355 protein-coding genes, 3 tRNA genes and 1 other RNA gene (2 of these 359 cut by a window edge) are annotated in these 461,373 nt (G+C 51.3%); 199 read left to right on the forward strand and 160 right to left on the reverse strand.

The window, feature by feature from the left end:
* On the reverse strand, nt 1–757 hold the 5' end (the start) of the coding sequence (locus tag AC6I7T_RS16265) for a ribonuclease H-like domain-containing protein (RefSeq protein WP_497788355.1). Its footprint begins 791 nt before the window's first position; only the first 757 of its 1,548 coding nucleotides appear in the window; it begins with the start codon at nt 755–757; its stop codon lies off the left edge, out of view.
* Nucleotides 758–880: 123 nt separating this feature from the next.
* Between AC6I7T_RS16265 and AC6I7T_RS16270 the strand changes: the two genes are divergently transcribed.
* Nucleotides 881–1,267 carry a hypothetical protein gene (locus tag AC6I7T_RS16270; protein ID WP_497788356.1) on the forward strand — a complete coding sequence of 129 codons (387 nt, stop codon included), beginning with the start codon at nt 881–883 and terminating at the stop codon, nt 1,265–1,267.
* Between the two features lie 743 nt (nt 1,268–2,010).
* Here the strand turns inward: AC6I7T_RS16270 and mnmE are convergent.
* The 6 genes from mnmE to rpmH all read right to left on the reverse strand — a co-directional run bounded on the left by mnmE (nt 2,011) and on the right by rpmH (nt 6,999).
* Entirely contained in the window at nt 2,011–3,396 is a 1,386-nt protein-coding gene (mnmE, locus tag AC6I7T_RS16275) for a tRNA uridine-5-carboxymethylaminomethyl(34) synthesis GTPase MnmE (protein ID WP_497788358.1), read from the reverse strand.
* A gap of 70 nt (nt 3,397–3,466) precedes the next feature.
* The gene (locus AC6I7T_RS16280; RefSeq protein ID WP_497788359.1) at nt 3,467–4,015 is read right to left on the reverse strand and encodes a Jag family protein; all 549 of its coding nucleotides are present in this window, start codon (nt 4,013–4,015) and stop codon (nt 3,467–3,469) included.
* 117 nt (nt 4,016–4,132) lie between these two features.
* The gene (gene yidC, locus AC6I7T_RS16285; protein ID WP_497788361.1) at nt 4,133–5,926 is read right to left on the reverse strand and encodes a membrane protein insertase YidC; all 1,794 of its coding nucleotides are present in this window, start codon (nt 5,924–5,926) and stop codon (nt 4,133–4,135) included.
* A gap of 156 nt (nt 5,927–6,082) precedes the next feature.
* Nucleotides 6,083–6,349 carry a membrane protein insertion efficiency factor YidD gene (yidD, locus tag AC6I7T_RS16290; RefSeq protein ID WP_497788362.1) on the reverse strand — a complete coding sequence of 89 codons (267 nt, stop codon included), beginning with the start codon at nt 6,347–6,349 and terminating at the stop codon, nt 6,083–6,085.
* A complete protein-coding gene (gene rnpA, locus AC6I7T_RS16295; protein WP_497788364.1) occupies nt 6,346–6,795 on the reverse strand; it encodes a ribonuclease P protein component in 450 nt (149 codons plus the stop codon). Before rnpA ends, yidD begins: the two co-directional genes overlap by 4 nt.
* Nucleotides 6,796–6,843: 48 nt before the next feature.
* The gene (rpmH, locus tag AC6I7T_RS16300) at nt 6,844–6,999 is read right to left on the reverse strand and encodes a 50S ribosomal protein L34 (protein WP_497788365.1); all 156 of its coding nucleotides are present in this window, start codon (nt 6,997–6,999) and stop codon (nt 6,844–6,846) included.
* Between the two features lie 545 nt (nt 7,000–7,544).
* Here rpmH and dnaA point away from each other — a divergent pair.
* On the forward strand, nt 7,545–8,963 hold the full coding sequence (gene dnaA / locus AC6I7T_RS16305; protein ID WP_497788366.1) for a chromosomal replication initiator protein DnaA: 1,419 nt from the start codon (nt 7,545–7,547) through the stop codon (nt 8,961–8,963).
* Between the two features lie 193 nt (nt 8,964–9,156).
* Entirely contained in the window at nt 9,157–10,257 is a 1,101-nt protein-coding gene (locus AC6I7T_RS16310; protein WP_497788367.1) for a prolyl oligopeptidase family serine peptidase, read from the forward strand.
* 33 nt (nt 10,258–10,290) lie between these two features.
* On the opposite strand, the gene AC6I7T_RS16315 is transcribed toward AC6I7T_RS16310, so the two are convergent.
* Nucleotides 10,291–11,475: a GGDEF domain-containing protein gene (locus AC6I7T_RS16315; RefSeq protein ID WP_497788368.1), complete on the reverse strand. Its 1,185-nt coding sequence runs from the start codon at nt 11,473–11,475 to the stop codon at nt 10,291–10,293.
* A 920-nt stretch (nt 11,476–12,395) separates the two neighbouring features.
* Between AC6I7T_RS16315 and dnaN the strand changes: the two genes are divergently transcribed.
* The gene (dnaN, locus tag AC6I7T_RS16320) at nt 12,396–13,517 is read left to right on the forward strand and encodes a DNA polymerase III subunit beta (protein ID WP_497788369.1); all 1,122 of its coding nucleotides are present in this window, start codon (nt 12,396–12,398) and stop codon (nt 13,515–13,517) included.
* Between the two features lie 151 nt (nt 13,518–13,668).
* Here the strand turns inward: dnaN and AC6I7T_RS16325 are convergent, their stop codons facing one another.
* Complete coding sequence (locus AC6I7T_RS16325; protein WP_497788370.1) at nt 13,669–14,856, reverse strand: sugar ABC transporter substrate-binding protein; 1,188 nt, start codon at nt 14,854–14,856, stop codon at nt 13,669–13,671.
* A gap of 382 nt (nt 14,857–15,238) precedes the next feature.
* Between AC6I7T_RS16325 and AC6I7T_RS16330 the strand changes: the two genes are divergently transcribed.
* The 4 genes from AC6I7T_RS16330 to AC6I7T_RS16345 all read left to right on the forward strand — a co-directional run bounded on the left by AC6I7T_RS16330 (nt 15,239) and on the right by AC6I7T_RS16345 (nt 22,046).
* On the forward strand, nt 15,239–18,643 hold the full coding sequence (locus AC6I7T_RS16330; protein WP_497788371.1) for a TonB-dependent receptor: 3,405 nt from the start codon (nt 15,239–15,241) through the stop codon (nt 18,641–18,643).
* A 101-nt stretch (nt 18,644–18,744) separates the two neighbouring features.
* On the forward strand, nt 18,745–20,235 hold the full coding sequence (locus AC6I7T_RS16335) for a GH39 family glycosyl hydrolase (protein ID WP_497788373.1): 1,491 nt from the start codon (nt 18,745–18,747) through the stop codon (nt 20,233–20,235).
* An 18-nt stretch (nt 20,236–20,253) separates the two neighbouring features.
* Entirely contained in the window at nt 20,254–20,583 is a 330-nt protein-coding gene (locus AC6I7T_RS16340; protein WP_497788375.1) for an L-rhamnose mutarotase, read from the forward strand.
* A gap of 35 nt (nt 20,584–20,618) precedes the next feature.
* A complete protein-coding gene (locus AC6I7T_RS16345; RefSeq protein WP_497788377.1) occupies nt 20,619–22,046 on the forward strand; it encodes an arabinose isomerase in 1,428 nt (475 codons plus the stop codon).
* Between the two features lie 179 nt (nt 22,047–22,225).
* Here the strand turns inward: AC6I7T_RS16345 and AC6I7T_RS16350 are convergent, their stop codons facing one another.
* The gene (locus AC6I7T_RS16350; protein WP_497788378.1) at nt 22,226–23,593 is read right to left on the reverse strand and encodes a hypothetical protein; all 1,368 of its coding nucleotides are present in this window, start codon (nt 23,591–23,593) and stop codon (nt 22,226–22,228) included.
* Between the two features lie 277 nt (nt 23,594–23,870).
* Between AC6I7T_RS16350 and AC6I7T_RS16355 the strand changes: the two genes are divergently transcribed.
* A complete protein-coding gene (locus AC6I7T_RS16355; RefSeq protein WP_497788379.1) occupies nt 23,871–27,428 on the forward strand; it encodes an outer membrane beta-barrel protein in 3,558 nt (1,185 codons plus the stop codon).
* A 127-nt stretch (nt 27,429–27,555) separates the two neighbouring features.
* Complete coding sequence (locus tag AC6I7T_RS16360) at nt 27,556–30,525, forward strand: glycosyl hydrolase (RefSeq protein ID WP_497788380.1); 2,970 nt, start codon at nt 27,556–27,558, stop codon at nt 30,523–30,525.
* Between the two features lie 50 nt (nt 30,526–30,575).
* Here the strand turns inward: AC6I7T_RS16360 and AC6I7T_RS16365 are convergent, their stop codons facing one another.
* On the reverse strand, nt 30,576–32,093 hold the full coding sequence (locus AC6I7T_RS16365; RefSeq protein ID WP_497788381.1) for a S10 family peptidase: 1,518 nt from the start codon (nt 32,091–32,093) through the stop codon (nt 30,576–30,578).
* Nucleotides 32,094–32,237: 144 nt separating this feature from the next.
* On the opposite strand from AC6I7T_RS16365, the gene AC6I7T_RS16370 reads away from it, so the two are divergent.
* The 3 genes from AC6I7T_RS16370 (at nt 32,238) to AC6I7T_RS16380 (ending at nt 34,250) form a co-directional block, all read left to right on the forward strand.
* Nucleotides 32,238–33,059 (forward strand): arylamine N-acetyltransferase family protein, encoded by an 822-nt coding sequence (locus AC6I7T_RS16370; protein WP_497788382.1) that lies wholly within the window; start codon nt 32,238–32,240, stop codon nt 33,057–33,059.
* A gap of 45 nt (nt 33,060–33,104) precedes the next feature.
* Nucleotides 33,105–33,380, forward strand: coding sequence for a hypothetical protein (locus AC6I7T_RS16375; RefSeq protein WP_497788383.1), 276 nt, complete (start codon nt 33,105–33,107; stop codon nt 33,378–33,380).
* Between the two features lie 66 nt (nt 33,381–33,446).
* Nucleotides 33,447–34,250 (forward strand): MerR family transcriptional regulator, encoded by an 804-nt coding sequence (locus tag AC6I7T_RS16380; RefSeq protein WP_497788384.1) that lies wholly within the window; start codon nt 33,447–33,449, stop codon nt 34,248–34,250.
* Between the two features lie 56 nt (nt 34,251–34,306).
* Here AC6I7T_RS16380 and AC6I7T_RS16385 read toward each other — a convergent pair whose 3' ends face one another.
* Nucleotides 34,307–34,957 (reverse strand): cytidylate kinase-like family protein, encoded by a 651-nt coding sequence (locus AC6I7T_RS16385; protein ID WP_497788385.1) that lies wholly within the window; start codon nt 34,955–34,957, stop codon nt 34,307–34,309.
* Between the two features lie 120 nt (nt 34,958–35,077).
* Between AC6I7T_RS16385 and bfr the strand changes: the two genes are divergently transcribed.
* Entirely contained in the window at nt 35,078–35,557 is a 480-nt protein-coding gene (gene bfr, locus AC6I7T_RS16390; RefSeq protein ID WP_497788386.1) for a bacterioferritin, read from the forward strand.
* A gap of 203 nt (nt 35,558–35,760) precedes the next feature.
* Here bfr and AC6I7T_RS16395 read toward each other — a convergent pair whose 3' ends face one another.
* Nucleotides 35,761–38,238 (reverse strand): endonuclease MutS2, encoded by a 2,478-nt coding sequence (locus AC6I7T_RS16395; RefSeq protein WP_497788387.1) that lies wholly within the window; start codon nt 38,236–38,238, stop codon nt 35,761–35,763.
* A gap of 309 nt (nt 38,239–38,547) precedes the next feature.
* On the opposite strand from AC6I7T_RS16395, the gene AC6I7T_RS16400 reads away from it, so the two are divergent.
* The 7 genes from AC6I7T_RS16400 to sucB all read left to right on the forward strand — a co-directional run bounded on the left by AC6I7T_RS16400 (nt 38,548) and on the right by sucB (nt 47,144).
* Nucleotides 38,548–39,063, forward strand: a complete 516-nt coding sequence (locus tag AC6I7T_RS16400; RefSeq protein WP_497788388.1) for a hypothetical protein — start codon at nt 38,548–38,550, stop codon at nt 39,061–39,063.
* A gap of 212 nt (nt 39,064–39,275) precedes the next feature.
* Nucleotides 39,276–40,265, forward strand: coding sequence for a porphobilinogen synthase (gene hemB, locus AC6I7T_RS16405; RefSeq protein WP_497788389.1), 990 nt, complete (start codon nt 39,276–39,278; stop codon nt 40,263–40,265).
* 287 nt (nt 40,266–40,552) lie between these two features.
* Entirely contained in the window at nt 40,553–41,971 is a 1,419-nt protein-coding gene (gene lpdA / locus AC6I7T_RS16410; RefSeq protein WP_497788390.1) for a dihydrolipoyl dehydrogenase, read from the forward strand.
* Nucleotides 41,972–42,035: 64 nt separating this feature from the next.
* On the forward strand, nt 42,036–42,890 hold the full coding sequence (gene lipB, locus AC6I7T_RS16415) for a lipoyl(octanoyl) transferase LipB (RefSeq protein WP_497794614.1): 855 nt from the start codon (nt 42,036–42,038) through the stop codon (nt 42,888–42,890).
* A 157-nt stretch (nt 42,891–43,047) separates the two neighbouring features.
* Nucleotides 43,048–44,373 carry a thiamine pyrophosphate-dependent dehydrogenase E1 component subunit alpha gene (locus tag AC6I7T_RS16420; protein ID WP_497788392.1) on the forward strand — a complete coding sequence of 442 codons (1,326 nt, stop codon included), beginning with the start codon at nt 43,048–43,050 and terminating at the stop codon, nt 44,371–44,373.
* A gap of 76 nt (nt 44,374–44,449) precedes the next feature.
* Nucleotides 44,450–45,424, forward strand: coding sequence for an alpha-ketoacid dehydrogenase subunit beta (locus tag AC6I7T_RS16425; RefSeq protein ID WP_497788394.1), 975 nt, complete (start codon nt 44,450–44,452; stop codon nt 45,422–45,424).
* An 85-nt stretch (nt 45,425–45,509) separates the two neighbouring features.
* A complete protein-coding gene (sucB, locus tag AC6I7T_RS16430; RefSeq protein WP_497788395.1) occupies nt 45,510–47,144 on the forward strand; it encodes a 2-oxoglutarate dehydrogenase, E2 component, dihydrolipoamide succinyltransferase in 1,635 nt (544 codons plus the stop codon).
* 131 nt (nt 47,145–47,275) lie between these two features.
* Here the strand turns inward: sucB and AC6I7T_RS16435 are convergent, their stop codons facing one another.
* A complete protein-coding gene (locus AC6I7T_RS16435) occupies nt 47,276–47,587 on the reverse strand; it encodes a hypothetical protein (protein WP_497788396.1) in 312 nt (103 codons plus the stop codon).
* 290 nt (nt 47,588–47,877) lie between these two features.
* Here AC6I7T_RS16435 and AC6I7T_RS16440 point away from each other — a divergent pair, with 290 nt between their 5' ends.
* Nucleotides 47,878–51,408, forward strand: a complete 3,531-nt coding sequence (locus tag AC6I7T_RS16440) for a TonB-dependent receptor (RefSeq protein WP_497788398.1) — start codon at nt 47,878–47,880, stop codon at nt 51,406–51,408.
* A 337-nt stretch (nt 51,409–51,745) separates the two neighbouring features.
* On the opposite strand, the gene AC6I7T_RS16445 is transcribed toward AC6I7T_RS16440, so the two are convergent.
* Entirely contained in the window at nt 51,746–52,657 is a 912-nt protein-coding gene (locus AC6I7T_RS16445; protein ID WP_497788399.1) for a winged helix-turn-helix domain-containing protein, read from the reverse strand.
* A gap of 136 nt (nt 52,658–52,793) precedes the next feature.
* Here AC6I7T_RS16445 and AC6I7T_RS16450 point away from each other — a divergent pair, with 136 nt between their 5' ends.
* Nucleotides 52,794–53,264 carry a hypothetical protein gene (locus AC6I7T_RS16450; RefSeq protein ID WP_497788401.1) on the forward strand — a complete coding sequence of 157 codons (471 nt, stop codon included), beginning with the start codon at nt 52,794–52,796 and terminating at the stop codon, nt 53,262–53,264.
* Between the two features lie 615 nt (nt 53,265–53,879).
* Here AC6I7T_RS16450 and purK read toward each other — a convergent pair.
* The 5 genes from purK to AC6I7T_RS16475 form a co-directional block, all read right to left on the reverse strand.
* A complete protein-coding gene (gene purK, locus AC6I7T_RS16455; protein WP_497788402.1) occupies nt 53,880–55,022 on the reverse strand; it encodes a 5-(carboxyamino)imidazole ribonucleotide synthase in 1,143 nt (380 codons plus the stop codon).
* Complete coding sequence (purE, locus tag AC6I7T_RS16460; RefSeq protein WP_497788404.1) at nt 55,019–55,510, reverse strand: 5-(carboxyamino)imidazole ribonucleotide mutase; 492 nt, start codon at nt 55,508–55,510, stop codon at nt 55,019–55,021. The genes purK and purE overlap by 4 nt, the downstream gene beginning before the upstream one ends.
* 60 nt (nt 55,511–55,570) lie before the next feature.
* Complete coding sequence (locus AC6I7T_RS16465) at nt 55,571–56,254, reverse strand: RDD family protein (RefSeq protein ID WP_497788405.1); 684 nt, start codon at nt 56,252–56,254, stop codon at nt 55,571–55,573.
* A 65-nt stretch (nt 56,255–56,319) separates the two neighbouring features.
* Entirely contained in the window at nt 56,320–57,153 is an 834-nt protein-coding gene (locus AC6I7T_RS16470; protein WP_497788406.1) for a DUF3037 domain-containing protein, read from the reverse strand.
* 46 nt (nt 57,154–57,199) lie between these two features.
* Complete coding sequence (locus AC6I7T_RS16475) at nt 57,200–58,015, reverse strand: HipA family kinase (protein WP_497788407.1); 816 nt, start codon at nt 58,013–58,015, stop codon at nt 57,200–57,202.
* 140 nt (nt 58,016–58,155) lie between these two features.
* Between AC6I7T_RS16475 and AC6I7T_RS16480 the strand changes: the two genes are divergently transcribed.
* Both AC6I7T_RS16480 and AC6I7T_RS16485 read left to right on the forward strand, forming a co-directional pair.
* Entirely contained in the window at nt 58,156–58,377 is a 222-nt protein-coding gene (locus AC6I7T_RS16480) for a hypothetical protein (protein ID WP_497788408.1), read from the forward strand.
* Between the two features lie 19 nt (nt 58,378–58,396).
* Nucleotides 58,397–59,404: a Gfo/Idh/MocA family protein gene (locus tag AC6I7T_RS16485; protein ID WP_497794615.1), complete on the forward strand. Its 1,008-nt coding sequence runs from the start codon at nt 58,397–58,399 to the stop codon at nt 59,402–59,404.
* 124 nt (nt 59,405–59,528) lie between these two features.
* Here AC6I7T_RS16485 and AC6I7T_RS16490 read toward each other — a convergent pair whose 3' ends face one another.
* Both AC6I7T_RS16490 and mltG read right to left on the reverse strand, forming a co-directional pair.
* Nucleotides 59,529–60,419 carry a hypothetical protein gene (locus tag AC6I7T_RS16490; protein WP_497788409.1) on the reverse strand — a complete coding sequence of 297 codons (891 nt, stop codon included), beginning with the start codon at nt 60,417–60,419 and terminating at the stop codon, nt 59,529–59,531.
* A 34-nt stretch (nt 60,420–60,453) separates the two neighbouring features.
* Complete coding sequence (gene mltG, locus AC6I7T_RS16495; protein WP_497788410.1) at nt 60,454–61,440, reverse strand: endolytic transglycosylase MltG; 987 nt, start codon at nt 61,438–61,440, stop codon at nt 60,454–60,456.
* A 510-nt stretch (nt 61,441–61,950) separates the two neighbouring features.
* Between mltG and AC6I7T_RS16500 the strand changes: the two genes are divergently transcribed.
* Genes AC6I7T_RS16500 through AC6I7T_RS16515 form a run of 4 tightly spaced genes read left to right on the forward strand, consistent with a single transcriptional unit; the run spans nt 61,951 to nt 64,739 of the window.
* Complete coding sequence (locus AC6I7T_RS16500) at nt 61,951–62,424, forward strand: GreA/GreB family elongation factor (RefSeq protein ID WP_497788411.1); 474 nt, start codon at nt 61,951–61,953, stop codon at nt 62,422–62,424.
* 16 nt (nt 62,425–62,440) lie between these two features.
* Nucleotides 62,441–63,145: a CDP-alcohol phosphatidyltransferase family protein gene (locus tag AC6I7T_RS16505; RefSeq protein ID WP_497788413.1), complete on the forward strand. Its 705-nt coding sequence runs from the start codon at nt 62,441–62,443 to the stop codon at nt 63,143–63,145.
* Between the two features lie 31 nt (nt 63,146–63,176).
* Nucleotides 63,177–64,121, forward strand: a complete 945-nt coding sequence (locus AC6I7T_RS16510) for an isoaspartyl peptidase/L-asparaginase (RefSeq protein ID WP_497788415.1) — start codon at nt 63,177–63,179, stop codon at nt 64,119–64,121.
* A 15-nt stretch (nt 64,122–64,136) separates the two neighbouring features.
* Nucleotides 64,137–64,739 (forward strand): Maf family protein, encoded by a 603-nt coding sequence (locus AC6I7T_RS16515; RefSeq protein WP_497788416.1) that lies wholly within the window; start codon nt 64,137–64,139, stop codon nt 64,737–64,739.
* A 166-nt stretch (nt 64,740–64,905) separates the two neighbouring features.
* On the opposite strand, the gene AC6I7T_RS16520 is transcribed toward AC6I7T_RS16515, so the two are convergent.
* On the reverse strand, nt 64,906–66,072 hold the full coding sequence (locus AC6I7T_RS16520) for a M20 family metallopeptidase (protein ID WP_497788418.1): 1,167 nt from the start codon (nt 66,070–66,072) through the stop codon (nt 64,906–64,908).
* Between the two features lie 155 nt (nt 66,073–66,227).
* On the opposite strand from AC6I7T_RS16520, the gene lpxC reads away from it, so the two are divergent.
* Nucleotides 66,228–67,142, forward strand: coding sequence for a UDP-3-O-acyl-N-acetylglucosamine deacetylase (gene lpxC, locus AC6I7T_RS16525; RefSeq protein ID WP_497788419.1), 915 nt, complete (start codon nt 66,228–66,230; stop codon nt 67,140–67,142).
* Between the two features lie 17 nt (nt 67,143–67,159).
* Here the strand turns inward: lpxC and AC6I7T_RS16530 are convergent, their stop codons facing one another.
* Nucleotides 67,160–68,284, reverse strand: a complete 1,125-nt coding sequence (locus AC6I7T_RS16530; protein WP_497788421.1) for a lactonase family protein — start codon at nt 68,282–68,284, stop codon at nt 67,160–67,162.
* Between the two features lie 240 nt (nt 68,285–68,524).
* Here AC6I7T_RS16530 and AC6I7T_RS16535 point away from each other — a divergent pair, with 240 nt between their 5' ends.
* Nucleotides 68,525–69,088 (forward strand): thioesterase family protein, encoded by a 564-nt coding sequence (locus tag AC6I7T_RS16535; protein ID WP_497788422.1) that lies wholly within the window; start codon nt 68,525–68,527, stop codon nt 69,086–69,088.
* A 205-nt stretch (nt 69,089–69,293) separates the two neighbouring features.
* On the opposite strand, the gene AC6I7T_RS16540 is transcribed toward AC6I7T_RS16535, so the two are convergent.
* A complete protein-coding gene (locus tag AC6I7T_RS16540) occupies nt 69,294–71,342 on the reverse strand; it encodes a S53 family peptidase (protein ID WP_497788424.1) in 2,049 nt (682 codons plus the stop codon).
* A gap of 627 nt (nt 71,343–71,969) precedes the next feature.
* On the reverse strand, nt 71,970–73,028 hold the full coding sequence (obgE, locus tag AC6I7T_RS16545; protein WP_497788425.1) for a GTPase ObgE: 1,059 nt from the start codon (nt 73,026–73,028) through the stop codon (nt 71,970–71,972).
* A gap of 437 nt (nt 73,029–73,465) precedes the next feature.
* Here obgE and AC6I7T_RS16550 point away from each other — a divergent pair, with 437 nt between their 5' ends.
* Both AC6I7T_RS16550 and mnmG read left to right on the forward strand, forming a co-directional pair.
* Complete coding sequence (locus tag AC6I7T_RS16550; RefSeq protein WP_497788427.1) at nt 73,466–76,864, forward strand: outer membrane beta-barrel protein; 3,399 nt, start codon at nt 73,466–73,468, stop codon at nt 76,862–76,864.
* A 99-nt stretch (nt 76,865–76,963) separates the two neighbouring features.
* A complete protein-coding gene (gene mnmG / locus AC6I7T_RS16555; protein WP_497788428.1) occupies nt 76,964–78,934 on the forward strand; it encodes a tRNA uridine-5-carboxymethylaminomethyl(34) synthesis enzyme MnmG in 1,971 nt (656 codons plus the stop codon).
* Nucleotides 78,935–79,004: 70 nt separating this feature from the next.
* Here the strand turns inward: mnmG and AC6I7T_RS16560 are convergent, their stop codons facing one another.
* The gene (locus tag AC6I7T_RS16560) at nt 79,005–82,046 is read right to left on the reverse strand and encodes a TonB-dependent receptor (protein WP_497788430.1); all 3,042 of its coding nucleotides are present in this window, start codon (nt 82,044–82,046) and stop codon (nt 79,005–79,007) included.
* A gap of 426 nt (nt 82,047–82,472) precedes the next feature.
* On the reverse strand, nt 82,473–83,147 hold the full coding sequence (locus AC6I7T_RS16565; RefSeq protein WP_497788431.1) for a DUF4440 domain-containing protein: 675 nt from the start codon (nt 83,145–83,147) through the stop codon (nt 82,473–82,475).
* A 193-nt stretch (nt 83,148–83,340) separates the two neighbouring features.
* Between AC6I7T_RS16565 and dnaB the strand changes: the two genes are divergently transcribed.
* The 5 genes from dnaB to glyA all read left to right on the forward strand — a co-directional run bounded on the left by dnaB (nt 83,341) and on the right by glyA (nt 89,434).
* The gene (gene dnaB / locus AC6I7T_RS16570; RefSeq protein WP_497788433.1) at nt 83,341–84,738 is read left to right on the forward strand and encodes a replicative DNA helicase; all 1,398 of its coding nucleotides are present in this window, start codon (nt 83,341–83,343) and stop codon (nt 84,736–84,738) included.
* Between the two features lie 151 nt (nt 84,739–84,889).
* Complete coding sequence (alr, locus tag AC6I7T_RS16575; protein WP_497788434.1) at nt 84,890–86,095, forward strand: alanine racemase; 1,206 nt, start codon at nt 84,890–84,892, stop codon at nt 86,093–86,095.
* Nucleotides 86,096–86,364: 269 nt separating this feature from the next.
* Nucleotides 86,365–86,571: a hypothetical protein gene (locus AC6I7T_RS16580; protein WP_497788435.1), complete on the forward strand. Its 207-nt coding sequence runs from the start codon at nt 86,365–86,367 to the stop codon at nt 86,569–86,571.
* 206 nt (nt 86,572–86,777) lie between these two features.
* Entirely contained in the window at nt 86,778–88,031 is a 1,254-nt protein-coding gene (locus AC6I7T_RS16585; protein WP_497788436.1) for an alpha/beta hydrolase family protein, read from the forward strand.
* 119 nt (nt 88,032–88,150) lie between these two features.
* Nucleotides 88,151–89,434: a serine hydroxymethyltransferase gene (glyA, locus tag AC6I7T_RS16590; RefSeq protein WP_497788437.1), complete on the forward strand. Its 1,284-nt coding sequence runs from the start codon at nt 88,151–88,153 to the stop codon at nt 89,432–89,434.
* Between the two features lie 70 nt (nt 89,435–89,504).
* Here glyA and metF read toward each other — a convergent pair whose 3' ends face one another.
* Both metF and AC6I7T_RS16600 read right to left on the reverse strand, forming a co-directional pair.
* Entirely contained in the window at nt 89,505–90,449 is a 945-nt protein-coding gene (metF, locus tag AC6I7T_RS16595) for a methylenetetrahydrofolate reductase [NAD(P)H] (protein WP_497788438.1), read from the reverse strand.
* Nucleotides 90,450–90,522: 73 nt separating this feature from the next.
* Nucleotides 90,523–91,407, reverse strand: a complete 885-nt coding sequence (locus AC6I7T_RS16600; RefSeq protein ID WP_497788439.1) for an aldo/keto reductase — start codon at nt 91,405–91,407, stop codon at nt 90,523–90,525.
* A gap of 157 nt (nt 91,408–91,564) precedes the next feature.
* Between AC6I7T_RS16600 and AC6I7T_RS16605 the strand changes: the two genes are divergently transcribed.
* Both AC6I7T_RS16605 and rnpB read left to right on the forward strand, forming a co-directional pair.
* Nucleotides 91,565–92,476, forward strand: a complete 912-nt coding sequence (locus AC6I7T_RS16605) for a hypothetical protein (protein ID WP_497788440.1) — start codon at nt 91,565–91,567, stop codon at nt 92,474–92,476.
* A 28-nt stretch (nt 92,477–92,504) separates the two neighbouring features.
* An RNA gene (gene rnpB / locus AC6I7T_RS16610) (RNase P RNA component class A) lies at nt 92,505–92,964 on the forward strand.
* A 147-nt stretch (nt 92,965–93,111) separates the two neighbouring features.
* Here the strand turns inward: rnpB and AC6I7T_RS16615 are convergent.
* Nucleotides 93,112–93,804 (reverse strand): aspartate/glutamate racemase family protein, encoded by a 693-nt coding sequence (locus AC6I7T_RS16615; RefSeq protein WP_497788441.1) that lies wholly within the window; start codon nt 93,802–93,804, stop codon nt 93,112–93,114.
* 234 nt (nt 93,805–94,038) lie between these two features.
* On the opposite strand from AC6I7T_RS16615, the gene AC6I7T_RS16620 reads away from it, so the two are divergent.
* Entirely contained in the window at nt 94,039–96,006 is a 1,968-nt protein-coding gene (locus AC6I7T_RS16620; protein ID WP_497788443.1) for a S9 family peptidase, read from the forward strand.
* A 73-nt stretch (nt 96,007–96,079) separates the two neighbouring features.
* On the opposite strand, the gene AC6I7T_RS16625 is transcribed toward AC6I7T_RS16620, so the two are convergent.
* Both AC6I7T_RS16625 and AC6I7T_RS16630 read right to left on the reverse strand, forming a co-directional pair.
* A complete protein-coding gene (locus AC6I7T_RS16625) occupies nt 96,080–98,704 on the reverse strand; it encodes an ABC transporter permease (protein WP_497788444.1) in 2,625 nt (874 codons plus the stop codon).
* Nucleotides 98,705–98,731: 27 nt separating this feature from the next.
* Complete coding sequence (locus AC6I7T_RS16630; RefSeq protein WP_497788445.1) at nt 98,732–99,061, reverse strand: PadR family transcriptional regulator; 330 nt, start codon at nt 99,059–99,061, stop codon at nt 98,732–98,734.
* Between the two features lie 194 nt (nt 99,062–99,255).
* Between AC6I7T_RS16630 and AC6I7T_RS16635 the strand changes: the two genes are divergently transcribed.
* Nucleotides 99,256–99,852, forward strand: a complete 597-nt coding sequence (locus tag AC6I7T_RS16635; protein WP_497788447.1) for a flavodoxin family protein — start codon at nt 99,256–99,258, stop codon at nt 99,850–99,852.
* 40 nt (nt 99,853–99,892) lie between these two features.
* Here the strand turns inward: AC6I7T_RS16635 and AC6I7T_RS16640 are convergent, their stop codons facing one another.
* Nucleotides 99,893–101,563, reverse strand: a complete 1,671-nt coding sequence (locus AC6I7T_RS16640; RefSeq protein WP_497788448.1) for a carboxylesterase/lipase family protein — start codon at nt 101,561–101,563, stop codon at nt 99,893–99,895.
* Between the two features lie 189 nt (nt 101,564–101,752).
* Between AC6I7T_RS16640 and AC6I7T_RS16645 the strand changes: the two genes are divergently transcribed.
* The 6 genes from AC6I7T_RS16645 (at nt 101,753) to AC6I7T_RS16670 (ending at nt 109,329) form a co-directional block, all read left to right on the forward strand.
* Entirely contained in the window at nt 101,753–103,015 is a 1,263-nt protein-coding gene (locus AC6I7T_RS16645; RefSeq protein ID WP_497788450.1) for an ABC transporter permease, read from the forward strand.
* Nucleotides 103,016–103,024: 9 nt separating this feature from the next.
* The gene (locus tag AC6I7T_RS16650; RefSeq protein WP_497788451.1) at nt 103,025–104,278 is read left to right on the forward strand and encodes an ABC transporter permease; all 1,254 of its coding nucleotides are present in this window, start codon (nt 103,025–103,027) and stop codon (nt 104,276–104,278) included.
* Between the two features lie 136 nt (nt 104,279–104,414).
* Entirely contained in the window at nt 104,415–105,641 is a 1,227-nt protein-coding gene (locus AC6I7T_RS16655) for an ABC transporter permease (RefSeq protein ID WP_497788453.1), read from the forward strand.
* Between the two features lie 3 nt (nt 105,642–105,644).
* Entirely contained in the window at nt 105,645–106,901 is a 1,257-nt protein-coding gene (locus AC6I7T_RS16660) for an ABC transporter permease (protein WP_497788454.1), read from the forward strand.
* A 62-nt stretch (nt 106,902–106,963) separates the two neighbouring features.
* Entirely contained in the window at nt 106,964–108,130 is a 1,167-nt protein-coding gene (hpnI, locus tag AC6I7T_RS16665) for a bacteriohopanetetrol glucosamine biosynthesis glycosyltransferase HpnI (protein ID WP_497788455.1), read from the forward strand.
* Nucleotides 108,131–108,231: 101 nt separating this feature from the next.
* Nucleotides 108,232–109,329: a Rieske 2Fe-2S domain-containing protein gene (locus AC6I7T_RS16670; RefSeq protein ID WP_497788456.1), complete on the forward strand. Its 1,098-nt coding sequence runs from the start codon at nt 108,232–108,234 to the stop codon at nt 109,327–109,329.
* A 507-nt stretch (nt 109,330–109,836) separates the two neighbouring features.
* Here the strand turns inward: AC6I7T_RS16670 and AC6I7T_RS16675 are convergent.
* Both AC6I7T_RS16675 and AC6I7T_RS16680 read right to left on the reverse strand, forming a co-directional pair.
* Nucleotides 109,837–110,973 (reverse strand): serine hydrolase domain-containing protein, encoded by a 1,137-nt coding sequence (locus AC6I7T_RS16675; RefSeq protein ID WP_497788458.1) that lies wholly within the window; start codon nt 110,971–110,973, stop codon nt 109,837–109,839.
* Nucleotides 110,970–111,227 (reverse strand): hypothetical protein, encoded by a 258-nt coding sequence (locus AC6I7T_RS16680; RefSeq protein WP_497788459.1) that lies wholly within the window; start codon nt 111,225–111,227, stop codon nt 110,970–110,972. Before AC6I7T_RS16680 ends, AC6I7T_RS16675 begins: the two co-directional genes overlap by 4 nt.
* A 118-nt stretch (nt 111,228–111,345) precedes the next feature.
* On the opposite strand from AC6I7T_RS16680, the gene AC6I7T_RS16685 reads away from it, so the two are divergent.
* Together AC6I7T_RS16685 and AC6I7T_RS16690 are read left to right on the forward strand one after the other, a co-directional pair.
* Nucleotides 111,346–112,452 carry a sensor histidine kinase gene (locus AC6I7T_RS16685; protein WP_497788460.1) on the forward strand — a complete coding sequence of 369 codons (1,107 nt, stop codon included), beginning with the start codon at nt 111,346–111,348 and terminating at the stop codon, nt 112,450–112,452.
* A gap of 2 nt (nt 112,453–112,454) precedes the next feature.
* Nucleotides 112,455–113,096 (forward strand): response regulator, encoded by a 642-nt coding sequence (locus tag AC6I7T_RS16690; protein ID WP_497788461.1) that lies wholly within the window; start codon nt 112,455–112,457, stop codon nt 113,094–113,096.
* A 126-nt stretch (nt 113,097–113,222) separates the two neighbouring features.
* Here the strand turns inward: AC6I7T_RS16690 and AC6I7T_RS16695 are convergent, their stop codons facing one another.
* Together AC6I7T_RS16695 and AC6I7T_RS16700 are read right to left on the reverse strand one after the other, a co-directional pair.
* On the reverse strand, nt 113,223–115,721 hold the full coding sequence (locus AC6I7T_RS16695) for a DUF3536 domain-containing protein (RefSeq protein WP_497788462.1): 2,499 nt from the start codon (nt 115,719–115,721) through the stop codon (nt 113,223–113,225).
* Between the two features lie 184 nt (nt 115,722–115,905).
* The gene (locus AC6I7T_RS16700) at nt 115,906–116,595 is read right to left on the reverse strand and encodes a DNA-3-methyladenine glycosylase family protein (RefSeq protein WP_497788463.1); all 690 of its coding nucleotides are present in this window, start codon (nt 116,593–116,595) and stop codon (nt 115,906–115,908) included.
* Nucleotides 116,596–117,101: 506 nt separating this feature from the next.
* Between AC6I7T_RS16700 and AC6I7T_RS16705 the strand changes: the two genes are divergently transcribed.
* The 18 genes from AC6I7T_RS16705 (at nt 117,102) to gatA (ending at nt 139,583) form a co-directional block, all read left to right on the forward strand.
* Nucleotides 117,102–117,968 (forward strand): cytochrome c3 family protein, encoded by an 867-nt coding sequence (locus AC6I7T_RS16705; protein ID WP_497788464.1) that lies wholly within the window; start codon nt 117,102–117,104, stop codon nt 117,966–117,968.
* Nucleotides 117,965–121,162, forward strand: a complete 3,198-nt coding sequence (locus tag AC6I7T_RS16710; RefSeq protein WP_497788465.1) for a TAT-variant-translocated molybdopterin oxidoreductase — start codon at nt 117,965–117,967, stop codon at nt 121,160–121,162. The genes AC6I7T_RS16705 and AC6I7T_RS16710 overlap by 4 nt, the downstream gene beginning before the upstream one ends.
* A gap of 15 nt (nt 121,163–121,177) precedes the next feature.
* Entirely contained in the window at nt 121,178–122,602 is a 1,425-nt protein-coding gene (gene nrfD, locus AC6I7T_RS16715; protein WP_497788466.1) for an NrfD/PsrC family molybdoenzyme membrane anchor subunit, read from the forward strand.
* Nucleotides 122,602–123,144: a DUF3341 domain-containing protein gene (locus AC6I7T_RS16720; RefSeq protein WP_497788467.1), complete on the forward strand. Its 543-nt coding sequence runs from the start codon at nt 122,602–122,604 to the stop codon at nt 123,142–123,144. The genes nrfD and AC6I7T_RS16720 overlap by 1 nt, the downstream gene beginning before the upstream one ends.
* Before the next feature lie 4 nt (nt 123,145–123,148).
* Nucleotides 123,149–123,940 (forward strand): c-type cytochrome, encoded by a 792-nt coding sequence (locus AC6I7T_RS16725; protein ID WP_497788468.1) that lies wholly within the window; start codon nt 123,149–123,151, stop codon nt 123,938–123,940.
* 17 nt (nt 123,941–123,957) lie between these two features.
* Complete coding sequence (locus tag AC6I7T_RS16730) at nt 123,958–125,232, forward strand: hypothetical protein (protein WP_497788470.1); 1,275 nt, start codon at nt 123,958–123,960, stop codon at nt 125,230–125,232.
* Nucleotides 125,219–125,842, forward strand: coding sequence for a hypothetical protein (locus tag AC6I7T_RS16735; RefSeq protein WP_497788471.1), 624 nt, complete (start codon nt 125,219–125,221; stop codon nt 125,840–125,842). The genes AC6I7T_RS16730 and AC6I7T_RS16735 overlap by 14 nt, the downstream gene beginning before the upstream one ends.
* Before the next feature lie 75 nt (nt 125,843–125,917).
* Entirely contained in the window at nt 125,918–126,838 is a 921-nt protein-coding gene (locus AC6I7T_RS16740) for an SCO family protein (protein ID WP_497788473.1), read from the forward strand.
* A gap of 4 nt (nt 126,839–126,842) precedes the next feature.
* On the forward strand, nt 126,843–127,904 hold the full coding sequence (gene coxB, locus AC6I7T_RS16745) for a cytochrome c oxidase subunit II (protein ID WP_497788474.1): 1,062 nt from the start codon (nt 126,843–126,845) through the stop codon (nt 127,902–127,904).
* A complete protein-coding gene (gene ctaD, locus AC6I7T_RS16750) occupies nt 127,901–129,568 on the forward strand; it encodes a cytochrome c oxidase subunit I (RefSeq protein WP_497788476.1) in 1,668 nt (555 codons plus the stop codon). Before coxB ends, ctaD begins: the two co-directional genes overlap by 4 nt.
* A complete protein-coding gene (locus AC6I7T_RS16755) occupies nt 129,561–130,298 on the forward strand; it encodes a cytochrome c oxidase subunit 3 family protein (RefSeq protein WP_497788477.1) in 738 nt (245 codons plus the stop codon). Before ctaD ends, AC6I7T_RS16755 begins: the two co-directional genes overlap by 8 nt.
* Nucleotides 130,299–130,329: 31 nt before the next feature.
* Nucleotides 130,330–130,635, forward strand: coding sequence for a cytochrome C oxidase subunit IV family protein (locus AC6I7T_RS16760; RefSeq protein ID WP_497788478.1), 306 nt, complete (start codon nt 130,330–130,332; stop codon nt 130,633–130,635).
* A gap of 279 nt (nt 130,636–130,914) precedes the next feature.
* On the forward strand, nt 130,915–132,219 hold the full coding sequence (locus AC6I7T_RS16765; RefSeq protein WP_497788479.1) for a deoxyribodipyrimidine photo-lyase: 1,305 nt from the start codon (nt 130,915–130,917) through the stop codon (nt 132,217–132,219).
* 91 nt (nt 132,220–132,310) lie between these two features.
* Complete coding sequence (locus AC6I7T_RS16770) at nt 132,311–133,279, forward strand: SDR family oxidoreductase (protein ID WP_497788480.1); 969 nt, start codon at nt 132,311–132,313, stop codon at nt 133,277–133,279.
* Nucleotides 133,279–134,625, forward strand: coding sequence for a nucleotide sugar dehydrogenase (locus AC6I7T_RS16775; RefSeq protein ID WP_497788481.1), 1,347 nt, complete (start codon nt 133,279–133,281; stop codon nt 134,623–134,625). The genes AC6I7T_RS16770 and AC6I7T_RS16775 overlap by 1 nt, the downstream gene beginning before the upstream one ends.
* Before the next feature lie 184 nt (nt 134,626–134,809).
* Nucleotides 134,810–137,533 carry a polysaccharide biosynthesis/export family protein gene (locus tag AC6I7T_RS16780; RefSeq protein WP_497788483.1) on the forward strand — a complete coding sequence of 908 codons (2,724 nt, stop codon included), beginning with the start codon at nt 134,810–134,812 and terminating at the stop codon, nt 137,531–137,533.
* Nucleotides 137,534–137,771: 238 nt separating this feature from the next.
* Nucleotides 137,772–138,086, forward strand: coding sequence for an Asp-tRNA(Asn)/Glu-tRNA(Gln) amidotransferase subunit GatC (gene gatC, locus AC6I7T_RS16785; protein ID WP_497788484.1), 315 nt, complete (start codon nt 137,772–137,774; stop codon nt 138,084–138,086).
* Nucleotides 138,087–138,131: 45 nt separating this feature from the next.
* Nucleotides 138,132–139,583 carry an Asp-tRNA(Asn)/Glu-tRNA(Gln) amidotransferase subunit GatA gene (gene gatA / locus AC6I7T_RS16790; RefSeq protein ID WP_497788486.1) on the forward strand — a complete coding sequence of 484 codons (1,452 nt, stop codon included), beginning with the start codon at nt 138,132–138,134 and terminating at the stop codon, nt 139,581–139,583.
* Nucleotides 139,584–139,648: 65 nt separating this feature from the next.
* On the opposite strand, the gene AC6I7T_RS16795 is transcribed toward gatA, so the two are convergent.
* Nucleotides 139,649–140,332 (reverse strand): hypothetical protein, encoded by a 684-nt coding sequence (locus tag AC6I7T_RS16795; protein WP_497788488.1) that lies wholly within the window; start codon nt 140,330–140,332, stop codon nt 139,649–139,651.
* Nucleotides 140,333–140,862: 530 nt separating this feature from the next.
* Between AC6I7T_RS16795 and AC6I7T_RS16800 the strand changes: the two genes are divergently transcribed.
* From AC6I7T_RS16800 to AC6I7T_RS16840, 9 genes are all read left to right on the forward strand, one after another.
* Nucleotides 140,863–141,582 (forward strand): sugar transferase, encoded by a 720-nt coding sequence (locus tag AC6I7T_RS16800; protein ID WP_497788490.1) that lies wholly within the window; start codon nt 140,863–140,865, stop codon nt 141,580–141,582.
* Between the two features lie 239 nt (nt 141,583–141,821).
* Nucleotides 141,822–143,084 carry a GumC family protein gene (locus AC6I7T_RS16805; RefSeq protein ID WP_497788491.1) on the forward strand — a complete coding sequence of 421 codons (1,263 nt, stop codon included), beginning with the start codon at nt 141,822–141,824 and terminating at the stop codon, nt 143,082–143,084.
* A gap of 156 nt (nt 143,085–143,240) precedes the next feature.
* Nucleotides 143,241–143,870: a D-sedoheptulose 7-phosphate isomerase gene (locus tag AC6I7T_RS16810; protein ID WP_497788492.1), complete on the forward strand. Its 630-nt coding sequence runs from the start codon at nt 143,241–143,243 to the stop codon at nt 143,868–143,870.
* A complete protein-coding gene (hldE, locus tag AC6I7T_RS16815; RefSeq protein ID WP_497788493.1) occupies nt 143,867–145,354 on the forward strand; it encodes a bifunctional D-glycero-beta-D-manno-heptose-7-phosphate kinase/D-glycero-beta-D-manno-heptose 1-phosphate adenylyltransferase HldE in 1,488 nt (495 codons plus the stop codon). Before AC6I7T_RS16810 ends, hldE begins: the two co-directional genes overlap by 4 nt.
* 35 nt (nt 145,355–145,389) lie before the next feature.
* Nucleotides 145,390–146,364 carry an ADP-glyceromanno-heptose 6-epimerase gene (rfaD, locus tag AC6I7T_RS16820; RefSeq protein ID WP_497788495.1) on the forward strand — a complete coding sequence of 325 codons (975 nt, stop codon included), beginning with the start codon at nt 145,390–145,392 and terminating at the stop codon, nt 146,362–146,364.
* Between the two features lie 214 nt (nt 146,365–146,578).
* The gene (locus AC6I7T_RS16825; RefSeq protein ID WP_497788496.1) at nt 146,579–147,562 is read left to right on the forward strand and encodes an NAD-dependent epimerase/dehydratase family protein; all 984 of its coding nucleotides are present in this window, start codon (nt 146,579–146,581) and stop codon (nt 147,560–147,562) included.
* A gap of 254 nt (nt 147,563–147,816) precedes the next feature.
* Nucleotides 147,817–148,827, forward strand: coding sequence for a glycosyltransferase family 4 protein (locus AC6I7T_RS16830; RefSeq protein WP_497788498.1), 1,011 nt, complete (start codon nt 147,817–147,819; stop codon nt 148,825–148,827).
* A gap of 27 nt (nt 148,828–148,854) precedes the next feature.
* Nucleotides 148,855–150,090, forward strand: a complete 1,236-nt coding sequence (locus AC6I7T_RS16835; protein WP_497788499.1) for a glycosyltransferase family 9 protein — start codon at nt 148,855–148,857, stop codon at nt 150,088–150,090.
* Between the two features lie 426 nt (nt 150,091–150,516).
* On the forward strand, nt 150,517–151,044 hold the full coding sequence (locus tag AC6I7T_RS16840; RefSeq protein ID WP_497788500.1) for a hypothetical protein: 528 nt from the start codon (nt 150,517–150,519) through the stop codon (nt 151,042–151,044).
* 797 nt (nt 151,045–151,841) lie between these two features.
* Here the strand turns inward: AC6I7T_RS16840 and AC6I7T_RS16845 are convergent.
* The 9 genes from AC6I7T_RS16845 to tyrS form a co-directional block, all read right to left on the reverse strand.
* Nucleotides 151,842–152,819 (reverse strand): glycosyltransferase family 2 protein, encoded by a 978-nt coding sequence (locus AC6I7T_RS16845; RefSeq protein ID WP_497788502.1) that lies wholly within the window; start codon nt 152,817–152,819, stop codon nt 151,842–151,844.
* 577 nt (nt 152,820–153,396) lie between these two features.
* Nucleotides 153,397–154,650 (reverse strand): class I SAM-dependent methyltransferase, encoded by a 1,254-nt coding sequence (locus tag AC6I7T_RS16850; protein WP_497788503.1) that lies wholly within the window; start codon nt 154,648–154,650, stop codon nt 153,397–153,399.
* A gap of 62 nt (nt 154,651–154,712) precedes the next feature.
* A complete protein-coding gene (locus tag AC6I7T_RS16855; RefSeq protein WP_497788504.1) occupies nt 154,713–155,717 on the reverse strand; it encodes a GDP-mannose 4,6-dehydratase in 1,005 nt (334 codons plus the stop codon).
* The gene (locus AC6I7T_RS16860; RefSeq protein WP_497788505.1) at nt 155,714–156,841 is read right to left on the reverse strand and encodes a glycosyltransferase family 2 protein; all 1,128 of its coding nucleotides are present in this window, start codon (nt 156,839–156,841) and stop codon (nt 155,714–155,716) included. Before AC6I7T_RS16860 ends, AC6I7T_RS16855 begins: the two co-directional genes overlap by 4 nt.
* Nucleotides 156,838–157,926 (reverse strand): glycosyltransferase, encoded by a 1,089-nt coding sequence (locus tag AC6I7T_RS16865; RefSeq protein WP_497788507.1) that lies wholly within the window; start codon nt 157,924–157,926, stop codon nt 156,838–156,840. The genes AC6I7T_RS16860 and AC6I7T_RS16865 overlap by 4 nt, the downstream gene beginning before the upstream one ends.
* Before the next feature lie 170 nt (nt 157,927–158,096).
* Nucleotides 158,097–158,819, reverse strand: a complete 723-nt coding sequence (locus AC6I7T_RS16870) for a class I SAM-dependent methyltransferase (protein ID WP_497788508.1) — start codon at nt 158,817–158,819, stop codon at nt 158,097–158,099.
* A 93-nt stretch (nt 158,820–158,912) separates the two neighbouring features.
* Nucleotides 158,913–160,445 carry a lipopolysaccharide biosynthesis protein gene (locus AC6I7T_RS16875; protein WP_497788509.1) on the reverse strand — a complete coding sequence of 511 codons (1,533 nt, stop codon included), beginning with the start codon at nt 160,443–160,445 and terminating at the stop codon, nt 158,913–158,915.
* 83 nt (nt 160,446–160,528) lie between these two features.
* Entirely contained in the window at nt 160,529–161,536 is a 1,008-nt protein-coding gene (gene gmd, locus AC6I7T_RS16880; RefSeq protein ID WP_497788510.1) for a GDP-mannose 4,6-dehydratase, read from the reverse strand.
* Nucleotides 161,537–162,195: 659 nt separating this feature from the next.
* Nucleotides 162,196–163,452, reverse strand: a complete 1,257-nt coding sequence (gene tyrS, locus AC6I7T_RS16885; RefSeq protein ID WP_497788511.1) for a tyrosine--tRNA ligase — start codon at nt 163,450–163,452, stop codon at nt 162,196–162,198.
* A gap of 168 nt (nt 163,453–163,620) precedes the next feature.
* Between tyrS and AC6I7T_RS16890 the strand changes: the two genes are divergently transcribed.
* The 8 genes from AC6I7T_RS16890 to AC6I7T_RS16925 all read left to right on the forward strand — a co-directional run bounded on the left by AC6I7T_RS16890 (nt 163,621) and on the right by AC6I7T_RS16925 (nt 169,894).
* The gene (locus tag AC6I7T_RS16890; protein ID WP_497788512.1) at nt 163,621–164,820 is read left to right on the forward strand and encodes an aminotransferase class V-fold PLP-dependent enzyme; all 1,200 of its coding nucleotides are present in this window, start codon (nt 163,621–163,623) and stop codon (nt 164,818–164,820) included.
* A gap of 75 nt (nt 164,821–164,895) precedes the next feature.
* A complete protein-coding gene (locus AC6I7T_RS16895; RefSeq protein ID WP_497788513.1) occupies nt 164,896–165,342 on the forward strand; it encodes an MmcQ/YjbR family DNA-binding protein in 447 nt (148 codons plus the stop codon).
* Nucleotides 165,343–165,351: 9 nt separating this feature from the next.
* Nucleotides 165,352–166,146 carry an SDR family NAD(P)-dependent oxidoreductase gene (locus tag AC6I7T_RS16900; protein ID WP_497788514.1) on the forward strand — a complete coding sequence of 265 codons (795 nt, stop codon included), beginning with the start codon at nt 165,352–165,354 and terminating at the stop codon, nt 166,144–166,146.
* A gap of 37 nt (nt 166,147–166,183) precedes the next feature.
* Nucleotides 166,184–166,978, forward strand: a complete 795-nt coding sequence (locus AC6I7T_RS16905; protein WP_497788516.1) for a hypothetical protein — start codon at nt 166,184–166,186, stop codon at nt 166,976–166,978.
* Between the two features lie 27 nt (nt 166,979–167,005).
* Entirely contained in the window at nt 167,006–167,545 is a 540-nt protein-coding gene (gene fabZ, locus AC6I7T_RS16910) for a 3-hydroxyacyl-ACP dehydratase FabZ (protein ID WP_497788517.1), read from the forward strand.
* Nucleotides 167,542–168,318: an acyl-ACP--UDP-N-acetylglucosamine O-acyltransferase gene (lpxA, locus tag AC6I7T_RS16915; protein ID WP_497788519.1), complete on the forward strand. Its 777-nt coding sequence runs from the start codon at nt 167,542–167,544 to the stop codon at nt 168,316–168,318. Before fabZ ends, lpxA begins: the two co-directional genes overlap by 4 nt.
* Before the next feature lie 2 nt (nt 168,319–168,320).
* On the forward strand, nt 168,321–169,166 hold the full coding sequence (locus tag AC6I7T_RS16920) for an LpxI family protein (protein WP_497788520.1): 846 nt from the start codon (nt 168,321–168,323) through the stop codon (nt 169,164–169,166).
* A gap of 185 nt (nt 169,167–169,351) precedes the next feature.
* Complete coding sequence (locus tag AC6I7T_RS16925; RefSeq protein WP_497788521.1) at nt 169,352–169,894, forward strand: peroxiredoxin; 543 nt, start codon at nt 169,352–169,354, stop codon at nt 169,892–169,894.
* Between the two features lie 162 nt (nt 169,895–170,056).
* Here the strand turns inward: AC6I7T_RS16925 and AC6I7T_RS16930 are convergent, their stop codons facing one another.
* Together AC6I7T_RS16930 and AC6I7T_RS16935 are read right to left on the reverse strand one after the other, a co-directional pair.
* The gene (locus tag AC6I7T_RS16930) at nt 170,057–170,860 is read right to left on the reverse strand and encodes a hypothetical protein (protein ID WP_497788522.1); all 804 of its coding nucleotides are present in this window, start codon (nt 170,858–170,860) and stop codon (nt 170,057–170,059) included.
* A gap of 151 nt (nt 170,861–171,011) precedes the next feature.
* On the reverse strand, nt 171,012–172,901 hold the full coding sequence (locus tag AC6I7T_RS16935; RefSeq protein WP_497788524.1) for a lytic transglycosylase domain-containing protein: 1,890 nt from the start codon (nt 172,899–172,901) through the stop codon (nt 171,012–171,014).
* A 263-nt stretch (nt 172,902–173,164) separates the two neighbouring features.
* Here AC6I7T_RS16935 and lepA point away from each other — a divergent pair, with 263 nt between their 5' ends.
* Entirely contained in the window at nt 173,165–174,976 is a 1,812-nt protein-coding gene (gene lepA / locus AC6I7T_RS16940) for a translation elongation factor 4 (protein WP_497788525.1), read from the forward strand.
* Between the two features lie 357 nt (nt 174,977–175,333).
* Here lepA and AC6I7T_RS16945 read toward each other — a convergent pair whose 3' ends face one another.
* From AC6I7T_RS16945 to AC6I7T_RS16970, 6 genes are all read right to left on the reverse strand, one after another.
* Nucleotides 175,334–175,957, reverse strand: coding sequence for an OmpH/Skp family outer membrane protein (locus AC6I7T_RS16945; protein WP_497788527.1), 624 nt, complete (start codon nt 175,955–175,957; stop codon nt 175,334–175,336).
* 249 nt (nt 175,958–176,206) lie between these two features.
* On the reverse strand, nt 176,207–179,239 hold the full coding sequence (bamA, locus tag AC6I7T_RS16950) for an outer membrane protein assembly factor BamA (protein ID WP_497788528.1): 3,033 nt from the start codon (nt 179,237–179,239) through the stop codon (nt 176,207–176,209).
* Between the two features lie 502 nt (nt 179,240–179,741).
* The gene (locus AC6I7T_RS16955) at nt 179,742–180,602 is read right to left on the reverse strand and encodes a DODA-type extradiol aromatic ring-opening family dioxygenase (protein ID WP_497788530.1); all 861 of its coding nucleotides are present in this window, start codon (nt 180,600–180,602) and stop codon (nt 179,742–179,744) included.
* 607 nt (nt 180,603–181,209) lie between these two features.
* Entirely contained in the window at nt 181,210–181,839 is a 630-nt protein-coding gene (locus tag AC6I7T_RS16960; protein WP_497788531.1) for a methyltransferase domain-containing protein, read from the reverse strand.
* Nucleotides 181,840–181,914: 75 nt separating this feature from the next.
* Complete coding sequence (locus AC6I7T_RS16965) at nt 181,915–182,703, reverse strand: glycosyltransferase family 2 protein (RefSeq protein WP_497788532.1); 789 nt, start codon at nt 182,701–182,703, stop codon at nt 181,915–181,917.
* Complete coding sequence (locus AC6I7T_RS16970; RefSeq protein ID WP_497788534.1) at nt 182,640–183,938, reverse strand: lanthionine synthetase LanC family protein; 1,299 nt, start codon at nt 183,936–183,938, stop codon at nt 182,640–182,642. The genes AC6I7T_RS16965 and AC6I7T_RS16970 overlap by 64 nt, the downstream gene beginning before the upstream one ends.
* A gap of 495 nt (nt 183,939–184,433) precedes the next feature.
* Between AC6I7T_RS16970 and AC6I7T_RS16975 the strand changes: the two genes are divergently transcribed.
* Together AC6I7T_RS16975 and AC6I7T_RS16980 are read left to right on the forward strand one after the other, a co-directional pair.
* Nucleotides 184,434–185,813, forward strand: coding sequence for a radical SAM protein (locus tag AC6I7T_RS16975; RefSeq protein ID WP_497788535.1), 1,380 nt, complete (start codon nt 184,434–184,436; stop codon nt 185,811–185,813).
* 141 nt (nt 185,814–185,954) lie between these two features.
* Nucleotides 185,955–186,179, forward strand: a complete 225-nt coding sequence (locus tag AC6I7T_RS16980; RefSeq protein WP_497788536.1) for a hypothetical protein — start codon at nt 185,955–185,957, stop codon at nt 186,177–186,179.
* Between the two features lie 537 nt (nt 186,180–186,716).
* On the opposite strand, the gene AC6I7T_RS16985 is transcribed toward AC6I7T_RS16980, so the two are convergent.
* The 5 genes from AC6I7T_RS16985 to AC6I7T_RS17005 all read right to left on the reverse strand — a co-directional run bounded on the left by AC6I7T_RS16985 (nt 186,717) and on the right by AC6I7T_RS17005 (nt 195,453).
* Nucleotides 186,717–187,613, reverse strand: coding sequence for a class I SAM-dependent methyltransferase (locus AC6I7T_RS16985; RefSeq protein ID WP_497788537.1), 897 nt, complete (start codon nt 187,611–187,613; stop codon nt 186,717–186,719).
* Nucleotides 187,614–187,845: 232 nt separating this feature from the next.
* Entirely contained in the window at nt 187,846–189,480 is a 1,635-nt protein-coding gene (locus AC6I7T_RS16990; RefSeq protein WP_497788538.1) for a hypothetical protein, read from the reverse strand.
* A 194-nt stretch (nt 189,481–189,674) separates the two neighbouring features.
* Entirely contained in the window at nt 189,675–191,003 is a 1,329-nt protein-coding gene (locus AC6I7T_RS16995) for a hypothetical protein (RefSeq protein WP_497788540.1), read from the reverse strand.
* 142 nt (nt 191,004–191,145) lie between these two features.
* Nucleotides 191,146–192,537 carry a sigma-54 dependent transcriptional regulator gene (locus AC6I7T_RS17000; RefSeq protein WP_497788541.1) on the reverse strand — a complete coding sequence of 464 codons (1,392 nt, stop codon included), beginning with the start codon at nt 192,535–192,537 and terminating at the stop codon, nt 191,146–191,148.
* A 336-nt stretch (nt 192,538–192,873) separates the two neighbouring features.
* A complete protein-coding gene (locus AC6I7T_RS17005; RefSeq protein WP_497788542.1) occupies nt 192,874–195,453 on the reverse strand; it encodes an ADOP family duplicated permease in 2,580 nt (859 codons plus the stop codon).
* Between the two features lie 199 nt (nt 195,454–195,652).
* On the opposite strand from AC6I7T_RS17005, the gene AC6I7T_RS17010 reads away from it, so the two are divergent.
* Entirely contained in the window at nt 195,653–195,985 is a 333-nt protein-coding gene (locus tag AC6I7T_RS17010) for an outer membrane beta-barrel protein (RefSeq protein WP_497788543.1), read from the forward strand.
* A 97-nt stretch (nt 195,986–196,082) separates the two neighbouring features.
* Here AC6I7T_RS17010 and AC6I7T_RS17015 read toward each other — a convergent pair whose 3' ends face one another.
* Together AC6I7T_RS17015 and AC6I7T_RS17020 are read right to left on the reverse strand one after the other, a co-directional pair.
* On the reverse strand, nt 196,083–198,236 hold the full coding sequence (locus AC6I7T_RS17015; protein ID WP_497788544.1) for a molybdopterin-containing oxidoreductase family protein: 2,154 nt from the start codon (nt 198,234–198,236) through the stop codon (nt 196,083–196,085).
* A gap of 67 nt (nt 198,237–198,303) precedes the next feature.
* Entirely contained in the window at nt 198,304–199,329 is a 1,026-nt protein-coding gene (locus AC6I7T_RS17020; protein WP_497788545.1) for a CsgG/HfaB family protein, read from the reverse strand.
* A gap of 296 nt (nt 199,330–199,625) precedes the next feature.
* Here AC6I7T_RS17020 and AC6I7T_RS17025 point away from each other — a divergent pair, with 296 nt between their 5' ends.
* Complete coding sequence (locus AC6I7T_RS17025; protein WP_497788546.1) at nt 199,626–200,891, forward strand: MFS transporter; 1,266 nt, start codon at nt 199,626–199,628, stop codon at nt 200,889–200,891.
* Nucleotides 200,892–200,978: 87 nt separating this feature from the next.
* On the opposite strand, the gene frr is transcribed toward AC6I7T_RS17025, so the two are convergent.
* The gene (gene frr, locus AC6I7T_RS17030) at nt 200,979–201,566 is read right to left on the reverse strand and encodes a ribosome recycling factor (protein ID WP_497788547.1); all 588 of its coding nucleotides are present in this window, start codon (nt 201,564–201,566) and stop codon (nt 200,979–200,981) included.
* A 150-nt stretch (nt 201,567–201,716) separates the two neighbouring features.
* Nucleotides 201,717–203,273, reverse strand: coding sequence for a tetratricopeptide repeat protein (locus AC6I7T_RS17035; RefSeq protein ID WP_497788548.1), 1,557 nt, complete (start codon nt 203,271–203,273; stop codon nt 201,717–201,719).
* A gap of 320 nt (nt 203,274–203,593) precedes the next feature.
* Between AC6I7T_RS17035 and AC6I7T_RS17040 the strand changes: the two genes are divergently transcribed.
* From AC6I7T_RS17040 to wecB, 3 genes are read left to right on the forward strand one after another with little or no spacing between them, the layout of a single operon-like run.
* On the forward strand, nt 203,594–204,868 hold the full coding sequence (locus tag AC6I7T_RS17040) for a tetratricopeptide repeat protein (RefSeq protein WP_497788550.1): 1,275 nt from the start codon (nt 203,594–203,596) through the stop codon (nt 204,866–204,868).
* Nucleotides 204,865–206,541, forward strand: coding sequence for a glycosyl transferase family protein (locus AC6I7T_RS17045; RefSeq protein WP_497788552.1), 1,677 nt, complete (start codon nt 204,865–204,867; stop codon nt 206,539–206,541). Before AC6I7T_RS17040 ends, AC6I7T_RS17045 begins: the two co-directional genes overlap by 4 nt.
* Complete coding sequence (wecB, locus tag AC6I7T_RS17050) at nt 206,528–207,721, forward strand: non-hydrolyzing UDP-N-acetylglucosamine 2-epimerase (RefSeq protein ID WP_497788553.1); 1,194 nt, start codon at nt 206,528–206,530, stop codon at nt 207,719–207,721. The genes AC6I7T_RS17045 and wecB overlap by 14 nt, the downstream gene beginning before the upstream one ends.
* 67 nt (nt 207,722–207,788) lie before the next feature.
* Here wecB and lipA read toward each other — a convergent pair whose 3' ends face one another.
* The 5 genes from lipA to dacB all read right to left on the reverse strand — a co-directional run bounded on the left by lipA (nt 207,789) and on the right by dacB (nt 211,693).
* Entirely contained in the window at nt 207,789–208,697 is a 909-nt protein-coding gene (gene lipA, locus AC6I7T_RS17055; RefSeq protein ID WP_497788554.1) for a lipoyl synthase, read from the reverse strand.
* Nucleotides 208,698–208,746: 49 nt separating this feature from the next.
* On the reverse strand, nt 208,747–209,091 hold the full coding sequence (locus AC6I7T_RS17060; RefSeq protein ID WP_497788556.1) for a hypothetical protein: 345 nt from the start codon (nt 209,089–209,091) through the stop codon (nt 208,747–208,749).
* The gene (locus AC6I7T_RS17065) at nt 209,088–209,441 is read right to left on the reverse strand and encodes a c-type cytochrome (protein ID WP_497788557.1); all 354 of its coding nucleotides are present in this window, start codon (nt 209,439–209,441) and stop codon (nt 209,088–209,090) included. The genes AC6I7T_RS17060 and AC6I7T_RS17065 overlap by 4 nt, the downstream gene beginning before the upstream one ends.
* A 68-nt stretch (nt 209,442–209,509) precedes the next feature.
* Nucleotides 209,510–209,992, reverse strand: a complete 483-nt coding sequence (locus AC6I7T_RS17070) for a hypothetical protein (protein WP_497788558.1) — start codon at nt 209,990–209,992, stop codon at nt 209,510–209,512.
* A gap of 33 nt (nt 209,993–210,025) precedes the next feature.
* Nucleotides 210,026–211,693, reverse strand: coding sequence for a D-alanyl-D-alanine carboxypeptidase/D-alanyl-D-alanine endopeptidase (dacB, locus tag AC6I7T_RS17075; RefSeq protein WP_497788559.1), 1,668 nt, complete (start codon nt 211,691–211,693; stop codon nt 210,026–210,028).
* Between the two features lie 15 nt (nt 211,694–211,708).
* On the opposite strand from dacB, the gene folP reads away from it, so the two are divergent.
* The gene (folP, locus tag AC6I7T_RS17080; protein ID WP_497788561.1) at nt 211,709–212,620 is read left to right on the forward strand and encodes a dihydropteroate synthase; all 912 of its coding nucleotides are present in this window, start codon (nt 211,709–211,711) and stop codon (nt 212,618–212,620) included.
* Nucleotides 212,621–212,683: 63 nt separating this feature from the next.
* On the opposite strand, the gene AC6I7T_RS17085 is transcribed toward folP, so the two are convergent.
* From AC6I7T_RS17085 to AC6I7T_RS17115, 7 genes are all read right to left on the reverse strand, one after another.
* Nucleotides 212,684–213,325, reverse strand: coding sequence for a hypothetical protein (locus tag AC6I7T_RS17085; protein WP_497788562.1), 642 nt, complete (start codon nt 213,323–213,325; stop codon nt 212,684–212,686).
* Between the two features lie 230 nt (nt 213,326–213,555).
* The gene (locus tag AC6I7T_RS17090; RefSeq protein WP_497788563.1) at nt 213,556–214,440 is read right to left on the reverse strand and encodes a TIGR03435 family protein; all 885 of its coding nucleotides are present in this window, start codon (nt 214,438–214,440) and stop codon (nt 213,556–213,558) included.
* Nucleotides 214,441–214,452: 12 nt separating this feature from the next.
* On the reverse strand, nt 214,453–215,061 hold the full coding sequence (locus AC6I7T_RS17095; RefSeq protein ID WP_497788564.1) for a hypothetical protein: 609 nt from the start codon (nt 215,059–215,061) through the stop codon (nt 214,453–214,455).
* A 14-nt stretch (nt 215,062–215,075) separates the two neighbouring features.
* Nucleotides 215,076–215,624, reverse strand: coding sequence for a hypothetical protein (locus AC6I7T_RS17100; RefSeq protein WP_497788565.1), 549 nt, complete (start codon nt 215,622–215,624; stop codon nt 215,076–215,078).
* Nucleotides 215,625–215,761: 137 nt separating this feature from the next.
* Nucleotides 215,762–215,911 (reverse strand): hypothetical protein, encoded by a 150-nt coding sequence (locus AC6I7T_RS17105; protein WP_497788566.1) that lies wholly within the window; start codon nt 215,909–215,911, stop codon nt 215,762–215,764.
* Between the two features lie 259 nt (nt 215,912–216,170).
* On the reverse strand, nt 216,171–216,449 hold the full coding sequence (locus AC6I7T_RS17110; RefSeq protein WP_497788567.1) for a hypothetical protein: 279 nt from the start codon (nt 216,447–216,449) through the stop codon (nt 216,171–216,173).
* 511 nt (nt 216,450–216,960) lie between these two features.
* The gene (locus AC6I7T_RS17115) at nt 216,961–218,892 is read right to left on the reverse strand and encodes a hypothetical protein (protein WP_497788568.1); all 1,932 of its coding nucleotides are present in this window, start codon (nt 218,890–218,892) and stop codon (nt 216,961–216,963) included.
* A 652-nt stretch (nt 218,893–219,544) separates the two neighbouring features.
* Here AC6I7T_RS17115 and AC6I7T_RS17120 point away from each other — a divergent pair.
* Together AC6I7T_RS17120 and AC6I7T_RS17125 are read left to right on the forward strand one after the other, a co-directional pair.
* Nucleotides 219,545–220,903: an amidohydrolase gene (locus AC6I7T_RS17120; protein ID WP_497788569.1), complete on the forward strand. Its 1,359-nt coding sequence runs from the start codon at nt 219,545–219,547 to the stop codon at nt 220,901–220,903.
* Nucleotides 220,900–222,216, forward strand: coding sequence for an amidohydrolase family protein (locus AC6I7T_RS17125; RefSeq protein ID WP_497788570.1), 1,317 nt, complete (start codon nt 220,900–220,902; stop codon nt 222,214–222,216). Before AC6I7T_RS17120 ends, AC6I7T_RS17125 begins: the two co-directional genes overlap by 4 nt.
* Before the next feature lie 93 nt (nt 222,217–222,309).
* Here the strand turns inward: AC6I7T_RS17125 and AC6I7T_RS17130 are convergent, their stop codons facing one another.
* The 3 genes from AC6I7T_RS17130 to AC6I7T_RS17140 form a co-directional block, all read right to left on the reverse strand.
* The gene (locus AC6I7T_RS17130) at nt 222,310–222,801 is read right to left on the reverse strand and encodes a nuclear transport factor 2 family protein (RefSeq protein ID WP_497788571.1); all 492 of its coding nucleotides are present in this window, start codon (nt 222,799–222,801) and stop codon (nt 222,310–222,312) included.
* Between the two features lie 198 nt (nt 222,802–222,999).
* Nucleotides 223,000–223,287 (reverse strand): putative quinol monooxygenase, encoded by a 288-nt coding sequence (locus AC6I7T_RS17135; RefSeq protein WP_497788573.1) that lies wholly within the window; start codon nt 223,285–223,287, stop codon nt 223,000–223,002.
* Nucleotides 223,288–223,470: 183 nt separating this feature from the next.
* Entirely contained in the window at nt 223,471–224,787 is a 1,317-nt protein-coding gene (locus tag AC6I7T_RS17140) for an adenylosuccinate synthase (RefSeq protein ID WP_497788574.1), read from the reverse strand.
* A 302-nt stretch (nt 224,788–225,089) separates the two neighbouring features.
* On the opposite strand from AC6I7T_RS17140, the gene AC6I7T_RS17145 reads away from it, so the two are divergent.
* Nucleotides 225,090–225,932 carry a DNA-formamidopyrimidine glycosylase gene (locus AC6I7T_RS17145; RefSeq protein WP_497788576.1) on the forward strand — a complete coding sequence of 281 codons (843 nt, stop codon included), beginning with the start codon at nt 225,090–225,092 and terminating at the stop codon, nt 225,930–225,932.
* Nucleotides 225,933–227,652: 1,720 nt separating this feature from the next.
* The gene (locus tag AC6I7T_RS17150) at nt 227,653–228,504 is read left to right on the forward strand and encodes a response regulator (RefSeq protein WP_497788577.1); all 852 of its coding nucleotides are present in this window, start codon (nt 227,653–227,655) and stop codon (nt 228,502–228,504) included.
* 227 nt (nt 228,505–228,731) lie between these two features.
* Here the strand turns inward: AC6I7T_RS17150 and AC6I7T_RS17155 are convergent, their stop codons facing one another.
* From AC6I7T_RS17155 to AC6I7T_RS17175, 5 genes are all read right to left on the reverse strand, one after another.
* Nucleotides 228,732–229,070 carry a histidine triad nucleotide-binding protein gene (locus AC6I7T_RS17155; protein ID WP_497788578.1) on the reverse strand — a complete coding sequence of 113 codons (339 nt, stop codon included), beginning with the start codon at nt 229,068–229,070 and terminating at the stop codon, nt 228,732–228,734.
* 168 nt (nt 229,071–229,238) lie between these two features.
* Nucleotides 229,239–230,798, reverse strand: a complete 1,560-nt coding sequence (locus AC6I7T_RS17160; protein ID WP_497788579.1) for an Hsp70 family protein — start codon at nt 230,796–230,798, stop codon at nt 229,239–229,241.
* A 236-nt stretch (nt 230,799–231,034) separates the two neighbouring features.
* Entirely contained in the window at nt 231,035–231,934 is a 900-nt protein-coding gene (locus AC6I7T_RS17165; RefSeq protein WP_497788580.1) for an Fpg/Nei family DNA glycosylase, read from the reverse strand.
* A 202-nt stretch (nt 231,935–232,136) separates the two neighbouring features.
* Nucleotides 232,137–234,227, reverse strand: a complete 2,091-nt coding sequence (locus AC6I7T_RS17170) for a phosphocholine-specific phospholipase C (protein ID WP_497788582.1) — start codon at nt 234,225–234,227, stop codon at nt 232,137–232,139.
* Nucleotides 234,228–234,479: 252 nt separating this feature from the next.
* Nucleotides 234,480–234,896: a VOC family protein gene (locus tag AC6I7T_RS17175; protein ID WP_497788583.1), complete on the reverse strand. Its 417-nt coding sequence runs from the start codon at nt 234,894–234,896 to the stop codon at nt 234,480–234,482.
* A gap of 249 nt (nt 234,897–235,145) precedes the next feature.
* Between AC6I7T_RS17175 and AC6I7T_RS17180 the strand changes: the two genes are divergently transcribed.
* The 3 genes from AC6I7T_RS17180 to AC6I7T_RS17190 all read left to right on the forward strand — a co-directional run bounded on the left by AC6I7T_RS17180 (nt 235,146) and on the right by AC6I7T_RS17190 (nt 237,743).
* A complete protein-coding gene (locus AC6I7T_RS17180; RefSeq protein ID WP_497788585.1) occupies nt 235,146–235,736 on the forward strand; it encodes an HD domain-containing protein in 591 nt (196 codons plus the stop codon).
* Between the two features lie 175 nt (nt 235,737–235,911).
* The gene (locus AC6I7T_RS17185; protein ID WP_497788586.1) at nt 235,912–236,460 is read left to right on the forward strand and encodes an NADPH-dependent FMN reductase; all 549 of its coding nucleotides are present in this window, start codon (nt 235,912–235,914) and stop codon (nt 236,458–236,460) included.
* A gap of 326 nt (nt 236,461–236,786) precedes the next feature.
* A complete protein-coding gene (locus tag AC6I7T_RS17190; RefSeq protein WP_497788587.1) occupies nt 236,787–237,743 on the forward strand; it encodes a tetratricopeptide repeat protein in 957 nt (318 codons plus the stop codon).
* Nucleotides 237,744–237,829: 86 nt separating this feature from the next.
* Here AC6I7T_RS17190 and AC6I7T_RS17195 read toward each other — a convergent pair whose 3' ends face one another.
* Nucleotides 237,830–239,875, reverse strand: a complete 2,046-nt coding sequence (locus tag AC6I7T_RS17195; RefSeq protein ID WP_497788588.1) for a M13 family metallopeptidase — start codon at nt 239,873–239,875, stop codon at nt 237,830–237,832.
* A gap of 72 nt (nt 239,876–239,947) precedes the next feature.
* Nucleotides 239,948–241,339 (reverse strand): M48 family metallopeptidase, encoded by a 1,392-nt coding sequence (locus AC6I7T_RS17200; RefSeq protein WP_497788589.1) that lies wholly within the window; start codon nt 241,337–241,339, stop codon nt 239,948–239,950.
* Between the two features lie 252 nt (nt 241,340–241,591).
* On the opposite strand from AC6I7T_RS17200, the gene AC6I7T_RS17205 reads away from it, so the two are divergent.
* Together AC6I7T_RS17205 and AC6I7T_RS17210 are read left to right on the forward strand one after the other, a co-directional pair.
* Entirely contained in the window at nt 241,592–243,316 is a 1,725-nt protein-coding gene (locus AC6I7T_RS17205; RefSeq protein WP_497788590.1) for a metallopeptidase TldD-related protein, read from the forward strand.
* Nucleotides 243,316–244,974, forward strand: a complete 1,659-nt coding sequence (locus AC6I7T_RS17210) for a metallopeptidase TldD-related protein (RefSeq protein ID WP_497788592.1) — start codon at nt 243,316–243,318, stop codon at nt 244,972–244,974. Before AC6I7T_RS17205 ends, AC6I7T_RS17210 begins: the two co-directional genes overlap by 1 nt.
* A 55-nt stretch (nt 244,975–245,029) precedes the next feature.
* Here the strand turns inward: AC6I7T_RS17210 and AC6I7T_RS17215 are convergent, their stop codons facing one another.
* From AC6I7T_RS17215 to AC6I7T_RS17230, 4 genes are all read right to left on the reverse strand, one after another.
* A complete protein-coding gene (locus AC6I7T_RS17215) occupies nt 245,030–246,706 on the reverse strand; it encodes a HAMP domain-containing methyl-accepting chemotaxis protein (RefSeq protein WP_497788593.1) in 1,677 nt (558 codons plus the stop codon).
* A 519-nt stretch (nt 246,707–247,225) separates the two neighbouring features.
* Nucleotides 247,226–248,902 carry a HAMP domain-containing methyl-accepting chemotaxis protein gene (locus tag AC6I7T_RS17220; RefSeq protein ID WP_497788594.1) on the reverse strand — a complete coding sequence of 559 codons (1,677 nt, stop codon included), beginning with the start codon at nt 248,900–248,902 and terminating at the stop codon, nt 247,226–247,228.
* Between the two features lie 442 nt (nt 248,903–249,344).
* Nucleotides 249,345–250,100 carry a septal ring lytic transglycosylase RlpA family protein gene (locus AC6I7T_RS17225; RefSeq protein WP_497788595.1) on the reverse strand — a complete coding sequence of 252 codons (756 nt, stop codon included), beginning with the start codon at nt 250,098–250,100 and terminating at the stop codon, nt 249,345–249,347.
* A 3-nt stretch (nt 250,101–250,103) separates the two neighbouring features.
* Entirely contained in the window at nt 250,104–250,340 is a 237-nt protein-coding gene (locus tag AC6I7T_RS17230) for a hypothetical protein (RefSeq protein WP_497788597.1), read from the reverse strand.
* A gap of 211 nt (nt 250,341–250,551) precedes the next feature.
* On the opposite strand from AC6I7T_RS17230, the gene AC6I7T_RS17235 reads away from it, so the two are divergent.
* The 3 genes from AC6I7T_RS17235 (at nt 250,552) to AC6I7T_RS17245 (ending at nt 254,480) form a co-directional block, all read left to right on the forward strand.
* Nucleotides 250,552–251,256 (forward strand): hypothetical protein, encoded by a 705-nt coding sequence (locus AC6I7T_RS17235; protein WP_497788598.1) that lies wholly within the window; start codon nt 250,552–250,554, stop codon nt 251,254–251,256.
* Between the two features lie 149 nt (nt 251,257–251,405).
* The gene (locus tag AC6I7T_RS17240; protein WP_497788600.1) at nt 251,406–252,173 is read left to right on the forward strand and encodes a hypothetical protein; all 768 of its coding nucleotides are present in this window, start codon (nt 251,406–251,408) and stop codon (nt 252,171–252,173) included.
* Nucleotides 252,174–252,392: 219 nt separating this feature from the next.
* Nucleotides 252,393–254,480, forward strand: coding sequence for a radical SAM protein (locus AC6I7T_RS17245; protein ID WP_497788601.1), 2,088 nt, complete (start codon nt 252,393–252,395; stop codon nt 254,478–254,480).
* 105 nt (nt 254,481–254,585) lie between these two features.
* Here the strand turns inward: AC6I7T_RS17245 and AC6I7T_RS17250 are convergent, their stop codons facing one another.
* Complete coding sequence (locus AC6I7T_RS17250; RefSeq protein ID WP_497788603.1) at nt 254,586–255,146, reverse strand: hypothetical protein; 561 nt, start codon at nt 255,144–255,146, stop codon at nt 254,586–254,588.
* Nucleotides 255,147–255,205: 59 nt separating this feature from the next.
* On the opposite strand from AC6I7T_RS17250, the gene AC6I7T_RS17255 reads away from it, so the two are divergent.
* The 4 genes from AC6I7T_RS17255 to AC6I7T_RS17270 all read left to right on the forward strand — a co-directional run bounded on the left by AC6I7T_RS17255 (nt 255,206) and on the right by AC6I7T_RS17270 (nt 259,288).
* Nucleotides 255,206–255,643 carry a DUF4440 domain-containing protein gene (locus AC6I7T_RS17255; RefSeq protein ID WP_497788604.1) on the forward strand — a complete coding sequence of 146 codons (438 nt, stop codon included), beginning with the start codon at nt 255,206–255,208 and terminating at the stop codon, nt 255,641–255,643.
* A 166-nt stretch (nt 255,644–255,809) separates the two neighbouring features.
* Complete coding sequence (locus AC6I7T_RS17260; RefSeq protein WP_497788606.1) at nt 255,810–256,892, forward strand: A/G-specific adenine glycosylase; 1,083 nt, start codon at nt 255,810–255,812, stop codon at nt 256,890–256,892.
* A gap of 34 nt (nt 256,893–256,926) precedes the next feature.
* On the forward strand, nt 256,927–258,621 hold the full coding sequence (locus AC6I7T_RS17265) for a M28 family peptidase (RefSeq protein WP_497788607.1): 1,695 nt from the start codon (nt 256,927–256,929) through the stop codon (nt 258,619–258,621).
* 151 nt (nt 258,622–258,772) lie between these two features.
* Complete coding sequence (locus AC6I7T_RS17270; protein WP_497788609.1) at nt 258,773–259,288, forward strand: hypothetical protein; 516 nt, start codon at nt 258,773–258,775, stop codon at nt 259,286–259,288.
* Here the strand turns inward: AC6I7T_RS17270 and AC6I7T_RS17275 are convergent.
* Nucleotides 259,281–259,688, reverse strand: a complete 408-nt coding sequence (locus AC6I7T_RS17275; protein WP_497788610.1) for a hypothetical protein — start codon at nt 259,686–259,688, stop codon at nt 259,281–259,283. The two genes, AC6I7T_RS17270 and AC6I7T_RS17275, sit on opposite strands and share 8 nt — an antisense overlap.
* Before the next feature lie 312 nt (nt 259,689–260,000).
* Here AC6I7T_RS17275 and AC6I7T_RS17280 point away from each other — a divergent pair, with 312 nt between their 5' ends.
* Complete coding sequence (locus tag AC6I7T_RS17280; protein ID WP_497788612.1) at nt 260,001–260,429, forward strand: OsmC family protein; 429 nt, start codon at nt 260,001–260,003, stop codon at nt 260,427–260,429.
* A 124-nt stretch (nt 260,430–260,553) separates the two neighbouring features.
* Here AC6I7T_RS17280 and AC6I7T_RS17285 read toward each other — a convergent pair whose 3' ends face one another.
* The gene (locus tag AC6I7T_RS17285) at nt 260,554–260,808 is read right to left on the reverse strand and encodes a hypothetical protein (RefSeq protein WP_497788613.1); all 255 of its coding nucleotides are present in this window, start codon (nt 260,806–260,808) and stop codon (nt 260,554–260,556) included.
* Nucleotides 260,809–260,950: 142 nt separating this feature from the next.
* Between AC6I7T_RS17285 and AC6I7T_RS17290 the strand changes: the two genes are divergently transcribed.
* Nucleotides 260,951–261,037: transfer RNA gene (locus tag AC6I7T_RS17290), tRNA-Leu, on the forward strand.
* A 176-nt stretch (nt 261,038–261,213) separates the two neighbouring features.
* A complete protein-coding gene (locus AC6I7T_RS17295) occupies nt 261,214–261,558 on the forward strand; it encodes a hypothetical protein (protein ID WP_497788615.1) in 345 nt (114 codons plus the stop codon).
* Between the two features lie 447 nt (nt 261,559–262,005).
* Here AC6I7T_RS17295 and AC6I7T_RS17300 read toward each other — a convergent pair whose 3' ends face one another.
* Both AC6I7T_RS17300 and AC6I7T_RS17305 read right to left on the reverse strand, forming a co-directional pair.
* Nucleotides 262,006–262,482 (reverse strand): hypothetical protein, encoded by a 477-nt coding sequence (locus AC6I7T_RS17300; RefSeq protein WP_497788616.1) that lies wholly within the window; start codon nt 262,480–262,482, stop codon nt 262,006–262,008.
* A gap of 284 nt (nt 262,483–262,766) precedes the next feature.
* Nucleotides 262,767–263,432: a hypothetical protein gene (locus AC6I7T_RS17305; RefSeq protein WP_497788618.1), complete on the reverse strand. Its 666-nt coding sequence runs from the start codon at nt 263,430–263,432 to the stop codon at nt 262,767–262,769.
* Between the two features lie 508 nt (nt 263,433–263,940).
* On the opposite strand from AC6I7T_RS17305, the gene AC6I7T_RS17310 reads away from it, so the two are divergent.
* From AC6I7T_RS17310 to AC6I7T_RS17350, 9 genes are all read left to right on the forward strand, one after another.
* Complete coding sequence (locus AC6I7T_RS17310; protein ID WP_497788619.1) at nt 263,941–264,432, forward strand: hypothetical protein; 492 nt, start codon at nt 263,941–263,943, stop codon at nt 264,430–264,432.
* Nucleotides 264,433–264,781: 349 nt separating this feature from the next.
* Nucleotides 264,782–265,588 (forward strand): indole-3-glycerol phosphate synthase TrpC, encoded by an 807-nt coding sequence (gene trpC, locus AC6I7T_RS17315; protein WP_497788621.1) that lies wholly within the window; start codon nt 264,782–264,784, stop codon nt 265,586–265,588.
* A 15-nt stretch (nt 265,589–265,603) separates the two neighbouring features.
* Nucleotides 265,604–266,272, forward strand: coding sequence for a phosphoribosylanthranilate isomerase (locus AC6I7T_RS17320; RefSeq protein ID WP_497788622.1), 669 nt, complete (start codon nt 265,604–265,606; stop codon nt 266,270–266,272).
* Between the two features lie 17 nt (nt 266,273–266,289).
* Entirely contained in the window at nt 266,290–267,501 is a 1,212-nt protein-coding gene (trpB, locus tag AC6I7T_RS17325; RefSeq protein WP_497788624.1) for a tryptophan synthase subunit beta, read from the forward strand.
* Between the two features lie 9 nt (nt 267,502–267,510).
* The gene (gene trpA / locus AC6I7T_RS17330) at nt 267,511–268,293 is read left to right on the forward strand and encodes a tryptophan synthase subunit alpha (RefSeq protein WP_497788625.1); all 783 of its coding nucleotides are present in this window, start codon (nt 267,511–267,513) and stop codon (nt 268,291–268,293) included.
* Nucleotides 268,294–268,394: 101 nt separating this feature from the next.
* Nucleotides 268,395–268,763, forward strand: a complete 369-nt coding sequence (locus AC6I7T_RS17335) for a chorismate mutase (RefSeq protein ID WP_497788627.1) — start codon at nt 268,395–268,397, stop codon at nt 268,761–268,763.
* Between the two features lie 12 nt (nt 268,764–268,775).
* Entirely contained in the window at nt 268,776–269,792 is a 1,017-nt protein-coding gene (aroF, locus tag AC6I7T_RS17340) for a 3-deoxy-7-phosphoheptulonate synthase (RefSeq protein WP_497788628.1), read from the forward strand.
* A complete protein-coding gene (locus tag AC6I7T_RS17345; RefSeq protein WP_497788630.1) occupies nt 269,793–270,680 on the forward strand; it encodes a prephenate dehydrogenase in 888 nt (295 codons plus the stop codon).
* Between the two features lie 286 nt (nt 270,681–270,966).
* Complete coding sequence (locus tag AC6I7T_RS17350; protein ID WP_497788631.1) at nt 270,967–271,311, forward strand: hypothetical protein; 345 nt, start codon at nt 270,967–270,969, stop codon at nt 271,309–271,311.
* A 130-nt stretch (nt 271,312–271,441) separates the two neighbouring features.
* On the opposite strand, the gene AC6I7T_RS17355 is transcribed toward AC6I7T_RS17350, so the two are convergent.
* Nucleotides 271,442–271,747 (reverse strand): carboxymuconolactone decarboxylase family protein, encoded by a 306-nt coding sequence (locus AC6I7T_RS17355; protein ID WP_497788633.1) that lies wholly within the window; start codon nt 271,745–271,747, stop codon nt 271,442–271,444.
* A 145-nt stretch (nt 271,748–271,892) separates the two neighbouring features.
* Nucleotides 271,893–273,143 carry an anion transporter gene (locus tag AC6I7T_RS17360; protein WP_497788634.1) on the reverse strand — a complete coding sequence of 417 codons (1,251 nt, stop codon included), beginning with the start codon at nt 273,141–273,143 and terminating at the stop codon, nt 271,893–271,895.
* A gap of 199 nt (nt 273,144–273,342) precedes the next feature.
* On the opposite strand from AC6I7T_RS17360, the gene AC6I7T_RS17365 reads away from it, so the two are divergent.
* From AC6I7T_RS17365 to AC6I7T_RS17405, 9 genes are all read left to right on the forward strand, one after another.
* Nucleotides 273,343–274,455 (forward strand): hydrogenase small subunit, encoded by a 1,113-nt coding sequence (locus AC6I7T_RS17365; RefSeq protein ID WP_497788636.1) that lies wholly within the window; start codon nt 273,343–273,345, stop codon nt 274,453–274,455.
* A 3-nt stretch (nt 274,456–274,458) separates the two neighbouring features.
* Nucleotides 274,459–276,180 carry a nickel-dependent hydrogenase large subunit gene (locus AC6I7T_RS17370; RefSeq protein WP_497788637.1) on the forward strand — a complete coding sequence of 574 codons (1,722 nt, stop codon included), beginning with the start codon at nt 274,459–274,461 and terminating at the stop codon, nt 276,178–276,180.
* Nucleotides 276,181–276,198: 18 nt separating this feature from the next.
* Nucleotides 276,199–276,978: a Ni/Fe-hydrogenase, b-type cytochrome subunit gene (gene cybH / locus AC6I7T_RS17375; protein WP_497788639.1), complete on the forward strand. Its 780-nt coding sequence runs from the start codon at nt 276,199–276,201 to the stop codon at nt 276,976–276,978.
* The gene (locus AC6I7T_RS17380) at nt 276,975–277,493 is read left to right on the forward strand and encodes a hydrogenase maturation protease (protein WP_497788640.1); all 519 of its coding nucleotides are present in this window, start codon (nt 276,975–276,977) and stop codon (nt 277,491–277,493) included. Before cybH ends, AC6I7T_RS17380 begins: the two co-directional genes overlap by 4 nt.
* A gap of 99 nt (nt 277,494–277,592) precedes the next feature.
* The gene (locus tag AC6I7T_RS17385) at nt 277,593–280,163 is read left to right on the forward strand and encodes a hypothetical protein (RefSeq protein ID WP_497788642.1); all 2,571 of its coding nucleotides are present in this window, start codon (nt 277,593–277,595) and stop codon (nt 280,161–280,163) included.
* A gap of 595 nt (nt 280,164–280,758) precedes the next feature.
* Nucleotides 280,759–282,705: an asparagine synthase (glutamine-hydrolyzing) gene (gene asnB / locus AC6I7T_RS17390; RefSeq protein ID WP_497788643.1), complete on the forward strand. Its 1,947-nt coding sequence runs from the start codon at nt 280,759–280,761 to the stop codon at nt 282,703–282,705.
* Nucleotides 282,621–284,438, forward strand: a complete 1,818-nt coding sequence (locus tag AC6I7T_RS17395) for an ArnT family glycosyltransferase (protein ID WP_497788645.1) — start codon at nt 282,621–282,623, stop codon at nt 284,436–284,438. Before asnB ends, AC6I7T_RS17395 begins: the two co-directional genes overlap by 85 nt.
* A 230-nt stretch (nt 284,439–284,668) precedes the next feature.
* Nucleotides 284,669–286,003 (forward strand): amidohydrolase/deacetylase family metallohydrolase, encoded by a 1,335-nt coding sequence (locus AC6I7T_RS17400; protein ID WP_497788646.1) that lies wholly within the window; start codon nt 284,669–284,671, stop codon nt 286,001–286,003.
* Between the two features lie 69 nt (nt 286,004–286,072).
* Nucleotides 286,073–287,008, forward strand: coding sequence for a DMT family transporter (locus tag AC6I7T_RS17405; RefSeq protein WP_497788648.1), 936 nt, complete (start codon nt 286,073–286,075; stop codon nt 287,006–287,008).
* A gap of 52 nt (nt 287,009–287,060) precedes the next feature.
* On the opposite strand, the gene hemQ is transcribed toward AC6I7T_RS17405, so the two are convergent.
* The 3 genes from hemQ to AC6I7T_RS17420 all read right to left on the reverse strand — a co-directional run bounded on the left by hemQ (nt 287,061) and on the right by AC6I7T_RS17420 (nt 290,641).
* A complete protein-coding gene (gene hemQ, locus AC6I7T_RS17410; RefSeq protein ID WP_497788650.1) occupies nt 287,061–287,897 on the reverse strand; it encodes a hydrogen peroxide-dependent heme synthase in 837 nt (278 codons plus the stop codon).
* A gap of 168 nt (nt 287,898–288,065) precedes the next feature.
* Entirely contained in the window at nt 288,066–289,460 is a 1,395-nt protein-coding gene (locus AC6I7T_RS17415) for an esterase-like activity of phytase family protein (protein ID WP_497788652.1), read from the reverse strand.
* A 119-nt stretch (nt 289,461–289,579) separates the two neighbouring features.
* Complete coding sequence (locus tag AC6I7T_RS17420; protein ID WP_497788653.1) at nt 289,580–290,641, reverse strand: purine nucleoside permease; 1,062 nt, start codon at nt 290,639–290,641, stop codon at nt 289,580–289,582.
* Between the two features lie 172 nt (nt 290,642–290,813).
* Between AC6I7T_RS17420 and AC6I7T_RS17425 the strand changes: the two genes are divergently transcribed.
* The 4 genes from AC6I7T_RS17425 to AC6I7T_RS17440 all read left to right on the forward strand — a co-directional run bounded on the left by AC6I7T_RS17425 (nt 290,814) and on the right by AC6I7T_RS17440 (nt 297,967).
* The gene (locus tag AC6I7T_RS17425; protein WP_497788655.1) at nt 290,814–291,143 is read left to right on the forward strand and encodes a hypothetical protein; all 330 of its coding nucleotides are present in this window, start codon (nt 290,814–290,816) and stop codon (nt 291,141–291,143) included.
* Nucleotides 291,144–291,260: 117 nt separating this feature from the next.
* Nucleotides 291,261–292,433 carry an aldo/keto reductase gene (locus tag AC6I7T_RS17430; protein WP_497788656.1) on the forward strand — a complete coding sequence of 391 codons (1,173 nt, stop codon included), beginning with the start codon at nt 291,261–291,263 and terminating at the stop codon, nt 292,431–292,433.
* Entirely contained in the window at nt 292,430–293,269 is an 840-nt protein-coding gene (locus AC6I7T_RS17435) for a DUF6599 family protein (protein ID WP_497788658.1), read from the forward strand. The genes AC6I7T_RS17430 and AC6I7T_RS17435 overlap by 4 nt, the downstream gene beginning before the upstream one ends.
* A 1,194-nt stretch (nt 293,270–294,463) precedes the next feature.
* Nucleotides 294,464–297,967 carry a TonB-dependent receptor gene (locus AC6I7T_RS17440; RefSeq protein WP_497788659.1) on the forward strand — a complete coding sequence of 1,168 codons (3,504 nt, stop codon included), beginning with the start codon at nt 294,464–294,466 and terminating at the stop codon, nt 297,965–297,967.
* Between the two features lie 64 nt (nt 297,968–298,031).
* Here AC6I7T_RS17440 and AC6I7T_RS17445 read toward each other — a convergent pair whose 3' ends face one another.
* Both AC6I7T_RS17445 and AC6I7T_RS17450 read right to left on the reverse strand, forming a co-directional pair.
* Nucleotides 298,032–300,047, reverse strand: a complete 2,016-nt coding sequence (locus tag AC6I7T_RS17445) for a DUF8769 domain-containing protein (RefSeq protein ID WP_497788660.1) — start codon at nt 300,045–300,047, stop codon at nt 298,032–298,034.
* A 123-nt stretch (nt 300,048–300,170) separates the two neighbouring features.
* Nucleotides 300,171–301,100: a helix-turn-helix domain-containing protein gene (locus AC6I7T_RS17450; protein ID WP_497788662.1), complete on the reverse strand. Its 930-nt coding sequence runs from the start codon at nt 301,098–301,100 to the stop codon at nt 300,171–300,173.
* Nucleotides 301,101–301,327: 227 nt separating this feature from the next.
* On the opposite strand from AC6I7T_RS17450, the gene AC6I7T_RS17455 reads away from it, so the two are divergent.
* Together AC6I7T_RS17455 and AC6I7T_RS17460 are read left to right on the forward strand one after the other, a co-directional pair.
* Nucleotides 301,328–302,503 (forward strand): glycoside hydrolase family 88/105 protein, encoded by a 1,176-nt coding sequence (locus tag AC6I7T_RS17455; protein ID WP_497788663.1) that lies wholly within the window; start codon nt 301,328–301,330, stop codon nt 302,501–302,503.
* A 304-nt stretch (nt 302,504–302,807) separates the two neighbouring features.
* A complete protein-coding gene (locus tag AC6I7T_RS17460) occupies nt 302,808–306,524 on the forward strand; it encodes a TonB-dependent receptor (RefSeq protein WP_497788665.1) in 3,717 nt (1,238 codons plus the stop codon).
* 129 nt (nt 306,525–306,653) lie between these two features.
* Here the strand turns inward: AC6I7T_RS17460 and AC6I7T_RS17465 are convergent, their stop codons facing one another.
* The gene (locus AC6I7T_RS17465) at nt 306,654–307,649 is read right to left on the reverse strand and encodes an EamA family transporter (protein WP_497788666.1); all 996 of its coding nucleotides are present in this window, start codon (nt 307,647–307,649) and stop codon (nt 306,654–306,656) included.
* A gap of 216 nt (nt 307,650–307,865) precedes the next feature.
* Between AC6I7T_RS17465 and AC6I7T_RS17470 the strand changes: the two genes are divergently transcribed.
* Complete coding sequence (locus AC6I7T_RS17470) at nt 307,866–308,729, forward strand: heparin lyase I family protein (RefSeq protein ID WP_497788668.1); 864 nt, start codon at nt 307,866–307,868, stop codon at nt 308,727–308,729.
* Nucleotides 308,730–308,824: 95 nt separating this feature from the next.
* Here the strand turns inward: AC6I7T_RS17470 and AC6I7T_RS17475 are convergent, their stop codons facing one another.
* On the reverse strand, nt 308,825–310,507 hold the full coding sequence (locus AC6I7T_RS17475; protein ID WP_497788669.1) for a glycoside hydrolase family 28 protein: 1,683 nt from the start codon (nt 310,505–310,507) through the stop codon (nt 308,825–308,827).
* 596 nt (nt 310,508–311,103) lie between these two features.
* Nucleotides 311,104–311,178: transfer RNA gene (locus AC6I7T_RS17480), tRNA-Phe, on the reverse strand.
* A gap of 810 nt (nt 311,179–311,988) precedes the next feature.
* On the opposite strand from AC6I7T_RS17480, the gene AC6I7T_RS17485 reads away from it, so the two are divergent.
* On the forward strand, nt 311,989–313,569 hold the full coding sequence (locus AC6I7T_RS17485; RefSeq protein ID WP_497788670.1) for an adenosine deaminase family protein: 1,581 nt from the start codon (nt 311,989–311,991) through the stop codon (nt 313,567–313,569).
* A gap of 33 nt (nt 313,570–313,602) precedes the next feature.
* The gene (locus AC6I7T_RS17490) at nt 313,603–314,874 is read left to right on the forward strand and encodes a glycosyltransferase (RefSeq protein ID WP_497788672.1); all 1,272 of its coding nucleotides are present in this window, start codon (nt 313,603–313,605) and stop codon (nt 314,872–314,874) included.
* Nucleotides 314,875–314,946: 72 nt separating this feature from the next.
* On the opposite strand, the gene AC6I7T_RS17495 is transcribed toward AC6I7T_RS17490, so the two are convergent.
* Nucleotides 314,947–315,147, reverse strand: a complete 201-nt coding sequence (locus tag AC6I7T_RS17495; protein ID WP_129207301.1) for a cold-shock protein — start codon at nt 315,145–315,147, stop codon at nt 314,947–314,949.
* Between the two features lie 614 nt (nt 315,148–315,761).
* On the opposite strand from AC6I7T_RS17495, the gene AC6I7T_RS17500 reads away from it, so the two are divergent.
* From AC6I7T_RS17500 to AC6I7T_RS17535, 8 genes are all read left to right on the forward strand, one after another.
* Entirely contained in the window at nt 315,762–316,709 is a 948-nt protein-coding gene (locus AC6I7T_RS17500; RefSeq protein WP_497788674.1) for a hypothetical protein, read from the forward strand.
* A 5-nt stretch (nt 316,710–316,714) separates the two neighbouring features.
* Entirely contained in the window at nt 316,715–317,881 is a 1,167-nt protein-coding gene (galK, locus tag AC6I7T_RS17505) for a galactokinase (protein WP_497788676.1), read from the forward strand.
* Nucleotides 317,882–318,145: 264 nt separating this feature from the next.
* Nucleotides 318,146–319,915: an alpha-glucan family phosphorylase gene (glgP, locus tag AC6I7T_RS17510; RefSeq protein WP_497788677.1), complete on the forward strand. Its 1,770-nt coding sequence runs from the start codon at nt 318,146–318,148 to the stop codon at nt 319,913–319,915.
* Between the two features lie 524 nt (nt 319,916–320,439).
* Nucleotides 320,440–321,684 carry an efflux RND transporter periplasmic adaptor subunit gene (locus AC6I7T_RS17515; protein ID WP_497788679.1) on the forward strand — a complete coding sequence of 415 codons (1,245 nt, stop codon included), beginning with the start codon at nt 320,440–320,442 and terminating at the stop codon, nt 321,682–321,684.
* Nucleotides 321,681–324,989, forward strand: coding sequence for an efflux RND transporter permease subunit (locus tag AC6I7T_RS17520; RefSeq protein ID WP_497788680.1), 3,309 nt, complete (start codon nt 321,681–321,683; stop codon nt 324,987–324,989). Before AC6I7T_RS17515 ends, AC6I7T_RS17520 begins: the two co-directional genes overlap by 4 nt.
* 2 nt (nt 324,990–324,991) lie before the next feature.
* Nucleotides 324,992–328,102 carry a multidrug efflux RND transporter permease subunit gene (locus AC6I7T_RS17525; RefSeq protein ID WP_497788682.1) on the forward strand — a complete coding sequence of 1,037 codons (3,111 nt, stop codon included), beginning with the start codon at nt 324,992–324,994 and terminating at the stop codon, nt 328,100–328,102.
* An 11-nt stretch (nt 328,103–328,113) separates the two neighbouring features.
* Nucleotides 328,114–329,757 (forward strand): efflux transporter outer membrane subunit, encoded by a 1,644-nt coding sequence (locus AC6I7T_RS17530; protein ID WP_497788683.1) that lies wholly within the window; start codon nt 328,114–328,116, stop codon nt 329,755–329,757.
* 451 nt (nt 329,758–330,208) lie between these two features.
* The gene (locus tag AC6I7T_RS17535) at nt 330,209–333,661 is read left to right on the forward strand and encodes a TonB-dependent receptor (RefSeq protein WP_497788685.1); all 3,453 of its coding nucleotides are present in this window, start codon (nt 330,209–330,211) and stop codon (nt 333,659–333,661) included.
* An 87-nt stretch (nt 333,662–333,748) separates the two neighbouring features.
* Here AC6I7T_RS17535 and AC6I7T_RS17540 read toward each other — a convergent pair whose 3' ends face one another.
* Entirely contained in the window at nt 333,749–334,054 is a 306-nt protein-coding gene (locus AC6I7T_RS17540; protein WP_497788687.1) for a hypothetical protein, read from the reverse strand.
* Nucleotides 334,055–334,201: 147 nt separating this feature from the next.
* On the opposite strand from AC6I7T_RS17540, the gene AC6I7T_RS17545 reads away from it, so the two are divergent.
* From AC6I7T_RS17545 to AC6I7T_RS17570, 6 genes are all read left to right on the forward strand, one after another.
* On the forward strand, nt 334,202–335,662 hold the full coding sequence (locus tag AC6I7T_RS17545) for a UbiA family prenyltransferase (protein WP_497788688.1): 1,461 nt from the start codon (nt 334,202–334,204) through the stop codon (nt 335,660–335,662).
* Between the two features lie 91 nt (nt 335,663–335,753).
* Nucleotides 335,754–337,079: an FAD-binding oxidoreductase gene (locus AC6I7T_RS17550; protein WP_497788690.1), complete on the forward strand. Its 1,326-nt coding sequence runs from the start codon at nt 335,754–335,756 to the stop codon at nt 337,077–337,079.
* Entirely contained in the window at nt 337,072–337,833 is a 762-nt protein-coding gene (locus AC6I7T_RS17555; protein ID WP_497788691.1) for an SDR family oxidoreductase, read from the forward strand. The genes AC6I7T_RS17550 and AC6I7T_RS17555 overlap by 8 nt, the downstream gene beginning before the upstream one ends.
* A gap of 416 nt (nt 337,834–338,249) precedes the next feature.
* Nucleotides 338,250–341,513, forward strand: coding sequence for an efflux RND transporter permease subunit (locus AC6I7T_RS17560; protein ID WP_497788693.1), 3,264 nt, complete (start codon nt 338,250–338,252; stop codon nt 341,511–341,513).
* 2 nt (nt 341,514–341,515) lie between these two features.
* A complete protein-coding gene (locus tag AC6I7T_RS17565; protein WP_497788695.1) occupies nt 341,516–342,751 on the forward strand; it encodes an efflux RND transporter periplasmic adaptor subunit in 1,236 nt (411 codons plus the stop codon).
* Nucleotides 342,748–344,235 (forward strand): efflux transporter outer membrane subunit, encoded by a 1,488-nt coding sequence (locus AC6I7T_RS17570; RefSeq protein ID WP_497788696.1) that lies wholly within the window; start codon nt 342,748–342,750, stop codon nt 344,233–344,235. Before AC6I7T_RS17565 ends, AC6I7T_RS17570 begins: the two co-directional genes overlap by 4 nt.
* 116 nt (nt 344,236–344,351) lie before the next feature.
* On the opposite strand, the gene AC6I7T_RS17575 is transcribed toward AC6I7T_RS17570, so the two are convergent.
* Entirely contained in the window at nt 344,352–345,731 is a 1,380-nt protein-coding gene (locus tag AC6I7T_RS17575; RefSeq protein ID WP_497788698.1) for a hypothetical protein, read from the reverse strand.
* 98 nt (nt 345,732–345,829) lie between these two features.
* Between AC6I7T_RS17575 and bcp the strand changes: the two genes are divergently transcribed.
* Nucleotides 345,830–346,303 carry a thioredoxin-dependent thiol peroxidase gene (bcp, locus tag AC6I7T_RS17580; RefSeq protein WP_497788699.1) on the forward strand — a complete coding sequence of 158 codons (474 nt, stop codon included), beginning with the start codon at nt 345,830–345,832 and terminating at the stop codon, nt 346,301–346,303.
* 76 nt (nt 346,304–346,379) lie between these two features.
* Here the strand turns inward: bcp and AC6I7T_RS17585 are convergent, their stop codons facing one another.
* Nucleotides 346,380–346,997 (reverse strand): hypothetical protein, encoded by a 618-nt coding sequence (locus tag AC6I7T_RS17585; RefSeq protein ID WP_497788701.1) that lies wholly within the window; start codon nt 346,995–346,997, stop codon nt 346,380–346,382.
* Nucleotides 346,998–347,061: 64 nt separating this feature from the next.
* Here AC6I7T_RS17585 and AC6I7T_RS17590 point away from each other — a divergent pair, with 64 nt between their 5' ends.
* The gene (locus tag AC6I7T_RS17590; RefSeq protein ID WP_497788702.1) at nt 347,062–347,664 is read left to right on the forward strand and encodes a DNA-3-methyladenine glycosylase; all 603 of its coding nucleotides are present in this window, start codon (nt 347,062–347,064) and stop codon (nt 347,662–347,664) included.
* On the opposite strand, the gene AC6I7T_RS17595 is transcribed toward AC6I7T_RS17590, so the two are convergent.
* A complete protein-coding gene (locus AC6I7T_RS17595) occupies nt 347,620–348,342 on the reverse strand; it encodes an HAD hydrolase-like protein (RefSeq protein WP_497788704.1) in 723 nt (240 codons plus the stop codon). The two genes, AC6I7T_RS17590 and AC6I7T_RS17595, sit on opposite strands and share 45 nt — an antisense overlap.
* 98 nt (nt 348,343–348,440) lie before the next feature.
* On the opposite strand from AC6I7T_RS17595, the gene AC6I7T_RS17600 reads away from it, so the two are divergent.
* A complete protein-coding gene (locus AC6I7T_RS17600; protein WP_497788706.1) occupies nt 348,441–348,956 on the forward strand; it encodes a c-type cytochrome in 516 nt (171 codons plus the stop codon).
* Nucleotides 348,957–349,165: 209 nt separating this feature from the next.
* Here the strand turns inward: AC6I7T_RS17600 and panC are convergent, their stop codons facing one another.
* The 3 genes from panC to AC6I7T_RS17615 all read right to left on the reverse strand — a co-directional run bounded on the left by panC (nt 349,166) and on the right by AC6I7T_RS17615 (nt 352,046).
* On the reverse strand, nt 349,166–350,017 hold the full coding sequence (gene panC / locus AC6I7T_RS17605) for a pantoate--beta-alanine ligase (protein WP_497788707.1): 852 nt from the start codon (nt 350,015–350,017) through the stop codon (nt 349,166–349,168).
* 112 nt (nt 350,018–350,129) lie between these two features.
* Nucleotides 350,130–351,032, reverse strand: a complete 903-nt coding sequence (gene panB, locus AC6I7T_RS17610) for a 3-methyl-2-oxobutanoate hydroxymethyltransferase (RefSeq protein WP_497788709.1) — start codon at nt 351,030–351,032, stop codon at nt 350,130–350,132.
* A gap of 330 nt (nt 351,033–351,362) precedes the next feature.
* The gene (locus AC6I7T_RS17615; protein ID WP_497788710.1) at nt 351,363–352,046 is read right to left on the reverse strand and encodes a deoxynucleoside kinase; all 684 of its coding nucleotides are present in this window, start codon (nt 352,044–352,046) and stop codon (nt 351,363–351,365) included.
* A 92-nt stretch (nt 352,047–352,138) separates the two neighbouring features.
* Between AC6I7T_RS17615 and AC6I7T_RS17620 the strand changes: the two genes are divergently transcribed.
* Nucleotides 352,139–352,864: a polysaccharide deacetylase family protein gene (locus tag AC6I7T_RS17620; protein ID WP_497794616.1), complete on the forward strand. Its 726-nt coding sequence runs from the start codon at nt 352,139–352,141 to the stop codon at nt 352,862–352,864.
* A gap of 52 nt (nt 352,865–352,916) precedes the next feature.
* On the opposite strand, the gene hemL is transcribed toward AC6I7T_RS17620, so the two are convergent.
* Complete coding sequence (gene hemL, locus AC6I7T_RS17625; protein ID WP_497794617.1) at nt 352,917–354,224, reverse strand: glutamate-1-semialdehyde 2,1-aminomutase; 1,308 nt, start codon at nt 354,222–354,224, stop codon at nt 352,917–352,919.
* Nucleotides 354,225–354,477: 253 nt separating this feature from the next.
* On the opposite strand from hemL, the gene purM reads away from it, so the two are divergent.
* Nucleotides 354,478–355,530 carry a phosphoribosylformylglycinamidine cyclo-ligase gene (gene purM / locus AC6I7T_RS17630; protein WP_497788712.1) on the forward strand — a complete coding sequence of 351 codons (1,053 nt, stop codon included), beginning with the start codon at nt 354,478–354,480 and terminating at the stop codon, nt 355,528–355,530.
* 17 nt (nt 355,531–355,547) lie between these two features.
* Nucleotides 355,548–356,159, forward strand: coding sequence for a phosphoribosylglycinamide formyltransferase (purN, locus tag AC6I7T_RS17635; protein ID WP_497788713.1), 612 nt, complete (start codon nt 355,548–355,550; stop codon nt 356,157–356,159).
* Between the two features lie 19 nt (nt 356,160–356,178).
* On the opposite strand, the gene AC6I7T_RS17640 is transcribed toward purN, so the two are convergent.
* The 4 genes from AC6I7T_RS17640 to AC6I7T_RS17655 form a co-directional block, all read right to left on the reverse strand.
* The gene (locus tag AC6I7T_RS17640; RefSeq protein ID WP_497788715.1) at nt 356,179–357,117 is read right to left on the reverse strand and encodes an oxidoreductase; all 939 of its coding nucleotides are present in this window, start codon (nt 357,115–357,117) and stop codon (nt 356,179–356,181) included.
* Nucleotides 357,118–357,159: 42 nt separating this feature from the next.
* Nucleotides 357,160–358,302 carry a S1C family serine protease gene (locus tag AC6I7T_RS17645; protein WP_497788717.1) on the reverse strand — a complete coding sequence of 381 codons (1,143 nt, stop codon included), beginning with the start codon at nt 358,300–358,302 and terminating at the stop codon, nt 357,160–357,162.
* Nucleotides 358,299–359,003 (reverse strand): dephospho-CoA kinase, encoded by a 705-nt coding sequence (gene coaE, locus AC6I7T_RS17650; RefSeq protein WP_497788718.1) that lies wholly within the window; start codon nt 359,001–359,003, stop codon nt 358,299–358,301. Before coaE ends, AC6I7T_RS17645 begins: the two co-directional genes overlap by 4 nt.
* A 610-nt stretch (nt 359,004–359,613) precedes the next feature.
* Nucleotides 359,614–360,528, reverse strand: coding sequence for a bifunctional 5,10-methylenetetrahydrofolate dehydrogenase/5,10-methenyltetrahydrofolate cyclohydrolase (locus AC6I7T_RS17655; RefSeq protein WP_497788720.1), 915 nt, complete (start codon nt 360,526–360,528; stop codon nt 359,614–359,616).
* A gap of 217 nt (nt 360,529–360,745) precedes the next feature.
* Here AC6I7T_RS17655 and AC6I7T_RS17660 point away from each other — a divergent pair, with 217 nt between their 5' ends.
* Both AC6I7T_RS17660 and AC6I7T_RS17665 read left to right on the forward strand, forming a co-directional pair.
* Complete coding sequence (locus AC6I7T_RS17660; protein WP_497788721.1) at nt 360,746–360,922, forward strand: Trm112 family protein; 177 nt, start codon at nt 360,746–360,748, stop codon at nt 360,920–360,922.
* A 514-nt stretch (nt 360,923–361,436) separates the two neighbouring features.
* On the forward strand, nt 361,437–361,763 hold the full coding sequence (locus AC6I7T_RS17665; RefSeq protein WP_497788723.1) for a hypothetical protein: 327 nt from the start codon (nt 361,437–361,439) through the stop codon (nt 361,761–361,763).
* Nucleotides 361,764–361,842: 79 nt separating this feature from the next.
* Here the strand turns inward: AC6I7T_RS17665 and AC6I7T_RS17670 are convergent, their stop codons facing one another.
* Nucleotides 361,843–363,120: an ABC transporter permease gene (locus AC6I7T_RS17670; protein ID WP_497788724.1), complete on the reverse strand. Its 1,278-nt coding sequence runs from the start codon at nt 363,118–363,120 to the stop codon at nt 361,843–361,845.
* Nucleotides 363,121–363,448: 328 nt separating this feature from the next.
* Between AC6I7T_RS17670 and AC6I7T_RS17675 the strand changes: the two genes are divergently transcribed.
* The 4 genes from AC6I7T_RS17675 to AC6I7T_RS17690 all read left to right on the forward strand — a co-directional run bounded on the left by AC6I7T_RS17675 (nt 363,449) and on the right by AC6I7T_RS17690 (nt 366,190).
* Nucleotides 363,449–363,538, forward strand: a tRNA-Ser gene (locus AC6I7T_RS17675).
* A 137-nt stretch (nt 363,539–363,675) separates the two neighbouring features.
* Nucleotides 363,676–363,945: a hypothetical protein gene (locus AC6I7T_RS17680; RefSeq protein ID WP_497788726.1), complete on the forward strand. Its 270-nt coding sequence runs from the start codon at nt 363,676–363,678 to the stop codon at nt 363,943–363,945.
* On the forward strand, nt 363,914–364,963 hold the full coding sequence (locus AC6I7T_RS17685; RefSeq protein WP_497788728.1) for a DUF4062 domain-containing protein: 1,050 nt from the start codon (nt 363,914–363,916) through the stop codon (nt 364,961–364,963). Before AC6I7T_RS17680 ends, AC6I7T_RS17685 begins: the two co-directional genes overlap by 32 nt.
* A 501-nt stretch (nt 364,964–365,464) precedes the next feature.
* Nucleotides 365,465–366,190, forward strand: coding sequence for a hypothetical protein (locus tag AC6I7T_RS17690; RefSeq protein ID WP_497788729.1), 726 nt, complete (start codon nt 365,465–365,467; stop codon nt 366,188–366,190).
* An 853-nt stretch (nt 366,191–367,043) separates the two neighbouring features.
* Here AC6I7T_RS17690 and AC6I7T_RS17695 read toward each other — a convergent pair.
* Nucleotides 367,044–372,986, reverse strand: a complete 5,943-nt coding sequence (locus AC6I7T_RS17695) for an MBG domain-containing protein (RefSeq protein ID WP_497788731.1) — start codon at nt 372,984–372,986, stop codon at nt 367,044–367,046.
* A 973-nt stretch (nt 372,987–373,959) separates the two neighbouring features.
* Nucleotides 373,960–375,048 carry a LacI family DNA-binding transcriptional regulator gene (locus AC6I7T_RS17700; RefSeq protein WP_497788733.1) on the reverse strand — a complete coding sequence of 363 codons (1,089 nt, stop codon included), beginning with the start codon at nt 375,046–375,048 and terminating at the stop codon, nt 373,960–373,962.
* Nucleotides 375,049–375,558: 510 nt separating this feature from the next.
* Here AC6I7T_RS17700 and AC6I7T_RS17705 point away from each other — a divergent pair.
* Both AC6I7T_RS17705 and AC6I7T_RS17710 read left to right on the forward strand, forming a co-directional pair.
* Complete coding sequence (locus tag AC6I7T_RS17705; protein ID WP_497788734.1) at nt 375,559–377,958, forward strand: glycoside hydrolase family 3 N-terminal domain-containing protein; 2,400 nt, start codon at nt 375,559–375,561, stop codon at nt 377,956–377,958.
* A gap of 512 nt (nt 377,959–378,470) precedes the next feature.
* Nucleotides 378,471–379,112, forward strand: a complete 642-nt coding sequence (locus AC6I7T_RS17710) for an IS630 family transposase (RefSeq protein ID WP_497788089.1) — start codon at nt 378,471–378,473, stop codon at nt 379,110–379,112.
* A 275-nt stretch (nt 379,113–379,387) separates the two neighbouring features.
* Here AC6I7T_RS17710 and AC6I7T_RS17715 read toward each other — a convergent pair whose 3' ends face one another.
* The gene (locus AC6I7T_RS17715) at nt 379,388–380,797 is read right to left on the reverse strand and encodes a glucoamylase family protein (RefSeq protein ID WP_497788736.1); all 1,410 of its coding nucleotides are present in this window, start codon (nt 380,795–380,797) and stop codon (nt 379,388–379,390) included.
* A gap of 164 nt (nt 380,798–380,961) precedes the next feature.
* On the opposite strand from AC6I7T_RS17715, the gene AC6I7T_RS17720 reads away from it, so the two are divergent.
* Nucleotides 380,962–381,312, forward strand: coding sequence for a hypothetical protein (locus AC6I7T_RS17720; RefSeq protein WP_497788737.1), 351 nt, complete (start codon nt 380,962–380,964; stop codon nt 381,310–381,312).
* Nucleotides 381,313–381,435: 123 nt separating this feature from the next.
* Entirely contained in the window at nt 381,436–384,975 is a 3,540-nt protein-coding gene (locus tag AC6I7T_RS17725) for a TonB-dependent receptor (RefSeq protein ID WP_497788739.1), read from the forward strand.
* Nucleotides 384,976–385,183: 208 nt separating this feature from the next.
* Here AC6I7T_RS17725 and AC6I7T_RS17730 read toward each other — a convergent pair whose 3' ends face one another.
* The 4 genes from AC6I7T_RS17730 to AC6I7T_RS17745 form a co-directional block, all read right to left on the reverse strand.
* Nucleotides 385,184–385,774, reverse strand: coding sequence for a flavodoxin family protein (locus AC6I7T_RS17730; RefSeq protein ID WP_497788741.1), 591 nt, complete (start codon nt 385,772–385,774; stop codon nt 385,184–385,186).
* A 40-nt stretch (nt 385,775–385,814) separates the two neighbouring features.
* Nucleotides 385,815–386,567 (reverse strand): serine O-acetyltransferase, encoded by a 753-nt coding sequence (gene cysE / locus AC6I7T_RS17735; RefSeq protein ID WP_497788742.1) that lies wholly within the window; start codon nt 386,565–386,567, stop codon nt 385,815–385,817.
* A gap of 196 nt (nt 386,568–386,763) precedes the next feature.
* The gene (locus AC6I7T_RS17740; RefSeq protein WP_497788744.1) at nt 386,764–387,246 is read right to left on the reverse strand and encodes a DUF2721 domain-containing protein; all 483 of its coding nucleotides are present in this window, start codon (nt 387,244–387,246) and stop codon (nt 386,764–386,766) included.
* 154 nt (nt 387,247–387,400) lie between these two features.
* Nucleotides 387,401–388,066, reverse strand: coding sequence for a hypothetical protein (locus AC6I7T_RS17745; RefSeq protein ID WP_497788746.1), 666 nt, complete (start codon nt 388,064–388,066; stop codon nt 387,401–387,403).
* A 792-nt stretch (nt 388,067–388,858) separates the two neighbouring features.
* On the opposite strand from AC6I7T_RS17745, the gene typA reads away from it, so the two are divergent.
* The 5 genes from typA to AC6I7T_RS17770 all read left to right on the forward strand — a co-directional run bounded on the left by typA (nt 388,859) and on the right by AC6I7T_RS17770 (nt 394,815).
* Complete coding sequence (gene typA, locus AC6I7T_RS17750; RefSeq protein WP_497788747.1) at nt 388,859–390,685, forward strand: translational GTPase TypA; 1,827 nt, start codon at nt 388,859–388,861, stop codon at nt 390,683–390,685.
* Nucleotides 390,686–390,897: 212 nt separating this feature from the next.
* Nucleotides 390,898–391,227 carry a hypothetical protein gene (locus AC6I7T_RS17755; RefSeq protein ID WP_497788748.1) on the forward strand — a complete coding sequence of 110 codons (330 nt, stop codon included), beginning with the start codon at nt 390,898–390,900 and terminating at the stop codon, nt 391,225–391,227.
* 4 nt (nt 391,228–391,231) lie between these two features.
* Entirely contained in the window at nt 391,232–392,233 is a 1,002-nt protein-coding gene (locus AC6I7T_RS17760) for an LOG family protein (RefSeq protein ID WP_497788749.1), read from the forward strand.
* Between the two features lie 171 nt (nt 392,234–392,404).
* Nucleotides 392,405–393,568 (forward strand): hypothetical protein, encoded by a 1,164-nt coding sequence (locus AC6I7T_RS17765; RefSeq protein ID WP_497788750.1) that lies wholly within the window; start codon nt 392,405–392,407, stop codon nt 393,566–393,568.
* 50 nt (nt 393,569–393,618) lie between these two features.
* Entirely contained in the window at nt 393,619–394,815 is a 1,197-nt protein-coding gene (locus tag AC6I7T_RS17770) for a glycosyltransferase (protein ID WP_497788751.1), read from the forward strand.
* A gap of 70 nt (nt 394,816–394,885) precedes the next feature.
* Here the strand turns inward: AC6I7T_RS17770 and AC6I7T_RS17775 are convergent, their stop codons facing one another.
* The gene (locus tag AC6I7T_RS17775; RefSeq protein WP_497788752.1) at nt 394,886–396,544 is read right to left on the reverse strand and encodes a translocation/assembly module TamB domain-containing protein; all 1,659 of its coding nucleotides are present in this window, start codon (nt 396,542–396,544) and stop codon (nt 394,886–394,888) included.
* A gap of 141 nt (nt 396,545–396,685) precedes the next feature.
* Here AC6I7T_RS17775 and AC6I7T_RS17780 point away from each other — a divergent pair, with 141 nt between their 5' ends.
* The 5 genes from AC6I7T_RS17780 (at nt 396,686) to AC6I7T_RS17800 (ending at nt 404,777) form a co-directional block, all read left to right on the forward strand.
* Nucleotides 396,686–398,371, forward strand: coding sequence for a trehalase family glycosidase (locus AC6I7T_RS17780; protein ID WP_497788753.1), 1,686 nt, complete (start codon nt 396,686–396,688; stop codon nt 398,369–398,371).
* A complete protein-coding gene (locus AC6I7T_RS17785; protein ID WP_497788754.1) occupies nt 398,368–399,303 on the forward strand; it encodes a carbohydrate kinase family protein in 936 nt (311 codons plus the stop codon). The genes AC6I7T_RS17780 and AC6I7T_RS17785 overlap by 4 nt, the downstream gene beginning before the upstream one ends.
* A gap of 21 nt (nt 399,304–399,324) precedes the next feature.
* Nucleotides 399,325–399,717 (forward strand): DUF302 domain-containing protein, encoded by a 393-nt coding sequence (locus AC6I7T_RS17790; protein WP_497788755.1) that lies wholly within the window; start codon nt 399,325–399,327, stop codon nt 399,715–399,717.
* Between the two features lie 215 nt (nt 399,718–399,932).
* Nucleotides 399,933–401,894, forward strand: a complete 1,962-nt coding sequence (abc-f, locus tag AC6I7T_RS17795; RefSeq protein ID WP_497788756.1) for a ribosomal protection-like ABC-F family protein — start codon at nt 399,933–399,935, stop codon at nt 401,892–401,894.
* Nucleotides 401,895–401,936: 42 nt separating this feature from the next.
* A complete protein-coding gene (locus tag AC6I7T_RS17800) occupies nt 401,937–404,777 on the forward strand; it encodes a phosphoenolpyruvate carboxylase (protein WP_497788757.1) in 2,841 nt (946 codons plus the stop codon).
* A 164-nt stretch (nt 404,778–404,941) separates the two neighbouring features.
* On the opposite strand, the gene AC6I7T_RS17805 is transcribed toward AC6I7T_RS17800, so the two are convergent.
* The 3 genes from AC6I7T_RS17805 to AC6I7T_RS17815 form a co-directional block, all read right to left on the reverse strand.
* Nucleotides 404,942–405,505, reverse strand: coding sequence for a CD3072 family TudS-related putative desulfidase (locus tag AC6I7T_RS17805; RefSeq protein WP_497788758.1), 564 nt, complete (start codon nt 405,503–405,505; stop codon nt 404,942–404,944).
* A 20-nt stretch (nt 405,506–405,525) separates the two neighbouring features.
* Nucleotides 405,526–406,251 carry a hypothetical protein gene (locus AC6I7T_RS17810; RefSeq protein WP_497788759.1) on the reverse strand — a complete coding sequence of 242 codons (726 nt, stop codon included), beginning with the start codon at nt 406,249–406,251 and terminating at the stop codon, nt 405,526–405,528.
* A gap of 171 nt (nt 406,252–406,422) precedes the next feature.
* On the reverse strand, nt 406,423–407,733 hold the full coding sequence (locus tag AC6I7T_RS17815; RefSeq protein ID WP_497788760.1) for an MFS transporter: 1,311 nt from the start codon (nt 407,731–407,733) through the stop codon (nt 406,423–406,425).
* 158 nt (nt 407,734–407,891) lie between these two features.
* Here AC6I7T_RS17815 and AC6I7T_RS17820 point away from each other — a divergent pair, with 158 nt between their 5' ends.
* Nucleotides 407,892–409,154, forward strand: a complete 1,263-nt coding sequence (locus AC6I7T_RS17820; RefSeq protein WP_497788761.1) for an MFS transporter — start codon at nt 407,892–407,894, stop codon at nt 409,152–409,154.
* Between the two features lie 40 nt (nt 409,155–409,194).
* On the opposite strand, the gene alaC is transcribed toward AC6I7T_RS17820, so the two are convergent.
* The gene (gene alaC / locus AC6I7T_RS17825) at nt 409,195–410,391 is read right to left on the reverse strand and encodes an alanine transaminase (protein WP_497788762.1); all 1,197 of its coding nucleotides are present in this window, start codon (nt 410,389–410,391) and stop codon (nt 409,195–409,197) included.
* Between the two features lie 172 nt (nt 410,392–410,563).
* On the reverse strand, nt 410,564–412,003 hold the full coding sequence (locus tag AC6I7T_RS17830) for a TolC family protein (RefSeq protein ID WP_497788763.1): 1,440 nt from the start codon (nt 412,001–412,003) through the stop codon (nt 410,564–410,566).
* Between the two features lie 279 nt (nt 412,004–412,282).
* On the opposite strand from AC6I7T_RS17830, the gene AC6I7T_RS17835 reads away from it, so the two are divergent.
* Nucleotides 412,283–413,575 (forward strand): sensor histidine kinase, encoded by a 1,293-nt coding sequence (locus AC6I7T_RS17835; protein ID WP_497788764.1) that lies wholly within the window; start codon nt 412,283–412,285, stop codon nt 413,573–413,575.
* Nucleotides 413,576–413,665: 90 nt separating this feature from the next.
* Here AC6I7T_RS17835 and fusA read toward each other — a convergent pair whose 3' ends face one another.
* Nucleotides 413,666–415,813 carry an elongation factor G gene (gene fusA / locus AC6I7T_RS17840; RefSeq protein ID WP_497788765.1) on the reverse strand — a complete coding sequence of 716 codons (2,148 nt, stop codon included), beginning with the start codon at nt 415,811–415,813 and terminating at the stop codon, nt 413,666–413,668.
* Nucleotides 415,814–416,414: 601 nt separating this feature from the next.
* Here fusA and AC6I7T_RS17845 point away from each other — a divergent pair.
* Nucleotides 416,415–417,068 carry a DsbA family protein gene (locus AC6I7T_RS17845; protein WP_497788767.1) on the forward strand — a complete coding sequence of 218 codons (654 nt, stop codon included), beginning with the start codon at nt 416,415–416,417 and terminating at the stop codon, nt 417,066–417,068.
* A gap of 67 nt (nt 417,069–417,135) precedes the next feature.
* On the opposite strand, the gene AC6I7T_RS17850 is transcribed toward AC6I7T_RS17845, so the two are convergent.
* The 5 genes from AC6I7T_RS17850 to AC6I7T_RS17870 all read right to left on the reverse strand — a co-directional run bounded on the left by AC6I7T_RS17850 (nt 417,136) and on the right by AC6I7T_RS17870 (nt 421,207).
* Complete coding sequence (locus AC6I7T_RS17850; RefSeq protein WP_497788768.1) at nt 417,136–418,176, reverse strand: radical SAM protein; 1,041 nt, start codon at nt 418,174–418,176, stop codon at nt 417,136–417,138.
* A gap of 148 nt (nt 418,177–418,324) precedes the next feature.
* Nucleotides 418,325–419,218 carry a PDZ domain-containing protein gene (locus AC6I7T_RS17855; protein ID WP_497788769.1) on the reverse strand — a complete coding sequence of 298 codons (894 nt, stop codon included), beginning with the start codon at nt 419,216–419,218 and terminating at the stop codon, nt 418,325–418,327.
* 58 nt (nt 419,219–419,276) lie between these two features.
* The gene (locus tag AC6I7T_RS17860; protein WP_497788770.1) at nt 419,277–420,257 is read right to left on the reverse strand and encodes an anti-sigma factor family protein; all 981 of its coding nucleotides are present in this window, start codon (nt 420,255–420,257) and stop codon (nt 419,277–419,279) included.
* Nucleotides 420,258–420,283: 26 nt separating this feature from the next.
* Nucleotides 420,284–420,961, reverse strand: coding sequence for an RNA polymerase sigma factor (locus AC6I7T_RS17865; RefSeq protein ID WP_497788771.1), 678 nt, complete (start codon nt 420,959–420,961; stop codon nt 420,284–420,286).
* Nucleotides 420,962–420,979: 18 nt separating this feature from the next.
* Nucleotides 420,980–421,207, reverse strand: coding sequence for a hypothetical protein (locus AC6I7T_RS17870; RefSeq protein ID WP_497788772.1), 228 nt, complete (start codon nt 421,205–421,207; stop codon nt 420,980–420,982).
* 106 nt (nt 421,208–421,313) lie between these two features.
* On the opposite strand from AC6I7T_RS17870, the gene AC6I7T_RS17875 reads away from it, so the two are divergent.
* On the forward strand, nt 421,314–421,931 hold the full coding sequence (locus AC6I7T_RS17875) for a ribonuclease HI family protein (RefSeq protein WP_497794618.1): 618 nt from the start codon (nt 421,314–421,316) through the stop codon (nt 421,929–421,931).
* A gap of 140 nt (nt 421,932–422,071) precedes the next feature.
* On the opposite strand, the gene AC6I7T_RS17880 is transcribed toward AC6I7T_RS17875, so the two are convergent.
* Nucleotides 422,072–422,539: a GatB/YqeY domain-containing protein gene (locus tag AC6I7T_RS17880; RefSeq protein WP_497788773.1), complete on the reverse strand. Its 468-nt coding sequence runs from the start codon at nt 422,537–422,539 to the stop codon at nt 422,072–422,074.
* 233 nt (nt 422,540–422,772) lie between these two features.
* On the opposite strand from AC6I7T_RS17880, the gene serA reads away from it, so the two are divergent.
* Nucleotides 422,773–424,374 (forward strand): phosphoglycerate dehydrogenase, encoded by a 1,602-nt coding sequence (serA, locus tag AC6I7T_RS17885; RefSeq protein WP_497788774.1) that lies wholly within the window; start codon nt 422,773–422,775, stop codon nt 424,372–424,374.
* 87 nt (nt 424,375–424,461) lie between these two features.
* The gene (locus AC6I7T_RS17890) at nt 424,462–424,770 is read left to right on the forward strand and encodes an FmdB family zinc ribbon protein (protein ID WP_497788775.1); all 309 of its coding nucleotides are present in this window, start codon (nt 424,462–424,464) and stop codon (nt 424,768–424,770) included.
* Between the two features lie 28 nt (nt 424,771–424,798).
* Here the strand turns inward: AC6I7T_RS17890 and AC6I7T_RS17895 are convergent, their stop codons facing one another.
* Nucleotides 424,799–425,185, reverse strand: coding sequence for a DUF6496 domain-containing protein (locus AC6I7T_RS17895; protein WP_497788776.1), 387 nt, complete (start codon nt 425,183–425,185; stop codon nt 424,799–424,801).
* A 361-nt stretch (nt 425,186–425,546) separates the two neighbouring features.
* Between AC6I7T_RS17895 and AC6I7T_RS17900 the strand changes: the two genes are divergently transcribed.
* From AC6I7T_RS17900 to AC6I7T_RS17925, 6 genes are all read left to right on the forward strand, one after another.
* Nucleotides 425,547–425,750, forward strand: a complete 204-nt coding sequence (locus tag AC6I7T_RS17900) for an RraA family protein (RefSeq protein ID WP_497788777.1) — start codon at nt 425,547–425,549, stop codon at nt 425,748–425,750.
* Between the two features lie 171 nt (nt 425,751–425,921).
* A complete protein-coding gene (locus AC6I7T_RS17905; RefSeq protein ID WP_497788778.1) occupies nt 425,922–427,268 on the forward strand; it encodes an MFS transporter in 1,347 nt (448 codons plus the stop codon).
* 310 nt (nt 427,269–427,578) lie between these two features.
* Nucleotides 427,579–430,518, forward strand: a complete 2,940-nt coding sequence (locus AC6I7T_RS17910; RefSeq protein ID WP_497788779.1) for a sensor histidine kinase — start codon at nt 427,579–427,581, stop codon at nt 430,516–430,518.
* On the forward strand, nt 430,515–431,147 hold the full coding sequence (locus AC6I7T_RS17915; protein ID WP_497788781.1) for a response regulator: 633 nt from the start codon (nt 430,515–430,517) through the stop codon (nt 431,145–431,147). The genes AC6I7T_RS17910 and AC6I7T_RS17915 overlap by 4 nt, the downstream gene beginning before the upstream one ends.
* Before the next feature lie 316 nt (nt 431,148–431,463).
* Nucleotides 431,464–432,240, forward strand: coding sequence for a M48 family metallopeptidase (locus AC6I7T_RS17920; protein WP_497788782.1), 777 nt, complete (start codon nt 431,464–431,466; stop codon nt 432,238–432,240).
* Between the two features lie 272 nt (nt 432,241–432,512).
* Complete coding sequence (locus AC6I7T_RS17925) at nt 432,513–433,808, forward strand: nickel-dependent lactate racemase family protein (RefSeq protein WP_497788783.1); 1,296 nt, start codon at nt 432,513–432,515, stop codon at nt 433,806–433,808.
* On the opposite strand, the gene AC6I7T_RS17930 is transcribed toward AC6I7T_RS17925, so the two are convergent.
* The 5 genes from AC6I7T_RS17930 to mmuM form a co-directional block, all read right to left on the reverse strand.
* A complete protein-coding gene (locus AC6I7T_RS17930) occupies nt 433,792–435,444 on the reverse strand; it encodes an alpha-L-fucosidase (RefSeq protein WP_497788784.1) in 1,653 nt (550 codons plus the stop codon). The two genes, AC6I7T_RS17925 and AC6I7T_RS17930, sit on opposite strands and share 17 nt — an antisense overlap.
* Nucleotides 435,445–435,562: 118 nt before the next feature.
* Nucleotides 435,563–436,210 (reverse strand): hypothetical protein, encoded by a 648-nt coding sequence (locus AC6I7T_RS17935; RefSeq protein ID WP_497788785.1) that lies wholly within the window; start codon nt 436,208–436,210, stop codon nt 435,563–435,565.
* A gap of 53 nt (nt 436,211–436,263) precedes the next feature.
* Nucleotides 436,264–437,730, reverse strand: a complete 1,467-nt coding sequence (gene purF, locus AC6I7T_RS17940) for an amidophosphoribosyltransferase (protein WP_497788786.1) — start codon at nt 437,728–437,730, stop codon at nt 436,264–436,266.
* Between the two features lie 3 nt (nt 437,731–437,733).
* Nucleotides 437,734–440,046, reverse strand: a complete 2,313-nt coding sequence (gene purL / locus AC6I7T_RS17945) for a phosphoribosylformylglycinamidine synthase subunit PurL (RefSeq protein WP_497788787.1) — start codon at nt 440,044–440,046, stop codon at nt 437,734–437,736.
* A 76-nt stretch (nt 440,047–440,122) separates the two neighbouring features.
* On the reverse strand, nt 440,123–441,055 hold the full coding sequence (gene mmuM, locus AC6I7T_RS17950; RefSeq protein WP_497788789.1) for a homocysteine S-methyltransferase: 933 nt from the start codon (nt 441,053–441,055) through the stop codon (nt 440,123–440,125).
* Nucleotides 441,056–441,490: 435 nt separating this feature from the next.
* Here mmuM and AC6I7T_RS17955 point away from each other — a divergent pair, with 435 nt between their 5' ends.
* On the forward strand, nt 441,491–442,900 hold the full coding sequence (locus tag AC6I7T_RS17955; RefSeq protein WP_497788791.1) for an acetyl ornithine aminotransferase family protein: 1,410 nt from the start codon (nt 441,491–441,493) through the stop codon (nt 442,898–442,900).
* 327 nt (nt 442,901–443,227) lie between these two features.
* Here AC6I7T_RS17955 and AC6I7T_RS17960 read toward each other — a convergent pair whose 3' ends face one another.
* Together AC6I7T_RS17960 and AC6I7T_RS17965 are read right to left on the reverse strand one after the other, a co-directional pair.
* Entirely contained in the window at nt 443,228–443,392 is a 165-nt protein-coding gene (locus AC6I7T_RS17960; RefSeq protein ID WP_497788792.1) for a hypothetical protein, read from the reverse strand.
* Nucleotides 443,393–443,470: 78 nt separating this feature from the next.
* Entirely contained in the window at nt 443,471–444,193 is a 723-nt protein-coding gene (locus AC6I7T_RS17965; RefSeq protein WP_497788793.1) for a cation efflux transmembrane domain-containing protein, read from the reverse strand.
* Between the two features lie 37 nt (nt 444,194–444,230).
* On the opposite strand from AC6I7T_RS17965, the gene AC6I7T_RS17970 reads away from it, so the two are divergent.
* Nucleotides 444,231–444,650, forward strand: a complete 420-nt coding sequence (locus tag AC6I7T_RS17970) for a YraN family protein (protein ID WP_497788794.1) — start codon at nt 444,231–444,233, stop codon at nt 444,648–444,650.
* Between the two features lie 4 nt (nt 444,651–444,654).
* Here the strand turns inward: AC6I7T_RS17970 and iscX are convergent, their stop codons facing one another.
* The 9 genes from iscX to AC6I7T_RS18015 form a co-directional block, all read right to left on the reverse strand.
* A complete protein-coding gene (iscX, locus tag AC6I7T_RS17975) occupies nt 444,655–444,867 on the reverse strand; it encodes a Fe-S cluster assembly protein IscX (RefSeq protein WP_497788796.1) in 213 nt (70 codons plus the stop codon).
* Nucleotides 444,868–444,869: 2 nt separating this feature from the next.
* Complete coding sequence (locus tag AC6I7T_RS17980; RefSeq protein WP_497788797.1) at nt 444,870–445,301, reverse strand: 2Fe-2S iron-sulfur cluster-binding protein; 432 nt, start codon at nt 445,299–445,301, stop codon at nt 444,870–444,872.
* A 9-nt stretch (nt 445,302–445,310) separates the two neighbouring features.
* Nucleotides 445,311–447,251, reverse strand: coding sequence for a Fe-S protein assembly chaperone HscA (gene hscA / locus AC6I7T_RS17985; protein WP_497788798.1), 1,941 nt, complete (start codon nt 447,249–447,251; stop codon nt 445,311–445,313).
* 14 nt (nt 447,252–447,265) lie between these two features.
* Nucleotides 447,266–447,970 (reverse strand): Fe-S protein assembly co-chaperone HscB, encoded by a 705-nt coding sequence (gene hscB / locus AC6I7T_RS17990; protein WP_497788800.1) that lies wholly within the window; start codon nt 447,968–447,970, stop codon nt 447,266–447,268.
* A gap of 24 nt (nt 447,971–447,994) precedes the next feature.
* Nucleotides 447,995–448,402, reverse strand: a complete 408-nt coding sequence (locus AC6I7T_RS17995) for a HesB/IscA family protein (protein WP_497788801.1) — start codon at nt 448,400–448,402, stop codon at nt 447,995–447,997.
* Between the two features lie 100 nt (nt 448,403–448,502).
* On the reverse strand, nt 448,503–448,922 hold the full coding sequence (gene iscU, locus AC6I7T_RS18000; protein ID WP_497788802.1) for a Fe-S cluster assembly scaffold IscU: 420 nt from the start codon (nt 448,920–448,922) through the stop codon (nt 448,503–448,505).
* Nucleotides 448,923–448,988: 66 nt separating this feature from the next.
* The gene (locus tag AC6I7T_RS18005) at nt 448,989–450,242 is read right to left on the reverse strand and encodes an IscS subfamily cysteine desulfurase (protein WP_497788803.1); all 1,254 of its coding nucleotides are present in this window, start codon (nt 450,240–450,242) and stop codon (nt 448,989–448,991) included.
* A 63-nt stretch (nt 450,243–450,305) separates the two neighbouring features.
* A complete protein-coding gene (locus AC6I7T_RS18010) occupies nt 450,306–450,761 on the reverse strand; it encodes an RrF2 family transcriptional regulator (protein WP_497788804.1) in 456 nt (151 codons plus the stop codon).
* 373 nt (nt 450,762–451,134) lie between these two features.
* Entirely contained in the window at nt 451,135–451,881 is a 747-nt protein-coding gene (locus AC6I7T_RS18015) for a CDP-alcohol phosphatidyltransferase family protein (RefSeq protein WP_497788805.1), read from the reverse strand.
* A 49-nt stretch (nt 451,882–451,930) separates the two neighbouring features.
* Between AC6I7T_RS18015 and AC6I7T_RS18020 the strand changes: the two genes are divergently transcribed.
* The gene (locus AC6I7T_RS18020; RefSeq protein ID WP_497788806.1) at nt 451,931–452,989 is read left to right on the forward strand and encodes an isoaspartyl peptidase/L-asparaginase family protein; all 1,059 of its coding nucleotides are present in this window, start codon (nt 451,931–451,933) and stop codon (nt 452,987–452,989) included.
* Nucleotides 452,990–453,147: 158 nt separating this feature from the next.
* Here AC6I7T_RS18020 and AC6I7T_RS18025 read toward each other — a convergent pair whose 3' ends face one another.
* Nucleotides 453,148–454,455, reverse strand: coding sequence for a metal-dependent hydrolase family protein (locus AC6I7T_RS18025; protein WP_497788808.1), 1,308 nt, complete (start codon nt 454,453–454,455; stop codon nt 453,148–453,150).
* 213 nt (nt 454,456–454,668) lie between these two features.
* Between AC6I7T_RS18025 and AC6I7T_RS18030 the strand changes: the two genes are divergently transcribed.
* Together AC6I7T_RS18030 and AC6I7T_RS18035 are read left to right on the forward strand one after the other, a co-directional pair.
* The gene (locus tag AC6I7T_RS18030) at nt 454,669–455,649 is read left to right on the forward strand and encodes a threonine ammonia-lyase (RefSeq protein ID WP_497788809.1); all 981 of its coding nucleotides are present in this window, start codon (nt 454,669–454,671) and stop codon (nt 455,647–455,649) included.
* 322 nt (nt 455,650–455,971) lie between these two features.
* Nucleotides 455,972–458,641, forward strand: coding sequence for an ABC transporter permease (locus AC6I7T_RS18035; protein WP_497788811.1), 2,670 nt, complete (start codon nt 455,972–455,974; stop codon nt 458,639–458,641).
* A gap of 33 nt (nt 458,642–458,674) precedes the next feature.
* Here AC6I7T_RS18035 and AC6I7T_RS18040 read toward each other — a convergent pair whose 3' ends face one another.
* Complete coding sequence (locus tag AC6I7T_RS18040; RefSeq protein WP_497788813.1) at nt 458,675–459,139, reverse strand: hypothetical protein; 465 nt, start codon at nt 459,137–459,139, stop codon at nt 458,675–458,677.
* Between AC6I7T_RS18040 and AC6I7T_RS18045 the strand changes: the two genes are divergently transcribed.
* The gene (locus AC6I7T_RS18045) at nt 459,138–459,278 is read left to right on the forward strand and encodes a hypothetical protein (RefSeq protein WP_497788814.1); all 141 of its coding nucleotides are present in this window, start codon (nt 459,138–459,140) and stop codon (nt 459,276–459,278) included. The genes AC6I7T_RS18040 and AC6I7T_RS18045 overlap by 2 nt on opposite strands.
* 221 nt (nt 459,279–459,499) lie before the next feature.
* Entirely contained in the window at nt 459,500–459,751 is a 252-nt protein-coding gene (locus AC6I7T_RS18050) for a 4Fe-4S dicluster domain-containing protein (RefSeq protein WP_497788815.1), read from the forward strand.
* Between the two features lie 77 nt (nt 459,752–459,828).
* Here the strand turns inward: AC6I7T_RS18050 and AC6I7T_RS18055 are convergent, their stop codons facing one another.
* Nucleotides 459,829–461,373 carry the 3' portion of a DUF3857 domain-containing transglutaminase family protein gene (locus tag AC6I7T_RS18055; protein WP_497788816.1) on the reverse strand. 420 nt of this gene lie beyond the right edge of the window, so the window shows 1,545 of its 1,965 coding nt (coding positions 421–1,965); its start codon lies beyond the right edge, outside the window — the gene reads right to left on this strand; its stop codon occupies nt 459,829–459,831.

Genomic DNA, 461,373 nt, shown 5'->3' on the forward strand with positions numbered 1-461,373 from the left:
TCTTCAGAAAATCCATTGTTTCAATTGAAAGGCGGTCATAGCAAATCTCCATGAGTGCCTTCAAATGAACGACATCGGCCGTGTTGTACTCGATTAATTGATCAAACGCAGCTTTGTCCCCACGCAAATGTTTTGCCCAGAGGACGGTAGCATCAAATCCAGTAACTCCGGTAATCGAATCACTCCGATGTAGCCCGAATTGCTTCTCGATCTCTTTCAAGCCACCGCGATATCCCAGTTTTCTGCATACCCAACGCAAATCGATGTGTACGGGAGGAAGTGCAATTCCAGGAAAGGCAGACCTTAGAAAACGAAGATCAAACCCAGAACCGTTAAAGGTCACCACCACGGAGTATTTCTTGAGAGCATCTTCAAGCTGGTCAAGATTGTGCCCTTGAACGAATACATCGTACCGGCGGCCATTGTAGAGGCCTACTACCGTCACTGTATCGAAAACGGTTGATAAACCCGTGGTCTCTATATCGAGATAAACGCACTGATCTGAAAATTCCGGGAAGATCCTCCACGCCTCACCCAACGCACTAAGCCGCTGGAAGAACTCAGCATCCCGATTCTTAATTGCTTGGCGTGATTGAGGAATGTACTCGTCTAGTTTTTGCTGTAGCCGAGCTCCCAGAACTCCAAAGCGCTTGTCGAAACGATCAGCATCATCCCAGCTTTGAATGCCGTTCAGCCACATCTCCCGTTCGGTTTCCCGTCCTATTCCGGGAATGTGAATGAAGGTCTGCTGGAGCATGGATCTTTCCTCAAAGAAGATTTTAGACCCAAAAGGTCTGTTCTCTTTTAAGATTTTCTCTTAAACGAGATTGTCTTCGCATAACTTTTCTCGTTTCGGATAGCCTGGAATGGCCTGAATACTATGAAAACTCGTATCGACGACGAAATACGGGGAAAGATCGCAACTGCACTGAAGAATGCGGTCAAAAAACGCAAAATGCGTGTTGAAGAAGCAGCAAATTTGCTCCAGGTTGAAACAGGTACGATGTACAAGTATCTGTCCGGGAATATGATTCCCGGAGGACAAGTACTCTGGAGAGCGTGTCAAGAATTGGGAATGGTCCTAGATGAAAATGGCCTTCGAACCCGACGGCAAAATAAACACAAACTAGCCCTAGAACCAATTCACAGACAATACACGTTGCCGTTTATCAATGAATCGGTTGAGGGCCGTAAACTGCAAATTCAAGTTCGGAAGAAAGGCAGCCAATATGTACATGTTGCATTAAAAATCAAAGTGGCTGAATAACGGCTGTAACAGAGTCCTGCCGCCAATGAGATCGAATTCATATACTGTTCTACGATTGAACCGTTAAGCTAGCAGCCAAGATATGCTCCAAATCTTGCTCCAAAGAATAGAAGAACACGCTGCACTAACTCAAGCAATGGCCTCCGTCAGTAGCGTCCTAATTGCTGCTCTAGCATTACTCTACACAGTGAGATCGCTGAGGATCTTACAACGTCAAACAGAATCTTCGATAGCCCTAAATACAGAAACCTTTCGACCCATAATCGAAGTGTCAGGCGGCCGTTTCGGTAGTACTAGCGAGATAGATTTTATAAATAAAGGGAATGGCGCCGCACTAAATCTTCGATGGAGAATCGATGTTCTACCCGAGCAATGGAAGGTATGTACGTCAAACGTCATTGCTCCACAAGAAAAAAGTGTATTGAAGGGCAACATCGATTGGGGAAAAGGCCTTGTGCTCTCGTATAACTCCGTAGCCAACCGCGAAGAAATCCGTACATATGTATCATTCGGACCAACCGGATCGGTTTACAACAGCCATGATTTCAAGCAAGGAGCTGCTGTAACGAGGCAGGGATGGACTCTCATCGATCCAAAACTTGCAATACCCGGATATCATCCCGATTTCATTCGGGCTATGCCACCCATAACTCGCTTGAAACACTGGTGCCTTTTCAAATTAGGTAAAGAACGCCGTTTATAAAACGTGTTTCATTAGCATTTTGAAGCATGGCTATGACTGCTTATTTACCGATGCAGAAAGTAGAAAAGATCAGATTCAGGATGTCGTCCGGAGTGGTCTCGCCAGTGAGGGCATCGAGCTGGCGAAGAGAATTGTATAGGTCGAGCAAGAGCATTTCGTGAGGCACATGTTCATCGACCGCAACCTTTGCAGCATGTAAAGCATCGATAGCGGCGGTAACAGCCTGGTGTTGACGCAGGTTTGTCAGCATACCGCTCTCATGCGCAGAACCCGCACCAGCCAGGCGCAAGATCTCGTCCCGGAGCTCAGAGACGCCCTGGCCTGTAATCGCCGATGTTTCGATCACGGCAACCTGAGATGGGAAAGCCATCTCCTGCTGAGTTACCAAATCGGCTTTATTCATAGCAATTACAGCAGTACGACCTTCCAGCCCGGCGATCAGAATCTGTTCTTCGGTATTTCTTTTTTCACTGCCATCGAGAACCACCAGCACCAGATCTGCCTCGGCCATGGCCTCCCAGGACTTACGAATACCAATCTCTTCAGCCTCGTCCTTTGCCTCGCGCAGACCGGCTGTATCCACCAGCTCTAGCGGAATGCCACCTAGAGAAATACGCTCGGTCACCAGATCGCGCGTTGTTCCAGGCATGGCAGTCACAATTGCACGTTCACGCTCAATCAATTGATTGAAGAGGGAAGACTTACCCGCATTGGGCCTGCCGACGATTGCCATCGTCAAGCCCTGGTGCACGATGCGGCCGTGTGCAAAGGAAGCAGAGATAGTCTCCAAGGGCTCGCGAATCTGCGCAATCCGGTCGAGAATGTCGGCATCGGCGATGACATCGACATCATCCTCTGCAAAATCGATGCCCGCTTCCAGCAATGCCACAAGCTCCACCAGGTGCTGTTTAATCGGCTGGATACGGCGGGAAAGCGCGCCGCCGAGCTGCTCGGCAGCAACACGAGCCTGGTAGAGAGTTTGCGATTCGATCAAGTCTCTGACAGCTTCAGCCTGGGTAAGATCGATGCGCCCACAGAGAAAAGCACGTTGCGTAAACTCTCCTGGCAATGCCAGACGCGCTCCTCCAGCAATAGACTGCCGAACAAGCAAGTCCAGGATGATCGGAGAACCATGCGCGGCAATTTCTACAAGGTCTTCGCCTGTATACGAATTCGGCGCAGCAAAGTAGGTCGCAAGCGCTTCGTCGAGCTTTGATCCATTCTCGGGATCAAGCACTTCGGCAAAACGAACCTGGGCATGAGCTAAAGGATTTCGAAGACGAAGAAGAGGTACGGCGATAGATTTCGCCTCTGGGCCGGAAAGGCGGACAATTCCGATACCGCCACGTCCTGGCGGAGTAGAGATGGCAACGATCGTCTCGTTAGACGCAATCTCGCGCTCGACGCTATGGGGAATGGACTGCATCTTGAAAGAGGACTCCTAACTGCCACAGCCCCTAGCTACTAGCTAAAGGCTGGGAGCTAGAGCTCTGTCTTTACCGCCGGCCGAAGCCTTGAGGTCTCGCCGCAGGCTTCTGTTGTTCCTGCCATCCTTTCGGATAGACCACAACAAAGCGACGTATTCCTTCGCCACTGGAGGCCGTTTGAAGATCTTCGTATTGACGGAAGGCTAGATGCAACAAGCGGCGCTCACGAGAACTCATCGGCTGGAAGCTATACGGCTGCCCGACCTTGCGCACCTTTTCCGCCGCAGTTTCTGCTGCCATACGCAGCTCACGCGCACGGATTGCCTTGAAGTTATTGGCATCGAAACTTACCTTGTCGTGCTCGTCGTTTTCGAGGCGAATCATTTTGGCTGCAACATGCTCGAAAGCACGCAACAATTCACCACCTCGCTGCGTGAGCAATCCTGCATCCGGGCCGGCAATCTCGACATAAATCTCGCGAGCTTCCAGGCCATCAGGATCCGCCGCACCTTCTCCGGCAGTGATGCGATATTTCAGCCGCAGGCCACCTAGCGAGGTAACTGATCTCAGAAAGCCTGCAATTTTTTCTGCTGCTTCTCGATAATCTTCAATCGGCATTTCATAACTAGTATCGCAAATCGTATTGAGTTCTGGTTATCTAAGTGGTCCCGTTCTTTTCAAGGCAAAGAAAAGGCGGAGCCGAAGCTCCGCCCTTTTCTCAATTGCTTTCCTGAATCAGCGCCGTGCCTGAATCGTCTTGCCGACTCCGCCAAGACGTTTTGCGGCCCTTCGCGCGGCGATCTCGCGCATCTCGCGGCCCATCTTCGTGCGGTTCATGATGATCTGCATCACCAGGTTAATCAGGTTACCGAAGGCCCAGTAGAGGGCCAATCCTGAGGCCACGTGCCACATTGTAAAGCCGAAGACCGCCGGCATGGTGAAGGCCATCATTCTCTGCTGTGCCGGGTCCATACCGGGCGAAGGAGTCAGGAACTGAACCAGGAACATAGAGAGAATTACGAAAATCGGCAGCAGGTGAAGCGGATCGGGAGAAGCAAGATCCGGCAGCCACAGCCAGCTTGCATGCCGCAATTCGATCACGGACGATAGCATGCGGTAGAAGGCGAAGAGCAATGGGAATTGAATCAACATGGGCAAGCACCCGCCGAACATGTTGATACCTTCCTTACGCTGCAGATCCATGATCTCCATGTTCATCTGCTGGCGCTTGGGATCATTGAGCTTCATGTTGCGATACTTGGCTTTAATCGCATCCATCTTCGGCTGGATCCGCTGCATCTTCAACGCAGACTTCATCATCTGCAAACGGGTCGGCAGCATAGCCAGGTTGAGGATCAGGGTAATGATCAGGATCGCCCATCCCCAGTTACCGATTCCGTGCTCATAGAGCCAGCGCAAGGCCAGGAAGAGAGGCTTGGCAATAAATCCAAACCAGCCAAACTGAACAAGCGATTCCAGATTGGGACCGGTTTCTTTGCCGCCCACCATTCCCCGGACCTTGTTCAGAACCTCTAACTGCTTCGGACCTGCAAAGATCCGCGTCTGCACATGGGTGCTGGTATCGCCGATTGCTGTACCAAGAACACTCGCCTGATCGCTAGGACCGCTGGGGTTCTTCGGATCACGAGGTAATGAAATTGCGTTATGCAAAGTTACGACGGAAGCGCGCGAAGGTTCATCGGGAAGGAAGATGGCGCCAAAATAGGAGTCGCTGATACCGGCCCAGTCGTAGCTGCCATTCAGCGTCGCACCGTTTGAAACCTTGCTGTACTTCTGATCGTCGGTTTTACCGCCGATGCTCCAATTGAACTGACCGGAGCCGTAAAGCGCATTCGTATCCTGATCTCCCAATCCTGAAGGCCAGGAAAGCAGCGCGGTAACGGGAGAGCCGTTCTTCGTGACAACGACGTCAGCGTGGAGAACGTAGCTTGAATCAAACCGGAAGGTCTTGGTCGCTTCCAGACCGCCCTGCGCATAGCGGAAGCTCAGCGTCGCCGGAGCAGTCACGTTGCCTGTAGTGGAAGCAACGTACATCCCCTTATTTAGCTGATCCTTCACGCCCTGATCGTAGGCAAACAGCGAGAGCGGATAACCAAACTGGGTGGTTGCGTTGTTTACCAGATCCAGAGGCTTCCCATTGCTGTCCTTGTACTTTTTCAAGATCCAGGAAGTCACTTGGGCGCCGCGATTCGAGAAACGAATCCGATAGAGCTCATTCTCAATAACGGTTTCGGTTTCCTTCTCGGCAACCACCTGAGCAGCTACCGAAGCGGCCGCAATGCCAGAAGCGGAAGAGGAATTCGGAGAAACAGAAGCAGGCAAAGAAGGCGCAGCGGTCGAAGCGGATTGCTGTTGCTGCTGGGGTGCCTTGGGCTCTTCAGCGGGCTTTTTGCTGCGAAAATACTGCAGCCCTATGAAGATCAGGAAAAAAATCGACGTGAAGGCGAGGACAGTGCGCATGTCCTGGCCGCCACCACCCTGCTGATTTGGATTCTTTAGTTCTGCCAAGTAGAAACTTCCTGTGATGAGCGGTTACGGGAGGCCTACTTCGGCTGTCCCGTAGCACATCCTATGGTAATTGGGCCGGGGGAACTATGCACAGCAAGTAAACAAGTTCCTCGTCGGACCGGCTAAAGGAGCAAGATCAGGGAACACGACTACCACTCAGCCCTGATGTTGATGCGTTTCATGGTTTGGCGGCGGCCAGGTTCCCGGTACAGGATCGAAACCGCCACGGGAAAACGGATGGCAGCGGAGGATTCGCCAAACGGCCAGAATCCCCCCACGAATCCAGCCCTTTTCGGAGATGGCAATAGCCGCATATTCCGAACATGTTGGCTGGAAGCGGCACGCACCTCCGGAGAGAGAACTCAATACAGGGCCCAGGCTTCTCTTCCATAGACGGACGACCCCCTCGGCCAGACGACTCATACGGTCGAAACCTTGCCAAAAGTCTTATGGATCGTAGTGAAGATGCGCTTCACTTCCGATTCCAGATCGCCAAATTTGATGGAAAGCACAGAGCGCCGGGGATGCAATACGACATCCACATTTGCATCCAATAGATCTGCATGCATGCGTACTGCTTCACGCATGCGCCGCTTGATACGATTCCGCTCCACGGCTTTACCGAGCACACGTCCCGCCGTGAGGCCGACACGAGGACCGGAAGCCCCTTCTTCCTCGCGTAGGCGGAAGAAGTAGGTCATAGAAGTGGAAAAATGCTTGCGACTGGCCTGATACACGCGCTGGTAATCCGCGTGTTTCCGCAGGCGAAGGTCGCGTGCGGCTGGCAGGCGCGGGTCCATTAGGGCATCGTCCTTAGCTTGAAAAGGGAAATGATCCCAAACACAGCAAGAGGCGCCGAAACGCCTCATAAATACTATGTTCGTAATCCGCCCGAAAACGCTCGGTGGGTAGGAAAACTAGTCGCGATATCCAGCACTAACGGAAACACGCTTGCGTCCTGCAGCGCGACGGCGCGAAAGAACAGCTGCACCGCCCTTGGTCTTCATACGCGCCCGGAATCCGTGCGTCTTCACCCGGCTACGCCGGTTGGGTTGAAATGTGCGCTTTGGCATAAAACTGCGCTCCTATTGCTCTTGAGGAAATCTGTGCCTGACGGCAAGATTTGAGTATACCTTAAGCGACTGCACTCACCAAGCGCAGTACACACGAGACCACGAAATTGCCCCTAAGATTTTTCTTAGATTCGCGAAAATTTTCATCCCGCTCCGCAAACGGGAGTGCGAGTGATCCACACCACAAACGTGTAGATTTCACAAGCTCAATTGGAACTTTTTACCTATCTGCAGTGAACCGAAGTAACCATTTTCACTATGATTGGTGCAACTATTCCGCGTCTCTATTTTTTGCGACGATTAGCTCATTCCATTGCCCTTCAACTGTGCTAGTATCGGCTCCGTCCCAATGAGATTTTAGTCCGTCCCGCAGTTCTGATGTTTTCGATTAGAAGTTGCTTTTGGCAGTGATACATGTAGCCTAAAGAGCAGCACCCCACGGCCACTTTGAAACAAACAACGCCGCGTCTGCTACTGGATTTCGGCGAAGGCGAGTTGTTTTAAGGAATAGGCACGACCGCGTTAGACGGCATCAAGGAAGTTGAATGTCTTTTGCACCTACGGCTACGGCCGCTCTCAATCCCTGGATACGCATTCTTGCGGCACTTGAGAAGAAAGTCATACGGCACTCATTCGATACGTGGTTTAAACCGACACGCTTTAGCCACGCCACAGAGAAGAAACTCTTCGTGCGCGTACCCACGGTCGAGTTTAAGCACATCGGTGACAAGTATGCAGATCTAATTCAAGAAGCCCTCGACGTGTTGGAACTCGAGTTCGATCAGGTTGAGTTCATTACTCCGGAAGAAGATCCCACACTTCCTCGTGTTCGAGAGGATGGCGGTTTTGCACCGCAGCCGGATCATTCGGTCAACACGCAACGGAATTCAGGAAATAGAAATGCCACGCCTGCACCACAACAGGCGAAATTTGACTGGAGCACGGCTGCCCAGCTCAATCCCCGCTATACCTTCGACGCCTTCGTCATCGGTAACGGAAACCAATTTGCCCGTGCCGGCGCACTGGCAGTCGCTGAACGGCCCTCAAAGGCCTACAACCCGTTGTTCCTGTATGGCGGCAGTGGAATGGGTAAAACCCATCTAATGCATGCCATCGGTCACGAGGTGAAGCGGCGGCAACAGCATTTCTCCATCTGCTACGTTTCGAGTGAAAACTTTACCAATGAGCTCATCAGCTCGTTGCGCTATGACAAGATCACCAGTTTTCGCGATAAGTACCGCTCTGTCGATCTTCTGCTCATAGATGACATTCAGTTCATCGCTCAGAAAGAACGTACGCAGGAAGAGTTCTTTCACACATTCAACGCTCTGCATGAAAACATGAAGCAGATCGTCATCGCCTCCGATCGTCCACCTAAGGACCTGCCGGAGATTGAAGACCGTTTGCGCAGCCGTTTCGAGTGGGGCCTGATTGCCGATATTCAGCCGCCGGATCTTGAAACCAAAGTCGCAATTCTGCAAAAGAAGGCAGAAAGCGAGCATGCGACACTTCCGACCGATGTCGCACTCTTCATCGCATCGAATGTAAGAACCAATGTTCGTGAACTCGAAGGCGCTCTCGTTCGCCTGATCGCCTGGTGCAACCTGAATGGTATGGAAGTGACTCTGCCGACGGCGCAGCAGTGCCTGAAGCAGTTCATCGATACCCAGGTCCGCAAAATCACGATTGAAGCGATTCAGCGTGCCGTAGCAGAACAGTTCGGTATGCGCGTCTCTGAGATCAAGCAGAAGAACAACTCTCGTTCTGTTGTCGTGCCCCGTCAGATCGCGATGTACCTGGCTAAGCAGATGACGGAAGCATCTTTGCCCGAAATCGGACGGCAATTCGGTGGGAAGCACCACACCACGGTCATGCACTCAATCGCCAAGATCGATGAGCAACGCCGGGCGGATAAGGATCTCAACCGCATGCTGAACAAGCTGCAAGAGACACTGAATAGCTAAAGTCTTCGCAAATCCGCTATGGAGAGGCCTCAGTCAAATGAGGCCTTTTCTCTTTGTGCGACTCGGAGACGGAACCTTCCGCCCCACGCCTCTATGTGAAATGGGGCTTTTTTCTTCGTTCTAAAAATGCTTTCATTCTCTAATGCAGATCCGTATCTCTGTCAGGAACTTTTTTTTTCTCGCTAGCACCATAGTGTTGCTATTTCTCCTTGTTCCCACTACCTATGCGAAGAAGAAAACAGAGCCACCTCCCAGTGCGCCGCAAGATACGGGTTTTCTCAACCGCACCGTAAAGCTGAAAGGCACAACCTATCGCTTCGAAGTCTATGTGCCGGAGCAATGGAAACCCACCCAGAATTGGCCCATAATCCTCTTCCTGCACGGAATGGGGGAGAGAGGGTCGGAGGGCCTCTGGCAAACGCAGACAGGGCTTCCTATGGCCGTGCGAGACCATCCTGAACGTTGGCCCTTCCTGATCGTGATGCCTCAGGTGCCCTTTCATCATCACTGGACGGATCCGGACATGATGGCAATGGCGATGGCGGCTCTAGACCAATCTTCGCGGGAGTTTCACGGAGACCCGCAACGCACCTATCTGACAGGGTTGTCGATGGGCGCCTACGGAGTATGGGAGGTGGCGCGAACCTATCGAGGACGCTTTGCCGCAATTGCTCCCGTTTCCGGGGGGATCTTCTGGTCCTACGTTCCTTCCCGCTGGAAGGAGGAACAGACGCTTCCAAACGAATACACCTTTCGCATCGGACGTACTCCCATATGGATGTTTCATGGCCTGGATGACCCTGTGGTCGTGCCGAAACAATCGGAGATCATGTACGACCGATTCAAGGCTTCCGGAGGACACGTACGCTTGTGGCTTTACACGGGAGTCAGGCACAACTGCTGGGATCGCGCCTATCAGAATCAGGAACTGCCCCGTTGGTTTCTGGCTCATGACCTGGAACATCTGGCTTCGACACAGCCCTTCGCCGAGCGTATTGTCGTTCCCGTCCATCCGGTTCCAGCCAAGATCAATCCGGGGATCTACGACGCCTATGTTGGCGACTATCGCGAAAACGGAGTCCTGATGTTGACTATCTTTCGCCAGGGGGATGTGCTCTTCCAGAAGAATCCGCAGGGCGAAGTGACCGAACTGCTGCCGGAAAACTCTACGACGTTCTTCTATCCCTCGGGATCGATAACGCGGCTCATCTTCGAGAAGGATTCCAACGGACAGGTCAGATCACTGCTCTTCCGCGACGATCGTCATGAGGAACGTTGGTCGAAAAATCGCTGATCGGGGTTTGATGCATCTCCAATTGGCAACGCATCAGGCCAGATCCAGGGCAACATCGACGTCGTCGGAAACCCTCAAACCTCCAAGGCAAACGCGGTCCCGTCCGGACCGCTTTGCCCGATAGAGGGCGTTGTCGGCCCGGCGAACCAACGTAAAACCGGTATCGCCGGATTGTAGCTCCGAAACCCCAATACTCACGGTCAGATGGATTCTCTGATTGCCTCCCAAATCAAATACAACGCCCGCCAGAGCCTCCCTTAGCCGCTCGGCTATATCGGCCCCCTGCTCCAGGTGAGTAGAAGGCAGCAGGCAGCAAAACTCCTCTCCACCCCAGCGAGCGACATGATCCGTCACGCGAAGGCCGGTGACGATACCGGCAGCCACACCCTTCAGAACCTCGTCCCCTGCTTCGTGACCCCAGCTGTCATTGATCGACTTGAAATTATCGACATCCAGTAAGAGCAGGCTCAGCTTTTCGCCACGACGATAGCTCTGCAAGATCTCTTTCTTCATGATCGACTCGATTGCGCGTCGATTCATGACACCCGTCAAGGAATCCATGTTCGCCGCATACTCAAGATCCTTCTGCAAGCGGGCATTCATCATCCAGGTGAACCCGAGTAGCACGGCACAAAACAGCAATCCGCCAACGAGAATGCAAAATGCCTGAAATTTGTCCTCTTTCAAGAAGTCATCCGGAGTGCCCATGCAAAACGTAACAATCGCGCGCACGACGTTCAAGGCGCTGTAAGCGGCCATGATCAGGGCAATAGCACGCCTGGACGGCACTCCCTTCGATCCCGGAAACAAAACAGCGGAAGTGAAGGAGGTTATCACGGCGGCAGCCAGAGAAAGCACAATAATTCGTGCACCCGTACTCGGATGCCCATACGTGTAGTACGACAAGCAAGCGGCAGCCAACAGCAGAGAACCCAGCACCCAGGAGAAATACTTTCTCCCTTCACTCATGAAGTCCAAAGAGCCCTTATGCTGCAACACAAATGCTATAAGAATGAATAAGTTACCAACAACAATCGACAAAAACGGGGAGACGTGACCTCTCCCAGCCACCAGGATGTCCCCAACAGCTAAAAACCCATACGAAGCTGCAAACCACTTCATTCCCGCCCGGGGAGTAAAGGCGGTTATGAGAAGCAAGGCAAAAAAGTAGAGCAGCAGATGCGCGCCGTTACTGATCAAAAGCGTCTGGATATCCATGCAGAAAAGTGCAATCCCTCAGTAAGCCTTCAAGTACACCTCGGCACTATCTAAAACGCAAATCGTCGACGAAAGTCTGAATTTAAAGCCAGTTTTTCCTCAAGATTCCGAAAACCTGAGGAAGATTCGGATTTCGTGGAATCGGTGGAAATCTCGCCATTTGCCAAGCCCTGTCCGTCGCTATCGGGGACAACATTTCCACGTGAATAGCCGAGTTTTCCTCCACAGGAGGCAAATTCGAATGTGGGGAATAGGGAGAACTGGGTACAGAATTCCACCGAAAAACCGCTCTTCCCACATTTCCTCTTTTCCACTGCCAAGTTTTAGAAAACTTGTACCTCTTCGAAACCCTCTAAATATGCGGTTTAGGACAGAGTTTCCACTTTTCCACGCTGAACGGTTACGGCTACTGGCTTATATCTAACTTTTGGGAATAACAGCAGTGGAATTCCCACAGCCAACTTTCGCGGAACACGACGCCTTGATTTTTCGGCCGCCGCTGGAGCTGGTTCAGCAAGCAATCGCGTTTGGGATGGATTTTGGAAAATGGCAGGGACCTGCCTCGATGGCTTTGCGAAATGCCGCAAAAGCAGCGTTCAAACCCTTGAATTTCGGAAGTTGCCCTGTGCGAAACGCAGACTTATCCACCAGGAAAAGGGGGAATATGGCCAAGGAATCCACAGCCCTTCCTCTGTCCTAATAAGCCATAAATAAGGTCAAAAACCGGCTTTCCACTTCCGGTGCAAATTTTCCAGAGCACAGCTGGGCAAATTTATCAATAGAATGAATTCCAAGTACACTGCCGTTACCGGGGAACCTGCGGCGGGTGTAAAGTGTGGCAAACCATTCCACCGAGGGGGCTGCGAGCAATGCCAAGCCTGGGAATAGAGCAAGAAAAACAAACATCACAAGGCACGGCCATGGAAATCAGCATCAGTCGACAAGAGTTGTTGAAAGAGCTGACCGCGACTCAGAGCGTTGTCGAACGCAAGACGACGATTCCGATCCTCTCGAACTTTCTCCTGGAGACCGGCGAGGACACGCTCAACATCACGGCAACCGACTTGGATCAGAGCATTTCAACCAGCTGCTCTGCTCGGGTAAAGAAACCGGGATCTTGTACCATCCCGGCCCGCAAGCTGTACGACTACATCAAGCTGCTTCCCGATGGGGAAATTTCCATCAAGCTGATGGAGAACCACTGGGTTCAGATTCGCAGCGGACGCTCGAACACCAAGATGGTCGGAATGGCCCGGGCAAACTTTCCACAGGTTCCAGAGTTTCCGTCGCTGAGCATCATCAAGCTCCCCACGGCCTCTCTGAAAAACCTGATCGCCAAGACCATCTTTGCCATCTCGAACGAAGAATCCCGCTACACGCTGAATGGCGCGTTGCTGATCTTGAAGTCCGAGTCTCTAGCTATGGTTGCGACCGACGGTCACCGCCTGGCCTATATCGAAAAGGTCGGGGAATCTCTCGGAAATATCACCGGTGAGAAGAAAACTCTCATCCCCCGCAAGGCTTTGAGTGAACTGCAGAGCTTGCTATCCTCTGGCGAGGACGAGTTCCTCGAATTTGCCGACGATGAGAACACCCTGTTCTTCCGGGTCGGACATCGTACCTTGACCAGCCGCAAGCTGAGTGGCCAATTTCCAAACTATGAGGCGGTTCTTCCACGCGACAACAACAAGTTTGTCGTGGTCCGCAGTTCGGATCTGGCGGGTTCTATTCAGCGTGTCGCCCAGTTTGCCGATGAGCGTTCGGGAGCCGTCAAGATGCGGATGGAACAAAATGAACTCAAGATTTCCTCATCTTCCACAGATGCCGGTGAATCCGAGGACACCATCGAGACACCCTACAATTTCGACCCTCTCGTGGTCGGATTCAACTCTGCCTACATGCTGGATTTCCTCAAGGCCGTGGGCAACGAGGGTGAAGTACGGCTGGAGTTTAAGGATCCTCAGTCTGCCGGGCAAATGCGTCCCGAGGACAGCGCTGACGAGTACCGGTACCGCTACATCATCATGCCGATGAGGATCTGAGTTCTGAGCCAACTTCAGAAGCTTGAAGCATAGTTTGGCCAAATGGCCAGATTATGCTTCAGCAAAATCAAATTTCTCACCCAAGACCTGCCCCTTAATTCCCTGTCCAAACACCCCCCATATCCTGGAGAACCGTATCTCAAGCTGAGCGTCAGTGCTGGCTCCAAAGAAGAGAATCGCTATCGCCTTGAGGAATCAGTTTGTCATTAGGGTAGAGCTTATCGATGTTCTCGACGGTAAGCAGCTGATGCGTGATAAAAGTGGCTGGAGGTATATGCCTGCCACGTACCTTGTCGAGAGAGAGGGACATCACTGTCTCTCCATAGCGTTCCGGGAAAAAACCTACTGAGCCGACAAGCCGTGACTGAGGTCTACGCATTTCGCGGCGCGCCTCTATACAGGCGTTTTGACTGACTGCAATGCAGTGTTGTGCTCGCCCCGCCTCTTCAAAAGCCTGCAAAGCTCCAAGGCAACTTGGATCGTTCACCGCGCCAAGGAGAATTCTCGTGGATCTGTTCTTGCGAAGATATCGTCTCAAAACATCCCAGCTCTTTTCGAAGCGGCCGTTGCCATCCATAAAATGCACATTCTGATCGCGTACTTGGATGCGACCTTCACGAATACCGGCGAGCATTCCTAACAAGCGGGATTGCGGCAGAGGGCCCGCTATAGGCAGTTCCAGGAGGATGACTTCATCGACCACACCTCCCCACTGATATGTGCATGCTTGTGCAAGCGCACGGCCGCCAATCAGACCTGCTCGATAGTTGTTGGCCCCGTAATAATCTGCCCCCGGATGCGGGATATCGATTGCAATGATCGGAATACCAGCTTCTGCCAACCTTGAGGCCACGATTGAGGAGCACTGTTGATTTGTCTGGAATTCGATTACCAAATCGACCTGCTCACGCACAAAAGTCTCTGCATTTCGTACGGCTATCTTTGGGCTGTAGCAGTTATCGAGAACCAAGAGCTCGACACCCGCTTCATAAGCACAGCTGCGGATACTGTCGGAAACAAGCCTCGAAAAAGAGAATTCTTCTGTTTGGGAGGCATACCCAAACCTATACTTTCTCTGAAGTGAGCGCTCATCGCTTATAGCGTAAGAGTTCTTTGCCAGGCTCTTCAGCATGCCGCACTCTACCAATGTTCTTAATAAACGATATGCGGTAGGTTTGCTCAGGTTGCAGCGACCAGCCACCTGATCGAGCCCCAACTCCTCATTGCGCAGCCTGAAACATTTTAGGATTTCGCAAGCTCGTACGACTGATCGCGTGGAATATGTGGGGTTACGCTGATTTTCTCCCTCTTCTTTTCGCGAAGCCCGGTTCTTTCTCACAGGTCCCCCAGCGCAAAAGAATTTCAGCAGACGAAATAATAGCATTTTTAGCGTGGACCTTTCCCCTAAGGAAAACAGGCAAATCTCATCCTTGTTGAATGAAGGAATCTAGGTGCATTAGCGAGAAATGGTTAAACACTTGCTGATTGGAAATAAGGCTGATGAATCGATTTCGTAGCTCGATGCAACTGTCTGGCTATGCAAATACTTTCTAGAGGTGGGTCGGCTCATAAGTAGTTTGCTTGGAAAATTTCGCTCTCCGAAATTATCTGTTTTTCGAGAATCTCCAACAATCACAGCCATTGGGTAGCTAGGCTTTCCAACATTCCGGCGGGTTTCCCCGAAATTACCCGTTGTTCCATGGAATCTGTGGGAGGTACTCATGAACAGCATGTCCAAACGCATGAGGCATTGCCGACTTGCATATGGAACCTTCTCTGCTAAGAGTCGCAATTTGCTCCAAATTAAGTTACTAAAGCGATGGCAACCCCTATTAATCCTCATAGTAGTTGCAATACTGAGCAATACTGCACTGACGCAGTCGGTCACGGGCGATCTGGTCGTGACGGTAAGCGATCCTTCCGGCGCGTCAATCACCGGAGCCAAGCTGACATTAACCCAGGTCAACACCGGGATCCAGAAGCAATCGGAATCCAATAGTAGCGGGATTGCGGTCTACGGAAATCTCAAACCTGGCGAATACAAGCTGCAAGTTAATGCGCCGGGATTCCAAGCTGTGCAGCTAACTAATATTTCTGTCGTGATCGGTCAGAGATCCGCTCTAACTGTAACTATGCAGGTTGGCTCCGTAGGTATTGTCGTGAATGTGTCTGCAGCTGGCGAAACGCTGCTTAACTCTGAGAGTGCAGCAGTAGGACAAGCGATCACCGAAAAATCCATAAAGGAACTCCCTCTAAATGGGAGAAACTTTGTTCAACTTACCCAGTTATCGACCGGTTCTGCTCCAGTCGGACAGGGCACCTCACCCTCCACCACCTGGACAGGGCGTACGGACACCACAGTGTCGTTTGTTGGCCTGCGTGAAAGCGATACAAGCTATCTTGTAAACGGAATCGAGACACGGAATTCCCGCTTCGGCAACACAGGCATACGACCATCCGTCGACGCTATTCAGGAGTTTCGAGTGCAACGAACCTTTTTCGGCGCGGATTTTGGCCATAGCGCCTCAGTTGTTAATACCAGCCTGTTAGCAGGTGCCAATCCCTTCCACATGGTGCTCTTTGAACTTAATCGCAATGTCTATTATTCCGCGGTCGATTATTTCGCGAAGCGGAATCACATCAAGTCACCCGCTCTCAACCAGAACAATTTCGGTTCGACCTTCAGTGGTCCCGTCCTGGTGCCGCACCTCTATCACGGCAAGGACAAGACATTCTTCATGTTTAATTTTGAAGGATTCAGGCTTATCCAGGGAACAACTGCCAGTGAGGTATATCCCTCGACAGCGCAACTTCAAGGCAACTTAGCCGACGACAGTGCCGGAACAGGTGTTTTTCCAACTTCCTCGGCATTTTGCCAGACGAATCCCTCATCCGCTAAATGCATTGACATTATCAATCCGCTCACGAATACTCCCTTCGTTGGAAATATCATTCCAGCGGGACAAATAAGCTCCTTCGCAAAAGCTGCTATCGAAGGAAAGTTCATTCCAACTCCGAATGTGAGCGTACCGTCCAATGCCACGAGTTTTCCGTCTGTGAATTACTCAGTAGCGCCCCGAAACACGCAGACGATCAATCAATACAACACCCGAATAGATCATCAGTTGACCAAAGCAGATGCCATTTATGGGACATGGTCAGACTCGAACGACAATCTGCACAAGCCATCCGCCCATCCTCTTGGCGGTCTGAATACACCATTGGGCGACCGGCTCTGGACTGCAACATGGGTCCATGTCTTTACTCCGAATCTGTTCAATGAATTTCGTTTTGGTTTGAACGACTCGAATACCTTCACCCAGTCGGAGGCAGCATATGGTCCGAATTATGCTGCCTCGCTTTTCGGACTGCCTTACGCCAATCCAAATCCAGCAACTCATGGAGTTCCCAGTATTGGCATCTCAGGGATCGGCGGAATCGGCTCGGTGGCGGAGACGATTGGAGCTGACGATAGGAACCTTCAGTTCTCAGATAATGCAAGCGTTACACGCGGTAAGCTGACCATGCTTGCCGGTGGTCAGTTCATTCATGAAAAGTTCAAGCAGATCACCGACTTCGGATCGAATCCGTCGTTCTCCTTCAGTCAGGGATATTCGGCGCGCCTAGCTTCGGGAGCCAACAACGGTGGCTTTGGACTGGCTGACTTTCTTCTTGGCGAGCCCTTTTCTGTAACAGCGGCGAGTGGAGATTCCACCCAGTTATTGCACACAAATTACTATGCAGTGTATTCGCAGAATAACTGGAAGGTTTCTCCATCCCTCACTCTGAATTTGGGACTCCGTTACGAGTTTGCCCGGACTCCAATGGAATCCCGGAATCACAGCATCTACTTCGATATTCCCTCGGGACAATTTCTCTATGCTGGGAAAGATATCGACCGGTCGATCGTGGATTCAGACAGTAATAACTGGGCACCGAGGGTTGGTTTTGCATGGCGACCGGGGTTGCTGAACAATACGGTAGTTCACGGCGGTATCGGTACGTACTACTCAACCGACAACTTTAACGAATTGCAGTTTGATATTGCCGGAAGTCCGTTCTATACGTCGATGAGTAACAATCCGAGCCCTATAACACCGGCGTCGATCATGAATCCATTTGCCGGGACCAGCAACACATTTCCTCCGCATAATGCCAATATCTTTACTCTTTACAGAAACAGCCGTACGCCCTATGTAAACCAGTGGGGCTTTTCGGTTCAGCACGAATTTGGAGGAGACTACCTGGTTGAGTTGGAGTATGCGGGGGGAAGTGGTCAGAAGTCGGCACAGAGATACAATGCAAATGCCGGTTCATTCGATCCGACCGGAACTATACCTCTCTCTCAACGAATCCGATTTCCCCAATATGGATTCATCCTGGTGAGCTCAAATTATGGAAGATCCAACTATAACGGTCTCGCAGCAAAATTCGAGAAACGATTTAGAGGAGGTGCTTCTTTCCTTGCTGCTTATACCTATTCCAAGAGCATTGATATTGGAACAACGGATGACTTCTCCTCTTTGTCCCGAGACTTTTTCAGATACGACCGGGGCGTCTCGGATTATCACGTCCCACATCGTTTTGTGCTGAGCTATATCTATCAGCTGCCCTTTGGAAGGAATCAGCATCTCTTCGGATCCGCTCCGCCTGTGGTCAACGCGATTATCGGTGGATGGCAGCTGAATGGAATCACGGTATTCTCCTCAGGCCAATACAGCACCCCGGGTATGTCCAACGATTATCTGAATATCGGAAGCTTCAGTCAGTCTCGTCCGGATCGGGTTGGTAATCCAAAGGCTGGCAGGACACGTTTGCAATGGTTCAGCCCAAGTGCCTTTGCAGCGCCGGCAACGCATGTTCCGGGAAGCGCGGGTCGCAACTCCATTCAGCAGCCGGGGTACCAGAACTGGGATATGAGTCTCTTCAAGGCTATTCAGCTCTATGACCGCGCCCAATTCCAACTGCGCTTCGAAGCATTCAACGCCTTTAATCACACGCAGTTTTGTTGTGCCAACACCACCTACAATCCTGGCGTAGCTGGAAACGGCAACTTCGGATTGATTACCAGTACTCGGCCAAACTCAGCCAGGGTAATTCAACTGGGTGGCCAGTTTACTTTTTAGTTCAGTTGAAATTAGTATCACTTTCTATTACATATTCTGATTGACTCTAGGTATTTAGAGAGGAAGTCTTCGATGCATTGTTTCGTGACATGGAGGATCTTATGCTGAAGGGCTGGAAGATCGGATTTCTATCTCTGCTGGTGTCCGTATTGTTGTGGGTTCCGGCTAAGGCACAGACTGATGCGAGAGCACCAGAGATCCATTGGGATAAGATTGTGACCGTTTCAAAATCTACTCCCACGCTCCAGGTCGTCGTCAATCCTAAACTGCTCGCCGGTTCAAATATGCATGATTCTTCCTTTCAGGCATTGCGCGAACTTGGAGCAGAATATGTTCGCTATGTGCCATGGCTGCCATATCCACGAATGGCTGTTCCGGAATTAGAGCCACCAAAAGACGGCAAGACGTCGTGGGATTACTCTCATATCGATCCCATGATGGAGGATTTCATGAAGGCCACAGAAGGGCATTCGGTCATCCTTAACTTCAGTACTCTTCCGGCATGGATGTTCAAGACGGAAAAGCCCGTTACTTATCCCGACGATCCGAATCAGGTCTATTGGGTTTACACCCAGGGAACAGAACCGCGTGATCCCACAATGAAAGAGTTCGGCGACTACTTTGCGCGTTTGCTCAGCTGGTATACAAAGGGAGGTTTCCAAGATGAGCTTGGCAAATGGCACGACTCAGGACATCACTACAAAATTGCATATTGGGAGTTACTCAACGAGATCGACGCCGAACACCATTGGAGTCCAGAACAATACACCAGATTCTACGATGTCGTTTCGACAGCAATGCGGAAGGTGGATCCTAACATAAAGTTTATTGCTCTCGCCCTTGCCGATCCGAGTCATCATCCTGAGCTGTTCGAATACTTCCTGAATCCGGCACATCATTCCGGCGGGGCACCGCTAGATTTCATCAGCTATCACTTCTATGCGAGTCCGCGCAAAAGTGAGACACCGGAGACATGGCAGTACACATTCTTCAACCAGGAACAAGGATTTCTCAACACAGTGCGCTACGTGGAGGAGATTCGTAAGCGCCTTTCTCCTTCAACTAAAACCGATCTCGACGAGCTAGGAGTTATCCTGCCGACGGACAACCAGCTTGGTGATGATGCGCCAATTGCTAAGGAGTACTGGAACCTCGCGGCATCGCTATATGCGGACCTTTATGTTCAGCTGACCAGGATGGGTATCGAGGTTATTGGAGAATCCCAACTCGTTGGATATCCGACACAGTATCCGAGCGTCTCGATGATCAACTACGTTAGTGCTAGCCCCAATGCACGCTTTTGGGTTCTCAAGCTCTTGAAGAACCACTTCGGGCCCGGGGCTCGTCTAGTGGAAACCAAAGAGGTAGATGACGACCTGACCGTACAGGCTTTCGAGACTGCTCGAGGCAGGAGCGTCCTCGTTATAAACAAACGCCTGAAAAGTGCAACGCTCAAGCTTCCGGCTGACTTTAAAGCCGTTCATGTCGAATATGTTGCTCCGTCAACCGAAGATCATCCTCCGACGATAAAGACCGTCACTGGCAATTCCATTGAATTAGAACCGAACGAAGTCGCGGTTATTACAGAATAGGTAATCAATATAGAGGCCATGGAAAAACATAAACGTATCTGTTTCGTATTAAGAGTTCGTACCGAAAAAATAGAAGAGTATAAACAACAGCATTCGCAAGTATGGCCGGAGATGCTGAGTGCACTTCAAGCATCGGGATGGAATAACTATTCTCTCTTCTTGAGACAGGATGGCTTACTGGTAGGCTACTTTGAAACTTCTGACTTTGAGCAAGCCCAAAACATGATGAAAGAGCATCCGGTTAACACTCGATGGCAGCATGAAATGGCGACATACTTTGAAGAAGTACAAAATGGCAGTGTAGATGACAGTCTCGCTCCGTTGACCGAAGTGTTCCATCTCGATTGATGTTGGCTTACGAAGATATCTCAAAAGGGAAGTCAATGGCAGATAGTGGATTGCACGTAGGCTTATGCGGTATCGGGCTGGAGGCCTATTGGTCTCAGTTCGAAGGACTACGCTCACGGCTGGAGAGTTATGTCCGCCAAGTAGCGGAGCGTCTAAAAAAGACCGGAACGCATGTCGTGGAACTGGGTATGGTAGACACGGCACAGCGTGGCCGGAAGGCTGGGGAGGTTTGCCGAATTGCTGGTGTAGATCTGCTGCTCGTCTACGTAACGACCTATGCGCTCTCCAGCACTGTGCTGCCGATGCTACAACGCGCGAAGGTGCCCGTACTCGTGCTTAACCTACAACCAGAGGCAGCAATCGATTACGTGAGATTTAACCGATTGCCTGATCGAACAGCGATGACTGGTGAATGGTTGGCCTATTGTTCGGCCTGCTCAGTGCCTGAACTTGCAAATCTGTTTTCGCGCGCCGGGTTGCCCTTTCATCAGGTAACGGGAGTGCTTGGGGAAGAAGCGACATGGGCAGAAATCGAGGATTGGGTCTCTGCTGCTCGTGTCAAGAAGGTACTTGCCGATAATCGACTGGGATTACTGGGACACTATTACAGCGGCATGCTCGATATCATGACCGATCTCACCCAAGTTTCCATTACCTTTGGCAGTCACATTGAGCATCTCGAGATAGACGAGCTTAGTGGGTTGTGCGCAGGTGTAACGGAACAGGAAATTACCTGGCGGGTGGAAGACTTCCAAAATCACTTTGATATACAGCAAGATTGCGGGCAGGAGGAATTGACACAAGCAGCCTGTACGTCGGTTGCTCTGGATCGTTTCATCACCACTCACGAGCTGCAGTCGCTTGCCTATTACGCAATGGGGGTTGGCGTACCGCAGAATGAAAATACAATCAGTTCGATCATTCCTGGTGCGTCCTTGTTGACCGCCCGTGGCATTCCAGTGGCGGGTGAGTACGAGGTTAAGAATGTACTCGCGATGAAGATAATGGATTCTCTGGGGGCAGGAGGATCGTTCTCTGAATTTTATGCCTTGGATCTGGTACTGGATCACGTGCTCATGGGGCATGATGGACCGGGGCATCTGGCGATCGCAGAGAGCAAAACCAAGATGCGCCCGCTTCGGGAGTATCACGGAAAAATTGGACGTGGATTATCAGTAGAGATGAGTGTGAAGCATGGTCCGGTGACTTTACTCTCCGTCGTGGAAGATGCTAGGCACGGTTTCAAGCTGGTGGTGGCGGAGGGAGCGAGTGTTCCCGGCGAGGTACTGCGTATAGGCAACACCAACAGTCATTACCATTTTTCCATTGGGGCTCGTGCCTTCGTGGAAGCATGGAATGCACAGGGGCCTGCACATCACTGCGCCATCGGGGTGGGAAATCTGGCAGCAAAACTGAATAAGCTGGCACAGCTTCTTACAATTCCGATGGAACGTGTGTGTTAGCGATTATGGATGGATCTGGACATCTGCCAATTTCAGGAAGTATCACGGAAAAATTGGACGTGGGCTGTCGATAGAGATGAGTATGAAGCGTGGTCCGGAGCTATGCTGTGAACTGTTCAGCGAACCTGTTGGGAATAGCTTTGTTTCCAGCCCAGGATAGAGAAGGTTCTTCAGCTGCCTTAGCTGGAATACACCCGATAGGTTACGATCTCGGCGTTAAAGGATGTGCCATTTAAGCGTGATGTCTTCAATAGGACTTCGAAATGAGGAAAGGTCGATGTATGCAGCTTTTTCAGCAGGCCCTGTAGTCCATCCTCCGATGTCAAGAACTCAGCCGCTGCGCTTGTGGCATCGGAATCTGTCCCAGCGAGGATGATGACGCTTCCCGTATTGCTCGGGGTGGGCAGAAAATCGACCACGCTGTAGCCCACTAGAGCATTCTTGTCCATAACCGCCTTATAGATGGGCTCTTCTTCATCCTTCGGATGGCGATTGGCAACATAGACCTGATTATGTGCGCTGTCGTAGTCCAGACTAAAGTTCAGCTTCTCATCGAAGAGCCCGACCCAGGGATTGGCCTTCTTCCCTCCCAGCAGGACTACGCTATTCCGCTTAACGGATTCGGCTTCAAAGAACCTTGCCAGCAGCAATCGGGTTGTGGGATTAATCGGCGGAAGATTGAGAATCTGCTGGGCCGCATGAAAATCCCCGAGTGTCACCAAATTGTGCGTAAACACGGTATGGAGATCACTGATCCGATCCTGGTTCATATTCGGACTTTCAAAGGGAGCGATAAAGTTGCGGTCCAGGTACTGACTCAGGCTTATACGCTTGCCCGTCATCTCCTCTGCCAAGCTGACAGAGGCGTCGGGCAGAACGATGTCGATTTCTCGCGAGGTGCCACCTACGGCTGACCAGAATGCGGCGACGGTGGGGCGGTTTATCAATGTGTTGACATTGCCAGCTTTGCGCAGACGGCTGTTCTGGTTTAACAGAACCAGGCAGGTGATCATCAGGAGGACAGACAAGCCGGTTACGGCCCAGAAAAACACCAATAGCCGGTTCTTTTGTGGCGATGCTGCTGCAGGAACACTTTCCTGCAAGGTCATCGCCGGTGGCTCGGAATAGGTACGTTGTTCCGGCTCTACTTCAGGAGTACCAACTTTTAGCCGCCGCTGGAACAAAACACGATAGCTTCCGCGTGGAATAGAAAACACTAATGCTTCGTCCGCACCTTCCAATGCGAAGTAAGCTTCTATTCGCTTCCGCAGTTCGGTCGCATTTACGCGAACAATATTGTCCTGGCTTCTGTCGTAGGTCTTGGGGCGTCCAAAGACCTTGATGCCAATTTCCTGCTCGTGAATTTCAATTGTTCCGGACTTCAATGATTCGCGCCCCACATATCGCAAAAAGTCGCGCAGACGAGTCGATTTACTGAAGTGCGAACTCGCAGCCACTCTTTCGATAAGCGCAAGGCATTCTTCCGCGCTCGGTACCTCTACCGGCGATGGAAGAGAGGACTCCATATTGTCCACCTTTGAAATCATTTACTGTTCGAGCTTAGCCTGTTGGGAAGTCTAGCATCATCGAGCAGCGAGTTGGAATTTCAAAACTTCTTCCAAAAGTGGGAAAAGCGCCCCTCTTAACCTCGAAAAACGCCGCTAGGCGAACCAATTGCAAATCATTGATATTAAACAGCTAATCATCACTCTTAACCGCTAGGACTCAAGGTTACCTTCCGGTAAATTCACTTGTCCTCCTCTTCTCCCAACCATGACCATTGGGCGTTTTCCAGCGACTCCTCTGGAGTCTTTTTACGGAGGCATGATGAACTCGTATACATCAAGGAAAAGGTGGCTAGTCACACTTTTCCTCATTCAATTCACATTTGCGCTTTGCTGCGTCTCAGGCCATGCCCAGCGCTTCCTTGGTTCCATTCAGGGTGCGGTATCGGATGGAAGCGGTGCTCTGATTCCGGACGCAACCGTTACCGTCGAAGAGCTGTCCACTCACTTCAAGAGCATCAGCAAGACGAATTCTGCCGGAGCCTATAGCTTCCCGGCTCTCAATCCCGGTACCTATACCGTTACGGCAAGCGCCGACAAGTTCGGAACCGATACGCATACCAATGTCGTGATCACAGCCGGTGCGACCCAGACAATCGACTTTTCTCTTCGTATTGGAGGAGCCACCGAGAGTGTCGTCGTTTCGGCAGACAACCCGCTCCTCGACACGGGTTCGGCCAACATTGCAACGACGCTTAGCGCCAAAGAGGTGACTGACCTCCCGAATATGGGGCGCAATCCCTTCGTGATGGCCACGCTGGCAGCCGGAGTCATCAATACCGGATCAGGCGGCTACTTCCAGGGCAAATCCAGCCAATTCACCAACCCGTTCAGCGGTGTTGCCGTGCAGATCACCTCAGAAGGTAACGGAGGCCATAACAGACTTCTTCTAAACGGTATTCCGGACGATCCGGCAGAGCGTCTTTCCGGCGCAAGCTATACGGGCTTTGTCCCCTCACCGGAAGCGGTCGAGGAGGTCAAGGTTCAGACTTCCATCTATGATGCCCAGATTGGGCATGGCAATGGAACCATCACCAATACCGTTGTCCGTAACGGAACGAACCACCTTCATGGTGCCGTGTATTACGCCTTCCAAAATACCTATCTCAATGCCAATACCTCAGAGAAAGTTCCGAATCAGGACTCGAAGATTGCGTCAGCCCGGACTCCCAGGAACAATGATCAGCTGAGCCAAACCGGATTTGTCTTGAGCGGCCCCGTCTATGTACCGAAAATCTATAACGGTCGCGACAAGACCTTCTTCATGGCGTCTTTCGAGCGCTATGCTTCCCATACCGCAATCAATTACTCTTCCCGTGTTCCAACCACGGCTGAAAGAGCCGGCGATTTCTCGGCGCTCTGCAATACCTTTAATGCGCAGGGTTTCTGTACTTCCGGTATTCAGCTTTACAATCCGAACTCGCCGCTTGATGCGAACAACAATCGCACTGTCTACTATCCAAACAACAATATCGCCTCAGCGATCAACCCGACAGGTGCCGCACTCATTAAGTATCTTCCGGAGCCGAATGTCTCAGGGGCCTCCCTTACGGGGAGCAACTATATCTCGACGCAGACTTCCTATCCGAGTACTTATCCTTCCTTCATCTTCCGCGTCGATCATGCAATCGGAGCGAACAACCGGCTGAGCGCGATCTTCTTCCGTTCCGGCCTGACACAGAACTATCCGATGCAGGGATTTCCTAAGGGAATAGGGCCTGGAGGCTACGGTTATAACGTCTATCGCAATAACCGTGGAGGCAGCATTGACGATGTGCATCAGTTCTCGTCAAGCATGGTGCTCGATTCACGCTTTGGTATCCTCTATCACCCATTTGGCCTTCGCTATCCAGGTAACTCAAACTTTGATTTGAGTAGCATTAATATGACCAACAATAGCTATCCATATCTCTCGTTCCCCGGGGTATCGAATAGCGATTCTTATGCGAGCTTGGCAGCAGGTGCGGGCGGACAAGTCAGTTCGAATGTAACGGCTTCTCTCTCGGAAATTCTGACGAAAACCTGGGCCAACCACACTGTTCGTTTTGGATTTGAAGCAAACCTGATCCGGTATGCCGTTCAGAATCCGCAGAGCGGTTTTGGAGATCTGAAGTTCGATCGCCGCTTTACGCAAAAGAACTCAGTCAACACAAACATTGGAGCCGATGCAAGCTCCGGCGATCCCATCGCATCCTTGCTGCTTGGATACCACTCATCGACGAGCTACAAAATTCAGGCAGCCTATGCGCTTCAACAGATCTACATGGCACCCTTTGTTCAGGACGACTGGCGTTTCAGTCCCAAACTTACGTTGAACCTGGGTGTTCGCTGGGATTATGAGTCGCCTTTTACCGAACGCTATAACAAGATGGTTACCGGCTTCTGCACTAACTGCCAGAATCCAATGCAAGCGTCTGTTGCAGGTTTGACTCTAAACGGAGGACTGCTATTCACAAGCGACAAAAATCGTTTCCCCTATCCTCGCGATTTGAATAACTGGCAGCCCAGAATTGGTTTTGCCTACCAGGCAACACCCAAAACAGTGGTCCATGCCGGATTTGGAGTGATCTACTTCAACACTCTGGAATCGCCCATTGGCACTGGCTTTACTCAGACCACCAGCTACAACAACTACAACACCAGTGCTCCGCTCTACTCGCTTACAAATCCTTTCCCGAGCGGAGTGCAATTGCCATCGGGAAGTTCACTAGGCTTGTCCACGGCTCTTGGGCAGGACATCGATTTTGCCGACCAGAATCATGTTATGCCAAAGAGCACCCAGTACTCCCTTAGTGTGCAGCAGCAGATTCCAGGCAACTTTGTTGTCCAGTTTGCGTATGTCGGTACTCGTCCTACGCGCCTGGAAGTGGATCACAATATCAATTACCTGCCGAAGCAGTACTACGATCAGGGATCTGCAGAGGTGACTTATCTGAACTCTGCTGTAGCCAATCCCATGGCGGGGAAATTTACCACGACAACATCGCTGAACGGAGCAACGATTGCCAGAAACCTTCTCCTGAGGCCCTATCCCGAGTTCGGAAAAGTAAATGAGAAGTACTCTTCCATTGGAAGTGCTCCGTACAACTCGTTGCAGATTCAGATACAACGGCCGATGAAAAATCACTTCTCTTTGCAGGGAAACTTCACCTGGTCAAAGACCATGCTGCATAACAGCTTCCTCAACGAGTTCGATACGAAGCTGGCCTCGGTCCAGGACCCCAATGCAACCATTGCTGCCAATATCTTTGGCTCACTTCAATTGCCGAGTTTTGGTAAGCATGCTTATTATCAGCGTCTCATCCTGGGCGGATGGCAATTAAACGGAGTCATGCGCGCCCAGAATGGCAATCTAATCAGTGCACCAGATAATGTCGACATTATTGGTGATCCAAGTCAGAAGGACCCGACTTATGGTCGCTACATCAATACCTGTTATCAGAACACTAGCGGTGTGAATGTCCTTTCGACAGCATCTGCTCCGGCCTGCGATTCGTTATCATCAACCCCGGCCTACCGGCAGAGATTGGCATATACAACGCAGCACAACAGCAAATACATCAATGTTCGCCAGAGGATACATCCTCTTGTAGACCTCTCGATGTTTAAGCGGTTTCAGCTAAGAGAAGGAACCAGCTTCGAAATCCGTGGCGAGTTCTTTAACGTATTCAACACGCCGAATTTTGGCACTCCCAATACCTCGATAGGTTCGTCCACCTTTGGCTCAGTACCTGTTACCAAGGTAAGCGGAGTTCCGTATTATACGCAGGCAAACGATCCGCGTTATGGCCAGTTAACCGCGCGTATTAACTTCTAATCAACCGAAGAGCCCGTAATGGCCTTGTAGGATGCAGGTTACATTTACGGGCTCTTCTTGTATCCTTTGTTCTTTATTGAAATTTTATCTATAGACCTACCGGCAGGCCTCTAGATTAGGAAGAAACATGCGCATTCGTTCCTCTGCTCTTAGTCTCCCCCTTCTTTTACAGCTGTTCCTTTTGAGTCCGGTACATTATGCGCATTGTCAGGCCAGGGTTATAACACCGACCCTTTCCGAGCTCCGAGCTGGATTTAAGAATCCCCCGCCGCAGGCAAAACTGCGCTGTTACTGGTGGTGGCTCAACGGACATACCGATAAAGAAACTATTACGCATGATTTGGAAGAGATGAAGGCGAAGGGGTTTGGCGGTGCCTTGCTTGTCGACGGTGATGGCTCCGGACAGGAAGGAAATACTCAAGTACAGGCCGGCCCAACCTTTGCCTCACCTGCCTGGATAGAACTATACAAACATGCGCTGCTGGTAGCCGATCGCCTTGGCCTGGAGATTACCCTCAACATTAATAGTGGCTGGAATCTGGGTGGTCCCTTCGTTAAGCCCGAAGAGGCTTCCAAGATATTTACCTACAGCCGGACTATTCACGCCGGAGGGAAAATCTCCCTGGTTCTCGAACAACCGCGTTCAAAGAATGGCTTCTATCGCGATATCGCGGTACTCGCCTATCCTCTACACCACGGAAAGCAATTGGCCGAGCAGCCTGATGACAAACAAGGAGATCAATTCATTCTCTTAAGTCGTCCGGAGCAAAAAGGGCAGTTAACTCTGATGTTTCGTTCCTCCGCTCTAGAAACGGGCTTCAGCATGCCGGATTCCTCCGCCATGCTGGATTCGGGAGTGAAAACCCAATTCGCCTCGGATCCTGGCTTTGCCGATTCTCTGCTTTCGGAGGTCAGGGATGTAACTTCCTCTCTGCAAGCGAATGGCGAGATACACCTCGATCTGCCGCAAGGAGAGTGGGAGATTCTCCGTGTCGGCTATACAGACTCCGGCGCAGTCGTTTCCACCTCGAGTGGAGAATGGCAGGGATTAGCTATCGATCATATGAACCGTAAGGCCCTCGAGTCTTATTGGGATCGAGTCGTTGAGCCCCTACTTCAGGAAGCAAAGCCCTATCGTTGTTTGAAGTATCTTGCAACAGATAGCTGGGAATTGCAGGGCACCAACTGGACCGACGATTTCCGTACTCGCTTCACAGCGTTACGTGGTTATGATCCTGTTCGCTATCTACCCGTCGTTGCCGGGCGTATTTTGCAGGATCGTGAGAGCAGCACTCGATTTCTTACCGACTTGAGAAGAACAGTTGCCGATCTTTTGGAGACGGAACATTACGATGTTCTTGCCGAGAAGGCAAAGCAACATGGTCTTGGCCTACAGGCGGAAAGCGGTGGTCCACATGGAGCACCGATCGACGCACTCGAAACCTTTCGCTATTCCGCCGTCCCGCAAACAGAATTCTGGGCTCCCAATACTCATCGCATTCTTGATAACGAGCGCTTCTTCACCAAAGAAGCTGCCAGTGCCGCCAACATTTACGGCCAGCGCTTTGTCGCTCAAGAGGGAGAGACCTCGATGGGACCGCATTGGTCGGAGTCGCTTGCAACAGATCTAAAGCCTGCCTTTGATATGGCCATTACCGAAGGGATGAACCGGCTTGTATGGCATACCTTTACCTCAAGCCCGACCTCGGCAGGGATTCCCGGGCAGGAATACTTTGCAGGTACCTATCTGAATCCTAAGGTGACTTGGTGGAATGCCGGTGGCGCTTTCTTTGACTATCTCAATCGCGTTCAGTATGTAATGCAAAACGGTATACCGGTAAACGATGTTCTCTATTATTACGGGGACCACGTTCCCAACTTTGTGCGCCTAAAGAAAGACGATCCGGCAGGCGTCCTGCCAGGCTATGACTACGACGTTACCAATCAGGATGCGCTGCTTCGTACAATTCGTATCGAAGGCCGAGAGCTAGCAGGCCCAGGAGGGGCTCGCTGGAAGGTCCTTGTACTACCGAAGACACAACGTGTCTCTCTCTCAGTTTTGAAGCTTGTGAAGCGTTATCTGGAGGCTGGAGGAACGGTAGCTTCTCTCCCGCCTACATCGGTTACAGGAGTCGCTACAAATGACGAGACTATGCAGTTTGATGCACTCGTAGAAGAAATCTGGCAAAGCTGCATTCCAGGAACTTCTCATCCTTTTGGCAAAGGAACTGTGGTGTGCTCGCAAAAGGGTCAGGATGCACTCAAGGTACTTGGTATCGCTCCCGATCTTGCGATATCGAGCACCGATATCAAGACTCGTCTCAATGCTTCCAGCACGGAAGGTATCGACTACATTCACCGTAGAATAGGCAAAAGTGAGATTTACTTTCTGCGTAATGCAAATAATGTTCCAGTTCAGTTCTCGGCCAGCTTCCGTGCAGAAGGTGAGGTTGATCTTTGGGATGCGGTTACAGGGGAAATCAATAAAGCAGCCGATACAAGACATCAGTCTGTTGGAAGAACTGAGCTAAAGCTGTCGATACCAGCACACGGTTCACTCATTGTTACCTTTGCTCCAAATGCCACATTTACAGCTGCAAAAGAACAACAACAGGTGCGGAGAGAGCAGGTGAAACTCTCCGGTAAGTGGCAGGTACATTTTCCCGAAGAGAAGGGAATTCCAGCCGCCGTGGTCCCCGTCGAGACTCTGACTAGTTGGAGCAGCTGGGAACAACCCCGTATGAAATATTTCTCTGGAACTGCGACCTATTCGGCTGTCGTGCAAGCGCCAGAACTGTATCCTGGAGAGAAAGCATGCTTGCGCTTTGGCAGCGTGAGGGAGATTGCCGAAGTCAGACTGAACGAAAAGAAGCTTCCTACGATCTGGGCCGAACCATATGAAACTTGCGTAAATGGCGGACTTCAGAGAGGAGAAAACAAGCTGGTTATCTCTGTCAGCAACTTATGGCATAACCGGTTGATCGGTGATCTTGAAGGCATAACCCCCAAGATCACCAAGACCAACATAACGATTAAGCCTGAACCACTTTTGCCATCTGGCCTGATAGACCCTGCTGAGTGGGTGATCTACCGGTAATCGGAGGTTGCTTAATTGCAGCGCCCTGTCCGACTACCGATATTGACGTGTCAGTGACGGCTATACATCTCCATTACGTCTTTTCGCAGATCTAATCCACTTGACTGGCGCGTATAGAACATGTGACCACCTGGGTATTCTTTTACAGACACCCGGGAAGCGTCACCCATGATTGGCATCTGATCCACCGTAAGGATCGATCCCATAAAGGGGCAAGAGAGATCGTTCCAGCCGTGAACAATGAGAACACGCAACTTTGGATCGGCTGCTACTGCCTGACGCAAGTCTTCGACAGAGCCTTGACGAAGTGCATCGTCTCTGTCCCAAAGACGGTTGACTTCGTATGAGAGCGCGCTGTATCGGGCATCTACCTTCCAGCCTAACGTGCTTGTCATGAAATTGACCATGGCGGTGGTGGTAGGTGCAACGATGCCTTCAAGGATCGGATCGTTTGAGCGCTGATCGGGAGAATAGGGAAAAGGATCGAATCCGGTTACATTGGAGTCGTAGACCGATCCTATCTTTCCTTGCGAGCGAAAGACCTCTCGTAGATAGGCACCAGTCTCCAGGCGTCCGCCGGAGCGCTTTACAAACTCCGGCTCAAGGCCGGTCATCTCTGTTACCCGTTTGACAATTCGCTGTGTGGCTTCCGAATCGCGCCTGCCTTTGAATATGTCCGTTGCATATTCTCCCAGTGTGTAGGAGATGACTTCGGACATCGCCTGTGGGGTGAGCTTGTTTTCCCGCTCCAGATGTGCCGCGGCGATGGAAGGTAAAGTCACCATCCATGGGATGGGGGAGAGGTCTCCGTTGTCTCCGATGGTGGGATTCAGGTACGGCGAGACCAGGACAACTCCGTTCAGTGCTACGCCAAGTTGTGACTGGAGATAATGTGTGATTCGTGGTCCGCGAAAACCGCCATAACTCTCGCCAACCAGATACTTCCTGGAGGCGAGCCGGTCATTCTTGAGTAGCCAGTCATAGATCACGCGCGAGAGGTATTCGATATCGGGAACAGTGCTATAGAAAAGCTTCTTAGCCTCTGCTTCCGGAACCGTAGCGCGGCTGAAACCAGTGCCCACGGGGTCGATAAAGACCAGATCGGTAAAATCGAGCCAGGTGGAGGGATTATCTGTGAGTGTCGCCGGATCGGAGGGGCTGTCTCCCTCGTTGCCAACTTTTAAATGCTTTGGACCAATCGCTCCCAGGTTCAGATAGACCGAAGAAGCTCCAGGTCCTCCATTGAGCGCGAAGGTAACGGGACGATTATTTCCCTCAACTGTGTAGGCAGTAAAGACAACTCGTCCGGCCTCTTTGCCTTCCTTGTCGCGTACCGGCAAAGTTCCAACGGTCACGGTATAACGCAGTTGTTTCCCATCGAGCTGAATACTCTGTTGTGTATGTACATCGGCCGGCAGGGGTGGTAAGGCAGTCGACTTATCGGCAGGTTTATCGGTCTTTTCCGTTGCGGCTGGCTTGTCTTTGTCGGATTGTGCCGCCATGGGCAGGCACAAAGGCAACATGGCACATAAAGTGCCATATACAAGAACGGCTCTGGCAGTTGGCAAATTGATCAAGCTCATTTCGATACCATACATTGAGTTCGCAACTGAAAGAATGATTTACAACTATGGATGATCCCGGCGCGTATTGCTTGAAGCGGGAGAGCCTTGGTCGCAGTTATCGAGGCTGGTTGAAAGTTGATGTAAACGATGATTGATCTGGACGCCTATTTCGCACGCATCGGTTACCGCGGTTCGCGGGAGCCAAATCTTGAGACCTTGCAAGCTCTTCAATCTCTTCATCCTTCAAAGATTCCTTTCGAAGCGATTGACGTGCTGTTAGGACGAGAGATACGTCTGTCTCCGGAGGCTCTTGAGGAGAAGCTTATCCGGCGTCAAAGAGGTGGCTATTGTTTCGAACAGAACAATCTCTTTAAAAATGTTCTGACAGCTTTAGGCTTTGAAGTCGAAGGGCTTATTGGCCGGGTTGTCTGGCTAGTGCCTCCGGAGAATCTGCCGAGACCACGTACCCACATGGTTTTGCGAGTAACCCTGGAAGGAGAAGCTTGGCTTGTCGATGTGGGCTTTGGTTCGATTGTGCCTACAGCGCCGCTTCGTATAGGAACAGAAGAGTCACAGAAAACGCCACATGACAACTACCGCCTGATTCACAAGGATGGGCAACTCATTCTCCAGGCGGAGTTGGAAGAGAGCTGGGCCCCGGTGTATCAGATCTCTCTGGAGCCTCAGTTTCTTGTCGATTATGAGTTGGCCAGCTGGTTTACCTCCACCTATCCTGCGTCGAATTTCCGGAAAAGTCTGATGGTGTCGTGTACCACGCCAGAATATCGCGCGGCTCTGCTAGAGAACCGGCTTACAATCCGCCCTTGCAAAGGCGAGGTCCAACGCGACTTCCTCTCCGTGGAGCAACTAGAGCAAGCGTTAATCGATATCTTTGGATTGCTGGTAGAGCCAGAGTGGCGGCCGGTATTGGAAAGAGCCGTTGCGGCGGGAGAATCTCTCCGTGGATAAGTTCGGCGACTGAGATGTGCGATTTAAGTAAGGAAGAGAATTGCAATGTTCGGAGATAGAAGTTTTGAGGAAGAGACCAGGGACATGGTCGATGAATTACCCCGAGGGTTTCTGCTCGTAGATGCCGCAGGATCGGTTCTTTTCCAGGATCCGGAGAGCCCAAGACACGAAGAGACAGAATATTCGACCAAACATATCGATGAGGCCCGCCATCTGGGCCTGATCGAAGTAGATATTCTGCGTAGCGCAAGCCATCCCAAGAAATATCTTTGCTACCGGCCAGCCTGGGGAACCCGGAAGTATCAGGACTGGCAGCCTTGATGTCTAATTTCGGAATAGAAAATACCTGCTTGACTCTCCCCTAACTGGAGGCTTGAGAAAGAAGACATGCTCAAGATCGGCGATTTTTCTACCCTTGCTCGGGTCACGGTAAAGACACTTCGTTACTACGACGAAATGGGGCTTTTGCAGCCATCGTTTGCCGACCATGAGACGGGTTACCGCTATTATTCCGTCACACTGTTACCGCGACTTCACCGCATTCTCGTACTGAAAGATATGGGCTTCCCTCTCGAGCAGATTGCAAAGATGCTGGAGAAGGACCTGAATCTCGATGAGTTGAAGGGAATGTTTCTATTGCGTGCGGCAGAGCAGGAAGAGAGGGTGAGAGAAGAGCAAGCTCGTTTAGCGAGAGTGCGGGACCGATTGAGCCTCATCGAAAAGGAGAAGATGATGCCCAAGGACGTTGTTATCAAGGAAATACCTGCTCAATGGATTGCCTCCATTCAAGATGTGATTCCTTCTTATTCCTCAGTAGGAATGCTCTATGGCGAGCTGTTTTCTATACTAGGAGCCGCATGCGGGGGGAATCTTCCCGTAGCTCTCTGGCACGATGAGGGCTACAAGGAGAGCGATGTGGATGCCGAAGCTGGCTTCTATCTGAAAGAAGCCATTCCAGCGAAGGGTCGGGCAAAGGTCTATCAATTGCCAGCTGTGACCGTAGCCAGCCTGATACACAATGGAGCCTACAATCGGCTATCACAGGCCTATGATGAACTGCTTCGTTGGGTAGGTGGAAATGGCTATCGGATATGTGGACCAGCGCGCGAACTCTATCCGAAATCCTCGCAGCCGGTGCGCATCGACGACGAGTCCTATGTCACTGAAATTCAGGTCCCTATAGCAAAGTAGGGAATAAGTTCAGGTACCCGCTCCCAGGCAGGAGCGGGTACTCCTCTCGAATCCGACTAAACCGAAACCGTTGGATTTTCCGCCCTCACCTCATTCTTTAGACCAGCCGCAGCAATTGTCGCATCTACCATTGCGTCAAATCCGACGCACGAATTGATCATCAGGTTATATAGTCTGCGATCGGCCCAATCCTGTTGATAGAAGCGCCGGACGTAAGAAGAGCGACGTTTATCGGTTGCTGCAAGTTCCTGTTCCGCGATTTTGGCATGTTGCGGAAAGGCCTGCTCAAACCAGCGTTTTTTACGATTCAGAGAGGCATAGACAAAGACATGGAAGCCGCCCGGAGTTGTACCGAGTGCGCAAGTCGATCCCCGTCCGACGATCACGCAGTGACCCGTTTCTGCGACAGACTTCAATTTTCGATTGATGATCTCCGCAATGCGTTCACTATCAACTACTTGCGTTTCCGGGAGAGCGGGAAGACGTTCAAGACTGCCATGCCAGAAGGTTTTACCGAAGCGGTAATACCAAGGATCCAGGCGTTCGTCGCACTTCTCAGCTATCGATTCGGGGATCTTTTCCTGCTTGGCGATCTCCTCGATCAGGCAATGGTCCATGAGCTTCCATCCCAGTTTTTGTGACAGATAATGAGCAAACTCGCCACCCCGGCTGCCATATTCCCGTTCTACAGTGATGAACCGGACCATCTCGCACCTCCAAATGACAGGTGATCCTAGCACCGATGCAACTTCGAAACCAGTGACTCTTTTCACATGGATGATCGAATTCCAGTTGCAGTTTTGCCATTACTGAAATAACTTGCCAGCATGAAGGGAAACCAAAAAGTCCTCGCTGAATTGGGAAAAGCTCTTCGCGAAGAGCTTACTGCGATTAACCAATATTTCCTGCATGCCGAAATGTGTGAGAACTGGGGTTACAAGAGGCTCGCGGAGTTCATCAAGAAGCAATCCATCGGAGAGATGAAGCATGCCGAGTCTCTTATGGAACGCATACTCTTCCTGGATGGAATTCCTGAGATGGACCCCATGAGTCTTACCATCGGCAAGAATGTGAAGCAGCTGTTGGAGTCTGATTTGCAGCTGGAGTTGGCTGCCGTAAAGCAGTACAACGATGCCGTCGCTACAGCTACTGCCGAGAAAGACAATGGCTCTCGCGATCTTCTAGTCAAGCTGCTGAAGGACGAAGAAGAGCACGTCGATTGGCTGGAGGCGCAACTGCACCAGATCGAAGAAGTGGGCTACGAGCGCTACTTGTCTCTACAGATGGGAGATCTCGAGGAGGACTAGAGAGTAATTCCCGCATAGGATACTCTCGCCAAGAGTGGTGAAGTGCAGCTTTCTTTGGAGGAAAGCTGCCAAAGCTTTTGTGCTTCGGTGCCTATCTGCGCGAGAAATGCTCTAGCTTCACTGGAAAGTGTTACGCCCGGGAGTGTCTCATTCTTCCGGCCTGAGGTTGGCCGGAAGAATGAGATAACGGGCAAGCTGTTCTTTTACAACTTCAATTCGGCAACAGTAACCCCCGCGCCGCCTTCCTGCTGCGGCGGTTCCGTCACGGTTGCTACCTGCGGGTGGTTTCTCAGAAAGTTCCGCAGCTCTCGTCTTAAGATTCCCATTCCGCTCCCGTGCACGATTCGAATTCTGGGCAGTCCTGCTAAAAACGCCCGATCGAGGAATTTTTGTAGCTCGTCGGTTGCTTCGTCGACGGTTCGCCCAATTACGTTCAACTCGGAACGCATGTCCTCATCTGCGTCGGACTGAATCGATACGCCCTTTCCTCTTGCTGCCGCAAGGGGACTCTGCGACGTAGCGGTGGCTTGGGCAGAACGAACTACTTCGGCAATGTCATCGCGAGAGATGCGCATCTTCATCGGCCCAACAGCGACTTCGAAAAACTTATCGTCGATTTCCCGTTGTACAACCCCGGTCTTACCAAACGAGCGGAGCTTTACCGTGTCACCAACACTCACATGACGAACGATGTGAGGTTGTGCATTTACATCGCCCTGGTCGGCCCCGGTTCGATGTGCAACAACTGCGGAGTTGAACTGCTCGCTGAATTCTCTCCTAAGCCTGGAAATACGTCGTTCTGCTTCTTTGGAGAGCTTCTGCTGTGCGGCTCGATCTTCGATTACACGAACAGTTTCTCTGGCCTGATATTCAAAGTCTTTCAAGAGAGAAGTAAGCTTCTGTTCCAGCTCACGAGTCTTGGTTTTCATCTCGGCCAGACCTTCACGTTCCAGGCGGGCTTTTTCTCGTGAGAGTTCGATTTCGCGCTGCTGCGTTTTGCGACGATCCTCGTCGAGTGCTTCCAGTTGCCGGTGCAGCTGGTCAAGAAAGCTGGCTATGTCCTCTACTTGGGAGCTGAGTCTGGAACGAGCTTCCCGTACGATTGCCTGGTTAAGCCCAAGCCGCTCTGCGGTATTGATTCCTGCAGAAGTTCCCGGCACTCCCATACGAAGCTCGTAGGTAGGCACAAGCGTGCGTTCGTCGACCGTGACGGCGGCATTTAGTACCCCGGTAGCTTTGGCAGCATAGACCTTCAGCGAGGTATGGTGAGTCGAGATCAGGCACCAGGAGCGCTTATCGAGGAAGTACTCGGCAATAGCAACAGCTAATGCCGATCCTTCCTCCGGGTCTGTGGCCGAACCTAGCTCATCGAGTAAGACCAGAGTGTTCTCTCCGGCTAAATGCGAGATGCGATCCAGATTCAGAATGTGCGCGGAGAAGGTAGAAAGATTCTGCTCGATTGACTGCGCATCTCCGATATCTGCAAGAAATGCAGTAAAGATCGGGAAAGTAGCAGCATCTGCCGGTACAGGCAAACCGGATTGAGCCATCATGGCGAGCAGTGCCGTAGTCTTCAACGAGACTGTTTTACCGCCCGTGTTGGGCCCACTGATGATTAACTGGCGAGCATCACTTTGAAGAGCCAGCGTGAGGGGAACAACACTCCCCCCGGAAGCTCGTAAGCGCTTTTCCAGCAAGGGATGCCGAGCCTTTTCCAATAAGAGTTCCGGTGCCGATTCCTCGGTGAGAGAAGGACGCACACACTGGAAATCACGGCCAAATCGGGCTCGTGCGACAAAGGTATCTATTTGCGCCAGCACTGCTGCTCCAGCGCGGATTGTGTCGCCGTAACCGGCTATTTGCCGCGTCATGGCCATAAAGATACGGTGGATCTCTGTTTGCTCCTCATCGAGTAAACGAACCAGCTCATTATTTTGCTCGATAGTCTCCAACGGCTCGACATAGACAGTTTGTCCACTGGAGCTGGCTCCATGAACGACACCCTGGATCCTACGTTTCAGCTCCGACTTGATAGGGATAACGAAGCGCTCTCCGCGAATCGTAATCAAGTCTTCCTGGGTGCTGCCGCCTTCGGAGAGTCGGCGCAGCGTTGCTCTCAGGCTTTCTTCTATCAACCGCTGCTGCCGTTCCTGCTCCCGCCTGATTCGTTTGAGCTCCGGTGACGCATCGTCGGCCAGGCTGCCATCCGGAAGGATCTTTTCACGCAGAGAAGAGGCTAACGGGCGCACATCCAGGGCGCTCATCGATGCACTTAATTCAGTCAGTGCGGGGAATTTTCCAATCAAGCGTTCCGGAGGGGCTTGGAGTATGCCTTGCCAGGAGGCAACAGAGTCAATCAGAAAAAGAACTGAGCGTAACTCTTCCGCCTCCAGAGCTGCTCCAGGAATACGAGCCTTATCCAAAAGCAAAGTTGGATCAAAGAGGCCGCCAAGAGGAATGCTTACCTGCGCATTGAGGAATAGCAAGATCTCGTCAATCAGAGCCTGCTGGCTAAGTAGCCAATCACGGTCCTGTGAGGGAGCAAGCTCCAGGATCCATTTCCGTCCAACTGACGAGGCAGAATATCCAGCGACAAGCTCCAGGAGACGGTCCCATTCGAGGACGACCCGGCTTGTTTCGTTTACCACTAAAGGAACAGGCTCTAGTAAAGGGCTAGGCATCGTAATATCCAATATCCACTCGGGCTATGTTACAGCCTGGCGGCGATTTCAGGCCTGAATAGCCGGTAAACTTTGATGGAGGATGCGATTCCTCAGTGTTTATGCGGCTAAGAGCGCAATCGTGTGTTCCACGTGAAACGTTATAACAACTCGCAACAATGCGAAAATGCTGGTCTTTCAGGCCTTGCAGCAACTCTGCTTGAAAAGCAGAATGGCCATTCAATTTGATGGAACTGAGGGATAATTCTTTGCGTAATTGGTGAAGAGCAGCAGGTTATTTCGCAAGATGCTGTTCGCCGGAGGTGCGGTATGTATTGCAGTGCATGCGGTCAACTGAATGTTTCCAATGCAACGATCTGTTCCAGCTGTGGTCGTCCAATGCATTCTGTTGCTCCAGGAGCACCTGCGCCGGTTCCGGCTGCCAGTGATCGTGTGGAGAGACATATCCAGACTGTAGGTATCCTCTGGCTTGTCTATGCCTCATTTGCAGTACTTAGCTGGTTCATCGCGATTCCGTTTATAGCCGGCATCTGGGGAATGGGGCATCATGGATTTCCGATGCATCATGGTTGGCCATTCTCTGCCATGACCTTCCCATGGTTTATCCCCTTGGTGACTGCGTTTGTCTTGCTACGTTCGGGATTGCAAATCCTTACTGGAATTGCTCTGCTTATGCACGTGAGATGGGGACGCATCCTTGCTATTATCGTGGCAATTCTGTCACTGATGAAGATACCCTTTGGGACAGCTCTCGGCATTTATACGCTGTGGGTATTGCTGCCCGGCGATTCCGCTTATGCCTACGACAAACTTGTTACGCGTTAACGAAAGTACGCGCAGGGGTACTTAGAGCATTTCGCTCGCTTCAAATCCTATTCCGCATAGGCTTACTTCAGAGGATTGTTGCTGTATTGAAATGCCCGAGCAGGTGCCCCAGAATAACTGGGCTCAGCTGAAAGTCAGGTAAACCTCACACCCATAACGACTTCCTCTCCGCAGAAAACGTCGCTTCCGGAAACCTACTAGAATCGAGATCTATGGAATTTCCTGTTATCCGGATGCGACGTCTTCGCAGGACTGAAGCTATGCGCTCGCTGGTTCGTGAGACACATCTTCGTCCCGGAGCACTGATTTATCCGCTCTTTCTCTGTCCCGGAGAAGGAGTGCGACGCGAAGTGGGATCCATGCCCGGCGTTTACAATCTGTCGGTCGATGAAGCAGTAAAGGAAGCCGAAGAAGCAGCCAGTTTAGGAATTGGCGGCTTATTGCTCTTTGGCCTGCCGGAAACCAAGGATGAGCAGGCGAGCGGGGCTTACGATCACAACGGAATCGTTCAGCAAGGTCTACGTGCCCTCAAGGCATCTTCCGCTTCCTCGAAACTGGTGCTGATGGCAGATGTCTGCCTCTGTGAATACACCTCCCATGGACATTGCGGAATCGTGAAACAGAATGGTGATTCCTTCGAAATTGAGAATGATTCCAGCGTGAACCTGCTAGCTCGTACGGCAGCCTCTCTAGCCGAGGCTGGAGCAGATATTGTGGCCCCAAGCGACATGATGGATGGCCGGGTAGCTGCTATCCGCGATGAACTCGACGATAAAGGCCTGGAGCAGATTCCGATCCTCTCCTATGCTTCAAAGTTTGCTTCTGCGTTCTACGGACCCTTCCGGGAGGCGGCTGATTCGGCTCCCCAATTTGGTGACCGGCGCAGTTACCAGATGGATGGAGCGAACCTTCGCGAGGCCATGCGTGAGATCGATCTGGATCTGGACGAAGGGGCAGATATGATTCTGATGAAGCCCGCTATGCCTTATCTCGATGTCATCCGGACTGCACGCGAGCGCTATGACGTTCCGATGGGTGCCTACCAGGTTTCGGGCGAGTACTCGATGTTGCAGGCTGCCTTTGCCCGGGGCTGGCTGGAACCTCAGAGAACGATGTTGGAGTCCTTGCTGTCAATCCGGCGTGCAGGCGCGGATTTTATCGTGACCTACTTTGCCAAAGAGGCTGCCAAGGTGCTGGGGTGATATTCCTCACAATTTCCCACATCGTGGCAAAAAACACGAATTTTTTAACCACAGAGTTCGGGGACTCGGGTACCCGGACTCTGAACAGCAGAAGTTACGATTTACCCCGGTTTTTCCAGGGGAAATCGGAGTTTGGGCAGCGTCTTGAAGGCTGGAAAAGAGGCCTTTGAGGTGGTTCATCCTGTGAGACGGGAATGGCTCGTATGAGCATTCTGAAACCTTTGGACGAGTAAACTAATCTTTCGAACGGCCCACATAATGAGCCGACATTTTTTCTGGAGCTTCCCTTGTCAGAAACGATCTTCGATGTAGCAATTATCGGTGGTGGTCCAGCTGGTTACACAGCCGCGATCCGCGCCGGACAGTACGGTCTGAAAGTAGCGCTTATCGAGCGCGAAGATAAATTAGGCGGAACTTGCCTGCACGTAGGCTGTATCCCCACAAAGGCTCTGCTGTTCAATGCGGAGATCTGGGATCACCTGAAACACGCCAAGGATTATGGTATCGAGGGTGTTGGCGAGGTCAAGGTGAACTGGCAGCAGGTACTGGCTCGTAAGAATCAGATCATAGCCAAGCACACCAAGGGCCTGGACTTCTTGATGAAGAAGAACAAGGTCAATGTAATCTCCGGGACAGGAAAGCTGACTGGATCGGCTGCCGCTGGGGTTCACTCGATCGAGGTTACTAAGGGTTCGGAAAAGAGCACAGTCAAGGCCAAGAATGTAGTCCTGGCTACCGGCTCCGATGCAAAGTTGCTGCCCGGGTTGACCGCAGATGACCGCATCCTGACCAACAAAGAGATTCTGGCCATGGCCGATATTCCAAAGTCTTTGGTCGTTATCGGTGCGGGCGCTGTTGGCGTTGAGTTCGGCTCTATCTTCCGCAGCTTTGGAACCGAGGTCACGATTGTTGAATATCTGCCCCGTGTCGTTCCCGTGGAAGATGCCGATATCAGCAAAGAACTGACCCGCTTGTTCAAGAAGCGCGGTATCGATGTCAATACTGGGGCGAAGGTCGAGAAGGTTGAAAAGACCAAGGATGGAGTTAAGGTCACCTTCACCGCCTCTGATGGCAAAACTGTTGAGAAGGAAGCCGAGAAGGTTCTGGTTGCGGTAGGCCGGGCACCCCGGACCGAAAATCTGAATCTCGAAAAGACCAAGGTTCAAACAGAGCGTGGTTTTATCAAGGTTAACGAGTGGATGGAGACCTCTGAGCCCGGCGTATACGCCATCGGCGATGTAGTAGCAGGTCTGCCCCAGTTGGCCCACGTAGGGGCGATGAGCGGCATGGTGGTAGCTGCAAAGCTTGCTGGCAAGTATGCTCGTCCTGTCCTGCGCGACCGCATCCCGGGTTGCACGTACACTGAGCCTCAGATTGGCAGTGTTGGCCTGAGTGAGGCCACAGCCAAGGAGCGGGGATATACGGTCAAGGTCGGCAAATTCCCCTTTAGTGCGAACTCCAAGGCCTCAATCGTGGATTCTCACGACGGTTTTGTGAAGGTTATTGCCGATGCGAAGTATGGCGAGATCCTCGGCGTACACATCATCGGGCCTTCGGCTACAGAGCTGATTGCTGAATCTGTTACCGCTATCGAACTGGAAGCTACCGTTGAGGAGCTGATGTTCACGATTCATGCGCATCCAACGCTGGCTGAGGCTATGCTGGACGGCTTTGGAAGTGTAGAGAACCTGGCTATCAACGTTTAACCTGGATACTGACAGGGTTCCGGCCTCGGCTCTTCGGTACTGAAGAGCGGGGCCTTTGTTTGCAATGTTCAATTACCTCTATCTCGGACGCATCGGCTACACGGAGGCTCTGGAACTGCAGAGCAAGCTGGTTGAATTGCGCCATCAAGAGCGCATCGAGAATACTCTGCTTTTATTGGAGCATCCCCCTGTCCTGACCATGGGACGGAATGCTCACCGCAGCAATATCCTCGCGTCTGACGAATTGCTTACCACGCGAGGAGTCACCGTTTTCGAAACCAACCGGGGTGGAGATGTGACTTACCACGGTCCCGGGCAACTGGTCGGCTATCCGATCTTCGATTTGCGCAGCTTTGTTCCCCGGATGGGGCCCGTTGATTTTGTCCGCCAGATGGAAGAAGTTCTCATCCGTTTTTGTGGCAGCTATCGCGTTCTGACGCAGAGAGTTAAAGGACGCACAGGCGTTTGGACATTGCCTGGCGGTTCAGTTGCAGAGAAGAAGATTGCTGCTATTGGGATACATGTTTCCCGAGGGATTACTTCGCATGGCTTTGCCTTGAACGTCACGACGGATCTTCGTGATTTTCGACTGATTGTGCCCTGCGGAATTCAAGATCGTGATGTAACCAGCCTGGAGCTTGAGGTTTCTGCGGAGACAGCCCTTCCTAGCCTGGAGAGCATCGCTCATGAAGTAGCAAAGCATTTTGGACTGGTATTTGGACAACCGGTTTTGGCTGTTGAGTCGGTCGACAGCTTGCTGAATTCTAAAACCGGGCAAATGCCGCAACAAGCTCCTGAACGCGTTGAGGAGCCAATCAATCCAGTTGTTCCCTCTGGTGTAATGCCTGAGGACACGCCGCTTCGGGTTCCCCCAAACCTGCGTAAGCTGATGGGCAAAGAGGAGACTGAATGGGCATAAGCTTCATTAACCCACAGCATTTTCACTTTCGGTGTAGAGACTAAAGGCGAAACATGGGTAGCCATTCTGTCAGGTGGACAGGCTATACCGAACAGGATTTTCGCTCTCGCTGTAAAGTGAAAATGCTCTAGAGTAGCTCCCCGGAGATTCGTCCGAGATGGCCAGCAAAAAAACTGAGAGCAAACACAAGCCGGGAATGAACGGCAGTAAAAACAATATGGCTTCCCCTAAGCCCAAAGATGCAACGAGTGACGGAAAGGCTAATAGCCTTCCTCCTGCAAAGCTCAACCCCCACGGTATTCCAGACTTCCGGCTGGAGGAGCCTCCCTTTCACATTGAAGAAGAGTGGAAAGAAGGCCATCTCCACTACAAGGTGGTAGGTGATACCTCCGCACCGCCGCCTCCTATGCGGCCGTCTAAGTACCTGACTCCCGAGCAATCTCTCGAAGTCTATCGCTACATGATCGTCAACCGGCGCATGGAAGAGGCGCTGGAGCGCATGTACAAGCAATCGAAGGTGATTGGCGGACTCTACTTGTCTCTAGGCCAGGAGGCTTCATCGATTGCCTCGGCCTATGCTCTCGGAAAAGACGATTGGCTGGCCCCGATGATCCGCAATCAGGGATCGATGATCGTGCGAGGCTTTGCACCTGGCGACACGATGATGCAGTACATGGCCAAAGCTGGTTCCCCTACCCGTGGTCGCGAGTCCGGATCTCATTATGGAGACCACAAAAAATACAACGTCGTTGCTCCGATCTCCCATCTTGGGGATTCGGTCTCTGTTGTAGCCGGCTGTGCACTCGGCGCGCGTCTACAGGGCAAGAATATTGCTTGCCTGGCCTATATCGGTGACGGGGGACAATCTACCGGACCGACCTATGAAGGTTTCAACCTTGCCGCCGTGCAGCGGCTGGGTTTGATTCTGCTTGTTGAACACAACTCCTGGGCCTATTCGACTCCGGTCGAGAAGCAATTCGCCTGTAAGGATCTGGCCGATCGCGCCATCGGCTATGGTGTTCCCGGCGTGATTGTCGACGGAACCGATGCCAATCAGGTTTATGACGCAACGTACGAAGCCGTACAGCGCGCCTATCGTGGAGAAGGGGCTTCATTGATCGAGGCCAAGCAGATGCGTATGAAAGGCCATGCTATGCATGACGCCGCTGGCTACGTTCCCCAGGCAGTGAAGGATTATTGGAAGCAGCGCGATTGTCTTGTGCGCATGAAGCAGTATCTGATCGGCCGCGGCTGGCTATCGGAAGAAGGTAACGCCAAAATCGAAGAAGAAGTTGCAGGTTACATGGAAGCGGAACGCGTCAGGGCGGAAGCCTCGCCAATGCCCGATCCCTCGGATGCAGGGACGGACGTCTATGTGGAGGACAATGTCGAAATTCCTCTCAAGTATGGAGAGGTCAAGGTCTTTCAGGCGAATGCCGAAGTAAAGCTGGGTACCTCCAGTGCTCCGGGGCATTATAAGTAGGCGGCTCCTGCTTTGATGACACAAACGATAGAAAACGTAACAGATACAGATATCTAAGGGTTTTCTTGGAGATTGCATGGCGGCCGTAACGTATTTGGAAGCAATTAGGCAAGGATTGTGGGAAGAGATGGAGCGCGACTCCCGCGTGTTTGTCATGGGAGAGGATGTTGGTATTTACGGAGGAGCTTTCAAAGTAACTGAAGGCTTCGTTCATCGCTTTGGAGCGGAGCGTGTTGTCGATACTCCAATTTCCGAGATGGCAATTGCCAGCGCCTGTTATGGAGCTTCGTTGACCGGATTACGCCCAGTCGGAGAGTTTCAGTTTATGGACTTCATCAGCTCGGCACACTCACAGATTGTGCAGATTCTGGCCAAGTCCAATTACCGCTGGGGAGCACCGGCGCCACTGGTCCTGCGTGGTCCGTCAGGTGGTGGAGTGAGCGGGGGACCATATCATTCGCAAAACCCGGAGATGTTTTATGTACATACCCCGGGACTCAAGGTGATATGCCCGGCGACGGCACGAGATGCCAAGGGATTGATCAAAGCTGCCGTTCGCGATAACAATCCGGTCCTATTCTTTGAGCACAAATTTCTCTATCGCCGCGTGAAGGAGGAACTGCCGGAAGAGGATTATGTTGTTCCGATCGGTAAAGCCCGTATTCATCGCGAAGGAAAGCATGTTTCTGTAATAACCTACGCTGCGACGGTTTATGTGGCCCAGGAGGCTGCGGATATTCTGGCGCAGGAAGGTATTGAACTGGAGATCGTGGATCTGCGTACGTTGCTGCCGCTCGATAAACAGGCAATCGCCGATACTGTAAAGAAAACAAATCGTGTCATCGTCTTGCACGAGGATACGAAGACTGGCGGAATCGCAGGTGAGATTGCCGCCATCATTAATGAAGAAGCTTTCGATTATCTGGATGCTCCGATTGTGCGTATTGCATCGATGGATGCTCCAGTGCCGTTCTCTCCTCCACTGGAAAAGGCGTTTATGCCAAAGGTGGAGGATGTTGTGCGTGAGGCGCGCCGGCTAGTTGCATACTAGTCTGTGCGCTCGCAGCAGGGGTTCGGATTTATAATCCCGCTGCGCAGCTTAGGTTTATGTTTCTTGCAATGTGGAAAGGGAATGCATGCCGACTGACGTAATCATGCCCCAGATGGGCGAATCAATCTTTGAAGGGACCATCACCAAATGGCTGAAGAAGCCGGGGGATAAGGTCGAGCGCGACGAGCCATTATTCGAGATTTCGACAGACAAGGTCGATGCGGAGATTCCGTCTCCGGCGGCTGGTGTTCTTAGCGAAATCAAGGTTTCGGAAGGGGCTACTGTCCAGATCAATACAGTTGTTGCCGTAATCGCCGAAAGCGGTGCCGCCGCCGATGCTCCGGCTCCCGCGGCCCCGGCAGAGACGCCCAAAGCTGCTCCAACAGCATCGGCCCCGGCTCCAGCCGCTCCTGCGCCTTCTGCCGGTGGCGTGGACGTAGTTATGCCGCAGATGGGCGAGTCGATCTTCGAAGGCACTATCACCAAGTGGCTGAAGAAGCCGGGAGATAAGGTCGAGCGCGACGAGCCATTATTCGAGATCTCGACGGATAAGGTCGATGCGGAGATTCCATCTCCCGCGGCTGGCGTTCTCAGCGAAATCAAGGTTCCCGAGGGCACGACAGTTCAGATCAATACCGTTGTTGCGGTTATCGGTGGCGCTGCTGGTGCAGCCGCTCCTGTTGCTGCACCAGCAACTCCTGCTCCTGCTGCGTCTGCTCCGGAAGAGGATGATACCGCAGATGAAGTGGGCAGCGCCGGAACCACGGAACGCTTGCGCTCTTCGCCTCTGGTACGCCGAATCGCCAAGGAGAACAACGTCGATCTTCGCAAGGTTCCCGGCACCGGTGCGGGTGGCCGCATTACTAAGGAAGACATTCTGAGCTATATTGCTTCGCCAGCAGCAAAAGCTCCTGCCTCGGCTGCAGCGGCTCCGGCCACACCTGCACCGGCGGCTACGCCAGCGCCTGCAACAGCAGCTAAGCCGGCTCCCGCTCCAGCAGCACCAGCCCAGCTGCCCGGCGACGTGGTTCCGCTCTCCAAGATGCGGTCAATCATTGCGCAGCGCATGGTGGAGTCCAAACGTGTTAGCCCGCACGTCCACACTGTTTTCAAGGTGGATATGACTCGTATTGTCCGTCTCCGCGAGAAGGAGAAGAACAAATACGAGCAGCGGAATGGCGTAAAGCTAACATTCATGCCCTTCATTGCGACAGCGGCAGTCCACGCACTGCGTAAGTTCCCGGTGGTGAACTCTTCGATGGAAGGTGAAGCGATTCATTATCACCAGAACATCAACATCGGCATTGCCGTGGCTCTGGAATGGGGCTTAATCGTTCCGGTGGTCCGGCAGGCTGAGGAGAAGAGCTTCCTCGGTATTGCGCGTTCTATTGCCGACTTGGCAGAACGTGCTCGTGGCAAGAAGCTGAAACCGGATGAAGTTGGTGGTGGGACCTTTACTTTGACTAACTCCGGTATCTTCGGAGAAGAGTTTGGGACACCGATCATCAATCAGCCGGAATCAGCCATCCTGTGCATCGGAGGCCTGAAGAAAGAGCCTGCTGTGATGACCGATGCCGAGGGCAATGACACGATTGCGATCCGCTATATGCAACACTTCGCTTTAGGTTTCGACCACCGTGTCATTGACGGAGCCGATGCGGGCAAGTTCATGTCCGAGCTCAAGAAGACTCTGGAGAACTGGAGCGGAGATATCGGCTAGCTTCTCTCTGTCTCGTTTCAACTGATTTGCTGACAAAGCCCTCGCTCATGCGGGGGCTTTGTTTTGGAGTTTCTCTTATATGGCAGCGATAAGTAAATGTGCCTCATCCCCCCAGCGCAGGGAGGATGTTCTCAGTTCGAACACAGGATCGTCTGCGCCGTCATTACATCGATACCCTCGATGCTAGTTAGGTCCACGCCACAGATTCTGGTCAATTCGCTTTGCAGATCAAATGGTGGCACGTTCTTGTGTTTCGTGGAGGACTTCTTCTGCCTGACCAGCCGTCTCTCAGCTTGAGCCTCCGGCACGGCTATTTCCATTTCCCGCGTTGGCAAGCTGACCAGCAATTGCTGCAATCGTTGATCGCAGGCAGCTATCTGCCGTTGATAGAAGTCATAGGCTTGACCAGTGGTGCAGCGGAGGCGTAAATTTGCTGTCGCCATGGATACGTGTACATGTTTAGTGTACACGTATCCATTGAGTAAACGTTTCCCAAGAAAAGCGTTGCTGAAAGAGTACTAGGTGCTTGGGAACTATGGAAAATGCAAAGTAAACGTATACCGTAAACCCTGGCGTATCCATGAGAAAGGAAGGAGGACGATGCAGGTGACCATCATTCAATCTTCAAGGTGCCTTCATGGGATGCCCCAGATCTATGAATAAGAAGCTGCGATCAGAAACGGCGGAATACGGTAGGCGCAGAACAACTTCAACTAGAGAAGTGAGGCTCATTGTGAAGAAGTACTTCAGATTATTACTCTGTATACTTCTGCTGCCTGCCAGCTACATGGCAGCACAGGAGTTTACAGGGCGTGTCTCGGATCAATCCGGAGCTGCCGTAGCAAAGGCCACCATCACGGTTCGCAATCTGCAAACAAATGTTCAGGTGGGGACCGAGACCAACAGCACGGGCTCTTACACCGTCCCGTATCTTCAGCCCGGCGAGTATAGCGTAACGGCATCTGCGCCTGGTTTTGCTCCACTTGTGAAGAACAACATCACTTTGGAAGTGGGGAAGACGGGTGTCGTCAACTTCGACTTGAAAGTGGGCGAGGCATCGGCTTCGGTGACCGTGGAAGCAGACGTTACTCTGGATCTGGCGAAGGCCGATCGCGGAGAAGTGATCGAGAATGCCCGTGTGACAGAGCTGCCCTTGAACGGCCGCGATCCGGGTATGTTGGCGCTTCTTAGTGCGGGTGTTGTCTGGGGAAACAGCCAGAGTTATTCGCAGTATCAAAGACCGTTTGACAGTACTGCCACCAGCTTGATGATTAATGGTGGAGGTGCGGGCAACAACGAACTTCTGATGGATGGCATTACCAACGACGCGGGGAACGGTAATTCGGTAAGCGCCTATATTCCTCCCGTTGATTCCGTGCAGGAATTTAAGATCCTCACGAATCCGTATGATGCGCAGTACGGACGCGCGCAGGGTGGCATTATCGACATTGTGCTGAAGTCCGGCACGAACAAATTTCATGGAACTGTCTACGAATTTGCTCGCCGTTCGTGGCTCGATGCGGATACGTGGCAGAATGACTACCTAAACGCGCAGAAGCCCGGGAGCGCCACCAAGGGGCAGCATAAACTAGACCAGCTTGGTGCCGTGCTCAACGGGCCGGTCGTACTCCCGAAGTTCTATAACGGCAGGGACAAAACGTTCTATCAGTTAGGATATGAGAACTGGGATGAAAAGGTTCCCAATACACTCGTTACCTCTGTTCCGGATCCTGCGTGGCTGACTGGCGATTTCAGTAATCTGACCCGTTGGGATGGAGCCAAGTATGCTCCCGTTACAATCTACGACCCCAGCACGATTCACAACGACGGATCGGGAAAACTGGTTCGTAACCCATTCCCCGGCAACAAGATTACCAACTTGAATTCCGTAGCAAAGACTCTTCTTTCGTACTATCCCAAGCCGAACATCACCCCGCTTTCGGGTACCAACCCCTTTGCCGCCAATTACACAACTCCAAACCCGACCACCGATACATATCGCAACGTTCTGGGCAAATTGGACCATAACTTCAGCAGCCAGGACCGGCTCACACTCCGCTTCGGGTACTGGGAGCGCTGGGAAGTTCGCAGCGATAACGGGATGCCCGGCGAAGCAAAACGCGGTGCAGAGCCGTTCGGCCAGCATGGAAGTACCTATTTCACAAACTGGATCCATACGTTTACGCCAACGCTTCTGTTCGATTTCCGCGCAGTCGTCAGTGCTCGCTACAACGGCTGGCATAACGGCCCCTCGGATTTCAATCCAAACTCTCTGGGTTGGACGGGCGTCGGGTTGGGAAATCACTTTCCTGCCTTGGACATCAAAGATTTTGCCGCGCTTGGAAACGGCGGATCGAATATCGATATCGAGAATGTGGCGGCAATTTTCCCCAGCGTTACGTGGATCAAGGGAAAACACACCATCCATGCAGGCATTGATGGCCGTAATCTGCAAAAAGCGATCAAGTCGTCTTCCGATGGCGTATCGCTCTCTGTTGGCCGGGGATGGACCCAATCCGACTATCTTCAAGGTGACCAGAAATCCGGTAACTCGATTGCTTCAATGCTCCTTGGACTGCAGGACTCCGGAAACAACCAGATCAATCCGCAGGCCTACTGGGTTCAGCACTATGCTGCGCCTTTCATCCAGGACGATTGGAAGATCACGAGAAACCTCACCATCAATCTTGGTCTTCGATATGACTATAACGGCCCGCTTTCGGAACGCCATAATCGCCTCAACTACGCGTTTGATACAACCTCTGTCAACCCGATTGACTCCCAGATCGATCACGGTCTGATCCCCGGGGGCGCGGCAATCAAGGGCGGCGTTACCTTTGCCGGCGTTAACGGCAAACCCACCAGCTTCTATGCTCCGGTCAAAACGAATTTTCAGCCGCGCGTAGGCTTTGCGTATGCGCTGAACGATAGGACCGTGGTACGTGGCGGCGCAGGAAAAATGTTCAGGAACCCGGTTCCTGGCGGCAACCAGTACGGATTTTCTTCAACCACACCCTTCGATGCAACCGAAGACGGCGGAAAAACTCCGAAGAACACTTTGACCAATCCCTTCCCCTATGTGGTCCAGCCGACGGGTTCGTCCCTGGGCGCGCTTACCGGACTGGGGCAAGGACCGTGGTTCATTAACCCGAAGTACAAAACACCTGGAATCTGGCAATATTCTTTCAGCATCCAGCGGCAGTTCCTGAAATCGGATACCGTCGAGATCGGATATGTTGGAAGCCGCGCCACCAACCAGGATTCCTCCGACAACATCAATCATTGGGACCCGGCGTATCGTGCGAAGTGCAATATCGAGATGGGCGGAAACCATCACGTATGCGACGACGCCGCTACGGGGTATGTGAAGAATCCTTTCCAGAACATCTCGGCCTTTAATGGCTCCAGCTACTACACTGCATCCACCATCCAGTATGGAAACCTGACCCGGCCCTATTCGGCATTCGGCGATATCACTGAATGGCAACTGAACGACGGAAAAAACTGGTATAACTCCTTGCAAGTTGTCGCGCTGCACAGGTGGGGAAAAGACCTGACGTTGCACGGTACCTGGACCTGGTCGAAGCTGATGAGTTCGGGTGGCTATGCCGACTCGAACTATCGCATCAAGGCCCGTACACTCGACAGCAACGACATGCCACACCGTGTCACGCTTTCCGGCGTGTACAACCTTCCCTTTGGGCGTGGCCGTTTGCTGATGGGCAAGACGAACCGTTTGCTCGACGCTGCTGTGGGTGGCTGGGAAATTGGTTCTTTGTACGTCTTCCAGACAGGTACTCCCTGGGGTGTTCCTGGCGGGCTTGAATATCTGCACAATGCGAAGCTCGACCGCAGCATCGATAGAGGAACAGGTTACATTCGCGGTGTGGCTGCCTGTGTCGCTAGCACGGACAATGAAACCGGTGTGCATACGCCGTACACCAACAACTACACAGGTTCGTGTTCCCAGGCGAACTTCGTTGTTCGTCCGTCCTACGGAGCCGTTCAGAATGTGGTCTACACAGGCATCCGTATTCCGAATCTCCAACAGTTCGACGCCAATTTGGCGAAGAGCTTCGCCCTCATCGAGGATTACAAGCTGCAGTTCCGCCTTGAGGCCTTCAATGTGCTGAATCATCCTCTCTGGCAAGTGGGGTATCAAGGCAATGGCAGCGATCCTAATTTTGGAACCATTCAACGCGGCGCCACCGGACAGAGCAATCTGCCTCGTCAGGTACAAGTCGCTCTCAAACTTGTGTGGTAATGTTTGCTGGATAGATGCTCGCGCCTTGCTGAATGCAAGGCGCGAGCTTTTTGCAATGTGTTTTGTGAAAAGATTTTGCGATCAAGATTCGGTTTAGCGGACGTACTGCTATTTGCGTAATCTATCGAGGTCCCCATTCTTTAGATCTGACGTTGATCGGAAGTGTGGGAATGTAATGATTACAGTTACGTTATCCATAACAAACTGCATTTTTAGCTTTATCCGGTGGTTTGGCGCACGAAAGTCTTGGCATCCTTCCGACAAAGAAAGCTACACTTCATCATTCTTGACACGGTATATCGATGCAAGAAAGGTTCTGGTTTAGAATCCGCTTTTCTCATTTCCGAGGTTCTGCTTCAATCGATGATTTCAACGCCTTTGTCACCTGGCTGGCGATATCGTCCTGGATTGTCAGGACATCTTTGAAGGGGCGATCATAGGTCTCCGTCCAGATCACGTAACCATTTTCGGCAAGGACCAATCGCGCGGCGATCCTCACCTGTGAGCCGGATTTGCGCACGCTTCCATCGAGCACATAGATGACACCTAATTTCTTCGCAATTTCGGCGACAGGGACTTGCTTCCCCTTGTAGTAGAAGGAAGAAGTGGGTGAGGGAACCAGGAGTCCGGGGATCTTGCCTAGCTTGTCGATAAGTTCCTCGGTCATGCCGTCGGCGAACTCCTCTTGTGTCATTCCTGCGGTCAGGTCAAGAAAGGGCAATACAGCAACGGATCTCTGTGGCTGAGGCTCCGAAGAGGCAGAGAGATGGCTTCTGCTATGCATAAGGAAGACAGCCCCAACCACAAAACAAAATGCAAGAAAAGCCGTTATGGCGAAGGGAATCTTCCGGGAGGGTTTTAGCTTTGGAACGTCCTTTGCAACCGGAACTGATGTGGACTCTTCTTTTCCAACTTGTTCTGCCCAGGGGGCAACCTCGGCAACCATTCGATATCCGAGCCGTGGGACGGTGGCGATGTAGGCAGGCTGCTTTGGGTCGTCTCCCAACAGGCGCCTAAGTGAGGCCACAGCCTGGTAGACCGAATCGGGAGAGACGGCGGTTCCGGCCCAGACCTTGTCGACCAACTCGTCGATGCTGACCACTTCGCCCGCACGTTCGGCCAGGCATAGCAGCAGTCGCATTGCCCTTACTTCGAGACGGGCCGTCTGTCCATTGAGTGAGATCTGGCCGATAGCTGGATCGACACGCCAGTCTCCAATCCGAAGCGATGTCGTAACTGGATGTTCCATGAGGGGAGGCTCAGCCGTTTGCAAATTATACCAACGCTGAGATTTCAGAAGGATTCAGGGCGATTCAGAACTGCTTCAGGACTTCCGGCTTGTTCTCCAGGTACGGTCTTCGCTAATGACCTGGAGGAATACATCGATGATTGCTATCCCTGAAGTTGAGATCCTACAGAAGAAGAGCGCTTTTATGGCCATTGCCGCAGGTGGCCTGATTGGCGGAACCTTGGACCTTGCGCAAGCCTGCTTACTCTTCGGCAAGCAGATCCCTCTCATTATTGCTGCCGGACTGCTCGGCGATTCGGCTATTCATGGCGGTCCCACCATCTATCTCCTGGGCATCGCCTTGCATTTCTTTATCGCTTTTTCGGCTGCGGCAATCTATTACGCAGCCAGCCGCAAGCTCAAATTTCTATATGAGTTTCCGCTGGTCTGTGGGCTGTTCTTCGGCGCCGCGGTGGAGGAGGTTATGAGTCTGGTTGTTCTGCCGCTCTCGGCGCTCCATGCCAGGGGGCCATATGAGCTCAAAGATCTGATCCTGGGGTTAGCCGTCCATATGGTTGTGATCGGTTTGCCGATCTCTTTCAGCGTTTGGAAGTTTGGAAGATCCTGATCCGAATAACAGGGATAAACACGCAGGCTAACCGCTCTTTGATCGGACATAGTAACGCCGGTATTGCTTTAGCTGCTATAGAGCTGGATTTTGATGGAGATGACGTTACCGTCGGGTAGGCCTCCTCAGCCTACCCCCGGAGTTTCTATATTTTTTGCGAAAGGATATCAACAAAGAACGATGAAATATAACAGTAATTTCGGTCGTTGCCACCATTGGTGAGGCATTGTGTCAGGGATGGCCTTCAGGCCATCCGAAAAAAGTCTTCGTTGAGAGAGAAGAAACATTTTCGGTAACATATGCAACGGGAAGAACAAAGGCATTAAACCTATACTAGTTTGAGCGTTTTGGTCATTGCTTCCACGAGCGAAAATCCTCTCAAACAGTATCTTGCAACTATTCGGCCTGCTCAATTTCCCGCTGCATTCGTTACCGAGAATGTCTATCCATTATTAAGAGAATCGCTGCGGCTGGGACTGAAGTCCAGCCCTGACACACGACCAAAGCCACTTCGCTTTTGGCGATTCTGGTTATGTTCAAAGATTTCTTGCAATTCCAGCTCGGAAAATATAGAAACTCCAGGGGTAGGCTCCTAGGCCTACCCTTTCTTATGTTCTATAGCTTTCTAGAGGCTTCCAGAACCCGTTCTACTGCTTGTTCCGGAGTATTCCCGACTGCGGAGAGATGGCCCATCTTGCGGCCTTTTCTTGGTTCCTGTTTCTCATACAGATGCAAGCAAACACCGGGAACGGACAGCGCCGCCGCAAAATCCGGATTCTTGCCAATCCAGACATCTCCCAGCAGGTTTACGATAGCGGCTGGTTCCATCACCGATGGGTCTCCTAAAGGAAGGCCGCAAACGGCGCGAACAAATTGCTCAAACTGACTTGTTACGCAGCCTCGTTCACTTGCGTGATAGCTGTTGTGCGGACGGGGTGCCAGCTCATTGACTAGCAACTCTCCCTTACGCGTGACGAACATCTCTATAGCCAGCAGGCCCTCGATTTCAAGGGTTGCACCAATATCACCTGCAAGCTTCTGTGCGTGAGTTTCCATTTCGGCTGGTACTGCCGAAGGGATCACACTCCAGGCCAGGATTTGACGCTCATGATGATTCCGGGCAGAAGGGAAGCTACGAACTTCACCCGCTGCGGAACGGGCAGTCATCACCGAGATTTCGCGTTCTAGATCCAGTGCTTGCTCGGCAACACAAGGAGCCTCACCAACGGCCTTCCATGCGTTATGAATCCGCTCTTCCGTTGCGTCTTCCTCGAAGCCGAGTTTGGCTTGTCCACGGCCGTCGTAGCCGCCACGAGCACTCTTTACGAAGCAACGGCCACCGAGTGCAGGAACTGCTTCCTGAAGCTCTGCTTCTGTAGTAACGGCACGATAAGGTCCAACCGGAAAGCCGTGATCACGAAGCCAGTTCTTCTGCAGGATTCGATCCTGGATCAGGCGTATCGGTTCTATTCCAGGGCGGATAGGCGCGTATTTAGCCGCGGCAGCGAGGCAATCGAGAGAAATCTGTTCAATTTCAAGAGTTACAACATCCGAGCCACGTGCCAGATAGGCAGCGGTAAGAGCATCGTCCCAACCGCCTTGGAAACAGGCATCGACGACAAAACGAGCAGGGCAGGAAGGGTCCGGATCCATGACTTGGACGCGATAACCCATGGCACGAGCGGCCATGGCTGTCATTCGGCCAAGTTGACCTCCCCCGAGAATTCCAATCGTAGAGCCGGGAAGAATCGGATTCACTGCGGCAGCTCCTGGGCAAGCACTTCCTGCTCGCGGGCTTTGCGCCAGCTGCGTAGTCTGGAGCGCAGAGCGTCGTCGGTTGTGGCAATGATCTCGGCAGCAAACAGTCCGGCATTTGCTGCTCCCGGTTTGCCGATGGCCAAGGTTCCAACCGGAACACCTTTGGGCATCTGGACGATAGAGAGCAAGGAGTCGATGCCATTCAGCAAGGTAGCGGGGACGGGAACACCCAGAACCGGAACTAATGTTTTGGCAGCCAGCATTCCCGGAAGGTGCGCGGCGCCACCAGCACCTGCGATGATGACGCGTAATCCGCGTTCTTCAGCGGTCTCGGCATATTCAAACAGCCAATCCGGAGTACGGTGGGCAGAAACCACGCGAACCTCGTAGGGAATGGCAAACTCTTTCAAAATTTCAACGGCAGGAGAGAGCACCTCAAGATCACTCTTGCTGCCCATCACCACGCCGACTAGTGGCTTCTGTTCCATGTGGAGATTATACGGGGGGTGGTATGAAGGCTTGTATAGCAGGGCAGAAGATCTAGTCTTCTATCCCCGTAGCAAGATGGCCTTTGTCTGGAAAATTTGATCTAGCCAAAACATGCCTTTTTTCTTATCGCGAGCGACAAAGGGAGCAGCATAAGCACAACACGCTGCAATAAAGCCTAAGGCCACTCGTCCCAGCGCGGAGCCGAGACTAAGGCGGCCGTCTGCAATCGGAATAATTTGATATCCAAAAAGACAGGAGCCAGGAGTCGGCCTTCTCCAAAGAAGCGGCAGCGCATGGTAGAACATCATGCCTGCAATTGCGAGTAAAACGGACAAACCGGTAAGCAAGCCGTCACCAGGTTCGGAGCTAGTACGCTCAAATGTCCATTCGAAAACCCCTGTTCGCTTCCATTCCCAAATCATCGGAAGAATACCGACTATAGGGCTGGTTATGAAAATCGCGAACATCATGTCAATCCAAAACGCAAAGAGACGTCGTATGAGCCCGGGCAATGGAGTCTCCGACTCTTTGGGCGCACAACGCGTGACAACGGTGTAGGCACTGATTAATAACGCAGCTATCGCTAATGCCCAGAGCTGAGTTCCGCCAGCGATCCTATATATACCATCTGACGACTCAGAAGTTATCCCTACAGGGTCAATTCCTTTGGGAAGCAGAGATGTCATTACGGCGATGAATACAAGTAATCCAATAAGAAACCATCTAAGTGCTTTGAGCGTCATCGACGTATGATAATCCAGTCCACAAGTACAGATGTCTGTTTCACCCGCGCATGCTTTTTAAGATGTTATACGTGCAGTTCTTGTCTTGCGGTTTCGGCAATGCGCGGCATATCGGCGGTAGTTAGTACTCGAATGGATTGTTGTTCCATCGTCTCAACGGCGAAGCGATACTGCTCAATCTTCTCTTCTTCCTGGCGGTTGCGATTTGGCATCTCTTTTAGCGGCTCGACAATCGCGGTCAGTTCCAGCTTTGCCTTTTCTATGCGTGCAATGCCTTCTGTAATTGCAGGAGCGCTGAATGCCAGGACCTTTGCCATCTCTATATCTCCATCAAGCGAGACGGCATGGAACATCCGTACAACTCCATTGGGGCGATATCCGCAGTCGATTTTCAAGGGGTCACCCGGCTGAGTATATTGAGCGACCGCAATGCGTTTGCGCAGCAAGTCCCAGACCCCTGCTCGTTCAAATTGATTGCGCATGATTGCCTGTATTGCAGCACGGCCGCTACGCTTCGATGTCTTGCGGAGTTTGCGTGGTTCCACATACATCCGCATGAGTTGCTCCATCTCGGCAGGAATAGATTCCGCCAGGCACGCTCGTGCTTCCGTTACCTGGATCGCATTCGAAAAAGAGTCGCGGAGAACCTCCATCAAAGGTCTTGCTCTGTCAAGCTTTTCGGGCAGGCGATGGCGTAACTCCAGTTCCAGAGCTTCGAGCATCTCCGTATCGGCGTCGGGATCGAAGCAGCGAACGCGTTGCCAATCATGCGTGAAACGAAGCTGAATCTGCTCAGGCTTAGCAGCTTCTCGCAGCAGAACTCCGATATTGACGAACTCGTTCTTGACCGGATCAGGCACATACCGGATGAGAAAGAACTCACAAGCTAAACGTTCCATCCGCGCCCCCGACAATTTCCTTCCGCTACAACCGGCATTTGTTCCATCAGACACACTCCGGTTCCGGGAAGATGGATTCTTTAATCTCTTCGGGCTTCTTCCCCCAGTGAGGGAAGGGCTCACGTCCGCAATCCCGGAAGCTCTCAATCAGATTGCGGACCTGATTCCGCCTCTGCAGCAAGCTTTCCACCAGCTTCTCCATTTCGGCCAAGTCTCCATACCACTCGGGTGGCACGGCTTCCGCAATACTCCAGACCTGCCGCTCAGGAAAAGACTCCACGCGTTTTAACCAAGGCTCGAAGCTTTCCCACCCTGTGATCATGCGGTAGACCAAGTTCCTGGGATACACACCGCGTAACGGAGCATCGAAGAACTTCCATTCTCCGGCAGAAAAGCAGTATCCCTGATCGATAAAGGTGGCTGTATAGTGAGGCTCTTTAGGACTTTTCTGAAAAATGGCCTGCCGTCCATTTACGTTACCGGTCCACTTGTCGAAGACCAGAACTCCGGCGAACTCCGAGAGGTTCCTCACTTCTCGAAGGTGTTCTTCCGGCAGATAATCCACAATTGTCGGGCCAGAGCTCAATCCGGCGGCAAATCTGGAGCCGTATTGAAGGCCTGAGGCACATCTTTCCTGCCCCCGGTTGTGGAGGATCGTCAGATCCGGCGTGTTGTCGATCAGCCAATCGGTGACCTCGACGATCTCGCTAGGAGGAAAAGGTAGTCCCAGAGCCTCTCCCAGACGTGATGCAAACAGCTCATTCGCCAGTACCCGGAGATGTTGTGGATTGTTCTGGAACTTGACAACATAGAGATGCGAATCGGAGCAGAGCATCAGATGGCTCTGGGCCCCGCCGCGCATTCTTCTGATCTCCTGGACCGCCAGGACGGCCAACTATGTTCTCCTTGGAACGCAGGGTTCTTCCAAAGCATTTTAGACTGTTAGTGGACGATGCCCCGAGAACGGCATCAAGTCTGATAGCATCTCTCCGGAGGAAGTCTATGGAACAGGTCCCCACACCGGCTTCAGGCCTACGTCGTAATGAAGATATTGCACTCGATTTGCTAAAGTTTGTCGCTGTTACCACAGGCATAGGCCGCGCGGCTGCCGGTTCTACCGGCTTCGTTGCCGCCTCTGCGCCAAAGCCGGAAGATCATGTAAACCAGCTGCTTGAGCTCTACACCAAGTGCCTGCACGTGGTCGAAGGGAAGGGAGATCTCTAAAATAGGCTCTCCATCTACACTGCACGTCGCCGTCATCGGAGTGGGTTCTTTCGGCAAGAATCACGTTCGCGTTTATCGGGAATTGGAAGCAGCGGGTCATGATGTCCGACTCGCCGCCATCGTGGAGCAGGAACCCTCTCGCGCGGCCCAATTGCGAGAGCAATTAGGTATCCCGGTTTTTTCCAGCATTGAAGAGTGCCTCTCTTCCGGGATCAAGCTAGACGCAGCCTCGGTTTGTGTGCCTACCAGCGCACATTGCCGGGCGGCATCGCCGCTCTTGCGTGCCGGGATTCACCTCCTGATTGAGAAACCGGTGGCTTCCACCTTGGAAGAAGCCGATGCTCTGCAGGAGCTGGCTCGTTCGCACAACAACATTGTCCAGATAGGGCATCTGGAGCGCTTCAATCCAGCGATTACGGCTGTACAGCCTCATCTGCACCGCCCCATGTTCTTCGAGGCCCATCGTCTCAGTGTCTTTACACCTCGCGCGCTGGATGTCGATGTAGTGCTCGATCTCATGATTCACGATCTCGATGTGGTTTTGAGTATCGTGAAATCGCCATTGCGTGAAGTGCGTGCCGTAGGGCTTCCGATCCTTTCCCGCAAGGTTGATATTGCAAATGTGAGACTGGAGTTCGCCTCCGGCTGTGTGGCGAACTTTACAGCCAGCAGGGTTTCGACTGAGCGAGTCCGCAAACTCCGCTTTTTCCAGCCGAAGCAATATGTGTCCATCGACTATGCACGGAGAGACTTCTTCGTAATACAAATCGATGACCAGCTTGCTCCGGACATGTTTCCGGCAACCTCGGAGCTTGCTCCGGATAATCTCCCGCAAGGGCTTGCGTTTTCGAAGCCCGAAGTTATACCGGGAGAGCCGCTAAGACTGGAAATCGAGTCCTTCCTGAATGCTGTGCGTACAAGAACAACTCCGGTGGTTTCTCTCTCGGATGGCCGGGCCGCTTTGGCCGTGGCTCTGGAGATCAATCGAACCATTGCGGAGCACGCGAAGACAGCTTTGCATCTTTAGGCGCAGCCATTAACTAGGGTATTGGGAGATGGATCTTCCCAGAACGTCGCAGGGGGCATTTCTTTACGTGAAATGCCCCCTGCACTACTTCGTTCTGTACTGAATCCAAGAGCTCTGCCCTGTGTTATTCCAATATCTTTACTGGCGTATCCACAGGGAATTTCAGCTCGAACTGGTCATCCGAGAGCTGCTCGTTGAGTACTACTTTTTCGACCGTCATGGTAATGCTATAGGACTCAAGCGGCCGGGAAATAACAATGGTTCCGGGGAACTTCGTCGTCGTAGAGCCGAAGGATTGGTAGTCGCCATAGAGCACCTGTGTTTGCAGATTGCCCTTTTCGTCGTAAATATCCTGCTCGTACGGCAGCAAGTCCTCGCGATGGAAGCGCACCACCCGGACAGGTTTCAGCTCGTTGCTGCCTTCCTTTCGCTGAAAGGTGCTCAACTCGTACTCCGGAATCTCTAACAAGCTTTTCCGCTTCTCATCGACTTCCGTCTTACTCGTTGCCGTCTCTGTATAGAGCTCGTCGGATTCGACTCTGTGAATCAGCAGCGAGTCCAGAAAGATATCCGGCCGAAGGTTTTCAAGGGAGTTCTTCGACGGTTTTGAGACTGTATTGGCGCCTTCGAAGGCCTGATTCTTCGGGGGAATCAGAAGCTTGAAATGGCTTCCGTCACTGGCGAGGTCAAAAGCCCGGGAATGCAATACGGGCAGCAAGCCAAGGACTCGCAGCATGGAGGGTTTCCGCATCAGAATGACCGTCGAAAACGGCGTGACGTCCTTCTGCTCGCCCTTCACCCGGTTGACGCTGGAGTATTGGATCTCTACGCGGGCATTGAGCGATTGAATCGAGTCGTATTGTTTATTGACCCTTTCGACCAACTCACTGGCTTTGGCACTCAAAATCGTGACGGGAGGTTTTGCCTGGGGAATCTTCCGCTTCGTGACCAGACACCCCGTCGTGAACATCGGAAGAGTTACCAGGAACAGCGCTTTGACAAAAAAATTCTTCATCTATGATCGTGATCTGCGAGTCTTAGGACTCTTTCTAGCGGCCGCTTGCTTGTTTTACCGACCGGCGATAAGCCTGAACATTCTTGGCGTGCTCTTCCAGTGTGCTCGCAAAACGAGAATGTCCGGAAGGATCCGCTGTTTCTGCAACGAAATACAAATAATCTGTCTTTGCCGGCGAGAGAGCCGCCTTTAGCGATGCCACCCCAGGATTACAAATAGGTCCTGGTGGCAGGCCTGCATGCTTATAGCTGTTGTAGGGCGTGTCGTAGCCTAGATCGGACTGATAAATGGTCCCCCGATACCGGTTCTCCAGGAGCAGCCCATAGATAACCGAAGGATCGGTCATCAGCGGCATTCCTTTTTCCATGCGGTTGAAGAAAACACTGGCAACCTGAGGCCGTTCCGCCGGAATTGGGGTCTCTCGTTCCACTAGAGATGCGATTGTGACAACCTTTCGAAAGTTTGATTTCAGGCCGACGGATGCCGCTGCAACCCGAAAGCGTCTTACCATGGCCCCTATTTGCTGCTCAGCGGTCGATCTACGCTGAAAGTGATACGTATCGGGGAAGAGATATCCTTCCAAACTCTGAGCTCCGGGATCCAGATCCGCAATCATCTGTGTATCCCGTTGCGCCGCTGCCAAAAAATCTTCTTTCTTTCCCAGCTGCGCCGTTTCCATCCTGGAAGCAATATCGAAAAGATTGGCTCCCTCAGGGATAGTGACGCTTCTGGTGTACACATCGCCGCGCAAAATCCGCTCGTAGACCTCGGTAACCGTCACGGGATGGTCGAAGCGATACTCTCCTGCCTTTAATCTGCCGTGTTTGATGAATCGCAACAGGTCAAAGGTATATCGGCTGCGGATGACTCCTTCGCGTTCCAATATGGACGCCATAGTCCAGGAAGAACTGCCGGGAGGAATCTCCACAAAATGTTCACTTGTCGGACCCGCAGGAACAAAAAACACAAAAGCTCCTGCTCCTATGGCCACCAAAATCAGTAGCAGTAAAAAACGTCGCAAATTTGAAATCCTGTAACTAGATATTGACTCGGCAAAGTGATTGTAAGATGCCGTTTTTCTTTTGGTCAGGGGCAATACGGTTATCGTTCCTGATAACCCAGACGATGTTTGGCCTCCGAGCACCGCATTTCATGGTTTGAACCTGGATGTACATCGAAATAGCGGTGATTGCTAGATTGTCTGGAACTGGTAATTCCAGGCGGTCATCACACTTCCACCTGTAAAGTATAGCGACCCCCGTCTGGCGGTACTTCCATACGTAAATATTGCACCAAATTGGGTGCAGTCTACTTTTAGGTGATAGGAGTCTTCAATATGCGCCAGAACGAGGATTGAAAGGGCCGGAAAGGCCCTCCTCCCGGTCCGAAAATCCTCGGCTATACCTTTAGTAAGAGAGGGAATAGACGTCTTCAGAGATCAGGCATCGTATAATCAGAAAAGGCGATTCTGGTCTCAGCCGATGCTCTTGCGGCTCATGCCCTCTTTGACGCCGCAGCGGAACGTTTTTCCATGCCTGAACACATCAAGAAGAAACTACAAGAAGAAATCTCGCAGCTGGAACATGAGCTAGCTCATGAGCTGCCCGCCGAGATCAAGAAAGCTGTTGCTCTCGGAGACCTTAGCGAAAATGCCGAATACCATATGGCTAAACAGCGGCAGGAGTTCGTCAATGCTCGCCTGGGACAGCTCAAGAAACGTATGGCTGAGCTCTCGCTGGTGAACTTGTCGAATATTCCTCGTGACCGTGTAGCCTTCGGCTCCAAGGTGGTCGTCTATGACACGAGTAAAGACGAGGAGATTGAATACAAGCTCGTGACCAGTGAAGAGTCGGATGTCAACAATGGGCTTATTTCTACGACTTCGCCCATTGGCCGCAGCTTGATTGGTAAACAGGTGGGAGATATTGCTACCGTTGTTACGCCCAACGGCAAGCGTGAGCTGGAAGTTCTGAAGCTCACCACCATTCATGACGAGGCGGAGTAAACGGGAGTATTTTTCAATGACTTGGACGAGTGCTTTTGGACGTGCCTGCGGCTATCTTTTGCAGGGAATTGTGGATGGGCTGGCGCTCACTCGCATTTCTCCGAACGCACTCACCTTCATTGGTCTCATCATCAATACCGGTGCTGCCTTCCTTTTCGGCTATGCGAATACAGGAAATAGCGTCCGGATGTTCCTCTATGGCGGTCTGGTAATCATTGGCGCCGGAATCTTCGACATGGTTGATGGCCGTGTCGCCCGCAAGACCGACCAAGTCACCATATTTGGAGCTTTTTTTGATTCGGTGATCGACCGCTACTCCGACGTTGTGCTCTTTTTCGGATTGCTGGTCTATTACGCCAGAGCGAACCGGTTCTTCTACGTGGTACTGGTCGCCTTCGTCATGGTCACCTCGCTGATGGTGAGCTACACCCGCGCTCGCGCCGAAGCATTGATTGGCCAATGCAAGGTCGGCTTCATGGAACGGCCTGAGCGAATTGTGCTGGTAATCATTGGTGCCCTATTCAACCGCTGGGGCGTAATGGCTCCGGTTCTTTGGATACTGGCGGTTCTCTCGACCATCACGGTTATTCATCGCATTACGTACACATACCAAAACACGAAACACTTGGCTCCTGTTCGCGAAACGGTGCCTATCGTGCTTCGTTCGGCTCACAACGAGCAGCCTGAGGCAGAAAAGCTGCCTTCTGCGCCTTCTGTTTAGTTTCAATAGTTCACAAGCCGTTCGTTACAAGATGAAAAGACAGCCTATTCTTTTGGTTCATGGCGGCGCCTGGGCGATCCCTGACGATATGCTCGAGGCTCATCGGAATGGCGTTGAGAACGCCCTTCGTGCGGGATATGCCTTGCTCGAAAAGGGAGCAAGCTCAGTGGATGCGGTAGAGGCGGCCGTCACCGTCCTAGAAGACGATGAGACCTTTGACGCCGGTCGCGGAAGTTTCCTGACCAGCGATGGCCACGTTCAGCTGGATGCGCTGCTGATGGATGGCGCTACTCTCCGTGCTGGCGGTGTCGCGTGTGTTGAGCGTCTACGGAACCCCATCCAGGCCGCAAGGCTGGTGCTGGACAAAAGCCCCCATATTTATTTCGTAGGCCAAGGCGCCGAAGAGTTTGCCAGAGAGCATGGTATGGCTCTGATTGATAATTCGGAGCTGGTCCTTGAGCGCGAACGCCAGCGATTGGTAACTGCTCAAGAGAGGGCCAAGGCTGGACTTCCGGACAATACCTTCGCCGGAGACGATAAATCACCCGAAACAGCGGTCACCCTTACCTCGCATGACACCGTTGGAGCGGTGGCTCTGGACAGCAGCGGAAAGCTCGCAGCAGCTACCTCAACAGGCGGAACCCTGAACAAGACTCCCGGGCGTGTAGGCGATTCGTCGCTTATCGGCTGTGGATGCTATGCGGATAATCTGAGCGCTGCGGTTTCTCTGACCGGCTGGGGAGAACCGATTATGAAGCTGGTCCTGGGAAAATGGGCCGTGGATCGGGTTGCTGCAGGAAGTGCACCGGAACAGGCTGCCTCCGACGCGATTGCTTATCTTTACCGTCGCCTTGGTGGTCATGGCGGCATGATTTTGCTCGGTCCCGATGGCCGCTTCGGTATTGCTCATAACACGCCCCGGATGGCGTGGGGGCTTGCAAACGGCGAAGGGTATCGGACAGGAATTGAGATCTAGGAAGCTGTTCTATCAATGAATTCAAAGCTCTTGCTTGCCTCAGGCTCGCCTCGCCGCAAAGAATTGCTGGCCAAGGCTGGATTTTCCTTCGATGTACGTCCTTCTGACATTCCCGAAGATCACCGGCCAGGTGAGGATCCCATTGCCTTCGCCACCCGTCTGGCGCGCGAAAAGGCTCAAGCTGTTTTTGCTACTGAGGGTTCCGACGATCCTTCCTTGATCGTTCTCGGTGCGGACACAATCGTCGTTATCGAAGGAGAGATTCTCGGAAAACCAGCCGATGAAAGCGATGCGGCTCGCATGCTGCGCCTGTTGTCCGGGCGCACACACCAGGTCATCACAGGTGTCTGTGTCATGTCCGCTATCGCCACGGAAACCGCTGCGGAAGTCACCGGTGTAACCTTCGCAACCATGTCCGATGCGGAGATCGCCGCCTACATTGCCGGTAGAGAGCCGATGGATAAGGCTGGAGCTTACGGAATCCAAGGCCAGGCTGCCAGATGGATTCCGCGAATTCAAGGTTGTTTCTTCAATGTTGTAGGGCTGCCGCTGGCTTTAGCTACCAACATGGTGGAAGGAATGGCAGCAAGGATGAATGCTGCGGCTGCAGCCCGGTAAGGAGCTACTTCTTCGTTCCAGCGGAGAAGGATGAGTCCCGATTGCGGGATCTGCGATTCGGTAGGCGGATCATAAGGCCGAGGAAGACGAGGACGCTAACGCCCAACAGGACGAACTCTACTCCCTTTAGCATCGTGCCTCTCCCTTTCTCTACCTTTGTTCGCGGTTACAGACCGGCGATCATTGCCGCCAATAATGCAGTTCGCGGTGCTAAATGTTCGAGGAGAATCGACTCGTGTTCGGCATGAGCTCCTTCTCCAACGGCTCCCATTCCATCCAGCGTGGGAATATTCAAGGCTGCCGTAAAGTTTCCGTCGGAGCCTCCACCCGTTGCTGCCTCTTCCAATGAGATACCAAGTTCTCCGGCAAGTTTGGCCGCTTGTTTAAATAGCCTTACCGTGCCCGGTTTACGCTCCATGGGAGGACGATTTAGACCTCCCTCGATTGTCAACTTGCAGGCCTTATCGCTGACCTTCAGTTTCCGAAGCTGTTTCTCGATCCGTGCAGCATCGGCTTTTCGCGCGACACGAACATCGATTTCAACCCAAGCTTCGGCCGCTACAACATTGGATCTTGTTCCTCCCGCAACGATTCCGGGATTTACAGTCAATCCAATTCTTTCATCGGTAAATGTACTTACCTGATTAATCAGACGAGCAATTTCCAGGATCGCACTGTGTCCGCGAAAGAAATCGACACCACTATGTGCTCCTACGCCTTCGACCTTTAACCGGAAGCTTCCCACTCCTTTTCGAGCGGTTTTGTAGGCTCCGGAGAGCCCCTGTGCCGGTTCGAGGACGAATACCGCCTCACAAGAAGGAGCGACTTTTTCGATCACTGGACGCGATACCGGGCTGCCAATCTCCTCTTCGCTAGTAAGAAGCAAAATTACCGGCCGCTGAAGCAGCTTGGCTTCAGCGAGCATCTCTAGCGCCGTGAGACCCATGGCCACACCCGCTTTCATGTCGAGAACACCCGGTCCCCAGGCGCGGCCGTCTTTTACGCGGAATGGCATCGTTTTCAGCGTGCCGATAGGCCACACTGTATCCAGATGTCCAAGCAAAAGCACGGGCGAGCCCTTCTTCGGACCGAAATGGACTTCAAGGAGATCTCCGTAAAGGCGTTGTTTGTGGCGTTTGATGCGCCCTTCCAGCTTCTGTGCCCACCCCTCGACGAGAGAGATGCATTTGTCTACGGCAGCCTTACTTTCACTCGGAGATTCAGTTCTTACGAGTTGCTGCAAACGTTTGAAAAGCAAAGGCTCTTTTTTTCTGGCACCGGCCAAAAGCCCACGCATGGGCATACTTGCAGAGTTCACCAAATCTTCGCTCACGTTGTCCCCGATCTGTATCGAAAAGCGCCACCTGAAGATTAAAAACGCCTAAATTTAGCTTCAGTGTGTGGCAAAAAAGCAACATCGCAACTTTTTGTGCTTGCAACTAGTCTACTTAAGTGCACCACTTGGGCGCTGCAGGAATTAAAAGAGCTTTGATAAACCCTTCACACCATGAACAGACGATAGCAGCACCCTTGGAATTCTCCGGAATCGGTCTGCATAGCGGAGCTCCCGTTCAGATGCGGTTATTACCTGCTCCTGCCGGTTCTGGAATTGTCTTTCGCCGTACCGATCTCGATAATTTTGAAATTGCTGCTACCAGCCGAAATGTAGCGAAGGTTAGCTATGCTACCAGTCTTATGCGGCAAGGCGTTTTAATTTCGACAACGGAACACTTGCTTTCGGCATTGATCGGTCTGGGAATCGACAATGTGATCGTGGAAGTCGACAATCTGGAGCTGCCCATCCTGGATGGCAGTTCAGCGCCGTACCTCGAAGCTGTCTTGAACACCGGTCTGAAGCTACAACGCCGCCGTCGCGAGTACATTCGTGTTCTCAAAGCTATTGAGGTTAGGGACGGAAACAAGTTCATTGGTCTCTATCCGGGAGATGGCTACCGCATCAGCTACGAAATCGACTTTCCTGTTCCCATAGGGAAGCAATCCTACGAGCTGGATCTGGCGACAGAAACCTACGGTGTGGAGATTGCTCCAGCTCGAACCTTTGGGTTTAAGGAAGACGAGCAGGCACTTCGCGATATGGGCCTGATTCGGGGCGTCTCAGAGGAAAGTGCAATTATCCTCACTCGCAAAGGTGTAGAAAACGGTCCTTTGCGCTTCTCCAACGAGTTTGTTCGTCACAAGGTTCTGGACCTGATTGGAGATCTGGCCTTGGCAGGTCACAGAATTCTTGGCCATGTTGTTGCTGCACGCGCAGGGCATGCGATGCACACCGCGCTGGTTACCCGTCTGCTGAAGGACCGTTCTGCCTGGGAGCTTACCTGCCTGGCACAAGCCAAGCCAAAACGCACTTTGTCCGCGGTATCTCCAAGCTTCGTTCCTGCCTGATTTCCCGCTCCTTCTACTCAGTCGAACAATAGGCACATTGGATTCTCAAGCTCCACGACATGGCCTTTGTCCGCCAGTTCTCCTGTAGACGGATTACGGGCAAAAATCGCAATGCCGTTTGAATCCTGATTGGCAACGAGAAGCCATCTCTCCGACGGATCGAGTGCGATGTGGCGGGGAATCTTTCCTCCACAGGAGGTGCGTTTCATGAAGGTCAATTTGCCGGTGGATGAATCGCAGTGGAAGCTCGCCATGAAATCGAAGTCGCGATTTGCAAAATAAGCAAAATCGCCTTTTTCCGTCAGGATGCTCTCACAACCTCGTGTAGGCCCTTTGTAGTCGGAAGGAAGCAAGCTGACGCGCTGGACGTTAGCAAACTCTCCTGTGCTCCTGTTCCATGCAAGGACATCGACTGTTGAATCCATTTCATTGACGCAATAGGCAAAACGCCCGTTGGGATGAAAACGCAGGCTACGTGGACCTGCTCCTGGTGTATCCGCCCACTCTCCTGTTTTCGTCAGTTCGGCCGTTGCGGGATTCACTTTGTAGATATCGATTCGATCCCGTCCCAAATCGTTTACATACACGAAGCGGTTATCTGGAGAGATGGTTATGCGGTGCGCGTGGGGGCCTTCCTGGCGCTTGGGATCGGGTCCGTGCCCTTCTCCCTTGAACTTCGATACCGGACCGCTCAGCTTTCCCTCTGCGTTGATCGTGTAAGAACAGACAATGCCGCTGGCATAGTTTGCGGTGAAGGCAGATTTTCCGGTGGAATCTACTGCGATGTAACAGGGATTTACGCCGCCGGAAGAAACCGTATTGATCAGCGAGAGATGAGATCCTTCTCTGCGAAAGCCGCTAATCGTGTCTTCCGCACTCTTCATTGAGTTAACAGCATAAAGCCGCTGCTTTCCGGGAGCCCACGCCAGAAAGCCAGGAAAAGGAGTCTCTACGGCGACGCCAAGGGGTTCCAGTTCTCCAGAAGCCGCCTGCCAGCGATAGACGAAGATCCCTTTCTTTGTCCCGGTGCCGACGAAGAGAAGTTTGCCTGCAGATTTACCTGCGGAGGCATATCCAAGTCGAGAGCTGAGAACCGCTGCGGTTGCGCCTGCCAAGAACTGACGCCGATTAATCTTCTCCATGTGTAGACCGCTCCTGTTTACAGTGGGGATTCTACCGTCAGACGAGGCCACACGGCATTGCATGTCCCGAAATATGATCTGCGGAAGTAGTGCAAATAATCTATAGCAGTAAGAGACAGATATTTCGAAGTGGGAAATCCCTTCTCTCTTCAGAGCTAAATCACTTTCGCAACTCTGGAAAGTACGCGGTAGGGATAGAAATGCTCTAAACTACCATGCTTACAAGGAGATAAATTTCACGTGGCGCATATTAATAGCTTCGTGCGCATTCCATTGCTGGCTCTGCGCCATAAAATCCAGCCTGTAAAGCGCATTGGCATCACGGAAGAAGATCGCGTGCAGATGCGAGTCTGGCCCAACGATATCGACTTTAACTTTCATCTGAACAATTCGCGCTTTCTTACCTGCATGGATTACGCGCGCATGCACCAGATTACAGCGACTGGAATCTTCGATGTCGTTTGGCGCCACAGATATGTACCTCTTGTTGGTTCTGTTTACATCACATACCGGCGCTCGCTGCATCTGCTTGCAAAATTCGAAATTAAAACGCGCACTGTCGCGTGGGATGACCGCTGGTTCTATAAAGAACAGATCTTCAGCTTTTCTAAAGGTCTGGCTGCAATTGCTTGGGTGAAGGGAACTTTTCACGATGGGAAGGGAACTGTAAATCCGCAACAGATCATCGATGAGATAGAGCCGGGCCATGTTTCTCCACCTCTTCCCGAAGGGATGAGATCGTGGAATGCGATTACGCGCGAGAATCTACAAAGGGTAGATAACAAGATAGCTATCAGCTCCTAGATCCTACGTCTAGATCGTCGGTAAACTACAGCAACGGATTTTGGGAAGTATTTCTTCGCAGGGAAGCGAGGAAAGATATTGGCGGGGCATGTAAGGAGACCACAATCCCGGACGCCGCTACGCTTCCGCCGGGATTGTGGTCTCCTCTCCATAAGGTTTCCGAAAACAAAGGTTAATTTAAAGCACTTCCCACAGGGGAAATGCCCTAGTGCGTTGCCGCAGCTTGAATAAACTTCAAGCCGTTTGGCGTTCCCCATCCGGTTACGTTATCCCATCCTGGAGCTACGGTCAGAGAAGAATCCGTTCCGAAGCTGAGAACGTACCAGAATGCTGAAGAGGGTTCATTGAAAAGAGCGGAATAGAAGGTCGTCGTATTTTGCAAAGGCTCAACCAGAGCACTTGGCGAATAGAACGTAGCTCCGCTCTGATTAAACACAGTACCCGCCGGATTTGTAACTGACGTTGCCGGTTTTACATCAAGCAAAGCCGTAGAGGGCAGTCTGGAGATAACCTGTGCCGCTTGCCCAAGAGGACGGTGAGCATACTGATTTGCGATTGCCCATTCGGCAGAGAAGATTGGTACCGACAGGCTTGTCCCGCCGATTACCTCAACATACTGCGCGCCGCTCTTCGTAAAGATAATCTCGGTCCCTGTAAAAGGATCGGCTAGGTGTGCAATATCAGGCTGCTGGCGTCCTGAGCCGGGCAGGCTCTTTTGAAAACGCGGCTTGACGAAAAAGCTGCTTTCTCCACCGCCGCCGCCACTGATAAATCCGAGGTTGAGCGGAGGATCTGTAACTGCATTTGTTGCGGTGGCAATCAGCGTTGCATTGGTACCCCACCCTGTCTGCCAACGGATCGATTTATTGCTCGTCAGGGCCAGGCTGGTTCCTCCAACCGAGGTAGCAAAAGGAGAATCCGATGGAGCACTTACGCTTTTAATTCCAGAAGCAGCATAAAAGTCGCCATCGTCTCCTGAGGAGAAGTTCACAGAGATTCCGGTAGCTGCGGCGAATTCCAGAATGCTGTTCCATGTCAGAAGATCGGAGGCGTCATCGAACGCTTCTACTCCGCCATAGCTGTTAGAGATAGAGTTGCCGAGCCCATTCTCGACTGCGTAAGTAAGTGCAGCTTGAAGATCTGAGTTGTAGTTGGAGGGAGCAACGACAAGAGCAATCTTGGCGCCTGGAGCAATGGCATGTGCCCACTCTACATCCAAGGTTGTTTCTTCAGCCCATCCAACACTCTCTTTCGTTGGCTTGCCACTGGGATAGTAGATCTGGAAGTTATCGGCGGTTGGGGCTGGCAGACCATAAATCTTGGAGAAGGTGGCCAGATCGTTCTGGATCGTCGGAGAGCCGAAAGCATCAACGATTACGATTGTTTCGCCTTTGCCATCGAATCCCTTTTTATAGGCTGCTTTGAGACCATATGCTGTTTGCACTTCATCGGGAGAATATCCCTGGGGTGCGAGATGACCTTTGGTCGTGTTGGTTATGTCCGCTCCATAGCGATTTCCGAAGTAAACGCCTATCGGGAGTGATTCCCCTGAGGTCGTAAATATACGCGCTTCGGGTGCGCGGAACGCCTGCCCTTCGAAATAGACTCCATCGGGAGAAACAAGAGCTGCGGAACCCAACGGCTTACCTGTCTTGGGATCGATTGGATGCTTGGTTCGAGGTTCCATCTGGTAGTCGCTCAAACCGGTCACCGAAACTATCAACGAACTGGCAAGACCTTCGATTTTAGGTGCCGAGGTATTTGCACGGACGGTTTTGCCGTTTATCGCAAAGCGTTGAAGCCGGACCTGAAAGGCGTTTTCGACATCGGCTACCGTTCCTCTGGCTCTTACAAAGTGATTGCCCTTGTCTGTCGAGGTAACCTGCAAATTATGTGAAGCAGCAAATTTCTTTACGACCTCCAGTTCCTGCGCGGTAGGGCTGAATCGTTGATGAAATTGCTGAGGAGTTAGCCAACGGCGATAAGTTGCGGAGCTGGGTTCGTAGAGATCGGAAACAGTCTTGTCCAGCAGATCCTGGTTGTGAAGCTTCAGGTGCAGCGTGACCTCGATAGCTCGTGAAGAGTCTTCCGGACCTAACTGCTGGGCAAAAGTTGTGAATTGAGGAACATTCTTGTTTGCTGTTGCCGACTCGGTAAGAACTGTTTGGGCGCTGATCAGAGGAGGTAGAAAAAGAAGGGCTGACGAAAGAAGAACGATCTTTCCAAAACTGCTTCTATCTCTGCGGTGCAACATGATCAATATCTCCTGACGGAATAGCAGTGTGAATAAACGTGAATGAATATGTGCGTTCTACTTCTCGAACCTTCGGGTTCGCATGAAAGTAGAAACACCATAGCCTCGAAGCTCTGGAAGTTGAGCGCAATTAAGAATTGCTGGAGTCGATAAGAACTCCCGGTTTGCAATGCCGGATGGAAATTTATATCAGAAGTGGCTACAGAAAGAGGACAGAGGAATTAATGCGTTTGGCATCCAGCGTTTTCTCCCCGTGAAGGATGGAAAATTTTGAACAGCAACTTACAAGACGCAGTGTGGGAAAGCTAGGAAAATATACCGAGCGTAATTGACCTGATATGGGTAGTGTCTACTCGCTTATGTTCTATTGAAAGAAATGAACGAGTAGGCAAGATATACTCCGGGTTCGATTCCGAGGCAAGAAGGATTTAAAAGATGAGTTTGAGAATGCAAAAAATATATGCAATCTCCTGAACAATGCAAATGGTTGCCTATTACCGTCAAAAGATTGCATATGCTCTGAAGGCTTGCTTGCAATGAAAACAACAAAAGTGGCAATCATTGTGATTTGCCACTTTTGTTGGTGCAATAGTTTGAAAGCGATGAAGAAATAAACTTTAAAACGGTCTAGGGTCTACGGGCCTCAGGATCAAGTGCGGCGGCGGCAATCTCCTCTTGGCGCAATTCGCGAACGCGAGCACCAATGCCGTATTTGAGTTTTTCGACGCCTTCTCCTGTGACCGCAGAAATCTCGTAGAGCTCCATCTTTTTGCGTTTTGCCATGGAGCGGAGCTTTTTGAGCTTCTCCGGATTTGCTACATCTGCCTTTGAAGCAACTACGATCATTTGCTTTTCGGGCAATCCGTGGCCAAAGTTTTCCAGTTCGCTTTGAATGACCTTGAAATCTTCGACAGGGTCAGGGCGCCCGCTGGCGTCCGACACATCCACCAAGTGAACCAGCAACCGGGTTCTCTCGATATGCCTCAAGAATTGCGTCCCTAAGCCTGCGCCAAGGTGTGCACCTTCGATAAGGCCGGGAATATCAGCTACAACGTAGCTCTCTTCATGCGGAGCCTCTCCAATTGAGACCACTCCCAGATTGGGCTGCAAAGTGGTAAACGGATAATCCGCGATTTTGGGCTTGGCTGCGGAGACTCGTGAAATCAAGGTTGATTTGCCCACATTGGGATATCCAACCAAACCCACGTCGGCAAGCAGCTTGAGTTCGAGCCGATAAAAGTGCTCTTCGCCCGGCCGTCCGGGCTCACATTCCCGAGGCGCCTGATGTGTAGGGGTCGCGAAGTGCTGATTGCCACGTCCACCACGTCCGCCTTTGGCCACGATAATTCGTTCATCGGGATAACGGAAATCGTGAACCAGCTCACCTGTTTCCGCGTCGTAAAGCGAGGTTCCCACCGGGACCTGAAGGACGATGCTTTCCCCGTCGCGTCCGGTACAGTTTGAGCCTTCGCCATGGCGTCCACGCTCTGCGCTATGTTCAGGGTTGTAGCGGAAATGCACCAGAGTGTTGTGCCTCTGACTCGATTCCATGATTACGTCACCGCCGCGGCCGCCGTCTCCGCCAGACGGACCACCACGTGGTACGAACTTTTCGCGGCGAAAGGCCATACATCCGTTGCCGCCGTCGCCCGCCTTCACGCGGATCTTTGCTTCATCGATAAACATTGTTCTCTTCCAGTCTACCGGATTGGCCGCTGTCCATGTTTGAACACGACAATGGAAGATAGAAACCTCGATTTTCACGTCATCTGGGATGCAAGGTAATAAATCACTAGGCAGAAAAGGAGGACCGAGTAAAATATGGCCGTGGCGAATGAGGTTTTTGAGGAGCCACTGGCTCTTTCTTGTTGAAAGGAAAGGCCAAATTCACGAAATTGTAAATGTGTTCTGGCACTCTTATATGTGGTGTGTAAAGGGAACACGCTTCAATGCAGGCGGGCAATTTGCCGAGCTATCCGTGATCCGTCTGCAAATTCAAGTCAAACCCCTAGTTGTAGAAATTATTGAAGTTCAAAACTCAAACCAAGCTCAATTTGCGCCAAGAAGAGAACTACTCGGTTTCGCGCGGTTGAGCACAAGTTGTTCAATTTGAGGAGAGTCAGATGAACGGAAAATTGGCCAGCAGGGCAGCCATTGCCTTGTTGTTTTTCTGCTCGATATTTGGAATCACTTCCCAGGGATTGGGACAATCCATCACGCAAGGTGCGGTTGGTGGAACAGTGGTTGATGCGAGCAATGCTGCTGTGACAGAAGCGGTAGTGCAGATCCACAACGATGGTACTGGGACGGATCTCCAGATCAAAGCTGATGCTTCAGGCTACTTTAAAGCGCCATTACTTGAGCCTGGGACCTATACCATCACGGTGACCGCGCCTGGCTTCGGAAAGTACGTAGCCAATGGCGTCACGGTTCAAGTCGGTCAGCTCACGGAACTCAATCCCCATTTGAGCGTCGGAAGTACTGCTACCAGTGTCGAGGTTTCTGGTCAGGCTCCAGTTCTCAACTTTGACTCACCCGACTTTTCGGCAATGTTGACACCAAAGGCAATCGAGAATCTACCAATTAACAACCGCCGCTGGTCGAGCTTAGCTCTGATGACTCCCGGTGTTGTGAGCGATTCCAACGGCTTTGGTCTGGTCAGCGTAAGAGGCATCAGCCCCCTGCTGAATAACGTGGAAATCGACGGTGCGGATGATAACCAGGCATTCTTCTCTGAAGAGCGCGGGCGTACGCGTGCCGGTTATTCAACGGCACAAACTGCGATTCTGGAATTCCAGGTGAATGCTGGCGTCTATTCTGCAGAATACGGTCGCGCAGCCGGCGGTGTTATTAACTCCGTCACAAAAAGCGGCAGTAATCAGCTACATGGACAGCTCTATTTTTACGACCGCGACAACAACTGGGGCTCCTACAATCCGCTAACCACAAACACCACAGCAACCTTTGATGCTTCCACGAATGGTTACAAATTCAACACCTATCGTTATAAGCCAAAGGATTGGAGAAAGATCTGGGGCTTTTCAGCAGGCGGACCGCTCGTAAAGGATAAGCTCTTCTGGTTCTATACTTACGATCAATTCCGTCGTAACTTCCCTGGGACGGCAAAGGTTAATACTCCATCAAGCTTCTTTGCGCAACCAGATGCGGCACTACCCAACGGAGCTACCTGCAATCTTGCTACTGGCTACCTTACTGGAAGCACCACTACCAATTCCAACTACGCGCTCGATGCTCAAACTTGTACTTTTGCCGCACGTCTAAAGCTGGGATCCTATGCTGCTGGCGTTTCTGCTTACAGCAGTGCGATGGCAGATTTACTGTCGAACCTCGGTGCCGTTCCCAGAACTGGCGATCAGGTTATCAACACTCCTAAACTCGATTGGCAGGTCAACGAAAAGAACCGGGTCAGCGTTCTTTATCATCGTCTCCGTTGGGATTCTCCAGGTGGAGTTCAGACCCAGGCCACCAACAACTACGGTAAGGACACATTCGGAACGGATTTTGTAAAGCTGGACTACGGAGTAGTCAAACTCACCAGCATGATTACAAACAATCTGACCAACGAACTCCGTTACCAGTATGGGCGTGAGCTGAATAATGAAGGCCAGCAACCATACAGTGCATATACGAAGGCTTATCTGGTGGGAAGCACTGGCAATGTTCCGGAAGTTGCAATTGATGGAACTGGTGCCGGTCTTTATATGGGTTCACCTTATTACTCGTATCGTTTTGCCTATCCAGACGAACGGAAATGGCAGGTAGCCGATACGGCATCATGGATTCACAAGCGTCACTCCCTGAAGTTCGGTCTGGATATCGTACACAATTACGACCAGCAGAATAGTATTTACGAGGGCAACGGATACTATAACTACAGCTACTTCAGCAACTATCTAGTCGATACGGCTACAAAGCTGTTGGGCCGCACTCCTGGTTGTAATAGCTCGGCATCTCAATATGCCAGTGCAACGAGTTCAGCTGTTGGAAACTTTCCTTGCTATAGCAACTACTATCAGGGATTTGGTACTGCCAAATTCCAGCTTTCGACAGTCGATTATGGATTCTTTGTTCAAGACAACTGGAAGGCAACTCCCCGCTTAACTCTGAGCCTTGGCCTTCGCTATGACTTCCAAGCCATTCCTGGCCCGTACTCGAATTTAGCCCAATCGACCGGAAGTTACGTTCCTCCCAGCTCCTCCAACCTCACTACTGTTTCTGATGTTTCGTTGGCGAACCATCCCAGTGACCGGAATAATTTCGGACCGAGAATTGGATTTGCCTATGATGTGTATGGATCGGGCAAAACCGTCCTGCGTGGTGGCTATGGCATGTATTACGGCCGTACCGTCAACAACATCATCATGAGCACGTACTACACCACAGGGCATCCAAACAGTCAGTACACCATTTCCTACAAGTCAAAGGATTACAACGCTAGTGGGACCGGTTCTCCCAGATTTGCGGAGTTGGCAAGTCCTGTATCAGCTGTTCCGGCAGCGGAGTACTTTGCTAAGAATTTCCAGAACCCGCAAATTCATGAGATGGACTTGCAGTTGCAACAGGATGTGGGCAAGGGGAATGTCTTCCAGGTTGCTTATCTCGGTTCTCTCGGAAGAGAGCTTCCTAACTTCCTGAATGTGAATCTTGCGCCTGCAACGACAAACGTAACCATTACGATCGCAGATACGACGGGGAAAGGCCCCTTAACGAATGGAGCAACCTATGTTGTTCCAACTTACACGTCGTATGCGAATAAATCCTTCACTGGAATCACTCAGGTTGTAAGCAACATTAACTCCAGCTATCACTCTATGGTGGTGGAACTGCAGAACCGGTCGAACAAGACATTACAGTACGACCTGCACTACACCTGGTCTCACGCAATGGACTTTGCTCAGAACTCCAGCACTTCTCCAAGCACCAACGCTTGGTTGAGCCCGTATGGAAGCGCTCGTTCAAACTATGCGAACTCCAACTTCAACGTGCCAGCCCGCTTTGTGGGTTACGTTGTTTACAATCTACCCGTTGTTCAAACCAAGAGCTGGTGGTCAAGGCTGAGCAATGACTGGAGTCTGAATCCATCCGTTCAGATTCAAAATGGCCTTCCCTACTCTGCAAACGTTTCGAGTGGCTATAACTCTGCGGCTGCAGTGAATAGTGGCTGGAACGGTGCGGGTGGCGTGACCTTTATTCCTGCTATTGGCAGGAATACATTCCGCAAGCCGAATACAGCGGTTGTAGATCTGAGAGCTCAAAAGCAATTCAGCTTTGGTCCTGATCAGAAGTACCGTGTTCAATTGATAGGAGAGGGTTTCAACCTCTTCAATCACATGAATGTCACCTCTGTCACTGATGGAGCATACAAGCTGAGCTATCAGACAGGTCAGGTCAATGCGAGCACGGCTACCTATCAGTCCAACTTTGGATCAGTTACCGCCGCCAATTCGAACTACGCATATAGCACGCGGCAGGTTCAGATCTCCATGCGTCTGGACTTTTAGCACTCTTCTACAATCAACCATCTATCAACGCGCGGCAGCTTCGGCTGCCGCGTTCTTTTTGCATTTGGGGCTGTTTTACTAGAATCTAGATAGACACACATGAGCTTCACCGAACAATACGACGTCGCGGTAGTTGGGGCTGGGCATGCTGGCTGCGAGGCTGCCATGGCCAGTGCTCGCATGGGATTGCGCACTGCACTGATTACATTGAACTTGGATCTGATTGCCCAAATGTCCTGCAACCCCGCTATCGGTGGCATCGCCAAAGGACATCTAGTTCGCGAGATCGATGCCCTGGGCGGCATCATGGGCGAAGTTGCTGATGCCGTGGGAATTCAGTTCCGGTTGCTCAATACCTCTCGTGGTCCGGCTGTCTGGTCTCCCCGTGCACAGTGCGATAAACAGCAGTACCGCGTGAAGATGCGCCAGGTTCTGGAAGCGCAAGACAATCTCTTCATCAAGCAGGCAGAGGTTGTCGACCTGATTATGGAGCGCCCGGAGGATGCCAAGCCCTTTGTTCGTGGTCTGAAACTGCGTGACGGACGCATTCTCTTTACCGAAGCGGTAGTGATCACAACCGGAACTTTTCTTAATGGGTTAATTCACTGCGGAGAAGAGAGTTATCCGGCAGGCCGTAACGGAGAACCTCCCAGTGTCCTTCTAGGAGAGGCTTTGAAGCGCCTGGGACTGCGTGGCTGCCGTTTGAAGACCGGTACGCCACCACGTCTGGATGGCCGCACAATCGACTGGAGTCGCTTTGAAGAGCAGCCCGGGGATGCCGATCCCACGCCCTTCAGTTTCCGCACGCGCAAACTTCCGCAGCGGCAAATCTCCTGTCATATTGCATATACGACGCCGGAGACCCTGCGCATCATCCGCGAGAACGTGTCGCGTTCCCCTATGTATTCGGGACAGATTCAAGGAATTGGTCCGCGCTACTGCCCGTCGATTGAGGACAAGATCGTCAAGTTCCCGGACAAGACCCAGCACCAATTCTTTCTCGAGCCTGAGGGGCTAGATACGCACGAGGTCTATATCAATGGCATGTCGACTTCTCTGCCGATGGAAGTGCAATGGCAGGCAGTCCACTCGATTCCTGGTCTAGACAAGGCAGAGATTCTGCGGCCAGGATACGCCATCGAATATGACGCCATCGACCCGACAGAGCTGGATCGTTCTCTGGCCGTAAAGTCGATAGATCGCCTTTATCTGGCAGGACAAATCAACGGTACCTCCGGATACGAGGAAGCCGGATGTCAGGGACTTATGGCCGGAATCAATGCTGCATTGTGTGTGAAAGGGGAAGCGCCTTTTACCCTGGATCGTACGGAGGCCTATACGGGCATTCTGATTGACGATCTGATTAGCAAAGGAACCAATGAGCCCTATCGCATGTTTACCTCGCGGGCAGAGTTCCGGCTGCATCTTCGCATCGATAATGCCGACCGTCGCTTGACTCCCTATGGGCGTCGCCTGGGATTAATTCAAGATGAAGCCTGGGCAGAGTATGAACAGAAGCAGGCACGCGCCGTTACTCTGGATAAATTCCTTTCTACCCGCAAGGCGAATATCGAGCGCCTCGAACGTACCCTGCCTGAGTTGGCATCGTCTTTGGGAAGCGTGACAGGGCAGACCTGGGCTCAGCTGCTAAAGCGTCCCGAAGTCACACTGGATGCGATTCTCCCGGCGTTGCGTGAGGATCTGGCTGCCAGCGATGATCGGGAGCAGCTTTCTACCTTCGTCAATGAAGATGTTGCCCTTGCTGCTAACGTTAGAAACGAGATTAAATCTGTCGAGACAGAGATTAAGTATGCCGGCTATCTCGACCAGCAGCGGAAATCGATTGAGAAGCTACGGAAGGCAGAAACTCAGGCAATTCCCGAGTGGTTCGATTATTCCTCTGTAAGTGGACTGTCGCGGGAGATGCAGGAGAAGCTGGTTCGCGTACGTCCGCAGACTATCGGGCAGGCGAGCCGGATTCCTGGGGTTACACCGGCTGCATTGTCATTGATTCATGTCTATATACAGATTCAGGGTCGGCAGCAGGCTCAAGCCAAAGATCTCTCTTAGCCTGACTTTTCGAGTTGAAACAAACAAAGGTCCTCGCCGAAACGAGGACCTTTGTCTTGAACCAAATGATTTAGAAGGTAAAGCGAGCACCCAACTCACCCCATAAGGCGCGAGGCATGGTTGTAGTGCTGGGGTTCATGAAGCCAACAGGGTGTCCGAAGGTATCGGCGGATGCGATGCTGTTGCCATAGTTATTGCCGTAGTTAGCGCGGTTTGTCAGGTTAAATGCCTGCCCCACCAGTTGCAGATTCATCCCTTCTCCGAAACGAATGTTCTTGGCTAGCCGCATATCGAACTGGAAGAAAGGATCTCCGCGAAGCGGGTCATATTTAGCAATAGTGCACTGCTGAGTTGTGTAGAAGCAGGTCTGTGCATCTGTGTTATTGCCGGCATAGGCCAGCCAGTTCGTAGGATCGCTTTTGGGAACAACCACGGCATAGTTGTAAGTTCCGCCGCCGGTATTTAAGGTGTTGCTGGAGTTTTTCAAATCATAAGGACGTGCGGAACCGAACTGAAGGATTGGAGCAAGCTGGAGGTGCCATGGCAATTCGGCTATTCCGCTGATTGTTACATGGTTGCGCTCATCGTTGAAGGTTGGTCCCCATTCGTAACTGGCAAAGGGAGCTGTAGCGAGCTTTGGATAATTGCGGAAAGAGGTTCCGCCGTTTCCATAAGCATTAGCCCAGGCAAGAGTATAGTTGGCCTCCACTTGAAAGTGGTGGATCATGCGTTGGCGAATACTGAAGTTGATTCCGTCGTAGTGGGAGCGTCCGATAGACTGCTCATCGCGAATAGATCCTAACCGTGGCTGACCTGCGGCCACGAAAGCGGAGTCCAGCGTACGGGAGCAGCACACTCCGTTTACCGGAACCTTCTGTCCGATGTTCATCGTCTTGTTTTCATGAAGGCTGAGCACATGTGTGTATTCTGCTTCGAAAACAGTGTTGGAATTGAAGCCCCAGGTATAACCAACATTAAACTCCTCGGTGACAGGATTACGATACTTAGGATCGATCAAGCGCCCGGTGCTGAGATCAGCAAGTTGACTAGTAGGAGCCGGTATCGTGGGCATAGGGCTAACACCATAACGCCATTGCCCAAGAGCGATGCTGGTTCCAGGAACGACAGCTGCAGGATCCGAAAGATTAAATACCTGTTGGAATACCGTAGGGTTGGACATCTGCTCCATGAACAGCGGAATGTTCTGGAAGACGTTGCCGTAATAGAGCCCAAAGCCGCCACGTAAGACGTGGTTGCCACGTCCTGTAACGTCATACGAGAATCCAACGCGCGGGCTGAAGTCGAGATTATCGTCGTGCGGGATACCCGTATAGAATTTGCCGAATGCGTTATTGAGTGCTACCAACTCTTGCCATGTACGGCTCTTTTTAACATCGGATGTTCCCAGCATGTTAAAGTCTCTATCCCAGCGAAGTCCGAGGTTTAGACCCAGGCGAGGTGAGAACTTCCAGTCATCTTGAAAATAAAAGCCTAATTGTTTCGTAGCTACCAGGAAGTAAGGATCTCCATTGGAGATTGACATCTGCGTGACCGCACCGGCGGTACTGAATTCGTTGGGATACGTAGTTTTATCCGAGAGGATGGTGCTGGGATTGTCTGCAAAATCAAGCTCCAGCGTCGCATTCGATTCGAAGAATCCACCTTGGACGGGTGTCCAGATGTAATCGACACCGTACTTAAAGGTGTGCTTTTTGTAAGATATGGCGATGTCGTCTTTGAATTGCCACTTTCTCTGATACGATTGCTGCGGCACGTTCGTATTTGTTCCAAAAGTAGCGCTGGGAAAGACTACATAGGGCTTTCTGATGTTGCTGTCGATCAGGTTATTCCAGTACTGGAATCCAAAGGTAAGCTGGTTGACGGTGGTATTTGATAGAACCGAATTGAGGGTTAAACCGACGAGTTGCAGATGGTTGGTCGTATAGTTGCCATTCGTCAGATCTCCGGTACCGTCGGACTGATCGTTCAAACTATTGTTGGCCTGGGAAGTATAACTGAGATAAACGCTGTGATTGTTCGTAAGGTTCCAGTCCATGCGGCCGTTATAACGTGTTTCATAAAAAGGCCGAGGGATGGTAGCCGATGGCTCGGCCTCGAGTCCGGCCGCCTTTGCCAGTGTTAGCTCTGTGAACGATTTTCCGTCTTCTGCTTGTCCCTGACTCTCACGTTCCCGCTCCAGTGCGAAAAACGAAAACAATTTGTCTTTCTTGATTGGACCACCTACAGAGCCGCCAAATTGTTGACGGCTGTAGTCGGGATGTTTCTTTTCATACCCACCATGTCCATCGGGATTCTTCTGATCCGTTTCGAGTGTAGTGTCCCGAAAATATCCGAAGGCAGAGCCGTGAAAGACATTTGTTCCACGCTTGGTAATCATATTGATGGCAGCACCTTCAGAGCGTCCGTTCTCGGCGGAGAATCGTTGAGTGCTGATATGAAATTCTTCAACAGCTTCTAGTGGAAGCTGCATCACTGGACCGCCCACGGTATTGTCCTTATTGTCGACGCCATTTACCGTGACATTGACGTTGCGTCCTCCGGAGCCATTGACGGAAAGAATTGCATAACGGTTCTTTGTAGGGTCATAGGAATCGGCTGCTTTTACGCCCGGTGCAAGATATGCGAGATTCGCAACATCGCGCCCAACCATTGGCAGTTCTTGAACTTCTTTCGGCGTGATCTCTTGACCGACACTCGTCTTGGCCAGATCCACCAGAGTGTTTCCTGCGGCCACTTCTACTGAGGTAGAAACTGCTCCAGGTGTAAGCGTGGCGTTTGTCGTAACCGTTCTTCCGACAAGTAGTTCAATGTTAGACGTTACGGAAGAGAAATCGGCCTTCGATATCTTCACTGAGTACTTATCAGCGGCGAGAAGATCAAACCGATAATTGCCGGATTCATTTGTAGTTGTTGTGCGTACCGCACCTGTCTCCAAGTCAGTAATAACAACGGTGGCGCCAGCAATAACTGCCTGTGATGGGTCAAATACGGTTCCCTGGACTGTACCGGTTGCCGTGGCTTGGGCTAACATCTGCCCTGTACTTACCACGACCAAAAGAAATAGCAATACGAAATGGGCGCATCGTTTCATATGCCTGTATCCCTCCAAATTGAATACAAAAATGCATTTGCAGGCGTATACACGTCTGCCATGTTGAATTTGTCAACTGCGGATACTTCTTAAACTGGTGAAGATTTATTGGGCCGAACACCCAGGGGCTAAGGGTGAGGTACCGAGAAACGAAGAGTGCCCCAAAGTGTTTGGTAGCTGATAAGCAATTGAAGGACCAAAGGGCTATTGAGAAAGGAATTGCCAGAATACAGAGGAATTCTTTTATTCGTGGACCAAGTCTATCTAGCAAGAATTCCAAAATTAGAGGTGATTAGAGGCATGGGAATATGTAATTTCATATTCTCTACGTGATAGATATGCCCAGAAGGAATTCTTTTGTCTAGTTAAGAGGGAGATTTTTACGACCCGGAGTAGAGGGAGAAATCCGGGTCGTATTCAGAACCTTTATTGTTGCGGAGTAGCTGGGGTCGATTGCTGTTCTGGCTTCTGGTCGGGTTTCTGCTCCGGCTTCTGTTCCGGCTTCTGTTCCGGGAGATTCGTATCAGTCGCTTTGTCAGCCCCTTTATGAATAAAGGGAATGTGGAAGGGCAGATCCGCATTACTCTTCTTTTTCGATTCCGACTTTACCTTTTTTGCTTTCAGAGAGGCTTCGACAATAGGAGTACGCTGCGAGCTAACGCAGAGCCAATTGGAGCGCACTCGTTGGTAGACGTGGGTGAAGATCCCCTTTTCCTCAACGGTGGTTCCGTCTTTCTTCTTTTTGAAGCTGTAGGTGCCATTCACCAGGGCGACGTCGCCCAGCATGCGCACGGTTACGACCTTCTGGTCCATATCCTGCATGTTGTCGGTATTGGTCACCAGGGCAGCAATCTGCTGATTGCGAGTCGTGACGTCTCCTGAAGAAGAGATGTCGATGAAGATGGGGGAAAGCACGAGCTCGACGCCGTACTGATCACGACGGTTGATGGCCTCACTCCACGAATCTTCAATCCGCTGCATCTGCTTAACCTCTGGCGAAGGATTCGCCGGAGCTTGGGGGGCGGAAGCGGAGGGTGATTGTCCGTAGGCGGCCGGCAAAAGGGCACAGGAAGCAAGTAGAACGGGAAGAATTCTAGCCATAATATTCACAACACCATGATCATACGCTGCCCAGTGCTAATAGGGTATAAACCCACTTTTCCACCAGAAATCCTCAGCTTGGAAATCACTTCGGAAATCTCGGGACTGAGGAAAAAAACGAGGAAAAGCCTGAGGAAACTTTGAGGAAAAGTAGTATCAATTCTGACCAGTTCCCGCCTAAACTTTTCTTTAGATGGCTTCTACCCCTGATCTCACACTAGAGCACGGCCTGCCTGCGAATATCGACGCGGAAAAGTCGATCCTGGGCGCAATTCTGCTCGACAACATGAATTACAGCGAAGCGGCGGAGAAGCTGCGTGCAGACGACTTCTCGCTCGACTCGCACCGTCGTATTTTCGGACGAATGGGTGAACTGATCGACGGAGGAACCCACGTCGATATCGTTACCCTCGCCAACGAGCTTTCCCGTAATAAGGAAATTGAAGCTATCGGCGGCGTGGCCTATCTGGCCGGTCTGACAGAAGGCTTGCCGCGACGTCTCAATATCGAAGAGTACGTCCGCATCGTTAAAGACAAGTCGCTTCTGCGGCAGTTGATGACGATCTGCAGCACAGCGATTGCTCGTGCCGCGGACCAGAGTGAAACCGCCCTCGATGTACTGAATGCCGCCGAATCTTCGCTGATGGAAGTCAGCGAACGGGGTGTCTCGCAGGGATTTTCCGGTATTGCTGAGATCGTCAGCCAGTCATTCGGAAGTATTGACAACCTCTATAAGCAGGGCAGGGAAGTCACCGGACTGGAGACGCATTTCGTCGATTTCGACAAAGCTACCAGCGGATTGCAGCCAAGCGACCTGATCATCATTGCTGCTCGTCCTTCGATGGGTAAAACGGCTTGGGCTATTAATATTGCCCAGAATGCCGGGACGAAAAGCGGCAAAGTCGTCGCGGTCTTCTCCCTGGAAATGTCAAAAGAGTCGCTATTGCGACGTATGTTGGCCGCTCAGGCCTTCGTCGATCAGCGCAAGATTCAAACAGGTTTCTTGCCCAAAGAAGATCACGAAAAGCTGACGCGAGCCCTGGAAGATCTGGTCGAATCCAAGATTTACATTGACGACACTGCAGGTGTTTCTCTGGCAGAGATGCGTGCAAAGGCACGTCGTTTGCGGCAGCAGCAAGGCGCTCTCGACCTGATTGTTGTCGACTATTTGCAGCTCATGTCGGCAGGTATCCCAGGAACGGGGCGCAAATATGAAAACCGTACGCAGGAAGTCTCCGCGATTTCGCGTGGTCTGAAAGCACTCGCCAAGGAATTGAGTGTTCCGGTTATTGCGCTCTCACAGCTCAGCCGTGCGAGTGAGCAACGCGGCGGTGACAAGAAACCGATGCTCTCCGACTTGCGTGAATCCGGTTCTATCGAGCAGGATGCCGATCTTGTCTGCTTTATCCATCGCGAAAGCTATTACAACAAGGACGAAAACGGCGATGAGGATCCGGAGAGCAAGGGCAAAGCCGAAATCATCATCGCCAAACAGCGTAACGGCCCGACTTGCACCGTTCACCTTGCATATATTTCCGAATACACGCGTTTTGAAAATCTGGCGACGGGCTCTGAAGAGGGTGCCTACTAGAAGCTCTCAGTCAGGATCGACAACAGACAGGACTAGGAAGCCGTTCTTTGCTGAACGGCTTCATGCGCCTCATATACCGAGATCCCCAAAAGTGTCCTAAGCACTTGAGCTCTAAGAGAATGAATCTGCTTTTGTTGCTGAAAAGAGTAGGATGAAATCTGGTTCTTGTTCGATGACAATGCGTCCCTCTTGGGCTGAAATCTCCCTTTCTCAACTTGTAGACAACTATCGTTTCCTGCGCGGCATTGCCGGCGCTGATGCCGATCTTCTGGCCGTGGTGAAGGCCGATGCTTACGGCCATGGACTAGGTCTTTGCGCTCCCGCACTTGCTACAGCAGGTGTGCAATGGATGGGCGTGACTTCAGTCGATGAGGCGGTAGAGCTGCGTCGAATTTGCCCCGAGCAACGTATCCTGGTCATGTCAGGTATCTGGCGCGGACAGGCGGAGGCAGTAGTGCAACAGCGCCTGACTCCTGCAGTTTGGGAACCTTTTCATCTCGAAGAGCTCGAAGCAGCAGCACGAGCCGCTGGAATGGCACCGCACTCGTTTGCCGTACATCTTGAACTCGATACAGGTATGAGCCGGCAAGGCGTCCTGCTGGATGGAGATCAGCTGGAACGCTTCTTGCAGCAGCTAGGGCCACAATCGCCTTTAACCATCGAAGGAGTAATGACCCACTTCAGTTCTGCAGATGAGTTGCAAGGCGGGGTCAACGAAGAGCAGTTTGCACAGTTGGAACAGGGCATGAAGAGAATCCTGACCCTCGGCTTCCAGCCGCGTTGGCTGCATGCTGGAGCTACGGCCACTATTACGGGCGGACCTACGTTGGACCGTCTTCGCGCTCTTGCATGGGAAACGCGTACTCGTCTGATGCTGCGCCCAGGACTCGCGCTATATGGATACTTGCCCCGTTATGAACCTCAAGAGCCTTGCACCGTAATTGAGGCAAAAAAGGCGTGCCGACCGGTTCTGACATGGAAGACCCGGGTCATGTCTCTACGCACTATCCCTGTCGGACGCAGTGCGGGATATAACGGTACCTTCGTTGCTTCGGAGGTCACTCGCATTGCGACTGCTCCTCTCGGTTATGCAGATGGTTTGAATCGTCTGTTATCGAATCGCTTCTCCCTGCTTGTACGTGGACAACGTGCGCCTATTGCCGGAAGAATTTCGATGGACCATGTCATGCTCGATGTGACAGATATTTCTGGAGTTGAGATAGGCGACGAAGTCATCGTTATTGGACAACAGGGCGATGAGTCTATCTCTGCCTACGATCATGCAGATGTCGTGGGGACTATTCCGTGGGAGATCCTCTGCGATATCGCTCCTCGCATCCCACGTATGCCTAAATAAGTCGCGGCAATTTTGGTGATGTAAGTCACTTTTTATGCACTTATGTGATTTAGAACATATGTGCCAGCGAAAAAAGAAGAGTGATGTAGCCAAAAACACTTCGTATCTCGCTAGATCTCGGGTATTATCCCGGATAACGGTACTTAATAGATCAAGCAACGCATCTGCAGCTGACTTACTCGACTCTTCGGGCATACGTCTCTCCGAAACTGTCCGAGAGAATTCAATACAAGAGCGAATGTCAGGCCGATAGCGAGAGGAATACCAAAATGGCCAAGGTCCTTTATCCGAAGACTAGCGATCCTGTCGAGGCGCTTTGCTCCAATTGTCATACTGCTACATCTCACGACGTGGCCTGTGGCCAATTTGTTTTGGGATCTGCAGGAGAAGAGGGACCCTATTGGCTGGAGTATTCCATCCTCCGTTGCCGCACTTGTCAGGACATTACCGTGCGTGAAGAGGTTATGACGGCCTGATTATCTGAACCTCGTGCGAGGGTGGGGCGGCAGAGACTTGAGTACGATATCCGTACCTTTCTTTTGTTTGAAAACTCTTTATCGCCGGGCAGAGGCAGTTCCAATTTTCGCCGTCCCACCCCGAGTTATAGCTATCGAACCTGTCAAATTTGCCTTCCAGCCCTCCATGCATCTCTGTGGCGAGAACCGCTGATAAACTAAATTTAATGCTTCGCAAGCTTTACGGACGCTGGATGTACCGCTGGGAGACGGCCCTGACCACGCGCGATGAAAATCGCGTTGTACGTCCATTGGAATGGGGTTTTGACTGGCTCTCTGAGTTCATCCACGAGCAAGGTCTCGACAGAACTCCACTAATACCCGACGCGCTTGATGATGCAGAAGCCGAGAAGGCGATGATCGGGTTCAATCGAGCCATCATTGCCAACAGCGATGCATATTACGGCTACAAGACTCCTAACGACTTCCGGATTGAAGAGCGCTATCCGCAACTCTTTCCGACGAATGTTCGTCCCGAGACGCTAAAGCAAGATGCCCGGCTGAAGAAGATGGCCGAGGAAGGCAGGATGAAACCTGCACAATTCTTGCGCTTTACCTCGCCCGAGAAGACTCCGTATCCGGAAAACGATTTGGTTAATGCCCGCTGGTATCCTGCTCCGGCTGAGAAGATGGAAGGCAAGCCAAAGCAGGCGATTGTCATCATGCCGCAGTGGAATGCAGATGCCTTCAGCCATAATGCGCTCTGCTCTATCGCCAATCGTTTTGGGATCTCAGCTTTACGTTTGAGCAAGCCTTACCACGATATTCGTAGGCCCAGTGAACTGGAACGTGCCGATTATGCGGTCAGCGCGAATATTGGCCGGACTATCTCGGCGTGCCGTCAGGCTGTAGTCGATATCCGTTCCTGCGTGGACTGGCTGGAAATGCAGGGCTATGAACAATTTGGCGTACTGGGAACCAGTCTTGGCTCCTGTTATGCCTTCATTGCCAGTGCCATGGACGAGCGATTGAAGGTGAATATTTTCAATCATATCTCTACTTCTTTCGGAGATGTGGTCTGGGAAGGACAGAGTACCCGCCACGTCCGGGCTGCTTTTGAACCTCTTCTTACTCAAGAACGCCTGCGCATGCTCTGGTCAGCAGTCAGTCCGATTCACTATATGGACAAGTTCGCGTCGATGAATAAGAAGATCCTGGCAATTCACGCGACCTATGATCTGACCTTTCCACTGGAATTCTCTTTGAAGGTTCTGAAGAACTTCGAGCAACGTGGGGTTGATTTTGAGTCGAAGGTCCTGCCTTGCGGCCATTACACGACCGGAGAGACTCCATACAAGTACATGGATGGATGGTTTATGGGGTCCTTTATGTACCGTGCTTTCAAAGAGTTGGCACAGCAGGGGCCCAGTTCTGCAAGTCCTGTTTCCGAGGAAGAAAAAGGGGAGCTCGTAGCTCGCTAGCGCATTTCCCGCAAATGCTGCAGATACTCCTGTGCCCTGGCGAGGGTATGCCTGTACGGCAAATGCTCCAAATGCCAGTTTTGAACTGGTGCGAACGGAATTCAGTCTAGAATTGTCGTATGTCCGATCGCATGTCCCTGCCCCTTGCCCAGGCTGATCCTGAGATCGCCGCCGCTATTGAGAATGAGATCCGTCGCCAGCACGAAGGGCTGGAGATGATCGCCTCAGAGAACTTTGTCAGCGAAGCCGTACTTCAAGCTGCCGGTTCGGTCTTTACGAACAAATACGCCGAAGGCTATCCAGGACGGCGCTATTACGGTGGTTGTGAATTTGCGGATGTCGCTGAAAACCTGGCTCGCGACCGTGCCAAGCAGCTTTTTGGCGCTGATCATGCCAATGTCCAGCCACACTCCGGTTCGCAGGCCAATGCTTCGGCCTATATGTCCGTATTGCAGACCGGGGACACGATTCTTGGTCTCGATCTTGCCCACGGTGGTCACCTCACCCACGGTCACAAACTGAGTTTTTCCGGAAAGCTCTATCGTCCCGTCTTCTACGGTGTTCGTAAGGATACCGAAGTGATCGATTACGACGAGCTGGAACAGATTGCCCAGCGCGAAAAACCCAAATTAATTGTGGGTGGTGGCAGTGCGTATCCCCGGCAATTCGATTTCCCGAGAATGCGGGCGATTGCAGATAAAGTTGGCGCTCTGCTGATGATCGACATGGCTCACTTCGCCGGATTGGTCGCCGGTGGGGTACATCCTTCGCCGGTTCCACATGCACACCTGGTTACCTCAACGACACACAAGACGCTGCGTGGACCCCGCTCCGGTTTAGTCCTCTGCCGTCAGGATCTGGCTGCTGCTGTCGATAAGGCCGTCTTCCCGGGTCAGCAGGGTGGGCCTCTTGTTCATATCGTTGCGGCAAAGGCCGTTGCCTTCCGTGAAGCACTGCAACCGGAATTCAAGCAATATGCGGCTCAGATTATTGCCAACGCCAAGGTTCTGGCAGAGGCTTTAGCTGCCGAGGGCTACCGAATCATTTCCGGCGGGACTGACACGCACTTGATGTTGGTGGATGTCTTCGCAAAGGGAATTCTGGGTTCCGAAGCTGAATATGCTCTCGGAGAGGCCGGAATTACAGTTAACAAGAATGCGATTCCGTACGATACCAATCCTCCCTTGAAGCCCAGCGGCATCCGTATTGGAACTCCTGCATTGACCACTCGCGGCATGAAGGAAGCAGAGATGAAGCGAATCGCCAAGTGGATCGTTGCGGCATTGGAAAAGCGTAACGATGAGCAGGCCCTCGCCAAGATCCGTGCAGAGGTTCTCGATCTTGCTGAGCAGTTCCCGCTTTACGGCTGGCGTCGTGCTCCGGAAGCTGTAAGCGCACGTTAAGCCACACATACCAAAACAAAAATGGGGGATTCCGATAGAGTCCCCCATTTGTATTTGGATTTCTTTGCGTTTACGGAAAGTTCTTTACCGGTACTTCGGCATGACGAAGCTTAGTGCTGTCTCGCAGGCCGAGGCTTTGATAGATCTGACGTGTAGCGTCAGATTTATTCAGGGTATAGAAGTGAATGCCGCGTACCTGATTATCGAGCAGGTCCCGGCACTGTTCCGTAGCCCAATGAATACCGACCCGTTTCACAGCCTCGGGATCGTCTGAGGCACGTTCCAAAGCGCGCAACAGCTTCGCAGGGAAACGTGCGCCTAAGGCCAGCTGCGCCATACGCTTCATGCCGCCCAGGGTTGTAATCGGCATGATTCCGGCAATAATCGGAACATGAATGCCTGCCAACTCGCAGCGTTCGCGAAAGTCATAGAGGTCGCGATTGTCGAAAAAAAGCTGTGTGCAGATATAGTCTGCGCCGGCGTCGATCTTGGCTTTTAAATATTCAAGCTCATCGAGGCGATTCGGTGTTGCCGGATGTCCTTCGGGGAAGCCCGCTACTCCGATTCCGAAGCCGCGACGGTCGGGATGGCTTCCACGCTCGTTAAAACGCCGGATGAAGCGCACCAAATCTGCAGCATGCTGAAAGGCATCGGCTTTACGGTCGTAGTTCACACGATCACGAGGTGCGTCTCCACCCAAGGCAAGAGTGTTGCTCACTCCAGCCTCAGAATACTTTGTGAGGACGTCTTCAACCTCCTGCTCGGTATGACAGACGCAGGTGAGATGCGGAATTGGGTCGAGCGTAGTCGTTTGCTTCAGCCGAATGACCAGGTCATGCGTCAGCTCGCGAGTTGAGCCGCCAGCGCCATAGGTCACAGAAACAAAAGACGGTTGTAAAGCCTCTAGTTGAGAGATGTTCTCGTAGAGGGCCTGGGCCTCTTGCACTGTCTTCGGTGGAAAGAACTCAAACGAGACAGTGGTCTGATCGGAAGCAAAAATGTCACGTATGTGCATGGGCAACCAAGCACATTGTACAAGTACCGGGAATCCGGGCCCCCTCCTAATTTCGCCGCCTACATCTGTAGTCCTAAGCGCGTAGACAAGCAGGAGGAGGATTAACTGCCGACAGCTCGTCAAATTCGCTATCCGTAAGCCGGAAGGAAGCTGCGTGAATATTCTCTTCCGCATGGGCAACGGAACTTGTTCCGGGGATCGGCAGCATGAAAGGCGAGCGTCGCAACAACCAGGCAAGCGCAACTGTCTGTGTCGATACCTGCCGCGCTTTGGCAATTCCTTCTACGACTGCATGTGCTTGCTGTCCTTGGCTCAAGGGACTCCAGGGAATGAAAGCAATCTTCTTCTTTTCGCAATCGTCGAGGAGATAATCCCATTCACGGTCGGCAAAGCCATAGCGGTTCTGAACGGAGACAACGGAAATCATCTTGAGCGCGCGTTCCAGATGCTCCTTTGTCACATTCGAGAGGCCAATGTGATGGATTTTTCCTTGCTCCTGCATCTTTGCAAGTGCTTCAACTGAGGCTTCAAAAGAAACAGCTAAATCCGGAACGTGAAGTTGAAAGACGTCGATACGCTCCAGACGCAGCCTCTTCAGGCTGCCTTCCAGCGCTTCGGTCAGATGCTTTGGGCTAGCATCATGAATCCATTGTCCAGGTCCTACACGTTTCCATCCGGCCTTTGTAGCGATTACCAATCCTGAAGGATAGGGATAGAGGGCTTCGGCAATAATCTCTTCAGAAATATAGGGTCCATAAGAATCTGCCGTATCGATAAATTGGACTCCCAAGTCCACAGCTTTACGCAAGGTTGCCAAAGCTGCCGGGCGATCCTTCGGCGGGCCCCAGATGCCTGGGCCTGTAAGGCGCATAGCCCCAAATCCCATCCGATTTACTACCAGATCTCCTAACGTAACTGTGCCAGCGGCAGCTGCCGCTGCAGAGGACGTTTGAGTCATTGAATCTCTCCTTATGCGACGCCGAAAACTCAGGCAATGTGCATCTTCCTGGAACAGAATAAAGACTCTGGACGTAATGTCCTAAGCAGGATTCTTCTCTGGTCAAGATTGGCAGGATGAGAATATGCAGTAAATATATCTGGAGAAAAAGTTATTCATGTACTTTTGCAAGTCTCCTCGCAAGACGATTCAATTTTCCCTGTTGATTGCGGGTCTTCTATGTTCTTCCATGCGGTTGCCTGCTCAGGTGATCGAAAAACCGGAAGTATTTCTCGTCGGAACAATTCATGATTTTCATTTTGAACCGCAGTATCACTATTCGATGCCGGATCTTCTCGTAGAAGTGAAGACGCTACATCCGGATGCTGTTTGCGGGGAGATTACGCCCGACGCCTATCAGCAGGCGGCAGAAGGATATTACCCTCCGGAGGCTGCATTCCTGGCGGAGATGTCAAAGGATCTCGGTTATCGCTTTATAGCCACCGACTGGAGAGGAGACTCAAGAAAGCAATCCAAGATGGAAGATGCCATGTCAAAGGACGAGACGGCAAAGTTGGATGTCTTTTGGAAGAAGGTGATGGAGGAAGTTAAAGCCTACAAAGGGCCTTCACTCTATGACTATTTTCATTCTCCGGAACACCTGCAATTGGTGGATCAGTTCTTCGAGAAATTTATAGCCGCCGATGGCGATATCGTTATGGGCTACTGGCACGAAAGAAACCACAATATTGTCGAGAACTGTCTGAACGAGTCTGCTGGAAAGAAGAGGATTGTCTTTGTCTATGGAGCTTCACATATTCCTCAGCTACAGCGTGAACTCAAGGACAAGGGCATTGAATCTACCGTTGCCGGACGGTTCTTTACTCCCTCCGGGGAAGGCCAGGTAGCTCCTGCAGTAGTACAGCGATGGCGGCGGAATTTACAGGGGTTGGAGGGAATATCTTCCGGCTCGATAACGACTTCCGAAGAATATCGCTTTCGTATCAAGCACAGTCGACGCATAAAGGACTTGAAACAAGCCATCGATCTCTATTCCAGCCAGAAGACAGTAGCTGCTGGTTTGGAGTGATTCCTAAAAGACGGTATTCTAGGAGCTGCAAGCTTGCTGGGTGGTCGCTGCTGTGCTTCGGCACAGGAGAGGAAAGTCCGAACTCCCCAGGGCAGTGTGCCGGATAACGTCCGGGATTCCGGTTTTAAGACCGGAAGACGGCTAGTGCCACAGAAAACATACCGCCGCGGCAGCCTGGTCTCCCTGGAGATCAGTTCCCCAGAAAGGCTTGTCCTTTCTGGCGCTGCGGTAAGGGTGAAAAGGTGCGGTAAGAGCGCACCGCTCCGGCTGTAAAGTCGGAGGCAGGGTAAACCCCACACGGAGCAAGACCAAATAGGGAGGGATCCGCAGGTCTAGAACCAGGGCTTGCGGGGCGTGTCTGCCCGATGCGCCAAGGCGGTTCGAGCAAGTGCCGAAACCTCCGGGTAGGTTGCTTGAGCCTGTCAGCAATGGCAGGCCTAGAGGAATGATCACCCTCGACAAAATTCGGCTTACAGGCGGCTTGCAAAATTATCGACACCGATGCAGTGAATCCTTTTAGGTGTCACCGTAACCAGCAATAAGATGTTTGTATGGCCGCTCCTTCAGAGAACGGCCATACAAGCAGATCTTTGCTAGGAACCCGTTCCCTTTAGTACCGGTTTCAATTACTTATCTCACGCAAGGGCCATCTCAACGGCTGCATATGCATGGAGCGCTGTTGTGTCGAAGAGTGGAAGTACAGAGTCCTCAGGGTGAATCAGAAGCGGTAGCTCCGTGCATCCAAGAACAATTCCTGCAGCACCTTTGTACTTCAAACCTGCGATGATTTGCTGAATCTCACTTCTTGATTCTTCTAGAAACTTTCCTTGGCAGAGTTCGCTATAGATGATGCTATGTACTATCTTCCGCTCTTCTTCTTCTGGAATTACCACCTGAATGCCATATTTCTCTGTCAGGCGGCGGCGGTAAAAGTCTTCTTCCATCGTGAAGCGAGTTCCTAGCAAGCCCACTGTTTTTAGACCTCGGGTATTAATCGCCTTTCCGGCCGGATCGGCAATATGCAGCAGTGGGATTGAAACTACAGCCTCAACTTCGCTAGCCAGTTTATGCATCGTATTTGTGCAGATCATCAGAAAATCCGCACCGCCAGCTTGCAGGTGTTTTGCGCAATCCTGCATCTGTTGACCGAGTTTTACCCAGTCGCCCTCGTGCTGCAAGGCTTCAATCTCGGCGAAATCCACCGTGAGGAGCAAGCTTCGGGCATTATGCTGTCCACCCAAGATGGATTTGACATGCTGATTGATGAGTCTGTAGTACTCAGCGGAGGACTCCCAGCTCATTCCTCCGATCATGCCGATCGTTTTCATGGCAGCTATGATAGAGCATTTCTCCCATAGGGATAGACTTGCCGGGATAGCGAGGAGCAGTTTTCTTTAGCGGAAAACTGCATATACTTCCGCGTTTTGGTCTACCTCTTTGCGAGAAATGCTCTGGCGGGAAAGTTGGAGGCCAAACACCGTACAATTCTGAAAATCTGTTCCCGGTGCTTGTTTCCCGTGCCGTTTTATCTATTTTGAGCTATCTGGATTTGAGGAGGAGTCGTGAAGCGAATTCTGCTCTTTATCGTTCTTGCGGCAAGTAGTTCTTTGTCTGCCCTGACGCAAACTAACTCACAACCCGCAACGGTTAAACCAGGAGACAACCTTGTCCTGGAGAATCTCCCGGCAATTCCTTCCGCCATTGCAGAACAAACAACTCGCTATGGAGAGTCTCGTGCGGCGTCCCTCTTTAGTTGGCATCCAGTTAAGAAAGAGATGTTGATTGGGACACGTTTTGCGGAAGTACAGCAGGTCCACTGGGTAAAGATCCCAGGCGGAGCAAGGACGCAGATGACCTTCTATCCGGATCGCATCCAGCGAGCGCGTTTTGCCCCTAAGGATGGAGCGTCTTTCATCTTCCTCAAGGATATTGGTGGTGGCGAGTGGTATCAGCTCTATCGCTTTGATGTTGCTACAGGAAATGTCACGCTACTGACAGATGGCAAGTCGCGGAACAGTTCTCCTCTCTTTGCGCATAAAGAAAATCGCATCGCTTATACCTCTACACGACGCAATCAAAAAGACAGTGATGTATGGGTGATGAATACAGACGATCCGAAGACGGATCACCTGCTCCTTAAGCTGGAGGGTGGCGGCTGGTCTCCTTCCGACTGGTCGCCGGATAACCGTCAGCTGCTCGTCAGCGAATACATCTCTGTCAGTCAAAGCAATCTATGGCTTGTGGATGCCACAACCGGGGACAAGCAGCTCGTAACTCCGGCACAACAAGGAGAGGAGAAGGTTTTCTACTCCGAGGCGCGCTTCAGCGCAGATGGCAAGGGCGCGTTTCTGACAACCGACCGTGATTCGGAATTTCACCGGTTAGCCTATCTCAATCTTGCCACCAAGCAGCTGAAATATCTCACCACGGATATTCCCTGGGACGTAGAAGAGTTTGATCTGAGCGAAGATGGAAAAAATATCGCCTTCATCACTAATGAAAATGGCATTAACAAGCTCTACATTCTGAATACCGCAACAGCGAAATACCATGCCGTGACAGGGGGCCCGGATGGTGTAATCGACGATGTTCAATTCCACCCGAATAACCGCGATGTTGCTTTCGACATATCGTCTGCCCGATCTCCTTGGGATGTATATTCCGTCGACATACAGACCGGAAAGATCGAGCGCTGGACTCAGAGCGAAACCGGAGGACTGAATACATCCAATTTTGTAGAACCGAAATTGATCGAATGGAAGAGCTTCGACGGCAAAGAGATCAGCGGGTTTTTCTATCGGCCGGATCCGCAAAAGTTTCCAGGAAAGCGTCCGGTAATTATAAACATCCATGGCGGCCCGGAAGGACAATCAAGGCCGGTGTACATGGGGAGGAATAATTATTTTTTGAATGAGCTGGGCATTGCAATGATCTTTCCGAACGTCCGTGGTTCGACAGGTTATGGAAAGAGCTTCACCGATGCGGACAACGGCTTTCACCGAGACGATACCTACAAAGATATCGGTGCGTTATTGGATTGGATCGAAAAGGAGCCTACGCTGGATGCAAGCCGGATCATGGTGACAGGTGGAAGCTATGGCGGTCACATGACCTGGGCCACTGCTGCTTATTACAACGACAAGATTCGTTGCGCTCTGCCGATTGTCGGAATGTCGAGCCTGGTCACTTTGCTGGAGCATACAGAGGCATATCGCCGAGATCTGCGACGCGTCGAGTACGGCGATGAACGCGATCCGAAGATGCGGGCTTATCTTGAAAAGATTGCGCCTCTCAATCACATTGACGCTATGCACAAACCCATCTTTGCTGTGGTTGGGAAGAATGATCCGCGCGTTCCCTGGACAGAGTCCCGGCAGATTCTAGATAAGCTGAATACCCAGGGAACTCCGACATGGTTCCTGATGGCGAACGACGAAGGGCATGGTTTTGCAAAGAAGAAGAACCAGGATTTTCTCTTTAATGCCGAGGTGATGTTCGTAAAGAAATACCTGCTTGATCAAGCGGAATAATCTGATTCTTTGTCATGAAATAGATCGGAAAGCTGCGATCCTTAGGGGAATCGCAGCTTTCTTGCTTGTGGGGTTATTCCATCCGCAAAGCACGCATAGGATCAAGTCGAGAGGCATTCCAGGCAGGGACGGCGCAAGCAGCAGCAGCAACTGCCAGCAGGGAAACTCCGACCGCAATAAACACGAGTGGATCGAAAGGACTTGTCCCGTAGAGCATGGTCTGAATTACCCGAGTCAGTGTTGCACTTCCTATTAGCCCCAACAACAATCCGAAGACAGCAGGACCAAGGCCGTCGCTTAGCATAAGTCTCAACACCTGTAGACGTTTCGCTCCTAAGGCTATCCGAATACCGATTTCCGAGGTCCGTTGCGCAACAACATAGGAAAGAACGCCAAAGAGACCAACTGCTGCTAGCGTCAGCGACAGTAGCGCAAAGGCCAGTAAGAGCGTTGCATTGAAGCTAGCATCCATAGTGTGCTTTTCGATGACTTGGTCCATCGTGCGAATGTCTACCACTGGTAGATCGCGATCGAACTCCTGAATTATTCTCTGGATCGGTAGAGCTTGTTCAGTGACGTCTCCCTCGCGAACTCGAACCACTAAGGCTGTGTTATTCTTTGCAGCTCCGAATAGAGAAAAATACATCATCGGCAGAGGCGGCTCGCTGATTGAATGGCGACTATCACCCACGATGCCCACAATTTCATAACGAGCCGAATAGGTATCTATGTGCTTGCCTATCGGGTCTTCATTGGGGAAATACTGTCGTGCGAAGGAGCTTGAAATTATTACTTCTGTCGCATGATCGGGTTTTTGATCGTTGGCGAAGGTTCTGCCTCGCAGGAGGGGGATCCCAATTGTGGCAAAGTAGCCAGGATCTGCCCAGCGATGAATAGCATATCGTCCTTGTCCTGCGGGAAGGGGTGGATGCTCGGGAATGATGAAGCCGTTATCTCCTCCATAATCCTGACCGGGAAGGATAGAGATGAAAGCGGCGGCGCGCACTCCCGGTAAGCTTTGGATGCGTGAGAGCAGAGTTTCAAAGAAACTCACGCGTTGCATTGGTTCCTTATATCGTGCGACAGGCAGGCTCAATCGCATTGTTAGGACATTGTCGGTAATACATCCCAGATCCGATGAACGAAGCTTGGCATAGCTTTTTATGAGCAAGCCTGCACCAATCAGGAGGATAACCGTCAGAGCAACTTCAACAGACAGCAAGATCTTACGGAGCCGTGCCCGGGCGTAACCTGCACTACAAGATCGTGAAGATTCCTGCAGCGATGCCAACGCCTGTTCCTTGTTATTGGAAAGAGCAGATATCAAACCGGAAAAGAGTGCGCACAAGAGGATCAATCCACAGGTAAACGCAACAACGATGCCATCGATCTCAATTGTGCCGGCACGTGCAATGTCGTGGCGTTCATGAGCGAACCACTGAATGGCAGTGAAGGCGAGTAAGAAGCCGAGACAGCCGCCAACTACCGAAAGCAGCAGGCTCTCCATTAATTGTTCACTCACGAGGCGAACGCGGCTGCCTCCGAGTGCGGTTCGGATTGCAACTTCTTTTCTCCGTGCAGCAGCTCTGGCTACGAGAAGGTTTGCGACATTCAGACACGCGATGAGAAGTAGACAGCTTGTCGCGCCGAGTAACACATAAAGAGGCTTTCTGGTCTTGCCGACGATTGACTCGAGAAGGGAACGAATGTTCGCTCCTTTACTGACATACGGATTACCTGGGTTCTGCTCGCGAATTCTGCGAGTGATCAGGGTAAGTTCCGATGTAGCTTGCACCTGAGAGATGCCGGGTTTTAGCCGCCCAACAGCTCTGAAATTGTGATTCCCTACCGCACGCATCTCCGTTTCATCCTCTTCGTGATAAAGAGGTGTCCATACCTGAGTGGATTGATCCGGGTACTGAAACCAATCGGGCATAACTCCGATTACGGTATAGGGCTTAGAATCCAGCAGGATTGTCTTGTTCAAAATAGAAGGACTAGATCCATAACGCCGCTTCCATAGGCCAGAACTCAAAATGACAGTTGCATTGGCAGAGGGTTGATCGTCGGCAGCTACGAATCCTCTGCCCAACATTGGTTGGACTCCGAGTGTTGGCAGCATAGTCCAGGAAAAGACGGTGCCTTTGATTTGCTCGGGAAGTTCCCCTCCTTGCGCGGAGAGATTATAGCTTCCACTGGCCCAAAGAGCTAAATTAGAAAAGCTTTTGCTCTGTTTCCTCCATTCCTCAAACACCCCGCCCGCAGAGCTGTTGTAAGGGGTCTTGTCATCTGCGCTATGTTCGTAAATCCGCACCAGCCTGTCAGGATCTTCGAAGGGAAGAGGCTTTAGCAATATCGAATGAACAATGGTGAACAGCGCAGTATTGGCTCCGATACCAAGAGCCATTACCAGAATTGCAATCAATGTAAAACCAGGTGTGCGCAGAAGCGTCCGTGTGCTGATCTTTGCGTTTCGTAAAAGCGACTCCAGCCAGCACCAGCTCCAGGTGGAGCGGGCTTCGTCTCTTAGCGCAGCGGGATTGCCGAAGCTTCGCATAGCCGCATGACGGGCTTCCTTCGCATTCATGCCGGAAGCAATGTTCTCCGCAATCTGCTGGTCGAGATGAAATTGCAGCTCCTCATCGAGGTGTATTCCGGCTTCTCTGCGATGGAAGAGCATTCTCAGCTGTATAATCATCCTGTAAATTCCGCGCATGAGTCTCACCTATCCTTCTTGAACGATTAAGTTGATCGCTTGTGACAGCCGGTTCCAATTGGCTGTCTCGGAATCCAACTGTTTCCGTCCCGCAGCGGTGAGTGAATAAAACTTTGCCTGACGGCCTGTTTCACTCTCATCCCATTTGGCTTTAATCCATCCCTGTTGTTCCAGCCGGTGCAGTGCGGGATAAAGTGAGCCCTGTTGCACCTGCAGAACTTCCCCCGAAACCTGTTGGATACGCTTGGCAATCGCCCAGCCATGCTTTGGCTCCAGCGAGAGCGTTTTTAAAATAAGGAGATCGAGAGTTCCTTGAACTAGGTCGCTTGGTTTTCCCATACCTTGATTATCTACATCTCGTATTGTCGATAGTCAAGGTATAAGAGTTGCAGCTATCTCTTTCTGTCGCACAATGTGTTTCAGGGCACAGAATGGTTAAGCCGCTCATTCCTAGAATGCAGAAACGTTTGTGCGGTTGTGCATTCTGAAACAAACAGTGCGCTGTGATAAGTCAGCGTAAGTGAGTCAACAATATGGCGAAGAAGGTTGTAGCAATTGTAGGCAGCTATCGGAAAGGCGGAGCCACCGATTCCGTAGTGGATGCTGTGCTTGACGGGGCCAAGGGTAAGGGCGTCGAAACTAGGAAAATCTATCTGTTGGATTCACAGATTGAGTTTTGCCGGAATTGTAGGGAGTGCACACAGCAACCTGGCGAGCAGCGTGGCCAATGCTCAATGAAAGACGAGATGGGCTCGATTCTGACCGAAATAGAATCCGCCGATAGTGTGGTTTTAGCGGCACCGGTTAATTGCTGGAATGTTACGGCGATCTTCCGCCGTTTCCTTGAACGGTTGGTTGTCTATTGCTATTGGCCGTGGGGAAAGCCGGCGCCGGCTCCTCGTTCCAAGAAGCTGGTTCATAAAGCAGTTCTCATCTCTTGTTCTGCGATGCCGGGATTTTTGCAGCCTCTTGCCACCGGGGCACCGCGCGCTTTGAAGAACACTGCAAAGATGTTGGGTGCAAAGCCTGTAGCAAAAATGTGGGTAGGCCTGGTCTCCTCAGAGGCAAAGCCGAAGCTCTCTGAACGTACGCTGAACCGTGCGCGAGCCATTGGCATGCAGCTTGGGTAGCCCTTATTTCTGAATATAAAGTTCAGGCCCGGGATCTGCTCTAGTAGGTTCCGGGCTGAGTGTAGGGAACCTGCCCCGCAAATCTCCGTTCTTCTCCTCGTGGATCATTCATCAGTTTTGTTTCTCTATCGAAGATCATTGTCGAACGGCTTGTCAGATCAAAAGGCTTCCAGGTGGGGAGATGTGGATGATTAGGGTTGCCGGTTTGTGCAAAGGCAATCCAGGTTTCGCTCATTACATCTGCCATTTTCTGTGCATCCGCGCCCGTGCCACACATCAGAGGAGCGACGGAGACATTATCGAAGGCCAGAGGAATATCCAGAGTATGGGGTGCCTTCCATTTACCGTCATCGATGGGTGTCTTCCAATCCAGTTCGTAAACGTAGGTCGGGGCTGAACCTTGCGGCTGAGCTGCACGTCTGTCTGCCTCTATGACTTGTCCACGCCAGGAGCGAAAAGCAGTCGTTGCTGCAAAGAAGACGTCGCTGGCGGAGTAGCTCGGATACAGTTGCCGGTACCTATCTATGAGGGTCTTCAGATCCAGGCTCCCAAAAAATTGAGAATGGCGTTTCAAATTTTCAGATAGCGTCTCCCAGGTGAGGGCAAATAGAGCAGGATCACTGCCTCCAATAAGCGTTCGCGTTTCGTCATGCGTATTGCCCAGAATCATCGGAATATTTGCCGAGAGGGAAGGGGCATCGGGGTCGAAGGGATCTCGGGGCAAAGATCGACCATCGCGTACAGGCCCGAAATAGTTGGCCGCGGAAGATGCCTGCATTAATTTTTCCATCGGGATTTTGCGGATTTCGCTCACACGATTTGGAGGTATTCCCAGTGCTGCAAGTACTTTCCTTGCTCGTTCTGTTGCGGCTTCCGGACGAGAGGCAGTGATTTGTTGTCCGCTCATGGTGATGACGCGATGAAAAAGTCCATGAGCCTTGGGCATTGCCATCAGCGTTGCACATTTAGCGCCGCCTCCGGACTGGCCGAAGATCAGTACACGCTTCGGATCTCCACCAAATTCCGCAATGTTTTCCCGAACCCACTCCAGTGCCAGAACAAGGTCGAGCATCCCGGCATTGCCGGAGTCAGCGAACTCTTCTCCACCCAATTCGGCGAGATAGAGATAGCCAAAAGCATTCAATCGATGATTCACGGTGACGACGACAACATCACCGCGACGGCACAGTCTTATTCCGTCGTAGAGAACGCAATTCACTGTGCCGTTGTTATAAGCGCCGCCATGGATATAGACCAAAACAGGGCGCTTTCCTCCATCTCGCAGTGCGGGAGTCCATACATTCAGGTGCAGACAGTCTTCGCTCATTTCTCCAAGATCAGGAGGAAGATGGTACCCGCTGCTTGAGGCTGCAGAGGAGGCGTGATTGCCACCTCTTTGCGGCGCTCTGGGGCCAAACTCGACAGCATCTCGTATTCCGGTCCAGGGAGCCGGTGGCAGTGGCGCTTGAAAGCGTCTCTGGGCCGTGTCTGCTCCGTAGGGAATTCCCTTAAACACATTGATCCCGCTGTTGACCGTTCCCCGGATACGTCCGTAGGTAGTGGTTGCTATCGGATCTCCTGTTAGGGCAAATAAGGCAGGAGCTGGAAGTGTCAGAAGACCAGTCGCACCGGCACTGTAAAGAGAGCTCCTCAGAAAATCCCGTCGAGACGTTGGCGAAGGATTATGGCTTGAAATGGATTTGTCCGGCACGCGGGTTCCTCCCCATTGGGACAATTACTGCTCAAGAAATGGTGCAATAAAGCTGAAGACGAATCTTCTTCCGGAACAGTTTCGACCTCAGACCTATCCGGCTGCAATATCGGTGTTCGGCTCTCCCGATCAGGGAACCGGAGGGCGCAGAATTGCGTATCCAGTTTGAGATGACGATAGAAAAAGTGTGTGCTGCTAAACTCAAGGCCACTACTTTTCCCGGCTATGGAATTCATTGAAGCGATAAAAATAGCCCTGCAGTCCCTCTGGGCGAACAAGCTGCGTTCGATTTTGACTCTCATCGGAGTGGTGATGGGCGTAGCTTCGGTCATCATGGTGATCACGCTGGTAAACGGCGCGAATCACTATGTGTCGACAAAGCTTTCGGGCTACGGTTCTGACGTTTTCACCGTTTCGAAGCAGCCCTCCGTCATCTTCAATGCTGAAGAATATTTCCGGTATCAAAAGCGCAAGCGCCTCGAAATGGAGGACTACCAGGTAATTGCAGAGTCGTGCAAGCTCTGCAAGCAGACCGGTGCTTTGCTCGGTTCTACCGGGAAGGTGGTCTTCAATGGCAAATCCAGCACGAACACCGAGATCCGCGGCTATACCTGGATGATGCCCGATTTGAACAACATCACGCTTGCGATGGGGCGGACCTTCACCCCGACGGATGAGGAGCACGCAACGCATACGGCAATTATCGGGTACGACATCGTCGATAACTTGATCGGGGATGAGGATCCGATAGGCAAAGAAATTAGGATCGGTGGAGTGCCATACACGATCATTGGTGTTGGTGATCGCCAGGGTAAGACCATGGGAGAGAGCCAAGACAATTGGGCCGCAATTCCCATAACTACCTATCAGCATGTTTATGGGACTCATGACACCATTACGATCTACGCTCGCGCTGAAAACGGGACGATCGCTATGGAGCGCGCAAAAGACGAGGTCCGAGTGCTGATGCGCAGCCGTCGTCACGACGCGCCTGGACAACCGGATAGCTTTGAGATTGAAACCAATGACACCTTTCTTGAGATTTGGAAGAGTATCAGCCAGATCTTTGCCTTTGTGGTTGTAGCGATTGCTTCGATTTCCCTGGTCGTAGGCGGAATCGTGATCATGAACATCATGTTGGTTTCGGTTACAGAGAGGACGCGTGAGATTGGCGTACGTAAGGCGCTCGGGGCCAAGCAGAAAGATGTTCTGCTGCAATTCTTGATTGAGTCGGCAACCATGGCTTTGGTAGGCGGCATGATTGGGGTCATCGCTGGGGTGGGAGTAGCTAAGCTGATCACAGTCGTAATCGGATTTCCGACTACAGTCCAGATATGGTCTGTCTTCTTGGGGTTATTTGTAGCCGGCAGCGTAGGCATATTCTTCGGCGTATATCCGGCGAGGAAAGCGGCACGTCTGGACCCCATCGTAGCCTTGCGGTCAGAGCTTTAAGGAAAGTAGATGCGAATCAAGGACTCAAAAGAATCCATTCGAATGGCGCTGGAAACCTTGCGCACAAACAAGTTGCGTTCAGCTCTGACGATTTTGGGCATTGTGATTGGGGTAACGACTGTCATCACAATTTCTTCTGTGATCAATGGGTTAAATAATCGCGTCGCGGACTGGGTCAGTTCACTCGGAAACAATGTCCTTTGGGTCTATCACATGCCCGTGATCGGAGTTGATCCTACTTCGGAGATGCTGACCCGTAAGAAGCTGACCTACGATGATGGGATTGCCATGCGGAAACTTCCGCATGTGGTTGCGGTAGACGTGGCACAGCGATATGTCAAGCAGTTTGGTGTCGGCAATGTTGATGTGAAATATAACGGCCATAAAGTACAGAGCACAATTCTGACCGGGAACACCGCAGCGGTGAAGGATGTGAATGATCTGGACTTGCAGGAAGGCCGGTTTTATACAGACGCGGAGGCAGAAAGCCGCGCCAATGTAGTGGTGCTGGGCCACGATACGGCAGACGAACTATTCGGGCAGGAATCCGGTGTAGGGAAAGATGTCACCATAGGCGGCAATCTATTTACGGTGATCGGTATTTTGGCGAAACGTAAGCAGCCCTTTGGGAGCGGCAAAAATCCTGGTGATAATACAGCATTTTTCCCTATCGGGACCTTTCGTAAGCTGCATCCGGAGGTGCGGGACTACTGGATCAGCGTAAAGTATGACGATCCTAAGTACCGAGCCCTTGTTGAAGATGAAGTTAGGGAACTGCTGCGGATTCGCCGTAAAGTTCGGCTGGAAGCGGACGACAATTTCGCGATCTTCAGCCCCGATGCGGTGGGACGTTTGTGGGGACAACTTACCGGAGGCTTAGCCGCTTTCATGGTGGCAGTTTCCAGCGTGGGCCTAATGGTCGGTGGAGTCGGCGTAATGAATATCATGCTGGTCTCCGTGACGGAGCGAACCAGGGAGATAGGCGTGCGTAAGGCAATCGGTGCGACAAAGACCAACATTATGATGCAGTTCACGGTCGAAGCCGTCACACTCTGCGCCATAGGTGGTCTCATCGGGGTACTTGTCGGCAGTCTGCTGACCTTAATCGTTCGGCTCGTTGTGTCTTTCCTTCCGGCAACCGTTTCTCCAGTATGGGTGTTAATAGGGTTCTCTGTTTCCTGCGCGATAGGACTTCTGTTTGGAATTTACCCGGCTTGGAAGGCAGCTAACCTGGATCCTATTGAAGCTTTGCGATACGAGTAGGACGATTTTTCACATCCTGAGTAGGTTTCACCGGGAGTTCTGAAGCTTTTTCGAGCTGGAATCTGTGCGATGGACAGATTCTTTGAGAGTATTACTGGGTACGGTCGAAGCACAAAATTCTTTGAGCTAAGTTTTCATGAACTATCAAGAGGCCATCAAGATCGCGCTGCAATCGTTGTGGGCAAATAAGATGCGGACGATTCTCACTCTGCTGGGAGTGGTGATCAGTGTCGCGTCCGTAATCATGGTCGTGACCCTGGTCAATGGAGCCAAGCAGTTCGTAACGACCAAGATCAACACCTATGGCGCGTCGGTGGTTACGGTCAGCAAAATGCCCCAAACCTTCATGACCATCGATGAATATCTTTCTTTCCAGAAGAGAAAAGATGTCACCATCGACGACTACAGCGCCATTGTGGACGAGTGTAAGTCTTGTTTTTCGGTGGGGGCACTGCGCAACACGACCGGCAAGATTGTTTATGGAACCAAATCCAGCACAGATACGGATATTCGTGGCTGGACCTGGACAATGCCTCCTATTTCTAACCTCAACATTGTTGAGGGAAGAGGCTTTACCGAATCCGAAGACAAGCACAGCACCCATGTTGCCATCGTGGGCTACGATGTCGTGGATAAACTTCTAGGAGAAGGAGACCCCTTAGGCAGGGAAATTCGCGTCGATGGATCTCCTTATACCGTAATAGGCATTGGTGAACGCCAGGGCAAAGCTCTGGGATCGAGTCGAGATAATTGGGTGGCGATTCCGCTTACCGCCTTTCTGCATTCTTACGGCTCGAACAAAAGCATGGTGGTTTATGTAAATGCCGGCGGTAGTGGGGAAGTACTCGACCGTGTTTCCGATGAGTTACGGACTATTATGCGTAGCCGTCGGCATCTGGCTCCAGGGACTCCCGATGCGTTCTCCATCGACACCAGCGCGACCTTTCAGAATTTTCTAGGCCAGATATTGAATAGTTTTGGCGCTGTAGTGGTGGCTATTGCCGCGATTTCGCTTATCGTGGGCGGAATCGTCATCATGAACATCATGTTGGTTTCGGTGACCGAACGAACACGCGAGATTGGTGTTCGTAAAGCGCTGGGCGCTCGCCGCAAAGACATATTGCTGCAGTTTTTGATTGAGTCGGCCACGATGGCATTGGTCGGTGGTCTGATTGGGATTGTTGGAGGTATCACTGTAGCAAAGGTGATTACAATCCTTGTCAACTTCCCATCGGAGGTCAAAATCTGGTCTGTTTTACTAGGTCTCTTTGTCGCCGGCAGTGTGGGCATCTTTTTCGGAGTGTATCCGGCGCGTAGAGCCGCGCAGCTCGATCCTATCCTAGCCTTGAGATCGGAGCTCTAGACCATGAGACTACGTGACTCCAAAGAAGCAGTCTGGATGGCGCTGGACACGCTACGGACCAACAAGCTACGTTCGTTCCTCACCGTTCTCGGTATCTGCATCGGTATCTGCACGGTCATCCTCATCTCGTCGGCGATCAATGGCTTGAATAGCAATATCGATACCTTTGTTCGTTCTTTGGGTACGAACAATCTATGGATCTTCCGCTTTGAACCCTTCGGGCACAGGCCGACAACCGAGGAGCTGAATCGCAAGCAGCTGACCTATGAAGACGGGCTCGCCATGCGAAACTTGCCGCATGTCGTAGCCGTAGATCCTGGCTTGCAATATCAGAATTTTCAGCTTGGTATTGGTTCCGTTTCCATCAAATACGGTAACCGCAAGATACAAAACACAATTCTTGGTGGCGATACGACGGATGTGAAAGAGGTGGGCGGTTTTGAGGTCCTCGAAGGTCGCATGTGGAACGAGGATGAAGAAACCCGTCGTGCCAATGTCGTTGTCCTCGGCCATGATGCGGCTGAAGATCTGTTCGTCAACGAGTCTCCTCTCGGGAAGGAAATCCAGTGCGAGGGAGATGTCTTCACTGTCATTGGAGTTTTGGATAAGCAACCACAGCCATTTGGCGGAGGCAGGAATACCCAAGATAATTCTGCCTATTTCCCTCTTGAGACCTTCCGCAAACTCCACCCGGAGATTAAAGATTTCTGGATCACGGTGAAGTATGACGATCCAAAGAACAAATCTCTCGTGGAGGACGAGATTCGCGAACTTCTCCGCCATCGTCGCAAAGTTCGCGTAGATCAGGAAGACAACTTCGCAATCTTTGGCCCTGACTCCCTGAGCCGTCTTTGGAATCAGCTTACCGGAGGACTCTTCCTGTTTATGGTTGCAGTTTCTTCTGTAGGTCTGATGGTAGGCGGTGTTGGTGTCATGAACATTATGCTGGTCTCAGTCACGGAACGAACGCGTGAGATCGGCGTCCGCAAGGCTATTGGTGCTACCAAAAGAGGCATTCTGTTGCAGTTCACCCTTGAGGCAATGACCCTCTGTGCCGTTGGCGGTGTGCTTGGGATTCTGATCGGATCGTTGCTTACCCTAATTCTGCACTTCGCGGTGGCATTCCTGCATGCAGCTCTATCGCCTGTCTGGGTTGTAGTTTCTTTTGTCGTGGCATGTTCAATCGGGTTGATCTTTGGTATCTATCCGGCATGGAAGGCCGCGAATCTAGATCCTATTGAAGCGCTGCGCTATGAATAGCTGAGGATCGTTGTACGGGAATCACAAAAAGGTGAAAACACCGTACACTGTCCTTACTGTTCATGTTTGCGACTGCCATAGCACTAGTAACGGCTACACTGACGGCGGCAGGTATTGGCTACTACCTGGTAGCCTTCTGGTCTGCCTGGTCCTTTCAACGTACTCGTTGGAGAGCGTTGCCGGAATCTTATCCTCCGGTAAGTATCTTGAAGCCGATGAAGGGTATGGATCCGGGGATGTATGCAAGCCTGGTGAGCCATTGCCATCAGGATTATCCAGGGGAGTACGAACTCATCTTCGGCGTCAATAGTCTTGACGATCCTGCGGTACCGGCAATCGAGCAGTTGCAGAAAGAATTTCCGGATCTTCCGATTCAGCTCATCTTGTGCCCGCAAAGTCTGGGACCAAATGGCAAAGTAAGCAACCTTATGCAGACCTTGCCTCATGCCCGTTTCGGACACATTCTGATCAACGACAGCGACATTAAAGTTTCTCCCTATTATCTTCGCCGGGTAATGGCCCAGTTCCAGGCTCCACATCGCAAAGAGAAAGCCGTAGGAATGGTGACATGTCTCTACCGGGGAAGAGCTCACGGGAGTATCGGTTCCAAGATGGAAGCGCTGGGTATTGCTACCGACTTTATCGGTGGAGTTTTGACGGCCCGTGCACTTGAAGGTCAGATTAGTTTTGGACTCGGTTCGACACTCGCTGTTTCGCCGGAGGCATTGAAGGCTATCGGTGGCATAAGTCCGTTGGTGGAATATCTGGCAGACGATTACGAGCTTGGCGTAAGGATCGCCCGGGCCGGCTTCGAAGTTGCCCTGAGCAGTGAAGTCGTCGAGACCTCGATTCCTGACTATAGGTTCTCAGCGTTCTGGCAACATCAGCTTCGGTGGAGTCGTGCCATTCGGGATTCCCGCAAATGGGGCTACGTTGGAATGGCGTTTACTTTCGGCCTGCCTTGGGCAGTACTGAATGTCATCGCTTCCGGGCTAAGTCCGGTGAGCATCTGGCTTTTTAGCCTGGCCTTCCTGGCAAGAATGAGTTTGGCCGTGATGACCGGGGCCCTGGTGGTCCGCGATTATCAGGTTCTGCGCGACATGTGGCTTTTGCTTCCCCGCGATATGGTTGCTTTAGCTCTTTGGGTGTGGAGCTTTGCCGACAATAGCGTAACGTGGCGCGGCGAGGTGTTTGCGCTAAAAGACGGCAAGATGAGCAAATGCAGCTAAAGCGGTCAACCGGTGAGAAGGCCGAGCAAGCTTCACATCTAGATGCCCGCTTTGTTAGCTGATTTGTTCATTGCCGACTAGACTTTCGCTATCATTCATTCATGTCCACTAACGCCAGTTCACCCCTTGGACCTAGCGCGGAGTTGATATTCGACGATTGGTATCCTGCCCTTCGTTCAGAGCAATTAAAGCCAAACAAGCTTGTAAAGGCCATGTTGTTGGGCCTCCCACTGGTCTTGGGACGTCGCGCAGACGGCAAGATTTTTGCCATGCGCGACAGCTGCCCTCATCGTGGAATTCCTCTTTCTTGTGGGTGGTTCAACGGTCGGGAAGTTACCTGCAAGTATCATGGCTGGGCCTTCGAGCCCGTGAGTGGTCAGTGTACGGAGATTCCTTCGTTAACAAGCCATGACACCCTCGACCCCAAACGGATCTACGCAACCGCTTTTCCGTGCGAAGAACGGGATGGCTATGCCTGGGTCTATCTGCCCGAACCGGGGAGTGGACGGTTGCACGAAGACCGTACATTGCCACCTGTTCCGGAGGTTCCGAAGTTTGGAGATCGCTATCGCAGCGCCCACTTGACTGCGGACCTTCCCTGCAACGTAGATCATGGCATTATCGGACTTATGGACCCGGCTCACGGCCCTTTTGTTCATCAGGCGTGGTGGTGGCGTACACGGAAGAGCATTCACGAAAAACAAAAGAATTTTGAGCCCATTCCGCAGGGATTCCGCATGTCCGCGCATGCGCCGTCAGGAAATAGCGCGCCGTACAAACTCCTGGGCGTTTACGGCGAGCCAATTACAACAACGATTGACTTTGTTTTGCCGAATCGTCGTTACGAAACCATTCGTTGCGGCAAGAAGTGGTTTGCGAGCTTGACGACGGTTACGCCTGTGACTCCCAATAGCTGTCGCATTGATGTGTGTGCCGCGTGGAATGTCTTTTACAGCGTCCCGTTAGTAACGACGATTGCGAAGTTCTTTGGTGCACGCTTTGTACGGCAGGATCAGGTAACAATGATTCAGCAGGCCGAAGGCCTGAAGTACAATCCCAGCCTGATGCTGATCGACGATGCCGACCGCCCGGCGAAATGGTATTTTGCTCTGAAGCAGCAACGTTTAAAGGCGTCAGAGAGTGGGGAAATCTTCCAGCATCCAATCCCTGGTCCTGTGACGCTGCATTGGAGAAGTTAGAACAAATTTCAGCCTTGAACTTCATTCCTCCGAGTAGCTGAACTCGGAGGAATGGAGTTTCTACATCTCCGAGCTGGTAATTGCAGAAAGTCTTAAGCATAACCAGAATCCCAAAGACGAATTGGCTTTTGTTCTCTGTCAGGGCTGCCGAAAGCTGTCTTCCTTGGGTATGGAATATTCTCGGTAACCAATGTTGCCGAAAGGTATAGATGCATTGAACCTATACATGTTCACGCGTTCTGTCATTGCTTCCTCACCTCCAAGACTACTCAAGCAGTGTCTTGCAAATGTTCGCGCAGCCCTGTCTCCTTCTACATTTGTTACCGAGAATGTCTATCCACAGTTATCAGAATTGCCGCGGCTGGCCTGAAGGCCAGCCCTGACACAATGCCGCATCAGTAGGCTAGACCACAGACATTTGTGCTCTCACTTGCGATGCTTCACCCACCGGGATGTAGAAACCTCATTCCCCCGAGCAGCTGAACTCAGAGGAGTGAGGGATGATGGTTACTCTTTCAACTGCTTTTCTGCAAGATCAATGATTCCGTCGAGAACGGGGTCCGGATCCAGGGTACCCTTAGTCCCATTGGTGAGGATAACTACTCCCCGGTTACGCTGTGGATCAAGCAAGATAGTTCCATAGAATGTCCCGTCTGATCCAAGAGCACTGCTGAGGACATGATTGTCCAGTGTGTTTTTGTACCAAGCCAGGGCCTGTCCCGAACCATCTGAAGAACCATCGATGACGGTGTGCAGCTTCTTTATGGTTTCAGATTTCAAGGTCGGATTATCTTTTCCACGAAGTCCGGCAAGATTGATCTGCGCCCATTTTGCGTAATCGGCCAGGTTCATACTTACATTCCCGATTGGATTGGCCACCGGAGGAATCTCACTTGCCGAATCATTCGGATCGATGCTCTTCCATTTGTTATCAATCCAGGTATGCCCCCAAGGTGCATTCGATGCGCCGGTGCCAGGCAAGCCAAACTTTACTGTTAGGCCCAATGGCTTTAGTAGGCGAGTTCTTAAGTTCTCTTCCCACGTTTGTCCGCTGACCCTTTCCAATATGACGGCGGCAACGAAGTATCCGAGATTGGAGTACACAACGGTCGTCTTCGGAGTATTAACGGGAGTTTGCTGAAGCATCCAGTTCGCCAAATTGATTCTCTGATGCAGCAAATCCCCTTCGAAATGTGTAGGCACCGTGGCAGCCTGTTCGGGCGTGTCAAATCCCGGAAGACCGCTCCGGTGGGAAAGCAGATCTGTAAGTGTGACTTTTTTGTACTCGGGCAGGATGTCGGGTAGATCCGAGAAAATTTCTCCAACTGTGGTATTCCAGCTGATCTTTCCATCTTGTACCAGGAGTGCAGCAAGTGTCGCAGTCATTGTCTTGGAACTTGAACCGATAAACCAAAGATCCTTGTCTGTAACTCTCTCCGTGCCGTTCGCTATACGGCTTCCCGAAGTTCCAAACTTGAGGGTTCCTTCGCTGTCTACAACTGCAAGGGCGAGAGCAGGGGTGTCTAGATCAGTGCGCCAGTGTGCGACACGCGCGGAGATGTCGCGACTGGACCCGCAGCCAAAGGAAAATGAGAACAAGAGGGTAAGCAGGCAAGCGGCACCTGCTCGCGAAAGACATTTCATTTGTGAAGTCCTTTGTTAATTCCAAGAAGTTTTTGGCATGCGCGGAAAGAAAGCGGTTTGTTTATATCCGGCTGATCCTGATGTTCCTCTTCCAAACTGAGCCACAGCAGGTTTACTCCAACGGCAAATGCAAGAACATCTGCAAGCTCGCGTCTGACGGCGAACATCTTGGGCAGAACCAGAACAAAGATGTGCTCAAAGGTATTGAAGCCGATCATGAGCAAACTGTATCGGGCAGAAGATCTTTGGCACATCGGCCAGAGGATGATTCTCGATCTGCTACTTCTGGCCGATCCTTGAAATGCAACTCGCGTCTAAACTTTCTTCATGGATGCGAGGCGGTTATTACAATGTGCCGGTATTGGTGCCAGCATGATGATCGGACTGAGCGGGATCGTTGACGTTCAGATGTCGTTAGGCCGAAACCCAGTCAATCCTGTTGCAGCTTTCCAGTTCGTTGCGTTATTGGGATTTTCGATTGCCTTCTGGTACAACACACGCGCGGGCATCGGACGTCGACGCTGGCTGGCTATTACGCTATTTGTCTTACAATTTTCGGTTCAGCTTATTGGTCTGCCTGGAGAGCTGGTTTATCTGATGGCCGTTGAGATTCCTTTCATCATCCAGGGGCGAGCAGCATTTTACTGGCTTGCCGGTCTCGATGTTGGGATCACCGGAATCATGATAATCGCCACTTTTACAGGTGATCTTGCGGTAAGCGAAACGGTAATGCATACAGGACGGGGACTAGCCGCTGTTTTGACTGAGGCTATGGCGTTTGCGTGGACCCTGGTTGCCTTTAGTGCCGGATATTTAATCCTCCAGCTGGAGGAAGGCCATAGGGCTACCATTTGGGCAAAAGCACAGTTGGAGGCCTCTCAATATCTGTTAACAGAAGCAACGCGTGTAGGGGAGCGCCTTCGCATCTCTCGCGAATTGCACGATACTGTCGGGCATCACCTTGCAGGACTCGCCGTAAATCTGGAACTCGCCAGCGAACTGAGCAGCGGACCTTCTGTTGTTCCTATCCGCAGGGCACAACTCGTTACTAAGTCTCTTTTGGCAGAGACTCGCGATGTAGTACATTGCATGGGGCAGAATCAATCTCTAGATCTCAAATCTGCTGTTGAAGGCCTAACGAAAGTGATAAAGCAGCCGCGGTGTCATCTGGAGATTGCACCCGATCTGGCACTTGGCCCGGCAGAGGCGCGCACGCTCTTTCGCTGTGTACAAGAGGCCATGACGAACACGGTACGACATGCCGAAGCAAAGAATATCTGGCTCAAAATATGGCGACAGGCGGATCGGATTTCTTTTGAGTTCTCCGACGACGGGCGAGGTGCTGCACAGGTAATTGCCGGTTGTGGTTTACGCGGCATGAAAGAACGCCTGTCAGAGCTCGAAGGCAGTTTGAAAATCGAAACATCACCTTCCCGGGGATTTCGTTTAGGCGGCTATATTCCAGCTAACAGGGGATAACAATGATCAGCATCGTGGTTGTCGAGGACGAGACTCTTACCCGCCAGGGACTAGTCGAACTTCTCGGCCTGAAGACAAACTTTCAGGTTGTCGCTGAAGCCGCTGATGGAGAGGAAGCGTTAAGAGTCATCCGAGAGAAATGTCCTGATGTGGTCTTGATGGACATCCGACTTCCACATCTTTCCGGAGTAGAAGTGCTCGAACATCTGCAACAGGAAAAGCTTTCAGTTCCCGTTATTTTGATCACGACCTTTGACGAAGACGAAGCACTGCTACGCGGACTTCGTGCAGGTGCTCGAGGCTATCTCCATAAGGATATCTCGCTCAACCAGCTCACCCAGAGCATTGAAGCGGTACTCGCCGGAGAGACTGTATTGCGTCCCGCCATCACCGATCAAGGTTTAAAGCGGCTGCAATCGTTAGGCCCACAATTTGAGAGTGCGGAGATGCCGGAATCGCTCACCGCCAGAGAAAAGGAAGTTTTGCGGCTTATGGCCAGTGGTCTGAGTAATCGCGAGATTGCCGAGTTGCTTGGGAATTCCGAAGCGACGATCAAAACCCACGCTTCCACAATTCTGTCCAAGCTAGGGGTTAGAGATCGAACCCGAGCAGTGTTGAAGGGGCTGGAGCTGGGATTAATCTAGGACAGAACGGAGAAAGGGCACAGCATCTGCTGTGCCCTTTCTCGATATTCTCTACATTTGGCAATGGCCAGGAAAGTATCAGGTATAACTTCCGTCATACCGAACGATCTTTCCTTTGCTACAGCCTCACTTTCGCGTTGCAGGCTGTAGCGTCTGAGAGGCTGAATCGATTTCGATAATTAACTCTTCCACGGAAACCGAAAGACAGACTCCCAATTCCTCGAACTTATGCTTCCAGCGAATCGAAGCGTCGTCCTCCATTTCCGCCAGTAGTTCCTTCGAGCCGCGGAGAATGTCGTACCAAATGTTTTGAGCCTGCCACAGGTTTAGCGTAAAGGGGAGCTCCTTCAGCGCGTGAGCAGTCTCCAGCGCATGGTCCAGTGCTTCTTCTCCCGTGGGATTTACCTGCAGATCGTCCATGGCACGCTTCATCCGCAGATCGGCAAGATAGCCGAGCAAACGGGTATCCAGCGTTACCTGGTCGTCCTGAGCTAATTTCAGGAAGGAACGCAATTGCGCTTGGTCAATCACGTCGCCTTCCAGAGCACGGCGCAATCCGGCATTAATCGCAAAGCCGGCGGCCAGACTCAAAGCCGGTGGACGCGGCAATCCCGCATGGCTGAGATAGTGCAAAAGACTGGCATGATCCTCGTAGATTGTGCACAGGCTGTTTTCCACTTCCCACAAGGTTGAATTCAGGATCAGTTGGACAATACGACGCTGGTCGTCGGAGAAGAGAGAAGTCAGCGTGTACTTAAGGCTTCCGTAATAGCGATCGAGAAGACGTACTACATCCGGGAAGTCCGCACTGTTCACTGCTTTTTCCAGTTCCGCTGTTAAAGCAGAGAAAGCATCGTTATCGGAAGGAGAATGTAACTTCACCGCCGCATTGATGTTCTGATCGCCGAAATGGAGAGCAGCAAATGAGACTGTTTCATTCCATTCTGTAACTGTTGAAGATACATGAGCTTTGCCCACGGCAAGGCGGCCACGGCCGGAGCTGAAGATCTGATAGTTCAGACGGCGAATGTTGTAAATGAAAAGCTTCGTCTCTTCCGGATAATTTCCAAAAACCGAACTGATCGCATAGTGCGCAGCAACCTGTTCCAGACCAATCTGCATACCTTTGATCTGATCTGCGAAGATGCGAGCCCCATTCCCCTTTTCCGGCACATTGCTCTTTGCCTCGGCTAAGCACCGGACAAAAGCCTCTTCCAGGCCTGAAGCACGTCCTCCGAAGAGGACAGAAGCCAGCTGGAGTGCCCGGGCGGCGTAAGCAATGATCTGTACGGTTTCAATTCCGGAGATATCCTCGAAGAACCAGCCGCAGCTGGTGTACATCAACTGCAGCTGCCGTCCAAGTTCCATTAACCTCAGTGCTTTGGTTCTTTCTTCCGCGCTAAGTTTATGGCTGGCATGTTTTTCGAAGAAATCGGCAATTGTTTCGGTGCTGCGATTAAGAATGACGCTGATATAGGAGTTGCGCGCCTCCCACACATCAAGGAAAAGGCGTTTCGCATGTTCTGCAAACAAAGGAGTTACTGCATCTCGCAACTCGTCTAGCGCCTGGCGTAAAGGTGCACGCCATTTCAGATTCCACCCAGGTCTACCGCCGCAGCCGCAATCGGAACGCCAGCGCTCTACTCCGTGAGCACAACTCCATGAAGTGTTTTCATAAATCTGCGCTTCGAAAGTAGGCGGGAACTTGGCAAGATATTCCCCGTAGTTTGTTAGCTTTGCCAGCTTTTGTCGTTCGATATATCGAAAGGCATAGGAAAGAGCCATCTCTCCGTAGCGATGGTGGTGTCCGTAACTTTCTCCATCGGTTGCAACGTGTACGAGCTGCGCCCCGGGGACGTCATTCCGGAATCCCTGTGCGAGACGGCGGGCAAACTCTTCACCGCTGTTCAACAGACCTTCAAAAGCAATGGCACGGGAACGGGGACCGTCATAGAAAAACACAGCAATGCTCAGACCACTGGCGAAACGAACAAGATAGGGACGGCTAGTGTCGACATTCGCACTCGGCGTATCTGTCCAAGCAGCGGACGCAGGATTAATCGAGCGTATACGCGCGCATTGATGTGGTGCGAGAACGGTAAAGCGAATGCCATGTTTGGCCAGAAGCTCAAGTGTTTCGTTGTTTGCTGCAGTTTCCGCCAGCCACATTCCTTCTGGACGATGACCAAAGCGATATTCGTAATCGGCTATGCCCCAGCGAATCTGTGTGATCTTGTCGCGGGTATTGGCCAGAGGCATGATTGCGTGGTTGTAAACCTGGGCCATCGCGGAACTATGTCCGCCATAATTCTTTCTGCTGCGAGATTCTCCATCCAGAATCATCTCGTAGGTTTTTGGATTGTTCTCTTCGAGCCAGGAAAGCAGTGTCGGACCGAAATTGAAGCTCATTCGCGCGTAGTTATTGACTATGCGAATGATCTGATTCTTCGGGTTAACGATACGGGAGGCGCCATTCGTGGCGTAACACTCCGTGCAAATCCTGTCGTTCCAATCGTGGTAGGGAGCTGCACTATCCTGGGTTTCGACGGCTTCGAGCCAGGGATTCTCTCTGGGCGGCTGATAGAAGTGGCCGTGAATACAGATATAGCGCTCAAAAACAGACATGGAACCTATCCTAGCTGCACCGGACCTTTTACAACTAGCTTCCACCCCAGGAAGTGAACCCTTATAGCTTCAGAAGAGAAATCCTTCCCGCTTTGGTGGTAACCCCACCTTTGTGCAGTCTGGTATCTCTTGCTTACGGGCAAAAGACACAGCCAGCTCATATTAGAGCATTTTTTGCCTGAAATTAAGCCGGAGGAGGAGAAGGAGAGTTTGCCAGATCACAAGCACGCCAAAGATACCAACTTGCAACCGAACGCCAGGGACGCCATCGCTCGCCGCGCTTCAGAATCTGGGCTGGAGTAGGGAGCATATCGGATGTAAAAGGTTTCTTCTTTGGAATTTTTCCAAAGGTCAGCGCAAAACCCTTTCGGACTCCGAAGTCGCTTACGGGAAGGACATCGGGCCTGCCTAATCGAAAAATCAACAACATTTCGACTGTCCAGGGTCCGATTCCTCGAACCTCCGTCAAACGGTCGACGATTTCTGTGTCGGATAAACGACGGATGTGGGCCAGACTTGGCACGGTACCATCAATCGTCTTTGCGGCAAGGTCTCGTAAGGCAAGCGTTTTACCGCGTGATACTCCGGCTGCTCGCAAGACTTCGTCGCTAGTGGTAAGTAGCAACTCCGGACTTGGGTGAAAATCTCCAAAAATTGCCAGCAAGCGCTTGAGAATTGTTGCCGCAGCTTTCCCGTGTAATTGCTGGTAGATGATTGCTTCCAGTAAAGCCTCAAAAGGGGAGTGAGAGCTCTGCACCTTCAGCTGGAAGTGCCCAACCTGTTTGATCAGTTTGCCCAATACCGGATCGGCTGCGGAGAGCTCTTCGCATGCCTGTAGCGCGTTGTAGCGCACTGTGCGTCGACCGTCGCTCATGTCTAGAGAGTGTATACGGGGCCGGACAAGAAACAGTGATTCTGCGGGCCATCTCCAAAACGAGAAAGAGCACCTCAGTTTAGGAAGCGGATAAATTTTTGCGACGCAGATTCGTAACAAGGAATCTTCATGATGTGGGACGAGCTAACAAAAAATTTCACCAGATGAGATGTACTTCCCGGGTAGATTGTAAAACCCCAGTGAATATAGGGATTCCGTAGTTGTCATCACAAGTCGTTGTGACAATAAAAGCACAAAAAGCAAGAGAAAAAATGCAAAATTTTTCTCCAAGATGGCCTTGGTGACTTGCAAAGAGTCTCGCACTGCTATATTCATTTTTTTTGGGGTATCTCTATCCCATAGGTATTTGTGTCTATAGATTTGCTTTAAACACTAACTGTGTGACCGCTGCACATAACATGTGTGACTGCTCTCACAGCTGAAAATTCATTCAACCATTGCAGGTCTTACCGCAATTGCACCAATGAGGAAGTAAGGACGCATTCATGGCGCAGATTTTTGACCGCAGTTCAAACGCGCTGGCCCGAATGAGCCTGGTCTTGACGGGGCTGCTTGTGATTGCCCTGGGCGTAACTCTTGATCAGCTGCAAAGGTCACCGTGGGTGACGCGACAAGGACAACGGGCAGATCAGCCGATTCCCTTTAGTCACAAGCACCACGTAACCGGCTTGGGGATTCAGTGTCAGTACTGTCATACCTCGGTGGAGAAATCGAGTTATGCGGGCATCCCACCTACCAGGACCTGTATGAACTGTCACTCGCAGATCTGGACAAATGCCACTTTGCTGGAACCAGTTCGCAATAGCTGGGCGACAGGAGAGTCGATTCCCTGGGTTCGCGTCCACGACCTCCCCGACTATGTCTACTTCAATCACGAAATCCATGTGAATAAAGGCTTAGGATGCTCGACCTGCCATGGTCGTGTGGATCAAATGCCGCTGATGTATCAGCAGAACACGCTTCAGATGGAGTGGTGCTTGAACTGCCACCGTAATCCGGGCCAGAATTTGCGCCCGACGAGCGAGATCTACAACATGGCTTGGACTGGTCCTTCCAATGACAAGCCGGTATGGTGTGCGTCGGCTGGTCCCCAGTCTGGACTTCCTACTGCACAATCCGTCAATTGCACGACTGCTGAGCCTACAGCAAAAGGTGGCGGACTTGCCTCCTTGTCGCTCTCGTTGCCCACGGTTCATGCGCAGACGGCTTCCGATGCGCCTGCGGCTAAGCTGCCGGCAAACATCATCTACCAGAAATTCACTAGCCAGGCTGCCCTCGGTCAGTATCTGACCCAGCAATATCGCATTCGCACGCCACAAGAGCTGAGCAGCTGCGAGGTCTGTCACCGATGAGCATGGAACGGCACGATCTGAGCGGCGCTATGGGCACTGGACCAAACGGGACAAACGAAAGACGCGACGAAGAGATGGCAAACGGGAACAACAATGGACTCGTGAAGCTGGAAGCCTCGGCCGAACGGAAGGGGCTGACGCTGGAGCAAGTACGCGCGGCACTCAAAGACAAAAAAGGCAAGAAATACTGGCGCAGTCTGGACGAGCTTGCGGAGACGCCCGAATTTAATCGGCTGATGGAGCAGGAATTTCCAGGGCAAGCTTCCGAGTGGGTAGATCCTGTATCTCGCCGTGGCTTCTTGAAATTGATGGGAGCTTCGGTAGCGATGGCAGGTTTGGCTGGTTGTACCAAGCAGCCGGATGAACCGATCTATCCCTACATCAAACAGCCTGAAGATCTCGTCCTTGGTAAGCCGGTCTATTTCGCCACTGCGCATCCCTTTCCTACAGGGGCCGTGCCTCTACTGGTCAAGACGGATGCTTTCCGGCCGATCAAGATCGACGGCAATCCGGAACATCCGGTAAATCGTGGTAGTTCCGATACGTTCACTCAGGGTTCCCTCCTGGAGCTATACGATCCCGATCGCTCGCAGCATGTGACCTATCGCGGAGAAAGCCGCGAATGGGCTGCCTTCCTTTCGGCATTTCGCGCAAAGCTTGCTGCGAAGAAATCCTCCGGTGGTCAGGGAATCTATTTCCTCTCCTCGACGGTGACATCGCCAACGCTGGCAGCGCAGTGGAAGAAGGCACAGGCAAATTATCCGAATGCCAAATTCCTCCAATACGAACCGGTCAATCGCGATTCTGCCTATGCGGCATCGAAACAGGCTTTCGGTGAGTTCCTGGATGCACAGTACAAGCTGGAAGCAGCGGATGTAATTGTCACGCTGGACGCAGACTTCCTCTCCGGCGCTGGTTTTCCAGGTTTTCATCAGCTGGCTCGCGAGTTTGTTCGCCGCCGCAAGCTTGAAAACGGTGTAGAGATGAATCGCCTATACGCGGTTGAAAGTCTCTCGACGACCACCGGACTCAAGGCGGAGCATCGTCTCGCTCTTCGGGCCGCAGAGATTCCGGTCTTTGCCGTTGCGTTGGCTGGGGCCGTAGGTGTTTCCGGCGTGAATGCGAACTATGGCTGGACTGAGGAGCAGAGGAAGTTTCTCGCAGCGGTTGCGAAGGACCTGAAGGCGCATGCAGGCAAGTCTTTGGTGGTTCCCGGTGAGCAGCAGTCAGCTGAGGTTCATCTAGCGGCTCTGGCGATCAACCAGGCGCTTGGGAATATCGGAAAGACGGTTGTCTTCACAGAGACAGTGAATCCGATGCCTTCGATTCAGGCAGAGGATCTTAAGACTCTGGTTAACGACATGAATGCCGGAAAGGTCGAGTGGCTGGTGGTTCTAAACACCAATCCGATGTACTCGGCACCGAGAGATCTCCGGTTTGAAGCTGCGCTTGAAAAGGTCAACACTCTGGTTCATCTCGGATTGCATTCCGATGAAACAGGACAGCAGGCGGTTTGGCATATCAATGCGGCGCACTATTTGGAGTCCTGGTCCGATGCTCGTGCTTACGACGGCACAGTGTCGATTATCCAGCCCATGATCGATCCCCTTTATGGAGGTCGCACGGCGCACGATGTTATCCAGGCAATGGTTGATGAGCAGGCGGGACGCACTGCTTACGATCTGGTCCGAGCAAATTGGCAGCCTCAGCTTTCGAAGGGTGATTTCGAGCTGAACTGGCGCAAGGCGCTCCACGCCGGCTGGATTGAAAGCACCGCGTTTGAGCCCAAGACTGTAACTCCAAAAGTTACAGCGATACAGGTTCCATCCGTTCCATCCGCAGATTCGCTGGAGATTGTCTTCCGTGCGGATTCGACAATCTACGATGGTCGCTATTCCAACATCGGCTGGCTGCAAGAGCTTCCCAAGCAAGTCACTAACCTGTCCTGGGACAATGCAGCCTTGGTGAGTCTGAATACTCTGGGCAAGATCGGCGCAATTGAAGCCGATGTTCTTGAGATCGAACTGAAGGGCAATAAGGTTCTCGCTCCGGTCCTGGCGGTTCCGGGGCACCCCGATAACACCATCACACTGCCTCTTGGTTACGGTCGTCTGAAGGCTGGCCGTGTTGGCAGCGGGGCTGGATTCAATGCGTTTCTGCTTCGGACCTCCGATGCCCCTCTGTATGCCACGGGAGCAAAGGTTCGCAAGACCGGCGATGTTTGGGGATTGGCTGTTACCAAGAGCCACTATGGCGACAAGCGCTCGACTGCCAACGGTGGAGATGGCAGCGGAACCCATTCGCTGGAAGGCAACGAAGCGATGGATCGCGGCATTATCCGTTACGCCACGCTTGAGGAGTTCAAGAAAAATCCAAAGTTCGCCCATGAAGGCGAAATGAGGGAAGAGCCTTCCAAAGATGAGAGTCTTTTCCCCAACTGGCGTTACGACGCTAATGCTTGGGGAATGTCTATCGATCTGAACTCCTGCATTGGGTGTAACGCTTGTGTCGTGAGCTGCTATGCAGAGAACAACATTCCAGTAGTCGGTAAGCAGCAAGTGCGGATTGGCCGAAACATGCAGTGGCTACGCATCGATACTTACTTCGAAGGCGACCTGAATGCTCCACGGGCGCATTTCCAGCCGATGACTTGTCAGCACTGCGAGAATGCTCCATGCGAACAGGTTTGCCCGGTCGGTGCGACAGTGCATACGCCGGAGGGCCTGAACACAATGGTCTACAACCGTTGCGTCGGTACCCGCTATTGCTCGAATAACTGCCCCTACAAAGTACGCCGTTTCAATTTCCTACTCTTCTCCGATTTCGAGACTGAGAGCTTGAAGCTGATGCGCAATCCCGATGTGAGTGTTCGCAGCCGCGGAGTAATGGAAAAGTGCAGCTACTGTGTGCAGCGCATCAATGCAGCCAAGATCGAAGCCGATAAGGAAAACCGGAACATTCGTGACGGCGAGATTGTGACAGCATGCCAGCAGGCATGCCCGACCAACGCAATCACCTTCGGGAATATCAACGACAAGAACAGCCGTGTAGCAAAGCTGAAGGAGCAAGAGCGTACCTATCACGTGCTGGCTGATTTGAACATCCGTCCACGCACCAGCTACGTCGCCGGTGTTGTGAATCCGAACCCTGAACTCGCCGAGGCGCCGATAGAACATGCGCCCGCGCATAGCTGAGAGGTCTGACCGATCATGGCAACGAAAGATATCCGGCCGAAGGATCCGATGATCGATCCCGTAACGGGCGAAGTACGGGTCATCGCACCAGGACACACCTTTAAGTCGGTCACTGAGCTGATATCGCGTATCGTGCTGACGCCACATACGCCGTTGGGCTGGTTTGCCCTATTTGCGATTGCCGGCGGGGTAGCCACGGTTCTTCTGGTGGCGGTGGTTTGGCTATTTCTGAAGGGCGTCGGCATTTGGGCTATCACCCAGCCGGTCGCTTGGGGCTTTGCCATTATCAATTTCGTCTGGTGGATCGGTATCGGTCACGCCGGTACTCTGATTTCGGCAATCTTGCTGCTCTTCAAGCAGTCCTGGCGAAACTCCATCAACCGCTTTGCCGAGGCCATGACAATCTTTGCGGTTGTCTGCGCCGGTATGTTTCCGCTGATCCACGTAGGTCGTCCCTGGTTGGGGTATTGGCTCTTTCCCTATCCGAACACGATGAATGTCTGGCCGCAGTTCCGCTCTCCACTTCTGTGGGACGTCTTCGCGGTTTCGACTTACGCAACGATCTCGGTGGTCTTCTGGTACATCGGTCTCGTCCCTGACTTGGGCACAATGCGTGATCGTTCGAAGAGTAAAGTTGGCCAGTATATTTACGGCTTGCTTTCTCTCGGCTGGCGTGGCTCAGTCAAGCACTGGATGCGCTATGAGACAGCTTCTCTTCTCCTGGCTGGATTAGCGACGCCTCTGGTGCTTTCAGTTCACACGGTCATCAGCTTCGACTTCGCAGTGGCGGTTCTTCCCGGCTGGCATACGACGATCTTTCCTCCGTACTTTGTCGCCGGTGCAATTTACTCCGGCTTTGCGATGGTTATCTCCCTGGCGATTCCAATTCGAAAGTTCTATGGATTGGAAGATCTGATTACGATTCGCCACATCGACAATATGGGCAAAGTCATGCTGGCGACCGGACTGATCGTAGCCTACGGCTATTCGATGGAAGTCTTCATGGCCTGGTACTCCGCTTCTCGTTGGGAGTCCTTCATGATGTGGAATCGCATGTTTGGTCCAATGGGCTGGTCCTACTGGATGCTGATTGCATGCAATATCGCGATTCCGTTAACAACGCTGTGGTCGCGTAAGCTTCGCTCGAGTCCGAGTTTTATGTTCCTTATCTCTCTGGTGGTTAACACCGGTATGTGGTTCGAGCGTTTCGTCATTGTTGTGACGAGCCTGTATCGCGACTTCTTGCCCTCATCGTGGGGCACCTATCGCGCGACGAAGTGGGATTATGCCACTTATGTCGGCACGATCGGCTTGTTCCTGTTCTTGTTCTTACTCTTCGTTCGCTTCCTGCCCATGATCCCCATGTCTGAGATCCGGCTGATGCTGCCTCAGGCCAAGGTGAAAGCAAAGCCAGAATCGCTGGCGGAGGCTGGTGACTGATGCCTGTACGTGAAGGTACTTACGGATTGTTAGCCGAATTCGATACGCCCAGTGAACTCGTAGCCGCAGCGAAAGCGGCCTACGATGCGGGCTGGCGTCGTCTGGACTGCTATACCCCCTATCCCGTGGAAGAAGCAGCTGAAGCTATCGGATTTCATCGGAATCGCGTTCCCTTGGTGACACTGGTTGGCGGCTTAATGGGGCTCGCAGCAATGTTCCTGTTGGAGACCTGGATTTCGGTGATTGCCTATCCGGTCAACATCGCGGGGCGTCCACTTTATTCCTGGCCTGCATTCGTTGTGCCGGCATATGAGTGGACGATCTTGTTTGCAGGGCTTTCTGCAGCATTTGGAATGCTGGCAATGAACGGCCTGCCATGCCCTTATCACCCGCTCTTCAACGCGCCGAACTTCCGCAATGGAGCAACATCGGACAAATTCTTCCTATGTCTCGAAGCTGACGATCCGCAATTCTCTCCGGCTGAGTCACGGGAGTTTCTGGAGAGCTTTAAACCTGTCTCCGTAGTGGAGGTGGAGTATTAACGCGATGAAAGCAATTCGCTCAAGGCATGTGCGGTCGCGTTGGATGGCAGCTTCCGTTGTAGCAGTGTTTGCACTGCTTACAGGTTGCCGTCAGGACATGCATGACCAACCGAAGTTCATCCCGCAGCGCGGAACCTCGTTCTTTGCAGATCACCGCTCAGCCCGTCCGCAGGTAGAACACACGGTGGCACGTGGTCAGCTACGCGAAGATGCCTACTACTATACCGGTGTTGTTCCTGGGCCAAACGGTTATAGGGAAGAGCGCAACGAGATGCCTTTCCCGGTTACGATGGAAGTTTTGAAGCGTGGTCAGGAGCGCTACAACATCTACTGCACTCCATGCCACTCTCGTGCAGGCAATGGTTTGGGCATGATTGTGGATCGCGGCTACAAACCTGCGGCGAACTTCCACGACCAGGTTCGTTTGTCGCAACCGCTGAGCCACTATTTCTATGTCATGACCAACGGTTATGGTGCGATGCCGGAATATGCGTCACAGTTAACGCCGGAAGATCGTTGGGCTGTTGCAGCATATATTCGTGCGCTGCAGCTAAGTCAGAATGCGACAGAGAAAGATGTTCCAGCCGGAACTCAGATTGAAAACTTGAAGGACATTGCGGTTCAAGAGGGTTATCCGGCAGAGTTTGCTTCTCCGTGGAAGTTGCCGACGACTGGAATTCAAGCTCTACCGATCGACAAGAATCAGGGGAATCCTGGAATGGCTCCGGCCTCTCCCTCGAAACCGATTATGACCCCGCGCACCGGCGCTGCGGGTCAGCCACAGAGCACGAAATAAGGATGCAGGAAGAACCCATGGCACACGGACATAACGCCAAGACATTGCCCGCGGATCTCAACGCCCCGGCCTTCGTGAACGGTTGGCGCACCCGCGCATTAGGGATTGGTGTTCTCTTTACGATCCTCTCGGGGATATTGGCGTGGCTCGATCACTCGATCGATCACACGCTACGCGCCTGGTTGCTGGGATACATGATGTGTTTCGGCTTCGCCGTAGGTGGACTGGCTCTCCTGATGGTGCAGTATCTATCTGGAGGCAAGTGGGGACTACTCATTCGTCGTCCGCTGGAAGCGATGAGCCGTACTCTGCCGCTCGTCCTTATCTACTTTCTCCCCATCGGAATCTTTGCCCGCAAGCTCTATCTGTGGGCTACCTATCCCGACGCTGAAGAAGCCCTAAAGGCAGGCTTCATCAATGAAGCGCAGGCGCACGCGATTGCTTTCAAGCATCCGATGCTCAATGTGCAAACGATGTGGATCGTTTCCCTGATTTGCTTCGCTATCTGGTTCTACTACATGCTGCGTTTGAACAGCCTTTCCCTCAAACGCGATGCAGATACCGAACAGGAACCTTTCTACTGGCAGAAGAAATTTGAAAATCTTAGCGGCTTTGGAGTTCTGATCTACTCCATCACTCTGACAGCAGGTGCAATCTACTGGGTTATGTCGCTTGATCCTACCTGGTATTCATCTGTATATGGATTGCTCTTCCTCGTCGGCCAGGGATATGGTGTGCTGGCCTTGACGATTGCCACGGTAATTGGATTGTCGAAGGCAGATCCCATTCGCACGGTTCTTCGTACTACAGAACAGCATGATCTCGGCAAATTAACCTTTGCTTTTGTCATGCTCAATATCTACTTGGCTTTCTGCCAGTTCCTGATTATCTGGTCAGGCAACTTGCCGGAAGAGATTCCCTGGTACCTCGATCGTATCCGCGGAGGCTGGGGTGTCATCATCACACTTGACTTTATCTTCCACTGGCTTGTGCCCTTCTCCTTGCTGCTTTCGCGCGATATCAAGCGGAATAAGAGCCGGTTGGCAAAAGTCGCTTGTTGGATGATCTTTGCTCGGGCCTGGGATCTCTTCTGGCTGATCGAGCCAAACTTTGCGGATGCCAAGCGAAACCTGCATTTCTCCTTCGGCATTCTGGAATACGCAACAGTACCTGTAGCATTAATTTCTTTCTGGATGGCTTACTTCTTTACTCAGTTGAAGCAGCGTCCTCTGGTTGCAACGAACGACCCGCATGTGGCGGAGATCCTGGAGCCTGAACATGCCCACGCATAACGGACACGACGATCAGAAAAACACCCACGACAGACAGGGGTATGAATCGACAGATGTCAATGTCTCAGGAGTCATCGTCTTTCTGGTTGGCTTGACGCTTTTTGTCACTGTCTTCTTCGTCTTCTGCTTTGGCATGGGAAAGGTAATTAATACCGCTCTGCAACGGCGTGATGGGCCACCGAACAAGTGGAATAGCTTGGCAAGTACTCCCACAGGCAAGCTGCGAAACATGACTCCCAGTCCACAGCTTCAGCAGGAGCAGCTCGCGCAGCTTACACAGCGCTTTGTTACTCCTCGTCTGCAGTCGGATGACGGCAATCAGGAAACAGCGGATCTGCATGCTAAGGAAGATCTTCTTCTGGAGCACTATTCCTGGATAGATCGGAATCAGGGTAAGGTGAGGATTCCAATCGAGCAGGCTATGCAACTGATTGCTCAGCGGGGGCTTCCGGTGGTGCAGGGAAGTGCCGCAACTTCGACTCCGCTGATGACTGCCGATTCTAAGCCGGTTGTGCAAGCTCCACTGACAGATGGGTTTGCACGAACAAGCTACGAACAGGAAGCAAGGGAGACGATTAAGCAGTCGGCCAGCATGGAAAAGCCCCACTAAGCAGAACATGCGATATCAATTTGAACCTGAAAAAGAAAAGGGATTTAGGAGTCTAGGCTCCAGCAGAGGTTAAAGATGATTCAAGACTCAGGCAAATGGCGGAAGACAGCTTGGCGCGGATCGCTTGCGCTACTGTGCGGTGTATTGGCCGTGGCCTGTGTCGCGCCCGAGGGACGCGCCCAGGTTTCGTCCTATGGTGACAAGGCGATGGGTGAACCCAACGACCATCCTCCCAGCATTCTCAATAAGGTCGTTATCACACAACGCTTGAACCAGCAGTTACCGCTCGACAAGGAATTCAGGGATGAGGCAGGGAAGAACGTTCGACTTGCCGACTACTTCGGGAAAAGACCAGTAATCCTAGCTCTGGTCTATTACCAATGCCCGATGTTGTGCTCCGAGGAGTTGAATGGGCTTGTTGGTGCGCTGCAAATGGTGAAGTTTACTCCGGGAAAAGATTTCGATGTTGTTGTTGTCAGTATCGATCCCAGTGAGGAGCCAGCGTTAGCAGCTGCCAAAAAAGCATCTTATCTGAAGCGCTATAAGCATCCGGAAACAGCGGCAGGTTGGCATTTTCTGACGGGTCAGCAACCTGCGATCAATGCTTTAGCGGAAGCTACCGGTTTTGGCTATGTTCGGGTCCCCGGGCCAGACGGAAAGCTGAATCAATTTGCGCATGCCAGCGCAATTCAGATTGTTACGCCGGAAGGGCGTATCGCTCAGTATTACCTGGGCGTGGAGTATTCGCCGAAGGATATTCGGCTAGGTCTGGTGGAAGCTTCTGCTCACAAGATCGGTACGCCGGTCGACAACATTCTGACGTACTGCTACCACTACGATCCAAAGTTGAACCGCCATAGCTTGGTCGTGGCAAGAACTGTGCAACTGGGTGGGGTTGTCACGGTGCTGAGCCTTGGAAGCTTCATGTTAGTCATGTTCCGGCGAGACGCCCAGCGGGACCGCCAGAACAGAACCGGAACAAAGGTGAACGGATAACGGAATGTCTCATATAAGTCCAGTACTTTGGCAGTTTCTCGAGAAGTGGCTCACGACCTTCGCTCTGTTTCCGCCGCAGGCGTCAGCCATTGCGCCCTATATGGACGCGCTCTACTTCTTCCTGATTCTGATCAGCCTGGTCGGTGTCGTGATCGTGGCGCTGCTCATCTTCGGGTTCTCCTTCCTCTATAGGAAAGAGCGTCATCCGGAAGCAGTACAGATTGAGGGATCTACTCTTCTTGAAGCAACGTGGACCATTATTCCTCTCGGTCTGTTCATGGTTGTATTTGTGTGGGGCGCTCTGCTGTACTTCCGGGTTTTCAATCCTCCGACGAATGCAATGAATATCTATGTTGTCGGTAAGCAGTGGATGTGGAAGGCTGAGCATCCAGGCGGCCAGCACGAAATTAACGCGCTACACATCCCGATCAACAAACCGATTCAGCTTACGATGATCTCGCAGGATGTGTTTCATAGCTTCTCCATCCCTGCATTTCGCGTGAAGCGAGAGGTGATTCCGGGGCGCTATACAACGGTATGGTTCGAAGCGACGAAACCAGGTACTTACCATATCTTCTGTACCCAATATTGCGGCACCTCGCACTCGGGAATGATCGGTGAGGTAATCGCTATGCTGCCAGAGGATTACCAGGCCTGGACTGCAGGTTCCACGAGCGGTAACTCTCTCGCCCAGAATGGGGAACGGCTTTTTGCCAGCTTGAATTGTGCGGCATGCCACTCCGGGGCTCCGGATTCTCGTGGGCCGAGTCTTGCGAATGTTTATGGTTCAAAGCTGCAGCTGGCAAATGGCTCGACGGTGAATGTAGATGAAGCTTTCCTTCGGGAAGCAATCCTAAATCCCTCATCTCATGTAACAGCCGGTTACGCTCCACTGATGCCGACATATCAAGGCCAGATCAGCGAAGAGGGTTTGATTGATCTGGTTGAGTACATCAAGAATCTCAATTCGAATTACCGTATTCAGCAAACACTGAATACAACCCAAGATCAACCTGCACAATCGGGCAAGACGGCTACCCAAGGGCCGGAGGTGGTGAAACAATGAGCGCAAGCACAATCGTCAGGTTGCCGGAGCAGGAAGGCGCAACGCTGCCCAAGCTCCATTTCATGAACAATGAATATGGCCTCAAAAGCTGGCTGCTCACGGGGGACCATAAGCGAATCGCGATTCTTTATCTGATCTCGATTACCTTCTTCTTCTTCTTGGGTGGAGCCTTTGCTGGATTGATTCGCCTGGAGTTGCTGACTCCAATGCCGGATCTGGTTGCGTCAGATACGTATAACAAGCTCTTTACGATGCATGGCATCGTGATGATCTTCTTGTTCCTGGTCCCGTCAGTGCCAGCAACTATTGGCAATTTCGTTCTGCCCATTATGGTTGGAGCAAAGGATCTGGCGTTTCCCAAGATTAACTTGCTCAGCTGGTATCTCTACATGGCTGGCGGTATCTTCACAATCGTGGCTCTGGTAACGGGCGGTGTCGATACCGGGTGGACCTTCACCACTCCGCTCTCCACCCATTATGTGAATACCCATGTAGTTACAGCTGCGCTTGGAATCTTTGTTGCGGGTTTCAGCTCCATCTTCACCGGCTTGAACTTTATTGTGACCATTCACCGGATGCGTGCACCGGGCATGACCTGGTTCCGCTTGCCTTTGTTTGTATGGTCTAACTACGCAGCCTCCATTCTGATGGTTCTGGGAACTCCGGTACTTGCTATTGCAATCGTGTTGGTTGCTTTGGAAAGAACGATTGGAATCGGCGTCTTCGATCCTAACAAGGGCGGAGATCCGCTGCTCTTCCAGCATCTATTCTGGTTCTACTCACATCCCGCTGTTTACATCATGATCCTGCCTGGAATGGGCGTGATCTCAGAGGTGATTAGTACCTTCAGCCGGAAGAGGGTCTTTGGATACACGGCCGTAGCCTTCTCCTCGGTCGCAATTGCGATCTTCGGATTCTTTGTCTGGGAGCACCACATGTTCATTATGGGTGTTTCCAACTACTCAGCTCTGGTCTTTTCACTACTGACCATGCTGGTAGCTGTGCCTTCTGCCATCAAAGTTTTTAACTGGTCAGCAACGCTCTACAAAGGATCGATCACTTTTGAGACCCCGATGCTGTATGCCTTTGGATTTATTGGGCTGTTTACCATCGGTGGTTTGACGGGTGTATTCCTCGGATCGTTAGGAATGGATATCCATCTGACAGAGACCTACTTCATCGTGGCCCATTTCCACTTCGTAATGGTGGGCGGCATGTTGATGGCTTATCTTGCAGGAATCCATTTCTGGTGGCCAAAGATGACGGGTCGGATGTATCCCGAGTCGGTTTCCAAGCTTGCGGCTGTGGTGACCTTTATTGGATTCATTCTGACCTTCTTCCCCCAATTCCTTTTGGGATACATGGGGATGCCGCGCCGCTACCATGCTTATCCTGCGGAATGGCAGGTACTTAACGTCCTGTCGACTGCAGGCGCAACTGTGCTGGGCGTGGGATATTTGTTGCCCATGATCTACATGACCTGGTCGTTGAAATATGGCAAGATCGCGGGTAGCAATCCATGGCAGGCTACAGGCCTCGAGTGGCAAATTCAATCTCCACCATTAACCGAGAACTTCCTTGAGACACCGGTTGTAGATTACGAGGCCTATGACTATGAGTGGCTGGAAAACAAGACCAAACACGAGGTAACGACCGTTGGATAGTCAAGTGATCGTAACCGACGACAAGATGTCAACGAGCTCTGAGCACGAGCATCCGCCTTTTCTGCGCCATCACTTCGAAACTCCGGAGCAGCAAAAGGAAGCCTCCAGTTTTGGTATGTGGCTATTCCTGCTGACGGAAATCATGTTCTTCGGCGGGATGTTTATGGCTTACCTCGTCTATCGGAACTGGTATTTCCCAGCATTTGCCGATGCCAGCAAAACATTGAGCATTACACTCGGCGCAACAAATACGGTTGTGCTTATCTGTTCCAGCTTCACGATGGCAATGGGTGTGTGGTGCGCTGAAACCAGAAGACGTCGAGGTTTGGTGACATCGTTAGCTGCAACGATTGTTTTGGGCTTGGTTTTCCTTGGCATCAAGACCGTCGAGTACACCGAAAAATTTGAGCATCACCATGTTCCTGGTTCCAGCTTTAGTATTCAGGATTTTGTGCACCCAACCGAACCGGGTGAGGCTCCTCTGGCTCCGGATATGGCTGCAAAGGCGGAAGTTTACTTCTCTCTCTACTTTGCCATGACAGGTATGCACGCCTTGCACATGATTATCGGCATCGGCATCCTTGCAGGTTTGCTGATTCGTGCGATGCAGGGGGCTTACACTTCAGGCCACATGACGACAATTGAGAACTTCGGCCTCTATTGGCACTTTGTCGATATCGTGTGGATCTTCCTCTTCCCATTGCTTTATTTGATTAGTCGACATGCATAGGGGAACGAGAGACTTCGAAAGGATCTGAATTATGCAAGAAGAGCACGCAGAACATCACATTGTCAGTCCAAAGGTCTACGTTGTTATCTTCGGAGCCTTGCTCGTTGGTACTCTGCTGACGGTGCTTGCGGCGTTTAAGGAAATGGGTCCGTTGAACCCGGTAATCGCAATAGCGATTGCATGTGCAAAGGCAGTTCTGGTGGTTCTCTATTTCATGCACATCCGTTACAGTTCCAAACTGATGAAGCTGACAATTGCCTCTGGGATCTTTATGTTTGTAGTGCTGATTTCGATGACGCTGTCAGACTACATGAGCCGGGCTTGGGGTCAGTGGTAGATCCTGATTTCTAGACTAGTTCGTTAACCAGGGCGGCGGAGAGCCGCCCTTTCGCTTTGAGGAAACCAATAAGACTCCAGAAAGAATTCCACGGGAACAAAACCTTCTTCTGCTGGCTTGTGGCTCTGGATGCCTTCCCTGCTATTTTCAAAATGTGGTTACAAGATGCCTCCTTCCAAACAAGAGACAGAATTTCTTCCTGAACTGACAAGCCATCCTCGTGTGCAGATACGGTGTTCCGGTTATCCGAAAAAGAACGGGAAATGTGTTGTTTACTGGATGCAACGTTCTCAACGCGGTAGAGGAAATGCTGCTCTTGATTTAGCCGTTCGAGTCGCTGATGAACTGAATCTGCCTCTGGTCACATTCTTGTCGATCATGGCTGCCTATCCAGGAGCTAATCTTCGTCATTACTACTTCATGGGGCAAGGCCTTGCGGATATCGAAGAAGATTTGGCGGCGCGGGGAATTGGTTTTGTGGTCAGGCGTTCTTCGGATAGCTCTCTCGAAGGGTTTCTTGAGGAGGTCAATGCGGCAATTTTGATTGGAGATGAGAATCATTGTCGCGAACCTGAACGGTGGCGCAAAGCTCTCTCAAGGAAACTGCAAATACCTTATTGGACAGTTGATTCGGATGTCGTGGTTCCTTCATCCCTCTTCACGAAACACTTCTACCTGCTGCATCACTTTCGCCCAAAACTCTATGCGGAGTTGCCGAAATACCTGGAAGTGGAGAAGGATCCAGCCCCCAAGAATGAATGGAAGCGAAAAATTGCAGGTTTTGACTGTAGCGGGGATATCACACAAGGCTTCAGCAAGCTTGATCGTTCGGTGAAACCGGTGGACAGCTTTAAGGGGGGGACAAGGGAAGCTCGAAGACTGCTAAAGAAGTTTGTCTCGGAAGGACTCAGCGACTACGGGGTGCGGAGGAATCATCCAGAGATGGAAGGCACCAGCAGGCTTTCGCCTTATCTTCACTTTGGACACATTGGCCCAGCAACGATCTTGTTGGAAATCGAGCAGGCGGTGAAAAAGGGAAGAGTCCCGCAAGATGCAAAAGACGCTTTTATAAATGAGCTGGTTGGATGGCGGGAGTTGGCGATAAATTTCGTGAAATTCACTCCCAACTATGATTCCTGGGAATGTGCCGAACCTTGGGCAAAAAAGTCGCTCGTCCTCCATTCAGAGGATAGACGGGAACATCTATACACTCTCGAACAGCTGGAACTAGCCCAGACGCATGACGAATTGTGGAATGCTGCGCAAATGCAGATGATCAACACCGGCTGGATGCACAACTATATGCGCATGTACTGGGCCAAAAAGATTCTGGAGTGGACACCAAATCCAGCTACGGCGTTTGAATATGCAGTGATTTTGAACGACAAATATGAGCTGGACGGCAGGGATCCGAACGGCTACGCGGGGATTGCGTGGGCCATAGTAGGGAAACATGACCGGCCTTGGTTTGATCGTCCCATCTTCGGGACGGTTCGTTTTATGTCCTACGGCTCTACGAGGAAAAAGTTCGACGCCGACCGCTATATCAATGTTGTTACAGGGAATAAATCTGAACTTTGGTAAAGCAGTTCCGTCCGGATGATATCTTAAAGGTTGCATGGAGGGTTGGATCGGCGCGGCTGAAGCTTGCTGCGCATCCCCAAGTCTTGTCTGAATGGCATTTTTTCTAATTACAGGCGTGGCAGGTTTTATCGGCTCTTCTCTGGCAGAAGAGCTTCTTCGTCGTGGAGATAAGGTTCGCGGGATTGACAGCTTTATCACCGGCAAACGGGAGAACATTGAACCGTTTTTAGGACGCATGGATTTTCGCGAGATAGATCTTCGCGATGCTGCGGCGGTTCAAAGGGCCTGTGAAGGTGTTGATTTTATCCTTCACCAGGGGGCTCTGCCTTCTGTACCTCGGTCGGTCAAAGATCCACGTTCCAGTCATGAGGCAAACATCAATGGGACATTCAATGTCCTTGAGGGAGCCCGCGCAGCTGGAGTAAAAAGAGTGGTTTATGCTGGCTCCTCCTCAGCATATGGGAACCAGCCCGGTATGCCTCGCGTTGAGTCCATGGCTCCAGCTCCCATTTCTCCCTATGCTGTGCAGAAGCTGACAGGCGAGCTCTACATGCAAAGCTATGCGTCTGTATATGGGATGGAAACGGTTTGTCTGCGCTATTTCAATGTATTTGGTCCGAGGCAGGCACCAGATTCCCCATATAGCGGTGTGATGGCCAAATTTGCTTTGCAGATGCTCCGTGGCGAGCAGCCCACGATCTTTGGAGATGGCGAGCAAGGGCGGGATTTTACCTACATTGCGAACGTTGTAACGGCAAATTTGTTGGCCTGCGAGGCGCCCAAAGAGCTGGTGTCGGGAAAGATCTTCAATATAGCTTGCGGTGAACGGCATACCCTTAATGAGACCTATCGCCTGATGGCGAAAATGCTGGATTATCATCAACCCCCGAATTATGGTCCTCCACGCGCCGGCGATGTACTTGATTCTCTGGCGGATATCACTGCTGCAAAAACAGCCTTGGGCTATGATCCTCAGGTTGGTTTCGAGGATGGTCTAAAGAGTACGGTCGAATGGTATCGGCAGGAATATGTTTCGGCCCCTGCCACTGGAGGAATGTAATGGCAGTAGAAGTGGCGGCGTCTTCTCTTTCTCAATGGTTATCTCGAGTTGAGCAACGCCAAGCACGCATCGGTGTGATTGGGTTGGGATATGTCGGTTTACCGCTGGTGCTCCTCTTCAGTGAAGAACGGTTTCGGGTTACTGGTTTCGATATCGACGCTACAAAGGTAGAAAAGCTCAATAAAAGCCAGTCGTATATCCATCGCATCGAACCTGAGCACATAAAGGCAGCGCAGAAGAGCGGTTTTGTAGCGACCTCCGATTTTTCCCAGATCTCGGAAATGGATGCGATTCTGATCTGCGTCCCGACTCCACTCAATGACCACCGTACCCCGGATATGAGCTATATCGTCTCTACTGTGGAGGCCATTGCCCCGCATCTTCGTGCTGGTCAATTGGTCGTCCTGGAGAGCACTACCTACCCCGGAACCACGGAAGAGATTATTGTTCCCGCTATTGAGCGTGCGGGAACTAAGGTGATTCGGTCGGGGATGTCTGCTGATGAAGGCGTGATGGTGGCCTTCTCTCCGGAGCGCGAAGATCCCGGTAATACCAAAGTTGATCGCAAAGACATTCCTAAAGTGGTTGGTGGAATCGAGCCTGCAGCAACTGAAGCAGCTGCTGCAGTTTATAACTCCATTTTCCGGCGGGTGGTGCGTGTTTCCAGTCCTGCAGCGGCGGAGATGACGAAGCTGCTGGAGAACATCTATCGATGTGTAAACATCGCCCTGGTGAATGAGCTGAAAATTCTGGCCGGGCGAATGGGAATCGATATCTGGGAAGTGATCGATGCGGCTTCGACCAAGCCATTCGGTTTTCAACCCTTTTATCCAGGTCCGGGCCTCGGTGGACATTGCATCCCGATTGATCCCTTTTATTTGAGCTGGAAGGCCAAGGAGTTCGATTTCAGTACCCGTTTCATTGAGTTGGCCGGCGAGGTGAACGAGGCAATGCCATACCATGTGGTGGCCTCTGTAGCGCAGGCTCTTAATGAACGCCGCAAACCGCTAAACGGTTCAAAAGTCCTGGTTTTAGGACTTGCATATAAGAAAGATGTGGACGATCTGCGTGAATCTCCTTCTCTGACGATCATCGAACGGTTGCAGAAGAACGGGGCTGAAGTTAGCTACAACGATCCTTTCTTCCCCCTTGTCGGGCAAGGGCGGCATTACCGCTTAAATATGCAGTCTCAACCGCTGGAGAACCTGGGTGATTACGACTGCGTGTTGATCGTGACTGATCATTCCAGCTACGACTACAAAAAGATCGTAGAAGAAGCACAACTGGTGGTTGATTCCCGGAATGCTACCAAAGGCATTCTTTCTGACAAGATTGTCCGCTGTTAAGTAAAGTTCTACTCCCGGTCCTCCATCTGGACCGGGAGGCGTTAAAGAACCCCAAAACAGTTCAATACGATAACCTAATTTGTGAATCCAGTATTCTGTGAAGGAGTTGGCAATAGGGCGAAGACCTGCGTGTGAGCAGTGAGAGTAGTAGGCCAATCCTCGCCGAAATATGCCACAGGAGTCTATGGGTAAATCAAGAGCCCTTCTTTTTGCAGTAGCGATTTCTTTCGGTATCAGTTGTTCATTAGGTGCGAAGGCAGCCTTCGGGTTGCAGTTTCAGATAGGTACCCCTTCCACAAATACAGATTCTTCAGGTCTGTCCTCTGGCTCCGACCAGCAGAACACAAATATTCGGATGTCACCTATCTCAATTCCTTCCACTTCTACAACGTCCTCAAGTTCTTCGGGTACTACGGACCAGGGACCCTATATAGATTCAGGTGGTATTCGCCGTCCAATGACCCAGACGGAACGGCAGATGTATGAAAGGGACCGGCGTTGGCGGGAGATGATGTCTGAGCCTGAGACGGACTTCCAAAAACTGGCTCGGATCTCTCTTGGTGAACGCCTGCAGGTCTATGGACGGAAGCTATTCCTGGATGGTCCCTCTACCTTTTCTCCAGTTGAACAGGCTCCGGTGACGCCCGACTACGCGATTGGGCCGGGAGATGAGCTTCTTGTTCGTACCTGGGGACAGATCTCCTTTAATGATCATCTGACGGTTGATCGCTCAGGGGACATCTATATACCTCGTGTTGGCTCGATTCACGTGGCAGGTCTTCCTTATTCCTCTTTGCAAAAGAATCTGAAGACGGAAGTCGGCCGGGTATTTCGCAACTTCGATCTGACGGTCAATATGGGGCAGTTGCGCTCCATCCAGATCTTTGTTGTTGGACAAGCCGTTCAGCCTGGCAGCTATACAGTCAACTCTCTTAGCACTCTGGTGACAGCTATTTTTACAGCCGGTGGTCCTTCAAAACAGGGTTCAATGCGGCATATTCAGTTGCGACGGAATGGGGAAACAGTCGGTGAATTCGACTTTTACGACCTGATGAGCAGGGGTGATAAATCCAAAGATCTTCACTTGCTCTCCGGGGACGTTATCTACATTCCTCCTGTCGGGCCGCAAGTTGCTCTCGGTGGCAGTGTCAAGAATCCAGCAATTTATGAGCTGAAGGACGAGACCACCACAATTAACCAGCTTCTGGAAGTTGCCGGAGGGGCGAGCACCACTGCCGGACAGGGTGACATCCTGATCGAGCGAGTTGTAGGTGGTGCTGATCGGCAAGCCATGCGGGTCGTGATGGATGCTGCCGGTTTGGCTACGGCTTTACATAACGGGGATATTTTGAGATTTTCCCCACAGACCCAACGCTTTTCTCAAGCCGTTACTGTTCGGGGGAATCTGGCCAATCCGGGACGCTTTGCCTGGCACCCGGGAATGAAATTGAGCGAAGTAATCCCCGAGCGTGAAGCACTTCTGACAAACAATTATTGGCAGCGGCGAAACAGCTTGGGGCTTCCTGCTCCGATGTTCGAACCTTCGCGCCAGAGATCGATTCCAGTTTTTGTTACCAGCACGCCTACAGGACAGATTTCAGCTAGTAATTCTAGTCCGACAGGAACGAATGTTCCTGGGCAATTCGGGACCTTGACGCTGGGAGGCGTAAACGCAAATAGTCCGGAATCCTCGAATGTTTATGGAAGCACAAGCAATACAACGGGGGCGATGACGGATGCCAACTCGAATTACGGAGGTCTCGATAATAGCTCCCCAGATGGCTTATCTCCCAATGCGGCAATGGATACTACTGGCCTGATGGGCGTTACTCCTCAAGGATCTGCAACTCCTGCTTCCCAGGGTGTTCCAGGTTCCTCTTTGGGTGCAGCAATGTCGCCCGGAACATTTGGGCGTAAAGTCGATGTCAAATTGGCTGCTCCGGAAATTGACTGGTCTTATGCCGTGATCGAGCGTTTGGACCAAAAGAATCTGAAGAATAAGCTCCTGTCCTTTAATCTCGGGAAGTTGGTTTTGGATCATGACGAGAGCCAAAATCTAGAGCTTCAACCGGGAGATATTGTCACCATCTTCTCCCAAGGTGACGTTCGGGTGCCGATGGATGAACAGACAAAGTATGTTCGACTTGAGGGCGAATTTATCAGTGCTGGCATTTACAGTGCGCTTCCTGGGGAAACTCTCCGTCAGCTGGTGGAGAGAGCTGGCGGGCTTACACGTAACGCCTATTTATTTGGTTCTGAATTCACTCGCGAGTCGACCCGTCGTATCCAGCAGCAACGACTAGAGGAGTACACCTCAAGGCTGACGTCGGAGCTACAGCGGTCAATGATTAATCAAATGACTGCCGGAACCGGATCCTCTACTCCTGACAGCGCCGCTTTTGCAGCAATGCAGGCGTCGCAACAACAGGTTCTTCAAAGATTGAGCCAAGTGAGAGCTTCGGGACGAGTTGTTCTTGGGCTTCGTTCCGACAGCAAGGAACTCAGCAGCATTCCCGATATCCCACTGGAAAACGGGGATATCTTCGTGGTTCCCTCTACTCCTTCGAGCGTGAATGTGGTTGGTGCTGTTTATGATCAAAACTCCTTCATCTACAACTCGCGGAAAACAGTTGGGGATTATCTAAAGCTTTCGGGTGGTCCCAACAGGAGTGCAGATCGCCGGCATGCTTTCGTAATTAGGGCGGATGGTTCGGTCTATAGCTATGAGGCTGCAAAGGGTATTTGGGGGAATGAATTTAAGACATCCCATGTAAATCCTGGAGATACCATCATCGTTCCTGAAAAGGTCTTCAATCCTTCGGGCATGCGACAGTTTATGCAGTGGTCGCAGATGATCTCTTCTCTTGCTCTGGGAGCAGCGACGATTGGAATTCTCGCCAATCAATAGCTCTTTAATTTGAAAAGAGGGAAGAATGCCGTTAAATTGCTGGCGTTCTTCCCTCTTAACTATTTAGCTGGGCTTGTCTTGAAATGTAGGACGAGTTCCGAATCCAGCATATTGCTCGGTCCAGTTGATAACGTCCCTGCCTCATTTTCTCCCCACAGCTTCATACCGCAGGTGATTGGACCAGTTGGTAAGGGCTATACTCAAGTTTCGGTATCCCAGCACAATTGTGGAAGGCAGCATGACAGCAAAAGTGAGTTTAGATGAGGTTCGCCGGGTGGCCGAGTTGGCAAATCTGGAACTTACCTCGGATGAAGAAACGCGCATGCAACGTGATTTGAATGCCGTGCTCGAATATGTGGCACAGTTGAATGAATTGGATACGTCAGCTGTTCCTGCCATGGCTCAGGTCACGGAGATTCTGGCTAACGTAAAAGAGAACTCTTCTTTGCGCGACGATGCCTCCTTGCCATCTCTCGATCGCTCCCGCGTTCTGGCCGTGGCACCGGAAAGTGATAAAGCGTTCTTCAAGGTTCCAAAGGTGATCGAGCGCTAACGGCCTCGTCCTCACCCTAACAGTTTCTTTTTTGGATACAGGAGCATGACAGAAAGTACCGCAATTGCAAAGCCGCCTTCCATAAAGAAAATTCGCGAAGACATAGTTTCCGGCAAGCTAAAAGCTACTGATTTGGCTGAGAGCTATTTTTCACGAATTGCGGAATTGAACCCTACACTGAATGCGTATCTGTCCCTGACGCGTGATCGCGCATTATTGCAAGCAGATAAGATCGACGCGATGGCCGCGGCTGGGAAACCATTGCCTCCTCTTGCTGGGGTTCCTACCGGAATAAAAGATGCACTGGTGATGGAGGGAGCTCCGGCTACGGCTGGCTCCAAGATCCTGAAAGATTACAGGCCCCCTTATGACTGTACTGCGGTCAATCGCTTGGAAGCTGCAGGGGCGGTATTTCTGGGAAAGCTCAATTGCGATGAGTTTGCCATGGGATCTTCCAATGAGAATTCCGCATATGGTCCTGTAAAGAACCCGGCAGCCCTGGATCGAGTCCCGGGAGGTTCCAGCGGCGGTTCGGCCGCAGCTGTTGCTGCAAATCTAGCAGTAGCAACTCTTGGAACGGACACCGGAGGTTCGATTCGTCAACCAGCTTCCTTTTGTGGTGTTGTCGGGGTGTTACCGACCTACGGTAGAGTCTCCCGCTATGGGCTAATCGCATTCGCCTCGTCTTTGGATCGAATTGGACCATTTGCAGCCTCTGTTGAAGACGCAGCTGCTTTTCTGGGCGTGATTGCTGGGCATGACCCCAAAGACGCGACTTCGTCCGCCGAGCCTGTTCCCGACTACACGACGGCTCTTCAGCAACCGGTCAAGGGACTACGTATTGGTGTTCCCAGCGAGTATTTTGCCGAGGGACTGGATCAGGAAGTCCGAGCTGCGATTGAAACAGGGATCGAACAGCTCAAGGCTGCAGGATGTACCATCAAGCCCATTTCTCTTAAACACACTCGGTACGCTATTCCGACCTATTACGTATTAGCGACAGCCGAGGCCAGCTCGAATTTGGCAAGATTTGACGGCGTGCGCTATGGATATCGCTCTCCCAATACAGACAACCTATCGTCCATGTATCGTTGTTCACGAGATGAGGGGTTCGGAGCTGAGGTAAAACGGCGTATCCTCCTTGGGACCTACGCTTTATCGGCTGGGTATTACGACGCCTATTACCTGAAGGCTCAAAAGGTACGGCGTCTTCTAGCTCAAGATTATCTTGAAGCATTTGCCGAGGTAGATGCGATTGTGACTCCGACGGCACCGACTCCAGCCTTCAAGTTGGGGGAAAAGACGGACGATCCCCTGGCTATGTACCTGGCGGATATCTACACCGTGACAGCCAGCTTGGCTGGTATTTGCGGAATCAGCGTACCCTGCGGTAAGTCCCACGAAGGACTGCCAATTGGCATGCAGATTCTGTCAAAGCATTTCAACGAAGCTACCATGTTTCGCGTCGCTCGAGCTGTAGAAGAAGCTCAGCAATAGTAGGCCGCTGATACTTGAGAGATCTCCAGGGGAGATCCCTCAAGTATGGATTTCCGAAATCCCGCTTATTTTGAAGATTCCTGATCTTCCTCTTCGAGTAATACCGCCGTATTGCCCAATAGATTAAAGCTGACCGGTTCCGTTCCCGTCGGATGAAAGGTCACGCGAAGCGGGTTCTTCTGCCAGTTAGTTTTTCCGCATACCTGCTGAGTAGCTGTCTCAGGTGTCCAGGGTTTAAGTTCCTTTGACAGAATGGGTCTGCGCCCACCTATTTGGCTTACAACCGCTTCAAGCTTCTTCCCATTCGCAGCAAGACCACAATAAGCTCCATAGTCTCTAAACCAGACAACCTCGCTGATAGCAAGATCATAGCTAGGCAGGTGGAGAACAGAGATATGTCCGCTGATTCGATCAACGAGAAGCCAGGGCCCGAGTTGCCAGATCCAGCGATCAGCTTTCTCGGTCGGCAATGCGTCATTTATCCGCATGGCGCGCCGAACAACAAAGCTTCGGTCTGTCACATTGTGATGTGACTCGCTGGTCCATTCCTTGATTTGTCCATCAACCAAGAGAGGCCGGACCCTTATTACGGTTTTCTGAATAGGAACTTCAGCTGAATTTGTAACTGAGAAATAATATGGAACAGTTCTGGAGAGCCCCAAAACTACATTGTGTGGCTTTCTTGCCGCTACAGCTGGTACGGCTAGCACCAGACACATCCATAGGGAAGCAGTTTTGTATGCGCTCATTCTGTTTAGGTTACACCGCTTCTTCTGCAGCGATGTGAACAGCTTCGGGCGGCCAAATTCTCCGGAAGTTAAGAAATTTGCCTTTCGCTAATCCGTAAAAAATCACTTGAGCCGCACCAAGATTAGTGCAATCTGCCGAATTTATGCTCCTTATTGGGGAGAACAGAGGATTCAAACATCTTCCGAAAGACAACTCTCCGCCGCGTATAGTGTTAACGAAAACAGTTAAGACCGGCGAGATGGATCCAGATGGCGCTTTTCCGGGAACAAAAACCGCGAGAAGTGTAAAATAAAAATCTCGAAAGTCCTTTACAGCGTATTTATTAAGGGCGATTAATTTACCGCTAGGTTCACCTTCGTCATGGAGTGTGGCGCGAGTGAAGCGTTGCGGATTTCCCTGGGATAGCGTGCGGTTGCAGTACAAGCGTTGGACAAGGTCACAGCGCATAAAGATAAAAATATTTCTTCAGAAGACCCGATCTTGAGTGGGTCTCTGTACTGCGAGCTGAATTATCACAAGTAATGAGGCTATGAACGAGAGAGCATTGGACAACCTAGCGACGCAACCCAAAGACGACGATATTTCCGTACGGTGTGTGGCCATAGAATGGGACGCCCCCTTACCACGCAAGGGCCCAATTCCGATCTATGCCTACCTCCGCTACCGGGAACGGCCCGCTTATCAGTTGATGAAGCGCTCCGTCGACCTGCTTTTGGCCCTGACCGCTTTAGCTATCTTTGGCATACCAATGCTAGTGATTGCGTTGTTGGTGAAGTTGGGCTCTCCAGGCCCTGCTTTGTATTGGTCCTATCGGGTAGGGCGTGGCAATCGTCTCTTCCGTATGCCCAAATTCCGTACTATGCGGATCGACACGCCGGAGACTGCGACTTGCGATCTCTGCGATCCTCAACAGTATGTGACCAGGGTTGGTAGCTTCCTGCGTCAGACCAGTATGGATGAGTTGCCTCAGATCTGGAGCATATTGCTTGGCGATATGAGTGTAGTTGGCCCTCGTCCGGTGATTCGGAGCGAGACAGACTTGATTACCTTGCGCACTCAAAATCAGGTACATCGCTTAGTTCCGGGTCTTACCGGCTGGGCTCAGATCCACGGTCGCGATCATGTAGATGTTGCTCAAAAAGTTGAGCTAGATCGGCACTACCTCGAAAATCGCTCCGTGTCGATGGATCTTCGGATTATTGGAGAAACCTTCTTTAAGGTCCTCACTCGCGAAGGTGTACACCACTAAGACTGGGTTGAACCTTCGATCATCTGGAATGGATCTCGCGTCGTCTGAAGAGCTAACAAAACTGAGTTTCATGTTTTGCTTCTCCTGGGACGACGCTTTTCGTGTGCCTGTACAATCAGGAGTGTTATAGCTGAAGGTTTGGAAGCTATTTAATCCAGCTAGGTTTTGACTTGGGTCAGTACCTTCGGCGATCTACCAGAAGCAAACTGGATAATAGTTGTAGGAGTCAGGCAATCGGAATGCAAACAGCGGATGTAGAAAACCGCACTTTGGCAGGCGTGGCACCTGCAAGCAGTGCTTCGGATACCGTGCAGCAGCAGCAAGAAGACGAAATTTCACTCTTGGATCTTCTGATTGCTTTGGCCAAGAGAAAAGGCCTGATAATAAAAACGGCTATTTCGTTCGCCGTCTTGGCGATCATCATCTCTTTTCTCCTTCCCAAAAAGTACACCGCAACCACGACCATTCTGCCGCCCCAGCAAAGTGGTTCCTTGAGTGGTGCCCTCCTCTCCCAGATGGGAAATCTTGGATCTCTTGCTTCCATGGCGGGTGGTGGGCTTGGCCTTAAAAACCCTAATGATATGTATGTTTCCATGATTCAGAGCCGAACCGTGGAAGATGCAATGATCAAACGCTTCAATCTAGCGGTCAGATATAAGGCTAAATATCCGAGTGATGCGCGAAAAGCATTTGAAGGTCATCGGGATGTTAAGGCGAATGCAAAAGATGGCTTGATCCAGATCTCAATTGAAGAGAAGGACCCAAAGTTCGCAGCAGAGATGGCTAACGCCTATGTCGAGGAATTTCAGAAGTTCTCTTCGACGATGGCGATAACCGAGGCTTCACAGCGGCGACTGTTCTTTCAGCAACAGTTGGAGCAAGCCAAAGATAATCTGGCCAACGCAGAAGAGGCCCTTAAGAGTACAGAACAAAAAACGGGTGTTATTCAGCTTGATAGCCAAGCTCGGGCGCTAATCGAATCAGCGGCTTCTCTACGAGCGCAGGTTGCGGCCAAAGAAGTGCAAATTCAGGCTATGCGTTCTTTTGCGACTGATCAGAATTCAGAACTGCGAGTAGCAGAACAAGAACTAGCAGGGTTGAAAACACAGCTGGCGAGGCTTAGCGGGGCGGAGAATCCGAGTGTACAGGAAATTGTGGTTCCTAAGAGGCAGGTTACAGAGGCCGGGCTTGCCTATGTCCGTAAGTATCGAGAAGTGAAGTACTCCGAAACAATTTTTGAGATCCTTGCCCGACAGTTCGAAATGGCAAAACTGGACGAAGCTAAACAGGGAGCTCTCATCCAGGTAGTTGATCGAGCAGTCCTCCCAGATAGAAGGTCATCACCTAAGCGAGCAGTAATTGTCATTATTGCTACAGCTGCTGGGTCATTCTTTGGAGTCGTCTTATCCCTTGTCCTAGAAGGATTGCGGAACGCAAAGCCCGAGGATCGCGAAAGATTAAAGGTCCTAATAGATCTACTGCGAAGTAGGCGTACAGCTTGAAGTGAGTGGACTAATGGGTTGCGTAACCAGATCAAGATAATCGAAGGCACCAGAGGATAGGTTCCGGATTTTTCCTGAGCTGATTTAACCACTCCAAGATATCGAAATCGCGATGGTTGATCAGAATGTACGCCACACCTAAAGGGCGGTGACAGAATGTTTGAGAATAAAGCAGTGACAAATTCGACTCTTATAGGTTATTCAAAGATCCTCTGTCTGGCACTTGAAGAACATTTACATGTTATCGAGAGCATGAGGCCTAGTCTGGAACTTCTAAATGAAGTTGCCGCTAATATGTACATGGCACTTCGAAAGAATAGGACAATCTTTTGGTGCGGTAATGGCGGCAGTGCAGCGGATTCTCAACACTTGGCGGCTGAACTGGTGGGGCGCTTTAAGAGAGAGAGGATCGGGTTGTCATCGTTAGCTTTAACAACTGACACCTCGGTTCTTACATCAATCGGGAATGATTATGGATATGATCACGTATTCTCTAGGCAGGTGGAAGCTCTTTGCCATAAGGGAGATATCGTGGTTGGAATATCGACTTCTGGTAACAGTACCAATGTTTGCCTTGCACTAAAAAAAGCGCGTGAACTCGGGGCATATACCTTTGCTATGACTGGTGAAGGGGGGGGCAAAATGGCTTCATTAGTTGATGCTTGCCTAAAGGTTCCTTCGCATGAAACCGCAAGAATTCAGGAGGGCCATATCTTAGCCGGACATATGCTTTGTGATTGTATAGAGCTGGCATTCTCTAATGTTGGCGAAGGGGTATCTGCATGACATCCGATATTCATGAGCTTGTTACGCTGATCGAAACGGGATGGAAAGACAAACATATTCTCGTCGTTGGCGATGTCATGCTCGACAAGTACATCCGGGGAAATGTAGATCGTATATCTCCGGAAGCTCCGGTGCCTGTCGTTCATGCCTTACACCACAGTGAGCAACCTGGTGGTGCTGCCAATGTTGCGATGAATATCGCTGGCCTGGGTGCTAGGGCAACATTGGTAGGTTTTGTGGGAGAAGATCCAGATGCTCAGAGTTTGGCGAGGAGCATTGAAAAAGTCGGTATCGGCAATTGCTTAGTACGAACCCCGGATGGTCCAACTACTTCAAAGTTGCGTATCCTCAGCGGAAGCCAGCAATTAATTAGGCTTGATACTGAAGATACTGCGCCCCGTCCACGGCAGGACTATGATTCTCTAGTGGAGCAAATAGTATCGCTACTACCGCAAACAGATGCAGTTATCTTATCGGACTATGCTAAAGGGGTATTGACTGAGAATATTTGTCAATATGTTATTGCCAATGCTTGTGCATTAGACATACCGGTACTAGTGGACCCCAAAAGTCGCGATTTTAGTCGATATAAAAATGCAACGACGATTTGCCCCAACCTAAAAGAACTTGTTCTTGCTACAGGTGCTAATCCATCCGATACCGAAGCGCTCCTACAGCAAGGGCAAAGATTAGTGTCTCAGTTGGGGCTGGAATTCCTGACCGTTACTCTCAGCGAAAAGGGAATTGCGCTGCTCTTTCATGACAAACGTTCGTATGCAACCGCTGTAGCAAAGCAAGTTTTTGATGTTTCTGGTGCTGGAGATACAGTGATCGCCACGTTAGCACTTGCGATTTCATCGGGCATACCTGCAGAGGAGGCAGCCAAACTAGCAAATATTGCTGCTGGTATTGTTGTCGGAAAAGTTGGCACAGTTCCGGTCTCGAAATATGAGGTCGTTGCCGCATTGAAAGGAGCTTCTTCAACCCAGGTCGAAGAGAAGATCTTGAATCTCTCCCGTTTAAAATGCAGAGTAGAAGAATGGCGAGCATCGGGGGAAACAGTCGTATTTACCAATGGTTGTTTTGATATCCTTCATGTCGGACATATTACGCTGTTGGAGGATTGTCGCAGATTTGGTTCGAAGCTAATTGTGGCGATTAATAGCGACTCATCTGTCAAATGTTTAAAGGGGCCAACAAGACCGATTGTTGGAGAGCACGAACGCGCAAGGATCTTGTCAGCACTTGCAGCAACTGATGCAATTATTGTTTTTGATCAAGAAACCCCTCTCCAACTCATACAAGCTTTACGTCCAAATGTTCTTGTAAAAGGTGGCGATTATACTGAAGCCACAGTTGTGGGAGCTGCGGATGTGATGAGTTGGGGGGGGCGAGTTGAGATTATTCCGATGGTTGCTGGCTTTAGCACAAGTGGTATTGTTCAAAAATTGAAAACCCAATCATATTCGGAACAGCCAGTCTAATTTCGTTATAGGTGCGATAGAAGGAAAGTAAGTCGATGATTATAGTAACGGGTGGTGCGGGTTTTATTGGGAGCAATATTGTTAGAGAATTAAATCAAATTGGCGAAACCGAAATTCTGGTTGTCGACAATCTCCTGTCTAGCCCTCACAACAGCAGGCCCAAATTTTTCAACCTTGAAGGTACTCGGTTTGCAGACTACATGGGCAAACGAGAATTCCGTGAAGCACTAGCTACTAAAAAGCTCTCAGGGATAAAAATTCGTGCGATTCTTCACAATGGCGCCTGTTCCAATACCATGGAAGATAACGGTGAGTACATGATGGATAATAACTTTACGTACTCCAAGGAACTGCTGCATTTTGCGCTAGATCATCAAATTCCTTTTGTCTATGCATCGACGGCTGCTGTGTATGGTCTCAGCCAGAGCTTCAGCGAATCACCGGAGAATGAGCATCCCCTAAATATCTACGGCTTCTCAAAGCTCGTTTTTGACAATTATGTGCGTCGGTTGCTGCCGTCCATTAACACCACGGTGGTGGGACTGCGATATTTCAATGTTTATGGTCCCTTTGAGACGCATAAGGGGCGGATGGCTTCGGTCATTCATCACTTTTCACATCAGTTAAAGCAGACCGGAAAGATCCAAATGTTTGAGGGCTCCGGCGGTTATGGAAACGGGGAGCAACGTCGTGATTTTATTTTTGTACGCGATCTCGCGCGGATTAATCTCCATTTCGCTGGGTTGCTAAGGGGTGCTCCATCCACCCGAGGCGTTTTCAATGTCGGCACAGGAGCCTCTCGAACATTCAATGATGTGGCGAAGGCTCTGATGTCTGAACATGGAAAGGGGCAAATAGTCTATATACCTTTTCCTGGCGATCTAGTTAATCGATATCAGCATTTTACAGAGGCGAATATTCGTGCGTTGCGATTTGCAGGCTGGACAGAGGACTTTACATCGCTTGAGCAAGGTATTCATGAGACCTTTCGAGATCAGCCCATCAGCTAAACAGGGTAACGGTTGCAAGCTAACAGATATCTTGCTATGCCAAATTGGTTTTGGCCTTTACAAAAGAGCCGTGTACCCTTTAGCGTTTGTTAAAATATGATTAGGTCAGATCCAGGGGATTCGTGAAAGGGATCACTGAAGAGCCCCTGATTACTGTGCAATGTAATCGACTGGGTAATTGCATTTGCTCAACTATAGCTGCGGAGGAATTTCCATGAAACGCGTATTAGTAGCTGGAGCTGGTGGATTTATTGGTAGTCATTTAGTCAAGAGGCTTAAAAGAGAAGGCTTTTGGGTGCGAGGTGTTGACCTAAAGTATCCGGAGTTTGCATCAACTCAAGCTGATGAATTCACTATTGGTGATCTGCGCGACCCCCGCGTTGCGTCCAAGGCTGTTGAGGTAATCGATGACATTTATCAGCTAGCAGCAGACATGGGGGGAGCCGGGTATATCTTCACAGGCGAGCATGATGCGTGTGTCATGCATAATTCCGCAACTATTAACTTGAATATTGCCGAAGCCGCCCGAATGGCAGGGGTGAAGCGCATCTTCTATTCCTCCTCCGCCTGTATTTATCCTGAGCGCAACCAAATGGACCCTGATAGTCCAATTTGTTCAGAAGATTCTGCGTATCCTGCTGCTCCAGATAGTGAATACGGCTGGGAGAAACTCTTTAGTGAAAGACTTTATCTCGCATATGCACGTAATTATGGAATGGAAGTTCATATAGCCAGATTTCACAATATTTTTGGCCCCGAAGGGACATGGCAGGCAGGGAGAGAAAAGGCTCCGGCAGCAATTTGCCGCAAAGTTGCTGAAGCATCGGATAGAGGCGAAATAGAGATTTGGGGTGACGGCAATCAGACACGCTCGTTTCTGTATATTGATGAATGCGTAGAAGGTGTAAGAAGACTAATGGAATCGGATTTTGCGGGACCTGTTAATATCGGTTCTGAAGAAATGATTACTATCAACGGATTAGCCCATCTCGCCATGGAAATCGCGGGAAAAGAGTTGAATATTCGTCATATTCCTGGTCCTCTCGGTGTTCGGGGGAGAAATTCTGATAATCGTCTTATTCTTGAAAAGCTAAATTGGGCTCCCTCCCGTGCATTAAAAGAGGGATTAGCAAAGACATATCACTGGATTGAAGGTCAGGTTGTACTTCAAAAACGTGAGCTGGCTACCAAGTCCTAGAAAAGGGAACACAGTTGCCGAGTGTCTTTGTCTTTTATCATTATCTTCCTCCCGATGATGTCGTCAGTGCAGTACATTTCGGAGATCTCTGCTCGGAATTGAATGCGCGCGGTTGGGACGTCACCGCATTTCCGTGTAATCGGGGTTGCAGGGATGAATCCCGCAGATACTCTTCTATAGATCTCTGGAAGGGCGTCACGATAAGCCGTATCTGGCGTCCTCGTTTCAAACAGTCATCTATAACGGGGAGGATCTTGAATTCTCTCTGGATGATAAGCCGGTGGTGTTTTCTGTCTGTTCTGAAGCCGCCACCCGACGTCTTGATTGTCGGAACAGACCCAATTTTAAGTGTCATCGTAGCACTAGCATGGAAACTCTTAAATCCCAAGACGAAGATTGTTCACTGGTGTTTTGATCTATATCCTGAAGCGGCAATAGCGGATGGGGCAATTCAGTCCAATAGTCTGATTGCGCGACTACTTAAGCCGATCTTAAAGAAATCATATGCTGCATGTGATCTTATTGCGGATATAGGTATCTGCATGCGAGATAGAATTAACCAATATAACGCTAAGGCCAAAACTGCTACTTTGGTTCCGTGGGCACTTGAAGAGCCGAAAAGATCCGTTCCTGTCTGTATTGAGGAGCGACGAGCCGTTTATGGTGCCAATGTACAGCTAGCCTTGATGTATTCAGGGAGCTTTGGAAGAGCGCATACTTTCGAGGAAATCTTAATGTTAGCGCGACTGATGCGCAAAGATGGGATTCGGGTGGCATTTAGCGTGCGAGGAAATAGAGAGCATGAGTTAAGGCAAGCAATAACATTAGACGACTCAAATATTTACTTTGCGCCATTTGTCTCTGCTGATAAGTTATTGGATCGCCTCGCTGCGGCGGATATTCATATCGTTACACTTAGAGAAGAATGGACTGGAGCTGTTGTCCCTTCAAAATTTTTTGGAGCTCTGGCTGCTGGTAGGCCCGTACTGTTCTGTGGAAGCTCTAGATCTTCCATTGCAAAATGGATTGCAGAGTATAAAGTTGGATGGGTCTTATCGTTAGATAACATGTCTAAAGTAATCAATGAGTTAAAAAGCATTACTTCAGATCGATCTAGGATGGAAGCCTTATTTCAGCACTGCCAAAAAGTATATGAAGAACATTTTTCAAAAGCCGTTGTTATGGATCAGTGGGATATGTTCTTGAAATCGCTCTTCACTACTGAACAAAATCTTACCTATTCTCAAGATAAGTTAAAACATTGATTACAAAATCCTTTTATGAAAAGTTTGATGAGTATCGCCCATTACTTGCATAAAAACATCAAACATTTCCTTTGGAGATTAATTCCCAGGCTGCAAACAGCAATTCTGTATCTAATTTCAATACTCTCAGTAATACAGGTACTTGTGCTCAAATTGTTTTTCCATTTACCTGTACATGAAGAAAGACTTCCGCTTAAGCACATTCTCGTCATCAAGCTAGACGAACTCGGTGATTTGGTAATGATCACTCCCTTTCTTCGGGCACTAAATATAGAGATGCCAGATGCAAAGATTACTCTAGTAGTTAATCAGCAACTAACAGGTTTGCTGCAGGCTTGGAGCGGGGGCAAGGTCCTTGGAGCAAACCTCCAATGTGCCAAGGTCCTGAGATGGTGGATCCTTCCATGGAGACATTACAGGCTAGCCAGAAAGTACCTGAAGGATCAGGAGTTTGATCTCTGCGTTATTCCTAGACGAGATTCCGATCTTACTTATGCAACCTTTCTGGCCTATTTCTCTGGAGCGAGGCAACGAATCTCGTTTACCGAGAAGTCTGATCGATTTAAGTCTTATGTAAATAGATCATTTGATCTGCTTTTAACTACAGCTGTACCCTCAGATCAAATTTGTCATGAGGTAGAATATGCACTACAACTATTAAGGCCAATCGGCATCCCGCATTTCGAATCAGCTACACACATAGAAATAGCCGATGAGGAACTAACTTGGGCCAAAAGTCTTCTGCCGCTAAGTAAAGAACATTACATCGCGATATGCCCTACCTCTGGGCACTCTGATTTAAAGCAATGGGGAATCCAGAAATTTGCAGCTGTGGTCTCCGCACTAGTTGAATACAGAATTACGCCTGTCCTCGTAGGTGGACCTGGAGATATTGCTTATGGAGAGGTCCTGCAGGCAGCTGCACCTGATAAATGCATCAATACTATAGGTAAGACATCTCTTCAGGGATTGGCTGCTATAATTTCACGTTGCCAGATTTTTTTAGGGAACGATGCTGGTCCAATGCATGTTGCGACTGCATTAGGAACAAAGACCATAGGGATCTTTGGGGCGAGTTGTTCCCATAGATTTGGCCCATGGGGAAGTAAAGCCACAGTAATCAGTACACATATCAATTGTTCTCCTTGTGCTGATCATGAGAAACACAGATGTCAACGTTGCGTTCATGCGGAAAATTTATGCATGACGAGAATTTCTCCAGACTGCGTGATCTTCACCATTCTTGAGCAAGCTCATAGGTGAGAATCATCTATAGCAGCGCAGCTAAATACCTTCCTTATAAGTAGATAGTTCTATTATGGGTCAATCACTAAAATCTATTGCAAGAATTTTCGTGTAAAGAATCGGTCGGAACCAGCGATGTGCGAGACTCTTCTCGGATACTAGTCGCAAAGATCGGCAGCTAAATCGTGTCCGTGTTTCCGGGCTATTGGCGATTAAGTGAACTGGGGGAAAGATTCTAAGAATATCAAGGAATATCAGGCTTTTCAGGACAGGCAAAATGCTCTAAAGGCACAAAAGATATCCGTGATCATGGCCCAACCTTAGGATAAATAGGTTGATGATGTCGTCAGAAGTATCTATGTTAATTGATGAGAGATCATGAGTTATTGAATATCTGAAGTAGTAGATCTGACTACGCATGTGAGTGCATTATTGCAGAAACTAATGAGCAGTGGAATTAATACAGAAAACTCAAATATGTTTTTAACTAATGACACCGAAAATGGATCGCGAAAAAAGGTGAAAGCGAGAAAACCTGATATCATTGGATATGCCACAGTATTCTTGCGCATTCTGCGCAGTACATATCCAAACATAAACAAAAAAACAGCTGTCCCGATTAATCCAAAATTAATACTAAATGATACATATGAGTTTAGCGCACCGAGAGGGCTGTATATTGTGTCATCGCTGATCAAAAATCGACTTTTATCTATAAAGACGGAAGGGATTAAATTTAGCATATCGTGTATGAGGGGTAGAGGCATCTGTATCCAATTTATATGGCCTGATTGTAGAAAATATACGAGAGAAAAAGAGGTGAAGACAGGTTCTAGGGCAATGTTGAGTGCTGATGCAGTGACTGAGAAAGAGCCTCCAAGACGCAAAGAAGCAGCTCCACCCATGAGTATTGCAACGCCTAGCCCAAATAGAATTACGCGCCGTATTGTAAGAGGATTTCTGTCTAATTGATATATAAGAATTGAAAGAATGCTACTTGCAAAATACAATCTTTCGCCCATCAAAAGTAAGATGGTAGCACAAACAAAGTATATCTTCATGTAACGAAAATTGTTATTGTGGAGCAGGGCGGTCCACGAAATGCCAAATAGTATCAAAGAGATGGCTGTCAACGTGCCTTTAGCAAGGTAATCCTGATCCGTAATATTTGAGTAATTGGATAAAATCATCCCTTTCAATTTAAGGGCGAGAAATACAAAAAGTCCTAGAAATATATACCACTCGAACCGTAGAAGATGGTTGTGCACTTTGGACGATTTGTCTATGAACCAGCGCTGAGGGACGAGTCTCACTCGTAATGCAACATGATCGCCCGCGATAAACGATAGATAAAATATGACAATTGAAATTTGATAAATAAGAGTAGAAGTATTGCTTATTTGATTCAGCATCAAGGACCATCTTGTAACTGCCTCATCCTCTGATACTTGAGACAAGAATCCTAGAAGCAGTGGGGATACCCAATACAGAATGAACCCGAGAGAAAACGTTGTAACATGATTTATCACAATTTTGCCATCTCTCGTTCTCGATCTGTAGTATCCATAGCCGCAGATAAGGAGAGCTGTTAAAAACGATATGAAAAAACTACTCATCGCGCCGATCCAGAGTACAGAAATTCTTCTTGATACCTGTATGTCCTTAAAGAGGTGACTAAATCCAATTATTTTTCCAATCGCTGCATATCTACGCCTCTTAGTACAGCACTTTGTTGCCCTGGAGCAGTTAGGGAGAAGATAGAAGAAGAGCTAGCCTAACGGCAGGGTGAGCCGTTGATGGGAACATTCTCCGCCCCTGTGTTTGAGGAAATCAAGGACGGCATAGTAGATTCCCCAGTTAACTTTTCCACGTCCCCTCAGGAACCTGTATAGAGATGCGCCCAAGATGTATCTAAATACCAAGATAAAAAGAAATGATATGTTCTGATGCCATGAGAAAGCTCTAGCCCGGAAAAAGAGAGCATTACGAAAGATGTAATATCCTTGTAGGCCAGATTTTGGGACGACAGATTGCGAAGCTGCGTGATAGATCACAGAGTCGTATGCAACAATATTTTTCCAGCCCTGTAAAGACGCACGATGGGAGTACTCCACGTCGTCGATTCCAAAAAAAAGCAAGTCATCCTGTACTCCGATAGATTCAATCACAGCTCGCTTGATCAACATGCAACAACCATTTATCAACGGTTGAGTATGGTACCCTCTCCATTCAGGATTATCGTATTGTCCACAGCCAATGTTAATGGGCATCCCCCATTTGAAGGAATATCCGCCCAAAGACCAAATCTTATGTCTCCCATCAGCTTCCTGCTCTGCGAAGAAAATCTTGCACCCGACAATACCAATTTCAACGGAGCTTTCACCCGCCTCAATCATCCCTGACAGAAAATGCGGCGTAATAATGGTGTCATTATTCAAAAACAGGACATAATCAGCCTCATGCTGAAGTGCGTAATGGATGCCTACGGTGTTGGCACCTGTGAAACCTAGATTTTTTCCGTTCTCGAGAATAGCGTAGGAGGCGATTCCGGTACCGCGACTAATCTGAGTGTCAACGTTCTTTTTCAGCCAATTCCTTATAGCTTCAAGGGACTCTGTACGTGAGCCATTGTCAGAAATAACTAAGTGAAAATTGTCATACTGAAGTTTTAGTAGTGACTCGAGACAAATTATAGTATCCCGGTCCCCATTCCAATTGATAACGATTGTAAAGACTTTTGGCTGCATAAATGATTCTAACTTTCTAGGAAGATTCCGTTTTGGGCTGCGGGCATGAACACCGAGATCCCGGCAGTCCAACATCTAAGTCTAGCGTTTGTAGCGTACTTTTGGAATTGTATGTAACCCGAAAAACGGCTTCTTGCTCTATGGTGTTCATGCTGGCTTCGCTCATCCAAATTGGCTCAACTGTACAAGTCCAGCTTCGAAGGCAAAATTGGAGAGATCTTAGCAGATCCAGGAAGGAGACGCCGCCGATGGGAGAAGTCGGTGTTTGGCCATAAAGTATGAGGCGTACCGGAGGATGCTGTGCCAAGCAACAGGCGACGTGACACCTCCGGTATTTAAATCTGTGGGTACGGCAAACGCTATGGTCGGGCAAGTACCTTTTCCCTCCCATCGCAAGATACATAGGTCTAACGCTAAAGCTCGAAATCGAGGTGCACGCCGAGTGTACTTCACACCATTTATTCTTAGTTACAGACTGTATCTGGTATGAGTATCCTCGGCCTACAGCATCAATTACGACAAACTGAGACCACTGAAGCTGTCACGACCACAGTTGCCTGAAGCCGAACGGCGGATCTCAGACCAACTCAAAATGCGGAAGTGGCACGATGAATTTACCTGTTGTAGACAAGTATTCGTGTTCCCGCGCCTTGAACTCTTCGATAAAATGCCACGGCAAAACCAGAAAATAGTCAGGCTTCGCGGCTCGGGCTTCTGCCTCGGAAATAATGGGAATTCGAGTACCCACAGTTACCATACCCCATTTGTCAGGGTTTCGCTCGGATGCAGCGGCAATCATCGAATGGTCTAGGCCAAAATACTGAAGCATCGTATTCCCCTTAGTTGATGCGCCATATACAAAGACCTTCTTGTTATGTTTGACCTGTTCCTGAATGAAATCGTAAACCTGCTGTTTGATGGCTTGAACGCGTGAAGCAAACTCCAGATAAGGAGTTGTTTCGTCTAGGCGGAGACTTTTCTCGCTGTCACGCAGGCTCGATACACGGGCTTCGGCTGCTTGACGATACACTTCATCTCCGAAGGCGCTCCGGTTTGCATTGCTGTTGCATATATAAGCACGCAGGCTGCCGCCGTTCACATCATTCAACTGCACATCCAAAATCGAAAATCCATAGAGGTGGAGCAGATATTCAAGCGATTGTAGAGAGTAATACTCCAGATGTTCGTGGCAGATGTTTCCGAAATCATTCTGAGTGAGCATGAGCGGGAGATAACTCATCTGCAGGATCCATACACCATCCGGATGCATGATTCGTTGAATATCCGATACAAATTTTCCTGGATCTTCCAGATCGTAGAACATCGCAATAGACGTGACGATCTTTGGGCGAGTGTCCTTCACCTCGGAGTCAGCCAGAAAACAGTCGGCATCAAAAAGACCGACAAGAACTTTATCCGCAACTTTGCGCGAGTAGACAGCAAGATTTTGAGCAGGGTCAAAGCCAATTTTATAAACCCCGGGGACGGTGTAGGAGCTCAACAGTGTGCCGTCGTTGCATCCGATATCAAGGACAGCATCTCCCGTCTGGAGATGCACTACTTTCGAAGCAGAAGCGGAGATGTCTGCTAAAGCATCGCGCATTGTCTGGTTGGTTCCCGACCGGTACCAGTAGTTCTGATACATCATTTCAGCGGGAACGGTGTGCCGTAGTTGTAATAGTCGGCATTGCTGACAGAGGACCAGTTCCAAAGGCGCCTTGAGTCCGTCGGCTTGCTCGGGCTTAAGAAAATTGGAAACATGTTGATCCCCTAAAGAAAGGATCGGTTCCACTGAGCCCTTACAGACTCGGCAATTATTCCAGGTCTTCATTTATTTCACTCTCCTCGAGGATCGGGTCATTGTCATTCTCTTGCTTACGTTGTCCATCATGTTTAACACTCTGTTTGGGGAGACGAGGAACGCCCTGCTTGGTCCAACTCAAGCAATCGCAGATCCGTATCCACCATCATCCTAACGAGTTCTTCAAATGTAACAGTCGGGCGCCAACCCAGAATAAGCTTCGCCTTCGTCGGATCTCCTACAAGGACGGAAGCTTCCGGTGCTCGGAAATTTTCGAGATTCTGTGTGACATAATCCTCATATCTTAGACCAACATGCGCAAAGGCTATGCTACAGAATTCTCGTACCGAATGGGTTTCCCCGGTGGCGATAATATAATCATCGGGTGCAGTATGCTGGAGTGCAAGCCACATCGCTTGTACATAATCGCCTGCGAAGCCCCAATCGCGTCGGGCGTCAAGATCTCCGAGGATGAGCTTGTCGGCCAGACCCCGCTTAATCATCGCCACGCCTCGAGATATTTTGCGGGTGACGAAGTCCATGCCGCGCCGAGGGCTTTCATGATTGTATAGAATGCAGGAACACGCAAAGAGCCCTCGCTCTTTACGGTAAACGGCAGTGATCCAATGTCCGAAAGCCTTAGCTACACCGTATGGATTACGAGGTTGAAATGGAGTCGATTCTGTCTGCGGTACCTCTGCTGTCCGGCCAAAAACCTCGCTGCTGGAGGCTTGAACGAAGCGTATTTCAGGATTAACTCTATGAATGGCGTCGAGCAGCTGTACGACCATTAAGGCGTTCAGCTCTCCTGTAGAAACGGGTTCAGTCCACAATTCCTTGCTGGAGGCGCGTGCCGCGAGGTTATAGACCTCGTCCGGGCGAAATTGACGGAGCAAGTCCTCGATGGAGGAGTCTCCAAACAGGTCACTTTCGACAATTTCGACATCTTTGGGAATTCGCTGAATGCGACTGTCATCGTTTGCAGATGAGCGCCTGCGCACTGTTCCTCTAACATGATACCCCTGTTTTAACAACAGCTCAGCAAGATAGGAACCATCCTGGCCGTTGACACCTGTAATTAGCGCTCTTCGCGTCATTTGTCTACAGATTCCCCCTTTTTCTGGTGACCGACACGACGCATACTTGAAGAAAGGTGCACTCCGTTCGATATCACGACGGGCTTCTCTTTGACCGGCGAAACAGGTCTCATCGGAAACTTCCAAAAACAGAACGGACTATTCGCCAGATCTAACACGAAAAGGAGACGCGAAGATGGGCGATGGAAGAGCGAAAAATAAACGAAAGCTAGCAGATTAGCCATGCGCCCGGGAAAATAAGCGCAAGCTTTGCTAATTGCTCGATCCCAGAACGACGTTAAGCGTGGCTTCAGCCATTCTGTGTATTCTCGCTTCGAATATGTTTTGTTGGCCCTGTGATGTAAGAGAGCCTTCGGGCTTCGCCATGGTTCCTTGTGACATACACGATCCTTAGCTGAATCAGGCAGATGGGAGAACGACCAGATCAGATCCGGCCACTTGAACATCCAGATCTCAAAATACCGGGCCAACCATGAGGCGTTTCCATAGCGGATGGCAACTAATGGCTCCGCGATAACCAGAGTATTGCCTGGAATCGGCTCTTGGAAGATCACTCCTACATGAATGAAATAGGAGCCGAAATAACGTGCCTTGTCTCGTGCGCACCATAGCTGCCGCTGTATGATAACTCCGCCGATGAAGCTGAGATAGCCTCCCGTATCGGTTAGAAGCATATGGTTTTCGTTTGACTTATAAGTTCTGTCTGCTTGGATCGGAACCCTTCTGGTTTCGAGCAGTTTTGAAAAATTCGCGTTCCATACTTCACTGTTTGCAATTATCAGTGAATACCCATCCTTGAGAGCTTTAAGAACTATCTGGAGGGCGCCCGGCTTGAGAAGATCGTCATCGGTGAAAAGCCAGCAATAGTCACCCCTGGCCAAGTCGACTGCATTGGCGAAGTCGCGGTCGATCCCCATATTGGTTTCTTGTCGAAAATAACGAAGGCCGGGAAAGCGTCCCCGGTATGCTTCGACGATTTCCTGGGTGTTGTCGGTTGAAGCACCATCCAAGATAACGATCTCTACTTCATCGTTCGCCTGCCGTACGATGCTTTCCAAAGTCTCACCAATGAAGGCACCGCGATTTCGGGTTGATATACAGATCGAAATCTTGATTGGATTCATCTTGATTGTGAACCTTTAAGGACAGAGGTATAAAAAGTTCGATGGGCGTCAGCGATAGCTTCCCATTGAGAGCCCGGGCCTTCACCTGTTTTGTTTCCGCGACGACCCACATAAGTTCGCAACGCAATCCTCATATCCGCGACATTGTCGGGCTGCGCATAATAGGTATTCGTGGCAGCATGATAGCCTTGCCGTTCGCGCGAAGTCGTCAAGACGAATGTCCCCTGGGTCATCGCCGCATGAATTGATGTATTCCAGATTCCACCACCATCACGAAAGGGCAGCACGACAGCATCTGCAGCAGCCAGGATACTGCCCACCCGATCAGCAGGCAGGAAACCAGTAATCGTAACCTTTCCCAACCAAGGTTTCTGATTTACATGATCGAGAATGATCTTGTGATACTCATCGTCCGGATTTAGATCGCAGATCAAAACAAGATGGTCCTGCGATGGGTCAGCGATTTCGAAGAGCTGCTCAAGCCTCTTTGCTGGGTATGCAAAGCCAAAGTTGACGATGACTCTGGATGGCGAAGGGGCAAATTTCGACCGAATGGCAACTCTTTCTGTCTCACTTAATTGTATCCAGGGAATTGCAGAAGCACTAGGAATGAAGTCAAAACGTTTTCTGCGAGTAAGCCACCTGTACCAATTCGGCATGTTTTCTCTATAATTGGGCCTCACCGCAATCAGACCTCCGCCTAGAATGGCATTGAGCAGATTACATCGGGCACGTTCCATGTGGTATTCATGCCAAGTTTGAACTATTGGTATCTTGGCGACGCTGAAGAGCGTCGGCAAGAACCAGGGTAGATAGCTGTGCCCATATCCCTGAGTCGGATACTGAATATGGATAAGATCGGGACGCCAACCACGCGCCATCTTAGCAATCCGACGGACATCCGCCATTCTCCATCCGTTGGCGGCAGGAAATACCTCAAAAGTGAAGTCAGAAGGTATTGGATTCGCGGCAACATCCGTCAGAACTGCCACGGATGTATCGCCGCGTCGATCTAATGCGTTCGCAAGATTCGCGGTATAATCGCCAACGCCGCACTTCATTGGTGGCAGCGAACCTGAAATCAACAGAACTCTCATTGTATCGTGTCGGCAGCGAATCACCGCGCCTCTTAAATCCCTGAAGTTCGATTACTATGCTTCGGTAGCCGATCCGTTTTCATGCGAAATTGGATCCAATAAGCCGGCCACAAGCATGCAGGAATCTGGTGAGCCGGGACTGAAGACGATTACTTGACTCATACCTGAGCAGGAGCTTTCTGTAGGACCAGCCATGCAAATGTGTATTCCTTATTAGCACATTTTATCGGCTTGTCCCCACCAGCCAGATCGATCTTCAACGGCGGCGTGAGGTTGTACGACTTAGCTTCTTCGATAAACCCGCATACCTCTTGCTTTGAAAATATTAACCAGTCCATTCCGAAGAAGGTAACACCTGTTGTGTCGATTTTTTCCGGCCAGTAGTCAAACGAAGCTACGAAGTAGCCACCAGGGCGAAGCAGTCGCGAGATCTCCGAAAGAAGCAGTTCGCAATTGAAGCCGTGCTCGATGACTGAGATTGCCGAAATCACCTGAAAAGACTCGTCGGCGAATTTCGTGTGCATGAAATCCGACACTTCATAACGCACGGTATCTGCATACGGCATCTCTTTGATCCGGGGATTCAGGTCGATTCCAGTGAGATTCTCATAGCCGAGATTATGTAGAATGCAGAGTATTTCGCAGGCAAATGCGCCCATGTCTAGGATAGGACCCGTCTTCGCGACGTTCTTCTCGATGAACTCGATAGTCTTTAGGACATCCCAGCTTTTGACCTCATCACCTACGTTTATTCCCTTGGATATGCCAATCCTTGATCCAAGACGCTTCCATCTGGAACTGGTAAGAGACAGATTCCTGCGCTGAAGTTGGCACCGTGCTTCTGCGATTTCTTTTTTCGATTTCAATACTTCAACGCACATTTTGTATTCCCTGAGACAAACATAAAAGAGGATAATTCATTGTTATGATTCTATGATTCTATGTCGACGTTGCGATTCTGGGAAGCGCAATTGTCAGGTATAGTCCAACAACATGCTCGACAATTTCGCTAGCAGACGTTTCCGTATCAGGGGCGCTACAAAAGCTGCAGAGGACATTGCTACCAATAGAATCGCGAAGAGAGTAAATAGGACCGTTAACGGTGCCAGTCGGCTGCTCATTGCCACTTTTGCCAGTCCGACTACCAGGATGGAGGCCAACAATGGAGGACATACGTCCTGCAAGAGCCACCTCGTCAATTCGTGGCGCAATAAACGCCGATGTGTAAGTGGTAAACCAACTAGCATGTTAAATGTCTGAAAACCTATGAAAACCCACGCAGCTCCCACAGGACCATAGTGTGTGGCTGCAAACCAAAGCGTCGGAACCACAATGACGGATAGGAAGATCGTTATTCTTAACCCGATGCTGGTCCAACCGTATGCCAATTGCAGTGCATACGGTAAATTCATCAAACCATTGATGGCTGATCCAATCACCAACAACGTTGCGATTGGTCCTGCATTACGTGCGACCTCGGAGTTTCTGGTCCATAGTTGCAGAATATCTCTGGAAAATAACGCGATTTCCGTTGCCAACGGTAAAAGAAGAACGGCCATTAACTGGGTGGCTCCGTGGTAGATCCGAATCAATTCATGCTCGTCCCCGCGAGCAACTAGCGCTGAAAATCGCGGGTAAGAAGTGTTGAACAGCGACGAGACAATCATTACCAGCCCAGTGCCAAACATTCCAGCGATAGTGTAGTAACTAAAAATCTTGAGGCTAAACACCTTGCTGAGGATCATTTTGTCGGCCTGGCCCAACACGAGAGTGAATACTGCGATCCCGCTCATCCCTGCAGCAAAGCGTCCAACGTTGCGCAATAGGCCAAGATTGAACAGCGGAGAGCGAGTTCCATGGGGCAGGCTCTTCCACAGGAAGATGGTCCAACAAACGAGCATGACGGCATTGGTAACAACCAGCCACAGAAAAAAAACTCGAATCGTGGGAGAGATGATCCACAGGGCCAGAACAGCTCCTCCATTACTCACCGTTACAGCGATGATCCGGAAGACATTGAAGAGGACCTGCTTGCGCAGACCAATTAAACCGCCTTGATAAAAACTGACCGGCCATTGGAGTGCGGCCAAAACGCCCATCTGCATCAAGGCATGTTTGACGCTGGAAACCGGAATGCCACTGGCACTGATCCAATGAGCCGCAATCCATGACGAGGAAGTTACGAGAACCAATCCGATCATCAATCCAATGAGCCAGTAACCAAGCTCAAGCGTACGCACAAGATCGCGCGCCTCATCTGCCTTTTCCGGCTGGACCGAGTAGCGAGCCATCTCCCGGTTCATGGTCGGGCTCAAACCAAGGTCCAGCACCTGAAGCATGGCTTGAAGCATGAGATAGAAGCCAATAAGTCCGTAAGTTTCAATACCGAGAAACCGGATATAGAGGGGAACGCAGGCGAGCTGTACCAACATTGACCAAGCCGACCCGGCTAAACTCGCTGCCAAGTCGAGCTTAAATCCCGAATGTGAGTTCCAGGGAAGTTTCATAGACGGAACAGATTACCTTGATCTGTCCCATATGCAGAGAGACAAGAATCGGGGGAATGCCACGTGCTTTCCTTGGGATGGCGTTAGCGGGTTAAGCGCCCCTCTAATTGATCAGCTAGGAGACTTATGTCGGCATCAACCATCAATTTAACTAACCCTTCCAATTTGACCTTGGGTCGCCAACCGAATGCTCGCTCTGCCTTACTAGCATCTCCCAGGAGAAGGTCAACTTCGTTGGGACGAAAGTATTTCTGGTCGATTTCGACGTATTTTTCCCAGTCAAGACCGACATGATCAAACGCTAGCTGAACAAACTCGCGCACAGTGTGAGTCTCTCCAGTCGCGATGACAAAATCGTCCGGTCGGTCGAGTTGCATCATTTGCCACATGGCCTCCACGTATTCGGGGGCATAGCCCCAGTCGCGCTTGGCATCGAGATTTCCAAGATAGAGACGCTGCTGCAGTCCGGCCTTAATTCTCGCCACCGCACGGGTGATTTTGCGGCTGACAAAGGTCTCACCTCGCCGAGGGGATTCATGATTGAAGAGAATACCATTACACGCGAAAATGCCGTAACCATCTCGGTAATTGGCGGTTGTCCAATACGAATAGAGCTTGGCGCAGCCATAAGGACTGCAAGGCCGAAATGGTGTGGTTTCGCGCTGCGGGGTTTCAGCCACCTTGCCAAACATCTCGCTGCTCGAAGCTTGATAAAACTTTGTCTTGATTCCTGATTCTCGAATGGCATCGAGCAAGCGAATAGTGCCGAGCGCCGTGACATCACCGGTATACTCAGGGACCTCGAAGCTCACCAAAACATGGCTTTGAGCTCCAAGGTTATAGATCTCATCTGGCTGAAGACGATACAGCAACCGGACCAGACTAGTGGCATCAGAGAGATCTGCAAAGTGTAGGAACAGCCGTGCTTCGCGCTCATGCCAATCGGAAAGGACGCCGTCAATGCGGGAGGTATTAAAACTGCTAGACCTCCGCTTAATGCCATGCACCACGTAACCTTTGTTCAACAGAAGTTCCGCCAAATAGGAACCATCTTGACCTGTAATGCCGGTAATCAGTGCTGTCTTACCCACGGGTACTTTCACTCCTTGCGATCTAAAACTCTAAACTTCATCGCTGCCCAATCACGCAGTCCAACTGCGAACACCAAGCCGCAAAGCACATGTCCAAATTGATGAACAACTTCAAAAGAGGATACTTATTACCAGTACCATACGATGTAGGCACGTAGAACTAAATATGAGTTCCGCACACGCACCTTCATCTACTACTGAGCTAAGCTTTCGCTCTTTGCATCACTTGCATGTATGCCCAATGATCAAAACAAAATTCTATATCAACACTTTACCAGGATACCCAACGGGGATATATGCAAGAGCGTCCCCAATATTAAAAATTCTAGATCTAGCTTTCCTCTTAATATTTTAATGGTTAACCACTATGAGCCAAAATGGTAAGTTAGAAATTACTAGGAATGCAAAAATCCTAGGGAATCAAGAATAGCAAGTTTGAGATAAGCTTTTTGAAGAGATAGCCAGCCATGCAGTATTTTGTAACGCTTGTGACGACGTTTTGAAAAACTGACCATACACAATTAAGCCTTTACCTCGCTCAGTGATAATATGATTCACCCTGCTATTTTAAGAATCCGGCCAAGACTAGAAACGTTATTCTTGAATATCATTACAGTATTGAAAAAAGATGAGAACCATAACCCGGTTTGTTCACATCTTTAGGCGAACACGGAGATCTTTGCTCTTTTGCCTGCACGGACTGCCAGTTGTGCTGGAATTTTGGGCAGAGGAAGATTTGTGGCGTTGGTTGTTTTTCCATCGACCTTTACTGCATTTTGCCTGATCTTACGGCTAGCATCGGTCGCAGATTCGGCTAGACCTAGCCGAACAAGCAGCTTGTCCAACCTAATTGAGGGATGCTCCGGGGTGTAGCCCAAATCGGCGGCGTTTACTGTTACCTCTTCCAGATCTTCGGAGACTGCTTTTTGTTGGAACATCAGGGCCCAGTTGCGGTCGGCTTCTTCGGCGGCGGACTGGGAGTGGAAGCCAGCTACGATGGTGCGGGCTAGCTGCTTCTTTACTTCCATCGGGTGCAGGGTGCCGGATTTTACGTCGGCTTGCATCTGGTCGATTTCGCTTTGGCGTAGGTCCGTCAGGAAGATCCAGTACTTCCACATCAGCTCGTCAGAGATCGACATCAGCTTGCCGTACATCTCGAATGGGGATTCCTTGATGCCGATGGAATTGCCTAGCGATTTCGACATCTTCTGTACGCCGTCCGTGCCTTCCAGGATCGGTGTCATCAGGACTACCTGCGGTTTTTGATTGTAGTGGCGCTGGAGTTCGCGGCCGCACAGTAGGTTGAATTTCTGATCGGTTCCGCCTAGCTCTACATCGGCTTCGAGTGCTACCGAGTCATAGGCCTGTGCCAGCGGATAGAGCATTTCGTGCAGGCTGATGGGCTGTTCGTTCTGAAAGCGCTTATGGAAGTCATCCCGTTCCAACATCTGCGAGACGGTAAAGTGAGCTGCCAGGCGGATGATTCCCTCGAAACCCAAGGTGCTTAGCCACTTGGAGTTGAAGGCTACTTCCGTCTTTTCCGGGTCCAGGATCTTGAAAACCTGCTCTTTATAGGTTTCGGCATTGGCCAGGACTTGTTCTACCGTCAATGGTTTGCGGGTAATGTTGCGACCGGTCGGATCGCCGATCAGACCGGTGAAATCGCCGATCAGGAAGATTACTTGATGGCCCAGATCTTGGAAATGCTTCAACTTCCGCATCAGGACGGTGTGGCCCAGGTGCAAATCGGGAGCTGTCGGGTCAAAGCCGGCTTTTACGCGCAAGGGGCGTCCGGACTTCGACGAGGCCTCCAAGCGCTCTTTCAGATCAGAGAGGCGGATGATTTCGGCAGCGCCTTTTTGCAGCAAGTCGAGCTGTTCGTCGACAGGGGCGAAGGTTATTCCTGACTCGGGCATGACTCTCTCCAGTATAAAGAACCGGAACGAAATCGCCCATTTATCTCCCCAAGAGATTGCATGAATTTAAACAATCTATTGGACCGATTCCTCTGTACACCCCAAACTTGAGACTGGGAAAGTACAAGGTTCCAAGATCCAAAACACCGTCAGAACCGAAGGAGAGAGATGAGCACGCTGGAGTGGAGCAGGGAAGAAGTTGCTCGGTTACGTGCCGAGACAGAAGGATGCCGGTCAGATCGGATATTTCTCAACAATGCGGGTACAGGCCTTTCGCCGAAGGTGGTTACGGATCGCGTGATTTGTCATCTGCGGCGAGAAGCCGAAATTGGCGGGTATGAGGCAGCTGCTGAAGTTGCAGGGGAGCAGGAGTCGATCTACGCGTCCATAGCGAAGATGGTTGGCGGTCATCCGGACGAGGTGGCATTGATGGAGAGTGCGACACGGGCCTGGCAGATGGGCTTCTACTCTTTGCCGATCAAGTCGGGAGAGCGCATTGTGACGGCCGAGAATGAGTACGCCAGCAACTTCATCGCTCTCCTGCAGGTAGCCAAACAGCGTGGTGCAGAGACTGTCGTAGTTCCCAGTCTGCCTGGTGGGGAGATCGATCTGGAGGCGTTGGATAGGGAACTGGCCAAAGGCCGGGTAGCATGCATTTCTCTCACTCACGTTGCAACCAACAATGGACTGGTCCAGCCTGCTGCCGAAGTTGGCCGTTTGGCCCGTCATTATGGGGTCCCATTTCTGCTCGATGCCTGCCAGTCGGTTGGGCAGAGAAAGATCGATGTCAAAGAGCTGGGCTGCGACATCCTCTCGGCTACGGGACGGAAGTATTTGAGAGGACCCAGAGGAACGGGATTCCTGTGGATGCGACGCGAGCTGTACCGGAAGCTGGAACCGGCACTCCTCGATATGAGAAGTGCGACTTGGGTCTCGCGAGAGTCCTATGAAATTCGCGAGGATGCGAGACGTTTCGAGGCTTGGGAGTCGAGCATAGCCGGAAGACTCGGGTTGGGTGTTGCGGTTCGCTATGGGCTGGAAATCGGATTTGACCGCATCGAATGCCGGGTTCGGTCTCTTGCCGCGCAACTTCGAAAGGGACTCGAGTCGATCAGCGGAATCACGGTGCAGGATGGCGGTGCAGAGAAGTGTGGAATCGTGACGTTCACCCATGCCCGTCTATCGCCTTCGCAGATTGTTCAGAGACTGGCAGCGAAGGGCATTTCTGTACGAGCAACTTCCCGGGAAGCGACACGAATTGACATGGAGAATCGTAATCTTTCGGAGGTCGTGCGCGCAGGTGTTCACTACTACAACACCGAGGACGAGATGGAGCGAACCTGTGAAGCATTGGCATCGCTCATTTAGGTTTTCGGAGCTGTCATGAACAATCGGTCGCGATAGACTCGCGGCATGGACGTAGAGCGCTTGCGAGAATTTCTTTTGAAACTGCCTCATGTGACGGAAACGCTTCAGTGGGGCAATAACCTTGTTTTCTGGGTTGGGGATAAAACGATCGGCGGCAAAATGTTCGCGCTCACGGACCTTGATGGCGGAGGAAAAGGAGTCCTTGCTTTCGCGGCGGGGCCAGAGCGTTTCGCGGAGCTAGTGGAGAGAGACGGAATCATTCCTGCTCCATACCTGGCTCGGGCTCACTGGGTGTGCCTTGAGGATTGGGATGTGCTACGGCAACGAGAGCTGGAAGAACTACTGGTCCAGTCCCGTGATCTGGTCTTTGGAAAATTATCCAAGCGAACCCAAGAAATTCTGACAACGGGTAAGAGCGCAACCAAACCGGTGCGCAAGAGCACGTCTCGAAGTTCCAAAGCGACAAAGAAGAAAGGTGCAAGGTCCCGAAAGCCTGTTGCGCGGGAGGCTTCAGACGATTAGGTTGACCATATGAGTCAGATTCGGCTGTCTCTTGAGGGGAAAGTAGCGCTTATTACGGGAGGTTCCCGTGGAATCGGTGCAGAGACGGTACGGCTCTTCACTCAGGCAGGCGCTAAGGTAGTTTTCAGTTTTCGCCAGGCGGAGTCACGAGCGCTGGCGTTGCAGGATACCTGCGGTGGCCAGGACCGTTGCAGGGCTGTCTGGCAGGAGTTGGCTTCACCGGCAGACGGTCGCGCTCTTGTGGCGGCAACTGTAAATGCTTTTGGCCGTCTGGATGCCTTGGTTGTGAATCACGGTATATGGCCTGCGGAAGATGTCCCAATCAGTAAGATGAACCAGTCCCAATGGCAGCGGACGATGGATGTCAATTTGAACAGCGTCTTTGGCCTGGTCCAGGCTGCAGCAGAGCAGATGGAGAAGCAGGGTCGTCCGCAATCCGGAGTCGCTGCGGGTCACATTGTGCTAGTGAGTTCTACCGCGGGACAGAGGGGCGAGGCTTTCCATGCTGATTACGCGGTGACAAAGGGTGCCGTAATCAGTCTTACGAAGAGCCTATCGACAGAACTGGCTCCAAAGGGTATCTATGTGAATTGCATAGCTCCCGGCTGGGTGAACACTGAAATGTCTTCTCCGGCTCTGGAGAATCCGTCGACCAGGGAGAAGATCTTTTCGACGATTCCGTTGGGACGTGTTGCGGAGGTTCGCGAGATTGCCGGACCGATCCTCTTCTTGTGCACTCCATTTGCCGGATTCATCTCCGGTGAGGTATTGAATGTGAACGGCGGAGCCGTGCTGGTGGGCTAACAGAACTTTTTAGATCGGGAGTTCGGTCGCGAAAACGATGCGGATCATACGGAAAAAATGGTTTGTTGGTCTGGTGCTGGTTCTCTGCGTTCTGGGGCCATTGGTATCAGCGCAGGACAAGACGGCAGAGGAGAATTCGCAGAAGGCTCGAGTGGCAATCGACGCCATGATCAACGCTCTGGGCGGCGAGCGATGGCTGAACATGAAGAATCGTGTTTGGGCTGGCCGTACCTCTAGTTTTTATCGTGGGCGGCCAACCGGCGGAATCACCGATTATTGGGAATATCATGCCTATCCGGATCACGACCGGACGGAATATACCAAGCATCGCGATGTAATACACATCTACAACGGCAACGAGGGCTGGGAGATCACCTTCCGCGGCAAGAACCCCTTCCCGAAAGATCAGCAGGACGACTGGTTGCGCCGGCGGGACCACTCTGTTGAGATGGCCCTCCGTATCTGGTTGAAGGATCCCAAGACAATTCTGGTCTACGAAGGCCAGAAGCTGGTGGAGCGGCACTTGGCCGAACAGGTGACTTTGATCTCCGCTTCAAATGATTCCATCACGATCCAGATGGACAATACGTCGCATCTACCTCTTCGTCGCAGCTTCCAATGGCGAGATCCCGTTTACAAGGACAAGAACGAGGATGCCGAGGAGTATGACGATTACCATACGGTCGCGGGATTTCCTACTCCGTTTACCATCGCCCGCTTTCGTAATGGCGACATGGTGAACCAGCGGTTCCTTTATTGGGCTGACTATAACGTGGATCTTCCGGCCGATTTCTTTGACCCCGACAAGACTGCGGCGAAAGTAAAGAAGTAGCCCGGTTTATAATCGCGGTTGCATCCTATGGAAACGTTCAACCCGCATCTGGAAGGCCGCCAGACCCTTGACATCAACGAGATCATGGCGATTCTGCCTCATCGGTACCCGTTTTTGCTTATTGACCGGGTCGTAGAGATTGTCCGCATGAAGCGGATCGTCGCCATCAAAAACGTCACAATCAATGAGCCCTTTTTCCAGGGCCATTTCCCTAATTTCCCGATTCTTCCGGGCGTTTTGGTGATTGAGGCAATGGCTCAGGCTGGGGCTACGCTTCTGTTAACGGAGATTCCTGATCGGGATTCTAAGCTAACGGTCTTTACCGGAATCGAGCGCGCCAAGTTCCGGCGCCAGGTGACTCCCGGAGATCAGCTTCGCCTGGAAATCGACGTATTGAATTGGAAGCCTCGTGCCGTGCGTATGCAGGGCTATGCCTATGTCGATGGAAAGAAAGCCTGCGAAGCCATCATCATGTGCCAGCTGGTGCCAAGGAAAAAGGCAGAAGCAACAGAGACCGAGTCTGCAGCCACCGATGCTACCGGATCGGAGAAGGTGACAGGCGAGTGAGTATCCATCCGACAGCGATTGTGGCTCCTGGAGCAGTTGTGCCACAATCCTGCACCGTTGGTCCGTATTGCACTGTAGGTCCGAATGTAGTGTTGGGAGAAGAATGTGAGCTTGTTTCGCATGTGGTCCTCGACGGCCATACCCGCATAGGTGCGCGAAACAAGATCCACGCTTTTGCAGCTTTGGGTATTCCCCCCCAGGATTATGGCTACAAAGGGGAACCGACCCGCCTGGAAATTGGGGATGACAATACCATTCGTGAGTATGTAACCATCTCGCGAGGCACTACCAAGGCAGAAGGCATAACCCGCATAGGTTCCAATTGCCTCATCATGGCGTATACGCATATCGGCCACGATTCGGTCATTGGCGACTTCTGCATGTTGGCTAATGGTGCAACTCTGGCCGGGCACGTAATCGTTGAAGATTATGCTGCTGTCGGAGCGCTCTGTCCCGTACATCAGTTCTGCACTATCGGAAAGTATGCCTACATCGGTGGCGGAACAACCATCACTCAGGATGTGCTGCCGTACTCTCTTACCTCTGCCAAGCGCGAGACTCATGCCTATGGCATCAACAAGGTCGGACTCTCCCGTCGAGGATTTACTCCGGAGAAGGTCAAGAGATTGCATCGTGCCTACCGACTGCTAACGGCCGCCAAGTTGAATACCTCCCAGGCTGTAGAGCAGATGAAGACAGAAGCAGGCGACGACGAAGACATCCTGTATCTTGTCGACTTCATCCAGCGCTCGCAGCGGGGAGTCATCAAGTAGCCGTGAAATTAGGTCTCATCGCGGGGAATGGTCGATTCCCCTTTCTTCTTTTGGAGGCAGCCCGTGCAGCTGGCACGGAGGTGGTTGTTGCCGCCATCAAGGAAGAAACCGACGAAGAGATGAATGGGCGTGCAGCTCAAGATCAAGGCGTAAAGGTCTATTGGCTTTCTCTTGGTGAACTCTCCCGCTTGATAAAGACATTTCAGGCAGAAGGCGTCACCCGGGCTGTGATGGCAGGCCAAGTAAAACATAAACAGATCTTTTCCAGCATTCGTCCTGACTGGCGTCTTGCGAAGCTGCTCATGAGTCTTCGCACTCGGAATACCGACATGCTGCTAGGTGCCGTTGCAAAGGTTCTCGGGGATGAAGGAATCGAACTCATCTCTTCGACCTCCTATTTGGAGCCCCTGCTGGCTAAACCCGGCGTCCTGACAAAGAGAGCCCCCACCGAAGACGAACAGAAAAACATCGAGTATGGGTTAAGTGTCGCCAAAGGTGTGTCGGGTTTCGATATAGGGCAGACCGTAGTCGTCGCTGGGCAGGCCTGTGTGGCCGTGGAAGCAATGGAGGGTACCGATGCCACCATTCTTCGTGCCGGAGAGCTTATGCGGTCACTGGAGGCCGAGGCGTCGGTTCTCGAGCGGCATCTGACAGTTGTTAAGGTCGCTAAGCCCAAGCAAGATATGCGCTTCGATGTTCCGGTAATCGGTGTTCCTACCATCGAGACGATGCATCGTGCCGGAGCGACATGCCTGGCAGTGGAAGCGGGCCGCACGTTAGTTTTCGATCCAGAGAGTGTCTGGAGACAAGCTAATGACAAAGGCATTGCCGTTGTCGGCATAGAATAGGGACGAAAACCGGCACGTCGGAACAGAACCGGCAATTGCTATTCCCCTCGCCATCCTGATGAGTCAGTTTTCTTCTATCCATCGTTCACAAAGAGGCATCTACTGGGCACGGGCCGATAGAAGAGCTGAAGCAATTCCGGAATGTTTCGGCTAGGCCGTATTCCCCTTGAGGACGGAGGTTGACTATGCACCGAACTTCCCTGTGGCTTCTCGTGCTACTGGTGATAGTCGCAACAGGTTTTGCTGTTCGTAGTTTTGCTGCCGATGCAGATGTGCCGCAAGTAGGGCAATCGGCTCCCACCTTTACCCTTCCTTCACAGGATGGTTCCAAGATCAGTCTGGAGAGTTTTCGCAGCAAGTGGGTGGTCTTGTACTTCTACCCAAAGGACATGACCACAGGCTGCACCATTGAGGCTCACAACTTCCAACGTGACCTCTCCCAGTATGAGGCGGCAAATGCCGTCATCTTGGGGGTGAGTGTCGATTCAACGAGTAGTCACCAACAGTTCTGTACGAAAGAGGGACTGAGCTTTCGTCTCCTAGCTGACGAGAACAAGGCTGTCACCAAGGACTACGGCTCCCTGGCGCTTTACCAGATGGCAAAGCGCAACACATTTCTGATCAATCCTCAGGGAAAGATTGTTAAGGTCTGGACGAGTGTCAATCCTACGCACCATTCCGAAGAGGTTCTGGCCGAGTTGAAGGCACAGCAACAAGCTGCGCACTAAATTCGCTGGCCCGGTTGGTCCAATCCTAGATTCTGTTTCACCCAAGACACCCCGTGACAGGCACGGGGTGTCTTTTTTTGCGGACTCCTCGGCAGCGAGTAGACGCAAAAAAGCCCGGCGGACTGGCCGGGCTCTTTTGCTTGCCTCAGGACTACGATGAAACTACTTCTTCGTTGCCTTTGTTGCCTTCTTTGCAGCCTTCTTAGCAGGAGCTTTCTTTGCAGGAGCCTTCTTTACTGCCTTCTTAGCTGCGGTTTTCGTTGCCTTCTTCGCCGGAGCCTTCTTAGCTGCTGCCTTCTTTGCCGCGACCTTCTTGGCCGGGGCCTTCTTCGCTGCAGCCTTCTTGGCTGGCGACTTCTTTGCTGCGGTCTTCTTCACTGCCAAAGGAGTACCTCTTTTAGTTGATTTAGCGGCGCTCTTCTTCTTACTGACCGGGGCTTTTTTCGCCTTGGTCTTGCCGCCGCTGAGAGCGCCCTTACTGCTGGTCTTAGCGGCAGACTTCTTTGCGGCCTTCTTGGCCGGAGCTTTTTTCGCTGCAGGTTTTGCGGCTTTCTTCGCCGCCGCCTTTTTGGCTGGTGCTTTCTTGGCCGGAGCCTTTTTCGCAGGAGCCTTCTTCTTTGCAGCTTTCTTTACTGGTTTCGGTGACGGTTCTTCCTCCGCCTCTGGAGCCGGAGGAGTGGAGACTGGCTCTTCCAGAACTTCTTCTTCAACTTCTGTTTCTGGAGTTGCCGGGGCCGACTGCTCTGGTTCCTCTTCCATTAAATCGTCCATGTCGTCCTCTTCTTCATCGTCTTCGTCATCATTTTCGTCGTCTTCGTCGTCATCCGAGGAGATTGAGACGCTGATTTCTTCTTCCTCTTCTTCTTCCTCGTCCCCGAAGTCGTCTTCGGTCTCTTCCTCGTAGTCGTCTTCTTCAGGTTCAAACTCGCCGTCGTTGTACGCGTACAGTTTGCGCTCGTCCTGCATTTCCTGAACCTCCGGGGTACTCCGCTTCGGATGATTTTTCTACTTCAAATTCATTAACACACGCGCAGACCCTGCGCCGCGTATTGTAGCAACAGCTTGCAATGGTTTGCCAACGAACGCAAGTGAGAAGTAAGAGTCCTCATCCAATCTGTCAGCGCCGTTGTTTCTTTTTAGGCGAAATCTTAGCATTTGAGCTCTCCTTACGCCTAGAAGATTCGTGCGAAGAACTTCGTGTTGCACGATGAGATGCGTGAGAGGTGGCAGTTGCCGATCCACGCTTCTCTGAAACACCGCCCTTTGCATGCTTGCTGTGAGTAGAATGCTCCTCGCTCTTTACAGCGTGTTTCCCCTTCTTGCTTGCTGTTACTTTGCGTGATCCGTGACTCGATGCTCTTGCGATATTCGCCGGCTCAGCAACGCTGATACGCCGTCCTGGAGTGAGCTGCGTACCACGAAGATGATTCCAACGCCGCAGCTGATCCACCGACACACCGAAGCGGTCCGCTACGGTGATTAACGTGTCTCCGCGTTTCACAGTGTAGCTTGTGGAGCGTGCAGGAGCAGAGGCCATTACCGGCGCGATAGGAATCACGACGGCTTCCAGATCGCTCAGATTGTCTCCAACCGTGAGCTGATTGGTCGCTGCAAGGTCGGCGGTCGAAACGTGATAGCTGCGCGCGACGGACTCCAGCGTGTCGCCTGGTTCGATCTTGTGATAACGCCAGTAGCGACGTCTGTCTTCCGGAATCTCAGCGATGCGGCGGACGAAGAGTTCCTTCGTCCCGGCAGGAAGATGCAGCTGAAATTCCTGTTCGGGAGGCGTTGCCATTCGCAACAACGCAGGATTCAGCCCGACAATGGTCTGCACCGGAGCCTCAACGATGTCTGCAACCAAGCGAAGGTCGACGGAATAATCCGTGGTTACTGAATCAGTGACAATGGGAGGATCGAGTGCCACGGTATCGAAGCCATACTGCTTGGGATTTCTGTCGATGATGATGGCGGCCAGAATTTCCGGAACGTAGCTCTTTGTCTCTCCGGGAAGATTATTGCGACGATACAGTTCCCAAAAATCGGCATATCCGGTGCGCTGTACAGCGCGTTGTACATTGCCGGCTCCCCAGTCGTAGGCAGCCATTACCAAGTACCAGTCTCCAAGCTGGTTGTAGAGATACTTCATGTACTTGGCGTAAGCGCGGGTCGATTTCTCCGGATCGAAACGTTCGTCTACCCAGCCGTTTCGCGTGAGCCCGTAGACACTTCCGCTAGAGGGCATGAATTGCCACATGCCTCCTGCTCCTGAGCGTGCATTGAGCGCCTGGGGCTGGAAACCGGATTCTGCTATTGCCTGATAGATAAGATCCTGAGGGACGCCTTCTTCCGCCAGGATTTTTTGAATCATCTGCTTGTATCGTCCAGATCTCGCAAAGGCATGGGCAAGAGTGCCATGGCCGCGGTTGGAGAAATAGCTGATATATCCGGTCACGTAATCGTTGATGACCAGGGGAAGATCCGATCGTGTGGTAGCCAGTTCGGCTTCGACCTGAGCACGAAACTTAGGGTCGACAGTAAAAGTAGCTTCCCCAGCGATGTCGGCTGGTGCCGGTTCGGTCTTCGGGGTGAAACCAGTGCCTTGCTTAAGTGCATCCAGCTCCAGCGTGTTAACAGCATCTACGATCCGTTCGAATTCGTCGCTCAGCTGCGGGTCGCCTTTGAGATCCAGACCGCTCATCAGCATCAGGTCAACGGCCCGGTCAAAATCTCTTTTCGCTTCGGCAAGCTTTCCGCCTCGATAATTCGAAACACCGCTGGCGTAAGCCTTCTCCACCTGATCGATCAGCTGTTGATTGTGGGCCTGAATTGCAGCTGTGTGTGCTGTGGCGAATGGTGTTGTCTCTGTTTGTGTGTGTGGAGCAGGAAGCGGAGGTGCCGTCTGCTGTGGCATGCTTCCCGCGGGCGAAGAGTCAGCCTGCGGTTTGCACCCGACACCCAGGAGCAACGTAGAAAACAGCGCGACAGTGGAGAATCGAAAAACACCCATGCGAAAACTTTTAAATAGAACGGATCTATTGTATTGCCCCGGGGATTTTCTTGTGGAATGGTAAACTCAAAGCCTGAGGGAGTTTGTCCGACGGAGGCTTTTTCCGAGCCGCCTGCGGCCCGCCTAGAGCAGTTCCAGCGTTCCTATGCCCTTCCGAGTCCGGTTTAGCACAGCCTCCCATGGGAACCTGTGCCATCTCTGGGAGCTTGGGTCGATAGTTCCGCTGAAGTTGTTCGGGTGCTTCAAGAACCCGGCGCTTTCCAATGGACCTAAAGTACATCCGTAATTTCGCAATTATTGCCCACATCGATCACGGCAAGAGCACTCTGTCGGACCGCATCCTGGAGATGACCGGCGCCCTTACGGCGCGCGAGATGCAAGCTCAGGTCCTGGACGCAATGGATTTGGAGCGTGAACGCGGCATCACGATCAAAGCTCACGCCGTGCGCATGATGTATAAGGCCAAGGATGGCCAAACCTATCAGCTCAATCTGATCGATACACCGGGTCATGTGGATTTCAGCTATGAGGTCTCCCGCTCGTTGGCTTCCTGCGAAGGGGCATTGCTGGTCGTCGATGCATCGCAAGGTGTGGAAGCGCAGACCCTGGCGAATGCTTACCTGGCAATCAATCATGGTCTGGAGATCATCCCGGTAATCAACAAGATTGATCTCCCCAGTGCCGACGTTACCCGCACACAGGAAGCGATTGAAAAAGCGGTAGGTCTGGATGCTACCGATGCCATTCCTGTCAGCGCCAAGACCGGTGTGGGCGTTCCTGAGGTCCTGGAAGCGATTGTTCATCGTCTACCGTCACCCAAGGGCGATCCTGAGGCTCCTTTACAAGCTCTAATCTTCGACTCCTGGTTCGATTCTTATCGTGGCGTTATCGTGCTGGCCCGCGTAGTCAATGGCCGTATGAAGAAGGGCATGAAGATTCGTCTCATGTCGAATGACAGGGCCTTTGATGTGGAGTCAATGGGAGTACTTACTCCGAAGCCGGTTGAGATTGGCGAACTGTCCGCTGGTGAAGTCGGCTTCTTCGTGGCGACGATCAAGAACGTTGCCGACACAAAGATTGGCGACACCGTTACAGATGACAGCAGACCCGCCTCAGAGCCTCTTCCTGGCTTCGAGGACATCAAGTCCATGGTATTCGCCGGTTTGTACACGGTGGACTCTCACGAGCACACTCTGCTTCGTGAGGCCTTGGAAAAACTTCGGCTTAACGATTCGTCCTTTTTCTTCGAGCCGGAGAGTTCGGTAGCTTTGGGTTTCGGCTTCCGCTGTGGCTTTCTCGGATTGCTGCACATGGAGATCATCCAGGAGCGGCTGGAGCGCGAGTTCAATCTCGATCTCATCACGACGGCTCCAGGCGTCCGCTATCGCATTACGATGACCGATGGCAGCGTCCTTGAAGTGGACAATCCTTCCCGTTGGCCTGACCCCAGCGAGATCGCCAAAATCGAAGAGCCGGTAATTACCGCGAACATCCTGACGAATGAAGAGTATGTCGGCGGAATTCTGAAGCTGGTGGAAGAGAAGCGCGGACGCCAGAAGAATTTCGAATACGTTACCCCCACTCGGGTCATGTTGACGTATGAGCTGCCTCTGAACGAAATCGTTTTGGATTTCTATGACAGGCTGAAATCTATCTCCCGAGGCTATGCTTCGCTGGATTATTCCTTATCCGGGGCCTGGGAATCCCCCATGGTCAAGCTGGATATCCTGGTCTCCGGCGAGCCCGTAGACGCTCTTTCCATCATTGTCCATCGCGATTTTGCCTACGAAAGGGGTAAGGCTCTGGTCTCCAAGATGAGAGAGCTAATCCCCAGGCAGATGTTTGAGGTGGCAATTCAGGCTGCAATTGGATCGAAGGTTGTTGCTCGAGAGACCGTCTCTGCTCTCAGAAAGAACGTTCTGGCCAAGTGCTACGGCGGCGACATCAGCCGAAAGAGAAAGCTTCTTGAAAAACAGAAGGAAGGTAAAAAGCGGATGAAGCGAATCGGGAAAGTCGACATCCCGCAGGAGGCCTTCCTGGCTGTATTGAAAGTGGGCGAGGACTCACCAAGGTAATTGACGTTCAGCGGCCGCACGTGATTGCTGTCACGGTTTATTCATATGCAGCTGTGGAAAGTTCGCCGATCATTCACTTTCATAGAGATTCATTTCGGGAATGAATCCAATAAATGGCAAATCGCCAGAAACCCAGGAAAATAGAGCCTTTATAGACTCAAGCTTTCGACTGCCTCATCGCTTGGGCAAATATTCAGGCGCAAAATCTTCCTTCAATTCCAAAAAGAATCCACAGAAATTTCCACAGGGATGCGTGATTGTGAACATCATTTTGTGGGTCTCCTGGAGCATAGAAAAAGGCCCTGTTTTGAAACAGGGCCTTTTCCCGACTTGACCACTAGAAGTGTAAAGCCGTGGTTACTTCTTGGGAGCAGGAGCTGCAGGCCGTGCTGCCGGCTTCGGAGCTGCTGCTGGGGCATTGGCGGGTGCCGGAATGCCAGACTTCGCATTGTAAGCGTCGATGACCGCCTTGGTGATATCCGAAGACTGGTTGACCCAGAGAACGCTTCCATTCTGCTGTCCTTCGTCCAGAACGACGGTATAGCCATTCTGTGCGGCATAGGCATTCAGAACTTCATAGACCTTCTGTGCGAGATTACGGAACATCTCGTCCATATCGTTCTGATATTCGCCACGAGCGTCGTCAGCACTGCGCTGAAGAGTCTTCTGCTTTTCGTCGATGGTTCTGACTCGAGTATTCCGCTCTTGTTCAGCCAGTTTGTCGCCCTGGCTCTGCAACTGCTTTTGCAGAGAGTCGACTTCATCGCTTAAAGCCTTGAGCTGGGCCTGTTTGGGTTCGTACTTCTTCTGGATGTCAGCGATATTGCGTTGACCTTCATTGGTTTGGGCAACGGCAGCCTGGAATGCAATCACTGCGATTTTTGTGGATGTGGGAGCCGCAGCGGCAGTGCCATTCTGGGCATTTGCACAAAGCCCCATGCTGGAGGCCAAGGCTAATACGACGGTAAGCGAGCGCTTCATTCGAATCAAAAACTCCTTGAGAAAAGCTCTGGATTGCCCGCATCTCATGACGGAAGCAAGCCTATGTATGCTTCCTGTCGAACCTCTACGGCATTTCCCAGGGGCCGCCTCTGCGAGACAAAGCTGCAGAAGGAGGTAAGGAGCGGTATGCGAGCGGAGACTTCAGCAGGAACTGAGGGAATTATAGGGGTGGGGATGGGGAGCGTCAAACCGGAAGATTGTGAATTCTGCCGGTTTGACGCCTTGTAACTAGAAGGTTGTAGAAACGGTCAGGCGGAAAGTCTTCCTGGGCTCGTTGAATTTGTAGTAGGAGCCATATCCCTGAATCGCTTCCTGATAGGTGTAATCGCCAGCTCCTCCGGCCGGGAACATGGAGCGGGTGATAAGAGTTTGTCCCGGGACCTCATGTTGCAGGCGCATGGAGTTGAAGGCGTAATAGAGCCGGAAAGGTGCATTCACGATCGGCAGAATTACCTGCAGCTCGGCACCTGTGGACATACGAGGCACTACGTTCGTTTTATCGATCGGACGGATCAGCCTGTTGAATTGGACCTGGACTCCACCCTGGCATGCCCCGTTGTTGTAAACCGGGCAACCGTAGAGAGGCGAATTCAATAGAGCCGCTCCCTCGACGCTCTGCTTCAACTGGGACTCTCTTGCTACAACGTCCATTCCGAAGTCGTTGAAGAGAGCGAAGGTGACCGGTCCTGCAATCGGGATACGGTATTCGATGTTGTTGGTGAACGAAGTATCGCCACCGACAGAGACGATTCCGTACACCGGAACCGGAATTTGAATGTTTCCGGTCTGCGGGTGCTGCGGATCCTTCGGAACGGCGGAGCCGTCCGGATTCGTCAAGGTCAGGCTGACTCGGGTTGGAATGTAAGCGTACGGGGTTGCGGTACGCACATCGAAACCACGAAGGTCAGATTCGCCACCGGTAAAGAAGCGGTTCATTGGCGGGGCTACATCGCCGCCAAATCCCTGAATGTACATGGCCTGGAGCCGGATGCCCAAAACATTCCGTCCCTCCTGGTTGATGTGCAAGCCCTTCATTGGCATGAACTGCTTGTATTCGACCAGAGGATTGATGTAGCGGACATTTCCCCAGATACCGGCAACCTGCATCAGGGCGGAGAGTGAACGTCCGTTCCTAGGCCGGTAAATCGAGTCCAGACGATTGTAGGAGTAGCTCAGGGACAACGAACTGGTCAGGATTCCTTCCAGTGCGTTCTGCGTTGAAATTCCGCTACGGAAAGCCAACGTCTGGAACAACGTCTGAGAGGCGTTACTGAAGGTCGTAATCGTCGCGCGATTCCAGGCGTACGTCATGCCCAACTGGCCGAAGGTATGGCGAATCGGATAGCTGGCGGAAACGTTGAATCCGGTAGCTGACTGGTTATAGTTCTGGATCAGCGATCTTGCAGCTGCCGTGAGATTTTCCGTCACCCCGCTGAGTCCTGAGAGGTTCTTGGCGGAGTTGTAATCCGACTTGTTGTTAAACAGCTGGAATCCCAAGTGGAGCGGCCGGTTCTTGACATATGGCTCAGTGAAGCCGAAAAGGAACTGGCGGGACATGCTGCCCACATTTGCCTGAACGCTGAGCGTTTCACCCAAACCCAGGAAGTTGTTGGTCTGGTAGTTCAAGCCCAGGTAAGCGCCAGAAAGACCGCTCATACCGCCATTCAGGCCGATCGAGTTCTTGCCCTTTTCCTTTACTTTCAGGAGCAGATCGACGGTTGAGTTCTGAGTGTCCTGGTGAGTTTCGGAGTCCTGGTCAACCTTGAGCGGCTCGAAGTAATCGAGCTGGTTCAGGCGCTGCAAACTCATCTCCCACAGATTGGAGTTGTAGACCCTGCCCTCTTCCAAAAGCAGTTCGCGGCGAATGACGCGGTCACGAGTGATCGTATTGCCCTGGAATTCGATGCGGGAGACGTAGAAAGGCTTGCCTTCGTCGATATCGACCTTCAGGGTAATGGTCTTGTTCTTTTCGTCGAACTCAGGGGTGGGAATTGGCGACATGTTGATGTAGCCAAGCTGTCCGTAGGCCTTACGGAGGTTTTCGAGGCCTTTAGCAACCTTGGTCGAATTGAAGAACTCCCCATCCCTCAAAGCGAAGGTTCCGCGGAGAGCGCGGGTATTCGTGACTGCCTTATTCCCTGTGAAGGTAATGCCGGCAAGCTTGTAGCGCTCACCTTCCTCGATGGGGAGTCGAATATCCATCCGCTTGCCCTTACGAGGCCGGAACGTGATAAAGGAGATGCCGCCTTCATTCCGAAGATGGGTCTGGGGCTCTTCGTACGTAGCCTTGAAATAGCCACGATCACGATAAGCCTGGCGAACTCGCTCGGAATCTTCTTCCAGCTTGGAGGAGTCGAAGGTCTTCGAAAAGATGTTTTCCAGAATCAGCGAGTTCGGAATGCCGATCGGGCGCAGATTTCTCATCGAGCGGCGCAGGATCGTAGAGCTGACATGCTGATTCCCGGTGAACTGAATCTTGCCAACCTTGACCGTCGGGCCTTCTTTAATATTGAAGTTAATCTGGACGGCAGCCGGAGGAATTGTCTTTACATCTGTGCGGATCGTCGCGAACTGGTGACCGTGTTCAGCCAGCAGTTCCTTTAGAACCGTCTCGGCGCGCTTGATCTTGGTCGGATCGTACTGGCTTTCCTGGGTCAGGCCAACTTTGACCTTCTTGAAGCGGTCCAGCACGTCGGACTGGGTAATGGAATTAAGACCCTTGTAGTTGATCTCGCGGATCGTAGGCTTCTCCGTTACGTAGATATTGAGGATGATTCCCTTGGTAGAGTCTTCACGCTCGATACGGATGTTTTCGAAATAGCCCGTGTTCCACAACGAATTGAAATCGCGTTCAACCGATAGTGGATCGTAACTATCGTTCACGTGCGTGAACAATCGAGCCAGTACCGTTTCTTTGGGAATACGGCGATTCCCGATGACACGGATCGAGGTAATAGTGTCCTGTTGGGCAAACGCCATCACCGTAGTCAATACGAGTGTCGCTAGGACCATTCCGCGCGAGAAAATACGGGCTAATCCTGTAGAACGTCTAGTCCTGCGGCCAATGGAACTGGGGTGCGGCAAGAACGACGGCTGGTGCTGATCTGACAAATTGCTAACGGGAAGAATAGGCACACCCTCACTGCTCAAATTCATGTCCTGCTTGAGGAAAAGCCGATTATATTTGACTGACGGCCTTGGCCCAAACTTTCGGGGACCGACTGGACCGGGCAACAGTCCCGGCAGGCTTACACGTTTCAATTTTCTAACTCCGCCTGGGCGAGGTCGATACGTGCCAGCTCTCTCCGCAAGGGGAAAGTGATTTCGGCGTGTGAGTGGCCCATACCGATAAAGGCACCCAACCGAATCTCGCTCCACCACCCAGAATTGCGACTGCTCCGAAAGCTGAAATTGAACATAACGAAAGAACTCGTCCCTAAATTCGGGCAGATTCAGTTTACAGGGAGTGCCCTGCTGACGGGGAATAGCAAGTAAGAATCCATGGGGTTTCTTGGCCTTTAGAAGAAAGATTCCATCCTTTTATGAGGGCTTTTTGAGAAAAGCAAGAATCTGGACGGCCTAAGGGAGCAAATCAAAAAATTGGGACGCATACGGGATTAGACGTCCGCCAGCAGCTGACAGCCTACCTTCTGAAAAGGGAACCCGTCTCAAGGGCCCCATTTCTGGTGCAAGAAGGAGAGCATTTGCCCGCCAGATCACGTCCCTCAGCAGCTACTCTGCCCTGGCAGAGAACAGAGAATGTCTATCCGAATCGATAAGCAGAGATAGCCGCCTGTAAGGGGGTATCGCGAAAAATACGCTGGCCCTGGTCCTCCAGTGCCGCTCCGGCTGCTACTAGAAGAGGAATCAGGTGTTCTTCACGAGGATGTGCCACGTGAGCTTCCGGGGCTGTCGCCCAGGCGGCCAATAGCTTATTCCGCTCCTCCGGAGAAGCTTGTTCTACTGCAGACGTCAGCCATTGATCGAAGACTTCGGACAGAGGAAGAGTGTTTGCCTGGCCATACAGACGAAGATTATGCCAGCTCATGCCGCTGCCTATGATCAAGATGCCTTGTTGCCGAAGAGGTGCCAGCGCCCGACCGAGTGCGAGATGAGATCCAGGATTGAGAGTGCGGGTGAGCGATACCTGGACAATCGGAATATTCGCGTCCGGGAAGGCGACTTTCAGCGGAACAAATACTCCATGATCGAATCCGCGATTTTCGGTACTGGAGACAGGCAGTCCGGCTTTCGAAATCAGATCGATGATCTGCTGTGCAAGAGCCGGATTTCCAGGGGCAGGGTACTGGAGCCGGTATGTGTGTTCGGGGAAGCCATGGTAATCGAAGAGAAGCGGTGGCTTATCCCCTACATTGACCGTAAAAGCCCCTTCCTCCCAATGCCCGGAGATAAGCACGATGGCTTTTGGCACTTCAGGCAGTGTCGAGGGCAGATTGCGGAGGAATTCAGCTAATGGGTGCCAGGTATCTGCCGGGCCCCATGTCCAGTCCATGAAGAAGCACGGCCCTCCGCCATGTGGGAGAAAGAGTGTTGGTTGCGTCATCACCTGTGCAGATGGGGCAGCACAGGGAAAGTTGCAGCAAATCGAGGAGTTGGGATGCATACGGAATTAAAAATCAGTCAGCAGCTTTGAAAAGGAGATCTATTTCCACGGCACCATTTCTGGTGCAGATTGAGAGCACTTCCTTCGCAGGTAACGTCCGAGCAGTCACTCTGATCTAGGGGAGAACAGAGATGCCGTTCCGAAGCGGTATGCAGAGATGGCCGCTTGCAAGGGAGCATCGCGAAACTATGCTGGCTTTGGCCCCTAGTGCCGTTTCAGCTGCTACCAAAGAGTGGCAGGTATTTTCGCGGGATTTTGCCAGATAAGCTTCCCGGGCTGTTGACCGGCTGTCAATAGCTTCTTCCGTTCTTCGGGAAGCTTGTTTTACCGCAGCTGTTAGCCCATGGATCGAAGCTTCGGATGAAGGAAGGGTGTTTACCTGATCACACAGGCGAAGATTATGCCAGCTCATGTCACGATCTATGACTATGAGACCTTGCTGTCGAAGAAGAACCAACGCCTCACCGGTGCAAGACGAGATCCAGGATTGAGCGTGCTAGCGAGCGATAGATGTCGGTTCACATCAGTCTGTCAAAAGGCATCGTCCCGGCCACAGCTATCATCTCCTCAACTGTCATCCGAACTAATAACCCAACAGGGATCTATCTCACTCGCCACACTTCGTTGCGAGAACACATACTTCCTCCTCGGGGCGTATGTGAGTGAATGGCTCACTAGCCAGTGGATCACTTATACTGATCTCTGAAATAGCTTCGAAACAACCGGCACGCTTAAGCTGATGTTTCACCCCTAAAAAGTCATAGCACCACTTATGGCTCTCGTAGGACATGCTATGGGCAAAGATCGAGAAATAACAACTAGCGGGGGCATCTTTCGGAATTCTCTCACTAGCCCATTCGACATAACCCGGCCAGTGCCTATAATCATTATTTAAATACCTGGCGATATGAACACGCAAATCTGGCACGGTAATGAGCAGATAGCCACCTTTTTGCAGCAGGCGTCCACAATTCTGAATTGCAAGCAATCCGTCTTCATAGGAAAGATGTTCGAGAGCGTGATGCATTCTTACCAGATCATATTTGCCCAGAGACAAAAACTGAGCTTCTGACAATATCCTAATGTCATGGCGAAAGTACCTCTCGCGAGCTTCCAATGGAACTAACCCATTGGCAAACACATCCATATAATGAAAGCCGTCTTCAAAGTAGCCGCCGCAACCCACGTCCAGCCATCTACATTTTGATTCTTGCATTAATTGCGACCGGAGATTCATATCTTATCTTTTCTTATTATGCACTTGCACTTTACTTACTATCGGTCTTGCATCAGTCCATCTTTCAAAACGGACCTAATTACCCCTTGACTTCTGAAGCAGGAAGTCCCGGTCCTCAGGTGGAAGGTGTGGTTCGGACACTCTGTACCATCCATTACGATCCATATACTGCCCACAAATAAATTGCCAAGTAGCCCTCGAATGCCGAACATAAATATACTGCTCTCGATCTTCAATGGCGTCGAGAACAGCACCTTCCTGATGGCAAAAATAGAGGAAAAGGCCATCCTCTCCCAACGAAAGATTAGGATATCGAGTCGAGCTATTGAAAAGAGATCGTTTGTACATCAACGTCCCCCCATGAACGTTACCAATGAACATTCGTTCAAAAGTAGGCCTGTCACAACGCCAAAATGCCCATCGGCGAAGATCTAGGAACACACAGTCCTGAAACGCGCAAACATCGGCCCTGTTCCCCAAAATCGACCTTGCCTGCAAACTAAGTCTAGAAGATCCATACCAATCATCATCATCCCAGTGGGCTATAATCTCACCGTCTGCTGCTTCACAAGCGATATTGCGCTTTTCACCGATACTTGTTCCTGGAGGTACATGAATATATCGGATATCTTCGGAACACTGTGACGTGTCAAGAATATCAATAGAATCATCCACTATGATCATTTCCTTAAAGGGATAATCTTGTCGATGAAACATTGCTAAAGACCGCCGCACATAGTCATGCCTATTCCCAGTAGGCATAATACAACTTATTATCGGCTCTGTACCCATGCCTTGACTCATATAGCTTGCATTAACTCCGTATCTGCGCGTTTGGCGGATGCGAGGAATATTCTGTCCCATGTGGGTTCCTGATCCGATATACCAGCCAGCAATGTTAAGCCAATTCCCGCACAGCCATCCAGAAGCCCGAAAAATGAAAACTGCGCGCTCTCGAATCCCCCGATACCTCTTCCGGGTTTTCTCGCTTTTAGCAATTCCCGATACCAATATGTACTCGCATCCGCGAATTCAGGATCTCCTGTCGATTGGAACATTCTATTGAATATATGCGCTCGACCCGCAAGCCCGTTGTAGAACCCGCAGTCGGTTCGACCCTTTCTTTCAATGTTCGGCATGCGCCTTTGTGCCTCTCTGCGAGCTACGGTCAAAGCAAGCTCAAGCCATTCTGCATTGCGAAAACCTTGCGCTATATTCATCATCACCATAGCACTGCCTAAATCACCGCTAGCCCATGCAGTTGAGTTCCTAGGGGTATTTATCCCAAGATATCCAGGTAATATACCTGGGAATATGCTGTCACCAGGACAAAGTACATCCTGCGAAGGATTGCAATAGGTCTGGAGAGAGGTAAAAGCTCGGCCCATCAATTCAGAAGAAGACTCTTTACCTATCGCAGCTTCATGAAATGCCCAAAGGGCCCCGATTATTCCAGCCGTCCCGAAAGCTATATTTGTAGAACATACAGGAATCGATATTTCCGGAGCCACACGGCGAGCGAGAGAGCTTAAGTGCGGCGAAATCTCCCAGGCGATTCCTCCCCCGATACTAATTGCCGACCTCCTAATTCTATCAAGGAGCAGTTCAGGCAATTCTCTTCCTATGAATCTAGGAGTGGCCTCAATTATTGCGATACTTGCCCCGGCTAACCCTTCTATAAATGAGAGTGAGGTCCACTCTATAGTCTCGCAATCTTGCAGACGCAAAGCATCTATAGCCCCGGGAAGCAGTCGATAACATCCGATATCGTCCAAGTAGGACAACAACCACACTAGTCCAATTTTCCCTAAGAATAGAGTTCCAGATACATCTTCGGCATGGGATAGACTAATAGCTCTATAAATATACTGTTCTGCACTTCTGATTCGACGATCATCAAAGTACGCCCTTCCATATATCATTTGGAATAAGGCCAACCCGGCGTCCCCACCTCCGAGCGAAAGGGGTGCCGTCCTCTCGGACCCTAAACACCACGTATGATCCCGAGGGAATTTTGTAGCTCGCGCGATTTCATGTATAGCTTCCTCCGCTTCCTCCTTCAATTTCCCACTCAGTATCCCATGCCATTTGCCTATCATATCTTCTGACTTCCTTGCTTATTTCCTATGCCCCGTTCGATCCTCACAGTTGCTGACATTTCAACCTTCGGAATAATAGATCTTGCTGGCGCTACATCCAGGATCACCTTAGCTCAGGCTCTCAACATGCAAGCCTCAATGCCTTCATAATCTCCCGCTATAACGGGCCATCCTAGCAGAAGTCTCCCCTGCTTAGCAGTTCTATTTACAACGTGTTCGAATTCGAACATTGAATCTCGTTTCCGAACGTTCGGCACTCAGCTCCTTGAATACGATATTCATGGGACCCTGATTTTACAGGGTATTACGATTCGTGTTTGGCCATTCACCTGCTAGAGACCTACTGACGCGGTTATAACGCCGTATGTAAGATGAAGATTTTCCACATATCGCGCTACTACCCTTGCACAGTAAAGCAGGAGTTGAAGTCTCATGAAGATAGGCTTCAATCCTATTATTTCCTTACGATGTGCTGTATGCATAATGGAGCTAGACATGCCTGAAACGTCAGTATCAATAGATCACCCAGTTACTTATAAGCCATCTCGTTTTAATGCGCATACCTATATTGCTGACGAAAAAGTCCTCGTTGTATTTAATACCCTTACAGGATGCGCTTGTGGGATATCGGAACCAGGAGCAGAACTGGCATCGGCTCTATTAGCAAAGAGCACGATCCCCGGTCCTCTTACCAAGATGGGGGAGTATCTCTATAAGAGACACTACCTCGTGGAAGATGAAGTCGACGAAGATGCATCTCTAGACTTGATGCATGGACTGCTGCATTATCGATCCGATCTGCTCCATCTTCTTTTGCTTACAACGGAAGAGTGCAATTTTCGTTGTCGTTACTGCTCACAAAAATTCAAGCGCACATTGATGGAACCAGAAGTGCGTCGACGTGTTGTCCGTCTGGTTATGAACAGGGCCAAAACGATCCGTCGTCTTCAAGTAGATTGGTTCGGAGGTGAGCCACTATTGGGAACTGAGGTCATCTCCGAGCTGTCGGAGATTTTCCTGGAAACATCTGCAAGAGAAGGTTTTCAGTATAGTGCAGGCATTTCCACTAATGGTCTGCTATTGAGCCCCAAGATGGCAAGAAATCTCCTTGACTGGCAAGTCAAGCAATACCAGGTTACTGTTGATGGTATGGCCCAAGAACATCACAAACACAGGATTCATCGCGATGGAATCGAGACCTTTGAAACCATAGTCTCGAATATTATTGCGATGCGCGAATTTCCGGATGAATTTACTGTTTATATTAGAAGCAATATTGACCACGATAATTACGATTCCGTCCGTGAACTTTATACATACCTCTCCGATAAGTTAGGGGGTGATCCGCGATTCGTCCTTAGGCCTTATCCGGTCGGTAAGTGGGGTGGACCCCACGATTCTGAGTTCGAGGGTATCAGCGGCGCAGATTGGGCTAAATCATTAGGAAATCTTCTTGGCGATAGTAGCAAAATAGGACTCTCCCCACAGCGTCAATTGTTGGAACTGCGGCCAAACGGATATAGTATTTGCTACGCTAGCCGTCCGTACTCACTGACAATTGGTTCTGATGGCAAAGTTATGAAGTGTACAAATGTACTCGATAATAACGAGAATAATATTGTGGGTACACTCCTTGAGGATGGGTCGATCGAGTATGATAGCACTCGTCTACTAAAGTGGATTTCTCCGCGTCATCGTTCTGATAAAAAATGTTCAAAATGTTTTTATTCTCCTGTCTGCCAGGGCTTATCTTGTCCCTTACCAAGAGCTAATGGTAATCAAGCAGTTTGTCCGCCAGCCAAGAAGAACATTCACCAGACATTACAAAACATGTGGAAACAAGAAAAGCTTAAGGGCAACACAGTATCTCTGTAATGCACAATGAATGTCGGACTAACTGGATTGCGGGAGTATCGAATCCTCAAACCATCTTTAGGAATTCTTCATCCTGGAACTGATTGCAATCATCAGTTCCGCACCCTATTCGCAAACTTATTTTGTACTGGGAGGAAAACCATGCAAGACAAAAATGACGATATCATCCTTTCGGAGCGCGCATTCGAAATTATAGAACTGGATGACAGACTAGATCTAACTTCAGACCCGCTGAGTGCAACGCTCCTCTCCATGGGCTTCTGGGACGCCGGATGTGGTGCTAACATTGGCAGCTGTCCGACCACCAATCCCGGTTGTACACCCAATGGAAACTGTGTCGCTGGCTGCGCATGCCCAGCCAGCTAATTTCCAGTCTGTAATATTAGATACATACTGGGCTTAACACTCCGATCGCGGATCCATGCTGTATTCAGATTCTGGCATGGATCTGCGATCCAATTATCAAAAGGGTGACCTCGCGACTGTCGTTTTTAGTTGTGTTTGATAACTATCTTTGGTCCATCTTTGGAAGGTTAAAAGAACAAGCTTTCGTAGGATAGAGAGGGCACTAGGATTCGGGCTGAAGTGTAGCGGAAGATCCAGTCCCCGCGTGAGCGAGTTTTCAACCCGCCTTCTTGCCCTTGCTTTTCTCGACTGTGCGGCGGAAGGGATAGCTATTTGTCCCCGGCCTCGATAATGTACGCCTGATCGGTAGCCCGATCCAACAACGCTTTACAGAACCCTCTAACCCAGAGATTTTCTATGTCTTCTATTTCAATAGAAATATTTACCCGCTGGGAGATATGCTGAAGAAAGCCATTTCCCTTAACAGCTAATCAGGCAGCGACTCCTTTTAAAATTTAAGCGCACTGGAGATAGGTAATATCTCACATATATGTCATATCATATTTCTATTATTTCAGACATGTTCATCCTTACCACGGGAGAGCACTCACTTGGTCTCCTCATTCGGAATTCAAGCAACATCCAATACATCATTCCCCCCCTCTTCTCTTGATCGAGATTGAGAAGAGCTTCTTCTAGTGCCATCCACGGGTCCCTTGCAGAAGTATCTAGATTCGAGCGAATGTATTCCTCAAAGAAATAGGACCGTGCAAATTCGATGCCAAACCTATATCTTCGGCGAAAGATCCAAGCACCATTAATTGTTAAAGTCGCTCCTCCGAAAGGGAAGCAGTCAAATAACCGCATGTACCCCTTTGCGTGGTTGATGCAATTGCCAAAGACGTCCTTTTCAGATAGGTGGCCATAGTGCAGAAGATTGAAGAAGGGATGTGTCTCATCTAACTGAGCCTTGGACTCAAGAGCAAAGAAGCTGCCACCTGGATTTAAGCTTGAGCAGATTCCGCGTATTGCCATGACAGAATCAAGCCAATGAAACCCCTGAGAAATGGTTATCACGTCGTAGCGCGACCTATGAAATACAAGATGGTTGCAATCGTAGGTGCAGTACTTTACCCGCATGTGCCGCTTTTTGGCGACCATACGTGCGTATTGAAGAAAGTTGTTATTTACGTCCACACCTATCACGCGAGAACTTGCATTAGCAAGTTGAAGTGCAAGCGAGCCCGGACCTGTGGCCATATCAAGGACTTTTGTTTTCGAGTTTATGCCTGCTGCATCAACTACTTTGGCTCCAATTGCGGTGGGAATATCACGAGCGTGGTAGTAAAACGAAATCATGGATGGGGAATAAAGGTCACGATGTGTCTCTCGAGATATGAGAGCACCGAACCCGATCAGCTTCTGCAATGCAATGTCGCTGCCAGAACAGTACACATCCTTCTCTTCATCGGAGTCACCCTGACAGTATCTCTTTGCGAGCACTTCAGTGGGCGATACATATTCATCTGAAGGGAACGCCAAGAATAATCTATATGTATACTTGTTCACATAGATCGATCTTTCCGGCCTTGTGAAATGGTAGAGGACTACGCCACCTTGTCGATAGTTTAGGGCTGCTATCGATAAAGATCGCCGGAGATATGTTTCCCGATAGTCACAGCAGAGCTCAGTCATGAAAGGTCCTATCCCCGATTTCAGAGGTAAACGCGCCACTCCGTGCAGTATCCACGAACCGAGGCCACTCTTCCAATAGCTGTCCAAACCGCTTCAGCCTCATTTGTAGGCACGGCAGCATTTCGTCCAAACTCCCTAGTTCAAGAATACGAAGGATTTTGCCGAACCCAGCTTCCCGCCTGACTCCGTTCACAAATTCCTCAAGATAGGATCTCCATTCGTCTGGGTAATCAAAGTTAGGGAGCAATTTGCTTTCTATCCAGTTAATATGTCTTGCTTGGTAAGATGCTATAGACTCCCTTACGAGCTTGGCAAACCGATATTTCGGATGGTTGCTCATTTCAATGAAACATTCACCGAGAATAGTGAGTGCCGTACTCGTGTTCTCATACGGGAGTTTCATTTGTACATCAGCAATCAAGGAGATAATCAGATCGGAAGCGCGAATTGATTCTGGTCTGTAAAATCTCTTTTCATAAACACGGTCCCGAACTTCATGAACAACCCCCCACGGATAGTGCAAATAGACAGAGGACGGTGAACACTTTGAGACCAACGCGCCAAAAATTCCGTCTTCATTCCTCCAAAAAGGTAGAAAAGGTGGTAATGTTCGCCGATTGTCCATTGCTATACAAGTGGCAATACAGATAGGTTGATGGGTGATTGTCAAACATTGAACTCTTCTTACTACCTGAGCACTATTCAATGCGCACCTGAAGTTATCAACGTTTGATGCCATCCATTTTCGGGTGACGCCTTCACTAAACAAAGACGAAAAGGGTGACGCGAATCCGGAATCTCCCGCAATTCCAGGAAAGGCCAGCAAGACATGGTTAGCGGTTTGCGTCCCATTGGAGCCAAAAATCATGTGATCACAGGCTTGTTGCCAGTCAATGGATAAACTGTTAGCTAGTTGAGAGACCGTTTTCCCTAAGCTCTTTTCGATTTCTAGAACGATATTGGGTCCAGGAGTAGATCTTGCTGTGACGACATCATCTAGGCTATTAATCGGTAGAACATCTATTATATGACCATGCCCAATCATATCTATACTAGACTCTATCGGATCTAAGCACCAGGTTGAGGCAACAGTATCATCATCTGCGCATAACATCAGCTGTCCGGCAGTAAGCAACTCCATCAGATTTCTGGATGCTCCCACAGTGTTTTCCCTGGAATCACCCAGAAGCGCAAACTCAAGTATAGATCTCTCTTTTGCATTCTTCGCCAATCTGCGAATGAGTTGGTTGCGATCCCGCCTCCTCCAATAGCACACTTCAATCCCCGTCTTCTCCCCGACTTCCCGAGATGTGGAGCAATTAAGAATGGCAGAGGTCGGCTGCCGTGAATCATCGACCACCACTAATCGCACCTGACGTTGCGATCTCGCGATTTGTTCGGCATAGGACTCAAGAGCGCGACGAAAAGGGCCAGAACGATCACAGGTTATAATTCCAATCGTCTCTAACTTATCTTCGGTTTCCGCTAACTCACAACCTGTTGAGGCCCAGATTGATTGCAAATCCACGAGGAGTCCTTCAGCCCATAAGCCTCTCAACAATTTCATGATTTCGGGCACATCGCAGTTCTTAACCTGTGAAGCGACTAACGAAGCATGTTCTGGCATTGTCCGCGGTATCGAGCAGAGTTTAAGAATGGCAATTACACTATGTCTCACCTCTACTGGATACGGCTTCCACTCTGAAATCAAGATTACATTTCGCCCGCACGGCTCAATTGAGGATATTGGAATCGACCGAATGAGCCCTTCCCTTCCCTGCAAGCCTCGGCCTCTTTCCTGAGAACTTTGAGATTCTTTAATTAAGTCCACGATGATTTGTCCCCGGCAGCTTCTGTATCCTTAGCTAACGGTTGCTCTTGATGTCTACCGTAATAGCCAAGGCTGAGTGAATATAGCCCTTTGAAGATTTGACCGAAGATGGTTATTGGCCAGACAAGTGGAACAGCAACCAATATGATTCTTATTAATAGAATCAGTCCGTTGAAAACAGCATGTCTACCGTCTTTCGTTATCATTAGCATTTGAGTAAACAGAATGGGCATATCTCTTATGACCATCGGTGCATACCTAGTAAGGAGGAAATAGAATGCACTACCCATGAAGCAGACGAATAATACGTAATAGACGAAATAGGTGGCGACCACAGTTGTGCTGGCACTGAATAATCTTGGCACGGGTGCACGGTATATTTTGAGCAAACCTAGGAGCCATAAAGAAACCTCTTTATGGCTTGTCATAAGGTTTGGTATCCCGATAAGATCAGTCACAATCCAGTACCCGTCCATACGGATAAACGGATTCAAATTCATTACAAGCGTAAGATCACATGATAAAGCCAGCAAACCTGCGACAGGAGATCTATTAAAGAAGAAAACAATTATAGCTATAGTCGATACAATTAAAGTGAAGAACATTCCTCCAACATCCACAACCATTCTCTCCTTGCGAGGAGCCTTCCACACCTTACTGACATCGCAAAAAAAACTTACAAAAATGAGGTAAACTCCTGCACCGATTGGTCCTGGCTTAATACCTCTTGATATGCATGCGCCAGCATGACCGAGCTCGTGAAATAAAAGAGCCATGTACGATAACCCAATCAGAGATAGCATCTGTGTTTGGGTAAGGTGGTGGATCCATCTATATAGCATAGATAAATGTTGTTGGTAAAAGATCCCCTGAAGTGAAAATCCACAGAGCATAGAAATAAATAACAAACTATGGGGCATCCTGAAGAATGCTGACAGTGGTCTAGCGCACCTGTTTACTATTTCCGCCGGCAGAATAGGAAAATATATAGAAAGATAGGAATTTCTAGGCGTGCCTCTTGACTTTGTACCTGTTCCAGATGGGTCACCTTCTGCAAAATCCTCAGGGATAAAGCACCCTATTTCCTTCAACCGCCTGAACAGGGTAGATGCTTCTGATTCTGAACATTTCAATGCCAGAAGGAGATATGTATTCCAATCACCATCTTCGTGCAACTCTCCTACCCGACGCAGGAGTTCGTCGCCGAGTACGCTTGGGAGCTGAAACTGACGGCCTGCAACAGTAGCTAGGCATACCCTTTTCTGAATTGCGGAATCAAATTCAGAGATATCAAAGTCTTCTATAATTCGATATTTCATCCAGAAATCCTGCGCTTAGATAACGCGCAATTAAGCAGTTGCTGACCAAAGAGTGTATAGCCATCTATGGGAAGCTCAGTTCTGACGATTATCGAGTCCACCCGACACGATTTGAAGGTACGCTCTCACCATCCTTCACATGTCACTCGACAGCTGTTTTCAATTCTTTCCACACATAGCTGGATTTAACATGGAAAGATAGGCCATATTTCTCCATTCTTCGATATAGGGAATTCCGACTAATTCCTAACGACGTTGCAGCTTGCGTGACATTACCCTGATAGCGTCTCAGAGCTTTTCGTATCAGAATTCGTTCTGCTGCGTCCAATGTAAGATTATCTATGCGTTCGTCATTGCGTTCTTGCTTCCGCAAGTCCAAGTCGCATGCTTGTATTTCTTCACCAGTACAAATTAACATCGCGCGTTCTATTGCATGCTCTAATTGACGAACGTTCCCCGGCCAGGGATACTCCAGGAGAGCTCGCATAGCCCCTCTTCCGACACCCTTAAGCGAACGTCTATATTTCGTCTTATACTTCGCCAAGAAGTGATTAGCTAGCTTTGGGATATCATCTCTTCGCTCCCTCAGCGGTGGAAGTCTTATTTCAACAGTATTCAATCTAAAGAAAAGATCTTCCCTGAATATGCCGGACCGTATCGCTGCATCTATATCCATATTAGTTGCAGAAATTACTCTGACATCTACTCGTCTGGGAATCGACGATCCTACTTTTTCTATCTCCCCGGTTTCCAAAACTCGAAGCAACTTGGCCTGTTGATTAAGAGGTACGTTTCCTATTTCATCGAGGAAAATCGTACCCCCATCAGCTAGTTCAAATCTTCCGACCCTTTCCGCGCGTGCATCAGTAAAGGCTCCTTTTACGTGTCCAAACAACTCACTTTCAAATGTCCCATCTGGCAGGCCACCGGTATTCACGGCTACCAGGGCACGCTGTTTTCGGGTGGAAAGCAAATGAAGCATTTGCGCAACGATCTCCTTCCCAGTTCCATGTTCACCAGTTATGAGAACGTTCGCGTCGGAAGGCCCCACACTTGTAATAAGTTCAAGTACCGGTTGCATAGACTCACTCTGTGCTATGAACTGCAGTTCGCCCCTGGTTCGATCAATGAGAGCCCTAGCTTCTCTGCTTCTCTGGCGTTGATTATCTCGAGCAACTTGGACGTGGGAGCTAATTCGTTCGAGGAGGCATACCTTATTCCATGGCTTCTGGATGAAATCGATAGCTCCTGAAACAATGGCTTGGACAGCCATTTCTACTCTATCTACCGACCCGGTTATGACCAACGGTATTCGTCTAGAAGAGGCAGTGAGGTTCACTAAGAGGTCCGGGAGCTTACGGTGATTTTCAGCTTGGCGGATTAAATCGAGGTCGACAAGTATCAGGTCGTGTACTTCGATCTCGACTGATTTGAGGGACGGGAAAGGTGTACTCAGGAGAGTTAATTTCCAACCGTATTGCCTAGCTAGATCCTCTATAATAGCGACCGAAGTGGAGTCTCCTACGACTGCCATTATCCTGAGCGGATCTCCTGAACACATCAGACGGATGGAAGTTTTTGTGGCGATACCCACGGTTCGCTTGATAGAACTTGATAGCAGCATTTCGCTCAGCTCCTGCGCGGCCTGCGTTTAGAAAATTTACAAGATAATTTCGCGTGATCGTATACCTTTTTATCTGCACGCGATTACTTTCTATATTTCTTCTAGCCGAAAATGCGAAGGATAGTAGGCATACTCGAAGTCATGCGCTCACACAATAAAGTGATGGAATGTACAATCTTCTTTGTTTTCTACAATCTTCTTCGTGACCGGAAGTGTATACACCTTTAGCAAGAGTATCCGCCATATTTACTCCCTACGCAGCACCTCTCCGGGACTTATTGCCGCTGCACGATATGCTGGAACGAGGGATGCGAATAGAGAAATTGCAAACATCGAGATAGCAGCAAGTAGAAAACTGAGCGGATCCGCCGGAGAGAGTTGGTAAAGCACAGATTTAAAAGGTCGCAATGCGATAAGGGTTAAAGGAACACCCACTATTACTCCAAGAGCTGAGATCAGGAGTGCCTCACGGATTGTCTTTGCCAAGACACTAAGACGGCTAGCTCCGAGGGCGATGCGAAGCCCTATCTCTGTTGAACGCTGGTTGGTATAGATCGAATGTATGCCTAATATGCCCGTGGCTACCAGTACAGCTGCGAGAACTCCAAAAAAAATTCCCATCGAAGCAAACATGCGTTGCGGCGCGTAAGACTGTCTGAACTGTTCCAATTGTGTCATGGGTTGTTCTAGGGGAACATCAGCATTAATAGATGCTACTGTCTTTTCAATCTCTGAGATCAGAGTATTCGACGGCCTTTCTGTATGTATCTCAATCTGCATAGTTCCAAGAAATGGAGACTGCCTGACCGGATAATAAGCCATTGGCATGGGTGGTTCATCTACTGATATGTACTTACTATCCTGGACGAGACCCACTATCGACGTTGACCCCAAATTGCCATTCAATACGTGACCTATCGGGCTTCTATTGCCAAAGAACTTTTTCGCGAATGTCTGGTTCACAATCACTACATGGGATGCCTCGTTCGAATCCGCGTCGGTTATATCTCTACCTGCGCGAATTGGAACACCTAAGGTGCGAAAGAAGTCAGTTCCTACGTAGTTACAGCGTAGCATCTCTCTATATGGGTTTCCATCAAGATAAAACCCTCTAACATTACTAGCCCCCCCGATACCAGGACGAACGAGCGCCATAGATACTGAGTCAATTCCATGAATGGTTCTGATTCTATCCGTCAAATTCCTGTAAAACATCTCTGAACTTACTGTTGCAGGCGGAGTTATACCAAAGACAATAAGTTTGTTGGCTTGCATACCGAGATCTTGATTAACATAATTCTGAAGAGTTCTCACCATAGAAATCGCCGCCACCAGCAGAACTAAGCCAAGTGAAATCTGGCCTACTAATAGCATTCGTGCTCCAGTGGTTTTCCTTGGCCCCAGCCATCCTCTCTGAGATGCCGATCTCAGTACTTCATTGACTTGGATACGCATCGTACTTTGAAATGGAACTATTCCAAAAAAAAGGATCGCTGTAATGGAGATAGCAGATGTGAAATATAGAACCTTATGATCGGGACTAAGACCGGTTTCAACTCCAGACCACCCTGCGAAAAGATGTGTCGCAAAAATAGTAAACACCCATGCCAATGCTGCTGAAATACAGACCAACAGCAAAGCTTCGCAGAGAAGTTGCCCTAACAGCCTTCTCCTGCTCGCGCCTAGCGCTTGCTTAATACTTAATTCAAGTATTCGGGTTTCATGCCTTGCTACAAGCATAATCGCCACGTTTGTACAGGTAATGATCAGTATCAATAGAACAAGAAGCATTAAAATGCGGAGAGGCGTCCGGAATTCCTTATCATATCCTGCAATTCCCCTAATCGGAATGAACTCCAGATGTGGTTGCCACTTATCTTTATCGTAGTGTCCTATCCCTGCTCGTACTGATTCACCAAAGGTCGTGGCCAGTCGACGCTCCGCTTGATCTGACGGAATTCCTGGTTTCAGACGAGCTATCAGGCGGAGACACCACCAGTTTGGGGAGCCGTAAAGGCTAACAGAGTCTGGAGGCGTACCCCAAGGATTTAGCTTCGAAGATTCTTGTAGTGGTATCCAAAAGTCTGTTCTTTTCTCTGCCTCGACGCCTAGGAATTTTCGATTGGTAACTCCCACAATAGTCATCGGTACACCTTTGACGTATAGGGTGCGCCCTAGTATATCGGAGTTCTTAGCAAAGCTTCGATTCCAATAGCCATAGCTAATCACAACAGCTGGCGCGTGGGATTTCTCCTGATCCAGAGTGAATCCGTGTCCCTTGACAAGGTCGACCCCAAGATTCTCGAAAAAGTCGCCACTTACTTCATCGCCAGACGCCTCTTCTGGTCTACCATCATGACGAACCGGAACCTTTCCGTTGCTTGATAACGGAGCAAATGCGACCAATTGTTGAAATACATCTTTTCGCCGGCGTAGAGACTCAAACGTGACTAGAGAGAAGGAGTTGTAATCATATCCAGAGATATTTACTCCGTCCGGCGGTTGCTGCTTCCTTTCCGTCTGGACGTAGACTAAAGATTCTGCTCGTCTTACGGGAAGTGTCCGGGCTAAAATTGCATTCATAATACTGAACGCCGCGGTATTGGCACCGATGCCAAGTAGCAGTGTCATTATCATTAAAAGCGTGAATCCAGGTGCCTTGAACAGATACCTCGCTGCATGTTTCAGTTGATGGAATATAGCCTCTACGAGATCACGTTGCCCTCTTCGGAAACATAGCATTCTCTTTCTGAACCCTTGTAATACCGCAATTAGATTGTCGCCTTGATCGTATTCAGGTCTTTCCCTATTCATATAGCCAGCCAACTAACGAACATACCCTCAATCGTAAAAACATCTTGGAAGACACTCGATTGTCTCCGAGTTCAAAACCTTCTAACAGATAAAAGTAGATGCCATGGTGTTATATGCCATTTACAGAAAAAGATAAAGAGGCATAATTTATATCCGTGACAACGATCACATTCTGACTTCGCCCTAAATTTCAGAAGATAGGTGATGTACTTTGGAATGGTTGGTCAGGGACGCTGAGGCTCCGCATAAGATTGTCGTCCGCGGCGCTTATGGACTCTTCTATGTTCCGCTCGGTATCAACCAGTGGGGCGCTCATGACTGGAGAGGATGGGGGACTTACAATGAAGATGCCAGCATTGTGAAGTCCTTCAGCATGGGGCCCGATGGAAAATACAAAGCCACTATCCGGGCCGAGTTCTTCGATGTCTTCAACCACCACTACTGGGGCGGTCCTGACACCAGCATCAATAATCCGACCTTCGGACACGTAACCTCTGTCTCTGGCAACCGCACAGGACAGTTCGGCGCACGTTTCGAGTGGTAATAACTTAAGAACAACTCCAAAGGCCCTGTTACTTTTTGTGGCAGGGCCTTTGTTCTTGATTTGGTGTCAAAGTTGTAAAAGCCACTTATACAAAGGTCTAATGGTTTTCTACCTTTCGCACCTCAACCAAGGTGGAATAGAACGTAGGCCCTCGACCGATATCCGTCAGCCGTTCGCTGGTTAGTACATTGATATTGTTGTTCTGACCGTCTGCTGCAAGCTTGTTCCAGTCGAGATGCCCGGCTACTACACCGGTAGGAATTGCGTCACTCAAGATTGCTCTCAGGCGCAGGCTACCCCGTCCGTTAAAGATTTCAAGCCAATCTCCATCCTGAATGCCGCGTACCGAGGCGTCCACGGGATGGATCTCTAGAGCGTGCAGAGTCTTTGCCTGCAGGTGGCGATGTCCGTCCAGATTGGCAAAGGTCGTGTTCATAAAGTTGTCAGCCTTCCGTCCGAGGAACTCGAGCGGATAGACTTTTGCCTCCGCCGAGTGACGAGATTCTTTTGCCGGATGGAAGATCGGAAGTGGGTCGAGCCCATTTGATTCGAAAGCTGGGGAGTAGAACTCGGCACGACCGCTCGGTGTCGGAAATCCTCCTTCGGCGAAGGGCATGAACGGCCTTCCGCTTCGCTCCTGGTCGAAGCCTAAACGGATGTGTCCCTCTTTTTCGAGGCGTTCCATAGTGATCTCCTGCATCCCTGGATTGCCCGAATGCCCATCCGCCTGTAGATGCAGAGCCTGCCGGATGATATCGTCTGCCGTGTCGTGGAAGCATTCTTCCTGAAAGCCCATCCGCTGGCCCAATTGACCAAACAACCAGACATTCGAGCGAGATTCCCCCAGTGGCTCGATAGCTTGTTGTGAGAGCTGGACGTAATAGTGCCCGTAAGCTCCCTGAATTTCTCTATGTTCCAGGAACGTTGTGGCAGGTAGAACGAGATCTGCATAATCCGTCGTGTCCGTAAAAAACTGTTCATGGACAATCGTGAACAGGTCGGGGCGGGTCAACCCTCGTAGGACGGCATTCTGGTTCGGTGCAACGGCAGCAGGATTGGAATTGTAGACAAAAAGGCCATGGATTCTGGGATTGTCTAACTCAGTAAGAGCTTGTCCCAGAGTAGACATGTTGACCATTCTGGATTCTCTGCCAAGAGGCGAAGCCAACATCAGATCCGGACGTTCAACAGCTTGTTTGTTCCATTGAAAGGCTCCCGAGGTGGAGAGCTGTAGTCCTCCGCCGAGATGTTTCCAGGCTCCGGTGAGGCAAGGCAGCATTGCGATTGCACGTACTGCGGCACCCCCATTTTCAGATCTCTGAACTCCATAGTTCACTCGGATTACAGTGGGTACGGTTGTTGCATATTCGCGTGCCAGACGTTCGATTTCGTCCGTGCGAAGACCTGTCCATGCCGAAACCTTCTCCGGTGTGTATTGCTGAACATGGTCTCGAAGCCTGTCGAATCCGTAGGTGTATTTGTCGATGTACTCGCGGTCTTCCAAGCCATCACGCAAGAGGACATGCATCATTCCCAACGCGAGTGCGGTATCGGTTCCGGGCCGAATAGCAACATGCCAGTCAGCCAGCCGGGCAGTTCGCGTGCGGTAAGGATCGATAACGATCAGTCGTGCTCCCTCTCGTCGAGCCTGTTCCACTTGTGGCCAAAGATGAATGTTGTTTCCATGGATATTGGCTCCCCAAGCGACGATCAGTTTGGCATGGTGAAAGTGTTCCGTATCTGTTGCCAGCTTGCGCCCGTAGACAGATAACACGGCATCTCCACCAGCCTCCGCACAGATGGTTCGATCCAGACGGGAGGCCCCGAGGCGATGAAAGAACCTGCGATCCATCGATCCATAGCCAAGCACGCCAATAGTTCCGGCATAGCTATAGGGCAGAATGCATTCCGGTCCGTACGATTCCGACAGGGACTGCAACTTTTTTGCTGCGAGATCCAGTGCTTCGTCCCAGGAGATACGCTCGAAAGATGCCGCCTCTTTCCCGCGTGGCAGAGGACCTTTAGGTGCGTCCTTGCGGCGGCGCATGGGGTAAAGCAGCCTATCAGGGGAATAGACACGGTCGAGATATTTCGCGACCTTACCGCAGAGAAATCCTCTCGTAACCGGATGTGCAGGATCGCCTTGCACTTTAATTGCGCGTCCTTCGTTGTTTACTGTGACCAGAACTCCGCAGGAGTCGGGGCAATCGTGGGAGCAGACGGCATGGATGATGGAAAAAGGGGGCGTCACAAGGGGATTTTATAGCCCTTGGCCCCGAGCTCCTAGCAGTTTGCCAAAGCTTTGGATCAAGAGCTATTTAGTTTTGTCTTGGCATATTCTTGACTGTGTCGTTGACCGCAACCTTGCCTGTTCCACTGAAGCGTCCGACGGCGGAGTCGAACTCTACGCTCGTGATTGTGATTTGCCCGATCGTATCTTCAAGAGTGCGAATCACTTTCCCTGTCGAGGGGTCTTTGATTAGTTTTGTGGTGCGTGTGATGAGCAAGGTGTCCCCGAGATGAACGTTGTTTGTAGTACCCACGTTGATCGTGACGTCTGAGCCGGATACATCGGCGACCAAGCCGGAGATCGGAACCGGCTCGCTGGCAGGCATTGAACTTGAACGTTGTTCCAGGGCCAGGGCAAGTTGATTGATCGCTTGCATTACAGCTTCTCCCAAAACCGTTTGAGGGAAATTAGAGCTTCTCATTCCGGCAATGATTCCTGAAGAAGGACCTCCGCTAAGTAAATTGACCCCGGCATGAATGGATTCCCCTCTGACGGCAACCGAGGCAAGAATCTCGCCGGTATTGACGTCGATCATATGGGCATTAATGCCCACAATAGCTTTGCTCTTCTGTGGTGATCCTCCCGCGGGCCGAAGTTTATGGAGCGCTCCGAAGATTCCTCCGCTCTTATTTTCAGTTCGTCCAAATTGTGTAACTTCACCGGTAACGATTGCGTCTATTCCGAAATAGCGAATGATCGGATCTACGCCAAGGACTTTGCCTACCTTTGTCGCAGTGAGTGCTGCGAAGGGATCGCGAGGATTGCCTGGCATACCTCGATCCTCCGGAAAGATGGGACGTTCCGACAGCACGCGATTAATTGCATTCCGTTCAATGACCTTATAGGCGCCATCGTTTGTGAGGTGATCGGCAAGCATATCAGAAAGCTCTCTTCCGACGTTCTGATTCGATCCGAAGATTGCCTGCGCTCCTGTGAGGACCCCTGCATGATCGAAATCCAGGATTGCGATTCGATGTTTGGCAGGTAGTTGCTGTCCTACAGCAAGGGAACAAGCGAGAAAAAATGCAACAATTGCGCGCGATACCGATTTCATTCCTTCTCCTCTGTCGGATTACTGCTTAGGTAGGGAAGTCAGTGTGCAGTGGGATGTTTTCCCGTATTTGCTTCTCGATTATTTGGACCGTTAATTCGCTATTCAGCTGCAGGGACTTTAGGTCTGGAAAAGAAAATAGGAACCACGAAGGTACAAATTTGGGACTACAAAGTAGCCGGTTTCAAAAAAGGAGGAAAGGCTGATTTATGAGTAATAGAAGAGTTTACAGAAGAGCTTCAGTGAGATAAGCGCTGCGCATCATGGATGATTCTTCACGCTCTCAATCGAAGATATTCGTGAGAATACAATGCAAAGCAGAAGAGAGATTGCTGTTGGATCGTGTTAGAGAAGAGGGAACGCTAGTCTGGATTCTTGGTTTAGCGGGATTCATTTCTGCAGCAGATAACTGGATCGTCTCACCAGTGCTTCCGGCCATCGCGGACAGTTATCGGGTATCAATTGCTACTGCAGGGGTTATTTTGACGGCTTACCTGATTCCGTATGGAATTATGCAGCCTGTATATGGCTTTTTTAGCGATCACTGGGGCAAGAAGAAAATCTTGTGCCGGGTTATTTTCGGACTTACCTTTGGCACTCTTGGCTGTGCCTTCTCCGGCTCGATTACAAGCTTATGCTTCTGGCGCTTCCTGACTGGATTCTTTGCTGCGGGGATCATAGCCGTTTCTTTGGCCTTTATCGGAGATCAGGTGACGGCGCGAAACCGTCAGGCGTGTGTCGGGAAATTTATGGGTATAGTCTTTCTGGGGCAGGGGCTAAGTGTCGGTTTCGGAGGAGCCTTTGCCCGGTATCTGAGCTGGCGTTCGGCCTTCATCGTATTTGCCCTTATTGCGGGGAGCGTGGGCCTGCTGCTTATGCGAAAGCTTCCCAATGATCAAACGAAACAGCCGGTAGCATCCGTGCATATGAACTTTATTGCTGCGGTTTGGCAGGCATTGCTCTCTTCTACCGGAAGAGCGATATTCCCCGCATCTTTGATTACCGGATTTCTCTTGCTTGGTCTTTACAGCTATTTGGGATCCTTTCTCCACGATGTGACCGGTCTTGATTATTTCCAGGTAGGGATTGTGGTCATGTGCTACGGCTTTGCTTGTCTGCTTGCAGGCAGATTGGTAGGGCATATACAGCGTTGCTTGCAGGTAAAGCACGTCGTATTGATTGGCTTCTCCTTCGCATCTCTTACCTCCGCATTGCTGTTGTTTACACATTCATGGCAGGCAGGCTTACTGGCGACGGTCAGCTTGGGGTTCGGCTACATTTTTGTGCAATCGATTTTGGCCACTCTGGCCTTCAATATCGAACCTAAAGGACTTCCCTCGGCATTGATCGGTCTTGGATTATTCGGTGGAGGCGGGCTCGGTACCGCTTTTGCCGGAGGAATTCTGGCGAGGTGGAATTATCACATTCTGTGGATGGTGCTAGGCGCAGGAATTATCGGAGCTCTGGGGCTTTCAGCAGCCTTCCGTTTCCCAGAGCTTCTGGTGCGCGACAGTTCCCAAAACTCCGGCCGAGAGATGGTTTCCTGCGGGCACGCCTCCGAGTGAGCTTGGGAAATGGCGGAATAGCAAAAGAGCCTCCCTTTTTGAGAAAGGAGGCTCTTTTGAGAAATTCTCTTGTTTCGGCAGTGGTCTTCAGACCTGCATGACCTCTGCTTCTTTCTTCTTGGAAAGTTCTTCTACCCGCTTGATTTCGTCATCCGTAAGTTTCTGGATTTCTTCGAGCGAGCGCTTCTCCTCGTCTTCCGAGATTTTCTTCTCTTTGGCTAGTTTCTTAAGAGCGTCGTTTCCGTCACGGCGAACATTGCGGATTGCCGTACGGTGCTCTTCCAAGACTTTGTTTAGATGCTTGACTACCTCACGGCGCCGCTCCTCAGTCATTGGCGGGATAGGCACACGGATAATCTTGCCGTCATTTTGGGGGTTAAAGCCGAGATCCGAAGTGCGTAGAGCCTTTTCAATAGGCTGAAGCGTGGAGGGGTCCCAAGGCTGCACCAGGATCATCTGTGGCTCGGGCGCGGTAACCTGCGCCAGCTGGTTCAACGGTGTCTCGCTGCCGTAATAATCGACGCGAATCTGGTCGAGCATTGCGGCCGAAGCGCGGCCCGTACGCGTGGAGGCGAGGTTGGCCTGGAAGCCAGCGACGGCCTTTTCCATGCGCGACTTCAACTGCGTGTGGAGCTCTTTGAGTGCCGGAATGCCGGCCATTACAGAAACTGCCATGATGGTCTTCCTTCTCGGGTAGTTCCGCTGGTTATTCTACAGAATCTGTAGAGCGGCGGAGTTCTTCCTCACAAAATCACAAAAGCAGACTCCGGAAGGGCTGTTCCCCCTCTCCACGGAGACCGCTGATCTATCACCAATCTCGAACTATTATCTACGAAGCCGCTCCCGGAGTGCGCTTGCAAGATTTTCAATGGCTGGCTGCCAGATGCCTGCCTCCGGTTGTCTGAAGAAGCGAGCCGACGGATACCACGGCGACTCCTTGAGATGGGTGTGCCAGCGCCATTCGTAGAAAGTAGGGATCAGCAGCCATAAAGGCTTGCCCAGGGCGCCGGTGAGGTGCGCTGTGGCGGTATCGACCGAAACAACCAGGTCGAGGTTCTGAATAAGCGCAGCAATGCGGTGGAAGCCGTCCAGGCTACTGGTAGGCACTGTGGAGAAGGGAAGATCGGGAGGCAACGCAGAAAGCTCCCCTGCGGTGATATCTCGCTGCAGTAGAAACCACTGCACCTCGGGAATTGCTGCCACAGGGGCGAGCAGATTGGGCTTCAAACTCCGCAGCTGATCCCAGCGATGGCTCGGATTGCCCCGCCAGCATATGCCCACACGCAACTGGGGATTTCCCTTTGTGGCTTCATCAATTGTCCGCTTGCCTTCTTCCAAAACGTCAGCGGGAACCGAAAGATAGGGTTTACCTGGGATGGAATCGATTTCCACGCCTAAGGCAAACGGCAAGCTGATCAAAGAGCAGTGGTAGTCGAATTCCGGCAAGGGCTGGCCACGGACCACGATATGCCCCGGATCCACAAGGCACTCCATCAGAGAGCTCAAGGGAGCGCCTACCTCGAGAAATACCTCTGCGCCGCGAGCTGCCACCTCCGGGATGAAGCGGGAGAAATGGATGGCATCGCCAAATCCCTGTTCGGCATGCAACAGAATGCGTTTCCCCTCTAGTGGTTCACCCTTCCATTGCGGTTTTCCAAGGGGACGCTTCTTGTAGACCTGGAAGGCGGAAGTCTCCCAGCGATATTCGTATTCTTTCCAGCCTTCCCGGAAGTTGCCGGTATTTAGCAGGACTACAGCCCTGTTTACATGCAATTCTGCCGGGTTTGACGAAATTTCCAATGCGCGATCGTAGCAGCTGAGTGCAAGTTCGTAACGGCCGAGATGCTGATAGACATTTCCCAGATTAGTCCAGGTATCTTCATGAGCTGGATTGAGATCGCGGGCTCGGAGTAGTACCTCTAGAGCCTCTGAGTGCCTTCCGATCTGGTCGAGGGTTCTACCCAGGTTGTAGTGGAAGGAACTATTGTCCGGCTGAAAACGGGTGGCGTTCTGGTAGCACAACAAGGTATTCGAAACATCATTCAACCGGAGAAAGAGATTTCCGAGATTGTTCCATGCAACGCCGGTATTGGGGGCGAGACGAAGAATCTTTCCATAGCACTCAATGGCCCGAAGATTGTCTCCGCTGAAGGCACAGGAGTTGCCCATATCCAAAAGAAGCGCAAGATTTTCCGGTTCCAGTTCCGCCGCACGCTCGAAGTATCGAATAGCTTTAGCATGGTCTCCTGCCGAGGCCGTGGCTGCCGCCAGCTTGTACCAATTAGCGGCCTGTTGAGGATAGGCTTCGGCGAACTTCTCCAACACCTCTAGCTCTTTCATTTTGTTGTCTGTTATCTCTGTCGCTACATCGGACTTCGGCATGGAATCAGTGTCATTCCTGAGAATCAAGAGAACAATTGGGATCTATGCGATTCCAGTATGAAATGCCAGTAATGAAACAGGTGCGCTCGCAGGTTCAAAAGAGGAATGGCCGACGCTTCCTGCGCGGGTTCATCTCATCCGGAAACCTCTTTATCGTGAGTGAGTTAAACAGCCGGTCTCCCACAATAGGACAAACATGGTTACGTTCAAAAACTCAAGTGACATCCAAACAGTTACGAATTGAGGTTGTAGCCTTCCGAACACATTGGGAAAATTAAAGATAACGCTATCTGGTTGAATCTTTGCAGGTTCTGCAGTTCGTGAGCCATCGCTGGCACGAAATGAGTCTTCGTGTGCCAATTCCCGAGACGTCGAGCATGTATTTAAAACTCATTGGAAAACTGTGTATTGCAGCATTGGCGGCAGTGTGGACGGTTACCGGCACACCTGCCGTATCAGCACCGTTAGCTTTTTGTGTTGCGGGAAATGGGACTGCGGAAGATCCTACGTACCCGATACGAAAACTTGCATTCGATGAATTAGCAGCAGGACATTCCGATCAGGCCCGAGAATTGCTGCGCGATGCCGTCGATGCAAATTCCAAAGACCGAATTGCACTGGCGCAACTGGTCTACCTGGATATCCGTGCAGGCCTCAAGGGTACCGCCATCCGGGATATCGAGCAGCTTCGTGGGCTCAATTGCCGAAGCAAAGAGCTGGAGATGCAGCTGGGATATCTCTATGAGGAAAAGAAGCGTCTGGTTCCGGCGCGGATGGCATTCGAGCGCGCGATTGAGTACAACGATCCGGCGACTACGGAACAGGCTCGCAAAGCTCTTTCGGTGATCGATGCAGAATGGCCACGATTTCGGCAACTGAGTTTTGTTCTGGATTCCCAGTACATGACACGTTTCGACGATGGAATCGCCGATCTGGATGTGCGCTTTTCTCAGAGGCTGAGTTCGGGATCGCCACTGTCTCTCTATACCCATACACGGATTCTTCGGGATACCGCTTCGCATCTGGGGCAGTTACCGCAGATTTATTCGGACAATGCGACCCTCTTTGGTGGTGGTTTGTTCTTTCAGCCGTATGGTTCTCACTATTTCCTAAGTGCCGAAGCAAACGAAGCATATTTATTCAAAGAGAACAGTCGCGGGCGATCGAATCTAGTCCCCGATTTCCGGATCGTTGGCGGCTACTTCCGGAGCTGGCCAGAGTCAGGGAAGCGATTCCACTTCGAAACAAATGGAAGTATCGGCTATTACTCTCGCTATAAGCAGAACGGTATTGCCTATCTGCAACCGCGAGAGGTACTAAATGCTTTTCATCTCGGCAAAACGACAGTAGCGGGTTATCTACAGCAAAATGTCGCACTCGATACAAACCGGGAGTTCTACAACAATACAGCTGAGATTGTTCCTGGCTTGGATCTTCGCACAGCCTGGATGCCAGGTATGGCTATCCGAGCGGAGTATGTGCGCGGCTACTACCTCGATCTTCCCTCCCACAACATAAATCCCTATAGATCGCAATACCGAGATGTTCGTGTTCGCCTCCTGCTCGGAGAAAAGTTGTCAGTAGGCTCCCAGTGACGATCTTTATCGTAACTATATCTGTTCTCTATCTGCTGGGCGGCCTCGACGACCTGTTCATGGACGTTGTGTTTTGGTGCAGGCCTCTGCGAAAGCTGTTGTCAGGCGGCATCGAGGAGATTGGCGCAACGGAAAAGGACTTGCGCGATTGCCCGGAACAGTGGGTTGCGATTCTGGTTCCAGCTTGGGATGAGAGTCCGGTAATTGCGCAAATGCTGAGTACAAACTGCATGCAGTTGGAGTATCAGAAATATGACGTCTTTGTAGGAACTTATCCCAACGATGAAGCAACACAGTTCGAAGTAGATAAAGTAGCGTACGAGAATTCCCGGGTCCACAAAGTTGTCTGCCCCCATCCTGGGCCTACCAGCAAAGCCGATTGTCTCAATTGGGTCATAGAGACAGTCCGGGTTTACGAAAAAGAGCACAGCCGTCGTTACGATATCTTCGTCATGCAGGATGCGGAAGATGTTCTGCATCCACTGGTTTTGAAGCTGTTCAACTTCCTGGTGCCAGCTTATGACATGGTTCAGGTGCCTGTTCTTCCGTACGAGCGGTCCTTGCACCGGTTTACGGGTGGCGTTTATCTGGACGAGTTTGCCGAGTTTCATCAGAAGAATCTGTTTTCCCGGCAAGCGATCTCCAGTTTGGTTCCTTCTGCCGGTGTAGGAACTGCTTTCGGCCGGGAGGCTTGCGACGAGCTGGCGGACAAAAGTAACAAGATGCTCTTTCGCGTGGATTCACTCACGGAAGATTACGACTTCGCATTCCGTTTATGCGAAAGCGGACGCCGGGGATGTATTGCGAATGTATGGGTAGAGACAGAGGCCTGGCGTGCCTACCGCAAAATACGGAAGTTACCTTTGCTTCCGGCCCAGGCTCCGGGGGTGTGGCCGGAAGAACATCCGGAGCTGGAACTGATTGCCACACGCGAGTATTTCCCTACGCGATTTCGGGATGCGGTGCGCCAGAGAACTCGCTGGATGCTAGGTATCGCCTTCCAGGGCTGGCAGCATCTGGGCTGGGGCGGCTCCTCGGAAGCCAGCAAGAGATCTTTCTGGTACCGGCTGCGTATTGCATACACGTTGTTTCGCGATCGCAAGGGAATGTTCAGTGGTTATCTGAACTTGATCTCCTATGGGTTCACCTTGGTGTTCCTGTGCTGGGCAGCACTCGATATGGCGATGGGCAGGTCTTGGAATACTCACTGGCCTCAGGTTGAGTTTTCTAACAAGTTTTGGTGGTGGCTTCTCTCGGTAAATCTTGTCCTGGTGGCGAACCGGATTTTGCAGAGGATGGTTTGTGTCGCTCGCGTTGCCAGCTTTGGACAGATCTGCGTAGCACCGATACGGATGTTCTGGGCTACAGGAATGGACCTGTATTCAACACTTCAGGCCTCGTACCGCTTTCTAAAGTCACGTATTACCGGTGAGCCATTGAAATGGGCTAAAACCGCACACGAGTACCCCAGCGAGGAACTTGTCCGTTCAAGGCATCGGAAGGTGGGCGAATTGCTGCTGGAGAAGAGATTAATTTCCCCCACACAACTGCAAATTGCGCTTGAGAAACAGAAGGCCGAAAAGCGGCCTCTGGGAGAGCTGCTGCTTCGAATGCTGGCCATTACCGAGGAGCAACTAAACAACGCACTTGAGGAGCAGCATGCAAGCAAGTGAAAGGACTGAACAGATGGGGAGAAAGAGATTTCTGATTGTGCTGGGCACTCGACCGGAGGCGGTAAAACTTGCACCGTTGATTCTGGAGCTTCAGCGCCGGGATCCCTGGTCTCTCTTTGTCTGTGCTACCGGCCAGCATGGGGAAATGGTTGATCAAGTCCTCGGAATTTTCGGAATCACGCCGGATGTAAATCTGCAGGTCATGCGGCCTGGGCAGACTTTGGCCACAGTGAGTGCCGCGATTCTGGAAGGGATTGATCGTGTTATCGAGGAGCAGAATCCGGAGTGGGTTCTGGTTCAAGGCGATACGGTTACGGCCAGCATGGCGGCACTTTGCGCCTTTTATCGCAAATGCAAGGTTGGTCATGTGGAGGCGGGGCTGCGCACTGGAGATCTTCAACAGCCATTTCCGGAAGAGTTGAACCGCAGGAGCATAGCCATCATGGCAACCCACCACTTTGCTCCTACATCTCTGGCGCGTCGAAATCTGCTGCATGAAGGCGTGCCGATGGAGAGCGTACTCGTGACCGGCAATACCGGGATTGACGCACTCTACAGAATGATTACGGATCTGCACGGCCGCGAGGAGTTTACCTGTAGCAAGCGAAGCGATGTGTTGCGCGTGCTTGTTACGGCTCATCGCAGGGAAAATCAGAATGGTGGGATTCGGAATATTTGCCAGGCAGTACGGGAGATCTGTACCAGGTGGGCAGGGAAGGTTCAAATCATTTGGCCAGTCCACCCCAATCCACAAGTAGCCTCTGTTGTTTGGTCTGAGCTGGCGCGGGTCCCGGAAGTGACTCTGACCAATCCCCTCGAGTACGAAAAGCTTGTACGCGAGCTGTACTTTGCCGATCTTGTCGTAACGGATTCCGGCGGGCTGCAGGAGGAGGCTCCTGCACTGGGAAAACGTGTGCTGGTACTGCGGAATACGACTGAGCGTCCCGAAGGTGTGAGGGCAGGTGTCGCCGAGTTAATTGGTACCGATCCTGAGGAAATAGTTTTAGCTATCGATTCTGCGCTTCGGACGAAAACTGGGCGTATTGCGGGAGTCAGTCCTTATGGCGATGGCCGTGCTGCAGTGCGTATTGCCGATTATTTGATGGGACAGATCGCGGAAGAATTTCAAGAGGTGAATAGCAGGCCGTTATCCAACAGCCTTGCGGCAACTGTGAATTAAGAAGCTGCGTGACCACGCTGCAAGAGAATGGTCACGCTTTATGACTCTTTGATGGACGATAGTAGCTCTAAACTGCTTTGGTGGTGAGTCCGGTTGAGTTTGCCTGTTCATGCGCATGGTAGGAGGAACGGACCAACGGTCCGCTTTCTACGTGCGCAAAGCCCATCTTCAACGCTTCCTTTTTGAGATCGGCAAATTCCTGCGGCGTATAGAGGCGCGTCATCGGGACATGATCCTTTGAGGGGCGCAGGTACTGTCCGATTGTGAGGATGTCGCATTTAATGGAAGCAAGGTCCCGAAAGACTTCAAGCAGTTCTTTGGTCTCTTCTCCAAGTCCAACCATCACACCCGTTTTGGTAACAGTCTTGGGTTCCACTTCCTTTGCATATTCCAGCAGGCGAAGAGTGCGCTCGTAACGCGCTCCGGAGCGGACAGCCCGATAGAGCCGCGGCACAGTCTCGGTATTGTGATTGAGAATATCCGGGCGGGCATCGACCACAATCCGGATGACCTCTTCTTTGCCCTGGAAGTCGGGGACAAGTACCTCAACCTGGCACTCCGGCGCTTTATGGCGGATCTCCTCGATTACCATGGCAAAGGCGCGGGCGCCTCCAGGCAGGTCGTCATCGCGATCCACACTGGTGATGACTGCAAATTTCAAGTTTAAAGAGGCGATAGCTTCCGCTACACGGCGTGGTTCGTCGAAGTCAATTGGTTCAGGACGTCCCTTCGGGACAGCGCAAAAGCCGCATCGCCGGGTGCAGGTGTTGCCCAGCATCATGAATGTGGCGGTTTTGTGATTCCAGCATTCTCCGATATTGGGGCAATGAGCCGACTCGCAGACGGTGTGAAGATTCAAATTGCGAGCCAGGCGCTTCAGATCATGGTAATTCTCGCCGACTGGCGCACGCGCCTTCAGCCAGTCAGGCCGGGGAGCCGGCGGTTTGCGATTAAGCTCAATCTGGACGAGTTCCAAGGGGAATTGTTCCTCTCACTTATTTTATCTTTTAGATGTCGCAGAGGCCCTATCGTAGCCGTTTTCTGACATCCGGGCGTACCAGATAGAGGAAAAAGACCAGATTCAGCCCTATCTGAATGAGAGTTGGCCCCTGATAAGAGTGGAAAAAGACCCACACCTGATAGGAAAGCATCAAAAACGAGGCTGCCAGGGCTAGGGCCCATCCCCAGCGGTAGAGACGCAGCAGCCCAATGCTGGATGCCGCAAACAGGAAGCTCATGATCAGGAAGAGCGGCGGAATATAGTGTCCGAGAACGAGGAAAGCCACTACGGCTGAAAGAATCAGCATGTAGAGGGCGATTCCTGCCATTCCCGGCAGCGGCATTCGTGAGTGTTGTGGTGTCTCGTTCATAGCGTATGCAGATAGGCGATAAGATCGGCCAGTTGCTGCTCGTCGATCTGGTTTGCGTATCCAGGCATCATGCCTCGTCCGCGGAGAATAACCGCAGTTACCCGATCGTCGTTTGCTGGAGCTCCGCTCGGCATGTATTTGAGCTTATAGAGGCCTTGCAGCCCAGGTCCATGCAGATTGCGTTGGGTGTTTGCCGAATGACAACGTGCACAATTTTTCACGTATACGGCAGCCCCGCTGGTTTCCTGAGCGGTGAACTCGCTTGCTGGTTTGGATGGAGGAAGTTTTGGCCCACAGCCTGCCAGAAACAGGGAAACACCAAGCAACAAGATCTTTGGATATGCAGACATAAGTTTAGTGAAACAAACCTTCTGTTCCTTTCCTGAATGATAGTCGAAATAAAGAATCGATCGCTGTCTTATGTCTTTCCCGCTGCTTCTTCGTTCAGGATCTGTGAGGCCGTATTACCAGTAACAGCCAAATGTGCCATGCCAAAGAGCAATGAAAAGACCGCCAGAGCAGCAGAATGTAAAAGAATGGAGGCGAACAGAAGAAATAGGACGGGACTGATAGCCATCGGGTATGGCAAACCTGCCAGCGGAGTGAAGAGTAAACGAAGATCCCGTTTCCGAAAGTAGCGTATCCATCCGTAGTAGTAGAAGAGCAAGGAAAAGATCATGGCAAGAGCCATCACCCGGTGAATAGAGAGCTGGCTATAGTTCAGGTGGTAGAAACAAGGCAGTGAAAAGATAATAAGCCGGAGTATCCATTCGGAGGACTCAAGCCATCTTGCAGCAGGAGCTATCGAGGGAATATTCGATGGTGGAGGAGGCGCAGCATAAAATAACGCGTTTGGAAGAAGCAAGGCTGCTGTAATCCAACAGCCCGAGCCGAGCAGCATGTATTACTCTCTTTCTATCCTTCAGTACTTACGCTAGTTTGCAGCGGCAATGATTTCGAGAATACGATCCATTGCTTTGCGTTCCGCATCGCTTGCAGGCCTGTGATTATTGACGAAGATGGAAAAAGCCAAGGTCTTTCCCGAGTGCGAGATAAAGTATCCGGAGAGAGCATTTACTTCATTTAAGGTTCCGGTTTTGGCGAAGAGATGACCTTGCAGCGGAGTATTGAGGAAACGTCCGGCTAAGCTGCCGTCAACACCGGCAATAGGAAAAGTGCTGCGCCAGGCTTCTCCCCAGGGTTGTTGCGCTGCATAGGTAAGTAATTTAGTCATAGCTCGCGGCGTGATTTGATCGAAAGGGGAGAGGCCGGAGCCATCGTAGAAGCTGAAGTCATCTTCGCGAACACCCGAATTCAGAAGAAATTGCCGAACCACCCGAGTTCCCTGTGCGAAGCTCCCGTCTGTACCGCAGAGTTTTCCTAATTCCCGTAACATCAGCTCTGCATGGAGATTTTGACTTACCTTATTCGTCACAGTCAGATCTTGAACAAGAGGAACAGAGGTATAGCTCGCTAAAATCTTACGATCTCCGGTAGGTGCGGCAATCGTCTCAATCGATACTGGTTTTAATTCCAGTGGGCTTCGTGATTCCTCGAGGAAGTCTGCGGTAGAAGTCGATATCCGATGATTGGCTACAGCTGTTCCTGTTACCGTGACTCCTCGTTCCTGTAGCAAGTCTTTGAAAGAGATTGCGGCATAAGCTGCCGGATCTTCTATTGCCAGAGCTGAATGAAAGCCAATCTTTCCCTGTTCGTTCGAAGCTGTACCCCAAGTACGAATCGCTAACGATCCGGGCATCCGTTCCAGGGCCGCTTGCGATTTCCCATTCGATGGAGCCATGGTCATAGAGTTTGCAACCGTGTAGTAGCTGGTCGGCGGGTTCCAGGAGACGACTGTTGCCGAGGGGTGAGCAGGATCGGGCAGCAAACTCAGGAAGGTCACATTGTCGTTGATGGTTAGTGCAGAAATCGGAGCTCCATAGGACCACATAAGGTCGTCCCATCCCCATCCGCTGCCATAGCGCTCATCTACAAAAAAGGTGTCGTCTCCAACGATATTGCCCGTAACGGAATGCACTCCAGCGCGGGCTATCTGATCTGCCAGATTTGCTAAAGCTTGCAGTGGTGGATTCGGTCGCTCCGTCTTGGTTGCATAGGGATAGGTGCGGCCCGAGAGCGTTGGATCGCCTGAGCCCAGAATGACAAGGTTTCCTTGCAGATTTCCGTTTGTATCGAGCGTTCCGTTGGTAACGACATTTGTCGTGTAGGTTGCTGTTGCCGTAGGTAGCAGGGCGAAGGCAGCAGCCGTAGTCAACATCTTGGTATTGGAGGCCGGGGTGAAGTATTGTCCATCGTTGATGGTATAGATCTGCCTGCCATCCAAAGTCGTTACCGAAATTCCCCAGTGCGCATGAGCCACAATTTGATCGGCTAGAACCAGCCCAACTCGCTGTGCCAGGATCTCAGGCCGCAGAACCGCAGAAGCAGTACGTGGAATCGGCTTTTTGCCGGATCGGGCAGAGGCCGGAGTCAAGGACACAAAGGCAATCAGAAATAGGGAAAGACCTAATGTTCGCAGACGATAGCTCATTGGGACGGAGTTTAGCAGGTAACTGCCGTTACCAGAAAATGAAAGAGGCACTACAATCGCCGCAGAATGTTTGTACAGAGGCAGAGAACCGAGTGGCGGCTAAGGCGTCGTGTCCTGGAGTTGGGACTTCGGACACAGGTCATGGGAATTGTGAATGTAACCCCAGACTCCTTCTCCGATGGCGGTCTTTACAACACCACAGACAGAGCTGTCGAACATGCACTTGCTCTGTTGGAAGAAGGTGCCGATATCCTGGATATCGGTGGCGAGAGCACACGCCCTGGAGCACATGGTTCCTTAACCGTGGACGAAGAGCAGGAACGCATTCTCCCTGTGATTGAAGAGCTCCTGAAAGTTCGTCCCAAGGTAATTCTGTCCATTGACACCTATCATGCCGCTACGGCTCGTGCTGCTGTGGAGACAGGGGCCGAAATCGTTAACGATGTAAGCGGATTTCTCTGGGACGCAGCCATGGCCCAAACCTGTGCCGACCTGAAGTGTGGCGTTGTGCTGATGCATACTCGGGGCACCCCTGAAGAATGGAAGAGCTTGCCGCCACTGGAGAAAAGCCGGATCTTGCCTTTAGTGAGAGAAGAACTGAGCATGCAAATGCAGGTTGCTCATGCAGCTGGAGTCATTCCGGAGTACATCGTTCTCGATCCTGGATATGGGTTTGGCAAGATTGGCGACGAAAACTATGTTCTGCTTAATGCTCAGGCCGAGTTACGAGGTCTAGGGAGGCCGCTCCTCGCAGGTATTTCCCGCAAGGCTTCGCTTGGGCATACTCTCGCTGCTTTATATGGGGTTCAGTCAGTTCCTCCGGCAGAGCGCGATAATGCCACTGTGGCAGCGACAGTAGCTTCCGTTTTGGCTGGTGCCGATATTGTTCGCGTTCATAATGTCCGGCCAACTGTTGAAGCTGTTTGTATCGCAGATGCGATTCTTCAAAGCGCTACGGGCGGGCAGGCAGAGGGGTAGAGCAAAAGAGACGTGAAGAAGATTCTCCTCGGTACTTACCGGGGGTACGGCAGTTGATTCTGACTACACGCTCATAGAAAAGAAATTTCCTTGGCTGTGCCCGAGTCTGGCCAGGAAGGAGTTGATGCTGAGTTGTGCGGCATGCAGATCATTGCTGACAAGTGCAGCATCAAGCTCTTCCAGCAATTCGTCGACCGAGTCGTCGTCTGAGGCTTCTTCTCCTGCTCGACCGAAATATCCTGTTCGGAAGCGTTTGCGAAGCTTTTTAAGAGCTAAGCGTGCTTCTTCGGCATTTCCTTCTTGAACAAACTGCATGAACATCAGGAAGCTTCGTTCGAGTGTTAGCACATCCAATTCGCTTTGGCCGTAACTGCTTGCCGCAGTCTGTGCGCTTCCTGGAAGAAGTTCTGCTTTTTCTGTGAGGGATGCTAGAACCAAACCGTATTGCTCCGGTTTGCTTATATTCATGATGTCGATGGCGGTATTCGACTGATTCGTAAGCAAACGCGCCTCCTGCACATTGGTAGGCAAGGCTTCTATTCCCTCGGGGATGTTGCCATTTGCCTGCAAGGAAGACGAATTTCCCCCTGTAGCAGCATTCATTGCGCCGGAGAATTCTTTTGCGGCAGCATCCTGATGGGTAGGTGTTGTAGGCCCCACACTGTTAACCACCAAAGGACTGCCCAATGAGATATTGGTAGACATCTATCCTTACTCACTAGTTCTGCTGACTACTAGTTTCTTACGATTACTAAGAACATGAGCAATCCATCGAAGTCTTTTTCTCAAGAGGTTTCAGAAAGAAACTTGATCTAAATCAGGAAAAAGGTGACTTTCCCAATCTTCTGTTGGCGAGAATTTTGTTGGCGATGGGCAGTCTGCCGGATGATAGTCCTGCTACGTTCATCTCTATTCATCCTGCCTTTCCGCGAGCATCAGTTTGCAGAGGGTTTCTCGATGTGGTCTACGACCAACGTGGGCACATCGGCGGTAGCTTGCACGAACTTGAGGCCCAGTTGCTTTTCAATTTCCTCAAGACGCCGGGTTCGCGCAAATTCCATCCAGTTTTCTCCACTTTGTGGGCTTCCCTGAACGTAGGCAAAATGAATATCGTATCGACCATTCAGCCCCGTCCAATTCACCAGTCGGCGGTCAGACATATAGTGTCCCCCAAGGAAGCTGACCGCTTCATCCATCGATACATCTGAAATCGCAAAGTGCATTTGGCCATTTGCAGGCCAGCCTAATCCCCCACAGAAGAGTGGTTCTTTCTCGTTTGAAAGTGCCATATTCGAGCCGGTGGAACAAGATTTCTGCGAGGTATGGGGCTTCAGGGCGGGTCCCAGACTGCCCTGCTTAACCAACTTCAATGCATACACGGGCTGCTTCCGATTCTCAAAATGCACCATAAGCTTGAAGCGCGTCTTCAAGAGCATCTGCATCATTAACCGCATCTGCGCACGTGTTGGAATTCCCTCGGCGCGTGCTTCAATATCCCAGTTGCTCGCCGTTACCCACGCGGGAAGATTGTTCGCAATCGCGGTAGCCTCATTAGAGTCGTGAATATCATAAGCAAACATGAGGTAGGTTACGAATAGTGTGTTCGCGGAAAACAGTCCGCTCTTAGGGGCGCGATTGCCCGAAGGATTCAGGAACTCCCATCCCCAGTCGCGTGAGCCGAGTTTACTGGGACGGATGGAGGCGACTTCAAATTCTGGATTTTGCTGGGCACTCTTAATCTGAGCGATGCTCTTTGTTCCCTTGAATACTGCTACTGCTCCGATCAACAGCAGAACCGCAACCACGCTCCACTTTCTCACAGATGCTCCCCCTTATCGGCCCGTATTGGAAACTGGCGAGGACACGATGGGCCGTTGATCATGTTGTTTTGTGAAGGCATCGATCGCTCGATTCGCGGCATCGGTGTCATGCGAGGATAGCATCTTCCTGTGGGCCCATATGAGGTGGCCATCGGAATCGAATACCAGCAGTGTTGGCGTTACGGATAGTCGAAAGTGCTTAATCCAGTCAATGCTTACGAAAGCCTCTTGCTTTGACTCACGCGGGACGAGTGTTTCGCGAGGGTATAGATCACTCGCAGATGGAGATACCGCATAAATATCAAATCCACGTCTCTGAAGATCTGCAGACAATCGATCCCATTCTTTATCCTTTCTGCAATATCCACACTTTGGAGATGCGTATCTCACCGCCCATCCCGGATGCACATGTTGCGCTACAGTCACAATCTCATTGCTCGCCGTGACTCCTTCCGGCGGAGGAATAATTTGACTATCTCCAATGGACCTGTAAAAGCGTTCCCGGCGTTGTGAGGCTGCCTCTAGATCGTTTTGGCGGAGTTGAGCGCCCTTCAGTGCGAGCATCATCGACCCATCGGCGATCATTAATGCAATTAGTAGAATCATGACGCCGCGATTCATTTGTTGGTGGTTCCTCACTGTAGCACCTCTCGAACAACTACCGCGGGAGTTACTTCTGGCGTTCGCCATCTTACATTCTTAGGCAAGGGCCACTCTTCGCGGAGCAGAACACAGTTACCCTTAGCGTCGGCGTCAATCAAGGCTTCTGAGCTTTCTACTTCTCCGTATGCCACCACAGGAAAGTCACTACCGGTGGTGGCCTTGGCCGCCTTGCGGCAAATTGCGTCATCGCAAAAAGCGATTAAGCGAACTCGACTATCCTTGGGCAAAAGGGCAGCTACCGCATGCCAATAGTCAAGGTCCGCGCGTATTGTGACACCACGCAACATAAAAACAACTGTTCCTACGACTGCTGGCGGCGGTTCGTGACGCACCCTGACACCGTGTACATCGACACCATTTTCAGACTGAAAAATCAAATCAGTGTTTTCTGAGCGACTAGCATTATTGACTATCAGCAGTTTCCAGGGTACGTCGACCACCCTTCTGGTCAGCACTATGCCCAATATCACAAAGGCGATGATGAGGATAGATCCACATACGGTTTCGAATTTATTCGCCATTAATGTTGCCTCTTGTCGTTCCCCTCAAAGGCATATCAAGAAGACCTACATTGCGTTGTGTGTGTCCAAATGTATTGTCAGCGCAGCCAACATCCCCCGGATATTGGAAATGAATGTTGGCTGTGATGCCACATCTTCTACGACTCTTTCTCAACACCCCGGTCCAATAGCACTGCACACCCAATTGCCACTATCACTTCCGCAAAAGCACTGATCACCATGGCCATGATCACCAAAATAACAAGTACTTGCTGATCCGTAACCACCTTGAGCGCAAGGCTTGCCATCGTAGCATCCGCCGATAATCACATACGCATCAGCCGATTTCCCATTAAGGCCGAAAGTGATCAGTATCGAGATGACACTGCCGAGGATGAGTAAGCCCTTACCTGCGTATTTTTTGATAACCTCTTTCATGTGTTCTCCTTGATCGCAATTGATGACATCTTTCCGTCTCAAGTATGCCCTCAAGTAAATTCGTGGAAACTTGATTTGAGAAAGTCCCAGGCTACAACACTCGTTGTCTGGCGTGCATGGGGCCAATTGTTATGGTTTCGCCTCGTTACCCGCTAGGCGCACTAATTCATTCATTTGCTGGTTCTGCAGTACTCCGGCAAACGACTTCTGTACTACGCCATGAGGAGCAAGCCAGATTGTGGTAGGCGTGGCAAGGAGGTGAGCGGTATCCCTATCCTGCTGGTTCAATCGAATTAGCGTAGCACTGGCAGGTATCCCGTACGAATCCATGTAGTCGGACTCGACCATACCAGAGACATCCACCAAATAACGTTTTCTGGCCTCATCAATCGCACAATGCTTCTCCATCTCTGGAAATTTATCCTGCAATAGGGACAGGTTGGCGACAAGACAAGCAGCAGTGTACTAGTCGAGCGCTGAGAGAGATTGACGGCTATCTCCTGATTGTGAACCGTTCTCCCCCGAAGGAGGTGAATCTCTGTTCCCTCTGATGGGCAAGATTGGTGGAGTTCGGCAGTCTCGTGTCTCACTCTCAAATAATCCGGTAGTAAGACTATGCGCCAAATAACGTAGGAACACACGATTATGAATAGGGCCCCGGAAATGCACGCGACTATTCTGGTAGGTTTAGAAGTACATCTCATGCGTTTCATTCCTCTAGGAGCTTATTGAAAGACTCTTTCAAATCTCGAAATGGGGCAGAAATCGGGTGCTGAAACCACCAGCGCTGTCAAATTGATCCTTCTGCGAGCATTTTGGTGCGAGTTCATTTTGATCTGCAATACGCATTTAGTGCTTTTCAACAAGTTTCCGGACTCCTTTGTGATTAACACCCTACCTTGAAGCCGAGATAAACAGCTCATCTCAAGCGGAGAATATCGGCTGCGCTGCAATAGATGTCCTCCCAATGCAACAACAGCCGTCCATACATCCAGATACACCATTGGGCCTTCGCCAGCGCTTCTTCGTCAGATCCATATATTTCTGAGAGCCTAGTAGGGACAATACTTCGGTTACCCAATATTGAGGTTCTCACGTCCTTGCTGATCTGCCGGATATCATCCAGCCATTTCTGATCGCAGGGGTAACTGTGCGCCATAAGGCCATCTAGGTAAGACAAAAGGGTAAGGCGTGATTGCACGTACAGCCCTTGTAGCAGCGATCTAAAGGACGCCATTGATATGGAACCGAGAGATACGAGTTGCTCCCCGACGCATTTCAGAGCTTGGTTCAGGTTGGGATGATCACTACATGAAATAGACCCCACGCATAGTTGTAAGACATCTGTCAGTTGAAGTTCGCACACGCGTCCGGCTAGGCGTCCGTCATATTTGCGTGTTGGCTCGGATTGGTGCGTGATTGCAAATGGAATATGTCCGATTAACGCACCTTGGTCAGATAGGCTGTAGAGGTACGCAAATGCACCGTCTAGATTCCTGCCTAGCGGAAAGAATGGTGGCTGAAGTCGGGTGTTATTAATCCCAAATGACATTGCTTGGAATATCGAACGACGGCTGATTGTTGGTTCAGGAACGAGGCGTAAGACTTCTCTCACCGTGTTTGCTGTGTGATATGACGTCGGGCTGCTATACATACGATGTATGGTTTCTGCCGGGGCGTACGCGACAATGCCAAACAATGAACTTGTCCCGGGATCGCCGCTCATCCCCGTAACCGTCAGATCGATCCGAGTTTCCGGTGCCTGGGGCCCTAAGAGTGTGTGCGGGTTGATCTCACCCCAGACGACAGAATCATTATTGAGTAACAGGTGTGGTAGATGTTTCCCAAGCATCTGTTCGTGAATTCCAAACGAGTCGACACTTGAGGAAGGGGGAAAGCACTCCACATTACTCTGATGATCGGCAAAGAAGTATGTTTGATAAGGATCAGCACTTGCAGAAATGGCCACACGACTGTTCGACATGTGGGCACTGACATAGGAACAAGAAGTGTCGTCGTCTGTCTGGAGTATGTATTGTCCCGCGGTCAGGAGCATAAGTGTATTACGTACACATCCTTCCGTTGTTAAGAGCTTCTGCGCGTCGAGAGCGAACTCTAGTACTTCAGGTGGAGCAGCGTCCTTGCTCAGCAACGTCGCTATTAATTGCTCTCGATCTCTATGGGCGACAAACTGAATAGGCGTTCCGCCCGAAATTCTAGACGCGGTTATGACATCGCGATTTCTGGACTCTGAAACCTCGTCCGCCGAATCGTCAATGACAAGAATCGCGGCATCGTTCCTACCGTGTGCGCACAAATTGTCAGAAAAGGATCTAACACACTGCGAAAGATATTCACTGCGTCCGCACGTTGGGATGCCTAGCGTCGTGATCCGGCAATTCGTTGAAGCTTGTGTGGAATGTATGATGTTTTGTTCCGATGTTACAACAGGAGCGACCAATCCCCGATCTATCAATGTCATCACTTCCGCAGAAAATGTCTTGTATAGGGGAAGATGATCATAGCGGGCTGTAGAGCCGATACCATTAGCACTCTTGGTGAGTGATGCTCCCCATTCAAGTACGCGTCCGAGGATAGAGCACTTGCTGGCTTTCAAGACGTTTAGGCGTTTGTGAATGGCACGTCTACAGAGAATGTCAAGCCAAGCATTGACAGATTTGGCCGTGGACATAACAGAAAGCAATTGCGCTTCGCTCTTTTTAATAGGTATAGCGGCTCCGTCGGAATGCCGAACGCAGACGAAGTAATCATCTGTACCGTAGATGGAGCATGGAACCCTACAGACCAGTGCATTACCTAGAGCATCTGACCTACTTGTTGTCTCTACCATCGCGAACTCACGGTCTGGTTGCGAACAGTTGTTCTCGCTGTTACTGGTAAGATATCCATATCTTGTTAACTAGCAGAACGCTGAAAATGTTTTCAAACTAAAATCTGGGAAATATTAGCGCACCATTTCATAGGCGTCAAATTCCATTTTTTTGACACAAAATGAGCCTGAAGGCAGGGAATGACTCAAATGCAAGATGAGCATGTAGCTGGTGTGATCATGTTTGAGTTTGAACGTCAGCTTGTACCAAGCCGAACGAATAAATCGGGAGTCGATTTGCAGTTTCCTTAAGGGCAGCGAGGAGATAGGTTTCAGAATCGGAATTAGGAGCAGCATTGTGCTTGGAGTAAGTGTTGGCTCAACAAGTTTCCTGCTGACCTATTCAATATATGAAGTCGGCCGCTGACCCGCCCGGGTTGCGGGTATGGGGATCCTCGTCAGGACGACCTGCTGTGCGGCAAACATGCTTAGCATGTCTCGTCATGATCATGTGGTCGGCTCCTTGCGGCGGATCGTACTCTGATCAGTCAGTCCACCGTAGTTAGCAAATTGCAGCCAGCTGTCACGATGAACCCCGAAATGCTGTAGCATCCCCTTTATAAGTCGTAGTTGACGTTTTGGATCGGCAATTCTTCTGGAGGCAGATCGAAACATGATAATGGCACAAGACGCCCGACAACCGGTCGGTCGAGTGATTACTTCTGTCCTTGTTCTAGCGACCATATGCTTAAGTGGTTCCATATCGGTTGCACAGAAGCCGGCTAAGGACTTCGTTATTCGCAATGCGACGGTAATGACGGCAAGTCACGGCACAATCGAGCATGGCAGTGTTTGGGTTCACGAAGGGAAAATCGCCGGTGTAGGAGCTACGGTAAATGCACCCTCGGATGCAATAACTATTGATGGTGCGGGTAAATATCTGACTCCGGGAATTATCGATCCGCACTCTCACTCGGCGCTGGATAGTGACATCAATGAAGCCACAAGTCCGATCACGCCAAGCATGATGATGATCGATGCCTTCGATAATCGCGACAAGGCTCTTTATCAGGCCCTTGCCGGAGGGGTTACCACAGAGCTGCTATTACATGGATCGGCGAATATGATCGGTGGTCAGGCTGTGGTGATCAAGAATAAGTTTGGCCTAAGCCGCGATGAGATGCTGTTCCCCAATGCGCCACGCTCGATCAAATTTGCCAGTGGGGAAAATCCCAAACGGGTTTATGGCGGAAAAGATCAGCTGCCGTCGACACGTATGGGGAACTTCGAGGTAATGCGTCAATCGTTTGAAGATGCCAAGGCCTATATGGCTTCCTGGGACGATTACAACGCAAAGGTGGCGAAGGGTGACAAAGCAGCGGTTGCTCCGAAGAAGGATCTGAAGCTGGAAGCACTAGCAGACGTTCTGCGCGGCAAGCTCTATGTTCAGATCCACTGCTACCGAGCGGATGAATTCCTTACGGAAGAAGAAATCGCTCACCAGTATGGATACAAAATCCGGGCCTTCCACCATGCTCTTGAGATGTATAAGGTAGCCGACAAAATCGCCCCGGAAAATACCGCGATTGCCACCTTTGCTGATTGGTGGGGATATAAAGACGAAGCCTGGGATGCTATTCCCTGGAATGCAGTAATGAGCATGCGCAAAGGTGTCCGGGTGGCACTCAAGAGTGATTCCAACGATCATATCCGTCGTCTGAATCAAGAAGCCGGAAAGATGATGAATTACGGCGGTGCAACGGAAGAAGAAGCGCTCCGTATGATCACTATCAATCCTGCATGGATCATCGGCGTCGAAGATCGTGTCGGTTCCATCGACGTCGGAAAGGACGCGGACTTGGTGATCTGGAATGCAGATCCCCTCTCTACTTATGCGCGTGCGGAGAAGGTGTATATCGACGGAGACCTCTTCTTTGATGTGAGTCAGCCAGGGATGGGAACAACCCATTTCAACGGCGTAATGCATGATGGTGGCGGTTTTGGAGGAGAAGAGCAGGAGGGAAAACGATGAATAAGAGCCTTGTTTCCGCAATTGCGCTGTTAGTGTTTTCCACCTGGAGTTTGGCTCAGAAGAGTGAAGGTACGCAGGGAACAGCGAACAGCTCCTCTCAGAGTTCAAAGACTATTGCCCTGACTGGTGGCAAGCTATTGACCATCACGCATGGAGTCATGGAAAACGGTGTTTTGGTCATCTCCGGAGGTAAGATCTCTGCGGTTGGTTCTGCGGAGAGTGTAAAGATTCCGCCACAGGCTCAGGTCATCGATGTAAAAGGGATGACAGTCTACCCCGGTTTGATCGACTCGGAGACGCATCTAGGTTTGGTTGAGATCGAGGCGGACAAATACAGTACAGATTTGGTTGAGACTTCGAGCGAAATCATGCCTCACATGCATGTTTACGACGCCTTCCATGCCGAGAGTGAACGTATCCCCGTTTCTCGAATTAACGGAATCACGAATGCTATTGTTGCTCCCGATTCGCAAGATACGCTGCCGGGTCAGGATATCTTTATCCAACTTGCAGGACGTAATCGCGACGAAATGATTTTGAAACGCGATATTGCTCTGCCACTGAACTTCGGTGCAGATCAGCGCCGGCGCGACGGGGGCTTTGGGTCCTGGCATTTTCCTTCAACCCGCATGGGGTTGGCTACGGAGCTTCGGCAGACCTTCCTCGATACGCAGCACTATATGGCTGAGGCTGAAGCGGCACAGAAGAAGAACGATAAGAACTTCAAACGCGATCTGAAGTTTGAAGCATTGATTCCTTATCTGAAGGGCGAACGCCCTGTGGTGCTTGGTGCTTATGAAAGCCACGATGTCGAGACGGCAATGGAGTTGGCTCGCGAGTTCCATCTCAAGGTGGTTCTCAATCGTGTAACCCACGCGCAAGACATTATGGACGAGATTGCTGCCTATAAAGTGCCGGTAGTCTTTGGCTCCATCTACGATTTCCCTCAGGCAAATGAACGTTACGATGCTGTCTATTCCATGCCTGCCGAACTCGTCAAAAGGGGAGTGAAGCTTGCTTTTTCCTCCTCCGATGCGCAGTTCTATCGGAACCTGCCTTACGAGGCTGGATATGCAGTGGCGTATGGTTTGCCGTATGACGAAGCCTTGAAGGCGATAACGTTGAACCCTGCGGAAATATGGGGAGTAGCAGATCAGCTAGGTTCTCTTGATGTAGGGAAGATGGCGAATATTGTTGTGGCAAACGGTGACCCGCTGGATGTCAGGACCTCGGTGAAACAGGTGTACATCCAGGGAAATCCGATTCCCATGGAATCGCGCCAGACAAAACTGCGCGACGAATATAGCAAATAATTAACGGGACTATAAAACCAAGGTGAAAATTAGTGCAGCCGCTCTTTGCAGAATCGACGAGGGCGGCTGTTTTACATCATGGTGGAATCTGCCCTAATGGGGGTCTCGATCGTTGGGGTCGCGAATACGGCTTGTCTCGAAACTGACGATCTTCCACTGCCCGGTGCTATTGCGGTTGTAAACCCGCGTATAGCGGAAGCGGTCTTTGATTTCCTGATCGTCTTTCTTTAATGTCACATCGGCGCGCGACGTAACCACTGCCGTGTTTCCGTAGATGCGGATTTTGCGATCGCTTATTTCCAGATTGAGAATTTGCCGCTTGCCTTCTTTATAGGCTGCCAGGGATTGCGTCTTCGTCTGGATCATTCCGCTGGCGGTAATGGCTGTATAGTCGTCGGCCAATAACCTTTCCATGACTACGACATCGTTGGTCAGAACTGCCTGCCGCCACTGATCTTCCAAAGCTTCGATTTGCTGCTGGATCTTGTGCTTTGGTCCCCGTGCCAACTTGTGAGGCAAAACCACATTGGCATGAAGACACGGAGTATCCAGCAGGAGGGCAAACAGAAGAAGAGCTGCTGCCATCCGTGAGCGAACGTCTTTCAGGCCTCTGTAGGACATGCGTGTAGGGATGGTAGACCCGGTAGCGTTTCTACGTCAAAAAGAAACACTGAGCAGCATGGATTTGAGGTTGAATGCCTAAAAGGACTCAGTCAAATGGCTGAAGGGGAATTCGTGGGTTATGACTTTGGGCAGGTAGTGGATGCCGACAGCGGAAAGCTGCTAGGCAACCACCGTCAGATTTTCCACGGAACGCTCGCGCATCAATTGATAAAGGCCGCCAACGGCGTATTTCTTGAAATGCTCAGATGCTCGATGTACTTCTAGAGCAGCATGGTCCTGATAGCACTCGTAAATGACCGCAATGCTGGGATCATCTTCCACAAAATGTGTGTGGTAATTGACGCAACCGGGCTCCTGGCGGGAGGCTGCCCCTAAATCGCGGAGGAGCTCCGTAACTTTTGGACGGTCTTCATCAGTGAACTTCATTCTCACGATAAAACTGAGCATTCTTGCCCTTTCAGGATCCAGCTTTTGCTGTAGTTCAAAATCGAACGTAAAACTCTATTGGACGTAATTCAGAGAGAAGCAATGTTATTGGATAGAAAAATTGCCAGGAGGAATTTATCTACTCCAATACCGGAAGAAAGAACGAACTGGGCAAAGAAGTTTTTCTTCGCCCAGCCCAGGGATCTAGGCACTTAAGCTAGCAAGTGCCTTTTCAAAGTCTGGCAGTACCATCGTCTGCTCGCGATCAGGACCAGTCGAAACCATACCGATGCGTGCTCCGCTTTCCTTCTCCTGGAAGAGGAGGTATTCCTGCGCAAGCTTCGGTAGCTTATCGAAATCGCGAATGCCTTCGGTGGATTGCTTCCAACCCTTCAGCTTCGTATAGTGCGGCTTAATGGATTCGAGTCCATGGACATCGGCTGGAACGACATCCGTAACTTTTCCGTTGATCTCATAACCAACGCAAACCGGGATCTCATCCAATTCATCCAGAACGTCGAGCTTAGTAACAACCAGCCACTCCGTACCGTTTACCTGATTGGAATACCGCAGCAGAGGCATATCCAGCCAGCCGCAACGGCGGGGACGGCCGGTTACAGCGCCATATTCCTGTCCACGGGCACGAAGCAGGTCGCCGGAAGCATCATGAATCTCTGTCGGGAACGGACCTTCGCCTACACGGGTGACATAAGCCTTGGTTACGCCAATAACTGTTCCGATTGCGGTCGGGCCAACGCCTGTCCCGGTTGAAGCTCCACCGGCAGTTGCAGAAGAAGAGGTCACAAAAGGATAGGTTCCATGATCGATATCCAGCATGGTCCCCTGAGCCCCTTCAAACATCACACTGCCACCCTTCCGGATCGTGGTATTCAGAAGCACGGAGGTGTCGGTGACAAATGGCGCAACCTGCTCGGCGGCCTTCGCATATTCCTCGAACATCTTGGCCGGATCCAGCGGATCGGTGCCAAAGAGGGCATGGGCAATCGCATTCTTTTCGCCGCAGGCATTCTCGATATGACTCTTCAGAATTCCAGGGTTCAGAAGATCGGTGACGCGCAGACCGCTGCGAGCCATCTTGTCTTCATATGCTGGTCCGATTCCACGGCTGGTGGTGCCAATCTTCTTCCGTCCGGGTGCACTTTCGGCTGCCAGTTCAATCATCCGATGGTAAGGAAGGATGACCTGTGCCCGGTTGGATACAAAAAGTTGTTGGTCGATGTTGACGCCAAGTTCGCGCAGGCGACCGACCTCTTTCAGAAAGGCAAGCGGGTCGAGGACGACACCGTTGCCGATGACGGCCTTGCAATCCGGCCGCAGTACGCCACAAGGAACCAGTTGAAGGACAAATTTCTGTCCGCCAATGATAACCGTGTGTCCGGCGTTGTGGCCGCCAGCGTAACGGGCAACAACGGAGAACCGCTCAGAAAGAACGTCTACGATCTTGCCTTTACCTTCATCGCCCCATTGGGCGCCCAAAACTACTGCTGTCTTTGCACGCATGTTTTGATCTAAAGTCCGGATTGGAAACTTGACACACGTCCACTCTTCACAGCTAAAACTTCAAAACAGATTCTGCTGGGAGAGCGCGGCGGGCGATTCCTTGAAGAGCGCACACGCTGGTGTCACATCTTTGATCATATACCGACTAGGGGCTCCATAGAGCTCTCACCTTCGGGTCCTACCATATTAAGAAGAAGGAAGGATTTGGCGATCTCAACAGCCGGAAAGATATGAAAAATGGGAATACTTCCAGGAGCGCAGCCCATCTATTTCAGTGAAAAAATAAATGAGATAGGAGCTCCATGCCCGAACTGCCGGAAGTAGAAACTATCGCCGCCGGAGTGAACGAACGTATTCAGGGAGAACGAATCAAGTCTGTAGAACTTGGCAATAAGAAGGAATCCTTCCGGACTTCAGCCGAAGAGATGGCTGCGGGGCTTACCGGAAAGCGCATTCTTCGCGTCTACCGGATTGGAAAACACATCGTCTTTGACCTGGCGGAAGGTCGATCGAAGTCTCCAGGGGCTCAGTGGATTGTTCACCTGGGGATGACAGGCCGCCTTCTGGTTGCTTCGTCGGAGGTTCCGGTTCCTCTGCATACCCATGCTGTGCTGCATCTCAGCTCCGGGCGGGAGCTTCGTTTTGTCGATCCCCGCCGCTTTGGCCGGCTCTCCTTCCTGGATTTGGGCGATGGCCGGGATTCGAAAAAGTCCCCCTTCCAAGGCCCTGGTCGCGAACCACTTACGATCAGCACGGAAGACTTCCTGAAGCTTTTTAAAGGCAGGAAGTTGCCAATCAAGGCGGCACTCCTGAATCAGAAGCTTCTTCATGGCGTGGGCAATATCTATGCCGATGAAAGCCTCTTCCGGGCAGGAATTCGCCCGGCTAAAATCGCAGGCAAACTGACCCACGCCGAGTTGGAGCGGCTTCATAAGGCGTTGCAGAAGGTACTACAGGAAGCCATATCTCTTGGCGGTTCTTCAGTATCTGATTATGTGGATGCGGACGGAGCTAAGGGGTTCTTCCAGCTCGAACACCGTGTCTACCTGCGAACTGGACTGCCGTGCCGCGCCTGTGAGACTCCCATTAAGAGAATTCTGATTGGCAGCCGGGGAACCCACTACTGTCCTAAGTGCCAGCATTAAAATGGCTTAACTGGTAGTAGGCGACTTTCGACATTTTTTACTGCCCCATCTCGGGGCATGCGTCAATTGGTTCTAGATTTTGGAGTTGTGTATGCTTTCCAATTTTCAAAAATATGGATTTATGAAGTATGGCATTCAACCTCCTATTAGATTCAGAAGAATGGCCAAGAGCTTGAATGCTATCTTGTTGATTCTATTGACATGTTGAAAAGGCACGCAGATTGCTATATGTCATAGTGCCAGTGATGCACAGGCTCGCCAAGATGAGCCGTGCAGAGAGAATCCTCAATATAGAGCGAAGCCGAAAGAGAGCTTCAGCCGACCAGGATTCAGGTTCTGATAGAAAAGAACCACTCTTTATGGGAGGCCAGTGATGGCCATCTAGCCAAAGGAAAGAAGATAAGGGCCGCCTGAGGGCGGCTCTAGTCGTTTAGGCCAGAAAGTTTCTTCTGACTATCAGCGATTGCAACGTAAACCCCTTTTCCTCAAGTCAAGAATTCTCAACACTTTTGTCGGCTTGCCGCATCTCATGTTTGTGGAGAGCTAACAGCAGCTCGGAATGCTTCAGTGCGGTATTACGATTCTTGCCTTTTGCCATCAAGACTGAAGTCTTTAAAGCTCATCCCGGAAAACAGACCTGAATCCCACAAATAGATCGGACGATTTCCCTAACATTTTCAGCTTCAATGCAATCAGCTAGTCATCTCCAAGTAGGTGTCCCCTGCTGGAGAGCACAGAAGTAATTGTATCTGTTATTGATACTATTTCGAGTTATCCCAATTTGACTTGTAGCTGTAACTAAAGTTCTCCTTTGTTTGGATGTGGAATACTCTGCTGTACGAGTAGTTTTGTGAGATAAAGCACGTTCCGTCTTTGTAAGCTCTGCGGCATGCGAATGCTCCTGCTTGGAAGCATCAAGAATGGTTCATGCGAAGAGTTTCCGTTATTGGTATTCGGCATTTGCATATCGAACCAAGAGAGATGTTGTGTCCCCAATCTTTTTGAAGTGCTTGGTTTTGAACAGGGGAGAGCATTTATAAAGGATGTGTCCAAAACATGGAATATTCTTTGCCTTCAAAAAACTTGAAGGTCCTTGGCATCGTCTAGAAAGTATGCCCGAAATCGGACAGGGTTAGAGAGAGGCAAAGATTGCTGTACAGAGTGTCGAGATTTTAACGAGCAGCTGGTGTACAAAAGCGGGCTCCATTTCATTTTGAGAAGCATCTATTATTTTGGGATTAATTGAAGCCAGAAAGAGAAGAAGACTTGCCAGTATTTCTGGTTCCTTGTACTATCAGATTTGCCTATCGAGCAGCTGATGCCAAGCGTTTGGAAGAATGTGTGTGCTCGCTGCGAATCTCGAGAGTCATATATCAAGAGTTCTGCTCCTGAATTTGTGTCCGAAGTTCTGAGTCCTTCAGCTCGGGCGAAAGCAGATGTACTATAAGGCTCCTTTGAATCTTGAGCCAATTCCAGAAAAATGGAATGGGTACAAGCAAGGAATAAGAAAGTGAACAAGATAGTGGTTTGCTGCCGGGAACGAAAGATCGCAGGAAGAAGCCCCCAACAAACCGTAAGTCTATGACTTTAAATAATCAAATTCAGACTGCAAAAAGTGTTTCAACAAGAAGTCTGGCCGTCACAACAAGGTGATGAGGTCTCCCTCCTTGGCCATTCGAAAGAAGCTGCAATACGACCGTATGCACCAGGAAGTGCAAGCATGACAACAGAGCAAAACCAGCCTCAGGTGCCTCAAGCACCGATGGGGCCTGCCTCCCAGGGGCAGCAGCAAGCGCACCGCCGCAGGCGGCGCCGGCGCAAAGGTAAGAATAACGGGCAGCCCAATGCTCAAGCGAATGGACAGCCCTCGATGCAACAGCAAAAACCCTCTAACCGCCAGAAGAAACAGTCTCCGAAATTCTTCTCCAAAAATAATGGCGGTCCCCAAGCTGGAAACGGCCAAGGGAATCGTCGGAAGAATAAGCAGCGGCGACCACAGGTCTTTGTCGGTCCGATGGATCATAGCTATCGCATAGCGAATGGCAATATTGCTGATGCTCCTCCTTCTACAATCCAACTGCACAACAATGGTGGAAATGGCAACGGTTCCTTTTATGCCGAACCTTTACCAGCACAACCTGCGGCAGTGCGTGCGGATGCTCCGACCAGAATCTATTGCTTTATCGAAGATCTTTTCTTCTTGGCGAAGATTCAGGAGACGGCGAGAAAGCTGGGCGTCAAGGTGAGCTTTGTCAAAAACGACAAAGAATCGATTGCCAAGTTGACCACATCGCCCGAGGAAGAAAAGCCTGCGCTGATTGTTTTCGATTTGAACAATACGAATGCGAAACCGCTGACACTTATTCCTAAGATCAAGGCAAAGCTGAAGCGCGGTACCTCAGTAATTGGCTTCCTCTCTCATCTTCAAGGTGATCTGAAGATGAAGGCCGTCGAAGCTGGCTGCGACACCGTGATGCCAAGATCTGCCTTCTCTCAAAACTTACCTAACTTGCTACGACGTTACGGTATGGAAGAGGAAGAAGAGTTGGAATACCAGCCGGTTTCCGGTTGAGTGCATCCATGTGGGCTTTCTCACTTATCTAACTCGCTCCAGATATGTAAGTGGGAAGTGCCGCAGAATGGCAACGGATGTAGCCTTCTGTCGAAGGAAACTGGATCCTAAACAATTTTTTAGGTTGTGCAGGGCAAAGAGCTCAATGTTCCCAGCACGCAGGGTTGCTGTGTGCTGGGGAGTAGAGTTTCCATTAGTTTTCTAAACTCAATGCTTCTAAGTCTTGTTTAGCCGGGAGGCCAGTGCATGGCACGTCCACCTAACAGGTGCACGTGCAGGTGCGAAACGGTCTGTCCTCCATCCGCACCGGTGTTAATCACCGTTCGATAGCCCTTTGCCAAATTTTTCTGTTCGGCAATAGTGTTGGCTACCCAATGAAGATGACCGATGAGCTGTTTGTCGTCCGGACCGGATGCGCTGAGTGCTGCCAGATGTTTCTTAGGCACCACCAGAACATGCACCGGCGCCTTCGGATCAATGTCGGCAAAGGCATAGGCAAGGTCGTCTTCATAGACCTTGGTCGAAGGGATCGTGCCGGAGACGATCTTGCAAAAGAGACAATCCATGCTGCGAAGCTCCTCATGAGCAACTAAGGATTGCTTCACAGGTCTTGATTGGATCAAAAGATGTGAAGCGATCTCCTCTTCACAGGTCTATCACATACAGCTGCAAAGTGCTTCGCGGTGAAAATCTTTCCTGGCAGATAAGTGTCTATTTCCTCAAACGGTGATCACTTATTTCTTCTTCGAAGAACTGCCGTTTCGTGCAGTCTCCCACTGACCGATCCGGTATTCGCGTGTATATCCAGTAGCTTCGGTAGAAATGGTTACGAGCAGATTACCGCTGGAATCGCAAGTGTAGGTCTCCTGGGCGCGGAAGTTCTTCGGCGCCGAAAAGCGGTTCACCGGATAGCTTGCGAGATCAGGATGATTCTGCAAGTCCGGATCAAAGGGGAAATGAATCTCATCCCAATTGGTGATTTCACCCGTGGGCTGCCCATGTTGATTCAAATGGCTGCATTCAAGATAGCGGAAATGCCCGATATTATGTGCCGGGTGATAGCTATACGTTGTGCGCAGCAAAGGCTCGCCTGGTGCGGGTAGCTTGGCTCCTCGTGGAAAGATGAGATCGAAGATAATCGTGCCTCCTCCATCGCTTTCTCGCCAGAGACCGAAATTTTGCGTGAACTGTTCATGAAGGTTATCTGCATGGGCGCTGGCACGAATCGCCAGGCCGATAGCGCTGGCAGAGCGCATGTATGCGGAGCGCCGGACTCTTCTTCCGAAGTTCTCTCGCAAAATGCGCGCAACCGGCGGGAGTTCCGATCCTCCTCCCGTGACATACAAAGTATCGAGAGGGCGAGACGAGTGATTTTTCAGAAGGTCCTCAACCACTTCGCGAGTTGATTCGATGAGTGGTCTGCACTGTTCATAGTAAACATCTACCGGAATAGAAACTTCCTTCCAATTAGCATTTGCGCGCTCAAGATCGATTGTCACTTTGCGGGTGTTTGGATTGAGAGATTCCTTTTTCTCCCGGCACTCCTCCATCAGGTGGTGCTTTTCATAAGCAGTTAGCGACTTCTTTCTATCTTCGGAAATCCCGGCGGACTCCAAGGCAAGGTCGGCTAGAATCTGATCGAAGTCGTCACCTCCGAGAGTGGGGATACCCTCTGACGCAACAACGGTGTGCTCCGTATCTCCCAACGCAACTAACGAGACATCAAAGGTGCCACCTCCCAGGTCGTAAACAACCAATCCAGTGCCTGAGCGGGTCTTTCGTTCTGCACTGTTACGGTAAGCAAATTCGATTGCTGCAGCCGAAGGCTCATTCAGCAAGCCAAGAACTTCGAAACCAGCAGCTCGTGCAGCCTCTTCGGTAAGGAATCGCTGATTGCTATTCGCATTGGCGGGTACGCCCAGCATCACTTTCAACTGATCGGCACGGGTCGCACCCAGGTTGGAGTGTTCCATCAGCTGGGTAAATAGTGCACACATCATTTCCGCCAGCAGGATGCGCAACGGAATAGATTGTCCGTCGAGCTGCAGCTCTGTATTCGGACCGGCATCGCGGAGGAAGCGTTTAAGCGAACGCAACAGAGTCCAGCCTTCGTCGTCCTGAACTGCAAGTGCTTCCCATCCATACAAATGGGCGCTTCCCTTAACCGCAACCACGGGAGGAAACCAATCTCGAAGCTGGCCGTCAGGCGTTTCGAAGTTGATGAGTGGAAAGTTGCCTCGGTCGGAGGCTGCGACCACAATGCGGGTTGTTCCGAAATCGATCCCGATATTCATGAAGCAGTTGCCTCGTTGGAAGATATTCTGCTCACAGAGCGTTGCCTCGCCATCTCGGGTTCCGCAACTACGCTTTGGTGCAGGCTTTCCAATACAAGGATTCTAGAGCGAAATCAGCAGGGATGTGCCGTTTTCAAGGGGATCGTTCTACATGCGTCCTCAAGGTAGCAACCCATGCTCATAAGATTCCGGTATATACAGAGGGGAATCAATTCGGATACCTGCAGTAATTCGGGTCAGCGTCGCTTAAGCGTTTCCAATTCGTCCAGAGTTTTTGGCCAGTCTGCTCCCAGTAGTCTCGACAGACCGCGGTCTGCCAGAAGCTTTCCCTCTGTCTGACATTTTGCGCAGTAGTTTGTTTCGTTGTCTGCGTAGCGAATCCGCTGGATTTTCTCTCCACATCGTGGGCACAGTTCTCCATAGCGGCCGTGAACTGCCATGTCCTTCCGGAAGGCGGTGACCTTCTCAGGAAAATCTGCTTCGGCCTCTGTTCTCAGACGGTTGATCCAAAGCTCAAGAGTTTCTTTCGTCGCCGTAAAGAGGCGTTTCCATTCTTCCTGCCCAAGCTTACGTGTCAAGGTAATGGGTGATAATTGAGCGGCATGCAAGATCTCGTCGGAATATGCATTTCCAATACCGCTCAATAGACGCGGATCGGTAAGGGCACGCTTGAGAGTGCGGTTTTCGCTTGTAAGTACACTCCGGAAAGTCTCGAGATCGCTTGTGAATACATCGATACCGCCGGGATCAATGGAATGCAGCCCTTCTTCTCCGCTGAGAATATGCAAAGCAGCGCGCCGCTTGGAACCTGCTTCTGTGAGTAGAAGAGAGCCATTCGGGAAGTCGAGGGCGGCAAGAGCATTCTTCCCGGCAAGCCTTACCTCCGGCGGCTTCCAGTGTAGCCGCCCGGCAATCATCAGATGGAACACAGCCCAAAGGTCGTTATCCATTCCGATTGCAATACGTTTGCCTACTCGTCGTAATTCCCGTACTAAGTGGCCTTCCAGTGCTTGCGCCGGTGGTTGTGCGGTGCGAAGTAGAAATGCGCTGGCGATACGAACATGGATGAGCGGCTTACCCACGATCCGTGGTTCGAGCGCGCTGATGTAGGCGGCGATATCCGGCAGCTCCGGCATGGCTATCAGCTTGCATGGAATGAAGATGTTTTGCAACTGTCTGAGGGAGGTGTATTTCGATGGCCGACAACCTACACGGCCTCTCCCATCTCCAAGGGAGACAAGGCATGTTCTTCTGACGAAGAATAAAGCTTAAGGTGGCTCATAGCCCTGTTCATTTGAACTTAGCACCAGAGCCACCAGCATCTGTCATGAATCGCTCTTACTCTTTTGACGTCATACCGATTGCGGGATCGGTCATGCTGTCACAACCGGTTTCGATGTGTCCAGCGAGTTGTCGCTGAAAACTAGAATCAGCGTCATCCTTTATAACAAAGTCGTACCATCCGAAGGAGTGCTTCAGTTCCCACCTCTTCACGGTCTTCTCTCCTGGTCGTAGAGAAATTGCGATTGCTTTTCCGCTGTAGACGTTCAGAATTTCCAGACTGCTGATTGCTATGCCTCGATTATGGATGTGCAACGCAATTCCTTCGCACTCGCTTTCGTATTTGGTTTGAACTTCTACCGCAGATTTGTCTTTACCCGCGATGCTTCCCTGGAAAGCTCGGAAAAAGCCATTTGGGCCATAGACTGACAAGTCATAAGTCGATACGCCATTGACGGCAACATTCCAGTTATCCGAGACCTCACTGCGAGGTCCGACAGTATAGGTCCATGGGCCAGTGGAGCTATTGCCGGAGCGTACTTGGAATACGACTGCTACTTTTCCTGCATTTCCAAAGTGGATTCTAAAAGTACCATCTGAAACATGTGCGCTTCCGGAGACGTGTAGTTCGTAAGGCAGTGCACGTGCCGGACGAATGCCTTCTTCCTGTACGGGTAATGATTGTTCGGACGGAGGTGCCGGGGTGTAGTCCGGATGCCGATTATGATCGGGCGGGAGATAAGCTGACGTGCCGGGCAAAGAGAACTTTGCATTGTTGGGTGTCGCAAAATTAAGTGCCGATGTCAGGTCACCGCAAACGGCTCGACGCCAGGGTGTAATGTTCTTTTCCTTGAGTTCAGGATGGTTGATCTCAAAACGTCTTTCGATGAACTGAATCAACGAGGTGTGATCGAAGACCTGCGAGTTTACCCATCCTCCCTTGCTCCAAGGCGATACAACAAGCATCGGTACACGCACTCCTAAACCGTAAGGCCCACGTTCGTAAGAAGAATTTCCGGGAAAGATCTCATTGGTGGTATCGATTGTCGACAAACCCTCCGTCCTTGACTGTGGCGGTGTGGGAGGCACCATGTGATCGAAGAAGCCGTCGTTTTCGTCATAGGTGAGAAAAAGCACGGTCTTGCTCCAGGTCTCCGGCTTCGATGTCAAGATATCGAGAACCTGCGAGACATACCAGGCACCGTAATTAGCAGGCCAATTGGGATGTTCGGAATAGGCTTCCGGAGCGACAATCCACGAGACCTGTGGCAGACGGTTAGCTGCAACGTCCTGACGGAGGATGTCAAAGAGGGAGCCGGAGGTTTTTACATCTGTGCCTGTCTTTGCCTGCTCGTAGAGTGGAGAGCCAGGCTGCGCATTCTGATAGTTATGGAAGTAGAGTAACGAAGTGTCCCCATAGTTGCCGATATAAGGATCTTGCGTCCATCCCCACGAGCCATTCGCGTCGAGTCCGGTACCGATGTCCTGATAGATCTTCCAGGAGATGCCAGCCTTCTGTAGGCGCTCGGGAAAGGTTGACCAATCGTAGCCTGCCTCAGCATTGTCGACTACCGGACCGCCACCTTGTCCATCGTTGCCTACCCACCCTGTCCACATGTGATAGCGATTAGGATCTGTGGGACCCATCAATGAGCAGTAATAGGCGTCGCAGATTGTGAAGGCATCAGCCAAAGCGTAATGAAAGGGGATGTCCTTTCTCGTGAGATGCGCCATGGCGACCGGGCCTTTGTTGGGAATCCACTGATCGTAGTTACCGTTGTTCCACGCTCCATGTGTGGTTGCCCAATCGTGAGCGAGGTCTTCCAGAAATTGAAGTCCAAGGTCGGGTGCGGATGGATGAAAAGGCAGAACATAGCCTCCACCCTGGGGCTGGTACCAGACGGGATCTCCGGAAGGAAGCTTGATCGCACGAGGGTCTCCGAATCCCCGCACACCTTTAAGCATGCCAAAGTAGTGGTCGAAGGAACGGTTCTCCTGCATCAGGATGATGACGTGCTCTACATCAGCAATTGTTCCCGTACGATGATGCGCCGGAATTTCTAGCGCGCGGCTAATGCTTGCTGGAAAAAGGGAGGCTAGCGCTCCGCTGCTCAGGAGCTGAAGGAAGGTACGACGATCTGTAGTCATGGAAGCAAAACCTCAGGGGAAGATTTGGGGTAGAACCTTTGCTCGCAGCGAACATACCTCCCGACTGTTTCGGTTTTGTGAGGGAGAAGTTACAGTTACATAACTTGAAAATGTGTGATTAATTCTATGAATCACAGCCTTCCCTGCATTTTGATGATTCTGAGCCGATGCAGGGAAGGGAGGTGTGAAAGGTGCAAAAGCTTTGGCAACTTTCCAACGAAGGAAACTGTGCGTACCTATGTGAGAAATGTCCTAGGCTGGCCGTTCTTCGCAGTTCACCATCCATGGTGTGCCGTAGCGATCGACAAGCATGCCGAATCCAACGCTCCAAAATGTCTTCTGAAAGGGCATTGTGATATTTGCATCTTCTGAAAGCGCTTGAAAGATGCGTTCTGCATCCTTCAGATCCTTAATTCCCAACGTGACAGAGATTCCTTGCGCCTTTTGAAAATGTTCCGGCGGGCAATCTGTGCCCATGAGTTTTACTTGATCTCCCACCTTGAGGGATGAGTGAATAACCTTGTTCTTCCATTCCGGCGAGATTTGTTCTGCCATCGGCGTCTCGCTATATCTGAGAATGCACTCGACCTTTCCGCCGAGACACTGTTCGTAAAACTTGAAGGCCTCTTCACACCGGCCATCGAAGTTCAAATACGGATTTACCTGCATAGCTCCTCCTTCGGGGAATGAATGATTCAAAACAGAATCGTGCACGACGAACGTTACGAAAGGCATAAATCTTTAGTCAAAGCATTTTGCCGGTTTGTCCGATATCGTGCCAGAAGCTGTACAAACTTATATCGAACTCGAGCTGCCAGGATCGACAGCAAGCGCAAAAAAAATGAATTTCTTTTATGGCTGAAGCGGTCTGCCCAAATTGGCTGACGCAAGAGCAAGCGAAGTCATACACTGGAAGAGATGAAGTCTCGTTTTGAACAACAGCTCGCGTTTCTTCTTGAGATAGATAAGCTCAAGAGTATTCTTCGTCAGACACTTTTGATGAACGGCTCGCGTAGAGAGAACTCTGCAGAGCACTCCTGGCATATAGCCATCATGGCATCTCTACTTTCGGAGTATGCTTCCGAAGCCATCGATACGAATAGAGTGATCCGTATGCTCCTGGTTCATGATCTGGTGGAGATTGATGCGGGGGATACTTTCGCATATGACACCGTCGGGTATCAGGACAAGGAAGAGAGGGAGCTTCGCGCTGCCGAGCGCATCTTCGGACTGCTGCCGCAGGAACAGGGCTCGGAACTTAAGGCCTTGTGGTTGGAGTTTGAAGCGGCCACTACTCCGGAGTCGCAATTTGCTAATGCTTTGGACCGGTTACAACCGCTTCTGCATAATTGGCAGACTCAAGGCGGAACATGGCGCATGCACAAAGTAGGTAAATCTCAGGTTTATAAACGCATGGAGCCGGTGCGGAAATATCTGCCTGTCGCTTGGCCTCTGGTGTCATCGATCATTGAACAGGCCCGTGCTGCCGATTGGATTCCTTTGGACTAGGAATCGCCGGAGAAGGACTGATCATGTGATCTGATCGCATGCGGCTATACCGTTTTCATAAACGGTGTATCCTCCGGGAAGAATTTCAGCGTGGCGTTTCCGTCAACAAAAGTCGCTCTTGGTTTTCGTTTATCCAGGGAAAGTGTTCGTGAAAACGGTTTAGCATCCAACTCCTATGCATGTCCTCGCCATCTCGGGAAGTTTGCGCTCACAGTCCTCTAATACTTCTTTATTACGTGCTCTCGCTCTAGTGGCGCCTTCACGAATGAAATTTGCGATATGGGAGGAATTGAAGCAGATTCCTCCTTTCAATCCGGACGATGAGGTTGTGATTGCGGAGTCCAGCCCTGTTACTCGTTTTCGGGAGGCGATACGTGAAGCTGATGTAGTTCTCTTTTCTACTCCTGAGTATGCTCACGGAATTCCTGGAGTCCTAAAGAACGCTCTTGATTGGGTGGTAGGCAGCGGCGAGTTGTCAGGAAAGCCTGCCATCCTTGTAAACGCCTCTTCTCGCGGTGTATATGCGCAGGCGTCTTTGCGAGAGATTCTGAAGACTATGGATGCTCGCCTGCTGTCCGATTTTGAAATTACGCTGGAATTACTCGGAAAAGATCTGGAGCCCGAGGCGATTGCCAGGGACCTCAGCTATGCAACTCCACTAAATGCATTTCTCGAAGATTTAGCGAAGCTTCCTTGCAAGCTGGAATCCTCCGCGAATTGCTAACATCCGGAAAAGGCCGAATGATCGTTCTGCTCATGCTTCGCAGCTGGATATCTTTAGCTGTTCCCCAGTAAGTTCTGTGATATGGCCGGGCTACATAATCCTTTACAGATTTTTACCCTTCTTTACTGTCCATGAATGGACGCCTGCGTATACGCTGTCTTTCGATGATTGAGAGCAATTCAGTTCTATTTAGATTGCTAAATGGAACCGGACTCACTAAGCGTGCGTAAGTGCACATAAGCACTTAGTTGTGCCCTCAGCAGAAGATCGAGGGCATCGTTTTCTCCGAATCCTGAAAGAGATCGTTTGCAAAGGAGCAATAGGCCATGAGGAATGCCTGTCTTCTTTTATGCACGGTTATCTCTGTCTACACGAGACTTTGGGGACAAGCAGATGCACACCAACAACTACGCGAATCGTTGCATCTGGCACAGCAGGGGGAGTTTAACCGGGTTATCGATGAGATTCCAAAACTTCTTAACTCGAACAGTCTCGATCAAGCTGAAGTCGGGCAAGCCTGGACAGCTCTAGGCTTTGCCTATCGAGGGCGAGGCGATTTGATGCTCGCTCAGAGCGCTTATGAACATGCTCTCCAAGTTCTTTCACGAGATTCGAAATATGCCGAGGCCTATGCAATTGCTTTGGATAATTTCGCCGATCTTTATCGAGATATGGAACAGATGCAGGATGCTGAAGAGGTAGAGAAAAAGGCAATTGAAATATACGAGCAGCTCAATCGCCATGCCTCGCTAGCCAGCTGCTATTCCAATTTAGCCGGACTCGAACTCAGCCAGAATCGTCGGCATAAGATTCCTGACTATTTGTCTAGGGCTCTGCAGGAGGCAGCACTAGCTGGAACGATGGACGAGGACTTTTTTGCTTCAGTCGCTGAAAAACAGGGATGGCTGGATGAGGGAAGAGGTGATAAGAAGGAGGCCATTTACAACTACGAGCGCGCTCTGTATCTCTGGCGACATCAGCATGGAGAGGAACACATGTACACAGGGTGGGGATACATGATTTTAGGAAAGGCTTATGCTCATGCAGGTCAATACGACACGGGCCTTGCAGATATGCGCAAAGGTCTCGACATCATTGACAGAATAATGGGAAAGGACAATCCCAAGTATCTTGCCGGAGAAATTGCCTATTCTCGCATCCTAGATCAAGCCGGACAGCATCGTGAGGCCGTGCGCATCAAGAAGGAAGCACAACATGAATTGGAGACGCTATTCCGTAATCAATGTGTTGACTGCCGGATCAGCGCCTCCGCTCTCTACTAGGTATTGAGACGCATTGTTCAAGTATTTATTGGTGCAGGTAGCAGCAGGGCATGTCCGTTTCTGAGCTGCACCGAAGCCTGAATTGTTTACCAAATGTGGCAGGCATTGGCGGGATTCAACGGCGCTCCCACTGTGCAATGGAAGGCACTGGCAAATTCAGGCATATTTTGTACTGTTCCGTTGACACGCCAAATATCCGCGCTGTGCGGATCGGATTTGGCCAGAGCCCGAATATTCTGCTCTGTCTGGTTCTGACAATGAATCTGAGCAAACCCAAGGAAGAAACGCTGCTCGGCTGAGAATTCATCTGTGTTCGTAACAGAATGTTTTTCTTTGGCAAGTGTTGCCATCAACGCTTTGTAGGCGATGATCAAGCCTCCGTTATCGGAGATGTTTTCTCCGACAGTGCGTTTGCCGTCTTGCGGAACTCCAGGCGCAATTGTGAACTTTGAATATTCGTCTATTATGCATTGCGCATTTGCGTTGAAGCGGTTGCGATCCTCGGGAGTCCACCAATTGCGCAAATTCCCCTTAGCATCGTACTTGCTGCCGATAGTGTCGAAGCCATGAGTCATCTCATGCCCGATAATCGAGCCAATGGCTCCGAAGTTTGCCGCGATGTCGGCCGATTCGCTAAAGAAAGGAGGCTGCAATATCCCTGCTGGAAAAACGCTCGTATTATCTGCAAATGAGGTATAAGCACTTACTGTGTCTGGAGGCAAGCTCCATTGATCCGGCTTTCTCTCTTTTCCAATCTGATCGAGAGTAAACCGACGGTGAAGGGCGTTCACGGCAATTTGATTCTGGGCTGCGTTTTCCCTGCTTATTTCGAGTGTGCTGTAATCCTGCCAATGATCCGGGTATCCGATCAGAACTCGCAGTTTATCGAGCTTGGCCTCTGCTTCCCTTCGTGTTTCGAGACTCATCCAATCTAGAGATGCAATTTGTTCGCGTAAAGCCTTTCTAAGTGCCTCTGTCATTTGCTCCATGGAACGCTTCGAGCTCGGTGGAAAATTCTCTTGTACCCAGTCTTGGCCAACAGCACCCATAAGAGCTATGTCTGTTGCGGTTGTGCACTGCTTCCAAAGAGGAGTTTGCTTATTTTGTCCCTCCAGGACAGAACCAAAAAAGGAAGAATGCTCGGAGCGAAAAGCATCACCCATAAACCGGGCGTATCGTTCGACTACCAGCAAACGCATGTAACTGCGAAGAGCTTGTATATCGGAGCTCCGGATAATCTGATTGAATGCCCGATAGAAATCCAGATTGGAAACATTCACTGTAGTAAGAGTGCTTTGGTGAATATTTTGCAGATAAGCTTTCCAATCGAAATCGGGGGTGAGATTTTGTAGCTCCGGAATCGACATTCGGTGATCACTCTTTGCCGGATCATTGTCCTCAACCGTCGCCTGGGCAAGACTGGTTTCTAGCGACAGAGTGTCTCCAGCTTCTTTTGCCGCCTGTTCCTTAGTGTCACCCATGAGCAGAAACATGCGTTGCAAATGAGCGAGGTACTGATTGCGGATATTTATCGCTTCCTGATTGTTGCTTAGATAATCGTTACGTGAATGCAGGGAGAAGGTCCCCTCTTCCAGATTTACCGATTCTTGCTTTGCATTGTGGAGATCGGCCCAAACATCGAAATCAAAAAATAACTGCTGTCCCTCTTCGTAGTCGAGACGGCCAAGCAACGCTCCCAGGTCCTTTTTCGAATGCAGGCCATCGATAATGTTCAGGAGCGGTTTCATAGCAGAGATGCCAAGTGCATTTGCTACAGAGGGATTCATGCAGGCCGCAAAGTAGTTTCCATATTTGACCTGTAACGGGGTTTTTGGATCTCTAGCTGCGCGTTGAAGGAGCGAATAGAGAAGCGTAGTGTTTCGGTCCGCAACTTCATTGAATCGCCGCCAGCGACTCTCATCTGCGGGGACAGGATTTCGTGCGAGCCAGCCTCCGCACGCATATTGGTAAAAATTTGTGCACGGATCTGCGGAGCGATCAATGGCCGCGGGATCGGGCATCTGTTGCATCGATGCTGTTTTGGGGGAAGCCGCTACAGTTGTTTCTTTCCTTTGTGCTTGTGCGTCAACAAGAATCAAAGCAATGCAAACTAAGCACAGAATTTTGGGCATATTAGGCTTTCTCCCAGAGGTATAACGGGTATTTAGCTAACAATAATACCCCCTAGGGAACAACCAGGCCTGCTATTTGTTCTTGAAGTACTTCGGACTCTTCCCCGGTTGCCATGGATTGTATGTCGCAGCAAAGGCAACTCTGCTCTTCACCGAAGGATGACCAAAGATCCAGAACTCAATCCATGGACTCGGATTCGGATCATCCAGATATGCTTCTCCCAAAGCCTGGAAGGAATGCACTGCAGTCTGCTGCGGATTCGCAACGATGCCGTGGATAGCTTCTTGCCCATAAATATCTGCTGCATGCTCCTGTGTCCGGCTGAAGCCATTCAGAAGAGGTTCCGAGAGAAAGCTTAGTGCAGTTACAACAAACAGAAACATCGGGACTGCAGCCCAACTGGTCTTTGTCTCGATTTTCCAGGCCTTGCCTCGTTTGTCGATCAGCTTGTCGACAAGATGGGCGCCAACCAGGAAGAGAAAGAAGAGAAAGATCGCAGTTGCGGCGATTCCTCTCCAGATATGGTGAAGCACATAATGGCCGCTTTCATGTCCAAAGATGAAGAGAACATCGTCTGTAGGAAGCTTCTGGATAGTAGTATCCCAAACGACCACTCGTTTCGTTTGGCCAAGGCCGGTAACGTAGGCGTTTAGTCCCGTGGTCTTTTCGCTAGCTTTCATAAGGAACATTCGCTCGGGAGGAATCTGGGTTCCGGTACGTGCGACGACCTGTTCAAGCTTCTGTACGAGTGCGGGGTCTGCTTTGGACAAAGGCTCGAAATGATTAAATAGCGGTTCGATGAAAACCGGCCACGCGAAAATAATAAATACCATCAAAGGAAGGCTGGCTCCCCAAAACCACACCCAATACCGGCGCGGGGATTTCCTTACGATCAACATAAGCAGCATTAGCAGGAGAGTTCCGAAGACCATGGAGAGCACCAGGGACTTTCCCCAATCTCCGAACCAGCTTGCCCAGCGCTGAACAGAGAGTCCGTAGGCCAATGAGACATGATGCTGATAGAGCTCAAACGGCAGGTCTGTCAACGTCAAGATCAACAGGAATAGGGGAAGAAAGAGCAGCCCCTGAACCCAATATCGTGAGGTACGCCGCGCAGCCCAGTTGGATAAAGCAGCGCTGCACCGAAAACGCAACAAGAGCCAGAGGACGGCAATGCTCCATAGCGCGGTAGCGAAGTGCATGATATTGCGTATCCGGCTCAGCTGGATTGCCTTTTCCAGTTTGTCCGGGGGCAGTGAATAGGCAGCTTTGACTTGAGTGCTATCGGAAGAAGACTCGATGCTTTGCGGCTGGTTGGCACTGCTCTCAAAGGCATTTTGAACGGGCAGCAACAAGGAACTTTGGTTTCTGGAGGTCGCATGGAGCAGCAGCGCCCCGGAAAGAAACACAACGCCTAGCAGTATTAGGGACTTCCAGCCCAAACGGGAAGAAAGAGAAAACATCTTCGCCTCACTTTGTTTGATCCGATAGGGTTTTCCGCTACACTCGGAATTTAACCATTAAATGCCGGGAAAGATCGTGTTTCTTTCCACCCCTGGCTTATATACAGCATTTGCTCCGGGGTTGGCGTCAACAGAACTGCTGTGCAAGGTCAGCGATTTTCTACCTTCTGATAATGAGAACTCTCCCAATGCCGGTCATTTCGGATGAAGAGAATCCAAAGTCGCCATGTGGTTGAGGTGTCATCCCTTTCAATGATTGCTACTACTTTACGATCTTTTGCAGGAGCGCTGCTGGTGTGGTCTCTGCTGGCGCCGACTGCACATGCTGCCAAACCGAATCCTTCTCAGTCCTCCTCTCCAGTTCTTTTAGACGCTCTGACCGCAGAATTGCAGCGTGCTTCCTCGAGCCTTGGAAAGGGAGGAGCGGAACAGCAGCCCCCTTACTTCCTGAGCTATTCGGTTAGCGATCTGCATTCTGTTTCCATGACAGCTCAATTCGGAGCTTTAGTGTCTTCGCAACAAGGTCATCGGCGAGTAGCGGATGTTCAGGTACGCGTCGGCGATCCGAAGCTGGACAACACTCATGGCAGGCACCGCGGTTCGGCGCTCAACACTGTAGCGCTCCCGTTAACAGAAGATCGGCCAGCTATAGAACGTTCCTTATGGTGGGCTACTAACAATGGATACGGGACGGCTCTGGAGAGCTACCTGAGGGTGAAAACCGAGACTCAGATCCGGGCAAAGGAAGAGGACCAGTCGCCGGATTTCTCCAAAGAGGCTCCTGAAGTATCGGTACAGCAACCGGTGCCTCCTCCGGCCTTGGATAAGGCTGCGTGGGAAAACCGGATTCGAAACCTATCTGCCGTATTTCGGGGGTTTCCTGACATCTACATGAACCTTGTTGCGATGAGTGCACAGACGGAGACGAACTATTTTGTATCCTCCGAAGGATCGAAAATCGTCACCTCGCAGCCTCGTGCAAGGGTCGTGGTATTTGCCACCACCAGGGCCGAGGATGGCATGGACCTTTTCCTGGCAAATACATTCGAGGCGGAAAAGGTAGACCAATTGCCCAGTGCTGCCGAGATGGAAGCAGAAATCCGGAAGATGGCGACCAATCTGGAGCAGTTGCGAAAGGCTCCGGTTACGGAACCGTTTAATGGCCCTGCAATTCTCTCCGGACGTGCCGCGGCTGTGTTCTTTCATGAGGTGCTAGGTCATCGGCTGGAGGGCCAGCGTCAACGTGGCGACGAAGAAGGACAGACCTTTACAAAGGATCTGAATAAATCCATCCTTCCTGGATTCCTATCTGTTGCCGACGATCCAACACTGGAGACATTCGGAAAGACCTACCTAAATGGCTATTACCGATTCGACGACGAGGGTCAAAAGGCCCAGAAAGTAGAACTGATTCAATCTGGGATTTTGAAAACCTTTTTGATGTCTCGCTTACCGATTAATGGATTCGGGAACTCAAACGGACACGGACGCGCTGAGACCGGAAAGATGCCGGTAGGACGTCAGGGAAATCTGGTTGTGACGTCTTCAAAGACCGTTCAGGATGCAGAGCTGCGCAAGATGCTGATCGAGGAGGCGAAGAAGCAAGGGAAACCGTATGGCCTCTTCTTTGAAGATATCTCTTCCGGGTTTGCTGTCACGACTCGCAATATGCCTCAGGCCTTTCAAGTGACTCCTCTGATTGTGTATCGGGTGTATGTCGATGGCCGTCCGGACGAACTTGTCAGGGGCGTGAGTATTGTGGGAACACCGCAGGCAGCGCTGAATCGCATCGTTGCTAGCGGGACGGAACGAACCGTATTCAACGGAGAGTGCGGAGCAGAGTCGGGCAGCATTCCTGTCTCCGCTGTTGCGCCAGCGATGCTGGTTACGGAAATCGAAACACAGCGTCAGCCACAGGGGACTTCTCGTCCGCCAATTCTGCCGATTCCTGGTTCAGACGAAAAGGGAGAAAAATAATGTTTCCTTTGCGTATAGCGTGTGCATTTCTAGCAACGACCCTTTCTCTCTCTTCTGTATGTGCATTGGCGGCCACTCGTGCAGATGCGGAACAGGATCCAGTCTTGAAGGCGATGCTACAGGAACTGGATAGAAGTCAGAAGAAGTTACAATTTGAAAACTTCCAGAAGCCCTTCTTCATTCAGTACCGTATTGAAGATGTCGACGAGTTTGAAACCCGCGCAAACTATGGTGCACCTCTTGGATCGAGAAGGAGTCATCAACGTGTTGCTCGCGTGACAGTTCTGGTTGGCGACTACAAAATAGATAACTCCAGCCCGCGCGGTGATGGGTCTGTACAGTTCACCACCATTGACAGCGACCCCATAGCTCTTCGTTCTGCCCTGTGGTCAGCCACAGACACAGCCTATAAAGCTGCCCTTCATGCTTTTACACAAAAGCAGGCAGCGTTGAAGCAAGTCCAAACTCCGCCTCAGGCAGATGACTTCTCTCGAGAAAAGCCTACGGTCGTCCTTGAATCACCACAGCATCTGGATTTGAATGAAGATGAGTGGAGTAATCGTGTGGCAGAAGCCTCCGGAGTGTATAGCACGGCTCAGGAAGCAAAATCGGTTGCGAATGATATTCAACTATCTTCTGCTAACTTTGTCGCCCGGGTTGCAACCCGCTACCTTGTCAACAGCGAAGGAACAATTGTTCGTAGGAATCAGCCCTACTTTGCAGAGGGCTTGGCTCTTATGATGCAGGCCTCCGATGGCATGCGTCTGGAACGCTCCTATGGCTCACATGGTACGGCGTTGAGCCAGATCGATTCTCCGGATACTTTCAAAAAGCACGTAGTCGGCCTGCTGTCCACTCTCGATGAATTACGGCACGCTCCTCTGGTGGAAGAGGAGTACCACGGACCTGTTCTGTTTTCCAACGATGCAGCTGCCGATGTGGTCGATGCTCTAGTATCTCCGGCAATTGTGGCGGTAAGACCTGAGTTGGGTACTGAGGCCCGGACGAGAGGGCCATATGCTTCCAGCTATCATTCTCGTGTTCTGCCCGATTTCCTGGACGTCATCGATGATCCCAATAAGAAGTTTGTTGGATCTCAAGGCCTGATCGGTGCCTATGCGGTGGATGATGAAGGTGTCCCAGCTCAGAGCGTGCCTGTTGTGGTCCATGGAAAGCTGCAAAATTATCTGATTGGTCGGGAGCCGGTACGCGACTTTCCTCAGTCGAATGGACATGGCCGCGCTATCTTTGGCGGTCCCGCACGTCCTTTTGCAGGTGTGTTGGAAGTGAAGGCCTCGGATGGTAGCTCTCAAGAGGAACTGAATCGGAAGCTACTGAACCTCGCTAAAGACCGGGATCTCAAGGATGTCTTTTATGTTGAAACGATGGGAGCGGAGCTCACGCCGCGACTGTTGTACCGCATAACTCCCGATGGAAAGAGAGAGCTGGTCAGAGGTGCGATGCTGGAGGATTTGGATCATCGAAGCCTGCGGTCTGAAATTGTAGCTGCGGGAAAAGAGCCATTTATCGCCAACTACATGCACGAGGTTCCTACGACAGTTTTGGCTCCGGCGCTTCTCTTCGAAGACGTTACTGTTAAGCGTGCGAACGAGAAGAATCCAAAACTGCCTTATTATCCCGCTCCGGATGTGAAGTAATAAAAAAGGCTCCTTCGTGGGTTATACGAAGGAGCCGAAAACATGCAAGTAAGGATCAACTTGCAAAGGCAAATTTTGAGCGCTTACTAATTGCCGAACCCTCATCCAGCTTGAATTCACTAACGGCCTGCTCTAAATTCCCTGCGAGCGATGCAAGTTCTTTGCAGGTTTGGGCCGTCTGATCTGCAGCACTGGATGCCTCCTCGATCATCTGCGCTATCTTTTCCATGCTCTGGCTAACCTCCTGGCTGGCGGAAGTCTGTTCTGTCGCTGCCGTGGCAACCAAAGCAACCATCTCTTCTGAAGAATGAGCGGCCGTAATGATGGATTTGAGCGCATCGCCTGCTTCCCGTGCTCTTTCCAATCCTTGCGTTACCATCTCCTTGCCATTTTCTGTAACTTTTCGTGCATCTTTAGTTTCCGTCTGAATGGCGGTAATGATTTCCGAAATCTCCTCTGTAGATTTACGGGTTCGCTCTGCCAGGCGCCGGACCTCTCCGGCGACGACAGCAAAGCCTCTACCGTGTTCTCCTGCACGGGCAGATTCAATTGCGGCGTTAAGTGCCAACAGGTTGGTCTGATCGGCAATCTCCTGAATGACGGAGACAACCTTCCCAATCTGTGCGGAGCTGTTTCCGAGACGTTCCATCATCGTTACGATCTCGGCATTGGATTTCGAAATGTGCTCCATCTTATTGACTGCGTCATGAACAACGGATCCACCATCCTGGGCATTCTTCGCAGATTCCTGGCTGGCAATCGCGGCCTTCTCAGTATTGTGAGAGATTTCTGAGATAACAGACGCCATTTCCTGGCTGGCAGCAGCTACCTGCTGAACATGTTCCGATTGTTCCCGGGCAGCATCGGAGGTCTGGCTTGCTGCCGCTGAGATCTGAGTTGTTGCCTGATTGAGCGCTTCCGTTTCGGAGAGAATTTTGCGCATCATCTCACGAAGTGCCAGGATCATGGTGTTCAGAGAACTGGCCATTCTCCCAACTTCATCCTGAGAGTGCACCTCTAGTGTTTTGGTCAGATCTTTTTGTGCAACGTGTTCCAGTAGATCTGCTGCCTCCAGGAGTGGGCCGGCGATCATCCGGGCGATGATGCGTCCTACAAGAACGCTGAGGCCGAGTGCAACGATGAGAGTGATGATGATCAGCATACGTGCCGAACGATAGGTTCCGTCAGCATCCTTCGCTGCTTTATCGGCTCCGGCATTGTTGAGAGCGATATCGCGTTCAAGGGTGTCACGTATGGCTTCAAATGGACCCTTGACGTTGTTACGTAAGAAGCTTCCTGCCTCTTCCTTCTGCCCGGAGCCTGCGAGAGACATTGCTTGTTGAGCCAAAGGAGTGTATGTCGTGATGTTTTCATCCAGCTGTGTCGCTAGTTGTTTTTCTTCGCTGCTGGTGATCATTGCGTCGTAAGCCCGCCGTGAACTCTGGTATTGGCTTTTGGCTTGATCGAATAATTGGCTATACCGCTGTTGGCAATCAGAGGTGTCGCATAGAACATAGTTCAACACTGCGCGATGCATGGTTGCCGTTTGATAACGCATTTCGCCAAGGGTGCGAACACTGGGCATCCAACTGGTATCGATATCGACTGTTGAACCATTAACTCGGGAGAGACTCAGAAGTGAAATGCAACTGATTGCCAGACAAAGAAGGCTGGAGAGTCCAAATCCCAATTGAATCTTGCGTTCGACTGAGAGATCTGCCAAACGAGACATGTGAGCGGGGGCCCCTTTCAATAATTTTAAATGTTGGCTGTTCAGCGACTTTATCGGAACAAAGAGGATATTGATAATAGAAAAATAGTAACTGTCTTAGTTTCTTGTCTATTTTGGGAAAATCCCAAAATTAGTAATTTGCCTGAGTTACCGAAGAGGGAGAGGGCATGACACCTATGAAATCTCGAATAACTTGCCAGAGGTGTTTTTCCACTAAGTACCTGTAATAGTTACTAAAGAGCAAAACGTCGGCAAAGGCTTTGGCGTCGTTTCGTCAAGGTCAGGATTCCGGCAAGCCCATCGGTGGTTTGCTGGGGACGAAGGAAAGCCGTACCTTACCACTCCTGGCAAGTGTATGTCTATGCGGGAATATTCCGGAGCAATGAGCGAAAAGAAAGGAAGGAGGAAAAGGATGGCTGCAGTGAGGAGATTTTGTTGCTGTCTCTGAAGATCTTGTTCCATCGAGGCTTCACCCTGCCGGGCATATTTACCCGGCAAAGGTGAAAACTCATTAGGGAACTAACCGGGATACGTGAGGGCTGTCCGATTGCTGAGTGCAGATCCTTCCTTCAACCGGAACTGACTTACCGCTGATTCCAGATTGGTGGCCAACTGTGTCAGATCTTTGCAGGATTGCGCTGTCTGGTCTGCAGCGCTGGAGGCCTGCTCGATCATCTTCGCGATCTTTTCCATGCTTTGGCTTACTTCCAGACTTGCGGATGTCTGTTCGTTGGCTGCCGTAGCGACAAGCGTAACCATCTGCTCGGAAGCGTTTGCCGTCGAGATGATGGAGTCGAGGGCCTTGCCAGCTTCCTGAGCTTTTTCTAATCCCTGCGTGACCATCTCTTTACCGTCTTCGGTTACGGACAGCGCTTCCTTGGTCTCAGCCTGAATTGTCGAGATGATCTTGGAGATTTCTTCAGTAGATTTTCTCGTGCGCTCCGCCAACCGCCGAACTTCACCAGCGACTACGGCAAAGCCTCTACCGTGTTCTCCAGCACGGGCCGATTCGATGGCGGCGTTGAGTGCCAACAGGTTCGTCTGGTCAGCAATCTCCTGAATGACCGAAACAACCTTGCCGATCTGTTGAGAACTTTCGCCCAGGCTTTTCATCTTGGTAACGATGGCGGTATTGGACTTCGAGATGTGTTCCATACTGCTAACAGCCTCGAGGACCACGGAGCCGCCGTTCTGTGCGCTCTGTGCCGAGTCGCGACTTGCAATCGCCGCTTTTTCGGTGTTCTGAGAAATTTCGTTGATGACCACAACCATTTCCTGGCTTGCCGCTGCCACCTGTTGCACGTGCTCGGATTGTTCGTGCGAGGCATGTGACGTTTGATTTGCAGCCGCCGAGATTTGCATCGTGGATTGATTCAGCAATTCTGCATCGGAGAGGATGTGTTGCAACATCTCCCTGAAGCTGACAATCATGGAATTGAGGGCGGTGGCCATCTTTCCCACTTCGTCTTCGGACCGGACTTCCATCGTCTGTGTCAGATCCTTTTGAGCAACTCGCTCGATCAACCTTGAGGCTTCCACAATCGGCGTGGCAATCAAGCGAGCGACGAATCGTCCGGAAATAAGACTCAAGGCGAGGACAGCAAACATCGCGATAATCAGCACCATGCGTGCAGAGCTATAATCACTCTCGGCCGCACGCGTGGCTTTATCTGCGCCATCTTTGTTCCAGGTGACATCACGGCCTAGTACATCCCGGATTTTTTCGTAAGCAAGGCTTAGGTCACCCTGGATGAAATCTGCTGTTGCCTCCTTTTGCCCGGAAGCTGCCAGCTCCATTGCATGCTTACCCCTCGACTCGTAATTTGCTACGTCAGCATCGAGTTCCGAAGCGATTTGCCTTTCCTCTTCATCTGAGATCAATGGCTCATATGAGCGCCGAAGAGTGGCAAATTGGCTTGTGGCGCCTTGAAAAAGAGAGCTGTACTTCTGCTGGCACTCACTCGTACTGCAGAGCGCGTAGTTCAAAACGGCACGCTGCATGGTGGCTGTCTGATTTCGAATATCCCCAAGGATTCGGACACTCGGCATCCAACGCGTATCTATATCGACTGTCGAGCTGTTGACCCGAGACAGCGTAATAAGCGAAAGGCCGCTTAAGATCAGGCAGAGAATACTTATGAGACCGAATCCCGACTGTATCTTGTGCTCGACAGAAAACTTCGAGAAGAAAGACATGGATACTGGGACCCCTTTCAAACTCAAGAATCAATAGACTTTATGTCTTTTTCTTGTTCATCGGAGCGAAAAGAAAAAATGATCACTCCAAAAATCACTATTCCCGCAATGTAGTAAGAATGTGCCGTGGAAAGTTACTAGATAGCTGCTAACTAAGGGGGGTATTACCCGGGCTATTAGAGAGCTCTGTGCATAGGGATAGTTTTGGCAACGATAGACAGGAACAGTCTTCCTGCGAAAAAGGATCCAGCAGAAAAATGTATCTATATCGACATCTTATTCTGAGAAGGATTTAATAAATCGAGTGGAAAAGCTTGTGGATAACTTGAGGAAGTATCTCTGCAGCGCTTCAGTCTGGAGGCGCTGCAGATAATCTTTTTTCGAACAGAGTGATGCTGAAGTTAGTTGCGGGTTGATTGGGGCAATACAGAGTATTTGCTATCTAGTCCATGCGTACCAGATATGCATTGCCTTCTTCGGGGTCCAGTTTTTTCACAATTTCAACAGCGCGATCCTTATCGTCGTTCTGCGGACGAATTCGGACCCAATGTCCGGTAGGACCCGTGAATTCGATTACCTGGGCTGTTTTGTACTTACGCTGTAGTTGATCGCGCAGCTTTGTGGCGTTGTCTGCTTGAGAAAAAGCACCAATCTGAACACACCAGCGTCCACCTTCCTCAATCGGGTGCGGTGTCTGATACACATCAATGCGGATGAACGCTGTTCCGGGTCGCCATACCCCGGTAGCTTTTGCAGAAGCCATAGAAAGATCAATAATCCGGTCTGTAACGAACGGTCCGCGATCTGTTACTCGCATGATTGCCGACTGGCCTGTCTGCAGGTTGGTTACTTTGATCAACGAATTCATCGGCAGCGTCCGGTGGGCAGCTGTCAAAGAGTTTTCATCGTAGACCTGACCATTTGCCCCCCGCCGATTGTGATAGGGGGCCCCATACCAGCTGGCATATCCCTGTTCGGAGTAGATAGGTTTGTGGGTGGCAATATAATTCGCGTCTTCTTCCGAGGTCACAACGGGGATATCGGGTTGAGATGGCTTGGTGCTCGGAGGTGGCGCAGGTCTCCGCCGCGAGATCGGTGGCGGAGGAGGTGCGGAAGTTCTTTTAGGTTTATGGCCGCATCCCACGCTTATAAGGACGATTGGAAAGAGGTAGACGAGTAGGAGCGGTAGGCGTCGCACTGTTTAGCGTTCTCCTCTACGGCTGTCGAGACGTTCTGCCAATTTTTCAAGGCGTTGTGCAGCGGCTTTTAGTGCCTGGGATGAGTTCTGTCTGACCTGAGGCACAACTTCATCATTCAAGTAGGTAATAACTTTGCGAAGTTCTTCTTCTACCGATGACAGAGCACTACCAAAGCGGTCATCGATCTTGCGGCCCATATTTTCGAAACGGCCTGAAGGGTTATTCGGATCGTAGGGCATACGCAATCTCCCACTTCTAAGTCTTGCTAGGTCAATTTACCCGGTCAATGACCTGTTGGGATTGTTTTCCCACGCAGGTGCCAGGAACGTTAATGTGAACCCAATAACCAGTCCTTTGCCGCCCGGAATTGAAAAAAACTTATTCTCGGCGCTTTCTGCGTTTATCAGGCAGCCGAAAGCGTGATTGTTAACAATCTCAGAGAAGAGATTGATGAAATTTCTTTGCTTACTTCTTTTTGTCAGTAGCTTCGTGATCTCCGGGAAGAGTACTTTTGCTCAGCAATTTGAAAAGCTGCCAGATGCTCCGGTTCCGGATACCCAGTCCCAAAATGTCGCCGTGCACCGGAGAGGCGCCGAAAAGTATCAGAAGTATGTAGAGCTTGGCCAACAGGTCCCCTCGCTTAGCGGAAGGGACAAGATTGTGCTGGCATTTCGCGAGCAAGCCAAACCCGTGGCGTTTGTTACTCCATTTATTGCCGCAGGATGGGGACAGTTGGTGGATGCAAATCCCCATTTCGGGGTCGACAAAGCCGGTTTCGGTGAGAGATTAGGGGCTGCTGCTCTCAAGCAGAGTAGCCAGGCGATCCTGTCGGATGGTTTTGCCGCAGCTGCCCTGCGAGAAGATCCGCGTTTTTACCGGATGGGAGGTCAGGGCATCAAACGCCGGATCTTGTATGCGGCAAGCCGGGTACTTATTACCCGAACCGATAGTGGGAATCGGAGTGTCAACTACTCAAGATTGATCGGAAATGCTGGGGCGGCGGCTTTGACGATGACCTACTATCCCGAGGTCAGTGCTAATTGGGAAACCGTCTGGAAAGGTTATGGGGTCTCTTTATCCACGGCGGCTCTCGGAAATACTTTTCGTGAGTTCAGTCCGGACATCTTGCACTGGATTGGCAGAAAACATCATTGAGACTTCCTTCTGGTTTCTCTCGTCTTGTATGTACGTTTCAGGATTTGCAGCGTCAGGCGATGCGAGTTTTCCAGAGGATTTTCACAACTATTGCACTGTGTGGATATTGCCTGGCGGGGGCCCTGGTATTTCAGCCGGAGGCGCGCTGCTTGGAGTTGCCGGATGCTCCTGAGCCGCAAAACTCCACTCCCGCTGCGGATAAAAAGGGGCAAGCAGAAGGGAAAGATCTGGTTCCCGCTGTTCCCGAGGCAAATAAACCCTGTACTTCCAACATTCCGGGAAAGACCGAAGCGCAGAATTGCCCATCTCGCGGGAATGTGTTCAGCCGTTTTGTCGTGACTGGCAAGAGCACGCCCTTGAGTCCGGAAGGAAAGCTTTATCTGGCTTCGAGGAGTGTTGTCGATCCCTTCAATTTGCTGACGATTGCTGCCGATTCGGCAATTGCGGTAGGAAGTGATTCCCATTCTCCCTATGGGCCGGGGATGACAGGCTTTGGAAAGTACTATGGCGTTGCGCTTACCGGAGACATTACCGGTGAATTCTTCGGTACTTTCTTAATCCCAACTCTGGCGCATCAAGATCCCCGGTATCACCGGTTGCCACAGGCCCCTATTCCCCGCCGCGTCGGGCATGCGATTGCACAGGTTGTTTGGACCAAAGGGGATGATGGCAAAGATATGCCGAACTACGGAACCATCTTTGGGCTGGCCGCCGCCGACATCTTGGGAAACCTCTATGTTCCTCGCAAGCATACGGGGCCAGGTCCGACCGCTCAGCGTTGGGCAACGGGACTAGCCTCCGCTCCTATTGACAACTTTATTACTGAATTTCTGCCAGATGTTGCCAGGCATGTTAATGTCCGGATCGTTCTTTTCCAAAGAATCATGAATGGGATCGCCAGACAGGAACCTCAATAGGTAAGTTCCCGGTTTTGATGGTATTGGACCGCTCCCATTCACTGCGGTCTTTCCCCACTGGATACCCTTTTTTGCCATTTCACCCCCAAGGGGTTTTCTTGTAGGGGGGAGCTAATTACTCTGACAATGGTTGCGTACACGTTGACCAGGTCCCATGCGAGATGCGGCAGAGAAGAGACGAGAGCCGCCGCTGGAGACTACTCCCAGGAGAAATCAGGAATGTCGAGAACGGTTAAGTATGCCGAAAGAGCGGTAACATATGCGGCGAATGCGGTATGGGCTGTCTATGAACGGCTGAATCAGATCAGCCCCAACCCTTCGTTTACCCCGAAGTGGTCGGATAAACCGCTGCTGAAGAGCTACCAGAAGGAGAAGCCCCCACTAGGCTGGCCTCGTACGACCGACTCGCTGTGCCCGAAGTGCGTTCCGGAGATCCGCCAGCAGATTTTGGACGGCAAGCTGCCACACGAAATCCTCCTCAACGAGAAGGTGGGCGAGATCAAGGCCCAGATCATTGAGCGGGACGGCAAGATCCTTATGGTTAAGGATTGTCCGAAGCACGGTCACTTCGAAGATGTCATGTCCATCGACGTCGAATTCATGCACCACCTGGAAGCGGTTTTCCCAGGCCGTGATATTCGCGCCCACAACGACGAAAAGCTTCATAACCATGGAACCTCGACTGTGACCCACGGCCGTGGCTCCGTTTTGACGATCGACCTGACCAACCGCTGCAACATGATGTGCGATCCCTGCTTCATGGACGCTAATCAGGTTGGTTTCGTGCACGAACTGACTTGGGCCGAGATCAAGACCATGCTCGATAACGCGGTCAGCATTAAGCCCCGCCGCCAGATGAGCGTACAGTTTTCCGGTGGTGAGCCGACCCTGTCGCCTTACTTCCTGGATGCCATCGCCTATTCGCGCAAGGTTGGATACAACTCGGTACAGGCTGCCAGCAACGGTATCGAGTTTGCCAAGTCCAAGGAACTTTGCCGTGCAGCGGCTGAAGCCGGTCTTCGCTACGTTTATTTACAGTTTGACGGTATCGGCAATGCTGCCAATTCGCACCGTAAAGTGGGCAACTTGTTCGATGTGAAGTTGCAGGCAATCCACAACCTGCACGAGGCCGGTGTGGATATCGTTCCGGTAACCACGATCATCAACGGCATCAACAATGAGCAGGTTGGCCGCATCATCGAGTTTGCTCTGGATAATCCGAAGAAGATCAGCTTCCTCTCCTTCCAGCCGGTTTCGTTCACCGGACGTGACGAAGAGGTCAGCGATGAGCGTCGCCACGCACAGCGCTACACCCTGAGCCACATGGCACATGACATCAAGGCTCAGACCGGACTTGGAGAACCGGCTCGTGACTGGTTCCCGATCAGCTTTATGAGCACCTTCTCCGACTTGGCCGATCTAGTTCATGGGCCTAATGCGGAATGGGGCCATCTGTCTTGCGGTTGCCACCCGAACTGCGGTGTGGGTATGGCGCTGATGATCGATAAGGAAACCAAGGAAGCTGTCCCTGTGACCGCCTTCTTGAATGCCGATCGTCTGGCCAAGGACATAGCCAAGATCAACGATGCTGCCCGTGGTAAGGTGCTTTCCGGAATCGGAATTGCCCTCTCGCTGCTGCGCAACTACGATCCGACTAAGTCCCCGACACACTTCCGCATCGTCGACATGATGAAGAAGTTCGATAAGTGCTTCAACATTACCGGTACGGATTACGGTAAGGTGAGCGGCGATCGTACGATGGCCGACATCCAGAAGCGCCGTGCCGATCGTTGGAACTTCCTCTTTATCGCCGGAATGTGGTTCCAGGATCTCTTTAACTACGACTTCCGCCGCACGGAGCAGTGCATCATTCCGTACGCGACTCAGGAAGGCGAGATCAGCTTCTGTGCTTACAACACCGGTATTGGCTGGCGGAACATCATCGAGAAGATGCACATGACCGCTACCCTGACCAAGTGGTACGAGGAGCACGGACGTCACGAGATCTTTGCCGGCGGTAAGAAGGTCGGAATGAACTCGACCGAGCACTCGCTGGTTCTGAACGAAGAGCATGTTAACGCCGAGGCCAACCACACGTTGGACGATCTGGGCGTTGCCAAGAATGCTCGCGAAGAGAAGATCCGCGCTCGTGAAGCAAAGATGAAGCAGGATGCCGAGAATGTCCGCATGGCCAAGCTCTACCGGGAGCACATCCTTGGTGAGAAGCCAGTTCAGGGTATGGTAACCCTGGATTCGATTGCTCCGGCTCCAAAGAAGTCCGAAGAAGAAACCGTAATGGGTGACTAATTCACTTCAGCAACGAAAACTACAAAGGCCATCCCAAGCGGATGGCCTTTGTTATTGGAGACCGATGGAGGCCCGGCTTTTGCTCGAGCTACTACCTGCTCTGAACTACAGCCCTATTCCCGTGGTCTTCTGTCTTTTATGGACGAGCTTGAGCATGTTGCGAGCGCGCGCCTTCATCGCTGGCGTGCCATGGTGGCGCGCATTTTCAAGAATGGAACGGGCTTCTTCCATGAGTGAGGGTTCGGAGAGCGCAATATGGGCGAAGCCTTCGATCCCGGTACACCGGACGGTATTGCGTTCATCCAGAAGCAGCCTGCGCATGAGTTCCGCCGCTCGCAAACGTTGTGGCCGGTCATTAGCGCTTCTTGCTGCTACCAGGCCCAGGTAATAGCGTCCCCAATGATCATCGAGTGGCGTGACAGCCAATAACCCGATCACCTCATCGGCGTAGGCACTGAACACATCCTTTTCCCGTTCTGTCATGTATCTGGCGACATTCGCTGCGCAGGTACGCAGAAACTTATCTTCATCGAAGAGGGCAGCAACCATGGAGCGCAGCATTGTTTGCCGATTCGAAAGGGCAAGCAAATCGGCTGCAATGCGTTTGCTCTCCGCCGTGCAGAAATGAGCTTTGCGCAGCGTTTCTCTCAGCTGCTTTGCCTTCATGCTCTTCATCCTGGATCGACAGTATATGCTTTGAGCATCCAAAGACGGGGAGTTGCTGGATGCATAAATTGTGGAAGATTGTTTTAGGGATTTGGCTGCCGTTCCTCGTTGGCTGCACATTATTTCCAGACAAGAAACCGCCAAAGCTGGAGACTACGACCAGCGCCGAGCAGCACGAGCGCATCTTCTGGCAGCTGGTCAAAAAGCAGCAATGGATGAAAGCAGAGCCTCTGCTGGCTTCGACCACAGTCTGGACCGTGCCCGGAAGAACGCTACATCGTGACGAGGTGAAGTCCTTCCTGCAACAACAGCAGGTACAGGAATACGCAGTTCGGGACGTGACCCTGGAGCCGAATGGTGCCGACATGACGGTCGTCTATACCCTTGAGAAGGCCTTCCCCGATGGACATGTGCAGAAATATAGGGCTGTCAGCATCTGGCAGCAGCTCAAGAACAGCTGGGTCATGATTCTGCATAGTGAGCAGCCTCAAGATTAGGTTCGTCCGGTGTTTATCTCGCCCACCTATCACCTGCGCAATGGCTGTGCAGCTACAGGGTGTATTGGAACTGCTTTTGGGAGGCCAAGCAGTCATTGCTCGAATCTCCGCTCCAGCGATGCTTTGGATTCCTCTTGTGTCGGGTGCAATGCTCTAGAATCAGCCTATGACCGCGAGTATTCTCGACGGCCGGACAATCAAGGACTTCCGCTCCCGTCTATTGCATTGGTTTGACGCAAACGCGCGAGATCTTCCCTGGAGAAAAACGCGCGACCCTTATCGAATTTGGATTTCGGAGATCATGCTTCAGCAAACGCGTGTACAAGCGGTGCTGGAGCACTATGCCCGATTTACAAGTCTATTCCCCACAATCGAAGCACTGGCTCTTGCTCCGGAACCGGATGTGCTAGCTGTTTGGAGCGGCCTTGGGTATTACCGCCGGGCTCGAATGCTGCACCATGCAGCTCGTTTTGTCATGGAGAATTTTCATGGCAACTTACCTCGTACCTCCCATGAATTAAGAAAGTTGCCCGGAATCGGGGAGTACACCTCTGCGGCAGTCGCCAGTATTGCGTTCGGAGAAGCTGCTGCTGCGGTGGATGGGAACGTAGAGCGGGTCATTACCCGGGTACGGGGACTTTGCGCCGAAGGTCCTGTGAAGGAGACGGACCTGAAACCGCAAATTCGCGAAATCGCAGGACGCCTGCTCGATCCGCAACGACCCGGTGATTTCAATCAGGCCATGATGGAATTGGGCGCTACCGTTTGTCTGCCGAGAAATCCACTGTGTTTAAGCTGTCCTGTGGAGAAGCGGTGCAAAACGAAAGGCGAACATCCACAAGCTCCACGAAAGCAGATGTTGAGTGAACCTGTTGCCTATGCTCTGGTAACGCGAGAATCCAAGCGGAAGGGAACTGAGGTTTTGATGGAGCAACGCCCTGCTACGGCTACCGTTATGCCAAAGATGTGGGAATTGCCTAAGCTGACGGATGCCGAAGTCCCGGAAGAAGAGACCGTCCTGGTTGCACGACATGCAATCATGAATACAAATTATTATGTCCGCGTGCGTGCAGTTCAGGCTAAGGCACTTCCTGAGATTGCAGCCACCAGGAACCATCGTCGTTGGGCAAGTGAAAAGGAGCTGGAAAAGCTGCCGTTAACAGGCTTTGCTCGTAAGGCTCTCCGTCGCTTGCATTTATTGCCTCCAGAGAGAAAACCGGATCCCGTAGATCTGGAGTACATGCTGTAACAATCTGTCCCGGGAAATTTTGTTAGGAGCCAGAATGCCACGCATCCTTAGTTTGACAGGTGCTGTTCTTTCTTTTGTTATTCCATTATTGAGCCAGGCTCAATCCGTTAGTGTGCCTGCGGTGCCGGGTGTATCTCCCGCAGCACGGACTGCAGCACAGTCCATCGATCCGGAGAAGATCCGCGCTCATGTGCGTTTTCTTGCCCACGATCTTTTGGAGGGGCGTGGGCCTGGCTTGCGCGGCGGCGATCTGGCAGCTCAATACCTTGCTACACAGTTCCAGTTGGAAGGGCTGAAGCCTGCGGGCGATAACGGAACGTACTTCCAGAAAGTCCCGCTAGTTGCCGTTCACACCGTTGAAGACCAGACACAATTCACGCTTCTCCCTCAAGCCGGAGCCAAATCCGATGCGCCTATTTCGCTGAAGTATGGCGAGGATGTGGTGGCAAAAGACCAGATCGGAGAGAGCTCCGCTGATATCGATGCTCCTATCGTCTTTGTTGGTTATGGAATCGATGCGCCGGAGTACCAGTGGAATGATTACGCAGGCGTCGATGTAAAAGGCAAAGTGCTCTTGGTGATCGTTAACGAGCCTCCTTCGGAAAATGAAAAATTCTTTAAAGGCAAGGCTCTCACTTATTACGGGCGCTGGACCTACAAATACGAAGAAGCTGCACGGCGTGGTGCTGTGGGCGTGCTGATCATCCATCGTTCGGATTTAGCCAGCTATGGTTGGGAGGTTGTCCGGAACTCTCAAGCGATTGAAAAGAGCTATCTACAGAACGATCCGCTATCCACTCTGAAAGCTGCAAGTTGGATACAGCTTGATGTTGCTCGCAAACTCCTGGCTGCATCGGGAATGGATGTGGATCAGGCGATTGAGGCAGCGGGAAAGCCTGGTTTCAAAGCCGTGGAATTGCCTGTGCGGTTGAAGGCTCACCTTGTCAGCGCCGTGAGGAAGTATGAATCTGACAATGTCGTTGCCTATGTGCCAGGAGTAAAACAGGGAAATGAGCAGTCGGTCTTGTTCACCTCTCATTACGATCATCTCGGTATTGACCCGAATGGACAGGGCGACAAGATTTACAACGGAGCCGTCGACAACGCGACAGGCTGCGGAGTTCTGCTGGAAATCGCTCGTGCCTACATGGAAGCTAAGCCTTTGCATTCTGTGTACTTTGCAGCAGTAACAGCAGAGGAGCAGGGATTGCTTGGTTCGCAGTATTTCGGAATGCACCTGCCGATTCCAGCAAAGGACTTTTCTGTCGATCTGAATTACGACGCATTAGCTGCTTTGGGAAATCCGATTTCCGTAAATGTAAGCGGTGCTGAGCGCACTACGTTTTATCCCTCAGTCGAGAAAACTGCAAAGGCCTTCAACCTCGAGATCCAGCCGGATCAGTTCCCGGGAGCAGGCCATTATTATCGATCCGATCATTTCAGCCTGGCCCGTGTAGGAATCCCCTCGTTCTCTATTGGGGAGGGAACGCTCTATGAAGGCCATCCGGCCAGCTGGGGTGAGATGCAGGAGAAGGAATATACAGCGAAGCACTATCACCAGCCATCTGATGAATACGATCCCTCGTGGGATTTCCATGGCATGGCTAAGATGGCGCAATATGGATTTGTGCTTGGCTGGCAGGCTTCTGCTGCGTCAGGCTCTCAGGGCTGGCAGCCGGGGGATGAATTTGAGAAAGTCCGGAAGCAGAGCCTGAGCGCCACCAAGTAATGGATGCTGTGTTGTAAATAAGCACGTGACAAGAGACTCTAAATCCGGCGTGTCTCGGGTCCCAGGACTGGGACCCGAACCATCCATTTGGGATCGAGCCAGGGCTTTGGCCTTGGCGAAAATACCGGCTTCATACTGCGGCATTTTTACGATGAGCTATATTGTCACACTGGTTGTTGCATTTTTTGTGAGTGGAGCTCTATTGGCTCAGGCCATTCATGCTCCTGTGTTGCATCATCGTGATGAGCAGGAGCGAGGGCCGCAGACAGTTGCGGAGGTTCACGGAGCACCCTTGCTATCGGACGAAGCCTCCGGCGAATACCTTCTCGGTCAGCCTGGAGAAATTGTTCAGATCATTCTCGAACAACAGGGACGGCTGACTGGCTACATCTCTGTATTCGGTAACCATGACAGTGACCGTGGAACTCCCCTGACCTTCCTTTTCCATCACACAGCGGTGTCCGGAGAGCAGGTCCGCTTTGAGACCGTTACGGTTCACGGTATCTGGTATGCCTTTTCCGGAACGATCCAGCGCGGCGAGGCCAGGAGCCGCGCTGAAGAAGGATTTTACCGGCTCACCGGAACTTTGGAAGAACATGACACCGCTGCAAATACAGTGCAAAAGCGGAATGTAGACCTGAAGCTCTCCCGTTCCTCCGCTAGCTGATTTTGACGGTCCGAGAGCTGGGATGCACTGGTTTTGAGGCATCTCTCTCGGGCATGGGCTGTCCTGGATGCCCCGGACGCTCAAGAATCTCTCCTTGAAGATCCGGTCCCGGAGAACCTCCGCTACGTTCGAAATATGTTCGTTCCTGACCGGCATTGGCCGTGACAAGTTGCGATGGATCCGCAGCTGTTTCTCCCGATTCTCTCTTTAGAGGGATCTCAGCTCCATACTGACGAAAGGTGGAGGCTGCTCTTTCCGCAACCTTAATGGATTGGTTAACACTCGCCTTAACTGGAGCGAGCATTCGATGAAACACAATCATGACTCCGATACCTGCAAAGAGTCCTTCAAAAAGCCCGAGCATAAATTGGGCGGAAGTGGCATTAACTTTTTGAGTCATATTCTTTTGAGAACAGTAATGATGTGAAGCGGTTGCCACTGGCACGATTTGTTAGCCGCAAGCTTGACCAGAGGGTGTTTTTCCACAGGAGCAGGCAATCCGGTCATAGTCCAAATGGATCTGATAAGAGGGACTGCTATTTCGCGGTTAGCAGTTTGCTATTAACGCGTGTAAGACATTTTTCCTGTTTAACGTGCATGAGTAGGAATACAACTACTGATAGAGGAAGAGTTGGGCAGAGGCCTGAAAACTCTTCTTCGTGGATGTTTGAAACGAAGTTGAAACAAATCATCAACAAGCAAAGGAGTAAGTATGGAGCGTACAGCCAGTGCAGTTTGGCATGGCGGATTGAAAGACGGCAAAGGCGTGATTTCAACGCAGAGTGGTGTTCTGAAGCAAACGCAATACTCCTTCGGAACTCGCTTTGAGAATGGGATTGGTACCAATCCAGAGGAGTTGATTGCCGCCGCTCATGCTGGCTGCTTCACTATGGCGTTAAGCGCTCAGCTGACCGGTGCGAATCTTACGCCGGAATCGCTCGAGACTTCCGCCGCTGTGACGTTTGCAAAGACGGATGCGGGCTTCACCATTACCCACATCAAGCTGACCACCGTAGCTAAAGTTCCCGGGGCCGATGCTGCAGCCTTTGACAAGGCAGCACAGGAAGCTAAGGCGAACTGCCCGATCTCTCGTCTCTTTAAGGGGAATACGGAAATTACCCTGGACGCAAAGTTGGTCTAGCTGAGCTAGCTCTTGTGGGCGCCGAATCTTCTCTGATCGGCGCCCAGTTTTAACGGGTTTTCCTCAGGATTTCCACTGTGTGAATTGAGGGTGGGATAGGGGGAACTGGTCTAGGGTTTTTGTTTCAACTATGGCGGCGGATATAGTCCCGCAGCTCGATATTCAGGGCCGCAGCCCGTTTGACTCCCTCATTCAGAAGCCCGACCCACTGTTGGGCGCTCTCGTCCAGCTGGGAGGTGCTCAGCAAATAGCTGGATTGGATGACGATCTCAAGTGCATTGCTTAGATCATGGGCCAGGCGTCGGATCTCCGTCGCAACATGTGCAGGGATCTTCTCTTCTGACGGAAGGGACTCGGAACTGGAAGAAGTCTCATTCATAGGGTTCTGTTTCAAGGTACCTATAGAAAGAGTAGGATGCCAAAAACCTGCTCTCCGTTCTCTTGTTTGACACATCGGCACCGGTCTGTAAAACTAGAAATCGCTGCCTGTTCAGCATTCCGATGCTGGACGTCTTCACAGTGCCGAAGTGGCGGAATTGGCAGACGCGCATGGTTCAGGTCCATGTACTCGCAAGGGTGTGGGGGTTCGAGTCCCTTCTTCGGCACCAGCTCAACAGAGCATATTCCTCTCTTTCTTAGCAATCCAGCAAAATTCTTCTGAAACCAGCATAAAACCTGCCTTTTGTGAATCTCAATAAACGCAATAGGCGCAAATGATATTGCCTGCTGAACCCTAATTTTCTTACTGAGAGCGAAAAACCTTACTGTGTAAAATGCCCATGGAATGGGAAGCAAAGAGGTTTCGCTGGTACGCAATTGCAAGACGCCCGAGGGGTGGCGCTATTACCCCGTTATGATCGGGAAAAATCGTCGGGTCCGGCCGAACTGGGTCATTGTAAAGGGAGAACCTAAAGAGTACCCGGAAGGGTGCTATGCCATCCGCTACTACGAAGGGTCGAAAACCTGCTACGAGCAGCTGGATTGTCCGGCAAGCGAAGCAATCGCGCAGTGTGAGAAATTCGCCCGGGAATTGGATATCAAGGTTCGGGCGCGTGCATCCGGTATTGAGATCGTCGACCAGAGTGTGATCCAAGATAGCTTTCCTGTGTCACCGAGAAAGGCTTTGTAGCCTGTCCCTTCTGGGATTTAGCAACGATTCATGACAAACCGGGTTATTGGGGATAGCATCCGATTCGCCTATGCAGAATCAAGTCTGAAATCCTTACTGATTTCACGGATTTAGGATTTCGCGTGATCGCACGATCTTCACCAGTTTAAGCCTCACTACCAAGAAGAATAGATACTCTAAATTTATCCAAATCATATAGTTACAGTGATTCGGCCCGATTTGTTGTGAAGCGGATTTTTTGTGAATTTAAACTATGAAACATATGTCATTGGGTGGCCAAAATTAGCAGATAGTAAACTATCTGCTAACAATTCGAGGCGTATTTTGCGGCCTGCGAGAGCAGGTGTTTTCCCTCTCCCACTCTAACTTGGCTGCAGCAGGGAAGGGCATAGCTCTTCCCCTTATAAATCAGTCATCACGGGAGTTTGCCTGGTTAAAGATCGATGTTTAGGCAATAACATCCGCATTGTGCTCGTGAGAGTCTAGGCCCTCGTAAAGCTTGAGCATATTCAAATATACATTGGCTGTTTTGGAGTTCCCGGAAGCCTCTTCAAATTGAGCAGCCCCCTGAAGCGTTCCGGCCAAGTTGTATGTTGAGACACCGGTAGATGTAGAAGAGGAATCCGCAGCCAATGCATGACCTGGACTTGTATAGATGTGTCCATGGCCTAAAACTCCATCGGACCCCTTCCCCAACCATCCACTGGCAAAGGCTGATACTTGAGCGAAGGCATCTAGTTTTCCTTCGCTATATAGTTTATCTGTCGCAGTGCGGATCTCATCGATGGTCATGTTCTTCAGATCGAAACCAAAAGCATCCTTGCCAGTAGCGGAGCAGGCTTCCGAAGTCTTTTTAGAGGAAAATGAGGATGAATTTGATGTAGTGAACTGAGACGAGCGAATATAATCTTGGATCGAACTCATGGGGGATGCTCCTATCTATTCCAAAGCTTGAGCGATGGTTTGCACTTAGTTCGCGTGGAGCAATCAACCTGCCATAAATACCTTCTAGCCTTAAGATATTCTTATGAGATGTTATCGTAAAAATATGGTTGAGCAGTGATGCACTTATATGCCCTTGTTGTTGAAGATCAAGGACCTGCAGCAACAAGGGTAGTTGAGGCAAATGATGTAGTGATTCCTTGCTCAAAGGAATGAGCCGTATCGTATCAAGACCAGATTTGTTCTGGATCCAGAATATCGATGTTTCACTGCTTGATGATCATAAAGTTGGTTAACTTTGTAGAAGGGGTATTTTCGCTGATAGATTCAGTCCAAACTAGACGACCCCATCCATCTTTGAGCTCTGTCGTTATGTCGTACCACAAGCGCCATCCTGTTACAGGCACTCCACCCGTGGATGGGCATGTATCATAGGTGGAATAGCAAAGTTGATCAACTTCTACAAGGGCACTGGACGGCAAAATTCTTCCTGTAGCACCACCTAGCTTTGTTGTTGGGGTTGTTCCGTAGCCATGCACTTCAACTACGGTGTAGATCTTGTACAGCGTGTTGGGATAGCTACGTTGTGTTACGTGATTAGTAACCGGTCTGTCGTCCTCGCAGCTAAACGTAGTAGTGTCTGCTGTTACCTGTCCACACGTGTATCCTATACCAATCCAAGTAAGATCAGGTACAGGGTCGGATTCTGTAATACTCGGAGCATCTGATGGTACAGTAGAAGCCGTTAGGGATAGCTTTGGCTTCGGTAAATATTCTGAAAGAGGTCTTGCTCCTCTAGAAATCTTGACCTTCGCGGGTATGGTATCTGCATCTGTGGGAATCGATGCTTGTGCCCTTATGACAGGGGATTGCATCAGAGTTAGCACGAGAAGAGCAGTTCCTGTTGTCACCACAGCTTTCAAAACGTTCATTATGCAACAAGTCTCCTTGGAGGTCTCAGATCTTAGAAGGCTGAAGATACCGCTCCGCCTTTCATAAAGTCCGAGCCATATTCAACACGCAGCCAATTAAAGAGGTTTTCTGGTACATTAGCAAATAACTTTTGTAACTTGCTTTGATTAGATATTCATAACTTATTGTATGTTATTATCTGGAGCGAAAACATGCCTGAAGAGACAGTTCTCAAGGATAAAGGAAATGGAATTAATGGAACGTTCCCCGTTATTTTTGAGAACGTAACCGGGAAAGTCGTCTCGGTACTTTAGCAAACCGCTCCAGAGGCGTGATCAATGCAGGCGTGGCTAAGATAGGCCCGCAACGTTTACATTCATCATGCTTAACGCAGACAACTGAGACCTCGCAGATTTAGTACAGAGAGAGCAGAAGATCGCTCACCCTTGCTGCATTGGATAAATCGATCGATACAGTGCAGGCTATGTCCCCTGTGCTTATCGAGTCCCTCGCGGGTCAGGATAACGTTTGAGGTCCATATCGAGGACCTCACGGGCCAAGGACACGCTATCGCCGACTGTGGAGATAACCTTCGAAGATTTTTCAATTGGTTCTTTGATCAGGCGCATTCCGGTAATGATGGATGCGCAAATTGCCAACGTAGAAATGGACGACGAATTAGGCGTCATTCGCAATCCTTATCCTCTGCCTGGAGAGTTGTCCGAGTATCGCAGTGCTCCGACTCATGGCACAGGCGAAAAATATGCCCTGATTACACTGTTACCAGGGCCTCAACCTGGTCGTCATATTTTGATCCTGAGTGGCTCAGGTTCGGAGCTGATGTGGGCGCTGGCCGAATGCGTCAGTAATCCGGAACATGTGAAGGAGATCGTCTCTCATTTGCAGTCGCCCTCAGGGGAATTCCCTCGTGCCTTTCAGGTCATCATCCAGGCGACTTTCGAAGCGAATGTTCCCGTCAAGATTCGCTACGTTACTCACCGGATCTCAAAGATTTCGTAGAGCGCACCAATCCTGGAGCAATCGAGGTATGTCTTCCACCCAGTCGCTTGAAATTTGCCTTTATCCTCACACCGCAAGAGAAGCTCGTATGCATTTGTGAACTCTCCGCTTGCGTTTTGCTGAACGTTTGCGTTCTTCACAATGAAAGTGACTGCAGCAGGTACTCAATCCGGTTGGTGGAATAAAAACAATTTGTAATGTTTTACATATTGGGGATCCCGCCTGCGGATGGCTCACTAAATCAAGGATTTTGGGCGTGCAGAGTCATAATGCAATATGGAAGCCCAGAATTAGGGAAATCCGGGCGATATACTAAAGGTCAGCTTTCAACCGTGTTGTTTGGAGCTTCATGGCAACCCATCTGGATAAGATTCTGGCAGAAACGCGGCATACTGTGGCCCAGCGGAAGACGCAGGTGCCTCTAGAGGCTTTAGAACGTAGAGCTTTCGAGCATAGTCCGCGTGGATTTGCACGTGCTTTGCGTGCTGTTGCTGAACATGGTCCGGCGATTCTGGCGGAACTCAAGAAGGCCTCGCCCTCTAAAGGACTCATTCGGGAAAACTTCGAGGTTGTTCCCTTGGCCCAGGCACTGGAGACAGGGGGCGCCGCAGCTTTATCTGTGTTAACGGACGAGCCCTTTTTCCAGGGCAGTCTCCGGAACCTGGAAAAGGCATCGGCTGCTACCCAGATTCCCTGTCTGCGTAAAGATTTCATTGTGGACGAGTACCAGATTGTGGAGTCCAGGGCGCATCGTGCGGATGCCATTTTGCTGATTGTGGCGGCGCTAACCAATCTTGAATTGAAGACATTGACGGAAGCAGCACACCGGGAGCGCCTCGATGTTCTCTGCGAGGTTCATACTGCCGAGGAGCTTGAGCGGGTGATGGATCTGGAAGTTGACGCAATCGGCGTGAATAACCGCGATCTGCGCACTTTTGAAGTAAGTCTGAAAACATCTCTTTCTCTGGCAGCACGTCTTCCGAAAAATGCTGTACATGTAGCAGAAAGTGGACTGAACTCCGCGGCGGACATCGTCAAGTTGCGGGAAGCCGGGTTTGATGCTTTCCTGATCGGCGAATCCTTGATGAGGCAGCCAGAACCTGGGGCTGCACTGCAATCGTTGCTTGCAGAAGCGGCTAGCGCGCGGATCTCCTGATTCCGGATCAACGACATGTGGATCAAGATCTGCGCCAACACGACGTTGCAGGATACGCTGGTGGCGGTAGATGCCGGTGCTGACGCCGTAGGATTTGTGTTTGCTCCAAGTCCGCGACGGGTTACGATAGAACAGGTCTGCGAAATTACTCCTCACCTGCCGAAAGAGCTTGAGAAGTACGGAGTCTTTGTTGATGCCGACGCTGAAGAGATCATCGCTACTGTCGAAAAGTGCGGGCTTACCGGGGTGCAATTGCACTCGGCAGAGCCTGCGATGGCGGATCGTCTAAAGCACTACTTTGCGTCGAAGCAACCGTCGCTCAGCATCATACGGGTACTGCATTTCAACGCAGATCTTTTCGAACAACTGGAAAATTTAAGGACGCATGCAGCAATGGATGCGGTTCTCGTGGACTCCCGCACCGCTGGAGCGATAGGTGGTACAGGTATCACCTTCGACTGGCGGAGTGCACGGACCAGTTTTTCCAAAGAAGGCAAGTATCTGCGATTGATTGCGGCCGGTGGGCTTAAACCCGAAAACGTAGCTGAAGCGATCCTGACCCTTGAACCCTGGGGGGTCGATGTAGCCAGCGGCGTCGAGTCGGCTCCAGGACGTAAGGACCCGGCGAGAGTTCGCGAATTTATAAAAAGGGCCCGCGCAGCAGTGCAGGCCGCCAAAGTTTAGAAGCAGGAGATCAGGTCATGGCAACTTCTACAACAGACATCAAGACGACGGGCACAGGTCACTTCGGAGTCTATGGCGGGCGTTTTGTGCCCGAGACGTTGATGGCCGCATTGGATGAGCTGGAGCACGCCTATGCTGAGGCAAAAGAAGATCCTGCCTTTCAGTCCGAATTAAATGCTTTGCTGAAGGATTATGTTGGCCGTCCCTCTCCACTGACCTTTGCCAAGAGACTTACTGAAAAGTTGGGTGGAGCAAAGATCTATCTCAAGCGTGAAGATCTTCTTCATACTGGCGCTCACAAAATCAATAACTGTATCGGGCAGGGCTTGCTGGCGAAGCGGATGGGGAAGCACCGCATCATTGCCGAAACCGGCGCCGGACAGCACGGAGTAGCATCGGCCACCGTGTGCGCATTGCTGGGACTGGAATGCATTGTCTACATGGGCGAAGAAGATATGCATCGCCAGGAGCTGAACGTATTGCGCATGCGTATGTTGGGCGCCGAGGTGCGCGGGGTCAATGCCGGTTCGAAGACCTTGAAAGACGCCATTAATGAAGCGATGCGCGATTGGGTCACCAATGTCCGCACGACTCACTATCTTCTAGGTACTGCATTTGGAGCACATCCGTATCCGACGATGGTTCGCGATTTTCAGCGCGTCATCAGCCGGGAAGCTCGTCGTCAGATTCTGGAGAAGGAAAATCGCCTTCCTTCGGCAATCATTGCCTGCGTTGGTGGTGGTTCGAATGCCATCGGCGCGTTTTACGAATTCATTCCAGACAAGGAAGTTCGTCTCATCGGTGTTGAAGCCGGTGGTCGCGGTACTCAACTGGGCGAGCATGCAGCGCGTTTCGCAGGCGGTGTCCCGGGAGTTCTTCAGGGAGCTTATTCCTATGTCCTGCAGGATGAAAACGGGCAGATTGCTCTGACGCACTCGGTGTCGGCAGGTCTGGATTACGCTTCAGTCGGGCCTGAACATGCCATGCTTCACGATTCCGGACGTGCAGAGTATACGGTGGCGTCAGATAAGGCAGCACTCGATGCGACCATCGAATTAGCGCGAACCGAGGGCATTTTGCCTGCTTTGGAAAGCGCCCATGCGGTAGCAGAATGCATTCGACTTGCCCCGAAGATGTCCGCGCATGACATACTATTAGTGAACATCTCTGGACGTGGTGACAAGGATATGGGAATTCTGTCCAAGGAATTGAACATCCAGGGAGCATGACGAGAAAGAATGCCGATCTCTTTCCAAACTAAGCCGGGTCTAGTGATCTACCTGACGGTAGGCGATCCGGATATCAAGACCACGCATGAGATTGCGCTGGCAACGATTGATGCCGGTGCGGATGTGCTGGAGTTGGGTGTTCCCTTCAGCGATCCGGTGGCGGATGGCCCTGTCATTCAGCGTGCCAGCGAGCGTGCCTTAGCTTCCGGAACACGTTTGGTCGATGTTTTGGCTTTGGCGAAACAGCTTCGTGCTGAGCGCCCGGCGGCCGGTTTAGTAATTTTCTCGTATTTCAATCCTGTTCTCCGCTATGGCCTTGAGCGCTTCACCCAGGATGCTGCGGCCGCTGGTGTAGATGGGGTCCTGATTACAGATTTGATTGTGGAAGAGGCGGATGAGTATCTCGCACATATGAAGCGTGCCGGATTAGCTCCGATCTTCCTTGCAGCTCCGACCAGCCCCGACGAACGTCTAAAGGCAATTGCGGAGCACTCCCAAGGTTTTGTTTACGCTATCTCCCGTACCGGCATCACCGGAACCCAGTCTTCCTTAGCTTCCGATGCCAAAGAGGTAGCGACGAGAGTGAAACGATGGACCAAGCTGCCGGTAGCGGTTGGCTTTGGCATTTCGAATGCCAGCCACGTTGCGACGGTAGCCGAATTTGCAGACGCGGCCGTAATTGGCAGCGCAGTTGTGCAAATTGTCGAGAAGTCAACGCCAGCGGCGGCGCCTTTAGAAGTGGCTCGATTTACCAAGGGCCTGCGCCAACGCGAGGTGGTGCTGGCCCGTTAAACCCCGCTCCCGGCGGCAGTTTATGCCGTATCCTACGGTTCAACTCTAACCTTATGTTGGAAATCCGGAGCGTGCCTCATCTTTCATGAGGCACAGCTACGGTGTATCCAATATCGCAAGGAATGTTAATGACGCTCGATGACTGGCGTAAGCGAATCGATGAACTGGATCTGCAAATCATAGACCTGCTAAACCAACGTGCTCGTGTGGCGCTGGAAATTGGTAAGTTAAAGCAGCTTGCTGCTCTTCCGGTATATGAGCCGGCACGTGAGAAATCGGTCTATGAAAATGTGCGGAAATCCAATCACGGGCCGCTGCCAGATATTGAGGTCGTACGCATTTACGAACGAATCATCGACGTTATGAGAACCTTGCAAGAGGATGAGTTGCCCACCCAGAAATCGACCCAGGCATCCGCGTCTGGGGCACACGACAGCGCGGCCGGAGATCCGAAGCTCCGCGCAAAGTAAGGATTCAAGACAATGATCGTAGCAATGCAAGAGAACGCCACCGAAGAACAGATTCAGAACGTAATTGAGCGCATGGTGGAGATTGGCTTCCACGTTCACCAGACCACCGGAACTGTCCAAACCATTCTGGCCGGAGTTGGTACTCCGAGCGCTTTTGACGTAAAGGATTTCGAAGTTCTGGATGGAGTGGCGGAAGCACATCGTATCTCTTCTCCTTACAAATTGGCCGGACGCGGTTTTCGTCCCGAAGGCACGGTTGTTCAATTTCCCAATGGTGTAACGATTGGGGGTGAAGAGATTGTTGCCATGGCGGGCCCATGCTCCGTTGAATCCCGCGAACAGATTTTCCGTTCGGCAGAGCAGGTAAAAGCGGCTGGTGCGAAGTTCCTTCGTGGCGGCGCTTTCAAGCCCCGCAGCTCGCCGTACTCCTTCCAGGGAATGGGATTGGATGGCCTGAAGCTGATGCGCGAGGCAGCCGATCATTGCGGGCTGCTGGTTGTTAGCGAAGTTATGGAGATTTCCCAAATCGAGCTGATGGAGCCGTATATCGATCTCTATCAGGTTGGTGCTCGTAACATGCAGAACTTCAATCTGCTTCGTGAATTGGGAACGGCCCGCAAACCGGTACTGCTGAAGCGTGGAATTGCAGCGACCATCGAAGAGCTGCTGCTTTCGGCTGAATATGTTCTGGCCGGTGGTAACTACGATGTTATTCTCTGCGAGCGCGGTATCCGCACCTTTGAGACCGCAACCCGTAACACGATGGATATCTCTGCTATCCCGGTTGTTAAGCATCTGTCGCATCTGCCTATCATCGGCGATCCTTCGCACGGCACTGGACGACGCGATAAGGTAGCAGCGATGGCTCGTGCAGCGGTGGCGGCGGGTGGAGACGGCTTGATCATCGAAGTGCATCCGAATCCGGATAAGGCTATGTCCGACGGTGCACAATCACTCTTTCCAGAGCAGTTCATGAAGCTCATGCAGGAGCTTCGTATTATTGCTCCTGCAGTAGGCAGGACCATCTAGATGCAGAGCGTGCTTATCTTAGGTACAGGCCTGCTGGGAACATCGGTAGGCCTGGCCTTGCGCGCTGCTGGATTTGTCGGTGCGATTGTCGGATGGGATCGCGATTCCAGTCAGTCACAAATTGCCTTCGAACGTGGTGCCGTAGGGGAAATTGCGGAAGATCCCCTGGAAGCCGCGCGTAAAGCGGATCTTATCCTGCTGAGTGGTCCGGTTTTTTCCATCATCGATTGGATGGAAAAGCTGTCCGCAATCTTGACACCCGAGCAACTTGTAACCGATGTTGGCAGCACCAAGTCACAAATTACAGCTTCAGCAACACGCTTCTTTAATCAGCCGGGCAAAGCTGCCTTTCTTCCTGGTCATCCCATGGCAGGAAGAGAAGTAAGCGGTGCCGCCAATGCCGAACCGGCAATCTTCCGCAATGCTGTATGGCTCTTTACTCCGGGAGCAGGTTGGCAGCGAGATCCGAAAGCAGAACAGCTTGTTATCGACTGGCAGACTTGGGTAAGTGCCTGTGGCTGCCGGATTCTGGAGATAGAAGCCTCCAGACATGATGAAGTCTGCGCCTGGGTAAGCCATTTGCCGCAGCTGGTCTCTACTGCACTTTCCGCTTTGCTAGAAGAGCAATTTGGAACGGCAGAAGATATGCGTGCTATCGGAGGCCGTGCCTTACGGGAGATGACTCGTCTTGGGGCCAGCCCGTTTTCCATGTGGCGCGATATAGCTCATACAAATGCCGATGCAATCGGTAAGGCCATGTCCGCTCTTGAACAGCGGCTGGTGCATATGCGCGAGAATCTAAAAACACCTGAGCTAAGAGAAGAGTTCGAAAAGGCAAATCACTTTCGCTTGCCTCCCCGGCACGTTACCAATTCCGAAGACAAGTAACTCATCTTAGTCCATAAGAAACCTGCCGGTGCGCCATCTTCCCTGCAAGGGAAATCGAGTGGGTCAAGGTGTAAAGAGCAAAGACCATATTGGCCTTACACGCGTAATGCCGAAGAGACATGCCTAACATCTCTAGGTCCTTGATAGCGAATCATAATTATTCGGCTATTTCCCAAAAAACATTACAAAAGCATCATCTAATTTCTTGTGTAATTGGTAAGCCGATTGCTATAGAGGAATGTGGTTTGCGCCATATTCCATCGTAGTAATAAAGGAAGCCTATCCAATGCAGATTTTTGATGTTCATCGTAACTCGGCCTATACGGCAGCATATACATCTTCCCAGCAGACAAACAGCAGCTCGTCGAATTCCGATACTTCTCTTTCTGGGACTGCAGATAGCGGCTTCGATGCCACCAAAGCCTTCATGGACTATGCAAACGAGACACCGGCGCAGAGGATGTTCGATTCCTGGCTCGGTACTCAGCATGTTACCAAAGAAGAATACAATTCCATGAGCGACGCAGATAAGCAGAAGCTCGTCGATAAGTTTGAGGAGTACATGAAGGAAAAGATGAGAGAAAAGCTCAGCGTGAATTCGACCTCCGGCTCTTCTTCTTCCGCAGCGTAGATTTTCCAGTTTGCAAGAGGCTTAGGTTTTCAGAGTGTTGGCTACAGACGCCGTCATTCGATTTTGCAAAACAGTAAATCAAATGACGGCGTCGGAATTAGTTGGTCGAAAGACTATCGCTCAGTTACTTCTAGCTTTTAAACATATGTGTCGCATGGGTAATTGCCGCTCCGGCTCTCATGGCGGCCGCAATTGTAGCTACTTCTGCAAGTTGTTGATCGTTAGCGCCTTCGTCCCGTGCTGCTTTTACATGTAGCTCAATGCAGTAAGGGCATTGAGTGGTTAAGGCGACAGCCAGGGCAATCAGCTGTTTATGTTGCTTATCGATGGCTCCTCCTGCAAAAGCCGCCTTATCAAATGCCCAAAAGGCCTTCATCGCGTCCGGTGCATTTTCGTCCAACCGCTTCAATTGGGCGAGGTTCTTCATATCGAACATGCTTTAGCTCCATTTTCTGGCAAGACTTTGAAACCCGGTGTGGAAGTTCAGATGCCTTTTGATCTGGCCGGGCAGCTCTGAATTCGCCGTATTAAAGTTTGCGTAGAAACGGGTTGGAAATCACCATAGCTCGCGGGCTATTAAGTTAGAAATTTCCGAAGACCCTCAGCCATGCCCATCCGATCAGCAAGGTCGTAATCGTGATCGGCACTCCTACCCGTAAATATTGCCAAAAGCTTATAGGTGCTTCGTCTTTTGCACTTTCGACAACGATAATGTTGGCTACCGAGCCGGTGATGGTTAAATTCCCGGCAAGAGTACTCGCCATGGCAAGGAATAGCCAGTTCGCATGAGTACTGCCTAATCCGGCGACAAAGGGCCTGAGTAGCATCACCGCCGGAACATTGCTTACTACATTTGAGAGCAGCGTAATAACACCGGTAAAGATTGCCGTGTTTCGCAGATTTAAGTGCTCCGCAGTGTGTACCAGATAGGTGTGGATTCCAACTGCTTCGCCTCCGGCAAGAACTACGAATAGGCCGGTGAAGAATACCAGCAGCCCCACATCGATGTGCTCGAAGAGTGTTCGCGGATCGACTCGACGACGAATCAGTAATAACGAAGCTCCACAGGCCGCCGACAGTGCCGGTTGCACTCCACACAACAGAGCAATCGATACCACAAGGGTGACCAAAACCGGCCATAAGAGCTTTCTGGGTTCTATATAAGGCTCAAAATTGTCGTCTTCGCCTTTCGTTTCGAGAGTCTCGTTTAGTTGCTGACGAAAGAGAAGAGTCAAAAGGGCCCAATCGATGAATAGTCCCAACAGCGCAATTGGACCCAGATGAAGCAGAAAATCCATATAGCTGATCCGCGATACAGAGGCGATCAGGATGTTTTGCGGATTTCCGGTAATAGTTGCGGTGCTGCCGATGTTCGAGGCTGTCGCCAGAGCCAGTAGATAAGGAAGTGGCGGCTTCCTCATATGGTGGGTAATTTTCAGCACCAGCGGAGTCAAGATGACGCAAACCACGTCATTAATCAGCAGTGCCGAGAGAATGCCGCTTGTGAAAAGAACTGCGGGCAAAAGATGGTTCGGCTGTACATGCGCTACTACGCGGTTGACCAGCCAGGAGAAGAATCCAGCCTGATATAGTCCACCGGCCAACAGCATCATTGCGGCCAGGAGAACCAGAGTGGGAAAGTCAATTCCCGCGAGCGCCTGCTCTGGAGAGAGGACGCGCAGGGCAAGCATCAGGGTGCCGCCGATGACCGCCATGGCTGTTCGATCGATGCGGGTGCCGGGAATACGGCCAAAGGCAAATACCGCATAACTAAGGCAGAAGACGACTATCCCCAGGAACGGCGTGTAGGAAACGAGAGCGGAATTCGGCATTGGTTCGACAATGACTATGGTACGTGTCTGGACCCAGGATAGCTGCGAAAACCCCGATGAACCGCAGGGTGCAAAATCTTTAGCACTTCACTTTGTGATTTGTATCACATACACCTGTTATCTCAGATGACGAAACTCACCTCCGCAAATCTCCAAAAGTCGGTGTACTCCCCATAGCCGGCAGAGGAAGGAACGGGATATGGAAGCGGATTCTCTTTTTCACTCATTGATCCGCCGTGGTGTCACACGGAGACGTTTCCTTGAGTTTTGTGGATTGATGACTGCCACTCTGGCTCTACCACCACGTTATCAGGCCCAAGTAGTCAAGTCTCTTGAGCAGAAAAGGAAGCCGGTAGTTGTCTGGCTGGAATTTCAGGATTGTGCAGGGAACAGCGAGGCCCTCTTGCGGGCTGGACATCCCGATGTTGCCGACATTGTGCTAGATGTCCTGTCACTGGAGTATCACGAGACCTTGATGGCAGGTGCAGGACATCAGGCGGAAGCAGCCTTGCAGCGTGTCCTTAAGGAAGAAAAGGGCAAATACATCGTGATCGTCGAAGGGGCTATCCCTACGGCAGATGACGGTGTTTATTGCACGATCGGTGGGCGTACTGCTTTGGATATTGCGCGGGAGGTGTGCAAGGACGCAGCTGCTGCGATCTCGATAGGCTCCTGTGCGTGGGATGGCGGTCTGGTGAAGTCGAATCCGAATCCGACCGGAGCTCTGGGCTTGTCGGAAGCCGTCTCAGGCGTGAAGGTGATCAATCTTCCCGGATGCCCGCACAATCCAGTCAATACTGCCGCCACATTGGTCCACTACATCACCTTCGGACAGATGCCGGCACTCGACGACTACAATCGTCCACTCTTTGCCTACGGAAAGCTGATTCACAACCAATGTGAACGGCGGGCCCACTTCGATTCCGGCAGGTTCGTGCAGGAGTGGGGGGATGAAGGGCATCGCAAGGGATATTGCCTCTACAAAATGGGTTGCAAAGGGCCGGAATCGACATATAACTGTCCGACGGTTCGTTTCAATGAAGGCACAAGCTGGCCGGTAAAGGCCGGACATGGCTGTATCGGATGTGCCGCTCCCCGCTTCTGGGATACTCGCTCACCCTTCTATGAGCGTGTTCCACACCTGGCCGGTTTTGGAGTCGATGTTCCGGTCGGCCAATTAGGCATGGCGGTTGTGGGTGGTGTGGCGGCTGGTGTGGTGGCCCATGCGGCGATTGCCTCTATCAAGCACAAAGGTCAAGTAGAAGAGAAGCCAGAGCAGATTGCTGGAAAGACCGGCGGAGAGGAAAAGTAGACCATGTCTCGTATTGTTATTGATCCAGTTACACGTATTGAGGGACATCTCCGTATCGAGGCGTCTATTGAAGGGCATTCTGTGACAGATGCCTGGAGCTCCGGCACTATGTTTCGCGGAATCGAACTTATCCTGAGAGATAGAGATCCACGCGAAGCCTGGATATGGACACAGCGCATCTGCGGAGTCTGCACTACGGTGCATGCTCTCGCCAGCGTTCGCGCCGTCGAAGATGCCTTAGGTATTGAGGTTCCCGATAATGCCCGACTGGTCCGTAATATCATTGCCGCTGCCTTGAATATTCATGATCACGCGGTGCATTTCTATCACCTACATGCACTGGACTGGGTGGATGTTGCTTCCGCGCTGAAAGCAGACCCGGCAAAGACATCGCAGCTTGCACAGTCTATATCCGAATGGCCAAAGTCGAGTCCCGGGTACTTCCGATCGATACAGGGACGGGTTAAGTCTCTCGTTGAGAGTAAGCAGCTAAGTATCTTCGCGAGCGGCTATTGGGGACATCCGGCTTACATACTTCCTCCGGAAGTAAATCTTTTAGCCGTTGCTCATTATCTGGAAGCACTCGAATTTCAGAGAGAGGTAATCCGCATCCATGCCGTATTAGGCGGTAAGAATCCACATCCTCAGACCTATCTGGTTGGGGGTATGGCAACTTCAGTAGATCTCAATGAGCCGAATGCGACCATTAATCCTGAAAGCATTACCCTGCTTACAAAGCTAGCCAAACTAGCTCAGGATTTTACTTACCAGGTCTACCTCCCTGACGTTTTTGCAATTGCCGGATTCTATAAAGACTGGTTCCGTTATGGCGAAGGTCTCGGGAACTTCATGGCTTATGGATGTTATCCGCAGGGAAGCGTCCATGATCCAGGAAGCTTTTTCCTTCCGCGCGGAATCGTTCTGAGCCGGGATCTTAAAACCGTCCACAAAGTCGATGTGAATAACATTCACGAATATGTGACTCACTCCTGGTATGAGTATCCGGAAGGCGATAGCAAGGGGCTTCATCCTTCCGTAGGTGTAACTCATCCGAAGTTTACCGGCCCCAAGCCTCCTTACGATCAACTCGATGTTGAAGCCAAGTACTCCTGGTTGAAGTCGCCGCGATATGAAGACAAGGCGATGGAAGTTGGTCCTCTGGCGCGTACGCTGGTGGCATATGCCTCGGGGCATAAAGAAATTACAAAGAACGTGAATGATGCATTGGCGAAGCTGAATGCGCCTCCGGCTGCTTTGTTCTCTACGTTAGGACGTACTGCTGCACGAGCTCTCGAAACCAAGCTGATGGCCGATGCTCTGCCAACGTGGATTGCAGAGCTGGAAAACAATATGTCCAAAGGCGATGTCAGGATTCATAACGGAGAGAAGTGGGATCCGGAGAGCTGGCCGAAACACGCTATGGGCTTTGGCTTCCATGAAGCTCCACGTGGCGCTCTGGGCCACTGGATAGAGATTGAAAATAAGAAGATCAAGAACTATCAGTGTGTGGTTCCATCCACATGGAATGCAGGTCCACGGGATGCACAAGGGCAGCGGGGGGCGTATGAGGCAGCATTGAAAGATACTCCTGTTGCCGATCCGCAGCGTCCGCTGGAAATATTACGAACCGTCCATTCTTTCGATCCTTGCCTTGCCTGTGCTGTGCATGTGGTAGATGCCAATGGCCGGGAGTATGGCAACACATTCAGTTACAAAAAGCTGTAACCCCGGAAGGAGATAGATATGGCCACTACTACTGTTCCTCCGGAAAGAGAGCTCTTTAAGAAGAACGATCCTGCCAGCCCGATCGTGAAGCTCTATGTATGGGAGTTGCCTGTTCGGATCGCCCATTGGTTAATAGCTGCTTCTCTGGCTGTGCTCGGATTTACCGGCTATTACATCCATGAACCGTTTCTGGTCTCCTACTCACCGACACAATACGTGATGGGGAGCATGCGGTTCATTCACATCACCTCGGGCTGGGTCCTGTTGTCGGCTTTACTGATTCGTCTGTATTGGTTCTTTGCAGGGAACATCTGGGCAAGCTGGAGGGCCTTTGTTCCTTTGACAAGGCGACAGAGGAAGAGCCTGAAACGGACTTTCACTTACTACTCCTTCTTTTCGGGTCACCCATTTAACCAGGCTGGGCACAATGCTTTAGCTGGAATGACGTATTTGATCATTTACGCTCTTGTAGGTTTCGAGTGTTTTACCGGATTAGCACTCTATGCAGTCGGACGATCGAGTGCTACCCTGTGGTTCTTATTTGGGTGGTCGACTCACATCCTCGATATTCAGTACATGCGGATGTTGCACTATGGCACGCTCTTTGGATTCATGGTCTTCTTCATTCACCACATCTACAGCGCTGTGCTGACCGCGCATGAAGAACGTAACGGGTTGATGGAAAGCATCTTTACGGGTTACAAACTGGTTTCACCGGAGCTGGTGCGGGAGGAACTGGATACTGGAAAAGAGCAGAGAAGCCTGAGGCTGCTTCCGTGGAAACGGAGAAATAAGTGAGGAAAAATTCTGAAACGGTGAAGATTTCGATCCTGGGACTCGGCAATCTGATGCGCACCGATGATGCTATCGGCATGATGGCGCTGGAAGCTCTTCGGTTCGATCGCAGGCTTCCTCATGAGGTGAATTTGATTGCCGGGGAGAACCTGGGTCTCGATCTGCTCTATCACGTGGAAGGTACCACTCATTTGATGGTGCTGGATGCGATCGATGTAGGTGAGGAACCGGGATCTCTGCTACGTTTCGAGAATCACGAGATTTCAATGATTCCCTGCGGTACCAGCGTACATTTGCTGGGGATGTCCGACCTGTTGGCAGCCATGCACTTACTGCAATGTACGCCGAAAGACGTGATCGTTTTGGGAGTACAGCCTCAAGCCACCGGTTGGGGCACAGAACTGACGCCTCCGATAGAGGCTGCATTACCCCGAATTGTGGACGCGGCTCTGGAGCAGATTCTCACCTGGATCGGTCCCCGCATCGTTCACCGTTCGAATCGCCGCAAAGCCAGCTGATTCTGCAGGTTGCCAGTTCATATTCCCTTTGTGGGCATCGTTGTCCTTGAGCGTTTTCCCGTAACCCTGAATTCTTTTGGAATCTCTACAATAAGAAGTATGAAATTTGGTCTTCGGTGCCTGATTCTGCTTCTTGGTTTTTTGACGACGACTGTTGCTGGGATTCAGAGCCGAGCGGACACTCCGGCCTTCGATCTGGTCGGACCCAAAGTTGACGTTCGCGTACAAAGGCAGGGCAAAACCCTGCCTATTTCCCAGGTTGCAAACCTTGCTCCAGGAGATCGTCTGTGGATTCATCCGGATTTTCCTGAGAGCCAGTCGGCAAAGTATCTGCTGATCGTTTCCTTTCTGCGCGGCGCAACCAATCCACCTCCGGATGACTGGTTTACGCGTGTTGAGACCTGGAAAAAGTCTGTTCACGAAGAGGGCGTGTTCATCAATGTCCCTCAAGAGGCGCAACAGGCACTCGTTTTTCTTGCTCCCGAAACAGGTGGAGACTTTACAACATTGCGAGCTGGCGTTCGCGGACGCCCCGGAACCTTTGTTCGTGCAACGCAAGATCTGCAGCAGGCTAGCTACGACCGGATGCGTTTGGAGAAGTATCTGTCCGAGGTTCGTTGGATCTCGAATAACGACTCCAAAGACTTGCACGATAAGAGCCTGCTTCTGGCCCGAAGCTTGAGTATCAAAGTCGATCAGCAGTGCTTCGATAAGCCGACGGTGCAACAGGTTCCTTGCTTAATGCAGCACACCGACAGTCTGGTACTGGACGATGTTCACAGCCAGTCAATGGTCTCGCAGTGGACTACCGGCGCGCCGGTGGATCTGATGAACCAGATCACCAATTCGCAATTAGGCGGTGGCGGTGTCTATAGCGCTTATGTAGGCGCAGTAGTGGATTTGGCCAGAATCATGGGCTCGATTCACAACGCCCAGTATCAATACATTCCGGCATTGGCGATGCCCCAACAAGATACGCTCAACCTTCGCCTGAATACTCCGCCATCTTTCCGTAATCCGAAATCGGTTCTCGTAATTCCTTTACCTCCGGTTCAGAAGGCGCAGACTCCTCCATTGCGGCCGATCAATGAAAAGCAGGTGTTTTGCTCGCAGAAGCCTGATCTGGTTCTCCCTGTGGATGGTGCACCATTGGTTTTTGCCTCCGATATTGCACACGATATGGTGCTGCAAGTGCCTACCAAGGATGGAAAATCGGTAGATCTTCCAGTAAAGACTGATCCACTGGAAGGTGGATTTGTGGTTACAGTAGGTGCTCTTAAACCGGAGATGGTGGATCGCGAGTTTTCTGGAACGCTGACGGGGAAGTGGGGATTTGATTCCTTTACCGGTCCGAGCTTTCGATTGATCAGTCCTCATCCGCTAAACCTAGCTGTCGCTTCCACGGATAAGTCCGCGCTCATTGTGGATCGTGAGGATACTCTGCATCTCTCCGCTGAGAATCTGACCTGCGTGAGCAGCGTCGATATGAAAGATCCGGAGGGCAAAACCGTAAAGTTGAACTGGAAGATGGTTAAGCCCGACTCCTTCGAAGTGACAATGCCCCTGAAGGACGTGAAGCCTGGGACGATTGTCTTGCAGGTTAGTCAATACGGACTTCCTAAGCCTGAGGAGATTACGCTAAATACTTACTCTGAGGCAGCTCATTTGGACAGCTTTTCTCTCAATGCCGGAGAGTCTTCTGCTGTTCTGAAGGGAACGCGATTGGATCAGGTAGCAGGCGTTGAGATTGCCAAGTCCCACTTCGTGCCTGCAAATCTACAGAGAATCAATGAGCGCGATGAGCTTACCTTGAAAGCAAAAGATTCTACTGACTCCCTGAAACCGGCTCAAAAGGTTGTGGCAAAGATTTCGTTGAAGGATGGTCGAGTTCTTGATCAGGCTACTGTGATTGGTAAGCCTCGGCCACGAATTACGCTCTTGAGCAAGGGGCCTCAGGCTACGGAAACAGCACCCCTCTCAGCCATTCGCATGGGCAAGCCTGACGATTTGCCTGAGAACGGCAAACTGGTGTTCTTCTTGAAGTCGGAAGTTCCGTCTATCTTTCCGAGGACAGAGAAGATCGAGGTGGCTGCGGAGGATGATTCGTTCCGCACTGTCTTGAGCCTTGCCGATGGCAGCTTAGTTTTGCAGGATGCTCAAACAGCACTTGGAATTTTAGAGCCCACCAAGAGCTTTGGTGGCTCCGCCTTTGGTCCACTGCGTCTACGAGCCGTAGATGCTGCAGGTCTGACCAGTGAGTGGATATCGCTCGGGACGCTTGTTCGTCTTCCGGAGCTGAAAGAGCTGCGTTGTCCCAAGTCGACGAGTAAGCCCTGTGTCCTGAACGGAGGGAATCTCTTCCTCGTAACGGCGGTTGCGTCGAATCCGGATTTCAACAATCCGGTAGAGGTGCCGCAAGGCTTCACCGCCAGTAGTTTGTCTGTTCCTCATCCCGTGAGCGGTTTGCTCTATATGAAGCTTCGGGATGACCCATCCGGAGTGCAGACAGTCACGATGCCCATTACCTATGCAACGCAGCCAGCACCTCCTGCGTTGAGTGCACCTGCCGTTCAGGTGCCTGCACCTGCTCCGACGGTACCCGCGCCGCAGAGCACAACGCCTGAACCCGAGACGCCGGCGACATCTTCATCAACTTCACCACAACAGTAAGAACGGCTGGATATGCGGTCCGCAAATGCGGATTGCATATCCAAATTTCGTTCTACTGGATGTGTCTACATCTTTTCGGGATTATTCTAGCTAGTGTTGTTCTTCTTCGTGAGGCTGGTGGTTACGTGAGCTGCCTCTGGTAGCCCAGAGTATGCAGGAGAAGAAAACGAAAACAAAAGCTCCGATGACGACAAAAGGGGAATTCATGGGGAAATCGACCTCCTGAAACTTACTTCCGCCCTTACGATATCAGAGCCTTCCGCGAGATCGTCCGGTTGCCGCAGCCGTCGGAAATCAGTCCTCTTTCCTCTCTTCATCATTCCGGTGAACCAAACAAGCCAACGATGTCCAGAGAGCAGGCTCCATTGGAGCAGTAGACGAAATCATGACGAACTATTAACCCAAAAGTTTCAAAAAAGTTTCGACAAATAAGCTTTTTTTCGGTAGGTTAACGGATAGACCTTCAGAGCAACATTCAGCAAGGCTCGTAGAGCCGATTTTCCATGTTTGGGTGCTGCAAGATAGCGATAGACAGCTCTGACGGCCGGTTATTTTCGGAATCCGGTCGAGGTCAAATTTATGTTTGGCGGTGTGCATGTGCGGAATCCTTGGTTACACCCACCTTTCAAAACAGCTTCCTCCCGATGTTTTGAAAAAATCGCTAACCTCTCTCATGCACCGAGGCCCTGATCAACAGGGCTGTTTTACTTCTGAGCATGTTTCCTTAGGGGCAACGCGGCTACGAATTCATGACTTGGCCGAAGGGGACCAGCCGCTCTACAGCGAAGACCGGAACGTTGTCGTTGTTTTCAATGGGGAGATCTTCAACCATCGTGAACTTCGGGCTCAGCTGGAAGCTAAAGGGTATAGATTCCGGACACATTGCGATACTGAAGTTGCTCTGAATGCATACCTTTGCTGGGGAAACAACTGCTTTGCCCGGTTTCACGGCATGTTCGGGATTGCCATCTGGAATCAAAGGGAACGGAAACTGCTTCTAGCTCGTGACCGGGTCGGAATCAAGCCTCTCTACTATTACCTCAACGAGGGAGATGTCTATTTCGGCTCGGAGCTGAAGTGCATTCTGGCTCATCCTGGAGTGAGTCGCAAAATCGATCTAGCTGGCCTGAATTGCTTCCTTTCGTTGAATTATGTCCCCGGTCCCTTCACTCTGGTTGAAGGCGTCACTAAGCTAATGCCCGGGCACCTGCTCGAATGGCAGCAAGGGCGGGTTGCGATTCGTTCCTATGTGCCTTTCGCAGAAAGAAAAGCGGCACCCAAGACAATTGAAGAGGCTGGCGAAGAGCTGGACAGTTTGATGAAGCAGGCCGTCCGCGAACAGCTGGATTGCGATGTTCCGGTCGGAGTCTGGCTGAGTGGCGGTTTGGATTCTTCTTCCGTTCTTCATTACGCTTCTCAATTGCATCCCCAAAAGCTGCACACCTTTTCAGTCACATTTCAAGGACGCTCTTTCGATGAGAGTTCCTATATCCGTAAGGTGAGCGACCATTTCGGCACCAATCATACGGAATTCGACTTGCAGACGGATGCCGATCTCTCAAACGTCATCGAAACGATGTCGTACTACTCGGATGAACCGGGAGCAGATGCTGGAGCACTGCCGCTATGGTTCCTCTCGAAGATGACCAAACAGCAGGTGACGGTAGCCCTCTCAGGCGAAGGTTCGGACGAACTCTTCGGTGGATACCTCACATACAAAGCGAATCGTTACCGCCAGCTTGCCCAACGCGTTCCGCGGAGCATGCGGAAAATGGCGTTAGCTCTTGCTGCTTGCGCCCCGGTTTCCGATGACAAGATCAGCTTTGAATACAAACTGAAAAGATTCCTCAAAGGATCGTTACTCAGTCCGGAGCTAGCCCATATTTTCTGGAACGGCACCTTTTCTCAGGACGAGAAGAAGAAGCTATTTCAGTACGCCGATCAAGGACCGCTCGATTCTGTTTTGGAGAATATGCCCTCAGGCGAGGGGCTGCAGCGTTATCTTGATTTTGATCAGCATTACTATTTGCCCGATGACATCCTGTATAAAGTCGACAGGATCAGCATGGCGCATGCTGTTGAAGTTCGTCCGCCATTCCTGGATGATCGGATTGTCGAATTCGCCGCTCGCTTACCGGAGCACTTCAAACTAACCACGAAGGAATCTAAGATCGTACTAAGGCGATTAATGCGCAACAAACTGCCGGATGCAGTTTTGCAGCGTCCCAAGGTTGGTTTCGACATTCCGATCCATGACTGGTTCCGCAACGCACTAAAGCCCCTGCTGCTGGATACGCTCTCGGAAACTGCTGTACGCCGTAGCGGGCTCTTTTCTTGGCCGGTAGTTGATCAATTATTGCGGCAACACCTTAATCGAAAGGCAAACTGGGGATATCATCTCTGGGGCCTGATGACATTGTTTTTGTGGATGCAGAGATGGAAGATAGAGACCCCAGGATGGCAACCAGACACGTACCTTCACTCGTTCGACCTTTTCGAGCAGCCTGGATTGTTATCTTCGCAGCCGGCCTCGTATTTCTAGCAAACTGCATCAGCCCGCCCCATCTGATGGACGATGTGGATGCGGTGCAGGCACAGATAGCTCGAAACATGCTGGAGTCGGGCAATTGGGTTACAGCCCGGCTCGACGGCGTTGCATATTTAGAGAAGTCGCCACTCATCTATTGGATGATGGCGGCCTCCTATCGCGTTCTCGGTGTCCATGATTGGGCGGCACGCTTACCCCTGGCGCTCTCAGTTATCGTTCTCTGTTGGCTGACGTATCGTTTCGCGCGTTGGGCCTTCGATGAGGATGCAGGCCTCTATGCCGGACTCAGCCTTGGTACCTGTGTCGGACTCTACCTCTTCACGCGCATTTTGATTCCGGATGCAACGGTAACCTTGACGATTACAGCTGCGATCTGGGCCGCGATGCGCCTCTTGGAGCCGGAAGGGGAGAAGCAGCCCCGGCTCTGGGCGATTGTGCTTGGAGCATCGTTCGGACTTGGACTATTGCTGAAGGGGTTGATCGCTGTACTGTTTCCGGTCCTCGCTGTCGGCGTATTCATGCTGGTTACTCGCCAGGCCTTTTCCTGGTCCGCATGGAAGAAGCTCCATTTACCTACGGTGACTCTTGTCTGTCTGGTGATAGCTACACCCTGGCATGTTTGGGCCGCTATCCAAAACCCTCCCTATTTGGCCTTTTCAATGCACAGTGGGCCAGGTGAGTACCGTGGTTTCTTCTGGTTCTATTTCTTCAACGAGCATATTCTTCGTTTCTTGAATCTGCGTTATCCGCGCGATTACAACACCGTTCCACGTGCGCTCTTTTGGCTGCTCAATCTCGTCTGGCTATTTCCCTGGTCGGGATATCTGCTTGGTGCGGCTAAGCTGCAATATAGCCCCGCTACGCGCGAGGGAAGAGTTCGGCTGATGGCTGTCTGCTGGATCGCTGTCGTGATGTTGTTCTTTACCTTCTCTACAACGCAGGAGTACTACTCCATGCCGATCTATCCTGCGTTGGCGTTGCTGGTTGGGGCTTCGATTCGTGCAGGCGGACGACTCGTAAAGATCGCCACGTACGTGCTGTCGGCAATTGCATTTCTGCTCTTCGTCGCGTTATCGGGAATTCTGCTTGCTGTGTGGAAGGTGCCAGCGAAGGGTGATATCTCTACGGCGCTCACTCAGAATCCGGAGATGTACACACTTTCGCTTGGACACATGAGCGATCTGACCCTGAATGCCTTCGCATATCTGAAGCTGCCGTTGGCCTGCGCGGCTGTGGCATTTTTCCTTTGTACTGCCGTTACAATCCTCTTTCGACGCGATACACGGAAGATTGCGATTGGCATCGCGGTCAGCATGATTCTCTTTTTCCAGGCGGCCAGAATTGCTCTCGTTCGTTTCGACAATTATCTGGGCTCGTATCCTCTTGCTCAAAAGCTGATGTCCAGCCCTTCCGGTCAGCTGATCGAAGCGAATTCCTACTATTCCTTTTCCTCTGTTTTCTTTTATACGAACAGGAATGCTCTCCTGTTGAATGGCAGAAATAATAATCTGGAGTATGGCTCATACGCTCCGGATGCTCCAAAGGTGTTTATTGGAGATCAGCAGTTTCAGACCCTCTGGCAACGTCAAGATCGTTTTTATCTGCTGGTTTACGGCTCAGACCTGCCTCATCTTCAGCAACTTGTGGGAGCAGAAAGGCTGTACGTCATCGCCAAGAATAGTGACAACTTTCTCTTGAGCAATCACCCCCTGTCAGAAACAGACTAGAAATACGTTAAGTATCTTTGACAATGACAAATGTGAGTGATTCAAGGGGAGAAGTCGAATAGCTCTATCAATTTCAAGGTCTTGGACCTGCAGCTGAAAAATCTCGCAGAGAACCGTCTTACGTTTATAGGCAAATTGTCGTATACGGAGCATGGATAAAGGACTCGTGACAAAAAGCCTGTGTCGTAATCAACTAGTCTGCATCCTCGACAGGTGCCGACTCAGCCAAGATGATGACATTGGGAACATTTCAATCTAGACGACTGCTCTTTCTTTTGCTGGTTCTCTTCTTTTTGCCGGGAGATCTTAAAGGGCAATCCTTTGACCTCATCCTAAAGGGAGGTCATGTAATCGATGGAAAGAATGGGATAAGTACTGTTCTCGATATCGCTATCAAAGATGGCAAGATCGCCAAAGTTGCGCCGGATATTCCGGCGTCGGATGCCATCAAGACAGTTGATGTGAAGGGGCTTTATGTTACACCCGGCCTCGTCGATATCCATGTTCACGTTTATGCCGGGACTGGAGAGCGATCTTCCTATGCCGGGGATCTCAGTGTCTATCCTGACGGCTTCACCTTCCGGAATGGTGTTACGACCGTCGTTGATGCTGGCTGTTCCGGCTGGCGCAATTTTGAAGATTTCAAGGATCGGGTAATCGATCGATCGAGGACTCGTGTGCTCGCCATGCTGAATATCGTTGGCTCCGGAATGCGGGGGCCGAAATATGAGCAGAATCTTGCCGATATGCAGGCTGAGCCGACTGCGCAAATGGCGCTGAAATATCCGGGCCTGATTGTTGGTATCAAAAGCGCCCACTATGCCGGACCGGAATGGCGTCCTTACGAGCAGGCCGTTAAGGCCGGGACAATTGCGAAAATCCCTGTGATGATTGATTACGGAGCAAAGAGGTCAGAACGTCCTCTTTATGACCTTACGACAAGGGTCCTGCGTCCTGGAGATATCTATACACATATGTATTCAGGCCTACGTGGAGAGCAGGACAGTACGACTCTTGGTCCCAGCAAGGCGCTCGTCGAAGGACGGCAGCGGGGAATCATCTTCGATGTTGGGCACGGAAGCGGCAGTTTTTCTTGGGCGATAGCCGTTCCTTTGATGAAAGCTGGATTCATTCCCGATTCAATTTCAACTGATCTGCATGTGGGCAGTATGAACTCCAGCATGAAAGACATGCTGAATGTTATGGACAAGTTCCTCGCGATGGGAATGTCACTAGATGACGTAGTTGTGCGTTCTACCTGGAATTCCGCAAAGGAAGTTCATCATGAAGAGTTGGGCAATCTTTCGGTAGGTTCTCCCGCCGATGTTGCTGTCTTGCGGTTGGAAACAGGGGATTTCGGCTTCGTCGATATGTTCAACACGACGCTGAAGGGAAAGCAAAAGCTTATCTGTGAGCTGACCGTTCGAAACGGCAAGGTTGTTTATGATCTGAACGGAATTTCCCGCGATCCTTGGGGTGCGGCTTCAACCCAGAAGAGTACACATGCTGAACGGTGGGATAGTTACGCACGACCGGATACGGAGTCGCGGCATCGTCCTAACTAGATCCTTGCCGATATTTCATTTTCTGCGACCATCGGCGGGTGGGGCTCATCATACCTGGTACATTGAGTCATGCCCGCCCCTCCCGCTAATCTACGCGCCGTCTTGGCTGGAATATTAACGATAGTCGTCTGGGCTTCTGCTTATCCGGCCATTCGTGTCGGGCTGCGTTTATATTCTCCAGGCCAACTAGCCTCGGTGCGATTCCTCATAGCTTCGATTGCTTTCGGTCTCTATATAGCTTTACGGAGAGAGCGGTTACCTCGCGGGAAAGACCTTGTTCGCGTGACCATGGCAGGGTTTTTCGGTATTACCACCTATAATCTATTGCTCAATACAGGCGAACTAACCATTAGTGCCGGTGCCGCCAGTCTCATCATCAACTGCATGCCTGTATTTGCAGCGTTGCTGGCCGTCTTTTTTCTCCATGAGCAATTGCGGTTGATAGGGTGGCTGGGGATAGCTATCAGCTTTAGCGGTGTCGCAGTGATCTCCATATGTGATCCCAAGGGATTACATTTTGGATTTGGTGCGTTGCTTACTTTCATTGCGGCATTTTGTTCAGCATTCATGGGCTTTTTGCAGAAGCCTCTACTAGCAAAATACAGCTCTATTACTATTACTGCCTGCATTATGTGGAGCGGAGCATTGTTCCTGAGTCCGTTTCTGCCTGCCGCCCTGACGACGGCGTTTCATGGACCCATTGGGCCGACACTTGCGGTGGCCTTTCTCGGTATCTTCCCAGCGGCGATTGGGTACCTCAGCTGGGCATTCGTTCTGTCCCGATTTACCCTTTCGCAGACGGCCAGTATGCTTTACCTGATTCCGTTTACCGCGCTTCTGATTTCGTTTGTTTGGCTGGGGGAAATTCCTACCTCTGCAAGTATTGGAGGCGGCGTGATGTCAGTACTTGGTGTCATCCTTCTCACCCGGTATGGCCGGCGCTCTGTAACTACACAAGAGCTTTCGGAGAGAGAAGCATATGAGAGAGAAAGAGTGCAGACCTAGACAAGAAAAGGCTGGCGCTACCTATGTAGCGCCAGCCTTTCAGGAAATATTTCTAGAGTAGTTTTCCTTTTAGCCAGTCCGAAAGGTTTGCGACTGGTAAGCGAACTCCGATGAAAAACTGTCCGAAGAGCGCGTAAACAGCACTTACCTGGTCGAAGCGCATTTCATAGATCAACTTCTTAAAGATCAGAGGATCTTCCGCGAACAGATCGACACCCCATTCCCAATCGTCGAAGCCAATGGAACCGGTAATGATTTGCTTAACAAAATCGGCATAGCGGCGACCTATCATGCCGTGCTCATGCATCATGCGCTGGCGCTCAGCCATCGCTTCCGTGTACCAGTTCACCTGCTCGCCGCGTTTGCGATCCATTGGATAGAAGCAGAGATATTTCGTGCCAGGAATAGCAGGATAGAGGCGTGGAGCCATCGCCCCTGCTTGGCGGTCGAGAACCTCACGAATACCGGCATCCCACTCCGGCGTTGCAGGCTGCAAACCCTTTTCCGCTAAGGCGCTGTAGGTCTTCGCTGAAGATTCATACAATCCCAGCTCCACCACGGATACATAAGAATGCGATAGCTTCAGAAAGGAGTGAAGGCGAGTCTGTGCCAGTTCCAACTCAACACGATTGAGATCTTCAAAAGAGTCGCGGAAGTGGATGAATAGCAGATCTCCCTTATGGCCAATCTGTGAGAACAGCGCAGATTGATTCGGGTGTCCTTCTGCAGAACCCTTTTCCCATCGACTTAAGAGTTCCGTCGCTTCCGCTGCGATGCTTTGTTGTTCTTGAGCGGATTCGGCCCGCCATGCCTTCCAATCGAAGGTAAACATCTGGTGGAGAACGCTTGATCCTTCAACGGTCAAAGGGACACTGGGTAGTTCAGGCAAAATAATTCCTCCGGGGATACTTCACCTCTATTCTAATATCCGGGTCGGGACAGGCAGGTAAGACAGCAGCATCCCTGGAAGTTTGTGTCATATTTCCTTGTCAGAACTGGGCCTACACAGGATCTAGGAGAAGGGGCGACTAGGTATTCGTCCCTCCTCCGGAGATTGCTACCGCCCGGGAAAGTGGCTGTGTTTTTGCGGCACAAATTTCGAGCCACCGAGATCTGCGTCAGTGAATCCGAAGACGAAGTACTGATTGGGGTTTGTGTCGGGACCGCTGTAATCCTGCAGGAAATCGTTATCGTTTGCGATCCAGAGGGTATGGAGCTTCTGTCCGCTATTGTCTACATCGGGACCAAAGGTCAGGCCCTCGAGTTTCGCGGGAATCTGGTCGGCGGTGAGCCCGGCAGATGTCAAAGCCTTTACTACGTCCAAAAATAAGGTCTTGCCGATGGCACGGGAGGCAGCTTGTGTGCCGTTCATATCGGCCACATCTACAGCATTTTCCAGATCAATTTTGAAGATCTGTTTTACCTTAGCCTTGCTTCCATCTCCAAGTCCTTTGCCGTCCCGTTCATCTACCAGGAACTCATGATTGTTAAGAGCGGTAATCTCACTTACTCCGGATCCTGTGGTTAGCAGATATGCGTATTCATGCGTTGTACGTCCCGAGGCGATATCGATCGCCACAATACGCAAAAGTTTGCCGGCATCTCCTCCTTCGGCTGCATCTTGCAACAGTGCGGCCTGCATGATGCCGACCAAAGTTCTACCGTCAGGAGTAATCGCCAGTCCTTCCATGCCCTTATTGGGGGTCCTTCCGCTAACGTTGGTTGCTGTTTCAGCGTTTCCAGTAGGTCTTGGATTCTGGACGAAGAGGTGCTTGGGCAATCTGAAGGTCCGGATTCGCTCTCCCGTAAATCGCAGGAATTGATAGACGTATGGGCCGTATTCATCGGAGATGAAGACACTCCATCCGTCGTTGGAGACTCGGATTCCCTCCGGATCCAGGCGCGCGTCGAAAATGTCTCTGGAGCTGTGGTCGGGATCGTAATTGTCAGAACGTCCGGTAAAGTAATGCCGGAAATATGTGTTTAGTTTAGGTATGCCGGAATCAAGATTTACCGCTTCTCCATCGCCATAAACCAGGGGCGAGATAGAGTGCAATAACGTCGTTGCCTGCAGTGTCGGCGTTAGTGTGAAGGGCAATCCTGGACTTGGATTATGCTCCAGTCTCATGCTGATGGTGTGAAAGCGGGCGATGTAAGACACCGTATCGTCAACCAACGAGTTATAGCTGACAGCATTTGGCCCACGGTCTGGAAGCGCAAGAAACGTATTTCCGGAAACATAGGTGAGGCCAGAACCAAGGCCTCCAAGCAAATTGGCCGGAACACCGTTTTCGAGAGTGTAGTTCAATCCCGACAGGTCTTTATACGACCCCGCACGGGAAGCTGTAAGTGTACCGCGGGCTAATAATGTGATCTGGGAAATGGCCTGCAAGGGAGCAAGTGTAGCGCAGGCCAAAACCATAGGGAGTATGCGACGAAGAGTGCTTTTCATTGAAGGTGCTCTCCTGAAGACCTGGATTCTACGGGAACACTATTAACGGAAGAGTAAATATGTGTTCAATTTCGAGAATGGTCTTCGGGAGAGCGATTCGCTTGCTTCAGTGCAGATATTTAGTTGCCGGGAACGTGGTCAGCATACTTTGTCCAATTGCCGACAAGTTCATGTAGAACGACACTTCCAACGCGATATGCGGCTTCCTCAGCTGGGATGGCTCCGATATAGGGTGCTGTTACGGATTCCACGGCACTGTGCCCGAGGGCCTGCATGGAAAAATTGGAACCGGTACGCAAGACCATAACTCGGCGAAAATCCACCTTCTTCATACGGTCGAGGCGCTGCAAAGCTTCGGTGAATCCGGAATCTTCCATTTCCGTCATCACGAAATTCCCCTGGCCATTGGTCTCAAGTTTTACCCAGTCATTGGCGTATTGATTCATGATCTTGCCGTGCCAGTAAAAGTCTGAGGCGTAGGTATCGCCCTTCAGGACAAAGGGTGGTTTCTGGGCGTTTGGATATCCGGTGAATTGCGCGCGGAAAGCTTTCACCTCATCCGTTTCCACTAATTCGACATTTTGGGTTTTCTGGTAGGCCCAGTCGGTGAGACCCCCATTGAGTACATACGTATTACTTCTGGTCATGACGGCCTTCCTGGGCGCTTCATTCGGACGAGTCGCGCCGATCGCGAAGATGCCATATGGCCAATCTGAGGGTGCTTCTCGAGTATCGATCTCCCGGGCTACGTCATTCACGACATAAGAAGCCCAAGCCGCAGATCCAATGCTCGCATCTTCCGGATCCACTCCGGCAATTCCATTGATGAGCCAGTATGCTCGTGTCAGGTCAAAACGAGGATCGAGACCTAGCGCCATCAAGGAAGTGGAGGCATTCACCAGTGTTGTCCCGCTGACAATTCCAAGTACCGTATGGTCCTTATTGGTACGTATTGGATGGACGCCGCCTGGAAAATCCAGTACCTCGGTCAGGTGTTCCCGCTCTACCCAGAATTGGAATTCCCCTGGTTTGTCGCCTGTGTCTTCGCCAACCTCGAAGGTAGTCACAATGACGGCACGGATTTTCCATGGCTGTTGCTGTTTCTCCGCGGAAAGCCACTGTGTGGCGTATATTGCAAGCACTAGAGACAAAATCATACGGAATGTCCGAAGGTCAGGCATTAAGCTCCCCAATTTCAATCTTGATATTGGAACAATAGAGCATTTTTGATCCGAGCGCCTGAGATCTTGTGAACGTCCCATTTATGGAAATCATTTCAATTGGATTAATGCCTCGTTAGCGAAACTTCATAGTGGAGGTGCACTATAGGACACTACGAGATTTGGAGCAAAAATGAAAAGCCAGTCACTTATGAATTTTCTTCTGTTGGTAATCGCGATAGCTCTGTTGGCGATAGCAGTTCGACCGTATATTGTGCCGGCTCCTGCGCATGCGGAGATCACACAGCCTTATCCTTATTACATTGAGCCGGGGACCTTCAATCTCAGGTTTAAAGATGGTTCTGTCCTCGGTCGCGTAGTTGTCGATATGCGTACCGGAAAGATATGGGGTTTTCCGACAAATACGACTGATTCCTATCCGATCGACAATATGGAGTTCAAACCTTTGACGTCACATCCATTTCTCCTTGGGCGTTATGCGTTTGAGGAGATGGCGAAGTAAAGTACTCCCGCTGGACCAGCAGGCGAGAAAGCAAGTAGGTGGCACATAGCGGTCCAATATTGTTGACGAAACACGAGAAAGGGATATTATGGCGTGTTCATCGACAAAGGTGCCTTTATGAAATCGAAAACTTCTCGCCGTGACTTTTTGTCTGCTGGGCTGGTTCTGCCGGTTGTGGGCGCAAGCTCTCACATGGGGTTTTGGGAATCTCCGGAAAAGACGGATACAAAACTTGCCGGTTCTACAGTCAAGCTCGATTATCGGGTGCTTGGCCGGACGGGCCTAAAGGTCACAACGGTTGGATTCGGATGCATGATCACATCCGATCCCAGCGTGATTCAACGTGCCGCCGATATCGGTATCAACTATTTCGATACAGCCCGTGTCTATCAACATGGCAATAATGAGCGCATGGTAGGTGCGGCACTTGCTGGCAAACGGAAGCAGGTTATTCTTTCCACGAAGTCTGTCGCCAAAGATAAAGAGTCCTTGCAGAAGGACCTTGAGACCAGTCTGCGCGAACTCAATACGGATTACATTGACGTCTGGTATTTGCATGCCAAGAACACTCCGGCCGAGGTGACTGACGAGCTGATTGAAGTGCAGCAGCTTGCAAAAAAGCAAGGCAAGATCCGCTTTGCCGGAGTCAGCACGCATGGTGGTCAGAAAGAACTATTACCGTGGATAGCACAGAAGGGCGCATTTGATGTCGTTCTGACTGCTTATAACTTCACCATGGATGCCGGCATGGACAAGGCTGTTGAGGCAGCGTCTAAAGCCGGATTGGGCATTGTGGCAATGAAAGTGATGGCAGGCGGCTACCGCAGCTTAAAGCCGGACGATCCCACTTACCAAAAACTGAAAAGAGATGGTGCAATGCTGTCGGCTTTGAAGTGGGTTATCAATAAGCCTAACGTTGCAACTACGATTCCAAGCATGACGGACATGGAGCAACTGGATGAGAACCTAAAGGCAATGGCAACTCCCTTCTCGCCGACAGACGAGAAGCTTTTGTCTGCTCATCTGGAGCACATCCAGCCGTTCTATTGTCGTATGTGCGGAAAATGTGAAGGTACCTGTGCAAAGGGGTTGCCGGTAGCCGATGTGTTACGTTATCTCACTTACGCTGATGGCTATCGTCAGTTTGCTCTGGGGCGCGAGAGCTTTATGGATTTGCCCGCCGAGCATATGGCGGTTCGTTGTGGCGACTGTAAAGAGTGCACAGTGAAATGTCCTTTCGGAGTTCAAGTTTCAAGCCGCGTTGCGCGGGCTCAGGAATTGTTTGCATGAGGATTGCTCGTCTGTTGTTAGTTCTTTTGGCTTCAACTGGATTTGTCCACGCACAGGATTACCTTAACTGCCATCTTGTTGCCGGCTGGGAACAAACGGGGGCAAAACACGAATACGTCGCCGATAATCTCTACGACTACAAAGATGGTGGTTCGGAAGGTTACTTGATCTACGGTTTCGTTCGTATGCAAGGGATTAATTGCAAATCGGGCGAAAACACATTGGTTCTCGATATTTCTGAGATGAGCGATGCGGATGCAGCCTATGGTCTCTTTGCCGCGAATCGTGATCCCAGTCTCGCCATCTCCAAAATTGGAATGGGGGGACAAGTTCAAAAACAAAGCGCCAGCTTCGCCAAGGGAAAGTACTATGTCGAACTTGTCATGCTAGCTGGTAATCAGGATGGCGACTTCACCTCGACACTAGAGGCCTTTGCCAACAAAATTCAAGAGCACATAGCCGGCCGCGATGCAGCTCCGGAGGCCTTGAGCTGGTTTGTCAAAGAAAACCTTCAATCAGCACAAATGGTTCCTGAGAGCGTACTGGGACTGCGCATCCTGAAAAGGGGGTATATCGCAAAATACAAGCAGGGCCAGGCCTTTATCGTATTGGAAGAATCTCCCCAATCTGCCGCAGAGGTTCTGAAGAAGCTACATGACCGGTTTACAGGCGCTTCTGCAGCTCAGATTGGTGATGAAGGATTCCAAGCAAAAGCACAGTATCTCGATGGGATTTGTGTCTTCCGCAAGGGTCGTTATATTGCGGGCTATACAAACTCCCCGGATCCTCAACAAGCTGCCTCCCAAGCCTCTAGACTGGCTACCCGTATACCGTAAAAGAGAAAGCGTATCCGGCTTCGGTGCAGATCAGAAGCCGGATATGTTCGCGTCGTGTTTCACCGAAAACTGCAACTGCCCGCTTGCACTCCCACACCTACTTATCTCAATGTCTCCGCTTAGTGATAACGTTTTCAAGAAACTTGAATAGCTGATGTCACTGCTTCCTCTTCCAAAATAGGATGGAAGACCCCTCCAGATTTGGACCTCAGGCTGTTTACCATTTATTAGCTCTGAGCCAGGCTTTGTATTAACAACTTGCTATATACGCTTGTGGTCAATTGGGGTCGATGATGCGCGACCCCCTGTGGGCAGGTCTGGCCACAAATTCCGAATGGCGCAAACTGCAGAAAGCAGGCAAATAGTTTCTAGATTCAACAATATATCGATTCGAGAACGCCATAACCAAAGCTCCATTCTTCTAGAAATGGTCGGCCAAATCGGACGAATGTGGTAAATAGTCGGAAGATCGAACATAATGCTCCACGCGCGGCTTCCTTGCGCATTAAAGGACTGAAAATGTGGGCAAATCCCAGTAGACTAACGTTTGTCTTATGAAAAAGTGCTTGACAGTCGCACCTCGATTCCTGTGTCATAGGCATCGCGAAAAAGGAATGTTTTGTACGTACTGGATACTTCCGGTTTATAGCAGGTCCAGGGATCGGGAAAGGGTAAGGACGATACGTCAGGATGGCCTGACGAAAAGAGAAAGAGTTAAAACCATCCGCATTGCTGCTTGTGTAGTCCAGTTCTGAAGCATCTTCATTCAGAATCTGCAGCAGCAGACAGAGCTTTCAGTCGGAATCGCTAAAGATCTCGATGAGTAATCGAGTCGGGAGATCTCTGCCTTTTCGCAGGATGAGCGCGATGGTAAGAGAACGCCTGAAGGTTCGTTGCAATCTTCAATTTACATAATTGATCCAGTTCAGCGTTTCTGCAGTATTGGATCGCTGATTAAGACGAGGAGCATAACCATGGCATTTCCCATTTAATTCGGACTTAGAACATTTATAGAAAAGTTGCCCACAGGTAATCGTCAGGATTGCCCACAGGAGAGCTCTGTCCGCAGATATCCGGACAAACCATGATCGAAGAAGAGTTGTTCACTTACCCGGAAATAAGAGTGCTATGTCGAACCCTACTCGTTCACAGGCGCCAAAGAAATTAGGGAAACCTTCAAAGGAGAGCCGCTATATGAATCCAATGCGCCCGTTGCGTTGGGCATTGATTATGCTGCTGATTGCCGTGTTTACGGCAATAGGAGCATCCGCGCAACTTAGTACTGCTACCCTTTCGGGCAATGTTACGGATCAAACCGGTGCCGTTGTCCCAAATGCAACAGTAAAGATCACACAAACGGAAACAAACTTTACTCGTACGGCATTAACAAAGGAAGACGGGTCCTACCATGAGGAGTTTCTTCCGGTTGGACCATATAAAGTGACCGTTACGGCATCGGGGTTCAAGTCTTTGGAGCGGAGTGGCATCGTCCTCTCCGTCATGCAGGATGCAACTCTAAACCTCGCTCTTGAAATCGGTGGGAGTCAGGAAACAGTTAGCGTCACTGCTGACGTACCCCTTGTGAATCTCAGTGATTCCACGCTTGGCTCCATGGTCGATAACCGGCAGATCGATAACCTTCCACTCGTCAACCGTAACGTCGACCGTTTACTACAGCTCATACCTGGAGTCCAGTCCGTTAGTACCGTCAACAACCTCGGATACCAGGAAATCAAGGTACTGGCAAACGGTTCTACAGACGGTTTCGTTGGACAGGTCTCTTACTACCTCGATGGAGGCCTGAATATGACAGGTCTTCGTAACAGTGGCAACCAGACCCCGAATCCCGACGCTGTAAGCCAATTCAACGTTGCTACAAATAATTACAGCGCACAAATGGGTCGCTATTCCTCTGCTGTTGTCAGTGTGATCACAAAGAGCGGAACAAACGATTATCATGGGTCGGCTTTCGAATTCTTCCGTGATCGGAACTTTAATGCGATTGCCCATAATTCCGGAGTGGGCGCCACAAAGAATCCATATAATCAGCATCGTTTTGGCGGAACCTTTGGTGGTCCTATTCGCCGGGATAAAGACTTCTTCTTTGGAAGTGTTGCAGGGCTTCGGTTTATTCAATATGGCAACTACAGTGGCAGCCTTCCCAGCTCCGAACAAATTAAGGGTAACTTCCTGGAGAACATGCCTTCGGCCACTGAACAGGCAAGCTGCACAACCACGCCAACGGCTGATGCAAATACCGCGGTTCACTTCCTGGTTTGCGATCCGACAACCATGAAGCCGTATCTGAATAACAAGCTGCCTCAGGTTGATCCCACTGCCGTCAACATCCTGAATTATCTTGCAAAGAATCTGCCGGAAAAGCAGCCGGCACGATTTGGCGACACCCGCTATACCTATCGCACGCGCTCAGCGTTGCCGGAACAAAATGAAGAGTATCTGATAAAGACCGATCATCAACTCACAGATGCGCATCGTTTGTCTCTCAGCTATTTCTTGTTGGATTACCGGGTTCGCGTGAATCTTGGAGGCCTGACGCAAGTATGGTCGTCCTCTGAATATAAGAATAAGCAGCAGAATGCGAACCTGAGCGATGTCTGGACTATCAGTGCACGTACGATTAACCAATTCTGGGTCAATTACACCCGCCAGTTCGGTGGACGTAATGCCAATCCTTCCGGAACCCTTGCGGATTTCGGCTCCGATTTCGGTGTGGTTGGAACTCCTTCCCGGCCGAATATCAGCGTGGGCGGTGTAGAAGGTTTCACACTTGCTCAGGCCATCACAGGTCCTAAAGCTGGTGCAAATGTTTATGGCGTTCGCGATGTGGTGAGCACAACGCGGGGTAAGCATTCCCTTTATTTCGGTGGCGAAGCAGGCTTGGAGAAGGACTTCCAGCTGAACACTCTCAACAACTACGGCTCGTTCACCTTCTCGACAACCAACGGAAAATCAGCTGCTCGTACCACAAACGCACTCTCCGATTTTCTCGTGGGAACTCCGGCCAACATGGGACAGGATACCGGCCTTTACGCAAACGCCAATTACTTCAATTACGGTCTTTTTGCGCAGGATGACTGGAAAATTCGTCCTAACTTAACCTTTAACGTTGGCATTCGTTATGACTGGCAACAAGCGCCTACGGATAACAGGCGGATGCAGACGAACTTTATCCCTGGCGTGCAGTCGCATGCTTTCAAAAACGTATCCGTCATTGGCCGAAATTCGAATCTAGCCCCCATCGGCATGCTCTTTCCGGGAGATCCTGGAGTACCGAAGGGAGGGGTTTTCACACCGCTCAACCACCTCTCGCCGCGCGCAGGCTTCTCTTATGATCCCTTCAGCAACGGCAAGACTGTGATTCATGGTGCAGCCGGTCTCTTCTTCGGTGGAATCTCAGGTAACGAATGGGAATTCCCCTCGAACTATGCTCCCTATGCAGTGCGCAATAGTGGGTATAACAAAGTTGTTTCCTTAACTCATCCTTATTCGAATGATCCTACGGAATTCCCAACCGGATCGAATCCATATCCAAGCCTGGCGTTCAACTACAAGACGAGCACCGCATCGTTCCTGCCGTTGAATCAGGTAGTAGCTTTCGATCCCCACTATCGCTGGCCATATTCGATCCAACTCAACTTTGGATTCCAGCAGCAGATCAATCGTGGCCTCGCTGTGAGCGTCTTTTATGTTGGCGCTCTGAATCGCAAGAGCCCACTATACAACGACATTAATGGACCGCAGTTCAATGTCACAGCGCAGGGAACAAGCGGCTCCAGCTGCACAGACCTTACAAAGGCTTGTGCCTATGCCAATACCAGCAGCACAATCAATAATCGTCGCCCGCTCAACTCCATGTATGGTGCATCGGCCGCAAGTCCGATCTATAGCAACGTCTGGATTATTCGCTCCAACCAGAATTCCAATTACAACGGAGTTCAGGTCACGATAGAACAGCGGCTTACCCATCGCATTAGTGCGCGTGGCTATTACACCTGGAGTAAAACGCTGCAGAGCAATGCTCTTGATAGCTTGAGTGGGCTAAACGGCACCTTTGTCGATGCGAACTTTCCGCAGCTTGAGTATCGTCAGCGCTCCGATCAGGACCGTCGCCACATGATGACGATGTCATTTGTTTGGAAGCCGGATTACTTTGATGGCGCGAATCGCATCGTTAGAAATGCATTGAATGGCTGGACGATCACTGGGATCTGGACTGCGAATAGCGGTCAGCCGTTTACCGTGACCACCGGCGTGGACAACTACTTCTCCGGAAATGGTAATAATCGTCCCAGCATTATTCCTGGCAAGAAGCCACACGTACTAAATCCCGGTTCCCGTTCCTCGGCCATGAAGCAGTGGTTCGATACATCGGTATACTGCAAGCCTGGAGTCGATGCGGGATGCCCTGGTCTTGGACCCTTGGGACTTCTAGGTAACGAACGTCCCATGCAACTCGACGTGCCTGGATGGAGAAACGTCGACGCCTCCATTGCGCGCGATTTTAAAGTCTATGAGCATATGAGATTCCAACTTCGTGGGGAAGCTTCGAACGTTCTCAACCTTACGAATCTCACCGGCCCGAATACTTCAATGAATAGCAGTAACTTCGGACAGATCACCGGTGGACAAAGCGGAAGCAACCGTATTCTCCAGATTGGAGGCCGTATCCTCTTCTAATCTGGTTATATTGGATTATCTGTTGGGTGGCGCAGGATGTGCCACCCAATTTTTTCAATCAAGTTTACTGGCGACTTTGCGTTTTGAGATCCGTAGGCAAGATCATGTCTTCCGACAAGCGCTCCATCGGGTACGGGGCATCATTGAAGCTAGCCCGATAGGTCATATCCATTTCTGACAGAGGCTTTATCGCAGTACTCGTCTGAATCCCCAGCTTTCCGTCAGGGCTTTGCCATGACAGAATCTCGCTTTCGCCATCTCTCGAAATGTTGTGACGAGTTTGCGCTAATCGCCGGTCGAAGGCCACTAAAGTATCTTTGTCGTCGTTTATATGCAGTCTGAAATCGCATCCGGCTGAGGGAAGTTGATTCCAGTGAATCTCCTTTGCGACTGGCTGTTTCATGAGAATGATCTCGATCTTCATCTGGTCTGACTGACGCTTATATCGGATCTCGGGAGATTCGGAGCCGAAACTAGCCGAAAGCATTTGCAAACCCACCTTTATCGTGCCGGTGTCGATTGCAATTCTGCCGGGAAGCTGAATGCTCATATCGTCTTTTACGATGCCTCTCCCGTTGACAAACAATTTCCAGCTTGGATTCCAGCCGGTCAGAAGAAACTCCAATTTAAGGGAACTAACCATGAAAGCGCCATGCTGAACCCGATCTAGAGAAGGATGCTTATCTCCTCCGTCAGAGCGAAAGCGCACAGCACCTAATACGGAACCTGCGTTCTGCGCGGAATAAAAGAGTGCAGAGCTGAAGTCATAATCATCCTTGAGTACTCGCAACTGCAGAAAACGTGGTGGCCGGGAGGGGCCTCCCCAGTATGCCAAGAGGGGACGGCGTTGAATCCAGAAATCCGACCGGTTTGCCGAGCCCAAAGAGAATGTGGGCGTAAGAAACGTAGTTCCCTCAATGGGAGCGATTTCTGCTGAGTGCGTAGTGGGAACGAGGCTATCCTCCACCTTCATAGCACTCATGAAAACTTCCCGATGCTGATGCCGCCGGGTGGGACCTGCGAAAAGCGGGAGCAACGGCTCCGGGCATTTGTAATCGAGAATAGCTACATTCGACCATTCACTAGGTGCGGATGTCCGGATGTCCTCCCGGCTGAGGAAAGTAAGCCTATTGTTTGTTCCCTTCTGTATCCAAAGTGGTGCCTTAATATCATTGGAATAGGCCCTGCTCATTGGTCCGGCAAGTTGCATTGTCGCAGCGTGCCAATGTTCCCCGATGTGCCGCCATGCACGGTCATGTAATTTGAGGATGATCTCACGGCAAGCTGGATCTTGAATCGACATTGACATGCGAGTCAGATTCTCAATTGTCACGGCCATATAGGTCGGGCTATTGTATTCCGCGAAGCTGCCTTCTTCGTCAACGATTGCGGACAGATGCCGAAGGCGGGCTACAGCATAGCTATTCAGACCAGGATCAGCGAGCAGTTCGGAAGCTGTCAGGGTCACAAATGTCCCCTGAAAGGCGATGTTCGTATAGTAGAGGCTCACATTACGCCTGCGAATGCACTCTGCTGCTGCACGAATTGTTTCCCGCATTTCACTTTTCAGTGCCGAAGGAAGGGCGTTTGGAAAATGCAAGAGTATGTCGAGAAGGATGGCACCATTGAAGTCTGCCCAATTGAAATCGGGAGACCTCATCTTCTCCAGCGGCTCTTCGAGATACCAGCTCCAAAGACCGTAATAGCGGCTGGAGGGATCTTTCACCTGTAGTTCCAGTACTCGTTTCAGGATGTCGACTGCGCGTTGGCGTGAGCCGTCATCCTGCAATCCGAGCAGTGTACAAGCATAGCTCAGCGACTCGCGAGTGGGATGAACCACCATGCTGCGTATATTGGTCTGATAGTTATAGTCAGGCCCGCGACGTGTCTTTAACATCTGCTGCATTGGATCGTAGGAGTGCGCCCAACGATTGGCGATTCCTTTGGAGAGAGCCTCATCCCATTCGCTATTCCATGATTCCGGCTTTTCCGTTTTATCTGCAAGCAGAGGAAACCCACCGGAGAGCTGAGACATGGCAATTCCCCATGCCATCGTTTGCAGCATCTGTCGGCGATTCATTTGCAAAGTACTTGCCCCAACGGAAACCTCCCTGCAAATGCAGTAGAAATGAATTGAGTCATGGGGAGAATACAGGATCCGGTAAAAATTCTGTACTTTTCGATGCTAAGCATAGACCCTGCTCTAGGGTTCTTCCGTCATACGATACTCCCTGGGAGTTCTTCCTACCCATGCACGAAAGACACGATGGAAAAATGTGGCGTCGGAAAACCCACAGGCTTCTGCAATTATGCTGATGCTGTCCGTTGTGGTATGCAGAAGGTTGCAGGCAAGTTCGATTCGACGTCTTTGCACGAATCGCAAAGGACTGATTCCGGTGATCCTATGAAAAATCTTGCGGAATTGGACTTCGCTGAGATGTGCCTTGGAGGCCATTTCTCCTACAGCGAACTCGGGCCGATGCAGATTGGCATCGATATGCTGGAAGACGGGCAGCAATCTTGGAACCTCAGATAAGCAGGAGAGGTTGAGATAGGGCTTTAATTGGGCGGACTCTGTGCGGATTAAATTGAGAAGCGTTGCCAGAACGTCGGCATTCATGACTGCCTGCCAGCCCGGAGCTTTGATGGCAAACTCCCTAGCCAGACGATGAGAGGCCATGGCGTAGATGCTATAGCGATTGCCGCGTACTATGGGCGGCATACCCAGCAGGGTGAACAAATCAATCGCCCCAAAAACGCGAAGATTGAAGTGCACGGCAAAGACGTGAGCCTCAACTTCCTGACTTTGCAGAACACAGTGCTCAAGATCGCGTGGGATCAGAATGAGATCACCAGATTCGAAGCGAAACGTTTGTTGTGGGTCGCCAAGCCAGCCTGTTCCATTTCCCTGTTCGATATAAAACCACATTGAGTCATGGATGACTCGTGGGCCGATCTTCCAGCTCTTTCTCCATTTCCATTCGGTTGCGGAGACGGCTTCGGGTGAGATTGCGTGGATCAGCTGGGTCAATTCTCCTGCGGAGACGTTGGGAATTTCTGCGAAGGATTCAAACGAATCCAACTCGCGAATGAGATCGCCTTCAGCGACGGGAGAAAATATGGCTCGTTTCACGCCTTCGAAAAATACAAGATTTCAAACGTGTTGTCTATAAACAGAGAGCGTTCCATCCTGGATACTCTCTGCATGCCTAGGCAAGAGCAGTTTGGTTCTTCTGTGATCAGAACGCCTTCACCCTACCTCTTTCGCCAGGAAATACGACAGCTTGGTGTCCCTCGGACTGGAACTCAGGGGTCTGAGCTGTGCCCAAATTTCACTTAAGGATGATTACAAGAATAGGTATGAGGCTTCAACTGTTCGTGCTCATGTTGGTCACGGTTATCGGTTTGAATGGACAAAAATTAAGCAGCGCACCGATAGATTCCGATCTGTCAAAGCAAGTAGTGGATTCGATGCTCACGAGAATTCCCGATTCGAAAGCTCTAGGCCCGTGGGAGTACTCCCGAGCTCTCTATCTTTTCGGAATGTTTAGTGTTTATGAACGAACTCATGATCCCCGATATCTCGCCTACATCAAGCAGTGGGCGGACTCTCACATCGATGCGGAAGGCAACATCGACCGGCCTATTGACGCTCTCGATTTCGTTCTACCTGGAAATGTTGCTCTTGCACTTTACGAACAAACTGGCGAACAGAAATATCGACTTGCAGCAGAGAAACTGCGTAAAGTCTTCGAAACATATCCGAGAACTTCGGACGGTGGATTCTGGCACGCGGAAATTCCGAGCCGTCAACATCAGTTATGGCTGGATGGAACGTATATGTCCATGCCGTTTCTCGTTCGTTGCGGACGTCTCTTTGGCGGCGAGAAAGCAGCCAACAAGGAAGCTGTGCGCCAGCTGGTGATTTACAACAAACATCTACGAGCTGCTAGCGGTGGACTGTTCTTGCATGCCTACGATGAAACCGGAACTGCCCCCTGGGCTAATCCCGAAACGCATCAGGCCTCGGTGAAATGGGCACGTGCAATCGGATGGTATGGCATGGCGCTTGTAGATGTTCTGGATGCAATTCCGCAAAATCAACCGGGACGGGGGGAGCTGATTCAGATCGTGCGAGATATGGTGCGCGATTTGTCGCTTTATCAGGACCACTCCACCGGATTGTGGTACCAGGTGGTCGATCAGCCGAAGCTTGCGGGGAATTGGCCGGAGACCTCGAGTTCCAGCATGTTTTCTTACATGATCGATATAGCCGTCAAGCGTGGATATGTTGACAAGAAGTACAAGATAAATGCCGATCGTGGTTACAAAGGGGTTATGTCGGCGGTTTCGCTCGATGCTGATGGTCTCACTAACATTTCGGGTATTTGCGAAGGTACAAACGTAGGAGACTTGAATTCGTATTTGGCGCGCAAGCGAAACATAAACGATTTCCACGGATTAGGCGCATTCCTGTTGATGAATGAGGAACATCAGTTCAACATTTCAGCTATGCAAATAACCCATACCCGGTGATGAAAGATCGGGTTCGGAAACAGACGACATGAGCGTCTAGTAAACCGTTTGGGCATGACAAAGCGATGGCCTTCCCGCACGTGACGGAAGGCCATTCGGTTTTTTGGCAAACTGTCCAGAAAGATGCAGGTTTCGAAAAATCCACAAAATCGAGAACTTAGGCGATTGCCCGTCGTTGTTGCAATTCGCTACTGTCATTGGCGTTTCCAAAAAGTTCCGAATGCTGTATCCGAACTGTTGTGTTTGGAAGAGACGACAGGGTCTCGTTAGCAGAAGAGCTTCAGGAATTTAATTGAGGGGCCAAATGAGAAAGGTATTTCTATTAACGGTGTTGCTGATAGTTGCCTCCATAGTCGGGAGAGCGCAAACCAGCACCGGGACTATCGCCGGCCAGGTATTCGATCCGCAACATGCTGCACTCCCTGGTGCCCGGGTGACCATCAGTGATCCGCAATCGGGGCTGAAGGTGCAACTGGTAACGAATGAGGCAGGTGCCTTTACCGCAGCAGCACTGCCCGCTGGTAGCTATACCGTTGTTGTAGAACACGACGGCTTTGAAAAGTCGATCGTAAACTCGGTACTTGTCGAAATCTCGCGTGTAACCACAACTAACGTGGCGCTCACCGTAGGCACAGTGAACAATGAAGTAGTAGTCACCGCACAAGGCCAGTTGCTTACTCCCAGTTCTTCCAGCCTCTCTGCCACCGTGGAAAAAAGTATTGTTTTGGCCCTCCCCTTTGCTGAGCGCTCCGCCCTCGGGGTTGTGAATCTAGCTCCCGGCGTCCAAGGCGATCCGGAAGAGAACGACGGTGTAGGCAGTGAAAATCCGGGAGCTTTTACTGCACCACAAACACCAGCTGCCTCTTTGTCCATCAGTGGCAGCCGCCCCGGCACCAATTCGCAGCTTGTGGATGGGTTCGATATCACCCTCTCCGGCTATCCTCGCGCAGGTATCACCTTCTCTTCGGAGGCGATCCGTGAAGTAACTGTGCAGGGAAACGGCCTTCCCGCTCAATATGGAAGAACCGGCGGCGGTATTGTGAATCAGGCAACAACCTCCGGTGGTACGGAGTATCACGGTTCATTGAAATGGAGACACCGCGACCCTTTTCTGGAGGCCTGGACTCCTAATACCGGTTCTGCTCCTAATGAGCATCAGAACATGTTTACCATCGCCGTCGGAGGGCCTTTCCCGAAGCCATTCCGCAAGGACCGAACGTTCTTTTTCGTTGCAGTAGAACCACTACGGGATTCCAACCTGACCTATGCTGCACGTCGGCTTTACACTCCGGATGAATTGGCAGGCCGGATGCACAATAGCTATGACCTGCTCAACACCTCGATCCTGAAAAGCCAGGGATACGCGGCTGCTGTTGCTGCCCCGCGCGCCGGGTCTCTCTATTACCAATTTCCATTGAATGCTAATGGATTCCCCTATGGAGGCCGGTATAGCAGTTCGAAGAACTATGTCAAGGTGCCAAATGATGATTTGTCTGCCCAGGTAGCGAGTAATCCGGTAGCGAAATATATCTGGTCTCGTACTCCGAATGCCGCATCGAATCCCGGACCTTACGCCAGGTTCTATTCTCCGGATGGGGCCTATGCTGCGAATGGCACCAATGGTTATGGTGCTCGTGGCGTAAATACCAAAGATAACCGTTACAGTATCCGCATCGATCACATGATCAGTGATAACGACAGAATCTTCATTCGTTACACGAATGTGCCGGTGGATTCAACAAGGTTCGATTTCTATGGACCGGATTCGGAACTCGGAAACGTTCCGGGAGAGAAGATTCACTCGCAGAATGCGGCACTGAACTATGTGCATACCTTTTCCTCCAGAGTGAATGAGTTCCGCATCAGTTATCTACAAACCGATCGTTTTCGCGGTCCCAATCCCGCAGCGATGCGTAAGGACTTTGGTGCTGCACTCGGTTTGACTGCAGCTGTGAAAGGTGCAGGCTTTCCTACTTTTGCCTTTGCAAATAGCGCCTCCAGCATTGGCAGCGGCGGCAATATTACCGACGGAGGCCGCAGCATGGACGTGAACTTCGGCGTTGGCGATGACTTCTCGATGCTCATAGGAGCTCATTCGCTTAAGTTCGGTGGAGAGTATCGCGCACTGCAACTCAATCGTCTGGATGTTTCCGATCTCTACGGCGGCCAGTATGCAAATTCCGCTAGTTATACCAATAGCGGCTCGTCCGGTGGTAGCGCGATTGCATCGTTTGATCTTGGAATCATAAGTTCGCTCACACTTCGTCAGTCCCAGCCTTATTACTATCGCTGGAAGTACGGTGCTTTGTATTTCCAGGACGATTGGAAGGTGAGCAGAAATCTGACTCTAAATCTCGGCCTCCGCTACAATCTGGAAACTCCACGCATGGAAAAGTACAACATCCAGGGGAGCTTCATTACAACAGGTACAGGTTCGCTCAATGGTACAACGGCAACGGGTGGTTTTGCGTATTCCGGAACCAATGGATTGACGCGTACGTTGTGGCCTGTTAATTACAAGGGCTTCGAACCACGTATTGGCTTTGCTTATCAACCACGTAATTTCATGACCGTGCGTGGTGCTTATTCACTGATACACACGCCGCTTACCGGAATCTCAAACTCCGTTGTTCCGGATTTAGCAGGTTCAACCTCAAGTATCGGCACCAACGGAACCGGAGGCGCAAATCCGAATTACTGGGTGAACTTTGTAACCAACCCGGTGGCATCGGCCTCCTTACCTGTACGCGCAAAGCAGACCTCAACGATGATTGAGAGTTGGAATGCATCGACATTTCTTCCCTACATCGAGCAAACCAGCTCTGTTCCTTATGTGCAACTATGGTCGGCCTCTTTACAGTTCCAGGTAGGACCCAAGACCATGATCGAAGTAGATTATGCCGGTCAGAAGGGAACTCACCTCTATAACACGCCTAGAGCGATTAATGACCCAAGTATGGGAACCCTGATCTCTTTGATCCAGTCCCATGCCAACTTTAACTCGACAAATTACACCAAGAACCAATACGGCAACTCCGAGTCACTCTATCAGTCTCTGCGTCCGTATCAGCAGTTCTATAACAACAACATCAGAACGGCTTATGAGCGTCATGCTGCTTCCAGCTACAACGGCTTTTATCTGAATGGACGGCATCAGGTGGGTTTCGGAATTACCTTCATTGGAAGCTTCACCTGGGCGAAATCAATGGATAATGCATCGGCTGGAGAGTTGGACAACATTTACACCGATGCATTCGGCTTCGCCTATCCTCAGACCCCTTATACCCTCGATCAGGAATGGTCTCTCTCGACCTTCGATATTCCGACAAAGACTTCAGCGGCATATGTTTGGAATCTGCCCTTCGGAAGGAACCAGCATTTCGCAGGCTCGGTACCACGTTGGATGAATGTCCTGATTGGCGACTGGTCGACTTCGGGCCAGGTAAATATGCAATCCGGATATCCTTTGTGGATAACGGCGGGCAATGGGACTTCCTCTGGATATTTCATTTCAACTCCAGCGGGTGGAGTTCCCGGAGCTAATGGCTCAGCCGTTGCCGATATTTATCTGCGGCCCAATATTGTTCCGGGCGCGCCTCTCTATAAGAAGAGTTGGCGTAAAGATCCATTCGGCAACACGAGCAATGGGGGCATTATCAACCCCGATGCTTTCTCGATGCCCGGATCTCTAGACAATCCTCAATTGGGAACGGCACCACGGACTCTCGGTGGCGCACGCAATCCAAGAACTATTTATTGGAATGCGAGCTCACGTAAGAATTTCCATCTGACAAAGGAGCGCGTGACATTGCAGTGTTGGGCTGACATGATCAATGTCATGAATCACCCCAACTATTTCTTGGGCGGAAATCAACCAAATCAACGTGCGGTATTCGGGAGTCTCGATACCGCAGCTGGAAGTGCTACTTATGGACAGTATCTTAAGAACTCCAGCTTCGGTATAGCTTCTACCGTGTCGGGAACACGCAACACATCTCTCGGTGTTGCTCTACGCTTCTAAAGTAAACGGGAGTGTGCGTAAAAGCACACTCCTGCTCCTTGATTTCAGCTTTATTTTTTAGAGGAAGGGTGGGATGCAGAGATCCTGGCTATCCCACCCGCACCCTATCCAGAACAGTTCTCCAGAGCTTCAGTCCGAATGTTTTTGTAGCAGCAGGACAACGGCTATTCCGATGGCCAGAAGAGAAGCGAAGATTTGCTGCGAAGCTGTAAATGGCAGGTAGAGCATCAACGCGCCAACGAGAAGTACACATGCGGCGAGCAGACGTTGACGGATAGCCTTCTCCTTGAAAAAGAACCAACCTGAAAGAACAGCAAGAAGCATTCCTGAACGTTTAATAGATACAGTCACAACTGCTTCTATATGACTCATGGCCGATAAATAGAGCAGCAGTGTCATCGTATCGATTAAGCCCGCCAAGATCAGCCAACGCCCGCGAAAGCTCTTTGCCTCAACTGGCTTTTGATGTGAAACAAACCAGACAGGCGAAATGAAGACAAAGCACATGATCGCATAAGACCAGGCATAACTAAGTGGATTCGAGAATGCCACGAGTTTTTTGTCGATGGCATTGGTGATTGCCATGACAAAGCTCGCGCCGAGCATATATCGGCTTCCACGTTCCTGGAAAGCTCCCTTAAGAGTAGCCAACAATCCTCGATGAAAGTTCTCCGCATGAAGAAGCAAAGAACCTAAAACAATGAAAAACACTCCGACGGAAGTGGACAAATGCGGCTTATGGCCGGAGATGAGAGAGTCCGTAGCAAGCAGGAACAACGGGGTAAAGGCAAGGAAAGGGATCGTCAGGGATAGCGGAGAGATTTGAATGGCTCTGTAGTAAAGGAGGATCGAACAACTGACGAGAAAAGTCCCTATTGCAAGATAGAACAGGTAGGTCCAGGTTGCTGTAGCTGGAGCGAACAGCTGGAAGAGACTGTGCTGCTCCATCGAAGCGCCTCTCAACAAGAGGCATACAGTCAGCAGAGACGCAACTGTAAGTCGGATAATGACGATGGAGCGGAGAAATTCTCGCTTATCCAAAGCTTTTTTGGAGACAGTATCCATCATGACGTTGGAAATGGATGCCGCCGTCACAAACGCTAGCCCTTCTGTAATCGATGTCATGAAGTCTTCATTGTAGCGGCCGCATTCTTTGAATGCACTGGCCGTGAGTGGCTCTGCTGTCAATTGGCAGCACTCAGTCCTAAAAGCGGAATAACCAGTGTCCTCGCGTAATTCTTCGCTTCAGAAAATGCAAAAGAAAGAGTGTGTCGTCCATTGTTCACGTTTTGTTTCCGACGATATCGTGGGCGGCGCGGAACAAGAAAGGATAAGCAAAGAATGGACAAATTTCTTCGAGTGCTGATACCGGTACTTTTTGGCGCTTCACTCTCGGCTCACGCAACTCTATACCGGCATATCAGCGCAGAAACAAGTAGTCCTGAGAATGCAATGATTCAGGCCGATGGAAGCTTGGTCGAAAATAGCATTACATATCCATGTATCTATAAACCTACTCCTCAAGCCTCCTGGGTATTGACGCCCTGGATAAGCTCTATAGAAGCGTATAAAGGCTCCCATTCCATTGGCATGGAAATAGATGCACAAACGCCTACCAGTTCCGGAGATGTGGATAAGGTGAATCATCGCATCTCTTCCGGTAATGACAGCTTTGCCTTGACCTTTGGAGCAAAGCGCTATACCGGATTTGCCGTTAAGTTACCTCATGCGGATTTCGATATTCCCACGGCAGGTCTCATGATTGCGCAATGGTGGCAGGGATCTCCGTATGGGCCTCCGGTGCGGCTTGAGGTAACGAATGCTACTGCGGATATGGTGACATATGAGATATGGGTCCTGAACAATGACACGCTTGGAAATCCTTCCGCTACACCAATTCGCATTCCTGGAGGGACTATTCCTTTCGATCAGTGGACCACGTTCGTGGTTATGTTGATTCCCGACTATAACGGCAACGGCCAGATTAAGGTCTGGCAAAACGGCAGTCAGGTCGTGTACTGGACAGGTAAGGTTGGCTATGATCCCAGCACCATACCTTATAAGAATCCACCCAGTGGAACCAACTATCCGAACCAGGCATTCGATGTCTTTTATGGGCCTTATCGGAACCGCCAAGAGACAAAGCAGCAGATGTTCTTCGATGAGATCAAGTTTGCAAGCACATATAGCGAGGCACTTCCTTGATGCTTTTCACCACTGTGAACGATCTGTGAGAACTTTTTCTGAACCCAAGGAGGTTTATGAGTATTGCTTCCTTGGGTCCTTCTTCTGGGAATGTTCTAGGAGATATTTCCGGAGAGTGTGACAGCGGATTTATGCACCTCGTCTGTTTGTGATACGGGACGAGAGTTGCTTCTCAAATCGCATCCACTCAGTAGTACATTGGAAGTCTCGGAGCCACCTAGCTTGAGATAGCTCGAGGCTCGGTGGGGAGCTTTCCCATCACGTATCCAACAATTTTGTACATTTTGAAGAGAGATAACAGGGGAATCATTCTCTTGTTCAGGGACACGCAATGCAGTGACTTCAAGATTCTTGACATCCTCGCAGACTATGGCTGGGCGCTGCTCCAGATTTCCGCTGCTCAATATAAAGTCGCGGATTCTGAGCTCCTGAACATGCCGGCAGTAGAGACCGTAGGCTGGTAAGCGTCCGAACATCCGCGCTTCCGGATATTTTTGAGGCAGCTCCGGTATCTCCAGATTTGCCCACTCGCGCTTTCCGTTTTCCGCGGAGTCGATACGGATATTCGACAGTGTGACATCTTCAATTGGAAAGCCGGAGAGCCCCGTGATAGAGCTGGTGAGAATTGATTCAGTGGCCTGAATGTCGCTGATCATGACTCTTTTTAGATATCCTGGTTTCCCGCTAGCACCAGGAGTGCGATTACCAAGGCGCATGAATAGAGGCGTTCGTGTGCGCCGCATCTGAATTCCCAGAATGTTGACGCTATCGATCCAGCCTCCATCTACTACTTCGATAGCAATTCCGGAGATCACGCGTGCGTTCAAATCAACATCGTCATTGAAGATTACGGAATTTGAGAATGCGATGCTTTCAAAGCCGCCATTGGTTCGCGTGCCAATCTTGAAAGCATTGCAACAGCAACTCAGGATGCAGTTTGTGACAACGATATTTTTTGTAACAGGAACAGTATTGCCATAAGGGTTTTCGCTCTTCAGGCAGATGGCATCATCCCCTGTGTCGATGAATGAATTGGCGATGAACACGTTTTGAGAATTGGATATGTCGATACCGTCGGTGTTTGGTCCGATGATCGGATTCTTGATCGCAATTCCGTCTACTACAACCTGATCACAGTTGATCAAGCGCATCGTCCAGCCTGACGAGTTCTCAATCCGAACCTGTTCAAGGCGCAGACGCTTGCATCCAACGAACTCCAGCATAGGGGAGACCCGGTGCATCGGCTTCCAATCGTAAGTTGCTACGTCTTGCCAATGCTGTTCAGGTGGGAGTGGATTTCTTCCTGACGGTTTCCAAAAAGCAGGGCCCTGGCCGTTGATGAGTCCTGACCCAAGAATGCTCACGTTCTCTGCATTCTTGGCAAAGATAAGATGTCTTTGTCCTGCGTCGCTTTCCAGTGCCGGGCCTAGTTGTGGCGTATATTGTGCAAGATCTTTGCTCCCGAGAATGACTGAGCCAGCTTCGAGATAAAAGGTGACATTGCTTTTTAGAACAATGGTTCCGGAGAGATAAGTCCCCGGACGTAGATAGACGATTCCTCCGCCTTGTTGCTCACAAGCATCAATGGCTGCATTGATAGCCGGCGAGTCAAGAGTTTTGCCGTCTCCCTTTGCTCCAAATTGAGATGGCTCCAGAATTGGCAAGGAATGGGTTGTCTGGTTCTTTGTTCTCGAGGCGGCGTACATTGGAGCCTCAGAAAAAGCAATTGAAGTAATCAGTCCTGTGCTTAACGTTTGTAAAAGGTTACGGCGATCCATGATATCTCTCTAGAGGTGCTCAGTAGAAAGGAGTCATTCCCTGGGAGATTTGTTGTTGGAGCGGATGTGCCGGACTAGATATGCTCAAAAAGAGCTTGTATCCTGCTCGCCGATGAATCTCCGCCAACGCACAGACAAGAAATCAACTCACTATTCGAAGAGAATTCCTACCTTGAAGTAGATATGAGATAGATCGAATGGGAAATACAGGATATGGTGAAAATCCTGGACTTTTCGATGCTCTTGAAACCTTGTTCCAGGTCGTGCTTCAGGGATGGACGACGACAAAACCATTCCGATTCCCGCTGTAGATTTCAGAAAACAAGTTCGCAGGAAACGATCCGTCTGCTGACCTTTGCTGGGACTTTCGGCAACGAAATATGGCGGGTTGTGAAGTGATGCATTGCTCGCCCCCAATTCAGAAACATTCTGTGCAGATTCGGAGAAGCACCGTTGACGATCGGCATCATTCCCACCTCTGCGGGTCTTAAGTTTTGCAGCACGATCTCCTTCGGCCTGAAGCGAGTGAGGGAAGATGCGTGACAGGGCAAAAAGCCTATGTATCTTTTCGAGCAAATTCTGATGAGGAATCTAAATGGTGGCCAGAGACGGGATCGAACCGCCGACGCCGGCCTTTTCAGGGCCGCGCTCTACCACTGAGCTATCTGGCCTTCCGTGGAAGGAAAAGCGCCTTTGAGGGCACTTTCAAGATCGTTTGCGTTGCGCGTGTAGGAATTGGCCTAGCCGGGAGGAGGACTCCTCGGCGCACTGCCGCGACAAACAACCAGAGCTAGTATAGCAAGCGTTCCGCTCTCCGCCAAACTGTACCCCGAAAAGAAGTTTGGCGGCATTTTCGAGCGTGGAACCTGTTCCGATCCGATGCTGTGGAAAACTACAGATTCAACAAATCTGCCATAGCCGGCTGCCATCGCAAATTCCTGGGGATATTCCTCCCCAGGCTATTTGTAGGCTATATAACAAGCGGGTTCCGAATCCTTTTGGGGTACACAGGAGAATCCTACGACGGTACCGGAGATATAACTGCCTCCATAAAGTGAAACTTTGTCTACAGAGATCCTGTTCGATTCAGCTTTGACTGTTGTTTGGTGTCCCGACATTACGCCGAGAAAAAATCCGGCCATTCCGGCCCCGCAGATTGATATCATCCGTTTCGTAAACACTTCTGCCTCTGTCAAACAGCGAATTTGTTCGTGCTTCGCTGGCGTGGATCCGGATAGATCCTTCCAGAGATAAGACGAACAACTCCATATCGGCTGTGACGAAACATCGTTTATCCGGTGTCCTCCAGAGGGACGGCTCTCCCCCTTCGCAATGTGGACCTATGTTCGAAGACGAAAATATCCGGTTGATCTCCGAATCGAAGATATTCCATAAACGAAAACTCAACGCCACTCGGCTATAGTTGTGATCACCTGAGATTTGCAAATCTAGGTGTGAAATTCGGAAGGACGAGGTAGACGGTGAAATTTTTGGCGGACGTAAGGTGTAAGTGGGTATTGGGATCTTTGCTGACCCTGGCTTGTATTTCTTCTGGAGTTGCGCAGCCGGTCCCCGTTGTCGGTAAAGTCTCGCCGACGTCCGAAGCCCGCGCCGAACGTGCACTTGAAGCAGCTCGTAAGCAAGGACCTCTGGCGGTTCATGCCTTCATGGCGGCTATGCCGAAAGGAGCCGACCTCCATGTACACCTTTCCGGAGCAGTTTATGCCGAATCGTTCCTCCGTGCTGCTGGAGAGGATGGCCTGTGTGTCGATCCTCAGACCCTCAGCTTTGCAAAACCGGTGAACGGCGGGTGCGGAGAAGGAAAGGTTAGCGCCAAGAGTGTCACCGCGAATCAGCACCTCTATGACCAGTTGATCGACTCCTTTTCTATGAGGACATTTGTTCCCAGTACTGGAATCTCTGGGCACGATCACTTCTTCGATACTTTCGACAAGTTCTCCGGCACCAGTAAGACACATACCGGCGAGTGGATCGATGAGGTGGCTACCCGCGCCGCCGCGCAGAATGAGCAGTATCTGGAGCTGATGGTGACCCCGGGCTTCGGTCACACGGCAGCTCTGGCAAAACAGATCGGATATAACTCGGACCTGGCGCAGTTTCGCAAGGCGCTCCTCGATGCGGGTTTAAAGGATGATGTGGCTGTTGCCACGCAAGAGATCAAGGATGCAGAAGAGATACGCTGCCGTCTTGAGCACTGTGGCACTCCGGAGGCGACTCCTGCTGCCAAAGTTGAAATACGGTTTCTCTATCAGGTACTGCGCGCCTTCCCAAAAGCACAGGTCTTTGCCCAAACATTGCTGGGCTTCGAAGTAGCTTCGGCGAACAAGAGCTTTGTCGGAATCAATTATGTTCAGCCGGAAGACAACTATACCGCGATGAACGATTATCGCGAACACATGCGGATGATCGAGTATCTGCACTCGGTCTATCCCGAAGTGAAGATCAGCCTTCATGCCGGAGAGCTCTCTCCGGGGATGGTGACTCCTGACGGCCTGAGCTTCCACATTCGCGAAGCCGTTGAGAAGGCACATGCCCTCCGTATCGGCCATGGCGTCGACGTGATGTATGAAAACCGTCCTTACGATCTGCTCAAAGAGATGGCTGAAAAGCATGTCATGGTTGAAATTAATCTGACCAGTAACGACGTGATCTTGGGTATCAAGGGGGAGGATCATCCCCTCCCGCTCTATAGAAAGTTCCATGTTCCGGTGGCCCTTTCCACCGACGATGAGGGCGTTTCCAGGATCGATTTAACGCACGAGTATGACCGTGCGGTCATGGAGTTTCATTTGAGCTACTCCGATTTGAAAGATATGGTTCGTACCGGTCTTGAGCACAATTTCCTTCAAGGGAAAAGCCTCTGGCGATCTGAAGACAACTTCCGCAATCCCCAGCCGGAATGCGCACAGCAAGCTCTGGGAGCGGAAAAGCCAGCTGCTGCCTGCCAGAAGTTTTTGGATAGCAGTGAAAAAGCCCGTCAACAATGGGAGCTTGAGCGACGGTTTCGCGTATTCGAAGCGGGTGCATTTCCTCTCAACTAGAGCGAGAGAGATAACATTAAGAAAAGGAATGCCTTGCGGATCGTTCTAACCAATATTGGTACGTACGGGGATATCCACCCCCTGATTGCCTTGGCGCTGGAGCTAAAGCGCCGGGGTCATTCTCCAGTTCTGGCAGCTCCGAATCTTTATCGCATCAAGGTGGAATCTCTCGGTCTGGAATTTCACGCCATTCGGCCGGATATCGACGCAACCGATAATGTCCTGGCAGAGATGATCTACGACCTTAAGAAAGGAACAGAACGTGGTTTGCGTGAGTTCCTTTTCCCGAAGTTGCGAGAGACCTATGAGGACCTGCTGGCAGCCGTGAAAGCGGGTCCGGGCGCCGACCTCATATTAATAGGAGAGATGGTGTATGCCGGACCGATCGTCGCGGAAGTGACCGGCATTCCCTGGGCCTCTTATGTATTAGCGCCGATCTCCTTTTTCTCGGCCTATGATCCCCCGGTGCTGCCACCCTATCCGGCCTTGGCTGCAATCGAATCTTTTGTTCCTGGCTTTGGCCATGTCATAGCTCATGTGGCACGTTGGACGACCCGGAATTGGCCGGAGCCGATTTACCGGTTACGGGCGGAGGTGGGATTAGGAAGGGGAGCAGATCCTATTTTCGATGCCAAGCATTCTCCGCGACTGGCTCTGGCGATATTTGCGTCGATTTTGGGCAAGCCCCAACCGGATTGGCCTTCCTCGGCCTTACAGACCGGCTTCGTGTTCTATGACGAAGATACCGGCAGTCACGACCTGACGCCGGAGCTCGAAGCGTTTTTGCAGGAGGGTGAGCCTCCCCTGGTCTTTACTCTGGGCTCGGCAGCAGTTCTAACGGCGGGGGATTTCTACCAGCAGAGTGCCTTGGCCGCAAAGGCACTGGGTCGTCGCGCGGTTTTGCTCATTGGCTCCGATCCAAGAAACATACCAAGCTGCGGACCCTCCAAGGATCTGTGTATTGCGAACTATGCGCCATATTCGAAGATCTTTCCCCGGGCGTCTTTGATTGTGCACCAGGGAGGGGTCGGTACTACCGCCCAGGCTCTGCGGGCAGGAAAACCCATGGTCATCATGCCTTATAGTCACGACCAGCCCGATAACGCTCGAAGAATGAAGCGCCTGGGGGTATCCCAGACTATTCCGCGCAAGCACTACACGGCGGAACGGGCGACGCGAGTGATTCGGCAGCTTCTTGAAGATCCAACGTACGGAGAGCGGGCCTTGGCGGTCAGTCGTCAGATCTCCGGAGAAGAGGCATTGCGTCTGGCCTGCGATGCTTTGGAAAAAGCTGCGAAGTCTTAAATTGGTTCCAAAGAGAAAGGGCGGGATTAATCCCGCCCTTTCTCTTTGGTGATCGTAACGATTCCTTCCAGCTTATAGAGGCTGAACATCTGCAGCCTGCCAACCCTTCGGTCCCTTTACGACGTTAAATTGCACAGCTTGGCCTTCCTGCAGACTCTTAAAGCCATTGGAGTTGATGGCGGAGTAGTGCACGAAGACATCTTCGCCGTTCTGGCGCGAGATGAAGCCATAGCCCTTCGCGTCGTTAAACCACTTTACGGTACCTTGTTCCATGATGTTGCTTTTCCTGGATTGAATTGCGCTGGAGTGAATCGGAGCCACAGCTGGCAGAAACTTGCTATCCCGTTTCTACAGATTCGATCCAAGACCGGCTGTCGGAACGGGGAAGAGGGCGAGAACTGCACTTGCCCGGTTCGGTTCTAACGCGCCTTTAGTCTAGCAGATTTGGGCAGTTGCGATGAAAAAATTGATCGGAATACGAGATAAGCGTCTATGACGCCTGTCACATATGTTTCGTGATATATACCGTAATACGGTACGATAGCTTGAGGTATTTTCCTGCTCCGGGAAGGCACAATTTGCCGAGCGTGTTTTCGACCGTGCCATAAAATCCTGAATTTGAGGGAGTGATTCTCCAGGAAAGACTCAGAATAGTGATGGGGCGCACAGGCGCCTGAGAGTCGAAAGAAAAGATAATAATTTTCTCCAGGGAAATCGCTTAGATTTGGATATTGTTGTATGGACAATAAAAGTGAGAATTGGGATGGGGGTCCTGATGTCAGCTCACTTTTGGATGAATGAGCCGCCGGATGTAGCTTGCCTCTGGAATGAGAAGAAAGAGCTGTAGAGGTTCCGGGGGAAATTCGGTTGGTGATTTAGGAGTCATCTTGAGAGTTACAGAAGCAGTTTCGAATGAAAACGTTATCTTGAGCGATGGCCCCCTCTCGCTTCAGGTTTTACCCGCTTTGGGTGCGAAATTGTCTTCTCTCCGTTATGCCGGGATCGAGCTACTACAACAACCTTTGGCGCCCTATGCTCCCAGAACGCGTGAGATGGGATTTGAGGAAAGCGATGCCAGTGGTTTTGACGAATGTCTCCCTTCTGTTGCTGCCTGTCAGATCGATACTCCTGCGGGAAAGATCTCGGTTCCCGATCATGGCGATTTCTGGAGAATTTCCTGGAACTGGGAACAGACGGGGCCAAACGAAATTCTTCTGGAGGCACAAGGTTTTTCTCTCCCGATTCTTTTCCGGAAGCGGATTCGATTGGAAAAGAATGCAGTGCATCTTCTCTATGAAGTGAAGAACACCGGGATGACTCCTTGTTCTTACCTATGGTCCGCCCATCCGCTCTTTACCGTAGATGCTGGGGACCGGATCGTTCTGCCATCTGCTGTCAAGGAGCTTTCAATCGAGGGTTCGGGCAGCGGACGTCTGCAAGGCAAGACGTGCTCCTGGTCGGTTGCGAAGACCGGTGACGGAGGGGCAACCGATCTCAGCATTGCCGGAGCTGCCTCGGATGGAATAGGTGACAAGCTGTTTGCTTCCATGCCCGATAGCGGCTGGTGTGCTCTGGAACGTCTTCAGAAAGATCTTCGCGTAGAAGTAAAGTTCAATCCTGCCACGACCCCTTATCTGGGTCTATGGCTCTGCTATGGCGGATGGCCGGCAGGACACGATGTTCGCCAATATTGTGTGGCATTGGAGCCGTGTATGGCTCCTGCTGATTCTCTAGCACAGGGAGCCCAATGGGCTCATTCGCTAACACCCGGTCAATCGGAGAGCTGGCCGCTAACCATTAGCCTTTTACCTTTAGGCGCTAACCCAAAGAGATAAAGAAGATGAAGAATCCCGAACAAATTCGCAATAGCCATTTTCACCGTTTTCATGTTGAACCTACTCTCTTTTCTGCGCCTGGCCGCGTAAACCTAATTGGAGAGCACACCGATTACGCTGATGGATTTGTTATGCCGGCAGCGATCGATTTCTCGACGATAGCCGCAATCAGTCCTCGGAATGACGGGCAGATTGTGATTTATGCGGAGAACTTTACAGAAGAACGAGCCTGGGATTTGAAGGCACTGCCCTCCGAGAAGACGAGTCATTGGAGCGATTACCCGATGGGTGTAATCAAGGTTCTCCAGGGCGAAGGGTTTAAGCTGCCGTCATTCTCACTTACCTTAAGCGGCGATGTGCCTCTTGGTTCCGGTCTGAGTTCTTCGGCATCGGTCGAAGTGGCGACGATGACGGCTATCCTCAGTCTTCTGGACCACTCTTATACTCCGCCTCAAATTGCCCGTTTGTGTCAGCGTGCCGAGAACGAGTTTGTCGGAGCGAAGTGCGGCATCATGGACCAATTCATCTCCAGCTGCGGTCAGGAAAACCATGTTCTTCTACTGGACTGCCGAGATCTGAGCTACCGGCTTGCACCACTTCCTGAGCATGTTGCGATTGTGATTGCCAATACGATGATCAAGCACTCAATCGCCGGGGGCGATTACAACACACGTCGTGCAGAGGTAGAAGAGGCCACACGAATTCTGCAAGGGCATCGCAAGGAGATCCAGAAGCTCAGAGACGCGACAGTTGAAGATCTGGACCGCTGGGGCTCTGAAATGCCTGTAAACGTTCTCAAGCGAGCTCGCCACGTTGTTACGGATAGCAATCGCGCCGTTGCTGCCGCAGATGCGCTTTTCCGGGGTGATCTTGAGGAGCTCGGAAGGCTGATGGCTAAGGCGCACGTCAGCTATCGTGACGATTTTGAGGCCAGCTGCCAGGAAGCAGATTTGATGGTCGAACTGGCAGGTGGACAACCTGGACTCATCGGCGCACGTCTGACTGGCGGAGGGTGGGGTGGCTGCACAGTAAACCTTGTGGAAAAGTCATTTGCGTCATCTTTCGCTGAAGCTCTTCGCCAGGGATATCGAAGCAAAACCTCCATCGACCCGGATGTCTATATCTGTCAAGCATCTGCAGGTGCGCATCAGTTAGAGATTCCGGTTAAGTAAAGCAAAGACTTCACTGAAGGCCCATTCATCTGGGCCTTTTTTGAAGCAGTAAATTTGCTTAGGGAACGACTGGCATCTTGCTAGAATGCGGTTACTGACTCCAAAACTATTCCAATACGTTGGTGAACCGATAAAGTAAGGGACCCCTCCACCACATAGGGAGCAATTCTGTGTTGGTAATGAAGGGGCGGTTTTGGACTACAGCGGTTACTCTGCGGTAAACCCACAGAGAATGACGCTGCTAAAAGTGGAGAATCGATTCCGATGCAGTCTTCAAAAACAATAAGTGAATTTTTTCCCGATCTTGCGAACCTGGATGGTGTTGTCGCTTATTTTTCAATGGAAATTGCCATTGACCCACGCATGCCCACCTACAGCGGTGGCTTGGGCGTTCTAGCCGGCGATACCTTGCGTTCAGCGGCTGATATGGGACTTCCCCTGGTTGCCGTTACCTTGTTGCATCGGAAGGGGTATTTCCGCCAACACCTGAATCCTCAGGGGCTGCAGTCGGAAGAAGAGCAGGGTTGGGCACCGGAACAACTGCTTACGGAAGAAGAACCGCGCGTTGTCATTAACATCGAGGGTCGTCCAGTACATGTTCGTGCCTGGCGTTATGACCTTGAGGGCGTGAGCGGCCATGTCGTGCCGATTTATCTGCTGGATACGGATCTTGAAGAGAACGATCCCCGCGATCGTGCGCTAACCGACCATCTTTATGGTGGGGATACCAACTATCGCCTTGCACAAGAAACAGTGCTTGGTATTGGCGGTGCCAGAATTCTTGAGGCACTGGAGCTGAATCCGAGTGTCTTCCATCTGAACGAAGGCCATGCTGCGTTACTGGCCGTAGCGCTGCTCGAGCGACAGATTGGTGATCGTCCGCTTGAGTCCGTGACGGAACGGGACGTGGAAATGGTTCGTCAGCTCTGCGTCTTCACCACCCATACACCGGTTCCTGCGGGCCATGATCGTTTTTCGATGGAGCAGGCGCACCGTATTCTCGGGAGCAGCCGGGCATCGACGCTTGAGCGTTTGGGCTGTTGCCACGAAGGTCTGTTGAATGTCACGTATATCGCCCTGCGCTTCTCGCGGTTTGTGAATGGCGTTGCCATGCAGCACGGTTTTGTCTCCCGGGAGATGTTTCCGGGGAACACGATTGATGCCATTACAAACGGTGTTCATGCGACTACGTGGACAGCAAACTCTTTCCAGCAACTTTTCGATCGCCATATCCCGCGCTGGCGGCAGGATAACTATCAGCTGCGCTATGTGATCTCGATTCCCGAAGACGAGATCGTTCGCGCACATGCCGAAAACAAGCAGATCCTCTTCGACGAAATTGCGAAGCGGACTGGAGTTCGGCTGAATCCTTCTCTTCTGACCCTTGGATTTGCCCGTCGTGCTGCGACGTATAAGCGTGCCGATTTGCTCTTTACCGAGCCGGAGCGCCTTGTTCGTATTGCCAATCAGTGCGGAGGACTCCAGGTTATTTATGCAGGTAAGGCTCATCCGGCAGATGAACCGGGTAAGGCTCTGATTCGCCGGGTTGTCGAGTTGGCCAGCCAATACCGTTCGGATCTGCTGCAGATCGTTTATCTGGAGAACTACAACTGGGAACTGGGTGCACTGTTAACGAGCGGTGTCGACATCTGGCTGAACACCCCGCGGCGGCCTTACGAGGCCTCGGGAACCAGCGGCATGAAGGCAGCGTTAAATGGCGTTCCCAGCTTGAGTATCCTTGATGGATGGTGGATTGAAGGCTGCATCGAAGGCGTTACCGGGTGGGCCATTGAAAATGGCGCCAGCGATGCTGAAGAAGCTGCCTCGCTCTATCGTAAGCTGGAGCAGCATATTGTGCCGATCTACAAGCATGATTCCCAGCGTTGGGCCGCTATCATGCGCAGTACCATCACGCAGAATGGCTCCTTCTTTAACACCAATCGCATGTTAGAGCAGTACTTGTGCAATGCCTATCGGCAGCCGAAGGGGATGGGATATTCGGTGGAGGCGTTGGAAAGCGCACTCGCGAAATAGTGTTTCTATGAGAGTTACAAAAAGGGCAGCATTTAGCTGCCCTTTTGTATTTAGGCGTGCCCATTTCCGGACATGAAAAATAGTCATGGGTCTGGGGCTTGATTGCAGTGGTTTTGATATCGGTAATTGAAAATGCGAGCTCTACAACGAAGATGGTTACCTACCTGCCCAAGGCGGCATCAGGAGATTTCTTTAATATGCAAGTCCGCTGGCGGGGTTACCATGACCTGTTCGGCATAAATCTGCAAATTATTGCGCCAATTGCAACTTACCTCTGGGGCTGTGCGTCTTCTTAAACAGTGGTTAGATCCTTTGCCCCATTCTCGGTCACTTGACGTATTCCCCTCCGGGCAATTTCCGCCACCGTTATTGCCAAAGGAATGTGGGTGGGTCTTTCTCTTCAGGAAATTCGTCAACCTTAATTACAACAACTACTACTATTGTAGAAGTGACCCGACACGGGCTTAATTTAGGAGCGCGTTGGTGATTCTGTCAGAAAAGGCCGCCATCGCAAAAAGATTGAGATGGAAGAAAATTCTCCTGTTTCACCGAATCGACCAGACGACTATAGCTTGTCCTCTCACTCCAAACCCAACCGCTCGCTGAGCTGGAAAATTATCGTATGGGGTTTGGTTCTTCTGGTTTTTGCCGGACTCTTTGCTCTGGTTTTGCGCCATCAGAATACTCCGCAAGCAGCTGCCCAGATGGGGCGGCGCGGGATGATGGCTGGACCGGTTACGGTAATTCCTGCCACTGCAATCAAGGGTGACATCGGGATTTATCAAGAAGCAATTGGAACGGTAACGCCCGTCTATACTAGTTCTGTTACCAGCCAGGTTACGGGAATGGTCACGGCTGTTCATTATCACGAGGGACAGCTGGTCCGTAAGGGAGATCCCCTCGTAGATATCGATCCTCGTCCTTTTATGGCGCAGTTAGCCCAGGCACAAGGGACTTTGGAGAAAGATACTCATATCCTGCAGCAGGCAAAGATGGACCTGGAGCGCTATCGCGCAGCCTGGGCCCGGAATGCGATTGCCAAGCAGGTTCTGGACGATCAGGAAAAGACGGTATTGCAGGATGAGGGCACCGTCAAAGCCGATGAAGGTCTGGTGCAATATGACCGTGTACAGGTTTCCTACTGCCATATCACTGCTCCGTTTAGCGGACGAGTAGGCCTGCGTCTCGTAGACCCTGGCAATGTGGTGCAGGCTAATAGCACCTCTCCGCTGGTTGTGGTTACGCAACAGCAGCCGATTACGGTGATTTTTACTATTCCCGAGGATGCTTTAGGGCAAATCCAGACTCAGCTTCGCCATGGAAATAAACTTCCCGTGGATGCTTATGACCGGTCGGCGCAAACAAAGATAACCAGCGGCAAACTCCAGACCATCGATAATCAGATTGATACGACTACTGGCACTGTCAAGCTGCGTGCTCTCTTTGATAACAAGAACGGCGAACTTTTTCCGAATCAGTTTGTGAACACCAGGTTACTGGTGAACACGCTCAAGGATGTAACGCTGATTCCTACTTCTGCCATTCAGCATAATGGCCAGCTCACGTTCGTCTATGTTCTCAAGGATGATGTTGCGCACCTCCAAAACGTTACATCAGGTGCTTCAGAGGCGGGGATGACTGCGGTTCAAGGTATTGAACCCGGAGACGTGGTTGCCAACAGCAGCTTCGAGAAGTTGCAGCCGAATGGAAAGGTAGTCATCTCTAAAGGAAATCCACCCGCCAACACGCGCGGGAGCCGTGCCCAGTGAGTCCATCACGTCCATTTATTCTCAGACCGGTAGCCACCTCTCTGTTGATGGCTGCTATCTTGCTGGCAGGCATCGTTGCCTATACGCAGTTGCCGACCTCTGCTCTGCCGCAGGTCGATTATCCGACGATTCAGGTCCTTACCTTCTACCCTGGTGCGAGTCCTGATGTTGTGGCTACTACGGTTACTGCGCCGCTCGAACGGCAGTTCGGACAATTGCAAGGCCTGAGCCAGATGACTTCGACGAGTTCCGGAGGAACCTCCGTCATTGTCCTGCAATTCAATTTGAGCCTCGATATCGATGTTGCGGAAGAAGAGGTTCAATCGGCAATCAATGCCTCGCAGAGTTATCTGCCCAGTGTATTGCCGACACCGCCTATCTATAGCAAGACCAATCCTGCCGACGCTCCGATTCTTACTCTGGCTATTACCTCTGACACGCTTCCACTCTCTCAAGTAGAGGACTTGGTCGATACCCGTCTGGCGCCGAAGCTTTCACAGCTCCGCGGTGTCGGTTTGGTAAGTATCAGCGGAGGTCAGAAGCCTGCGGTTCGTATCCAGGCCAACCCCACTGCACTTGCTTCCTACGGCATCACGTTTGAGCAGTTGCGTACAGCACTTATCCAGACGAGTGTGAATTCCGCAAAGGGCAATTTCGATGGTCCTCGGCAGAATTATCAGATCGATGCGAACGATCAACTGCGGCGAAGCGACGAATACAAAAACATCGTTGTGGCCTATCGAAATGGCGCACCGATTGTCCTGAAGGATGTTGCTAGTGTTGTCGATGGAATTGAGAACAACAAGCAGGCTGCCTGGATGAACCAGAGCCCCGCTGTAATTCTCAATATTCAGCGGCAGCCCGGCGCCAATACTATCGACGTTGTAAAGAGCATCAAGGCCATCCTGCCTCAATTGGAAGCTAACCTACCGGCTACGATTCGCGTAACCCAGATGACGGACCTCACGGTGCCCATCAAGGCATCGGTTGCCGATGTGCAATTTGAGTTGATGCTCACGGTTGTCCTCGTGGTCCTGGTCATCTTCCTGTTCCTGCGTAGTATCCGGGCTACGATTATTCCCGCTATTGCCGTGCCTATCTCTCTCGTCGGCACTCTTAGCGTGATGTATCTGCTGGGCTATAGCCTCGATAACCTTTCGATGATGGCTCTCACCATTGCCACCGGCTTTGTGGTCGATGATGCCATCGTCATGATCGAGAATATCTCCCGCTATCTGGAGGAGGGCGAGGAGCCATTAAAGGCGGCGCTGAAAGGTGCAGAGCAGATCGGTTTTACGATTTTGTCCTTAACGATCTCGCTCATTGCTGTGCTGATTCCTCTGCTGTTCATGGGAGATGTTGTAGGTCGCCTATTCCGTGAGTTTGCCGTGACACTGGCGGTTACGATCATCATTTCGGCAGTTGTCTCTTTGACGCTGACCCCCATGATGAGTGCGCGGATCTTGCGGCATGATCCGAAGCAACAGCAGACGCGCTTTTATCGTGCCTCGGAGCGGGCCTTCGAGAGCATGATTGCCTTCTACGGAAGAACTCTGAAGTTTGTTCTGCGCTATCAGACCATAACGCTGATGGTGGCATTAGGAACTTTAGTTCTGACCATCTTTCTGTACATCGTCATTCCCAAAGGATTTTTCCCTGTACAAGATACAGGCGTGATTCAGGGTATCTCGCAGGCTCCGGAAACTATCTCCTTTCCTGCTATGGCAGAGAAGCACAAGGAATTGGCTAAGGTGATTCTCGCCGATCCTGCGGTGCAGAGTCTTACATCGTTTATTGGTGCCGATGGAACGAATACCACTCTGAACAGCGGACGCTTCTCTATCAATTTGAAGCCGTTAGAGGAACGCGACCTGAATGCTTCGGATGTGATTCGAAGGTTGCAAACCAAATTACAGGATGTTCAAGGAATCAAGCTCTTTATGCAGCCGGTCCAGAACATCACCGTCGATGATCGCGTGAGCCGCACGCAGTATCAATACAGTCTTGAAGATCCGGATTCGGTTGAACTTAATCTGTGGACGAATCGTTTCGTGGAAGAGCTGAAGAAGCTGCCGGAGCTGGAGGATGTTGCGACCGATCAACAGACAGGCGGGTTAGCTGTCTCCATGGTGATCGATCGTGTTACAGCGTCGCGTTTAGGAATCGCTCCTTCCACGATTGATAACACCCTGTATGACGCTTACGGACAACGTCAGATCAGTACGATGTACACGCAGCTTAACCAGTACCACGTGATTTTAGAAGCATTGCCTGAGTTTCAGCTTGATCCAAGCAAGCTTTCGAGCTTGTACATCCAGGCTAATGCTGCTTCAGGGACCTCGGGGCCGGGAGCCTCTACATCCTTCTCCGCTTCAAGTTCGGCTTCGGCGGGTTCGAATGCCACGACAGCTGGTGCCGCGTATACCCCCAGCTCAGGAGTGCTGACCGCTGCTTCCGATGCATTGACGCCGAAGAGCACCACTTCGAGTACCGCTGTCAGTTCTACTCCTGCGAATGCCGTGCCGTTGGGTGCCTTTACGCATTATGAGAGTGTTAATTCACCGCTCTCCATCAATCACCAAGGCCAGTTTCCCTCTGTAACGATCTCTTTCAACCTGGCTCCACGGGCCTCCTTGGGAACTGCGATTTCCAAGATCGACAAGGTTCAGAAAGATTTGAATATGCCTGCCAGTCTCCAAGCTGAATTTCAGGGAACGGCTGCATCTTTCAAAAATTCACTTTCGAATGAAGCTCTACTGATTGTGGCAGCATTGGTTACCGTCTATATTGTGCTAGGCGTCTTATACGAGAGCTTTATTCACCCGGTTACCATTCTTTCTACATTGCCTTCGGCAGGAGTTGGCGCATTATTGGCGCTCATTCTCTTCCGTCAAGATCTGAGCGTGGTGGGCATCATCGGCATCATTCTGCTGATCGGTATTGTGAAAAAGAACGGCATTATGATGGTCGACTTCGCGTTGGAAGCTGAACGAAAAGAAGGCAAGAGCTCTACTGACGCGATCTACGAAGCCAGCCTGCTACGTTTTCGCCCAATCATGATGACCACGATGGCTGCACTCCTCGGTGGAATTCCTCTGGCGCTGGGAACAGGCATCGGTTCAGAATTACGCCGGCCCTTGGGCATCTGCATGGTTGGCGGTTTGCTCTTGAGCCAAGTTTTGACGCTGTATACCACGCCGGTTATCTATATCTTCTTTGACAGGCTTGCGCAGCGGTTCTCGCGCAAGCGTTCGAATGCGCCTATGCCGAATGTTCCGGAATTGCCGGGAGCCCAGGCGGACTAGCTATGAATCTGTCGAAGATCTTCATCTACCGGCCTGTAGCTACGACTTTGTTGACGGTTGCAATCGCTTTGGCTGGAGCGCTTGCCTTCAATGTGCTGCCGGTATCTCCATTACCCCAGGTTGATTATCCGACGATCTCTGTTGGTGCCTCTCTACCGGGAGCCAGCGCGGAGATTATGGCCTCTTCCGTAGCTACTCCGCTGGAAAGGCAGTTCGGTCATATCGCCGGTGTCTCGGAGATGACGTCAGCAAGTTCGCTAGGCACTACGAGCATTACGCTGCAGTTTGAGTTGAGCCGTGACATCGATGGCGCAGCGCGAGATGTTGAAGCGGCAATTAATGCGGCACGCACCTATCTACCTGCGAATCTGCCGGCAAATCCAAGTTACCGCAAAGTGAATCCCGCCGATGCTCCAATCATGGTCCTTGGCCTTACCTCGGATATCTATGATCGAGGCAAGCTTTACGATGAAGCTTCGACGATCATTCAACAGAAGCTATCGCAGATACAGGGCGTTGGTCAGGTTTCTACCGGCGGCGGTGCCTTGCCCTCCGTGCGCGTGGATGTAAATCCCACACAGCTTAATCAATACGGATTTACGCTGGCGAATATTCAGTCGATGCTGAGCCTGCAAAACTCGCATCAGGCTCGTGGCCAACTTTCAAACGGTATTGCGACTGCAGACATTCTTACCAATGATCAGATTCGATACGCCGACGAGTACAGACCGCTGATTGTTGGGTATAAGCATGGAACAGCCGTTCGGCTTTCCGATGTTGCTACGGTTACCGATTCTGTTCAGAATGTGCGTTCTGCCGGATATCTCAACGGCAAGCCGGCTATTCCGATCATCATCTTCCGACAGCCGGGCGCGAATATCATTCAGACTGTCGAGAATATTCGCAAGCAGCTCCCATCCATAAAAGCTTCGATTCCTAAAGGAATAGATACCACTATCGTTCTCGATCGTACGACTACCATTCGAGCGTCGGTGCGAGATGTTGAGCGGACTCTGCTAGTTTCGATTTGCTTGGTTGTTGCAGTGGTATTTTTATTTCTGCGTAATCCCCGAGCCACACTTATCCCCGCGATTGCGGTTCCTGTATCTTTGATCGGCACTTTCGCGGTGATGTATCTGTTGGGATTCAGTCTCGACAATCTTTCGCTAATGGCTCTTACCATCTCCACCGGCTTTGTGGTGGACGATGCCATCGTGGTGATGGAAAACATCTCGCGGCATATCGAAGGCGGAATGGAACCGTATGCCGCAGCCTTAAGGGGGGCTAAGGAGATCGGGTTTACCGTATTCTCCATCAGCGTTTCTCTTATTGCTGTTTTTATTCCGATCTTGATGATGGGCGGCATCGTGGGACGGCTCTTCCGCGAATTCGCCATTACACTTTCGACCGCCATCATCGTTTCCATGGTCATCTCGCTGACCACGACGCCAATGATGTGCGCTCATTTGCTCAAGCCGCATAACGACGATCATGGTGCTCTCTATCGTTGGAGCGATAAATTCTTTGCCTGGCTGCTTTCGATTTATCGCAAGTCATTGATCTGGGTGCTTGATAATTCCGTACTCACCTTGATTGTGCTGGTGCTGGTGGTGGCACTGAATGTGGTGGTGGCAACGAGAATACCCAAGGGATTTTTCCCTGTCCAGGATACGGGTGTCATTGTCGGTGGTGTTCAAGGACCGCAAGATGCGTCCTTCCAGGTGATGAATGACTCTGTTCGCCAATTGGTATCGGTGATCAAGACTGATCCTGCTGTGGACAATGTGGTGAGCTTTACGGGTGGACAGGGTAATGCTAACGGCGGTTTTATCTTTATGTCTCTCAAACCGCTGGAGCAGCGCAAGGTGAGCGCGATGCAGATTTTGGGTCGATTGCGTCCCAAATTAATGGCTCTACCGGTAGCTTCGGCATTTCTGCAGCCGGCACAGGATCTCCGTATTGGTGGACGCAGCAGCAATGCGCTTTACCAATACACCATTCAGTCCGACAGTGCACGTGATCTGGCTTATTGGGGCCCAATCCTCTTGCAGGAGATGCGTAAGCTTCCCGGCTTCCAGGATGTGAATTCCGATCAGCAGAATGGTGGTCTGGACCAATACCTGACGTATGACCGTGCGACCGCAGCGCGCTTGGGCATTACGACACAGAATCTGAACTCAGCTCTTTATAGTGCCTTTGGACAGCAGCAAGTCTCGATTATTTATACGCAGCTTAATCAGTACTACGTAGTGCTTGAAGTAGCTCCGCAATTCTGGCAGACGCCCGAAGGATTGAAGTACATCTATCTGAATTCCGCAAATGCTGGAAATGTGCCGCTCAGTGCGGTAGCTCAAATGCAGCCGCATGCGATTCCGTTGGCTGTGAATCATTCGGGCTTATTTCCCTCAGTGACTGTCTCCTTCAATCTGATTCCGGGAATGTCGCTTAGCGATGCTACCCGAGAGGTTGTCCAGATGCAGCAACGATTGAATATGCCCAATACTGTTCGTGGCTTGTTTGCCGGAACTGCCGAGGCTTATCAAAAATCGCTTTCGAGCGAACCGATTCTTATCCTTACGGCATTACTTGCTGTCTATATCGTCTTGGGAATTCTCTACGAGAGCATGATGCATCCCCTTACCATCATCTCGACGCTTCCGTCCGCAAGCGTTGGAGCTATGTTGGCGCTGATGCTCTTCAAAATGGATCTCAATGTTATTTCCATCATCGGCATTATTCTTCTGATTGGAATTGTGAAGAAGAATGCCATCATGATGATCGACTTCGCATTGTCTGCCGAGCGCAATGAAGGCAAGACCACGACAGACGCTATCTTCGAGGCCTGTATGCTTCGCTTCCGTCCAATTCTGATGACGACCATGGCCGCGATCTTCGGTGCATTGCCTTTAGCCTTCGGCACAGGAATTGGTTCGGAACTGCGGCGTCCCTTGGGAATCACGATTGTCGGCGGACTCATCATGAGCCAGCTACTTACTCTTTACACCACTCCGGTGGTCTATTTGTTCCTCGACCGTGTGCGCCTTCGTATCTTGGGGAGAGAGCACGACACACTTCCTCCTACGAATGGAAGCGTTCCGGAAGAGGCTGTATAGCGGGGCCTAAGATGAAAGAATTTGATATCGACACACGTAAAATGAGCCTCCAATCTCCATCGCGTCTTTGTCTCCTGGCGTCTGCGCTTCTTGCGTGCGTGCTAACTGGCTGTATGGTGGGCCCCAAATATCACGCGCCTGCATCACAGACACCACCTCCGCCTGCATATAAAGAGATCCCGGCAAATGTGCCGCAGCAGACACCAGCTGCACCGGCTCCAAATGCTCCTGCTACTTCGTCGTCTGGTTCAACTGTTTCTAGTGATCCGACACTTGCAGGTCTTGGAGGCTGGACAGTTGCTCAACCTCAGGATGCTTTGTTGCGAGGTAAGTGGTGGGAGATCTACAACGATCCTGAGTTGAATGCGCTCGAAGAACAAGTCAATATCAACAATCAAAACATCAAGACGTCCTTTGAGAACTTCATGGCTGCGAGGGCCATTATTCACGAAGCTCGTGCACAGTACTATCCAACGGTGGGAACGAGTCCCAGTTACAGCCGTTCCAAGAGTTCCGGGAATCTGCAAAATACTATCGGCTCCGCTGGAGGGACTTCCGGTGGCCGACAGAGCCGAATCATAGATTTGCCTATAGATGTCTCCTGGCAGCCCGATCTCTGGGGGAAAATCCGAAACACGGTGGCTCGCGCTCAGTATTCGGCTCAGCTCAGTGCGGCGGATCTCGAGAATGAGCGATTGACGGAACAGGCGAATCTGGCCATTTACTTCTTTGAGCTTCGTGGCCAGGATGCTCTCAAACAGATTCTCGACACTACCGTTAGCTATTATCAGAAATCGCTTGATTTCACGCGTGCGCAGTACGAAACCGGTGTTACCACGCAGCTTGCGGTCGTTCAGGCCCAGAATGCTCTAGAGAGTGCCCAGTCCCAGGCTACAAACCTGGGTATTGAGCGGGCCCAATTTGAGCATGCGATTGCTACTCTTATCGGGAAGTCGGCCTCGGATTTCTCCATTCCAGTGAAGCCGATGCTTGTCACTCCACCTTCTATTCCGGTCGGACTCCCATCGCAGTTGCTTGAACGCCGTCCTGATATTGCCGCAGCAGAACGTACGATGGCAGCAGCGAATGCGCAAATCGGGATTGCCTATGCCGCGTACTTTCCAAATCTTTCACTCTCGGTGACTGGCGGGCTTGAAAGCTCTACCTGGAAGCACTTGCTCGACTGGCCCAGCCGCTTCTGGTCAATTGGTCCCTCGGTTTCGGAGACGATCTTTGATGCCGGTTTGCGTCGGGCAACCGTGAATCAATATGTCGCTACCTATAATGCCGATCTTGCAGCCTACAAGCAGACTGTCCTTCTCGCCTTCCAGCAGGTGGAAGATGCCTTGTCTACTCTGCGAATTTTGACGGAACAGATTCAGCAGCAGCACCGGGTGGTTGAGTCTGCCAAAGTTGCACTTGATTTGGAGACAACACGTTATGAAACCGGCCTCGATCCTTACATCAATGTAGTGACGGAGCAGAATACGCTGCTGGCGGCTCAACAGACGTTGGCTCAGCTCGAGATTCAACGTACAACGGCTTCAGTTCAACTGATTGAAGCTTTGGGTGGTGGATGGGACCGCTCGCAATTGCCAACACTCGAGCAAGTTACGGCTAAGCCGACCAAAGCAGAGACCGCACAGCAGAAGTAAGACAAAACTTCGTGCGACCGTTCCTCAAGAGCGGTTGCACGAGGTTTTTAGGAAACGATAACTGTATCGTTTCCCATCAAATCTGCATTTCCTACTTCATCCTGCCGAATTTCCTCTCTAAAGCCTCTATCGCTGCTGCCGACAACTCAAATTGAACCATAGCTATCAATTTTTCAAATTAGCGATTTATCAAGCAAATATTGGGTATTTATGAAAATATTTGCCATATTCATGGCTGTAAAAAAGATTTTTGAAAGTTACTATTGACAATCGATAGATATGGTCGTGTAGGATTCCACGCGAAAAGAAATGGTGTGCAAGCTGTGTTCTGTAACCCATCTAGATCGAATTGTCGAAATGATCCTGCGGTGATTGGGATTGTGTGAAAGAGATGGAAGCGAGCCACCGAACAACCAAACAACTATGGGTTTTCGAAAGGGGAGAATTCAGAGTGAAAAGATCAAGGTTGTTAGGCATCTATTGCCTGCTGATCTTCGGGCTAGTGGCTCTAGGACATGCTCAAGTATCCAGAGGAACAATGACCGGCAGGGTTATCGATCCGCAGGGGGCGATTATTCCGGGCGTGCGTGTTGTTGCAACACAGATCGCTACCGGAGTTAATTCTGAAGCGGAATCGAATAGCGCAGGGGAATACACGATTCCCTTTCTTGCGCCGGGAACGTATCGCGTCTCGAGCACTTCTCCAGGGTTTAAGCAATTCATCAACAGCAACGTCATTGTTGGTGCCAACGAACGTGTCACCGTAGATATTCAGCTGGAGGTTGGTGAACGTACTGAAACAGTTACAGTTACCGCAGAAACTTCTCTGCTGGAACAATCTACGGCCTCGACGGGGCAGGTCCTCAATAACGAAGATATTGAGAATATGCCGGTGAATGGCCGGACGCCTCTCATCCTTTCACAACTGGCGTTTGGCTCAATCAGTACGGCCAATCCTCAATTCAATCATCCTTACGACGACAGCGGTCCGTCGAGCCTTGCTTTGGGCGGTGGCGCCTCCAAGAACAATGAATTATTGATGGATGGCGCTCCCGATTCGAATGCCAGCGGCACGATTGCCTACAATCCGCCGATGGATGCTGTAGAGCAGGTGAAGGTCGAAACGTTTCAGGCAGATGCTGCTTATGGACATACCAGTGGCGGCACGGTCAATCACGTAACCAAATCTGGTACAAATGCCTTCCACGGATCGCTCTACGAATTCGCGCAGAATACGGCGTTGAACGATACTCCATGGTTTACGAAACAAAGCAATCAGAAGAAGCCTGTTTCTCACTACAACCAATACGGCGGCAGTATCGGCGGGCCGGTCGTATTCCCAAAGCTCTATGATGGCCATGAGAAGACGTTCTTCTTTTTTGCCTTTGAAGGAATTAATGCCAACTCACCATCACCGGGTCTGGCAACGGTTCCTACCGAAGCAGAAAAGAATGGCGATTTTTCCGCACTTTTGGGGCTGGGTTCCAGCTACACCATCTACGATCCTTTCTCGGGTGTAAAAAGCGGGACTCGCGTCGCTCGCCAACCTGTCTCCTATCTAGGGCAGAGAAACGTGATCAATCCCTCGCAGATCAACGCCGTAGGGAAAAAGCTGGCCAGCTATTTTTCGGCACCGAATCATAGCGGCCTGGCAGACGGTTCCAGCAACTATTACTATCCTGGAGACAGCACGGACAGCTTCGATAGTGAAACTGCGCGTGTCGATGGAACTCTTAGCAACAAGAACAAACTGTTCGGAACCTTTCGCCACAACTACCGCGATCACACGGTTAAAAGTATCTTCAACAACGCAGCAAACGGCAGTAAGCTTCTGCAGACAAATTGGGGAGCGACGCTGGATGATGTCCATATCTTTACCGCCAATCTTGTGTGGAATAACCGCCTGAACTGGACGCGAAATGTTGAATCTCGTCCTCTGGCGAAGGTCGATCTTTCCGAATTGGGCTTCCCCTCGTCGCTTGCTGCGGCAAGTACCCGTTCAGGATTTCCTGTCACAAGCGGCACTGGATTTGTCGATTTCGGATACGGCAAGGGAAACTACAAGCCCTTTGACAACTTCCAACTCTTCTCGATGGTGAACTACACCGCAGGAAAACATAGTGTCGAAGTCGGAGCGGATCTGCGGCTACTGAAGGGCGGAGTATTCTATTTCGGCAATCCAAGCGGACTTTATAAGTTTGGATTGAACTCCGGTCAAGGTTGGACGAATGGTCCCTATGACAATTCCTCTGCTTCGGGATTAGGACAGCAGTTGGCCTCTATGCTGTTGGGATTGCCGACAACCGGGCAGTTCGATGTGAATACTGCTGCCACGACTACTGCAAAATATCTGGCATTCTTTGTTCAAGACAATTACCGGATATTTCCGAAACTTACATTGAATCTTGGTTTGCGCTATGAGCACGATCAGCCGACCACGGAAAGCCATAACAAATCGGTAAATGGTTTTGATACGTTGTCGACAAATCCAATCAACGATCAGGTACAGGCGGCCTATGCGGCGAACCCCGTTCCGGGAGTAACTCTTCCGACTTTGCGTGGTGGACTCACGTTCGCAAATTCGAAGGATAAGAACCTCTATCGCACTGAGCTCAGGAACTTCAGTCCGCGTTTGGGTTTTGCCTGGACGCCTACGCCGAAGAGTTCGATTCGAGGTGGTTTCGGAATCTTCAACGACAGTGTCGGCCGTCTTGATCCATTGCAGACGGGATTCAATCAATCAACAACTTTGGAAGCTTCGAAAGATGGTTATCTGACCCCATATGCAACACTTTCTAATCCCTTTCCTGCTGGACTAACACAGGCGCCGGGCAGTTCAAAGGGGCTAGCGACTTATCTGGGACAGTCGGTTACCGCGTACACAGATAAGATCCTGAATGGATACAGCATCCGTACCAATCTCGATTTCCAGCAGGAATTACCGCATGGAATTCTCTTTGAGCTTGGATATGTATGTAATCACGGCGTGCACTTGAGTGTCAGCAGGGACTTGGATGGTGTTCCTACCAGCTATCTCAATGTTGGACAGGTTCGCGATCCTTCTGTGATTAACAACCTGACTGCGTCGGTTGCCAATCCCTTCAGCGGTTTGTTGCCAGGGACGTCTCTGAACAGCACCACCGTTCAGAAGAAGCAGCTTCTCCTACCTTATCCGCAATTCACTGGAGTCACTTTAGTAAATGCTCCGATTGGGAATTCACTATTTGATGAACTGGAAGCTCGCGTAGAAAAGCGTATGTCTCACGGGATTCGCTTCCTGGTGAATTATTCCTGGTCGAAGAAGCTAGACCGGCTGAATTATCTCAATGCCCAAGATACGAAACTGGAAAAGCGCATCAGCTCGGATGATCGTCCGCAACACCTTGTTGCGAGTGCGAGCTGGCAATTGCCTTTCGGTAAAGGCCGCCGCTTTAGCTCTGATACGAAGGTTCTCAATTATCTCAGCAGTGGTTGGGATCTGACCGGTATCTGGAGCTACCAACCACAAGGAGCACCGCTTTCTTGGGGAGATATCATCTACAAGGGGACAAGCCTGAATGACTTGCAGGTCCATCCCCACGATGTCAAAAAGGCCTTCGATACCACTCTATTCGATACCAAATCAGCGAATCAGCCTGTAACCGGTAGTCACATTCGTACGTTGCCCTCGCAAGTTGCAAATGCCCGGCAGGATGGAATCAACTCGCTTGATCTCTCCATTGTCAAGGCAAGCCGGATCACAGAAAAACTACGCGCGCAGCTTCGTGGTGATTTCTTTAATGCTCTGAATCATCCACAGTTTGCTGCACCAAATCTCACACCAACCAACTCGTCTTTTGGAACGATTACATCCCAGGCTAATCTTCCTCGTACGATCCAAGTTGGCCTGAGGCTCGTGTATTAGAACTACAGTTGTAAGTAATGCGTACAAACATCAAGGCCCGGCTTCAACCGGGCCTTGATGTTTGTACGCTTCTAAAACAGTTCTGTGTTACTGCCACTCTGTGGGATGTCTCTTGAGCCACCAGCAGGGGCGATTCCAGCTTGCTGCCGTGTATTGTGGGAACAGGCTTCGTGAACAGGCTTTGTCTACAATACCCATGTAGTCATATTCCGTCTTTTCGCCCTTGAGTGGAGTTTTCAGATATTGCTCGACCTGAACGCTTTCCATTCCTCTCCCCCGTACCAACTGCACTTCGAAAATGCTCCAATCTGCTGCATATAGAACAACTGCGCAGACCAGAAGATACTTGACCGCCAGTCCTAAAAGTCTAAAGAGCTGAATACGCATGGACACGCACTCTTTCAGTCGGGAGAGCCCGGTTTGGGAGGAATATTCCTCTGACCTATACTAGATTCATACTTCTAAAGTAGTGAGGTACAGGAGAATTTGCTCGAAAATTCTGTTTTTGAGCGCGAATTCTCCTCATACAAGGAGATGACTATGGTCCCTTTCGCCACACCTGAGACGAGCTCCCCCGTCGCGGCCGGGCTTCCTTTGTGTGTGGATTTGGATGGAACCCTGGTCAAGTCCGACACTCTTTATGATTCCCTCCTGATGCTTGCTCGCTCAAGCCCGGAGCACTTACTTCAGATTCCCCACTGGGTAATGGGAGGGAAGGCCAATCTGAAGGCAAAGGTGGGGGAAGTGGTCTTTCCGGATGTTACCCGCTTACCCTACAACCAGCCACTTCTCGATTACCTTATTGCCGAACATCGCAAAGGTCGCCCTCTTTATCTCACTACGGGGGCGGATACGGTTTTGGCAGAACGCGTGGCTGCCCATCTGGGCATTTTTCAGGGGGTGCTGGCCAGCAACGGAAAGACGAATCTGACCGGCGGCAACAAGTTGGATCAGCTCAGGGAGAGGTTTCCTGAGACTGGGTTTGCTTATATCGGAAATGCTGCTCCCGATCTAGAACTGCTCTCGCACGCTAAAGAGGCGATGGTCGCCAATCCCAATTTCGCCCTCACCAGCCAACTGCGGTTGAGGAAGATTCCGGTTTCACGCCGATTTGAGGACCGCCCCTCTCTTTTGAAGGTGCTGGTAAAGACGATCCGTTTGCAGCAGTGGTCAAAGAACATCCTGGTCTTTGCTCCTTTTCTTCTGTCGCATACTTTCACTGTGCAGACGATCTTGACCGCCTTGATCGCCTTCTTCTGCTTCAGTTTTTGTGCATCGTCCACCTATATCGTGAATGATATGTTGGACATAGAGGCAGATCGCCACCATGCCCGTAAGCGCTTTCGGCCCTTTGCTGCCGGAGATATGCCGGTGCTTTATGGTGTAGGCTTAGCCGTCTTGCTGATGGTCTTGGCCCTTACCGGTCTTCTCTTTCTGCCAAAGCTCTTTGCCCTGATGCTGCTGCTTTATACGCTTACCACGCTGGCCTATTCTTTCTTGCTTAAGCGGGTTGCGCTGGTAGATGTTTTGCTGCTTTCCGGGCTCTATACCTTGCGCATGCTGGCTGGTGGAGCTGCTACCAATACGCCGATTTCAGCCTGGTTGGGAGCTTTTTCTCTTTTTCTCTTTCTTTCTTTGGCTATGGTGAAGCGCTTCAGCGAACTTGAGAATCTGAGAGAAAAGGGGAAGACGCCTGCGAATGGCAGGGGATACCAAATTGCCGATATCGAGCAGCTTCGTGCCTTTGGAACTGCGAGCGCCTATGCGGCAGTTGTAGTTTTTGCTCTTTATATCAGCCGCAACGAGGTAACGATTTTATATCGGCATCCAACGCGATTGTGGCTGATTGCACCGCTCATGATTCTATGGATCAGCCGAGTATGGCTTCTTGCTTCTCGCGGACAGCTGGATGAAGATCCGGTTATTTTTGCAACCCGGGATCGAATGAGCTTATTTATTGGATTCCTGGTAATCATTATTGTTGTGTTGTCTGCGTTGTAAGCTAGAGCAGGAATTGGTGGCTTGATTCAAGAGAGACTACCATCCCTCCTTACCAAGGCTTTACGAATGTTTACGCGGTACGATCTACATCGTGGCTGAGAAAAGTTCTTCTCCAAAATTCGAGTCGTGGGGCCGGTACCCCTCTTTACAAGCAGAGGTGGTTCCGATCGCATGGCGTTCCGATTTTCCTTCGAGCCGATTTGCCGTAACGAAGATGCTGCCAGTGGGTTTGGGGCGGAGTTATGGCGACGTTTGCCTTCTTGAGGGTGGAACGCTCCTAAAGACTCCGAGCATGGATCGCTTCTTGGCTTTCGATCCGCAGACAGGGGTTATTCGCTGCGAAGCAGGTGTAACGCTGGCAGAGATTCTGCGGTTCTGCATTCCCAAAGGCTGGTTTCTACCCGTTACTCCAGGAACAAAATATGTCACCGTCGGAGGTGCCATTGCCAATGACGTTCATGGAAAAAATCATCACGTTGCGGGAACCTTTGGTTGCCATGTTCTTCGGCTGGAATTAGTTCGTTCCGACGGTGGCCGTGCTGAGTGTTCCCCTAATAAAGATCCGGATTGGTATTGTGCAACCATCAGTGGCTTGGGGCTGACCGGTTTGATCACCTGGGCAGATATTCAATTGCACCCAATTGTTTCTCCAAAGGTGGATTACGAGGGTATCCAATTCCATGGCTTCGATGAGTTCCTTGCACTTTCGCAAGCTTCTGCGCCCAACGAATATACCGTTGCCTGGGTCGATTGCAATGCGCGAGGGAAGAACTTCTTTCGCGGCATTTTCATGCAGGGTTCACACTCCAGAGTGCCGGCCCCTTTAGAAGTTGAAGAAGAGACTAAACTCAACATCCCCTTTTTGATGCCGGGGTTTCTCCTGAACCGATATTCCATCCGAGTATTGAACGAGTTCTACTATCGCAAGCAATGGAAACCTCGAGTCAAGAAGCTCATTTCCTATGCCCCCTTCTTCTATCCTCTTGATTCAATCCTGAATTGGAATAGGGTCTATGGAAACAAAGGAGCATTGCAGTTTCAGTGTGTCCTTCCGGAGGATCAGAGTCAGCAGGGAATCGTTGCCCTTTTGATGGAGATCTCGAAGATGGGAGTTGCGTCTCCTCTGGCTGTTCTGAAGATGTTCGGGAAAGTGCCGTCCCCAGGAATCATGTCTTTCCCTATGCCGGGAGTTACTCTGGCTGTCGATTTTCCTATTCAAGGTGAAGAGACATTTCGTCTCTACGATCGCCTCGTACATATAACTGCTGAGCATGGTGGGCGTATCTATCCAGCCAAGGATGCGCGAATGGCGCCAGCTTATTTCCAGCGCTTCTATCCTCAGTGGCAGCATTTTTCCCGATACATCGACCCTGCTTTCAGTTCCGCATTTTGGCAGAGGGTTACGGCAAATGCTTAAGATTCCAGAGAATCTTCCCTCCAAGGTACTTGTCCTAGGCGCAACATCGGCGATTGCCATTGGAATCATGCGGCTGATGGCGACACGTGGAGCTCATTTCTATCTGGTTGCTCGCGACGAGGACAAGCTAAGGGCCGTTGCCAGTGATCTCACGGTTAGAGGTGCGGGTTCCGTAGCGGCGCGTGTTGCCAATTTGAACGATATGGCCTTACACCCTTCCATTTTGGAAGATGCGGCCTCCACACTCGGAACAATCGAGATGGCGCTGATTGCACATGGAATTCTGGGAAACCAAGAGGAGGCGCAAGCATCTTACTCCCAGGCGGAAGCCGTCTTTCGTACCAATCTTCTTTCTCCTGTTTCGTTAATCACCTGGCTCGCGAACTATTTTGAAGCAACTCATCAAGGAACACTCGCCGTTATCTCTTCGGTAGCGGGTGATCGAGGCAGAAAGAGCAACTATATTTACGGGGCCAGTAAAGGCGGATTGAATGTCTATCTCGATGGAGTGAGAAATCGCATCGACCGTTCCGGCGTCCATGTTCTGACGATTCGTCCGGGATTTGTTGCTACTCCTATGACGGCGCATTTGCGCCAAGGTCCATTATTTGCCTCTCCTCAGGAGGTAGGCCTCGGCGTTTTACGAGCGATTGCTGCGCGAAAAGATATTGTCTACGTTCCCGCGTTTTGGACCGTGATCATGTGGGTGGTGAAGAAGATTCCTCAGCGAATCTTCAAGAGGTTGAATTTCTAGAGCGTTTCCAGCATCGGTATAGCGCAAAGGCTTCTGTTCTCAGATCCCTAACATCTTTGCGGGAAGTGCTCTAGCTTCCGTGAATAACTCTGGCCTGCTTTAACAGGAAAGCGGTGCAATTCAAGCTCAATCGAAATACACTTACAAGAGTGGCATAGGCAAGGTTTTCAGTTGAGACGATGAAATCCTTAACTGTGAATTCGAAGGATTTCATGTTTCACGAGTCAGGCTGAACTCCTGATAGCTTTCTCCGCAGTGACCGTTGAGCATTTCAGCAGCGGACGGTGCGCAGTCTTATAGTGTTTTGCTCTTTAATGTAGGTGGGCACCGATAAATCGACGGTATTCAGTGAAATGGAATGCTGTTCGCGAGTCATTGTCGATGTGGAACGCCGCAAGGAGTGAGTTGAAGAATATATGTGGATAGTTCGTCTGGCGCTACGGCGACCCTATACCTTTGCTGTTTTTGCTCTTCTACTGCTTATTCTCGGTCCTCTTGCGGTATTGAATACGCCGACCGATATCTTTCCGTCGATCAACATCCCTGTCGTTTCCATTATCTGGAGTTTCAACGGTCTTTCAGCGCCAGAGATGGCGAACCGCATCGTGACCAACAGCGAGCGCGGCCTGACGACGACGGTAAACGATATTGAGCATATCGAATCTCAATCGCTGAACGGGATTGCGGTCATTAAGGTCTATTTCCAGCCGCGTGTAAACCTTCCCGCCGCAATCGCACAGATAACCGCTATCTCACAGAGTGCACTTCGTTCCTTACCTGCCGGAACTCAGCCGCCGCTGGTGATTACCTACAGCGCTTCGAGTGTGCCGATTCTGCAGCTTTCACTTTCAGGACAAGGTCTCAACGAGCAGCAGCTCTATGATTATGGGCAGCAATTCATTCGTACTCAGTTAGCCACTGTGGAAGGGGCTTCGATCCCATTACCTTATGGTGGCAAACAGCGCCAAATTCAAGTTGATTTGAATCTGGAAGCGCTGCAGGCCAAGGGCCTTGCTCCTACGGATGTAGTGAGCGCTGTTTCTGCTCAAAATCTGATTACCCCGGCAGGTACCGTCAAACTGGGGACGCGCGAGTATTCGGTAGAAACAAACAGCAGTCCGACAACTGTCGAAGGGTTGAACAACCTTCCCATTCGAACAGTAAATGGCGCCACTGTTTATATCAAAGACGTCGCGCATGTTCGAGATGGCTTTCCTCCTCAGACCAACATCGTACGTGTCGATGGGTCGAGAGCTTCGTTGCTGACAATTATGAAGACCGGCTCAGCCTCGACTCTAGACATCATCAGCGGCATTCGCGAAAAACTGCCATATATCGCTGCACAGTTGCCGCCGCAACTGCAAATTCATCCCACTTCGGATCAATCGATCTTTGTCAGGGCCGCTATCAGTGGTGTAGTTCGTGAGGGCGTAATTGCAGCTTGCCTTACCGGCATCATGATCCTGGTCTTCTTGGGAAGCTGGCGTAGTACGCTCATCATCGCCGTTTCCATTCCTCTATCGATCCTTTCTTCCGTCATCATGCTTTCCGCTCTCGGCGAGACGATCAATATCATGACTTTGGGAGGATTGGCTCTGGCCGTCGGTATCCTGGTCGATGATGCCACGGTTGCGATTGAAAATATCGATCGTAATCTCGAAATGGGGAAGGAACTGGAGCAGGCAATTCTCGACGGGTCTGCCGAGATTGCGGTACCCGCCTTCGTCTCGACGATTTCGATATGTATCGTTTTCGTCCCCATGTTTTTCCTGGGCGGAGTGGCAAAGTATCTCTTTGTTCCGATGGCGGAAGCTGTAATCTTCGCCATGCTGGCTTCTTATTTCCTCTCGCGAACAGTTGTGCCGATGATGGCGAAGTATCTGCTCAAAGAGCACGAGGAAGCCAATGGAGAACTCGGCCGTGCAAGTCGAAACCCTTTTGTCCGATTCCAACGCGCATTCGAAGCGGGATTTGAAAGAGTCCGAAACGGCTACCATGGTGCTCTGGTGGTTTGCGTGCACCACGCAGGCGTTTTCATGGTGCTCTTCCTGGTTTTCACGGTTGGTTCTTGTACCTTGCTTTTTAACTGGCTGGGAGAAGACTTCTTCCCGAGCATCGATAGTGGCCAGTTCAAATTGCACCTGCGCGCGCCTACGGGAACTCGTATTGAAGAAACGGCACGAATATGTGATCAGGTGGAGCAAGTAATCCGCCAGGAGGTTCCCGCCGAAGAGATGGGGACGATCATCGATAACATCGGTGTTCCTTATAGCGGCCTCAATCTCTCCTATTCGAATTCCGCTACGATTGGACCTGCCGATGCCGACATTTTTGTGCAGCTCACTCCGAAACATCGGCCGACAGATACCTATATCAGTAAGTTGCGTGAAACGCTCGCCGCCAAGTTTCCAGGTATGACTTTCTATACTCTGCCTGTCGATATGGTGACGCAGATTCTCAATCAAGGGCTGGCAGCTCCAATCGATATCCAGATTTCCGGACCAAATCTGTATGGAAACCGCGCCTATGCCGAGAAGTTACTGAATGAGGTTAAGTACATTCCCGGTGCCGCCGATGCTCGTATCCAGCAGCCTTTCGACTATCCACGGCTCTTTCTCGATGTAGATCGCACCAAGGCGCAAAACATAGGAATCTCTCAGCGCGATGTAGCCAGTGGTTTGCTGGTGGCGTTGAGCGGAAGCTTTCAGACAACGCCGTCATTTTTCCTGAATCCGCAGAATGGCGTGAGCTATAGCATTGCTGTGCAGTCTCCTCAATACAATTTGGATACGTTGCAAGATCTGCAAAATATCCCGATTACGCATAGCGGTTCTGTCTCAAATGTTTCCGTCGTGCCTGAAACTCGCGTTCCGACACCTTCCATGCAGATTCTCGGGAACCTGGCTTCTATTACTCCGGGGGCGGAACTGGGAACAGTTAATCACTATGACATTCAGCCGGTAATCGATATATATGCCAATGTGGTCGATACCGATCTAGGTAGTGTTTCCAAGGCGATTGACGGTATTGTCGCTACTCATACCAAAGAGCTTCCGCGCGGTTCACGCGTCGCAATTCGCGGCCAGGTCGAAACGATGAATAAGGCCTTCCTCGGTCTGATCGGAGGATTGATCTTTGCCATATTGCTGGTTTATCTACTTATCGTCGTAAACTTCCAGTCGTGGTTGGATCCTTTCATCATTATTGCCGCGCTTCCGGCAGCGTTGGCTGGTATTGTCTGGATGCTATTCCTGACACATACTCATCTGAGTGTGCCTGCACTTACTGGCTCCATCATGTGTATGGGCGTCGCTACAGCTAACTCCATCCTGGTGGTGAATTTTGCGCGTGATGAGATGTTAGTGCTGGTCGGCGATGCCAGAAGTGCTGCGCTGAATGCAGGCTTTATTCGCTTCCGGCCTGTGCTGATGACCGCATTAGCCATGATCATCGGCATGGTTCCCATGGCTTTGGGCTTGGGCGAAGGTGGGGAACAGAATGCTCCTCTCGGTCGGGCTGTGATTGGCGGTCTGTGTTTTGCCACTTTGGCTACGTTATTTTTTGTCCCAACATTCTTTAGTTTGCTGCACTCCTGGATAGGACGGCGTCGTCGGACGAATCTGGAGAAACGGCAACAGGTCAACCCGGAAGGTCCGCAGACTTCCACGGAGCATGCGTAACCATGAACATGCAGGAGCATAGCCCTCAACAGGCATCTTCGTCGCAAGCGCCAGCAAACCGGCCTTCTCCGGCTTCCAGCCGCCGGGCAGCCGTTATTGTTGGAGTTTTCTTTTTGATCGTAATTGTGATTGCCGTTTCCAGCATTCTGCCAAGAGCTCGTGCGAAGGCCGATTTGCGCAAACGCACTGCTGAGCAGGCCGCGCCTACTGTGCTGCTAGTGACCCTGCAGCCCGGTAGCACTTCGAATGAAATTGTATTGCCGGGCAATATCACCGCTTATTCGGATGCTCCAATTTATGCACGTACAAATGGATATCTGCAGAAGTGGTTTTACGATATCGGCGCGCATGTGAAGAAGGGTGCCCTTCTGGCTGTCATCAGCACTCCTGAAGTCGATCAGCAATTGCTACAAGCGCAGGCCGATCTGGCAACAGCTGAAGCAAATGCTGGGAATGCAAAGGTCAACGCGACACGGTATCAGGGACTGTTACAATCAAGCGCAGTATCGAAGCAAGATACAGATCAATTCACTACGCAGGCTGCCGCCACGAGTTCTGCCGTAAGGTCGGCCCTGGCAAATGTGCAGCGCCTGAAAGAACTACAGTCCTTCCAGAAGCTCTATGCCCCGTTTGATGGAGTGATCACGGCCCGGAATACCGATGTCGGACAGCTTATCGATCAAGGTGCCAATCGAGAGCTCTTCCATCTCCAGGCGATCGGTACCCTTCGCGTTTTTGTTAATGTGCCGCAGATTTATTCTACTCAGATAAAGTCGGGTCTTGTTGCAGACCTTACCTTTGCGGAGCATCCAGGAAGAACTTTCCAAGGGAAATTAGTTAGAACCGCAAATGCGATAGATCCCGCTTCCCGCACGCTGCTTGTGGAAGTCGATGTGGATAACAAGAAGGGCGAATTGCTGCCCGGAGCATTCACGCAGGTTCATTTCAAAGTAAATGCTCCCGTCCAATCCTACATCTTGCCCGTTTCTGCCTTGATGTTTCGTCAGGAGGGGCTACAGGTCGGCACTGTAGTCGATGGTAATAAAGCGAAATTGGTTCCCATCGTGATAGGACAGGATGACGGCAAAACTGTGCAGGTGATAAGCGGAATCGACCAGAATACAAAGGTCATCCAGAATCCGCCCGACGCGTTGGTGGATGGAGAACTCGTTCGTGTTGTTACCAAGCAGGAGGTAGAAGAGAACGAAAGAAAGAGTCAGGGAGAAGGAAAGGAATGAGTTCAGAGCCCTTTTGTTGGCGTGTTCTGGGATGTTCGTTGCTCCTAACCGCTTCTGCCTGGTTGACTGGCTGCAGGGTTGGGCCTAACTATCAGCGTCCGGCTGTTCCGGCTCCTCCGGCTTATAAGGAAGGTTCTTCGAACGTTGCAGCAGTACCGCCTCCGCAGATTCCCAATGGTGGTTGGAAGCCTGCAGAGCCAAGCGATGGAATGCTCAAAGGGAAATGGTGGGAGATCTATCAGGACCCTCAATTGAATACGCTGGAAGAAAAGATTGCTGTTGGGAATCAGACGTTGCGTGCTTCTACAGCCCGCTATATGCAAGCGCGTGAACAGGTCAAAGTAGCCCGGTCCGATTACTATCCGACGCTTGCTGCAGGCATATCGGCCTCGCGGACAAAGCAATCGAATAATCGTCCTCTTTATTCACGCACCTCACCGTCCAACTACAACGACTTTGCGCTGCAGGGGCAGGTAACGTGGGAGCCCGACTTCTGGGGGCGCATCCGTCGCACAGTTGAAGCGGCAGGAGCGTCGGCACAAGCAAGTGCTGCGGATCTTGCAAATGTCGAGCTAAGTATCCGGGCCGAACTGGCACTGGACTATTTCGAGTTGCGTGGTCTCGATCTGCAAAAACAGCTTCTCGACAATACTGTTGCTGATTTTGAGCATGCGTACGAACTTACTCGACAGCGTTTTCAGAGTGGCGTTGCTACCGATGCCGATGTAGCTCTTGCTCAGACTCAGCTGGAGACAACGCGTGGACAGGATATTGATGTAGGGGTAGCTCGTGCCCAGTTCGAACATGCCATAGCTGTTTTGGTGGGCGAGCCGGTGTCCACCTTCAGTTTGCCGCCCTCTCCCTTGGCATTGTCTTTGCCCTCGATTCCTACCGGCGTGCCATCGCAACTGCTTGAACGCCGTCCGGACATTGCTGCAGCAGAACGACGAGCTGCGGCTGCGAATGCCCAGATTGGATTTGCGATGTCCGCCTTCTATCCCACCATTACGCTGGGAAGTTCCGGCGGTTTTGATAGTCGATATCCTGGGACTTGGATTCAGGGGCCCAGTACGCTCTGGTCTCTTGGAGGGTCTGCGCTGCAAACCTTGTTCGATGCAGGACGCCGCAAAGCTTTGACGCAGCAGGCGCGGGATGCCTACGAGGCAAATGTAGCCGATTATCGTCAGGGTGTACTTTCCGGATTCCAGGAAGTCGAGGACCAGCTATCTACACTCAGAATTCTGGAGACCGAAGCTGCGACGGAAAAGAATGCTGTAGCTGCTGCCGAACGTTCACTATCGATATCGACACTACGGTATAAGGGCGGAGTAACCAGCTATCTTGAGGTCCTTACAGCGGAGAATGCCAAGCTGCAGAATCAGCGTACAGAGGCTAGTGTTCTTACAAGAAGATTCTCTGCAAGTGTGCAGCTGATCCGGGCGTTAGGTGGCGGTTGGGATACGACACAGTTACCTAAGCCATAGTGCCCTAAGTGGCGATAAATACTGAGGCCGGTGGATAACAACCACCGGCCTTCGCATATATAGCGGAACTGAAGGACCCAATATCTTATAGGTGGGGGTCTTCTCGGTCAGCGAATCTAGGGCAGCGTAGCGGTTGCGAAGAGTTGCTCCGCATGGTTATGGGTTACTCGATATAAAGCGAACTGCCTATGCGACGGACCACGTAATTCGAAGAGTAGTTCTCCTCTGTTATCTCCATCTGCATCGACGGCATCGACTAGCCGCATCTGCGGAATCTGGTCCAGGTGCACACCGTCAGTAACTCGTTTCAACAGGATTTGCGGTTTTCCATACAGGTCCGGCTGCGCAATGATCGTTACAAAATGCTGGCTTGCTCCTTCTCCATCTGTACGAGCAGAGAAGACTATTGTGGATCCGCTGCCGTAAGCCAATTCGAAAGCTTTGAATTGTTCATCTACAAAATGGGGTTGCGGTTTCGCCGGTTCTGTTGGGGCAGCCGCAACACGCCTTTTAGTGGTTCGACGCACTGAAGGTCTTGTGGGTGCCGGTGGTTCAGTGGCTGGAGTGGAAGGGGCGATCTCTTTCCATGCCAATTGCTCTAGAGCCGATTTGGCTGTAGATTCTTCCTCGCTATTGGCCCAGTTATATGCAAAGTTATGTTCGGGGCGTTCGGCGGCATCCGATACCGCGACGATCTGGTTCAGGTTTGCCGGAGTTCCGGTGAGCTTATCTGCAACAATGGCTGTTTCTTTCGGCTGTCCGCGAGATAAGCGGGGCCGATCTGGATCATTTGCTGCGGCAGGCGTTGTCATTGCTTCCACGCCAGCTTCAGCCGCAGGTGTTCCCGCATCTTTTGGACGCTTGCGGAGGTGTGGCCGGTCGGGATCGTCAGGTGCTGCCGGAGTTGTGTTTGCCTGAGTACTCTTCTGGTCTGCTGGAGCCTTTGGGCTGGTCGCGGTTGGAGCACTCCCCGGTTTGCCTGCATCTTCCGGAGCTCCACTGCCGGGGTGGCGCTTCAGGTGTGGCCTGTCATCATCCACATCTATTACTACCGACGGAGTGAGATCGCTAGAGCCGGCCTTTACAGGCTTGGGCTTTTGCAGAGGCTGACGTAGACCGTAGCCGAACCATGAATCTTCTACTCTGCCTGCCTGGGTCACATTAAAAAAGCCCTTGGGAACCCCGCTCTGTTGAAGCTCATAGAGAGTTTCAGACATGACCGACAGGGGAGCAGGCCGGGCCATATAGAGCCCTCCATCCTGAAAGTCTCCCTGATCAAAGATTGTTATCGGCACGAGCCGGCTGGCTGATGGTTTGTCGGTGTCCCCTGTCCATTCCAGAACCGCAACCGAGCGCGGACTGGGGGCTGCTTTGTCTGCCTCAGCAGCTTTCCCTGGATACTGTGCCTGCAATGAGAGCGAGGCCGAGGCCACAAGACAGGAATAGAGGAACAGGCGAGCTAGATGTCGCTTCTTTCTGCTCGGATTCAATGACATACACCGCTCTCCTGCGAAATAATCTCTTTGCACAAGCAGTGTATCTCTGTGCTGCATTTGGTTTCTAAACACAATCCTTGCAACAAAGGAAGTTCCCCATGGAAATCAGCGAGAAAGTTGCCGATTTTACTCTTCAGGATGAGCAGGAAAATACGGTTCATCTGTCAGATTACGCCGGGAAGCCGGTTGTCCTTTTCTTTTATCCCCGAGCCAATACTCCGGGGTGCACCATTGAAGCTTGTGGTTTTCGCGATACCTTCAAGAAGCTCCAAAAGGCTGGGGCTGTTGTATTGGGGATCTCACGCGATACACCCAAGGCTCAGTTGAACTTCAAAACCAAGTATGACCTTCCGTACACACTCCTTGCTGATGTAGACGAAAAAGTCTGCAATCAGTTTGGTGTCATGAAGCAAAAGAATATGTACGGCAAGAAGGTTTGGGGCATTGAGCGTACTACATTCCTAATTGGTCCTGACCAGACCTTAGTGCAGGTCTTTCCGAAGGTAAAGCCAGAAGGACATGCCGAAGAGGTCTTGGCCGCAATCAAGGAGTGGCAAAAAGAAAACGCATAGCATTGTTTTGAAAAGCTGTGAATAAACGAAAAGGGCTGCATTGCAGCCCTTTTTTATTCAACAATTCAACTTTTGTTTATTGTGCGGTGAAAGTAAGAGCCGTCTCTTGTGGGATTACTGCTTCCTTCTTCCCGGATGCTGCTGCTCCAGCAGTTCCGACTCCGGCTCCGGCAACTGTGCCGATAGCCGCTCCCTTGCCGCCGCCAAAGAGGCCACCTAAAATTGCACCGGCAGCAGCGGTGCCACCGATCTTGGCAACATTACTCTTTGTATGACCGGCTCCGTCGCGGCTCAATGTATCACTTGCAACTGAGATTCCGTTTATAGACGTCACTTGAAGCGACAACAGCGCTTTCCCTCCGAGTCTTCCGGAGGATTTGGCTTCGGTCACGATTCCGTTCACAGTAGAGCCCTGCGGTGCCACAACCTTGTCGCCATCTCGAATATCGTTGATCAGCGTTCCAGTCCACCTCTGGCCGCTAGTGGCCGAGGCGGAACTAACCTCCTGGCTGATTCGGACAATGATCTTGGCTCCAGATGGAATACGTGCATCGGAACTGCTCCGCAATTGCTGAGTCTGTGGAGGATCTTGCACCGGGCCGTCATCCTGCGCAGCTGCACTCACAACGCCCAGCGCGAGAATGGCCATAACCCACGCCAATATGGCTGGGATCCGATTCCGATGTTTCATCATTCTTTCCTCCAGTTTCTTCCGTGAAAAAAATAGAAAATCTTTCCTATACATTAGATGCCAGCACATGCCAGATGTTAGCTTATTGCCCCGTACGTTTTACGAACGTGAACCATCCGAGGTAGCCCCTTCACTACTCGGTAAACTACTGATTCGAAAGATCGGCAGGAAGAAATTGGTAGGCCGGATTGTCGAAGTGGAAGCCTACCTGGGAGCGAAAGATCCTGCAGCTCACGCCTATGCTGGATTAACCGTTCGCAACGCCGTCCTCTTTGGGCCAGCCGGACATGCCTACGTGTATTTCATCTATGGCATGTATTATTGTCTGAACTTTTCCTGTGAGCCGGAAGGGCAGGCGGGATGCGTTCTGCTGCGAGCCCTAGAACCTGTGAGTGGGGTAGAAGAGATGGCAAAGCGTCGAGGATTGCCCCAAAATGGTGCAATTCGACGCCTTACCTCAGGACCAGGGCGACTCTGTCAGGCCTTGGAGATCACTCGTCAAGCCCTCAATGGCGTAGACGTAACACAGCCGGAATCGCCCTTGCAGGTTGCCGACGACGGTTTCGATGTGAAGGAGATCGTTGCGACTCCCCGTATTGGCATTCGCAAGGCCGCGGATCTTCCCTTACGCTTCCTGGTGAAGGGAAACCTTTGTGTTTCCGGGCGCTGATGTTTCCTCACTGAAAAGATCAAGGATGTCTGCTGGAGTTGGGCATATAGCGGTAGGATTGCATGCCGTCAGCTCTTCCATGCTCCCATATCCAAAACCTACACCAATGGAACGGACGCCATTCGCCTTTGCTGCTTCAAGATCGAATCTACGGTCTCCGACCATCCATGTTGTTGCGGGATCGAGAGACTCCTGCATCAGCAGATGAGCCAGCAGATCGACTTTGCTGTGGCTGGTGAATTCGGCGCGATCACCATGAATTGTGGTGAAGTATTCAGCCAAGCCGAATTTCTTAAGGATTCTTACTGCGAAGTGCTCCTGCTTGGAAGTACAGACGTAGAGAGAGAAGCCGCGTTCCTTTAATTCCTTCAATAGTTCGGGAATGCCAGGATAGACAGAATTTTCAGCCCAGCCCTTTTGGTCATAACAGCTTCGATAGTCGGCAGCTATCTGTGCTTGTGCCTGCTCATCGCCGTTTGGCAGGAGTTCTTTTGCCCAGTCTTCAACGGGAGGGCCAATGAACCGGTCGAGCGAACCTTCCCACTGGATGTTGTGCGCTACCAGGGTCTTTCTGAGGCAATTTAGGATGCCTGGCTTGGAATCGGTCAGAGTACCGTCCAGGTCAAAGAGAATCGCAGTTTTTCCCATACCTTTAGTATGGCCCGTCGAATGCGTCAAGAAAACTCCAAGATGACAAAAAGAAAATCTCTTTTCCTGCGTCAAAGCATGTTCTTCTGTCGTCCAGTAGACATTTCAATTACAGGAGTTAGGCAATTTTGAAGAGTCGAACGCTTCCCCTGTTCCTCGCTCTTGCCGGTTTGCTGTCTGGCAGTCTTATGGTCATTGCGCAAAGTTCTGCTGCATCTTCATCTCCCGCTGCCAATCCTCCCCGGCGACGGACTCTCCCGAAACCAACGAATCTGCAGGTTCTTTCGAAAGACATATCGGGAGACAAGCTTCTCGATATCATGCATGCCTGGGAGGGCCAACTCGGAGTCAATTGCGGTTACTGCCACACTCTCGATGCCGCTGCCACCGCACAGGCTGGACGAAGACGGTATAACTTCGCCGATGACGGCAAGGATGAAAAGAAAACAGCTCGCCTAATGCTCAGCATGACTCAGGAGCTAAATCAGAAATATATCTCGCAAATTCCTGAGAGGCCGGAAGCCGTTTCGTGTGGCACTTGTCATCGTGGACATGGTCATCCCGAAAAATTCATTCCTCCTCCAGAGCATGAAGAGCACGGTGGGCATGAAAGAATGCCTCCTGCTCCGCCGCAGTCGAATTAGAGCAAAACCAGCGTAGATATATAACGCTGGTTTTGTCTAGAACTACGGTTGGAATATGGGGCTAACCGTAAGAGGCCTTCCATAAAAGAAGCGAAGGGGTGCCCATACGATTCGTGAAGAGATGCGAATCGTATGGGCACCCACCTTTGGAACATACTGCAGCTCTTATGTTTTACACTCTCGCTTGAACCGCACTGCCTTCCTTAACTCTAAGATACCGGTGGGATCACGATGTTATCGATGAGTCGTGTCGAACCGACCCATGCCGCTACTGCAAATAAGGCACCGTGATTGATACTTGAGATTTCTTCGAGGGTATCTGGATTGACTGCGACGATATAGTCGATGCGAACCTGCGGTTCTTCGGCGAAGACGGATAGAACTGCAGCCTTCAGCGTTTCTGCCTCTATGATTCCTTGCTTCGCTAGTTCCTGAACGCGGAAAACCGCCCGGCTCAACACCAGTGCTTGTTTCCGCTTTTCTGCACTGAGGTACGCATTTCGAGAGCTCAGTGCCAATCCATCGTTATCGCGGACAATCGGACAGACAACAAGTTCCAGGTCAAAATGCATATCCCGAACCATCTTGCGCAGTACTGCAACTTGCGCTGCATCCTTTTGTCCAAAGAAAGCACGATGCGGTGTCGTCATGAGGAAGAGTTTGGAAACGACAGTTGCCACTCCACGAAAATGTCCGGGACGCGAGGCTCCATCCAATCGATTACTTAGGCCTTCGACCTCGACAAAGGTTGCTGCTCCGGAGGGATAAACCTCTTCTACTGGTGGTGCGAAGACTACATCTACGCCTTCCCCGGCAAGCAGAGCACAGTCTTTCTCAAGCGTGCGAGGGTATTGGGAGTAGTCCTCTTGCGGTCCGAATTGCGTGGGATTAACGAAGATCGAGACAACAACACGATCGCAACTTTGCCGCGCTGCTTTTACCAGGGAAAGGTGTCCTGCGTGAAGCGCACCCATTGTAGGAACCAGGCCGATGCGCAGTCCTTGCTGGCGTGCCTGCGCTGTCCACTGTCTTAACTCTTGTACTGTTTGTATTGTTTGCATGAAAGCATTTCTCGCATTGCTGTGCGTTATTCAATGATATTGAGCGCAGCTTCCTTTAGAGAAAAGCTGCGCGATCTTCCCGAGGTTGACATAGATTGATGCGAGGAATGTATCAGGCCTTCTGCCGTGCTACGGCAGCTTTCGATTTATTCGAGCGAGGAAGATGATAACTTTCTTCGTCACTGGGAAAGATTCGTGCTTCTACATCGATCTTGTAGGCTTCTACAGCTTCACGAATCACCTTTCCCGCATCACCGTAACGACGTACAAATTTAGCTGGCGGATTAAACGTAAGATTGACTAAATCGTGAAGAACGAGAATCTGTCCATCGCAATCCGGTCCTGCACCGATACCGATGGTGGAAAGCTTGCGCTCCGCCGTAATCTTCTTAGCCACTTCGCGTGGAATACCTTCAAGCACGAGGGCAAAAGCTCCGGCCTCTTCCAGTGCCTGCGCATCCTGCCGTAATTTCTTTGCTGCATCTGCAGTTTTACCCTGAACGCGGTAGCCGCCCATGCGATGAATGCTTTGCGGAGTAAGGCCCAGATGTCCTACGACCGGTACCTCTGCTGCAACTAATCTTTTTACGAGTTCGACTCGTTCTTCGCCGCCCTCGACCTTTACGGCTTCAGCACCGGCTTCTTTTACAAAGCGGATACCGTTGCGAACACCTTCTTCAACATTGGTGTGATAGCTGCCAAAGGGCATATCGGCGACCACAAGTGCACGCCGCACCGCTCTGCGCACAGCCCGCGTATGATGCAGCATCTCATCGACGGTCACGGCAAGAGTCGATTCCAAGCCCATGACGACCATGGCCAGAGAGTCGCCTACCAGAATCATGTCGACGCCCGCTTCATCGACAAGACGAGCGGTCGCGTAATCGTAAGCAGTAAGCGAAGTAATAGGCCGACGATTGCTTTTCTTTTCAGCGAAGGTGGGGACTGTGATTTTTTCTGGAATCAAGCGGGAAGCGCCACTGCTGTCCGCTGTGCGGAAGTTTGTCAGACTCATGTCTCATCTCCAGTGCAGTTCCCCCATTGTGAAAAGCAGGGATACCGCCCGAACCACCGTGAGTATACGCCATTCGTACGGCTGTTTGCACAGCTCGGCGATAAGTTGCTGGTCCGAATTGGACGAGTTCTTTAAGCATCATCGCTGAACAGAAATTCATTTTTTTGAGGACATGAAGAAAGAGAAAGCGTAGTCGCTATACAGCTTTCCGCCAAGGATGAGTTTCCGGCAAATGAATCTTTGATTTGCTGGATTGGCGAGAAAGCTGCATCGTTGTAACTTCGATCAGCGTGTCTCTATAAGGGAGATGCTCTTAAGAACTGGAGCCTGTTAACAAGCGATTCCATATTTCTGTCGCACTAGAGCAGGATTGCTCAACGGCAGGAAATACTGCGTTCCCCTGATCGGTTCTGAAAGCCGGTTCAGCAAGAGCTGCAGGTCCTCGTTCTTTTGCACGAAGTCGATCTGCGAGGTATCGATTACCAGTAGATCGCTTTGCGTGTAATGAAAGAAGAAGTGCTCGTAAGCTGCGGCGACCTGTTCGACATATTGATCGCTGATGGCCTTCTCGCCGGGAACTCCTTTACGACGCAGTCTCTGCTTCAAAACTTCCGGAGAAGCGTGCAGATAAATCACTAGATCGGGAGTAACAATCTCTCTGCGAAAACGGTTGTAGTAGCGATTGTAGAGACTAAGTTCCTCGTCACTTAAGTTCAGGCATGCAAAGATCTTGTCTTTTTCGAAAAGATAATCGGCAATGACTGGAATCCTATCCAGTCCATCGGGTTGCTGTGCCCGCAATTGCTCATAGCGCTCCATCAGGAACCACATCTGAGTCTCGAAAGCAGTGCTCTTCTGCCCTGCATAAAACTGATCGAGAAATGGATTGTTCTCAGGCTCGGTAATACGTCGCGCATGGAGGTTTTCTGCCAGGATGTTGGCCAGTGTCGACTTTCCTACACGGATAGGACCCTCTATCGCCACAAAGCGGGGCGGTTCAAAGAGATTAGCCATCTTGAGATGCTCCTGCTCTAGGAGAGCGAAGAAAAAGCAAAGATATCATTCTTGCCTCTTCTTCTCAAGCCCTAAAGATTAAACTGGTGTTTATGCTTGTCGAGTTTGCTGCGACCGGCCTTACGGCAGGGCTTGTCGCAGGCGGATATGCTTATGCTGCTATGTGGCCAACCTCTCAGATCTTTGGCCACACTGTTCTTTCCGGGAGCGATCCGTCGGAAATTGCCCTGACATTTGACGATGGGCCCAATGACCCATGGACGGGGCGTTTGCTCGATATCCTGGCTCATCACCAGGTGCATGCTACTTTTTTCTTCATTGGGCGCTTTGCCCGCCAACGGCCTGATCTGGTTCGTATGGTGCGCCAAGCAGGTCATCTGGTTGGAAACCACACCTATACTCATCCGGTTCTTCTCTTTCAAAAGCCCTCCAAGGTTCGTGAGGAGCTGGCAGCCTGTAACTCTGCGTTGGAAGATGCTCTTGGAGAGCCAGTCCGCTACTTCCGGCCTCCGCATGGAGCCCGTCGTCCCGATGTTCTGGCCGCGGCCCGCGAACTCAATCTAACGCCGGTACTCTGGACAGCCATGGGCCACGATTGGGATGCCTCCTGTGCAGAGTGCATCTCCACCCGGCTGGAGAGAGAGATTGCCCGGGATCGCAAGCACCACCGGGGCAGCAACGTCCTTTTGCATGATGGTGGGCAGGCCGGCATTGGAGAAGACCGGGGCAGAACTGTGATTGCGGTAGATGCCCTACTAAGCCATTACTCCAAAGACAGCCATTTCGTTACTGTGGATGCCTGGTCTTCAACTCGCTAGTGCATTTCTCTAACTGATTCGTGCTGAAGACCATAGCTTCGTTCTTGCTCGGCTATTGGCCTTTGACTACCTCGGCAAAAGCCTTCTTTGCGGCTTCGATGGTTTGAGTAATGTCTTCCACACCTAAAGCCGTGCTGGTGAACGCTGCTTCAAATTGCGAAGGCGGCAGCCAGATACCGGATTCCAGCATTGCCCGATGAAAACGCGCAAAGGCCGCAGTATCGCTTGCGGCAGCGGAGGTATAGTCCGTGACCGGTTTCGAAGTAAAGAACCAGGTAAACATCGCTCCGACGCGGTTTAGCGTCAGAGGTACGCCAGCCTTTGCCGCTTCTGCGCAGACACCCTTGGTCACAGCCGTCGTAGTCTTGTCCAGCAGGGAATAGATCTCTACCTGGCTGCTTCGCAGGTAATCGATTGTTGCCAGTCCCGCAGCCATTGCCAGCGGATTTCCGCTAAGGGTCCCGGCCTGGTAGACGGGCCCCAGAGGGGAGAGCATATTCATGATCTCTGCTTTGCCGCCGAAGGCTCCGCAGGGGAGTCCCCCGCCGATGATCTTCCCCAGGGTCGTCATATCCGGGCGGATTCCATAGAACTGCTGTGCGCCACCGTATGCGACCCGGAATCCGGTCATAACCTCATCCAGAATTAGAACTGTTCCGGCCTTTTCGGTAATTTCACGCAGCGCAGCAAGGAATCCGGGAGCCGGAGGGATGCAGCCCGCGTTTCCCACGACGGGTTCCAGAATGATGCAGGCAATCTCATTCGGATGTTGGGCGAATGCTGCTTCCACTGCCGTCCGGTCATTGAAGGGGAGAGCCAGCGTCCAATGCGCGACTTCGTCAGGAACTCCTGCTGAGCCGGGAATTCCAAAGGTTGCTACTCCCGAACCGGCTTTGACCAGCAGTCCATCCGCATGGCCGTGATAGCAGCCTTCAAACTTGATGACATACTGCCTGCCGGTATAGGCCCTCGCCAGCCGGATTGCCGACATGGTGGCTTCCGTCCCAGAACTGACAAAACGCAGCTTTTCGATCGAGGGATAGGCTGCAACGATCATTTCAGCCAGCTCCCCTTCCAGAGGAGTAGAGGCTCCGAAGCTGGCCGAGCGGGCAGCGGCTTTCTGGATGGCCTCCACTACGGGAGGGAAAGCATGGCCCAGGATCATCGGTCCCCAGGACCCGAAGTAGTCCACGTATCGGTTTCCATCCACATCCCAGAGGTGGGCCCCTTCCGCACGCTCGATGAATGGGGGATCTCCGCCCACAGCGCGAAAAGCTCTTACCGGGGAGTTCACGCCGCCGGGCATGTAGGTTTCGGCACGTTTCTGCAACTGACGGGAGCGGTTCAATGATCTTGGCATCCGCTCCAGTATATGGGCGGTTGGTTTGGTAGGGAACTTGGCCAACCGGCTACCAAATATATTCTCCGGCGGTGGCAAAGCCGCTCTGGAAAGGCTGTTTGTAGTATCGGGAACGGAAAAACCCGCTTGTTGTTGATCAATCACGGCCCTCCCCCTGCCGTTTGCCTGCTCCAGAGTGCTAAACTGAGCCTTCCGACCAGAGCCACACTCTTTGTAAGCACGTGGTCGGCATCCCATTACAGAAAGTCTGCCAGTGCAGCCCAAAAAGACCTCCGATACGCCTATCACATACGCCGATGCAGGCGTAGACATCTCTTCAGGTGATCGCGCCAAACAACGCATCAAGTTTTTGGCCAAGAAGACATTTAATCGCCAGGTTTTAAGCGAAATTGGCGGTTTCGGAGGCCTCTTCAAGCTCGACACGAGCCGCTACGCCAATCCGGTACTGGTCTCTTCTGCCGATGGTGTCGGAACAAAGCTGAAGATTGCCTTCGAGCTGGGGATTCACCACACGGTGGGTGCCGATCTGGTCAATCACTGCGTCAACGACATTGCCGTGCAGGGTGCAACACCCCTCTTCTTCCTCGATTACCTGGCCTCCGGCCGTCTCGATAACGAGGTAACCGAGAAGATCGTTGAGGGTATGGCTGATGCCTGCCGTGCCAACGGGTGCGCCTTGATCGGTGGCGAAACGGCCCAGATGCCAGGCTTCTATGCCGATGGCGAATACGATCTGGCCGGTTTCATCGTCGGCGTGGTCGATAAGGATAAGGTCATCACCGGCGACACCATCGGAGTCGGCGACGTACTACTCGGCTTGCCTTCCACCGGCTTGCATACCAATGGATATTCGCTAGCCCGGAAGCTCTTCTTCGACGTAGCCGGATATAAGCCGGATCAGTATGTAAATGAGCTGAAGGATAAGGCTGGTGCTGCCCTGATGAAGATCCATCGCAGCTATCTGCCTGTCATTAAGAAGCTGATGGCTGCCGGTCTCGTGAAGGGTATGGCCCACATCACAGGCGGCGGAATCACGGAGAATCTGCCCCGCATTCTGCCCAAACACATCTCTGCTTCGATTGAGCTTGGCAGCTGGCCGGTTCTTCCGATCTTTGAGCACTTGCGGGATCTTGGAGCTGTTGCTCAGGACGAGATGCTGCGGACCTTCAATATGGGCATCGGCATGATCGTCGTGATTCCCGCCGAGAAGGTGAAGCGCGTAAAGTCGCTCTTTGACCGCACAGGAGAAAAGTTCTACGTAATCGGGCGCACGATCAAGGGTGATCGTAAGGTCGTTTACTCCTAAATGTTGAAGGCCGGTAAATGACTAAGCAGCGCCTGGGAATTCTTCTATCGGGGCGAGGATCGAATTTCCTCGCCATCGCCGACAATCTGCAGCAAGGACGCCTTCCCGGAGCGGAGATCGGCGTTGTGATCTCCAATGTGGCCGATGCTCCTGGCTTGATTGCCGCGCGTGAGCGCGGTCTGGAGACTGAGCTCTTCGTCTCTAAGGGACGGAAGCGCGCAGAGCACGATGCCGACGTATTGCGCTGTCTTCAAGAGCATCGGATCGATCTGATCTGTTTAGCTGGCTACATGCGCCTGCTCTCTCCCGAGTTTGTTCGCGCATATCCTCAACGGATATTGAATATCCATCCATCGCTTCTCCCGGCATTTACCGGTCTGGATGCACAAGAGCAAGCTCTGGTCTATGGAGCGAAGGTTGCAGGCTGCACGGTCCACTTCGTAGATGAAGAATTGGACCACGGCGTAATCATCTTGCAGAAGGTTGTGCCTGTACTAGATACCGATGACGCGCACGCTCTCTCCGAGCGCATTCTCAAGGAAGAGCATCAGGCGTACAGCGAGGCGATTGCCCGCGTGCTTTCAGGTGAGTATGAGATTCGCAACCGCCGCTATGTCAAACGGTCGTAAAGCAGGTTCTAGTTACAAATTATTTTGCGCGGGGCAGATCGTAATGTACTCCCGTAAGCTCTTCCGAAGCGCTCCATAACCGTTCCGCCAAGGTCATGTTATGGACCTGAGCTTCAGCCTTAACCTCAACAGGCCAGCCCTTCATTTGGCGGAAACCATCCGGGCCGTAGAAGTGCCCTCCTTGGGCATCCGGTGATGTCGCACCATAAAGAGTAGGCAAGGCTCCTTGTTCGTCACTCTGTGCAACCAAAGCTAAGACGACTTCACTCATCTTCCGCATGATCACACTGGAAGCACCCGGACCGGAGGCGAATAAGTTTGTCTTCGCTACTCCGGGATGAACAACGATGCTTGATGCATGGGCCCCGGCCCATTGCAACTGCCGCTCCAGCTCAAAACCGTAGAGCAGATTGGCAAGCTTCGATTGCCGGTAGGCAGGCCAGGGCATATATCCCAGCCTCCACTGTAGATCATGGAAGCGTATCTTCCCGCCGCGATGAGCGATTGAGCTAACTGTAACAATACGTGCTGCGGGAGCCGCAAGAAGAGGAGCCAATAATAGCCCGGTTAGTGCGAAGTGGCCTAAGTGGTTCGTGCCAAATTGCAGCTCAAAGCCATCTTCCGTAATACGGCGGCGGGGAAGAGCCATGACTCCGGCATTGTTGATCAGAAGATCCAGCGGCCGTTTCTGCTCCATGAACGCGGCCGCAAAGTGACGGATAGAAGACAGACTGGAGAGATCCAGCCATGCAGTAATTACCCGAGCAGAAGGCGTTTCAGCAACGATGCGCTGTTGCGCCGCCTGCGCTTTCTCTATGTTCCGGCAAGCCAGGATAACGTCGGCGCCCGCCTTTGCCAGATGGCGCGCAGTGTGAAAGCCGATACCGCTGTTTGCTCCGGTGATAACTGCTAATTTCCCGTGCTGGTCTGGGATGTCGGCTTCTGTCCATCTGCTCATGGTCTTTCCTTTCAACTGCAGTTTCCTTCGTCACAAGATCTTTTAGACAGAGCGGTCGTGTACCTCCGAAAGTGTCAGCCGGGCAGTCAGTTTGCGGCGCCCTCGATAATAAGTAACAGTGATGTTATCTCCGATCTGGTGCTTATCCATGACCTGAGCGATATCTTGAGCGTTCGCTATCTCTTGGCCATCGATAGCTACGATCAAGTCGCCACCTAACATGATCGGGATATTCCCCAGGTAAGCCTGCTGGCTGCCGCCGTGAAGGCCTGCGTGCTCTGCTGCTCCACCGGGAACTATCTTCTGGATCAGCACGCCATAATCCGCGGCCAGTCCCATCTGCTGCGCCAGATCCGGCCCGATCTCAAGAGAAGTAATGCCCAAAGATGGCCGCCGGACTTTGCCATAGCGGGTCAAATCACCGAGAACGGCCTTAGCTGTATTGATAGGAATGGCGAAGCCAATACCGGAGCTCTGATCCGCTCCATTGGGCGAGACGATCAGGGTATTGATGCCAATAACCTCACCGCGGGAGTTCAATAGCGGTCCACCGGAGTTGCCGGGGTTAATTGCAGCGTCGGTCTGAATGGCGTCTTCAATCGGATTTCCTTCAGGTCCCTGAATCGAGCGGATGGAGCTGATAATTCCGCGAGTCATCGTACCGCTCAAGCCGAAGGGATTGCCGATGGCATATACCTTCTGTCCAACAACCAATTGCCGCGAGTCGGACAAGATAGCGGGCTCCAGATTTGGAGCTTCAATTTGTAACAGAGCAAGATCGTGCCGTCTGTCGCCGCCAATCACCTTGGCTTTGTACTTATGCTTATCGCTGAGGGTAACTTCAATTCGGTTGGCGTCGGCGATTACGTGGTAATTCGTGAGGATGTGTCCTGCTTTGTCCAGAATGAATCCCGATCCTTGTCCTTGCTGCGGAACCATGCGGAAGAAGAAATCGATGGCTACCTGCGTGGAGGTGATGTTCACGACCGAAGGCAGGGCTCGCTTGTACACAGCGATATTGTTTTGTTCTTCCGAGTCATAAGCAGGTTGGGCATTAGCCTCTGTCAAGGACAAGGGAGAGTAGCTCAACGATCTGCCCCAAGGCAGATGTAGCGGATGTGTGGTGAAGAACCAGAACCCAACAACGATGAGAGCTACAAATAAAACAATGCGGCGAAATTTCATAACCGGCTTTTGTCCTTCCTTATTCCTGATTCTACTGACGCCGGTTCGTTAACCGGTGTCGCGCAGGATTGCAATATCAACTCTCGATAGATGGTTTCTACCTGGCGACGGGTCTTTTCGATATCGCCAACGTTTTCAATAACATAATCGCAAAAAGGGGCCTTTTGCCGATCGGGAATCTGGGCTGCCAGGCGGGATCGGGCATCTTCGGCCAGAACATCATCCCATTTTCCGGGGGAGAGCCGTTCTACATAACGGGCAATCTTCACCTCGTCCGGAACGGTAACCAGGATCAGCCGGTCGAAACGCTGACGCCATTCCGGTACCGTGCCCGAGCGTTCAGCTTCGAAGATCAATGCCGATTCAACCATGGCAATGGCGGTAGGATCGGCGGCAAAGATCTTTGCTGCCCAGGCCTCTTGCGCAGCGATAACAGCCGGATGAACAATGCGATTCAGCTCTTCCAAACGGTTTTGGCCAAAGGCAATTGCGGCCAGCTTCTTCCGGTCCAATTGGCCATCGGGCTGAAGGACATCCTTGCCGAAATGCTGCAGGATCTCTTCGTAAACCCGCTCTCCGGGCTGCATGAGCTGTCGGCCAACCGCATCGGCTTCAATCACATGCACGCCCAGGGCTGTGAACATGGAGGCGACCGTAGTCTTCCCGCTTCCAAGCCCTCCGGTAAGTCCTACGCGCAACATCAGGACAATTCTCCTTTGCCATCAGAGCTAAGGGCCCAGCCCTGAAGTTTCCAGGGAAGGGCACATTGCTTCAGACTTCTCGCCAGCAGTCTTACGTGTCCTTATGAATTTCAGGCACAGCTAAGGCTGTGTTCCAGACTGCTGCCAAACCTAGCCCTATTTCAGGGGAATGGTGTGTGTCAGGGCAGGGCTTCCAGCCCTGCCGGAATCGTTTCAAAAAAATCAGAGACATTCTCGGTAACAAATGTTCGATCGTGCTGTTTTGTGTAGGTATTCAAGAGGCTTCTCAAAATCCACTACTCCTTTGACATTGCTTACCGAGAATGCCAAAGGAAAAGATGAGGCTACCTTTCGGCCGGACTAGAGCATTTTTCGCAAAGAAGTAGACCAAGTCACGACAGTTTATGTGGCTTTCCGCTAAAGAAAGCCGCTCTTCGCTGTCGTCAGCAAGTCTATACATGTGCGAAAAATGCTCTAAAGTCCGGCCCTGACACAATACCTACTTTGTCCAACTCCTACCTTTGTTAGCAAACCGAGGCACAACTAATGCTGTGTCCCTGCTCTATACCTTCACCAGGACCACCTGCAACTGTGCAGTCCTGGAATTGCTCTAGACTCCCCGGCGAAGCTGCGCGGCCTTCACGGTATTGGCCATCAGCATCGCGATTGTCAATGGACCTACCCCTCCCGGAACAGGCGTATATGCTCCGGCAACTTCGAAGGCCTTGGGATGGACATCTCCGACAATGGTTGAGCCCTTCAGGATGAACATCTCTTCCCGCCGTTTATCGCCTGCGAAGTACAGACCGAATTCCTCGCGGCTCGTGAGCCGGTTGATTCCTACATCGATGATCGTTGCTCCGGGCTTTACCATCTCGGGAGTAACGAAACCGGGCCGTCCAATCGCTGCAACCAGAATGTCTGCCTGACGGGTAATATCGGCCAGATTACGGGTCTTGGAATGGCAAATCGTAACTGTCGCGTTTTCGTGCAATAGCAATATGGCTACCGGTTTGCCAACGATGTCGCTTCGTCCGAGGACGACAGCATTTTGTCCTGCAATGGGAATGCCACTTCTCTTAAGAATCTGGATAACTCCGGCAGGAGTACAAGGAGCGAGTCCAGCTTGTCCGGCGAGCATTCTGCCTACGGTAACAGGATGGAATCCGTCTACATCCTTTGCCGGATCGACCGCCTCCAACAGACGTTTTGCGTCGACCTGCGGGGGCATAGGCAATTGCAGCAGTATGCCATCGATGTCTGGGCGGGCATTGAGTTCCGCAACCAGTGCCAACATTTCTTCGGTGGTCACGGTCTCTGGAGGAGTAATCAAATCGCTATAGATCCCCAGCTCTTCACAGGTACGTACCTTGTTGCGCACATAGATCTGCGATGCGGGGACATTCCCGACAAGCACTGCTGCCAAGCCCGGCCGAATGCCTTTCGCCGTCAGCTGTTGTACCTTTTCCGCGACTTCCTTTTTGATTGCGGCGGCAATTGCAGTGCCGTCCAAAACTCGTGTCATTCTTCGCTTCCTTCCTTAATGTGCGAGCGCAGCTCGAGGGGATTTTTGTTTCTTGCGGTTAACACAACAACGAACGTACTACGCTGACCTTCGTCCAATCGTTCCTATGAATCGGGCGAGAGCTCTTCGTCCGGACTCCTATAACCGTATATGTTCGGATCCAGCTTCAACCGCAGCAGGAAAAATGCTCTAATCTCATGGTAATTGAGGCCCACACATGCAATCACCGAACGACCTTTCCGCCATTCTTTCGATGCTCGTCTGCCCCGTATGTCACGGATCTTTACTGCAGAACGCCGATCATCTCGTCTGCCAGGGGTGCGGACGCAGTTATCCCATCGTCGACGGCATTCCTGTATTGATCGCGGATAGGGCCACGGCCTCCGAAAAATAGCTGCCTTTGCTGGTGCGCGCTGATCGAAAAAATGAATTAAGTGCCGTGTTTTCCACATTGGGACGGTGGAGCTTATCTGCATCTTCCGATAAAGTGGCAGCGACATGTATTACGACCGTCGGAAGAGGCGCAATCGTTTTGATTCCTGATCGAGTTTCAACCAGCATTCATTCTGGTTCGTTGCTTAAAGAATTACAGATTGCGATATCCGGATTTGAATCGGCTGCATCCTTTGCACCGCTTCTCCTTTCCATATCAGGAACTTCGGCGTTCATTTCCGGACAGAGGTTACTTCGGTAAACAGGGGATGCAAAAAGGTTTTATGCGGGGAGTTCTTCCCACATTTAGCTTCGCGACGGAAACTTTGTTTTATCCACTCTCGTATTAGTGGGGAACTGACGAAAAAGAAAGAGAGTAGCTAAAAAGTTTTATTAAATAGCAACGAAACACCTGGCTAGAGTGTCTAACAAAGTCCAAGCCTGCAGTATTGGGGGTTTTGGCACAGGGGATTTGAATGGGCAGAGAACTCGAACGTGGAGACAATGGTCGGCCGGAGCAAACTGCAGGCGGTGAAGTCCAGCGGAGTGCAACGCGGAATATGGCGAACTTTAACCATATCGAGAAATTCAGTTTTTCCGAACTGAGCGACTTGCGCGAGGATCTTCAGCAGGCAGGGCTGGATTGTTGGCAGGCGGCCGAAGTTTTATCCGCCTTCCTGATAGACCATGGCTATGGCGTAAGTCAGTCCCGTGCACGTGATGCCGTGACTCGGATCGAGAGTGCCGGTTGCACGTACGAGTGCATGCAGTCTGAGATTGAACGTGTGGCCCTGGTAATGTAAGCCGCTAACTCTGAGATCGAAATGGAAATGGCAGCGCGGAATGCGCTGCCATTTGTTTTTTTGGGTCCCGATTTCGCCCTTATTCGTATTTGAGCGATTCCACCGGATCCATCTGTGCCGCTCGGTTGGCAGGCAAAGTCCCAAAGATGACACCGACGCCGGTTGCCGTAACCAATGCGATCACTACCGACCACGGAGAAATTGGAATCCTGTAATCGGTGAAGAAGTGTATCGATAGCGGAACCGCAAGTCCGATGATGGTTCCTACCAAGCCGCCGCTCAGGGAGATGAGGATCGCTTCTACCAAGAATTGCAACTTAATCTCCCGATAGGTAGCGCCCAGTGCCTTACGGATTCCGATCTCACGGATGCGGGAGCGTACCGTGGCCAGCATGATGTTCATGATGCCGACACCGCTCACCGCCAGGGTTACGGTCGAAATCAGCAGGAGCACGGCCGTTAGGGCCGTTGCCGCTCTGGACGCAGTCGTGATCAGCTCCGTCAGGGTATTGGCACGGTAAACAGAATTTGGCTTGTGCCGGGAGTGTACGACCCGGGCTACCTCTTTGGCCGTTTCGTTTACATCGTTCTGGTCGCGGACAGAGAAGAAGATCTGTTTCACGGTATCGGTTCCCGTGAAGTACCGGGCAACCGAGTAGGGAATCAGAATGGTCTGGTCGGCGATTTCCGACTGCCCGAAGGTATCGACCCGTTCCTTGAAGGTTCCGATGACGGTGAAGGGAATGCCGCTAATTTCGAAATTCTGATTGATGGCCGCTTCCGAGCTGCCAAACATCTGCCTGGCGAAGGGTTCGGTAACGACGGCACATTTGGTGTGGGTCTGTTCGTCTTCGTCGTCAAAGAAGCGCCCGGAGAGCACGATCAGGTTACGGACATTCTTGTATTCCGGCGAAACGCCAAGGACCAGGATGTCCTTTACGACACCTCCGCCAAAACTGATACGGTCATGCATCTCCAACATTGGGGAGGCGTACTGAATTGCGGGAATCTGCTCCAGGACCGCCCGCTCGTCGTCAATCGTGAGGAAGTCGTTGCGAAACTCGGTAGCCGCTCCGGCAGCACCGCCGCCCGAGTATTCGAGCTCGATCATATTGCTGCCGATTCCCTGGATCAGGCTCAGGACGTATTGTTTGCCGGTCAGTCCGATGGTGACGACCAGGATCAGCGAGGCCGACCCGATAACCATGCCCAGGGCCGTGAGGGCAAAGCGGACCTTGCTGGTACGAAAATTGTCGATTGCCAGCCTGAAAATCTCGCGCATCATCATCGTGCGCTTGGCGGTCGCCAGGGTGCGCTCGAAGGAGGATGGCTTTCGTTGGATCGTTTGGGTAACCATTCTTGTCTTGTCTTTACTTTACAGATGCCGGGGCGTAAATGGCTGCGTCTGCTTCCACATGATTGGATTGCATGTGATGGAAAAAGTACTGATATTTCCTCAAAATGCGACAAAATTTCAGCTTTGTGCACCCAAAACGGCAGCTTTCAGAGTCTGGGATGAGTTTGAGGTAGGGTTGGCATTTGTTCCGGGAAGAATTCGAGGCAGGGATTCCCATTCCGGGGAGGGAGTATATAAGGGAGATCATCTCCGGAACAGATGGTCTGCCCTGGGTGGCAGTCCGGAAGGCCTCATCGTACAATACGAAGGAAAGCACTTCCCACCCCGCGGAGGGATGTGTGAGTGGTTGAAACAGGCGGTCTTGAAAACCGCTTTACCTTAACGGGTAACGGGGGTTCGAATCCCTCTCCCTCCGCCATCTAGCCTTCCAAGCACCTCCAAAGATATTCAAGAAAACCACGAAACACCCGATGAATAAAGGGTATTTTGTCCATTTCCGTCTAACGCTGTTCCTGGGAAGCCATGTTTTTCAGGGGGTACTTCCTGGGGTATGTGATGGATATGATTGGAGTATTCTCCAAAATCAAGGCGCGACAGATGGCACTCACTGATACCGAGATCAGACGAGCAAAGTTTAGGAATCATGCCTACAAAATGGCCGATGGCGCCGCCCAATGGACCGGCAACAAGGGAGACGAAGCAAAGGTAAAATCTGCGAATCGTTTTGAGCTCGACGATCAGCACACTCTTGCATTTGATATTGCTACAAACAGCCTTTTCAATCGAGGGGAATATGGAACGAGCGAAGTACCAGATCTTCGTTAGCTCGACATTCGAGGATTTGAAAGATGAGCGCGACGTAGTCATTAAGGCTGTTCTGGAGATGGGCCATATCCCGGTTGGGATGGAGCTGTTCAGTGCCGGGGACGAAGAGCAGTGGGAATTGATTAAACGTCAGATCGACGATTGTGATTACTACTTGATTGTCCTCGCGCACAGGTATGGCTCGAAGGATGGCGCATTGAGTTACACCGAAAAGGAATACGACTACGCGGTTTCAATGAAGATCCCTGTGCTTGGTTTCATCATCGACGAAAAAGCCGACTGGTCGGCGGCCAAGATGGACACAGCGTCCGCAGATCAAGATGCTCTAAAGAGCTTCAAGGCTAAAGTGAAGCAGAAGATCGTACAATTCTGGAAGAATGGCGATGACTTGCATGCGAAGGTGGCGATCTCTTTGGGCAAGGTATTCATGACTCACCCGCGACCCGGATGGGTCCGCGCGACGGGAGATTTAGCCGCGGGAGTGATGACTGAGCTCACTCGGCTAAGCAAGGAGAACGCTGCACTCCGTGCCCAACTCCACGAGACTGAAACACAGATCAAAACTGACGCGAAGGTGCAGATCAAGAACGCTGTATCAATTCTGCGCAAAGCTCAGAAGCACGTGTCCATATTTTTCAAGGGGGGCTCCAATTTTACAGATCTTGGCAAAACTAATCTCTTTACGATATTCGATTTCGCTGCGCCCTTCTTAACAGTTGAGTATGATGCTACACGTTTGAACGTAGCGCTTGGACAGATGCTATGGTTCCATCTTAGGAAAAGCGAGAAACAACCTGAACTCCGGGTAAAAAATCCCCTTCCTATTAACACCCTCAATGAATGGCTAGCCGACCTCATGGCGCTTGAGCTGGTCCAGCCCTCCCAAAAGAAGCATGCCGTGTCTGACAAGGAGCACTACTGGACTCTTACGGATTTCGGCAGGAGCATCCAAGCGGACATCCGCTCTGCGGCACTTTTGTCAGCCGGGACCAAGGATTCCGAACACACCCCGAATTGAGCAGATTGAATTCCCGCAAAGCGCCGAGGTCTCGCAGATAGACCTCGGAATTTACATTCCTTAAGAGACGATCTAGAGACGGCATCTCTGATGCATTTTGTGGAACGCAATTGTATCTTAAGCAATAAGAACATCTTATGTGGAGATTCGAATACCTCTCCCTCCAGAGGTCTTTAATAAACCCCAGAACTCCCCGACAACCATAAAGGGTATTTCGTCCATTTACGTTCAATGCCGTCTGTGGCAAGCCCGCTCTTGGTGGGTGTACTTGTGGGTGTATTTTTCTGGCGTCGATGAGAGATTTCATCTTTCTACAAAACTATTTCTGGCTAATGGACCGTTTAAATCACCTAAGATTTGAGTGGAGAATACTCCGAGAAGTTAAGGTTTTGTAGTTAGTTGCACAACATCTTTCTAGCAAACAGATGAGCAACCATTCTATGAGACCGCTTTTCTAGTGCGCTTGCACTAGAAAATTACCCTATATCGGAGAGATGATACATGGGACTCGATGCTGTTGAACTCGTCCTACGTACTGAAGACGAATTTTCGATTACGATTTCCAATGATGAAGCGGCTGCTGCTGTAACCGTTGGCGCTCTATACCGAATTGTCCTTGCCAAACTTGACCGCACCCCCGGTTGCCTAACCAGCAAGGCCTTCTATGTGACGCGCCGTGCTCTGGTCATAGCTTCCGGAGTTCCACGACGCTCTATCAGACCTTTGACTCCACTATCTTCGTTGTTTCCATATGAGACTCGCAGAAAACAATGGGAGCAGGTTCGCCAGGAACTCGGACTCGCAATACCTGGATTACGTATCCCTGGCGAGCTAAAGCAGGATATTTACAAGCGAGTATTCTTTTTCGGGAGCGGGCTTGCCATTCTGACCTGCATGATAGGATGTTCGCTGGGGTGGCCTGTATTTGCAGTATTTCCGCTGGCTTTTGCTCTTTGGATTGTATTTTCGAGGGTAGGCATAGCGGTTTGGACACGACTCTCCATCCCGAGACTTGCTACTGAGTTGCCCGCAGATACGGCAGGCGAACTGTCCCAAGTTGTTCTTAGTTTGAACCAAGACCATTTCCAGCCGACTAAGGACACCATAGAACAAACAGATGAGGATGTCTGGTTCCGTCTGGTTGACATCATCTGCGACCAACTGCAGATCAACAAGGAGGAAGTTGTTCCAAATGCCCGCTTTGTGGATGATCTTGGAGTTTCCTAAATGGTTGGTAACGTTGTTTTGAAAAGAAGAAGTACTTGCACTCTGAAACACCGCTTTTGTCGCGTGCCTGCTGGTGCTATCTCCGTGCTAGAGAGCCATGAAATTCCCAACCGAGCCCTCTCTCTGACCGATAAATGTTATTCAATCTTCGAAGCTGTTCTGGCGCTGGAATAGTTGATAACGTAACTGCATGAGTAGCTTTTGTGCGGAGCTACTTTTGTGCTTTGCCGATGAACTTACCCGTTGACCGGCGTACAACCAGGCTAGGCGATACGAGTACGGATGATTGCGGTGGGTTATTGATGCCTTCGCGAATAAACCTCGGCAGGCTGGTGGCGGCAATCTATCCCATTTCGTGTAGGGCTGGCGGATGGGGTGAAGCCTGAATGGATGTTTGGCTGCTCTTTGGGTGAACAATCGCCTTCGAGAGTGGTTGCTGCGGTTACTGATTTGCCGTTTTGCGGGTTGTTGAATGCTCTCAATTGCGGAACGATAGTTCCAGTTGCGGCAGTGTCGTGACCCATGTAAACGATTTAAAGACAAGTAGTTCTTGAAGTTTTTGCTAGGCAGCCAGGGTGCTCGGAGGGTGACGTGGGTTCGAATCCCCCTCTCTCCGCCATCAAGCCTTCCTTGAGGCCCCGGACGGTCATTTAACTGCTGGATCTTGCCTCTTCATCCATTGGGTTCATCACACCCCCAAATGCAACCAATAGAATGGGCTCGTTCCGAGGGGGCAAGCAGACCGCATCGTTAGTTTGGCGAACAGCAAATGTTCCCTACGCTCAGAACGTTTTTCTAGAAGATATTCAGGCAGTCTCCGAATAGACCTTGGGCGACTGCCTGATGGGCTCACTTATTGAATGGTGAGGTTAATTACACCAGAGCTTGTTATCTGATGTGTAGCGGGTGACGTCTTTGAACTGGAACGGCTGCAACAGCCGGTATTCGAAATCACCGCGACCAGAATTACAAGTCCCAAACAGATAACCTGCCAGATTCGCTGCCGTGCCAGCCTCTTGCCACAGAAGATCAGCGGCAGCAAAAGAATTGGCAATAAACCACCTGCAGCGGCCGCTCCAGGCAATGTCTCATGGAAGACCACTGTGATCTGATAGCTTCCTGGAGGTGTGGTCGAGGATGTTGTTATGGTTACGACATTGGTAGTGGACGAGAAACTGCAACTTGCTCCGGCTGGCAGATTCAGGCAGGTTGCCGAAACATTGCTTGCCGTAGAAGGTAATGTCACCGGATAGCTGGCAGAAGAACCTCCAGCAACCGAGATAGCAGCTGTGGTGAAGGTTGGTGTGACTGACGACCCCGATCCGGCGGAATCGACTTGAAACTGCATGCTATTGGAAGTGTTGGCTGCAGTTGGAGTCTGTACAGTGATGGCGAAGTTGCCTGAGGTTGTAACACTACTTGCAGGAATCTGCGCTGTGAGTTGGGTTGCACTCACATACTTCGTGGTAAGTGCTGAAGTTCCCCAGTAGACCGTCGAGCTTGAGTTGAAACCGGATCCACCGACAGTAAGAGTGAAAGTGGGATTGTTTGCGGCAATATAAGCCGGCGATAGAGTTTTGAGAACGGGTGTCGGTAGTGATGCACCGTTGATGGTCAGTGTGTCGGCAGCCGTACCGGTGTAATTGGGATCGTTAATAGTGGCTATTACGGAGTAAGTTCCTACTACGGTCGGAACTGTTGTGCTGCCGTTATAAGTAATTACAACGGGCAGTCCTGCAGGATTAGTGGTCGCCGTTGCAGACAAAGGAGAGCCAGTATAAGTCTGGCTCAGATTGCCCAGCGTGACAGCTGCTGTCGCTTTAGCGATGGCCAGCACCCCGGTAGCCGTACCGGTGTAATTGGGGTCATTAATAGTGGCTGTTACGGAGTAGGTTCCTGCTGTGGTCGGAGTCGTTGTAGCGCCGTTATAAGTAATTGCGACCGCCAACCCCGCAGGATTTGTCGTTGCCGCCGCAGACAATGGAGAGCCAGTATAAGTCTGACTTAGATTGCCTAGCGTAACGGTCGCTGTTGCTTTAGTAATGGCTAGCGCGCCGGTAGCCGTACCGGTGTAATTTGGATCATTAATAGTGGCTATTACGGAGTAAGTCCCTACTGTGGTCGGAGCTGTTGTACTGCCATTATAGGTAATTGTAACGGGCAGTCCTGCAGGGTTAGTGGTCACCGTCGCAGACAATGGAGAGCCAGTATAAGTCTGGCTCAGATTTCCCAACGTAACAGTTGTTGCTGCCTTCGTGATCGTTAGCGTGCCGGTAGCCATGCCAGTGTAATTTGCATCATTAACAGTAGCTGTTACGGTATGAGTCCCCGTGGCGGTCGGAGCCGTTGTAGCGCCGTTATAAGTAATTGCAACCGTCAACCCGGCAGGATTCGTCGTCGCTGTCGCAGACAATGGAGAACCGGTATAAGTCTGGTTCAGATTGCCCAGCGTAACCGTAGCTGCCGCCTTGGCAATTACAAGAGAATAAGACTGACTCGCGGTAAAAGCCGTCGAGGAACTGGTGCTTTCTGTTGTCGTAATCGTGAAATTGAAGGTGCCGGCAGCCGTCGGACTTCCGGAAAGGACTCCAGCCGTACTCAAGGACAGACCAGGAGGCAGGGATCCGGTGGCTATGTAGGTATAAGGTGCTGTTCCTCCGGCTGCAGTAATAGTTTGACTGTAATTTGTCGCCACAGTACCCGCCGGTAGGCTCGTCGGCGAGAGGGTTATCTGTACGCCGGTACCACTCAACGAAATCGTCTGCTGCGCATAGGCCGGTGTGGTTGTGTTCAGATTATCGTCCGTTAGCACCAGTAAACCGCTCGCCGACCCGCCTGTTGAAGGAGAAAAGCTGACCAGTAGTTGACAGCTTTCGCCCGGAGCTAGTGTTGCCGAATTGCCTCCAGCGGAGAGTTGCGGGCAGGTGCTTGCCGCGCCAAGAGAAAAACCGGTTGAGAGGCTGGGATTACTTCCACTTCCGGGGGCGGGGAAGGTCAGGGCTGCATTACCGCTATTTCTGATCGTTACTGTTTGCGGACTGCTGCTTGAACCCGTCTGTGTCCGCTCGAAGAGCAGGGGCTGAGGCTCGCTGAAGTTCGAGACCCTAATCGAGTCGTTCTGGGTATCGGCAACGAAGACTCTTCCGTGGTTATCTACAGCGACGCCATAGGGATTGAAGTACGTGTTGCCCAACGTCTTTACCTGGGTGTAGCCGCCGGCGGCAAAGATCTCCTTGACGGCAGTGTCACTGCTGAGGCTGTTACCCTCTGTGACAAAGACATTGTCACCGCCGTCCACCGCTATGTTGTTGACATGGCCGAAACCGCTGCCCAACACCTTTACCTGGGTATAGTTGCTCGATGCCGATAGCTCTATGACTTGGTAGGCGTAATTGGCAACGAAGAGGTTCCCAGCTCCGTCTACCGCCAAGCCAATGGGGAGAATGGAGGTGTTCGGAGCCACCAAGGTTTTCTGTTGAGCATATCCATCAGCCGCCAATAACTCTACGATTGAACCGGAGCCCACATTGATATTGCCAACGAAGAGATTCCCGGCTCCATCCACCGCCAGGCTAACGACCCCGTTAAAGCCGCTGCCCAACTGAATGGCTTGGGTATAGCCACCCGCTGCCAGAATCTCGTACACCGCGTTACCGCCGGGATCGCCGACGAAGAGGTTTCCAGCTCCATCCATCGCCATGCCATATAGGGCAGGGATGCTGGCGCCACCAGCCAAGTGGTTCACCTGGGTATAACCACCCGCTGCGGGGATCTCGTATATCCCCCCTCCTAGGGAGGAGACAAAAAGATTGCCACTGCCATCCACGACTATGCCCTGGGGAAGTTGAATGCTGCTGAACTTGATAACAAGATCAGTTGTATTGCTGCTAAAGGAAACCTGCGGCCCTGTGCCTGAGCTCTGCAGATATGCGGTCGCCACCGCATTGCCAGGAGAAGCGTTGTCATAAAGAACTACAGCTCCATAGCGCAAACCTGGAAATGTGGGTTTGAAGATATAGTTCACCGTGCAGGATTGTCCTGCCGTATAGCTCGTACCCACCGTGCAGGTACCACCCGAAGCAGCCTGGAAGTCCAGGTTCGCTGCACCCTGGGTCAATACTCCAATACTTCCGAGCGTGAAGTTCGAAGACAACAGAAACGTCACCGTCTGCGCTGAGGATTGGACCCCGACGCTGGTTGCCGGAGCGGTGTAAGAGGTTGTGATCACCGTCTCAGATGCAGTTACATTTGCTAACCCGCTAAAACTGGCTGTGTAGGTGTAATTTCCTGCCTGGGTCAACGTAACATGCCCCAGATCAAAGGTCGCAATCCCATGATTCGCAGTCGCGGTATAAGTCTGCGAATAACTGTCAGGCCCAGTCACCGTCAGCCTGATCGTATCGGCCGCGGGGGCTAACGTGCCGTCAGAGTACTCCTCCATAACGATGATGCTGGAGCCCGCATTACCGCCCACCGGAATATTCGTAGCCGGTGGGATACCGAAGGCCAGTTGCGTGGCCAAGGGGAAACCGGTTCCGCTCACCGCGATGGACTGCGTCGCACCGAGGATATTTAGAGCGTTATCCGTAAGGACAACATTTCCGCTGGCCACGCCGGCAGCCGTCGGAGAAAACAGGATTGAGATATCACAGCCTGCGCCTGCCACAATCTGTTGTGCAGAATTGCAGAGATTACCGTCAACGCTGTTCACCGGAAAAGCAGTCGGATAGGTCGGATTACTCCCCGCACCGGGATCGGAAAAGATCAAGGGTTGATTGCCTATGTTGCGGATGGTCACGGTCTGCGGACTGTCCTGGCTGGTTGACCCCACAACGATATTTGCAAAACTAAGGCTGGGGGCAGTGCTGAAGTCCAGTTTCTTTACAACATTGTCGAGTATATCGACGGCAAAGAGATTCCCGCTGCTGTCTACGGCCAGGTCAACGATCGTGTTGAAACTGCTGTTGACCGTGTGAACTGTGGCATAGCCCTCCGCAGCAAGTAATTCCTCCACTGCGTGGTTATTCGTGTCGGCAACGAAGATATTGCCGCTCGCATCCACGGCCAGGCCATAAGGAGAATTGAGACCGTTATTCAGTATTGTCGCCTGCGAGTACCCGTTCGCCGCAAGTAGCTGGAACACCGCATGGTTACCGGTATCACCAACGAGAAGATTCCCATTCGCATCCACGGCTAAGCTGTAAGGGGAGCTAAAGCTGAAGCCGCTGCTGTTCAACTTCTTCACTTCGGAGTAACGGTAGGCCGCGAGTAACTCGTACACGGCATGAGCCTGGGAATCAGCAACAAAGAGGTTGCCGCTGCCATCAACTGCCAAACCGACTGGATAAATGAAGCCACTACCCACCGTATTCATCGTGGTATAGCCGCTTGCAGCAACAAGCTCCTTCACCACACCGTTCGGCGGGTCGGAGACAAAGATATTTCCTGCCCCGTCTATGGCTATCCCGGCAGGATGGTTGAAGCCGCTGCCCAGCGTATTGATCGTAGTGTAGCCGCCGGCGGCAAGAATCTGCTTCACCACCTGATGGTCGCTATCGGTGACGAAGAGGTTTCCGCTACCGTCTATCGCTACACCAGCAGGACTACTGTAACCACTGCCCAGCGTGGTCTGAACAGTATTGCTGCTGAAGGCGATCTGTGGCCCTGAACCGACACCGTAAATGTTGGCAGAGGCGACAACGGCACCGCCACTGTCCTTCAGTACTATAGCGCCGGAGCGCAATCCGGAGGCTGAGGGGGTAAAGGTCACATCCACCGTGCAGGTGCTGCCAGGAGGGAAAAATCCCGAACAGGAGGTTGAGGCCACATTGAAATCGAGGTTAGAGACACCCTGCGTAAGCACACTGAAAGAAGAGCTCGAGAACGTGAAGCCAGTATCTGTGGCAACCGTAACGGTTACAGGTGCGCTTGTACTCCCGACGGCAACTGTCCCTAAGTTCACGCCTCCCAGGACTACCTTGCTCACTGCACTATTGCTGGCAACAAAAAGATTGCCGTTCGTGTCTATTGTCAGGGCATTCAGGGAACCCAAGCCGCCAGTCACCGAATTCATCGTGCTGTAGTCGCCCTCGGCTGGTATCTCCCTGATCGAACGGTCATCCCCGTGGACGGCAAAGACATTCCCGCTCCTATCCACCTCCACGTTCCCGGGCCGGATGTAGCTGCCGTCGCCTATTGTCCGCACTGTGGTGTAACCGCCGGCTGCCATGATTTCTTCGACGGCGTTATTGGGATAATCGGCGATGAAGATATTCCCGCTTTGATCTAGCGCCAGATCCCGAGGCTGACCGAAGGGGTAGCTGCCCCCCAGGGTATTCACTGTGGTATAGCCGCCCGCAGCCGGAATCTCCTTTACCACTTTATTGGTTACATCGGCCACGAAAAGGTTCCCACTCCCATCTACCGCCACGTGAAAACCGACATTGAAACCGCTGGCCGGCAGCGTAATTACCGTGGGTGAATCGGGAATAGCACCACCGACCGCAAGAATCTCCTTGATGACACCGACGCTGCAGGCCGAATCACAGTCGGCAACAAAGACGTTGCCGTTTGCGTCGACCGCCAGGTCTGAGGGATAGCGGAAGCTACTGCTAAGCGTTCTTACTGTGGCATAGCCTCCTGCCGCGATAATCTCCTTCACTGTTCCCGCGGAAGCATCGGCAACAAAGACGTTGCCGTTCGCATCCACGGCTAGCGCAGAGATGTAGTTGCCCGTCGATAGCGCAGTAAGTGTACTGGTGTTGAAATGCGCTTTGATTTCCGCACCAGCAGGCATGCATGCTACCCCCAGGATCAACAGGAGGAGGGTGCAAATCATGACTGCAGATCGAATACGTTTTGCCAGAAAAGAATCAGCGGCAGGAACAAATCGAGAGAACAAATGGCAGAAAGGAGAATTCTTCATCAAAGGAACCTCTAGACAGAAAAGAACCGAAGTTCGTGCGTATCGGTAAACAACAGGAGAGTGGTTTCGTTCTGGGGAAAGGGAAAGACACCCAGGTGCGGCCGGTTCAGCGCATGAGTTCGATGGAGAATGCAGCAATCCAAATCTCGACGGGAGCGCACAGAGACGCGTGATAAGCGGATCGCGCCATTCCTGCGTACAAATTCTTCGAGCACATGTTTTGACCAAGGCGTCTTGCATCTATCGTCTTCGTCTACAGCGGGTAGGAATGTGTTTAATTGTTGAACTTAAGTAAGCTTCTGCCGTGGGAATCGGCGGAGGCAAGTGCAGTGCCGTACGGAGCTTGACCTTCGGAGAGTTTTAACTCCCGATTTTCTTCGTTTCGAGATCAACCAGCACAGTCAAATCAAAAAGAAATCGCAACAGTAACTTTTACAAAACCGGTACCCAATAGTCGAGAGGGGCAGAAATATTCATTCCAAGACTTTGGATTAAGTAACAGGAATGCTACTAATTTTCTCTTGCACGGTCAAACAATTATTAATCACACTGCCTAGTGTCAAGCACCTCTCCCTCTGGGGGCTGGAGCCGCGAAGATTGTGGACGAAAATGGGACAGATCATCCACTCGTTCAACAGGCAGTACATCAGAAGCAGCTAAAGAGACTGTGGTTTGTAAATCTCAAAATTTGGGAAAAGTTGAGGCCGATCTAGACTGTCCGAATAGGTGTGGTAATTGGGGCATTGCGAACATTAAAGGTAAGAGAAATATCTTCGCTACGAAGCTGAGATACTCCACCCCGTAGATATGTAGCAACTACATAGATATCCATTCTTAGTTGGAACTATCTTTGTGCTTTGCCGATGAACTTACCCGTTGACCGGCGTACAACCAGACTAGGCGATACGAGTACGGATGATTGCGGTGGGTTATTGATGCCTTCACGAATAAATCTCAGCAGGCTGGTGGCGGCAATCTGGCCCATTTCGTGTAGGGGCTGACGGACGGTGGTGAGTCCTGGATGAGCGGCGGCGGCACTTGGTATGTCGTCGAAGCCTACGATGGAAACATCTTTGGGAACTTGCATTCCAGCTTCGTGTAGTGCGGTGATTGCTCCTAGTGCCGAGGAGTCGTTAAAAGCAAAGAGGGCAGAGAAGCGTGAACCCGCTTCTAACAGCTTCTGTGTCGCTACGCAGCCGGGACGGCTTCCTGGTTCTGTTCCTTCCAGCTGAACTACCAACTCCGGATGGATTGTGATGCCAAGGGAAGAGCATGTCTTGCGGATCGCGTTCCAGCGAAGTGCGGTATCTGAGCTGAAATCTTGTCCTTTAATGAAGGCAATGCGCTGGTGGCCTAATTCGACAAGGTGAGACAGCGCGACGCGGGCTGCGCTCATATGATCCACTTCGACCGTCAGGACTCCATTCTTCTTGCTGCTGCCTGAAACGGCTACAACCGGCACGGGAAGTTTGCTCTCAATCAGTGTGTCGACGGCGATGATTCCTTCCACGGCTCGCGACAATAGAAGACGGGGATAGCCCTCAAGAAGATCGTCACGGTGATGATGGCTTACTACGAAGTAGAAGAAACTCTCTTTTAACAGGACATCTTCAATGCCGCCTAGTACGGTGGCCGCGTATCCTTCGCTGATCTCAGGCACCATGACGCCGACCGTAAAGCTCTTTCTCTTTCGGAGTCCCCGAGCAAAGGCGTTCGGTTCATAGTTCAATAACGCAGCTGCCTTCAGTACTCGCTCTGCCGTTTCCGGGGCGATCCGGTACTCTGCCGCCGATTGATTCATGACCCTGGACACCGTCGTCAACGAAAGTCCAAGATGAGCAGCCAGCTCCTTGAGATTCACGTTCCGATGAGGGGCTGTATCGCTTGCGGTGAGGGGGCTGGCCGATTTTTTAGGGGAGTTCTTATTTTTCATTTTGGTGAATCGTCACAACCACCTTTGGATATGTGGATATTTATAGCTCAAAAATTATCGGATAAACCGTTTATCTCCGACAGAAATAGGATTTTTGAACCAAATCCGGGAGCCTGAACAGAGCGCGACACGTGCCGCCATAAGTTTTGGGCGGCATTTAGTGTATGGCGTAACACTCAGAATCCTACCGGCTTACGACGGCCTCAGAGCATGCTTAGAGCACATGCTTGACAGTCTCCATAACCGAATGATAGCTATCTTAACGATAGCGCAATCGTTTGTGCAAACGTATTCTAGTGAATACTCGTATTTTGGATGTTCGGCTGGTCAGGAGCAGGTACATGCCTCTGGCGCAGATTAACTAGCTGGAAATGGCGGAAGGGCGAAGCCGCAAACGTGGAAGGAGAAACCTTCTTCGCATAGAATTTCGTCCAAAGTGAATTATTCGGCCATCTCGAGCCGTTTGTCTCTCTGTCTTATTTCCGGACGATTGATTTAAGGAGAAGTACTTTGACTCGTCTCTCTTCTATCGGAGCTAAAGCTTGCTGCAAGCTTCCTGCTCTTGGGGTAACAGCAATTGTTCTGTTTCTGTCCAGCAGCAGCCTTGCGCAGACACACCCTAAGAATCCAATAAGTGTTCCTCCGGCAAATAAGCAGCTCGCCTCTCCTGCGATTGAGAAGCGTGTAGAAGATCTTGTCCGGCGCATGACCCTGGATGAAAAGCTAGGGCAGCTGGTTCAGTACAACGACCAGGGATATACCGCACCGACTGCTGCGGCGGGCGACGATAACGCGATAGCCCTGAATCCCGAGAGAAATTACAAGCTCGATCCCATGCAGCTGGCCATCTCGGGAAAGATGGGGACGATGCTGAATGTTGTCGGTGCCGCGAAGACAACCGCCTTTCAAAAAGCGGCAGTAGAGAAGAGCCGTTTACATATTCCCATCCTCTTTGGCGCGGATGTGATTCATGGTTTCCGCACCATCTATCCCGTTCCTCTAGGTCTGGCTGCAAGCTTTGATCCTGCCATGGTGGAGAGGGTCTCCCAACTTTCTGCCCAGGAGGCCTCAACGGCGGGCATTCGCTGGTTCTATTCCCCTATGGTGGATATCTCCAGAGATGCCCGCTGGGGCCGTTCGACGGAAGGTGCCGGGGAAGATCCCTACCTGGGATCGGCGATAGCCCGGGCCTATATTCGTGGGTATCAGGGAGACGATCTTTCGAATCCCACACATGTTGCCGCATCGGTGAAGCACTTTGCGGCCTATGGCGCTGCGGAGGCGGGCCGCGAATACTACACCACGGACATGTCGGAGAGCCGTCTGCGGGATATCTATCTGGCCCCGTACAAGGCTGCGGTAGAAGCAGGTGCTGCCACTATGATGAGCGCCTTCAATTCGCTGAATGGCGTTCCGGCTACGGCGAATCCCTATCTGATGAACACGATCCTGCGGAAGCAGTGGGGCTTTAACGGCTTTGTTGTCAGCGACTACACGGCGGTGATGGAGCTTACCCATCATGGCATTGCTCTGACGGCTGCAGTGGCTGCCCAGAAGGCTCTCGAGTCCGGCGTAGAAGTAGACATGATGTCGCATTACTACGACGCCGAGCTGCCAGGCTTGATTCGCAGCGGCAAGGTTCCGATGAGTGTCGTCGATGAGGCTGTACGCCGGGTTTTGCGGGTGAAGTTCGCCCTGGGCCTCTTCGAGCATCCCTATGCTGAGGGCCAGGAGGTGACTTCGGCAGTGGCCGAGCATCGTCCCGTGGTCCGCGAAGCGGCAGAGGAGTCCTTTGTCCTGCTGAAAAACGGTGACGATAAGAACAGTGCTCCACTGCTCCCCCTTGCCAAGAAGCAAAAAATCGCCCTGATTGGCCCCTTGGCCGACAATTCGGCAGAGATGCAGGGGGCGTGGGGTGGCGCGAATCGCGTTCCCGATGTCGTTACGCTTAAAGATGCGCTGACCAGACGCGCTCAGGAGAATGGATCGACACTCCTGTATGCAAAAGGTACCGAGATTCTGACCGATTTCGACGCGGGATTCACGGAGGCAGAAAAGGCTGCAAAGGATGCAGACGTTGTTGTCATGGCTCTGGGTGAGTCCAGCTCCATGAGCGGAGAAGCTGGATCGCGTGCAAATCTCGATCTGCCGGGAAATCAGCAACAACTGCTGGAACGGGTTGTTGCCACAGGGAAGCCGGTTGTCTTGCTCGTCTTCTCCGGAAGGCCACTGGTTCTTACCTGGGCCGCACAGCATGTTGCTTCCATCATGGAAGTCTGGTTCCCGGGCACGGAAGCAGGAAACGCTCTTGCTCGCGTGCTCTACGGCGATGTTGTTCCCAGCGGCAAGTTGCCGATGAGTTTCCCTCGCTCTGTGGGGCAGGAGCCTCTTTACTACAACCAGTTCCCGACAGGCCGTCCGCCGTATAATGCCAATCTGAATGTGCCTCCTGGACCGGATAGCCGCTTCATCTCGCGCTATATCGATATGCCGAATGATGCGCTATTCCCCTTTGGCCATGGCTTGTCGTATACGAAATTTGCCTATTCCGGGGTGAAGACTTCGCGTCAGACTGTTCCGTTGGCAGAGGCCCAGAATCCGAAGGCAAACAAGGTTGTGACCGTAACCGCGGTAGTGAAGAATACCGGGGATCGTGCTGCTACCGAGGTTGTTCAGTGCTATGTCCGGAATCTCGGAGCCAGCCTTGAACAGCCGGTTCGTGCTCTCAAAGGATTCGAGCGCGTGACGCTGCAGCCTGGAGAGTCGAAGGAAGTTACCTTCGACTTGGGCTTCCCGGAACTTTCCTTCTATTCGAATGAAGGGAAGCAGGTGGTGGAAGCTACCCATTACACCGTATGGGTCGGTGGCAGCTCCACTGCTACCGAATCGGCGAACTTTATCCTTCAGTAGGCAGTAAAAGAAGCAGTAAGTGTGACTATTCACAAAGCCCCCATTTGTCAGCAGTAGACAAATGGGGGCTTTGTGTGAAGCGTTGCGGAATTCTGAGTTACTTTCAGCGAAGAATGATAGGGGTTGCCTTGGTCCCGACCCTAGAGCATTTTTCGAATTAGTGTAGACTGAGCATGGCGAAACTCAGCGACAAGCAAAGCAATGGCGAAAGCCTACGAAGATGATCTGCGACGTAAGTTCCTAGCAGCCTATGATGATGGGAATGGGACGCTGGAGGAATTGGCAGAGCTATTTGGAGTAAGTGTAGGTTGGGCGAAGAAGGTTTCCAGCCAGCGGAAGCATAGTGGTCAAGCCGAGCGAGTTGTTCATCGTCCCGGGAGAAAACCACACGTCGGAGCCAGAGAGCAAAAGCAGGTAATAGCGTGGGTGGAAGCGGAGCCGGATTTAACGTTGGCTGAAGTGCAAGCAAAGTTGCACAATGAAGCAAGCGTGGAACTGAGCTTGGGGCGGATTTGGTTTCTACTTCGGAAACTGGGTTTACGGCTGAAAAAAAGTCGCTCTATGCCAGTGAACGCGATACCGAAGCGAACCGCCAGCGACGCCAAGAATTTGTCGCCAAGATCCAGGCGACAAGTCTGGAACGGCTGATCTTCCTTGACGAGAGTGGTGTGACAACTTCGATGACGAGGCGTTATGCCCGTTGCCTCGGAGGCACTCGTATACACGAATCTACTCCTGGAGGACAATGGAAAATCATGACCATCCTGGGAGCAATGAGTTTTCGTGGCATGGTAGCAACGATGACCATCGAAGCCGCTACCGATGCGGAGATATTCCTAGCCTATGTCGAACACATACTCTGTCCGGCACTGACAGCTGGCGATGTGGTGGTAATGGACAACTTGAGTTCCCATAAGGTCAACGGCGTACGGAGGCTGATCGAGGCCGCTGGAGCAGAATTGCTATACCTGCCGCCTTACTCGCCCGATCTGAATCCGATCGAAAAGGCTTGGGCTAAGCTCAAACAACTGCTTCGGGCTGCCAAAGCTAGAACCAGAGAATCCCTTGAGCAAGCTATAGCCGACGCTCTCAAGCTTATTTCCCCTGATAATGCTCAGGCTTGGTTCCGTCTCTGTATAAATGGTCTACACTAATTCGAAAAATGCTCTAAGGGACGGGCATTCTGTTATGCAAACTAACCCAGGATTGCGCTCCGCTCCATTCTGGGCTACTGCCGAATTTGTCATTGGGACATGGCAAAGAGGAACAATCTGCGAAGGGGGTGGCGGTTTCTAACCGACACCTTCCTACGCTGATTCCTTTTTCTTCATCGTTTGCTGCTTGCAAATGCAGAAACTCAAGATTCTCCTTACGGGGGGGACATCATGAGCGATGGTTTCTGTTATTCCGACAGTTTGTAACTGTTGAGCTACAAAATCTGAGAGCGTGCATCGGGATCGGGGTGGAAGCCAACCAAATCCATTGCGCGTACGATTTCGCGGTTCTTCATGAAGTATTCCCACACAAAGCCACTGCGCAGATTCTCTGCCATCAGCAGGCTGATTCCCTGATCGATTCCAAGGATGTCTTCGGCAAACCACTTCGTCTTGGGATTAAAGGCATCGACAAAACCGTAGCGAGTCCATGCCCGGCTGCCCATCTTCTTGCGAATGCTAAGCAGCACGTGAGAGCATTCCGCCGGAAGGAAAGGAAGCGAGCCTGCGACGGCGCAAGGAACAATTGTTCCATCGAGAGGTCCCATCTCTGGAGGTCCTCCCCACACGCGATAGCCATCTTTGGAATCGCTGGCGCTGATGCCCCACATATCCTGATCCATCCAGTTGAATTTCTGACCCAAGGTCAGGCAGTACAACTGGTGTGCACGGGTAGCTGCAATCGAGTTGGAGAAGTAGTTTGTATGTCGGTCCCGGCGATCACGGTAGTCGCACCAGGCATGAGCATATTGATGAATAAAGAGCGGAGCGACCCCACTGATGTATTCAATGCCGCCAAAGTTGACCACCGGGCGTTGCAGAATCTCCCAGGTCTTTTCCGGAAGCGGATGCGTGGGCGAGCCGATAGCCATGAGGTACATGGTCATCAGCTCGGCATAAATATCCCAGCGATGCTTGATGAATCCCTGATCGGGGAACCAACCCATCGAAAGGGTGTCTCCTCCGTTTAGCATCCACTGCCAATCAATGCGCCGATACAGTGTCGTGGCTAATGAGGAGATGCGGCTGTTCCCATCAAAGTATTGCCTGCAGAGAAGTATGCCGCAGAGCAGAAGCGCAGTATCAATCGACGAAAGCTCTGAATTGAAGATGCGGTTTCCGCTCTCCATGTCGATAAAGTGATACAGGAATCCGTGCTCATGCGGACAGTCTGCCAGGAGGAACGACAGAGTTTTTTCGACACGCTCCTCGCAATCGATAGGCCGCAGATAATTCCGTTTGGCAGCGATGCACATGGCACTGAGTCCGAAGCCTGTGGCTGCAATGCTCGCTACACGGCTCTGCGAGATCCCCGTGGCGGAACCGCGATCTCTTACTAATCCCGTCTTCTTGTGTGCTTCGTTGTAGAAGAAATCGCAAGCTCTGCCTTCCATGTCATCGAGCAGCGTGTCGGCTTCTGTCGATACCTGGGTCAAGGGCCGGTTGATGAATACGCCCGGCGGGTGTGGATAGTTCTGTGCTGTCTGGCTATCGGTGTGTGGGGCCTGTTGCGCATTTTGCTCTAATCCAAAGACCGGATGAGCAATTGCTCCGCCTAGCGCGAGTGCGCCCCCAGTACCCGCAGAAGCCAGGAAATCTCTTCTTGTCAATTTCTGTCGAACCAAAGCAACCCCAAAAGCAAAAGAACAAAGTTAATCAAAGAAACTCGGCTCTATCTCTTTCATCGGCATCTGTCGAAAAAAGCACACGACTTCTCTTCTTGCAGGAGTTCGTGTGCTAATCGGCGCAGTGCGAAATGATATCGAGCCGAATCTAGTTAGTTAATCCTATGCGCAAACGATTGCGCAACATCAAAAACAAACGAATACACCGTTGGAATTGCCATGTCAAGTTCAGGACTTCGCCAGAAGAGGAATTGTCCATTCGCGGACATTTCGCTAGTGCCGAGGATGCGAAAGACGACGAATTCTCGGTGGAAACCGGGGCCATCATCCGTGGTTTTATCTGTCTTGTTTCTACACAAAACGGTGGAAATCCGCGTGTGGACGAGCGTTGTAAATCTGTAGCAGAGAAACGCACAGTTCTACTGTTGAGCTGTGGAAATGGCTGCGGCAGTAAGGAAGGCAAACGATTAGATAGAAATTTCCCGCTATCCGAAGTTGTCCATGTTAAGCGCTAATTGCCGGTGGAGTTGACAAGTTAGCTCCTTAGTGTTAGCTTGCCCGCTCAAGCGCAATCGGTTGCGCAAAAGATTTCAAAGGATTTAACTAGTATTATCCCGTAAGGGAATTTGGAAGGATTTATGATGCAGGACGCAAAACTCAATTATGCATTGCGACAGGAACATCGAGTATCATTCCGCTCAATCTGCTGCAGACTGTTACTGCTGGCAGTAATGGTTGGCCTCGTTCCTAGCTTTGCAGAAGCGCAATTCCGGGCTTCGATCCAGGGTGTTGTAACTGATTCTTCCGGTGCAGTACTTCCAGGTGTGACGCTTACGCTGACAGACACCGACACCAATCAAGTACTTACTGCGAAGACAGATAACAACGGCATTTACAACTTCAATGCCCTTCCTGCGGATCACTTTACGCTGAAAGCCGTACAGACGGGATTCAAAACCAAGACTCTCCAGCATCTGCGTTTGATTCCGGAGCAGTCGAATGCTGTCAACCTGCGGCTGGAAGTAGGAGAGGTGGCCGAATCCGTAACAGTTACGGCGGATCAGGAAGGTGCAATCGATACGCAGACTGCGACGATTGCCAGCACTGTCACCAGCAATCAGATTGAACACATGCCCTCTTTCGGGCGCGATGTAACCCAACTGGCACAACTCGCTCCCGGTGTATTCGGAGACGGTTCGCAATCAGCGGGCGGAGGGTCGTTTAATCTTCCCGGCACCAATCAAGGATCTGCTGCGAAGAGCGACGGTATCTTCAAAACCGAAAATGGTCCACAAGTGGTTGCCAATGGCGGCCAGACAAATACCAATGGCATTCAGATCGACGGTATCAGCGCGGCCAGCACTACCTGGGGCGGAACAACAGTCGTAACTCCCACCGAAGATTCGGTTGCGAATATGAAGGTTGTTTCGAATGCCTATGATGCTGAGTATGGCCGTTTTTCCGGTGCTCAGATTTTGATCACCTCAAAGAGCGGTACCAATGCCTATCACGGCAGCTTCTTCTTTAAGGCGGAACGGCCAGGACTGAATGCTTATCAGCGTTGGAATGGTCCTAGTTCGGTTGGTCCGGCAACGGCTGGAAAAACTGCCCTCGAGAGAGGCTTGAACCGTGACACCGCACGCTTCAATCAGTTTGGCGGAAGCGTTGGTGGTCCGTTGTGGAAGGACAAGCTCTTCGCCTTCTTTGCCTATGAAACTCTGCGCCAGGGAACGACTACCTATGGCCAGGGCTGGTATGAGACGAGCTCCTACCTCAATAGCGCCCGCTCCGGAAGCAATGCAGCCAAGTATCTTGGCTTCAAGGGCGAAGGCGTAAGCGCTCAGTCGATCATCGGCGGTACCTGCTCTCAACTCGGTTTGAGTGAAGGTCCGCTGTGTAGAACAGTTGCAGGGAAGGGCGTCGATGTAGGCTCTCCTCTGAGTACAGCTTTAGGCACACACGATCCTACTTGGGGTGGCGGTCCGGCAACTCCAGGCATTGGAAACGGACTCGATGGAACTCCGGATCTTGCCTACTACAACACCAAGAATCCCGATAATCAAACCGGGGCTCAATACTATGGACGTTTGGATGGGCAGGTCACCAGCAAGGATCGCGCCAGCTTCATGATGTATTGGGTTCCGCTCAATAGAACCGTATATCAGGGCACTTCGCGTGAGGCCAATTTGTGGCATCACGAACAGACCAATAGCGCCTTTACCGGTCTGTGGAACCACGTCTTTTCACCAACCCTGTTGAATGAAGCACGTGCCAATGCAGCCGGATGGCGTTGGAACGAAGTTGATTCCAATCCTCAAGAAGCATTTGGTTTGGCGCAAGCTGCTTTTGGCGCATTGGGAAAAGCCTATCCCAGCGAGAGCCCGAACTCCTTTGGAGCTCCCGGGCCGAGCATCTACGACCAGTGGACCTATGGCTATCAGGACATCCTGACCAAGGTAGCTGGCCGGCATACGCTGAAGTTTGGCGGAAGCCTCACCCGGTTGTATTACCTGAATACCAATCCGGACGATGCACGTCCGTCTTATACCTTCGCGACCATCTGGGACTTCCTCAACGATGCTCCCTATGCTCAGTCTGGTCACTACAATCCGAAGAATGGAATTCCAACTCCGAATCGCCAGGACAACCGGCAGAATCTTTGGGCTGGCTTTGTTCAGGACGACTGGAAGGTAACTCCGACTCTTACTCTAAATCTGGGCCTTCGTTACTCCTACTTCGGACCCTTTTATGACAAGGGTGGGAATCTGAAGACTGTCGTGTTGGGCAAAGGCTCTGACATGATCACCGGTCTGACAATTCGTAGCGGTGGCGATTTGTATGAATCGCAGAAGGCTAACTTCGGTCCACAAGTTGGCTTCGCCTGGAATCCTCAGCCGAAGATGGCTGTGCGTGGCGGCTTCGGAATCAACTACAACCAGAACGAAATGGCAATCACTGCAAACGGACACGGCAATCCCGGGAATACGGTTTACGTGTACTCCTGCTGCAGCACTACCACGACAAGCAACCAGAATATCCAATACAGCTTGCCTAGCGACCTCCATAATCTGTATGGATTTCCTTCGAATTCGGCAGCTATCACCAGCTTTGGAGCAAATGGCTTGCCGACGAATACGACATCCTTTGTCACCGGATTTGATCCCAAGCCGAAGACAATCATGACGTATCACTATTCCTTGGATACCCAGTACGATTGGGGACATCAGTGGATTTCGACAATTGGCTATCAGGGCAGCGTAAGCCATCACCTTCTGCTGCAACAGGACATGAAGGTAATCGCTGCGGCCCAGGGATATGCTCTTAGCCCGCAGACCTCAATGGTCGATTACTACGGAAACAAGGGCAATGCCAAATACAATGCTCTGCTGACCACGTTGAAGCATAACTTTGCTCATGGGTATCAGTTAGAAGCGCAGTACACCTGGTCAAAGAGTATGGATAATGGATCGCAGCCCTATTACCAGGATCCTTACCCATATAAGCTTGCTTACTCATATGGCCGTTCCGATTACAACGTCGCGAATGCCTTTAAGCTCTTTGGCGTGTATCAGCCGAACTTCTTCCATAACTCCTGGATGCATTCGGTTGCCGATGGCTGGACATTGACCGGCATCTTTAACTGGCATTCAGGATTCCCCTGGACGCCTGTCTCCTATACGAATGGCAGCTTGTTCTACTACGGAAGCGGATACTCGACCTTGCGCCCGGCAGCCTATAGCGGCAGGGGCGGACGTGATACGAGTAACGATGCCTTCAAGTCTGGTCCTACTTCTTCAGACCAGAGCGCGAAGAATCGTAACTTCCCGGATGGAGGAGCGACTTACTTCACCAAGGCAGCCTACACTCCAGTTACATCGGGTACCACGGCAACAGCAGGTGCGATACCGCAAGCTCCTGGAATTGCGCGGAATTCCTTCGATGGTCCTGGATATAAAGCAGTCGATGCAAGCCTTGCAAAGGGCTTCCAGCTGCCGAATATGCGGGTAATTGGCGAGAATTCAAAGATTGAATTTCGTGTGGATGCCTACAACTTGTTCAACAACCTGAACCTGAATGGAGGGCGGATTGAGACGAATATCGATTCCGCTAACTTCGGACAAGCTCAGGCTGCGCTCGGCGCAAGAGTTGTAGACATGCAGCTGCGGTTCGCCTTCTAACTAAATCACAATTGCCAAACTGAAATGCCATGGAGTGGATTATGCCTGATCCCTCCATGGCATTTTCAGTTTGTAACTGCTGACATGCTTGTCTGGAGTGGAACAAGAAAAAGGGATGGTTTGGCTGTTTCTTTGAAGGAGAGAAGGGCATCGTGGGGAATTGCGATGGCCCTGTGTCTTGCGTTGAAGTGCCGGTCCGAATGAGTTGCTAGTTCTTAAGCTTCTTCAGCAGCCATGCCATATGCTGTCCCAGGGTTTTCATCGTCTGGATGCCTTCCTCGTCTTTTTCAACATCGCCTATCTCACGTCCAATGCCGATGTTCCAATACGATGAACCGGGAATAATCATTTCACTGATAAGGAAGAAGTGATTTAAGGAATCCAGGGCATGAATGGCTCCTGCTCTGCGCACGGCCACGACTCCGGCTCCAACCTTACGACGGAAGATTCCTCCATTTGACTTAGAGACCAGGCAAGCACGATCCATCAAGGCTTTCATCTCAGGTGTGATGTCCGCGACGTAGGTAGGAGAGCCAAGAAGGATTCCATCCGCCTCTTCCATCTTGGCGATATAGGTGTTGCCCATATCGTCTGATTGAGAACAACGGTGATCTTTGCGGGCAGAGCACTTGCGGCAGGCCAGACAGCCATGAATCTTGGATCCGCTCATTTCCACCAGTTCGGTTTTGATCCCTTCCTTTTCCAGTTCGGCAAGAACATAGCCAAGAAGGATTGCGGTATTTCCACCTTTTCTCGCGCTTCCGTTTAGCGCGACTACTTTTATCTGACTTTCGTTCATGAAACAGCTTTCTCCCTAGAGCACACTGATCTGGAGTGCTCTAAATTCCTTCGCCCATGCTGACGTATTCGGCGAGTTCTTGTATGGTGCGGCGGTATTCCTCTCGCTCCTCATCCTCGGTAGCTAGTGCGTGCATTTGTGCTGGGCTCTGGGCCTCCTGCAATTCACCATGCAGTTGGCGAACGCAATCTTCGAGGTTGGCCACTCGCTTGGCCATGGCAATCATGGCATCGGAGAGCGGATCCTTGACATCGCGCGGGTCTGTGATCAGAACACGTTTCCCTTCTCGATAAATGATGTGCGCAGGTACTCCGACAACCGTGGAATTAGGCGGGACATCGGTTAAGACAACCGATCCAGCCCCGACACGGGAGTTCTCTCCGATCGTGATATTGCCGAGAATGTTTGCGTTGTTGCCGACAAAGACCCCGTCACGCAAGGTCGGATGCCGCTTGCCCCGTTCCTTGCCCGTTCCGCCAAGCGTTACGCCCTGGTAGAGGGTGATGTCATCCCCGAGGATGGCGGTCTCGCCGATAACCACGCCCATGCCGTGGTCGATAAAGAGTCTGCGGCCGATTGTCGCTGCCGGGTGAATCTCGATTCCGGTGAGGAGACGGATCAGCTGGGAAAGGAATCTAGCGGCAAAACGGTATTTTCTGCTCCAGAGCCACTGGGTGATCTGATGTCCCCAGACGGCATGCAGGCCCGGATAGCAGAGGAGCACTTCAATCCAGGACTTTGCTGCCGGGTCGCGGTCCATCACCATGCGGATGTCTTCGCGTACTCGCATCATGGTTTTTTCTCCGGAGATTGGGATTTTGAGGTATTGGCAGCAGTCTTCATCTCGCTAAACCTCTCGCTACAGAAGAGATGTCAAAAAGAAGGGTAAGCTCCGGGAAAGTATAGGAGCAGGGGAGAAGGCTCGGAGATTAGCGACATCGAGACATCACCCCTTAGCGTAGAGCATTTTTCCGCCGGCTGTACACCTTCTATTCCGGGAGTGCCGTCGGTTTGTGTGCAAGCACCTGTGCAGCCTCCATGAGAATGGTCCGGCCTGATTCCCTCAACTCGAGAAAGACCAGAACGATTGCTGAAGCGACCATAGCCAGGCCCATCAGGAAGATGGGTAGGGTGATGCTTGCCAGGCTCTGATTCCAGCTCGAGATGCTGATCAGGAGGGCGACAGAGATGAAAAATCCTGCTCCCATAAAGAGGAGGCGTACGGCCCAGGAGAGCAGCTTGATGCGTTTCAGGAAGATGCGGACTTGATTTTGGATAACGCGGCAGCGCTCGGCATCGGGCTGCTTTTCACGGTATTCGCGAGTGAGAGCACGTACACGATCCGAGACGGCAATATAACGTCCATTCACGCCGGAAATAAGGATGGCCGTGGCCGATACCATGACTACCGGAGTAACCGCGCTGGTTACAATTCGTAGCGCCAGCGGCGTTTGATCCAACATCTGCATCATCTCGAAATCGTTCTCGCTTCTACGCAAAATCTATAGCGAGATGATCTTATCCTGTCGGAAAGAATTCAGGTTTCCAAAAACAAAAGTGGGTCTGCCGACGAGGGCAGACCCATTGGGGTAAGGATCAAAGGATCAAACTGTAGGGCTATTACGACTACTTGGAGGATTTCTGAGAATTTGGCTGGGCGGCAATGGCCAACTGAAGCTGAGTTCCATCTTCAAGCTCAACATTCTCGCCGTTGCGGACGATCGTTCCGGAAAGAGCTGCATTCTGCGAGCTGTGGAGTCCGACGCTGCCCTTGGTGAGAGGAGTTACGACAACCTCAGCAGTGGTGGGCAGAGCGAATTCAGGATCGAGATAGACGGAGAAGATCGGATCGCCTGGATCGAAAGCTTCGGCAACGCGAATCAGAGTTGCCTTGATCGGCAGAACTGTGCCGGCCTTCGTCTTGGCTTCAGTAAAGGTAAAGGTGATGGTGCCGTTGCTGCCGTGCTTGGAGGTCTCAACCTTATCGACATGACCAAGGAGAGTGGTGCCACGGGTCAAAACAGTTCCATCGGTCAGCTGGACCTTATTGCTCAGTCTTGCTTTAACGGGTTCGCCCGCTTTGGTCCAGTTGCTGTTCATGTAGTCGGTCAACAAAGCTTTTGCAGCAACCGGTTTTTGACTTGTGTATTGGCTGCTCATCGAACGCACAACGCCAGCTGAGGAAGCGTTCACCAAAGCTTCACCGCCCTGAGTGACTGCCTTCTGCGCTACTGCTGCTGTGGAGAGCAAGGTGGCGACGGATAGGGTTGCGAAGGCGAGAGTGGTTTTCATGAAATCTCCTTAGGGTTTGTGGTCGATGATTTGTTTTCTCGACCAGGAAAATGTGTGTCCTGGATTCCTGTCTCACATCCTGAAACCTCGTACAGGAACTCGGGATGTACTGATACTGACACGACTGTCCAGCCGCAATTGCACAATTTCCCAATTTCCTGCATGCCGTCTCATATTGAGAAAAGCTCTTAAGTGAATGAATATTCAATCAGTTATGCGCGAAGCACGAAAAGATCAACAAACAAAAGGGGATTTGCACTATAGAAATGGCTGAAGGCCGCTTCAGAGCCAGAGAGGAACCTCGAAATGGAAATACTGAATAATGAAATAGTGTCTTGTATATCAATACAGAATCTGGCGGATTCTCAGCAGAAATAATTCCGAGGAGCGAATTTGGATGCTCTTGCTTTCTGCAAAATACCCCGTTATGTAGCAAATTTTGTGCAGCAGATCTTTGGAGCTCAGAACGAAAATTGAGGTTCAGGGAAGATTGTCGCCATAATATGGGACTATCTACCGTGAGGTAATACAACGTTTTCTCAATCTCTCCCGATACATGGGATTGACTCCCTCTTTGTGAGGTGTGTCTCCGGCTGTGCTCTTCCATTTCTCTGTAAATTAAAGAAAATAAAGGAGAAATACCTGATGATTCCAGCGGCCATGGATGAGAGAGCGTCAGGGATGCGGGCGTGGTATTTTCCCCGATTTGGGCAAGAGAAAGACGCCGGATGAGGCAATAGATCTTCCTGTCTCATCATCTTGCAACGATTGACTTGGTATCCTGAAAGGGAGATGTCTCAATCCCTTCCCAATATCCGCAACATAGCCATCATCGCCCACGTCGATCATGGCAAGACAACGCTCGTCGACGCCCTCCTTCGCCAAAGCGGAACCTTCCGCGCGAACGAACAGGTGGCTGAACGAGTCATGGACTCCAACGAGCTAGAGCGTGAGCGTGGTATCACCATTCTGGCAAAGAATACTGCCGTTCATTATCACGACCAGAAGATCAATATTGTCGATACACCTGGTCACGCCGATTTCGGTGGTGAAGTAGAACGTGCCCTCAAGATGGTCGATGGTGTCATGCTGCTGGTTGACGCCTCCGAAGGACCACTGCCTCAGACCCGCTACGTCCTCTCTAAGGCCTTGGAAGCAAAGCTGCCGCCGATCCTTGTCATCAATAAGATCGATCGTCCCGACGCGCGTGCCCAGGAAGTTTTAAATGAGGTCTACGACCTGTTTATTGACCTCGATGCCACCGAAGATCAGCTGAATTTCCCTGTGCTCTATACCAATGCCAAGCAGGGAACGGCGACGACCGACCAGGAGACTCCTGGCACGGATTTGAAGCCTCTTTTCGATGCGATTCTTTCTACGATTCCGCCAGCCACAGGCGATCCCGGTGGTACATTGCAGATTCTGGTAACGAATCTCGACTATTCGGATTACCTGGGGCGCATCGCCGTCGCACGTGTTTTCAATGGCACTTTGAAGACCGGTGACGAGGTTCATATCTCCAAGCGCGATCACTCGTTGCAGAAGACCAAAATCACCAAGCTCTTTACCTTTAACGGGCTGAAACGTACTGACATTGAACAAACGCAGATCGGAGATATTGTCGCGATTGCAGGTGTGGAAGGTATCACCATTGGTGAAACCATCACCAGCATCGAGAATCCTGCTCCGCTGCCGTTGATCGTGATCGATGAACCGACGATTGCGATGCAATTCTCCGTAAACAATTCTCCTTTCGCAGGTAAGGAAGGCCAGTTCGTCACCTCGCGTAATCTTCGTGAGCGCCTGGAGAAGGAGTTGCTTACAAACGTATCGATTCGCGTCGAGGATACGGGCAATCCGGACAGCTTCAAGGTCCTGGGCCGTGGTGAGTTGCAGCTTGCCATCCTGATCGAAATGATGCGTCGTGAAGGATACGAGCTGATGGTGGGTCGTCCGGAGATTGTTGCCCGGTCTGTTGACGGGCAGGTCATGGAACCGGTTGAGCACTTGACCATCGACGTGCCGGAGAATTTTGTGGGTGTCGTCATTGAAAAGCTCGGCCCCCGCAAGGGCGAGATGATCAAGATGCACAATCACGGATACGGGCGTGTTCGCTTGGAATTCCGCGTACCCAGCCGTGGCATTATCGGTCTGCGCAGCGAAATGCTGACGGAAACCCGTGGCACCATTGTGATGAATGCACTCTTTGACGGCTTCATTCCTCATCAGGGAGAGATTCCGCAGCGTCCGACCGGCGCATTGATTGCCGACCGCGCCGGGCTGAGCACGACCTATTCCTTGAATGGGTTACAGGAGCGTGGAGTTCTCTTTATCGGTCCTGGTGTGGAGGTCTACGAGGGCATGGTTGTCGGCGAGCATTCGCGCGATAACGATCTGGACGTGAATGTTGTCCGCGAGAAAAAGCTGACCAACATGCGTGCTTCCAGTGCCGATGAGGCGATTCGTCTGGTACCGTTCAAGGCTCTTAATCTGGAGCAGGCAATCGAATTTATTGCCGAAGATGAACTGGTAGAAGTCACGCCTAAGTCTCTGCGTCTGCGGAAGAAGATTCTGCAGGCAAACCGCAGGCCGAAACGGAATGCCGTTCCGGTAGCTTAATGAAGGTTGCAATCCCGATTCCGGTACTAAATCCAATACCGGAGTCGGGATCGTCGTCCTCTGCAGTTCCTTTATGGATGGGGTGCAGCAGAAATACTCGCAACGTCTTCCTTATCAGAAACATCTATTTGAAAACGGTATAGTTCTGCCTGTCGTGTGATACCGTTGCTGTACGGCACTGTTAAGCAAAAGACAGTGGCTTTTTGTTTGCGATGTCCAATCAGCCGGACTTGTTCCCGTCAAATACACCTGAAGATTCGGCCCCGTCTGCCCAAGCGGCGGAGACTGAACCCAAATCGCATATTCCGACGTGGCTTCTGCGCGCGGAGCTATTTCTGCGCATTGTGATTCGGATTTATGTAGGTGTTCTGATTTTTCTGCTTCCCTGGTCTAAGTTCTGGGATCGGAATCCCCTCTTTCTGGCTCATCCTGATCTGGGAGTGTTTGCGTCTTACGGCGCGGTACGCGGTATCGTCTCCGGTCTGGGCTTGCTGAATCTCTGGATTGCAGTCACGGATGCGATTTACCATCGCGAGAGCTAATTTTATGAACAATAAATCCGAAGAAGATGATCTCCTCAGTCCTCCGCCGTTAGAAAAGGCTCCCCTCGCCTATGAGAATCCGGCATTCCTGAATGGCGCAGATGGCCGATTGATTCGTATTTTGGCCGAATATGCGGAACCTCTGGCGCGTTTCCGCAGAGAGCGCATACAGGACACGGTCGTTTTCTTTGGTTCAGCCCGTTTTCGGGCTCTGGACGAGGCGAATCGTGAAATGGAGCTGCTGGAGAACACCGGTTCCGTACAATCGGCTCCGAAGGAGGAGCAACCGGCTCGCCTGCCGGAGAAGGAGCAGGGAACAGCCACGGAGCTGAAGCTTCGTCGTGCTGAGGCCTCGGTGGAGATGGCTCGTTACTATGAAGATGCCCGCCGTCTTGCCCACATGTTTACGAAATGGAGCATGTCGATTCCTTCACACCGCCATCGTTTTGTTGTGACCTCCGGTGGTGGTCCCGGAATCATGGAGGCGGCAAACAGGGGGGCTTTCGAGGCCGGCGGCAAGACGATCGGGCTCAATATCCGCCTGCCGTTTGAACAGGTTCCGAATCCATATATCACGCCTTCTCTCAATTTCGAGTTTCACTACTTCTTCATGCGCAAATATTGGTTTGCCTACATGGCGAAGGCCTTGGTTGTCTTTCCGGGCGGCTTCGGAACCTTGGATGAAATGTTTGAGCTGCTCACTTTATCCCAGACACGTAAGCTGGCCAAGAAGATGACCGTGCTTATTTATGGTTCCAGTTACTGGAATCAGGTCTTTAATCTAGATGTATTGGTGGATAAGGGCGCTATTTCTCCTAAGGATCGCGAGCTGTTTCAATTCGCGGATACTCCGGAAGAAGCGTTTGAGAAGTTAAAAGAGGGTTTGATTCGAAATCATCTCGAGCCGGAAAAGGCCAATGCCGAGCGAAATGCTATCGAAGAGGTTCTTTCCGGGTGGAGTCCGGATGATTTCCTGGGACCGGATATTGCAAAAACACAGAGATAGAACGGTATCTACGGGGAACCTTTGCTTCGCCGATGCAGGGAGTGGCGAAAAAGGTTCCTTTACGGGAAAAGATATATTTGAACGCACATTTTTCTCTCCGTAATCGGGCATTCATGCATTCCTTGGGATACTTGTCACAGAAATTAGTGCACAACTAGAAGGGGGGAAGGAATGGCCAATTCCAGCATTGCCTATATCTGGAATGATGCCCGTGCAAGTAGCGGTTTTGTCTCCGGTGTTTCGCTTCATAGTCACACCAACCAGTCCCGTGAAACGCTCGATTTCCTTGCTAATTTCGGAAACCAATATCCTTTCATGCGGCCAATTCTGGCCCGTGCTGAACGGATATGCAGAGAGAAATATAACTTTCCCATCGACTATGCGAAGAGTTATTGGACTCCGCCGCTTACTCCTCGTCTAGCCTTCGATCTGGAAAGCCGGCAGATTGAATCTCTGAACCTGATGCCACTGGTTTCTATCAGCGATCATGACAACATCCAAGCTCCTATGCTGCTTCGCACCGTTCCCAGCGCCAGGCATATTCCTGTCTCTGTTGAGTGGACGGCCCCCATCGGTGGGGACCAGGCCTTTCATTTAGGCATTCATAACTTACCTAGTGCCGAAGGCCAGTTCTGGATGCAAACCCTGGCCGAATTTACAGCCAATCCTTCAGACGATCGTTTAACCGAGCTGCTTTCTGCTCTGAATGCGTTGCCGAATGTTCTGATTGTTTTTAACCATCCGCTCTGGGACCTTTATCTGATTGGCGATGCAAAGCATCGGGTTCGCGTGGATGAGTTTATGCAGAAGAATGGTCAGTTCATCCATGCTCTGGAGCTGAATGGGCTTCGCCATTGGGATGAAAATCGAGCCGTCAGGCATCTGGCAAAGAAGTGGAATAAGTTGCTGATCTCCGGTGGAGACCGGCACGGTACGGAGCCGAATGCCAACATTAATCTCACGAACGCTACCTCGTTTACCGAGTTTGTTCATGAGGTCCGGTATCAAGGCATCAGCAACATTCTCTTCATGAAGCAATATGCAGAGCCCTGGAAGCATCGCCTTCTACAGTCGACTCTGGATGCAATTCGTAATTATCCGGAATTTCCGCAAGGCTCCCGCTATTGGGATGAGCGTGTCTATCATCCTGACGCCAGTGGTACGATTCGTTCACTACGCGAGTTGTGGGTGGCTGGGGAGGCTCCTCGCCTGTTGCGTTATGCTGTTTCCCTTGTTCGTCTCATGGGACGCCAGCCGGTTTCCAGCAGCTTGCGTTTTGCTTGGAGTGATTCACATCAACTACGCTTCACACTCGGAGAGCACGAGGCTTTTTAAGCAAGAGCTTTCCCCTCTCCGAGTAGTTAGTTAAGGACACATTCCCTCCGATGGGATCCTGGATTCCACGTGTGGCGTTATTCCCTGACTCGTTTCATGAGATCAACGGAGTTGCCCACACGAGCCGACAATTCGAGGCCTATGCCCGCCGTCATCAATTGCCCTTTCTCTGTGTACGAGCCGGGCAGAGGCCGGAACCATTTCTTTCGGAAGGGGAATTAGCAACACTCGAATTGCCGAGAGGCTTCCTGTCCTTTGCGCTGGAAAAAGATCTCCGCTTCGATCCCGCTTTCGTACGACATGGCCCGCTGATCATAAAGACTCTGCGAGAGTTCCGGCCAGATATTCTGCACATTACCGGCCCTAGCGAGATTGGTATGTTAGGTGCGGTCTTGGCTTATCAGTTGCAATTGCCACTGGTGGCCTCCTGGCATACCAATGTGCATGAATACGCTGCGCGCCGTTCTAACTGGTTCTTGCGTCACCTGCCGCAAGAACAATCAGCGAAGGCTGGAAAGCGGATAGAAGCGCTCACTTTACAGGCGACTGCACGCTTCTATCGATTGGCCCGCATACTTTTTGCTCCCAATCAGGAGCTGTGCTCACTTTTACAAGAGGTCACCGAGAGACCGTGTTTCCTGATGCCTCGTGGAGTGGATACAGTAGAGTTTTCACCCGCGCATCGTGACCGGTTGGAGAAGAACGACAAATTCATCCTGGGATTTGTCGGCAGACTCTCTATTGAAAAGAATGTAACTTTATTGGCGACGATTCAGCAAGAGCTTCATGCCCGGGGAATCGGCAACTTTCATTTCCTGATTGTAGGCCACGGTGCCGAAGAAGGCTGGCTGCGCGAACACCTGCCGAATGCGGAATTTACAGGTGTTCTACGGGGAGAAAAGCTTGCACGTGCCTATGCCAACATGGACCTTTTTGTTTTTCCTTCTCATACGGATACCTTCGGAAATGTGGTCCTGGAGGCGCTGGCATCCGGTGTGCCTGCAATCGTAACTCCAGACGGGGGGCCGCGTTACATCGTAAAAGAAGGAGTTACCGGGGCCATAGCAAACGACGAAGAGTTTTCATCCGCCATAGCTGATCTCTTATCGAATCAAGCACGATATGTAGCCATGAAAGCAGCGGCAAGAGAGTTTGCCATGACAGCTTCGTGGGATTCCGTTTTTGATGGTGTCTATGCCCACTATGCTCAGATGTTGCATCCGGAACTGCAGCGGGCTGCGGTGTAGCGGCAGCTGCTTCTCCCTATTTAGGGACCCTTTTCTTTCCGCGTATTCCTGAATACCTTAACTCGCTGCTTCATTTCCGAGGCGCACTTACCGGGGCGCTATCTTTCATCTTATTTTTCAGATCCGGAGCGGCATCCGATAGATCCTTGTGCCCGAAATCCAAGCCAAAATGAGGCTCGGAGCGAGTTCCTGTAACCTTGATCGGAACATCTGTTCCCGCCCCGTTTTTCTTAAAGAACGGATCTACCGGTTTTAGCAGGGCACCCTTCCATCCTCCGACAATCTGCGACACTGTCGCTTTCAGTCGTGCACGTCCATGAAAGTCGAATTCATTTCCATCGAGGCTATAAATGCCGTCCAGACCAATATCGGCTCCAGGGACATCGTATTTGAGATTTGCGATGGTTAGTTTCCCGTTGCTAAGTGCGAAGTCTCCGCGCATATCCGACCGGATGTTGTCGGGGGTATCGTCTTTAGCTTCTTTCAGCTTGCCCTGACTGCGCAGGCTTAGTTGGTCAACTTTGCTCTGGATCTTGTCGTTTGTGAAGTGTGCTCCTGAGACAGCGAAATTGCCCTGCAGTCGTAGGCGGTTCGGAACTTCAATGTCGCCGGGAGGAAGATCGAATTTCGTCTTCATACGCATCGACCCGGTCATCACGGGCGGATCTGTTTTGACTCCTAAGCGGAGCATGTCTTCCATGCGTGCGGGGTCGACAACTACATCCAGAACAACGTGGTGGCCTTTGACTCCGGGAACACGAACCACTTTTCCTTTGGCCAGAATATGCGAGTGAAGAAGAGTGGCATCGACGGGCTGAAGATATGTATCTCCGCTGGTTCCATCGACAATGGCGTGGAATTTTGTATGCAAAGGGACTGGATGACCACTGGTAGTGATGCGAAAGTCAGGGGTGTCAGTTTCTCCGTCCACAACAATGTTGTCCAATGTTCCGGCATATTTTCCATCGGAAGAAAGGATGCCCCCGATGCCTTTCAAAGAACCGAGATTGGCGTTTCTAAAACTGTAGACGCCTTCTACTGCTGAATCTCCGGGGCTGTCGGCATTCCATGGCCCGAATTCTCCAACGGAGTGAATATCTCCAATGGGCTTAGGATTTTTCAGCGTTGCATCGAATTGCAGGGGCTGCCCGGAACCGATGGAGCGCAAGCGCAGCGATCCGATAGCGAAGTCCAGGGGAACCTTTCCAGGTTTGTTCGTCCCCAGTACCAGAGACGCACCGTTGCAGTCGATTTCGTCGACAAAGATATGGATGCGTCCATTCTTATTGCCGAGCTTCGGGACGTTCTTGCGTTCTTCTTTGGGCGGCAGGTGGATAGATAACCCATTTATATCTACATGTCCAACATGCATCGGGGTTCGCAGCAGGTTCTGCCAAGTTGTCCGGAAGGCAAAATTCTCTAGAGCAATAAGTGGGCCAGAAGAGCTGAGCGCATAAGGGTAAAGCTTTAGCCCTCCCCCTCGAACCTCAACCCCTTTCCAGATGGAGACATGAAATGTATCCATCTCAACCCGGCTATGGAATCGGGTAGAAAGAGTGTCGATAACACGAGCCTTCAGAATCGGCTCAGCTCGATGTAAAACAATCTCGATTCCTATAATCAAACTGATTGCGAAGAGAAGAAGAATTGTCAGAGTCCAGAATAAGAACGGATGTCTCCTTCTCTTCTTCGTTTTGTTTCCTTGTTCAAGAGCTGTTTCATCCGCCACGCAGTGCAACCTTCCCGACAATTTTCTGAGTCCGAAGAGATACGTTTAACTCTTTCTTAGAGGCTCATTGTTCATTTTGTGTTGGATAGAGCCACCAAGATGGGAAAACGGTATAGCATGAGGCTCGGAGAGCATATTCTCATGAGATTCCACACTTTAGTGGCCACCTGTGCGTTAGTTATTTCCGTAAGTGTCAATGGGCAAAATCCCGCACCGTCGATGGTCCAGGCCGCAGACCAGCCTTCCATAGAAGCATATGTCCATAATGCATGGGATACTCTCACCAGATCGATGACGAAATGCTCGTCGCTTATCGACCCCAAGCTCACGACCGCGCCGATTCTATATCTGCCCAAAGACTTGCCTCTTCCTAAGGAGGTGGCAACGGTAATGGACGAATGTACGATCAGAGTTCAGAGGCTTCCCAAGGTAATTAACTCTTTTGGCGATATACGTGAATCAGAGATCCCGGTCCACGGCCTGCTCTATTTGCCCAATCCGTACGTTGTTCCTGGCGGACGTTTTAATGAGATGTATGGCTGGGACAGCTACTTTATTCTTCTTGGACTAATTGCCGATCACCGTTTGCCTCTGGCAAAAGGCATAGTAGAGAACTTCTTCTTCGAGATCGACCATTACGGCGGCATTCTGAATGCAAATCGTACATACTATTTCACCCGTTCCCAGCCTCCTTTTCTGAGTTCAATGATTCGTGCGGTATACGAAGATACCTTAGCCGGGAGTAACGGAAAGGCATCGGCCGACTCTGCACGCGAATGGCTAAGCCGGGCCTATGGCTATGCGAAGCGAGACTATGCGCTTTGGACCAGTGATATCCATCGTGCCGGAGACACAGGGCTAGCGCGCTATTACGACATAGGAGAAGGTCCTGTTCCGGAGATGGCCGACGACAGCACCTACTATCCTGACGTGATCCGTTGGCTTTTGGCTCATCCGGAAAAGAAGACGTCGTATTTGTTGGATGCGCCAGATAATCCTTCTCGCGAAGAAACCGCTAAGCTTTCGCAAACAAGTTGCGATGTTCGTCTTTCTGCCGTATGTGCAGCCGCACATGTTCAGGGGCATCGACTTACGAAGGATTTTTATCGGGGTGACCGGGCCATGCGAGAGTCCGGCTTCGATGTAAGCTTTCGCCATGGACCTTTCAGCGGATCGACCCATCATTTTGCCGATGTAGGGCTGAATAGCTTGCTTTACAAATACGAGCGGGATATGGCCAATTTTGCGCGGATTCTCTCTCTGGAGTCCGAAGCGAAAGAGTGGGATCAGCGAGCGGAACAACGTAAACAGGCTATCAATAAGTATTTATGGCATCCTGAAAGCGGAATGTATTTTGATTATGATTACAGTCTGGCTCAACCCTCCGACTATCAATATGCCACGACTTTTTATCCATTATGGGCTGGCGTTGCGGACTGTACCCAGGCAGCAGCCGTTGAGAAGAACTTGAAGTTATTCCAGCAACCCGGTGGTCTGGCGATGAGCACAACAGCCTCTGGAACACAATGGGATGCTCCTTATGGATGGGCTCCGGTAAACTGGCTGACAGATCTGGGGCTATTTCAGTATGGCTATAGTCAGGATGCTTTAGCGATAGCGAAGAGTTTTCGTCATACCGTGGAAGCCGGTTATGCTCACGATCAAACAATTCGCGAGAAGTATAACGTCGTAAGCAGCTCATCAGAGATTACAGTTAGTGCCGGATATAAACAGAATGTGGTCGGCTTCGGCTGGACGAACGGAGTTTACCTCCAGATGGGACAATTGGAACACATGAAATCGACACCGATCTGCGGAGCAAAATGATGACGGAACCGAAGCTGATTCTGGCGATTGGCGAACTACTTTGGGATATGCTTCCTACTGGCCCGCGGATTGGAGGGGCCGGAGCCAATTATGCTGTCATGGCTTCCAGGTTAGGAAATCATGCGGCAATCTTGAGCCGCGTCGGCAGGGACGAACTAGGGCGGAAGGCCTTGAATGCACTGGAAACAACTCCCGCCGATCTATCTCATATCCAGATCGATCCTTTTCACGCAACCAGTACTGTTACTGTCGAGCTCCAGCATGGTCAGCCGAGCTATGTGATTCATCAGCCGGTTGCTTGGGATTTTTTAGAGGACACAGATGAGTGGCAGAGATTAGCGTCGAGAGCTTCTGCCGTTTGGTACGGAAGCCTCGCGCAACGGGGACATACCTCTCGCGACACGATTCAGTCTCTGTTGGCTGCTACCTTCCCTGAATGCGTCAGGATCTTCGATGTCAATCTTAGAGAGCCTTTCTATAGCGACGAGACGATTGAAGAATCAATAGAATTTGCAAGCATAGTAAAGATGAACGATGAGGAGCTTCCCGTAATCCTCGATTTACTCGGATTGCAGTCTGTTACCGGAAGGGATACAGATTCTCTGCTGAAGGGAGCAGGAGTTCTGCTCGAGGAATTCCCTGTAAATCTGATTGCGATTACACGGGGCAAATATGGAAGCATCCTTGTCAACCGGGAAGCGAAACACGTCCATCCCGGAATCTCTACCGAGATCGCCGATACCATAGGCGCAGGAGATGCATTTGCAGCGGCTCTTACGCATTATTATCTGCAAGATGCACCCCTCGCTGTTTTGAACGAAGCGGGAAATCGCTGGGGAGCCTGGATCGCTTCTCAACCCGGAGCGATTCCACCCTTGTCAGAAGAGGTCCGAGAATCGATAGCTGCTGCCGTTGCTACCTCGGCAGCTTAAATACTTTCCAGAGAGGTCTTAATGCTTGAGAGAGATAGCGGAATTCTTCGCCGCCCCAGTCGCTATTCTGTCGATGAAACAGTGGAAAGACTTGAGAGCATTCTGCGAGCGAAAGGAATAACGTTATTTGCCATTATTGATCACAGCGGAGAAGCGGAAAAGGCTGGAATGAAAATGCTGCCAACCAAGCTGCTGATCTTTGGCAATCCTAAGGCCGGTACGCCACTGATGCAGGTTGCTCCCTCTAGTGCGATTGATCTGCCCTTGAAAATTCTGGTCTCGGAAAATAGCGAAGGACAAACCTGGATTTCCTATAACAGCCCTGAGTACATACAGGAAAGGCACGGATTACCGCCTGAGCTGATGCAGAATATTGCGGGCGTAGAGGCCTTAGCCATCAATGCTGGTGAGTAGTTTGCTAGAACGATCAAGGTTTGTACACGGGAAAAGACTTTATGTGTGAAAAAGCAGATTTGCCGCACCCTCCTCTCCTTTGATCTTCCCCTCCCGCGACGATATGGCGGATTTCACCGGCGAAGGGGGAGCGATACGCACGACTTTTCTCGAACTCCTTTAATTTAGCCGGATTACCGCTTCCGGTCCGTCTCTGAGAAAATAGAAATTGTCTTATGCTTCAGCTTTCTGCCGCAGGCAAGCGTTTTGGTCCCCGTCTTTTGTTTGAAGGGGTGAACTGGCTCATTACTCCCTCTGAGCGCACCGCGTTGGTCGGTGCGAACGGGACGGGTAAGTCTACCCTGATGAAGATCCTGGCCGGGATCGATTCGCTCGATTACGGAAACGTCCAGAGGATGAGCGCCATGTCTATTGGCTATTTGCCTCAGGATGGCCTGTCTCTTTCCGGGCGTACGGTTTTTGAGGAATGTCTTTCTATTTTCGATGAATTGCGTTCTATCGAAAGGGAATTGGAGGCTCTGGCGGCCTCTCTTGCGGAACTCGATCCTGAAAGCTCCGAATATGCTGCTGTCGCAGAGCGTTATTCGCTTTTGGGTGCACGTTTTCATGCAAATGATGGTTATGCCCTAGATGCTCAGGTTGGAGCGGTTCTCAGTGGATTGGGGTTTACAAAGGAAGACTGGTCTCGCCGTACGGAAGAATTTTCCGGTGGCTGGCAGATGCGTATTGCTCTGGCCAAGCTCCTATTGCAGAAGCCGAACCTGCTCTTGCTGGACGAGCCTACGAATCATCTCGACCTGGAAACCCGTAACTGGCTGGAAGAGTACCTCCGAACCTATCCAAATGGCTTTGTCCTGATATCGCACGATCGCTATTTCCTGGATGTGACTGTGAATAAGATTGTGGAGATCTGGAACAAGGGACTCCATGTCTATTCCGGGAATTACGAGCAATATCTGAAGCAAAAAACCGAACGAAAAGCTCAGCTCGAAGCTGCCTACCGAAATCAGCGCGAGCACATCGACCATTTGGAATCTTTTATTAATCGTTTTCGCTATCAGGCAACAAAGGCCAAGCAGGTTCAGAGCCGCATCAAAGAGCTTGAGAAGATCGAGCGCATCGAGATTCCGGAAGAAGAGCCGATTATCCACTTCACCTTTCCTCAACCGCCTCCATCGGGAAGAACGGTTGTTGAGGTTCAGCATCTGGCCAAGAGCTATGGTGAAAAACAGGTGTTGGAAGATGTGAGCTTCACCATTGATCGGGGGGACAGGATTGCTCTGGTGGGAGCCAACGGCGCCGGCAAGTCAACGCTGATTCGGTTGCTTACCGCGACGGAAGCCCCTACGGCAGGATCTTTGCGACTAGGACATAACGTGGTCGCCGAGTACTTTGCGCAGGACCAATACAAGGTGCTCGATCCCGATGCCCGTATGTTGGACGATATCGGCCGTACCGCGCCAAGAGTTCCCGAAACAGAGCTACGTAGTCTGTTGGGATGCTTCCTCTTCTCCGGAGACGATGTTTTTAAACCGCTAGGCGTGCTTTCCGGAGGGGAGAGGAATCGCTACGCTTTGGCCCGTATTCTGGTGAGCCCGGCGAACTTCCTGTTACTGGACGAGCCAACCAACCACTTGGATCTGCGCGCTAAAGACGTTCTGTTGGAGGCAGTGCACAACTTTACGGGAACGGTAATTTTCGTTTCGCATGACCGCTACTTTATCGACGGATTGGCGACACGCGTCTTTGAGGTTGAAGGTGGTCACGTGCATGTGTATCCCGGAAACTACGAAGACTACCTCTACCGCAAGCAGAATGACCGGACGGTAAGCGATGCGGTTCCTGCTGTGGCAGCTTCTGTTGCCAAGGAAGTGGCGGTCAAAGAAGATGCAAAACCGGCTGCAGGAGAGCAGTCTTCCGGCGAGAAGGAAAAAGTGCGCCGGTTGAATCCCATCAAGCTTCGTCAGATGCAGGAGCGTTGTGCCTTTGTGGAGGAAGAGATTCCCCGTATGGAGGCAGCGATCGCTCAAACCGAACAACAATTAGGCAACTTTGTCAGTGCAGAAGAGACTCAACGTCTCGTCGATCAGCTTGAAGATCTTCGCAAGCAAAACGCGGCTTTGACTGCGGAGTGGGAAGATCTGATGCTTCAGTTGGAAGAACAATCAGCCGTGTAGCACCAGCAACATTTCATCAATCTAAATTGTTAGAGGGTAAGAATGGGGCTTCTGTGGAAACCGGAAAGTTGGTCACAACGTCTAGCCGAATTAGAAGCACGATCAGGCGACCTGAAGGAAGCCCCTTTGCGTCGGGATGTTCGTTCTCTTGGTATGTTGTTAGGCCAGGTTCTTCGAGAACAGGCCGGAGAAGAGCTCTTCGAGCAAGAAGAGGATCTTCGCACAAAGACGATTCGGCGGCGTGAAGCGCATGCAAAGGGCGATGCGGCAGAGGCTGAAAAGCTTATGCAGGAATCTCTGGCTCGTGTGCATGCTCTTCCAATCGAAAAGGCACACGCACTCACCCGTGCTTTTGCCTTCTATTTCGAGCTGATCAATCTGGCAGAAACAAATCATCGCAAACGGCGCCGCCTCTCGCTGCATTTGGCAGGGGAGTCGACATCGCAGCGTGGTTCCTTCCGGGGTACGCTGCGAGAGATGAGGCGGGTCGGCATCTCTCAAAAAGAGGCCTTCGACTGGCTTAGCCGCATAGTGGCTGTTCCTGTTTTTACCGCACACCCGACAGAAGTCTCCCGCCGCTCGGTGCTCTTTAAGCGCCGCCGCATCGGAGAGTTTCTAGAGTCTCTTGACCGGATTCCTGTTCCGGACAATGAGCTGGAAACACTGGAAGAAGATGTTCGTGCGGAGATTACGGCACTTTGGCAAACGGATGAGGTACGCAGTCGCAGACCTACCGTTTACGATGAAATCAAGATGGGGCTCGACTATTACGACGTTTCCATCTTTGCGACCCTTCCGGATCTCTATAAGGAAATTGCTGAAGCTCTGTGCCATGAGTATGACCTGAAGGTTGAATTTAGTGAGCTTCCTCTATTACTTTCCTTTGGCTCCTGGATTGGAGGAGATCGCGACGGCAATCCTTTTGTCACACCTGATGTTACGAGAGATGCGATTCGGCTGGCACGTGGTCATCTGCTGACCCACTACCAGCAACAGGTACAAGCGATCATCGATCTATTGACCAGCTCCGCGCAGCAGATATCGAATACAAAGGAGCTGGAAACACGGCTGAAGGAATATATAGCCCGTCTGAATACGGCTGAGAGCCAGATATTTGGACAGCGCTACCAGTTCGAATACTATCGCCGTTACCTCATTTGTTTGAGGGCTAGACTGGAACGCACACTTACTTCTCCTGAAGCACGGAGTGCCGATTATCCGGTTGTAACCCAATACACCATGTCGCAATTAAAGGATTCTCCTCTTGCGGCTCTGCCTTCTTACTGTGCTTCCGGAGAGTTCCTGTCAGATCTCAATATCCTTCGCGATAGTTTGGCGCGTAATCGCGGTCTGAGGATTGCTCGTACCCTGGTAGATCCTCTGATTATCATGGTGCGCACCTTTGGCTTTCATCTGCATACGCTTGATATCCGTCAACATGCTCGTCTACACGCTGCTGCGCTAAAAGAGATTGCAACAGATACAAAAGAGTGCGCAATAGCGCCACAGCTTTCCCGTGAAACTGCAGATATTCTCGAGACCTTCCGGGTTGTCAGCGAAGTTAAGGAAAGCTGTACTCCGGAAGCAATTGGGCAGTACGTTATCAGCGGAGCATCGTGTGTCGAAGACATCCTGGCCGTTATAAGTCTGGCAAGGCTCGGCGGCGTCAGGGTGGAGGCTTCCGGCAATGACCCCGGCTTATTGCCTGTGCCGCTCTTCGAATCGATTGAGGATTTACGTGCGGCTCCGGAGATTTGCCGCAAGCTCTGGACGATTCCCGACTATCAGTCACTACTCAAGTCTTGGAAGTATAAGCAGGAAGTCATGCTTGGCTATTCGGATTCAGCCAAGGACGGTAGCATGCTGACCAGTACCTGGGAGATCTTCCGTGCCCACCGTGCTCTTCATGAGGTAGCGCGCGAGTGCGGCGTTCATTTGCGTCTCTTTCATGGCCGGGGTGGAACTGTGGGACGTGGTGGCGGTCCGACACATCGCTCGATCTATGCGCAACCTGTTGGAGCCTTTGAGGGAGAGATTCGGATTACCGAGCAAGGCGAAGTTTTGAATTTCAAATACGGCGATGTGGTGCTCGCTGCTCGCAATCTGGAGTTGATGATTGCGGCCTCGCTCGATGCACTGGCGCGCCCGAATGCTCGCGATCCACAGGGACATAGAACTGGAATTCTTAAACCGGAGTGGGAGTCGGCTTTTGACCGCCTCTCTCAGTTATCCTTCACTTTCTATCGAAGCAATATCATCGATGATCCTGAAGTGTTGGACTACTTTGAACAAGCTACTCCTGTTTCAGAGCTGGAGCATGCAAAGATCGGTTCGCGTCCGGCGCGTCGCAAGAATTCTGCCAGCTTTGCGAATCTTCGTGCAATTCCGTGGGTCTTTGGCTGGACTCAAAGCCGCTTGGTTGTTCCCGGATGGTTTGGTGCCGGATATGCGATGGAGAAGTTTATGTCGCTGCCGGATGGAAGAGAGATTTTGGAGACGATGGCCAAGGAGTTTCCTCTCTTCATCGATCTGATCAGCAATGTTGAGATAGCATTGGCAAAATCAGATCTCGGGACTGCCAGACTTTACTCTACTTTGGTTCCGAATGTAGCAATGCGCGAGCGGATCTTTGCAAAACTGAAGGATGAGTTTCTGCGTACACAGCGCGCGGTGCTGATGTTGACCGGACAGACAGAGTTATTGGGCTCGAATCCTGTATTAGCTCGTTCGATTCGCTTGCGAAATCCTTATGTCGATCCTATGCACCTCATCCAAATCGACTTACTACGCCGTAAACGCGCGGGAGAAGATTCGGAAGCTATTAATCGCGCTATTGCAGGAACAATCAATGGAATTGCTGCAGGGCTGAGGAATACTGGCTGAGGATAAGCTTCCGAACGTGCAAGAAAGTAATCTTTAGCTTGGATTACTCATGAAGAGGTGAGTAGCTCGCTCCATGGCGTTGATGGTCCGCAATAAAGAGTAACTGTGGGTGAGTCATATATCCATCTCAGGACACGGAAATTACGTGTCCTGGGGGGCTCCGTTTATGAACTTGGTGGGAGGGTCCTGCAAAGCTCTTGTACTGCATGAATCGATTCTTCAATTCTGCTGGTTTTTACGCCAATCGTTTTCATGTGGAGGTTTTCTTTGGCAAGTTCTTCGGCAATGATTTGCATGAAGACTCCAGCGCCGGGCCTTTCTTCGCCTTTTATTGAAGTCGTATCTATTCCGCAACTAGGAGATCGATTCACGCCGATTAAACCGATAATTGAGAATCCATAGTTGTTGTATTCGCGAATCGTGCACACCACTTTTTGGGCTTTCCGCCTCAGAATATCGGTGTTCTGCTCTTGTTCCATCAGACTCCGAATCCTCGTGTTCTCCTCGAGGACATTTCGTTCCGCACCGTATTTATCCTGGCGATCCAACCCCAGACAGAGCATTTCAGGGCAAGGGAGCTGAACGATTCCGACATGATTAGCCATAAGAAGATCGATTACTTCCCTGAACTGGCTAGGCATGTCGGCGGTTCCGTCAGAGATGGAATTCTGGTTCAGCAAACAATGCGATACGAAAACAACTTTCTTACTTCGATGATCGGAGAACATTTTTAACCTCTACTTGCTTACTACTCCTTCGTGACCGACGTGGCTTTATCTTTCGAGAAACTTACTGCCCATTTCTTGCCATCGGTGTTGTAGTGAACGGTACGATTGCCATAATCCGAGGATTCGGATTGTTGCATATGCCCTAGCGCCATCGTTACTTGTAGTTCATTCATACCGCTCTTCGCCTGATGGGTATCGACTGCTTGCCAGATGTCGCTTGGCCAGTGCTTATACATGGAGTGAGGATCGTCGTAGTAAAAAAGCTCATCGCAATAGAACGTCAAATCGGAAGCCTTCGCCGAACCTATGGGCAGCGCATACTGTTGCTTGTCCCCGGCCTTTTCGAAGATTGCAAAGATCTGCTTGGTCCCGTGCGGAATCTGGTCTTGCACTCCGAAAGGTACCGATTGCTGCATGACGTCGCGGATCTCAAGCTTCTCAATGCTAGGAAGCACTCCAGCCTTATGGGCGAAATCGATACGATGATTCGTATAGGAGAAATAAGGTAACTGAAATCCCGCTTTAATCCATACGGGTTTTCCTATCAGTTCCTTAGCCGACTTCATGTCGTCGATATACATCTTGCGAACTGGCACAACCTCATCGCTGGTTGGAATCCATTCCTGATAAGCCTGTTTATGAACCACTACTGGTGCATTTCTTGCACGCCACACAAAATAAAGGCGTATCCCTCCAACGAGTAAAACTAAGAGGGTGATAATGCCAACCTTCTGCCAATTCTTCATTTGCTTTCCTATCCAGACTCTGGGAATTGTGAGGCCTGCTGTACGTTCTTCTCAAGAAAAGATGCAGCTGAATATGATTTTGCTGTGCTTATAAGAAGAAGCGCAAGAAAGAAGATGTGTGAACAGCTTTCGATTCAACGATGTTTCGTTAGTTGCAGAAATTTTGGCAAATCATGGAGTGCTGGGCGCAATCTCTTCTGTGGTTGTGGTACCTGGGGGAGCTTGCATGAGTGCCTTTGAGGTAAGAGTGTCGACTTTCCTTAAATTGGGAAAAAGAACCCACCACAGGCCCGTGACTAGAAGTGCTCCCACGCCACCCAAAACAGCAGCACGAACAGCTCCAAGCCATTGAGCGGTGGCTCCGCTTTCGAATTCTCCCAATTCGTTTGATGCTCCGATAAAGAGAGAATTAACAGCACTAACCCGGCCTCTCATTTCCGGAGGTGTAGCCAATTGGAGGAGCGATCCTCGGATTACTACGCTCACCATGTCGCCTGCGCCAAGCAATACCAGCGCCGCAAGGCTCAAAAGGAGATTCTTGGAAAGTCCGAAGACAATGGTTGCCGTACCGAAGAGCGCGACACAGAAAAACATCTTCTTGCCTGCTCCTCTTTGCAATGGTCTCCAAGTCAACATTAAAGAAACGATGAGTGCTCCCGCGGCAGGTGCTGCTCTCAACCAACCCAGTCCTTGGGGGCCGGTATGAAGGATTTCTCGCGCAAAGATCGGCATCAGCGCGACTGCTCCTCCCAGCAGGACGACAAAGAGGTCAAGCGTAATCGAGCCCAGCAGAAGCCGGGATCGTAGTACATAGCGAAAGCCTGCGAGAAGGACTTCGATAGAAGTATCCTTATGCTCCATGCGTCCGGGACGAACATGAAGCGAACCAATCAACACCAGAAACCAAATCAAAGTGGCCAGCGAGAAGAGAAAGACAAAACCGGCGCCATGAAGCCGAGATGTGAGGGGTAATGTGTAGAGAACTCCTCCCAGCGCAGGTCCGGTGATGTTGGCAATCTGAAAGATTGTCGCTCCCCAGGTCACAGCGTTGACAAAGTGGTCCTCTGGAATGAGATGGGGAATAAGAGCAGTACTGGCCGGGCCGCTGAAGGCTCGTCCGCAACCAACCATGAACAGAACGACATAAATAGGCCAGACCTTGTGTATTCCATGCCAGGCAAAGAGGAAGAGTGCCAGAGTGCATAAGGCCTGCAGAGAGTAGCAGGTCATGATTACAAGGCGTCGGTCGTAACGGTCTGCCACGTGTCCGGAAGGCAGCATGAAGAACAACCCGGGAAGAAAAAGAATAAGCCCGGTATATCCCAGGTCCAGTGCTCTGTGTGTAATCTCATAGACCTGCCAAGCTACAGCTACTGCCTGCGCTTCCGCTCCGATGATGACCATGATGCGGGCAAGCTGATAGCGACGGAAGTCTCTAAAGCGAAAAGCGGCGGTTCCTGTACTGGAAGGTTTCTCGGACATACTACCTTATCGATATGGATTGCCTGTAAATATGGGCTTGTTCAGAAGGGGAGTCTTGTCTACAGGCACACCTCTCCAGCATCGCATAATGCAATTATTGTCCCTTTTGACCAAAAATTCTCGTCGATTTTCCGGTACAGATGTCGTTACCATAGACTGTGGAACGACCTGTAGAACTTGAAGACACTTCCAATATAGACGCAGCAGACTTGCATACAGCCTCGCGTCCCCTGCCGGTTTCTCTGATTCTCACCATAGGTTTCTGTGGAATCTGTGCATTCCTGAATACTTATGCGACGCAACCATTGCTGCCAATGTTTGCACATCTTTTCCATGCATCAAAAGCAGCGGTTGGGCTCACGGTTTCAGCAACGACCCTCGGAGTAGCTCTCTCTGCTCCTGTGATCGGTGCTCTCGCCGAGGGATATAGTCGCAAGCGCGTCATCGTGGCTTCCATCCTAGCGCAAAGTATTCCCACTATGCTGACAGCAACTGCATCGGGATTGCATGCCATCATCTTTTGGCGTTTTCTGCAAGGTTTGATCATGCCGGGGATCTTTGCCATTGTGATGGCATATATCACCGAAGAGTTTCCCCCTGAACGAGTTGCTTTCATCATGAGTGTTTATGTCAGCGGTACGGCGGCTGGCGGATTGATGGGAAGGATATTCAGCGGGCTCGTCGCCGATAGATTTGGCTGGCGCTGGAGCTTCGCTCTGCTTGGTGGAATAGCATTGATCGGCGCAGCTTTCGTCGCACGCTATCTGCCCAAGGAGCGGATGAGTGGAAACAAAGGCGGTGGTCCATCCCTCTCGGCGCAATTCCGGCAAGTAAGAGATCATTTGAAAAATCCTCGACTCCTTGCCACCTATGCTGTTGGCTTTAATGTCTTGTTTTCTTTGGTGGCTGTTTTTAGCTACATCACTTTCTATCTGGCAGATCCGCCCTTCCACCTGTCCATGGTGGCACTTAGCTATCTCTTCCTGGTGTATGCAGTCGGGGTATTTGTCTCTCCAGCTGCGGGTTATGTCATATCCCGGACTGGGCTTCTGCCCGGAATTCTATGCGCTGTTTCTGTATCGATGGCGGGAGTCCTGCTCACGCTCTTCCATTCGGTGGTAATTGTGATTCTCGGCTTGGCAATGGTTTGCACCGGCGTCTTTATTTCGCAAGCGACTGCCAGTAGCTATATCCGTGTTGCTGCTCCGGAAGGCGGGCGCGTTTCTGCCGTTGGGCTCTATCTCTGTTGTTACTATCTGGGCGGTACTGCTGCAGGAGTGGTTCCAAGTATCTTTTGGTCGATGGGGAAATGGACTGCGTGTGCAATTTTAGTTGTGGCAGTTCAACTGATGAGCCTGATGATTGCTCTCTTCGGATGGCGAGACTGGCCGATGAAAAAGAAACGACCGATTGAAGCATGAAGAAATGGAGTTGGTGAGGAGGTCACCAACTCCATAGATGCTAAAGAAGTCCGTCCTTCTGGAACATCTGCTTGATGCAGCGTAGAGCCTGTCGTGTGCGTTCTTCATTTTCGATTAAGGAAAAACGTACGTGACCGTCTCCATGTTCTCCGAAACCGATACCCGGGCTGACGGCCAGTTTGGCCTCGCTCAAGAGCTTCTTCGAAAATTCAATAGAGCCCATCTTGCGGTAAGCTTCGGGAATTTGTGCCCAGACAAACATGGTTGCCATCGGTAGGGGAACCTCCCAGCCTAGCTTGTTCAGTCCTTGAACCAGAACATCCCGGCGGCTGCGATAGGTTTCGCATATTTCGGTAACACAGTCTTGCGGGCCTTCCAACGCGACGATGGATGCTACCTGAATCGGGGTGAAGGTCCCGTAATCAAAGTAGCTCTTAATTCTCCCCAGCGCGGCGACCAGATGTTGATTCCCAACCATGAATCCGACGCGCCATCCCGGCATGTTGTAGCTCTTTGAGAGCGTAAAGAACTCTACCGCGATGTCCTTTGCGCCAGGTACCTGCATGATGCTGGGCGCTTTATATCCGTCGAAGACGATGTCCGCATACGCAAAGTCGTGTACGAGGTAGACTCCGAATTCTCTTGCCAGCTCCACCAGACGCGTCAGGAATGGCAGATCGACACATTCCGTTGTGGGATTGGATGGAAAGTTGACGATGAGAATCTTCGGTTTTGGAACCATGCGCGGAATCAAGCTCTCGACATCGGCGAGAAATTGTTCCTTATCGTGGATAGGTACGCTCAGAACATCGGCTCCAGCGATTACCGGACCGTAGATGTGAATGGGATAGCTTGGATTTGGCACCAGCACCGTGTCACGTGTGTCCAGAGTGGCCAGACAGAGGTGGGCAATGCCTTCCTTGGAGCCGATGGTAACAATTGCTTCGCTCTCGGGATCGAGCTCTACCGCGTAACGGGTCTGGTACCAGTTACAGATTGCCTTTCTGAGGCGGGGAATTCCTCGAGAGAGCGAGTAGCGGTGCGTACGTTGCTTGCGCGCCGCTTCAATCATCTTCTCTACGATGGCTGGAGGCGTTGGGCCATCCGGGTTTCCCATGCTGAAGTCGATGATGTCTTCACCACGTCTTCTGGCCGAGGCCTTCATTTCGCCGGTGATGTTGAAGACGTACGGCGGCAAGCGACGCAGCCGCGAGAACTCTTTTGAAGGGTCTTCCATTGCCTTATCTTACGGCGTTTTCCTGTTCGCTGTAGAGTTTCTGGCGTTGACTGCGAATGGCCTTTCCACCTGTTAAAGGTGTATGACAAGGCGGGAAAAACTACTCCGAGCGGAAAACGGGATTCACTTTTCTCCGAGGGGAAGCGTAGTTCAGAGAAGAAGGTCGGAGCAACTATTTTCCGAGATATTGCTTGTACTGGGTATCGACGATCCCCAGATTCCGAGCCAGTTGCAGCTTCGCCTGGTTGAAGCGGTACAGACTTTGAACCAGCTGAGTCTGTGCGTTGGACAAACTTGCCTGTGCCTGAACGAGTGGCAGGTTGTCATCTATACCGGCGGTGAAGCGATCGGATTCGTCTTGCAGGGCTTTGGTCGCCAGATTGACATTGCTACGCGATACACGAACCAATTCTTGTGCAGTTTGCACATCGAGGAAGCTGTCACGGATCTGCGCATCGATTTGTCCACGCAGATCGCCTGCCTGCTGGCGCAGATTTTGAAGCTGTGCATCGGCAACGTCGCGATCACCACGGAATTTTGCTTCCCGGAAGATAGGAATATTCAGGCTTCCAACGATATTGGTCGTGCCGTGATACATCCCCTGGGTAACACCGGTAAGGCCGTAATTGCCATTGACACTGAGAGTCGGCAGGCGTTCGTGTTTTGCTGACTGAACAATCAGCTCTGCCGTCCTTACCTGCGATTTCATAGCCTGGTAGTCCTGGCGATTCTCGTAGGCCATTTGTTTAGCCTGTTCCAGTGTCATTGGTTCCAGATCGCTGTATGGAGCCGCGTCGGAAAGTATGATCTTCTGCTCGGGCGCAAAACCAATCTCGCGATTGATCAGAATCTTGCTCTTTTCGAAAGCATTTTCAGCAGCAATGACCTTTTGTTGCTGTGTCTGGTACTGTACTCGCGCACGCAGTTCGTCCAGATTGGCAGCGGTTCCGGCTTGGTGCTCCGCAACTGCCTGTTTTAACAAGACCTCGTCGGCACGGAGCAGTTCCCGGGCGTAATCCAATTGGGCCGATGCTGCAATAGCCTGTAAATACGCTGTTCCGACGTTTAAAACTACCAGTCCGCGAGCGGATTGGGTATTGTAGGCCGCAGCTTTCTTGTAAACCTTGGCTCCGCGCCACAGATCGTAGGCGGAAAGGCTGAAGAAGGATTGCTGCACATTTACTTGTGCAGTTGTGACATCGACGGTGGGAACCAGCGAGACGTTTGACATCCCGCTGAGGTGAAGAACTCTGGCAAATTCCTGAATCAGTGATGGAGTGAATCCCTGGGACTCCAGATTGTACTGGTGGACCCCGGTTGAAGCTGAAGCCGTTACTTTAGGCAGCAGTGCCTGAAAAGCCGATAAATACTGAGCATCGACGGACTTTTCATTTTCCTGCGCCAGGGTGAGCGCCAGATTGTGTTCCAAACCAAGCCGGACAGCGTCATCGAGTGACAGTTTCCGGGCGTCACTTGTGGCCGGAAGGGTATTCACGCTTCCGTAATAGGGGTTCGTGACAGAAGTCGGGTTGGAGGTTTGTGCGGTGCTCAAGCCAGTGGTCAAAGCCAGAATTCCTGCTATGCACCAAATGGCGCGACTACTTCCTATCATCTGATTCGGTTCCCTTTGAAGGCTCAGTCTGTTAGATCATTTTGCAGCCCACAAGTTGCCAAAAACTGAGAGGTTCGGGGTGCATCACACAGAATGAGTCTATTCCACTCTATTTTCTGATATTTAAACGTAGAGATTTCCTGTGCTTTGCATGCCAGTTGGCAACAGAGTCTCTATAGCTGCCATCGTATCTTAGCGTAAGGTTCGGTAGCTCTCTTCCTACGACCAATACCGAGCATGCTCATGTGAGGCGGCATGAGCGGCGAGTAGCACCCGTTTATGACTTTTTCCCTGCCCTGTATTTTTCTTTTACAGAACCACGTTGTAACTGCACACGCGGTACGATGCGCGATGCGGCGTGCAGCTATCCACGCCTATTTGCAGGAGATAACGGGCAAAGACGAGCTTTTGACGGCGCTGAAGACTCGTCAACCCAATGTGGTTTTGAGTGGGGAAGAAGGACTTTGGGATCTACCGCTTTCGGAGCTACTGGAGTTTTCACGCACCCATAATCCGGCCGTTTCCGTAATCGTTCTTGGTGGCGAGAAGACTCGGGACACAGCAGTTCGGACCATCCGGGAAGGTGCCAGCGATTATCTGCGCTCCTCCCAGCTCGATCGGCTACCTGCCGTTTTGGAACATACTTTGAGGGAACACGACGCGGATAATACGGCTGCTCGCCTGAGGTATGAGGTAAGGCGTGCTGCGGACGCTATGCGGGAAAACCAGAAAATGATCACGATTGGGCGTTTGACAGCCTCAATTGCCCACGAGATCAATAACCCACTGACCGCCATCACGAATCTCCTGTATCTGATCGGCGCGGAACCGGGGCTCTCGGACAACGTCCGAAGATATTTGGAGCTTGCGCAAGGAGAATTACAGCGGGTGGTGCAGATTAGCCGCCAGACATTGAGCTTTTATCGCGAGACTGCGGCACCGGTTCGCCTCAGACTATCCAGCCTCCTGGAAGAGGTCCTGGTTTTATATGCACGCCGGTTGATCGACAAACATATCGAAATCGTCCGCCAGTACGTGGATGATGAGGAGGTCGTCGTTTTTCCCGGCGAGATTCGCCAAGTCTTCTCCAACTTGATCTCGAATGCGATTGAAGCGTCGGAAGTTGGCGGACGCCTGTTGCTTCGTTTGCGGAAGTCGCGATTGTGGTCCGATGAAGAAATCTTCGGCCTTAGGGTATCCATCGGCGATACAGGGTCGGGCATCGATCCGGTGATACGCCGTCGCTTAGGAGAGCCTTTCTTTACCACTAAAGGGGAGAGGGGAACGGGTCTGGGCCTCTGGGTAACGCAATCGATTATCAAGAGGTATGGCGGCCACCTATGGCTACACTCGTCGACTCGACCGGAAAAGCATGGAACCATCTTTTCGATCTTCCTGCCATTGAATATGGGACCGAGAGCAATAGTGTCGCCATCAATGGAGGGTGCAAGGGCTTCCGGAACAGATTTTGTTCCACACGGAGGGGAACACGAGACCTCCTCTCCCAACGAAGGCGGAGTAATTCCTATGCCCGAACCTTCGGCCCCCTTGCGAGCCTCCGGCAGCGATTAAGACAATTTCGGCTTTTATCTCTAGACAAAGAAAAAGCCCGGTCATCGGATCCGATAACCAGGCTTTTTCTAATGGTTAGGAGGTGAGTTCTTATTCCTCCTCCTCTTCGATCGGCCGTTTTGCCGTTGCCAGGATCTTCTCGGCCACCAGCTGCGGAACGATATCGTAGTGGTTCATTTCCATCCGGAAAGTTCCTCGGCCTTGGGTCAGAGAAGTAAGCGTAGTTCCATAAGTCAACATTTCTGCCATTGGCACTTCAGCTCTGACTACCGTGTGTTTGCCATGGCTGTCCATCCCCTGGACACGGCCACGCCGTCCATTCAGGTCCCCCATCAAGGCACCGGCAAACTCATCGGGAGCCTCAATTTCAACCTTCATGATCGGCTCCAGAAGGACCGGCTTGGCCTGTTCCATGCACTTCCGGAAGGCCAGGCGACCTGCCATTTTGAAGGACATTTCGTTCGAATCGACGTCGTGATAGCTGCCGTCGAAGAGTATGACTTTGAAATCGACGACCGGATAGCCCGCCAGGAAGCCTCTGGCTGCCGATTCCTGAATGCCTTTTTCTACGGCAGGGATGAATCCCTTGGGGATGGCACCTCCAAAGATGTCGTTTACGAACTGGAAGCCACCACCGCGGGGTAAAGGCTCCATCTTGATCTTGCAATCTCCGAATTGTCCGTGCCCGCCACTTTGCTTTTTGTGTCTGCCCTGGGCCTCTGCTTTGCCCCGGATTGTCTCGCGATACGGAACCTTAGGTGCCTTAAGGGTGACTTCGGTGTGGTAGCGCTTCTTCAATTTGGAGACGACCGATTCAATATGGGGCTGGCCTGCGCCTGCCAGGAGGAATTCGTTGGTCTGACTGTCCCGGTAGAAACGGAGAAGCAGGTCTTCCTCCATCAGCTTGTGGATAGCTGGTGCCAGCTTGTCTTCATCGGCGCGAGTCTTGGGCTCGATGGCATAGGTCATCGCCGGCTCGGGCAGGGCCAAGGGTTCCAGGAAGATGTCCTGTCCCTTTGCTCCTAGTGTGTCTCCGGTCAGCGTTACCCGGAGTTTGGCTACTGCTCCGATGTCTCCGGCATGTAGTTCTGCCACCTCGACGGCTTTACGACCCTGCATCACGCTGAGGTGAGAGATCTTTTCCTGATCCTTGCGCGTGTAGTTTTCGATCGTTGCTTCGTTCTTCACCACACCGCTAATCACTTTGAAGAAAGAAATCCTTCCTGCAAAGGGATCGGACATGGTCTTAAAAACATAGAGAGCGAGAGGTTGCTGATCATTAACTTTACGCAGGATCATCTCATCGCGAGTTTCCCCTGTATGCCCGTTTGCCGCGACTGCTACAGCTTGTTTCATGGCACGGGCTGCAACGGGTTCCCGTTCGACGGGCGTAGGAGCATAAACCTTCAGGAAGTCCAGCAGATGGTCGGTAGCGACGTTTCTGCCTCCACTCGTGTAGAGCACCGGGAAGATGCGGTCTTCGCGGATTGCTTCGTGTAGGGCTGTAATCAGGTGCTGCTCCGGAATTGTGCCTTCACGGAAGAACTCTTCCATGAGGTCGTCTTTCCCTTCGGCGACGAGTTCTACCAGCGCTTCGTGTGCTGCTTGTGCCGAGGCATGGAGCGGTCCTGGGATCTCCCCGATCTTGCCGCGGCCATCGCCATCCGGTGTGTAGAAAAAGGCTTCCATGGTGACCAGGTCAACCACGCCGTGGAAGCCGGATGCATCGACTATCGGCAGCTGCACGGGCACCAGCTGGCGTCCCCAGCGCTCCCGCATGTCTTCCAGCATGGCCTCGCGGCCTGTGCCGCTATCGGCCTTGGGATGATCCAGTTGATTGATGACTACAACGCGAGGAAGATCGAACTCCTCTGCGTATTTCCAGACCTTTTCGGTAACGGTTTCCACTCCCGATTGGGCATTGACAACCACAACAGCCGATTCCACCGGCAACATTGCAGCGCGAGCTTCGTGGGTAAACATATGGAAGCCCGGAGTATCCAGAAAATTGATTTTCGCGCCTTGCCATTCGGCAAAAGCGACGGCATTCTGCATGGTTGTCCGTCTGGCTACTTCTTCTTCGTCGTAGGCGGTAACCGCAGAGCCATCCTCAACGTGTCCCATCTTGTCGGTCATCTTTGCGGCATGCAGCAGAGCGGAAATTAATGTGGTTTTCCCACTGTGCGCATGCCCCACTACAGCTACGTTGCGGATCTCACTTCCCTGGTAGGTTTTCATGGTTGTTCTCCTTTTCGCTTGTGGAAACGTTCCTCCCTCGTTCTCTCTCTGGAAGGGAGAGAACGAGGGAATCGATGATCGTAGAAATCAAAAAAGAACTTTTTGAGCCAACGCTGGAAATGCGTGTTTTGCAAGGAGAGGGCGATCCCATAAGGGGACGCGTCGGAAGCACAGGGATATCAGGAGAGCGATGCTCTTGGCATCCTTGGTGCCGATCTAAAGAAACCGGCTTCACCGTTTTGGAGCCCGCTGCATCCATCTGGGCACCAATCCTGACAGGTCAAGAGTTTTCACACCCTTTTAACCTGGCTTCTATAAGATCAGGGATGCTATCACGTGGGAAGCTAAGGGCTCAATGGGGCCCGACACATCTTTCTCTACGAGGTTGGCGCCGATAGAACAACTGCACCATAATGGCAGCAGATGAAGCTACTTCTGATTGTTTTCGCCGTGCTTGTTATCGCTGGATCGCTGTTTGCTGACTACAAATGGAAACAGTGGGTCAAGAGCAATAAACATCGGCACTAATTGCCCGGCAACTCTGGATTTTCCGGATTGTAAGCTCCGGTTACAATCAGATTGAGGGAAAAAACAGATCAACATGCCTTTTTTCGCCGGTTTCCGCCGCTTTCTCCCTATGGCAATTCTAGCGATTGCTGCCAGCTTGGCTCATGCACAGTTTTCCGATCCAACCACCAAGGTTATGGATACAACCCCGTTGAAGCCTCCTGCTGGAGCACGGGTTGCGATTTATGAGTTCGAGGACATGGAATGTCCGGACTGCGCTCGCGCCAATCCTGTTCTGAAAGAGGCTGCGGAGAAGTACCACATTCCGTGGATCCGGCATGATTTTCCTCTGCCTTTCCACATCTGGAGCTTTGACGCTGCGGTGAATGCCCGCTGGTTCGACACCAAGGGGAAGAAGATCGGTGATGAGTATAGGGACTCGGTCTTTGCTAACCAGCAGTCTTTCCACTCACAGGCCGAGCTGCGCAGCTTTACCGAAAAATTTGCTGCTCAGCATAAGCTGCAATTGCCCTTTGTCATTGATCCTCAAGGTAAGTTTGCGGCTTTGGTAAAGGCAGACTATGCGCTGGGGCAAAGGATTGGAATAGAGCACACCCCGACGATTTGGATTGTGACGAATAAGACTAATACAAAGCCTTTTGTCGAGGTTCTCGATCGTTCCAGACTCTACGAGATTATCGATGAAGCATTAGCGTCAACCAAGCCTGCTGCTTCTGCACATAAGTAAGTGCAAGCTGATGAAATAGAAAGAGCTCGCTGAATGCGAGCTCTTTCTATTTCATGATGTGTGATATTTAGATCTGAATATTGACTAGTTCGGGTGAGTCTTCCGGTGCATGTCCTCCGGGACTTACTCGATTCTTCTGTGGTGCTCTCCAGTGGTCGATATGCGATATCTGATGAACACAGGAGATCGTACAGTTGGGAGCGCAGGTCTTTTCCGTCAGGAATTCTCTCTTGACGTCTTCTTTTGTGTACTCGGCCAGTGGAACTCCAGGCCATCCGCGTTGTTGCGAGCAGTAATGAACCAAGCCGTTTTCGCAGATGTAGAGATAGCGGGAACCGGCGCGGCAGCGCCAGTCATTGGGGCGTCCCTCTGCGATAGCTACCTGGAACTTATTGAAGCGCGAATAATTCTTCTTCTTCATGCCGCGCATGGCGAAATACACCTCACGCTCTCTGTCCTGAAGAGGCTTGAGCTGTCCGTCTCCATCGTGGATGATGCCAATCGTCGAGGTAAATCCCAACTCCAGCGCACGTTTGCCAACAGTCAGCGCATCGTCGGGGTTCTTGATGCCACCACCGACCACGGAGTTGATATTGACGTGGAAGTCGGCGTGTTCTGCCAGCATCTGAAGCTTTTTGTCGAGAACCTTAAGGCTTTTCTTGGAGATCTCGTCAGGATTTACGTTGTCGATCGAGATCTGCATATGGTCCAGCCCAGCCCGATTTAGCCGATGGATGCGTTCGATATTGAGCAGATAGCCATTGGTGATCATTCCGGCCATAACGCCGTGATGACGCATCCGCTCGATGATCTGGTCCAGGTCCGGGTGGGTAAGTGGCTCACCACCGGAAATAGTGATGATGCTGGTGCCTAAACGAGCCAGATGGTCGATGCGGCGAAGCATCTCATCGAGAGGGACCGGTTCCGATACCTTGTCGTACTCATTACAGTAGGCGCAGGAAAGATTGCAGAAGCGCATCGGCACAATCTGTGCCATGACAGGATGCCCTGTCGAGAGCAAAGCTCGGCCAACCAGCGCGAGTTCGCGAATCTTGCGGCTCACCGCTTTCAGGCGCCGGGGAAGTGTCTGTTTCCGCCCTTGAGACATCCTTCTTATTGAATCACAGAGGGGGAGGGGACTGCGAGTTTTGGTCAGGGAGCTGAAAAAGAAGGGTGCCGAATGGCACCCTCTCGTTGTTAGGCTGCTAAGCCCTTTATTTCATCCACTGGCTCAGGAAGCTTAGACTGAAAAGTCCTTATCCGTGTTTCTTGCTTGCCGGCTGGATTGTTAGCGTCAATATCTGCTGCTTGCGATCCCGGAGAATGGTAATCGGAACCGATTTGCCCTGATTCGAATGAAGAGCATGTTCCCAGGCATTCGGCGTCTTCATCTCGGTCTGACCGATCTTTAAAAGCACATCTCCAGCTCGCAAGCCTGCGTTGGAAGCCGGGCTGCCATCCTCCACGTTCTTGATTAACAGTCCATGCTTCACGCCGAAGTAGTCGGCCAATTGGGCCCCCAGTGGATCGACAGAGGCTCCCACGTTAACAAACGTGCCGTTGCCGCCGAGCGACCATCCCATGAAGCCATGAGTGCTTCCGGCAGTGCTGGTGCCTCCTACTAAGCCGTTACCGCCGCTGCCAACAAAGAATCCCTTTCCCCCGCCAGCGGCTGAAGGCGGTTCAGGAGCGCTATAGTGCCGAGGCCAGGCTTCCTGTTGTAGCGCTGTACGATCGACAAGCTGAATGGTCAGATTCATCGGATTGCCATCGCGGCTTATCGCAAAGGAAACCGATCCTCCTGGAGGAACGTCGTGCAGCAGGTGACGAAGATGATCGGAATTCTCGATTGTTTGCCCGTTCATCTGCAGAATCACATCGTGGACGTGCAGGCCAGCTTTACCGGCAGGTGCATCGTGGTCTACCGTAACAATTTCTGCTCCACGATTATCTTTTACCTTCAGGGAATGAGATCGTTCGCTGTCCAGATCCCGATAGTCGACTCCCAGATATCCCTGTGTGTTATGCAAAAGTAGGGCAGGGGAGTCTTGCAGAATTGGGAGTTGCAACCCTTCTGCATACAGGTACGGAGCAGCGGAAAGGCAACCCGCGATTCCTGTCGATAAAGCCAGCCTCAAAAAGTATTTCATTGCTTCTTCTCCGGCTCCCGCTTGTCTGACGGCAGTGTAGCCAAAAGGTCATTCGCGATTACTGGATTTCCGGAACGCGGCTCAGGAATCTCCTGGATGCTACGCGTACATGCGGATTCCGGTCCTGAGACGCGACGGTGCTGAGCACTCTGCGGACACTACTATCTGCTTCGACCGGTCCTAGTAGATTGATTAGTTTTGCACGAAAATCCGCATCGGAATCATTCAGCAACGATTCCAGAATTACGTCACGAACACGCATGTCCTCGGCGATATAAGGCTGGAGTCCTTCGAGCGCCTTTCCCCGTACTTCCGGATTCTGATCGTAAAGCAAGGTGGCCATCAGTGCATCGCGGATGGAACCATCGTTGCAAGCGTGTCCAGCCCTGCATTCATCAACGAGCAACTGTACCGAATCGTTGCGTATCCCGGGATTTGACGAGTGCTCGGATGCCAGCATCAACAATTCACGAATCTTGGGATCGTCCAGAGAACCCTGGACCTTTTGAGGCATTAGCCGGTTATAGCTGACCTCCACTACTTCCGAATTCGGCATGCGTACGATGCCGGAAACATTGGCAACCTGTACCGGTTCGCCGATTGCTGAGCCTTCGACTTCAGCTCCGGTAAGGGAAGCTAGCAGAGCATTCTGCTTAGCTGCGTTTACGGCAGCGTAGCGATAACCCCCGAATCCACCGGCAGCAATGCCTGCCAGCAATAGAACTGAAGCCGCGACCGGAGCAGAGCGTAGACGCGCAAAGCCTGAGGTAAAGCTCTGAAAGGCCTTTGAAAGATAACTTCGTTCGGGAATTGCGTCCAGAGACTCCTCCAGGCGCATACGGGCTCGGGCCAGCAGGTTAGGCTGGGGCTCGATGACAGGATCCAGTTCCATAATTTGCTGCAAGGCTTCTACCTGACGCAGCTCCTTGCGGCAGCTTTCGCAGTGACTCAGATGTTGATCGAGTTCGTGCGCAGCATCGTCCGGCAGCTCTCCATAAGCCGCCAATGCGATCCGTTCCTGTGCAAGTTCACAATTCATGGCTGTTTCCTTGGCATCTCCAGTAATTAACGCAGTCCCGCCAAATTTGCTCTTAACTTTTTTGTGGCGCGGAAGAGTGTATTTTTGGCGGTCTCTTCCGTCGTGTTTAACATCTCTCCGATGGTTCTCAGCTTCAAGCCCTGATAATGCTTCAATTCGAAAACCATGCGTTCTCTCGGTGTCAGGCCGTCCAGTGCGGTGCGAATCTTCTCCCCAAGAATCTTGCGGTCCAGTTCGCGTGCGGGATTCGCAATCGAGCGCTCGTCGGCGACATTGGAGAGCAGGTCCAACTCTTCGCCGGAGGAGTCCATCACAACAGCCTGATCTTCGCGACGGGTCTTTCTACGCCGCAATTGATCCAGACACAGATTGGTAACAATCCGATATATCCAGGTATAGAACGAGCACTCAAACCGGAAGTTGCCCAGATACCGGTAGGCCTTCAGGAAAGCTTCCTGCAGGATGTCTTCGGCATCTTGCTCGGACCCTGTTAAGTGGAGCGCCAACCGTAGGACTGCCTGATCATATTGACGCACCAGGGCGTCAAAGGCTGTGCGCGATCCTTTTTGTGCTTGCCTGATCAGCTCCGTTTCGGAAGTGCGGTCCCGAACATCACTTGCCATCGTTGAGGAGGATTGTATCCTCCGCGCAGGTTGCCAGCTCTGGCTGGCTGAGGAAGAAAACCGCAGTGCATCAACCGTCATTCTTTTGCTCCGTACCTTCTACAGCGTTTTCGAATCGACTGTGGTCTTTCCTGGAGCATTTGCAGATGACGTTTTCAAAAAGGGGGCAAACGCCACCATCCCTGTCACTCCGCGCCACACTGACTTCGAAAATGCAATATCGCGTTTTTCCCTGCGAAGGTGAAACGCCGTTCCTCGGGCGGTTCGCATGAAATAGACGTTGTGGAAATCCTTTGGTGAGCGCAGATAGGCCATTTTCGAGCCCATTCCGCGATCTTCTCTGCATAGATGGTCCGAAATGGTTCTTTATGCGCCAGATTTGCACATCCTTTGGGGCAAGTTTCATTACGCATTTTGCTCTACACTCGGCCATATGACAGGAAGTTTGTTTGAAGCGGAGCAGGAGCAGCCCTCACAGGGAGGCTGGATTATTGCCAATTGCGATGGCGGGTCCCGGGGAAACCCTGGTCCAGCTGGATATGGCGTCTATATTCAGGACGATGAAGGGAAAAAAGTTGCGGAATTGAGCGAATTTCTCGGCAAGCAGACGAATAATTATGCGGAGTATTCGGGGCTCTTAGCGGCTCTGGAATATGCGGTGCAAAATGGTCACCCCCGTCTTCGGGTGATAGCCGATTCCGAACTGATGGTAAAGCAGATCAAAGGGCAGTACCGGGTAAACAGTGCAGACCTTCGTCCTCTATACGAAGAAGCAAAGCGCCGGATTGCCAAACTGGATGCCTTTCAAATTCAACATGTTCTGCGCGGAAAGAATAAGGAAGCCGACCGGCTCGCCAATCTGGCAATGGATCGTGGAGCAAGCAAAGGCTCTGCCCATGTTTCCATCAGCTCGCCTGCGAGTCCCGCAGCCACTGCGGAACGCAAAGTCGAGCGGCCTCAGGCCCTTCGTGGATTTGTGAAGAATGGAGTCGTACATCTGCTCGGAGGAGAGCTCCCAGAGGGTGTTTTTGTGAAGGTGACGCGGGAGTAGGGAATCAACTGCTCTGGCGAGCGTTGCGTTCAAGGATGGGGGCGCACCAAGTTTTGCTTGAACAAGGGTGCACCCCGTAAACTTCCAGATCTATTCCAGGTAGATCGAGTGGGGCTTGTTGCCCAGGCGAACAGCCTGGCTTAGCTATTCAGCGCTGCCTTTACGATTTCGCTAACCTGCCGACCATCTGCGCGAAGCCCGGTGGCCTGAATTCTGGCCTGAATGTCTTTCATGACCAGTCCCATGTCTTTGGGAGTCAGCTTCTTACCACCTGCGGACAATTCTGTGATGGTGGCCGTTACCATAGCGCGAATCTCTTCCTCGGTGGCGGCCTTGGGCATGTACTCTTCGATAACCTTGATCTCACGAGCTTCTTTTTCAGCAAGTTCCGGACGTCCGCCCTTGTTGAACTGCTCAATCGAGTCGTGACGCTGCTTGATCATGGTGGTCAGGACCTGCAAGGATTCGGCATCCGTAAGATCCGCCCTCTTTTCAATGGCTTTGTTCTTCAGTGAGGCCTTTACCATGCGGAGTGTACCGGTACGTTCCTGGTCATGCGCCTTCATTGCGGCGATCACATCTTGACTGATTTTTGCTTCTAGACTCATTCGCGGCTTCCCTTTCGGCCCAAACATCCAATTATAAAACCCACTACTGAAAATCCCTGGTCTATACAATTTAGGGGAACAACGGAAGCAGAATGCGGTAAGCCCTTGGGGAAAGAAGCCGAGGACTTGCGGTCAGAGCAAATTCGTGAAGTTCGATTGCGACTCGTGTAGTTGCGGATGTCGATGTGCATTCGGGCTGCAATTCTCTCCACATACCAACACAAGGAAATGAAATGAAAGTCGTTCTTGCGGAGAAGGTTTCTCCGGCTACGCTCGCTGTCTTTGCCGCCGAAGCGGGTTGGCAGGTTATCACGCACGATCAACTACCGAATGGTCTGCCAGCAGCCTTGGCAGATGCCGACGCCCTTGTGGTTCGATCGGCCGTTCAGGCAGACGATGCGTTGATGGCATCAGCTCCCAAATTACGCGTCATAGGCCGTGCCGGTGTGGGTGTCGACAATATCGATGCCGAAGCAGCGACTCGTCGCGGCATAGTGGTGATGAACACTCCTGGAGCCAACGCAATCGCCGTTGCGGAATTGACCCTGGGACTTATGCTGGCTCTTGGCCGCAAGCTGCCTGCAGCTAATTCCACGATGCATGTTGGCAAATGGGAGAAGAAGTCGCTGCAGGGAACAGAACTGCGCGGCAAGACGCTCGGCATCCTCGGGCTGGGCCGCATAGGTCTGGAAGTTGCCCGCCGCGCCCGTGCCTTTGGTATGGAACTGATCGGGCACGATCCATTTGTTTCTGCTGCCATCGCTCGTGAGAATGGCATCCGCCTCTGCAGCACCGAGGAGCTGTTCAAAGGCTCCGACTATCTGACCTTGCACGTTGGTCTTACACCGCAGACGGCCAACATCATCAATGAGAAGTCCATTGCGACGATGAAGAAAGGCGTGCGCCTGATCAACTGCGCTCGTGGCGAGCTGGTTGAAGAGACTGCCTTGGTTGAGGCACTCAAGAGTGGCCATGTCGCTGGTGCCGCTCTGGACGTTTTCCGCAAAGAGCCGCCTAAGGATTCTCCTTTCGCCGGATTGGACAACGTCATCCTTACGCCTCATATTGCGGGATCGACAGCAGAGGCTCAGGAAGCGGTAGGTATTCAGATTGCCAAGCAGGTACGTGAGTATCTGAAGTTCGGCGTTGTGCAGAATGCGGTAAACATGCCGTCGTTGACGCATGAAGAGTATCAGGTGCTGGCTCCGTTTATCTCGATGGCCGAGCGCCTTGGAACTTTCCTGTCAACTGCGCAGAAGGGCAGTCTGGAGAGCATTCACATTACTTACACCGGACGTCTGGCGGAAGCCAAGACGGAGCTCGTTCGCAATGCCGCGATCCAGGGTATTCTGTCGCATTCTGAAAGTGTGAATCGCATCAATGCTGCTGCTGTTGCGGAAGAGCGTGGAATTCGAATTCACGAAGAGAAGAAGGAAGCTCTCGCCGGGGGTGCAGGATCGGTGGTAAAGATTACGCTGCACGCTCAAAACGGTGGGACCTCTACTGCCAGCGCCACGGTGCTGCATGGAACCTCACCTCGTCTGCTCTCCTGCGATGGCATCGATGTCGAGGCTCCTCTCGAAGGGCACCTCATCTTCAGCAGAAACAAGGATGTTCCGGGTGTCATCGGCCGTATTGGAACGATCCTGGGCGAGCACAAGGTCAATATTGCCAACTTTGCCTTGGGCCGCTCTCATCGTCCGCAGGAAGGTACTCCGGGAACTGCTCTCGCCATCATTCAGGTTGATGGAGTGATCAATGAATCGGTAATCAATGCGCTCCTGGCTGTTGAAGCGATTGTGGAAGTTCGTCCCATTTTGCTCAGCGAGGAGTAGCGATCAGACGTATTGGGGTACGGTATTGTCAAAATAGCGCATAGAATAGAAACATAGCCAATTTCTTGCGTGGAGGAGTTTTTCCCCGTGCCTTTATACGAATATCGCTGCACTGCGTGCGGCCATCGTTTTGAAAAAATACAGAGTTTTCAGGCCCCAGAGCTGACCGAATGTCCCGTTTGCAAGGGCAAGCTGGAACGTCCGCTCTCAGCACCTGCCTTTCAATTCAAAGGTGCTGGCTGGTATGTCACGGATTATGCTGGCAAGGGGGGCGGATCAGTCCCCCCTGCCAAGCCCGCAGAGAACACGGTTCCTGCGGGCGAGAAGAGCAGCACGAACAACCAGCCTGCGCCGCAACCAGCGGCGGCTGCCACTGCAGCCACCAAGAGTGAATAGCAAATAAAAGGGCGCATCATGCGCCCTTTTATTTTGAAGCGGATTTTCTTCTGCTAACACTCCTCTTGGTTCGAGTGCTTCGCGTGCCACCGGCCGAACTTTTAGCACTCGTACTTTTTCGACTTGAAGCCTGTCTGCCAGTTGTCGAGCGGTGACTTGCCGATCGGGTAGAGGTTTTTGTCTTACGGGCGGAAGCAGATTTCTTGGGCGGTTCCGGAACCTTCTCTCCAGACTTGCGCGCTTCCGAGAGGCCGATTGCGATTGCTTGTTTCGGATTTGTGACCTTGCGCCCACTCTTACCTGAGCGCAGTTTGCCCTGTTTCATCTCGGACATCTCCCGCTCAACATTTGCGGAAGCTCCCCGGCTGTATTTCCTTCCCGAACTCACTTTCCCTGTAGTTCTTTGGGTCGCCATTAGCTTTGCCTCCTTCGGGAGTGGGAAGTGCGCTTGTCGGAGATTGGTTGTCGAAAGAGTATCTCCATTGTTATGGAAACTCTTCTTCTATCACGAGATCGCCACTTGGTATGAAGGAATACGTTGCCGGGAAGGGGAGAGGCTTTTATCCGCTCTTCGATACAGATCATTTAGGACATTAGCCTTATAGCCCTCTTCTGCCTCTCCTGTACACTCGGCAGCTATAGCATTACGCCTTTGATTTTCGTCATCATCTGCGCTTTCCCGTATCCTCTTCGCCTAGATCGTTTTTACAAATACAGTGCGCGAACAGGAGAATGCTGGAGCAATTTAGGTCCGGTGTAGATCCGGAATTGCCGGAATGGGTGGACTGATGGGAACAGCAATGGCAGCACGTGAATACGCTGGAGCCGTCATCGACGGAGGAGTTCGCGATACTGCCTATCTTCGCAAAATAGGCTTTCCTGTCTATGCCACGGGTGCTGTTCCTTCAACCTCGGTTGGGCACTATATCGATCAGCTCAAATCGATTGTCCAGGCTGTTAAGAAATTTGGAAGGATATAGATCAAGAGCCGGAGTCGTTTCCCAAAGATGCAGATCAAGACACAGAAGCATATGCAGCTCTCCGACAGTGATGACTGCTCTTCTCTATCCTTGACGAGTCCATACGTATGCGGGAAATGTGCTAGCTATTCCTCAAGCTGCAGTTCATCCGAGTTCTTCTAGAGAGAGATTATGGTTGTTGCGGAAGATCGTTCCCCGATTCGCTTTTTGCTGGTCGCATTGCTTGCACTCCTGAGTGCAATTGCCTTTCTCGATCGCACCAATATCTCCATTGCCGGTGAAGAAATTAGCCGGGAGTACCAACTGGGGCATATTCATCTGGGCTGGGTCTTTAGTGCCTTTCTCATTGGGTATGCGCTTTTCCAAATTCCGGCAGGTTGGCTTGCGGGAAGAGTTGGGCCAAGAAAGATTCTTGCTCTGGGAGTTCTTTGGTGGGGAATCTTCACAGGGCTTACCGCTACCGTCTCTCCACGGTTTGGCCATGTTCTGCTGCTGTTACTCTTTGTCCGCTTTGCTCTCGGTATGGGCGAGGCCATGGTTTATCCGGCTTCCAACCAATTTGTTGCAGCTTGGATACCTATATCGGAGCGAGGAAAAGCAAACGGCTTCATCTTCGCGGGAGTTGGCGCGGGTGCGGGGCTTACACCACCACTGCTGACCGCCATCATTCTTCACTATGGCTGGAGAGCATCGTTCTGGTTTAGTGCCATTGTGGGCTTACTCGCTGGAGTTATCTGGTATCTGGCGGCGCGCGATGAACCGGATCAACATCCGCTTATGGGGGCATCTGAGCTGAAGCACATTCGCAGCAATATCTCGAAGCCTGCTTCTGTGTCCGGATCGTCCCCTGCAAATGCAAAATCGAAAATTCCCTGGGGAAAGATCTTTTCTCACCGTGGCGTTCTCGCCGTCTCTGCCAGCTACTTTACTTTTGGCTACGTTGCATGGATCTTCTTTAGCTGGTTCTATATCTACCTGGCTCAGGTTCGTAAACTCGATCTGAAAGCCAGTGCTCTTTACACGATGCTGCCGTTCCTGGCGATGACTGTAGCTTGTATGTTTGGAGGAGTTGCTGTCGATCTCTTGTCGGAAAAATTCGGATTGCGCTGGGGGCGCTGTGGACTAGCATCCTTTGCCATGATCTTGACCGCGTTCTTTCTGGTGATTGGGTCCTCTGCCGCCGACGCAAGATTGGCAAGCGTCATTCTTGCGGGAGGTGCGGGAGCACTTTATCTTTCACAGAGTTCCTACTGGTCAGTGACAGCAGATATGGCGGGGCCTTATTCCGGACTGGTTTCCGGAATCATGAATATGGGTGGCCAGATCGGCGGTGCGGTAACCGCTTCACTTACGCCCTACATCGCACTTCATGCCGGTTGGACAATGTCTTTCTTTGTAGCTGCCGCTCTAGCTTTTGCCGGAGGTCTTCTGTGGCTCCTGGTCGATCCTGCCCGGCCGGTTCTTCCGTCATGGAAAGGCGGTTCTGAATTTCTGGTTTCTTCCGAGAAAGAGTGTTGATGGTATAGCTCGAGCTCGGAAAGAATTTATAGCCGAAACGTTTTTGAAAGTGCCTGAATCTAGATCTTTTGTCCTAGTGTCAGCAACCGCTTTCTCTCGTGAACATTGGGCCTTGTGGCTTTGCTTCGTACTCTTCCTCTCTTAAGAGCCTCAGGTTTAGGGCACTCGGAGTTCTTTCATTTCAGAATGATGAAAAAGCTGTTGCCACTAAGCTTTCAATGTGTTTCGCTTGTTTCATCGGATGGCGAAAAGGATGGACATTTCCAGGTCCCTCTTTCAGGAGAGAGGCCGACGATGTTGTATCCGGAGAATGCTAGGCATCCTTCTGCCTTGCTTACTGATTTCCTCACCGCTTCTTGCCGCCTCGTTGCGGCTTTCCGAATATCAGAAGCAGGAATGGCAAGTAGAGGATGGCCTGCCGGAGAATCAGGTCCGCTCGATTGTTCAGCTTCCTAATGGATCTCTGCTCCTTGCTACATCGGGAGGAATCGCGACATTCGACGGAGTATCGTTCCGACCGTACCGAGTTGAATCCGATAATCTCCTGAACAATGAAGCAGTCAATGCACTGCTGGTGCGTCACAATGGCGAGCTTTGGATTGGTACCGATGGCCAGGGAGTACTAAGACAACGGGCAGGGCACCTGGTCAATATCAGCGAGCGGGCAGGCCTCCACTCTGAACGTATTCGGGCAATGCGAGAAGACTCGCAAGGCGTCGTTTGGCTGGCATCGCAAAATGGAATCTTTCGTGTCGAAACTAACGATGCAGGCGAGCACATTGAAGCTATTCCAGGTATTGGAGCTGTCTCCGGCGACATCGTTGAAGCATTTGCCGAGGATGGTTCCGGAGGAATGTTCTTCGCGACTTCTAGCGGCATCTTCCACTGGAGCCATGGGCATGTACGTCCATTAAAGGTGCAACGATCACCTGGATTTTCTCCCGTGGCTCTTTTCCATGATCGTGCAGGAAATCTGTGGGTGGGAACTCGTGATGGCCTGCTACTACTCACTCCAGCTCAAGATGGTTTCACAGCCAAACTTCTTACCAGTCTGCATGGTCAGATTAGTTTTCTTACCGAAGACAGGAGTGGAAATCTATGGGTTGGTACCCGCACAAATGGACTTTGGAGAATCTCTGATGGCATACCCCTGCACTGGGATTCACCGGAAGGACTCTCCGATCACTACATCCGCTGTCTTTTCGAAGATCGTGAAGGAAACTTATGGATCGGAATGCTCACCGGAGGACTTTCCAGATGGAGAATACCGCCACTGATACCTTTCGGCCCTCCAGAAGGAATGCCCGATGTCTTTGCTGCAAATCTGCTTGCCGATCGCAGGGGAGACCTTTGGATAGGAACATGGGGAAAAGGACTCTATCGGCTACATGAGGGGAACGTAAGGCCTGAGCCGCTTCCCAAGCACTCGATCATACGTGCGCTGACAGAAGATAGTAACGGTGTCATTTGGATTGGTACCTGGTTCGATGGCCTCTTTCGATATAAGGACCAACACTTCGAACACTACCTACTGGGAAGCGAGTCCATAACAAACGCCATTAGTGCAGTGCTCGTTGATTCATCAGGCCGACTCTGGATCGGCACCTATCAAGGTGTCGAATACTATTCCGATGGAATCCCTAATCGCAAAGGGAGCAAGCTATTTCTTTCAGGTAAGCTGATCACCTGTCTGCGACAGGATGTGGATGGCTCGTTGCTTGTCGGCACTGCAAGCGGTCTCTTTCGCGTTCGTGATGGGGATATTCGTCCAATACATGGATTATCGGGGCAATACATTCATTCCATTTCTGTCGATGAGACAGGTAATGTCTGGGTGGGCACAAAAGCGGGTGGACTGGATGTGATCCACGGTCTCAATGCCAGCCATCTCTCCTGGGTTCCGGGACTCATGGATTTCCCGGTATTCTCCATTCTGGATGATCGGCATGGCTTTCTGTGGCTCAGCACGACACGGGGAGTGCTACGTGTTCCTCGTACACAGCTGCAGGAGGTTGCGGAAGGGCGCCGAAAAGCCGTAGACAGCATCCTTTTGGGCAAAGCCGATGGAATGCGTAGTAGCCAATGCGTTGGGGCTGCACAGCCTTCAGCTACACGCATGAGAGACGGAAGTCTCTGGTTCGCTACGGCGAAGGGTTTTGTCCACACAAGTGCAGATGTATCACTTGCGGGTAATACGTCGTTGGATCCGTTCCTTCGTTCTGTAGCGTATGGAGATACAGAACATCCCATCACTCACCAGATCGACATTCCATCGGGAACCGAGGATGTGAGGATTGCCTTTGATGCAATCCAGCTCTCAAATCCATACCAGCTGGAGTTCCGGTACAAGCTGGAGAAATACGATCATGACTGGACGGTTACGCGTCAAAGAGTCGCGCATTATAGACAATTGCCGCCGGGCTTCTATCGCTTCGATGTTCAAGTGCGGAATGCCGGTGGTAAGTGGACTCCGCAGCTAAGTTCGTTTTTCCTGCGCCAGGCCCCATACTTCTATGAGACGTGGTGGTTCTTCTCCTTTCTCATGTTGATGCTCACCGCAGTTACGGTTCGCCTCTTTTCCTGGAGAGTGCGGCTGGCGCGAAAAAGAGTAGACATCATTCTGGAAGAGAGAAACAGGATTGCCCGTGATTGGCACGATTCCTTGATGGCAGGCTTTGCTGCGATCTCTTGGCAGCTGGAGTCCACCTCAAATCTGCTAAAAGGAAAAGATGGCGCTGCAGCTCAAGCTTGTGAATTAGCGCGTACGATGGTTAAACATTGCCAGACAGAAGCAAGAAGAATCATCTGGGACTTAAGAGCCGATCACGAGTTCTCCGGGCATCTTTCTGTTGCGATTTCTCAGACGATTAGTGCCATAGGGATACGTGAGGGAGTCACGATTGAAGTAGTCAAGGAAGGGGAAGAGATCAATCTTGCACCGGACTATCTTCATCACCTTTTGTCAATTGTGCAGGAATCGATTACAAATGCTCTTCGTCATGCCGATCCTACACATGTCACCGTGCTGATAGCTTATCGATCCGATATTGTCGAGATCTCTATAAAAGACAATGGACATGGTTTTCAAACAATAGAAAAGAAGGCAGTACTTAACGGGCACTTCGGGATTCCGGTTATGGAGGAGCGAGCTCGCAAGCTCGGGGGAGAATTGCGTGTGCAATCATCTCCAGATCGGGGAACTGAAGTTCATGTTGAGGTCCCATTTCGAGCTGTGGAGGCGAGAGTATGAACACACGTCAGGTCCGTGTACTTCTTGTGGAGGATCACTTTCTAGCCAGAGTAGCCCTGCATTCCGTACTTGAAAATCGCGGAGATATCAAGATTGTCGGTGAGGCTGGCGATGGCGTAACCGGTCTTAAGCTCTTTCAGGAACTTATGCCGGACGTTACCGTAATGGATCTTCGATTGCCTCAGCTCAATGGCTTCGATACGATTGCGGCCATTCGCTCTATCTCTCGTCACGCCAAGATTGTGGTTCTATCGAATCATTCAGGGAGCGAAGATATTTATAGGGCGCTGCGTTGTGGCGCCATGGCTTATCTCTCAAAATCCACAACAGGAGAGGAGCTTATCCAGGCGATCCTGTCTGTTTATCGAGGGATTCGCTATCTTCCCCGTTCTGCTAGCGATCGCTTAGCCGAACGCATGCCTCTTGTGGATTTAACACCGCGCGAATGGGAGGTACTGACTTGCATCACTCGTGGACTAAGCAATCAGGATATTGCCGATGAGCTGAAGATTGCAGAAAAAACAGTACGAGTACACGTTAGCGCAGTTTTGAGCAAGATGGGTGTGCGTGATCGTACACAGGCGGCAGTATTTGCTATTCAGAGAGGTATGGTGCATCTCGATCTATAAGTTGCTAAAGATGCGGAGATTGTTAAGGTGGAGAAATCCCTAAGCTTTCAGTATCGGTAGCCGAATAGAGCTGATTTCTAGAATAAGTATCAGGTGGTTGCCGATGCTGAATCCTCCGCCAATCACAACTTAATACGGCGAAAAATCTATATTGGATTGGCGAGCAAAGTTTCGGCAGGTGGTACCGTTTACTTTTGTATCCAAGCCTGAATTGTAGCTCTCATGTACACTTGTATGCAGAGTAGTACAAGAATAAACGATGTATTTATTGCTGTATTGTAAGTCTTCGTTAGGGATAAACAAAAAGAAATAGTACATGAAGAAAATATCACTTCTTGCAGTCGTCCTGAGTTTCACAATCTGTGCAAATGCCCAATTCAAACTAAATACACGTTCCGCACAAGCTGCCGGTGATGGGCTTAAAGCCTTAACCTTCAGTGATGCGGATGCAGCCAGACTTTCGAAAGAGTCTGTCGATTGGATGGACAAGCACAATCCCGTAGCCGGTCCAAACGATCCGTATACCATTCGCCTGAATAAGCTGGTAGCCAAGCATCAATCGATTAACGGCATTCAGTTGAACTATAAGGTTTATAAGGTAGTGGACATCAATGCCTTCGCTTGTGCGGATGGCAGTGTGCGTGTCTTCTCGTCTCTTATGGATATCATGACGGATGAGGAACTTCTTGGTGTTATCGGGCATGAAGTTGGACATGTGGCGAACCACGATACCCGCGATGCGATGAAGCAGGCCTATATGCGTTCCGCAGCTATGAATGGCGCAGCTTCTCAGTCGAGCACGGCGGCTAAGCTAACTGACAGCCAGCTTGGAAAGATGGCTGAAGCCATGCTCGATTCCAAATATAGCCGCAATCAGGAGAGCGCAGCCGACGATTTCTCCTATAGTTTCCTGAGGCAGAACAACTACAACGTCATGGCCTTGTCCACCGCTTTCGATAAGCTCGCAAAGCTTAGCGAGGGAGCACAAGAGTCCAAGATGGCAAAGATGTTCTCCTCTCATCCTGACAGCAAAAAGAGATCAGAAGCTGTTGCGAAAAAGGCTGAAAAGGATGGGCTTCTTCCAAAGAAGTAAATAGGAGCTCTCCAGAGCAAAACCAGCGTTACTATGTCCTATCCAAATTCAGCGATATGCAGGTTCTCTTGAAGGAAAACCTGCGTAGGGAGTTGTGGTTCGGGATGCACCTACGCTGGTTTTGCTCTAGACCAAAATGGAAGGGGCGAGTCCGTTATGGGCTTGCCTCTTTTGTTTTTCCGTAGAGGAATCAGGGGTGAGCTGGATACAATGGTCGCCGAGGACGGAATGGACTTTAACCGGCGGTTTTGCTGGTCCTTCCGGAAAAATCGATGAAGGCTCATTTCGCATTTGGAAAGAATGGTATTGACGTTAGTCTGCCCAATGGCTTTCGCTGTGAAGCGATCGAAAGCCGCTCTGCTTTACCTTTAGGAAACATTTCGGCAGCACTTGATGCTGCTCTAGATAATCCCATAGGATGCAAGCCCCTTGCGGAATTAGCCGTGGGAAAGTCCACCGCAGCGATCTCTGTCTGCGATATCACCCGCCCAGCTCCGAATCGCGTTACTCTTCCTCCCTTGCTTCGTCGGCTTCATGATGGGGGCATTCCGGTTGAAGGCATCACTATCATGATTGCTACCGGGCTTCACCGTCCGGCGACGAAAGAGGAGATTCAGAGCATTGTTGGTCCCGAGATCGCATCGACCTATCGCATCGTCAATCACGATGCTCGTGTTCTGGCGGATCATCGCTATCTTGGAGATACCAAACGTGGAACGCCGGTGTATATCGATGAGAGGTTTCTGCAAGCCGATCTTCATATCACTCTGGGATTTATCGAGCAGCATATAATGCTGGGATTTTCCGGAGGCCGAAAGTTGATCGTTCCTGGCCTTGCCGCACAGGAAACCATCAAGGTGATCCACTCTCCAAAGTTCATGAGAGAGCCCCTCGCAAAGGAAGGTTCCATCGATCAGAATCCTCTACATGCGGAGTTCCTGGAAATCGCAGGGATGGCTCGTCATGATTTCATTCTGGATGTGACGTTGACGAAGGAGCGCGAAATCTCCGGAGTGTTTGCAGGAAACGCTGTAAAGGCACACGCCGCCGGAGTGGAGTTTCTACGCACGACATCGTTGGAGAGGCTCTCAGGATTTGCCGATGTGGTGATAACCAGTGCAGCTGGGCATCCTTTGGATTTGACCTTCTATCAATCGGTAAAGGGACTCTCTGCTGCTCAACACCTGGTTAAACCCGGTGGGCGAATTCTGATGCTAAGCGAATGCGCAGAGGGTATAGGCTCCCCGGAGTTTGCGCATGGGCTCAAGGAGATGTCGAGTTGCGCGAGCTATCTTGAGAAGCTTCTAGGTACCCCGGTTATGGTCGATCAGTGGCAACTGGAAAGGCTTGCTCTGCTGGGGCAGAAATACGAGTTGTTTTTCTATACTCCCGGTGTAACGAAAGATCAGCTTGGTTGCTTTAGCTCGCGCTGCTTTCATTCTTTGAATGAAGCTGTGGAAGCGGCACTCAAGGGGTTATCGTCAGAAGCACGCGTTGCACTTGTACCGGATGGCCCGTACACGTACGCACAAGTTCAGCAATCCGATGAAGCTATTTCCTTTCGTTGAGCTGTAGTGGCTCTCCGTAGATTGTGGTCATGGGGTGTTTCACCACAGCACGAAATTCGTACTGCCATTTCGGAGATAGTCCATCAGCTTCGTAAAAAAACGGTCCTGCGTGCGAGATGTTTTTCAGCGGTAAAGACACCCAGCTATGGGTGCGTACATTTGTATCGTCACCTCCGATAACACGATACTCAAACCCAACCTCCAGGGAAGAGGCGCTTCCCATGTTTGGAATGATTCCTTGTAACAGTGCTCGTGTTGGATCGTTACTGCGCGAAGATTTGACCGTTTCAACCTGTGGCGGAGTGAATGCCTGTTCGACATGGGTGATTCGTAAAACCGCAGGGTTGGAATACTGATAATTATCTTGGAATCGTTGAGCGCGCATGGCGTGTATATGTAATCCATCTGCTTCCTGATGCCATGTCGTTTGAGGGTGGACAGTTGGTTGGTATTCCACTACCTGGTCATTCTGTCCAAGAATCGTGATTTGCGTTTTCGGTGTAGCGCGGACGGATTTGAGAACAATATCCTTCCAGGTGGCGCGATCCCAAGACTGATCGACAACGGCATAAAGAGTATCGTCGTTCTTTTTGCGGGTGAACCAGATATCGCCTTCATTGGCAATCACCCAAGGACGCACAGAGTAAATTGCCTCTGAATTAACAAACATCCACAAGGCAATTTCGCGCAGCCGGTCCTCTTCTTCAATAGGTAATTCGCCATTGGGTTTGGGGCCGACATTCAATAGAAGATTTCCACCTCGGGCCCTTGTCTGCACCAATAAACGAATTAATTCGGGACCGGATTTATAAACCTCATGTTGCGGTTGATACTGCCAACCCGTTCCCATGGTGATGCATGCTTCCCATGGTTTATTGATTGCGGCTCCCAAAATATTCTGCTCTGGAGTTTGCAGAGCACCACGAGTGACAACAATGTCCGGTTGCAGCTTCCACGCAAGCTCTCGTAGTTCTTTGGCTTCTCCGTCAAAAAAGATTACCTGTACCGGCCCATATTGGGTCAATAGCTCCTCTACCTGCTGTTGGTCATACTTGAGCAGCCCAGGATTCGAAGAGGGTTGAACTTGAGGAATGTGGCGTTGAATTTGGATCCCATTTTCATGAAGCCAATGAAAGTCGTCTGGAGAAAAGTAAACACCGACAGCGATATTTTGTTTGCGGAAGGAATTGAAGACTTCTGCGGTGATATCACGATGAAACGGAGTCTGCATGACATTGAAAGGCGTGGTCTTTGTGTCGAACATGCAGAATCCGGAATGATGCTTGGTGGTCAGAACGACGTAGCGAATACCCGCCAAGCGAGCAAGTCTCGCCCAGGATTCAGGATGGAAATCATCGGGAGCGAAGAGAGAGGGCAGCTCCTGAAAATATCGATTCACATAATCGTCCGAGGCGCCTACCAAGGAATGGCTGATAGTCACTCCTAGAGGACTATCGACTCCCCAATGGATGAACAAGCCAAAGCCTTGGTCTCGAAACCATTCCAGACGATCAGCTTTATTGAGCGACCCTTCTTCCGGATTTTCTTGAGCGAAGGAAGTTGAAGTCAGGTTAGCCAAACCAGCGAGCACAAGCAGAAACAGCAGCAGTGATTTTTTAATCCTTCCCAAGCGCATGTGGAGCAACCTCTGTCGTAATGCCGCGATACAAATAAAGCTGAAAGATGGCTTAATAGTATCGCTGAACAAGGGAAGCACTTTAAGACACATGGCTTAGTACCCTTGGTGAGGTCAACTATGAACTCGGCGTTGGGATTTCCCGAAAACCATCGGGGATATAGAACAGATGTGCTGGCTGTCGTCCTTCGTGAATATTGGTCATTTCGTAGGAACTAAATCCTGGCTCGAATGACTTTATGCACGTGCCTAGACGAACATCCTCCCAGTACTGCCATGTAGACAGACGGCCATCGGGCCGTGGTTCAGTGATCTCCCAATGCTTAGCTCTGCGGCCACCGAGTACTTCTATTCCGAGATAGTTGCTGGAGGCGCCAGCGCCCAGGATGATATCGGGACTGTCTTCCCTCTTTACCCTTGCGGAATAAGAGGACTTCAATTCAGGCTGCCAATACGTTTTTTGAAGAGGGTCCAGGCAAATCACAGGTCGGCCTTGTTGTCTCCATAGGAGAATCCGTTGACGGTCGGAGTATTTTGTCTCCATTCGCATACCTCGTGGCTCGCGGAGGAGATTGATATACATTTTGCCTGTGTAGCTTTTCGAGGGATTTATGAAGTCCTGGTGAGTAAAGTCGGCAGAATAGCCATCTACCCAAACTGTTCCTGGCGGGGAGTTATACAGACAACGGGAGTCACTGACCAGAGTCAGACTCGTGGCCAATGTAACTCCCGCTGCAAAGAGAATTCGGAACAACCGTTGCAACATACGCTCTCCTGTATGGAGCCCGATGTTTTCCTGAGAGTGTTCAGGTTCTGCAACTACCGTTGTGCCGTTGCCGGCATAATCTCTTCTACATCAACCCAGCTTGTTGGATATTCTCCGGTATAGCAAGCTGTACAGTAACGATTTCCTTCACCACCATCGCAGGAATGCTTTAGTCCATCCAGGGAAAGATACGCCAGCGAGTCGGCCTCGATAAAGCGTTCAATCTCTTTGACGGAATAGTTTGCTGCGATCAGGTCTTTCTTGCTCGGCGTATCAACCCCATAGAAGCAGGGAGAGATCGTCGGTGGGCAACTGATGCGAAGATGAACTTCTTTAGCTCCTGCAGCCCGTACCATGCGTACGATCTTCCGGCTGGTGGTTCCGCGGATGATCGAATCGTCGATCAGGATAATTCTTCTTCCTTCCAACAGATTGCGCACGGGATTCAGCTTCAGCTTGACGCCAAAGTCGCGTACCCGCTGCTCGGGTTCGATAAAGGTACGGCCCACATAGTGGTTACGGATCAGTCCAAAGCGGAAGGGAATACCGCTCTCGGCAGCGTAGCCAATTGCAGCTGTTACGCCAGAGTCAGGTACTGGCACCACCAAATCGGCGTCAACGGGATTTTCACGCGCCAACTGACGGCCCATCTCTTCGCGGCTATCCTGCACCCAGCGGCCAAAGATGCGGCTGTCGGGGCGGGCGAAATAGACCTGTTCAAAGATGCAGCTGGCCTGTGGAACTCCTGTGGAATACTGCCGTGAAGTGACACCATCGGCTGTAACCATTACCAGTTCGCCAGGTAAAACATCGCGCTCGTATTTTGCACGCAGTAAATCGAAGGCACAGGTTTCAGAGGCGAAGACAATCGTATCCGGTCCATCCTGATTATGAATTCGTCCCATGGAAAGAGGACGAAAACCGCGAGGATCACGTGCCGCGAAGATGCGGTCGCGAGTCATCATGACAATCGAGAAAGCTCCGTCAACCTGACGCAGGGAATCTGCGATGGCATCGACAAGTGTGCTTTCGTGCGAGTGCGCGATGAGCTGGACGATGATCTCAGAATCGCTGGTGGTCTGGAAGTATGCTCCCTCACGCTCCAACTTGGCCCGGACGTTTCCTAGGTTTACCAGATTGCCATTATGCGCAATCGCGATAAGACCCTTGGTGGAATCCACTCGGATCGGCTGGGCATTCAGGAGAGCAGAGTCACCCGTTGTGGAATAACGGGTGTGGCCGATGGCCATGCTTCCGGGCAGCTTGGTAAGGACATCATCGGTAAAGATGTCCGCGACCAAGCCCATTCCCTTGATGTTGCAAAGGTTGGTGCCATCGGCGGTTGCAATACCCGCCGATTCCTGACCACGATGCTGTAAGGCATACAGGGCAAGATAAGCCTGCCGTGAGGCGTCCGGATGCCCATAGATGGCGACGACACCGCATTCTTCACGCAGCTTGTCGAAGGGCAGCCCGTCTTCCATATCGTCCGCGAGATTCTCAGGCGTAAAGTTTGACATGGCTTAGCTCCTGACCGTGCCGTCGTCGTTGAGTAGAGACTCTAAAGCTCCTGCCCAGATAGCCTTCAGGCTTGTTACCGGTTCGGAGAATAGGGTCTTGCTACCAAGTCGGACTTCCAGCTTACGTGCAGCGGTGATTCCCAAGGAAGTTGTTGCGAGTCCGAAACCTGCGGCAATACGCGTAACCTCTTCAACGGAATTGCCGTCGCAGGTCACGATCACGCGGGTAGCATCTTCGCCAAAAAGTGCCAGAAGCGGGGAGATGCCGGTATCGGCCAGCGTAATCATCGCGCCGATCTCCTGACTGAAGCAGCTCTCCGAAAGGGTGACAGCCAAACCGCCCTCGCTGATATCTCTTGCGGAATGAAGCAGACCGCTATCGGATAGAGCTGCAAGCGCCTTATGCAACTTTGCCTCGGCCTCTAAATCGAGAGCCGGTGGGGTTCCCCAGAGCTTTCCGACAATTGCTTTTGCATATTCGGATGAGCCGAAGGCTCGCCATGATTCCGGCTTCGCGCTCTTAGGGCTCAGCAGCAGAATCGCATCGCCGGGCTGTTTGAAATCCGATGGAATGTTCTTGGAGATGTCGTCGAGGATTCCAACAATTCCCAGAACAGGAGTTGGGTAAATTCCTTCTCCGCGGGTTTCGTTGTAGAGGCTTACGTTGCCACCGGTAATAGGTGTACCGAGAGCGATACAGGCCTCAGAGATACCGTCGATTGCGGTCGAGAGCTGGGCCATGATCTCGGGCTTTTCCGGATTGCCGAAGTTCAGGCAGTTTGTTGCCGCAACCGGAATGGCTCCTGTACAAGCGACCTTACGGGCTGACTCGGCTACGGCATGCTTGGCACCCAGTTTGGGGTCGAGATAGCACCACCGGCCATTGCCATCGAGGGACATTGCCAAGCCACGCTTGGTTCCCTTGATGCGCATGAGCCCGGACTCATTACCAGGACCATGTACGGTATTGGTCTGGACCATGCTGTCGTATTGCTCGTAAACCCAGCGTTTAGAACAGATATTTGCGGAAGCGAGCAATACTCGCAGATCTTCGCTGTAATCGCGTCCCTGCTGTAGAGCTGCGGCAACTTCTGCCGGAGCATCGACCGGTGCAGGGGATTTCCACTCGCCTACGGGGCGATGGTAAAGCGGAGCATCATCCGTAAGGGATACATTGGGAATATCCGCTACCAGGACGCCGTGATGCAGGATTCGCAAACGTGGTTCGGCAGTGACGGTTCCGACGATGACAGCATCGAGTCCCCACTTGCTGAAGACACGGAGCACTTCGTCTTCACGGCCCTTATCCGCCACCAGGAGCATACGTTCCTGGCTTTCCGAGAGCATGATCTCGTAGGCGGTCATGCCGCGTTCGCGCTGCGGGACATTATCCAGCTCTACTTCCAGGCCAACACCGCCACGGGCACCCATTTCGCAGGTGGAGCAGGTGAGACCTGCTGCGCCCATGTCCTGAATGCCGACAATCGCGCCAGTCTGTAGGGCTTCGAGGCAAGCTTCCAGGAGCAGCTTTTCCATGAAGGGATCGCCGACCTGAACGTTGGGACGCTTCTGTTCGGAGCCTTCCTTGAATTCTTCGCTGGCCATGGTGGCGCCATGGATGCCATCGCGACCGGTTTTTGCTCCAACATAGATGACCGGATTGCCGACACCGCTGGCCTTCGCGTAGAAGATGTCTTCGCGGCGCACCAATCCCAGTGCAAAAGCATTGACCAGAGGATTGCCGCTGTAGCAGGCTTCAAACTTTGTTTCGCCACCTAAATTCGGTACTCCAAAGCAGTTACCGTAGGAGGCTACTCCGGCGACTACGCCTTCCGTGACGGAGTGGTTTCTGTGCACGGAGGAGTCATCGTCTCCGGCCTTTTCAAGAGGACCGAAGCGCAGAGAGTCCATCACTGCAAGCGGACGCGCGCCCATCGTGAAGATATCGCGCAGAATACCGCCTACACCGGTGGTTGCACCCTGGAAAGGCTCGATGTATGAGGGATGATTGTGTGATTCGATCTTAAAGGCGCAGGTCCATCCATCACCTACGTCGATGATTCCGGCGTTTTCTCCTGGGCCCTGAACCACGCGATCGCTTTTGGTCGGCAAACGCTTCAGGTGGACACGAGAAGACTTGTAAGAGCAATGTTCACTCCACATGACGCTGTAAATTCCCAGCTCAGTAAGACTCGGCGTGCGGCCTAAAGCCTTGGTGATGCGCTGGTACTCGTCAGGAGTGATGCTATGCTGCGCGAGCAGCGCGGAAGAGATGCTGGCGGGCTCGGGAGCCACTGAGAGAGACTCAGGTTTCATGATGGTTACAGAATTATTGTCGCATGGCTAGCAAGCCCCCGCAGCCCTATCTATCCCAAAAGCCGGATTCCCTAAATTAATGCGTGGAAAAGGCCTCTCGGATATTGCGAATGTGCTCCGGTCGTGTCCGGCAGCAGCCTCCAACAGCTTGTGCGCCTTCTCTATGCCATTCTTTCGCCAATTTGCCGAAAAGGCTGGGATCGCTGGGCCCGCACCAGATACGCTGGTCGGCGTCCCATATTTCGCCGGAATTGGGATAAACCAGCAAAGGCTTGGTGGTCGCTGTGCGTAATTCCCGGAGCAAAGCAGAAATCAGGCCTGGGGCAGTGCAATTTACCCCAAGGGCAACAACTTGAGGAACCTTGTCCAGCAATTGAGCGCATTCACGAAGGGGCTCTCCATGCGCAACTTCTACCGTATTCCGGCAGGTGAAGCTGAGCCATGCAGCCAAATCCGGCCAATCGGCTAGAGCTTGCACTATAGCTTGAGCTTCTTCGAGAGAAGGAATCGTCTCGAAGGCAAGCAGGTCCGCGTCGGTCTCTGCGAGAACGGCAATTCGCTCCGCGTGAAAGCGGACCAGATCACTGAATGAGCATTCATAATTTCCGTGATACTCGGCTCCGTTATGCAGAGCGGCTCCATAGGGGCCCAAAGATGCTGCAATCAGCACCTTGCGATCGGGAAAAGCGGCTCTCGCCTTTTGTGCGAGTTCGACTGAGAATTTCAGGGCTCGTGCTGCCTGTCCGGCTGTCAGTCCGAACTCAACATAGCCTTTCGCCGAGATTTGATAGCTGGCGGTGGCAATGCAATCGGCTCCTGCTTCGATGTAGGCACGATGCACAGCTTCAATCGTTTCCGGTGAGTCTTCCAACACATGTGCTGACCAGAGCGGCCCGCTAATATCGGCTCCACGATATTCCAGTTCTGTAGCCAGACCTCCATCTATAACGTGTAAGGAGGAAAGATCGAGATGTGCACGAGGAGTCATGGCGATATCGTAACAAGACACTTTTCTCTCTTATGGGACTCCTTTCGATTTCCGTAGCTTTCTTCGCCTAGGCATTAAGTTGTTTGTGCTTCGTCCTCAATAAGTTATCCGGATAAGTAGATTTTTCCTTTCTGAATAGCGGAGGACCTGTGCTATGCTCGCGCCAAAGGAGGGAGAGATGCATACGCTGCGGTCCCACTACGATATAACTCTTCAGCGCACCTCATCTTTGCGCAAGCTTATTACCTCGCCTCTCTCTCGTGTTCTGCCTACCTGCACACGACCTAGCCTCTTCGGCGGAGACTAGAACGCCGGACCTGCCGAAGCACAGCTCATAACTCGTGCGGAGGTCCACCTTTTCAGCCCCGTACATCCCAAAACCTCTCGGGCCAATGTCTTTGGTCTGGGCAGATCTGTCTTCACAGTCTGCAATTGAGCGAGTGCGGAAAGGAAAATATGCAGAGCCAGTTACACAAGAGCGATCATCTATGGGCCCAGTATGGCCCCAAGCTGTTGGGTGCAGTTCCGGGTCCTAAAGCGAAAGAAATTATTGCAGCCGACGACAGATATATCTCGCCGAGTTATACGCGCAGCTACGGGCTGGTAGCAAAGCGTGGACGAGGTCTTCGCATTGAAGATGTCGATGGCAACGAGTTTCTCGACTTTGCAGCTGGTATTGCGGTTACTTCTACCGGGCATTGCCACCCTGAAGTTGTTGCCGCGATTCAGAAGCAGGCCGGGGAACTAATTCACATGTCCGGCACCGATTTTTATTACGAGCAGATGGTCACCTTTGCCGAACGGCTTTCCGCCGTAGCGCCCATGGCGGGGCCGCATCGTTTCTACTATGGGAACTCCGGTGCCGAGGCTATCGAGTGTGCTCTGAAGATCGCTCGCTATCACACCGGCAGGCAGAATGTTATAGCGTTTCTCGGAGCCTTCCATGGACGCACGATGGGAGCTCTTTCCTTAACCGCTTCCAAGCCCCAACAGAAACGCAGGTTTGCACCTCTCGTTCCCGGTGTAACGCATGTGCCTTATCCCAATGCTTATCGTGCCGGTATCGAAGGAGCGAAGGAAAAAGACGAGTACGCGCTAGGCTGTGCCCGCTACATCGAAGAGCGGCTCTTCAAGACGATTCTTCCCCCGGAAGAAGTTGCAGCTATCTTTGTAGAGCCGATTCAAGGGGAAGGCGGTTATGTCGTTGCTCCTACTATATTCATGCAGGAACTGCGCAGGATTTGTGACCGACACGGTATCTTATTGGTCGTTGACGAAGTTCAATCCGGCGCAGGAAGAACCGGGAAATGGTGGGCAGTACAGCATACAGGGGTAGAGCCCGATATTATCTGCATGGCAAAGGGGATTGCTTCTGGTATGCCTCTCAGTGTTTGTCTGGCACGTGCGGAGATCATGGATTGGAAGCCGGGATCGCATGCTTCGACCTTCGGCGGTAATCCTGTTTCGATTGCCTCGGCTCTCGCGACCATGGATGTTCTGGAGCGAGTGGGTATATCGAATGCAGCATTTGTTGGACAATCAATGATGAATCGCCTCAAAGGCTGGATCGATACCCATTCGATTATCGGGGATGTACGTGGCAGGGGCCTGATGATCGGAGTTGAGATTGTAAAAGATCAGGCCACCCGTGAGCCTGCGCCTGCTTATCGTGATCGTATTGTCGATCTTGCCTTTGAGAAAGGATTGCTGATTTTAGGTTGTGGCGAGAATACGATCCGCTTGTCTCCGCCTCTGGTGGTGAATGAGGAAGAAGCCACCGTCGCACTCGAGATATTGGAGGAGTGTGTTGCAGAGGTAGAACAAGAGCAGGCAGATTCCATAATCATTCAATCCGCTACGGCTTGAGGTAGAGCGGAACCATGGGTTGCTCCGTCTTTGGCGATGGCATGAAACACCGTCAGCTAAGGTTAGGCAAGAGGAAGCTTCCATATCGGTAACCGGGCGGTATTTTGAGGATTAGAGCGTTTTCCGAAAAGATGTAGACCGAAGCAATAGAAGTTGACGCGGCTTTCCGTCAAAGAAAGCCGCTCTTCATCTAACTTGGAAAGCTCACAGTATTTCGGGAAATGCTTTAGCTCTGCCCGGCTACCGATACGGCCATATCCTTCAGCGTATTCCCCGCATGGAATGGAGTAGCTTGCTTTGGTGCACGCTACTCAGATTCACTCGCTATCAATGTTTTCTTGCTTCCGAGCGTGTCAGTACGGCTGTAAGTACAAACAACATCGCAATCAGCACAGCGAGTATTGCGTGGGAGAAGTGGTTATAGTGCACCGCAATGGCGGCATCTACCCACCAAACAACAGCGCCGGCAAACCATATCCAGAAAACTCGCACCGTACTACCTCGCCTAGAGGAATGAGATGCACTCGAAGATTGGGCCCTGTTCAATAGAAATGCAAAGTCGTCGTCAGATCAGCAGCATCCACAGCTTTCGCCTCGGAGAGCACGGCGACCTTCGATGATCAAGATCGGGACCGCCCCAAAGGCTGCTACAGAATCAATCCAGGGTAGATGAAAAATCGTATTGATAACCAAACCCGCCAATGTGATAAGTGCTAAGTAAGCACATGTAGCGGATTGAACAGAATCGGCGGCTAAGGCGACGTTTCCCGTTTGTTCTGCGATGTTTCGTTTGAAGAAGCTCAAAACCGGCATAATCAGCAATGCCGCCAAGGTAATGGCCATTCCCAAAAGACTGCCTTCCGGTTTTTCTGCTGTTGCTAGAGACAATATCGAGATGCCGACGACTGTGGCAGCCAGAACAAAGAGGAGAATGCCATTAATACGCGCGGCCCGTTGTTCCGACAGTGCCCACCTGGATTCCGCAAAATTCAGCGTATTCCATAGGACGACAAAGCCGGAGAGTAACTCGACAAAGCTGTCAGCTCCGAAAGCGAGAAGCAGAGGGCTGTGTGCTTGATGGGCTGCGAAGAGAGAAACTCCGCATTCGAGCAGCATCCATAAGACAGTAAAGATCTGCAAAACACGAATTCGGCCGTTTGGACTCTGCGTGTGGCAGGAGCCGCCTGTACAAGAACAACTCGCCAGGGTTTCGTTCGCCGATGTTTGCATCGTTACCCCCTGTTCAAGGAGACCCTTTGAGCCGAGAATATCTTCAATGTCGCTTTTGCTCAAGGCTCGTCTCCATTGGATGGAGGGCTCGTTGTCCGCGATGGATAGAATGTTGCGGAAGCTGGGGCGTACCTCCTCAATTCCGAGGCATCTGGTTACCGGAGTTCAAGGAGAGGAGGCAGCGTTCTTCTATTTGCGGCGCAAAGGGTATGTGGTCGTTGCCCGGGGCTGGAAATCCCTTCGTTTCCGTGGAGACCTGGACTTGATTGCCTGGGACAACGGAACGATATGTTTTGTTGAGGTAAAGACGCGCAGCAGCCGTGAGGTAGCAACAGCCGAATCTGCAGTAGATAAAGGAAAACGCCGCGTAGTGCGGCGTTTAGCAGGTGATTATCTTCGTTCCATGAAGAGAGTACCGGTAAGGTTCGACATTGTTTCCGTCTATCTTCAAAAAGAAGGAAAGCCGGAGATCCTCCATTTCCCAGGTGCTTTTGGCTGGCACGATGAGAGGGAAAGATAGTACGTCAGCCCTTTGCGTCCTCGTATTCCTCATGCCAAGCCATTTGGATTGCTTCCAGCTTGGATTCGTTCGATTTCTTGGGGTCGTCGGAAAACCCGTCCAACTCCACAACATAGCGATAAAGATCGGTAAAGCGAACGCCCAGGGGATCCACGTCAGGGAATTTTTCAAAAAGGCGGATACCAATCTCTTCTGTATCGTTCCAAGTGATTTCCATACTTACTCCTGTCCGCTGAGCGCCAGTGGTTTACCTTCCGAAACGTAATTGCGATTCCACTTAGGAATCTCGACGACATAGTTTCCTGGTTTCGTTATGACAGCCTGGCATCCCAGACGGGAGTTCAATTGCGGATCCGCGGCCATATCGAGCCGGTCTAGCTCCTCGTCATCGGCTTGACTCAATCCTGGTTCGCCTTCCTTGATCCATAGGTGGCAGGTTGTGCAAGCACAGGAGCCTCCGCAGGCATGATCCAGGAAGATGCCATAGTTTTCAGCAACATCCAGGAATGACATTGGACGCCCATGATGGTCGTACGGCATCGTACCAAATTTGAACTCGACGGTTTTCCCTTCGGGGAGAAAGGTCACTCGCACCATATCTGGTGCAGGAGGTTTGCTCAGATCCACTTCGGTGGTTTTTGGATCGCTCATCTCGTTCTCTCACTTAAACTCTGCAGGTGCAAAGGGGTGGGGAGCCGTAGGCGCCTCACCCAGCTTATCGCCTGCCTGGTCAATGGTTTCTCCAGCTAATGCACTGGTAACGGCGCTATCCATCATTAGCTCAGCGAAGCGTCGTGTCGACTGATCGAGAGCCGAAATCGCCTGATGGATCGCTTCCAGATCTTCACCGAGCTTTATGGCATTCAGGCGATCTTTCGCTGCAGCGATTTGCGCTTGTTCCTCGCCACTCAACTGCTGCCATGCCGGGCTAGAAGGAGCTTTCTCCACAGCTGCAAGAATTGTCTCCGCTTCATTGCGCATTTCAACGAGCTGGCGCACGCGGAAATCCTCTTCTGCGTTATCGAAGGAATCCAGAATCATGGATTCGACCTGCTCATCGGTCAATCCATAGGTTGGCCTTACATCGACCTCGGACTGCTTTCCGCTACGCTCTTCGCGAGCGGTGACCTTGAGAATCCCGTTTGCGTCGATCAGGAATTTTACTTCGATGCGCGGTAATCCGGCACTCATCGGAGGAATACCCTTCAGATCAAAGCGGGCCAGGGAGCGGCAGTCCTTTGCTAGTTCACGCTCTCCTTGCAGAACATGAATGGCGACGTTCGTTTGTCCATCGACTCCGGTTGTGAAGTATTCCGTCGCAGAAGCGGGAATCGTAGAGTTCCGCTGAATGATCTTTGCGACAACGCCTCCAAGAGCTTCAATTCCGAGCGATAGAGGAGTGACGTCCAGCAGCAGCATGTCCTGTGTCGGGGCAGAGCCTCCGGCAAGGATATCGGCTTGTACCGCGGCGCCCAAGGCTACCACTTCATCCGGATTCAAATCTGTATGCGGCTTCTTGCCGCGCGCGGAAAGGCCAAAAATCTCGTCGACCAAGGTCCGTACTGCTGGAATGCGTGTTGAGCCGCCAACCAGAACTACTTCGTCAATCTGCTCTGGCGTAATCCCTGCATCTTTTATCGCCTGTTTGCATGGTCCGGCGGTGCGGGCAAGGATGGGAGCAATCAACTGCTCGAAGAGATCGCGTGGAATTTCCCGCTGATAACGCAAACCTCCCGGCAGGGTCACATCCAGCTTTGCTGCCGAATTGGAGGAGAGCGCAATCTTAGCTTCGATAACCGCTTTGCGAATCGTCTGAATGATCTCAGGATTGCGACGGACATCGATCTTCAAATCACCTTCGATATCGTTAAGCGCGATAGTGATTAAGAGATTGTCGATATCGTCGCCGCCAAGATGCGTATCTCCGTTCGTGGCGATAACTTCGAAGATGCCGTCATTCAGTTTGAGAATCGAAATATCGAAGGTGCCGCCGCCAAGGTCGTAAACGGCAATGACGCCTTCTTTCTGCCGATCGAGTCCATAAGCCAATGCGGCAGCCGTAGGTTCATTGACGAGACGGAGAACCTCCAGGCCTGCCATACGTCCGGCATCTTTCGTGGCCTGTCGTTGTGCATCGTTGAAGTAAGCCGGAACAGTGATAACCGCCTTGGTTACAGATGCACCGAAATACCGTTCCGCATTCCTCTTGAGCTGCCGCAGTATGTAGGCCGAGATCTCGGAAGGAGTGAACTGCATATCTCCCAAGCGGATGCGTAGAACCTCTCCAGGCTGCAGATCGTTGGCAAGACGGAAGGGAAAGAGCTTCAGCTCTTCCTGTATATCCTCTACACCGCGGCCCATCAGCCGTTTTACAGAGTAGATTGTCCTCTCCGGCGAGGTAATCAGGGCACGGCGGGCAGAGTTACCGACTACAACTGTAGGGCGTTGATTAGGGTCACGAATGGGATCGAGCGCAACAACCGACGGTACTAAGCTTGAACCATCGACGCCAGGAATCACCTGGGGATGATCTCCTTGCATGAAAGCAACGAGGGAGTTGGTTGTGCCTAGATCGATACCTACGACGCGTTCTTCTGACATAATCTTTTCTTCGTTTATCCTTCCAGCGCCTCATTCACGTCGCGAACCAGGTTGCGAATATACCTGCGCCGATCAAGTACGGCGACCATTTTGTCCTTCAACGATTGTCTGGGAGTCTCTTCGCTTTGTTCGATGGCCTTGTCCCACGCATCCCACAGTTGATGAAGACTTTCATCACTGGAAGTGAGCAAATTCTCAAATTGGGTTTTGGCGCGTTCCAGATCGGCGCGGAGCTGTGGGTCATCTTCACCCATTTTGCGATTCATCCGCAGCTCCTCCAACTGCATATTGAGTTCGAAGACCTCTTCCAACAATTCAGGAGGAACTTTGGAGGGATTTTTATCTCCGCGCTGGCGGTCCTCTTCTGCAATCTCAACGCCTTCCAGCTTGAGCAGATACTCCGTGCGCTTGATCGGATCTTTAAGGGTCCGATATGCGTCGTTCAGGAGAGAGGTGTTGGCCAAGCTCCACTCTTGTTCGTCTGCAGAGGCACGGGCAAAAAGGTCGGGGTGCAACTTCCTGCTCAGGCGATAAAAATCGCGTTCCATCTGCTTGAGATCGATATTGAGCTGGCGCGGCAAACTAAAGACTTCAAAGTAATCAGCATGCGCAACCGGTTGCACCTTCCCGCAGGAGGGACAAATCAGTTGCGTGTTGGACGGAGTAGCGGCACACGACCAGCATGCCGTTGGAACGAGCTTCTGTTCTGCAATCTGCATGATGATTTTCGACCTGCGCGCTATTTAGGAGAAGGACGAGCCGCAACTACATGAGCGCGTTGAATTCGGGTTTATGAACTTGAATCCCTGTCGCATCAGAGTCTCTTCGTAGTCGAGCGTCATGCCGTGCAGATACAGAAAAGACTTCGGGTCGATGAAGATGCGAACTTCGTCGAACTGGTAGACGCGATCCCGCTCCCGCGGTTGGGTATCGAAGCGAATGCTGTAGGAAAGTCCCGAGCATCCTCCACCCATTACACCTAAGCGCAGCCCGCCTTCCTGTGGGGCGATGCCTTCCTTCGCCATGGCGCTGCGAATGTGCTGAAGAGCACGGTCCGTGACCTGGATCGTCTTTTGCGGTGGCTGCGATACAGCAGGTTGCTGCTTTTCCGCGCCTTCCGTCTGTATCTGTACGACATTTTGCGTGTTCATGTGTTGTTCCTGCATCCTGGCCAAATGGTCCAGGAGAAAAAGTCGAATGAGAGCCGTTTTTGCAAACTGAGCACTACCAACGATGGTGACGCCCAGCTTTCTAATTTGCTGCGACGGTTTCCTGCTCTTGCTCTGTGACGCCGTTCTTCTTCTTCCAGTCGCTAATCGCGGCACGGATAGCATCTTCAGCCAGCACGGAGCAGTGAATCTTCACCGGAGGCAGTGCTAACTCTTTCACGATGTCAGTGTTCTTGATCTGTAGTGCTTCGTCGACGGTCTTGCCCTTGACCCATTCCGTCGCCAAGGAAGAGGACGCAATCGCCGAGCCACAGCCGAAGGTCTTGAACTTGGCTTCCTCGATAACCTGAGTGTCCGGATTAACTTTGATCTGTAAACGCATCACGTCGCCGCACTCAGGTGCGCCCACCAAGCCTGTGCCCACTTCTGCACTGCCCTTATCGAGTTGACCTACGTTCCGCGGATTATTGTAGTGATCGATGACCTTATCGCTGTATGCCATGGTTCTTAAACTCTCCTCCAGAATCGTTATTCTTCAGGCCGCAAGGGGATGCGGCAGAAAACTTGTTTAGTGTGCTGCCCACTCAATCTTCGTCAGGTCGATGCCTTCCTTCACCATTTCGTAGAGAGGGGAAAGCTCGCGCAGCTTCTTGACGACATCGATGAGCTTGTCCGCTACATAGTCCACTTCTGCTTGCGTATTGAAGCGACCCAAACCGAAGCGGATTGAGCTATGGGCTACATCGTCTCCCAGTCCCAACGCCTTTAGAACATAAGATGGCTCAAGCGTTGCGGAGGTGCAGGCAGAGCCCGAGGAGACTGCGATATCGTTGATACCCATCAACAGCGATTCGCCTTCGACATAGACAAAGCTCATATTCAGATTGCCGGGCAAACGATGCTCCATCGAGCCGTTTACGTGGATATAATCCAGATCGCTTTCCAGCTTCGCTTTTAAGCTGTCGCGCATTGCACGAAGGCGTGCTGTTTCCGTTTCCATTTCGGCTCCGGCGATTTCACAGGCCTTGCCCAAACCGACGATTCCGGGAACATTCAGAGTTCCGGAACGCATGCCGCGTTCGTGTCCGCCACCATCGATCTGAGCTGCAATTTGAACGCGAGGATTGCGACGGCGAACATAGAGAGCACCAACTCCCTTGGGGCCGTAAAGCTTGTGGGCGCTTATGGAGAGAACGTCGATGTTCATTGCATTTACATCGACTGGAACTTTGCCAATTGCCTGAACTGCATCGGTGTGGAACAGAACTCCACGTTCCCGACAAAGCTTGCCAATTTCTGCGACTGGCTGGATGACGCCAATCTCATTATTGGCAGCCATGATCGTCACCAAAATGGTTTTGTCGTCGATTGCTTTCTTCAGATCTTCAAGATCGATAAGGCCATCGGCCTTCACTGGAAGATATGTTACCCGGTAGCCGTTCTTCTCAAGCCGCTTACAGGTATCCAGAACAGCCTTATGTTCCGTTACCTGGGTGATGATGTGATTGCCGCGTTCGCGGTACATCTCGGCAACACCTTTGATCGCCAGATTGTCGGATTCGGTAGCGCCGGAGGTGAAGATAATCTCCTTGGCCGTTGCCCCAATGAGCTTGGCAATTTGTTCCCGCGCGGCTTCAACTGCCTGTTCGGCTTCCCATCCAAAGGAATGATTACGGCTGGCTGCATTGCCGAATTTCCCGGTCAGATACGGCATCATCGCTTCCAACACACGCGGATCGAGCGGCGTAGTAGCGTGATTATCCATGTAGATCGGCAGCGTTACGCCAGCCGGTACCTCAATCCCATTGACAACAGTGCTCATCTTCTCGTTTCTCCTGCGTTGTTACGAAACCTGTTCACAAAATCGTGAAACTCAAAAATCGGCTTAACTGGAGAGTGTCACCAGTGCCTGTCTTACCTCAGCAGAGTCAATTTCTCTCTCTATCAGGTCTTCAATGCTGATGCTCTTTAGCACACCGGCGATGCTGTCATTTACACGGCTCAAAGGAGCCTTGATCGTGCAGCTGTCGTGCAAATCGCAAGAGGCATGGCCCTTCACCCCACATGAGGTGATGAAGAGAGGTCCATCAATTGCATGAATTACTTCGAAAGCGGAGATCGAGCGCGGCTCTCTGGAGAGCGCATACCCTCCGTTCATGCCGGCGTGTGATTTCAGCAATCCGACTTTCGTCAGCCGTTGCAGAATCTTTGCCAGCAGCTGTGCCGGAATCCCATAAGCCTCAGCAATGTCTTTTGCACTCTGGGCCGGGTTCTCCGGATGTTCTGCCAGATACTTGAGGGCCATCAGCCCGTAATCCGCTTTTTTCGTTAATCTCAGCATGCAAAACTGCGACCAGTTCAGTCGTAGTTAAGTATACGACCATTTCTGTCCGGATTACAACTTCAAATTCAGAGGGATGGGGTCATAAGTGGAACAGAAATGCTGAATGGGGAAAAAAGAAGGTTTGACCTACGGAAGGGGGGTTTGACAAGCAGGGCTGGACCGTTACAATCTTGCGGAAGAGTAAACCCACACTTTAGTTATCCCACATGAATACCGTCTGCAAGCATCCCAGAGTGCGAGTTGTCTCGCGACATGATGACGCCGAATACGTCGAGTGCCAAGACTGCGGAGAAGTTTTCGACTCCGACGAATTTCGAGACATGGCTATTGAAGAAGAAACCACGAACGCAGAGGACGAAGAAGACCAGGCTTAACGAACCAGCGCCGCAGAGGCACCGATACGTCGAGCCACCCGCCATGTGTAATGGAGGCCGGAGAACACTGTAAGCACAACAGTGGCGAACAGTGCTGCACTCCGAATCGTTATCACAGCGGCTGGTGCGTAGAACTGGCTCATCAATACTGAAATCAAGGCAACGATCTGCGCCAGCGTATTGGCTTTGCCAAATATGCTTGGGCGAAAGTCCCGCATGCCCATTGCGGCATAGAGGATCGCGGAAACGATCAGGATCCCCAGATCTCTGCCGAAGACCAGTACGGTTATTCGCCAGGAGATGAGGCCAAGGTGCGTAAGTACCAGGAAGATGGTGCTCAGGAGCAGTTTGTCGGCCACGGGGTCGAGATACTGCCCCAGGACCGTCCTTTGCTTCAAAAGCCTGGCTAGGAGTCCATCAAGTCCGTCGGTAATACCGGCGACCATAAAGAGCACAAATCCAGTGCGATAGTAGCCGTCCAGCAGGGCGAGGACCAGGAAGGGCGTCAGGCAGAGCCTGAGGAATGTCAATTGATTCGGAGTAGTGCGAAATTCGCTCAGCACGATTTTTGATTGCCAGTGTTCTTCAAACTTTCGAGAATAATTCCCGAAACCACTGATACTACAGTATGTGACGGTTGCCTGTTTTTCGAATCTCTCCGAATGACCGCTTTGCGGGATATACGGCTCGGTTCTTCCTTCTTCATCTTCCTTTGTGATCTGTGCCATTGCAAAATGGGGCATGCTAACCTTCCGGCCTCTACAACGAAAAGCGCTTTTTTCAGGCTGCGAGTTGAGCCGTGCACTTGTCATCATGGTGCTTACCCTGATGAGTGCAACGGTTCCGACCCTCGCTGCTTCCGCAAAACACTCCTGGGCTATTGTCCTGCATGGCGGTGCCGGTGTCATCGAGCGAAATTCAATGAGCCCTCAGATGGAGGCTCAGTACCGGGCTGGTCTCCAGGATGCACTGCAGGCTGGAGCGGATGTTTTGAACAAAGGTGGCTCCTCCCTGGATGCCATTGAGGCGGCAATTCGCCTGTTGGAAGATAATCCTCTGTTCAATGCCGGAAGAGGAGCTGTTTTTACTGCGGAAGGGAAGAACGAGCTGGATTCCGCCATTATGGATGGAGCTACGTTGAAGGCAGGAGCCGTAGCCGGGGTCACTCGCACCCGTCATCCCATCACACTTGCCAGAACGGTAATGGAAAAGTCGCCCCACGTCATGCTGATCGGCTCGGGTGCAGATGCCTTTGCCGCGGAAAAGGGCTTGGAACAAGTTGACCCCAGCTTCTTTTTTACGGAGAGACGTTGGCAGGGACTCATCAATCAGCTGAATAAAGAGCACCTTCCCATTCCTCCACGACCGGCCGGAGCTCCTCCTGCTCCTTCGGGCCCCATAGCCGAACTGGAGAGTCTGGAGGCCCACAAGTTTGGAACCGTCGGTGTTGTAGCTTTGGATCGCCAGGCAAACATTGCTGCAGGAACCTCGACTGGAGGGCTACAGGGAAAGCTTTGGGGACGCGTCGGGGATTCGCCTATTATCGGGGCCGGAACCTATGCTTCCAATTCCTCCTGTGCTGTTTCCGGGACCGGGACAGGGGAGTATTTCATTCGTCTGACAGTTGCACGCGATATCTGTTCGCTCGTACAGGAAAAAGGCTTGGGATTACAGGCAGCAGCAGACGAAATTATCCAGAAGAGGCTGACGGCTTTTCATGGAGATGGAGGAATCATTGCCGTTAGTCCCGACGGGCAAATGGCCTGGAGCTTTAATACTTCCGGCATGTATCGGGCTCGCCTGTCTGAAGGCGGAAAAATTCAGATCTCAATTTACAAAGACGAGCCGTAAGAGGGTACAGTGTAGGTCAACAGCAATCTTGTGGCTGTTAGTTAGTTTGATGTCCACGCATCTTGGGTCCACCACCCGGGCTCAGCTCCTCTCTGTGGCGGACCTGTTGATGACAGCTCAGGCTGGAAAAATCAGGTAAGTTTTCTGTGCTACCGGCTTCACGGATGCTTGTAGATCACTCCGTTCTTCATGACGAACCGAACATCTTTTACGGCCAGAATAGAGTGTGTCGGGTCTCCTGCTACGGCGATAATGTCGGCCAGCATGTTGGAGTGCAGCTTTCCCAGCTCATTCTCCATCCCTATGACTTTTGCACTGGTGGCTGTTGCTGCAGTGAGTGCCTGAACCGGTGTCATCCCGTCGCGAACCATCCAGTCCAGTTCCTTCCAATTGTCTCCATGCGTAAATACACCTACGTCACTACCGCATCCGATGATTACGCCTGCCCGTAAAGCTGTTTGAAAAGCATGTTCGGCTTCCTGGATCTGCGGAGTGGCTGGTGTCTTTCCGTCTACATAGCTATGAAAATATTGGGCGTAAGCTGCGGTGGCCATTAAAGTCGGGAAGTAGGCAACACCTTTTTGCGCCATCAACCGGAAAGTGGCTTCCGATCCGCCATCACCATGTTCAATGGTGTCGACTCCAGCCAGAACAGCACGCCGCATTCCTTCATCGGTGGTAGCGTGGGCTGAGACTTTACGTCCCGAGCTGTGAGCTGCTTCTACCAGGGCGTTGAGCTCATTCTGTGTAAAGGTTGGGCGCGTTGTTCCATCAGGGCCGAAGCGATAGTCGGCATATACCTTGATCCAGTCAGCACCACGAGCGGCTTGTTCGCGCACAGCCTCCATAACGCCCGTTTCTCCGGTTGCCTCCTGGGCGCCCTGCGGTAATTCGATATCCGGACGAAAATTGCGGACAGCAGGTCCATATGAGCCACTGGCGACAATTGCACGTGTCGCCACGAAAAGCCGTGGACCTGAGATAACACCCTCCTGAATAGCTCGCTTGATTGAGACGTCGGCAAATGCGGCTCCCTCTGTCCCCAGATCGCGCAGAGTGGTAAAGCCTGCTAGCAGGGTGGCTTCCGCATGCTTCGCGGCGAGTATCGTCCGATAAGGAGGCGGCTCTTTCAGTACCTGATCGTCCCACGATGTTTCGTTATAGGGATGCAGTAGCAGATGGGAATGAAGATCCATCAAACCCGGAAGAAGTGTCATGCCTGGCAGGTCGATAACTTTGGCTTCAGCCGGAATTTTTACTTCTGCTTTCGGTCCTACCGCGGTAATTCGCGCTCCTTGGACAACGACCACCCAGTCGGGATGAGCATTGCTATCTTCTGCTGTCCATACCTGTGCCGGACGGAGAACCGTGACTGTAGAAGTCATGTCTTCAGCCGGTAACTGGATGCCAGCAAAAGTAAGACAGAGTGCACTAGAGAAAGATATAAGTCGCAGGATCTTCAACATTAGTTTTTCCCAATCTGACCTTGGTTTTATCATGCGTGGTGATTTTATGGCGCAAGTATCGTTTCTGGGAAAGTATATGGCTCGATACTGAAAACATTAGGTTCCTTTATGTTTCATTGCGCCGTTAGTGGTGTTGCGCCTGCGAGAGTCCGATATCATCGTAGTTAAGTCATCAAATTTCAACCGATATAGGCACTTTAGGATTGGATTGGTATGAATCAGACCTCCAAAATTGAGTCCCGGATTTCTCTGGAGAGAATCGAAGCGGCGAGCCGCTCGATTGATCCTGCTTTCTTGAATACTCCTCAGTTTTTGAGCGAGCCTCTGAGCGAGCAGTGCAATACGCGCATGATCATTAAGGTGGAGACCGTCAATCCTATTCGTTCATTTAAGGGCAGAGGCGTCGATCTGTTTTTTTCCGGCCTGGACCAGAATGTTCAAACACTGGTTTGCGCATCTACCGGGAATCTCGGCCAAGCTCTTGCCTACTTTGCCCGTAGGCGCAGGACCAAGACTATTGTTTTTGCAGCTCAGTCGACAAATTCCTACCAGTTGCAAAGCCTGCGTTCTCTGGATGCAGAGATTCGTCTGGGTGGAAAAGATTTCAGTGAGGCAAAGGAATTTGCCCAGGCTTTTGTGCAAGAACGTGGAGGCCGCTTTGTTGAAGATGGTCGGGAGTTGGCACTTGCAGAAGGTGCTGGGACCATGGGCGTCGAACTCAGCCGCTGGCCGAAGACAATCAATTTTCTCCTGGTCCCGTTAGGGAGCGGTTCCTTGCTTGCCGGACTTGGACGATGGATGAAAGCAAAATCTCCTAACACCCGAATTATTGGGGTGTGCTGTGTGGGCGCGCCTGCTATGCAACTCTCCTGGCGTGAGGGACGCTTGATTCAAACCAAAGAAGCCTCAACCATTGCCGATGGACTTGAAATCCGGAATCCGGTTCCGGAAGCGTTCGTCGATCTCAAGCCTCTGGTGGATGAGGTTCTCCTCGTAGATGACGAAACCCTCATTCGAGCTATGCAATTGATCTTTGTCCATCATGGATTGATCACAGAACCGGCAGGAGTTGCGGGGCTGGCTGCTGCTTTGGCGTTTAGACACCGTTTCCAGAATGCAGTCGTTGCCACTCCTATTCTCGGAGCCAATCTAAGTCCAGACCGCATTCGTCGCTGGTTGCTGCCAGCAAGCTAGCTTGCTGGATCTGGCACCATACCTGGGCTATTGTGAGCCTATAACCGCGAATAGAACGCTCGTTGTAGGGAGTAGGCGCAATCTCCGCCTATGGCTTTTCTTTGTGAGGGAAAGGCTATAGCCGATTCCTGAAATATGAATGAAATCAAATGAGCAGGGGACAGTCTCCCCTGTTTTCTTTTTCATAAAGACCTTGACTATCTACATATATAGTTGTAGATAGTCAAGGTATGACGAAGATCTCTTGCTAAGCACAATGTGCTCTAAAATCACGGCCCATGGACAAGAGAGATCATTGAAGTTTGTGCAAGGGGAGGACCATATGCGTTGGTTGAGGACGTTCCGGATGCAGCTCCAAATGCTGTTTCACCGTCGGAGGGAAGCACAGTGCCTGGATGCTGAGCTTCAATTCCATCTTGATCAGCAAATTGCCGAGAACATAGCTTCCGGAATGTCTCCAGCGGAGGCGCGGCACGCAGCCCATCGCATCTTTGGAAATCCCACTGTTCTGCGGGAGCAAACGAGAGAAACCTGGCGCTGGAATTGGGCGGAGCAACTCATGCGGGATATACGCTTTGGAATACGCACACTGGCCCGCACCCCGGGTTTTGCCTGCATTACGATCCTCGTCATAGCCATCGGTATAGGTTCAAACGTCGCGCTATTTACGATTGTCCGCTCGGTACTGTTAAAACCTTTACCGCTTCCCGATTCCGGGCGTCTGGTCCGCATCTTTGAAGCCGACACCCACGATAAATCCCATGACAAAGTGGTTGCTGCTGGAGACTTCGCCGACTGGCAGCGGTTTTCAAAGAGCTTTACTCAGATGGCCCTCTACACGTCAGAGAACTATACGTTTTCAGCGTCGGGAGCGCTTCCGGAAAAGCTTCAAGGCCAAATCACCACTTGGAATGTCTTTCAGACGCTCGGTGTTACCCCTGTAATGGGTCGCTTCTTCTCTTCCGACGATGATCGCATGGGTGCCAATGGCGTCGTTGTGATCAGCTGGGGCTTTTGGAAGCGGCGTTTCGGTGGCGAATCTGGGGTGATTGGCCAGAAGATTCTGCTGAATGCGAGACCTTATACCGTGATCGGAGTTCTTCCGGAGTGGTTTAACTGGCCTGATGCGAAAACTCAAGTATGGACGACTGTGTATCACGAGATCCCTCCGCAGTGGATACAAGTCATGCGATCGCACGATGCACACAACTTCGATGTGATTGCCCGTCTGAGGCCTGGAGTGCAGATGTCTGCAGCGGAAGCGGAGGTCAGTGGCATTCAAAACCAGATTCGAAAACAGTTCCCCGATGGGCCTGTCTTCGATGCTGCGAATCTGCGCTCAGCCTTGAATGCACAAACTCACGAATTCTCGGTGACTTTGTATACGTTGCTGGCTGCAACTGGATGCTTGCTCCTAATTGCGTGTCTTAATGTTGCAAATCTATTGGTAGCGAGAGCCACAGTGCGTCGCCGCGAATTCGCGATTCGCGCTGCCCTGGGTGGCTCCCGTTTGCGACTGGTACGGGAGCAGACAACAGAAAGCTTGTTGCTTTCCTTGGGTGGCGGAATCCTGGGCGTTGTCTTCGCCTATGGCGCGATTCAGTGGGCAATTCACGTGAGAACCGATTTGCCGCGGGCAGAAGCGATTCATCTGGACGGGATTGTCCTTGCGTTTGCGTTTGGTATCACGCTTCTTTTTGGAATTGCTGCAGGCGTGATTCAGTCCTTATCTGTGCAGGACAAGCACATAGCACGGGTATTGCAGGAATCTTCGCGGGCTAGCAGCAGCGGACACATCCGGGTGCAGCTACGTCGTCTGCTGCTGTCCCTGGAAGTTGGATTAACGGTGGTTCTGTTGATTGGAGCGGGACTATTGCTTAAGACCTATCGGCAATTGCATTCCGTAGATCTGGGGTGTACGGCTCGCGGAGTCCTTACCCTGAGGATTAACCTGCCTGAAGCCGAATATAGTACCCCGGCAAAGGTCGTCAACTTTACTGACGATTTGTTGACACGGCTTCGGCAATTGCCTGGTGTGCGTGCGGCCGGTATTGGCACGATGGTGCCTGGCCAAGGACATGGGCAGGATAATGCTTTTGAGATTACGGAACTTCCCCCCTTGCCCAAAGGACAATTCATGGACGCTAGCGTTCGCTATGTCGATCCGGGATTCTTTACTTCTTTACAGATCCCGATTCAAAGTGGGCGTACTTTTACTCCAAATGAACGGCTCGAACGTCATCACTACGCGATTGTGAATCAGGCCTTCGTCCACGCATTTTTCCTAAATACGGATCCAATTGGAAAACACATCGTCGATGGCAACAATGAATCCGCAGGAGTGTCGGCACAACCAAATGAAATCATAGGTGTTGTGAGGGATACACGTGAGACGGTCTATTGGACTGCCGCAAATCCTACAATTTACTACCCCTTCTACGGCGGTTTGAAGAGTTCCTTTACCTTGGCTGTACGTACGGATGGATCTCCCGATGCCATTGCGCTTCCTGTACAGAAAGTAATTGCACAGCTGGATCCTATGTTGCCGGTTAGCGATGTACTGACAATCGATCAGATCATAGGTAAGTCAACACTAGATGCGAGTTTTGATGCTGTCCTTGTTTCTGCCTTTGCAGTTCTCTCGTTAGTGCTGGCCGCTGTCGGCCTCTATGGCGTTCTCTCCTATCTGGTTGCACAGCGAACAACAGAAGTCGGAATTCGGATGGCTCTCGGTGCACAGCGGGACCATGTAATGGCGCTTATGCTGCGGGATGGAATACGTCCTGCTCTGTTTGGGCTTGTTCTTGGCCTGATAACCAGTATTGGGACAACGCGTTTCATCAGTTCTTTGTTGTACGGAACGAAACCTCTGGATCTTGCCATCTTTATAGCCGTGGCAATTACGTTAATTTTTGTTGCATGGCTGGCGTGCCTGCTTCCGGCGTGGAGGGCATCGAAACTCGACCCCATTGCAGCCTTACGAATGGGATAGATTTTGCTGCCTATGGTGCTTCCAGTTTGATAGTTATGCCGCGGCTTCGTCGTCTTTCCATTGGCGGCGGGCTGCGCCAACGATGATGACAATAGGCGTGGCCAAAAAACCTGCAAGAAGAGAGGGCATCCTTCTCAAATCCTCGGAGAACGGACGCCCTTTGCATCCGACCAGCATCGCTCCCTTTCTCATGACGTGGAGATGGAACAGTGCTGAGATCAGTCCGAAGATCATGATGCCCATGGTGACTGTTCTTAGGTTGGGTGTTCCAGCTGCTGCATGAATCGTATATTCCACAAATTGGGACAAAATGGGAACTCCTACCACAATGAGAGAGTTTGATACCCACCGCGGTTGGATATTGAGAGCCTTTTGCTGCAATGCGGAATAGATCCCAGCAGTGGAAGCTACGTAAACAACTTCTGCAATAACAGCGTGAAATCCAGTGTGCCAGTCATGTTTTGCGGTTGCTTCCACATAGGCAATGGATCGGATCATGGCACTCAGAATTGCCGATTTCCAGTTCCAGTGCATAAAGGGGAAAGAAAGAGCTCTTGCTACCGCAATGGGTGAGAATCGTGTTGCAACTAAGTTTCTCTCTAATATCGAAGAGATTGATTTCACAAAACTAGAATGAATCAGCTATCAAGCAGGCACTATAAAAAGCGCGTTATCTTTTCTTCAAAATCTGGGAAATCGCCTGATAATCAGACCTTTTTGATCCGTTATATCTGTGCGCCCGCAAGAGCCTCCGTGTGACAGCAATCACCGACCTGAGACAGTACAAATAGCTACCTTGCAATCAGGCCGGCACGGCCTGCCAAGAGATTTCGCCCGTCCGAGCCAGGAGAAAGTACCATGCCTTACGTTATTACGGACTCTTGCACCAAAGATTTTGCGTGCGTTGATGCTTGTTCCACTTATGCAATTCACCCGGCAAAAGATGAAGCCGGTGCGGATACTGTGCCTCAGCTTTTCATCAATCCCGATGAGTGCATCGATTGCGGCAATTGCTCAGCAACCTGCCCCTCGAATGCTATCTTCCCGGTCGATGAACTGCCAGCCGACAAGGCTGATTTCGCAGCCAAGAACGCAGCCTACTTCAATTAAGATTCGAGGTAGTAAAGGAAAAGGCCCCGTAGAAGCCTGGCTCTACGGGGCCTTTTCCTTTTGAATATAAGTGCCCTCTACTGTTTCTTAAGGATTGCTGTAGCTTGTTCGTCCGCTAATATCGTGCCCATGAGCTTCGATACTTTTGGATACTCCTCGGCGGGCAATTCAAGTTGTTTGACGATATATTCCCGTTCGTAGTGGAGGACGTTGTCCTTCACTGTTACTGAGCTGTGATAGGTTGCGAAGCCCGTATCCATACTTACCGTAGCGGGCAGCTCATCTACGGAATAGCCGGCCGGTAGACGCAGATCAAAACTGTCGCTCCAAATGCCTGTCTCATCTAGATTGATGGGATACTTTCTCGGTTCATCGTCGAAAGGGACGGCATAGCTTCCGAGAACACGGGGCCTCACCAGAAGGAGATCCCCCATCTGCCGGGAGTAAGATTTCGCAGCAAATTCGTAATTTACCTCTACAGGCTGATCCAGTTCCTTTACGTGTGCTACTGAGGTATTTGTCAGGGTAAGGCTTGGAAAATCGTTCTTGAGGCGTCTTTCCAGTCTCTCTCTCTTTTCCTGTTCATTGTCCTTGGTATAGAAATAGCGAAAGTGCTCTGCACTATCGCCCTTTCTGGTTTCCAGCACCTGCCCTTTCAGGGTTCCATCCGACAGTAGTTCGAAGGTTCCTTTCCTCTGCAGTGTGTCAGCCTCAGGAGCAAGCACTGGTAATTGGAAGGCCTTACTATTCTGCCCATTCACCAGAAGTCCATAGCTTCCTTGTAGATCGGAACGCAAACTCCCAGCGGGAGTAAAAGCATCCGTAGGGTCAAAAATCAGATACCGTTTGGTTCCTACCTTCACGACTGCCTGCAATCTAGGATCGTTATATCCCTCTGGAATTTCAATTGCTGCGATCATGTGGTTTCCCGCAACGGAGGGAACTTTAGGATCGATAACACCTCTGTGGGTATCTACAGGCACATAGTTGGCCTGAATACCAATGGCTTGCAGCATCGAGATCAGTAATGTGACCTTATCTTTACAGTCACCATAGCGATTACGATAAATATCATTTGCGAAATGGGGCTGAATCCCTCCAATTCCAATCTCAATAACAAAGTAGCGAATGTTCTTCTGTATTTCTTCGGTTACACGCTGAACCTTACTGAAGAAGTCCTTTTCGTCTCCGGCTAAGCTTTGAGCTTTTGCTGTGATCTCGGGAGAGGGGTCTGTACGATGAGCTGCGAGCCCTTCATACCATAAGGCGATCTGTTGCCAACGCTGATCGGGTTCGGAGGCTAGCGATTGCCCATAGTGCACAGACATGCGTCCGGCAAGAGATCGCCAAGCTGGTCGCATTGGCAAATCTCTCAAAATCAAAGCAGGAACATTACGGACTTCCCATTTCCAATGGTTTGGCTGCACCTCTGTCGGTTGTACTGGACTAAAGTTCTTCCAGACAGAGTAATACTGCCATCCTGCAGGGAGATCGACTTCATAGACAGCTTGAGATACCGGAGCAGAATCCTGAAAGCCCCATATATCTTCGTTGATGTAGGGACGTAGTTTGATCTCGAATTCGCAGGCGATTGTCGCTCCCGGATCTGCAGCGGGCGGATG

Source organism: Humiphilus diazotrophicus (assembly GCF_059726315.1).

Excerpts from the sequence above, each read along its gene's own strand:
- AC6I7T_RS17860 (WP_497788770.1), bottom strand. The coding sequence starts at position 420,257 with ATGAATTGTGAACTTGCACAGGAACGGATCGCATTGGCGGCTTATGGA.
- AC6I7T_RS17640 (WP_497788715.1), bottom strand. The coding sequence starts at position 357,117 with ATGAGCAGATGGACAGAAGCCGACATCCCAGACCAGCACGGGAAATTA.
- AC6I7T_RS16930 (WP_497788522.1), bottom strand. The coding sequence starts at position 170,860 with ATGCAGGACGAGCGCAAACTGTACGCGTACAACGACGGCGAGTTTGAA.
- AC6I7T_RS17295 (WP_497788615.1), top strand. The coding sequence starts at position 261,214 with ATGGGAAGCAAAGAGGTTTCGCTGGTACGCAATTGCAAGACGCCCGAG.
- dnaN (WP_497788369.1), top strand. The coding sequence starts at position 12,396 with ATGGAAATCAGCATCAGTCGACAAGAGTTGTTGAAAGAGCTGACCGCG.
- AC6I7T_RS17920 (WP_497788782.1), top strand. The coding sequence starts at position 431,464 with ATGAAGAAAATATCACTTCTTGCAGTCGTCCTGAGTTTCACAATCTGT.
- AC6I7T_RS17385 (WP_497788642.1), top strand. The coding sequence starts at position 277,593 with ATGAAATTTGGTCTTCGGTGCCTGATTCTGCTTCTTGGTTTTTTGACG.
- AC6I7T_RS18005 (WP_497788803.1), bottom strand. The coding sequence starts at position 450,242 with ATGAGCACTGTTGTCAATGGGATTGAGGTACCGGCTGGCGTAACGCTG.
- AC6I7T_RS16680 (WP_497788459.1), bottom strand. The coding sequence starts at position 111,227 with ATGTGCCAAAGATCTTCTGCCCGATACAGTTTGCTCATGATCGGCTTC.
- AC6I7T_RS16565 (WP_497788431.1), bottom strand. The coding sequence starts at position 83,147 with ATGGCTAGAATTCTTCCCGTTCTACTTGCTTCCTGTGCCCTTTTGCCG.
- AC6I7T_RS17830 (WP_497788763.1), bottom strand. The coding sequence starts at position 412,003 with ATGATAGGAAGTAGTCGCGCCATTTGGTGCATAGCAGGAATTCTGGCT.
- AC6I7T_RS17140 (WP_497788574.1), bottom strand. The coding sequence starts at position 224,787 with ATGCGTGCAAAGACAGCAGTAGTTTTGGGCGCCCAATGGGGCGATGAA.
- AC6I7T_RS17495 (WP_129207301.1), bottom strand. The coding sequence starts at position 315,147 with ATGGAACAAGGTACCGTAAAGTGGTTTAACGACGCGAAGGGCTATGGC.
- AC6I7T_RS16335 (WP_497788373.1), top strand. The coding sequence starts at position 18,745 with ATGCTGAAGGGCTGGAAGATCGGATTTCTATCTCTGCTGGTGTCCGTA.
- AC6I7T_RS16775 (WP_497788481.1), top strand. The coding sequence starts at position 133,279 with ATGGCAGTAGAAGTGGCGGCGTCTTCTCTTTCTCAATGGTTATCTCGA.
- AC6I7T_RS16585 (WP_497788436.1), top strand. The coding sequence starts at position 86,778 with ATGCTTCGCAAGCTTTACGGACGCTGGATGTACCGCTGGGAGACGGCC.
- AC6I7T_RS16935 (WP_497788524.1), bottom strand. The coding sequence starts at position 172,901 with ATGGGTGTTTTTCGATTCTCCACTGTCGCGCTGTTTTCTACGTTGCTC.
- AC6I7T_RS16465 (WP_497788405.1), bottom strand. The coding sequence starts at position 56,254 with ATGACGCTCAAAGCACTTAGATGGTTTCTTATTGGATTACTTGTATTC.
- AC6I7T_RS17870 (WP_497788772.1), bottom strand. The coding sequence starts at position 421,207 with ATGGGCTCGAAAATGGCCTATCTGCGCTCACCAAAGGATTTCCACAAC.
- AC6I7T_RS17935 (WP_497788785.1), bottom strand. The coding sequence starts at position 436,210 with ATGTTGCAACGGTTGTTCCGAATTCTCTTTGCAGCGGGAGTTACATTG.
- AC6I7T_RS17620 (WP_497794616.1), top strand. The coding sequence starts at position 352,139 with ATGCTTGTCGAGTTTGCTGCGACCGGCCTTACGGCAGGGCTTGTCGCA.
- AC6I7T_RS16375 (WP_497788383.1), top strand. The coding sequence starts at position 33,105 with ATGTTCGGAGATAGAAGTTTTGAGGAAGAGACCAGGGACATGGTCGAT.
- AC6I7T_RS16685 (WP_497788460.1), top strand. The coding sequence starts at position 111,346 with ATGATGATCGGACTGAGCGGGATCGTTGACGTTCAGATGTCGTTAGGC.
- AC6I7T_RS17810 (WP_497788759.1), bottom strand. The coding sequence starts at position 406,251 with ATGAAGAATTGGCAGAAGGTTGGCATTATCACCCTCTTAGTTTTACTC.
- yidD (WP_497788362.1), bottom strand. The coding sequence starts at position 6,349 with ATGAGTCGTCTGGCCGAGGGGGTCGTCCGTCTATGGAAGAGAAGCCTG.
- hscB (WP_497788800.1), bottom strand. The coding sequence starts at position 447,970 with ATGCAGATTGCAGAACAGAAGCTCGTTCCAACGGCATGCTGGTCGTGT.
- AC6I7T_RS16270 (WP_497788356.1), top strand. The coding sequence starts at position 881 with ATGAAAACTCGTATCGACGACGAAATACGGGGAAAGATCGCAACTGCA.
- tyrS (WP_497788511.1), bottom strand. The coding sequence starts at position 163,452 with ATGCCCGAGTCAGGAATAACCTTCGCCCCTGTCGACGAACAGCTCGAC.
- AC6I7T_RS17515 (WP_497788679.1), top strand. The coding sequence starts at position 320,440 with ATGGAAGAAAATTCTCCTGTTTCACCGAATCGACCAGACGACTATAGC.
- mnmE (WP_497788358.1), bottom strand. The coding sequence starts at position 3,396 with ATGCAGTCCATTCCCCATAGCGTCGAGCGCGAGATTGCGTCTAACGAG.
- AC6I7T_RS17070 (WP_497788558.1), bottom strand. The coding sequence starts at position 209,992 with ATGCTGCTCGGCTCGGGCTGTTGGATTACAGCAGCCTTGCTTCTTCCA.
- AC6I7T_RS17900 (WP_497788777.1), top strand. The coding sequence starts at position 425,547 with ATGGGTGGACTGATGGGAACAGCAATGGCAGCACGTGAATACGCTGGA.
- hpnI (WP_497788455.1), top strand. The coding sequence starts at position 106,964 with ATGTTTGCGACTGCCATAGCACTAGTAACGGCTACACTGACGGCGGCA.
- AC6I7T_RS17740 (WP_497788744.1), bottom strand. The coding sequence starts at position 387,246 with ATGATGCAGATGTTGGATCAAACGCCGCTGGCGCTACGAATTGTAACC.
- AC6I7T_RS17345 (WP_497788630.1), top strand. The coding sequence starts at position 269,793 with ATGCAGAGCGTGCTTATCTTAGGTACAGGCCTGCTGGGAACATCGGTA.
- AC6I7T_RS17000 (WP_497788541.1), bottom strand. The coding sequence starts at position 192,537 with ATGGCAGTCGTAGGAGACTCCACTTCGGTCGCTATTATAGAGGATCTA.
- purE (WP_497788404.1), bottom strand. The coding sequence starts at position 55,510 with ATGGAACAGAAGCCACTAGTCGGCGTGGTGATGGGCAGCAAGAGTGAT.
- AC6I7T_RS17455 (WP_497788663.1), top strand. The coding sequence starts at position 301,328 with ATGAGGCTTCAACTGTTCGTGCTCATGTTGGTCACGGTTATCGGTTTG.
- AC6I7T_RS16345 (WP_497788377.1), top strand. The coding sequence starts at position 20,619 with ATGGCAGATAGTGGATTGCACGTAGGCTTATGCGGTATCGGGCTGGAG.
- purL (WP_497788787.1), bottom strand. The coding sequence starts at position 440,046 with ATGAAACCTGAGTCTCTCTCAGTGGCTCCCGAGCCCGCCAGCATCTCT.
- AC6I7T_RS16360 (WP_497788380.1), top strand. The coding sequence starts at position 27,556 with ATGCGCATTCGTTCCTCTGCTCTTAGTCTCCCCCTTCTTTTACAGCTG.
- AC6I7T_RS17130 (WP_497788571.1), bottom strand. The coding sequence starts at position 222,801 with ATGGCAGCAGCTCTTCTTCTGTTTGCCCTCCTGCTGGATACTCCGTGT.
- AC6I7T_RS16735 (WP_497788471.1), top strand. The coding sequence starts at position 125,219 with ATGCCCACGCATAACGGACACGACGATCAGAAAAACACCCACGACAGA.
- AC6I7T_RS16980 (WP_497788536.1), top strand. The coding sequence starts at position 185,955 with ATGCAAGACAAAAATGACGATATCATCCTTTCGGAGCGCGCATTCGAA.
- cysE (WP_497788742.1), bottom strand. The coding sequence starts at position 386,567 with ATGATGCGAGTACGCGAAGACATCCGCATGGTGATGGACCGCGACCCG.
- galK (WP_497788676.1), top strand. The coding sequence starts at position 316,715 with ATGAAGAATCCCGAACAAATTCGCAATAGCCATTTTCACCGTTTTCAT.
- AC6I7T_RS17875 (WP_497794618.1), top strand. The coding sequence starts at position 421,314 with ATGACAGGAAGTTTGTTTGAAGCGGAGCAGGAGCAGCCCTCACAGGGA.
- AC6I7T_RS17405 (WP_497788648.1), top strand. The coding sequence starts at position 286,073 with ATGCCCGCCCCTCCCGCTAATCTACGCGCCGTCTTGGCTGGAATATTA.
- AC6I7T_RS16370 (WP_497788382.1), top strand. The coding sequence starts at position 32,238 with ATGATTGATCTGGACGCCTATTTCGCACGCATCGGTTACCGCGGTTCG.
- AC6I7T_RS17185 (WP_497788586.1), top strand. The coding sequence starts at position 235,912 with ATGCATGTCCTCGCCATCTCGGGAAGTTTGCGCTCACAGTCCTCTAAT.
- AC6I7T_RS16995 (WP_497788540.1), bottom strand. The coding sequence starts at position 191,003 with ATGAAATATCGAATTATAGAAGACTTTGATATCTCTGAATTTGATTCC.
- AC6I7T_RS17895 (WP_497788776.1), bottom strand. The coding sequence starts at position 425,185 with ATGGCGACCCAAAGAACTACAGGGAAAGTGAGTTCGGGAAGGAAATAC.
- AC6I7T_RS16965 (WP_497788532.1), bottom strand. The coding sequence starts at position 182,703 with ATGGGACAGAATATTCCTCGCATCCGCCAAACGCGCAGATACGGAGTT.
- ctaD (WP_497788476.1), top strand. The coding sequence starts at position 127,901 with ATGAGCGCAAGCACAATCGTCAGGTTGCCGGAGCAGGAAGGCGCAACG.
- AC6I7T_RS17760 (WP_497788749.1), top strand. The coding sequence starts at position 391,232 with ATGAACAATAAATCCGAAGAAGATGATCTCCTCAGTCCTCCGCCGTTA.
- AC6I7T_RS17695 (WP_497788731.1), bottom strand. The coding sequence starts at position 372,986 with ATGCCTGCTGGTGCGGAAATCAAAGCGCATTTCAACACCAGTACACTT.
- panB (WP_497788709.1), bottom strand. The coding sequence starts at position 351,032 with ATGAGTCTGACAAACTTCCGCACAGCGGACAGCAGTGGCGCTTCCCGC.
- AC6I7T_RS17470 (WP_497788668.1), top strand. The coding sequence starts at position 307,866 with ATGGACAAATTTCTTCGAGTGCTGATACCGGTACTTTTTGGCGCTTCA.
- AC6I7T_RS17755 (WP_497788748.1), top strand. The coding sequence starts at position 390,898 with ATGTCCAATCAGCCGGACTTGTTCCCGTCAAATACACCTGAAGATTCG.
- AC6I7T_RS16700 (WP_497788463.1), bottom strand. The coding sequence starts at position 116,595 with ATGAGCGACGGTCGACGCACAGTGCGCTACAACGCGCTACAGGCATGC.
- AC6I7T_RS17980 (WP_497788797.1), bottom strand. The coding sequence starts at position 445,301 with ATGAGCGATCCAAAAACCACCGAAGTGGATCTGAGCAAACCTCCTGCA.
- AC6I7T_RS17160 (WP_497788579.1), bottom strand. The coding sequence starts at position 230,798 with ATGAATATCGGGATCGATTTCGGAACAACCCGCATTGTGGTCGCAGCC.
- AC6I7T_RS17770 (WP_497788751.1), top strand. The coding sequence starts at position 393,619 with ATGGGATCCTGGATTCCACGTGTGGCGTTATTCCCTGACTCGTTTCAT.
- AC6I7T_RS18030 (WP_497788809.1), top strand. The coding sequence starts at position 454,669 with ATGAATCAGACCTCCAAAATTGAGTCCCGGATTTCTCTGGAGAGAATC.
- AC6I7T_RS17085 (WP_497788562.1), bottom strand. The coding sequence starts at position 213,325 with ATGTCTACCAATATCTCATTGGGCAGTCCTTTGGTGGTTAACAGTGTG.
- AC6I7T_RS16800 (WP_497788490.1), top strand. The coding sequence starts at position 140,863 with ATGAACGAGAGAGCATTGGACAACCTAGCGACGCAACCCAAAGACGAC.
- AC6I7T_RS17180 (WP_497788585.1), top strand. The coding sequence starts at position 235,146 with ATGAAGTCTCGTTTTGAACAACAGCTCGCGTTTCTTCTTGAGATAGAT.
- AC6I7T_RS17685 (WP_497788728.1), top strand. The coding sequence starts at position 363,914 with ATGGAACGAGCGAAGTACCAGATCTTCGTTAGCTCGACATTCGAGGAT.
- AC6I7T_RS16925 (WP_497788521.1), top strand. The coding sequence starts at position 169,352 with ATGCACCGAACTTCCCTGTGGCTTCTCGTGCTACTGGTGATAGTCGCA.
- coxB (WP_497788474.1), top strand. The coding sequence starts at position 126,843 with ATGTCTCATATAAGTCCAGTACTTTGGCAGTTTCTCGAGAAGTGGCTC.
- AC6I7T_RS17175 (WP_497788583.1), bottom strand. The coding sequence starts at position 234,896 with ATGCAGGTAAATCCGTATTTGAACTTCGATGGCCGGTGTGAAGAGGCC.
- AC6I7T_RS16420 (WP_497788392.1), top strand. The coding sequence starts at position 43,048 with ATGGCCAGCAAAAAAACTGAGAGCAAACACAAGCCGGGAATGAACGGC.
- AC6I7T_RS16550 (WP_497788427.1), top strand. The coding sequence starts at position 73,466 with ATGAACGGAAAATTGGCCAGCAGGGCAGCCATTGCCTTGTTGTTTTTC.
- hldE (WP_497788493.1), top strand. The coding sequence starts at position 143,867 with ATGACATCCGATATTCATGAGCTTGTTACGCTGATCGAAACGGGATGG.
- AC6I7T_RS18045 (WP_497788814.1), top strand. The coding sequence starts at position 459,138 with ATGGCACTCAGAATTGCCGATTTCCAGTTCCAGTGCATAAAGGGGAAA.
- AC6I7T_RS16740 (WP_497788473.1), top strand. The coding sequence starts at position 125,918 with ATGATTCAAGACTCAGGCAAATGGCGGAAGACAGCTTGGCGCGGATCG.
- AC6I7T_RS17790 (WP_497788755.1), top strand. The coding sequence starts at position 399,325 with ATGCTTGAGAGAGATAGCGGAATTCTTCGCCGCCCCAGTCGCTATTCT.
- AC6I7T_RS16710 (WP_497788465.1), top strand. The coding sequence starts at position 117,965 with ATGAGCATGGAACGGCACGATCTGAGCGGCGCTATGGGCACTGGACCA.
- AC6I7T_RS17925 (WP_497788783.1), top strand. The coding sequence starts at position 432,513 with ATGAAGGCTCATTTCGCATTTGGAAAGAATGGTATTGACGTTAGTCTG.
- AC6I7T_RS18010 (WP_497788804.1), bottom strand. The coding sequence starts at position 450,761 with ATGCTGAGATTAACGAAAAAAGCGGATTACGGGCTGATGGCCCTCAAG.
- AC6I7T_RS16805 (WP_497788491.1), top strand. The coding sequence starts at position 141,822 with ATGCAAACAGCGGATGTAGAAAACCGCACTTTGGCAGGCGTGGCACCT.
- AC6I7T_RS17095 (WP_497788564.1), bottom strand. The coding sequence starts at position 215,061 with ATGAATCGCGGCGTCATGATTCTACTAATTGCATTAATGATCGCCGAT.
- bcp (WP_497788699.1), top strand. The coding sequence starts at position 345,830 with ATGGAAATCAGCGAGAAAGTTGCCGATTTTACTCTTCAGGATGAGCAG.
- AC6I7T_RS17745 (WP_497788746.1), bottom strand. The coding sequence starts at position 388,066 with ATGAAAACCACTCTCGCCTTCGCAACCCTATCCGTCGCCACCTTGCTC.
- AC6I7T_RS16350 (WP_497788378.1), bottom strand. The coding sequence starts at position 23,593 with ATGATTTCAAAGGTGGACAATATGGAGTCCTCTCTTCCATCGCCGGTA.
- AC6I7T_RS17730 (WP_497788741.1), bottom strand. The coding sequence starts at position 385,774 with ATGAACGAAAGTCAGATAAAAGTAGTCGCGCTAAACGGAAGCGCGAGA.
- AC6I7T_RS16655 (WP_497788453.1), top strand. The coding sequence starts at position 104,415 with ATGAACTATCAAGAGGCCATCAAGATCGCGCTGCAATCGTTGTGGGCA.
- AC6I7T_RS17400 (WP_497788646.1), top strand. The coding sequence starts at position 284,669 with ATGATGACATTGGGAACATTTCAATCTAGACGACTGCTCTTTCTTTTG.
- AC6I7T_RS17210 (WP_497788592.1), top strand. The coding sequence starts at position 243,316 with ATGTTTCCTTTGCGTATAGCGTGTGCATTTCTAGCAACGACCCTTTCT.
- AC6I7T_RS16630 (WP_497788445.1), bottom strand. The coding sequence starts at position 99,061 with ATGGGAAAACCAAGCGACCTAGTTCAAGGAACTCTCGATCTCCTTATT.
- AC6I7T_RS17125 (WP_497788570.1), top strand. The coding sequence starts at position 220,900 with ATGAATAAGAGCCTTGTTTCCGCAATTGCGCTGTTAGTGTTTTCCACC.
- AC6I7T_RS17270 (WP_497788609.1), top strand. The coding sequence starts at position 258,773 with ATGAGCTATATTGTCACACTGGTTGTTGCATTTTTTGTGAGTGGAGCT.
- serA (WP_497788774.1), top strand. The coding sequence starts at position 422,773 with ATGAAAGTCGTTCTTGCGGAGAAGGTTTCTCCGGCTACGCTCGCTGTC.
- AC6I7T_RS16890 (WP_497788512.1), top strand. The coding sequence starts at position 163,621 with ATGAGCACGCTGGAGTGGAGCAGGGAAGAAGTTGCTCGGTTACGTGCC.
- AC6I7T_RS17250 (WP_497788603.1), bottom strand. The coding sequence starts at position 255,146 with ATGAAGGCAAAGCAGCTGAGAGAAACGCTGCGCAAAGCTCATTTCTGC.
- AC6I7T_RS16530 (WP_497788421.1), bottom strand. The coding sequence starts at position 68,284 with ATGGAGAAGATTAATCGGCGTCAGTTCTTGGCAGGCGCAACCGCAGCG.
- AC6I7T_RS17370 (WP_497788637.1), top strand. The coding sequence starts at position 274,459 with ATGTCTCGTATTGTTATTGATCCAGTTACACGTATTGAGGGACATCTC.
- AC6I7T_RS17360 (WP_497788634.1), bottom strand. The coding sequence starts at position 273,143 with ATGCCGAATTCCGCTCTCGTTTCCTACACGCCGTTCCTGGGGATAGTC.
- AC6I7T_RS16705 (WP_497788464.1), top strand. The coding sequence starts at position 117,102 with ATGGCGCAGATTTTTGACCGCAGTTCAAACGCGCTGGCCCGAATGAGC.
- AC6I7T_RS16695 (WP_497788462.1), bottom strand. The coding sequence starts at position 115,721 with ATGTCTGTTTTTGAGCGCTATATCTGTATTCACGGCCACTTCTATCAG.
- AC6I7T_RS16690 (WP_497788461.1), top strand. The coding sequence starts at position 112,455 with ATGATCAGCATCGTGGTTGTCGAGGACGAGACTCTTACCCGCCAGGGA.
- AC6I7T_RS17105 (WP_497788566.1), bottom strand. The coding sequence starts at position 215,911 with ATGGCAAGCCTTGCGCTCAAGGTGGTTACGGATCAGCAAGTACTTGTT.
- AC6I7T_RS17815 (WP_497788760.1), bottom strand. The coding sequence starts at position 407,733 with ATGTCCGAGAAACCTTCCAGTACAGGAACCGCCGCTTTTCGCTTTAGA.
- nrfD (WP_497788466.1), top strand. The coding sequence starts at position 121,178 with ATGGCAACGAAAGATATCCGGCCGAAGGATCCGATGATCGATCCCGTA.
- hscA (WP_497788798.1), bottom strand. The coding sequence starts at position 447,251 with ATGTCAGAAGAACGCGTCGTAGGTATCGATCTAGGCACAACCAACTCC.
- AC6I7T_RS17445 (WP_497788660.1), bottom strand. The coding sequence starts at position 300,047 with ATGAATCGCCGACAGATGCTGCAAACGATGGCATGGGGAATTGCCATG.
- AC6I7T_RS17560 (WP_497788693.1), top strand. The coding sequence starts at position 338,250 with ATGTGGATAGTTCGTCTGGCGCTACGGCGACCCTATACCTTTGCTGTT.
- AC6I7T_RS16380 (WP_497788384.1), top strand. The coding sequence starts at position 33,447 with ATGCTCAAGATCGGCGATTTTTCTACCCTTGCTCGGGTCACGGTAAAG.
- AC6I7T_RS17670 (WP_497788724.1), bottom strand. The coding sequence starts at position 363,120 with ATGGTTACCCAAACGATCCAACGAAAGCCATCCTCCTTCGAGCGCACC.
- AC6I7T_RS17320 (WP_497788622.1), top strand. The coding sequence starts at position 265,604 with ATGTGGATCAAGATCTGCGCCAACACGACGTTGCAGGATACGCTGGTG.
- AC6I7T_RS17280 (WP_497788612.1), top strand. The coding sequence starts at position 260,001 with ATGGAGCGTACAGCCAGTGCAGTTTGGCATGGCGGATTGAAAGACGGC.
- AC6I7T_RS16505 (WP_497788413.1), top strand. The coding sequence starts at position 62,441 with ATGACTTGGACGAGTGCTTTTGGACGTGCCTGCGGCTATCTTTTGCAG.
- AC6I7T_RS17690 (WP_497788729.1), top strand. The coding sequence starts at position 365,465 with ATGGGACTCGATGCTGTTGAACTCGTCCTACGTACTGAAGACGAATTT.
- AC6I7T_RS16540 (WP_497788424.1), bottom strand. The coding sequence starts at position 71,342 with ATGTTGCACCGCAGAGATAGAAGCAGTTTTGGAAAGATCGTTCTTCTT.
- aroF (WP_497788628.1), top strand. The coding sequence starts at position 268,776 with ATGATCGTAGCAATGCAAGAGAACGCCACCGAAGAACAGATTCAGAAC.
- AC6I7T_RS18050 (WP_497788815.1), top strand. The coding sequence starts at position 459,500 with ATGCCTTACGTTATTACGGACTCTTGCACCAAAGATTTTGCGTGCGTT.
- AC6I7T_RS17305 (WP_497788618.1), bottom strand. The coding sequence starts at position 263,432 with ATGAACGTTTTGAAAGCTGTGGTGACAACAGGAACTGCTCTTCTCGTG.
- trpA (WP_497788625.1), top strand. The coding sequence starts at position 267,511 with ATGCCGATCTCTTTCCAAACTAAGCCGGGTCTAGTGATCTACCTGACG.
- rfaD (WP_497788495.1), top strand. The coding sequence starts at position 145,390 with ATGATTATAGTAACGGGTGGTGCGGGTTTTATTGGGAGCAATATTGTT.
- AC6I7T_RS17850 (WP_497788768.1), bottom strand. The coding sequence starts at position 418,176 with ATGTCTCAAGGGCGGAAACAGACACTTCCCCGGCGCCTGAAAGCGGTG.
- AC6I7T_RS17655 (WP_497788720.1), bottom strand. The coding sequence starts at position 360,528 with ATGACACGAGTTTTGGACGGCACTGCAATTGCCGCCGCAATCAAAAAG.
- AC6I7T_RS17365 (WP_497788636.1), top strand. The coding sequence starts at position 273,343 with ATGGAAGCGGATTCTCTTTTTCACTCATTGATCCGCCGTGGTGTCACA.
- AC6I7T_RS16605 (WP_497788440.1), top strand. The coding sequence starts at position 91,565 with ATGTACTTTTGCAAGTCTCCTCGCAAGACGATTCAATTTTCCCTGTTG.
- AC6I7T_RS17145 (WP_497788576.1), top strand. The coding sequence starts at position 225,090 with ATGCCCGAACTGCCGGAAGTAGAAACTATCGCCGCCGGAGTGAACGAA.
- AC6I7T_RS17245 (WP_497788601.1), top strand. The coding sequence starts at position 252,393 with ATGTCGAGAACGGTTAAGTATGCCGAAAGAGCGGTAACATATGCGGCG.
- AC6I7T_RS17165 (WP_497788580.1), bottom strand. The coding sequence starts at position 231,934 with ATGCCGGAGCTGCCGGATATCGCCGCCTACATCAGCGCGCTCGAACCA.
- AC6I7T_RS16480 (WP_497788408.1), top strand. The coding sequence starts at position 58,156 with ATGGAACAGGTCCCCACACCGGCTTCAGGCCTACGTCGTAATGAAGAT.
- gatA (WP_497788486.1), top strand. The coding sequence starts at position 138,132 with ATGACAGAAAGTACCGCAATTGCAAAGCCGCCTTCCATAAAGAAAATT.
- hemB (WP_497788389.1), top strand. The coding sequence starts at position 39,276 with ATGGAATTTCCTGTTATCCGGATGCGACGTCTTCGCAGGACTGAAGCT.
- AC6I7T_RS16720 (WP_497788467.1), top strand. The coding sequence starts at position 122,602 with ATGCCTGTACGTGAAGGTACTTACGGATTGTTAGCCGAATTCGATACG.
- AC6I7T_RS16810 (WP_497788492.1), top strand. The coding sequence starts at position 143,241 with ATGTTTGAGAATAAAGCAGTGACAAATTCGACTCTTATAGGTTATTCA.
- AC6I7T_RS17475 (WP_497788669.1), bottom strand. The coding sequence starts at position 310,507 with ATGGATCGCCGTAACCTTTTACAAACGTTAAGCACAGGACTGATTACT.
- obgE (WP_497788425.1), bottom strand. The coding sequence starts at position 73,028 with ATGTTTATCGATGAAGCAAAGATCCGCGTGAAGGCGGGCGACGGCGGC.
- AC6I7T_RS16825 (WP_497788496.1), top strand. The coding sequence starts at position 146,579 with ATGAAACGCGTATTAGTAGCTGGAGCTGGTGGATTTATTGGTAGTCAT.
- AC6I7T_RS17725 (WP_497788739.1), top strand. The coding sequence starts at position 381,436 with ATGATGCAGGACGCAAAACTCAATTATGCATTGCGACAGGAACATCGA.
- AC6I7T_RS17660 (WP_497788721.1), top strand. The coding sequence starts at position 360,746 with ATGCAATCACCGAACGACCTTTCCGCCATTCTTTCGATGCTCGTCTGC.
- AC6I7T_RS17110 (WP_497788567.1), bottom strand. The coding sequence starts at position 216,449 with ATGGAGAAGCATTGTGCGATTGATGAGGCCAGAAAACGTTATTTGGTG.
- AC6I7T_RS16395 (WP_497788387.1), bottom strand. The coding sequence starts at position 38,238 with ATGCCTAGCCCTTTACTAGAGCCTGTTCCTTTAGTGGTAAACGAAACA.
- AC6I7T_RS16280 (WP_497788359.1), bottom strand. The coding sequence starts at position 4,015 with ATGCCGATTGAAGATTATCGAGAAGCAGCAGAAAAAATTGCAGGCTTT.
- AC6I7T_RS17780 (WP_497788753.1), top strand. The coding sequence starts at position 396,686 with ATGAGATTCCACACTTTAGTGGCCACCTGTGCGTTAGTTATTTCCGTA.
- AC6I7T_RS17645 (WP_497788717.1), bottom strand. The coding sequence starts at position 358,302 with ATGAAATTTCGCCGCATTGTTTTATTTGTAGCTCTCATCGTTGTTGGG.
- trpC (WP_497788621.1), top strand. The coding sequence starts at position 264,782 with ATGGCAACCCATCTGGATAAGATTCTGGCAGAAACGCGGCATACTGTG.
- AC6I7T_RS16450 (WP_497788401.1), top strand. The coding sequence starts at position 52,794 with ATGATTGCTATCCCTGAAGTTGAGATCCTACAGAAGAAGAGCGCTTTT.
- AC6I7T_RS17170 (WP_497788582.1), bottom strand. The coding sequence starts at position 234,227 with ATGACTACAGATCGTCGTACCTTCCTTCAGCTCCTGAGCAGCGGAGCG.
- fabZ (WP_497788517.1), top strand. The coding sequence starts at position 167,006 with ATGGAAACGTTCAACCCGCATCTGGAAGGCCGCCAGACCCTTGACATC.
- AC6I7T_RS16870 (WP_497788508.1), bottom strand. The coding sequence starts at position 158,819 with ATGTGCGTTGAAGTATTGAAATCGAAAAAAGAAATCGCAGAAGCACGG.
- AC6I7T_RS16945 (WP_497788527.1), bottom strand. The coding sequence starts at position 175,957 with ATGAAGCGCTCGCTTACCGTCGTATTAGCCTTGGCCTCCAGCATGGGG.
- dnaB (WP_497788433.1), top strand. The coding sequence starts at position 83,341 with ATGGCTTCTACCCCTGATCTCACACTAGAGCACGGCCTGCCTGCGAAT.
- AC6I7T_RS17845 (WP_497788767.1), top strand. The coding sequence starts at position 416,415 with ATGCCTTTTTTCGCCGGTTTCCGCCGCTTTCTCCCTATGGCAATTCTA.
- wecB (WP_497788553.1), top strand. The coding sequence starts at position 206,528 with ATGCAAGCAAGTGAAAGGACTGAACAGATGGGGAGAAAGAGATTTCTG.
- glgP (WP_497788677.1), top strand. The coding sequence starts at position 318,146 with ATGCAGTCTTCAAAAACAATAAGTGAATTTTTTCCCGATCTTGCGAAC.
- coaE (WP_497788718.1), bottom strand. The coding sequence starts at position 359,003 with ATGTTGCGCGTAGGACTTACCGGAGGGCTTGGAAGCGGGAAGACTACG.
- asnB (WP_497788643.1), top strand. The coding sequence starts at position 280,759 with ATGTGCGGAATCCTTGGTTACACCCACCTTTCAAAACAGCTTCCTCCC.
- AC6I7T_RS17115 (WP_497788568.1), bottom strand. The coding sequence starts at position 218,892 with ATGGTAGAGACAACAAGTAGGTCAGATGCTCTAGGTAATGCACTGGTC.
- AC6I7T_RS17255 (WP_497788604.1), top strand. The coding sequence starts at position 255,206 with ATGCATAAATTGTGGAAGATTGTTTTAGGGATTTGGCTGCCGTTCCTC.
- purF (WP_497788786.1), bottom strand. The coding sequence starts at position 437,730 with ATGTCAAACTTTACGCCTGAGAATCTCGCGGACGATATGGAAGACGGG.
- AC6I7T_RS18015 (WP_497788805.1), bottom strand. The coding sequence starts at position 451,881 with ATGCCCCATTTTGCAATGGCACAGATCACAAAGGAAGATGAAGAAGGA.
- AC6I7T_RS17205 (WP_497788590.1), top strand. The coding sequence starts at position 241,592 with ATGATTGCTACTACTTTACGATCTTTTGCAGGAGCGCTGCTGGTGTGG.
- AC6I7T_RS16840 (WP_497788500.1), top strand. The coding sequence starts at position 150,517 with ATGAGCAGTGGAATTAATACAGAAAACTCAAATATGTTTTTAACTAAT.
- AC6I7T_RS17995 (WP_497788801.1), bottom strand. The coding sequence starts at position 448,402 with ATGAACACGCAAAATGTCGTACAGATACAGACGGAAGGCGCGGAAAAG.
- hemL (WP_497794617.1), bottom strand. The coding sequence starts at position 354,224 with ATGCCAAGATCATTGAACCGCTCCCGTCAGTTGCAGAAACGTGCCGAA.
- AC6I7T_RS16725 (WP_497788468.1), top strand. The coding sequence starts at position 123,149 with ATGAAAGCAATTCGCTCAAGGCATGTGCGGTCGCGTTGGATGGCAGCT.
- AC6I7T_RS16650 (WP_497788451.1), top strand. The coding sequence starts at position 103,025 with ATGCGAATCAAGGACTCAAAAGAATCCATTCGAATGGCGCTGGAAACC.
- AC6I7T_RS16330 (WP_497788371.1), top strand. The coding sequence starts at position 15,239 with ATGAACAGCATGTCCAAACGCATGAGGCATTGCCGACTTGCATATGGA.
- alaC (WP_497788762.1), bottom strand. The coding sequence starts at position 410,391 with ATGGAAGACCCTTCAAAAGAGTTCTCGCGGCTGCGTCGCTTGCCGCCG.
- iscU (WP_497788802.1), bottom strand. The coding sequence starts at position 448,922 with ATGGCATACAGCGATAAGGTCATCGATCACTACAATAATCCGCGGAAC.
- AC6I7T_RS17235 (WP_497788598.1), top strand. The coding sequence starts at position 250,552 with ATGAAATTTCTTTGCTTACTTCTTTTTGTCAGTAGCTTCGTGATCTCC.
- AC6I7T_RS17930 (WP_497788784.1), bottom strand. The coding sequence starts at position 435,444 with ATGCGCTTGGGAAGGATTAAAAAATCACTGCTGCTGTTTCTGCTTGTG.
- AC6I7T_RS17355 (WP_497788633.1), bottom strand. The coding sequence starts at position 271,747 with ATGTTCGATATGAAGAACCTCGCCCAATTGAAGCGGTTGGACGAAAAT.
- AC6I7T_RS17460 (WP_497788665.1), top strand. The coding sequence starts at position 302,808 with ATGAGAAAGGTATTTCTATTAACGGTGTTGCTGATAGTTGCCTCCATA.
- AC6I7T_RS17120 (WP_497788569.1), top strand. The coding sequence starts at position 219,545 with ATGATAATGGCACAAGACGCCCGACAACCGGTCGGTCGAGTGATTACT.
- AC6I7T_RS17065 (WP_497788557.1), bottom strand. The coding sequence starts at position 209,441 with ATGTCTGCATATCCAAAGATCTTGTTGCTTGGTGTTTCCCTGTTTCTG.
- gatC (WP_497788484.1), top strand. The coding sequence starts at position 137,772 with ATGACAGCAAAAGTGAGTTTAGATGAGGTTCGCCGGGTGGCCGAGTTG.
- AC6I7T_RS17195 (WP_497788588.1), bottom strand. The coding sequence starts at position 239,875 with ATGCCCAAAATTCTGTGCTTAGTTTGCATTGCTTTGATTCTTGTTGAC.
- AC6I7T_RS17275 (WP_497788610.1), bottom strand. The coding sequence starts at position 259,688 with ATGACTCAAAAAGTTAATGCCACTTCCGCCCAATTTATGCTCGGGCTT.
- AC6I7T_RS17855 (WP_497788769.1), bottom strand. The coding sequence starts at position 419,218 with ATGAAATACTTTTTGAGGCTGGCTTTATCGACAGGAATCGCGGGTTGC.
- AC6I7T_RS16600 (WP_497788439.1), bottom strand. The coding sequence starts at position 91,407 with ATGACTCAAACGTCCTCTGCAGCGGCAGCTGCCGCTGGCACAGTTACG.
- AC6I7T_RS17665 (WP_497788723.1), top strand. The coding sequence starts at position 361,437 with ATGGGCAGAGAACTCGAACGTGGAGACAATGGTCGGCCGGAGCAAACT.
- AC6I7T_RS16515 (WP_497788416.1), top strand. The coding sequence starts at position 64,137 with ATGAATTCAAAGCTCTTGCTTGCCTCAGGCTCGCCTCGCCGCAAAGAA.
- AC6I7T_RS17835 (WP_497788764.1), top strand. The coding sequence starts at position 412,283 with ATGACTTTTTCCCTGCCCTGTATTTTTCTTTTACAGAACCACGTTGTA.
- AC6I7T_RS17565 (WP_497788695.1), top strand. The coding sequence starts at position 341,516 with ATGAACATGCAGGAGCATAGCCCTCAACAGGCATCTTCGTCGCAAGCG.
- AC6I7T_RS17680 (WP_497788726.1), top strand. The coding sequence starts at position 363,676 with ATGGATATGATTGGAGTATTCTCCAAAATCAAGGCGCGACAGATGGCA.
- AC6I7T_RS17590 (WP_497788702.1), top strand. The coding sequence starts at position 347,062 with ATGCCAGATGTTAGCTTATTGCCCCGTACGTTTTACGAACGTGAACCA.
- AC6I7T_RS18035 (WP_497788811.1), top strand. The coding sequence starts at position 455,972 with ATGCGTTGGTTGAGGACGTTCCGGATGCAGCTCCAAATGCTGTTTCAC.
- AC6I7T_RS17915 (WP_497788781.1), top strand. The coding sequence starts at position 430,515 with ATGAACACACGTCAGGTCCGTGTACTTCTTGTGGAGGATCACTTTCTA.
- AC6I7T_RS17905 (WP_497788778.1), top strand. The coding sequence starts at position 425,922 with ATGGTTGTTGCGGAAGATCGTTCCCCGATTCGCTTTTTGCTGGTCGCA.
- AC6I7T_RS16990 (WP_497788538.1), bottom strand. The coding sequence starts at position 189,480 with ATGCCAGAACATGCTTCGTTAGTCGCTTCACAGGTTAAGAACTGCGAT.
- AC6I7T_RS16490 (WP_497788409.1), bottom strand. The coding sequence starts at position 60,419 with ATGAAGAATTTTTTTGTCAAAGCGCTGTTCCTGGTAACTCTTCCGATG.
- AC6I7T_RS17260 (WP_497788606.1), top strand. The coding sequence starts at position 255,810 with ATGACCGCGAGTATTCTCGACGGCCGGACAATCAAGGACTTCCGCTCC.
- AC6I7T_RS16385 (WP_497788385.1), bottom strand. The coding sequence starts at position 34,957 with ATGGTCCGGTTCATCACTGTAGAACGGGAATATGGCAGCCGGGGTGGC.
- sucB (WP_497788395.1), top strand. The coding sequence starts at position 45,510 with ATGCCGACTGACGTAATCATGCCCCAGATGGGCGAATCAATCTTTGAA.
- AC6I7T_RS17465 (WP_497788666.1), bottom strand. The coding sequence starts at position 307,649 with ATGACATCGATTACAGAAGGGCTAGCGTTTGTGACGGCGGCATCCATT.
- AC6I7T_RS16850 (WP_497788503.1), bottom strand. The coding sequence starts at position 154,650 with ATGAAGACCTGGAATAATTGCCGAGTCTGTAAGGGCTCAGTGGAACCG.
- AC6I7T_RS17700 (WP_497788733.1), bottom strand. The coding sequence starts at position 375,048 with ATGAAAAATAAGAACTCCCCTAAAAAATCGGCCAGCCCCCTCACCGCA.
- AC6I7T_RS16875 (WP_497788509.1), bottom strand. The coding sequence starts at position 160,445 with ATGAAACTTCCCTGGAACTCACATTCGGGATTTAAGCTCGACTTGGCA.
- alr (WP_497788434.1), top strand. The coding sequence starts at position 84,890 with ATGAAATCTGGTTCTTGTTCGATGACAATGCGTCCCTCTTGGGCTGAA.
- AC6I7T_RS17575 (WP_497788698.1), bottom strand. The coding sequence starts at position 345,731 with ATGTCATTGAATCCGAGCAGAAAGAAGCGACATCTAGCTCGCCTGTTC.
- AC6I7T_RS16660 (WP_497788454.1), top strand. The coding sequence starts at position 105,645 with ATGAGACTACGTGACTCCAAAGAAGCAGTCTGGATGGCGCTGGACACG.
- AC6I7T_RS17570 (WP_497788696.1), top strand. The coding sequence starts at position 342,748 with ATGAGTTCAGAGCCCTTTTGTTGGCGTGTTCTGGGATGTTCGTTGCTC.
- AC6I7T_RS17415 (WP_497788652.1), bottom strand. The coding sequence starts at position 289,460 with ATGAAAAGCACTCTTCGTCGCATACTCCCTATGGTTTTGGCCTGCGCT.
- AC6I7T_RS16960 (WP_497788531.1), bottom strand. The coding sequence starts at position 181,839 with ATGAATCTCCGGTCGCAATTAATGCAAGAATCAAAATGTAGATGGCTG.
- AC6I7T_RS16860 (WP_497788505.1), bottom strand. The coding sequence starts at position 156,841 with ATGAATCCAATCAAGATTTCGATCTGTATATCAACCCGAAATCGCGGT.
- lepA (WP_497788525.1), top strand. The coding sequence starts at position 173,165 with ATGGACCTAAAGTACATCCGTAATTTCGCAATTATTGCCCACATCGAT.
- AC6I7T_RS16475 (WP_497788407.1), bottom strand. The coding sequence starts at position 58,015 with ATGCGCGGCGGGGCCCAGAGCCATCTGATGCTCTGCTCCGATTCGCAT.
- rpmH (WP_497788365.1), bottom strand. The coding sequence starts at position 6,999 with ATGCCAAAGCGCACATTTCAACCCAACCGGCGTAGCCGGGTGAAGACG.
- AC6I7T_RS16780 (WP_497788483.1), top strand. The coding sequence starts at position 134,810 with ATGGGTAAATCAAGAGCCCTTCTTTTTGCAGTAGCGATTTCTTTCGGT.
- AC6I7T_RS16975 (WP_497788535.1), top strand. The coding sequence starts at position 184,434 with ATGCCTGAAACGTCAGTATCAATAGATCACCCAGTTACTTATAAGCCA.
- AC6I7T_RS17805 (WP_497788758.1), bottom strand. The coding sequence starts at position 405,505 with ATGTTCTCCGATCATCGAAGTAAGAAAGTTGTTTTCGTATCGCATTGT.
- AC6I7T_RS17955 (WP_497788791.1), top strand. The coding sequence starts at position 441,491 with ATGCAGAGCCAGTTACACAAGAGCGATCATCTATGGGCCCAGTATGGC.
- AC6I7T_RS17150 (WP_497788577.1), top strand. The coding sequence starts at position 227,653 with ATGACAACAGAGCAAAACCAGCCTCAGGTGCCTCAAGCACCGATGGGG.
- AC6I7T_RS16765 (WP_497788479.1), top strand. The coding sequence starts at position 130,915 with ATGCAACGTTCTCAACGCGGTAGAGGAAATGCTGCTCTTGATTTAGCC.
- AC6I7T_RS16670 (WP_497788456.1), top strand. The coding sequence starts at position 108,232 with ATGTCCACTAACGCCAGTTCACCCCTTGGACCTAGCGCGGAGTTGATA.
- AC6I7T_RS17100 (WP_497788565.1), bottom strand. The coding sequence starts at position 215,624 with ATGGCGAATAAATTCGAAACCGTATGTGGATCTATCCTCATCATCGCC.
- AC6I7T_RS16560 (WP_497788430.1), bottom strand. The coding sequence starts at position 82,046 with ATGAAACGATGCGCCCATTTCGTATTGCTATTTCTTTTGGTCGTGGTA.
- bfr (WP_497788386.1), top strand. The coding sequence starts at position 35,078 with ATGAAGGGAAACCAAAAAGTCCTCGCTGAATTGGGAAAAGCTCTTCGC.
- AC6I7T_RS17545 (WP_497788688.1), top strand. The coding sequence starts at position 334,202 with ATGGTCCCTTTCGCCACACCTGAGACGAGCTCCCCCGTCGCGGCCGGG.
- AC6I7T_RS17615 (WP_497788710.1), bottom strand. The coding sequence starts at position 352,046 with ATGGCTAATCTCTTTGAACCGCCCCGCTTTGTGGCGATAGAGGGTCCT.
- lipB (WP_497794614.1), top strand. The coding sequence starts at position 42,036 with ATGTTCAATTACCTCTATCTCGGACGCATCGGCTACACGGAGGCTCTG.
- AC6I7T_RS17525 (WP_497788682.1), top strand. The coding sequence starts at position 324,992 with ATGAATCTGTCGAAGATCTTCATCTACCGGCCTGTAGCTACGACTTTG.
- AC6I7T_RS16905 (WP_497788516.1), top strand. The coding sequence starts at position 166,184 with ATGCGGATCATACGGAAAAAATGGTTTGTTGGTCTGGTGCTGGTTCTC.
- AC6I7T_RS16970 (WP_497788534.1), bottom strand. The coding sequence starts at position 183,938 with ATGATAGGCAAATGGCATGGGATACTGAGTGGGAAATTGAAGGAGGAA.
- panC (WP_497788707.1), bottom strand. The coding sequence starts at position 350,017 with ATGCAAACAATACAAACAGTACAAGAGTTAAGACAGTGGACAGCGCAG.
- AC6I7T_RS16760 (WP_497788478.1), top strand. The coding sequence starts at position 130,330 with ATGCAAGAAGAGCACGCAGAACATCACATTGTCAGTCCAAAGGTCTAC.
- AC6I7T_RS17785 (WP_497788754.1), top strand. The coding sequence starts at position 398,368 with ATGATGACGGAACCGAAGCTGATTCTGGCGATTGGCGAACTACTTTGG.
- AC6I7T_RS16730 (WP_497788470.1), top strand. The coding sequence starts at position 123,958 with ATGGCACACGGACATAACGCCAAGACATTGCCCGCGGATCTCAACGCC.
- AC6I7T_RS16835 (WP_497788499.1), top strand. The coding sequence starts at position 148,855 with ATGAGTATCGCCCATTACTTGCATAAAAACATCAAACATTTCCTTTGG.
- AC6I7T_RS17135 (WP_497788573.1), bottom strand. The coding sequence starts at position 223,287 with ATGCTCAGTTTTATCGTGAGAATGAAGTTCACTGATGAAGACCGTCCA.
- AC6I7T_RS17200 (WP_497788589.1), bottom strand. The coding sequence starts at position 241,339 with ATGTTTTCTCTTTCTTCCCGTTTGGGCTGGAAGTCCCTAATACTGCTA.
- AC6I7T_RS16510 (WP_497788415.1), top strand. The coding sequence starts at position 63,177 with ATGAAAAGACAGCCTATTCTTTTGGTTCATGGCGGCGCCTGGGCGATC.
- abc-f (WP_497788756.1), top strand. The coding sequence starts at position 399,933 with ATGCTTCAGCTTTCTGCCGCAGGCAAGCGTTTTGGTCCCCGTCTTTTG.
- AC6I7T_RS16500 (WP_497788411.1), top strand. The coding sequence starts at position 61,951 with ATGCCTGAACACATCAAGAAGAAACTACAAGAAGAAATCTCGCAGCTG.
- AC6I7T_RS17555 (WP_497788691.1), top strand. The coding sequence starts at position 337,072 with ATGCTTAAGATTCCAGAGAATCTTCCCTCCAAGGTACTTGTCCTAGGC.
- AC6I7T_RS17720 (WP_497788737.1), top strand. The coding sequence starts at position 380,962 with ATGCGCAAACGATTGCGCAACATCAAAAACAAACGAATACACCGTTGG.
- AC6I7T_RS16470 (WP_497788406.1), bottom strand. The coding sequence starts at position 57,153 with ATGGAACGTTTAGCTTGTGAGTTCTTTCTCATCCGGTATGTGCCTGAT.
- AC6I7T_RS16795 (WP_497788488.1), bottom strand. The coding sequence starts at position 140,332 with ATGAGCGCATACAAAACTGCTTCCCTATGGATGTGTCTGGTGCTAGCC.
- AC6I7T_RS17970 (WP_497788794.1), top strand. The coding sequence starts at position 444,231 with ATGGATAGAATGTTGCGGAAGCTGGGGCGTACCTCCTCAATTCCGAGG.
- AC6I7T_RS16635 (WP_497788447.1), top strand. The coding sequence starts at position 99,256 with ATGGCGAAGAAGGTTGTAGCAATTGTAGGCAGCTATCGGAAAGGCGGA.
- AC6I7T_RS16400 (WP_497788388.1), top strand. The coding sequence starts at position 38,548 with ATGTATTGCAGTGCATGCGGTCAACTGAATGTTTCCAATGCAACGATC.
- AC6I7T_RS17285 (WP_497788613.1), bottom strand. The coding sequence starts at position 260,808 with ATGAATGAGACTTCTTCCAGTTCCGAGTCCCTTCCGTCAGAAGAGAAG.
- frr (WP_497788547.1), bottom strand. The coding sequence starts at position 201,566 with ATGGCAGTTTCTGTAATGGCCGGCATTCCGGCACTCAAAGAGCTCCAC.
- AC6I7T_RS17155 (WP_497788578.1), bottom strand. The coding sequence starts at position 229,070 with ATGGATTGTCTCTTTTGCAAGATCGTCTCCGGCACGATCCCTTCGACC.
- mnmG (WP_497788428.1), top strand. The coding sequence starts at position 76,964 with ATGAGCTTCACCGAACAATACGACGTCGCGGTAGTTGGGGCTGGGCAT.
- AC6I7T_RS17350 (WP_497788631.1), top strand. The coding sequence starts at position 270,967 with ATGCAGATTTTTGATGTTCATCGTAACTCGGCCTATACGGCAGCATAT.
- AC6I7T_RS17230 (WP_497788597.1), bottom strand. The coding sequence starts at position 250,340 with ATGCCCTACGATCCGAATAACCCTTCAGGCCGTTTCGAAAATATGGGC.
- AC6I7T_RS17865 (WP_497788771.1), bottom strand. The coding sequence starts at position 420,961 with ATGACGGTTGATGCACTGCGGTTTTCTTCCTCAGCCAGCCAGAGCTGG.
- purN (WP_497788713.1), top strand. The coding sequence starts at position 355,548 with ATGACTAAGCAGCGCCTGGGAATTCTTCTATCGGGGCGAGGATCGAAT.
- typA (WP_497788747.1), top strand. The coding sequence starts at position 388,859 with ATGTCTCAATCCCTTCCCAATATCCGCAACATAGCCATCATCGCCCAC.
- glyA (WP_497788437.1), top strand. The coding sequence starts at position 88,151 with ATGTCCGATCGCATGTCCCTGCCCCTTGCCCAGGCTGATCCTGAGATC.
- AC6I7T_RS17190 (WP_497788587.1), top strand. The coding sequence starts at position 236,787 with ATGAGGAATGCCTGTCTTCTTTTATGCACGGTTATCTCTGTCTACACG.
- AC6I7T_RS17265 (WP_497788607.1), top strand. The coding sequence starts at position 256,927 with ATGCCACGCATCCTTAGTTTGACAGGTGCTGTTCTTTCTTTTGTTATT.
- cybH (WP_497788639.1), top strand. The coding sequence starts at position 276,199 with ATGGCCACTACTACTGTTCCTCCGGAAAGAGAGCTCTTTAAGAAGAAC.
- AC6I7T_RS16355 (WP_497788379.1), top strand. The coding sequence starts at position 23,871 with ATGATGAACTCGTATACATCAAGGAAAAGGTGGCTAGTCACACTTTTC.
- AC6I7T_RS17395 (WP_497788645.1), top strand. The coding sequence starts at position 282,621 with ATGGCAACCAGACACGTACCTTCACTCGTTCGACCTTTTCGAGCAGCC.
- metF (WP_497788438.1), bottom strand. The coding sequence starts at position 90,449 with ATGCACATACGTGACATTTTTGCTTCCGATCAGACCACTGTCTCGTTT.
- dnaA (WP_497788366.1), top strand. The coding sequence starts at position 7,545 with ATGTCTTTTGCACCTACGGCTACGGCCGCTCTCAATCCCTGGATACGC.
- AC6I7T_RS16845 (WP_497788502.1), bottom strand. The coding sequence starts at position 152,819 with ATGCAGCCAAAAGTCTTTACAATCGTTATCAATTGGAATGGGGACCGG.
- AC6I7T_RS17220 (WP_497788594.1), bottom strand. The coding sequence starts at position 248,902 with ATGTCTTTCTTCTCGAAGTTTTCTGTCGAGCACAAGATACAGTCGGGA.
- trpB (WP_497788624.1), top strand. The coding sequence starts at position 266,290 with ATGGCAACTTCTACAACAGACATCAAGACGACGGGCACAGGTCACTTC.
- AC6I7T_RS16900 (WP_497788514.1), top strand. The coding sequence starts at position 165,352 with ATGAGTCAGATTCGGCTGTCTCTTGAGGGGAAAGTAGCGCTTATTACG.
- AC6I7T_RS17300 (WP_497788616.1), bottom strand. The coding sequence starts at position 262,482 with ATGAGTTCGATCCAAGATTATATTCGCTCGTCTCAGTTCACTACATCA.
- AC6I7T_RS17765 (WP_497788750.1), top strand. The coding sequence starts at position 392,405 with ATGGCCAATTCCAGCATTGCCTATATCTGGAATGATGCCCGTGCAAGT.
- AC6I7T_RS17420 (WP_497788653.1), bottom strand. The coding sequence starts at position 290,641 with ATGCCTGACCTTCGGACATTCCGTATGATTTTGTCTCTAGTGCTTGCA.
- AC6I7T_RS16955 (WP_497788530.1), bottom strand. The coding sequence starts at position 180,602 with ATGCATCCCAACTCCTCGATTTGCTGCAACTTTCCCTGTGCTGCCCCA.
- AC6I7T_RS17800 (WP_497788757.1), top strand. The coding sequence starts at position 401,937 with ATGGGGCTTCTGTGGAAACCGGAAAGTTGGTCACAACGTCTAGCCGAA.
- AC6I7T_RS17530 (WP_497788683.1), top strand. The coding sequence starts at position 328,114 with ATGAAAGAATTTGATATCGACACACGTAAAATGAGCCTCCAATCTCCA.
- fusA (WP_497788765.1), bottom strand. The coding sequence starts at position 415,813 with ATGAAAACCTACCAGGGAAGTGAGATCCGCAACGTAGCTGTAGTGGGG.
- AC6I7T_RS16615 (WP_497788441.1), bottom strand. The coding sequence starts at position 93,804 with ATGAAAACGATCGGCATGATCGGAGGAATGAGCTGGGAGTCCTCCGCT.
- AC6I7T_RS17910 (WP_497788779.1), top strand. The coding sequence starts at position 427,579 with ATGCTAGGCATCCTTCTGCCTTGCTTACTGATTTCCTCACCGCTTCTT.
- AC6I7T_RS17440 (WP_497788659.1), top strand. The coding sequence starts at position 294,464 with ATGAATCCAATGCGCCCGTTGCGTTGGGCATTGATTATGCTGCTGATT.
- AC6I7T_RS18025 (WP_497788808.1), bottom strand. The coding sequence starts at position 454,455 with ATGTTGAAGATCCTGCGACTTATATCTTTCTCTAGTGCACTCTGTCTT.
- AC6I7T_RS17035 (WP_497788548.1), bottom strand. The coding sequence starts at position 203,273 with ATGCCGAAGTCCGATGTAGCGACAGAGATAACAGACAACAAAATGAAA.
- AC6I7T_RS17880 (WP_497788773.1), bottom strand. The coding sequence starts at position 422,539 with ATGAGTCTAGAAGCAAAAATCAGTCAAGATGTGATCGCCGCAATGAAG.
- AC6I7T_RS17425 (WP_497788655.1), top strand. The coding sequence starts at position 290,814 with ATGAAAAGCCAGTCACTTATGAATTTTCTTCTGTTGGTAATCGCGATA.
- AC6I7T_RS17215 (WP_497788593.1), bottom strand. The coding sequence starts at position 246,706 with ATGTCTCGTTTGGCAGATCTCTCAGTCGAACGCAAGATTCAATTGGGA.
- AC6I7T_RS16770 (WP_497788480.1), top strand. The coding sequence starts at position 132,311 with ATGGCATTTTTTCTAATTACAGGCGTGGCAGGTTTTATCGGCTCTTCT.
- AC6I7T_RS17020 (WP_497788545.1), bottom strand. The coding sequence starts at position 199,329 with ATGAAATCGGTATCGCGCGCAATTGTTGCATTTTTTCTCGCTTGTTCC.
- AC6I7T_RS16580 (WP_497788435.1), top strand. The coding sequence starts at position 86,365 with ATGGCCAAGGTCCTTTATCCGAAGACTAGCGATCCTGTCGAGGCGCTT.
- AC6I7T_RS16675 (WP_497788458.1), bottom strand. The coding sequence starts at position 110,973 with ATGAAATGTCTTTCGCGAGCAGGTGCCGCTTGCCTGCTTACCCTCTTG.
- iscX (WP_497788796.1), bottom strand. The coding sequence starts at position 444,867 with ATGGAAATCACTTGGAACGATACAGAAGAGATTGGTATCCGCCTTTTT.
- AC6I7T_RS16315 (WP_497788368.1), bottom strand. The coding sequence starts at position 11,475 with ATGGATATCCAGACGCTTTTGATCAGTAACGGCGCGCATCTGCTGCTC.
- rnpA (WP_497788364.1), bottom strand. The coding sequence starts at position 6,795 with ATGAGGCGTTTCGGCGCCTCTTGCTGTGTTTGGGATCATTTCCCTTTT.
- AC6I7T_RS17430 (WP_497788656.1), top strand. The coding sequence starts at position 291,261 with ATGAAATCGAAAACTTCTCGCCGTGACTTTTTGTCTGCTGGGCTGGTT.
- AC6I7T_RS18040 (WP_497788813.1), bottom strand. The coding sequence starts at position 459,139 with ATGATCCGATCCATTGCCTATGTGGAAGCAACCGCAAAACATGACTGG.
- AC6I7T_RS17060 (WP_497788556.1), bottom strand. The coding sequence starts at position 209,091 with ATGAACGAGACACCACAACACTCACGAATGCCGCTGCCGGGAATGGCA.
- folP (WP_497788561.1), top strand. The coding sequence starts at position 211,709 with ATGTTTGTACAGAGGCAGAGAACCGAGTGGCGGCTAAGGCGTCGTGTC.
- AC6I7T_RS16445 (WP_497788399.1), bottom strand. The coding sequence starts at position 52,657 with ATGGAACATCCAGTTACGACATCGCTTCGGATTGGAGACTGGCGTGTC.
- AC6I7T_RS17585 (WP_497788701.1), bottom strand. The coding sequence starts at position 346,997 with ATGATGAAACATCGGAATCGGATCCCAGCCATATTGGCGTGGGTTATG.
- AC6I7T_RS16340 (WP_497788375.1), top strand. The coding sequence starts at position 20,254 with ATGGAAAAACATAAACGTATCTGTTTCGTATTAAGAGTTCGTACCGAA.
- AC6I7T_RS16855 (WP_497788504.1), bottom strand. The coding sequence starts at position 155,717 with ATGACGCGAAGAGCGCTAATTACAGGTGTCAACGGCCAGGATGGTTCC.
- AC6I7T_RS16625 (WP_497788444.1), bottom strand. The coding sequence starts at position 98,704 with ATGATTATACAGCTGAGAATGCTCTTCCATCGCAGAGAAGCCGGAATA.
- AC6I7T_RS16435 (WP_497788396.1), bottom strand. The coding sequence starts at position 47,587 with ATGGCGACAGCAAATTTACGCCTCCGCTGCACCACTGGTCAAGCCTAT.
- AC6I7T_RS16425 (WP_497788394.1), top strand. The coding sequence starts at position 44,450 with ATGGCGGCCGTAACGTATTTGGAAGCAATTAGGCAAGGATTGTGGGAA.
- AC6I7T_RS17435 (WP_497788658.1), top strand. The coding sequence starts at position 292,430 with ATGAGGATTGCTCGTCTGTTGTTAGTTCTTTTGGCTTCAACTGGATTT.